At 62.5% G+C, this 461373-nt stretch carries 429 protein-coding genes, 6 tRNA genes, 1 other RNA gene, 4 pseudogenes and 3 riboswitches (1 of these 443 only partly in view); of the genes and pseudogenes, 204 read left to right on the top strand and 236 right to left on the bottom strand.

Translation table 11 applies throughout. The annotated features are described in order from the left end of the window. The first annotated feature begins 153 nt into the window (after positions 1-153). Both NKH67_RS02855 and NKH67_RS02860 read left to right on the top strand, forming a co-directional pair. The gene (locus NKH67_RS02855) at positions 154-306 is read left to right on the top strand and encodes a GIY-YIG nuclease family protein (RefSeq protein ID WP_502893712.1); all 153 of its coding nucleotides are present in this window, start codon (positions 154-156) and stop codon (positions 304-306) included. Positions 307-368: 62 nt separating this feature from the next. Beyond that, a pseudogene (locus tag NKH67_RS02860) lies at positions 369-1336 on the top strand (IS1595 family transposase). 261 nt (positions 1337-1597) lie between these two features. Here NKH67_RS02860 and NKH67_RS02865 read toward each other — a convergent pair. Further along, complete coding sequence (locus tag NKH67_RS02865; RefSeq protein ID WP_352503926.1) at positions 1598-2857, bottom strand: hypothetical protein; 1260 nt, start codon at positions 2855-2857, stop codon at positions 1598-1600. A gap of 27 nt (positions 2858-2884) precedes the next feature. Here NKH67_RS02865 and NKH67_RS02870 point away from each other — a divergent pair, with 27 nt between their 5' ends. From NKH67_RS02870 to NKH67_RS02880, 3 genes are all read left to right on the top strand, one after another. After that, positions 2885-3064: a hypothetical protein gene (locus NKH67_RS02870; RefSeq protein WP_352503925.1), complete on the top strand. Its 180-nt coding sequence runs from the start codon at positions 2885-2887 to the stop codon at positions 3062-3064. Between the two features lie 124 nt (positions 3065-3188). Beyond that, positions 3189-3968: a KilA-N domain-containing protein gene (locus NKH67_RS02875; protein WP_352766731.1), complete on the top strand. Its 780-nt coding sequence runs from the start codon at positions 3189-3191 to the stop codon at positions 3966-3968. Positions 3969-4283: 315 nt separating this feature from the next. Beyond that, positions 4284-4535 carry a GIY-YIG nuclease family protein gene (locus tag NKH67_RS02880; RefSeq protein ID WP_352503869.1) on the top strand — a complete coding sequence of 84 codons (252 nt, stop codon included), beginning with the start codon at positions 4284-4286 and terminating at the stop codon, positions 4533-4535. Between the two features lie 350 nt (positions 4536-4885). Here NKH67_RS02880 and NKH67_RS02885 read toward each other — a convergent pair whose 3' ends face one another. Continuing rightward, positions 4886-5392: a hypothetical protein gene (locus NKH67_RS02885; protein ID WP_352471786.1), complete on the bottom strand. Its 507-nt coding sequence runs from the start codon at positions 5390-5392 to the stop codon at positions 4886-4888. Between the two features lie 173 nt (positions 5393-5565). Here NKH67_RS02885 and NKH67_RS02890 point away from each other — a divergent pair, with 173 nt between their 5' ends. Further along, positions 5566-6447, top strand: a complete 882-nt coding sequence (locus NKH67_RS02890; RefSeq protein ID WP_352471788.1) for a DMT family transporter — start codon at positions 5566-5568, stop codon at positions 6445-6447. Between the two features lie 14 nt (positions 6448-6461). Here the strand turns inward: NKH67_RS02890 and dnaE are convergent, their stop codons facing one another. Next, positions 6462-9989: a DNA polymerase III subunit alpha gene (gene dnaE, locus NKH67_RS02895; protein WP_352503868.1), complete on the bottom strand. Its 3528-nt coding sequence runs from the start codon at positions 9987-9989 to the stop codon at positions 6462-6464. A gap of 574 nt (positions 9990-10563) precedes the next feature. After that, entirely contained in the window at positions 10564-12576 is a 2013-nt protein-coding gene (locus NKH67_RS02900) for an acetyl-CoA carboxylase biotin carboxylase subunit (protein ID WP_352503867.1), read from the bottom strand. 213 nt (positions 12577-12789) lie between these two features. Here NKH67_RS02900 and NKH67_RS02905 point away from each other — a divergent pair, with 213 nt between their 5' ends. The 6 genes from NKH67_RS02905 (at position 12790) to NKH67_RS02930 (ending at position 17573) form a co-directional block, all read left to right on the top strand. Continuing rightward, positions 12790-13917 carry an S-(hydroxymethyl)glutathione dehydrogenase/class III alcohol dehydrogenase gene (locus NKH67_RS02905; protein WP_352970794.1) on the top strand — a complete coding sequence of 376 codons (1128 nt, stop codon included), beginning with the start codon at positions 12790-12792 and terminating at the stop codon, positions 13915-13917. A 71-nt stretch (positions 13918-13988) separates the two neighbouring features. Then, positions 13989-14558 (top strand): S-(hydroxymethyl)glutathione synthase, encoded by a 570-nt coding sequence (gfa, locus tag NKH67_RS02910; RefSeq protein WP_352697755.1) that lies wholly within the window; start codon positions 13989-13991, stop codon positions 14556-14558. A 66-nt stretch (positions 14559-14624) separates the two neighbouring features. Further along, positions 14625-15092 carry a YaiI/YqxD family protein gene (locus NKH67_RS02915; RefSeq protein ID WP_352500831.1) on the top strand — a complete coding sequence of 156 codons (468 nt, stop codon included), beginning with the start codon at positions 14625-14627 and terminating at the stop codon, positions 15090-15092. 5 nt (positions 15093-15097) lie between these two features. Continuing rightward, positions 15098-15775 (top strand): DUF1345 domain-containing protein, encoded by a 678-nt coding sequence (locus NKH67_RS02920; protein WP_352500832.1) that lies wholly within the window; start codon positions 15098-15100, stop codon positions 15773-15775. A gap of 105 nt (positions 15776-15880) precedes the next feature. Continuing rightward, the gene (locus NKH67_RS02925) at positions 15881-16762 is read left to right on the top strand and encodes a cytochrome b/b6 domain-containing protein (RefSeq protein ID WP_352500833.1); all 882 of its coding nucleotides are present in this window, start codon (positions 15881-15883) and stop codon (positions 16760-16762) included. Between the two features lies 1 nt (position 16763). Next, positions 16764-17573: a molybdopterin-binding protein gene (locus NKH67_RS02930; RefSeq protein WP_352500834.1), complete on the top strand. Its 810-nt coding sequence runs from the start codon at positions 16764-16766 to the stop codon at positions 17571-17573. A gap of 23 nt (positions 17574-17596) precedes the next feature. Here the strand turns inward: NKH67_RS02930 and NKH67_RS02935 are convergent, their stop codons facing one another. Beyond that, positions 17597-18199: a DUF3011 domain-containing protein gene (locus tag NKH67_RS02935; RefSeq protein ID WP_352500835.1), complete on the bottom strand. Its 603-nt coding sequence runs from the start codon at positions 18197-18199 to the stop codon at positions 17597-17599. A 98-nt stretch (positions 18200-18297) separates the two neighbouring features. Here NKH67_RS02935 and NKH67_RS02940 point away from each other — a divergent pair, with 98 nt between their 5' ends. Continuing rightward, positions 18298-19113, top strand: a complete 816-nt coding sequence (locus NKH67_RS02940; protein WP_353030270.1) for a transporter substrate-binding domain-containing protein — start codon at positions 18298-18300, stop codon at positions 19111-19113. A gap of 12 nt (positions 19114-19125) precedes the next feature. Here the strand turns inward: NKH67_RS02940 and NKH67_RS02945 are convergent, their stop codons facing one another. Beyond that, a complete protein-coding gene (locus NKH67_RS02945; protein WP_352451341.1) occupies positions 19126-20124 on the bottom strand; it encodes a hypothetical protein in 999 nt (332 codons plus the stop codon). Between the two features lie 203 nt (positions 20125-20327). Beyond that, positions 20328-20414: riboswitch (glycine riboswitch) on the top strand. 148 nt (positions 20415-20562) lie between these two features. Between NKH67_RS02945 and gcvT the strand changes: the two genes are divergently transcribed. From gcvT to gcvP, 3 genes are read left to right on the top strand one after another with little or no spacing between them, the layout of a single operon-like run. Beyond that, positions 20563-21681 carry a glycine cleavage system aminomethyltransferase GcvT gene (gcvT, locus tag NKH67_RS02950; RefSeq protein ID WP_352500837.1) on the top strand — a complete coding sequence of 373 codons (1119 nt, stop codon included), beginning with the start codon at positions 20563-20565 and terminating at the stop codon, positions 21679-21681. A 5-nt stretch (positions 21682-21686) separates the two neighbouring features. Beyond that, positions 21687-22055 (top strand): glycine cleavage system protein GcvH, encoded by a 369-nt coding sequence (gene gcvH / locus NKH67_RS02955; RefSeq protein ID WP_352492743.1) that lies wholly within the window; start codon positions 21687-21689, stop codon positions 22053-22055. Between the two features lie 16 nt (positions 22056-22071). After that, entirely contained in the window at positions 22072-24882 is a 2811-nt protein-coding gene (gcvP, locus tag NKH67_RS02960; protein ID WP_352500838.1) for an aminomethyl-transferring glycine dehydrogenase, read from the top strand. A 72-nt stretch (positions 24883-24954) separates the two neighbouring features. On the opposite strand, the gene NKH67_RS02965 is transcribed toward gcvP, so the two are convergent. Further along, positions 24955-26124, bottom strand: coding sequence for a GGDEF domain-containing protein (locus NKH67_RS02965; protein WP_352500839.1), 1170 nt, complete (start codon positions 26122-26124; stop codon positions 24955-24957). 272 nt (positions 26125-26396) lie between these two features. Between NKH67_RS02965 and parE the strand changes: the two genes are divergently transcribed. Together parE and NKH67_RS02975 are read left to right on the top strand one after the other, a co-directional pair. Then, positions 26397-28448 (top strand): DNA topoisomerase IV subunit B, encoded by a 2052-nt coding sequence (gene parE / locus NKH67_RS02970; protein WP_352500840.1) that lies wholly within the window; start codon positions 26397-26399, stop codon positions 28446-28448. 42 nt (positions 28449-28490) lie between these two features. Then, positions 28491-30557: an FUSC family protein gene (locus NKH67_RS02975; RefSeq protein WP_352500841.1), complete on the top strand. Its 2067-nt coding sequence runs from the start codon at positions 28491-28493 to the stop codon at positions 30555-30557. Here the strand turns inward: NKH67_RS02975 and NKH67_RS02980 are convergent. Next, positions 30554-31675 carry a DUF2336 domain-containing protein gene (locus NKH67_RS02980; RefSeq protein WP_352451348.1) on the bottom strand — a complete coding sequence of 374 codons (1122 nt, stop codon included), beginning with the start codon at positions 31673-31675 and terminating at the stop codon, positions 30554-30556. The genes NKH67_RS02975 and NKH67_RS02980 overlap by 4 nt on opposite strands. 110 nt (positions 31676-31785) lie before the next feature. On the opposite strand from NKH67_RS02980, the gene NKH67_RS02985 reads away from it, so the two are divergent. Together NKH67_RS02985 and NKH67_RS02990 are read left to right on the top strand one after the other, a co-directional pair. Beyond that, the gene (locus NKH67_RS02985) at positions 31786-32277 is read left to right on the top strand and encodes a MaoC family dehydratase (protein ID WP_502893713.1); all 492 of its coding nucleotides are present in this window, start codon (positions 31786-31788) and stop codon (positions 32275-32277) included. Positions 32278-32280: 3 nt separating this feature from the next. Further along, a complete protein-coding gene (locus NKH67_RS02990) occupies positions 32281-33162 on the top strand; it encodes an HpcH/HpaI aldolase/citrate lyase family protein (RefSeq protein ID WP_352500843.1) in 882 nt (293 codons plus the stop codon). Between the two features lie 20 nt (positions 33163-33182). Here NKH67_RS02990 and NKH67_RS02995 read toward each other — a convergent pair whose 3' ends face one another. After that, entirely contained in the window at positions 33183-33767 is a 585-nt protein-coding gene (locus NKH67_RS02995) for a nitroreductase family protein (protein WP_352500844.1), read from the bottom strand. 156 nt (positions 33768-33923) lie between these two features. Between NKH67_RS02995 and NKH67_RS03000 the strand changes: the two genes are divergently transcribed. Further along, the gene (locus NKH67_RS03000; RefSeq protein WP_352500845.1) at positions 33924-34889 is read left to right on the top strand and encodes an RgsD C-terminal domain-containing protein; all 966 of its coding nucleotides are present in this window, start codon (positions 33924-33926) and stop codon (positions 34887-34889) included. A gap of 158 nt (positions 34890-35047) precedes the next feature. Here the strand turns inward: NKH67_RS03000 and thrS are convergent, their stop codons facing one another. From thrS to yidD, 3 genes are all read right to left on the bottom strand, one after another. Continuing rightward, positions 35048-37021 (bottom strand): threonine--tRNA ligase, encoded by a 1974-nt coding sequence (thrS, locus tag NKH67_RS03005; protein WP_352500846.1) that lies wholly within the window; start codon positions 37019-37021, stop codon positions 35048-35050. Positions 37022-37188: 167 nt separating this feature from the next. Then, positions 37189-38004 carry a class D beta-lactamase gene (blaOXA, locus tag NKH67_RS03010; RefSeq protein ID WP_352473908.1) on the bottom strand — a complete coding sequence of 272 codons (816 nt, stop codon included), beginning with the start codon at positions 38002-38004 and terminating at the stop codon, positions 37189-37191. A gap of 146 nt (positions 38005-38150) precedes the next feature. Next, positions 38151-38525 (bottom strand): membrane protein insertion efficiency factor YidD, encoded by a 375-nt coding sequence (yidD, locus tag NKH67_RS03015; RefSeq protein WP_352451412.1) that lies wholly within the window; start codon positions 38523-38525, stop codon positions 38151-38153. A 338-nt stretch (positions 38526-38863) separates the two neighbouring features. Between yidD and NKH67_RS03020 the strand changes: the two genes are divergently transcribed. Beyond that, positions 38864-39778: a LysR substrate-binding domain-containing protein gene (locus NKH67_RS03020; protein WP_352500847.1), complete on the top strand. Its 915-nt coding sequence runs from the start codon at positions 38864-38866 to the stop codon at positions 39776-39778. Here the strand turns inward: NKH67_RS03020 and NKH67_RS03025 are convergent. Beyond that, positions 39775-40221, bottom strand: coding sequence for an iron-sulfur cluster assembly scaffold protein (locus NKH67_RS03025; protein WP_023678879.1), 447 nt, complete (start codon positions 40219-40221; stop codon positions 39775-39777). The genes NKH67_RS03020 and NKH67_RS03025 overlap by 4 nt on opposite strands. A gap of 240 nt (positions 40222-40461) precedes the next feature. Between NKH67_RS03025 and folE the strand changes: the two genes are divergently transcribed. From folE to NKH67_RS03040, 3 genes are all read left to right on the top strand, one after another. Further along, positions 40462-41097, top strand: coding sequence for a GTP cyclohydrolase I FolE (gene folE, locus NKH67_RS03030; protein ID WP_352466975.1), 636 nt, complete (start codon positions 40462-40464; stop codon positions 41095-41097). 35 nt (positions 41098-41132) lie between these two features. Then, positions 41133-41603: a phosphoribosyl-AMP cyclohydrolase gene (hisI, locus tag NKH67_RS03035; protein ID WP_352500848.1), complete on the top strand. Its 471-nt coding sequence runs from the start codon at positions 41133-41135 to the stop codon at positions 41601-41603. A gap of 84 nt (positions 41604-41687) precedes the next feature. After that, positions 41688-42659 carry a patatin family protein gene (locus NKH67_RS03040; RefSeq protein ID WP_023678882.1) on the top strand — a complete coding sequence of 324 codons (972 nt, stop codon included), beginning with the start codon at positions 41688-41690 and terminating at the stop codon, positions 42657-42659. Between the two features lie 19 nt (positions 42660-42678). On the opposite strand, the gene recJ is transcribed toward NKH67_RS03040, so the two are convergent. The 5 genes from recJ to NKH67_RS03065 all read right to left on the bottom strand — a co-directional run bounded on the left by recJ (position 42679) and on the right by NKH67_RS03065 (position 48708). Beyond that, a complete protein-coding gene (gene recJ, locus NKH67_RS03045) occupies positions 42679-44463 on the bottom strand; it encodes a single-stranded-DNA-specific exonuclease RecJ (RefSeq protein ID WP_352451358.1) in 1785 nt (594 codons plus the stop codon). Positions 44464-44523: 60 nt separating this feature from the next. Beyond that, positions 44524-45507 (bottom strand): class II fructose-bisphosphatase, encoded by a 984-nt coding sequence (gene glpX / locus NKH67_RS03050; RefSeq protein ID WP_352500849.1) that lies wholly within the window; start codon positions 45505-45507, stop codon positions 44524-44526. Between the two features lie 202 nt (positions 45508-45709). Beyond that, complete coding sequence (locus tag NKH67_RS03055; protein WP_352500850.1) at positions 45710-47023, bottom strand: homoserine dehydrogenase; 1314 nt, start codon at positions 47021-47023, stop codon at positions 45710-45712. 40 nt (positions 47024-47063) lie between these two features. Further along, positions 47064-48281, bottom strand: a complete 1218-nt coding sequence (locus NKH67_RS03060; RefSeq protein WP_023678886.1) for an LL-diaminopimelate aminotransferase — start codon at positions 48279-48281, stop codon at positions 47064-47066. Between the two features lie 40 nt (positions 48282-48321). Continuing rightward, a complete protein-coding gene (locus NKH67_RS03065) occupies positions 48322-48708 on the bottom strand; it encodes a hypothetical protein (RefSeq protein ID WP_352500851.1) in 387 nt (128 codons plus the stop codon). A 97-nt stretch (positions 48709-48805) separates the two neighbouring features. Between NKH67_RS03065 and phaC the strand changes: the two genes are divergently transcribed. The 3 genes from phaC to NKH67_RS03080 all read left to right on the top strand — a co-directional run bounded on the left by phaC (position 48806) and on the right by NKH67_RS03080 (position 52345). Beyond that, positions 48806-50650, top strand: a complete 1845-nt coding sequence (gene phaC / locus NKH67_RS03070; protein WP_352500852.1) for a class I poly(R)-hydroxyalkanoic acid synthase — start codon at positions 48806-48808, stop codon at positions 50648-50650. Positions 50651-50920: 270 nt separating this feature from the next. Further along, a complete protein-coding gene (locus NKH67_RS03075; RefSeq protein WP_353030275.1) occupies positions 50921-52096 on the top strand; it encodes a YcbK family protein in 1176 nt (391 codons plus the stop codon). Between the two features lie 174 nt (positions 52097-52270). Then, positions 52271-52345 (top strand) — tRNA-Glu (locus NKH67_RS03080). 124 nt (positions 52346-52469) lie between these two features. Here the strand turns inward: NKH67_RS03080 and NKH67_RS03085 are convergent. Continuing rightward, positions 52470-52766 carry a DUF982 domain-containing protein gene (locus tag NKH67_RS03085; protein WP_023678889.1) on the bottom strand — a complete coding sequence of 99 codons (297 nt, stop codon included), beginning with the start codon at positions 52764-52766 and terminating at the stop codon, positions 52470-52472. A 297-nt stretch (positions 52767-53063) separates the two neighbouring features. Here NKH67_RS03085 and map point away from each other — a divergent pair, with 297 nt between their 5' ends. Both map and radC read left to right on the top strand, forming a co-directional pair. After that, positions 53064-53891 (top strand): type I methionyl aminopeptidase, encoded by an 828-nt coding sequence (gene map, locus NKH67_RS03090; protein WP_352451363.1) that lies wholly within the window; start codon positions 53064-53066, stop codon positions 53889-53891. Positions 53892-53943: 52 nt separating this feature from the next. Beyond that, complete coding sequence (radC, locus tag NKH67_RS03095; RefSeq protein ID WP_352451364.1) at positions 53944-54690, top strand: RadC family protein; 747 nt, start codon at positions 53944-53946, stop codon at positions 54688-54690. An 88-nt stretch (positions 54691-54778) separates the two neighbouring features. On the opposite strand, the gene NKH67_RS03100 is transcribed toward radC, so the two are convergent. The 3 genes from NKH67_RS03100 to NKH67_RS03110 all read right to left on the bottom strand — a co-directional run bounded on the left by NKH67_RS03100 (position 54779) and on the right by NKH67_RS03110 (position 60002). After that, positions 54779-57358, bottom strand: coding sequence for a bifunctional diguanylate cyclase/phosphodiesterase (locus NKH67_RS03100; protein ID WP_352501097.1), 2580 nt, complete (start codon positions 57356-57358; stop codon positions 54779-54781). Between the two features lie 446 nt (positions 57359-57804). Continuing rightward, a complete protein-coding gene (locus tag NKH67_RS03105) occupies positions 57805-58848 on the bottom strand; it encodes a class I SAM-dependent methyltransferase (RefSeq protein WP_352500853.1) in 1044 nt (347 codons plus the stop codon). A gap of 59 nt (positions 58849-58907) precedes the next feature. After that, positions 58908-60002, bottom strand: coding sequence for a glycosyltransferase family 4 protein (locus NKH67_RS03110; RefSeq protein ID WP_352500854.1), 1095 nt, complete (start codon positions 60000-60002; stop codon positions 58908-58910). Positions 60003-60496: 494 nt separating this feature from the next. Here NKH67_RS03110 and NKH67_RS03115 point away from each other — a divergent pair, with 494 nt between their 5' ends. The 10 genes from NKH67_RS03115 to NKH67_RS03160 all read left to right on the top strand — a co-directional run bounded on the left by NKH67_RS03115 (position 60497) and on the right by NKH67_RS03160 (position 68267). Next, positions 60497-60853 carry an SPW repeat protein gene (locus NKH67_RS03115; protein WP_352451366.1) on the top strand — a complete coding sequence of 119 codons (357 nt, stop codon included), beginning with the start codon at positions 60497-60499 and terminating at the stop codon, positions 60851-60853. A gap of 131 nt (positions 60854-60984) precedes the next feature. Continuing rightward, positions 60985-61434, top strand: a complete 450-nt coding sequence (locus tag NKH67_RS03120) for a DUF2231 domain-containing protein (RefSeq protein WP_352470450.1) — start codon at positions 60985-60987, stop codon at positions 61432-61434. Then, positions 61434-62780, top strand: coding sequence for a PQQ-dependent sugar dehydrogenase (locus tag NKH67_RS03125; RefSeq protein WP_352500855.1), 1347 nt, complete (start codon positions 61434-61436; stop codon positions 62778-62780). The genes NKH67_RS03120 and NKH67_RS03125 overlap by 1 nt, the downstream gene beginning before the upstream one ends. Before the next feature lie 93 nt (positions 62781-62873). Then, the gene (locus NKH67_RS03130; RefSeq protein WP_352500856.1) at positions 62874-63035 is read left to right on the top strand and encodes a hypothetical protein; all 162 of its coding nucleotides are present in this window, start codon (positions 62874-62876) and stop codon (positions 63033-63035) included. 85 nt (positions 63036-63120) lie between these two features. After that, positions 63121-63936 (top strand): cytochrome c oxidase subunit II, encoded by an 816-nt coding sequence (gene coxB, locus NKH67_RS03135; RefSeq protein WP_352500857.1) that lies wholly within the window; start codon positions 63121-63123, stop codon positions 63934-63936. Between the two features lie 91 nt (positions 63937-64027). Beyond that, complete coding sequence (gene ctaD / locus NKH67_RS03140) at positions 64028-65797, top strand: cytochrome c oxidase subunit I (RefSeq protein WP_352470447.1); 1770 nt, start codon at positions 64028-64030, stop codon at positions 65795-65797. Next, positions 65794-66498, top strand: coding sequence for a cytochrome c oxidase subunit 3 (locus NKH67_RS03145; RefSeq protein ID WP_352500858.1), 705 nt, complete (start codon positions 65794-65796; stop codon positions 66496-66498). Before ctaD ends, NKH67_RS03145 begins: the two co-directional genes overlap by 4 nt. A 13-nt stretch (positions 66499-66511) precedes the next feature. Beyond that, a complete protein-coding gene (locus NKH67_RS03150; protein WP_023678903.1) occupies positions 66512-67234 on the top strand; it encodes a heme-copper oxidase subunit III family protein in 723 nt (240 codons plus the stop codon). A gap of 10 nt (positions 67235-67244) precedes the next feature. Then, positions 67245-67649 carry a cytochrome C oxidase subunit IV family protein gene (locus tag NKH67_RS03155; protein ID WP_352470444.1) on the top strand — a complete coding sequence of 135 codons (405 nt, stop codon included), beginning with the start codon at positions 67245-67247 and terminating at the stop codon, positions 67647-67649. A gap of 144 nt (positions 67650-67793) precedes the next feature. Next, positions 67794-68267, top strand: coding sequence for an aminoacyl-tRNA deacylase (locus tag NKH67_RS03160; protein WP_352470443.1), 474 nt, complete (start codon positions 67794-67796; stop codon positions 68265-68267). A gap of 65 nt (positions 68268-68332) precedes the next feature. Here NKH67_RS03160 and NKH67_RS03165 read toward each other — a convergent pair whose 3' ends face one another. From NKH67_RS03165 to tig, 5 genes are all read right to left on the bottom strand, one after another. Next, positions 68333-69145, bottom strand: a complete 813-nt coding sequence (locus tag NKH67_RS03165; RefSeq protein ID WP_023678906.1) for a DUF2189 domain-containing protein — start codon at positions 69143-69145, stop codon at positions 68333-68335. 315 nt (positions 69146-69460) lie between these two features. Beyond that, entirely contained in the window at positions 69461-70393 is a 933-nt protein-coding gene (locus NKH67_RS03170; RefSeq protein ID WP_352500859.1) for a heme o synthase, read from the bottom strand. A gap of 147 nt (positions 70394-70540) precedes the next feature. After that, the gene (locus tag NKH67_RS03175) at positions 70541-70894 is read right to left on the bottom strand and encodes a c-type cytochrome (protein WP_502893720.1); all 354 of its coding nucleotides are present in this window, start codon (positions 70892-70894) and stop codon (positions 70541-70543) included. Between the two features lie 212 nt (positions 70895-71106). Next, a complete protein-coding gene (locus tag NKH67_RS03180) occupies positions 71107-71628 on the bottom strand; it encodes a hypothetical protein (RefSeq protein WP_352470439.1) in 522 nt (173 codons plus the stop codon). 160 nt (positions 71629-71788) lie between these two features. After that, positions 71789-73264, bottom strand: a complete 1476-nt coding sequence (gene tig, locus NKH67_RS03185; protein ID WP_352501098.1) for a trigger factor — start codon at positions 73262-73264, stop codon at positions 71789-71791. A 343-nt stretch (positions 73265-73607) separates the two neighbouring features. Between tig and NKH67_RS03190 the strand changes: the two genes are divergently transcribed. Beyond that, positions 73608-73692 (top strand) — tRNA-Leu (locus NKH67_RS03190). Between the two features lie 91 nt (positions 73693-73783). Here NKH67_RS03190 and NKH67_RS03195 read toward each other — a convergent pair. Both NKH67_RS03195 and NKH67_RS03200 read right to left on the bottom strand, forming a co-directional pair. After that, positions 73784-74368 carry a GDYXXLXY domain-containing protein gene (locus NKH67_RS03195; RefSeq protein WP_352500860.1) on the bottom strand — a complete coding sequence of 195 codons (585 nt, stop codon included), beginning with the start codon at positions 74366-74368 and terminating at the stop codon, positions 73784-73786. Then, positions 74365-75483 (bottom strand): DUF2157 domain-containing protein, encoded by a 1119-nt coding sequence (locus tag NKH67_RS03200; protein WP_352500861.1) that lies wholly within the window; start codon positions 75481-75483, stop codon positions 74365-74367. The genes NKH67_RS03195 and NKH67_RS03200 overlap by 4 nt, the downstream gene beginning before the upstream one ends. A 222-nt stretch (positions 75484-75705) precedes the next feature. On the opposite strand from NKH67_RS03200, the gene NKH67_RS03205 reads away from it, so the two are divergent. The 3 genes from NKH67_RS03205 (at position 75706) to trmFO (ending at position 77808) form a co-directional block, all read left to right on the top strand. Next, a complete protein-coding gene (locus tag NKH67_RS03205) occupies positions 75706-75846 on the top strand; it encodes a DUF1127 domain-containing protein (RefSeq protein ID WP_091596947.1) in 141 nt (46 codons plus the stop codon). A 48-nt stretch (positions 75847-75894) separates the two neighbouring features. Beyond that, the gene (locus NKH67_RS03210) at positions 75895-76035 is read left to right on the top strand and encodes a DUF1127 domain-containing protein (RefSeq protein ID WP_023678914.1); all 141 of its coding nucleotides are present in this window, start codon (positions 75895-75897) and stop codon (positions 76033-76035) included. A gap of 363 nt (positions 76036-76398) precedes the next feature. Further along, positions 76399-77808, top strand: a complete 1410-nt coding sequence (gene trmFO / locus NKH67_RS03215; RefSeq protein ID WP_352500862.1) for a methylenetetrahydrofolate--tRNA-(uracil(54)-C(5))-methyltransferase (FADH(2)-oxidizing) TrmFO — start codon at positions 76399-76401, stop codon at positions 77806-77808. Between the two features lie 26 nt (positions 77809-77834). On the opposite strand, the gene NKH67_RS03220 is transcribed toward trmFO, so the two are convergent. The 4 genes from NKH67_RS03220 to yajC are packed head-to-tail and all read right to left on the bottom strand — an operon-like array spanning position 77835 to position 82039. Next, positions 77835-78662 (bottom strand): phytoene/squalene synthase family protein, encoded by an 828-nt coding sequence (locus NKH67_RS03220; protein WP_502893721.1) that lies wholly within the window; start codon positions 78660-78662, stop codon positions 77835-77837. Between the two features lie 25 nt (positions 78663-78687). After that, positions 78688-79077 carry an Mth938-like domain-containing protein gene (locus tag NKH67_RS03225; protein WP_352500864.1) on the bottom strand — a complete coding sequence of 130 codons (390 nt, stop codon included), beginning with the start codon at positions 79075-79077 and terminating at the stop codon, positions 78688-78690. A gap of 15 nt (positions 79078-79092) precedes the next feature. Continuing rightward, on the bottom strand, positions 79093-81645 hold the full coding sequence (gene secDF, locus NKH67_RS03230) for a protein translocase subunit SecDF (RefSeq protein ID WP_352500865.1): 2553 nt from the start codon (positions 81643-81645) through the stop codon (positions 79093-79095). 52 nt (positions 81646-81697) lie between these two features. Further along, positions 81698-82039: a preprotein translocase subunit YajC gene (gene yajC / locus NKH67_RS03235; protein WP_352451381.1), complete on the bottom strand. Its 342-nt coding sequence runs from the start codon at positions 82037-82039 to the stop codon at positions 81698-81700. Between the two features lie 293 nt (positions 82040-82332). Between yajC and NKH67_RS03240 the strand changes: the two genes are divergently transcribed. Next, positions 82333-83208 (top strand): ATP-binding protein, encoded by an 876-nt coding sequence (locus NKH67_RS03240; RefSeq protein ID WP_352500866.1) that lies wholly within the window; start codon positions 82333-82335, stop codon positions 83206-83208. A gap of 97 nt (positions 83209-83305) precedes the next feature. On the opposite strand, the gene NKH67_RS03245 is transcribed toward NKH67_RS03240, so the two are convergent. The 13 genes from NKH67_RS03245 to NKH67_RS03305 form a co-directional block, all read right to left on the bottom strand. After that, entirely contained in the window at positions 83306-84838 is a 1533-nt protein-coding gene (locus NKH67_RS03245) for a peptidoglycan DD-metalloendopeptidase family protein (RefSeq protein ID WP_352500867.1), read from the bottom strand. A gap of 189 nt (positions 84839-85027) precedes the next feature. After that, complete coding sequence (locus tag NKH67_RS03250) at positions 85028-85693, bottom strand: protein-L-isoaspartate(D-aspartate) O-methyltransferase (RefSeq protein ID WP_352500868.1); 666 nt, start codon at positions 85691-85693, stop codon at positions 85028-85030. Continuing rightward, on the bottom strand, positions 85690-86448 hold the full coding sequence (gene surE / locus NKH67_RS03255; RefSeq protein WP_352500869.1) for a 5'/3'-nucleotidase SurE: 759 nt from the start codon (positions 86446-86448) through the stop codon (positions 85690-85692). Before surE ends, NKH67_RS03250 begins: the two co-directional genes overlap by 4 nt. After that, positions 86448-87752, bottom strand: a complete 1305-nt coding sequence (serS, locus tag NKH67_RS03260; protein ID WP_352500870.1) for a serine--tRNA ligase — start codon at positions 87750-87752, stop codon at positions 86448-86450. Before serS ends, surE begins: the two co-directional genes overlap by 1 nt. Before the next feature lie 466 nt (positions 87753-88218). Further along, positions 88219-89082, bottom strand: a complete 864-nt coding sequence (tatC, locus tag NKH67_RS03265) for a twin-arginine translocase subunit TatC (protein ID WP_023678927.1) — start codon at positions 89080-89082, stop codon at positions 88219-88221. Continuing rightward, the gene (gene tatB / locus NKH67_RS03270; RefSeq protein ID WP_353030281.1) at positions 89079-89765 is read right to left on the bottom strand and encodes a Sec-independent protein translocase protein TatB; all 687 of its coding nucleotides are present in this window, start codon (positions 89763-89765) and stop codon (positions 89079-89081) included. The genes tatC and tatB overlap by 4 nt, the downstream gene beginning before the upstream one ends. Positions 89766-89793: 28 nt before the next feature. After that, complete coding sequence (locus NKH67_RS03275; RefSeq protein WP_352490594.1) at positions 89794-90015, bottom strand: twin-arginine translocase TatA/TatE family subunit; 222 nt, start codon at positions 90013-90015, stop codon at positions 89794-89796. Between the two features lie 178 nt (positions 90016-90193). Continuing rightward, positions 90194-90973, bottom strand: coding sequence for an SMC-Scp complex subunit ScpB (gene scpB / locus NKH67_RS03280; RefSeq protein ID WP_352500872.1), 780 nt, complete (start codon positions 90971-90973; stop codon positions 90194-90196). Beyond that, positions 90970-91770, bottom strand: a complete 801-nt coding sequence (locus NKH67_RS03285; protein ID WP_023678931.1) for a segregation and condensation protein A — start codon at positions 91768-91770, stop codon at positions 90970-90972. Before NKH67_RS03285 ends, scpB begins: the two co-directional genes overlap by 4 nt. Positions 91771-91828: 58 nt before the next feature. Further along, on the bottom strand, positions 91829-92848 hold the full coding sequence (gene nagZ / locus NKH67_RS03290) for a beta-N-acetylhexosaminidase (RefSeq protein ID WP_352500873.1): 1020 nt from the start codon (positions 92846-92848) through the stop codon (positions 91829-91831). A 116-nt stretch (positions 92849-92964) separates the two neighbouring features. Beyond that, positions 92965-96753, bottom strand: coding sequence for an SPOR domain-containing protein (locus NKH67_RS03295; protein WP_353030283.1), 3789 nt, complete (start codon positions 96751-96753; stop codon positions 92965-92967). A 103-nt stretch (positions 96754-96856) separates the two neighbouring features. Then, positions 96857-98614, bottom strand: a complete 1758-nt coding sequence (gene argS, locus NKH67_RS03300; RefSeq protein ID WP_352500875.1) for an arginine--tRNA ligase — start codon at positions 98612-98614, stop codon at positions 96857-96859. A 61-nt stretch (positions 98615-98675) separates the two neighbouring features. Continuing rightward, on the bottom strand, positions 98676-99890 hold the full coding sequence (locus tag NKH67_RS03305; RefSeq protein WP_352470416.1) for a deoxyguanosinetriphosphate triphosphohydrolase: 1215 nt from the start codon (positions 99888-99890) through the stop codon (positions 98676-98678). Between the two features lie 73 nt (positions 99891-99963). On the opposite strand from NKH67_RS03305, the gene erpA reads away from it, so the two are divergent. The 5 genes from erpA to NKH67_RS03330 all read left to right on the top strand — a co-directional run bounded on the left by erpA (position 99964) and on the right by NKH67_RS03330 (position 102440). Then, complete coding sequence (gene erpA / locus NKH67_RS03310) at positions 99964-100311, top strand: iron-sulfur cluster insertion protein ErpA (RefSeq protein WP_254818314.1); 348 nt, start codon at positions 99964-99966, stop codon at positions 100309-100311. Positions 100312-100348: 37 nt separating this feature from the next. Next, complete coding sequence (locus NKH67_RS03315; protein WP_353030286.1) at positions 100349-100828, top strand: hypothetical protein; 480 nt, start codon at positions 100349-100351, stop codon at positions 100826-100828. 2 nt (positions 100829-100830) lie between these two features. Further along, the gene (locus NKH67_RS03320) at positions 100831-101220 is read left to right on the top strand and encodes a VOC family protein (protein ID WP_352454660.1); all 390 of its coding nucleotides are present in this window, start codon (positions 100831-100833) and stop codon (positions 101218-101220) included. A gap of 30 nt (positions 101221-101250) precedes the next feature. After that, complete coding sequence (gene xth / locus NKH67_RS03325; protein WP_352500877.1) at positions 101251-102045, top strand: exodeoxyribonuclease III; 795 nt, start codon at positions 101251-101253, stop codon at positions 102043-102045. 77 nt (positions 102046-102122) lie between these two features. Continuing rightward, positions 102123-102440 carry a hypothetical protein gene (locus tag NKH67_RS03330; RefSeq protein WP_023678938.1) on the top strand — a complete coding sequence of 106 codons (318 nt, stop codon included), beginning with the start codon at positions 102123-102125 and terminating at the stop codon, positions 102438-102440. Positions 102441-102464: 24 nt separating this feature from the next. Here NKH67_RS03330 and NKH67_RS03335 read toward each other — a convergent pair whose 3' ends face one another. The 8 genes from NKH67_RS03335 to NKH67_RS03370 form a co-directional block, all read right to left on the bottom strand. Further along, complete coding sequence (locus tag NKH67_RS03335; protein WP_023678939.1) at positions 102465-103301, bottom strand: tetratricopeptide repeat protein; 837 nt, start codon at positions 103299-103301, stop codon at positions 102465-102467. Continuing rightward, positions 103288-105012, bottom strand: coding sequence for a dihydroxy-acid dehydratase (gene ilvD, locus NKH67_RS03340; RefSeq protein WP_352500878.1), 1725 nt, complete (start codon positions 105010-105012; stop codon positions 103288-103290). The genes NKH67_RS03335 and ilvD overlap by 14 nt, the downstream gene beginning before the upstream one ends. A gap of 280 nt (positions 105013-105292) precedes the next feature. Next, positions 105293-106513, bottom strand: a complete 1221-nt coding sequence (locus NKH67_RS03345) for an OmpP1/FadL family transporter (protein WP_352500879.1) — start codon at positions 106511-106513, stop codon at positions 105293-105295. 459 nt (positions 106514-106972) lie between these two features. Continuing rightward, positions 106973-109756 carry a valine--tRNA ligase gene (locus NKH67_RS03350; protein WP_352500880.1) on the bottom strand — a complete coding sequence of 928 codons (2784 nt, stop codon included), beginning with the start codon at positions 109754-109756 and terminating at the stop codon, positions 106973-106975. A gap of 392 nt (positions 109757-110148) precedes the next feature. Further along, the gene (locus NKH67_RS03355) at positions 110149-111009 is read right to left on the bottom strand and encodes a DUF2497 domain-containing protein (protein ID WP_352500881.1); all 861 of its coding nucleotides are present in this window, start codon (positions 111007-111009) and stop codon (positions 110149-110151) included. 199 nt (positions 111010-111208) lie between these two features. Next, positions 111209-112600, bottom strand: coding sequence for a TolC family outer membrane protein (locus NKH67_RS03360; protein ID WP_023676398.1), 1392 nt, complete (start codon positions 112598-112600; stop codon positions 111209-111211). A 187-nt stretch (positions 112601-112787) separates the two neighbouring features. After that, positions 112788-113456, bottom strand: a complete 669-nt coding sequence (locus NKH67_RS03365) for a protein-L-isoaspartate O-methyltransferase family protein (RefSeq protein WP_352500882.1) — start codon at positions 113454-113456, stop codon at positions 112788-112790. An 89-nt stretch (positions 113457-113545) separates the two neighbouring features. Further along, positions 113546-113619: transfer RNA gene (locus NKH67_RS03370), tRNA-Cys, on the bottom strand. Positions 113620-113836: 217 nt separating this feature from the next. On the opposite strand from NKH67_RS03370, the gene NKH67_RS03375 reads away from it, so the two are divergent. After that, the gene (locus NKH67_RS03375) at positions 113837-114037 is read left to right on the top strand and encodes a hypothetical protein (RefSeq protein WP_352451402.1); all 201 of its coding nucleotides are present in this window, start codon (positions 113837-113839) and stop codon (positions 114035-114037) included. A gap of 64 nt (positions 114038-114101) precedes the next feature. Here NKH67_RS03375 and NKH67_RS03380 read toward each other — a convergent pair whose 3' ends face one another. Then, a complete protein-coding gene (locus tag NKH67_RS03380; RefSeq protein ID WP_023676401.1) occupies positions 114102-114362 on the bottom strand; it encodes a hypothetical protein in 261 nt (86 codons plus the stop codon). A 220-nt stretch (positions 114363-114582) separates the two neighbouring features. Between NKH67_RS03380 and NKH67_RS03385 the strand changes: the two genes are divergently transcribed. Next, a tRNA-Asn gene (locus NKH67_RS03385) sits at positions 114583-114657 on the top strand. Positions 114658-114912: 255 nt separating this feature from the next. Here the strand turns inward: NKH67_RS03385 and NKH67_RS03390 are convergent. Beyond that, entirely contained in the window at positions 114913-115818 is a 906-nt protein-coding gene (locus NKH67_RS03390) for a LysR family transcriptional regulator (protein WP_352470378.1), read from the bottom strand. Between the two features lie 186 nt (positions 115819-116004). Between NKH67_RS03390 and NKH67_RS03395 the strand changes: the two genes are divergently transcribed. The 6 genes from NKH67_RS03395 (at position 116005) to NKH67_RS03420 (ending at position 122168) form a co-directional block, all read left to right on the top strand. Further along, positions 116005-116232 carry a hypothetical protein gene (locus NKH67_RS03395; RefSeq protein ID WP_352470377.1) on the top strand — a complete coding sequence of 76 codons (228 nt, stop codon included), beginning with the start codon at positions 116005-116007 and terminating at the stop codon, positions 116230-116232. A 50-nt stretch (positions 116233-116282) separates the two neighbouring features. Next, positions 116283-117329, top strand: a complete 1047-nt coding sequence (locus NKH67_RS03400; protein ID WP_352500883.1) for an alpha/beta hydrolase — start codon at positions 116283-116285, stop codon at positions 117327-117329. A gap of 66 nt (positions 117330-117395) precedes the next feature. After that, on the top strand, positions 117396-117806 hold the full coding sequence (locus NKH67_RS03405) for a cyclophilin-like fold protein (RefSeq protein ID WP_352500884.1): 411 nt from the start codon (positions 117396-117398) through the stop codon (positions 117804-117806). 671 nt (positions 117807-118477) lie between these two features. Then, positions 118478-118963: a (2Fe-2S)-binding protein gene (locus tag NKH67_RS03410; RefSeq protein WP_023676406.1), complete on the top strand. Its 486-nt coding sequence runs from the start codon at positions 118478-118480 to the stop codon at positions 118961-118963. Further along, positions 118960-119949 carry an FAD binding domain-containing protein gene (locus NKH67_RS03415; protein WP_023676407.1) on the top strand — a complete coding sequence of 330 codons (990 nt, stop codon included), beginning with the start codon at positions 118960-118962 and terminating at the stop codon, positions 119947-119949. The genes NKH67_RS03410 and NKH67_RS03415 overlap by 4 nt, the downstream gene beginning before the upstream one ends. After that, on the top strand, positions 119946-122168 hold the full coding sequence (locus NKH67_RS03420) for a xanthine dehydrogenase family protein molybdopterin-binding subunit (RefSeq protein WP_023676408.1): 2223 nt from the start codon (positions 119946-119948) through the stop codon (positions 122166-122168). The genes NKH67_RS03415 and NKH67_RS03420 overlap by 4 nt, the downstream gene beginning before the upstream one ends. On the opposite strand, the gene NKH67_RS03425 is transcribed toward NKH67_RS03420, so the two are convergent. Further along, positions 122146-123345 carry an amidohydrolase gene (locus NKH67_RS03425; protein WP_352500885.1) on the bottom strand — a complete coding sequence of 400 codons (1200 nt, stop codon included), beginning with the start codon at positions 123343-123345 and terminating at the stop codon, positions 122146-122148. The genes NKH67_RS03420 and NKH67_RS03425 overlap by 23 nt on opposite strands. Before the next feature lie 84 nt (positions 123346-123429). On the opposite strand from NKH67_RS03425, the gene NKH67_RS03430 reads away from it, so the two are divergent. Continuing rightward, positions 123430-124260, top strand: coding sequence for an AraC family transcriptional regulator (locus NKH67_RS03430; RefSeq protein ID WP_352500886.1), 831 nt, complete (start codon positions 123430-123432; stop codon positions 124258-124260). 70 nt (positions 124261-124330) lie between these two features. Beyond that, a complete protein-coding gene (locus NKH67_RS03435) occupies positions 124331-124762 on the top strand; it encodes a cupin domain-containing protein (RefSeq protein ID WP_352454539.1) in 432 nt (143 codons plus the stop codon). A 54-nt stretch (positions 124763-124816) separates the two neighbouring features. On the opposite strand, the gene NKH67_RS03440 is transcribed toward NKH67_RS03435, so the two are convergent. From NKH67_RS03440 to NKH67_RS03455, 4 genes are all read right to left on the bottom strand, one after another. Then, positions 124817-125263, bottom strand: a complete 447-nt coding sequence (locus tag NKH67_RS03440) for a nuclear transport factor 2 family protein (RefSeq protein WP_352454540.1) — start codon at positions 125261-125263, stop codon at positions 124817-124819. A 130-nt stretch (positions 125264-125393) separates the two neighbouring features. Then, complete coding sequence (locus NKH67_RS03445; protein ID WP_352500887.1) at positions 125394-125948, bottom strand: nuclear transport factor 2 family protein; 555 nt, start codon at positions 125946-125948, stop codon at positions 125394-125396. After that, positions 125945-126928 (bottom strand): alpha/beta hydrolase, encoded by a 984-nt coding sequence (locus tag NKH67_RS03450; RefSeq protein ID WP_352500888.1) that lies wholly within the window; start codon positions 126926-126928, stop codon positions 125945-125947. Before NKH67_RS03450 ends, NKH67_RS03445 begins: the two co-directional genes overlap by 4 nt. A gap of 59 nt (positions 126929-126987) precedes the next feature. Then, on the bottom strand, positions 126988-127491 hold the full coding sequence (locus NKH67_RS03455; protein WP_352500889.1) for a nuclear transport factor 2 family protein: 504 nt from the start codon (positions 127489-127491) through the stop codon (positions 126988-126990). Between the two features lie 125 nt (positions 127492-127616). Between NKH67_RS03455 and NKH67_RS03460 the strand changes: the two genes are divergently transcribed. Continuing rightward, positions 127617-128525, top strand: coding sequence for a LysR family transcriptional regulator (locus NKH67_RS03460; RefSeq protein ID WP_352500890.1), 909 nt, complete (start codon positions 127617-127619; stop codon positions 128523-128525). 27 nt (positions 128526-128552) lie between these two features. Here NKH67_RS03460 and NKH67_RS03465 read toward each other — a convergent pair whose 3' ends face one another. Beyond that, positions 128553-129008 carry a carboxymuconolactone decarboxylase family protein gene (locus NKH67_RS03465; RefSeq protein WP_352500891.1) on the bottom strand — a complete coding sequence of 152 codons (456 nt, stop codon included), beginning with the start codon at positions 129006-129008 and terminating at the stop codon, positions 128553-128555. Between the two features lie 241 nt (positions 129009-129249). On the opposite strand from NKH67_RS03465, the gene NKH67_RS03470 reads away from it, so the two are divergent. Next, on the top strand, positions 129250-130014 hold the full coding sequence (locus tag NKH67_RS03470; RefSeq protein WP_352470360.1) for a copper homeostasis protein CutC: 765 nt from the start codon (positions 129250-129252) through the stop codon (positions 130012-130014). Between the two features lie 19 nt (positions 130015-130033). After that, positions 130034-130531, top strand: coding sequence for a GNAT family N-acetyltransferase (locus NKH67_RS03475; RefSeq protein WP_352470358.1), 498 nt, complete (start codon positions 130034-130036; stop codon positions 130529-130531). Positions 130532-130550: 19 nt separating this feature from the next. Here the strand turns inward: NKH67_RS03475 and NKH67_RS03480 are convergent, their stop codons facing one another. Further along, entirely contained in the window at positions 130551-131573 is a 1023-nt protein-coding gene (locus NKH67_RS03480; RefSeq protein WP_352470357.1) for an acyltransferase family protein, read from the bottom strand. Between the two features lie 369 nt (positions 131574-131942). Here NKH67_RS03480 and NKH67_RS03485 point away from each other — a divergent pair, with 369 nt between their 5' ends. The 3 genes from NKH67_RS03485 to NKH67_RS03495 are packed head-to-tail and all read left to right on the top strand — an operon-like array spanning position 131943 to position 134374. Continuing rightward, the gene (locus tag NKH67_RS03485) at positions 131943-132653 is read left to right on the top strand and encodes a fumarylacetoacetate hydrolase family protein (protein WP_352470356.1); all 711 of its coding nucleotides are present in this window, start codon (positions 131943-131945) and stop codon (positions 132651-132653) included. Then, on the top strand, positions 132650-133300 hold the full coding sequence (gene maiA, locus NKH67_RS03490) for a maleylacetoacetate isomerase (RefSeq protein WP_352500892.1): 651 nt from the start codon (positions 132650-132652) through the stop codon (positions 133298-133300). The genes NKH67_RS03485 and maiA overlap by 4 nt, the downstream gene beginning before the upstream one ends. 33 nt (positions 133301-133333) lie before the next feature. Next, on the top strand, positions 133334-134374 hold the full coding sequence (locus NKH67_RS03495) for a zinc-dependent alcohol dehydrogenase family protein (RefSeq protein ID WP_352500893.1): 1041 nt from the start codon (positions 133334-133336) through the stop codon (positions 134372-134374). A gap of 19 nt (positions 134375-134393) precedes the next feature. On the opposite strand, the gene NKH67_RS03500 is transcribed toward NKH67_RS03495, so the two are convergent. Then, the gene (locus NKH67_RS03500; RefSeq protein WP_352501099.1) at positions 134394-135287 is read right to left on the bottom strand and encodes a LysR family transcriptional regulator; all 894 of its coding nucleotides are present in this window, start codon (positions 135285-135287) and stop codon (positions 134394-134396) included. 139 nt (positions 135288-135426) lie between these two features. Between NKH67_RS03500 and NKH67_RS03505 the strand changes: the two genes are divergently transcribed. After that, entirely contained in the window at positions 135427-136878 is a 1452-nt protein-coding gene (locus tag NKH67_RS03505; protein WP_502893714.1) for an MFS transporter, read from the top strand. 43 nt (positions 136879-136921) lie between these two features. Here the strand turns inward: NKH67_RS03505 and NKH67_RS03510 are convergent, their stop codons facing one another. Beyond that, the gene (locus NKH67_RS03510) at positions 136922-137815 is read right to left on the bottom strand and encodes a DMT family transporter (protein ID WP_353030292.1); all 894 of its coding nucleotides are present in this window, start codon (positions 137813-137815) and stop codon (positions 136922-136924) included. 104 nt (positions 137816-137919) lie between these two features. On the opposite strand from NKH67_RS03510, the gene NKH67_RS03515 reads away from it, so the two are divergent. Then, complete coding sequence (locus NKH67_RS03515) at positions 137920-139323, top strand: aminotransferase-like domain-containing protein (protein ID WP_352500895.1); 1404 nt, start codon at positions 137920-137922, stop codon at positions 139321-139323. Positions 139324-139353: 30 nt separating this feature from the next. Here the strand turns inward: NKH67_RS03515 and NKH67_RS03520 are convergent, their stop codons facing one another. The 3 genes from NKH67_RS03520 to NKH67_RS03530 form a co-directional block, all read right to left on the bottom strand. Further along, positions 139354-139851 carry a MaoC family dehydratase gene (locus NKH67_RS03520; protein WP_023676428.1) on the bottom strand — a complete coding sequence of 166 codons (498 nt, stop codon included), beginning with the start codon at positions 139849-139851 and terminating at the stop codon, positions 139354-139356. 138 nt (positions 139852-139989) lie between these two features. Further along, entirely contained in the window at positions 139990-140418 is a 429-nt protein-coding gene (locus NKH67_RS03525; RefSeq protein ID WP_352500896.1) for a phasin family protein, read from the bottom strand. A gap of 83 nt (positions 140419-140501) precedes the next feature. Continuing rightward, a complete protein-coding gene (locus NKH67_RS03530) occupies positions 140502-141806 on the bottom strand; it encodes a DUF445 domain-containing protein (protein ID WP_352500897.1) in 1305 nt (434 codons plus the stop codon). A gap of 191 nt (positions 141807-141997) precedes the next feature. Here NKH67_RS03530 and rirA point away from each other — a divergent pair, with 191 nt between their 5' ends. Continuing rightward, positions 141998-142459 (top strand): iron-responsive transcriptional regulator RirA, encoded by a 462-nt coding sequence (gene rirA / locus NKH67_RS03535; RefSeq protein ID WP_023676431.1) that lies wholly within the window; start codon positions 141998-142000, stop codon positions 142457-142459. Positions 142460-142704: 245 nt separating this feature from the next. On the opposite strand, the gene NKH67_RS03540 is transcribed toward rirA, so the two are convergent. Genes NKH67_RS03540 through hemP form a run of 6 tightly spaced genes read right to left on the bottom strand, consistent with a single transcriptional unit; the run spans position 142705 to position 147450 of the window. Next, positions 142705-143493 carry a heme ABC transporter ATP-binding protein gene (locus NKH67_RS03540; RefSeq protein WP_352470349.1) on the bottom strand — a complete coding sequence of 263 codons (789 nt, stop codon included), beginning with the start codon at positions 143491-143493 and terminating at the stop codon, positions 142705-142707. A gap of 10 nt (positions 143494-143503) precedes the next feature. Next, complete coding sequence (locus NKH67_RS03545) at positions 143504-144136, bottom strand: iron chelate uptake ABC transporter family permease subunit (protein ID WP_352500898.1); 633 nt, start codon at positions 144134-144136, stop codon at positions 143504-143506. 10 nt (positions 144137-144146) lie between these two features. Further along, positions 144147-145250: a FecCD family ABC transporter permease gene (locus tag NKH67_RS03550; RefSeq protein WP_352500899.1), complete on the bottom strand. Its 1104-nt coding sequence runs from the start codon at positions 145248-145250 to the stop codon at positions 144147-144149. A 5-nt stretch (positions 145251-145255) separates the two neighbouring features. Further along, on the bottom strand, positions 145256-146164 hold the full coding sequence (locus NKH67_RS03555) for a heme/hemin ABC transporter substrate-binding protein (RefSeq protein ID WP_502893715.1): 909 nt from the start codon (positions 146162-146164) through the stop codon (positions 145256-145258). Between the two features lie 11 nt (positions 146165-146175). Next, the gene (locus NKH67_RS03560; RefSeq protein WP_352500900.1) at positions 146176-147234 is read right to left on the bottom strand and encodes a hemin-degrading factor; all 1059 of its coding nucleotides are present in this window, start codon (positions 147232-147234) and stop codon (positions 146176-146178) included. Between the two features lie 9 nt (positions 147235-147243). Next, positions 147244-147450, bottom strand: coding sequence for a hemin uptake protein HemP (gene hemP / locus NKH67_RS03565; protein WP_352451949.1), 207 nt, complete (start codon positions 147448-147450; stop codon positions 147244-147246). Between the two features lie 201 nt (positions 147451-147651). On the opposite strand from hemP, the gene NKH67_RS03570 reads away from it, so the two are divergent. Genes NKH67_RS03570 through NKH67_RS03580 form a run of 3 tightly spaced genes read left to right on the top strand, consistent with a single transcriptional unit; the run spans position 147652 to position 151627 of the window. Continuing rightward, positions 147652-149865 carry a TonB-dependent hemoglobin/transferrin/lactoferrin family receptor gene (locus NKH67_RS03570; protein ID WP_502893716.1) on the top strand — a complete coding sequence of 738 codons (2214 nt, stop codon included), beginning with the start codon at positions 147652-147654 and terminating at the stop codon, positions 149863-149865. 5 nt (positions 149866-149870) lie between these two features. Next, positions 149871-150302, top strand: a complete 432-nt coding sequence (locus NKH67_RS03575) for a hypothetical protein (protein ID WP_352500902.1) — start codon at positions 149871-149873, stop codon at positions 150300-150302. Positions 150303-150337: 35 nt separating this feature from the next. Further along, positions 150338-151627: an energy transducer TonB family protein gene (locus tag NKH67_RS03580; protein WP_352500903.1), complete on the top strand. Its 1290-nt coding sequence runs from the start codon at positions 150338-150340 to the stop codon at positions 151625-151627. Positions 151628-151693: 66 nt separating this feature from the next. On the opposite strand, the gene putA is transcribed toward NKH67_RS03580, so the two are convergent. Further along, positions 151694-155305 carry a bifunctional proline dehydrogenase/L-glutamate gamma-semialdehyde dehydrogenase PutA gene (putA, locus tag NKH67_RS03585; RefSeq protein ID WP_352500904.1) on the bottom strand — a complete coding sequence of 1204 codons (3612 nt, stop codon included), beginning with the start codon at positions 155303-155305 and terminating at the stop codon, positions 151694-151696. Positions 155306-155467: 162 nt separating this feature from the next. Here putA and NKH67_RS03590 point away from each other — a divergent pair, with 162 nt between their 5' ends. Then, the gene (locus NKH67_RS03590; protein ID WP_023676441.1) at positions 155468-155920 is read left to right on the top strand and encodes an Lrp/AsnC family transcriptional regulator; all 453 of its coding nucleotides are present in this window, start codon (positions 155468-155470) and stop codon (positions 155918-155920) included. 24 nt (positions 155921-155944) lie between these two features. Here NKH67_RS03590 and NKH67_RS03595 read toward each other — a convergent pair whose 3' ends face one another. After that, positions 155945-157144 (bottom strand): cytochrome-c peroxidase, encoded by a 1200-nt coding sequence (locus NKH67_RS03595; RefSeq protein WP_352500905.1) that lies wholly within the window; start codon positions 157142-157144, stop codon positions 155945-155947. A 7-nt stretch (positions 157145-157151) separates the two neighbouring features. Continuing rightward, positions 157152-157598, bottom strand: a complete 447-nt coding sequence (locus tag NKH67_RS03600; protein WP_352470464.1) for a FixH family protein — start codon at positions 157596-157598, stop codon at positions 157152-157154. Between the two features lie 157 nt (positions 157599-157755). On the opposite strand from NKH67_RS03600, the gene NKH67_RS03605 reads away from it, so the two are divergent. After that, positions 157756-158685 (top strand): sugar kinase, encoded by a 930-nt coding sequence (locus NKH67_RS03605; protein WP_352500906.1) that lies wholly within the window; start codon positions 157756-157758, stop codon positions 158683-158685. Here NKH67_RS03605 and NKH67_RS03610 read toward each other — a convergent pair. The 3 genes from NKH67_RS03610 to NKH67_RS03620 all read right to left on the bottom strand — a co-directional run bounded on the left by NKH67_RS03610 (position 158678) and on the right by NKH67_RS03620 (position 161534). Continuing rightward, on the bottom strand, positions 158678-159679 hold the full coding sequence (locus NKH67_RS03610; RefSeq protein WP_352500907.1) for an NADP-dependent oxidoreductase: 1002 nt from the start codon (positions 159677-159679) through the stop codon (positions 158678-158680). The genes NKH67_RS03605 and NKH67_RS03610 overlap by 8 nt on opposite strands. Positions 159680-159684: 5 nt before the next feature. Then, positions 159685-160632, bottom strand: a complete 948-nt coding sequence (locus NKH67_RS03615) for an alpha/beta fold hydrolase (RefSeq protein ID WP_352500908.1) — start codon at positions 160630-160632, stop codon at positions 159685-159687. Positions 160633-160718: 86 nt separating this feature from the next. Continuing rightward, the gene (locus tag NKH67_RS03620) at positions 160719-161534 is read right to left on the bottom strand and encodes an oxidoreductase (protein WP_352500909.1); all 816 of its coding nucleotides are present in this window, start codon (positions 161532-161534) and stop codon (positions 160719-160721) included. 106 nt (positions 161535-161640) lie between these two features. Between NKH67_RS03620 and NKH67_RS03625 the strand changes: the two genes are divergently transcribed. Continuing rightward, positions 161641-162225 (top strand): TetR/AcrR family transcriptional regulator, encoded by a 585-nt coding sequence (locus NKH67_RS03625; RefSeq protein WP_352500910.1) that lies wholly within the window; start codon positions 161641-161643, stop codon positions 162223-162225. A 12-nt stretch (positions 162226-162237) separates the two neighbouring features. Here NKH67_RS03625 and NKH67_RS03630 read toward each other — a convergent pair whose 3' ends face one another. Beyond that, on the bottom strand, positions 162238-163287 hold the full coding sequence (locus tag NKH67_RS03630; RefSeq protein WP_352500911.1) for a LacI family DNA-binding transcriptional regulator: 1050 nt from the start codon (positions 163285-163287) through the stop codon (positions 162238-162240). 146 nt (positions 163288-163433) lie between these two features. Between NKH67_RS03630 and NKH67_RS03635 the strand changes: the two genes are divergently transcribed. From NKH67_RS03635 to NKH67_RS03655, 5 genes are all read left to right on the top strand, one after another. Next, the gene (locus NKH67_RS03635) at positions 163434-164474 is read left to right on the top strand and encodes an ABC transporter substrate-binding protein (protein ID WP_023676450.1); all 1041 of its coding nucleotides are present in this window, start codon (positions 163434-163436) and stop codon (positions 164472-164474) included. Positions 164475-164600: 126 nt separating this feature from the next. Continuing rightward, entirely contained in the window at positions 164601-165638 is a 1038-nt protein-coding gene (locus tag NKH67_RS03640) for an ABC transporter ATP-binding protein (protein ID WP_352501102.1), read from the top strand. After that, positions 165635-166522 (top strand): ABC transporter permease, encoded by an 888-nt coding sequence (locus NKH67_RS03645; protein WP_352500912.1) that lies wholly within the window; start codon positions 165635-165637, stop codon positions 166520-166522. Before NKH67_RS03640 ends, NKH67_RS03645 begins: the two co-directional genes overlap by 4 nt. After that, the gene (locus NKH67_RS03650; protein WP_352500913.1) at positions 166515-167306 is read left to right on the top strand and encodes an ABC transporter permease; all 792 of its coding nucleotides are present in this window, start codon (positions 166515-166517) and stop codon (positions 167304-167306) included. Before NKH67_RS03645 ends, NKH67_RS03650 begins: the two co-directional genes overlap by 8 nt. A 14-nt stretch (positions 167307-167320) precedes the next feature. After that, the gene (locus tag NKH67_RS03655; protein WP_352500914.1) at positions 167321-168241 is read left to right on the top strand and encodes a phosphorylase family protein; all 921 of its coding nucleotides are present in this window, start codon (positions 167321-167323) and stop codon (positions 168239-168241) included. 354 nt (positions 168242-168595) lie between these two features. Here the strand turns inward: NKH67_RS03655 and NKH67_RS03660 are convergent, their stop codons facing one another. From NKH67_RS03660 to NKH67_RS03675, 4 genes are all read right to left on the bottom strand, one after another. Beyond that, positions 168596-170353 carry an adenylate/guanylate cyclase domain-containing protein gene (locus NKH67_RS03660; RefSeq protein WP_352470330.1) on the bottom strand — a complete coding sequence of 586 codons (1758 nt, stop codon included), beginning with the start codon at positions 170351-170353 and terminating at the stop codon, positions 168596-168598. A gap of 341 nt (positions 170354-170694) precedes the next feature. After that, positions 170695-171720 carry an aldose epimerase family protein gene (locus tag NKH67_RS03665; protein ID WP_352500915.1) on the bottom strand — a complete coding sequence of 342 codons (1026 nt, stop codon included), beginning with the start codon at positions 171718-171720 and terminating at the stop codon, positions 170695-170697. 82 nt (positions 171721-171802) lie between these two features. Continuing rightward, positions 171803-173260, bottom strand: coding sequence for an NAD-dependent succinate-semialdehyde dehydrogenase (locus NKH67_RS03670; RefSeq protein ID WP_352470328.1), 1458 nt, complete (start codon positions 173258-173260; stop codon positions 171803-171805). 211 nt (positions 173261-173471) lie between these two features. Beyond that, the gene (locus tag NKH67_RS03675; protein WP_352470327.1) at positions 173472-174422 is read right to left on the bottom strand and encodes an AEC family transporter; all 951 of its coding nucleotides are present in this window, start codon (positions 174420-174422) and stop codon (positions 173472-173474) included. Positions 174423-174571: 149 nt separating this feature from the next. Between NKH67_RS03675 and NKH67_RS03680 the strand changes: the two genes are divergently transcribed. Together NKH67_RS03680 and NKH67_RS03685 are read left to right on the top strand one after the other, a co-directional pair. Continuing rightward, positions 174572-177583: a caspase family protein gene (locus NKH67_RS03680; protein ID WP_353030299.1), complete on the top strand. Its 3012-nt coding sequence runs from the start codon at positions 174572-174574 to the stop codon at positions 177581-177583. A 106-nt stretch (positions 177584-177689) separates the two neighbouring features. Then, a complete protein-coding gene (locus NKH67_RS03685; RefSeq protein ID WP_352470325.1) occupies positions 177690-178238 on the top strand; it encodes a histidine phosphatase family protein in 549 nt (182 codons plus the stop codon). A gap of 225 nt (positions 178239-178463) precedes the next feature. On the opposite strand, the gene NKH67_RS03690 is transcribed toward NKH67_RS03685, so the two are convergent. Both NKH67_RS03690 and NKH67_RS03695 read right to left on the bottom strand, forming a co-directional pair. Further along, positions 178464-179630: an epoxide hydrolase family protein gene (locus NKH67_RS03690; protein ID WP_352500917.1), complete on the bottom strand. Its 1167-nt coding sequence runs from the start codon at positions 179628-179630 to the stop codon at positions 178464-178466. Positions 179631-179788: 158 nt separating this feature from the next. After that, entirely contained in the window at positions 179789-180070 is a 282-nt protein-coding gene (locus tag NKH67_RS03695; protein ID WP_353030301.1) for a hypothetical protein, read from the bottom strand. A gap of 258 nt (positions 180071-180328) precedes the next feature. Between NKH67_RS03695 and NKH67_RS03700 the strand changes: the two genes are divergently transcribed. The 5 genes from NKH67_RS03700 (at position 180329) to NKH67_RS03720 (ending at position 185310) form a co-directional block, all read left to right on the top strand. Continuing rightward, the gene (locus NKH67_RS03700) at positions 180329-180613 is read left to right on the top strand and encodes an acyl carrier protein (protein ID WP_023719977.1); all 285 of its coding nucleotides are present in this window, start codon (positions 180329-180331) and stop codon (positions 180611-180613) included. Positions 180614-180651: 38 nt separating this feature from the next. After that, on the top strand, positions 180652-181839 hold the full coding sequence (locus tag NKH67_RS03705; RefSeq protein ID WP_352500919.1) for a beta-ketoacyl-ACP synthase: 1188 nt from the start codon (positions 180652-180654) through the stop codon (positions 181837-181839). Positions 181840-181914: 75 nt separating this feature from the next. Then, the gene (locus NKH67_RS03710) at positions 181915-183204 is read left to right on the top strand and encodes a beta-ketoacyl-ACP synthase (RefSeq protein WP_352500920.1); all 1290 of its coding nucleotides are present in this window, start codon (positions 181915-181917) and stop codon (positions 183202-183204) included. Between the two features lie 83 nt (positions 183205-183287). After that, positions 183288-184316, top strand: a complete 1029-nt coding sequence (locus tag NKH67_RS03715) for a zinc-binding dehydrogenase (RefSeq protein ID WP_352500921.1) — start codon at positions 183288-183290, stop codon at positions 184314-184316. A gap of 1 nt (position 184317) precedes the next feature. Then, positions 184318-185310: a lipid A biosynthesis lauroyl acyltransferase gene (locus NKH67_RS03720; RefSeq protein WP_352500922.1), complete on the top strand. Its 993-nt coding sequence runs from the start codon at positions 184318-184320 to the stop codon at positions 185308-185310. A gap of 135 nt (positions 185311-185445) precedes the next feature. Here NKH67_RS03720 and NKH67_RS03725 read toward each other — a convergent pair whose 3' ends face one another. Next, a complete protein-coding gene (locus NKH67_RS03725; protein ID WP_352470461.1) occupies positions 185446-185874 on the bottom strand; it encodes a L,D-transpeptidase in 429 nt (142 codons plus the stop codon). A 221-nt stretch (positions 185875-186095) separates the two neighbouring features. Between NKH67_RS03725 and NKH67_RS03730 the strand changes: the two genes are divergently transcribed. The 12 genes from NKH67_RS03730 to NKH67_RS03785 all read left to right on the top strand — a co-directional run bounded on the left by NKH67_RS03730 (position 186096) and on the right by NKH67_RS03785 (position 197097). After that, positions 186096-187385 carry an acetylornithine deacetylase/succinyl-diaminopimelate desuccinylase family protein gene (locus tag NKH67_RS03730; RefSeq protein WP_352500923.1) on the top strand — a complete coding sequence of 430 codons (1290 nt, stop codon included), beginning with the start codon at positions 186096-186098 and terminating at the stop codon, positions 187383-187385. A gap of 130 nt (positions 187386-187515) precedes the next feature. After that, the gene (locus tag NKH67_RS03735) at positions 187516-188994 is read left to right on the top strand and encodes an ABC transporter substrate-binding protein (protein WP_352500924.1); all 1479 of its coding nucleotides are present in this window, start codon (positions 187516-187518) and stop codon (positions 188992-188994) included. A 259-nt stretch (positions 188995-189253) separates the two neighbouring features. Further along, complete coding sequence (locus NKH67_RS03740) at positions 189254-190201, top strand: ABC transporter permease (RefSeq protein ID WP_352500925.1); 948 nt, start codon at positions 189254-189256, stop codon at positions 190199-190201. After that, the gene (locus NKH67_RS03745; protein ID WP_352500926.1) at positions 190198-191067 is read left to right on the top strand and encodes an ABC transporter permease; all 870 of its coding nucleotides are present in this window, start codon (positions 190198-190200) and stop codon (positions 191065-191067) included. Before NKH67_RS03740 ends, NKH67_RS03745 begins: the two co-directional genes overlap by 4 nt. After that, positions 191064-192686, top strand: a complete 1623-nt coding sequence (locus NKH67_RS03750) for an ABC transporter ATP-binding protein (RefSeq protein ID WP_352500927.1) — start codon at positions 191064-191066, stop codon at positions 192684-192686. Before NKH67_RS03745 ends, NKH67_RS03750 begins: the two co-directional genes overlap by 4 nt. 448 nt (positions 192687-193134) lie before the next feature. Continuing rightward, positions 193135-193599 (top strand): Imm26 family immunity protein, encoded by a 465-nt coding sequence (locus tag NKH67_RS03755; RefSeq protein ID WP_352500928.1) that lies wholly within the window; start codon positions 193135-193137, stop codon positions 193597-193599. A 291-nt stretch (positions 193600-193890) separates the two neighbouring features. Next, positions 193891-194514 carry a DNA polymerase Y subunit UmuC family protein gene (locus tag NKH67_RS03760; RefSeq protein WP_352500929.1) on the top strand — a complete coding sequence of 208 codons (624 nt, stop codon included), beginning with the start codon at positions 193891-193893 and terminating at the stop codon, positions 194512-194514. 139 nt (positions 194515-194653) lie between these two features. Continuing rightward, entirely contained in the window at positions 194654-194845 is a 192-nt protein-coding gene (locus NKH67_RS03765) for a hypothetical protein (protein ID WP_023676475.1), read from the top strand. Between the two features lie 140 nt (positions 194846-194985). Continuing rightward, positions 194986-195186: a DUF4926 domain-containing protein gene (locus NKH67_RS03770; protein WP_023676476.1), complete on the top strand. Its 201-nt coding sequence runs from the start codon at positions 194986-194988 to the stop codon at positions 195184-195186. A gap of 330 nt (positions 195187-195516) precedes the next feature. Next, positions 195517-195756 carry a hypothetical protein gene (locus NKH67_RS03775; RefSeq protein WP_352500930.1) on the top strand — a complete coding sequence of 80 codons (240 nt, stop codon included), beginning with the start codon at positions 195517-195519 and terminating at the stop codon, positions 195754-195756. A 263-nt stretch (positions 195757-196019) separates the two neighbouring features. After that, complete coding sequence (locus NKH67_RS03780) at positions 196020-196487, top strand: hypothetical protein (RefSeq protein ID WP_352500931.1); 468 nt, start codon at positions 196020-196022, stop codon at positions 196485-196487. A 193-nt stretch (positions 196488-196680) separates the two neighbouring features. Further along, on the top strand, positions 196681-197097 hold the full coding sequence (locus NKH67_RS03785; protein ID WP_352500932.1) for a hypothetical protein: 417 nt from the start codon (positions 196681-196683) through the stop codon (positions 197095-197097). Between the two features lie 21 nt (positions 197098-197118). On the opposite strand, the gene NKH67_RS03790 is transcribed toward NKH67_RS03785, so the two are convergent. Further along, entirely contained in the window at positions 197119-197550 is a 432-nt protein-coding gene (locus tag NKH67_RS03790) for a TerB family tellurite resistance protein (RefSeq protein WP_352470314.1), read from the bottom strand. Positions 197551-197703: 153 nt separating this feature from the next. Here NKH67_RS03790 and NKH67_RS03795 point away from each other — a divergent pair, with 153 nt between their 5' ends. The 3 genes from NKH67_RS03795 to NKH67_RS03805 all read left to right on the top strand — a co-directional run bounded on the left by NKH67_RS03795 (position 197704) and on the right by NKH67_RS03805 (position 199306). Further along, positions 197704-197874 carry a hypothetical protein gene (locus NKH67_RS03795; protein ID WP_352451984.1) on the top strand — a complete coding sequence of 57 codons (171 nt, stop codon included), beginning with the start codon at positions 197704-197706 and terminating at the stop codon, positions 197872-197874. A gap of 111 nt (positions 197875-197985) precedes the next feature. Further along, positions 197986-198813 carry a helix-turn-helix domain-containing protein gene (locus tag NKH67_RS03800; RefSeq protein WP_352470313.1) on the top strand — a complete coding sequence of 276 codons (828 nt, stop codon included), beginning with the start codon at positions 197986-197988 and terminating at the stop codon, positions 198811-198813. 73 nt (positions 198814-198886) lie between these two features. Beyond that, positions 198887-199306 (top strand): VOC family protein, encoded by a 420-nt coding sequence (locus NKH67_RS03805; protein WP_352451986.1) that lies wholly within the window; start codon positions 198887-198889, stop codon positions 199304-199306. Positions 199307-199358: 52 nt separating this feature from the next. On the opposite strand, the gene NKH67_RS03810 is transcribed toward NKH67_RS03805, so the two are convergent. Together NKH67_RS03810 and NKH67_RS03815 are read right to left on the bottom strand one after the other, a co-directional pair. Then, complete coding sequence (locus NKH67_RS03810; protein WP_352500934.1) at positions 199359-200828, bottom strand: cobyric acid synthase; 1470 nt, start codon at positions 200826-200828, stop codon at positions 199359-199361. Position 200829: 1 nt separating this feature from the next. After that, positions 200830-201444, bottom strand: a complete 615-nt coding sequence (locus NKH67_RS03815) for a dimethylsulfonioproprionate lyase family protein (RefSeq protein ID WP_352500935.1) — start codon at positions 201442-201444, stop codon at positions 200830-200832. 151 nt (positions 201445-201595) lie between these two features. Between NKH67_RS03815 and NKH67_RS03820 the strand changes: the two genes are divergently transcribed. From NKH67_RS03820 to mmsB, 3 genes are all read left to right on the top strand, one after another. Beyond that, the gene (locus NKH67_RS03820; RefSeq protein WP_352500936.1) at positions 201596-202762 is read left to right on the top strand and encodes an isobutyryl-CoA dehydrogenase; all 1167 of its coding nucleotides are present in this window, start codon (positions 201596-201598) and stop codon (positions 202760-202762) included. Positions 202763-202827: 65 nt separating this feature from the next. Beyond that, entirely contained in the window at positions 202828-203196 is a 369-nt protein-coding gene (locus tag NKH67_RS03825) for a four helix bundle protein (RefSeq protein WP_023719958.1), read from the top strand. A 50-nt stretch (positions 203197-203246) separates the two neighbouring features. Further along, complete coding sequence (gene mmsB / locus NKH67_RS03830; protein WP_352500937.1) at positions 203247-204131, top strand: 3-hydroxyisobutyrate dehydrogenase; 885 nt, start codon at positions 203247-203249, stop codon at positions 204129-204131. A 330-nt stretch (positions 204132-204461) separates the two neighbouring features. Here mmsB and NKH67_RS03835 read toward each other — a convergent pair whose 3' ends face one another. The 4 genes from NKH67_RS03835 to NKH67_RS03850 all read right to left on the bottom strand — a co-directional run bounded on the left by NKH67_RS03835 (position 204462) and on the right by NKH67_RS03850 (position 209407). Further along, positions 204462-205841: an aspartate aminotransferase family protein gene (locus NKH67_RS03835; RefSeq protein ID WP_352500938.1), complete on the bottom strand. Its 1380-nt coding sequence runs from the start codon at positions 205839-205841 to the stop codon at positions 204462-204464. Positions 205842-205895: 54 nt separating this feature from the next. Continuing rightward, on the bottom strand, positions 205896-206021 hold the full coding sequence (locus NKH67_RS03840) for a capsid protein (protein ID WP_084641091.1): 126 nt from the start codon (positions 206019-206021) through the stop codon (positions 205896-205898). Positions 206022-206081: 60 nt separating this feature from the next. Beyond that, entirely contained in the window at positions 206082-208151 is a 2070-nt protein-coding gene (locus tag NKH67_RS03845) for a prolyl oligopeptidase family serine peptidase (RefSeq protein ID WP_352500939.1), read from the bottom strand. 95 nt (positions 208152-208246) lie between these two features. Further along, a complete protein-coding gene (locus NKH67_RS03850) occupies positions 208247-209407 on the bottom strand; it encodes an MFS transporter (protein ID WP_352500940.1) in 1161 nt (386 codons plus the stop codon). A gap of 215 nt (positions 209408-209622) precedes the next feature. On the opposite strand from NKH67_RS03850, the gene NKH67_RS03855 reads away from it, so the two are divergent. From NKH67_RS03855 to NKH67_RS03875, 5 genes are all read left to right on the top strand, one after another. After that, complete coding sequence (locus NKH67_RS03855; RefSeq protein ID WP_352452086.1) at positions 209623-211200, top strand: trimethylamine methyltransferase family protein; 1578 nt, start codon at positions 209623-209625, stop codon at positions 211198-211200. 130 nt (positions 211201-211330) lie between these two features. Further along, entirely contained in the window at positions 211331-211816 is a 486-nt protein-coding gene (locus NKH67_RS03860; RefSeq protein WP_352500941.1) for an endonuclease domain-containing protein, read from the top strand. Beyond that, a complete protein-coding gene (locus NKH67_RS03865; RefSeq protein ID WP_352500942.1) occupies positions 211813-214401 on the top strand; it encodes a GcvT family protein in 2589 nt (862 codons plus the stop codon). Before NKH67_RS03860 ends, NKH67_RS03865 begins: the two co-directional genes overlap by 4 nt. A gap of 88 nt (positions 214402-214489) precedes the next feature. Further along, the gene (locus NKH67_RS03870) at positions 214490-216067 is read left to right on the top strand and encodes an ArnT family glycosyltransferase (protein WP_352500943.1); all 1578 of its coding nucleotides are present in this window, start codon (positions 214490-214492) and stop codon (positions 216065-216067) included. A gap of 25 nt (positions 216068-216092) precedes the next feature. Then, the gene (locus tag NKH67_RS03875; RefSeq protein ID WP_353030370.1) at positions 216093-217406 is read left to right on the top strand and encodes a M24 family metallopeptidase; all 1314 of its coding nucleotides are present in this window, start codon (positions 216093-216095) and stop codon (positions 217404-217406) included. Between the two features lie 109 nt (positions 217407-217515). On the opposite strand, the gene NKH67_RS03880 is transcribed toward NKH67_RS03875, so the two are convergent. Together NKH67_RS03880 and NKH67_RS03885 are read right to left on the bottom strand one after the other, a co-directional pair. Then, entirely contained in the window at positions 217516-218316 is an 801-nt protein-coding gene (locus NKH67_RS03880) for a phosphate/phosphite/phosphonate ABC transporter substrate-binding protein (RefSeq protein ID WP_352500944.1), read from the bottom strand. Positions 218317-218399: 83 nt separating this feature from the next. Continuing rightward, on the bottom strand, positions 218400-219410 hold the full coding sequence (locus tag NKH67_RS03885; RefSeq protein WP_352500945.1) for a fatty acid desaturase: 1011 nt from the start codon (positions 219408-219410) through the stop codon (positions 218400-218402). A gap of 228 nt (positions 219411-219638) precedes the next feature. On the opposite strand from NKH67_RS03885, the gene NKH67_RS03890 reads away from it, so the two are divergent. Beyond that, positions 219639-220481, top strand: a complete 843-nt coding sequence (locus tag NKH67_RS03890; RefSeq protein ID WP_352452091.1) for a helix-turn-helix domain-containing protein — start codon at positions 219639-219641, stop codon at positions 220479-220481. Positions 220482-220569: 88 nt separating this feature from the next. Continuing rightward, complete coding sequence (gene bmt / locus NKH67_RS03895) at positions 220570-221586, top strand: betaine--homocysteine S-methyltransferase (protein WP_352454606.1); 1017 nt, start codon at positions 220570-220572, stop codon at positions 221584-221586. 149 nt (positions 221587-221735) lie between these two features. Here bmt and NKH67_RS03900 read toward each other — a convergent pair whose 3' ends face one another. The 6 genes from NKH67_RS03900 to NKH67_RS03925 form a co-directional block, all read right to left on the bottom strand. Continuing rightward, complete coding sequence (locus tag NKH67_RS03900; protein WP_352500946.1) at positions 221736-223853, bottom strand: vWA domain-containing protein; 2118 nt, start codon at positions 223851-223853, stop codon at positions 221736-221738. 2 nt (positions 223854-223855) lie between these two features. Next, a complete protein-coding gene (locus NKH67_RS03905) occupies positions 223856-224416 on the bottom strand; it encodes an RNA polymerase sigma factor (RefSeq protein ID WP_352452095.1) in 561 nt (186 codons plus the stop codon). Between the two features lie 68 nt (positions 224417-224484). After that, complete coding sequence (locus NKH67_RS03910) at positions 224485-225240, bottom strand: dienelactone hydrolase family protein (RefSeq protein ID WP_352501104.1); 756 nt, start codon at positions 225238-225240, stop codon at positions 224485-224487. Positions 225241-225344: 104 nt separating this feature from the next. Further along, positions 225345-226016: a hypothetical protein gene (locus NKH67_RS03915; RefSeq protein ID WP_352501105.1), complete on the bottom strand. Its 672-nt coding sequence runs from the start codon at positions 226014-226016 to the stop codon at positions 225345-225347. A gap of 20 nt (positions 226017-226036) precedes the next feature. Next, positions 226037-226819 carry a hypothetical protein gene (locus NKH67_RS03920; RefSeq protein WP_352500947.1) on the bottom strand — a complete coding sequence of 261 codons (783 nt, stop codon included), beginning with the start codon at positions 226817-226819 and terminating at the stop codon, positions 226037-226039. A 136-nt stretch (positions 226820-226955) separates the two neighbouring features. Further along, on the bottom strand, positions 226956-228530 hold the full coding sequence (locus tag NKH67_RS03925; RefSeq protein ID WP_352500948.1) for a trimethylamine methyltransferase family protein: 1575 nt from the start codon (positions 228528-228530) through the stop codon (positions 226956-226958). A gap of 308 nt (positions 228531-228838) precedes the next feature. On the opposite strand from NKH67_RS03925, the gene NKH67_RS03930 reads away from it, so the two are divergent. Further along, positions 228839-229537, top strand: coding sequence for a cobalamin B12-binding domain-containing protein (locus tag NKH67_RS03930; RefSeq protein WP_023676506.1), 699 nt, complete (start codon positions 228839-228841; stop codon positions 229535-229537). An 81-nt stretch (positions 229538-229618) separates the two neighbouring features. On the opposite strand, the gene NKH67_RS03935 is transcribed toward NKH67_RS03930, so the two are convergent. After that, complete coding sequence (locus NKH67_RS03935) at positions 229619-229759, bottom strand: entericidin A/B family lipoprotein (protein ID WP_023676507.1); 141 nt, start codon at positions 229757-229759, stop codon at positions 229619-229621. Between the two features lie 64 nt (positions 229760-229823). Here NKH67_RS03935 and NKH67_RS03940 point away from each other — a divergent pair, with 64 nt between their 5' ends. Next, complete coding sequence (locus NKH67_RS03940) at positions 229824-230453, top strand: DUF1638 domain-containing protein (RefSeq protein WP_352500949.1); 630 nt, start codon at positions 229824-229826, stop codon at positions 230451-230453. 58 nt (positions 230454-230511) lie between these two features. On the opposite strand, the gene NKH67_RS03945 is transcribed toward NKH67_RS03940, so the two are convergent. Both NKH67_RS03945 and NKH67_RS03950 read right to left on the bottom strand, forming a co-directional pair. Continuing rightward, positions 230512-231027 (bottom strand): hypothetical protein, encoded by a 516-nt coding sequence (locus NKH67_RS03945; protein WP_352500950.1) that lies wholly within the window; start codon positions 231025-231027, stop codon positions 230512-230514. A 44-nt stretch (positions 231028-231071) separates the two neighbouring features. Next, positions 231072-231983 carry an NAD-dependent epimerase/dehydratase family protein gene (locus NKH67_RS03950; protein ID WP_352500951.1) on the bottom strand — a complete coding sequence of 304 codons (912 nt, stop codon included), beginning with the start codon at positions 231981-231983 and terminating at the stop codon, positions 231072-231074. 122 nt (positions 231984-232105) lie between these two features. On the opposite strand from NKH67_RS03950, the gene NKH67_RS03955 reads away from it, so the two are divergent. From NKH67_RS03955 to NKH67_RS04000, 10 genes are all read left to right on the top strand, one after another. Continuing rightward, positions 232106-232681 carry a DUF4893 domain-containing protein gene (locus NKH67_RS03955; RefSeq protein ID WP_352500952.1) on the top strand — a complete coding sequence of 192 codons (576 nt, stop codon included), beginning with the start codon at positions 232106-232108 and terminating at the stop codon, positions 232679-232681. A 77-nt stretch (positions 232682-232758) separates the two neighbouring features. Next, positions 232759-233541: a formyl transferase gene (locus NKH67_RS03960; protein ID WP_352500953.1), complete on the top strand. Its 783-nt coding sequence runs from the start codon at positions 232759-232761 to the stop codon at positions 233539-233541. A gap of 42 nt (positions 233542-233583) precedes the next feature. Continuing rightward, on the top strand, positions 233584-234495 hold the full coding sequence (locus NKH67_RS03965) for a fatty acid desaturase (RefSeq protein WP_352500954.1): 912 nt from the start codon (positions 233584-233586) through the stop codon (positions 234493-234495). Positions 234496-234730: 235 nt separating this feature from the next. Beyond that, complete coding sequence (locus NKH67_RS03970; RefSeq protein WP_352452105.1) at positions 234731-235033, top strand: virulence factor; 303 nt, start codon at positions 234731-234733, stop codon at positions 235031-235033. Then, on the top strand, positions 235026-235649 hold the full coding sequence (locus NKH67_RS03975) for a methylenetetrahydrofolate reductase C-terminal domain-containing protein (RefSeq protein WP_352454616.1): 624 nt from the start codon (positions 235026-235028) through the stop codon (positions 235647-235649). The genes NKH67_RS03970 and NKH67_RS03975 overlap by 8 nt, the downstream gene beginning before the upstream one ends. Then, positions 235646-236737 (top strand): methylenetetrahydrofolate reductase, encoded by a 1092-nt coding sequence (locus NKH67_RS03980; RefSeq protein ID WP_352500955.1) that lies wholly within the window; start codon positions 235646-235648, stop codon positions 236735-236737. Before NKH67_RS03975 ends, NKH67_RS03980 begins: the two co-directional genes overlap by 4 nt. A gap of 80 nt (positions 236738-236817) precedes the next feature. Beyond that, on the top strand, positions 236818-237792 hold the full coding sequence (locus NKH67_RS03985) for a methyltetrahydrofolate cobalamin methyltransferase (RefSeq protein WP_352500956.1): 975 nt from the start codon (positions 236818-236820) through the stop codon (positions 237790-237792). 113 nt (positions 237793-237905) lie between these two features. Next, positions 237906-239975, top strand: coding sequence for an ASKHA domain-containing protein (locus NKH67_RS03990; protein WP_023676517.1), 2070 nt, complete (start codon positions 237906-237908; stop codon positions 239973-239975). Between the two features lie 186 nt (positions 239976-240161). Beyond that, entirely contained in the window at positions 240162-240344 is a 183-nt protein-coding gene (locus NKH67_RS03995) for a hypothetical protein (protein ID WP_352500957.1), read from the top strand. 268 nt (positions 240345-240612) lie between these two features. Beyond that, positions 240613-241596: an alpha/beta hydrolase gene (locus NKH67_RS04000; protein ID WP_352500958.1), complete on the top strand. Its 984-nt coding sequence runs from the start codon at positions 240613-240615 to the stop codon at positions 241594-241596. Between the two features lie 6 nt (positions 241597-241602). On the opposite strand, the gene NKH67_RS04005 is transcribed toward NKH67_RS04000, so the two are convergent. Beyond that, complete coding sequence (locus NKH67_RS04005; protein WP_023676521.1) at positions 241603-242502, bottom strand: LysR substrate-binding domain-containing protein; 900 nt, start codon at positions 242500-242502, stop codon at positions 241603-241605. Between the two features lie 229 nt (positions 242503-242731). Here NKH67_RS04005 and NKH67_RS04010 point away from each other — a divergent pair, with 229 nt between their 5' ends. Continuing rightward, positions 242732-242917 (top strand): hypothetical protein, encoded by a 186-nt coding sequence (locus NKH67_RS04010; RefSeq protein WP_352452109.1) that lies wholly within the window; start codon positions 242732-242734, stop codon positions 242915-242917. A 140-nt stretch (positions 242918-243057) separates the two neighbouring features. Here the strand turns inward: NKH67_RS04010 and NKH67_RS04015 are convergent, their stop codons facing one another. After that, on the bottom strand, positions 243058-243516 hold the full coding sequence (locus NKH67_RS04015) for a hypothetical protein (RefSeq protein ID WP_352501115.1): 459 nt from the start codon (positions 243514-243516) through the stop codon (positions 243058-243060). A gap of 222 nt (positions 243517-243738) precedes the next feature. On the opposite strand from NKH67_RS04015, the gene NKH67_RS04020 reads away from it, so the two are divergent. Together NKH67_RS04020 and NKH67_RS04025 are read left to right on the top strand one after the other, a co-directional pair. Continuing rightward, complete coding sequence (locus NKH67_RS04020) at positions 243739-244677, top strand: GlxA family transcriptional regulator (protein WP_352501106.1); 939 nt, start codon at positions 243739-243741, stop codon at positions 244675-244677. A gap of 58 nt (positions 244678-244735) precedes the next feature. After that, on the top strand, positions 244736-244909 hold the full coding sequence (locus tag NKH67_RS04025) for a type II toxin -antitoxin system TacA 1-like antitoxin (protein ID WP_352500959.1): 174 nt from the start codon (positions 244736-244738) through the stop codon (positions 244907-244909). A 10-nt stretch (positions 244910-244919) separates the two neighbouring features. On the opposite strand, the gene NKH67_RS04030 is transcribed toward NKH67_RS04025, so the two are convergent. From NKH67_RS04030 to NKH67_RS04065, 8 genes are all read right to left on the bottom strand, one after another. Continuing rightward, positions 244920-245702 carry an ABC transporter ATP-binding protein gene (locus tag NKH67_RS04030; protein ID WP_352500960.1) on the bottom strand — a complete coding sequence of 261 codons (783 nt, stop codon included), beginning with the start codon at positions 245700-245702 and terminating at the stop codon, positions 244920-244922. Then, entirely contained in the window at positions 245699-246475 is a 777-nt protein-coding gene (locus NKH67_RS04035) for an ABC transporter permease (protein ID WP_023676527.1), read from the bottom strand. Before NKH67_RS04035 ends, NKH67_RS04030 begins: the two co-directional genes overlap by 4 nt. A gap of 71 nt (positions 246476-246546) precedes the next feature. Then, complete coding sequence (locus NKH67_RS04040) at positions 246547-247497, bottom strand: ABC transporter substrate-binding protein (RefSeq protein ID WP_352452114.1); 951 nt, start codon at positions 247495-247497, stop codon at positions 246547-246549. A 114-nt stretch (positions 247498-247611) separates the two neighbouring features. Then, positions 247612-248460 carry a DUF1194 domain-containing protein gene (locus NKH67_RS04045; RefSeq protein WP_352454623.1) on the bottom strand — a complete coding sequence of 283 codons (849 nt, stop codon included), beginning with the start codon at positions 248458-248460 and terminating at the stop codon, positions 247612-247614. A gap of 100 nt (positions 248461-248560) precedes the next feature. After that, the gene (locus NKH67_RS04050) at positions 248561-249514 is read right to left on the bottom strand and encodes a site-2 protease family protein (protein ID WP_352500961.1); all 954 of its coding nucleotides are present in this window, start codon (positions 249512-249514) and stop codon (positions 248561-248563) included. A 7-nt stretch (positions 249515-249521) separates the two neighbouring features. After that, positions 249522-252083, bottom strand: coding sequence for a GcvT family protein (locus tag NKH67_RS04055; protein WP_352500962.1), 2562 nt, complete (start codon positions 252081-252083; stop codon positions 249522-249524). A gap of 268 nt (positions 252084-252351) precedes the next feature. Then, on the bottom strand, positions 252352-252615 hold the full coding sequence (locus NKH67_RS04060; protein ID WP_352452117.1) for a hypothetical protein: 264 nt from the start codon (positions 252613-252615) through the stop codon (positions 252352-252354). Between the two features lie 156 nt (positions 252616-252771). Further along, positions 252772-255261 (bottom strand): mechanosensitive ion channel family protein, encoded by a 2490-nt coding sequence (locus NKH67_RS04065; RefSeq protein ID WP_352500963.1) that lies wholly within the window; start codon positions 255259-255261, stop codon positions 252772-252774. A 272-nt stretch (positions 255262-255533) separates the two neighbouring features. Between NKH67_RS04065 and NKH67_RS04070 the strand changes: the two genes are divergently transcribed. The 4 genes from NKH67_RS04070 (at position 255534) to NKH67_RS04085 (ending at position 260733) form a co-directional block, all read left to right on the top strand. After that, entirely contained in the window at positions 255534-256793 is a 1260-nt protein-coding gene (locus NKH67_RS04070) for a sarcosine oxidase subunit beta (protein WP_352500964.1), read from the top strand. Positions 256794-256863: 70 nt separating this feature from the next. Continuing rightward, on the top strand, positions 256864-257160 hold the full coding sequence (locus NKH67_RS04075; RefSeq protein WP_023676536.1) for a sarcosine oxidase subunit delta: 297 nt from the start codon (positions 256864-256866) through the stop codon (positions 257158-257160). Beyond that, a complete protein-coding gene (locus tag NKH67_RS04080) occupies positions 257157-260153 on the top strand; it encodes a sarcosine oxidase subunit alpha (protein WP_352500965.1) in 2997 nt (998 codons plus the stop codon). Before NKH67_RS04075 ends, NKH67_RS04080 begins: the two co-directional genes overlap by 4 nt. Further along, the gene (locus NKH67_RS04085; protein WP_352500966.1) at positions 260146-260733 is read left to right on the top strand and encodes a sarcosine oxidase subunit gamma; all 588 of its coding nucleotides are present in this window, start codon (positions 260146-260148) and stop codon (positions 260731-260733) included. The genes NKH67_RS04080 and NKH67_RS04085 overlap by 8 nt, the downstream gene beginning before the upstream one ends. Positions 260734-260752: 19 nt before the next feature. Here the strand turns inward: NKH67_RS04085 and NKH67_RS04090 are convergent, their stop codons facing one another. Continuing rightward, the gene (locus NKH67_RS04090; protein WP_352500967.1) at positions 260753-261451 is read right to left on the bottom strand and encodes a nitroreductase; all 699 of its coding nucleotides are present in this window, start codon (positions 261449-261451) and stop codon (positions 260753-260755) included. Between the two features lie 270 nt (positions 261452-261721). On the opposite strand from NKH67_RS04090, the gene NKH67_RS04095 reads away from it, so the two are divergent. The 5 genes from NKH67_RS04095 (at position 261722) to NKH67_RS04115 (ending at position 269394) form a co-directional block, all read left to right on the top strand. Further along, entirely contained in the window at positions 261722-262315 is a 594-nt protein-coding gene (locus NKH67_RS04095) for a helix-turn-helix domain-containing protein (protein ID WP_352500968.1), read from the top strand. Positions 262316-262392: 77 nt separating this feature from the next. Next, the gene (locus tag NKH67_RS04100) at positions 262393-264846 is read left to right on the top strand and encodes a GcvT family protein (RefSeq protein WP_352500969.1); all 2454 of its coding nucleotides are present in this window, start codon (positions 262393-262395) and stop codon (positions 264844-264846) included. Then, complete coding sequence (locus tag NKH67_RS04105) at positions 264843-265742, top strand: homocysteine S-methyltransferase family protein (protein WP_352500970.1); 900 nt, start codon at positions 264843-264845, stop codon at positions 265740-265742. The genes NKH67_RS04100 and NKH67_RS04105 overlap by 4 nt, the downstream gene beginning before the upstream one ends. After that, positions 265742-266923, top strand: coding sequence for a pyridoxal phosphate-dependent aminotransferase (locus tag NKH67_RS04110; protein WP_352500971.1), 1182 nt, complete (start codon positions 265742-265744; stop codon positions 266921-266923). The genes NKH67_RS04105 and NKH67_RS04110 overlap by 1 nt, the downstream gene beginning before the upstream one ends. Then, entirely contained in the window at positions 266920-269394 is a 2475-nt protein-coding gene (locus NKH67_RS04115) for a GcvT family protein (RefSeq protein ID WP_353030314.1), read from the top strand. The genes NKH67_RS04110 and NKH67_RS04115 overlap by 4 nt, the downstream gene beginning before the upstream one ends. Before the next feature lie 211 nt (positions 269395-269605). Here the strand turns inward: NKH67_RS04115 and NKH67_RS04120 are convergent, their stop codons facing one another. The 6 genes from NKH67_RS04120 to NKH67_RS04145 all read right to left on the bottom strand — a co-directional run bounded on the left by NKH67_RS04120 (position 269606) and on the right by NKH67_RS04145 (position 275731). Then, entirely contained in the window at positions 269606-270187 is a 582-nt protein-coding gene (locus NKH67_RS04120; protein WP_352500973.1) for an NAD(P)H-dependent oxidoreductase, read from the bottom strand. Continuing rightward, a complete protein-coding gene (locus NKH67_RS04125) occupies positions 270184-271581 on the bottom strand; it encodes an FAD-binding oxidoreductase (protein WP_352501107.1) in 1398 nt (465 codons plus the stop codon). The genes NKH67_RS04120 and NKH67_RS04125 overlap by 4 nt, the downstream gene beginning before the upstream one ends. Then, on the bottom strand, positions 271581-272882 hold the full coding sequence (locus NKH67_RS04130; protein ID WP_353030373.1) for a cytosine deaminase: 1302 nt from the start codon (positions 272880-272882) through the stop codon (positions 271581-271583). The genes NKH67_RS04125 and NKH67_RS04130 overlap by 1 nt, the downstream gene beginning before the upstream one ends. A gap of 160 nt (positions 272883-273042) precedes the next feature. Then, positions 273043-273894 (bottom strand): ABC transporter permease, encoded by an 852-nt coding sequence (locus tag NKH67_RS04135; RefSeq protein ID WP_352470266.1) that lies wholly within the window; start codon positions 273892-273894, stop codon positions 273043-273045. After that, positions 273881-274723, bottom strand: coding sequence for an ABC transporter ATP-binding protein (locus NKH67_RS04140; protein WP_352470265.1), 843 nt, complete (start codon positions 274721-274723; stop codon positions 273881-273883). The genes NKH67_RS04135 and NKH67_RS04140 overlap by 14 nt, the downstream gene beginning before the upstream one ends. Before the next feature lie 3 nt (positions 274724-274726). After that, positions 274727-275731 carry an ABC transporter substrate-binding protein gene (locus NKH67_RS04145; protein WP_352470264.1) on the bottom strand — a complete coding sequence of 335 codons (1005 nt, stop codon included), beginning with the start codon at positions 275729-275731 and terminating at the stop codon, positions 274727-274729. 276 nt (positions 275732-276007) lie between these two features. Between NKH67_RS04145 and NKH67_RS04150 the strand changes: the two genes are divergently transcribed. Then, complete coding sequence (locus NKH67_RS04150; protein WP_352470263.1) at positions 276008-276391, top strand: RidA family protein; 384 nt, start codon at positions 276008-276010, stop codon at positions 276389-276391. 57 nt (positions 276392-276448) lie between these two features. Continuing rightward, entirely contained in the window at positions 276449-277252 is an 804-nt protein-coding gene (locus tag NKH67_RS04155; RefSeq protein ID WP_352470262.1) for a creatininase family protein, read from the top strand. 64 nt (positions 277253-277316) lie between these two features. Here the strand turns inward: NKH67_RS04155 and NKH67_RS04160 are convergent, their stop codons facing one another. The 3 genes from NKH67_RS04160 to cobD form a co-directional block, all read right to left on the bottom strand. After that, the gene (locus tag NKH67_RS04160; protein ID WP_352500974.1) at positions 277317-278513 is read right to left on the bottom strand and encodes a serine hydrolase domain-containing protein; all 1197 of its coding nucleotides are present in this window, start codon (positions 278511-278513) and stop codon (positions 277317-277319) included. Positions 278514-278584: 71 nt separating this feature from the next. Next, positions 278585-279088 carry a tyrosine phosphatase family protein gene (locus NKH67_RS04165; protein WP_352470259.1) on the bottom strand — a complete coding sequence of 168 codons (504 nt, stop codon included), beginning with the start codon at positions 279086-279088 and terminating at the stop codon, positions 278585-278587. Further along, positions 279085-280140 (bottom strand): threonine-phosphate decarboxylase CobD, encoded by a 1056-nt coding sequence (gene cobD / locus NKH67_RS04170; RefSeq protein WP_352470258.1) that lies wholly within the window; start codon positions 280138-280140, stop codon positions 279085-279087. The genes NKH67_RS04165 and cobD overlap by 4 nt, the downstream gene beginning before the upstream one ends. Here cobD and cbiB point away from each other — a divergent pair. Beyond that, entirely contained in the window at positions 280139-281110 is a 972-nt protein-coding gene (cbiB, locus tag NKH67_RS04175) for an adenosylcobinamide-phosphate synthase CbiB (protein WP_352470257.1), read from the top strand. The two genes, cobD and cbiB, sit on opposite strands and share 2 nt — an antisense overlap. Positions 281111-281137: 27 nt before the next feature. On the opposite strand, the gene NKH67_RS04180 is transcribed toward cbiB, so the two are convergent. The 5 genes from NKH67_RS04180 to NKH67_RS04200 form a co-directional block, all read right to left on the bottom strand. Further along, positions 281138-281452, bottom strand: coding sequence for a hypothetical protein (locus NKH67_RS04180; protein WP_352470255.1), 315 nt, complete (start codon positions 281450-281452; stop codon positions 281138-281140). Positions 281453-281951: 499 nt separating this feature from the next. Next, the gene (gene cobO / locus NKH67_RS04185) at positions 281952-282569 is read right to left on the bottom strand and encodes a cob(I)yrinic acid a,c-diamide adenosyltransferase (protein WP_352470254.1); all 618 of its coding nucleotides are present in this window, start codon (positions 282567-282569) and stop codon (positions 281952-281954) included. Between the two features lies 1 nt (position 282570). After that, on the bottom strand, positions 282571-283092 hold the full coding sequence (cobU, locus tag NKH67_RS04190; RefSeq protein WP_353030318.1) for a bifunctional adenosylcobinamide kinase/adenosylcobinamide-phosphate guanylyltransferase: 522 nt from the start codon (positions 283090-283092) through the stop codon (positions 282571-282573). Beyond that, positions 283085-283867 carry a CbtA family protein gene (locus tag NKH67_RS04195; protein ID WP_352470252.1) on the bottom strand — a complete coding sequence of 261 codons (783 nt, stop codon included), beginning with the start codon at positions 283865-283867 and terminating at the stop codon, positions 283085-283087. The genes cobU and NKH67_RS04195 overlap by 8 nt, the downstream gene beginning before the upstream one ends. Before the next feature lie 15 nt (positions 283868-283882). Continuing rightward, positions 283883-284062, bottom strand: coding sequence for a CbtB domain-containing protein (locus NKH67_RS04200; RefSeq protein ID WP_023676561.1), 180 nt, complete (start codon positions 284060-284062; stop codon positions 283883-283885). A 36-nt stretch (positions 284063-284098) separates the two neighbouring features. Then, positions 284099-284296: riboswitch (cobalamin riboswitch) on the bottom strand. Between the two features lie 123 nt (positions 284297-284419). Here NKH67_RS04200 and NKH67_RS04205 point away from each other — a divergent pair. From NKH67_RS04205 to NKH67_RS04215, 3 genes are all read left to right on the top strand, one after another. After that, complete coding sequence (locus tag NKH67_RS04205; RefSeq protein WP_352470251.1) at positions 284420-284812, top strand: SRPBCC family protein; 393 nt, start codon at positions 284420-284422, stop codon at positions 284810-284812. A gap of 218 nt (positions 284813-285030) precedes the next feature. Next, on the top strand, positions 285031-286029 hold the full coding sequence (locus NKH67_RS04210) for a heparan-alpha-glucosaminide N-acetyltransferase (protein WP_352470250.1): 999 nt from the start codon (positions 285031-285033) through the stop codon (positions 286027-286029). A gap of 16 nt (positions 286030-286045) precedes the next feature. Next, on the top strand, positions 286046-286552 hold the full coding sequence (locus NKH67_RS04215) for a methyltransferase family protein (RefSeq protein WP_352470249.1): 507 nt from the start codon (positions 286046-286048) through the stop codon (positions 286550-286552). Positions 286553-286570: 18 nt separating this feature from the next. Here NKH67_RS04215 and NKH67_RS04220 read toward each other — a convergent pair whose 3' ends face one another. From NKH67_RS04220 to NKH67_RS04235, 4 genes are all read right to left on the bottom strand, one after another. Further along, a complete protein-coding gene (locus NKH67_RS04220; protein ID WP_023676566.1) occupies positions 286571-286957 on the bottom strand; it encodes a MerR family transcriptional regulator in 387 nt (128 codons plus the stop codon). Positions 286958-287096: 139 nt separating this feature from the next. After that, a complete protein-coding gene (mgtE, locus tag NKH67_RS04225) occupies positions 287097-288494 on the bottom strand; it encodes a magnesium transporter (protein WP_502893722.1) in 1398 nt (465 codons plus the stop codon). 351 nt (positions 288495-288845) lie between these two features. Continuing rightward, a complete protein-coding gene (locus tag NKH67_RS04230; protein ID WP_352470247.1) occupies positions 288846-289328 on the bottom strand; it encodes an SRPBCC family protein in 483 nt (160 codons plus the stop codon). Beyond that, positions 289325-289642, bottom strand: coding sequence for an ArsR/SmtB family transcription factor (locus NKH67_RS04235; RefSeq protein WP_352470246.1), 318 nt, complete (start codon positions 289640-289642; stop codon positions 289325-289327). Before NKH67_RS04235 ends, NKH67_RS04230 begins: the two co-directional genes overlap by 4 nt. A 442-nt stretch (positions 289643-290084) precedes the next feature. On the opposite strand from NKH67_RS04235, the gene NKH67_RS04240 reads away from it, so the two are divergent. Further along, positions 290085-290900 carry a phosphatase PAP2 family protein gene (locus NKH67_RS04240; RefSeq protein WP_353030322.1) on the top strand — a complete coding sequence of 272 codons (816 nt, stop codon included), beginning with the start codon at positions 290085-290087 and terminating at the stop codon, positions 290898-290900. A gap of 345 nt (positions 290901-291245) precedes the next feature. Here NKH67_RS04240 and NKH67_RS04245 read toward each other — a convergent pair whose 3' ends face one another. Continuing rightward, positions 291246-292313, bottom strand: coding sequence for a cyclic nucleotide-gated potassium channel (locus NKH67_RS04245; RefSeq protein ID WP_352470245.1), 1068 nt, complete (start codon positions 292311-292313; stop codon positions 291246-291248). Between the two features lie 959 nt (positions 292314-293272). Here NKH67_RS04245 and NKH67_RS04250 point away from each other — a divergent pair. The 11 genes from NKH67_RS04250 (at position 293273) to NKH67_RS04300 (ending at position 307841) form a co-directional block, all read left to right on the top strand. Next, complete coding sequence (locus NKH67_RS04250; RefSeq protein ID WP_352500976.1) at positions 293273-299425, top strand: RHS repeat-associated core domain-containing protein; 6153 nt, start codon at positions 293273-293275, stop codon at positions 299423-299425. Continuing rightward, the gene (locus NKH67_RS04255) at positions 299426-300088 is read left to right on the top strand and encodes a hypothetical protein (RefSeq protein ID WP_352500977.1); all 663 of its coding nucleotides are present in this window, start codon (positions 299426-299428) and stop codon (positions 300086-300088) included. It abuts the gene before it with no gap. 210 nt (positions 300089-300298) lie between these two features. Next, positions 300299-301348, top strand: coding sequence for a PilN domain-containing protein (locus NKH67_RS04260; protein ID WP_352500978.1), 1050 nt, complete (start codon positions 300299-300301; stop codon positions 301346-301348). 2 nt (positions 301349-301350) lie between these two features. After that, positions 301351-301956: a type II secretion system protein GspM gene (gene gspM / locus NKH67_RS04265; RefSeq protein WP_352500979.1), complete on the top strand. Its 606-nt coding sequence runs from the start codon at positions 301351-301353 to the stop codon at positions 301954-301956. Next, entirely contained in the window at positions 301953-302498 is a 546-nt protein-coding gene (locus NKH67_RS04270) for a hypothetical protein (RefSeq protein WP_352500980.1), read from the top strand. Before gspM ends, NKH67_RS04270 begins: the two co-directional genes overlap by 4 nt. Next, positions 302495-303412: a hypothetical protein gene (locus NKH67_RS04275; protein WP_352500981.1), complete on the top strand. Its 918-nt coding sequence runs from the start codon at positions 302495-302497 to the stop codon at positions 303410-303412. Before NKH67_RS04270 ends, NKH67_RS04275 begins: the two co-directional genes overlap by 4 nt. Further along, the gene (locus NKH67_RS04280) at positions 303409-305052 is read left to right on the top strand and encodes a GspE/PulE family protein (protein ID WP_352500982.1); all 1644 of its coding nucleotides are present in this window, start codon (positions 303409-303411) and stop codon (positions 305050-305052) included. Before NKH67_RS04275 ends, NKH67_RS04280 begins: the two co-directional genes overlap by 4 nt. Beyond that, positions 305052-306269: a type II secretion system F family protein gene (locus NKH67_RS04285; protein ID WP_352500983.1), complete on the top strand. Its 1218-nt coding sequence runs from the start codon at positions 305052-305054 to the stop codon at positions 306267-306269. Before NKH67_RS04280 ends, NKH67_RS04285 begins: the two co-directional genes overlap by 1 nt. Then, complete coding sequence (locus NKH67_RS04290; protein WP_352500984.1) at positions 306266-306739, top strand: GspH/FimT family pseudopilin; 474 nt, start codon at positions 306266-306268, stop codon at positions 306737-306739. Before NKH67_RS04285 ends, NKH67_RS04290 begins: the two co-directional genes overlap by 4 nt. Then, positions 306736-307119, top strand: coding sequence for a prepilin-type N-terminal cleavage/methylation domain-containing protein (locus NKH67_RS04295; RefSeq protein WP_352500985.1), 384 nt, complete (start codon positions 306736-306738; stop codon positions 307117-307119). The genes NKH67_RS04290 and NKH67_RS04295 overlap by 4 nt, the downstream gene beginning before the upstream one ends. After that, positions 307116-307841 carry a type II secretion system protein GspJ gene (locus tag NKH67_RS04300; protein WP_352500986.1) on the top strand — a complete coding sequence of 242 codons (726 nt, stop codon included), beginning with the start codon at positions 307116-307118 and terminating at the stop codon, positions 307839-307841. Before NKH67_RS04295 ends, NKH67_RS04300 begins: the two co-directional genes overlap by 4 nt. A 24-nt stretch (positions 307842-307865) precedes the next feature. Here NKH67_RS04300 and gspG read toward each other — a convergent pair whose 3' ends face one another. The 6 genes from gspG to NKH67_RS04330 all read right to left on the bottom strand — a co-directional run bounded on the left by gspG (position 307866) and on the right by NKH67_RS04330 (position 319132). Next, complete coding sequence (gspG, locus tag NKH67_RS04305; protein WP_352500987.1) at positions 307866-308324, bottom strand: type II secretion system major pseudopilin GspG; 459 nt, start codon at positions 308322-308324, stop codon at positions 307866-307868. Then, complete coding sequence (locus NKH67_RS04310) at positions 308321-308818, bottom strand: prepilin peptidase (protein WP_352500988.1); 498 nt, start codon at positions 308816-308818, stop codon at positions 308321-308323. The genes gspG and NKH67_RS04310 overlap by 4 nt, the downstream gene beginning before the upstream one ends. Continuing rightward, positions 308818-310944, bottom strand: coding sequence for a type II secretion system secretin GspD (gene gspD, locus NKH67_RS04315; protein WP_352500989.1), 2127 nt, complete (start codon positions 310942-310944; stop codon positions 308818-308820). Before gspD ends, NKH67_RS04310 begins: the two co-directional genes overlap by 1 nt. Positions 310945-311705: 761 nt before the next feature. Beyond that, positions 311706-312074, bottom strand: a complete 369-nt coding sequence (locus NKH67_RS04320) for a hypothetical protein (protein ID WP_352500990.1) — start codon at positions 312072-312074, stop codon at positions 311706-311708. Beyond that, positions 312067-318153: an RHS repeat-associated core domain-containing protein gene (locus NKH67_RS04325; RefSeq protein WP_352500991.1), complete on the bottom strand. Its 6087-nt coding sequence runs from the start codon at positions 318151-318153 to the stop codon at positions 312067-312069. The genes NKH67_RS04320 and NKH67_RS04325 overlap by 8 nt, the downstream gene beginning before the upstream one ends. Positions 318154-318481: 328 nt before the next feature. Next, a complete protein-coding gene (locus tag NKH67_RS04330; RefSeq protein WP_352500992.1) occupies positions 318482-319132 on the bottom strand; it encodes a hypothetical protein in 651 nt (216 codons plus the stop codon). Positions 319133-319339: 207 nt separating this feature from the next. Between NKH67_RS04330 and NKH67_RS04335 the strand changes: the two genes are divergently transcribed. Next, positions 319340-319624: a helix-turn-helix transcriptional regulator gene (locus tag NKH67_RS04335; RefSeq protein ID WP_352500993.1), complete on the top strand. Its 285-nt coding sequence runs from the start codon at positions 319340-319342 to the stop codon at positions 319622-319624. A gap of 105 nt (positions 319625-319729) precedes the next feature. Here the strand turns inward: NKH67_RS04335 and NKH67_RS04340 are convergent, their stop codons facing one another. Further along, entirely contained in the window at positions 319730-321847 is a 2118-nt protein-coding gene (locus NKH67_RS04340; RefSeq protein WP_352500994.1) for a DUF3363 domain-containing protein, read from the bottom strand. Between the two features lie 370 nt (positions 321848-322217). Here NKH67_RS04340 and NKH67_RS04345 point away from each other — a divergent pair, with 370 nt between their 5' ends. The 3 genes and pseudogenes from NKH67_RS04345 to NKH67_RS04355 all read left to right on the top strand — a co-directional run bounded on the left by NKH67_RS04345 (position 322218) and on the right by NKH67_RS04355 (position 324465). Next, positions 322218-323018 (top strand): hypothetical protein, encoded by an 801-nt coding sequence (locus tag NKH67_RS04345; RefSeq protein WP_352500995.1) that lies wholly within the window; start codon positions 322218-322220, stop codon positions 323016-323018. 410 nt (positions 323019-323428) lie between these two features. After that, positions 323429-323539 (top strand): annotated as a pseudogene (locus NKH67_RS04350) (hypothetical protein); the annotation flags it as partial. A gap of 392 nt (positions 323540-323931) precedes the next feature. Then, positions 323932-324465: a Ros/MucR family transcriptional regulator gene (locus NKH67_RS04355; protein ID WP_352501109.1), complete on the top strand. Its 534-nt coding sequence runs from the start codon at positions 323932-323934 to the stop codon at positions 324463-324465. 71 nt (positions 324466-324536) lie between these two features. On the opposite strand, the gene NKH67_RS04360 is transcribed toward NKH67_RS04355, so the two are convergent. From NKH67_RS04360 to NKH67_RS04395, 8 genes are all read right to left on the bottom strand, one after another. Next, positions 324537-324848 (bottom strand): DUF736 domain-containing protein, encoded by a 312-nt coding sequence (locus NKH67_RS04360; RefSeq protein ID WP_352500996.1) that lies wholly within the window; start codon positions 324846-324848, stop codon positions 324537-324539. A 649-nt stretch (positions 324849-325497) separates the two neighbouring features. After that, positions 325498-326100 carry a hypothetical protein gene (locus NKH67_RS04365; RefSeq protein WP_352500997.1) on the bottom strand — a complete coding sequence of 201 codons (603 nt, stop codon included), beginning with the start codon at positions 326098-326100 and terminating at the stop codon, positions 325498-325500. A 354-nt stretch (positions 326101-326454) separates the two neighbouring features. Further along, entirely contained in the window at positions 326455-327000 is a 546-nt protein-coding gene (gene hxsA, locus NKH67_RS04370) for a His-Xaa-Ser repeat protein HxsA (RefSeq protein WP_352500998.1), read from the bottom strand. Next, positions 326997-328097 (bottom strand): His-Xaa-Ser system radical SAM maturase HxsC, encoded by a 1101-nt coding sequence (gene hxsC / locus NKH67_RS04375; RefSeq protein ID WP_352500999.1) that lies wholly within the window; start codon positions 328095-328097, stop codon positions 326997-326999. Before hxsC ends, hxsA begins: the two co-directional genes overlap by 4 nt. Continuing rightward, the gene (hxsB, locus tag NKH67_RS04380) at positions 328094-329503 is read right to left on the bottom strand and encodes a His-Xaa-Ser system radical SAM maturase HxsB (RefSeq protein ID WP_352501000.1); all 1410 of its coding nucleotides are present in this window, start codon (positions 329501-329503) and stop codon (positions 328094-328096) included. The genes hxsC and hxsB overlap by 4 nt, the downstream gene beginning before the upstream one ends. After that, the gene (locus tag NKH67_RS04385) at positions 329500-329706 is read right to left on the bottom strand and encodes a hypothetical protein (RefSeq protein WP_352501001.1); all 207 of its coding nucleotides are present in this window, start codon (positions 329704-329706) and stop codon (positions 329500-329502) included. The genes hxsB and NKH67_RS04385 overlap by 4 nt, the downstream gene beginning before the upstream one ends. A 981-nt stretch (positions 329707-330687) precedes the next feature. Beyond that, a complete protein-coding gene (locus tag NKH67_RS04390; protein ID WP_352501002.1) occupies positions 330688-332070 on the bottom strand; it encodes a DUF6538 domain-containing protein in 1383 nt (460 codons plus the stop codon). A 137-nt stretch (positions 332071-332207) separates the two neighbouring features. Beyond that, positions 332208-332292: transfer RNA gene (locus tag NKH67_RS04395), tRNA-Leu, on the bottom strand. A 175-nt stretch (positions 332293-332467) separates the two neighbouring features. Between NKH67_RS04395 and lipB the strand changes: the two genes are divergently transcribed. Then, a complete protein-coding gene (gene lipB / locus NKH67_RS04400) occupies positions 332468-333211 on the top strand; it encodes a lipoyl(octanoyl) transferase LipB (protein ID WP_353030332.1) in 744 nt (247 codons plus the stop codon). A 386-nt stretch (positions 333212-333597) separates the two neighbouring features. On the opposite strand, the gene NKH67_RS04405 is transcribed toward lipB, so the two are convergent. The 24 genes from NKH67_RS04405 to NKH67_RS04520 form a co-directional block, all read right to left on the bottom strand. Further along, positions 333598-334281: an ABC transporter ATP-binding protein gene (locus tag NKH67_RS04405; protein WP_254818120.1), complete on the bottom strand. Its 684-nt coding sequence runs from the start codon at positions 334279-334281 to the stop codon at positions 333598-333600. Then, positions 334278-335564, bottom strand: coding sequence for a lipoprotein-releasing ABC transporter permease subunit (locus tag NKH67_RS04410; protein ID WP_352470243.1), 1287 nt, complete (start codon positions 335562-335564; stop codon positions 334278-334280). The genes NKH67_RS04405 and NKH67_RS04410 overlap by 4 nt, the downstream gene beginning before the upstream one ends. Then, positions 335561-336889 carry a proline--tRNA ligase gene (gene proS / locus NKH67_RS04415; RefSeq protein WP_352470242.1) on the bottom strand — a complete coding sequence of 443 codons (1329 nt, stop codon included), beginning with the start codon at positions 336887-336889 and terminating at the stop codon, positions 335561-335563. Before proS ends, NKH67_RS04410 begins: the two co-directional genes overlap by 4 nt. Positions 336890-337449: 560 nt before the next feature. Further along, positions 337450-337734 carry a DUF1467 family protein gene (locus NKH67_RS04420; protein ID WP_352470241.1) on the bottom strand — a complete coding sequence of 95 codons (285 nt, stop codon included), beginning with the start codon at positions 337732-337734 and terminating at the stop codon, positions 337450-337452. Next, positions 337731-338135: a methylmalonyl-CoA epimerase gene (gene mce, locus NKH67_RS04425; RefSeq protein WP_352450005.1), complete on the bottom strand. Its 405-nt coding sequence runs from the start codon at positions 338133-338135 to the stop codon at positions 337731-337733. The genes NKH67_RS04420 and mce overlap by 4 nt, the downstream gene beginning before the upstream one ends. 142 nt (positions 338136-338277) lie before the next feature. Continuing rightward, positions 338278-339948, bottom strand: coding sequence for a ribonuclease J (locus tag NKH67_RS04430; RefSeq protein WP_352450006.1), 1671 nt, complete (start codon positions 339946-339948; stop codon positions 338278-338280). Between the two features lie 102 nt (positions 339949-340050). Then, positions 340051-340872 carry a biotin--[acetyl-CoA-carboxylase] ligase gene (locus NKH67_RS04435; RefSeq protein WP_352470240.1) on the bottom strand — a complete coding sequence of 274 codons (822 nt, stop codon included), beginning with the start codon at positions 340870-340872 and terminating at the stop codon, positions 340051-340053. Between the two features lie 4 nt (positions 340873-340876). Beyond that, on the bottom strand, positions 340877-342313 hold the full coding sequence (nuoN, locus tag NKH67_RS04440; protein WP_352470239.1) for an NADH-quinone oxidoreductase subunit NuoN: 1437 nt from the start codon (positions 342311-342313) through the stop codon (positions 340877-340879). Between the two features lie 17 nt (positions 342314-342330). Continuing rightward, positions 342331-343836: an NADH-quinone oxidoreductase subunit M gene (locus tag NKH67_RS04445; RefSeq protein WP_352470238.1), complete on the bottom strand. Its 1506-nt coding sequence runs from the start codon at positions 343834-343836 to the stop codon at positions 342331-342333. Further along, the gene (gene nuoL, locus NKH67_RS04450) at positions 343836-345809 is read right to left on the bottom strand and encodes an NADH-quinone oxidoreductase subunit L (RefSeq protein ID WP_352470237.1); all 1974 of its coding nucleotides are present in this window, start codon (positions 345807-345809) and stop codon (positions 343836-343838) included. Before nuoL ends, NKH67_RS04445 begins: the two co-directional genes overlap by 1 nt. Positions 345810-345819: 10 nt before the next feature. Continuing rightward, positions 345820-346128 carry an NADH-quinone oxidoreductase subunit NuoK gene (gene nuoK, locus NKH67_RS04455; protein ID WP_023676620.1) on the bottom strand — a complete coding sequence of 103 codons (309 nt, stop codon included), beginning with the start codon at positions 346126-346128 and terminating at the stop codon, positions 345820-345822. Position 346129: 1 nt separating this feature from the next. Then, a complete protein-coding gene (locus NKH67_RS04460) occupies positions 346130-346750 on the bottom strand; it encodes an NADH-quinone oxidoreductase subunit J (RefSeq protein WP_023676621.1) in 621 nt (206 codons plus the stop codon). A 118-nt stretch (positions 346751-346868) separates the two neighbouring features. After that, positions 346869-347360, bottom strand: a complete 492-nt coding sequence (gene nuoI / locus NKH67_RS04465; protein ID WP_023676622.1) for an NADH-quinone oxidoreductase subunit NuoI — start codon at positions 347358-347360, stop codon at positions 346869-346871. Further along, on the bottom strand, positions 347357-347614 hold the full coding sequence (locus NKH67_RS04470; protein ID WP_352470236.1) for a hypothetical protein: 258 nt from the start codon (positions 347612-347614) through the stop codon (positions 347357-347359). The genes nuoI and NKH67_RS04470 overlap by 4 nt, the downstream gene beginning before the upstream one ends. After that, positions 347614-348657, bottom strand: a complete 1044-nt coding sequence (gene nuoH, locus NKH67_RS04475) for an NADH-quinone oxidoreductase subunit NuoH (protein ID WP_292663045.1) — start codon at positions 348655-348657, stop codon at positions 347614-347616. Before nuoH ends, NKH67_RS04470 begins: the two co-directional genes overlap by 1 nt. A 2-nt stretch (positions 348658-348659) precedes the next feature. Continuing rightward, positions 348660-350741 carry an NADH-quinone oxidoreductase subunit NuoG gene (gene nuoG, locus NKH67_RS04480; protein WP_352470235.1) on the bottom strand — a complete coding sequence of 694 codons (2082 nt, stop codon included), beginning with the start codon at positions 350739-350741 and terminating at the stop codon, positions 348660-348662. Between the two features lie 74 nt (positions 350742-350815). Further along, the gene (locus NKH67_RS04485; protein ID WP_352470234.1) at positions 350816-351511 is read right to left on the bottom strand and encodes a helix-hairpin-helix domain-containing protein; all 696 of its coding nucleotides are present in this window, start codon (positions 351509-351511) and stop codon (positions 350816-350818) included. A gap of 80 nt (positions 351512-351591) precedes the next feature. Continuing rightward, positions 351592-352896 carry an NADH-quinone oxidoreductase subunit NuoF gene (gene nuoF / locus NKH67_RS04490; protein WP_023676626.1) on the bottom strand — a complete coding sequence of 435 codons (1305 nt, stop codon included), beginning with the start codon at positions 352894-352896 and terminating at the stop codon, positions 351592-351594. Between the two features lie 10 nt (positions 352897-352906). Further along, on the bottom strand, positions 352907-353959 hold the full coding sequence (gene nuoE / locus NKH67_RS04495) for an NADH-quinone oxidoreductase subunit NuoE (protein ID WP_352470233.1): 1053 nt from the start codon (positions 353957-353959) through the stop codon (positions 352907-352909). A 434-nt stretch (positions 353960-354393) separates the two neighbouring features. After that, positions 354394-355584 carry an NADH-quinone oxidoreductase subunit D gene (locus NKH67_RS04500; RefSeq protein WP_352470232.1) on the bottom strand — a complete coding sequence of 397 codons (1191 nt, stop codon included), beginning with the start codon at positions 355582-355584 and terminating at the stop codon, positions 354394-354396. 50 nt (positions 355585-355634) lie between these two features. After that, positions 355635-356192 carry a DUF2059 domain-containing protein gene (locus tag NKH67_RS04505; protein WP_352470231.1) on the bottom strand — a complete coding sequence of 186 codons (558 nt, stop codon included), beginning with the start codon at positions 356190-356192 and terminating at the stop codon, positions 355635-355637. Beyond that, positions 356189-356791 (bottom strand): NADH-quinone oxidoreductase subunit C, encoded by a 603-nt coding sequence (locus NKH67_RS04510; protein ID WP_352470230.1) that lies wholly within the window; start codon positions 356789-356791, stop codon positions 356189-356191. Before NKH67_RS04510 ends, NKH67_RS04505 begins: the two co-directional genes overlap by 4 nt. Before the next feature lie 5 nt (positions 356792-356796). Continuing rightward, positions 356797-357378, bottom strand: a complete 582-nt coding sequence (locus NKH67_RS04515) for a NuoB/complex I 20 kDa subunit family protein (RefSeq protein WP_023670824.1) — start codon at positions 357376-357378, stop codon at positions 356797-356799. Continuing rightward, on the bottom strand, positions 357369-357734 hold the full coding sequence (locus NKH67_RS04520; protein ID WP_023676631.1) for an NADH-quinone oxidoreductase subunit A: 366 nt from the start codon (positions 357732-357734) through the stop codon (positions 357369-357371). The genes NKH67_RS04515 and NKH67_RS04520 overlap by 10 nt, the downstream gene beginning before the upstream one ends. 335 nt (positions 357735-358069) lie before the next feature. Between NKH67_RS04520 and NKH67_RS04525 the strand changes: the two genes are divergently transcribed. From NKH67_RS04525 to NKH67_RS04560, 8 genes are all read left to right on the top strand, one after another. Beyond that, entirely contained in the window at positions 358070-359269 is a 1200-nt protein-coding gene (locus NKH67_RS04525) for a winged helix-turn-helix domain-containing protein (protein ID WP_353030336.1), read from the top strand. A 29-nt stretch (positions 359270-359298) separates the two neighbouring features. Continuing rightward, a riboswitch (cobalamin riboswitch) is annotated at positions 359299-359502 on the top strand. 38 nt (positions 359503-359540) lie between these two features. Further along, entirely contained in the window at positions 359541-359975 is a 435-nt protein-coding gene (locus NKH67_RS04530) for a DUF1636 family protein (RefSeq protein ID WP_352470228.1), read from the top strand. Beyond that, positions 359972-361012, top strand: coding sequence for a cobalamin biosynthesis protein CobW (gene cobW, locus NKH67_RS04535; RefSeq protein WP_352470227.1), 1041 nt, complete (start codon positions 359972-359974; stop codon positions 361010-361012). Before NKH67_RS04530 ends, cobW begins: the two co-directional genes overlap by 4 nt. 18 nt (positions 361013-361030) lie before the next feature. After that, complete coding sequence (gene cobN / locus NKH67_RS04540; RefSeq protein WP_352470226.1) at positions 361031-364567, top strand: cobaltochelatase subunit CobN; 3537 nt, start codon at positions 361031-361033, stop codon at positions 364565-364567. Beyond that, the gene (gene cobG, locus NKH67_RS04545) at positions 364564-366054 is read left to right on the top strand and encodes a precorrin-3B synthase (RefSeq protein WP_352470225.1); all 1491 of its coding nucleotides are present in this window, start codon (positions 364564-364566) and stop codon (positions 366052-366054) included. Before cobN ends, cobG begins: the two co-directional genes overlap by 4 nt. After that, positions 366051-366698, top strand: a complete 648-nt coding sequence (locus tag NKH67_RS04550; RefSeq protein WP_502893717.1) for a precorrin-8X methylmutase — start codon at positions 366051-366053, stop codon at positions 366696-366698. Before cobG ends, NKH67_RS04550 begins: the two co-directional genes overlap by 4 nt. Then, positions 366695-367453: a precorrin-2 C(20)-methyltransferase gene (locus NKH67_RS04555; protein ID WP_352470223.1), complete on the top strand. Its 759-nt coding sequence runs from the start codon at positions 366695-366697 to the stop codon at positions 367451-367453. Before NKH67_RS04550 ends, NKH67_RS04555 begins: the two co-directional genes overlap by 4 nt. Then, positions 367450-368214: a precorrin-3B C(17)-methyltransferase gene (locus NKH67_RS04560; RefSeq protein ID WP_352470222.1), complete on the top strand. Its 765-nt coding sequence runs from the start codon at positions 367450-367452 to the stop codon at positions 368212-368214. Before NKH67_RS04555 ends, NKH67_RS04560 begins: the two co-directional genes overlap by 4 nt. Here NKH67_RS04560 and NKH67_RS04565 read toward each other — a convergent pair. Then, on the bottom strand, positions 368178-368960 hold the full coding sequence (locus NKH67_RS04565; protein WP_352470221.1) for a cobalt-precorrin-6A reductase: 783 nt from the start codon (positions 368958-368960) through the stop codon (positions 368178-368180). The genes NKH67_RS04560 and NKH67_RS04565 overlap by 37 nt on opposite strands. Position 368961: 1 nt before the next feature. On the opposite strand from NKH67_RS04565, the gene cbiE reads away from it, so the two are divergent. From cbiE to cobT, 7 genes are read left to right on the top strand one after another with little or no spacing between them, the layout of a single operon-like run. After that, entirely contained in the window at positions 368962-370203 is a 1242-nt protein-coding gene (gene cbiE, locus NKH67_RS04570) for a precorrin-6y C5,15-methyltransferase (decarboxylating) subunit CbiE (protein ID WP_352470220.1), read from the top strand. Then, the gene (locus tag NKH67_RS04575) at positions 370200-370580 is read left to right on the top strand and encodes a cobalamin biosynthesis protein (protein ID WP_352470219.1); all 381 of its coding nucleotides are present in this window, start codon (positions 370200-370202) and stop codon (positions 370578-370580) included. Before cbiE ends, NKH67_RS04575 begins: the two co-directional genes overlap by 4 nt. Then, entirely contained in the window at positions 370577-371341 is a 765-nt protein-coding gene (gene cobM, locus NKH67_RS04580; protein WP_352470218.1) for a precorrin-4 C(11)-methyltransferase, read from the top strand. Before NKH67_RS04575 ends, cobM begins: the two co-directional genes overlap by 4 nt. Next, positions 371338-372144: a uroporphyrinogen-III C-methyltransferase gene (cobA, locus tag NKH67_RS04585; RefSeq protein ID WP_352470217.1), complete on the top strand. Its 807-nt coding sequence runs from the start codon at positions 371338-371340 to the stop codon at positions 372142-372144. Before cobM ends, cobA begins: the two co-directional genes overlap by 4 nt. Next, positions 372141-373454 carry a cobyrinic acid a,c-diamide synthase CobB gene (locus tag NKH67_RS04590; protein WP_352470216.1) on the top strand — a complete coding sequence of 438 codons (1314 nt, stop codon included), beginning with the start codon at positions 372141-372143 and terminating at the stop codon, positions 373452-373454. Before cobA ends, NKH67_RS04590 begins: the two co-directional genes overlap by 4 nt. Next, positions 373451-374212 (top strand): adenosylcobinamide-GDP ribazoletransferase, encoded by a 762-nt coding sequence (gene cobS / locus NKH67_RS04595; RefSeq protein WP_352470215.1) that lies wholly within the window; start codon positions 373451-373453, stop codon positions 374210-374212. Before NKH67_RS04590 ends, cobS begins: the two co-directional genes overlap by 4 nt. 24 nt (positions 374213-374236) lie before the next feature. Continuing rightward, positions 374237-375247 (top strand): nicotinate-nucleotide--dimethylbenzimidazole phosphoribosyltransferase, encoded by a 1011-nt coding sequence (cobT, locus tag NKH67_RS04600; protein ID WP_352470214.1) that lies wholly within the window; start codon positions 374237-374239, stop codon positions 375245-375247. A 164-nt stretch (positions 375248-375411) separates the two neighbouring features. Here the strand turns inward: cobT and NKH67_RS04605 are convergent, their stop codons facing one another. The 4 genes from NKH67_RS04605 to NKH67_RS04620 all read right to left on the bottom strand — a co-directional run bounded on the left by NKH67_RS04605 (position 375412) and on the right by NKH67_RS04620 (position 378199). Then, positions 375412-375885 carry a hypothetical protein gene (locus NKH67_RS04605; protein ID WP_352501003.1) on the bottom strand — a complete coding sequence of 158 codons (474 nt, stop codon included), beginning with the start codon at positions 375883-375885 and terminating at the stop codon, positions 375412-375414. Between the two features lie 118 nt (positions 375886-376003). Next, a complete protein-coding gene (locus NKH67_RS04610) occupies positions 376004-376939 on the bottom strand; it encodes a trypsin-like peptidase domain-containing protein (RefSeq protein WP_352470213.1) in 936 nt (311 codons plus the stop codon). A gap of 173 nt (positions 376940-377112) precedes the next feature. Beyond that, positions 377113-377188, bottom strand: a tRNA-Lys gene (locus NKH67_RS04615). A gap of 105 nt (positions 377189-377293) precedes the next feature. Then, a complete protein-coding gene (locus tag NKH67_RS04620; protein ID WP_352470212.1) occupies positions 377294-378199 on the bottom strand; it encodes a PhzF family phenazine biosynthesis protein in 906 nt (301 codons plus the stop codon). Between the two features lie 111 nt (positions 378200-378310). Here NKH67_RS04620 and NKH67_RS04625 point away from each other — a divergent pair, with 111 nt between their 5' ends. The 4 genes from NKH67_RS04625 to NKH67_RS04640 all read left to right on the top strand — a co-directional run bounded on the left by NKH67_RS04625 (position 378311) and on the right by NKH67_RS04640 (position 381893). Then, the gene (locus tag NKH67_RS04625; RefSeq protein WP_352470210.1) at positions 378311-379603 is read left to right on the top strand and encodes an efflux RND transporter periplasmic adaptor subunit; all 1293 of its coding nucleotides are present in this window, start codon (positions 378311-378313) and stop codon (positions 379601-379603) included. A gap of 2 nt (positions 379604-379605) precedes the next feature. Next, on the top strand, positions 379606-380316 hold the full coding sequence (locus NKH67_RS04630) for an ABC transporter ATP-binding protein (protein ID WP_352470209.1): 711 nt from the start codon (positions 379606-379608) through the stop codon (positions 380314-380316). A 2-nt stretch (positions 380317-380318) separates the two neighbouring features. After that, positions 380319-381536: an ABC transporter permease gene (locus NKH67_RS04635; RefSeq protein WP_352470208.1), complete on the top strand. Its 1218-nt coding sequence runs from the start codon at positions 380319-380321 to the stop codon at positions 381534-381536. Positions 381537-381650: 114 nt separating this feature from the next. Next, positions 381651-381893 carry a hypothetical protein gene (locus tag NKH67_RS04640; protein WP_023720771.1) on the top strand — a complete coding sequence of 81 codons (243 nt, stop codon included), beginning with the start codon at positions 381651-381653 and terminating at the stop codon, positions 381891-381893. On the opposite strand, the gene NKH67_RS04645 is transcribed toward NKH67_RS04640, so the two are convergent. Both NKH67_RS04645 and NKH67_RS04650 read right to left on the bottom strand, forming a co-directional pair. Further along, positions 381890-382618, bottom strand: a complete 729-nt coding sequence (locus tag NKH67_RS04645; RefSeq protein ID WP_352470207.1) for a hypothetical protein — start codon at positions 382616-382618, stop codon at positions 381890-381892. The genes NKH67_RS04640 and NKH67_RS04645 overlap by 4 nt on opposite strands. Before the next feature lie 7 nt (positions 382619-382625). Further along, the gene (locus NKH67_RS04650) at positions 382626-383738 is read right to left on the bottom strand and encodes an endonuclease/exonuclease/phosphatase family protein (protein ID WP_352501004.1); all 1113 of its coding nucleotides are present in this window, start codon (positions 383736-383738) and stop codon (positions 382626-382628) included. On the opposite strand from NKH67_RS04650, the gene NKH67_RS04655 reads away from it, so the two are divergent. The 3 genes from NKH67_RS04655 (at position 383737) to NKH67_RS04665 (ending at position 384966) form a co-directional block, all read left to right on the top strand. Continuing rightward, entirely contained in the window at positions 383737-383874 is a 138-nt protein-coding gene (locus NKH67_RS04655) for a hypothetical protein (protein WP_352470206.1), read from the top strand. The genes NKH67_RS04650 and NKH67_RS04655 overlap by 2 nt on opposite strands. Positions 383875-383923: 49 nt before the next feature. Continuing rightward, a complete protein-coding gene (locus tag NKH67_RS04660) occupies positions 383924-384508 on the top strand; it encodes a BA14K family protein (RefSeq protein ID WP_352470205.1) in 585 nt (194 codons plus the stop codon). 173 nt (positions 384509-384681) lie between these two features. Next, positions 384682-384966 (top strand): PilZ domain-containing protein, encoded by a 285-nt coding sequence (locus NKH67_RS04665; RefSeq protein ID WP_352470452.1) that lies wholly within the window; start codon positions 384682-384684, stop codon positions 384964-384966. A 10-nt stretch (positions 384967-384976) separates the two neighbouring features. Here the strand turns inward: NKH67_RS04665 and NKH67_RS04670 are convergent, their stop codons facing one another. The 5 genes from NKH67_RS04670 to NKH67_RS04690 all read right to left on the bottom strand — a co-directional run bounded on the left by NKH67_RS04670 (position 384977) and on the right by NKH67_RS04690 (position 389540). After that, on the bottom strand, positions 384977-385600 hold the full coding sequence (locus NKH67_RS04670) for a hypothetical protein (RefSeq protein ID WP_352470204.1): 624 nt from the start codon (positions 385598-385600) through the stop codon (positions 384977-384979). Beyond that, on the bottom strand, positions 385593-386114 hold the full coding sequence (locus tag NKH67_RS04675; RefSeq protein WP_352470203.1) for a hypothetical protein: 522 nt from the start codon (positions 386112-386114) through the stop codon (positions 385593-385595). Before NKH67_RS04675 ends, NKH67_RS04670 begins: the two co-directional genes overlap by 8 nt. A 494-nt stretch (positions 386115-386608) precedes the next feature. After that, positions 386609-387586 (bottom strand): DUF3592 domain-containing protein, encoded by a 978-nt coding sequence (locus tag NKH67_RS04680; protein WP_352470202.1) that lies wholly within the window; start codon positions 387584-387586, stop codon positions 386609-386611. Between the two features lie 257 nt (positions 387587-387843). Then, a complete protein-coding gene (gene ilvC, locus NKH67_RS04685) occupies positions 387844-388863 on the bottom strand; it encodes a ketol-acid reductoisomerase (RefSeq protein WP_352450043.1) in 1020 nt (339 codons plus the stop codon). Positions 388864-388886: 23 nt separating this feature from the next. Next, complete coding sequence (locus NKH67_RS04690; protein ID WP_352470201.1) at positions 388887-389540, bottom strand: TetR/AcrR family transcriptional regulator; 654 nt, start codon at positions 389538-389540, stop codon at positions 388887-388889. 155 nt (positions 389541-389695) lie between these two features. Between NKH67_RS04690 and NKH67_RS04695 the strand changes: the two genes are divergently transcribed. Next, positions 389696-390124, top strand: a complete 429-nt coding sequence (locus NKH67_RS04695; RefSeq protein WP_352470200.1) for an anthrone oxygenase family protein — start codon at positions 389696-389698, stop codon at positions 390122-390124. A gap of 38 nt (positions 390125-390162) precedes the next feature. Here NKH67_RS04695 and NKH67_RS04700 read toward each other — a convergent pair whose 3' ends face one another. Further along, positions 390163-390615 (bottom strand): MarR family winged helix-turn-helix transcriptional regulator, encoded by a 453-nt coding sequence (locus NKH67_RS04700; protein WP_352470199.1) that lies wholly within the window; start codon positions 390613-390615, stop codon positions 390163-390165. 100 nt (positions 390616-390715) lie between these two features. On the opposite strand from NKH67_RS04700, the gene NKH67_RS04705 reads away from it, so the two are divergent. Both NKH67_RS04705 and NKH67_RS04710 read left to right on the top strand, forming a co-directional pair. Continuing rightward, on the top strand, positions 390716-391021 hold the full coding sequence (locus NKH67_RS04705; protein ID WP_352470198.1) for a Rieske (2Fe-2S) protein: 306 nt from the start codon (positions 390716-390718) through the stop codon (positions 391019-391021). A gap of 1 nt (position 391022) precedes the next feature. Next, positions 391023-391748, top strand: a complete 726-nt coding sequence (locus tag NKH67_RS04710) for a glutathione S-transferase family protein (protein ID WP_352470197.1) — start codon at positions 391023-391025, stop codon at positions 391746-391748. Here NKH67_RS04710 and NKH67_RS04715 read toward each other — a convergent pair. Both NKH67_RS04715 and NKH67_RS04720 read right to left on the bottom strand, forming a co-directional pair. Next, on the bottom strand, positions 391696-392934 hold the full coding sequence (locus NKH67_RS04715) for an FAD-dependent oxidoreductase (protein WP_352470196.1): 1239 nt from the start codon (positions 392932-392934) through the stop codon (positions 391696-391698). The two genes, NKH67_RS04710 and NKH67_RS04715, sit on opposite strands and share 53 nt — an antisense overlap. Before the next feature lie 74 nt (positions 392935-393008). Then, positions 393009-393419, bottom strand: coding sequence for a winged helix-turn-helix transcriptional regulator (locus NKH67_RS04720; RefSeq protein ID WP_352466906.1), 411 nt, complete (start codon positions 393417-393419; stop codon positions 393009-393011). Between the two features lie 136 nt (positions 393420-393555). Here NKH67_RS04720 and NKH67_RS04725 point away from each other — a divergent pair, with 136 nt between their 5' ends. Continuing rightward, positions 393556-394446: an SDR family oxidoreductase gene (locus NKH67_RS04725; protein ID WP_352470195.1), complete on the top strand. Its 891-nt coding sequence runs from the start codon at positions 393556-393558 to the stop codon at positions 394444-394446. A 43-nt stretch (positions 394447-394489) separates the two neighbouring features. Here the strand turns inward: NKH67_RS04725 and NKH67_RS04730 are convergent, their stop codons facing one another. The 3 genes from NKH67_RS04730 to NKH67_RS04740 form a co-directional block, all read right to left on the bottom strand. After that, positions 394490-396409, bottom strand: coding sequence for a potassium transporter Kup (locus NKH67_RS04730; protein ID WP_352450049.1), 1920 nt, complete (start codon positions 396407-396409; stop codon positions 394490-394492). Positions 396410-396567: 158 nt separating this feature from the next. Next, complete coding sequence (locus NKH67_RS04735) at positions 396568-398481, bottom strand: potassium transporter Kup (protein ID WP_352501006.1); 1914 nt, start codon at positions 398479-398481, stop codon at positions 396568-396570. Between the two features lie 96 nt (positions 398482-398577). Further along, positions 398578-399318: a pyridoxine 5'-phosphate synthase gene (locus NKH67_RS04740; protein WP_352471639.1), complete on the bottom strand. Its 741-nt coding sequence runs from the start codon at positions 399316-399318 to the stop codon at positions 398578-398580. 115 nt (positions 399319-399433) lie between these two features. On the opposite strand from NKH67_RS04740, the gene NKH67_RS04745 reads away from it, so the two are divergent. Continuing rightward, complete coding sequence (locus NKH67_RS04745; RefSeq protein ID WP_352450052.1) at positions 399434-399838, top strand: SpoIIAA family protein; 405 nt, start codon at positions 399434-399436, stop codon at positions 399836-399838. Positions 399839-399857: 19 nt separating this feature from the next. Here NKH67_RS04745 and NKH67_RS04750 read toward each other — a convergent pair whose 3' ends face one another. The 13 genes and pseudogenes from NKH67_RS04750 to NKH67_RS04810 form a co-directional block, all read right to left on the bottom strand. Then, positions 399858-400985, bottom strand: coding sequence for an ATP-dependent DNA helicase (locus NKH67_RS04750; RefSeq protein ID WP_352471638.1), 1128 nt, complete (start codon positions 400983-400985; stop codon positions 399858-399860). A gap of 148 nt (positions 400986-401133) precedes the next feature. Beyond that, positions 401134-401466, bottom strand: a complete 333-nt coding sequence (locus tag NKH67_RS04755; RefSeq protein WP_352471650.1) for a nitrile hydratase accessory protein — start codon at positions 401464-401466, stop codon at positions 401134-401136. Positions 401467-401485: 19 nt separating this feature from the next. Beyond that, on the bottom strand, positions 401486-402145 hold the full coding sequence (gene nthB, locus NKH67_RS04760; RefSeq protein ID WP_352501007.1) for a nitrile hydratase subunit beta: 660 nt from the start codon (positions 402143-402145) through the stop codon (positions 401486-401488). Beyond that, positions 402142-402747, bottom strand: a complete 606-nt coding sequence (gene nthA / locus NKH67_RS04765) for a nitrile hydratase subunit alpha (RefSeq protein WP_352501008.1) — start codon at positions 402745-402747, stop codon at positions 402142-402144. The genes nthB and nthA overlap by 4 nt, the downstream gene beginning before the upstream one ends. 56 nt (positions 402748-402803) lie before the next feature. Further along, positions 402804-405962: an efflux RND transporter permease subunit gene (locus NKH67_RS04770; protein WP_352501009.1), complete on the bottom strand. Its 3159-nt coding sequence runs from the start codon at positions 405960-405962 to the stop codon at positions 402804-402806. Beyond that, the gene (locus NKH67_RS04775; RefSeq protein ID WP_352501010.1) at positions 405959-407206 is read right to left on the bottom strand and encodes an efflux RND transporter periplasmic adaptor subunit; all 1248 of its coding nucleotides are present in this window, start codon (positions 407204-407206) and stop codon (positions 405959-405961) included. Before NKH67_RS04775 ends, NKH67_RS04770 begins: the two co-directional genes overlap by 4 nt. A 168-nt stretch (positions 407207-407374) precedes the next feature. After that, on the bottom strand, positions 407375-407971 hold the full coding sequence (locus tag NKH67_RS04780) for a LysE family translocator (protein WP_352501011.1): 597 nt from the start codon (positions 407969-407971) through the stop codon (positions 407375-407377). Positions 407972-408031: 60 nt separating this feature from the next. Continuing rightward, positions 408032-408604 carry an acetolactate synthase small subunit gene (gene ilvN, locus NKH67_RS04785; RefSeq protein ID WP_023676680.1) on the bottom strand — a complete coding sequence of 191 codons (573 nt, stop codon included), beginning with the start codon at positions 408602-408604 and terminating at the stop codon, positions 408032-408034. Positions 408605-408670: 66 nt separating this feature from the next. Beyond that, positions 408671-410422, bottom strand: a complete 1752-nt coding sequence (locus tag NKH67_RS04790) for an acetolactate synthase 3 large subunit (protein ID WP_352471629.1) — start codon at positions 410420-410422, stop codon at positions 408671-408673. A 352-nt stretch (positions 410423-410774) separates the two neighbouring features. After that, a complete protein-coding gene (locus NKH67_RS04795; protein WP_352501012.1) occupies positions 410775-411935 on the bottom strand; it encodes a PcfJ domain-containing protein in 1161 nt (386 codons plus the stop codon). Positions 411936-412154: 219 nt separating this feature from the next. Then, positions 412155-412720 (bottom strand): annotated as a pseudogene (locus NKH67_RS04800) (GNAT family N-acetyltransferase). 22 nt (positions 412721-412742) lie between these two features. After that, the gene (locus tag NKH67_RS04805) at positions 412743-413054 is read right to left on the bottom strand and encodes a hypothetical protein (RefSeq protein WP_352471626.1); all 312 of its coding nucleotides are present in this window, start codon (positions 413052-413054) and stop codon (positions 412743-412745) included. 1 nt (position 413055) lies between these two features. Next, entirely contained in the window at positions 413056-413622 is a 567-nt protein-coding gene (locus tag NKH67_RS04810; protein WP_352501013.1) for a helix-turn-helix domain-containing protein, read from the bottom strand. A 151-nt stretch (positions 413623-413773) separates the two neighbouring features. Between NKH67_RS04810 and NKH67_RS04815 the strand changes: the two genes are divergently transcribed. Beyond that, entirely contained in the window at positions 413774-415600 is a 1827-nt protein-coding gene (locus NKH67_RS04815) for an ATP-binding protein (RefSeq protein WP_352501014.1), read from the top strand. A 36-nt stretch (positions 415601-415636) separates the two neighbouring features. On the opposite strand, the gene NKH67_RS04820 is transcribed toward NKH67_RS04815, so the two are convergent. The 3 genes from NKH67_RS04820 to miaA all read right to left on the bottom strand — a co-directional run bounded on the left by NKH67_RS04820 (position 415637) and on the right by miaA (position 418022). After that, positions 415637-416023, bottom strand: a complete 387-nt coding sequence (locus tag NKH67_RS04820; protein ID WP_352501015.1) for an ester cyclase — start codon at positions 416021-416023, stop codon at positions 415637-415639. A gap of 131 nt (positions 416024-416154) precedes the next feature. Further along, on the bottom strand, positions 416155-416949 hold the full coding sequence (locus NKH67_RS04825) for a GGDEF domain-containing protein (protein ID WP_352501016.1): 795 nt from the start codon (positions 416947-416949) through the stop codon (positions 416155-416157). Positions 416950-417053: 104 nt separating this feature from the next. Continuing rightward, complete coding sequence (gene miaA, locus NKH67_RS04830; protein WP_352501110.1) at positions 417054-418022, bottom strand: tRNA (adenosine(37)-N6)-dimethylallyltransferase MiaA; 969 nt, start codon at positions 418020-418022, stop codon at positions 417054-417056. Between miaA and serB the strand changes: the two genes are divergently transcribed. Beyond that, on the top strand, positions 418012-418899 hold the full coding sequence (serB, locus tag NKH67_RS04835) for a phosphoserine phosphatase SerB (protein ID WP_352501017.1): 888 nt from the start codon (positions 418012-418014) through the stop codon (positions 418897-418899). The genes miaA and serB overlap by 11 nt on opposite strands. Then, positions 418896-419468: a GNAT family N-acetyltransferase gene (locus tag NKH67_RS04840; RefSeq protein ID WP_352501018.1), complete on the top strand. Its 573-nt coding sequence runs from the start codon at positions 418896-418898 to the stop codon at positions 419466-419468. The genes serB and NKH67_RS04840 overlap by 4 nt, the downstream gene beginning before the upstream one ends. A gap of 47 nt (positions 419469-419515) precedes the next feature. Here NKH67_RS04840 and NKH67_RS04845 read toward each other — a convergent pair whose 3' ends face one another. From NKH67_RS04845 to NKH67_RS04865, 5 genes are all read right to left on the bottom strand, one after another. Then, on the bottom strand, positions 419516-421033 hold the full coding sequence (locus NKH67_RS04845) for a DegQ family serine endoprotease (RefSeq protein ID WP_352501019.1): 1518 nt from the start codon (positions 421031-421033) through the stop codon (positions 419516-419518). A 145-nt stretch (positions 421034-421178) separates the two neighbouring features. After that, the gene (hflC, locus tag NKH67_RS04850; protein WP_352501020.1) at positions 421179-422141 is read right to left on the bottom strand and encodes a protease modulator HflC; all 963 of its coding nucleotides are present in this window, start codon (positions 422139-422141) and stop codon (positions 421179-421181) included. Beyond that, the gene (hflK, locus tag NKH67_RS04855) at positions 422141-423235 is read right to left on the bottom strand and encodes an FtsH protease activity modulator HflK (RefSeq protein WP_352501021.1); all 1095 of its coding nucleotides are present in this window, start codon (positions 423233-423235) and stop codon (positions 422141-422143) included. The genes hflC and hflK overlap by 1 nt, the downstream gene beginning before the upstream one ends. 161 nt (positions 423236-423396) lie before the next feature. Further along, positions 423397-423915: a dihydrofolate reductase gene (locus NKH67_RS04860; RefSeq protein ID WP_352471618.1), complete on the bottom strand. Its 519-nt coding sequence runs from the start codon at positions 423913-423915 to the stop codon at positions 423397-423399. Further along, the gene (locus NKH67_RS04865) at positions 423915-424925 is read right to left on the bottom strand and encodes a DUF4424 domain-containing protein (RefSeq protein ID WP_352471617.1); all 1011 of its coding nucleotides are present in this window, start codon (positions 424923-424925) and stop codon (positions 423915-423917) included. Before NKH67_RS04865 ends, NKH67_RS04860 begins: the two co-directional genes overlap by 1 nt. Positions 424926-425066: 141 nt before the next feature. Between NKH67_RS04865 and cobF the strand changes: the two genes are divergently transcribed. Continuing rightward, positions 425067-425840, top strand: coding sequence for a precorrin-6A synthase (deacetylating) (gene cobF / locus NKH67_RS04870; protein ID WP_352501022.1), 774 nt, complete (start codon positions 425067-425069; stop codon positions 425838-425840). Positions 425841-425872: 32 nt separating this feature from the next. Here cobF and NKH67_RS04875 read toward each other — a convergent pair whose 3' ends face one another. The 6 genes from NKH67_RS04875 to NKH67_RS04900 all read right to left on the bottom strand — a co-directional run bounded on the left by NKH67_RS04875 (position 425873) and on the right by NKH67_RS04900 (position 430422). Continuing rightward, positions 425873-426214, bottom strand: a complete 342-nt coding sequence (locus tag NKH67_RS04875) for a winged helix-turn-helix domain-containing protein (protein ID WP_023676697.1) — start codon at positions 426212-426214, stop codon at positions 425873-425875. An 81-nt stretch (positions 426215-426295) separates the two neighbouring features. After that, positions 426296-427408, bottom strand: coding sequence for a molybdenum ABC transporter ATP-binding protein (modC, locus tag NKH67_RS04880; RefSeq protein WP_353030349.1), 1113 nt, complete (start codon positions 427406-427408; stop codon positions 426296-426298). Beyond that, positions 427405-428109, bottom strand: coding sequence for a molybdate ABC transporter permease subunit (gene modB / locus NKH67_RS04885; RefSeq protein ID WP_352501024.1), 705 nt, complete (start codon positions 428107-428109; stop codon positions 427405-427407). Before modB ends, modC begins: the two co-directional genes overlap by 4 nt. Before the next feature lie 15 nt (positions 428110-428124). After that, the gene (gene modA / locus NKH67_RS04890) at positions 428125-428916 is read right to left on the bottom strand and encodes a molybdate ABC transporter substrate-binding protein (RefSeq protein WP_352501025.1); all 792 of its coding nucleotides are present in this window, start codon (positions 428914-428916) and stop codon (positions 428125-428127) included. A gap of 286 nt (positions 428917-429202) precedes the next feature. After that, positions 429203-429997 carry a thymidylate synthase gene (locus tag NKH67_RS04895; protein WP_023676701.1) on the bottom strand — a complete coding sequence of 265 codons (795 nt, stop codon included), beginning with the start codon at positions 429995-429997 and terminating at the stop codon, positions 429203-429205. 113 nt (positions 429998-430110) lie between these two features. Continuing rightward, entirely contained in the window at positions 430111-430422 is a 312-nt protein-coding gene (locus NKH67_RS04900; protein WP_023676702.1) for a DUF2853 family protein, read from the bottom strand. A gap of 161 nt (positions 430423-430583) precedes the next feature. On the opposite strand from NKH67_RS04900, the gene ssrA reads away from it, so the two are divergent. Beyond that, positions 430584-430939, top strand: a transfer-messenger RNA (tmRNA) gene (gene ssrA, locus NKH67_RS04905). 98 nt (positions 430940-431037) lie between these two features. On the opposite strand, the gene NKH67_RS04910 is transcribed toward ssrA, so the two are convergent. After that, positions 431038-432828 carry an acetolactate synthase 3 large subunit gene (locus NKH67_RS04910; protein ID WP_352501026.1) on the bottom strand — a complete coding sequence of 597 codons (1791 nt, stop codon included), beginning with the start codon at positions 432826-432828 and terminating at the stop codon, positions 431038-431040. A gap of 405 nt (positions 432829-433233) precedes the next feature. Between NKH67_RS04910 and NKH67_RS04915 the strand changes: the two genes are divergently transcribed. After that, entirely contained in the window at positions 433234-433974 is a 741-nt protein-coding gene (locus NKH67_RS04915; protein ID WP_352501027.1) for an SDR family oxidoreductase, read from the top strand. Here NKH67_RS04915 and NKH67_RS04920 read toward each other — a convergent pair. Both NKH67_RS04920 and NKH67_RS04925 read right to left on the bottom strand, forming a co-directional pair. Then, complete coding sequence (locus NKH67_RS04920) at positions 433928-434863, bottom strand: LysR family transcriptional regulator (RefSeq protein WP_352501028.1); 936 nt, start codon at positions 434861-434863, stop codon at positions 433928-433930. The two genes, NKH67_RS04915 and NKH67_RS04920, sit on opposite strands and share 47 nt — an antisense overlap. Before the next feature lie 101 nt (positions 434864-434964). Next, positions 434965-436170 (bottom strand): multidrug effflux MFS transporter, encoded by a 1206-nt coding sequence (locus tag NKH67_RS04925; RefSeq protein WP_023676705.1) that lies wholly within the window; start codon positions 436168-436170, stop codon positions 434965-434967. 168 nt (positions 436171-436338) lie between these two features. On the opposite strand from NKH67_RS04925, the gene NKH67_RS04930 reads away from it, so the two are divergent. From NKH67_RS04930 to NKH67_RS04945, 4 genes are all read left to right on the top strand, one after another. Next, entirely contained in the window at positions 436339-437028 is a 690-nt protein-coding gene (locus NKH67_RS04930; protein ID WP_352501029.1) for a TetR/AcrR family transcriptional regulator, read from the top strand. Between the two features lie 134 nt (positions 437029-437162). Beyond that, the gene (locus NKH67_RS04935) at positions 437163-437699 is read left to right on the top strand and encodes an SspB family protein (protein ID WP_023676707.1); all 537 of its coding nucleotides are present in this window, start codon (positions 437163-437165) and stop codon (positions 437697-437699) included. A gap of 18 nt (positions 437700-437717) precedes the next feature. Further along, entirely contained in the window at positions 437718-437921 is a 204-nt protein-coding gene (locus NKH67_RS04940) for a DUF4169 family protein (protein WP_352501030.1), read from the top strand. Positions 437922-437941: 20 nt separating this feature from the next. Beyond that, a complete protein-coding gene (locus tag NKH67_RS04945) occupies positions 437942-438163 on the top strand; it encodes a ribbon-helix-helix domain-containing protein (protein ID WP_352450079.1) in 222 nt (73 codons plus the stop codon). On the opposite strand, the gene NKH67_RS34130 is transcribed toward NKH67_RS04945, so the two are convergent. After that, the gene (locus NKH67_RS34130) at positions 438127-438525 is read right to left on the bottom strand and encodes a hypothetical protein (protein WP_502893718.1); all 399 of its coding nucleotides are present in this window, start codon (positions 438523-438525) and stop codon (positions 438127-438129) included. The genes NKH67_RS04945 and NKH67_RS34130 overlap by 37 nt on opposite strands. A gap of 11 nt (positions 438526-438536) precedes the next feature. Here NKH67_RS34130 and NKH67_RS04955 point away from each other — a divergent pair. Next, a pseudogene (locus tag NKH67_RS04955) lies at positions 438537-438842 on the top strand (MarR family winged helix-turn-helix transcriptional regulator); the annotation flags it as partial. Positions 438843-438853: 11 nt separating this feature from the next. On the opposite strand, the gene NKH67_RS04960 reads toward NKH67_RS04955, so the two are convergent. Then, positions 438854-442975 (bottom strand): AsmA family protein, encoded by a 4122-nt coding sequence (locus NKH67_RS04960; RefSeq protein WP_352501031.1) that lies wholly within the window; start codon positions 442973-442975, stop codon positions 438854-438856. Positions 442976-443069: 94 nt separating this feature from the next. Beyond that, the gene (locus NKH67_RS04965) at positions 443070-444485 is read right to left on the bottom strand and encodes an FAD-binding oxidoreductase (RefSeq protein ID WP_352501032.1); all 1416 of its coding nucleotides are present in this window, start codon (positions 444483-444485) and stop codon (positions 443070-443072) included. A gap of 119 nt (positions 444486-444604) precedes the next feature. Between NKH67_RS04965 and NKH67_RS04970 the strand changes: the two genes are divergently transcribed. Both NKH67_RS04970 and NKH67_RS04975 read left to right on the top strand, forming a co-directional pair. Further along, the gene (locus NKH67_RS04970; protein WP_352471602.1) at positions 444605-445090 is read left to right on the top strand and encodes a thioesterase family protein; all 486 of its coding nucleotides are present in this window, start codon (positions 444605-444607) and stop codon (positions 445088-445090) included. Between the two features lie 147 nt (positions 445091-445237). Continuing rightward, positions 445238-445435 carry a hypothetical protein gene (locus NKH67_RS04975; RefSeq protein ID WP_023676715.1) on the top strand — a complete coding sequence of 66 codons (198 nt, stop codon included), beginning with the start codon at positions 445238-445240 and terminating at the stop codon, positions 445433-445435. 72 nt (positions 445436-445507) lie between these two features. On the opposite strand, the gene NKH67_RS04980 is transcribed toward NKH67_RS04975, so the two are convergent. After that, positions 445508-445987 carry an Lrp/AsnC family transcriptional regulator gene (locus NKH67_RS04980; protein ID WP_352501111.1) on the bottom strand — a complete coding sequence of 160 codons (480 nt, stop codon included), beginning with the start codon at positions 445985-445987 and terminating at the stop codon, positions 445508-445510. A gap of 90 nt (positions 445988-446077) precedes the next feature. Between NKH67_RS04980 and NKH67_RS04985 the strand changes: the two genes are divergently transcribed. Next, positions 446078-446986 (top strand): EamA family transporter, encoded by a 909-nt coding sequence (locus NKH67_RS04985; RefSeq protein ID WP_352501033.1) that lies wholly within the window; start codon positions 446078-446080, stop codon positions 446984-446986. On the opposite strand, the gene NKH67_RS04990 is transcribed toward NKH67_RS04985, so the two are convergent. Beyond that, positions 446987-447886 carry a dienelactone hydrolase family protein gene (locus tag NKH67_RS04990; protein ID WP_352501034.1) on the bottom strand — a complete coding sequence of 300 codons (900 nt, stop codon included), beginning with the start codon at positions 447884-447886 and terminating at the stop codon, positions 446987-446989. It abuts the gene before it with no gap. Positions 447887-448133: 247 nt separating this feature from the next. Here NKH67_RS04990 and NKH67_RS04995 point away from each other — a divergent pair, with 247 nt between their 5' ends. Next, positions 448134-448304, top strand: a complete 171-nt coding sequence (locus NKH67_RS04995) for a hypothetical protein (protein ID WP_352471599.1) — start codon at positions 448134-448136, stop codon at positions 448302-448304. Between the two features lie 9 nt (positions 448305-448313). Continuing rightward, positions 448314-448745: a hypothetical protein gene (locus tag NKH67_RS05000; protein ID WP_023676720.1), complete on the top strand. Its 432-nt coding sequence runs from the start codon at positions 448314-448316 to the stop codon at positions 448743-448745. 10 nt (positions 448746-448755) lie between these two features. On the opposite strand, the gene NKH67_RS05005 is transcribed toward NKH67_RS05000, so the two are convergent. Next, positions 448756-451068 (bottom strand): glucose/quinate/shikimate family membrane-bound PQQ-dependent dehydrogenase, encoded by a 2313-nt coding sequence (locus NKH67_RS05005; RefSeq protein WP_352501035.1) that lies wholly within the window; start codon positions 451066-451068, stop codon positions 448756-448758. A gap of 252 nt (positions 451069-451320) precedes the next feature. Between NKH67_RS05005 and NKH67_RS05010 the strand changes: the two genes are divergently transcribed. Next, entirely contained in the window at positions 451321-454044 is a 2724-nt protein-coding gene (locus NKH67_RS05010) for an ATP-dependent helicase (RefSeq protein WP_352501036.1), read from the top strand. A gap of 12 nt (positions 454045-454056) precedes the next feature. On the opposite strand, the gene NKH67_RS05015 is transcribed toward NKH67_RS05010, so the two are convergent. From NKH67_RS05015 to NKH67_RS05035, 5 genes are all read right to left on the bottom strand, one after another. Further along, the gene (locus NKH67_RS05015) at positions 454057-455106 is read right to left on the bottom strand and encodes an ABC transporter permease (RefSeq protein WP_352450091.1); all 1050 of its coding nucleotides are present in this window, start codon (positions 455104-455106) and stop codon (positions 454057-454059) included. Next, the gene (locus NKH67_RS05020) at positions 455103-455900 is read right to left on the bottom strand and encodes an ATP-binding cassette domain-containing protein (RefSeq protein WP_352450092.1); all 798 of its coding nucleotides are present in this window, start codon (positions 455898-455900) and stop codon (positions 455103-455105) included. Before NKH67_RS05020 ends, NKH67_RS05015 begins: the two co-directional genes overlap by 4 nt. An 86-nt stretch (positions 455901-455986) precedes the next feature. Further along, complete coding sequence (locus NKH67_RS05025) at positions 455987-457000, bottom strand: substrate-binding domain-containing protein (protein ID WP_023676725.1); 1014 nt, start codon at positions 456998-457000, stop codon at positions 455987-455989. Between the two features lie 165 nt (positions 457001-457165). After that, positions 457166-458074 carry a sugar phosphate isomerase/epimerase family protein gene (locus NKH67_RS05030; protein WP_352501037.1) on the bottom strand — a complete coding sequence of 303 codons (909 nt, stop codon included), beginning with the start codon at positions 458072-458074 and terminating at the stop codon, positions 457166-457168. Next, the gene (locus NKH67_RS05035; RefSeq protein WP_352501038.1) at positions 458071-459105 is read right to left on the bottom strand and encodes a Gfo/Idh/MocA family protein; all 1035 of its coding nucleotides are present in this window, start codon (positions 459103-459105) and stop codon (positions 458071-458073) included. Before NKH67_RS05035 ends, NKH67_RS05030 begins: the two co-directional genes overlap by 4 nt. A 196-nt stretch (positions 459106-459301) precedes the next feature. Here NKH67_RS05035 and NKH67_RS05040 point away from each other — a divergent pair, with 196 nt between their 5' ends. After that, on the top strand, positions 459302-460327 hold the full coding sequence (locus NKH67_RS05040) for a LacI family DNA-binding transcriptional regulator (RefSeq protein WP_352501039.1): 1026 nt from the start codon (positions 459302-459304) through the stop codon (positions 460325-460327). A gap of 10 nt (positions 460328-460337) precedes the next feature. Here the strand turns inward: NKH67_RS05040 and NKH67_RS05045 are convergent, their stop codons facing one another. Together NKH67_RS05045 and NKH67_RS05050 are read right to left on the bottom strand one after the other, a co-directional pair. Next, positions 460338-461255 (bottom strand): ribokinase, encoded by a 918-nt coding sequence (locus NKH67_RS05045; protein ID WP_352501040.1) that lies wholly within the window; start codon positions 461253-461255, stop codon positions 460338-460340. After that, positions 461252-461373, bottom strand: partial view of a MurR/RpiR family transcriptional regulator gene (locus NKH67_RS05050; RefSeq protein ID WP_023676730.1) — the final stretch only. 754 nt of this gene lie beyond the right edge of the window; only the last 122 of its 876 coding nucleotides appear in the window; its start codon lies beyond the right edge, outside the window; its stop codon occupies positions 461252-461254. The genes NKH67_RS05045 and NKH67_RS05050 overlap by 4 nt, the downstream gene beginning before the upstream one ends.

Genomic DNA, 461373 nt, shown 5'->3' on the forward strand with positions numbered 1-461373 from the left:
GACGGCTCCCTTGTTTGAGATCTCAACGAACTCATTCTGGCACATCCGATGCCGTCGGGCGCCGTCCACCCCATCATGCCGTGACCTAAGCCGAAGAATACAGCGGCTCAGAACGGCGCTTGTATCCGCAACTGTGCCAGCTACCCTTCAGCCATGACCGGCTATACCTACATGACCGCGAGCCAGAAGCACGGCACGATCTACATCGGCGTCACCAACGATCTCGGCCGCCGCATGCCGGAGCACAAATCCGGCCAAGGTTCGCGCTTCACCGGCCGCTACGGCGTGCAGCGCCTGGTCTGGTAGGCGATTATATATTTGACAAACCCAAACGGGATGAGCGATAACGAATCCAAGGAGTTATCGCCATGTCCGTTCTGTCCCGCCCCTACTTCCATAATGAAGCCGCCGCATTTGAGCATGTAGAGGGCATGCTGTGGCCGCAGGGTCCGGTCTGCCATCACTGCGGATCAATGGGTAAGCACTACAAGCTGGCTGGCGTTCGCTCCAAGCCTTCGAAGAAGAACCCGCACGGCGTTGAACGTCACGGCCTCTACAAGTGCGCCGCCTGCCGTGGCCAGTTCACGGTTCGCATGGGCACGATCTTCGAGGAAAGCCATTTGCCCCTGCACAAGTGGTTGCAGGCCATCCACCTCATGTGCTCGTCAAAGAAGAGCATTTCCTCGCACCAGCTGCACCGCGTTCTGGAATGCACCTACAAGACGGCTCGGTTCCTGTCGCACCGCATTCGCGAGGCCATGCGCTCGGATGACTTCACGCCCATGGGCGGCAACGGCAAGTCCGTTGAGGTGGACGAAACCTACATTGGCCGCCTTGCTGGCGTTCCGAAGCAGAGGACCGGCGCGGCTCACAAGAACACCGTGCTTACGCTTGTGGAGCGTGGCGGCATAGCCCGTTCCTTCCATATCGACAGCACGTCGATTGCCAAGGTGGTCCCGATTGTTCGCGCCAACATCGCAAAGGAAACGGCACGATGACCGACGAAGCCCATGGCTACAAGCGCGTCGGCGGCGAGTTCGCTTCCCATAGCCGCGTCGAGCATGGCGTCAACGAACACGGCCGCATCGAAACCAACGGCGCTGGCGAGCGCATCAACATCAACACCGATACCGTCGAAGGTTTCTATTCGATCTTCAAGCGCGGCATGAAAGGCGTTTACCAGCATTGCGCCGAACACCATCTGCACCGCTATTTGGCAGAGTTCGATTTCCGCTATTCCAACCGTTCGGCCATGGGCATCGAGGACAACGTTCGCTCACTCATTGCCTTGAAGGGCGCTAAGGGCAAGCGCCTTACCTACCGACAAGCTTTTTGATGCCAAGAAGGATCATTACCGGAAACCGGTGCAGTTAAAGCTGCCGCTCTGGAAGGGAGAACCCTTCAAAAACGGAGACGCCGTTAAAACGAGAAAACCCGCCCTTTGGGGGCGGGTCTCTTCAACCACCGATAGTCATTGGCGTGTTCTCCGTTAAGCCCTTCGGAGGGGGAACTACGTTCCCCTCTAAATAGTCGCACAAATTATGACATACAAGAAAACCCTTTGCAAATAGGTTAACAAAATGAAACCAAATTCCTGCTAAGCGTGCTCGTATAGAATAATTTCCCCGGCCGCCCGAACGATCAGGTTGGACCAAGGGCGAAGTTTCTCATAATTGGACCTAGTTGGGAGAATAACCGTAGCGTTCTTGTCTTCCCGACCGTGTGCAAGGGCATTCCGGATTTTGCGAGCCGAGTTGCAGATATTCCGCACTCCATTGTTCATAAAATCGTCCTTGCTCTGAAGCCCTGCGATCAACGGACCGATCTCAAAGCCCCCGTCAAACGTCTCGTTCTTCGAGAACATTTCAACGTTGACCTCCAGGAATTTCCAAAGGATCTGAGGGTCCACAGCTTTAGCCATGACGGATTCAAAGCGCTGGTATTCATTTATGGTTGAAGACCTGACAGCTGCCAGTACGCGGTCAGCCGTACCGCTAATATCATCAAGGGCGTGGGGCATCATAAGCGCTTTTCGAACTGCTATTTTGGGAGCGCTTTCCACGAAGAAAAAAGCGGAATGCTCGATAATTCGGTAAGCGTAGAGAAATTTCCTGGCCGGCTCTGGATTCTCCGTAGCGCCCCAGAACTGGAGTAGCTCGGAATCCAACGGGTGGGCAGAGATTACGGTGGGAAACTTTTCATAACGATACCGGGTTCCAACTTCGCTAGGCGCCTTCGGTAATTGCGGCGGATGGATGATTACCCGAGGGGTGAGGGCGTCATAGTAAGACATATAAAAGTTCAAACAGTTGAGAAACTCGATTATTCTGTCTTCAGAATAGTCGATGTCTTCAATGTAAAAGCAGGCTGGGACCCCAAATCTTTTATCGGGCTCCTCGTCAATGCCCAGAGCGAAGGCATAGTTGATGAAAGAGAGCGTGTTTCGATAGCCATTTTCAGTTGGGCCAACGGGTTTAATGAATGCGGATAACGCGATGAGTTCATCGCTCGCTTTTGCAAAGTGACATTTGTGCGTCTTGTTATTGTAGTGGAATTCAAAGGAACGGCCAAAAACCTCCTTATTATTGTTGCTCAAGGCATAGGCGGTCCAAAGGACTTCTAGCCTCTTGCTATCAACATGAAAGATAGCTGAAAGCCTCTCGGGGAATATGATCTTATTTAGTATCGCAATTGTATCGTCTTGATCATCATCCAAGGCTATTATCATCGCTGGGTCGCCCCATGGATTGGAAACCGCTAAGATTTCCTCGCCCGTGAGCGATGTTTTCTTCACTTCCGATTTTGGGTTACTATCCAAAAATGGCTTGAGCTTTTGTATCGCTTCAGCGTCTTCCATGCTGCCCTCCGAAGGAAAGGCAAAACAATGGCAACTAAAAAGCAAAGTCAATTGCAGAAATTCAAAGAGGCCGCGCGCGAACTGGAAACCGACCAGTCAGAGGAAGCCTTTGACCGCGTGTTGAAAAAGGTAGTGAAGTCGGCCCAACCGAAGGACGACAAGGAACTGCCGAGGCCTAAGAAGGGGTTGGCCGACCGCTCCAAATAGGCCGTGCGGGCACCCTTTATCCCCACAACCACAGAGATGGAACATTAGCAGAACGCGATCGCTTGTCGCCGTACAATCGGGGTCATCTCGATTCGAGCCGTTAGCGGCGGAAAGGCTAATGCCAATGAACAAGGACAGTGCATTCCAGATCACGGTACGTGGGCGCTTAATTCGCGAAGATGCGGACGGTTTCGTTTGCGTGACGGATATCCATTCCGCCGCTGGATATTCAAAAAATCAGCGACCTGCAGATTTCCAGCGCCTTCCCCAGTGGATGGCGATCGCGACAGAACTGCATGAGAAATTAGTGGGAAAATCCCACCAATTCAAAACGTCTCTGATTTGGCGCTCAAAGACAGGGCCGAACGGCGGCACATACGCCCATCCGATACTTGCACTGGCTTTTGCCGAGTATCTCAGCCCCAAGCTGGCCGTCGAGGTCAGAGAAACTTTCCTTCGTGCCAAGCAGGGCGATGCGACCCTTGCCGACGAGATTCTTCAGAAGTCCGGCTCTGCCGCCAACGAGTGGGCCGCAAAGCGCGCTTTGGCAAGAAGCGCTCGGAATGACTACACCGCCATGTTGGCTGGTCACGGCGTTACAGTACCTACCGACTTCGCGGCTTGCACAAACGCAACTTACACAACCTTGTTCGGCAAAACGGCAAAGCAGATGAAGGCTGCAAAGGGCGTGCCTGAAAAATCCAGTCTTCGGGACGCGATGACCACGAAAGAGTTGATTTTTACTATGGCGTCAGAAGCTCTGTCGTCGGAGCGGATTGAAGAAGAGAATAGCCTTGGGCCCGGCGAGTGCCGCACGGCAACCGCTAAGTCTGCTCGCTTCATTAGGGATGCCATTGAAGGCGACCGGCGTGACCGCCGAAGCTCACAGCCTACGATGTTCTAAGAGGCCATTCCCCTACGGCTGGGTAGCGCCCCAGCGTGGAATTAGGGGTATTTGCTTCCTGCAAGCTGTCTGGCACGGCCTTCGGCAGTTGCCGATTTGCGCGTGAGCGGGTTACACCTGATCACCGTTTGCCCGGTAGCATCAGAATACATCATGCAGGATTTATTTGGTGTGTCTGGGATACAGGCATTAATGTTGATTTTTATCCACTTGCCCCCTCCGCTGAACGCGGCATAGCTGGGGTAGTTCTTGCAAGTTCCCTTGCTCGAATAAGGAACATTCGCCTGACTAGTGCATGCGGTTGCGCTAGCGGCAATGGCTACAACGATTGCTATGCGGATCATGTTTCCCCCAAACACCTCGCGGATAGGTAGCATCGCGAGACCTTTAGGGGAAGTCGGGTTTGTCAAATATATAATCGCCGTCTGGTACGAGGAACATTTCGACATTCGTGACGCCATTCAGCGCGAGAACTCGCTGAAGCGCTGGCCGCGGCAGTGGAAGATCGAGCTGATCGAGAAGACCAATCCAGAGTGGTTCGAGCTTTTTCGCGGAACGGGGTGGTAGTTCGGTACTGGTCCGCAGGCGCACTGCCGCGTGGTAACGGCATGGATCCCAGGGTCTCCGCGACGGCGCTTCGCTCCTGCTTCGCCCTACGATGACGAAGTTGGGGAAGTTTCGGCCGATCCCGAATGTTTATGATGGTCCAACGAAACGAACGATGAAATCTTGGCTGCCGATCGGCTTCCAACCCGTCAAGATCGCTGTGCCGGGACTGACTGCTGCCCACCCCGAGCCGTCTTTGCGTCGGTACTAAGCGTCATATTTTCACAACCAGACCATGATCCCGAACCGAAGGTCCGCGTACGCGAAAAGTGGAAACCGGTTTTCAAAAAGATCATGATCAAACAAGAAGATCACGTGCGCTGCAGATCGATCCGGGTGGTCACCACACTCTTCCCGGTTTTCGGATCGGTATCGACGACGATCAGCCGCATGCCATTCTCGCCGTTCTTCTCGACCGTCATTTGCGCCTTGCGATCGCCATTGACCTCCTTGGCCCAACGGATGCCGAGATTGATTGCGTTGCCGGAGCGGCTGCCGCTCAATTGCGCCGGCCCGGTGCGCGATCCGACATAGGTGCCGGTGTATTTCGTCCCGCTCGATTTGAGATCGGCGCTGATGGCGCGCGTTACCACGATAAGACCGCGGCAGCTGCCGTCGAGCGACAGCGAGCTCGACGTTGCGTCGGAATTGAAATGACAGGAGACATTCACCGTCGGCGCATCGGTGGTCACCTTGACGATGCCTTTGCCGGCGAAATTCCCCTGGAATGAGCGAAGAAAATCCGGATCGTCGGCATGCGCTGCCCCGGCCCCGGCCGTCAGGCAGCCGGCAAGTACAAATCGTGCAAGTGATTTCATCGGACCGCTCCTCGTTGGTATCCAAAACACAGCACGCAAACACTGAGGGACCAACGCTCCCCTCAGCGGCGGGTTCCGGCTTCAACATCACTGTTTGCAACGCTGCGCGGCTGGCCCAGTCGAATGCGTCGGCTAGCGGTTGCGATGAGCGCTCCGGCTTGCGACATAGCCGCATGGCACCCGCACCCTCGATCCCCAAGGCCGCGTTCTGGATGGCGCTGTCGATCGCCTCGTTCCTGGCGATGTCGGTGGCCGGCCGTGCCACGACGGCCGAACTAAACGTCTTCCAGGTGCTCGAGCTGCGCTCGGTGATCGGCTTTTTCATCCTGTTGCCGCTGGTCATGATGTCAGGCGGTTTTGCGGCGATGCGCACCGGACGCCCGCTGGCTCATATCGCCCGCAACGTCGTCCACTATACCGGCCAGGCTGCCTGGCTCTACGCCCTGACGCTGATCCCGCTTGCGGTACTGATCTCGATCGAATTCACGACGCCGATCTGGACCGCTTTGCTGGCCGTCGCTTTCCTCGGCGAAAGGCTGTCCCGGCCACGGCTGGCGGCGATCGTGCTCGGGCTGATCGGCGTTGTGATCATCGTGCGTCCGGGCGTCGGCGCGGTCAATCCGGGACATGTCATCGTGCTGGGAGCCGCGGTCTGCTTCGGCGTCTCGGTGGTCCTCGTCAAGTCGCTGACGCGGACGGACAGCGTCGTGCGCATCATCTTCTGGATGTTGATCATCCAGTCGCTGCTTGGCCTCGTCCCGGCGCTTTACGAATGGCGCAACCCGCCGCTTGAGCTCTGGCCGTGGATCCTGCTCATCGCCTTCACCGGCATGTCGTCGCATTTCTGCATGGCCCGCGCACTTGTCTATGCCGATGCGACGGTCATCTCGCCAATGGACTTTTTGCGCGTGCCGCTGTCGGCGGTGATCGGATGGCTGCTCTATCACGAGCAGATCGACGCCTTCACCGCCGGTGGCGCCCTGCTGATCCTCATGGGAAATCTGCTCAACCTGCAGCGGAGAGCACCGCAACCGGCGGAGATCGCCGCTTCATAAGCGTGCGCTAACTCTTAGACCAGTTCCACCTCGACCACGCCCGGCACCGCCCGCATCGCCGACGCGATCTGCGGCGATACGCGGTAGCGGTTGGGCAACTCGATCTCGACCTCGCCCTCGCCGCCTTCCTTGATGACGATGATGCTCACCTGACTGTCGCCGCGCTGGCCAAGCTGCGATTGGATTGTCGATGCCGGTGCGTCATTTCTGACGAAGATGCGCAACGCTTTCTGGATACGGCTTGCCTCTTCCTCCAACGACTGCACGGTCTGGATGCGCAGATTGACGCCTTCAGGCCTGTCCTCGGCCGAAACGGTGATCACCACCGAGCGGCCGGGTTCGAGCAGGTCGCGGTATTGCGCCAGCCCCTCGGAAAACAGCACCGCTTCATACTGGCCGGAGGTGTCGGAGAACTGCACGACGCCCATCTTGTTGCCGGTGCGCGTCTTGCGCTCCTGCTTGGTGGTCACCGTGCCGGCGAGCCGGCCGGCGGCAGCACCGCGTTTGACGGCGGCCGAAAACTCGCCCCAGGTCTGCACCCGCATTTTCTGCAGCGCCGCCTTGTATTCGTCGAGCGGATGCGCCGAGAGATAGAACCCGACCACCTGGAATTCACGGTGCAGGCGGTCGGCGGCGAGCCAGGGATCGGTCGCCGGCAAGTTGAGCGCCTGCGACTGTGCGCCGAGCGAGGCGCCAAAGATGTCATGCTGGCCGGTGACGGCATTCTGCTGCGCCAGCGACGCCAGCCCCATCATCCGCTCGACGCCGGCCATCATCGCCGCGCGGTCATGACCGAAGCAGTCGAGCGCGCCGGCCATGATCAGGCTTTCGAAGACGCGCTTGCCGACGATCTTCGGATCGACCCTTTCACAGAAATCGGCAAGGCTCTTGAAGGGTTTTTCGCCGCGCGTGGCGACGATGTGCTCGACCGCCGCGTCGCCGACGCCCTTGAGCGCGGCCAGCGAATAGAAGATGCGGTTCTCGCCGACCTCGAAATCCCGGAACGACGTCATGACCGACGGCGCCACCACCTCGATGCCGAGGCGCAGCGCATCCTGGCGGAAATCGGCGAGCTTGTCCGTATTGCCCATGTCGAGCGTCATCGACGCCGCCAGGAATTCGACAGGGTAATGCGCCTTCAGATAGGCGGTCTGGTAGGAGACGACGGCATAGGCGGCGGCATGCGATTTGTTGAAACCGTAGTCGGCAAACTTTGCCAGCAGGTCGAAGATGAAGTCGGCTTGCGGCTTGCCGACGCCGCGCTCGACCGCGCCCGAAACAAAGCGCTCGCGCTGCTTGTCCATCTCGGCGCGGATCTTCTTGCCCATGGCGCGGCGCAGCAGATCGGCTTCGCCCAGCGAATAGCCGGAGAGCTCCTGCGCGATCTGCATCACCTGTTCCTGGTAGACGATGACGCCTTGCGTCTCCTTGACGAGATGGTCGATCTTCGGGTGGATCGACGCCATCTCCTCCTCGCCGTGCTTTCTGGCGTTGTAGGTCGGTATGTTCTCCATCGGCCCCGGCCGGTAGAGCGCGACCAGCGCGATAATGTCCTCGATACAGTCGGGCCGCATGCCGATCAGCGCCTTGCGCATGCCGGCACTTTCCACCTGGAACACGCCGACCACTTCGCCGCGCGACAGCATGGCGTAGGTTTCGGGGTCGTCGAGCGGAATGTGGGCAAGATCGATCTCGATGCCGCGGCGGCGGATCAGCTTGACGGCCCTGTCCAGCACCGTCAGCGTCTTCAGGCCAAGGAAGTCGAATTTCACCAGCCCGGCCTGCTCGACATATTTCATGTTGAACTGCGTGACCGGCATGTCCGAGCGCGGATCGCGGTACATCGGCACCAGCTCCGACAGCGGCCGGTCGCCGATGACGATGCCGGCGGCGTGCGTCGAGGCGTGCCGATAAAGACCTTCCAGTTTCTGCGCCGTATCGAGCAGCGTCTGCACGATCGGCTCACGCTCCGCCTCTTCGGCAAAGCGCGGCTCGTTGGCGATGGCGTCGGCGAGCTTGACCGGATTGGCCGGGTTCGACGGCACCATCTTGCTCAGCTTGTCGACCTGCCCGTAAGGCATCTGCAGCACGCGGCCGACGTCGCGCAGCACCGCGCGCGCCTGCAACGTGCCGAAGGTGATGATCTGGCCAACCTGGTCGCGGCCGTATTTCTGCTGGACGTAGCGGATGACTTCCTCGCGCCGGTCCTGGCAGAAGTCGATGTCGAAGTCGGGCATAGACACGCGGTCGGGATTGAGGAAGCGCTCGAACAGCAGCGAAAAACGCAGTGGATCGATGTCGGTGATGGTCGTGGCATAGGCGACCAGCGAGCCGGCGCCCGAACCGCGGCCCGGGCCGACCGGAATCCCTTGTGCCTTGGCCCATTTGATGAAGTCGGCAACGATCAGGAAATAGCCCGGATATTTCATCTTCTCGATGACGCCGAGCTCGAAATCCAGCCTTTCGCGATATTGCTCGACCGTGTAGCCCGGCGTCGGGCCGTGCGCCGCCAGCCGCGCCTCCAGCCCTTCATGCGCCTGCCTGGCAAGCTCCTGCGCCTCCGCCTTGACCGCAGCATCGGCGTCGGCGACATCGCGGCCGGCAAAGCGCGGCAGAATCGGATTGCGGGTCTTCGGGTAATACGAGCAGCGCAGCGCGATCTCGACGGTGTTGTCGATTGCTTCCGGCAGGTCAGCGAACAGCCTCGCCATATCGGCCTGGCTTCTCAGGAAGTGGTCGGGCGAAAGGCGGCGGCGATTGTCGGCCGCCACCACGGAACCTTCGGCGATGGCGATCAGGGCGTCATGCGCCTCATAGTCTTCACGAGAGAAGAAAAACGCCTCGTTGGTGGCAACCAGCGGCAGATCGTGGCGGTAGGCGAGGTCGACCGACGACTGCTCGATGGCGCGGTCGTAACCGGAGACCCGCTCAAGCTCGACATAGAGCCGGTCGCCGAACAGGCCCTTGAGCGCCGACAGCCGGGTCTCGGCGAGTTCGCGGCGATCCTGTTTCAAGGCAGTGCCGATCGGACCGCGCGGCCCGCCCGTAAGGCAGATCAATCCGTCGGTGTGGCCCTGCAGCATCTCGCTCGTCAGATGCACCGCTTCGCCGGGCGGTGTCTCGAGGTAGACGCGGCTGACCAGCCTGACCAGATTGCCGTAGCCGGCCTCGGTTGCGGCGATCAGGACGACCGGCCGCATCTCCGGTCCTTGCCGCCTGCGGTCGCGCTGGCTGTCGCTCGCCTCGCCGGAAAAGGCGAGGTCGATCTGGCAGCCGATGATCGGCTGGATGCCATCCTTTACCGCCTTCTGGGCGAATTCCAGCGCGCCGAACAGATTGTTGGTGTCGGTGACGGCGATTGCCGGGCATTCGTCCTGCACCGCATGGCCGACGATCTTGCCGAGCTGCAAGGCACCTTCGAGCAGCGAATAGGCCGAATGCACGCGCAGATGAATGAATCGACGCGCCGCCGCCTCCGCCCGCGACGCCTTTGCATAGGCCTCGCGCAGCAAGGGATCGCGTGGAAGTCTTTCATCCGCCATGGTTTTTTCGCGCCGCCTGAAGGGACTCAGTCGATGAAGTTGTATTGTCGAGCGCCGGGTAGCACGAGTCCAGCGCTAGTGATTAGAGCTTTGGAGGTTTAGAGCAACCGCCGAAGCTGCCAATTTCCCCCTTTGTGGGGGAGATGTCCGGCAGGACAGAGAGGGGCGCTGTCCCGCCAACCTCAGGCTACAAACAAAACCCGCCTCGGCGGGCGGGTCGTTGGAGCCAATTAGCACCATAGCCAAATTAATAGCATAGCTGCCGGCACAAAGCAAGAACAAAATACGGCGCGACGGGGAAAAATTCGAGTTGTCCGTCTCCCGAGGGCGTATCCAGAGGATTGCAGGTCGCGTTCCTTCGCGCCCCCCTCTGTCCTGCCGGACATCTCCCCCATGAGGGGGGAGATTGGCCATCATCTCGGCTTTCGCCAATTTCCAACGTTGCAGGAGCGAGCTGGGCCCCGAAGCTGCCAATCTCCCCACTTTAGGGACACTTGAGGGGGAGATGTCCGGCAGGACAGAGGGGCGCGCTGTCCCGCCAACTTCAGACAGAGCGTCGAGGGCGGGTCCAACCTCACGCGAATTCCATGATCACAGCATCGACGGCAAGGCTGTCGCCGGGCTTGGCGTTGAGCTTCGAGACGATGAGGTCGCGCTCGGCGCGCAACACGTTTTCCATCTTCATCGCCTCGACCACGGCCAGCGTCTCGCCGGCCTTGACCTCCTGCCCCTCGGCAACGGCAATCGACACGACGAGGCCGGGCATCGGGCATAGCAGCATCTTCGAGGTATCCGGCGCCACTTTTTCCGGCATCAGCCTTTCGAGTTCGGCGGTGCGCGGCAGCATGGCGCGGGCTGTCACCGAGATGCCTTTCCAGGCGATGCGGAACCCATTCAGCACCGGCCTGACCTGCGCCGCGACCTTGCGGCCGCCGACCGCGCCGCGCCAGATGAGATCGCCCGGCCGCCAGTCGGAGGTCACCGTCAGCGGTTTGCCGCCGTCGATTGTGAGGTCGAGCTCCATCGGAATGGAAATCATGCCTTCGACGATGGCAACCGAAAGATAATCCCGGCCGATCTTCACCACCCAATCGCGTTTCAAGGCGCCCGAATGCGGCGCCAGCCGCCCGCCCAGCCGGTCGAGCCGGTCGCGGCGCAGCAGTTCGACCGCGGTGGCGATCGCGGCCAGCACCGCGTTTTCTTCGCTGTTCGGCACAATGGGCGCGAAGCCGTCGGGATATTCCTCGGCGATGAACGCCGTCGATAGCCGCCCTTCCCGCCAGCGCGGATGCTGCATCAGCGCCGCCAGGAACGGTATGTTGTGCTCGATGCCGTCGACGACGAAACTGTCCAGCGCTTCCGACATCGCGTCTATCGCCGCCAGCCGTGTCGGCGCCCAGGTGCACAGCTTGGCGACCATCGGGTCGTAGAACATCGAGATTTCCGAGCCTTCGGTAACGCCAGTATCGTTGCGGATAACGACCTCGCCGAATTTTCCCTCTTCCGGCGGCCGGTATTTCGTCAGCCTGCCGATCGACGGCAGAAAGTTGCGATACGGGTCTTCGGCATAGAGGCGGCTTTCCACCGCCCAGCCGTTCAGCTTGACGTCGCTCTGCTTGATGGCGAGCTTTTCGCCGGCTGCCACGCGGATCATCTGCTCGACCAGGTCGATGCCGGTGACGAGTTCCGTCACCGGATGCTCGACCTGCAGCCGCGTGTTCATTTCCAGGAAATAGAAGTTTTTGTCGCTGTCGACGATGAACTCGACCGTGCCGGCGCTCTGGTAGTCGACGGCCTTGGCCAGCGCCAGCGACTGCTCGCCCATGGCTTTGCGGGTCTTGGCGTCGAGGAACGGCGACGGCGCCTCCTCCACGACCTTCTGGTTGCGGCGCTGGATCGAGCATTCGCGCTCGCCGAGATAGAGCGTGTTGCCATGCGCGTCGGCGAGCACCTGGATTTCGATATGGCGCGGATCGACGATGAATTTTTCGATGAAGACGCGGTCATCGCCGAACGAGCTTTTCGCCTCCGACCGCGCCCGGTCGAAGCCGTCGCGCACCTCTGCCTTGCTCCAGGCGATGCGCATGCCCTTGCCGCCGCCGCCGGCTGAAGCCTTGATCATCACGGGATAGCCGATTTCGCCGGCTATTCTTTCGGCACGGGCGGCGTTTTCGACGACGCCGAGCCAGCCGGGCACCGTCGACACCTTGGCCGCGTTGGCGAACTTTTTCGATTCGATCTTGTCGCCCATCGCCTTGATGGCCTTGGGCTTCGGGCCAATGAAGACGATGCCTTCCTGCTCCAGCCCTTCGCAGAAGGATGCCCGCTCGGACAGGAAACCGTAGCCGGGATGCACGGCCTCTGCTCCTGTCGCCTTGCAGGCGGCGATGATCTTTTCCGCGACCAGATAACTTTGCGCAGCCGGCGAAGGCCCGATATGCACCGCCTCGTCGGCCATTTCGACATGCACGGCGTCGCGGTCGGCGTCGGAATGGACTGCGACGGTGGCGATGCCCATCTTGCGCGCCGTCTTGATCACGCGGCAGGCGATCTCGCCACGGTTGGCGACCAGGATCTTTGTGAACATGCAGGCCTCGTCCCTCGGCTGCCCTTCTTTTACGGGCTTCCCGTTTTATGGGCTTCAGGGGGCCGGTCAAGGCAAAGTCGGAGCCTATCCCGCATGCAAATCGGCGGGCGCTGACGAAAATCCGGGGTCACAACGTCGCTTCGTGCATAGCGCAGAGCTGAATGGTAAGTTAAATCTAACCTGGATTGCAGAGTGCCTTGGGAGGATTGCCTGATGAAAACGCGCGCCGCTGTCGCCGTTGCCGCCGGAAAGCCGCTGCAGATCATGGAGGTCGACCTCGAAGGTCCCCGCGATGGCGAGGTGCTGGTCGAGATCAAGGCAACCGGCATCTGCCACACTGACGAGTTCACGCTGTCGGGCGCCGACCCGGAAGGCCTGTTTCCGGCGATCCTCGGCCATGAGGGCGCCGGCATCGTCGTCGACGTCGGCAAGGGCGTCTCCTCGGTCAGGAAGGGCGACCATGTCATCCCGCTCTATACGCCGGAATGCCGGCAGTGCCCGTCCTGCCTGTCGCGCAAGACCAATCTGTGCACCGCCATCCGCGCCACGCAGGGACAGGGTTTGATGCCGGACGGCACCTCGCGCTTCTCGATCGGCAAGGACAGGCTGTTCCACTACATGGGCTGCTCGACCTTTTCCAACTTCACCGTGCTGCCCGAGATCGCCGTGGCCAAGGTCAATGCCGACGCCCCGTTCGACAAGATCTGCTACATCGGCTGCGGCGTCACCACCGGCATCGGTGCTGTGATCAACACGGCCAAGGTCGAGCAAGGCGCGACGGCGGTCGTCTTCGGCCTCGGCGGCATCGGCCTCAACGTCATCCAAGGCCTGCGCCTTGCCGGCGCCGACATGATCATCGGCGTCGACCTGAACAACGACAAGAAGGAATGGGGCGAGAAATTCGGCATGACGCATTTCGTCAATCCGAAGGAGATCGACGGCGATGTCGTGGCTCATCTCATCAACATGACCAAGCGCGGCGCCGACCAGATCGGCGGCGCCGACTACACGTTCGACTGCACCGGCAACACCAAAGTCATGCGGCAGGCGCTGGAAGCCTCGCACCGCGGCTGGGGCAAGTCGGTCATCATCGGCGTTGCCGGCGCCGGCCAGGAGATCTCGACGCGGCCGTTCCAGCTCGTCACCGGCCGCACCTGGATGGGCACCGCCTTTGGCGGCGCGCGCGGCCGCACCGACGTGCCGAAGATCGTCGACTGGTACATGGCCGGCAAGATCGAGATCGATCCGATGATCACCCACACGCTGAAGCTCGAGGACATCAACAAGGGCTTTGACCTGATGCATGAAGGCAAGTCGATCAGGAGCGTGGTGGTTTACTGACGAGGAGAAAGCCGTCGGCTAACCAGCCAACGGCCGAAAAATGCAGATGTTCAACCAGGGAGGAGACAAAAATGCCGGAAAAACTGCATCCTAAAATCGACAATGGACTGCCACGGGAAAAGGCCGACTTTGCCGGCGGCACGCTGGTCTGCGCCTGCACCAGCAACCCGGTCAAGGTCAAGGTCAAGGGCCAGATCGCCCACAACCATGCCTGCGGCTGCACCAAATGCTGGAAGCCGGAAGGCGCGCTGTTCTCGGTCGTGGCGGTCGCCGGTACAAACGACGTGACGGTGACCGAAAACGGCGACAAGCTGAAGATCGTCGATCCGGGCGCGCTGATCCTGCGCCATGCCTGCACCGGCTGCGGCGTCCACATGCACGGCCCGGTCGAGCGCGACCACGCTTTCAAGGGGCTGTCCTTCATCCATCCCGAACGCTTCCAGGAAGACGGCTGGGCGCCGCCGGGCTTCACCGCCTTTGTCTCGTCGATCATCGAGTCCGGTGTCGATCCAAGCCGCATGGACGGCATAAGGTCACAGCTGAAGTCGATCGGGCTCGAACCTTATGATTGCCTCAATCCAGGACTGATGGACTATATCGCCACCTGGACGGCCAAGCGGTCCGGCGCGTTGCCGGCCTAGTAGCCGCTCGACTATCATCGATCGAGCCGGGCGACGCCGCCCGGCTCTTTCACATTTGGAACAACGATGCCCGCACCTGCTATTCTCGTCGATGCCGACGCTTGCCCAGTGAAGGCCGAGGTCGAAAAAGTCGCCGAGCGGCACGGCATCGTCGTCACCTTCGTCTCCAATGGCGGCTTGCGTCCGTCGCGCGATCCGATGATCCGCAATGTCGTCGTCTCCAAGAGCGCCGATGCCGCCGACGACTGGATAGTCGAAAATGCCCGGTCCAACGATATCGTGGTGACCGCCGATATCCCGCTTGCCGCGCGCGCGGTGGCGCTTGGCGCCCACGTACTTGGTCCGACCGGACGCCCGTTTACGCCCGAAACGATCGGCATGGCGGTGGCAATGCGCGATCTCAAGCAGCATCTGCGCGAGACCGGCGAAAGCAAGGGCTACAATTCGAGCTTCGCGCCGCAGGACCGCTCGCGGTTCCTCGGCGAGCTTGACCGCATCCTACGGCGGGCGCTGAAATCCGCGTCTGCGGACTGAAGGCCATGGCGACTGGTACCCCGACCAAGATGCCCATGCGACGCCACACGCCGTTCGCGGTGTCGGCCTGCATCGGCGTGGCAGCCTTTGGCGCCGCGCTGGTCTGGCGTGCGCCGCTTGCCTATTCGATCGGCGCCAATGTGTTCTTTGCCGCCTATCTCGTTCTTGTCATCGCCCACATGCCGCGGCTTACCGGCAGCTATCTGCGAAAGAATGCAGGCGACACGGACCTGCCGGTACTGGCCATCTTCGCGGTCACGCTGATTGTCGTCGCTATTGCCATCATTTCGTTGTTTCAATTGATCAACAGAGAGAAGAGCGCGGACACCGTCGAGCTTACGGTGGCGCTGCTGTCTATCCCGCTTGGCTGGTTGACCATCCATGCCATGGCCGCACTTCACTACGCGCATATCTACTGGTTGGATGGCGATGTGATGGATGGCGACACAAAAAAGAAAATTCCGGTCGGCGGCCTCGACTTCCCGGGCGGCAAGCGGCCGGAAGGCTCGGATTTCCTCTATTTCGCCACGGTGATCGGCATGACGGCGCAAACCGCCGACACCAACATCACGACCTCGCAAATGCGCCGGGTCGTGCTTGTGCATTCGATCCTGTCGTTCTTCTTCAACACGGTCATCGTGGCAGCCGCGGTCAACCTCGCCGTCAGCCTCGGCAGTCCGTAATAAATCCGTGATCGGGTGAAACATCGCTTAGGCTGGCGACGTATTGGGAGGAGAAGAGATCTGACGAGGCCATGCGGAACCGCTTGGCAGGGAGGCACGGAAAACATGGAATCAGTTGCCAGAGGCGAAGCCAGCACCGAGGCAGATAGCGCTGCTTCGACGGATGCGACGCTGATCTATCGCCAGTCGCGCTGGACGCGGCTGACGCATTGGCTGTGGGCGATCGCGCTGTTCTTCATGCTGCTTTCCGGCCTGCAGATCTTCAACGCCCGCCCGCAGCTCTATATCGGCAAGGAGTCGGGTTTTGGCTACAACAACACCGTCTTCGCCATTGGCGCCGAGAATACGGCGACTGGCCCGCGCGGCTATACCGAAATCTTCGGCAAGCGCTTCGATACCACTGGCGTGCTCGGCTGGTCGGGTCCGGCCGGCCAGGAGACCTCCCGTGCCTTCCCGTCCTGGGCGACGATCCCTTCCTACTACGATCTCGGCACAGCGCGCGTCGTTCATTTCTTCTTCGCCTGGGTGCTGACCACCACGCTGGTGGTCTGGCTGGTCGCCAGCCTAATCAACGGCCATTTGCGCCGCGATCTTGCCCCGCGCCTCGATGATTTCAGGCGCCTGCCGCGAGACATTGTCGAGCACGCCAAGCTCAGGTTCCATCACACGCGCGACTACAACACGCTGCAGAAGATGGCCTATGGCGGCGTGCTGTTCGTGCTGCTGCCGCTGATGATCATCACCGGCCTTGCCATGTCGCCGAGCATGGATTCGGTGCTGCCGCTCCTGAATGATCTGCTCGGTGGCCGGCAGACGGCGCGCACCATTCATTTCACGGTGATGCTGCTGCTCGTCGCCTTCTTCATTATCCACATCCTGATGATCCTGGCCGCCGGCCCGATCAACGAGCTGCGCTCGATCATCACCGGGTGGTACCGAACCGACCCGCCGGCGTCTGGCGACAAAGCGCCAGAGAGGAGTGCCTGACATGGCGAAATTCGAGATCAGCCCCAAGCTACAGATAAGCCGAAGAAAGTTCCTGGCCTCGGCCAGCCTCGGCCTTTCCGGCATCATGCTGTCGGGCTGCGACGCCTTCGACAGCCAGCTGGGCGTCGGCGACAGCCTGCGCAGCTTCCTCGAAAGCGCCAATGGCCTGACCTGGCGGGCGCAGCGACTGCTTGCCGGCGCTGATGCGCTGGCGCCGGAGTTCACCGAGGCCGACATTCGCCAGCCGCAGCGGCCGAACGGCGTCACCGCACCGGACGACGATTTCTACAAGGGCCTGCTCGCCAGCGATTTCGCCGACTGGCGGCTCGAGGTTTCAGGCCTCGTCGAAAAACCGCTGTCGCTGAGCCGCGAGCAGCTGATGAACATGCCGAGCCGCACCCAGATCACCCGCCACGACTGCGTCGAAGGCTGGAGCTGCATTGCCAAATGGACCGGCACGCCGCTGTCGCTGGTGCTCGACCAGGCTGTGGTCAAGCCGCAGGCGCGCTACGTCATGTTCCACTGCCTCGATACGATCGACCGCAGCCTGGCCGGCGACATCAAATATTACGGCTCGATCGACCTGGTCGATGCCCGCCATCCGCAGACGATCCTTGCCTATGGCCTCAACGGCAAGCCATTGCCGGTCGAGAACGGCGCGCCGCTGCGCGTCCGCGTCGAGCGCCAGCTCGGCTACAAGATGCCGAAATACCTCTACAAGATCGAGCTGGTCGACGGCTTCGCCAATATCGGCGGCGGCAGAGGCGGCTATTGGGAGGACAATGGCTACGACTGGTACGGCGGCATCTGACCGAAACCTGACCCAAGCTTCATCTAACTGTCGTCGTCGCTGTCGTCGCCGTCGCTGCGCAGGGCCGGATTCAGGTCAGGATTGTCGTCAGGGGTGACAAGCTTGCCCAGCCCGTGCGGTCCCTGGTAGTTGCCGTGGGTATCGAAGTTGGGGTTGCCCTGATTGTCGAATTGCGGCGTCGGATCGATCGATTGGTCGTAACGGCGCGGGCGCGGCTTCGGATAGTAATTATCGGAATGATGGCGATGCGAATTGCCGTTGTCGAGAATGGCGCCTACCACGCCGCCGACGATAATGGCTGCGGCGACGTCGCCAGCAGAGGGATTGCGGTTGGGGCCGGCGACGGCGAATTCGGCCGAGCAACCATTGTCGACCCAGATGCCGCCGCCGTCATAGCCCCAGCTTCTACCGTATACGCAACGCGCCTTCGACAGCCTGGAGGTCAACTGCACGCCGCGGCGCGTATCGATCCCGCAATAGGAATAGCGGTAGTCGGCGCTGGAGCAGACCACGCGTTTTGCCCCCGCAGCCTGCGCTGCCGCCGGCAGCAGCGAAAGCTTCGCCGGATTGCCCAGGAGGCAAACCAGGAACATCATCGAACCGGTAACCGCCATCCGTGCCGACATCGCAACTCTCCATCAGGGTCCGCTATCGACAGAATGGCACCTCTGTGTAAATCTGACAACCGGACGGGCTCAGCGAGGTTATATTAATGAGCGCTAAGATGATCGCCACAACTATACTTGCCCTTTCTGCCTGGTTGGCTTTGTCGCTGCTGCCAGCCCGGGCGGACGACAGTCTCAAGCGCATCATCGACCAGAAGACACTGACGATCGGCGTGGCGCTCAACCCGCCATGGATCCTCAAGAAGGCCGACGGGAAGTTCGCCGGCTATGACGTCGACCTGACCAGTGCGCTGGCGTCTGATCTCGGCGTCGACCTGAAGCTGGTCGAGGTGCCCTGGAACGACCTCAAGACAAGACTGCTCAAGGGTGATTTCGACATGATCGCGGCGGGCTACGCAAGCACGCCGGAACGCGCACGCGAGGTGGTGTTCTCCAACCAGACCGGCACCGCCGATATCCGCATGGTTGCGACGATCGCCAGTCTTGGGAAAAGGCCGGGCAAGGCAGTGGCGGCGCCGGGATACAAGATCGCCGTGCTGTCCAATTCCACCGATGAAGCCGCCGCGAAGGAAGCTTTTCCCAAGGCGACTATCCTGTCTTTCGACAATACCTCAGATGTTTTCGCCGCGATCATCGGCGGCGACGCACAGGCGATGGTCGCGACGTCGCCGACGCCGCAGATGGCCGCCAGGCTCTATGACGCGAAGTTGACGATGGTGGGCGGCCCGCTGTTGCGGACGCCGGAAGCGTTTGCGATGCGCCCGGACGATGTCCGCCTCATCCAATACGTCAACAACTGGATCGGCGCGCGCACCGCCGACGGCACCATAGGCGGCGTGCGCCGCTACTGGTTCGGCAGCTTCAAATGGATGTCGCGCTTCGAGACAGCTAAGTCCGAGCCCGCCAAGCAATAGGGTCGCGACCTGTTATGCAACCTTGTCGATCAGCGGCTTGAGCGCCGGATGGATTTCCGGCGAGGCGTGCTTGATCAGCGTCAGCAGCGCGCGCTCGTTCTCATGCAGCGGCCGGTCGCCGATGTGTTCAGCGAGCCATTTGGCCTCGCCGGCATCGACCGTCTCGGCGCGGCGGGCCAGAGCCTCGGCTGCCTTGTTCTTGGACTCCCACTCGGCTTCGATATCGCCGGGTGAGCGATAGGCTTCCATGATGCCGGACAGGCCGCCCGATACCATGCGGCTGAAGAACCCGCCGATCTCCGGATCGGCCTGCTCGAAGAACGAATCCCGGCGCAGCGCCACGTCGCGCACCGGCGGTTCGTAGCCGGCCGAACACATGACGAAATTGGCGATCGCCTTGACGAACAGATCGTTCCAGGACGGATCGTTGTCGCCCGCCGCTGTCCGCTCGTTGATCTCGAACAGCACCTCGGCCTCGGCGCGGCTGATGGCGATGTTGCCATCGCCGCCGTAGGCGTAAAGGATGCGGCGCAACAGCTCGACCTCAGCCTTGGCAATCGACCCAGGGATAAGCCTGCCGCCGGTCATCAGCGGCCCCTTGCCGTCCACGACCGCATGAGCGACCTGCTCCAGCGCATAGCTGGAAAGCGTGCTCGGCGATGATTTGGCAACTTCCAGCACATGCACCAGCAGCTCGAGTTCGGTCTGGCTGTCGACCATGCCGTCGCGCGAAATCGTCCGGATCAGCCAGTCGGCATTGTCTTGCGAAACATAGCCCGCCGGCTTTTCCTGGTGGACGATGAAATCGGTGACGGCCTCGACGAAAAACTCAAGCCATTCTGCGCATTTGTCCCTCGCCGTTGCATCCAGCGCAAACAGCGCCTCGGCCTCGCCGCGCGTTACCACGCCGTCGCCGAACACTTCGCCGCGCAGCATGACCACGTCTTCCGCCGTGATCCGATTTTTCGAGGTCAGCCCGGCCACCGGCGCGCTCATGATCAATTCGCCCATTTTGTTCCCCGCCCGCCGCCGGTAATTGCCGGCCCTTATGCGGTATATCGGCAAGGTCTTGAGAAACCGGCAAGCGGCGTGGTTAGCGAAGGCTTGCCTGTAAAGAAGGCCCGCAGAAGACTTGGCGTAAAAATGTCGCCGGCAGGTGACAAGGTGTCGTCCACGGGCTATGGATGACGAGTCGAGGGCTCCTGACCGAGTCCTACCTGTTTGTGGGAGAGAGCAGCGAGAGCTGCCGCCGAAGGGGAAATCGCCCGAAATCTCTCAGGCAAAAGAACCGTAGACGGGAAAGACACTCTGGAAAGTCGGGGCTTGCCCCCGCGCCGAAGGTGTAAGCGCTGCCGACAGAGTTACGGGGCGCGAGTCTCTCAGGCTTCAGACAGAGGGGCACGGACTGGTCGCCATTCGCGGCCGCTTGCGTGCGACTCTGGAGATGACATGACGGGCGACGATACCAAACACCTTCCCCTCGAAGATCTGCACATGGCAGCTGGTGCGCGCTTTGGCGCCTTCGCCGGCTGGTCGATGCCGCTGACCTATCCGGCCGGCGTGATGAAGGAGCACCTGCACAGCCGTGAGCATGCCGGCCTGTTCGACATCTCGCACATGAAGCTGTTCGAAATCAGCGGCCCGGGCGCAGCAGCGCTTCTGAACCGCGCCTGCCCGTTCGATGCCGGCGCGCTTGAGGTTTCCCAGTCCAAATACACGTTCTTCCTAAATGAGGCGGCCGGCATTCTGGACGATCTGATCGTCACCAGGCTCGGCGCCGAGCGCTTCATGATGGTCGCCAATGCCGGCAACGCCGCCGCCGACGAAAAGCATCTGCGCGCACTGGCCAAAAATTTCGATGCAGAGGGCGATTTCGATGTAAAGGTGGATGCGCTCGACCGCGTCTTCCTGGCCATACAGGGTCCCGAGGCGTGGGCTGCCCTTTCCCGCGCCGGCATCGAGACCGGTTCGCTGGTGTTCATGCACGGCATCGAGCCGCGCGAAAAATGGTTCATGAGCCGGTCCGGCTATACAGGCGAAGACGGCTTCGAGATCGGCCTGCCGGAAGCGGATGCAAGAAACCTCGTCGCCAGGCTGCTCGAGGACGAGCGGGTGATGTGGGTCGGCCTTGCCGCCCGCGACAGCCTGCGGCTCGAAGCCGGGCTGTGCCTGCACGGGCTGGACATCACGCCGGAGATTGATCCGGCCAGTGCCGGGCTGATGTGGGCCATCCCCAAGGAGGTTCGCGCCTCTGGCGCCTTCATCGGCGCCGATGCGCTGCGCGCCATCCTGGAGCGCGGCCCGGCGCAAAAACGCGTCGGCCTGAAGCCGGAAGGGCGCCAGCCGGTGCGCGCCGGTGCTGCCCTTTTCGATGCTGACGGCAACCCTGCCGGCCATGTCACCTCAGGCGGCTTCGGCCCCTCGGCCGGTCATCCGGTCGCGATGGGCTACGTCCAGACGCCGCTTGCCAAATCCGGCGCAAAACTGTTCGCCGACGTTCGCGGGACGAAAATCCCGGTCGACATCCACCCCTTGCCCTTCACGCCCCATCGCTACCGCAAAGGATGATTTCAATGGCAAAGACCTATTTCACCGAAGATCACGAATGGCTGCGCGTCGAGGGCGGCATCGCCACGGTCGGCATCACCGATTACGCGCAGCAGCAGCTCGGCGATCTCGTCTTCGTCGAACTGCCGGAGCCGGGGAAGAAGCTGGCCAAGGGCGACACCGCGGTGGTGGTCGAATCGGTCAAGGCCGCATCGGATGTCTACGCGCCCGTCGACGGCGAGATCACCGAGGCCAACACGTCGCTGTCATCGGATCCTTCACTCGTCAATTCGGCGGCAACCGGCGACGGCTGGTTGTGGAAGATGAAGCTGGCCAATGAGAGCCAACTCGACGGACTCCTCGATGAAGCCGCTTACAAAGCCCATATTGGTTGATAGCAGGACCAGGAAGATGACCGCAGCACCCTACCCCTTCTCGGCTCGCCATATCGGCCCGGGCCTCCATGACGTCAGAGCCATGCTGGCGACGATCGGCGTTCCTTCGGTCGAGACCCTGATTAGCCAGGCAGTGCCGAAGTCGATCCGGCTCGACCGGCCGCTGGCCCTGCCCGCGCCCGCAACCGAAGCGGAAGCGCTGGCCGAGCTCGCGGCGACGATGGCAAAGAACACGGTGCTGAAGAGCTTCATCGGTGCCGGGTATCATGGCGTCCACGTGCCGCCGGTGATCCAGCGCAACCTGTTCGAGAACCCGGCCTGGTATACGGCTTACACGCCTTACCAAGCCGAGATCAGTCAGGGCCGGCTGGAAATGCTGTTCAACTTCCAGACGCTGGTGACGGAACTGACCGGCCTGCCGGTGGCATCGGCCTCGCTGCTCGACGAGGCGACGGCGGTGGCCGAAGCTGTCGGCATCGCGCTGCGCCACCATCGCGACAAGCGCACCAAGGTGGCACTGGCCGGCACGCCGCACCCGCAGACGCTGGACGTCGTGCGCACCCGTGCCGAGCCGCTTGGCATCGAGGTCGACGGCGAGGTGATCGACGACAACACCGCCGCCCTGCTGGTCTCCTGGCCCGATACGTTCGGCGTCTACGGCAATCACAAGGCAGCAATCGACAAGGCCCGCGCGGCCGGCGCGCTGGTCGTCTTCATCGCCGACCCGCTTGGCCTGACGCTGACCGATGCGCCGGCCAGGCTTGGCGCCGACATCGCCGTCGGCCCGATGCAGCGTTTTGGTGTGCCGATGGGCTTTGGCGGGCCGCACGCCGCCTATTGCGCCGTCTCCGACAGGCTGACACGGCTGATGCCCGGCCGGCTCGTTGGCCAGTCGACGGATAGCAAGGGCCGTCCCGGTTATCGCCTCGCTTTGCAGACACGCGAGCAGCATATCCGCCGCGACAAGGCGACGTCCAACATCTGCACCGCGCAGGCGCTGCTCGCCAACATGGCGACGGCCTATGCGATCTGGCATGGCCCTGCCGGGCTGCAGGCGATTGCCGGCCGCGTGCACACGCTGGCCAACCGCCTGGCTGCCGGCCTCAAGGCAGCGGGCGTTTCGGTACTCGGCGAAAGCGGCTTCGACACTGTGACCGTGGAAGTGAAAGGCAAAGCCGGCGCCATCGCCGCCGCCGCCGAGAAGACCGGTCGGCTGCTGCGCGTCATCGACGCCGACCATGTCGGCATCAGCTTCGACGAGACCTCCACCGAAGCCGATCTGGAGGCGATCGCAGCACTTTTCGGCGCCAAGGCCGGCGTTGCCGCCGGCAGTTCCATGCCAGGAAAACCGCGCGGCAACGAGTTTCTCACCCAGCCCGTCTTCCGCGAAAACCACTCGGAAACCGACATGATGCGCTTCCTGCGCCGGCTGTCCGACAAGGACCTGGCGCTTGACCGCGCCATGATCCCGCTCGGCTCCTGCACCATGAAGCTCAACGCCGCCGCCGAAATGATGCCGGTGAGCTGGCCTGATGTCGCCAACCTGCATCCCTTCGCCCCGGCTGACCATTCGACCGGCTATCGCGCCATGATCGACGAGCTGGAAGGCTGGCTGGCGGAGATCACCGGCTTCGACGCGGTGACCCTGCAGCCCAATGCCGGCAGCCAGGGCGAATATGCCGGGCTGCTCGCCATTCGCGGCTACCACCGCTCACGCGGCGAAGGCCATCGCACCGTCTGCCTGATCCCGTCCTCGGCGCATGGCACCAATCCGGCAAGTGCTGCCATGGCCGGCATGAGCGTCGTCGTCGTGCGCTGCACCGAGGACGGGAATATCGATACGGCCGACCTGCAGGCCAAGGCGGCCGAGCATGCGCACAACCTTGCGGCGCTGATGTTCACCTATCCTTCGACGCATGGCGTCTTCGAGGAAGGCGCGCGCGATCTCTGTGCCCTCGTCCACAGCCATGGCGGCCAGGTCTATTTCGACGGCGCCAACCTCAACGCGCTGGTCGGCCTCGCCCGTCCCGGCGATATCGGCGCCGATGTCTGCCACATGAACCTGCACAAGACCTTCTGCATCCCGCATGGCGGCGGCGGCCCCGGCGTCGGCCCGATCGGCGTCAAGGCGCATTTGAAGCCATATCTGCCCGGCCACGTCACCGAAGGCTCGGCCCATGCCGTGGCGGCGGCACCGTTCGGCAGTGCCTCCATCCTGCCGATCACCTGGATGTATATCCGCATGATGGGCGCTTCCGGCCTGAAGCAGGCGACCGAGACGGCGATCATCTCCGCCAACTATGTGGCGACGCGGCTTGGCGAGCATTTCCCACTGCTTTACAAAGGGCGCAACGGACGCGTCGCGCATGAATGCATCCTCGACACCCGCGTGCTCAAGGACAGCGCCGGCATCAGCGTCGACGATATCGCCAAGCGGCTGATCGACTATGGCTTCCACGCGCCGACCATGTCGTTCCCGGTGGCCGGCACGCTGATGGTCGAGCCGACCGAGTCCGAGCCCAAGCGCGAGCTGGATCGTTTCTGCGAGGCGATGATCGCCATAGCCGGCGAGGCAGCCAAGGTGGCGAAGGGCGAATGGCCGTTGGGCGACAATCCTCTGGTCAACGCGCCGCACACCGCCGCCGAGGCATTGGCCGGCCAGTGGACCCATCCCTATTCGCGTCTGGAGGCAGCCTATCCAGCCGGCGATGCCGACACCGCAGCAAAGTACTGGCCGCCGGTGTCACGCATCGACAATGTCGCCGGCGACCGCAACCTTGTCTGCTCCTGCCCGCCGCTGTCGGAATATCTGGGTGCGGCGGAATAGATCATGATCCCGAAAAGTGGAATCCGGTTTTCGGACAAGATCATGGGTCTAACAAGAAGATAGAAACCTCAATCAGGCAGAACGCAAGGCCGGCCCGTCGGCCTTGCTCGCCCGGTCCCGGACGACGACGCGATTTCGCCCGGCGCGCTTTGCCGCATAGAGTGCTGCGTCGGCTTCGGCCAGCACATCGTCGAGACCGGTGCCGTTTGTTCCGCCAAAGCCGATGCCGCCGCTGACTGTGCTTCGCAACGGACCGAGTTGGGTGGCCACGACTTCCGTGCCGAAGGCGACGCTGATCTTGCTCGCAATGTCATAGGCCTTCTCTTCCGTCATCCGCGACATGACGAGCACGAATTCCTCGCCGCCCAACCGGAAGGCGTCGACGCCGGTCCGGGCGTATTTCCTGATGACGGCGGCAAAGCGGCACAGAACCTGGTCGCCGACCGGGTGACCGAATACGTCGTTCGTCCTCTTGAAATGGTCAAGGTCGAACATGGCAACGGACATGAACGGACCGAAGACCCGCTCGCCGTAGAGTGCCGTCAACGCCCGCCGATTCATCAGCCCGGTCAATGGATCGGTCATCGTCTCGGCCTTCAGTTCGATCTGCGCCTGCAAATGGTGCAGGGAGAGCGTCAATGCGCCGAGCCCGGTCATGCAGGCGACGGCCACGACGGAATTCACCCGCTCGGCCCAATTGTCCGGTGCTACACCGAGCACCCATTGGCCCGTGACCAGCAGGACCGCGCCGCAAAGTCCGAACGACAGGGCACAGACGCCGCTCAGGAACGAGACGACCAGCAATATCCGGCGATCGTGACCACCCTCAATCCAGAACATCGCCCCGATGAGCGAGAGCAGCGCCGTTACCGTCGCGTAGGTGACAATAAAGCCGACACCATCAAACCCGAGATACGTCGCGCCCGCGCAAACGGCCATCGCAACCAAGGTCGGCAAGATGGCTCGCCTGTAGTCGCCTATGCCGAGGTATTGCATGGCCGACAGGCAGATGATCAGGAAGCCGAGGCTGAGCAGCGCAAGCACGATCTGGCAAAGCCAGGCGCTTGGATCCCTGGTGTAATGCCAGAACAACACCACATGTGCGACGAGCACGAGAATGCCACACGCCACCGTCAGCACAAAGCGTGCCTGTGGCGCGCTGAACCAGATGGCAAACATGGTGATGCTAAGGCACGTGCCCGACAGCGCCGCCGCGAGCAGGAGCGAACTGTAATCCAACATGCTTAAGCGACTGCCTCTTGAGGGTTCCGCTGCATTCTAGGTCAGCGACAGTCCGCAAATACCGCCTTTTAGCCAATCTTCCGGCGTAACCTTCGGACAGGGTTTACAAAACGTCGATGCTCCACCTTCGACCCCATTTCCGCCGCTTGGCTGTCGAATGGTTTTGCAGTAAGAGGCCCTATCCTCGAACGTAACAGGAACCACCGTCGCCTGCCCGCCAAAAGCGTGGCAGTATCGGGTGGTGATTCGCAGCATCGGAATCCAGGACCGGCATGGACGACAATAACGATCTTTTCGCCAAATTGGACAAGCAGCCGCAACCGGCTCGCGCCGCCGCGCGCCCGGCCGACCCGCTGGTGCAGGCGGCGAAGCGGCCGGCGCCCCGCGACGCCAGCGAGAGCTATAGTGCCGCCGACATCGAAGTGCTGGAGGGGCTGGAACCGGTGCGCCGCCGCCCGGGCATGTACATTGGCGGCACCGACGACAAGGCGATGCACCATCTGTTCGCCGAGGTCATCGACAATTCGATGGACGAGGCGGTCGCCGGCCATGCGACCTTCATCGATGTCGAGCTTTCCGCCGACGGATACCTGTCCGTCACCGACAACGGCCGCGGCATTCCGGTCGATCCGCACCCGAAATTCAAGAAGCCGGCGCTCGAACTCATCATGACGACGCTGCATTCAGGCGGCAAGTTCGACAGCAAGGTTTACGAGACGTCCGGCGGCCTGCACGGTGTCGGCGTTTCCGTGGTCAACGCGCTGTCCGACCATCTCGAGGTCGAGGTGGCGCTGGGAAGGAAACTTTATCGGCAAAAGTTCTCGCGCGGCATTCCTGTGACCGGCCTGGAGCAGCTCGGGGAGGTGCACAACCGCCGCGGCACGAAGATCCGCTTCCATCCAGACGAGCAGATTTTCGGCAAGGGCGCTGCTTTCGAGCCGACGCGGCTCTACCGCATGGCGCGGTCAAAGGCTTATCTGTTCGGCGGTGTCGAAATCCGCTGGACCTGCGACCCGTCGCTGATCAGGGAAAAGGACACGACGCCGGCCAAGGCAGAATTCCATTTTCCGGGCGGCCTCAAGGATTATCTGAAAGCCTCGCTCGGCGACGAATTCCAGGTGACCCGTGAAATGTTTGCCGGTAAGAGCGAGAAGCAGGGTGGCCACGGTTCGCTCGAATGGGCGGTGACCTGGTTCGGCGGCGACGGTTTTGTCAATTCCTATTGCAACACCATTCCGACCGCCGAAGGCGGCACGCATGAGGCCGGCTTCCGCAACGTCCTGACGCGCGGCTTGCGCGCTTATGCCGACCTGGTCGGCAACAAGCGCGCCTCGATCGTCACTTCCGAGGATGTGATGATCTCGGCGGCGGGCATGCTGTCGGTGTTCATCCGCGAACCGGAATTCGTCGGCCAGACCAAGGACAGGCTGGCGACGATCGAGGCGATCCGCATCGTCGAAAGCGCCATCCGCGACCCGTTCGACCACTGGCTGGCCGACAATCCGCAGGAGGCTTCGAAACTGCTCGAATGGGTGATCGCGCGCGCCGACGAGCGGGTGCGCCGCCGCCAGGAAAAGGAAGTGTCGCGCAAGAGTGCGGTGCGCAAGCTGCGCCTGCCCGGCAAGCTCGCCGACTGCACGCAGAATGCCGCCGCCGGTGCCGAGTTGTTCATCGTCGAGGGCGATTCGGCCGGCGGTTCGGCAAAGCAGGCGCGCGACCGCGCCAGCCAGGCGGTGCTGCCGCTGCGCGGCAAGATCCTCAACGTCGCCAGCGCCGGCAACGACAAGCTTGCCGCCAACCAGCAGATATCCGACCTCATCCAGGCGCTTGGTTGCGGCACGCGCTCGAGATATCGCGACGAGGACCTGCGTTACGACCGGGTCATCATCATGACCGATGCCGACGTCGACGGCGCCCATATCGCCTCGTTGCTGATCACCTTTTTCTACCAGGAGATGCCGAGCCTGGTCCGCGGCGGCCATCTCTATCTGGCGGTGCCGCCGCTTTATTCGATCCGGCAAGGCGGCAAGGTCGCCTATGCCCGCAACGATGCGCACAAGGACGAACTCCTGCGCACCGAATTCACCGGGCGCGGCAAGGTCGAAATCGGCCGCTTCAAGGGGCTGGGCGAAATGATGGCTGCCCAGCTCAAGGAAACCACCATGGACCCGAAAAAGCGCACGCTGCTCAGGGTCGACGTTATCGATGCCGAGGCGGCGACCAAGGATGCGGTCGACGCATTGATGGGGACCAAGCCCGAGGCCCGTTTCCGCTTCATCCAGGAACGCGCGGAATTCGCCGAGACGGAAGTGCTGGATATCTGAGCTCCCGCCGCTAGCTTGGCCTTCTGAGCTGGAGACGAGCACTTGACCTGGGCGCGGCTGAAGGACGATATCGGCACGCGGATCGCTGGCCTGACGCGGCCGACGCGTTCGGACTGGATCTTTGCCCTGCGCACCGTTTCGGCCGGCCTCATCGCGATATTGGCCGCCTATGCGCTGAAGCTCGACCACCCGCAATGGGCGATGATGACGGTGTTCATCGTCGCACAGCCGGTCGCCGGCATGGTGCTGGCGAAGGGGTTTTATCGTCTCCTCGGCACGCTTGCCGGCGCGCTGGCGGCGATCGGCATTACCACTGTTTTCGATGCTAACCCCTGGTTGCTGGTTGCAGTTCTTGCCGTCTGGATCGGCATCTGCTCGCTGGTCTCGTCGCTGCTACGCAATCCGGAAGCCTATGGCGCGGCGCTTGCCGGCTACACCGCGATGATCATCGGCCTGCCGGCTTTCGGCCAGCCGCACCTCGTCATCGATCTCGCCGTGGCGCGCTGCGCGGAAATCGTGCTTGGTATCGTCTGCGCTGCGCTGACCAGCCGGCTGATCCTGCCGAAACTGGCCGCCGACGCCATCATCTCAAGACTGAAACGCAGCATTCTCGACCTGGCAGCCTATGCGGACGGCGCTTTTTCCGGCGGCGATGCGGAAAAGCTTGCCGGGCTGCACCGCAAGCTGATCGGCGACGTCCAGACGCTCGGCGAGATGCGCACCTACGCAAGGCTGGAGGGGCCGAGCCTCGCCACCCGCGCCTATCCGGTCCGGCGTACCATCGGCCAGCTTCTGTCGGCCCTGTCGGCGGCGCGTGCGCTGCATGCCCATGCCGCTCCGAAGAATGTAGCCCTCATCCCAGTTCGCGCCGAGTTGCAGGCCGTTGTCCGCGAACTGGTAGCCAAGCCGGGCGCGCTGGACGATACGGCGCCCTGGGTGGCGCGGCTCGACGCAATCGCCGGCAAGGCGCGACAGATGCCTGACGTCGCGGCCGGGCAAGACATTGACTGGGCTGGCACTGTCACCCGTCTAACCATTGCCGCCGACTTCGCCGGGGCAATGCAGCAAGTGCTGCGCGGCCTGGATGCACTCCGCTCTCCCCCGTCTCGTGCCAGTCGCGAACGGCGGCAGCCAGCGCTGGTGGTGCACCGCGATTACCGTGCGGCATCGCGCAATGCGGTGCGCGCAGCAATCGCCACGCTCCTGGTCGCCGGCTTCTGGCTGGCGACGAAATGGTCGGACGCGACCGGCACGGTCATTCTGGTCGCCGTTGTCTCCAGCTTGTTCGCCGCGCGCGCCGATCCGATCCGGTCGGCATGGAACTTCTTCGAGGGCACGTTGCTCGCCCTGCCGTTCGCGTTTGTGGTCGGGCAGATAGCACTTCCAGCGCTGCCGGGCTTTGGCTGGTTCATGGTCTTTGTCGTGCCGATCCTGGTACCAGCGGCACTGGCCATGGCCAATCCGCGCTATGTCGGCGTGGCAACGGCCTTTGCGATCAATTTCCTCGCCTTCCTCAGCCCACATCAGGTCATGACCTACGATCCGGAGCCGTTCCTCGCCAATTCGGCAGCGGTCCTTGTCGGCATTCTTCTGGCGATCGGCGTCTTCGCCGTCGTGCTGCCCGCCGACCCCTGGGTCACCGTCAACCGCATCCTGCAAGCCATGCGCGAAGATCTTGCCCGCCTTTGTCTGCATGAGCGCATGCCGCGGCGACTGGCTTTCGAGAGCCTTGCCTATGATCGGGTCAATCAGTTGATGCCGCTGCTGCAGAACGCCGGCGAGAAAGGCAACGCCGTTCTCGACGGCGGCATTGCTGCCGTTACTGTCGGCCTCGAAATCCTGCGGCTGCGCAACGCGCAACAGAGTTCCGCGATCCCACCTGAAACAGCACTTTCCATCGCCAATTTCCTGCGCGGTCTGGCACGCGAACTGCTGTTCAGGCGTCCCGGCGAGCCGCAGACGGCGACCGTCGCAGTCGCCAGGCAGTATGCAGCAGGCATCGCGGAGCGCAGCGTCGCGGCCGAAATGCTGCAGATCGCCGCCTCGCTGCGCATCATTGCCGCCGCGATCGAGGATTTTCCGGATTTTTTCGCGAAGGACCGGGTTTAGGCAGCAGCGATCGCCAGCGCGTGCCCGCGTGCGTTCTCGCGCAGCGCGTCGAGATGGATCGATTTGACCAGTCCGGCGAGATCGCCTTCGGCGGACTGTCCGCCCAATTCCTTCAGCATCAGCCAGCTGACTTCCTGGACGCCGGCGAGGCGTTTGCCATTGGCGACCTCGCGCCAGACCTTCAGCGCGCGCAGAATGATGGCGTGGGTGGCGGCGGCAAGCCCGGCGCTGCGGAACAGTGCCTGCAACGCTATGTCATGCCCGCCGGCCAGCAGTGCTCTCACCCGTTGTTCGGACTGTTGGCTGAGCGCGACCAGCGCCGAACCAAAGAAGTCGACCTTGCCGTGCGCAATGGTGCGGACGACGAAGCTTGCGGTCAGGTCGCCGCGCAGGCGCAGATGTTCGACAAGTGCGGTATGTTCCTCTGTCCGCGTGCCTTCGATCAGCGTCACCGAAGCCTTGATGCAAGCATCGCGCGTGACGCGCTCGGCCCTGGCGGCGCCCATCAGCGCCAGCACCAGCGGCGACCCCTTGAGCATCTCCCCGAGCTTGACCAGCAGCGTATGCCGGCAATCGGCGGGCAGCCGGGTGTCGGCGATCAGCGCCTCGCGCACCAGAGGCAGATGGCCGTGCCGCTCGGCCATGCGGCGAAAGCTGACGGATGCGATGTCGGCGCCGCTGTTGGCGAGCAGCGTGGCGCAGGCTTCCGGCTCGCCGATCTCGGCGATCGCCGCCGCAACCGACATCGAGACGCGTGGCCGGTCGGCGATCACCTTCTGCGTCGCCTTCTGGCCGCCGGCAACCCGATCGATCAGGTCGGCATCGGTGAGCAGCGGCGAGCGCGCCAGCACCAAGGCTGCGACTTCCGGCTGGTCCGAGGCCAGCGCGCTGACGATCTGCGGCGGCGCATGATGGCTCATGGAAAGCGCGTCGGCGATCGCCGCCCGCACCTTCGACGATACGTCATCGAGCAGCAACGTCAGCGCCGCCTCGGCAGCGCAGCGGTCCTCGAAAGGCAGCTCCGAGTCGACATAGGCGCGAGCCAGCGCGCTTGCCGCCGCAGCACGCTCCGACACCTTCGCCGTATGGATCCATTTCAGGAAATGCGAAACGACCATGTCGCCTGCTTACGCCCCTTGCCAGAACGCTTCTGACCCTGGCGGAGACCGTAGGCACAAATGGTTTACGAACGGTTCACCATGTTCGTTAACTGGCTTGCGAGCCCGGTATGCAACGCCTATCAACCCTTAAGCAGCGGAGGAGATCGACAATGGCCGGACTTTACCTTGAGGAGTTCGTTCTCGGCCATGTGTTCAAGCACACGCTGCGCAAGACCGTGACCGAAAGCGACAATATGCTGTTTTCGGTGATGACGCTGAACCCGCAGCCGCTGCACATCGACTTCGACTTCGCGGCGAAGAGCGAATGGGGCAAGCCGCTGGTCAATTCGCTGTTCACGCTTGGCCTGATGATCGGCATCTCGGTCAATGACATCACCGTCGGCACCACCATCGCCAATCTCGGCATGAAGGAGACAGTGTTTCCGCACCCCGTCTTCCATGGCGACACCATTCGCGTCGAGACCACGGTGGTTTCGGTGCGTGAATCCAGGTCGAAGCCGGACCGCGGCATCGTCGAGCTCGAGCATCGCGCCTATAACCAGAACGATGTGCTGGTTGCCAAATGCACGAGGCAAGCCATGATGATGAAAAAGGCATAGCCGATGCGTTCTCTGCTCTTCGTTCCCGGCGATTCGGAAAAGAAGCTGGAGAAGGGCTTTGGCGTAGGCGCCGACGTGGTCATCGTCGACCTCGAGGATTCGATTGCTGCGCAGAACAAAGGTCTGGCGCGCGACACAGCGGCGCGTTTTATCGCCGAGCACAGGCACCGGACCAGCTCCGCGATCTATGTGCGCGTCAACGATCTTTCGACCGGACTGACCGACGACGATCTGGCCGCGCTCGTGCCAGCAAAACCAGACGGCATCATGCTGCCTAAGTCGAACAGCGGACTGGATGTCCAGCATCTCTCGGCCAAGCTCAGGGTGCACGAAGCCGAAAGCGGCCTACCGGATGGCGCGATAAGGATCCTGCCGATCATCACAGAAACGGCCGCAGGCGTCTTGGCCGCAGCGACCTACGCCCGTGCAAGCGCGCGGCTTGTCGGCGTCACCTGGGGGGCGGAAGATTTGTCGGCGGCGATTGGCGCGCGCGCGACGCGCGACGCGAATGGCCGCTACACGGATGTGTTCCGCCTCGCCCGCACCATGACCATGCTTGCCGCAAGTGCCGCGGAAGTCGCGGCAATCGACACCGTCTTTCCGGATTTTCGCGACATGGCCGGCTTCGAGGCCGAATGCGCCGAGGCCGAGCGCGACGGTTTCACCGGCAAGATGGCGATCCATCCGGCGCAGGTGCCGGTCATCAACGCCGCCTTCACGCCTTCGGCGCAAGCGGTGAAAAGCGCCCTGGCGATCGTCGAGGCGTTCGAGGCGGCAGGAAATCCAGGCGTCGTCGGCATCGACGGCAAGATGTACGATCGGCCGCATCTCAAGCTCGCAGAGCGGCTCCTAGCGCGAGCCAAGGCATCGGAGCTTGATCCTTAGGGGTCTGTTCCGCGCCGGAATTATCCCACCCACGGCCCTGAATAGTCGGCATAGAGCTTTGCCGGATCGGGCCGCGGTCGTTCCGGCGCTGGCCCCTGGTAGGAGCCGATATGGACGAAGCCGACGACCCGCTCATGCGGCGCCAGGCCGAGGATCGCCCTGCCCTCGGGCACGTCGGAATACCAGTTGCTGATCATGTTGGTGCCGTAGCCCAGCGCATTGGCGGCAAGCATCAGGTTCATCGCCGCCATGCCGCCGGACAGGAACATCTCCCATTGCGGGATCTTTGGGTTTTCCCTGGGGATAGAAATCACGCCGATGACCAGCGGCGCGCGCGAAAAGCGCGCCAGTTCCTGGTTGCGGCGGCCTTCCGGCAGCGGCCCTTCGCGCTGTTCGGCAAGTGCTGCCAGCTTCTTGCCGATATCGACGCGAGCCTCGCCGCGATAGAGGATGAAACGCCAAGGCTCCAGCCGGCCGTGGTCCGGCACCCGCGAGGCGGCGGCGATCATCGTCGCGATCTCCGCATCGCCCGGTGCCGGTTCTTTCAAATCCGGGATCGGCGCGGAATTTCGGGTCAGCAGAAAATCGATGATCGGCGACGCCATGGGCGCAAGTCTCCTGGAATTTGAGCTGAAGCGCACCATCGGGACATCGGGCGGCTTGGGCATTGGCGCGGCGCGCCGGACAAAGAGCCCTGTAGCAGAAGCCGACCGGACTCTTAAGCCTTGAAATTGCCACCGCCTTGGGCTTCAACGCAAGGCATGTTTGAGGGGACATTGCGTCTTTTCCTGATATGGCTCGCTGCCGCACTGTTGACGGTGCCGGTTTCGCTTGCCGTCGCCCAGGATGTAGACGGCCTCGGCGAGCTGAAGCTTCCCGGAATTTCGGGCTATGCGCCTCCGAAAAGCGAGACATCGCTGGCATTGGGCAGCAGCGGGGCGATCACGCTGTCGGCGCAATTGACCGACAAGGGCGCCGACATCACGCGCGGCATAGTCTGGCGCGTCTTCAAACCCGAATCGGCCAGCGACGGCAAGCTGACGATGGTCGCCTCCTCTCATGGCGGCACCGCCATATTCCAGCTCGAGCCGGGTTCGTATCTGGTCCACGCCTCCTACGGGCGGGCCGGCGCCACCAAGCGCATCACCGTCGGCAAGGAAGCCAAGCGCGAGAGCCTCGTGCTCGATGCCGGTGGCCTCAAGCTCGATGCAGTGCTGTCCGGCGGGGTACGCATACCGCCGAAGAAGCTGCGCTTCTCGATCTATGAGAGCCACGCCGCGGCCGATGGCGATCGCGCCCTGATCATACCCGATGTCGAGCCGAACAGCGTCGTGCGGCTCAATGCCGGCACCTACCACGTCGTGTCGACCTATGGCGCGGTGAACGCGGTCATCCGCTCCGACATCCGCGTCGAGGCCGGCAAGCTGACCGAAGCGACCGTCGAGCACCGTGCCGCCGAGATGACCATGAAGCTGGTGCGCGAACCAGGCGGCGAGGCGATCGCCGACACCTCCTGGTCCCTGCTCAACGAATCCGGCGATCCGATCAAGGAAACCGTCGGCGCCTTTGCCTCGATGGTGCTGGCCGAGGGCGACTACACCATCATCGCCAAGAACCGCGACCGCATCTACCAGAAGGATTTTACGGTGGTGGCTGGGCACAACCAGGACATCGAGGTTCTGGCCACCGAGGCTTCGGCCATCGATTCCGAGGAAGGCGCCGACTGAGACGCGCCCCTCTAAGCTGCCTTGTGCATGGGTCGCGCCAGCGCGTCGCCGACGCGCACGTCGATCGATTTGCCAGATAGGCGTGCGGCGTGACAGGCATACAAAATATAAAAATGGCGGTCGATCGCTCCACCGCCATTCATTGCTCGTCGACTGGTTCAGGCCGCGCGGCGCTTGCGGTCGGGTGTCACCGCCTCGTCGGCAAGCAGCCTCACGGCGGCTGCGAGGCCGAGTGATTCCTGGTCACGCGACCCGAGACGACGGATATTGACCGTTTCTTCCTCGGCCTCGCGCTTGCCGCAGACGAGGATGACCGGCACCTTGGCCAGCGAATGCTCGCGGACCTTGTAGTTGATCTTCTCGTTGCGCAGATCGGCTTCGGCGATCAGCCCCGCCGCCTTCAGCTGCGCAACGACCTTCTGGGCGTAATCGTCGACATCGGAAGTGATCGTCGCCACCACCACCTGCAGCGGCGCGAACCAGAGCGGGAAATGGCCGGAATAATTCTCGATCAGGATGCCGAGAAACCGCTCCATCGAGCCGCAGATGGCGCGATGCACCATCACCGGCTGCTTCTTTTCCGAATCCGAGCCGATGTAGAAGGCGCCGAACCGTTCAGGCAGGTTGAAATCAACCTGCGTGGTGCCGCATTGCCAGTCGCGGCCGATGGCGTCCTTCAGCACATATTCGAACTTCGGCCCGTAGAACGTGCCCTCGCCCGGATTGACGCCCGTCTTGATCCGGTTGCCCGACCGCGCCGCGATCTTGTCGAGCACGTCCTGCAGCACGCCCTCGGCATGATCCCACATCGCGTCGGTACCGACCCGTTTTTCGGGGCGGGTCGCCAGCTTGACGGTGATTTCGTCGAAGCCGAAATCGGCATAGGTCGAGAGGATCAGATCGTTGATCTTGATGCACTCGTCGGCGAGCTGTTCCTCGGTGCAGAAGATGTGCGCATCGTCCTGGGTAAAGCCGCGCACGCGCATCAGCCCGTGCAGCGCGCCGGACGGCTCATAGCGATGCACATTGCCGAATTCCGCAAGTTTTACCGGCAGATCGCGGTAGGATTTCAGCCCGTGCTTGAAGATTTGGACGTGACCGGGGCAGTTCATCGGCTTCAGCGCAAACACCCGGTCGTCGTCGGTGTCGTCGCCAGCAACGGTCACCTTGAACATGTTGTCCCGGTACCAGCCCCAGTGGCCTGACGTCTCCCACAGGCTCTTGTCGAGCACCTGCGGCGCGTTGACTTCCTGATAGCCCTGCTCGTCGAGGCGGCGACGCATGTAATTGACCAGGTTCTGGAACATCCTCCAGCCCTTGGCGTGCCAGAAGACGACCCCGGGGCCCTCCTCCTGGAAGTGGAACAGGTCCATCTCACGGCCGAGCTTCCTGTGGTCGCGCTTCTCGGCCTCCTCCAGCATCGTCTGATAGGCTTCGAGCTGCGCCTGATCGGCCCAGGCTGTGCCGTAGATGCGGGTCAGCATCGGATTGTTGCTGTCGCCGCGCCAATAGGCGCCGGCGACCTTCATCAGCTTGAAGGCGCTGCCGATCTGGCCGGTCGCGGCCATATGCGGGCCGCGGCAGAGGTCGAACCAGTCGCCCTGTGCATAGATCTTGAGATCCTGGTCCTCGGGGATGGCGTCGATCAACTCGAGCTTGTAGCGCTCGCCCTTGTCGGCAAAGATCCTTTTCGCCTTTTCGCGCGACCAGACCTCCTTGGTGAACGGCTTGTTGCGTGCAATGATCTCGCGCATCTTCTTCTCGATCACCGGGAAATCGTCGGGCGTGAACGGCTCGTTGCGGGCAAAATCGTAGTAGAACCCGTTTTCGATCACCGGCCCGATGGTCACCTGCGTTCCCGGCCAAAGTTCCTGCACGGCTTCGGCCAGCACATGGGCTGCATCGTGGCGGATGAGCTCCAGCGCACGCGGGTCCTCGCGGGTGATGATCTCGACTTTGCCCGATCTGCCGATCGGGTCGGAAAGATCGCGCAGCGTGCCGTCGATCGAATAGGCAACGGCCTTCTTGGCCAGCGACTTCGAGATCGATTCCGCCAGGCCGGCGCCGGTCATCGCCGCGTCGTAATCGCGAACGGAACCATCGGGAAATGTCAGGGAAACGGAATTCAGCATAAGATTCTCCTATCCAGTCCCGCAAACGAGCGCGGGTGGTAAAATGCATGTCGCCCAAGACTGCTTAGCGGTTTTGGCGCTACGACATGCATCAGTAAGAGCCGGATGCGTCCGGCGGCGAGCGGTCTTTTATGGGCAGTTTTCGGCGCCGTAAAGCCGGATGTAGGTCACCTGAGGAGATTCGGCAGATCTTTCAGGAACATCGCCCGCGTCTTGAGTCCCTTTGGCGTGTCGGAACGTTTCGTATCGACTACCAGGCGGGCAAAGACGATCTTGCGAGCATCGGTCTGCGCCCAGCCGACAAACCAGCCAAGCGAGCGCTTGTCGGCGCTGTCGCCGAGCCTGGTCGTTCCGGTCTTGCCCTGCACCGTCCAGCCGCCTGCCCGGAAGGTCGGGACAATCGCGCTGGTCATCGCATGGGCCTTGTCCGAAACCGGCAGTTTTCGCGCCAGCAGCTTGCGCAGGAAATCGACCTGCTCGACCGGCGATATCTTGAGCGAAGAATTCACCCAGGAATGGGTGAGGCCGTCATTCTTGCCGGCAGTGCCGGAGACTTCGGTGTTGCCATAGTCCAATCTGGACACATAGCCGGCAAACTGTTTGCTGCCGAGCCGGCGCGTAATCTCGCGTGAGAACCAAAGGACCGAATCCCTTTCCCAGATCGTCGGGTCGACGGTCTTGCGGTCCCGTTTCGGGGCATTGAACTCTGCCTTGTACTCCCAGCTTGGCGTATGCTCGTCGCTCAGGATTCCAGCATCATAGCCGATCAGCGCCAGCGGAACCTTGAATGTCGAGGCGGGGCTGAAGCGCTGATCACAGGTCCCTTGGCGATACAGCGTCTCGCCGCTTGCGGCGTCGACGATCAGCGTGCATTCGACGTCCCCGAGCGGCGCCGATTGCGCACGGATCGGAAAACCCATCAGCCACGCCAGGACGTAGAGAACCACGGCGAAAATGAAGGGACGACGATCTATCCGGCGCATTTGGTAATCTCTCCTGAAGGGTGTCAGGAGCGGCTTAGCGAGGTGTCTTGTCTCGATTTTGTCTCAAATGCGCTATGTCAGCGCAAGCTGCGGTTAACCCTACCAGATCGTAAAAAGCGACCCCTCTGTGCACCGCACAGTTGCGGTCAACTGTCCAGGTCGCCACGTTTTTTCCCGATCCGCCAATACCGCCATGGCGTGAACCAGAGGTAGCGATCAGCCAGTGCCTCAGGCACCCGGTCGATGCCGTGCGTGCCGAACGGTCCGCAGCGCAGCACCCGGAAAAACCCCATCCAGCCGCCGGCCCACAGCCCGTGGCGGGCGATCGCTTCGTACGCGTATTCGGAACAGGTCGGCAGATGCCGGCAGGAATTGCCGACGAAGCCGGACAGCGTCAGCTGGTAAAGTCGGACAAGCGACGTGCCGAAGACGCGGCCCGGCGTCTTGCGCCACGGGCCGGACCAGTTGCGTCCTTGTCGAATCGGCCTGGCGCCGTGCGCATGCCGATGTTGGCCGACCACCGCAGTCTCCACATCGCGTTTCCCTACGCGATAGATGTGCGCATCGGGCCAGGAACGCAATGCCGTTCCGGCAATCCCGTCATGGCCTGGTAGGGCGAACCGGATAGCGGTCGGGCGTCGGCCTTCGGCATACGGCGACGCTGGTCGGCGGCCTCTCCTCGCACCAATCCCTATGCGGTTTCTCGTCGTACCATTGAAACGTCGCGATCCGCATCATATCGCCCAGAATGTTGAGAAACTGGATCATGGCGGCACTCCTTGAGCACCGATTAGAGCGCCGCTGGCCTTGCTCTTCAAACGAGTATAACGTCCACGTCAGATAACTCTGAGTTATGCGAATGAAGCGCGGACACCTCCCCCTGACGGCTCTCAGAAGCTTCGAAGCAGCCGGTCGTCACCTGAGCTTCAGCCGTGCGGCCGAGGAGCTTTATGTTTCGCAGGCGGCGATCAGCCGACAGATCCGCGAGCTCGAAACCTTCCTGCGCCAACCTTTGTTCTTCCGCCATCATCGCCGCGTCGAGTTGACCGACACCGGCCAGCGGCTGCTCGACCAGTTGGTCAGAAGTTTCGAGGGCATCGACAGGCTGCTTTCGGAATTGACGGCGGCCCCGACGCAGTCCGTGGTGCGTGTCAGCGTCGAGCCATCGCTTGCATCCGTATGGCTGGTGCCGCGGCTCAACCGCTTTCGCGAGTTGCGACCCGACATCGACGTTTCCCTTGAGGTCGACCCGAGATTGATAGAGTTTCGCAGCGATCAGCCCGAACTTGCCCTGCGTTTCAGTGCGCACGCCACCTCATGGCCACGCAGCGAAGCCGAACAGCTTGCCGCGGTCGTCGATTCCCCAGTTCTGTCGCCGGCACTTCTTGCATCCGGCCCAGCTCTGGAAAAGCCGATCGACCTTGGTCGCTATACGTTGCTGCACGAAGAAAACCGTCAGGCTTGGGCACGCTGGTTCGAAGCGGCGGGCGTGACGGCTGATGCCGTGCCTGCGCGCGGTCCGATGCTGGCCGATGCTTCGCTTTCGAAGCAGGCAGCCTTGCTTGGACATGGTGTCGCGTTGGGCGATCTTTTGCAGATCGGCGAAGAACTTGCGTCCGGCGCGCTTATCAAGCCTTTCGACATCGACGTCGCGTCGGGCGCCTATTGGCTAGTAGCCAGAAGGCTGAATGACCTTTCCGAACCAGCCAGGGCTTTTGCCGACTGGGTCCGGGCGGAATTCGCCGAAAGCCGGCGTTTTCTCGCCAAGGTTTAAGCCGCCTCTTCCGCCCGCTTCTTCTCGATCTGGCCGATGGCGTCGACCACTGCGTCGAAGGTCAGCATGGTCGAGGCGTGGCGCGCCTTGTAGTCGCGCACCGGTTCCAGGTATTTCAGGTCGGCGAAGCGGCCTTCGGGCGGCGGGCCGTTTTCCTTCAGCATCTTCAGCATCGTCTCGCGCACGCTGCGCAATTCTTCGGCGCTGGCGCCGACGACATGCTGCGCCATGATCGACGACGACGCCTGGCCAAGCGCACAGGCCTTCACGTCATGCGCGAAATCGCTGACGACGCCATCATCCATCTTCAGATCGACGGTCACCGTCGATCCGCACAGCTTGGAATGTGCTCGTGCGGTTGCGTCGGGCCGGTCGAGCCGGCCGATCCGTGCGATGTTTCCGGCAAAACCCAGAATTTTCGCATTGTAGACATCGTCGATCATATTTTTCCAATCCGTCGCCGCCCAGCGAACAGTCATTGCCGCTCTGGCGTCTTCCTTTCGCTCGGCACGAACATATATAATGGCGGTAGTCGGGTATCGACAAGGCGACCACAAACCTCGTCATACCCAATTCTGTTCACGCCACTTACGGGCTGGAAACCGGGCGAGTTTCTGACACCCGAAAGGTCGTGGTCCGTTCAACTCGTTCCTCCTGAGAGAGGAACTACGGGAGACGCCTTTATGGACGCCGTTATCAAGAAACTCATGCCGCGGTCTGCCTATATGGAAAAGCCGGTCACCGACCGGCCGAGCGAGGCCGAAGTCGAAGCCGCTGTGCGCACCTTGTTGCGCTGGACCGGCGACAACCCTGACCGCGAGGGCCTGATCGACACGCCGAAGCGCGTCACCAAGGCGTTCAGCGAAATGTTCAACGGTTATGATATGTGCCCAGCCGAGGAACTTGGCCGCACCTTTGAGGAAGTTGCCGGCTATGACGACCTCGTTCTCGTCAAGGACATATCCTTCCACTCGCATTGCGAGCATCACATGGTGCCGATCATCGGCAAGGCGCATGTCGGCTATCTGCCTGACGGCAAGGTTGTCGGCCTGTCCAAGATAGCCCGTGTCGTCGACATCTTCGCCCATCGCTTGCAGACCCAGGAAGCGATGACCGCGCAGATTGCCGGCGTCATCCAGGACGTGCTCAATCCGCGCGGTGTGGCCGTTATGCTTGAGGCCGAGCATATGTGCATGGCCATGCGCGGCATCCGCAAGCAGGGCTCCACCACGCTGACCTCAACCTTCACCGGCGTCTTCAAGGACACACCCGAAGAGCAGGTCCGCTTCGTCACCATGGTGCGCGGCGGCAGGATCTGATCGGCCTGCCGGCTTCGCTAGATAAGGACCGGCGAATGTCGGCATTGGAATTCCCGAAAGCTCCAACAGACAAGAAGGCACTCGAGGAAGGCGCGGTCCTTTCACCGCGCTTCGATGCTGCCGGCCTCGTCACTGTCGTGGTCACCGATGCCGAAGACGGCGTGCTGCTGATGGTCGCGCATATGAATGCCGAGGCGCTGGCGCTGACGCTCGAGACCGGCATCGCGCACTACTGGTCGCGTTCGCGCAACGCGCTGTGGAAGAAGGGCGAAACCTCGGGCAATGTCCAGCAGGTCGTCGAGATGCTCACGGATTGTGACCAGGACGCGATATGGTTGCGCGTCAAAATGCTGGGTCACCAAGCAACTTGTCACACCGGCCGACGTTCATGCTTTTATCGGACGGTGGGGCTGAGCGATGGCAAAGGGACGCTTGCCAGCGACGGCAGCAACCCGCTGTTCGATGCGGAAAAAACCTATCGAAAGCCCAATACACCATCAATATGAACCATTCGCAGCACTTCAGCCACGTATATTCATGATTTCGATACGGCCCGCCTATAGGATGACCGTGGGACAAGGGAGATTGTGATGCTCGACTGGGCGTCATTGCGCAACAGACCTGACGTTCGGGAGGCCAATGGCCTCTCCTCGGCCGCGGGCGCATCCGAAACCAAATCTCCGGGCAAAACTGGGATTTCGCTGGCATTGGGTGGCGGCTGTGCGCGCGGCTGGGCGCATATCGGCGTGCTGCGCGCGCTTGATGAAGCCGGCATCGAAGTGTCGATGATCGCCGGCACCTCGATCGGCGCGCTGGTCGGCGGCTGCTATGTTGCCGGCAAGCTCGACGAGTTGGAAGAATTCGCGCGCAGCCTGACCAGGCGGCGCATTTTTGGCCTTCTCGACCTCAATCTACGCGGCAGCGGCCTGTTCGGTGGCATGAAGCTCGATGCGCGGCTGCGCGAGCACATAGCCGGCATCCGCTTCGAGGACCTGCCAAAACCATTCGTCTGCGTCGCTTCGGAAATCCGCACCGGTCATGAGATCTGGCTGTCGAGCGGCTCGTTGAGCACCGCAATGCGCGCCTCCTACGCGCTGCCCGGCGTGTTCGAGCCGGTCGCCTGCAATGGGCGTGTGCTGGTTGACGGCGCACTGGTCAATCCGGTGCCGGTCTCGGTCTGCCGTGCCTACGAGCAGCCGCTCGTAGTTGCGGTGAACCTTCACTACGATCTGTTCGGCCGCGCCGCGGTGATCAAGCACAATGCCGGCGAGCTGGTCATCGAGAAAGACGCGCCGAGGGCCGGCCACGCCGATCCAGAACGCCAGTCGCGCGAGACGCGGCTCGGCATTACTGGCGTCATGGTCGAGGCCTTTAACATCATCCAGGACCGCATTTCGCGCGCCAGGCTGGCCGGCGACCCGCCGGACATATCGCTGCAGCCGAAGCTCAGCCATATCGGCCTGACCGAATTCCACCGCGCCGACGAAGCGATCCGTATCGGCTACCAGGCAACGATGGCGCAGATCGGCGACCTGACCCGGCTGCAGACCGTCCTCGCTTAGGCAGGGCGGCAGCGAGCTCTCAGGCAAGCGCCGCGTCGACGATGCGGAACTGCACCGTGCGGTTGCCGTTCCAGTGGTTGCCCGACAGCGAGCCGGCGACATGCACCGGCTTACCCCTGTTCTTGAACAGGAATTCGCCAAGAGCCGTGTCGACCGCGCGAAAGGCGATCGCCTGGATGCGGCCGCCGCTTTCCGACTGCAGGTCGGCGCGGATGTGGTTGCTGCCGACCGCCCGCGCATCGACAAGCCGGTGGCGCGGAAGCGCGAACACCGGCGCAACATGCCCGGCGCCGAACGGCCCTGCCCTCTCAAGCGCATCGAGCAGCGCAAGCGTCGCGCCCTCGGCGGCAAGCGCGCCGTCGATCGCCAGGCTCTCCTCGCCTTGCAGGCGGAACACATCCACCGCCGCGCGCTCTTCGAAGAAAGCCCTGAGTTCGCCGAGCTTCGCCCGCTCGACAGTGATGCCGGCCGCCATTCCGTGGCCGCCGCCCTTGACGATAAGCCCGGCATCGGCAGCCTCGCGCACCAGCCGGCCGAGGTCGAAGCCCGACACCGAACGGCCTGACCCCGTACCGACACCATTGGCGTTGAAGGCGATGGCAAAGGCCGGCCGTCTTGCATGGTCCTTGAGCCGCGAGGCAAGCAGGCCGACAATGCCAGGATGCCAGTTGCTGCTGGCTGTCACCACGATGGCCGGACCATTGCCGCCGGCAAGCTCGGCATCGGCCTCTGAGCGCGCGGCGGCCAGCATCTCCTGCTCCATCGACTGCCGTTCCTGGTTGAGCCGATCCAGCGTCTCGGCAATGGTGCGGGCCTCGACGGGGTCGTCGGTTGCAAGCAGGCGGCTGCCAAGTGCTGCGTCGCCGATGCGCCCGCCGGCGTTGATGCGCGGACCGATCAGAAAGGCCAGATGGAACGTGCTGATCGGCTCGCCTATACGCGAGACCCGCGCCAACGCCGCCAGCCCTTCGTTTCTCTGCTGTCGCGCCACCTGCAGCCCCTTGACCACGAAGGCGCGGTTGACGCCGGTGAGCGGCACCACGTCGCAGACTGTGCCCAGCGCCACTAGGTCGAGCAGGCCAAGCAGGTCCGGCGGTGCGGCATCCGGCAAGCGGCCGCGCAGGATCTTCGCGGTCTGCACCAGGCAAAGGAAGACGACGCCGGCGGCACAAAGATGACCTTGGCCGGAAAGGTCGTCCTCGCGATTTGGGTTGACGACCGCAGCCGCCGCCGGCAGCGGCCCGCCGACCTGATGGTGATCGAGCACCACGACGTCGGCGCCGGCGGCCTTTGCGGCGTCGATGGAAGCAGCACTGTTGGTGCCGCAATCGACGGTGACGATCAGCGTCGCGCCGCGCGAGACGAGTTCGCGCATCGCTTCCGGATTGGGGCCGTAACCCTCGAAGATGCGGTCCGGTATGTAGATCTCCGACGCCACCGAGAAATATGCGAGAAAGCGCTTGAGCAGCGCCGACGAGGCGGCGCCGTCGACATCGTAGTCGCCAAAGATCGCCACTTTTTCCCTGGCCATCACCGCCTGGGCGATGCGAGCGGCGGCCCTGTCCATGTCGGTCAGCGATGCCGGGTCGGGCAGCAGATTGCGGATGGTCGGATCCAGAAACCGCTCGGTCTGCTCGGCGGTGACACCACGCCCGGCCAGCACACGTGCCACGATGTCAGGCACGCCATACCCTTGCGCGATGGCGAGCGCGGCCATGTCCTGACGCTCGGTCAGCCGGTGTTCCCAGGAAACGCCGGTGGCCGACTGCCTGACATCGAGGAAAAAGCGTCTTTCCCCCGTCACGTGACGCGCCGTCTGCAATTTGTCATTGCGCACAATATGCAATGGCTAACTGAGTCGAAATCAAAACTTTTCCAGATCCTGATGCCTGGCTTTGATTTCGCGCACGGTCCGCGATGACGAGCGCAGCACGATCGTGTGCGTGGTGATGAAATTGCGGCCGAACTTGACGCCGGCCAGCATATTGCCGTCGGTGACGCCGGTCGCGGCAAACAGCACGTCGCCGCGTGCCATGTCTTGCGTGTGGTAGATCCGTTTTGGGTCGGAGATCCCCATCTTCGCGGCGCGCGCCAGCTTTTCCGGCGTATCGAAGATCAACCTGCCCTGCATCTGGCCACCGGTGCAGCGCAAGGCGGCAGCTGCGAGCACGCCTTCGGGCGCGCCTCCGGTGCCGAGATAGATGTCGATGCCGGTCTCGTCCGGGTCGGTGGTATGGATGACCCCGGCGACATCACCGTCGCCGATCAGACGGATCGCGGCTCCGGTCGCCCGCACGGCTTCGATCAACGCGCCATGGCGTGGCCGGTCGAGAATACAGGCGGTAATCTCCGCCACCGGCACGCCCTTGGCCCTGGCGAGGCTGGCGATGTTTTCGGCCGGCGAGGCATCGATGTCGATGATGCCGTCGGCATAACCCGGACCGATCGCGATCTTGTCCATATAGACGTCCGGCGCGAACAAAAGGCTGCCTTTTTCGGCAATGGCGATAACGGCCAGTGCGTTGGGCAGGTTCTTGGCGCAGATCGTCGTGCCTTCGAGCGGATCAAGCGCGATGTCGACAGCCGGGCCTTGGCCGGTACCGACCTCTTCGCCGATATAAAGCATCGGCGCCTCGTCGCGCTCGCCTTCGCCGATCACCACCGTGCCGTTGATGGCAAGACGGTTGAGCTCCTGCCGCATGGCATCGACCGCGACCTGGTCGGCGGCTTTCTCGTCGCCGCGTCCGCGCAATCTGGCGGCCGCGACCGCGGCGCGTTCGGCGACGCGCACCAATTCCATGGTCAGTATCCGGTCGAGGCCGGCGACAATGTTCTGGGCCACATTCATCGATGGACAATCCTCGTTGGCACTTTGTTTTTATTATGCATGTCGTTGTCCCAAAACCGCTGCACACTTTTGGGCGACATGCATTAGCCTCCCGCCAGAGACGCGCTTCTTGTGTCAAAGCCCCGTGACAACAGCAAGACCTGCGCTGGACCTTTTTGAAAGCGCAGCAATATCAATCGATTGAAGGTAAAATGTGAGACTGCTATCCGGCCCGCTCGATGCGGATGACTTGCGGCTTGTCGGTCAGAAGGCTGTCCCTGGTGATGCCGTCGACGGCCTTGCGCACCGCCGCCTCGGTCGTCTCGTGGGTCACCAGGATGACCGTCTTCTGTGCCTCGGTTTCCGGCCCGGCGGCATGCTGGACAATCGATTCCAGCGAAATGTCGTTGTCGGCCATGCGCTTGGCTATTGCCGCGAAGACGCCGAGGCGGTCGTGCACGGTCAGCCGGATGAAATAGCCGCCGGCATGGCTGCGCATCTGCGCTTTCTTGTAAGGCTTCAATTCCTTCGCCGGCCGGCCGAAGACCGGACCATGCTGGAAGCCAGGCCGGCTCTTGGCGATGTCGGCAATGTCGCCGATCACCGCCGACGCGGTGGCGTTGCCGCCGGCGCCAGGCCCGGAAAGCAGCAATTCGCCGAGGATGTCGGTTTCTATCGCCACCGCGTTGGTGACGCCGTGCACCTGCGCGATGACCGAGGCCGTCGGCACCATGGTCGGGTGCACGCGCTGCTCGATGCCACTTTCGGTGCGTTGGGCGACGCCAAGCAGCTTGATCCGGTAGCCGAGATCGCCGGCCGCGCGGATGTCGGCCTGGCTGATGTTGGAGATGCCTTCCATGTAGATATCGTTGGCGGCGATCCTCGTGCCGAAGGCAAGGCTGGTCAGGATCGACAGCTTGTGCGCGGTGTCGTGGCCCTCGATGTCGAAGGTCGGGTCGGCTTCGGCATAGCCCAGCCGTTGCGCATCCTTCAGGCAGGCATCAAAGGACAGGCCCTCGGCTTCCATGCGCGTCAAAATATAATTGCAGGTACCGTTGAGGATTCCGAAAACGCGGGTCACCGAATTGCCGGCCATCGCCTCGCGCATCGTCTTGATGACCGGAATGCCGCCGGCCACCGCCGCCTCGTAATTGAGCAGCACGCCTTTCCTCTCGGCGATCTCGGCCAATGCCACCCCGTGCTTGGCAAGCAGTGCCTTGTTGGCGGTGACGACGTGGCGGCCGGCCTCGAGCGCCGCTTTGACGGACGAGCGTGATGGGCCTTCGTCGCCGCCGATCAGCTCGACGAAGACATCGATCTCGGCGGTCTGCGCCATCTTGACGGCATCGTCGAACCACTGTGCTGTGCCAAGATCAACGCCGCGGTCGCGTTTGGGATCGCGGGCCGAAACCGCCGACACGACGATGTCGCGTCCGCACTGTCGCGTCAGTTCAGCCGCCTTGTCGCGCAGCACGCGGGCCACCGACGCACCGACGGTGCCGAGCCCGGCAATTCCAACACGCAACGCTTCAGCCATGTCCGGCGACGCCCCATTCAGTCGGTCGATGTGTAGAAAATCAGCGATGCGCGGCGAGCGGTACGACGTTATTCGGCTGCTTGGCGCTGGATGCGAGGAAGCGCTTGATGTTGCGCGCCGCTTGCCGGATCCGGTGCTCGTTTTCGACCAGCGCGATGCGCACGTGATCGTCGCCATGCTCGCCGAAGCCGACGCCCGGCGCCACCGCGACGTCGGCGTGCTCGATCAGGAGCTTGGAGAATTCAAGCGAGCCCAGGTGCTTGAACGGCTCCGGGATCGGCGCCCAGGCGAACATCGATGCCGCCGGTGCGGGAATGGTCCAGCCGGCGCGGCTGAAGGCGTCGACCATGACATCGCGGCGTTTGCGGTAGACGTCGCGCACTTCCGCGATGTCGGCGCCATCGCCGTTGAGTGCATGCGCCGCCGCCACCTGGATCGGCGTGAAGGCGCCGTAGTCGAGATAGGATTTCACTCGCGTCAGCGCCGAGATCAGCCGTTCATTGCCGACCGCAAAACCCATGCGCCAACCCGGCATCGAAAAGGTCTTCGACATCGAGGTGAACTCGACGGCGACGTCTATGGCGCCCGGCACCTGCAGCACCGAAGGCGGCGGATTGCCGTCGAAATAGATCTCCGAATAGGCAAGATCCGACAGGATGATGATGTCGTTCTTCCTCGCGAAGGCCACCACCTCCTTGTAGAAATCGAGCGAAGCGACCAGTGCCGTCGGATTGGACGGATAATTGAGGATCAGTGCCAGCGGCTTCGGGATCGAATGGCGAATGCCGCGCTCCAGGGCCGGGATGAAGCCGTCGTCCGGCTCGACCTGCAGCGAGCGGATGACGCCGCCCGACATGATGAAGCCGAACGCATGGATTGGATAGGTCGGATTAGGGCAAAGGATCACGTCGCCGGGGGCGGTGATCGCCTGCGCCATATTGGCGAAGCCCTCCTTCGAGCCGAGCGTCGCCACCACCTGGCTGTCCGGGTCGAGCTTCACGCCGAAGCGGCGGGCATAGTAGTTGGCCTGGGCACGACGCAGGCCCGGAATGCCGCGCGACGACGAATAGCGGTGCGTGCGCGGATCGCGTACCACCTCGCAGAGTTTGTCGACGATGGCCTTGGGCGTCGGCAGGTCCGGATTGCCCATGCCAAGGTCGATGATGTCGGCGCCGCGCGAACGCGCGCTGGCCTTCAGCCGGTTGACCTGTTCGAAGACATAGGGCGGAAGCCGGCGGACCTTGTGAAATTCTTCCATGGCAGTTCCAGACAGTGAGGTTGCGGTCGCGCGTATAAGCCTATTTGCAACTAGGGTCGAGAGCGGGGTCGCATTTGCCTTCGATCTGCTTCAGCGCCTCGGCGCCGTGTTTTTTTGCCAGCTGGTCCAGCGCTGCCTGGTCCGCAACCTTGACGCCGCCGCCCTTGGCGGCCTGGCTCTGCTCCTCGGCCTTCAGTTGGGCGAGCTTGGCGTTCTTTTCCTCGTCGGTGAATTGCTCGGCCGCCACCTGCGGCCGGATGTTCAGGTTCGGATAGGAACCGGTGTCCTTCGCGCCGACAAGGCCGGTGGCGGGCGCCGCACCTTCCATGTTGCTGCTCGTGCAACCGGCCATCGCCAACAGGACGAGCGCCATGCGGCAAAAACGACCAGTGCCGGAAAAAACGTCCTTGCCAATATTAATCGTCATATTGTTTTCCTGGCGGCCGGGTTAGAGCACATTGGACCCTGTTCGGTATCCCATGGTAATATGTCAACAAAACGCTTCGGGAGGAACCCCGCGAACCATGTCCAAAACACCCGATTCGGGCAAAGCGGAAGATGACCAACCTTCGACCGTCGAGCAATATCTGGTGAAGGACCCGGAACGCTTCGCTCTGAACATGGCTCGCATGATCGAGCAGGCCGGCAAGGCCGCCTCGGCATGGGCCGAGCCGCGGGAAAAAGGCGAGGTGCGCGATCACGTCGCTGAGCCGGTCGTCGACATGGTGAAGACGTTCTCCAAGCTCACCGAGTACTGGCTCTCCGACCCGCAGCGCGCGCTGGAGGCGCAAACGCGGCTGTTTTCCGGCTACATGACCGTCTGGGCCAACGCCGTCCAGCGCATCGGCGCCGGCGCCGAGGACGCCGAGGACGCCGAGGACACGGTCAAGCCCGAGCGCGGTGACAAGCGTTTCCAGGACCCGGAATGGGGCCGCAACGCCTTCTTCGATTTCCTCAAACAGGCGTATCTGGTCACCTCGCGCTGGGCGGCCGAACTGGTCGAGCACGCCGACGGCCTGGACGAGCACACCCGCCACAAGGCCGGCTTTTATGTCAAGCAGGTGTCCAATGCCATCTCGCCGTCGAATTTCATCCTGACCAATCCGGAATTGTTTCGCGAGACTGTCGCCTCCAACGGCGAAAACCTGGTGCGCGGCATGAAGATGCTGGCCGAGGACATTGCCGCCGGCAAGGGCGACCTGAAGCTGCGGCAGGCCGATTATTCGCTTTTCGAGATCGGTAAGAATCTCGCCACCACTCCCGGCAAGGTGGTCGGCCGCAGCGACGTCGCCGAAATCCTGCAATACGAACCGACTACCGACACCGTGCTCAAGCGGCCGCTGCTGATCTGCCCGCCATGGATCAACAAATACTACATCCTCGACCTCAACCCGCAAAAATCCTTCATTCGCTGGGCAGTCGAGCAAGGCCACACCGTCTTTGTCATCTCCTGGATCAACCCGGACGAGCGGCACGGCGCCAAGAGCTGGGAGGCCTATATCAGGGAGGGCCTGCAATACGGCCTCGACACGATCGAGAAGGCCACCGGCGAAAGGCAAGTCAACGCCATCGGCTATTGCGTCGGTGGCACGCTTCTGGCGGCGGCCCTGGCGCTGATGGCGCAGGAAGGCGACAACCGCATCAAATCCGCCACCTTCTTCACCACCCAGGTCGATTTTACCTATGCCGGCGATCTAAAAGTGTTCGTCGACGAGGAGCAGGTCGCGGCCGTCGAAAAGGCGATGAACGAGAAAGGCTATCTCGACGGCACGAAGATGGCGACCGCCTTCAACATGCTGCGCTCGGGCGACCTGATCTGGCCCTATGTCGTCAACAACTACATGCGCGGCAAGGATCCCCTGCCTTTCGACCTGCTGTACTGGAATGCCGATTCGACCCGCATGGGCGCTGCCAACCATTCCTTCTATTTGCGCAATTGCTATCTCGAGAACAGGCTTTCGCAAGGCATGATGGAACTGGCGGGCCGCACGGTTTCGCTGAAGGACGTTACCATTCCGGTCTACAACCTCGCCTCTAAGGAGGACCATATCGCGCCGGCGCTTTCGGTCTTCCTCGGCTCGAAATATTTCGGCGGCGAGGTCGATTACGTCATGGCCGGCTCCGGCCACATCGCCGGGGTCGTCAATCCGCCGGCGGCGCAGAAATATCACTACTGGACCGGCGGCAAGCCGGCCGGCGACTTCGACCAGTGGCTCGCCGGGGCCACCGACCATCCCGGTTCCTGGTGGCCGCACTGGCAGCGCTGGATCGAAGCCAAGGACAATACCCGCGTACCGGCTCGCAAACCGGGCGAGCATATGCAAGTTCTAGGCGAAGCCCCCGGCACCTATGTCAAGGTGCGCGTGTAACCATCTGTAATGTGTGGTGAGTTGACGCGCCGCCAAAAGCGGGCGAAATGGTGCCGTCAACCCTGAGCAGCCTTGATTCATCCTCTAGCCGCCAAATTACTTTGAGGCTTGCAGATTTGACACAGGTCTCGTTTCCGGTTCGGGGAACAAGGGTCATTTCGACGAGACGTTTCGACGCCGCGCCAATGACGAACCGGTCGGATATCGAGGGGGAATTTTGTTTTGAGATCAGCAGGATCGCGCCTCGCGAAGGGAGAAAGCCGCGCGATTGTGGCGGCGCTTTTCTCGGTGCTCCTGGCGTCCTGCACCTCGGCCGGCGACCCGACCATGTCGGTCGGCATGCCAGGCTACAATACCTCGGCTACCGAAATCAGCACGGCCGCCGGTGCGCCCCAGGCCAGCACGGCCGCATCATCGTCGCAGATGACAAGCGCACAAATGACGATGAATGCCGACGGCGACGCCAACCTTCCCGAGCAGGTCGCCTATGTGCCGGTGGCCAAGCCAGGGGCCAAGCTCGACGCTGGATTCCCGATCGCCGTCCCCACGGCAGCCGAGACGATCGCGGGACACACGCCGCAACCGCTGCAACCAAACGCCCAGACAGCCGAACAGGCCGTGGCGCAGAACAGTGCTGATGCATCGAAGCCCGACGCCAAGGCCGCCGCACCGGCGATGACCAACCCGGTTTATGTGACCGCCGGCGAGATGCCGCAGCCACAGGCCTACGCACCGAAGAAAAACTTCCTGGCCTCACTGTTCAGCGCCACGCCTGCTTCGGCGGCACCTTCTTCGCCGGCCAACAGCAGAGCGGGCGGGCAGCCAACGGTCATGCAGGCCAAGGCGACGCCTGCGGCAAAACCCACCGTCACCCTGGCTTCGGCCGATCCGGCTGAAAAGCCGGTGCAGCTGGTGTCGACAGGCGACACCAGCCACTTCACCGCCGATGCGCTGCCCGGCGTGCGACAGACGGCGCTGTTCGAGATCAAGCGCAAATCCGGCCTCGACGATGAGAGTGATGTCGATCTCAACGAAGACGAAGGTTCGGGTGGCGCCTATCAGGTCGCCTCCGCCGCCGGCCTTGCCCGGCTGGCGCCCAACGGCCTCCTGAAACAGAACGAAAGCGTCGATGTCGCCTGCTTGAAGCCATCGCTGGTTCGCGTGCTGAAGACGATCGAAGGCCACTACGGCCGCAAGATGACGGTCACCTCCGGCTATCGCGATCCGGCCCGCAACCGCCGCGCCAACGGCGCAAAGAATTCGCTGCACATGTACTGCGCCGCCGCCGACATCCAGGTTCCCGGCGTCTCGAAATGGGAACTGGCGAGCTATATCCGCACCATGCCGGGCCGCGGCGGCGTCGGCACCTACTGCCACACCGAATCCGTCCATGTCGATGTCGGCCCCGAGCGCGACTGGAACTGGCGCTGCCGCAGGCGCGGCTAGGGCGAGGATCTTCCGTCACCGCGAAGGCCCTTCGGCGGCGTTGCATCATGCCGCAAAAACCAGCTTGGCTGTCGGAAAGACGCGGTTTGGAGCCAAAGGAAAAAAGTTGTCGCAGCCGGCGGCAGACGGGTTGCCGGTTTGTCGCGACGCAACTATAAGCGCTCACATCTGAGCGCGCCCATCGTCTAGCGGTCAGGACACCGCCCTTTCACGGCGGTAACAGGGGTTCGATTCCCCTTGGGCGTACCAGCATTTCAACTTGGCATATGTCTATCGCCAGCGTGATGCTGCGCCAGCTCTGCTGGGCCCGCCACTCTGACAGGGATGTCGGCAAGAAGAGACGAAGACGACTGAGGACTATGTCGAAGGCTGTCTAAGCCCGCAGTCCCCTCGCCTCGCCGCCGCGCTTGCGCGGAACCATCATGTCCCTGGCAAGCAGGCCGCTCACCCGGCAAAAGGCCATGAAGGCCCGCCATGCGTCTTCGGTCTCGACGATGTCCACCGTGGCGCCAAAACAGGCATTGAACGCGGCCTGGTAGGTTGGTCCCTTCCGGCGAACCGGCCATGTTTGCAGGAAATCGAGCGCCTGCTCGACACTGTAGATTTCCTCGACCGGCTGGCCGGGCACAGGCGCGATCCGCACCGGCACCTCGAATTGCAGTCTGTCCATTCGATCTCTCCCGAACTGACACCCCCGCAGCAACGCCGTTCGTCGCAAAAAATTGCCGTGGCGGCTTAATGCTTGGGCCGCTTCTCGCCTAGAAATGTGTCGTCACTACGGTGGTCAATGAACCCAGCGAAGTATGGGCCGCTAGAGGCAAGGAGAATGCCCCCAGGCGTGAATATCGCCGGTCTTCGGCCCGTCGCTGGCAGTTCGTCCTTGAACCTTGCGCTTTCCAGTGCCAAATCTGGGAAGGTTTCTCTCGCCGAGGCTCATCCAGCCCCGCATCCCTGCAAGACGGATAAAATGGTCACCTATCTCGACGCCGCCACGGCACCGCTCAGAAACACCGGCCAGATCCGTCTTTACGACGAGGAAGGTTTTGTCGGCATGCGCAAGGCTTGCGATCTCACCGCGCGCTGCCTTGACGAACTGGTACCGATTGTGGCGCCCGGCGTCACCACCGAAGCGATTGATCGCTTCGTCTTCGAGTTCGGGATGGACCATGGCGCGCTTCCGGCGACGCTCAACTACCGTGGCTACACGAAATCATCCTGCACCTCGATCAACCACGTCGTCTGTCACGGCATACCCGACAACAAGCCGTTGAAGGATGGCGACATCGTCAATATCGACGTCACCTATATCCTCGACGGCTGGCATGGCGACTCCTCGCGCATGTATCCGGTGGGCACGATCAAGCGTGCCGCGGAGCGGCTGCTCGAAGTCACGTATGAGTGCCTGATGCGCGGCATCGCGGCAATCAAGCCGGGCGCCCGAACCGGCGCCATCGGCGCCGCCATCCAGACCTATGCCGAAGCCGAGCGTTGCTCGGTGGTGCGTGATTTCTGCGGCCACGGGGTTGGCCGGCTGTTTCATGACGCGCCGAATATCCTGCATTACGGCAGCGCCAGCGAAGGCGTCGAGATGCGGCCGGGCATGATCTTCACCGTCGAGCCGATGATCAATCTCGGCCGGCCGCATGTGAAAGTGCTGTCGGACGGCTGGACCGCGGTGACGCGCGACCGTTCGCTGTCGGCGCAGTACGAGCACACGATCGGCGTCACCGAGACCGGCTGCGAGATCTTCACGCTGTCGCCAAAAAACCTCGACCGCCCCGGCCTGCGGGCCTAGTGTCTGGCAGATCGGGCGTTACCTTGCCCGGCAAATGCTGGGTGGGGCAGCCATGAACGGCAACGACGACGAGCGGGCCTTCTTTCCCGAAAGGCCAGTGCGATCGCCCGCGAAGGCGGTGGCCGCCGACAAGCCGCATTATCTCGGCCATCGCGACCGCCTGCGCGAGCGCTTCGCCGCCGGTGCCAACACCCTCCCCGACTACGAACTGCTCGAGCTTCTTTTGTTCCGGCTGATCCCGCGCGCCGACACCAAGCCGGTCGCCAAGGCATTGCTGGCACGCTTCGGTACATTGGCCGAGGTCCTCGGTGCGTCCGTCGAGCGCCTGCAGGAGGTGAAGGGCATCGGCCCGGCGGTGGCGCTCGACCTCAAGGTGGTTGCGGCAACGGCGCAGCGCATGGCGCGCGGCGAGATCGCCGGCCGCGAGCCGTTGTCGACGTGGACGCAGGTTCTCGAATACTGCCGGTCGGTGATGGCCTTCGAGGAGCGCGAGCAGTTCCGCATCCTGTTCCTCGACAAGAAAAACGCGCTGATCGCCGACGAAGTCCAGCAGGTCGGCACCGTCGACCACACACCGGTCTATCCGCGCGAGGTGGTCAGGCGCGCCTTGGAGCTCTCCGCCACGGCGATCATTCTGGCGCATAACCATCCGTCGGGAGACCCGACGCCGTCGCGCGCCGACATCGAGATGACCAAGCTGATCATCGAGACGGCCAAACCGCTTGGTATTGCCGTTCACGACCACATCATCATCGGCAGGAAAGGCCACTCCAGCATGAAGGGGCTGCTGCTGATCTGAGGTTTGGCGTTGTTTTCAGCTTTGTCCGCTGTACGCCTATGTACCGCAACGTGAAGGCGGTCGGCTCGATAAATTCTGGCGCCGAGGCTCAGCTGGCCGTGCGCAGGCGTCGCGATCGGACAAAGGTCTTAAGTCCCTCGGAATCGAACGCGTGGCCGAAGGCATAACCCTGCAATATGTCGCAGCCCAGGCCCTTAAGTAGCCGTGCATGCTGCATCGTCTCGACGCCTTCCGCCACGACCTCGATACCCAGCGACTTGCCGATTTCAATGATCGACGAGACAACCTGCCTTCTCTGCGGCGATTTGACGATTGGGGTGACCAGCTGCCGATCTATCTTCAGCCGGCGCGGCTGCAACTTCAGCAAACTGACCATCGAAGCGTAACCGGTACCAAAATCGTCTATTTCGATGTCAATCCCCAGTTCTTTTATCTGCTCGATGTTCCACGTGACAAGGTCGTCGTTCTCGTCCAGGAAAATCGACTCAACAAGCTCAAACGAAACTGTTCCCTTCTTGATATTTTGCTCTCGCAGGCTCTTGATGAGCTCCTCATCCTGAAGGCGCCTGGCCGAGACATTGACCGACACCCGCGGAATGTGAAGTTTTGCAGCGGACCACGCTTCGAAATCCGAAAGCGATTGCTTCAATATGGCTTGGTCGATGATCGAGACAACGTTCAGTTCTTCTGCAATTCTCAGGAAGACGTCGGGCGCCAAAATACCCTTTATTGGATGTTTCCACCTCGCCAGCGCCTCAACCCCAACGATTTCGAGCGTCTTTGCGTCAAATTGGGGCTGGTAGAACGGGATGAACTCGTTGCGCTCGAGGCCGCCGAGAATTTCGTCGGCAATCCGCTTGGTATCGACGATTTCGCTTTGCATCGCGTCGGTGAAGAATTCGTATCGATTGCGCCCCCGCCCCTTTGCTCGGTAAAGCGCGATATCGGCGTTCACCAGCAGGTGTTTGGCTTCGACATCTTTTCCGTTGTCGACAGCGATTCCCACGCTGACACCAAAACGGCATCGATGACCCTGATAGTAGACCGGTTCGCGCATCTGGCTGATGACGCGGTCGGCGAGCAGCGCCAGCTGCTTGGTATCGTCGCGCACCACGCACAGAACGATGAATTCGTCTCCCCCGATACGGGCGACGAATCCCTCGTCGCCGACCTTCGATCTGAGGACTGTCGACGCGTGAACCAACATCGCGTCACCGGCGGCGTGGCCCAGTGTATCGTTGATGTGCTTGAACCGATCCAGATCTATGTGAAGCAGTGCCGCGTGCCCACCTGAGCGCCTGGCGTTTGCCGCGTAATGTTCCAGTACCTGGTCGAGGTAACGCCGGTTGGGCAAGCCGGTCAGCGAATCATGAAGCGCGATGTGCTCTATGCGCGCTTTGGCCGACTCGAGTTCCGCATTTTTCGACTCGGACAGCTGTTTTGCACGAACCAGATCCTTGTTCAGCAGGACGTCGGCAGTCACGTCCCATTCCGCGCCGATCATTTTTGGGGTGTCGTTTGCGACCCGGTAAACGATCGCCTTGGACCGGACATGACGAATCTCGCCATCCTGACGCACAATCCGGTACTCCGACAAATATGGTCGTCCGCTGGCCACCGCCCTGTCGAAGTCCGCGTTGGCGCCAGCCAAATCATCTGGGTGGATTGCTCCCGCCCAGTCTGGATAGCCCCGGTGCTCGCCGGTTGGTTTGCCATATATTTCGTTGACGCGATCATCCCACGTAAGCTCGTTGGTCGCGAGATCGTGTTCCCAAACCCCAATAGCCGAAGCTTCCAGGGCGAGTTCCAAGCGTCGTGACAATCGACGCAATTCCGCATAATTGCGCTGTCTTTCGCCAATCAGGCGGCCTGTGACCAGGAAAGGGAACACAACCAAGGCTCCGGCCGTCGCCATGATAGCGCGCAACAACCATGCGTTGCTTGGCGTCGAAGGCCAGCCATTTTTGGGAATGGCCGCGATTTGCCACGAACCGGATGGGAGCACAACGTCGGCTGTCACCGGATCGCTTTTGCTGATCCGCTCACTACCGTAGAATTGGTCTCCATTTTGGCCGAGAGCGTCCCTGCCGATCAGCGCTATGTCAATCCCGAGATCGTCGTCAAGCAGCCCGCTCGCCCGATAAAGACGCTGCACGTCGACAACGGCGGAAATGATGCCCCAGAACCTTTCGGTATTGCCCGCGCTCCGCACGAAAACCGGAAAGCGGCCGATGAAGCCTTGTCCTCCCTGCTTCAGCTCGACGGGGCCGGCAAGCACCAGCTTGCGTTCGTCTCGCGCCCTTAGCGCAGCCGCACGCTGTCGCTCGTTCTTGCGGTAGTCCAGGCCCATCGCCTGCTCGTTACCCTCCATCGGGTACATCAGGGAAACGACCAGATCGGGCGCGCCGGCAATATTGTTCAATTGCGAGTCGGCGCCAAACAGATTGCTCGCGAGTGAGGCGAAGCGTTGCTGTCCCATATAGGGCTCGGTCACGACCGCGGAGACCAATCCACGCACGAGTTGAAGGTTTCCGTTGATATTGCCTTCGAGCTTGGCGCGGATGAGGTTGACCTTGGTCAGCACGTCCGCACGGACGGCCTGGTCCGAGACGACTTTGTTCTGGTGCTCCGCGAACGCAGCGCTGATAAGTATGACGACAAGCGCGATCGCCGCCGGAATATTTGCCGACGAAAAGACGACCTCCCTGATGCCGCCGAACCTAGCGCGGAAAAAAGCCAATAGGCGATTCCTCAAGTGCCATTTCAGGTTTTCGGGTCGACCCGATGAGGAACATTAGCTTTCAATGTTTAATTTGACCTTCACGCTCCTTAGAGCTGTTGCACTTCGACCGTTGCTGACGTTGCAGGCCCGAGCGGTTGGAGCCAGCTGCCGACTTCCACTGCCATGGTCCCACTGATTGAGATACGCTGGCGCCGGCGATCCAGCGTCTGTCGACCATTCGCGAGGAGATCTGCTCATCTCAAGGCGCTCGTCTGTGGAAGCGGACCGAGAGAGAGGCCGGCTAGACCTGGCTTGCTCGGAAGATCGAGGAGCGCGAGCGCGATTGCACAAGTCGACGCTCCGACCCGGGTACTCTGGAGCGTTGACCTGGACTAGTGCCCCTCAATCGCCTTGGGAGACACAAGGTATGGTATCTTGCCGACGCTGCGCTTCGTCGCGCCAACGGAATAAGCCATCGGTATCTTGGGAGAGTTCTCCGGCAAGCCGTACATATCCTTGCCGGCCCGCACGGCAAATGAAAAGTGCTGCCACGAAACCGTGTCATGCTCATTGAGAAAATCGAGCGTCAGACCAGCTGAAATCAGCGCATTCACCACGTCACTGATCGGGTGGATCCATTCATAATAGCGAGGATGCTTCAAGATGCGATCATCGCCGGTGTAGGTCAGTTCCTCGTTCCAGGCGAGCGGCCGAGCTATCGGCGTTCGCCAGTCGTGCTTCAATTCCAGGGCCGCGGCCTTTCGATCGCACTGAAACAGCAATGGATGGCCCTCGGCCATGTAGAGGCGGCCGCCGGGTCGCAGAAGATCGGCAACCACCCGCGCCCAACGGAACACGTCGTCCAGCCAGTTTACCGAACCCCAGGTAACGTAAGCGATATCAAAGGTCCGGCCGAGCGCTTCCACCGCCTCGAACAGTGGCGCTTCCACGAAGCGCACGTCGGTGCCTGCCTTCGCAGCAAAATCCCGCGCTGCCACGATCGCCGTCGGTGAAAAGTCGAGCCCGGTCACGCTGCCTGCGCCGAGATTCTTCAGGCTGATCGTGTCAAGACCGATGTGACACTGCAGGTGGACGATATCCTTGCCGGCGATATCGCCGAGCTCGCGCGTTTCCAGCTCATAGAGATTGGATCCACCGGCCAGCACATTCTCGATGTGGTAGCTGCCCGTCGTGTCGGTCGAGTGCAGTTCGGCCCGATCATCCCAATTAAGGCGGTTCGCGCCCAGAAACCGTTCCAAATTCCCCCACCCCTGACCGACGCATGGTAAACAAGTCGTTAAAGCACCTTTGCAGCGAAAGTAGCTCGCGTCAATCCGGACCGGGCGGCAGTGCGCCGCCGCTCGCGAAAGCATTAGCCCCGGGAGGGCTTGCTGCTGATCAAAGGCTTCTGGCGCGATCGCCGCGCCCGGCGACAAGACCCCGCAGGCGCTCCCGGACTCCGCCGTCGTGGTCTGTATGTGGATCAGTCGGTTCCTCAGCCCGGCACAGCCACCATCGCGATATTTCTGGAGAGCTCGTTTGTGGGGGCAACTGCGTCTGCCGTGCCGCTCGTGAGTGCTCGGTAGAGTGCCAGATAATCGCTGCACATGCGCTCGACCGTGAACCGCTTCTCGAACGTCTGCCGCACTCGTGCGCGATCGAGGCTGTCTATGCGCCGGAGCGCGCCCACGGCTTCCTCCACCGTATCCACGATCCATCCGGACACACCGTCATCGATGATCTCCGGGACGGCGCCACGCCGGAACGCAACCACCGGCGTACCGCAGGCCATTGCTTCGATCGTTACGAGACCGAAGGGTTCCGGCCAGTCGATCGGAAACAAAAGCGCTTTCGCATTGCCCAGAAAATCCGCCTTTTGCCGCTCATCGATCTCGCCAATGAACTCCACGTTCGAATGCCGCAGCACTTGCGGCTCGACCCTTTCCTTCCAGAACGACTGGTCCACCTTGTCGATTTTGGCGGCGATCTTCAGGGGAAACCCGGCCCGCGCCGCTATTTGTATGGCCGCTTCCGGCCCCTTTTCCGGCGAGATGCGACCGAGAAACGCAAGATAGCCGGAGGTGTTCGGGTGGAACGGCAGAAGATCGCGGGGTAGGCCATGATGCACGGTTCCAACCCAATTGACGGGCGGCATGGGCCGGCGCTGGTCGAAGGAAATCGAGACCAGGGGAACGTCGTCGAACATCGCATAAAGCCGCGCCAGATCGGGCAGGTCGAGCCTGCCGTGAAGCGTGGTAACCGTTCGTCTGGCAAAATCCCGAATTATGGGGAAGTGCAGAACATCGACGTGGAAATGCAAAACGTCGAATTCACCGGCTCGCCGGCGCACCCGTTCAAGCATCATAACATGGTGCGGACCACCGTCCTGGACCCTGGGGTTCAGGCGCAGCGCGACGTCGCAACACGGCACCAGCTCGGCTGAGGTACGAGAATCGGCGCTGGCGAACAGCGTCACCTCGTGGCCCTGTCGGGCAAGTTCTTCGGTCAGATACGAAACAATTCGCTCGGTTCCACCGTAGGTTCGGGGCGGCACGGATTCGGTTAGCGGTGCGATCTGGGCTATTTTCATTTAGAAAATCTTTTCGGCGGCGATCGCCGTCTTTCAAACAGGCTTCGGCGGCAACCAAGACAAGCGAGAGCTTCCCGTTGCGAAGTATTCTATGCAGAGCGTATTTATAGTTGTGCCGTCCGTGCTCCTCCCGTGCAATCAGGTTTCCCTTATTCAACTCCTCTGCATCCAAGAACTGCGATCCATGAGAAATGTTTCACCGGCTCGATAAAAAGACAGAATGAGCTACGCGCCGCCGCCCCGCCGCCCCCTGACAGGCAGCTTTGGATCGCTCGATCACCACCAAGTGATCCAGGCGTGCCGGTGCCGAATGGAACATAAAGCCCGGAATTCAGTTAGATAGCCGGATTTGGCTGGAGTACCGCCAGATGCGGAATTCCAGCCGGGCAGGGCACTACCGTGACACGGAGTGAGCGGCTTCGGGCGCATCTCGCCGAACTCAGGCACCACCTTGCCGAACTCGGGAGCCATAAACGCTCCCTATGGAGGATGCCATGAACCAGTGGACAAACGCCAGGCTCTGTGACGTAGCCAACCTGATCCTTGGGGCAATTCTGTTCTTCTCCCCCTGGATCTTCACCTTTGCGGCAGGCCCGCAGACGCAGAACGCCCTCGGCAGCGGAATCTTGATTGTCGTGCTTTCGGTTGCCGCCCTCGCAGCATTTGCCGTGTGGGAAGAGTGGGTGAACCTGGTCGTCGGACTGTGGGTTCTCGCATCGCCCTGGGTGCTTGGATTCCAGGCGACCACGGCGATGACCGTGCATGTCGTGATCGGCATTCTGGTCGCCGTGCTGGCGGCGATCGAGCTCTGGATGATGTATCAGAACCCGCCGACCCAGTCCGCCGCCTAACAGGCGCAGCCAGCCAGCGCCCTTTTTTGGGCCTGACGGATCTATCGGTCGTCTGCCGGTCTCTCGGCAACAGCCGCCGGAGGCCGGGTAGGCGGCGTTTGTTTGGACGAGAATAGGAAGGATGGCGCATTATGGTCGGTGACAATCCGCGTTCGACGGCCAGGATTGCGGGACATCCTATTCATCCGATGCTCGTGCCATTTCCGATCGCCTGCTTCGTCGGCACCCTGCTGACGGATCTAGCCTATTGGCGAACAGCGGAGATGATGTGGGCTGACTTCTCCGCTTGGCTGGTTACCGTCGGCGTGATCATGGGCTGCCTAGCAGCGATCGCGGGGCTGATCGATTTCCTGGCCAATCCGCTGATAAGGGCACAGCCCCCCGCCTGGCCGCACGTGCTCGGCAATCTTCTGGCGCTGGCGTTATCCATCATCAACATGCTCGTGCACACCCGCGATGCATGGACCTCCATCGTTCCTACAGGCTTGATCCTCTCGGCGGTTGTCGTGCTCGTCCTCATCTTCACTGGTTGGCTGGGCTGGTCCATGGTGTACCGGCATCACGTCGGAGTGGCGGATTGATGCGCATAGCAAGCTCCATCGGTCAGACCAGGCGCATCGCGGTGTCCGTCCTCGTTTGCACTGCGGCGATCACTCTTGCAGCGTGCAGCGGCAACGACCCGGACCCCAGCAGTCAGATAGGGCCGAATCCAAAACTGCCGGACCCGATCCAATATTTCTTCCCGCCCATGCATCTCGCTTCCGTGGTCGGATGGAATAGCGACGAGAAGCCGACAGTCGCGCAGGGGCTGCAGATCCAGGCTTTTGCCCACGGCTTGCAGCATCCGCGGTCGCTTTATGTGCTGCCCAATGGCGACGTGCTGGTAGTCGAGTCCAAGGCGCCGGGTGGCGAACCGATCAAACGGCCCAAGGATTTGGTGATGGGCTGGATCGAATCCTGGGTCACCTCGGGCGGCGACAGCGGCCCAAGCAACCGCATTACGCTGCTGCGCGACGCCGATGGCGATGGCAAGCCGGAGCTGACCAGCGTATTCCTCGACCACCTGAACTCCCCCTTTGGCGTGGCGCTGGTGGGAAGCGATCTCTACGTCGCCAATACCGACTCCATCGTCCGCTATCCCTACAACACCGGTGACACAAAGATCACCGCGCCCGGGACGCCGCTAACCGCCCTGCCCGGCGGCCCGATCGACCACCATTGGACGAAGAGCCTGGTGGCAAGCCCCGACGGCTCGCTGCTCTATGTCGGCATCGGCTCGAACAGCAACGTCGCCGAAAACGGCATCGAGGCGGAGAAGAACCGCGCCGCCATCTGGCAGGTAGACAGGGCCACCGGCCGGTCGCGCATTTTCGCCAGCGGTTTGCGCAATCCAAACGGCCTGAGCTGGGAGCCGCAGACCGGGGCGCTCTGGGCAGTGATCAATGAACGCGACGAGCTCGGCCCCAATCTCGTGCCGGATTATCTGACCTCGGTAAAGGATGGCGGCTTCTACGGATGGCCATACAGCTATTACGGCCAGCATCTCGATCCCCGCGTCATGCCCCAACGTCCGGACCTGGTCGCAAAAGCGATCGTTCCGGATTATGCACTGAGTTCCCACGTCGCCCCTCTGGGGCTGGCCTTCTATGCGGCAACCAGCCTTCCCGAGGCATATCGCGGCGGCGCCTTCGTTGGCGAGCATGGCAGCTGGAACCGCACGCGCTTCAATGGCTACAAGGTAGTTTTCGTACCATTCAGCGGCGGCCGTCCGAGCGGCGTCGCTACCGACGTGGTGACTGACTTCCTGGACAAGGACAACAAGGCGCGCGGCCGGCCTGTCGGCCTGGCTGTCGACAAAACCGGGGCCCTGCTCATCGCCGACGACGTCGGCAACACAGTTTGGCGGGTGACATCTGCCGGCCAATAAAGTGGCTCCACTCCCTTCGTCGAGCTGTCGGTCGAGCAGGAGGAGGGATCCCCGACGATCGCCGTTCCGGTGGTTCTGCTAGGCGCATTCGGCGTGCCCGCCATTGCCGGCTACTCCACGCTGACGATGTTTGCCGCGTGGCCGCATCGGGCGGGTGAGCTGGAAATAGATGAGGGCCTGCCGCTGATCACCGCCGAACCAAGGACCGCCAGCGCCGCGAAATGGTATTTTTGCCCTTCCCACAGCCGGCTCTAGAATTTTCATCGCAAATCAAGTTATGATGCACTTGGTATTTCCCGGGACGGCTTGCGCCGCTTGGAATACCGGGAGGAACCGGGACATGGCCGTTGCGCTTGTACTCGTTCTGATAGTCGTGGGCTCGGTGTTGTTCCACTTCCTGAGCCCATGGTGGTGGACGCCGATTGCCTCGAACTGGGACTATATCGACAACACCATCATCATAACTTTCTGGATCACCGGTGTCGTCTTCGCCGCCGTGGTTCTTTTCATGGCCTATTGCGTCTTCCGCTTCCGTCATCGGGAAGGCAATCAGGCGGCATACGAACCTGAGAACAGGCGGCTCGAATCCTGGCTGACGGTCGTCACCGCGGTTGGCGTCACCGCTTTGCTCGTTCCAGGCCTGTTCGTCTGGAGCCGGTTCGTTACCGTTCCAAGCGACGCAACCGAGGTCGAAGTCGTCGGCCAGCAGTGGCAATGGAGTTTCCGCCTCCCCGGCAAGGACGGCAAGCTCGGCACATCCGACACTCGCGACGTCAACGCTGAAAATCCACTCGGCGTCATCGCCACCGATGCCAACGGTCAGGACGATGTCGTAGTGGAAGCGGCCGACCTGCACCTCCCGGTAGGCAAACCGGTCAAGATGCTGCTCCGCTCGATCGATGTGCTGCACGATTTCTACGTGCCGGAATTCCGCGCCAAGATGGACATGATCCCGGGCTCGGTCACCTATTTCTGGTTCACTCCGACCAAGACCGGAACCTTCCAGGTCCTGTGTGCCGAACTCTGCGGCCAGGGACATCCGATGATGCATGGCGTGGTCATGGTCGATACTCAGGAAGACTATCTGGCGTGGCTTGGCCAGCAGCAGACTTTTGCGCAGCTGTCCGCGCCCCAGCAGATGGGCTCGGCAGAGTAGGAAACCGGAACGACGGCGCGCCGTCGGGATTGAAGTTAATGCGGCAAGTCCGAACTGTCGGGCTGGCCGAGAAGGGCACGGAGGTGTTCCTATGGTCGATATCACACCTGCAGATGCGGTACCGCCGGCCGAAGTCGCGGAAATGGAACTCTACCATCCGCACAGCTGGTGGACGAAATACGTTTTCTCGCAGGACGCCAAGGTCATCGCCATCCAGTATTCGGCGACGGCGACAGCGATCGGCATGGTCGCGCTGGTGCTATCCTGGCTGATGCGGCTGCAACTCGGCTTCCCCGGCACATTCGACTTCATCACCCCGGAAGCCTACTACCAGTTCATCACCATGCACGGCATGATCATGGTGATCTACCTGCTCACGGCACTCTTCCTGGGCGGCTTCGGCAACTATCTGATCCCGTTGATGGTTGGTGCTCGCGACATGGTCTTTCCCTATGTCAACATGCTGAGCTACTGGATCTATCTGCTCGCCGTGCTGGTCCTGGTGTCGAGCTTCTTTGCGCCCGGCGGACCGACGGGTGCCGGCTGGACGCTATATCCGCCGCAGGCGATCATGACCGGTACGCCAGGCGGCCAGGACTGGGGCATCATCCTGATGCTTGTCTCGCTGATCCTGTTCATCGTCGGCTTTACCATGGGCGGCTTGAACTATGTCGTGACGGTGCTGCAGGGGCGCACGCGCGGCATGACGCTGATGCGCCTTCCGCTTACTGTCTGGGGTATTTTCACCGCCACCGTCATGGCGCTGCTCGCCTTCCCGGCGCTGTTCGTTGCTTGCGTGATGATGCTGCTCGACCGGGCGCTCGGCACCAGCTTCTTCATGCCGGCGATCGTCGAGATGGGCGAACAGTTGCAGCACGGCGGCGGCAGCCCGATCCTGTTCCAGCATCTGTTCTGGTTCTTCGGCCATCCGGAAGTCTACATCGTGGCGCTTCCGGCCTTCGGCATCGTATCCGACCTGATCAGCACCCATGCGCGCAAGAACATCTTCGGCTACCGCATGATGGTCTGGGCCATCGTCGGCATCGGCGCGCTGAGCTTCGTGGTCTGGGCGCACCACATGTATGTCAGTGGCATGCATCCCTATTTCGGCTTTTTCTTCGCCACAACGACATTGATCATCGCCGTCCCAACAGCCATCAAGGTCTACAATTGGGTGCTGACGCTGTGGCGCGGCGACATCCACCTCACCATCCCGATGCTTTTTGCCTTGGCCTTCATCGTCACCTTCGTCAATGGCGGGTTGACTGGGCTATTTCTTGGCAATGTCGTCGTCGACGTTCCGCTGTCGGACACGATGTTCGTCGTCGCCCATTTCCATATGGTCATGGGGGTTGCCCCGATCATCGTAATCTTCGGCGCGATCTATCACTGGTATCCGAAGGTCACCGGCCGGATGCTGAACGAGACACTGGGCCGGTTCCATTTCTGGGTCACCTTCCTCGGCGCCTATCTGATCTTCTTTCCCATGCACTATCTCGGCTTGATGGGCGTGCCGCGGCGGTACAACGAATTGACCGACATGACGATCATGACGGAATCGGCCCACCACCTGAACTCGTTTATCAGCATCATGGCTTTTATAGTCGGTTTTGCTCAGATTGTGTTTCTGTTCAATCTCATCTGGAGCATCCGCCATGGCCGTGAGGCTGGCGGCAATCCGTGGCGGGCAACGACGCTCGAGTGGCAGACGCCCGAAACACCGCCCGCCCACGGCAATTTCGGCAAGGATCTGCCGATCGTCTATCGCTGGGCCTATGACTACAGCGTACCGGGAGCCAAGGAGGACTTCATACCGCAAAACGTTCCGGGCTCCTTCGCGCCCTCCAGGGAGCCGGCATGAGCGTAATCCTGGTCTTCCTGCTCGTGATCGCCGGTATTGCCGGGTGGTGGCTTTCCCATCAGCGGCTAATGACGAAGCCGTGGCTCGAGCAAGGTATGACCGGGGATTTTGTCGCTCTGGACCGATCGGCGCTGCCGACCGCAAAGATCGGTCTCGGCGTCTTCCTTGCCGTCGTCGGCTGCCTGTTCGCGCTGTTCACCAGTGCTTACTTCATGCGCATGGCGCTGTCGGATTGGCGGCCGCTGCCCATCCCGCCCCTGCTCTGGCTTAACACCGGCGTACTGGTCTTGAGCAGCATCGCGATACAGTGCGCTTCACTCGCGGCGCGCAAGGGTCAAGTGGACATGGTCAGGCTCGGCCTCGCCACCGCTGGACTCACGGCGCTCGTCTTCCTGATTGGACAGCTTGTGGCATGGCGGGAACTGAGTGCGGATGGCTATTTTCTGGCATCCAATCCGGCCAACAGCTTCTTCTACCTGCTAACGGGAATGCATGGCCTGCATATACTGGGAGGACTGGTCGGGCTGGGCAGAACGAGCGTCGGCGCCTGGAACGGAGCGCAGCCGCAGCGGCTTCGGCTCAGTGTCGAGCTGTGCGCCATGTATTGGCATTTCCTGCTTTTCGTCTGGCTCGCCATCTTTGCGCTTGTGGCCGGCTGGGCTTCGACTTTAATCGACATTTGCCGAGGGTTGCTGACCTAGGAGGAACGGGCGGATGGCAGAGACGACACTGGCCCACATCGGCCGAACAGAGCCGCGGCCCGCAGGCTGGCAAGGCATCGCCGCCGACTGGTCCTCGGATCAGCGGGCGTTCAAAAACGTGTCCTGGGGCAAGGCCATGATGTGGATCTTCCTGCTCAGCGACACGTTCATCTTCGGCTGCTTCCTGCTCTCCTACATGACCGCGCGTATCTCAACACGTGTGCCGTGGCCCAATCCGAGCGAGGTCTTCGCCCTGCGCATCGGTGGCTCCGACATTCCACTGATCCTTATCGCCATCATGACCTTCGTGCTGATCTCGAGCAGCGGAACGATGGCCATGGCGGTCAATTTCGGCTACCGCCGCGACCGCCGCAAGACGGCAGTGCTGATGCTCTTGACCGCAGCACTCGGCGCGACCTTCGTCGGCATGCAGGCCTTCGAATGGACCAAGCTGATCACCGAGGGCGTGCGGCCTTGGGGCAATCCCTGGGGCGCTGCCCAGTTCGGCGCATCCTTTTTCATGATCACCGGCTTCCACGGCACGCACGTGACGATCGGGGTGATCTTCCTGATCATCGTGGCGCGAAAGGTCTGGCGCGGGGATTACGATGTCGGACGGCCCGGCTTCTTCACCAGCCGAAGGGGCCGCTACGAGAACGTCGAAATCATGGGGCTTTACTGGCATTTCGTCGACCTGGTCTGGGTGTTCATTTTCGCATTTTTCTATCTTTGGTGAGAGGCAGGACATGGCTGAAGCAACCGCAAACGGCCTGGGACAACACGCACTGGACAGCGCCCGTACCCATGATGCGACGACGACCGGCGTTACCCCGGCGGAGGTTCATCAGGAGCACCCGATCAAGCTCTATCTGGTGGTCTGGGCGTGGTTGTTCATCCTCAGCACCTGCTCCTATCTGGTCGACTATTTCGGTCTCCACGGCTATCTCAGATGGTCGCTGATCCTGATCTTCATGATCCTCAAGGCAGGACTGATCGTCGCCATCTTCATGCACATGGCCTGGGAACGGCTGGCACTGGCATATGCAATTATTCTGCCGCCGGTGCTGGTTCTGGTGTTCGTGACGATGATGGTCTTCGAAGCGGACTACACGCTTCTCACCCGAATGGCGTTTTTCGGGGCCGGGCCCTGACATGCAATCCGGATCCGGGCCGTCCGGTCCTGGAGCCTTCGCCTTGAAACAATCCACGGCTGGTCCATTTCTGTTGGTATCGGAAACGACAGGCGATGCCGGCGTTTCCACATGCGTCGCGAACACCAGCAAGGGGCGCCCAAGATGACCATCGCAACCAGACTGAAGGACTTCATCGATAGGAAAGGAATTTCCTACGACACCGTCGAGCATCACCGCACGGCGACAAGCAGACAATCCGCCATTGCGGCACATGTGCCTGGCAGCATAATGGCCAAATCGGTGGTCGTTCACCACGATCGTGGCTACGCGCTCGCCGTGGTTCCAAGCACGCACAGGATAGAACTCGCGACATTGCAGGATGTCATGGAGAAGCCTCTTGGACTTGCCTCCGAAGACGAGGTGGTCTCGTTGTTCGGCGATTGCGATGTCGGCGCTGTGCCACCGATCGGCGCTGCCTATGATGTGCCAGTGGTCCTCGATGAAAGCCTCGGCGACGCTCCCGAAATCTATTTCGAGGGCGGTGATCATAGGACGCTGGTGCATGTGAGCGGCAGGGATTTTCGCGACCTGACAAAGGACGCGCGCCAGGCCCGTTTCAGCCACCCGGCCTATTGAAAGCTCTGCCCCACCTGCCCGCACCGGCACTTTCACCGGTGCGCGCAGGGCTGGTTTTTTTCAGCTCACGGTCTGGTGGCCGGCGGCGATTCCACAACTTTCCGATAGACATGCCAGGTCGCATGACCAAGGATCGGCAGCACGACTGCCAACCCGGCGAACACTGGCAGCGAGCCGACGATCAGGGCGACGGCGACGATAAGGCCCCACACGGCCATCACGATCGGGTTGGCCAGGACAACGCGCACCGAGGTGTGGATGGCTTCGTAGGCGCCGACATCGCGGTCGAGCAACAACGGGAATGCGACGACCGTGGTGCACAACACAACCGCGGCGAACACGAAGCCGATGGCGTGACCCAGGATGATGAGCGTCCAGCCGCGTCCCGTGGCGAATATTTCACTGATGAAGCTGGACAGCGATTGCGGCGGCGCCGGGCCGAACAGGGTCTGGTAGAATATCTGGGCCGTCAAAAGCCAGGCGATAAAGATCGCAAGCAGCATGACGCCGACCGCTGCAATAGCCGGCAGTGCAGGAGAACTCCTGACCTCAAAGGCGTGCCTCCACGAGGCGTCGAGCCCGGCTTCCCGTCGCCGGCTGATCTCATAGAGGCCGATCGCCGCGAACGGACCAATCAGTGCAAAGCCGGACACAAGCGGAAACAGCAATGGCAGCGTGTTGTTACCTGACGTCCAGACAGCAAGCACGACACCCGCAATCGGATAGATCAGGCAGAGAAAAACGATGTGCGACGGCTTGACCATGAAATCATCGACGCCACGCCTGAGCGCATCAAAAAGATCGGAGACACCGATTTTTCGAATTCTGGTGTGTTCCAGCGTCTCGCTGGCGCCTGCTATTACGTGAAAGCTTGCCATGACCATTCCTCCAGACCAGGTCCGGTAAGGTCGCGTTTTACGGTGCTGCCGTTCCGCATGATTGGCCCACGCAAACCGCGACCTGCACCATGATCAATATACTCTCATGCGGGGGACTTGTCGCGCTTTGTAGGAAGGCCCGGGAGTAAGAGGTCCCGGGTAGCCTGACTAGCTACGGACGCCGTTCTTCGATATGCTCTTCTAGTCGAAGGTGAAGGTCATGGACGGAAGGACAGTTCTCATACTCGGCCTTGGCGTCGTTATTCTGCTGTTGCTGGGATTTTGTGCTCTGCCAATGTGATGTTTTGAGCCGGGTCAATAGTCGGCTGAAGCGATCACTCGCATTACAATGGTGTCGGCAAGCAACGCTGCAAATATTGCGAAAAGATAGACAATCGAATACGCAAACAGCGCCTTTGCCGGCTTCATCTCCTTGTCGGCGACGAGAACCTTCCAGGCCTGCCAAATGAAACCTGCACCCAACGCGGCTGAAGCAGTGCCGTAATATCCGCTCGCGAAGCCGAGGCCCCAAGGGAGCACGCCGATTGGCGCCAAGAGCAGCGAATAGGCGAAGATTTGTTTTCTGGTCGAGTGCTGGCCGGCCACATTCGGCATCATCGGGACCCCAGCCGCGGCATAGTCACCGACCTTGAAAAGGGCCAGCGCCCAGAAATGAGGCGGCGTCCAGAGGAAAATGATCAGAAACAGGATGAGACTTTCAATGCCGATTGCGCCGGTTGCAGCAACCCACCCGATCACCGGAGGAAGGGCGCCTGCCGCGCCGCCTATGACGATATTCTGTGGCGTCGAGCGCTTCAGCCACATCGTGTAGATAACGACATAGAAAAAGATGGTGAACGCCAACAACGATGCGGCGAGCCACCCCACCAGCACGCCGAGCGTCATGACCGACAGTGCGGAAAGCACCAGACCGAAGCTGAGAGCTTCGCCAGGCGTGACGCGACCGGACGGAATTGGTCGCTTGGACGTGCGAGACATCAAGGCGTCTATGTCTGCGTCGTACCACATATTGAGCGCGCCGGCGGCTCCCGCTCCAACCGCGATTGCGCCGATGGCAATTAAGGCGATAACTGGATTCATCACGCCGGGCGCCATCATCAGGCCGACGAAGGCAGTAAACACGGCGAGCGCCATGACGCGTGGTTTCAAAAGCGCAAAGAAATCACCCGCCGTCGCCTCCGAGAGGCGGATGCCGGTATCCTTGAGACGGCTTTCTTCAGTCGACATTCAGACGACCACCGATGGGAATGGCAGCCTAGCCGGCCAATGTCTTTTTTGCAACGAGTCGCCCTCCCCACCGACACTGCCGGCAGATTGCGGCCGAGGCTATGCCTCGACCTGTTTGCTATACCAAGATCCGGCGGAAGAGCCGGGCTATTTGGAGAATTGCTTCAGATAAGCAATGACATTGGCGACGTCCTCGTCCTTCTTGAGGCCGGGGAATGCCATCTTGGTTCCTTTGACCATCGCCTTGGGATCGTGAAGGTAGGTCGTCAGCGTGGCCTCATCCCATTTGACGCCGGACTTGCCGGCCTCGGTCATGGCCTTGGAATAGCTGAACCCTGGATGCGTGCCGGCCGTTCGGCCGATGACGCCGTTCAAGGACGGGCCGACCTTGTTCTGATCCTTGTCCGCGATATGGCAGACCTTGCATTTGGCGAAGACCTTCTCACCCGCCGCGGCATCCTGTGCCCGCGAGGGGCCGGCAATTACGGTGGCGACGGACATGATGACAAAAAACACAAAGGCACGCATGGCATTTCCTCCCTGATCGCCAATTTGCCCTGGCTGACCTGCACAGGCCGACATTTAGTCCGCTGGCATGCGCTCTTGAATGGCAGAACGGATATCCACTGCCTGGGGTTGCGGCACCTACATACCACGGAACCCGGCCGGCAGATAGAGTTCGGCCGTGCCAAGGTTTAATGCGGACAATCTGCTCAAGGCAATTTGGTGTTGCAGCTGGCGGCGATCCGGCCGATCGCCTCTTCAACTCCGGTGAGGTCAAACTCGGCTTTGCCGCGCCCCGACAGCAGCCCGAACCGCCAGGACAGCAGCAGCCGGTCCGCGGCAATCAGTCGCCTGATGCCGTCGGCACCGTCGCGGACCAGCATCCTGCTGCGCGGGCCGACCGACCAGCTTTCGTTGAGCTTGCCGGATTGGCCGACAGTCACCGACATGGCGATGGTTCGGCTGGCGGAAACGGTGTCGCTCAGCTGCAGCCATTCGCTCCAACGCGGTTCGCCGGCGGTCCGGCACGCGATCGTCAAAACCGGGCTGTAGCTCAATGCGCCGCCGCCGGTGATGAGCTTGTTGGTCGCATAAAGCGAGGCGGTGACAAGGCCATCGCTGCTCTTGTCGAACCGCCAGTTGTCGAGAACCGTATCAGCCTGGGCAATGCCGCAGACCGACGCAAGCAGGAACGCCGCCGCCACGCTTCCAATACCGAAGAACTGTCTCAACGATGCCTCCAACAACCGCTGCGGTCAGCAACCCAGCGCAGATAATCATCAAAGCTTCATATCGCTACCTCGACCGCCAGATGCGTGAAATCCGTTGCGTCTGCGCCACAACGAAAAAGGCCGCCTCGAGAAGGCGGCCTTTCGGAATTCAGCAGAGACGTTATTCAGCGTCCTTGGCGGCCTTCTTCTTCGGCGCGGCCTTTTTCTTCGGCTCTTCAGCGTCGTCGTCGGCCTTCTTGGTGTCCGCTTTTTTCGCAGCCGCCTTCTTCGCCGGCTTGGCCTTGGTTGTCTCCGTATCCTCCTCGTCGGCCAGCAGCTCTTCCTTGCTGACCTTGACGTCGGTGACCGAAATCTGGCCGAGCAGATGGTCGACCACCTTCTCTTCGAACATCGGCGCGCGCAACGTGTTCAGCGCTTCGGGATTGTTGCGATAGAATTCGAAGGCCTCCTGCTGCTGGTTGGCCGGATAGCGACGCACCTGCTCGAACAGGCCGCGCTGCAATTCCTCGTCCGTCACCGTGACGCCGGCCTTCTCGCCGATTTCGGCGAGAACCAGGCCGAGACGCACGCGGCGCTCGGCAAGCCGCATGTATTCTGCACGCGCTTCTTCTTCCGTCGTCTCTTCGTCGGCAAAGGTCCGCCCGGCAGCTTCGAGATCGCGATTGACCTGGTTCCAGATGTTGTTGAACTCGGCGTCGACGAGTTTGGACGGCGCCTCGAACGAGTAGGCAGCGTCGAGCTGGTCGAGCAACTGCCGCTTGACCTTCTGGCGCGTTATCGAGCCGAACTGGTTCTCGATCTGACCGCGCACCACCTCGCGCAGGCGCTCCAGCGATTCAAGGCCGAGATTTTTGGCCATCTCGTCGTTGATCTCAAGCGCGCCGGGCTTCGACACTTCCTTGACCGTCACGTCAAAAGTGGCTTCCTTGCCGGCCAGATGCGCCGCCTGGTAGTTTTCCGGGAAGGTAACCGTGACCTGCTTCTCGTCGCCGGCCTTGCTGCCGACCAGCTGGTCCTCGAAGCCGGGGATGAATTCCTTCGAGCCGAGCACCAGCGGCTGATCGGTGCCGGCGCCGCCGCCGAAGGCTTCGCCGTCGATCTTGCCGACATAATCGATGGTCACGCGGTCGCCCTCGGCGGCCTTGCCGGTCTTCGGCTCGTAAGTGCGGGCGGATTCAGCGACACGCTTGACCTGCTCGTCGATCTCTTCATCCGGCACGTCGAACACCTGGCGCGTCACCTTGATGTCGGAGAAATCCTTGATCTCGATCGGCGGAATGACCTCATAGTTCAGGCGGAACTCGAAATCGGCACCGCCTGCCAGGATCTTCTCGGCTTCCTTCTCGTCCTCGGTCATGATCACTTCGGGCTGCATGGCGGCCTTTTCGCCGCGCCCGGTGATGATCGAACGGGTCGAGTCATTGAGGATCTCGTTGACCACTTCGGCCATGAACGACTTGCCGTAGACTTTGCGCAGATGCTGCACCGGCACCTTGCCGGGGCGGAAGCCGTTGATGCGGACCTTGTTCCTGGCATCGGAGAGCCGCGCCATCAGCTTGGCTTCCATGTCACCGGCCGGCACGGTGATCTTGATCTCGCGCTTGAGACCGGAGTTGAGCGTTTCGGTGACCTGCATCATAAAACCTTTGTTTCCACCAATGAGGCCGTCAAACGGCCCCTGCCGTTTACAGCCTGCCGGTATGATCTTGCCGGGAATGGCTTTTGGTGCGGGACTTGGCGATCTGTCCGCTCAACGCGGCACAAATCCTCCAGAAATACGCTCCAAAACGTGAATAAGTCTTTGTTTTTCCTACTTCTTATCACATTCTGCAGAAGCGGATCGTCGCGTCCCGTCACATTCGACACGCCTTTTGTCACAGGCGACGCTGATTTTCAACCATCTTTGCATTCCGGCCAAGGATACCGATATCAGCCCTGACATTGACAGAATGATGGCTACATGGGATTGGCCGGGCAATGCGGATGTGGCGGAATTGGTAGACGCCCTGGATTTAGGTTCCAGTGCCGAAAGGCGTGGGGGTTCGAGTCCCTTCATCCGCACCACCCTTCGCTCTTCGAGCTTCGGGTGGCAGGCCACTCGAAGCTCCTCCGAAGCCTTGGCGAAGGAGGATCATTGCCAAGGCCGTGGCGCGATCTAGTAAAGCGGCTCCTCGAATAGTGTCTTGTCGCCATCCATCAGCGCTTTGATCTGCGCCGTGCCGTTGGCCGCAATCGCCACGCGGATGCCGAACGGCCGCACACGCATGTCGTTCTGGATCGCCATCCCCTCGCCTTCCGGCAGATAGAAGCGCTCGATGCCGTACTCCGGCGCGATCGTCGTTGCTCCCTGGCTGATATTCCAGCCCTCGGAGACGTGTCCGACGATATCGGCTTCATCGGATGCTGCCGGCGCCGGCGCTTGCCCGAACCAGGCCGCGGTCGGCCCCCAATAGCCATCGGCGCCCTGCTTCAGCCTGACCACGATCGACGTTTCCTCGCTGGAAAGCTTGCCGGCCGGAATGTTGCCGATCAGTTTCACCGGTATGCGTGAAATGTCGTAGCCGAGCAGAATGTAGTCACCGCGCAAGAGATCGCGCGGATCGATCGGCTCGACCTTGAGCAGGACTTGCTTGCCATCGCGCAGGATCGCCGCGCGTCCGGCGATGATCCAGCTCAGAAAGCCGATCTGGACGAGCGCCAGGACCAGCGCCGAGATGATCAGTCTTTTGCCGGTCATCATGCCGCCGCTCCTGTCATGTTCGAGGCGTTCATGCGCCTTTCTATGCGGATGATAATGAAAGCAAGAACGGCGAGCAGCACCGCCGCCGCAAGGAAGAAGCCTGCCGTGTCGAGCATTGATTGCAGCATCACCACATAGATGATGGCGAGTTCGAAGGCGAAGCCCGCATAGGCAACCCAGCGCAGTCCCCGGCTCTCGCGGCCGCCCAGCACGATCGCCGCGATGATGCCGGCCAGCGCAACAGCCGAGGCAATGGCGAAGCCGCTATTGTAGCTGCTTTCATCCGCCAGTTCGAATTGGATCATCGCCAGTCCGGTGAGAAAGCCGATCAGCGCGTGCAAGGTCAACCTGCCGCCGAGTTGCAAAACCCTCTCGACCGGCCCGGCAGCAAAGATCGCAGCGGTAAAAAGCAGCACCGACGCGGCAACGAGCGGGATGGCGACTTGCAGCGTGTCGTATTCCATGGCCAACAGCACGAGGTAGAAAAGGACCGACAGGATGATCAGGTGGCGCGCCGCCTGGCTGCGCGTCCAGAACGAAACGGCGAACAGTATTAGCGCCATGACCACGAAGAGATGCGGAAATTCCGTGCGCCGGAAGTAGTCGAACCCTCTCAGGAATAGCCAGGCATCGGCGATGCCGACGGCAGCGACGGTCAGTGGGTTTGAGCGCAGCGCCACCGCCGCTAGCGTCGTGCCGGCGCCCCAGGTGATCAAGGCCGAGGCCTCGTCGCCCGACAAATGATACATCTGGCCGATCAGCGCGATCGAACCGCCGAATGCCGCAGCCGCGACGATCCACAGTGCTTCGCCGATCGCCGCATGGTCGCGCATCTTCAACATCGCGCCGCCGACATAGCCGGCAAGGATAACGGCAAAAAGTGCCGCGACCCGCACCAGCCGCGGGATGACTTCCCAGTTGGCGGCGATGAAGATCAGGATAGCCGCGCCGAACAGCAGCGCCGCCATCATCGCCAGGATCGAGCCGAAACTCAGCGATTTGCGTTCGTTTGCCTCGACGTCGCGCGTTAGAGCCTCGGCTGTCGGCGCGTCGATCAGGCCGGCCTGCTGCCATCGCGCGATATCCGACCTGACCCGTGACGAATAGCTCGCCATGCCCCTCCCCCTTTCCTTGGTTCTTTTAGCTCGTCCGGCCAAGCGTTTGACCTAACGGCATTTTCCGATCTGGGCGGAAAACTGGACGCGCGTTAATGCTGCATTGCACAATTTGCATTGCTGCCATGCACCAATAGCGCTTTTAAATCGATATGACCCCACCTATTTTCACGGTGCACACAAAGACGGAATGATCCGAAAGAAAGACGAAACGAGACTACCATGAACCTGATCCGCAACTATCGCAACTGGCGCCGCTATAGGGACACCGTGTCCGAGCTGAGCCGCCTGAGCACCCGTGAACTGACCGATCTCGGCATCAGCCGCAGCGACATTCACTACGTCGCCCGCAAGGCGGTCTAATCCTTCGGGCCGCAAATGGCCCGAACCAGTTTTGAAAAGAGAACGACAATGAACCTGATCCGCAACTATCGTAACTGGCGCGTGTACCGCGAGACGGTTACCGAGCTGGGTCGCCTGTCGAACCGCCAGCTCAACGATCTCGGCATCGTCCGCGACGAGATCAAGATGGTCGCTCGCAGGGCGATCTAACAACAAGAATTTCGCCAGGGTCGACCTCCTCCCCGACCCTGACGGATACGGTCAGCCTTCACCTCCTCCCGAGGGTTGACCACAAAAACGGCGCCCGCCGGACCTCCTCCCCCGGCGGGCGCTGTTTCTAAAAAGGGTTTCGCGCCCTTTCAAATGGCGAAAGGAATTTCGTCAAAGCCGACCTCCTCCCCGGCGATGACGAATACGGTCGATCTTCACCTCCTCCCGAGGATCGACCAACAAAACGACACCCGCCGGACCTCCTCCCCCGGCGGGTGTTGTTGTTTTGGGGCGGCTTCCCCCGTCAGCCATTCTCCCGAGTGGCAATTGCAATCCCCGCGCCAAGCGACTATTTCGGCGCTCATGGACAAGAACCCCATTCACGTTATCGGCGGCGGTCTCGCCGGCTCCGAAGCCGCCTGGCAGGCGGCCGAAGCCGGCGTTCCAGTTGTCCTGCATGAAATGCGTCCCGTCCGCGGTACCGACGCGCACAAGACCGACGGGCTGGCCGAGCTCGTCTGTTCCAACTCCTTCCGCTCCGACGATGCGCAAACCAATGCCGTCGGCCTGCTGCACGCCGAAATGCGGCTGGCCGGTTCGCTGATCATGAGCGCCGGCGACGCGCATCAGGTGCCGGCCGGCGGAGCGCTGGCCGTCGACCGCGACGGATTTTCCGAAGCGGTCACCAGAAAGCTCGAAGCGCACCCGCTCATCACCATTCGTCGCGAGGAAGTGCCCGGCCTGCCGTCGGCGGACTGGGACCAGGCGATCGTTGCCACCGGCCCGCTGACGGCGCCTTCGCTCGCCCAATCGATTGCGGAAGCAACCGGCGCCGACGCGCTCGCCTTTTTCGATGCCATCGCGCCGATCGTCCATTTCGACACGATCGACATGGATATCTGCTGGTTCCAGTCGCGCTACGACAAGGTCGGTCCCGGCGGCACCGGCAAGGATTACATCAACTGCCCGATGGACAAGGAGCAGTACCTTGCCTTCGTGCAGGCGCTGGTCGACGGCCAGAAGACCGAATTCAAGCAATGGGAAGGCACGCCCTATTTCGACGGCTGCCTGCCGATTGAGGTGATGGCCGAGCGCGGCGTCGAGACATTGCGCTACGGGCCGATGAAGCCGATGGGGCTGACCAATGCGCATAATCCGTCTGTAAAGGCGTATGCCGTCGTCCAGCTCCGGCAGGACAACGCGCTGGGTACGCTCTACAACATGGTCGGCTTCCAGACCAAGCTGAAGCACGCCGAGCAGGTGCGCATATTCCGCACCATCCCCGGGCTGGAACACGCCGAATTTGCCCGCCTAGGCGGCCTGCACCGCAACACCTACATCAATTCGCCGACGCTGCTCGACGCGTCGCTGCAGTTGAAGTCGCGGCCCGGCCTGCGCTTTGCCGGCCAGATCACTGGCTGCGAGGGCTACGTCGAGAGCGCCGCCATCGGCCTGCTCGCCGGGCGCTTTGCAGCCGCCGAAAGGCTTGGCCATGCGCCGTCGCTGCCGCCCTTGACCACCGCCTTCGGCGCCTTGCTCAACCACATCACCGGCGGCCATATCGTTTCAGACGATGAGCCGGGAAAGCGCTCCTTCCAGCCGATGAACGTCAATTTCGGCCTGTTCCCGCCGGTGGACGCGCCGAAGATCGAAGGCAAGCGTCTGCGTGGCAAGGACAAGACGGTCGCCAAGCGGCACGCGGTAACGTCGCGCGCGCTCGCCGCCTGCCGCGAATGGCTGGGGCTGCCTTCCCAGGCGGAAGCTGCGGAATAACGGTCGGGTTGGCTACGCGGCAGCCTTCATGCGACCGGCCAGCCCCGCGTCGCGCGCCGGAACAAGAGCCAATGCCGGCGCAGGACAGAGAGCCGCGCCACCTCCTTGACAGGCGAGCGGCGGGCGCGCTCCATTTTGTCGAGATAGGCGCCCGAAAGAGCCAGCGGCAGAAACGCCGGGCGCAGCGAAACCGGTAGAGCGGACGCCCCCTGCTCGAAGGCGGAAAGATGTTCCCGTGCCAGCGCGATTATCGCGGCAGCGGCGCGTTCCGCGCCCGGCCCGCCGTCACCTGTAACGAATTCTTCCGGCGAGGATCCCGCCGCCGCCAAAATATCGGCCGGCACAAAGCACTGTCCCCGCTCGCGATGTAGCGGCAGCAGAAGCAGGAGACCGGTCATCGCCTGCGCACAACCTGCCCTGCCGGCAAGTTCGGCAAAGCGTGGTGCTTGGACCGGATCGAGCACGATCGCCGCAAGCTGGATAAGTGCTGCGGCAGTCTCGCCGCAATAGCCTTCGAGGTCGGTGCGCGACGGCATCGGGTCGTCATAGAGATCGAAGATGCGCGCTTCGAGCATGTTTTCGAAAGCGGCCTTGGGCAGATGGTGGGCGGAAATAGTCGCCTTCAGCGCGTCCGCCACGGGATGGCCGACCTCGGCCCCATCCTCTTCGACTGCGATGACGTCGCGCCACCATTGCAGCCGCACCTCGCCCGGCAGCGCCTCGTGGATGCGGTCGCGTATGCCGGCAATTTCGGCGTTGAAGGCATAGAGCGAAAACAGCGCGTCCCGCTTGTCTTCGGGCGCGTAGAGCGCGGTCAGGTAGCGGTCATGATCAGCGGCGCGCACCGTCTCCATGACGAGTTTGGTGTTTTCGGCCACGTCAGTCGACGGCGATGAGTGCTGCGGCCACCGCGCGGTCTTCAGCCAGCAGCACATTGTAGGTCCGCACAGCCGCCCCGGTCGACATCGGATCGGCGGAAATGCCGGCATCCTTCAGCGCGGCACGCAGCGCGGCCGGCAACGGCCTCAGATCCTTGCCGCTGCCGACCAGCAGGATCTCGACCTTGTCTGCCTCGTTGAACAGCTTGGCGAAATCCGCTGCCGTCAGCGCCAGCGGATCGGCCGGCTCCCAGCCATAGATGCCCGAAGGCAGGCACAGCAGCGAGCCGCGATGCGACATGTCGGCAAAGCGGAAACCGCCATTGCCGTAAGCCTCGATCGGTGCGCGGCCGGGGAAATGCGCCTCGCGGATGACGATACCCTTGGCCACTTTTGAGGCAAGCCGTCAGGTAGCTATGGCTTTGCCGCCGCCCACCGGCTTTTCCTCGTCCGACGCTGTGGCCTGCGGCCGCAGCTTGAACAGGATAAGCAGTGGCGCGGCGATAAAGATCGACGAATAGGTGCCGAACACGACGCCGAACAGCATGGCCATGGTGAACGAGCGGATCACCTCGCCGCCGAACAGCACCAGGGCCAGCAGCGCCAGGATCGTCGTCACCGAGGTCAGCGTCGTCCTCGACAGCGTCTCGTTGATGGCATTGTTCAGCAGTTGCGGCAGCGGCATTCGCTTGTATTTTCGCAGATCCTCGCGAACACGGTCATAGACGACAATCGTGTCGTTGAGCGAATAACCGATGATGGTAAGGATCGCCGCCAGCGACGACTGGTTGAATTCGAGGCCGGTGAGGACGAAGAAGCCGATCGTCATGACCACGTCGTGAACGGTCGCAACGATGGCGCCGACCGCGAACTGCCATTCGAAGCGGAACCAGACATAGATCAGGATGCCGAGCAGCGCGACCAGCATGGCAATGGTGCCTTGCTTGGCAAGCTCGCCCGAGACCGTCGGCCCGACCACTTCGACGCGGCGGAAATCATACTGGTCCTGCAGCTCGCCGCGCACCTTGTCGATGACGGTCTGCTCGGCATTCTCGCCGCCCTCCTGGGTACCGACGCGGATCAGAACGTCGTTCGGCTCGCCGAACTGCTGAACCTGCACCTCGCCGATATTGAGTTCCGTCAGCCTGCCGCGGATGTCGGCCAGATCGGCATTGCCGGCCTTGGACTGCACCTCGATCAGTGAGCCGCCCTTGAAATCGATACCGTAATTGATGTCGATGGTCATGAAGCCGATGACCGACAGCACCGAAAGCACGCTCGACAGTGTGAACGTCCAGCGGCGGATGCCCATGAACGGAATTTTCGTTCCCGGGGGAATGAAGGTCACCGGCGCGCGTGGCAACTCCTTCGGACGGGCGCGGCGAAGCCAGATCGACACCAGCAGGCGGGTGAAGGTGAAGGCGGTGAAGACCGTGGTCAGGATGCCGATGGCATAGGTGACGGCAAAACCCTTCACCGGCCCGGTGCCGAGGTAGAACAGCACCACGGTGGCAATTAGCGAAGTGACGTTGGAATCGACGATGGTCGCCAGCGCCTTGCTGAAGCCGGTATCGATCGCCTGGATCACCGAGCGGCCGGCACGTCGCTCCTCGCGAATACGCTCATAGATCAGCACGTTCGAATCGACCGCCATGCCGATGGTCAGCACGATACCGGCGATACCCGGCAACGTCAGCGTCGCGCCAAGCAGCGACAGCAGCCCGACGATCATCGCGACATGCACCGCCAGCGCGATGTTGGCGAGGAAGCCGAGGAAACCGTAGGCGACGAACATGAACGCCACCACCAGGATCGAGCCGATGATGCCGGCGACCTTGCCGGCATGGATGGAGTCCTGGCCGAGGCCAGGGCCAACCGTGCGCTCCTCGATCACGGTCAGCGTCGCCGGCAAGGCGCCGGCGCGCAGCAGCACGGCGAGATCGTTGGCGCTCTCGGCAGTGAAATTCCCCGATATCTGGCCGGAACCGCCAGGGATCGGTTCGTTGATCCGCGGCGCCGAAATCACCTGATTGTCGAGGATGATGGCAAACAGCTTGCCGACATTCTGCGCTGTCGCCTGGCCGAACCGCTGCGCCCCCTTGGAATCGAAGCGGAACGAAACCACCGGCTCATTGGTCTGCGAGTTGAACGTCGCCTGGGCATCGACGAGGTTTTCACCCGAAACGATGACGCGGTTCTCGATCAGATACGGAACCGGCGGATCGTCCTGCGAATACAGCACCGAGGACCCCGGCGGCGGACGGCCGTTCAGCGCATCCTGCACCGGCATCGATTGGTCGACCATCTGGAAGGTCAGCTTGGCGGTCTGGCCGAGAATTTCCTTCAGCCGTTGCGGGTCCTGCAAACCAGGCACCTGCACAAGGATGCGGTCGTCGCCTTGCCGCTGCACGATCGGCTCGGTCGTTCCCAGTTCGTTGACACGACGGCTGACGACCTCGATCGACTGGGTCAGCGCCGTCGACGTACGGTATTTGATGCCGGCATCGGTGACGATGAATTTAAGCAGGCCGGCCTCGGACTCATCCAGGGTCATCTCCTGGATGGAGCCGCCGCTGAACAGGCCGGCCGCCACCGGATTGGTCAACGGCTTCAGTGCGTTCTTGGCGGCGTCGATCTGTGCGGGATCGGTGATGCGGACTTGCACCGTGCGCCCCGACCCGGCAAGGCCGGTATAGCCGATCTTGGCATCGCGCAGCAGCGTCCTGATTTCGTCGCGCGTCGTCTCCAGCCGATCCTTGATCAGATCGTTCGGATCCATCCTGAGCAGGATGTGCGAGCCGCCCTGCAGGTCGAGGCCGAGCGTCATCTGCCGCTTCGGCACCCAACTGGGCAGTTGGGCCAACGTGCTTGCCGAGAAAAGATTGGGCGCAGCGAGGACCACCGTGGCGGCTACGGCCAGCCAGATCAGGATCATCTTGAAGCGCGAGAAATAGAGCATTGGTTATCGTCCGTTCAGGCGTACAAGCGGCTGCGTTCCGCCTTCAATTCGGTTATTTCTTGGCGTTCTGGTTTGCCACCGGCTCGCCCTTGACGCGCACGTCGGCGATCGTCGAGCGCAGCGCCGTCACCTTGGTGCCGCCGCCAAGGTCGATCTCCAGCTCGTTATCGTCGATCACCTTGGTCACCTTGCCGACCAAGCCGCCGCCGGTGACAACGGTATCGCCGCGACGAACCGCCGCCAGCATCTCGCCGCGCTTCTTTAGCTGCGTGCGCTGCGGCCGGATGATCAGAAAATACATGATCACGAAAATCAGAGCAAACGGCACGATCTGGATAAACATTGCGGACGAGTCCCCGCCGATGCCTTGGGCGTATGCCGGTGTCACGAACATCGAGGTACTCCTGAATTTTAAAAACAGCCGCCTTAACCGTTCTGGGAATTTGACGGCCCCGCCAAATTTGGCCGGAATATAGTCGGTAACGTTGCCAATGCAACTGCGCCGCCGGGCAAATCGGCTGCTTTTCCGGCCTGGTGAGCCGTGTTAGAGGATGATCGCCAAAAGCGACGCTCGGTTTCCGCAAAAGATCATGCCCGAACAAATGCTTGGGACGAGTTTCGAAACCGCTGAAATCAGGTAGGTTGGCCTGCCGCACCATCCTGAACGCGAGACAAAAAAGACAAGAGATGACCTACAGCACCATCGATACCCTGAGCCAGAAGCTCGACCGCCTGATCGAGGCGGTCGCCCGCCTCGCCCCGCCGCCGGTGCCGCAAACCGACCTGGGCGAGGCCGATTGCTTCGTCTGGCAGGCCGATCCCGGCTATCTGGAGCCGGTGCTCAAGGTCAACCGCGTCGACATCGGCCTGATCCGCGGGGTCGACCGCGTCCGCGACATATTGGTCGACAACACCGAGCGCTTCGCGTCAGGCTATGCCGCCAACAACGTGCTGTTGTGGGGCGCGCGCGGCATGGGCAAATCGTCGCTGGTCAAGGCGGTGCACGCCGCGGTCAACGCTTCGGCCAAGCTCGATCTGCCGCTCAAGCTTATCGAGATCCATCGCGAAGACATCGACACGCTGCCGAAGCTGATGGGCCTGCTGAAGGCAGCACCCTTCCGCTTCATCCTGTTCTGCGACGACCTGTCATTCGACCATGACGACACGTCCTATAAATCGCTGAAGGCAGCGCTTGAGGGCGGCGTCGAGGGCCGCCCGGCCAACGTCATCTTCTACGCCACCTCGAACCGGCGGCATCTGTTGCCGCGCGACATGATCGACAATGAGCGCTCGACGGCGATCAATCCGTCCGAAGCGGTCGAGGAAAAGGTTTCGCTGTCGGACCGTTTCGGCCTGTGGCTTGGCTTCCACAAATGTTCGCAGGACGAATATCTCGATATGATCGACGGCTATGTCCGCCATCACGATCTCGCCATCGATCCCGAGATGCTGCGCGCCGAGGCGCTGGAATGGGCGACGACGCGCGGCAGCCGTTCGGGCCGCGTCGCCTGGCAGTTCACCCAGGATCTGGCAGGCCGGCTCGGCAAGCCGCTCAAGGATTAGCCGCTCAACGACTAACAACAGAAGAAGCCCGCACCTTGCGGAGCGGACTTCCTCGGCGGGCTGAAGGTCAGGTGGCCCGCAAATCGCTTTTCGTCGTCTATTCGAGATAGGTCGAAGGATCGACCGGCGCCGAGTTCTTGCGCACTTCGAAATGCAGTTTCGGCGAGTCGGTGGTGCCGCTCATGCCGGACAGGGCGATTTCCTGGCCGCGCTTGACCTTCTGGCCGCGCTGCACCTCGATCGAGCTGGTGTGGCCGTAGACGGTGACCAGACCGTTTTCGTGCCGCACCAGCACCGTGTTGCCGAATTCCTTGAGGCCGTCACCGGCATAGATGACGACGCCGTTTTCAGCTGCCTTGACCGGCGTCCCCTCGGGCACGGCAATGTCGACGCCGTCCTTGCCGCCGCCGAAGCTTGAGATCACGCGGCCGCGCACCGGCCAGCGCATCTTGCCGATGCCCGTTGCGTCCGGCGCCACCGCATCGTCGTCCTCGGCCTGCTGGATGACTTTCGCGTCCTTCTTTGGCGGCGTGTAGGAGGCGAGCGTCTGCGTCGGCGTGGCCTTGGCAGGCGGCTGGGTGGTGGCCGTCGTCACCGGATCGACCTTTGCCGGCTTCGCACCGGCGACAACAGCGGTTCCGCCTGCCGGCACTTTCAGGGTCTGGCCGATCTTGAGCAGTCCATCCTGCATGCCGTTCGCCTGCTTCAACGCGACGACGCCGACGCCGGTCTTTCGGGCGATGGCCGACAGCGTATCGCCTTGCTGAACCGTGTAGGTGCCGCCGGCACCGGCTGGCTTGGCCGTCGCCGAAGCCACTTTGGGCGCGGCCTTTCCATCCTTCGGCTGGCTCGCGGCAGCCGAGGCGTCCACCTGCGCGGCAGACTTGCCTTCCCTGAGCTTCGGTTGCTGCGGCAGCACGGCCACCTTCTCCGGCGCGTCGGCCGGCTGGTCGTGCCTGGTGCCGTTCGCGGGCTTAGCGTCGGCGACTTTCGGCGTGGCGCCGTTGCTCGAATACGCATAGGCCGGGATGACGAGCTTCTGGCCGGTCTTCAGCCCCTTGGTCGCGCTCAGCCCGTTGACTTTCATGATGGCATCGGCCGGCACGCCGTAGCGCCGAGACAGGCCAGAAATGGTCTCGCCGTCCTTGACGACGATCTCGGTTGCATGCGGTGCGCCGGCGGCCGTCGCCATGCGCGGCGCGTCGGGCTCGGCGTTCTTGAACGGCCTTGCCGCCGGAGCGACGGTGCCGGTTGCCGTCCTGTCGACACGAGAAGCGGCAGGCGCCATCGCCGGCGCGGCAGCGGTACGCACCGGGCGGGCGGCGGGTGCCAGGGCGGGAGCCGGCGGTGGCAACTGCTGCGCCGTAACCGGTTCAAGGCTTGAGCGGCTGACCGACTGGGTGTGGCTGCCGTCGATCGGCGCGGCCGCAACATCGCCCGGATAGGGCTGGGCAGCATCCTGCTTGTCGATGATGGCGCGCTGGTTGTTGGTCGAGGCGGTGAACACGTCATCGACGCTGTTGAACCGCGCCACCTGGGAACTACACCCCGTCGCAGCGCCTGCGATCATGAGGACGGCGCAGCCACGCGCCAGATTGCGTCCGTTTGCCTTCAAAACACTGAATTGCATCGCACTAACCCGCACAGACCCGGTACAACTGAGTGTGATTAAAGCGCGTTAATGTTACCGGTCGGTTAAACCTGTAGAATCAGACGCAAATTTTCTTAAAATATTCGAGGAAGGCTCTCAACTTCGTCGTCCTAGGATGACGAAACGACAGGCTTCGGCTGATCCCCAAGCGGCGCGATGTACCCGGAATCAGATCACCGCGGCGACACCGTGCAGGATCGGCTGCAGGCGCACCAGGCCGATATCCTCGCGTTCGAAGCGGCTGCCGACCTTGGTCAGCTTGGCCAGCACCTGCTCGCCTTCGTCGGGTCCGATCGGCGCGATGACGATGCCGCCGCTCGACAATTGGTCGAGCAGGAAGCGCGGTAGGCTGTCGAAGGCCGCCCAGGCGACGATGCGGTCGAACGGCGCTTCGTTGGCCAGCCCGTTGGAACCGTCCGCCTGGCGCACGATGACATTGCCGATGGCGAGCGCCTCGAGCCGCTGCCGGGCTTGTTCGGCCAGCGTCTTGTAACGGTCGATGGTGACGATCCGCGCGGCAAGCCGCGACATCACCGCCGCCGTGTAGCCGGACCCGGTGCCGATCTCGAGCACCCGGTTGCCCGGCTCGATGGCAAGTGCCGCGATCACCGCCGCCTGCAGGTCGGCGCCTTCGATGGCCTCGCCGCATTCGATCGGCAGCATACGGTCCGACCAGGCTATCGAGTGGAAATGCGGAGACAGAAAGCCGCGCCGCGGCGTCGCCTCGAAGGCGGCGATAAGCGCCTTCGGCACCGTCCCCCTGCCGCGCAGGCGAAGCAGGAAGGCAGCGAAACCTTCGCGCTCGTCGACCGTTGCAGCGTGGTTCAAGTTCATGCGAGCGCCTTGGCCAGTTGATCGCGGATTTCATGCGCGGTGAGATCGAGCTGCAGCGGCGTCACCGACACCAGCCGATTGCGCAAGGCATTGAGGTCAGTGCCTTGCTTGCCCTCGACTGGCTCGCGGCCGAAGCGCAGCCAGTAGTAAGGCAGGCCGCGCCCGTCGCGCCGCTCGTCGACCCACAGGCTGTGGACCAGCTTGCCCTGCGAAGTGACTACAGTTCCGGCGATTTCTTCCGGCGCACAGTTCGGAAAATTGACGTTGAGCAGCACGTCATCCGGCAACGGCACGGCGACGAGCTTTGCGAGCAGGGCCGGCGCCAGCGCTTCGGTGGTCTCGTAAGGAACGACGCGGTCCTCGCCGACATAGGAATAGGCCTGGCTGATGGCGATCGATCGCACGCCGAGCAGCGCGCCTTCCATGGCGCCGGCGACCGTGCCCGAATAGGTGACGTCGTCGGCGATGTTGGCGCCGGAATTGACGCCTGACAGGATCAGGTCAGGGGCTTCGGGCAGGATCTTCTTCACGCCCATGATGACACAGTCGGTCGGCGTTCCGCGCACCGCAAAGTGCTTTTCGCCGATTTTCCTGAGCCGCAGCGGCTCCGAGATCGACAGCGAATGCGCATAGCCGGACTGATCCTGTTCCGGTGCCACCACCCAGACGTCGTCCGACAGCGTACGCGCGATGCGTTCGAGTGATGCAAGGCCCTCGGCATGGATGCCGTCGTCGTTGGTCAGAAGGATGCGCATTATTTCGATTCGATCTTTTCCAGACCGCCCATGTAAGGCCGAAGCGCTTCAGGAATGGTTACGCTGCCGTCCTCGTTCTGATAATTTTCGATGACGGCAATGAGCGCACGGCCGACGGCGGTGCCCGAACCGTTCAGCGTGTGGACGAAGCGGTTGCCCTTGCCGTCCTTGTCCTTGTAGCGGGCGTCCATGCGCCGCGCCTGGAAATCGCCGCATACCGAACACGACGATATCTCGCGATAGGCATTCTGGCCGGGCAGCCAGACCTCGATGTCGTAGGTCTTGCGCGCGCCAAAGCCCATGTCGCCAGTGCACAGCGTCATGGTGCGGAACGGCAGGCCGAGCCGCTTCAGCACCTCCTCGGCGCATTCGGTCATGCGCTCGTGCTCGGCAACCGAAGTCTCCTGGTCGGTGATCGACACCAGCTCGACCTTGTAGAACTGGTGCTGGCGCAGCATGCCGCGCGTGTCGCGCCCGGCCGAGCCCGCCTCGGAGCGGAAGCACGGCGTCAGCGCCGTATAGCGCAGCGGCAGTTGTTCGTGCGGCGTGATCTCGTCGCGAACGAGATTGGTGAGCGGCACTTCGGCGGTTGGGATCAGGCCAAGCCTGCCGTCCCCGTGCCGAACGAAGAACAAATCCTCCTCGAATTTCGGCAGTTGCCCGGTCCCGAAAAGCACCTCGTCGCGCACCATCAACGGCGGCTGGATCTCTACATAGCCGTGCTCGGTGGTGTGCAGATCCAGCATGAACTGGCCGAGCGCGCGTTCCATCCGCGCCAGGCCGCTATTGAGCACGGTGAAGCGCGAGCCAGAAAGCCGTGCTGCCCGCGCGAAATCCATCATGCCGAGCGCTTCGCCGATCTCGAAATGCTCCTTCACCCAGTTCGGCCGCGTCGGCACCTCGCCGACGACGCGTTTGACGACGTTGTCGTGCTCGTCCTTGCCGACCGGCACATCGTCGAACGGCACGTTTGGCAGCACTGCCAACGCATCGTTCAGCGCCTTGTCGAGCTCGCGCTCGCGCGCCTCGCCATTCTGGATGAAGGCCTTGATCTCGCCGACCTCGGCCTTCAGCCTTTCGGCAAGAGCTGCATCGCCCGAGCGCATGGCATTGCCGATCTCCTTCGATGCGGCGTTGCGGCGTTCCTGCCTGGTCTGCAGCTCGGTCAGATGCTCGCGCCGCGCCTCATCCGCGGCGATCAGGTCGTCGACCGTGGACTGCGCATCCCCGGCCGACCACGAGCGCTTCTGGAGCGCTTCGACAAGGGCCCTCGGGTTGTCGCGAATCCATTTGATGTCAAGCATGGTCTGTTCGTCCTCGGCACGGCTGTTTCGGGGCAAGGAAATGCCCAAAACAAAGACCAGAGGGCGTAAACCGCATCCCTGATCGATGCAAGATGTCAAGCCGAGTTCCTTCGCGCCCCCCTCTGTCCTGCCGGACATCTCCCCCTCAAGGGGGGAGATCGGCAGCTTCGCCGACGGCTTGCTTTTTCAGCGCCGGAGATCTGCGAAAGCCGCGATGACGGCCGATCTCCCCCCTTGAGGGGGAGATGTCCGGCAGGACAGAGGGGGGCGCTGTCCCGCCGACATTGATGTCGGCAGCACTCGCAACATTTGGTCGAAAGGAATCTGAACCAAAAAAACCCGCCTCAGTGGGCGGGTCGTCGGCGCCGAATCAGCACCATACTTAAATGAGTAGCATAGCTGCCGGCACAAAGCAAGAACAAAGTTGCTATGGCCGGCAAAAAAATGCTGCCCGCTTCAACCGAACCTATGTCGAAGACGCGTCCGCCGGCTTTTCGGCCACCTCTTCGGTGGCGTCCTGCTTTTCGCGGGCCACACGGTCGCGCTCCTTGCTGCGTTCGATCAGCCGGGCCGACCAGATCGAGACCTCGTAGAGCAGGATCGTCGGAATGGCGAGGCCGATCTGGCTCATCGGGTCGGGCGGCGTCAGCACCGCCGCCACCACAAAGGCGATGACGATCGCCCATTTGCGCTTCTCGGCCAAGGCCGTTGACGACAGCATGCCGACCCGCGTCATCAGGCTTGTCACCACCGGCAGCTGGAACACCAGGCCGAAGGAGAAGATCAGCGTCATGATCAGGCTGAGATATTCGGACACTTTCGGCAGCAGCGAAATCTGCACCTGGTCGTTGGTGCCGGTCTGCTGCATGGCGAGGAAGAACCACATCACCATCGGCGTGAAGAAGAAATAGACCAGCGATGCGCCCATCAGGAACAGGATCGGCGAGGCGATCAGGAACGGCAGGAAGGCGTTGCGCTCGTTTTTATAGAGGCCGGGCGCGATGAATTTGTAGATCTGCGTGGCGATCAGCGGAAAGGCGATGACCATGCCGCCGAACATGGCGAGCTTGACCTGGGTAAAGAAGAACTCCTGTGGCGCCGTATAGATCAGCTCGACCTTGTGCGGGTCGAGCCCGGCCCATTGGGTCGCCCATCTGAACGGAATGACCAGAAGGTTGAACAGCCGCTTGGCGAAAAAGAAGCAGACCAGGAAGGCAACAAAAAAACCGCCAATCGACCAGATCAGTCGCCGGCGCAACTCGATCAGGTGCTCCATCAGCGGAGCCGACGATTTTTCTATCTCGTCCTTTTCCTTGTCCGAAACGCTCACTTGGCGGCTCCCGCCGTTTTCCTGGCGGCCGGCTTCTTCGTTGCTGACGCCGGCTTCTTCGCTGCTGACGACTGCGCTTTTTGCTCAGCTTTTGCGGCAGCCTTTGGCGCAGCAGCCTTTGCCGGCTTGGCCGGGGCGGCGGCCGCGGCTTTCGCGGGCGCTGGCTTCTTCTTTGCCGCAGGTGCTTTTTTCGGCACGGCCGCTGCAGCCGTTTGCGCCTGCACTGCCGGCGCTACGACGGACTCGTCCGTCATCGCCGGAAAGATCGGCGTGGCCGGCGTCGGCTCCGGCGGGCTGACGCCCGGCATCGTCGTTGCGCCGTTCTTAAGCGGCTCGGCCGCCTGCTCCGTCGAAGCGGCGGCATCGACGGCCGGCTTGGGTTTCATCACTGCGTCGACGCCGGAACGGACGTCGGCGGCGGCCTGCTCGAATGGATTGAGCTGCTTCCTGATCTCGGCGGCCGGATTGAGGCTTCTCAGCGAATCGACCGACTTCTTGACGTCGTCGAGCTCGGCTTCCTTCAACGCATCGTTGAACTGCCGCTGGAAATCGGACGCCATGGCACGCAGCTTCGCCGTCGTGCGGCCGAAGGTGCGCAGCATGTTGGGCAAATCCTTGGGCCCGACGACCACGATCATGACGATCGCGATCACCAGCATCTCGGTCCAGCCGACTTCGAACATGGCTATACGTTCCGACTAAAGTTTGGGCTCAGCTTTTGCTGGCCTTTTCCTTCGGTACCGAAACGGTTTCGTCGGCACGGTGTTCAACGGTACGCTTGTCCTCGGCAGTCTCGTCGTCCGCCATGCCCTTCTTGAAGCTCTTGATGCCCTTGGCCATGTCGCCCATCAACTCGGGGATCTTGCCGCGGCCGAACACCAGCAGCACGATCACCAGAACGATCATCCAGTGCCAAATCGAAAATGAACCCATAGCAAATCTCTCTCGAACGGTTTCCCAGACGCTGATCTATGCGCTTTCGGGTTCGGATTCAAACAGAACTGCGACAGAGTTCATGAATGAGTCGCCGAAGTCACGCACTTTCGGCACGGCGGCCCGCTACCAATCGGCGCAGTTCCATCCTGCCTGTGGCTTTAAGATGGCGCTCGGCTCAATCTTCCGTGACGCGCGGCGTCAAAAGGCCGAGTTCTTCGAGGTCGATGTCGGTCAGCGGATCCTCGTCGTCGGTGAGCGCATCGGCGTCGGCCGGCGGCAGCGGCACCGAGAAATTCGACGGCATGCGGCCGGACAGCAGCCCGGCACCCTTCAATTCCTCCATGCCGGGGAGATCGCGTATCTCCTCCAGTGCGAAATGGTCGAGGAAAATGTCGGTCGTGCCATAAGTGACGGGACGGCCGGGCGTGCGGCGCCGGCCGCGCATCCTCACCCATTCGGTCTCCATCAGCGTGTCGAGCGTCCCCTTTGACGTCTCGACACCGCGGATGTCCTCGATCTCGGCGCGCGTTACCGGCTGGTGGTAGGCGATGATCGCCAGCACTTCGAGGGCGGCGCGGGACAGCTTGCGCTGCTGCACCGTGTCACGGCTCATCAGGAAGGCGAGGTCGCCGGCGGTGCGAAACGCCCAGGCATCGCCGACGCGCACCAGATTGACGCCGCGCCGCGCATAGATCTGCTGCAGTTCGGCCATTGCCGCGGCAATGTTGATGCCGTCGGGCAGTCGCGAAGTGAGCTGTTTTTCGCTGACCGGCTCGGCGCTGGCGAATACGATCGCCTCGGCCATCCGTACGGCCTCCGCCATATGCAGCCGCTCGCCAGGATTCCGCGACAAATTCTGCCCCTGATTTTGTGCCGGGTTTTCGGCGACCGCGCCTTGCTCGGCGTCGTCGTCGACCTTGAACGGAATGACCGAAGCGTTGGCGCGTTCGTTCATGGTGTTACCTCGACTATCTTGATGGCCTGGGCGCGGCCGCGCAGATAAAGCGGCGCGAACACCTGGTCCTGCCGCATTTCCATCTTGCCTTCGCGCACCAGTTCCAGCGTCGCCGCAAACGAGCTGGCAACCGCGGTGCGCCGCTCTTCCGGGCCGGCCAGATATTCGACCAGGAAACTGTCGAGCGCCGTCCAGTCGCGCAGCGACCCGATCAGCCTGGTCAGCACGTCGCGCGCATCCTTGAGCGACCACACGCCGCGCCTGGCGATCGTCACATTGGTTATTGCCTGCTTCTGGCGCTGCTGGGCATAGGCGGTCAACAGGTCGTAGAGCGAGGCCGAATAGGCATTGCGCTTCTCGACGATGACCATCTCCGGCATGCCGCGTGCAAACACGTCGCGTCCGAGCCGGTTGCGGTTGACCAGCCGTGCCGCCGCGTCGCGCATCGCCTCCAGCCGCTTCAGCCGGAACTGCAGCACCGCCGCCAGTTCCTCGCCGCTTTCGCCTTCGTCGCCGGGCTGCTTGGGGATCAGGAGCTTCGACTTGAGAAACGCCAGCCACGCCGCCATCACCAGATAGTCGGCGGCAAGCTCCAGTCTCAGCGCCCTCACCTTCTCGACGAAGGCCAGATACTGTTCGGCCAGCGCCAGGATCGAGATGCGCGACAGGTCGACCTTCTGATTGCGGGCAAGATGCAGCAGAAGATCGAGAGGACCTTCGAAGCCGGCCACATCGACGACCAACGCCGGATCGCCGGTCAGCCGGGAATCGTCGTTCTCGGCCCACAAGCGGTCCATCGGTGCGGCCTTGCCGGCCTTCAGGTCCAATGTCTCCGCCACTTCGCTTCCTTTGATGCTAGGCCACGGCGTCGAAATAACTGGCAAATTCGGCCCGAATCTCGGTCTCGTCCGCCACGTCGCGGTTCCTGATATAGGTCAGCGCCCGCTCCGCGCGCTCAAACGACTTGCCTTCCAGCCCGGTCGTGCGCGATGCAATGCCGGCCATCTCCTCGAACACGCCGTTGCAGTGAAGGACCAGATCGCAGCCCGCCGCAAGGATCGCGGCCGCCTTTGACGGGAAATCCCCAGAAAGTGCCTTCATCGAGGTGTCGTCGCTCATCAACAGGCCGTCGAAGCCGATTTCGTCGCGGATGATCTCTTCGATGATCTTGCCGGATGTGGTGGCCGGGTTCTTCGGGTCGATCGCGCTATAGACGACATGCGCCGTCATCGCCATCGGCAAATGGTTGAGCTCCCTGAACGGGGCAAAATCGTGCCGCTGCAAGTCGCCGATCGAGGCGTCGACGGTCGGCAGTTCGAAATGCGTATCGGCGAAGGCCCTTCCATGACCGGGAATATGCTTCATCACCGGCAGCACGCCGCCCGCCATCAGGCCTTCCGCCGCGGCGCGACCCAATTCGATGACGGCGCGCGGCTCCTTGCCATAGGCGCGCGCGCCGATGACGTCGCTGGCGCCCTCGATCGGCACATCGAGCACCGGCAGGCAATCCGCCGTGATGCCGTAGCGCAGCAGGTCGAAGGCATGCAGCCGCGCCATCAGCCAGGCGGCACGGGTGCCGGCGTCATGGTCGTCGCGCCACAAGGCGCCGAGTGCGCCGGCAGCCGGATAGTTCGGCGCCAGCGGCGGCCGCAGGCGCTGCACCCGGCCGCCCTCCTGGTCGATGAATACCGGCGCGTCCGCACGCTCGACGCAGTCGCGCATGGCGGCGACCAGATCGCGGATCTGCTCGGTCTCGCCGATATTGCGCGCAAACAGGATGAAGCCCCACGGGCATTCGTTGCGATAGAAACGGATCTCGTCGCGGGTCAGTGATTTCCCGGCGCAGCCGAGGATCATGGATTTTGATTCGGTCATGCGGAACAGTTTAGAGCTTCGCGCCGACAAAGGGAATCGCCCGTAATTGCCTTCAGAGGTTTCCGTTCACGCAAAAAAGCCGGCGCGGACGCCGGCTTTTCGAGGGGCCTTGATGCCTAGTGGGACACGAAGCAATTGCCGCCGGCAGCCTTGTAGCTGGTGCACAGTTTGATCGCCTCGTTGCGAGACTGCGCCGGAACGCGGACGCGGTAGAAGGTGCCCTTGCCGGCGATCTCGGCCTTGACGATGTTGGCGGTGCGGCCGGAAAGCACGCTGCCGTAGCGGCGCTGCAGATCCTGGTAAGTCGCCTGGGCGCTTTCGACTGTCGGCTGCGAAGCGATCTGTATCGACCACGAACCAGCCCCGGCCGCGGCCGGATCGATGGAAGCGACCTGATCGGGCTTGACCTCGCCAACCACATCGACCGGCTGGTCGGACGGGCGCTGCGGCGCCACCGGAACCGTGGCCGGGGTGCTGGCGGACTGCTTGCTGGCTGACGCCTGGGCCTTGGCTTCAGCCTTTGTGTCGGGCTTGGGCGCCGGCTGCAGCTTGGAGGTTTCGGCCTGATCGCCGCTCGCCTGGTCGCCACTCGGCTGGTCATCAATCTTCGGATCGCTTGTTATTTGGTCGATCAGGGGCACGGTGCCGGTCTGCGCGGCGGCGTCGGCCTGGGCCGACGGAGCCACGTGCTGCGGCGCCGGATCGGCCGGCTCGGCAGCAGCCATCTGCGGGGCGGCAGGCGCCGGATCCTCGCGCGCCACCAGCGAACCGTCAGGTTTCACGACCATGGTCCGTACCTTGCGCGGCGCAACGGCGACGATCTCGGGGGTTGCACCCTTCTCGGCCTCCTGCAGAACCTGCGCGATGCGATCCTCGGACTTGGGCGCCGGTGCGGCGGCGGTTTCGGCAGCGCCAGCCGCACTGGCGCCAAGCGTGCTGGAGTCAGACGCGCTGGTGCCGGGCGCATTGGTGCCAGCCCCGTCGGTGTCGGACGCCGCGGTGCCGGGCGCGTCGATATCGTCCGCGGCATCGGGGTCATTGGGCGAAAGATCGACGACGCGGCTCTCCAGTTCGTTGGCCTTCAGGTCCACAGGCTCTTCGGTGTTGGTGACCAGCTTCTGCTGAACCGGCTCGGCGGGCTTGGTGCCCTTGACCACAGCGTCATAAACCTTGTTGTCCTGGTTCGGCACGACGGTGCCGCCTGGATCTTCCGGCTTGATCTTGATCGGCCTGTTGTCGGCCTTGACGATAACCGGCGCATCGCCGCCGCTCTTGCCGCCGAGGGTCAACGCAAAGGCGCCAAGGCCTCCGGCGATCGCCACGGCGCCGACCACCGCTCCTATCAGCAGCCCGCGCCTGCGCGGCTGCCTTTCGGCCCCGCGTTCGGCAAGGCCCGGAACCGACATCTCCTCGTCCAGTTCGGGATCATAGTCGAGCTCATCGAAGGTGAAATCGTCGGCCTGCGAAACCGGCTGGCCACCGGGCAATGGGCCCAGATCGAAACCGTCCGCTGCATCGGCATAGGAAGCAGCCGCCGCGCTGACGGGGGCTTCCGCAGGCTTGGCGCCATAGGCGCGCGTCTCGCTACGATCTTGCTTGTAGCCAGACGCGAAGCCGGCATCGTATTCATCGTCATAGCCAGCACTGCGCACCGGGGCAGGCGCTATATCCGTTGCATTCATTTCGGTGAGAAGGCTGGCAAAATCGGCATCGAGATCGTCGTAGGCGGGCGCCACCGGCTCGTCATCGTCGAAGTTGAGCTCCGGAATGTCGAGATCGTCCGCCAGCGCCACGACGCGCTCGGGCACGTCGACCGTCTCGACATCGGGCATCTCGTCATAGGCGGAAGGCTGTTGACGCGAAGTTGGTGCAGCTTCCGTGTAGGCGGGCCGATCTTCATAGGACGGCCTCTCTTCACGGGATGCCTGGCTTTCATAGGACGGCCTCTCTTCGACCGGTGCGGCCCGATAGGACGGCGTTGCAGCCGGCTGCGGCGGTGGTGCCGAACGCGCCGAAGCCATCGGCTGGCTTGCAAAAGCGGGCTGAGGCTGTGCGACCGGTGTCACGCGGCTCCACGAGCGGGCCGGCTCGGGCGGCGTGGCGCGTGTCGTCAGCCAGTTCAGCGCATCGAGCGGGTCTTCTTCGGCAGCAGCTGCCGCACTCTTGTCGGCCGAGTCATGATCCAGGCCGATATTCCTGGCGAAGTCGGCATCGAGCGCATCGCTGTCGAGATCATCCGCGGGTCCGGCAGCGGCTTCAACACCGAAATCCTCGCCTTCAAGCTCATCGAGGAGGACACTGCCAAGATCGGCGTCATCGGCGGCACTGGACTGCTGCGGCTCAGCGGGCTCGTGCTCGTCGAGTTCCCAATCCAGCTCGTCGACAGCATGCACCGGCTCGTTGGCGACGTCTTTGACCGCCGCCATTGGCTGTTCAGCGGCCACTGCTGGCTTCTGAATTACCGGCGCGATAGGCTGCTGAACAGCCATCACGGGCTTCTGGGCAGTCTGCGGGCTTGGCTGAGGTTCGTTGACCACTTGTGCCGGCCGTGTGCTCATCGCACCGAGCAGCGCGTTCAGTTCGTCTTCCAGGCTGCGTTCCTCAGCCACTGGGGCCGTCGGGACGACAGCGGCCGGCGCCGCTGGTTCGGCCGCAACCTGCGCCACGGGCTCTTCGGCTTCCTCGGCAGGCGCACCGTCGAAGCTCAGATCGAAATCGTCGTCGAACGCCGCTTCAGCGGCCGTGCCGGAAAGCCGGGCGGCCTCTGGCTCTTCGATCGACTGCTCTTCGATAAACTCTGGTTCTTCGATTTCGGCAGGCCCGTCCGAGCGAACGTCGAAGTCCATGTCGACATCGGCCATGGCATCATCGAAATGGCCGGCAAGATCCTCATCGGCCGAAACCGCCTCAACCGGCGATGCCGGGGCGGCGACGTTTTCCGCCGGCTCATGCTCGTCGAACATCAGCTCGTCTTCGAGCGAACTTGCCACGGCATCGTCGAACTCGTCATCGAACGCAGGCGCGGCCCCTTTCGCGGCGGTTTCAACGGCGACGGGCTGCTCCATCGGCTCATGCTTGTCGAACATCAGCTCGTCTTCGAGCGAGCTTGCAACGGCATCGTCGAACTCGTTGTCGAACGCAGGCGCGGCCGCTTGCGCGGCGGTTTCAACGGCGACGGTCTGCTCCATCGGCTCATGCTCTTCGAGCATCATCTCGTCTTCGAGCGAACTTGCCACGGCATTGTCGAACTCATCGTCGAAGGCGGGCTCGTCGACCGGCTCGATCGCCTCGGCTGCGGCCCTGGGTTCATCCTCACCGGTCACCGCGATCTTGGCCGTCACATCGTCGTCGTGCCGAAAATCCTGGTCGAGCGAGGCGGCAAGTTTGTCGTCACTCGAAAGGTCGTCCTCGAACGGCGACACGTCTTCGAGCGAGCCGGCGACGGCGTTATCGAACTCGTCGCCGAGCTCCGGCTCGACGGCGGGAGCAAACGCCCTTTCGGGGGCGGAGGCAATTTCGTCGGCGGCAACAGGAGTTGCTGCAACAGGAGCAGCATCATCCGCCGCACTGTCGTCGAACGCGAAATCCTGTTCGAACGAGGCAGCAAGCGCGTCCTCCATTTCGTCGGCGGCGGCCGGTTCGGGTGTCGGCTCGCGAAGCTTGGCAGGGGAAGCATTGTCATTGGCGTCGGCGCCGAATTCGCCCATCAACTCCTTCTCGAGATCGATCTCGAAATCGCCCTCGTCCACCGACGGTTCGGCGGCAGCGGTTTTCGGCTGTGCCGGCGTTTGCGGTTTGACCGGCTGGCGCGGGTCGAACCCCATGATCCTGGTCAGTTCCGCGAACGGATCATCGTTGGCGATGTCGTTGTGGTCGGCTGCTCTCAGCTGGGTTCTGTCTGCCATTATTGTTCCCGAACTCGCACTCATTCGGACGCCATGGACGTCGCGTAGGGTTGGCCCTTACCAGCGCAATGTGGGCAAAAGGTGACAGGTTTTTTACTCAAACCTAACGCATTTCGGTGGGCGCATTGGCTCCGATCAGCGTCAGGCCGGACGTCAAAACGTCCGAAACAGCCTGCACCAGCCCTAGTCTGGCATGCGTCAATTGTCGGTCGTTAACCTTAACAAAACGTAAGTCGGGATTATCGGTGCCCCGGTTCCAGTGTCCGTGGAAGCTGGAAGCGAGTTCGTAAAGGTAAAATGCCAGCCGGTGGGGCTCGAGCGCGAGCGCCGCGGCTTCGATCAGCCGAGGATATTCGGCGAGCTTCCTGATCAGGCCGATCTCGCCCTCGTCGGTCAGCAAAGCCACTTCGGCGGCCAGCTGGTTGCGGTCGAACATGGCCTCGCCCAATTGCTCGCTCGCCTGCCGGAACACCGAATGGCAGCGCGCCGAGGCATACTGCACGTAGAACACCGGATTGTCCTTCGACTGCTCGGTCACCTTGGCGAAATCGAAGTCGAGCGGCGCGTCGTTCTTGCGGTAGAGCATCATGAAGCGGATCGGGTCGCGGCCAACCTCCTCGACCACTTCGCGCAAGGTCACGAACTCGCCGGACCGCTTCGACATGCGCACCGGCTCGCCGGCGCGAAACAGCCTGACCAGCTGGCAAAGCAGCACGGTAAGCTTGACCTCGTCGCCGGCAATCGCCCGGGCAAGCGCTTCCAGCCGTTTTACATAGCCGCCATGATCGGCACCAAGCACATAGATCAGATCGACGAAGCCGCGATCGACCTTGTCCTTGAGGTAGGCGACATCGGCGGCGAAATAGGTGAAGGTGCCGTCCGACTTGACCAGCGCCCGGTCCATGTCGTCGCCGACCGCGGTCGAACGGAACAGCGTCTGCTCGCGGTCCTCCCAGTCGTCCGGCTTCTCGCCCTTGGGCGGCGGCAGCTTGCCCTTGTAGATGTGGCCCTTCAGCGTCAGGTCGCTGATCGCAGAGCGAATCTTCTTGGCATTGTTGGCATGCAATGTGCGCTCTGAGAAAAAGACGTCGTGATGCACGTTGAGCAGCGCCAGATCCTCGCGGATCATCGTCATCATCGCATCGATCGTCCTGTCCTTGACGATGGCAAGCGCCTCTTCGTCCGGCATCTGCAGCAGGGAGCGGCCGAATTCGCTGGCCAGCGCCTGACCAACGGGGATCAGATAGTCGCCTGGATAAAGCCCGGCCGGAATGTCGCCGATCTCATCGCCGAGGGCTTCGCGGTAGCGCAGCATGACTGAGCGTCCGAGCACGTCGATCTGCGAACCGGCATCGTTGATGACGTATTCCTTGGTCACGTCGTAACCGGCGAAGGCCATCAGATTGGCCAGCGCGTCGCCGACCACAGCACCCCGGCAATGGCCGACATGCATCGGGCCGGTCGGGTTGGCCGAGACATATTCGACATTGGTTTTCTTGCCGCCGCCGATAGTCGAGCGGCCGTAATTGCGGCCTTCGCCGAGCAGCGCCGTCAGATGCGCCTGCCAGAAGCCGTCCTTGAGCCTGAGATTGACGAAGCCCGGGCCTGCGATCTCGGCGGCCGCGATATCCTCGTCGGCGCGCAGCGCCTCGGCCAGCCTTTCGGCCAGCGCACGCGGGCTCTGGCCGGTCGGCTTGGCCAACACCATGGCAGCGTTGGTCGCGAGGTCGCCATGGCTGGCATCGCGCGGCGGCTCGACGGCGATGCGCGACAGGTCCGGCGACGCGCCATCCTTGTCTTTCAAATCAAGCGCTTCGACGGCCTTTATGATTCGCGCGTTGAAATCGGCGAAGATGTTCATTGCTATGGCTCTGACGGTTTTGCATGGATCCGGCGCGTTGGCCGGCAAAATCGCGCCCGCCCTAGCTCAAATCCGGCGTATGGTCAAACAAACGCCTGTGTTCCTTGAGCGCATAAGTGTCCGTCATGCCGGCCAGGAAATCGGCAACACTGCGCGCCTTGACGCGGTCCTCTGCCCGGTCGAGCCCTTCGCGCCAGCCATCCGGCATGGCGCGCGGATCGGCGAAATAGACGTCGAACAGGTCCCTGACGATCTGGTCGGCATCGGCGCGCACCCGCATGACCTCCGCATGCCGATAGAGGTGTTTGTAGAGAAAGGCCTTCAGCTCCTTTTCCGATGCGGCCGTGTCGGCGGAGAAGCTCACCATCGTCTCGCCGGCCGCCCTTACCGCTTCGGCGCTGCCGGGCTGGATGCGCGCCAGATTGGCCGTCGTCGAGACGATCACGTCCTCGACCATGATGGTGATCTGCCGGCGCATCAGCTCGTGGCCGGTGCGTACGTCATCGAGCGCCGGATAGCGCTGACGCACGCCCTTGAGAATCGACCCCGGCAGCGAGACGCCCTCCAGCATATCGAGCGTCAACAGCCCTGCCCTCAAGCCGTCATCGATGTCGTGGGTGTTGTAGGCGATGTCGTCGGCAATCGCCGCGCACTGCGCCTCGATACCAGCGAAGCGGTCGAGCTCGAGGTCGTGCAGTTCGGAATAGTCGCGGATAGCCTGCGGCACCGGCCCCTTCAGCCCTTTGCCCTTGGCATCGGTCAGCGGGCCATTGTGCTTGACCAGCCCCTCCAGCGTTTCCCAGGTGAGGTTCAGCCCATCGAACTCGGCATAGCGCCGCTCCAGCCGCGTCACCACACGCAGCGACTGTGCATTGTGGTCGAAGCCGCCCCAGACGGCCATCTTGTCGTTCAGCGCGTCCTCGCCGGTATGGCCAAAGGGCGTGTGGCCGAAGTCGTGCACCAGGGCCACCGCCTCGGCCAGGTCCTCGTCGCCGCGCAGCGCCCGCGCCAGAGCGCGTGCGATTTGCGCGACCTCGATCGAATGCGTCAGCCTCGTGCGGTAATGGTCGCCTTCGTGTGCGACGAACACTTGCGTCTTGTGCTTCAGCCGGCGGAACGCCGTCGAATGGATGATGCGGTCGCGGTCGCGCTGGAAGGGCGTGCGCGTCGGGCTTTCCACCTCGTCGAACAGCCGCCCGCGCGACTTCGCCGGGTCGCTGGCATAGGCCGCGCGCGGCCGATAGCCGAATCCGATGTCGCCCAACTCATTGGTCATAGCGTATGCCGCAGTTGACTTGCCCCGTCGCGCTTCATACCTATCATACGAAACCGAAAGCAAGGTGACGCCCATGGGCGCTGATGCCAAGACCGCCATGAAAGTCGAGATGACCGACGCCGCCGCCAGGCGGATCGCCAAGATTGTGGCGAGCGAAGCCGGCAAGACGGCCCTGCGCGTTTCGGTCGAGGGCGGCGGCTGTTCCGGCTTCTCCTACAAGTTCGACCTGGTCGACAGGCGCAATGACGACGACGTCGCCATCGAGAAGGACGGCGCCACCGTGCTGATCGACGACCTGTCGCTGGTCTATATGGGCGGCTCGGTGATCGATTTCGTCGACGATCTGATGGGCCAGTCGTTCCAGATCAGAAACCCCAATGCAGTCGCCTCCTGCGGCTGCGGCACCAGCTTCAGTATTTGAAAATATGAAGCCGCTCCTCGAGGGCCTTGAGGATCCGATGACGGTCCTTGTCGCCCGCGAGATAGAAGCAATTTCCGATGTCGATATCGTTGGTTGGGCCAACCGTCACAAGGCAGCTCGGGTCTACGCAGACGACGCTGACTATGTGCAGCTCGTGCGGTGCAATCCGCGGAATGCCGTTAATCTTGCGAACGCTCATGGCCATTTGAGGTCGCTGATCGCGCGGTGTTTTCCCGATTTCAACGACAAGTCCGATGAAGCCAAGGAAATAGCACGTAAGCTGTTCCTTCGACGCATTCGGACTTACCTTGACGGCGACCTGGCACCCTTTCAGGTCTGCCGTATGGTGTCGCCGATTGAGGACAAATACGATTGTCCACACTGGCTTGGAGACCTTTACAACGGCTGTGATTGGATGGACGAGAATGCAACGCGCGAGCAGGCATCGCACCTGCGATGGATGATAGAGCAAATACTCGCGGAAAATGCCGAACCCCAACCTTTCGGGAGTGAATGAGCATGCGCCGTGTCGGCGCGGTCCGTCAGGTCGCGCTTTCCGCCGGGCGCGACCTCGATGCGACGCTGGCGTTCTGGCGCGAGGTGCTCGGCATGAACCTGCATGCGCGTTTCGATCCGCCGGGCATCGCCTTTATCATGGCCGGTGACGTGCGCCTGCTTTTCACCGACGGCCTGCCTGCCGGCACCGTCTATCTCGACATATCGGGCCTCGACGAGTTCCACGCTTCGGCAAGGGCCGCCGGTGTTCCCTTCACCGCGCCGCCGGCGCTCGTCCATCGCGACACCGAAGGCCTGTTCGGCCAGGCGGGGGAAAGCGAATGGATGGCCTTCCTAAAGGACCCGGCAGGCAATACGATCGGCCTTGTCGAACGTCATCCACCGGATCGCTAGTCTCCGGACCACCAGCCTATCGAGGCCGTCATGAAAATCGTCACCTGGAACATCAACGGCGTTCGCGCCCGCATCGGCAATTTGACCCATTGGCTGACGGAAAGCGCGCCCGACATCGCCTGCCTGCAGGAGATCAAGACGGTCGACGAGCAGTTTCCCCGCGCCGAGATCGAGGCGCTCGGCTACAATGTCGAGACTTACGGCCAAAAAGGCTTCAACGGCGTCGCCATCCTGTCGAAGCTGCGTTTCGACGAGGTCAATCGCGGTTTGCCGGGCGACGATGCCGACGAGCAGGCGCGTTTCATCGAGGGCGTGTTCTCGACCGACAAGGGCGCCTTGCGCGTTGCCTCGATCTATCTGCCGAACGGCAACCCGATCGACGACGAGAAGAAGTTCTCCTACAAGCTTTCCTGGATGGCGCGACTTGAGCGCTGGGCCGAGGAGCGGCTTGCTCTGGAAGAGCCGCTGGTCCTGGCCGGCGACTACAATGTCATTCCCGAGCCGATCGACGCGAAGTATCCGGAAAACTGGCTAAGCGATGCACTGTTCCAGCCCGCGACGCGGCAAGCGTTCCGGCGGCTGAAGAATCTCGGCTTCACCGAAGCCGTGCGTGCCGTCACCGACGCCTCGGACATTTTTACGTTCTGGGACTATCAGGCCGGCGCCTGGCAGAAGAACAACGGCATCCGCATTGACCACCTGCTTCTGTCGCCCGAAGCCGCCAACTGGTTTTCCTCGGCTTCGATCGAAAAACAGGTGCGCGCCTGGGAAAAACCCTCCGACCACGTGCCGGTGGCGATCGATCTGGCGCTGCAGCCGGCCTGACCGGAGCTGCTGTCCGGCGGCACATTGATAAGTTGACCTCTTATCGCCACAAATCGCGCGCTTAATGAGAAATCATCATGGTGGCTGGGGTTCCCATGACTACTCGATTTGCACTCTGCCCGATCGGCTGCGCGCTTGCGATGGCGGTGGCGACGCCGGCTTTTGCCGATGCAGAGTGCCTGGCTAACGGCAAATCATTCCAGATCGGCCGGGTCGCCTGCCTGACGCTTGCCGGCCAAAGCTACCTCGCCCGTTGCGAGATGGTGCTCAACAACACATCCTGGACAAAGCAGCGGGATGGCTGCCCGGAGAACACGCTGGCCCCACATCTGCAGGGCACGCCGATCTCAACACCGGCGCCCAGCGGCATGCCGGCGGAACCGACCGACAATTGATCTAAAAACGGAAATTCTGCCGACCTATTGGTCGCCGCCACCCTTGGTGAGGATGTCGTCGGCCAGCGAGATCGCGGTGCGGCGGTCGGCTTCGCCGGCGGCTGCAAACGCTTCTTCCTGCATGCCGCGGATCCATGGCTGGTCGGCGGGTGAGGCCCGTTCGAGCGCCGCGGTCATCATCGCCAGCCCCCGCACGATCTTGCCGCTTTGGAAAAGCAGGTTGCCGAGCGTCGCCTGCGCGCCCGCATGGCCCTTTTCGGCCGCCAGCTGGAACCAGCGTCCGGCCTGCTTGACGCTGGCCTTGACGCCGCCCTCACCCTTGAGGAACATCTGGCCCATCTCGAACTGGGCGTTCGGGTTGCGGTAGTTGGCGGCGGCGCGCATGTAATATTCCTGGGCCGCCACCTCGTTCTCCTCGACGGGGCTGCCGGGAATGCCCTTCCTCAGATAGTCGCCAAGCGCCACCAGCGCGTCCGAAACATAGCTTTCCTCGGGCGAACCGGGCTCGACATCCTGGTCGACGATCTCGCTGAAGAACTTGAACGCCGCGTAGTCGTCTCGCGCCACGCCATCGCCTTCGGCATACATGCGCGCAAGCTTCCAGGTGGCGCCGATCTGGCCGTTCTCTGCGGCATATTTATAGGCTTCCGCGGCCTGCTCCTTATGGCCGTTCTTGTAGGCGGAAAAGCCGAACTGGAACACCGCCCACGGGCTCGACTGCGGCTTCACGCCGGTCTTGTCGTCGAACACCTTGTCGTCGAAGGCCATGGCCTGGCCGACGGCGCCCAAGGTCGCGCCAAACGTGGCGAGCGCAACCAGTGCCGAAAGGACAGACGACCTCAACAACTCAGATGTCCGCATAGCAGTGTGTTTCTTTGGCACCGCCGGGATGGGTGACCGCGCCGTCGCGGGCAGGTCCGACCGTCTGTGCGTATTTCCAGATCGCGCCCGACTGATAGTCGGTCGTGCGCGCCTTCCATGATTTTGCCCTCGCCGCCAGTTCGGCCTTGGACAATGCAACCTCGATCGTGCCGTTCACCGCATCGATCGAGATCAAGTCGCCATCCCTAAGCAGCCCGATCGGGCCGCCCACTGCCGCTTCCGGCCCGACATGGCCGATGCAGAAACCGCGCGTTGCGCCCGAAAAACGCCCGTCGGTGATGAGCGCTACCTTGCCGCCCATGCCCTGGCCGTAGAGAGCCGCCGTCGTCGACAGCATTTCGCGCATGCCCGGGCCGCCGCGCGGACCCTCGTAACGGATGACGAGAACCTCGCCTTCGCTATAGTTACGGTGCGTAACAGCCTCGAAACATTCCTCTTCCGAATCGAAGCAGCGTGCCGGACCCGAGAATTTGAGTTCCGCCATGCCTGCGACCTTCACGATCGCGCCTTCGGGGGCAAGGTTACCCTTCAAGCCCACGACCCCGCCGGTCTGGGTAATCGGCCTGTTGGCGGGACGGACCACATCCTGGCTGTCATTCCAGGCAACATGTTCCATATTTTCGGCCAAAGTGCGGCCGGTCACCGTCAGGCAATCGCCGTGAAGATAGCCATGGTCGAGCAGCGTCTTCATCAAGAGCGGAATGCCGCCGGCCTCGAACATGTCCTTGGCGACGTATTTGCCGCCCGGCTTGAGGTCGGCGATATAGGGTGTTTTCTCGAATATCTTGGCCACGTCGAAAAGATCGAACTTTATCCCGGCCTCGTGCGCGATCGCCGGCAGATGCAGCGCCGCGTTGGTCGAGCCGCCGGTGGCCGAGACCACGGTCGCGGCATTTTCCAACGCTTCTATAGTAACGATGTCGCGCGGGCGGATGTTCCTTGCGATCAGCTCCATGATCTTTTCGCCGGAAGCGAAATTGAAGCGGTCTCGCATCTCGTAGGGTGCCGGCGCGCCGCAGGAATAGGGCAGCGCCAGGCCGATCGCCTCAGCGACGGTGGCCATGGTATTGGCGGTGAACTGGGCGCCGCAGGAGCCGGCCGACGGACAGGCGGCTTGCTCGATCTCGAGCAGCTCGGCGTCGCCGATCGTGCCGACCGAATGCTGGCCGACCGCCTCGAACACGTCCTGCACGGTGATCTGCCGGCCACGGTAGCTGCCGGGCAGTATCGAGCCGCCATAGATGAAGATCGACGGTACGTTGAGGCGCACCATGGCCATCATCATGCCGGGCAGCGACTTGTCGCAACCGGCCAATCCAACCAGCGCATCGTAGCAATGGCCGCGCATGGTGAGCTCGACCGAGTCGGCGATGACCTCGCGCGACACCAGCGACGACTTCATGCCCTGATGACCCATGGCGATGCCGTCGGTGACGGTGATGGTGCAGAATTCGCGTGGCGTGCCGTTGGCGGCCGCCACGCCCTTCTTGACCACTTGCGCCTGGCGCATCAGCGAGATGTTGCAGGGCGCGGCCTCGTTCCAGCAGCTGGCGACACCGACCAGAGGCTGCGCGATCTCGGCCGCCGACAGCCCCATTGCATAAAGGTAGGAGCGATGCGGCGCCCGCTCGGGACCAACGGTCACGTGGCGGCTCGGCAGCTTGGCCTTGGAGATCGCTCTGGCGTCCATACTCGTCCTTGCCGCGGGCGGTGCGGCCTGCCTCTTCGCCTAGCCTTTTGGCGCATGTCCCGAGACAGGTTCGAGGTGCGCCGGGTTTATGGCGGGAAATAGGCAATGTTCTCGGGCGGCCGGGCGACGCGAGGGTTGTTCAGAAACTGTTGCCAAAACGTCACAATTATCGGAGCGAACATCATGGGGGGCAATTTGTTGCATTGGCCGAATGCCGGATGACGCACCGAACAAAACGGCCGGGCAGCGCCCGGCCGTTTTGTCGTTTAAAATTCAATAGTTAGAACTTGATCTTGACGGAAGCCGAACCAGCGAGAAGCAGGTCGTTGCCGTAGGTGTAGGTAACGGCATTTGCCACGTCGCCGACACCGCTGAAAGTCGATGACCCGCTCGTCAGCACACCGATCGAGCCGCCGAGCCTGACCTCGACCTGGTCGTTCGGCGAATAGGAGACGCCGCTGGCGACGGCCCAGGTATCCGACTGATAGCCGGAGGTCGTCGAGGTGCCGCGATCCCAGGTCAGCGAAACCACGCCCGACAATTGATCGGTGAACTTGTGCCCGATACCGCCCGTGACCGTCCAGCCGTCGCGATAAAGCAGGTCGAATGAAACGGGCGAGGGCAAACCGGTTACCGGACTGCGCACGCCATTGATGGCAATGACGCCAAGCTTGCTCCACTCCTGCCAGCGGATGGAACCAAAGGCCAGCCAGCCAGGAGCTATGCCGCTCTGCAGCTTGAATTCCAGAGCCTGAGGTATCTCAGCCGACGCCGAGACTGGGTACACGCCGGTAGAGCCGGGAATCAGATCCGCTGGAAAGGCGCCCCTGAAGCCGGTCGTGTCGACGGTTCCCGACAGCCCGTCATATTTGTAGCTCGAAGAGTACATCAGGCTGGCGCGCAGGGCGATCTCGGGGATCTCATAGGCTGCGCCCGCACGCCAACCCCATGCCTCGTCGGATAGCTTGAAGACACCGAGGCCGGTATTGCCGAAGGCGAGCAGTGTCTGACGGGAAAGAAACGCGTCTACCTGCTGGTAGGAGACACCGCCGATGAATCGTACGGAGCCCTTGCCGACGTTCACCTTATAGGAGCAGGTGAGACCGAAATCGTCTGTGTCGACGGCGTATTTGACCGCTGTCGGCGAATAGGCGTTGTTCATGCCGAAATTCGCGTCCGCACCATACGGTCTCGTATAGGTGGCAAGACAGTCTACGGGCTCAAAGATGTTGGCCTTGATGCCGACATGCGGCACCGCATAATCGCCACCAACGTCCACCGCCGATGTCGACAAACCCGAGCCATCGAGACGCTGCACATTCTTGAGTTTGCGCTGTGGCGAAACATAGGTGACGCCTGCGTCGAACGAATATGGCGCCGCGTCGAACAGCTGGTCGATGTTGACGCCGCCCCGGTCAAAGCCCCCGGCCTGCACCGTCCCAGCCAAAGCCAGCGAAAAAGCCCCCGCGCCCAGCAGCACTTTCAGACGCGAATAACACATGAATCTCCTCCCCGAAATATCCTTGCATCAGCTAGAACCAATTCAGGTTAACGGCGCAACAACGAATTCGCCGTGCGTACATGTACAGCTTGGCTGAACGCATTTCCGACAAGGTGTCGGCCTTCTTACCGAGGCGGGAAAATGGCCGCCACAATACAGATCGACGAGAAAACTCGGGAAAAACCCCTAAATCACTACAAAACAGGGCATTTTGCGTGCCCAATTAGCCATTGTTACATTACGGCAACAATGGGGCAAAAACATTCAGTTTGCCTCAAGATTTACGCTGCGGAATGCCCGTTTTCGTGGCAGGCGGCCTGTCTGGAAGGCAGATTCGTGACCGGCGAATCTATTGCGGCCAGCAGGCCCAATTTGTTTGATCAGCCGGCCCAATCTGTTCGATCAACTTGTTTGATCAGCCGGCCCAATCTGTTCGATCAACCGGCCCAATCTATTCGATCAACCGGCATCGCGCACCCGCGCCAATGCCACCGAAAGCTTCTCTTGCGCCTCGCGATATTCGGCGAGTTTTTCACGCTCGGCCTCCACCACCTCTTCCGGCGCGTTGGCGACGAATTTCTCGTTGGACAGCTTCTTGTAGAGCCGCGCTATTTCCTCGGTCACCTTCGCAAGCTCCTTGTGCAGGCGCGCTGCCTCGGCGGCAAGGTCGATCAGGCTGCCGAGCGGCAGGCAGATCGTCGCCTCGTTGACGACGATCTGGGCGGATCCCCTGGGTGGCGCCTCGGCGAGCGAGATGTCGCCGACCCGCGCCAGACGCTTGATAGCCGAGCCCTGACGCTCGAGCCTTTCGTGTGTCGCGTCGTTGGCGCCGATCACCACGAGCGGTGCGATAGCCGCCGGCGGCACGTTCATCTCCGAACGCACCGAGCGGATGCCGGAGACAAGGTCGATCAGCCAGTTGATATCGGCGGCGGCCGCCTCGTCCTCGAAGTCGGGCGACGGCCATGCCGCATGACAAAGCAGCGATTGCCGTTGCCTGCCCTCGCCGGCGGTTTCGGCCCACAGTTCCTCGGTCATGAACGGCATCATCGGATGCAGCAGCTTGTAGATCTCGTCGAGCACGAAGGCGACGCAGGCCCTGCTCTCGGCCTTGGCGGCCTCGTCGGTGCCCATGAACACCGGCTTCAGCAGTTCCAGGTACCAGTCGCAGAACTGGTTCCAGACGAAGCGGTAGGCGGCACCCGCCGCCTCGTTGAAGCGGTATGAGGTGATGCCGTCCGTTATGTCGCGCGCGGCTCGCGTCAGCTCCGTCAGGATCCAGCGGTTGACCGCCAGCTTGGCGTCCTGCAGCCAGAAATCGTCGTCGCGCGCCACTTCGTTCATCTCGGCGAAGCGCGTCGCGTTCCACAGCTTGGTGCCGAAATTGCGATAACCGGCAATGCGGGCCGGATCGAGCTTAACATCGCGGCCTTGCGCTGCCATCACAGTCAAGGTGAAGCGCAGCGCATCGGCGCCGTATTCGTCGATGAGCTCGAGCGGATCGATGACGTTGCCTTTCGACTTCGACATCTTCTGCCCGTTCTTGTCACGAACCAGCGCGTGGACATAGACCGTATGGAACGGCTCCTGGTCCATAAAATGCAGGCCCATCATCATCATGCGGGCGACCCAGAAGAAGATGATGTCGAAACCGGTCACCAGCACGTCGGTCGGGTAATAGGTCTTCAGCTCCGGCGTCTGGTCCGGCCAGCCAAGCGTCGAGAACGGCCACAGCGCCGACGAGAACCATGTATCGAGCACGTCCTCGTCGCGGGTCAGGATCTCGCCAGGCTGGAAATTCTCAAGCTTGTCCTCGACCCAGGCCTTCCACGGCCCTTCCAGCGCCAGATAGTATTCGACGGCGGCACCGAGCGCCTCTTCCTCGGTCTTTTCGACAAAGACATGCCCGTCCGGCCCGTACCAGGCCGGGATCTGGTGGCCCCACCAGAGCTGGCGCGAAATGCACCAGGGCTGGATGTTCTCCATCCAGTCGAAATAGGTCTTTTCCCAGTTTTTGGGCACGAAATTGGTACGGCCCTCGCGCACCGAGGCGATCGCCGGCTTGGCCAGTTCCGCCGCATTGACATACCACTGGTCGGTCAGAAACGGCTCGATCGGCACGCCGCCGCGGTCGCCGTGCGGCACCGTGTGGCGATGCGGCTCGACCTTCTCGAGAAAGCCGCCCGCCTGCATCAGCTCGACGATCTTCTTGCGCGCATCGAAACGGTCGAGGCCGTCGAGGCTGTCCCAGACGGCCTGGCGCTCCGGCGTCACTTCCAGTCCGGCGAGAAAGTCCTCATTGTCCTTGAGGCTCACCGCCGCATTGACGGTGAGGATGTTGACCGCCGGCAGCCGGTGGCGCTTGCCGACCTCGAAATCATTGAAGTCATGCGCCGGCGTGATCTTGACCGCACCACTGCCTTTTTCGGGATCGGAATACTCGTCCGCCACCACCGGGATCCTGCGGCCGACGATCGGCAGGATGAGGTTCTTGCCGACGAGATGCCGGAAACGTTCGTCGTCGGGGTGGACGGCGACAGCCGTATCACCCAGCATCGTCTCCGGGCGGGTCGTCGCAACGGTGATGAAGGTCTTCGGATTTTCCGGATCGAAGGTCATGCCTTCGACCGGATAGCGGAAGTGCCAGAGGTTGCCGTTGACTTCCTGCTGCTCGACCTCGAGATCCGAGATGGCGGTCAACAGCTTCGGGTCCCAATTCACAAGGCGCTTGTCCTTGTAGATCAGCCCTTCCTTGTAGAGCGTCACGAACACTTCGAGCACGGCCTTGGACAGGCCCTCGTCCATGGTGAAGCGCTCCCGGCTCCAGTCGGCCGAGGCCCCGAGCCGCTTCAGCTGGTTGAGGATGGCGCCGCCGGATTCTGCCTTCCATTCCCACACCTTGTCGATGAACTCATCGCGCGTCAGGTCGCGGCGGTGAATCTGCTTTTCTATAAGCTGGCGCTCGACCACCATCTGCGTGGCGATGCCGGCATGGTCCATCCCCGGCTGCCACAGCACGTTCTTGCCGCGCATGCGCTCGAAGCGCACCAGAATGTCCTGCAGCGTGTTGTTGAGCGCATGACCCATATGCAGCGAGCCGGTGACGTTCGGCGGCGGGATGACGATGGTGAAGGCTTCAGCCCCCTCCTCGGCCCCGGCACCGGCCCGAAACGCGTCGGCCTCTTCCCAGATCCTGGCAATCTTCGGCTCGACGGCTTTGGCGTCGTAGGTCTTTTCGAGCATGGGAAAACGGTCCGCGCTGTCCGGAATTTGTGGTCCGGTGTAAATCGGAAGGTTGTTGCCAAGTCAACCGCAAGGGCGGCATGGCCAATAGATAGCGCCGGGATGGTTCGGTGCAACTCGCGGGACTGAATGTTGCAAGGCAATCGCTTCAGGTTTGCGCTGACTGTGCGAATGCCGCTGCCGGGCATTTCTCCCCGTATAGTGACGGGGAGAAAAACGCCTGCACTGAAGCTTTCGCCAGTCACGAACGTTGCGGAAAAGGCGCCTAAATTGCGGTCAACCCCTTCTCCCCGTCACTATACGGGGAGAAGGTGCCGGCAGGCGGATGAGGGGCAGCGCCGACTTCGACAATTCGCCGGTCCAGCGCCGCCCATTGGCGGCTCTCCGAATTGCTACTGCGCGCCGCGCGCGACGCGCTCGATTTCCTCGCGCACCAGCCGCTCGACCAGCGTCGGCAGGTTGTTGTCCAGCCAGTCCTGCAGCATCGGCCGCAGCATCTCCTCGGCCATCTCGTCGAAGGTCTTCTTGCTGCGGCTGGCAAACGCGTCTGAAAGCTCACCGAAGGCGGCGGCAACCTGCCGGCCCGTATGCTCCGAAAGGATTGCCGGACGTGCGGGCGGCGCCTCGCTGGCCGCCAGACGCGCCAATCCGATTTTCGAAGATTCCGGGCCGATTTTCGAAGGTTCCGGGCCGCTTTCCGAAGGCTTCGGCCCAATTTCCGAAGGCTCCGGCACAGGTCCAGCAGTCGCCTCGTTCTCGAAAACCTCGGCTTTCGGCTCGGCGTCGGGCGTCCGGAGTGGCTCGGCGCGCTCCGGCTTGGCCATCGCGTCGCCGACCGCGGCGATCTCGCGCCGCCAATCGGCGATGATGGTGTCGGTCGTCTCGGCAGCCTTGGCTGCCGCAGGCTGATCCGGCTTTGCGGGAGCGGTGTTCACCTCAGCCAGCGTCACCGCTGCCTTTACCGGGCCGGCGCGCAGCGGCGTTTCCTGGGGCTCAATGACCGGCGCGGCCGTTGGCTGCACCTCGGCGCGCGTGGCCGGCTTGGCGATCTCCAGCCCGCCGCGCAGTTCGGAGCGGAACGCATCCCCCTCCGCTGCCCGTCCGGTTGCCGGCGCCGGTTGCAGATCCTGGCGCAGCTCGTCCGCGTCGCCCGGCTGCTTGCGGCCGGTATCGCTGTCCTCGATGATCCTTCTGATGGAAGCCAGTATTTCTTCCATGGAAGGTTCGCGCTGTACGCTGCTTGCCGTCGCCATCGTCACATCCGCCGCCCTTGTGACTCGTTCTCAGATTTACTGTCCGGCAATGCCGGATTCGAATCATGGCAACAGCGTAACCGACGGAACGGCTTGCGAGAATCCCCAATCTGGCGACATCTCGGATTTCAACAGATTAGGGTCGAGAGTTGAAAGCCCGCGCGTCGTTCGAGCGCGGGCTGAAAACACGGCCTGGCGATCAGCGGCCGTCCGGCGTGCGCAGGCCGATCCACTTGTCCTTGACGGCGTTGTAATGCTCTTCGGGCCTGTACTTCGTCACGTTGAGCGCAAGGCGGTCTGCCGACAAATGGCCAACCGCCGAGAGGATGGCATAGCTCGCCACCACCACGTCGCGTTCGGCGCTGACAAGATTGATCTTGGCGGTGATGAGGGTCGCCTGCGCGTTGAGCACGTCGAGCGTGGTGCGCTGGCCGACATTGCGCTCTTCGATGACGCCGTTCAGGGCAAGCTGCGCGGCGGCGACCACCTGCCGGTTGGCCGTGACGCTTTGCTGCGCGGCGGTGTATTGCGACCATGCCGAGGTAACGGCCTGGCGCACCTGGTCGCGACTCACGTCGACTTCGATCCGCGCCTGGCTGAGCGATTCCTTGTTCTGGCGCACGGTCGCCGAGGTCCGTCCGCCGGAATAGATCGGCACGGTCAGTGTCGCGCCGATGTTCGCCGACGTCCTTGTGCCATCCTGCGATGCCCCAAGAACGCCCGGAACCGTGTTGCGATAGTCGCCGGAAACGCCGGCGCTAGCCGAAAGCTGCGGCAGCAGCGCGCCTTCGGCCGATTTAACCGAAAACGCCGCCGCGTCGACCAGGTGCTCGGTGGCGAGGATGGCCGGATGTTCGGCCGATGCGATCGCGATCGCTGCATCGAGGCTCGACGGCAACAGCTTCGACAGCGGCGAAGCCGGCCTGAGACGGCCGGGCTCATCGCCGACGATCTGGCGATAGGTCGCGGCACTTGCCAGCGCCGTGGCGCGGGCGGCGCTCAACTGCGCCACCGCGGAGGCACGCTGCGCGTCGGCTTGCGCGACGTCGGTGCGGGTACCTTCGCCGACCTCGAAGCGCGAACGCGCCGCACGCGCCTGCTCGGTCAGGAATTGCAGGTTCTGTTCGGTCAGCACCGCGATCTGGCGGTCGCGGATGACGTCCATATAGGCACTTGCCGCGTTGAAAAGGGTGTTTTCTTCGGTGTTGCGCAGGCTCTCGACCGAGGCGCTGACCCGCGCTTCGGCGGCCGCGACGTTGTTCCTGGTCTGAAAGCCGTCGAACAGGGTTTGATTGATCTGGACGCCAAAGTTGCCGGTAGTTATGCGCGCGGTTCGACTAGTACCATTGATATGGGTGCTGGTGTAGTCGATGTCCGCGGAACCGGTGATGGTCGGGCGCCAGCCGGACTTTGCGATTGCAACGCCCTCGTCGGTGACGCGAACGCCGGCGCGTGTCGAATTAAGCGAGGAATTGTTCTGATAGGCTTTTGAAAGGGCCCCGAGAATGGTTTCGGCCGAGGCGGCCATTGGAGAAAGCGCGGTCGCCGAAACGAGGACAGCGGTAAAAAGCAACTTGCGTACAGACGGCACGTTATATTCCCTCATTCGTTTTGCACGGGAACTGCGCCACGCTGGCTTCTCCTTCTGATCAGCCGGCGCCGCGTTTTTTATCGTTCCCCCGCTGAAAGCCCCCAAGAAACACCCGGTTATGCAGATCAGCAACGATTGTTCAAACGCAAGCGATCATGACAGCGCCTTCGCTGCAAGGCAAAATCACTCAGAATTCGAAGGCGGGAATGCGTTCGAATCCCGGTAGTGGCTTAATTGCCGCATTAAATGCGCGTCTTCCCGTTACAACCCCTCCAGTCTTAAAAAAAAGCCGGGCTACGCCCGAATTGCCCTGCCCCTCCACGGCGACGAGTCGGCCGCCTTCGGCAAGCTGGTCGAACAGCGCCGCCGGCACCTCGCCGACGCTGCCGCCGATCAGGATGACGTCGTAAGGCGCCTTATCTGCGTGGCCTTGCGGCAGCGGCCCCTGGACCACGGTGACATTGCCGCAACCGAGTGCCGCAAGCGTCGAAGTGGCGGTCTCGGCCAGCGCCGCATCGCTTTCCAGCGCGACCACGGACCTTGCCAGCCGCGACAGGATCGCCGCCGCATAGCCGGTGCCGCAGCCGACATCGAGTGCCGAATCGCTTGGGCCGATATCGGCCAGCTGCATCAGCTTGGCCAATGGCGACGGTTCCATCAGATAGCGCGGGCCATCGGCCGTATCGGCAATGCGGATGTCCTCGTCGATATAGGCAAGATCGCGCTGGCCGGGGGCAACAAAGGCCTCGCGCGGCACCACAAGCATCGCCTCGAGCAACGGCGCGCTGGTCACGTCGGTGGTGCGGATCTGGCCGTCGACCATCTTCACCCGGCGTTCGGCAAAATCAGCGCTCATGTTCCAACCATCCGCTTGCCGCGCAAAGGCCGCGGCTGTTTCGACCGGAACTGAAGCCCCCTGGCGCTGACGCGCGGGAGCTCGGGCATTGGAGGCCTCGCCCGGAATCGAACCGGGGTGCAAGGATTTGCAGTCCTCTGCGTAACCACTCCGCCACGAGGCCTCATTGCTCCCGGCGTTCCACCCGGCTCCAATAGGTTGCGGCGAAAATGCCGTCAAGCGGCCACCATGCATTCCCAACGGTTCCTCGACATTCCATGCCCTGCCTTATCAACGCAATGCCCATCTTAGCAATAACATATTAGCTTATCGTTAAGCATGATTCTGGGCGACGGGAACCCGAAACCGGCGGCCACGTTGGGCGAAGAGGAGGCTCCGCCATGCGTCGAGCAGCTACGAAGGACGGCACGTCGCGCGGATTGTCGCAGTCTGCAGAGCTTGTGCGCTATGCCATCGATCGCCTCAGCATAGAAGGCGCAAACACCCTGCCGCCGCGCGACCGGGCGCGGCTGGCATCGGCTACCGCCGTTCTCAAGGAGCTTTGCGAACGTCTGGAGAGCTGCTTCGACCAACCTCGGTAAACGTATGGGCGGACGACGCCGCTCGCCGACATATGGCAGGCTGGCGGCCGTCAGCGGGGCAATCTCAGTCAGGCCGGCGCCGTCGCTCCCACCAGACGACGAAGCGGCGCCGATGACGACGCACCAAGGCAAATTCGTAGGAGAGCACCAGCAGTCCGATCGGTACCATCCAGAAACCCAGGATCGGCAGGAAGCCGAGAATGCCGCCGATGATCAGCACGACGCCGATCGCAATCCTGAGGCCGCGCGAGCGCGGCATGGTGAACTGGCGGCCGAAGACCGAGATTTTCCGGGCTGGTGGCTGTTCGTCGCTCATTGCCGTCATGTGAAATGTCGATCCGTTTGCATCAGTAGCACCATCAGCCGGAGAAAGCCGCAACGGCCTTTTCTGTTCCTTGACAAGCGAGAGACAGCTCATATGAGGGCGCTCGCCGGCCATTGCCAGCAAGCCTCGCGCCAAAAAGCATCGAAAAAATGCGAAATGCTTCTTTGCAAAGCCGAAACGGGTTTGCTATAGGCTGCCCCACTCACATGAGAGCCTCTGTTCCCCGGTAGCTCAGTGGTAGAGCAACCGGCTGTTAACCGGTTGGTCGCTGGTTCGAATCCGGCCCGGGGAGCCAACATCTACGCTGCGGTGCGATGCGGCCGGACCTATTCAATTTCCCTGTAGGATCATGCGCTTCGCTCCAGCCGGCGCGATGGGGAAGAAAGTTGTGGCCAACCTTCGCGCAAGCATCGACGCGATGTTCTGGTTATAACTAACGTTTCGAGTTGGATACCGGACCTCGACCTATGCCTTTCCTGCTGCGCCTATCGAGATTCAGGAATGAGCCGCTATCGACCACGCCCCTGAGTACAATATGACGAAGGGAACATCACGATCCCGACGGATCCCGATGCCGCAACGCGTCGACAATGATCTTGAACGCAGGAAGGTTTTGGCGGCGGCTCGGATAATAGAGAAAATAGCCATCGAAGAAGGGTGACCAGTCGTCGAGGACCTTCACCAGCAATCCTGAGACGACGTGCCGCTCCACGATGTTCTCGGGAACATAGGCGATGCCATAGCCACTCACTGCAGCGTCGATCATGGCGTAGGAGTTGTTGAAGGTAAGTTGACCGTCCACACGGACACGCAGCGCCTGTCCATCCTTCTCGAACTCCCATGCGTACAGACCACCGGCGGTTTCGTGACGCATGTTGATGCAGACGTGCCGGACCAGATCCTGCGGATGCACAGGCACGCTGTGCGCCGCGAAGTATCGCGGCGAAGCCACGGCGACTAAGCGCCAGTCCGGGCCGATGCGGACCGCGATCATGTCTTTCTCGACGCTTTCTCCAAGCCGGACACCGGCATCAAAGCCTTCCTCGACAATGTTGCGGAAGGTGCTGTCCAGGATCAGTTCGACGCCGATGTCGGGATAGCCGCTGAGGACCGGCTTAAGCTTCGGCCAGACCACGCTTTCGAGCGCGTGGTCGGACAGGGTCAACCTGATCGAGCCTGACGGCTTTTCGCGGAGCGCCATCAGCGCTGTGATCTCGTCTTCGATTTCACCAATGCGCGGGGTGATCGTCTGTAGCAGCCTTTCGCCCGCAACGGTCGTCGCGACATTACGCGTCGTGCGGGTCAGAAGGCGTATGCCCATGCGTGTTTCGAGCTGCTTGATCGTGTGACTGAGCGTCGATTGCGCGACGCCGAGCTTTGCCGCCGCCTTGGTGAAGCTGCGCTCTTCTGCGACAGCCTGAAACCACGTCAATTGGTTGAGATCGGTTCTGGCCATGAAGTTTCTCTCTCCGTCGCTTGCAGCGGATTATTCGATATAGTCGATAGGTTCATGCCGATTTATAGGGGTAATCGCTTTATGGCAAAACCATTAGGTTTGCACTGCAACAATGCATTACCGCGATGTCGGTGATTTGGATGACATGGATGTCGCAAAATGCGGCCGAGGCCGCGGGCAAGCCTGATGGTCGCGGCGATCCAGGCTTCGATCCTTCTGGGCGCGGTAGTCGGAGGGGTGCTGCTGTATGGTCTGACGATCTCCGCGATCTTCATCGGCAGCTTGGTTCTGGCCGGCTTCGCAATCGCGCTGATCGGCAACGGTCGGCGTCTGCTCAAACTCGAAGAGGACTGGCCAAAGTGGCGAGTGGTTCAATTCCAACCCAAACTTACAGGAGATCGGAAATGCCTTTGAATACCCCTGATACGAAAATACCAGCGCGTGAAATCCACCGGCGGGAGCTTTTGAAGCTGACCGGCTCCGGCATCGCCGCCTTCAGTGGGGCGTCACTCTTCAACTTTCCCTTCGCAAAGGCTCAAGACATGTCAAACGGTGCAAACAATTTCTATACAAGCGGTCAGGTGACGCTGGAGAAAGTGACCTTCAAAAGCCAATACCAGATGAATATTGCGGGAAATCTGCTCGTTCCCAAGAACCTCGACCGCAATGCACGTCATCCGGCCATCGTCGTCGGCCATCCAATGGGCGCGGTGAAAGAGCAAAGCGCGACCCTATATGCCACCAAGATGGCCGAGCAGGGCTTCATCGCCATGGCGATCGACCTGCCATTCTGGGGCGAGAGCGAGGGCGAAGCCCGACAGATCGTTTCACCGGATGTCTACGCCGAGGCGTTCAGCACGGCGGTGGACTTCCTCGGGACACACGCGTTCGTGGACCGCAACCGCATTGGCGCGATTGGTGTCTGCGGCAGCGGCAGCTTCGTCATCAGCGCCGCCAAGATCGACCCGCGCATGCGCGCCATCGCCACGGTCAGCATGTATGACATGGGCGCGGCGAACCGAAACGCACTCAATCACTCGCTAAGCGTCGAGCAACGGAAGCAGATCATCGCAGCGGCCGCCGAACAGCGCTACTCCGAATTCGAAGGCGGCCAAGTCCAGTATACGGGCGGCACTGATCTCGAACTGACCGCGTCGACGCATCCCATCCAGCGCGAGTTCTACGATTTCTATCGGACACCCCGCGGAGAGTTTACCCCGGCGGGTGTCTCCGACCAGATAACGACTAAGCCGACGCTGACCAGCAACGTCAAATTCATGAACTTCTACCCGTTCAATGACATCGAGACGATCTCGCCGCGCCCAATGCTGTTCATCAGCGGCGATCAGGCGCATTCGAGGGAATTCAGCGAGGAAGCCTACAGACTGGCAGCCGAGCCCAAGGAACTGGTTTGGGTCCAGGGCGCCGGTCACGTCGATCTCTACGACCGTGTGGACCTGATTCCGTTCGACAGGCTTACCAGCTTCTTCAATCAGCACCTCTCCGCGTGACTGACGAGATGGAGCCTGTGTTTGCTGGGGCGGGCTCCATCTGCCTAGAAAACGGAGGAATGACCCGTGCTGAAATCACTGCTGAGCGCTGGCGTTATTGCATTTGGAATGGTTGGACCCAGGATGGCTCAAGAACGTATTCGCATTTCATCAGACTGGGGCGAGGTCACGGCCGATCTTGCCGATAACGAAGCCGCAAAATCTCTTGCTCAGATGTTGCCGCTTTCCATTGAGATGAGCGACCACCTTCGCCAGGAGAAGACCGGTAATCTACCGGCTCTATTGCCGGAACAGAGACGGCAGCGCGACTTCTCGGTCGGCACGCTCGGGCTGTGGAGTTCCGATCATTTCGTGATCTACTATCGGAATGGTCGCGTCCCGTCGCCCGGCATCGTTGTGCTCGGGAAGGTCGCCGGCGATGTTTCGATATTTGATCGTCCCGGTTCCGTCACGGTGAGAATTGAACGTGCTGGCTGAGGCGTGTGCAGCGCGGTGGCATCACGGGAAACAGCGGCACGAGCCGGGTGCGGATTTCGACAGCGCCTGCCCCTGCGGTCACAGACGCCACGACCGGCATGGAGCACCTCCTTGCCACCGCGGCGACCCGCTCCCTGATTTCCCTCGTGATCGTACTGATCCCCAGGCCGCGTTCAACACTGCCGCGCGATACCGTCCCTAGCCGACCTTCACGAGCAATCCTCCTCGGCCCGCCGGCAACGAGTAGCGCCTCAGTGCGATCACCGTCACGTTTCGTTTCCTGTGCGCTTGCGGCGAATCCTGGCGTCGTCCGATCGCGAACTCGTAGTTCTCAGCTTCATCTTTCATTTGCCGGACGACATTGCCAGTCGCAAGGCCGCCCTGCCCTGGAAAGCCGCCTGCCCTAGATTGGACAGCGGCGCGGCAATGTTCCCAATGCAGGCCGCCCAAGCCAACCTGAATGACGGGAATTACGGAATTACGGTGACACTTTTTGCGGCGGCATTCAGGGCGTTTCCGCCGCAAATCTCAAATGCGCGTTTTTTAGCCTTCCCTGACCGGCAGCGCCTTTTCACCGGAATCGACCGCCCTATTTTCGCCTCGACAGGTGGGTGGCTGCTTGCTGGACGAGTCCTTGCGGCGAGTACGGCATGTGCTTCGAGGTACCCCACATGAACTTCCACGATCGGCACCTATTGAGGTTGCGGGTGAACGGAGAGGATCACAGCCTTTCCGATCTCGATCCCCGCGTCACGCTGCTCGACCTGCTGCGCGAGCGGCTGCATCTGACCGGAACGAAAAAGGGATGCAATTTCGGCGAGTGCGGCGCCTGCACCGTGCATCTCGACGAACGGCGTGTGAATGCCTGCATGATACTTGCCGTGTCCTGCGAGGGACGCGAGGTCACGACGATCGAAGGCCTGGCAAACGGCGATGCGCTTCATCCCGTGCAGCAGGCGTTCATCGATCATGATGGTTTCCAGTGCGGATTCTGCACGCCCGGCCAGGTGATGTCGGCGGCGGCGCTGATCGAGGAGGGACACACCGGCTCCGATGCGGAGATCCGCGAATGGATGAGCGGCAATCTGTGTCGCTGCTCGGCCTATCCGCAAATCGTCGAGGCGGTGCGCTCAGCAGCCGGGAGGGCGAGCCAATGACCCCATTCGTCTATGCGCGCGCCGATAGCCTGGGCGAAACGATCGCAGCCGGTGCCGCGCCGGACAGCGCCTTTCTCGCCGGCGGCACCGAATTGCTCAACTGGCTGCGCCTTGGCATTGCCGAGCCGACCCGGATCATCGACATCTCCCGCCTCGACGGGCTGGATCAGGTCGAGGCACTGCCCGGCGGCGGCTTGACGATCGGCGCGCTGACGCATCTCAACGATGTCGCGCAGCATGCGCTGGTCATGCGCGACTATCCGGTGTTGAGCCAGGCGATCCTCAACGCCGCATCGCCGCAGCTGAGAAACCTAGCAACGATAGGCGGCAATCTTCTGCAGAAGACGCGCTGCGCCTATTTCCGTGCCGAAGAGCAGTTGCCATGCAACAAGCGTCAGCTCGGCTCCGGCTGCTCGGCATTGCATGGCATCAACGACAATCACGCGATATTCGGCTGGACCGAGGATTGCGTCGCCACCCAGCCATCCGACCCGGCGGTGGCGCTGGCAGCACTTGATGCGGTCATCGTCACCGCGCACCGCAGCGGCGGCCGGCGCATTCCGGCAGCGGAATTCCACCTGCTTCCCGACACGCGGCCCGAGGCAGACAATGTGTTGCAGCAAGGCGAACTGATCACGGCAATCGAGCTGCCGGCGCCGGCGCCGCGATCGGCTTACCTCAAGGTGCGCGAGCGCGAATCCTACGAATACGCCATCGTCTCTGCCGCCGCTGTGCTGGAGATGGACGGCCAAACCATCCGTCGGGCGGCCCTGGCGCTGGGGTCCGTCGCGCTGCGGCCGTGGCGGCTGAGCGCCGCCGAGGAGCAGCTCGCCGGTGCCGAAATCGGCGATCGCGAGGCGTTGAGCACCGCTATCGAGCAATCCTTCGCCGAAGCGCGTCCCTTGTCGCAGAACGCCTACAAGATCGAACTGGCCAAGACCGCCGCTTTGCGGGCGATCGAAAGAGCAGCGAGGATGCCGTCATGATGATCAGCCAGCCTGTTGCCCGCCCTGACGGCGGCGTCAAGGTGACCGGCCGCGCCCGCTATGCGGCCGACTATTTTGCCCCCGATCTGCTCCATGCGGTGCTGGTGACCGCGCCCGTTCCCGCCGGCCGCGTGACGTCGATCATGGTCGACGACGCGCTCGCCGAGGAAGGCGTCGTGCGTGTGCTCACGCATGAGGACATGCCCAAATTCGGCCGGTTCGCATCGCCGAGGGCCGAGCCGGATACGCAGATGCAGCAGGCCGAAGGCCCGCCGGCAGCGCAGAGCTTCATGCCCATGCAGGGCGACGAGATACGTCACGAGGGTCAGCCGCTTGCCATTGTGCTGGGCGAGACGCTGGAGGCAGCGGAGGCCGGTGCCCGCCGCGTCGCATTGCGCTACGAGTTCGCCGAGCCGGAATTGCCGGCACCGCCGGAGTGGACCGCCATCGACAAGGCTGCGGTCGTGCCGAGGGAGAGCGGCTTCCTGTTCCTGGAGCCGACGTTTACCAAGGGCGAGGTCGACCGCGGGCTTGCTGACGCTGCCGCCATGGTCGAAGCCGTCTACCTGCAGCCGTCGCGCCATCACAACGCCATGGAGCCCTCGGCGACGCTCGCCGAATGGAATGACGGAGAGCTGACGCTGCACGACGCCACGCAACACGTCTACGGTGTCCGCCAGGTGGTTGCCGCCCGCATGAATGTCCCGGCCGAGAAGGTCCGCGTGATTTCCCGCCATACCGGCGGCGGCTTCGGCGGCAAGGGCTGGATCTGGCCGCATCAGGTGCTGGCCGCCGCCGCCGCGCGCATCATGCAGCGCCCGGTCAGGCTGGCGCTCAGCCGCGCCAATGCCTATTCCTGCCTCGGGTATCAGCCGCGCATGGCACAGAAGATCGTGCTGGCGGCGGACAGGTCGGGCAAGCTGACGGCCGTGCAGCAGGACGTGGTCAACCTGACCACCGTGACCGACGATTTCGTCGAGTTCGCCACCGAAGCCTCGAAGGGTCTCTACGCCACGCCGGCCATGCGTCTCAGCCAGCGCGTGGAGCGCGCAAACGTCGCCATGCCGACGCCGCTGCGCGCGCCGGTCGAGGGTCCGGGCACCTGGGCGCTTGAAAGCGCGATGGACGAGCTCGCCCACCGCCTCGGCATCGATCCGCTCGACCTGCGTCTGATCAACCATGCGGACACGGATCCGGCCACCGGCCAGCCCTGGTCATCGAAGAAGCTGCGCGAGGCCTATGAGGAAGGCGCCCGCCTGTTCGGCTGGCGCGAGCGCCCGCGCAAGCCGCAACGCGACGGCGATTGGCTGATCGGCTACGGCATGGCAACCTGCAGCATGGGCTGTTTCCGCAACCCGACGCCTGCAGCCGAGGTCAGGCTGCACAGGGACGGCACGGTGCTCATCCGCACCGGCACCCAGGACATAGGGACCGGAACACTCACCATCTTTCCGCAGATCGCGGCCGACGTGCTGGGCCTGCCGATGGAGAAGATCGAGTTGGAAATGGGCGATACGCAGCTGCCGGAGGCGGGGCCGACCTATGGCTCGTCATCGACCATGGGGGTGGGCGCGGCGGTGCTTGCCGCCGCCGAAGATGCGCGTTCGCAGCTTGCCCGTCTTGCCAATCTGCTGCCGGACGAGGTGGAGATGCAGGACGGCAAGATTCGCCGCAAAGGCGCTGCCGGCGGTCAGACGATCGCCGACGTTATGAGCCATACCGACATCGGCGAGATCACCGGCTCCGGCTCGTTCGATCCGGCGCAGCATGGCAAAGGCCTCGCCATGCGCACTTTCGGCGCGATTTTCATGGAGGTCGGCGTCGATCCGGGGCTCGGCCTGCTCAGGCTTCGTCGCGCCGTCGGCAGCTACAGCGCCGGCCGCATCGTCAATCCCCGCACCGCACGCAGCCAGATGACGGGCGGCATCATCTGGGGCTGGGGCATGGCGGCAATGGAGCAGAGCAGGCACGAACCGGTGCTTGGCCGGTTCCTGTCGAAGAACCTTTCCGGGGTCGCCATTCCGGTCAACGCCGACATTCCCGGCGACATCATAATCCACTTCGTCGATGAGGTGGACGAGCATGCCAGCCCGATCGGCGGCAAAGGCATCGGCGAACTCGGCGCCACCGGCGTTGCCGCTGCTGTTGCCAACGCCGTCTTCGACGCCACAGGCAAGCGGATCCGGGAGTTGCCGATCACGCCGGAAAAACTGCTGTAGAAGGATCGGCCCGCGGAAGCGTCTGCTCGACGAGGTTGACGTAATAGCGCATTACCGTCGGCACGATCTCGTCGTTGAAGACGTAGCGGTCGCCGTGCAGGCTTTCGCCCGGGCCGACCTCGCCGGCGCCGATCCACGCATAACAGCCGCCGGCGTCGCGGATCATGAAAGCGAAATCCTCGCAGCCGAGACTGGGGCTGAACGCGGTCAAGACATTCTCCCGGCCGACGACGGAGGCGGCGGCCTCGACGGCGCGGGCCGTCGCATCCGCCGTATTGATCAGCGGCGGATAGCCCTTCCTGTAGTCGAGCCTGGCCTTGAGCGAATGCGCGGCGGCAATACCTTGTGCGATCTCGCCGATCAGCCTCTCGCAATGGTCGGAAAGGCCGTGCTCGAAGAAGCGGCAGGTGCCTTGCAGCCAGACCTTGCCCGGCACGATGTTGCCAACATTGCCGCCATGGATCTGCGTGATGCTGACGACAAGCGCGCTCTGCGGGTCGACCGAGCGGCTGACCATGCGCTGGACGGCTTGCACGAAGGCGCCCGCGGCCAGGATCGGGTCATCCCCGAGCTGCGGCATGGCGGCATGAGCGCCAAGACCCTCAAAGGTCAGTTCGAAATTATCGACGGCCGCCATTTGCGGCCCGACGCGGGCGGCGATCGTCCCCAGCCTGATGCCCGGCCAGTTGTGAACCGCATAGACCGCTTCGACCGGAAAGCGCTTGAACAGGCCGTCCCCGATCATGCGCATGCTGCCGCCCTCGTTCTCCTCGGCCGGCTGAAAGATGAAAGTGACGGTGCCGTCGAAGGTGCGCGACTCGCTAAGCAATTTGGCGGCGCCGAGCAGAATCGCGGTGTGGCCGTCATGGCCGCAGGCGTGCATCACGCCCTCTTGCCTCGAAGCATAGGACAGGCCGGTTTTCTCCAGCACCGGAAGCGCGTCGAGCTCGGCGCGAAGGCCGATAGCGCGTGCGCCGCCGCCGCTGCGCAGGACACCGACGACGCCGGTGCCGCCGATCCCTTCATGCACCTCGTCGACGCCGAAGGAGCGCAGTTTCTCTGCAACGAAACGCGCCGTTTCGTGTTCATTGAATGCGAGCTCCGGATTGGCATGAATATGGTGCCGCCAGCCTATGACCTCTGGTGTCAGCGCGGCGATCCGGTCATTGTGCAGCATGATGGCTCCTTTCCGCCGACAAAAAGCGGCTTGGTTTGCCAGCCATAGAAGGCCCCGCGAGAGGCGTCTTGAACCGGATTGACCATGGCAAGGACAAACGAAGCGGCAGAGACCGGGAAATACTGGCGCCATCCGTGCTTCCCCGACCTGGGCCTGTTCGAGGCGCGCTTCACCCAGCACCGCTACGACCTGCACACGCACCCGACCTATGTGATCGCCCTGATCACCTCGGGCTGCGAGCGCATTCGCATCGGCCGTCAAAGCGTTCTCGCTCCGGCGGGCACCATTGCCGTCGTCAATCCCGAGGAGTGGCATGACGGCGAACGCGGGGCGTATGAAGGCTGGGCCTACCGGACGTTTTATCCTTCGGTGCCGCTGATGAGCGCGCTTGCCGACGAACTCGGCCGCGACGGCGCTCCGGTGTTTTCGCGCGCGACTATCGAAGACAGTGGTCTCGCCGCAGCATTGATGTCAGCACACCAAGGCTCGACGTCCCCAGACTCAATGACGGCCGAGACGTCCCTGCTCGTGGCGCTGCGACGGCTGATCGTTCGGCATGGCGACTCGAGCGGACAGGCCGAAGAGATCGAAAGCTCCGGATCGCAGCGAAGATTTTCCCTCTACCGCGATCTTGTCGAAAGCGAGCTTGGCTCGCAGCTCGACCTCAAGCGGCTTGCCGGCGCGGCTGGCGTGACCCGGTTCCAGGTCATCCGCGACTTCAACAAGGTAATTGGCCTGACGCCGGCGGCCTATATCCGTGACCGGCGATTGCGCCGGGCGAGTGCGCTGATCGAACGGGGATTTGGCCTCGCCGACGCCGCCATCGCGGCGGGTTTCGCCGACCAGAGCCATCTGTCCCGTACCTTCCGGGCCATGCATGGCATGACGCCAGGCATGTTCAGAAGAGCGGGATAAGGCGCTCCTGAACAGACAAGCTTGCGCGCCAATGCTTGCTGCGCAATGCTGACGCAGCTCGGGGGGAATCATGCGAAAAATCTTGGCTTCGACGCTGCTGCTCGCGGCAGTTCTATCCGCAACGGCTGCCCAGGCGCTGGACGCCAGCGGCACGCCGGTTGTCGTGACCCCGCTTGCCTCTCGCACCGAGACTGCATCCGGCCAGCCGATCACGCTGCCGCAGAAGAACGTCCAGGTCCTGGTCTCGGCCTATCAGATCGCGCCGGGCGCGACCTTGCCGGTCCACAAGCATCCGTTTCCGCGCTATGCCTATGTCGAGGCCGGCACGCTTCAGGTCACCAACGTCGAGACCGGCAAGAGCAACACCTATCAAACAGGTGATTTCATCATCGAGATGATCGGGCAATGGCATCAGGCGACCAATGTCGGCGCCGATCCGGTCAAGCTGCTGGTCATAGACCAGGTCGAAGAGGGCACCAAGAACACGGTGTTGCGCCAGTAGCTGCCACGTCTGAAAACGGCGTCCGGGCGGATCCAGCACGGCGCGTAACAGCCGTCAGAACGCGAATCCCTCCGGCAAATTGTGATTCCAATAGCCTTCCTCGACAAGTTCACTTATGCGCCAGCCCTCGGACGTGCGTACGACGCGGTCTCGATACCAAAGCCCCTGGAAGAAGACCTGCCTTTTGCCTTCGCCGAGGTCGACCACCATCGGGCATGAACAATGCACGCGCGCGCTGGCCTCATCCCCTCGGAGATCCAGAAGGATTGTCGAAATGGCGTGCTGCGAGATCAATATCTTCGAAAGGGCGCCTTTCATGTAAGCAACATGCTCGTCCACACCGCTCCTGATTCCACCTGTTACAGTGTCGTCAAGCACGGCATCGGGTGTGAATATTTTGCGATAGGCTTCCCAGTCGCGATCGTCCACCGCATAGCAATAGCGAACAAGCAGCTGTTCGATCTCAAGCCTATCGGAAACCTCCTGCAATGAAAGGGTCATGTCCTGTCTCCGCGGTTGGCGGCACTAATGCCGCATGCGCCAAGCCTGCCCCGACATTTCGATCAATATTCACGTTGCCGATGCCCCGAGCAACCTCGCCGCGCGATTGGGCATGCGCAAACCCGAACACTCATTTGGCCTCCGCCTTTACCCGGCTGGCAGCGGCGGCCAGCACGGCGCGATCCCCCTCTTCGTACAAGCGGCGGATGGAGATTGCCTTGACGCGCCAGCCTTCCGGCGTCCGCACCAGCCGGTGGAGATAGCTGCCGCCGACCGTCCAGAACCGCCCGTCGATCCAGTGGGCTGCGCGGACATGGCTGCGTGCGACCGCGTCATTGCCCGCGCCCTCGACAGTGATGTTGGTGATGAGGTGCTGGGTGGCGTCGAAGCCCGGCAGCAGCCCTTGCCATTGGGCGATCAGCGCGTCGCGGCCGCTGGTCGTGACCTCGCCGCCGAAGAGGCTGGTATAGTCGGTCGTGACACGGGCCGCGAAATAGGATCTGACCCGGTCCCATTCACGCAGATCGGCATAGAGGCCAATCCCGGCAATCGCTTCCGCGATAGCGATCCTGTCGTCGACCGTCAGCGCATCTCCCGATGCGCTCGAGGCGGGCGTCGAGACCGCGGAAATCATCGCAGCGGAAACCACCGAGACCAGGACATGCCGGCGGGTGACGAGGCTCATTGTCCCGCCTCCCCCGCACCGCCCAGCGTTGCGCGGAAATGCGCGGCGACGGCATCGCTCGCCGCCTTCACCGGCGCGGCACGGTCGTAGAAATCGAACTGGGTGACGTTGTCGAGCCACAGCTCCCGCCTGGAGCTGGTCAGCCGCGCGTAAAACTTGTGCGCACCCTGCGGAATGGCAGCCGCCTCGCTGTGCACCATCAGAAAAGGCTGGTTCAGGCGCGGAGCCGCCCGGATCGCATCGAACCCCAACCAGCCGCGCCAGAACGCCGGATCGGCCTCGTTGCGCCAGGCCGGGAGCATGCCGCGATCGGGCTCGGTGTAGTAAGGCACCTTGAACATGACCGCGCGCTCGTCGGTCAGGCTCGCGGCCGGCAAGAACGTTTGCTTGCCGGTGCGGCGATACTCGGTCTCGGCCGCATCGCCGGCGGCTTCAAGCCTGGCGACGCCGTCGTTGCCGCCATAGGTCTGCTCGACCACTTCGGCATCCTGCAACCAGGGCGCAACGAGGGCGACCGACTTGATCGCGGCGTTTCCTGCCGCGGCGGTGACCATATAGCCGGAGCTGGCGCAAATGCCGAGCCCGCCGATGCGGTCCTGATCGGTCTCGGGCCGGGTCGCGAGATAGGCGACCGCCGCTTCGATGTCGGCGATCTTGGCGTTAGGATCCTCGTACTGGCGGCGCATGCCGCCGCTTTCGCCCCAGCCGCGAAAATCGAAGGTCAAGGCGACGAAGCCGCGATCGGCCATCTCGCGGGCGTAGCGGGCCGGCATCTGTTCCTTCACCGTCATCCAGGCGCCGGTCACGACCAGCGCCGGCCGAGGTTTTGCCGCGTCCAGATCCTCTGGCAAATAGAGCTCGCCGACAAGCTGCTCACCATGCGAGGAGAATGTGACGCGCTCGACGCGCGGTGCGGCGACGGCATTGGAGGCGGCGAGCGCGGCGGTGGTTGCTACGGCAAGTGTCAGGGTTTTAAGCATCGCAAGTCTCCTTTGGCTTGGAGTGAGAAGCGCTGCGCGTTGCGAGAAAGACCGCCGTCTCAGCGCTGGCCAGCCAGTCGGCCGGGCAGCGGCTTCAGCGGGTAATGCGCCCAGTAGAAGGCGTCCGACTGGTACATGTCGGTCAAAAAATTCTGTGCCTCGGCGATCTTGCCGTCCTGGATGCGAAACATCAGCGCGTAGAGCTGGTCGATCTCGGGACCTGAGCCGACATTCGACCAGCCGCGATGGACGTCGACGACGAGGTCGCCCTGCGCCTGGAAGAAGATCGGCCCGGCCTTGAATTTGCCATCGGCCAGGCCGCGGAAGAAGGCGACCACCTCGTCCGGCCCGCGCTTGTCGCCGGCGAGCGGATGATGGCCGGGAATGCGCCACACGATGTCGGGCGCAAGGAAGGACCGGACGGCCTCGGGATTGCCGGTCGCGTAAGCTGCGTAATAGTCCTTGACGAGCTGGATGTTGCGGTCTTCCAGCGGACCGCCGTGCGCCGGGGCGGCAGACGCCGCCAGAAGAGCGCCGGCGGCGAGCGAAGCGAGCCTGTTCATCGGTCCTTTCTCCCTGCCTGTTCGAGCCACGCAACAGCGAGCCCGTTCGTCGAGCCCAACATGAGGCTTTTTGTTCGCCGGAAAAACCAGTAGAGTTCGACAGGGCTATTTGGAAAATCCTTACAATGCGCCTCGACCAGTTCAGCGGCATCGTCGCCTTCGTGAAAGTCGCCGAGGCCAGGAGCTTCACCCGCGCCGCCGCCGAGCTCGGCGTCGCTCCGGCCTCGTTGAGCGAGGCGGTCAAGGGGCTCGAGCAGCGTCTGGGGGTGCGGCTGCTCAACCGCACGACCCGCAGCGTTGGCTTGACCGAGGCTGGCGCCCACTACCTCGACCATGTGCGTCCGGCAGCCGAAGATATCTGGGCGGCTGGTGCGGCTCTGCGCGACAGCCGCGATCGTCCCGCCGGCACGCTGCGCCTCAGCCTGCCGTGGATCGCCGCTCCGCTGCTGATCGAGCCGCTGATGCGGCCGTTCATGGATGCTTATCCCGAAGTGCGGCTTAGTCTGATTTTCGACGACAGCTTCGTCGATATCGCCGCCGATGGCTTCGACGCCGGCCTGCGCATCGGCGAGCTTCTCGAGAAAGACATGATCGGCGCGCGTCTGGGCGGGCCACTGCAGATGGTCGTGGTGGGTAGCCCCGATTATCTGGCGCGCAACGGCACACCGAAGCGGCCGGCCGACCTCGCCGCCCATCGCTGCATCGCATTCGCCCTCACCCGCACCCGCGCGATTTCGCCCTGGGAGTTCACCGTGGATGGACGCGAAGTCGCATTCACGCCGGACGCATGTCTGGTCGTGAACACACTTCCGCTGTGCATTACCGCCGCCGCGCAAGGGCTGGGCCTCGCCTTCGCCGTCGAGGGCCTCGCCGCGCCGCTTCTCGCCTCAGGCGCGCTGGTCAAGGTGCTGGAGCCTTTCTGTCCCGCTTACGAGCCGCTCCACCTCTATTATCCGAGCCGCCGCCTGGTACCGCCGAAGCTGCGGGCCTTCATCGACTTCGTCCGCGCGAATTCGTACAAGCTGCGGATCTGAAGTGGCTTTTCGAGAACCCGGCCCCGTTCAGCCCCAGGCGCCGACAATCTGCCTGGTGGTTGCGTTGAGCCGGTTGAATGCGTTGATCAGGGCAATCTGGACGACCAGGGCGGCAAGCGCCTTTTCGTCATAGTGCCGGGCGACCTCGTCCCAGACTGCATCCGGCACCGGATCCGGCCGATCGGCCAACCGGGTTGCCGCCTCGGTCAGTGCCAGCGCGGCGCGTTCGGCGTCGGTGAAGTAGGGTGTCTCCCGCCATGCGGACACGGCAAAGATGCGCTCGTCCTTCTCGCCGGCCTTCTTCAATTCGCGCGCATGCATATCGACGCAGAGGCTGCATCCGTTGATCTGGCTGGCGCGTAAATGGACGAGCTTGCGCGTCACATAGGACAGGTCGGCCGTCTCCGTCGACTTGTCCAGCGCGAGCAGTGCCTGCAAGGCGCCGGGAATGAGCATCACCGGGTTTTTCAACCGTGCTTGCATGGTGGTCTCCTTAGGCGTGTTTCTGCCGGCCGCACATTTAGCTTTCGGTCGGCTGTGCTGTTAATCAATCAATAACTCGCTAGCTATGAATCGACATATAGCTGAACGGTTATGGATATGTCAAGCGGCAAAATTGGAGCACCGCCGGCCGCCCTGTCGCGTGTTGAGCCAACAGTTCCGGCTTTCATCGCACCATGCCCGATGCTACCGCTGGGCAGCTGAAATCATCGACGGATCGCCTATGATCGAGACCGAACGCCCTCGCCTGCCGCTGATCGAGATCTGCGTCGAAGGCATAGACGGCCTGCTGGCCGCGCAAGCCGCAGGCGCCGACCGTGTCGAGCTCTGTGCCAGCCTGATCGAGGGCGGCATCACACCGAGCTTCGGCACGGTGCGCACGGCGCTCGAGCTGGCGACGATCCCCTTCCACGTCATCGTGCGGCCGCGCGGCGGCGATTTTCTCTATGGCGAAGCCGAATATCGTTCGATGCTCGCCGATGTCGGCGCGCTTGCCGAGCTCGGCGTCGCCGGTGTCGTCGTCGGTTGCCTCACTGCCGACGGCACCATCGACGAACAGCGCATGAGCGAATTGGTTAAGGCGGCGGGAAACTTGAACGTCACCTGCCACCGCGCCTTCGACATGACCCGCGATCCGACAGAGGCGCTGGAAGCGCTGATCCGCTGCAAGGTCGGCCGCGTGCTGACCAGCGGCCAGCGCGACACGGCGCTCGAGGGCGCTGACCTGCTCGCCGATCTTGTCAGGCAGGCCGGCGACCGCATCATCATCCTCGGCTGCGGCGGGCTTGATCCCGAGAACATCGGCAAGGTGCGGAGGAAAACCGGGTTGAGCGAAATGCACTTCGCCGCGCTCAAGGACGTGCCGAGTGCCATGCGTTACCGCAACCCGAAAGTCGGCATGGGCGGCACCGACCTCGACCGCGAATACCGCAACACCGTGACCGACGAGGCGCTGGTGGCGGCGACCATCGCAGCCGCCCGGCTGTGATCCTGGAAGATCGAACAACATGATCGAAGTGCGTTTGCCGATCGAACGGGTTTCGCCGCGTGATGAGTCCGCAATCCTCGCGCTCAACAACGAGCATGCCGCCGAATTGTCGTGGCTCGAACCCGAGCGCCTGTCCTTCCTGCTCGCCGAAGCGTTTTACACGCGCCGCATCGGTACGCTCGAAGCCTTCATCATGACCTTCGACCAGGACGCCAGCTACGACAGCCCGAACTTCCTGTGGTTTCGCCAGCGTTACCCGCGGTTCGTCTATGTCGATCGCGTCGTGGTCGCCGCCGCAGCGCGCGGGCGCGGCCATGCCCGCCGGCTGTACGAGGATCTGTTCGAGCAGGCGTCACGCGCGGGCCAGGCGATCGTCACCTGCGAAGTCAATGCCGAGCCACCCAATCCGGCTTCGGACGCCTTCCATGCCGCACTCGGCTTTGCGGAAGTGGGCGACGCGGTAATCCACGGCGGCAGGAAAGCCGTGCGGTATTATGCAAGACGGATCGCCGGCTGAACGGCGGGCGCCGTACGCCCTACCAATTGCGGTTCAGCCAGGAGCGGGCCGGCTTTTCGATGATGTAGTAGCTGCACAGCGCGCAAGCGAACGCCGCCGCAAGCATCAACCACGGCGAACTGCCTTTTATGTCGACGAATTGATAAAAGGGCTGCTGCCAAAGATAGAGCGAATACGACCACAGCCCCAGCATCGTCATCGGCAGGGACGATAGAAACCCGGTCAGATACCGGCTGCCGAAGTCGAGCGAATTGACGGCGAGTGCCAGCAGCGGCACCGCGACCAGATAGTGGATCGGGGTTGGCACGGCAGCCATGAAAAGGAGCACAGCCAGTACTGAGGCCGCCAGGGCGACATGCGGCCCCTTGAACAGCGCCGGCAGCCTGTCGTCGGCCTTGAGCAGGCATATCACCGCCGACAGCAGGATCGAGGCGATGTGCACGTCGGTGCGCCAATAGGTGCCCTCGTAGCCTATTGCGAGCACCCAGTAGGAGATGGCGCCGTTTGCCATGGCCAGCACCGACAATGCACCGAGCAACATGATGACCCGGGACCGCCCCGAGACGACGACGCTGATCAGCGCCAGGATGATATAGGCGTGCTCTTCGACGCAGAGCGACCAGATATGGTCGAGCGCGCCGGCGCGGGTGACGAGAATTCCGGCATAGTTGTAGGTGAACGTCAGCGCCGTCAGCGCCGCCTTCCACTTGAAGGCGATGAATGTGCCGGACAGGGCAACCATCGCGGCGACGACAAAAATCAGCAGTGCCGGGTAGATGCGGGAGAACCGGCGCTTGAAGAATTTCTTCAGCGGATAGTATTCGACAAACAGGATCTCGGCCATCAGCCGGCCGCTGAGCACGAAGAAGAATTCGACGCCCAGGACGCCGAGATTGATGCCGGGAACGGGGAAGAAATGGCCGATCAGCACCAGCGCGATCGACAGGCCGCGCCAGCCGTCGAGATAGGCAAGCCTGGTTCTTGCCGAGCTATCGGCGACAGGCCTGGACACGACAAGACGCGTCGCGGAGATGTCCGTCATGCCGGTCCCTTCATTGAACCTGCGAAAGGCGGGCTGGAGGCCGCATTCCTCCAGCTATATTGCAGCGCACCAGAGCTTTGTGCAAGTGCGAGATAACGACACGCCCGAAGTACGGGGGCGGACCGAAAGGGGGCTGTCACGTCCGTTCCCCGAAACGGTCGACAGTCTCAGGCGTTGGCGGCAGGCGCTGCGCGCCATGGCCAGCCTAACGGCAAATGGTACATCTCCATCTTGGCCGGCAGAGCAAAATGTACCGGTGATTTCCGCGGCACCGTGCGGCAGGCCTGCTCTTCCGCCATCCAATGCCTTGCCCGTTTGCCCAAATCGGCCGAATGTGCCGGCGACATATCCACTGAACTGAGACAGTGCATGACAGACTTCGTCCTTCCCCTGCCCGCAACCCCGTCGGTGGCCGTGGCCGGCTCGCCGGAGCGTTTTGCCGTGCGCCGGATCTTCTGCGTCGGCCGCAACTACGCCGCTCATGCCCGCGAGCTCGGCAATGACGAGCGCGACCCGCCCTTCTTCTTCACCAAGCCAGGCGACGCAGTGGTCGATGCGGCGGTCGGTTCGGGCACGATTATCCCCTACCCGCCGCTGACCCAAAACCTGCATCACGAAATCGAGCTGGTCGTCGCGATCGGCGGAGCCGGCTTCCGCATCCGGCGCGAGCGCGCGCTGGACCATGTCTGGGGCTACGGCGTCGGCGTCGACCTGACTCGCCGCGACCTTCAGGACGAGGCAAAAAAGGCGGCAAGGCCGTGGGACTGGTCGAAAGCCTTCGACCGTTCAGCGCCCTGCGGCCCGCTGGTTCCGGCGCAAAAATCCGGTCATCCCGACAAGGGCCGCATCTGGCTCGCGGTCGACGGCGAGATCAGGCAGGACGGCGACCTCGCCGAACTGATCTGGCCGGTTCCCGACATCGTCTCGATTTGCAGCGAGGCGCTAGAGCTTAAGCCCGGCGACCTGATCTTCACCGGAACACCGGCTGGCGTCGGCGCCGTCGGGCCGGGCGAAAAGATCACCGGTGGCGTCGACGGCATCGGCGAAATCGAACTGACCATCGGCCAACCGATCCGATGAGCGACATCGTCCTCCATAACTACTACCGCTCCTCGACCTCTTACCGGGTGCGGATCGCGCTGGAGATGAAGGGCCTGTCCTACGACTACGTGCCGCATCATTTGCGCCACGGCGAGCATCTCGAACCCGCCTACCTCGCGGTCAATCCGCAAGGGCTGGTGCCGGCACTGGTCCTGGACGACGGCAGGCTACTGACGCAATCGCTGGCGATCATCGAATATCTCGACGAGACCACGCCTGAGCCACCGCTGCTGCCCACGGATGCGCCTGGCCGCGCCCGCGTCAGGATGCTGGCGCAGATGATCGCCTGCGACATCCATCCGGTGAACAATCTGCGCGTGCTGACCTCGCTGCGCACACTGTTCGGCGCCGGCGACCAGGATGTCGTCAACTGGTTCCGGCACTGGGTCAACGAAGGCTTCCAGCCGCTTGAAAAGATTCTGGCTTCCTCGCCCGAGACCAAGACATTCTGCCATGGCGACACGCCGGGGCTGGCCGACATCTGCCTGGTCGCACAGGTCACCAGCAATGCCCGCTTCGGCGTCGACATGACGCCCTACCCGACAATCTCGCGCATCAATGCCGCCTGCACGGCGCTGCCGGCGTTCCAGAAGGCCGCGCCTGAGAACCAGATCGATGCCGAATAGACCGCAAATCGCAGAAGTCATGAGGAACAGCCGATGAAAGCCGTCGTCTTCGAAAAATTCGGCGAGGCGCCGACGATCCAGACCGTGCCGGATCCGACGCCGGCCCCGGAAGGCGTCGTCATCAAGGTTGAGGCCACCGGCCTCTGCCGCAGCGACTGGCATGGCTGGATGGGGCACGACGACGGTATCCGCCTGCCGCATGTGCCTGGCCACGAGCTTGCCGGCGTCGTGGCCGCGGTGGGCAACCAGGTGACCCGCTGGAAGGGCGGCGAGCGCGTCACTGTGCCGTTTGCCGTCGGCTGCGGCCGCTGCTTCGAATGCACCTCGGGCAACCACCAGGTCTGCGAACATCAGTTCCAGCCCGGCTTCAGCGCCTGGGGTTCGTTCGCCGAATATGTCGCCATCGACCATGCCGACACCAATCTCGTACGCTTGCCCGACGAGATGGAATTCGCCACCGCCGCCAGCCTCGGCTGCCGCTTCGTCACCTCGTTCCGCGCCATCGTCGATCAGGGCCGGGTGACGCCCGGCGAATGGGTGGCCGTGCATGGCTGCGGCGGCGTCGGCCTGTCGGCGATCATGATCGCCAGCGCCATGGGCGCCAATGTCGTCGCCATCGACCTCACGGACGAGAAGCTGGACTTTGCCAAAAAGATCGGCGCGGTGGCGACGATCAACGCGGCAAAGACGCCGAACGTGGTCAAGGCGGTCAAGCAGATCACCAATGGCGGCGCGCATATGTCGATGGACGCGCTCGGCCACCCCACAACCTCTTTCAACTCGATCGCGAACCTGCGCCGTCGCGGCCGCCACGTGCAGGTCGGCCTGATGCTCGGCGACCATGCCAGGCCGCAGATACCGATGGACAAGGTGATCGCATTCGAGCTCGAAATCCGCGGCAGCCACGGCATGCAGGCGTTCCGCTACCAGGCGATGATGGAGATGATCCGTACCGGCAAGCTGAAACCCGAACTGCTGGTCGGCAAGAAGATCAGCCTCGAAGAGGCGCCGGCCGCATTGATGGCGATGGGCGGCTTCGAAGGCATAGGCATCGGCGTGGTGACCAGATTCTAGATCACGCCCTGAGCCTGGATCAGCGAAACGACGCGCAGACCTCCCGCACGCAGGCTCGCAGCCAGCGTTGTGCTGGATCGGCATCGAGTCGCGGATGCCACAGCATCGAAATGGTGACCTCCTCGATATCGACCGGCAACGGGAAGCTGTACATGCCCGTGCGCGCGCCCAGCGTGTGCCGTTCGGGGACGCTGGCGATCAGATCGGAGGCGCGCGCCATGGCGAGCGTGGCCGAGAAGCTGGAAACCATGCACACGATCGTCCGCTGGAGACCGAGCAGTTTCAAGGCCTCGTCGATCGGGCCCTTTTCGCGGCCACGCCGCGAAACGCTGATGTGGCGGCCGGCCGCATAGCGTTCCGGCGTCATTGGGCCCTCGCCCAGGCTGTGACCCGTTCGCACCGCACCGATGAAGCGGTCGCGAAACAGCGCCTGAATGCGCATTTCAGGGTTCGTTTCACTGGCAACCCCGATTTCGAGGTCAACCGCCGCGTCACGCAACGACATGTCGTTCTTGTCGGATTTCGGCGCAAAACGCAGCCGCACGCCAGGTGCATCCGCTTCGACACGGGTCAGAAGACGCGGTGCGAACTCCTCGACGAAACTTTCGTTGGCGCGCAGCGTGAAGACCTTGTCGAGAGCAGAGAGGTCGAGGAGCTTGGCCGGGCGCAGCAGCGCTTCCGCATCCTGAACGACGCGGCCTACCTGTTGCTGCAATTCGAGCGCGCGCGGCGTCGCAACCAGGCCACGGCCGGCCCGGACCAACAATGGGTCGCCTGTCGCCTGGCGCAACCGCGCCAACGTCCGGCTCATCGCCGAGGGACTGAGGCGCAGCCGCCCGGCCGCGCGCGCCACACTGCCCTCGCTCAGCAGCACATCGAGGGCGACAAGCAGATTGAGATCGGGTGACGACATGGAAGGACCGTAGCACAGCTCGGCCGCGATGTGGCGTTTCATGCACGAATAAGATGCAAATACTGCGCCTTCCGCCACATCATGCGAGGGAATAGCGTCCGACAGCTCCGATTGGGGGCTGCCGGCAAAGGAGTTCACCTTGGCATCGACCGCTGAAAAGATCTGGGACGAAGTTGCCCCGGTGAGCGGCGCACGCTCGACCCGATGGGCATTGGCAAGCCTGTCGCTTTCAACGCTGCTGTCGTCGCTCGCCACCAGCATCGCCAGCGTCGGGCTGCCATCGCTGATGCAGGCATTCGGCGCATCGTTCCAGCTCGTGCAATGGGTCGTCCTGGCCTATCTGCTCGCCATTACTACCTTGATCGTCAGCGTCGGGCGGCTCGCCGACGTATTCGGCCGCCGACCGCTGTTGCTCGGCGGCATTGCCCTGTTCACGTTTGCATCGGTGCTTTGCGGGCTCGCGCCGACGCTCTGGCTGCTGATTGCCGCTCGGGCGGCACAGGGGCTCGGCGCGGCCATTATGATGGCTCTGACGCTGGCCTTTGTCGCCGACACGGTTCCCCGGGATAAAACCGGCAGCGCCATGGGCCTGCTCGGCGCCATGTCGGCGATCGGCACCACGCTTGGCCCCTCGCTTGGCGGACTGTTGATCGCCGGCCTCGGCTGGCGCGCGATCTTCCTCATCAATCTGCCATTGGGGATGCTGGCCTTTGCGCTTGCCTGGCGCTTCCTGCCGGCCGGAAAAAAGACGCCAGGTCGGCGCGGTTTCGACGGGATCGGCACGGCTTTGCTCGCGCTGACGCTAGCCGCCTATGCGCTCGCCATGACCCTTGGGCGTGGCAGTTTTGGTTCTCTCAATGTCGGCTTGCTGATTGCCGCCACCGTGGCTGGCCTGCTGTTTGTCATTGCGCAGACAAGGGTCCAGAACCCTTTGATCCAGCCTGCGAGGTTCCGCGACCAGGCGTTGAACGCAAGCCTCGCCATGAACCTGATCGTCGCCACGGTGATGATGGCGACGCTGGTGGTCGCACCATTCTATCTGTCGCGCGCGCTTGGGCTAGACGCGGCCATGGTCGGGCTGGTTCTGTCGACCGGCCCTCTGATTACCGCATTGGCGGCGCTGCCGGCCGGACGCCTGGTCGATCGTTTCGGGGCGAACCGGATGATGATCGTCGGCCTGTTCGATCTCGCTATTGGCACCTTTGCTCTGTCGCGGGCGGAATTCGGTATTGCCGGCTATGTCTTGCCAATCATCATCGTCTGCACCGGCTACAGCCTGTTTCAGACCTCCAACAATTCGGCCGTGATGACGGGCGTCGCATCCGACCAGCGTGGCGTCGTCTCCGGCCTGCTCAATCTGTCGCGCAATCTCGGCCTGATCACCGGTGCGTCGGTGATGGGCGCGGTGTTCGCCTTCGCATCGGCTGGGGAAGGCACTGGCTTGGCAGTGTTGGCACCTGCGGCAGCGGCACGAGGGATGCAGGTCACTTTCCAGGTGGCGACGGGCCTGGTGCTGATGGCGCTGATCCTTGCGGTATTTTCAGCCCGCGCCACGGCCGGGCGAACTGATATCGTTGCCAAGCATCCTTGAGGGTTTCCACCCGGTTCGCATGCAACTCCGGCAACTGGCGCACCTATCTCGCATATCTGTTGGCACCGACGACGCAAAGTACGACGGCGGCGGCGACGGCGATCATGGCGGGACTGACCTGCTCATGCAGCAGCGCTGCCGCCAGCCCGAGGCCGAAGAAGGGCTGCAGCAGTTGCAACTGCCCGACGGCGGCGATGCCGCCTTGCGCCAGGCCGCGATACCAGAACACGAAACCGATCAGCATGCTGAACAGCGAAACATAGGCCAAGCCGATCCAGGCGCCCCTGCCGGCACTTTCGAGCGACGGCGGCAAAGTGATGAACGTCAGCGCCAGCATGAGGGGCAGCGACAGCACCAGCGCCCACGAAATCACCTGCCAACCGCCGAGTTTGCGCGACAGCGCCGCTCCTTCGGCATAGCCCAATCCACACACGATCATGGCGGCCAGCATCAAGATGTCGCCGAGCGGCGAGACCGACAGGCCTTGGGTGACTGCGAAACCGGCAACAAGGGCGCTGCCGAGGCACGAGAACAGCCAGAACGCCGGCTTCGGGCGATCACCGCCTCGAACCACACCGAAGATCGCGGTCGCCAACGGCAACAGGCCGACGAAAATGATGGAGTGAGCCGACGTGATGTGCTTGAGCGCCAGCGCCGTCAGCAGGGGAAAGCCGACCACGACGCCAAGCGCCACGATCGCCAGCGGGAACAGATCTCGCCGCTCCGGACGCTTCTGACGAAAAATGAGCAGCAGCGCCAGGCCGAGGATGCCCGCCGAAGCCGCACGGGCGACCGTTACGAACACCGGATCGAAATCCATCACCGCCACGCGCGTCGCCGGAAGCGAACCGCTGAAGATCAGCACGCCTATGAACCCGTTAACCCAGCCACTCGCCGCCCAACTACTCGCCGCCCAACGACTCGCCGCCTTGTTCATTGATGCCCCGCTGATTTCGCCCTCTATCGGGCCGGGCGTATGGCTCCGCCAGAGACAATCAGGTACAGTTTGACAAAACCGTTATGGTAGGGCGAGCAGTACGGATGGATGAGCAGACGACAACAGATGAGCGCAGCCGAACGCTTGTCGAAAGCGTCATGGCGACGATCAGGCACAGGATCGCCGCGCGCAGCCTCACACCGGGAACGCGGCTGCCTTCGATCCGGGCGTTCGCCAAGGCCATGCAGGTTTCCAAATCCACCGTGGTCGAAGCCTATGAGCGTCTGGCGGCGGAAGGCATGATCCGCTCGCGGCCAGGCTCGGGTTTCTATGCCGCCGGACCGCTGGCTCCGCTGTCACTGGCCGAGATCGGCCCCAGGCTTGACCGTGCTGTCGACCCGCTCTGGGTCTCGCGCCAATCGCTGGAAGCCGGCGACGGCGTCCTGAAACCGGGTTGCGGCTGGTTGCCGGCGTCATGGATGCCCGAGGCCGGATTGCGTCGCGCGCTGCGGACGATGGCCCGCGCCGACGACGCAGCGCTGACCGATTACGGCACGCCGCTCGGCTTGCCGGCGCTACGCCATCTGCTGGCGCGGCGCATGGCCGAGCACGGTATCGAAGCCTCCCCGGACCAGATCATGCTGGCGGAATCGGGCACTCAGGCGATCGACCTGCTGTGCCGGTTCCTGCTCGAACCGGGTGACACGGTGTTGGTCGACGATCCCTGCTACTTCAACTTCCATGCCCTGTTGCGCGCCCATCGGGCCAAGGTGATCAGCGTCCCCTACACGCGCTCGGGTCCGGACATCGAGCTGTTCGCGCAGGCACTGAACGAGCATCGGCCGCGCCTCTACATCACCAATTCGGCGCTCCACAATCCGACCGGCGCCATATTGTCCCCGGTCGTTGCCCATCGGGTGCTGAAGCTCGCCGACCAGTCAGGGCTGACCATCATCGAGGACGATATCTTCGCCGATTTCGAACACACGCCCGCGCCCCGGCTGGCTGCCTTCGACGGCCTCAGCCGGGTCATCCACATCGGAAGCTTTTCCAAGACGCTGTCGGCATCGGTGCGCTGCGGCTTCATCGCCGCTCCTCGCGACTGGATGGAAGGATTGACCGATCTCAAGATCGCCACGTCGTTCGGCAGCGGTCGGCTTGCATCCGAACTGGTACTGACGCTGCTGAAGGATGGCCTCTATCGCAAGCACGTGGACCTGCTGCGCGCGCGGCTTTCGCGCGCAATGGAGGAAACCAGCACCCGCCTGAGGGCGATCGGCATCGTGCCATGGATAGATCAGCCGGCCGGCATGTTTCTGTGGTGCAGGCTGCCGGAGGGGATAGATGCCGCGGATGTCGCCCGCCATGCCCTGTCGGCCAACGTCGTGCTCGCGCCCGGCAATGCGTTCAGCCTGTCCCGGTCGGCCAGCCGTTACATGCGCTTCAACGTCGCCCAATCGGGAGACGACCGGGTTTTCAGGGCGCTTGAACAGGCGATGTCGCGTTGATTGCGCTGCCGCAAAACTGAGGCTGAACTCTCAGGCCCCTGCCCGCTTGCGGCGTGCATAAAGCATGACGAGCGTCTCGGCGGTCAGCGCCGGCCTCTGCTCGCCTTCGATCTCGACCGTATTGGCGGCCTTCATCAGATATTGCCCCGGACCTTTGTCTTCCATCGACAACAGCGTGGTGCGCAGCCTGATTCGCGAGCCGACCCTGACCGGCGCCACGAAGCGCACTTTGTCGAAACCGTAGTTGAACGCGGCCTGCGTGTTTTCGGGTACGATCCCCATCTCGAGCGCCAGCGCGCCGATGATGGACAGAGTCAGATAGCCATGCGCGATCGTGGTGCGGAACGGGCTTTGCCGCTTCGCCCGCTCGGGATCGACATGGATCCATTGATGATCGCCCGTGCATTCGGCAAACTGGTCGATGCGGTGCTGATCGACCAGCGTCCAGTCCGAAACGCCCAACTCCTGCCCGGCCATCGCCCTGAGTTGCTCGAAGGTCGGCGGCGTCCTCGGCCGTATCTGCGTCATTCCTGCTTTCCCGATCGCTTGCCTGTTCCGGACCACGACGGGCCGCCCCTGTCAATTCGCCAGTGCGATTCCAGCCCATAATCTTCGGCCGCGAACCGCCGGTCTTCGCCGCCGGCAAGCGTGCTGCCGGGGAACAGCTTACCTCTTGTCGTGGCCGGCGCGGATCTCCTCCATCGCCTCCTTGATGCGGCTGCGCAGGATTTCGATCGATTCGGTGCCGGACGCCCTCGCCAGTTCGGTCATCTCGCCGGCATTCTTCAGCGCGGTCTCGAAGGATTTCCTGGCGAACGCCGCCTGCTTCTGCATCATTTCCTGCGGATTGCCGGGCGCTCTGTAGCTTTGTGCCATGTCGGTGATTTCGCGCAGTGTGTCCTGCAGCATCTCGCGTTGCCTTGACAACAGCGCCGACGCTCCGGCGGCACTCGCCCGTGCCGACTTCTCCAGCGCTTCCAAGTTCCTGGCGTGGTGGGCGAGGATCGCCTCGACATCGACATTCGGCAGCTTCAGGTCGCGGCCGAACTTGCCGAATATGTCGATGAAGGACTCGGACTCCGGTCGTTTTGCCATGCTGGTTCTCTCCCCCTGTTCCCGCCAACGCCGCCACTGCACGGAAGATAGTGCAGCGAAGCTCAGCGGTCCATTCGGACGAGTCAGCCGACAAGAAACAGCCGTTCGGCAGTGTAGAGCACGAGGCCGGCAAGGCCACCGATGATCATGCCGTTGAAGCGGATATATTGCAGGTCCTTGCCGATGTTCATTTCGATAAGCCTTGTCAGTTGCGCGAGGTCCCAGCGCTTGACCTGGTCGGCGATGAACTTCGACACGCCGCTCTTCTGGCTTTCGACGAAGGAGGCCAGCGCCACGATGAAGCCCTGGTTCATGTCGGCCCTGATCTGCGCGTCGTCGGCAAGATGGCGGCCGACCTCGACGAACATGGTGGCGAGATGGTCGCGGATCATCGAATTGGGCGCCTTGGCGTCCTGTTCGATGAACAGCCGCAGGCTGTCCCACATATCGCCGGCCAGCGCACTGAGCTCCGGCCGGGCAAGGAAATCGCGCTTCAGCTTTTCGGCGCGCCTGGCATATTGTTTGGATGTCCTCAACCGCTCGACGAAGGTTTCGACGAAAAGGTCGAATTCGGCTCGCATCGGGTGGTGCGGATCGGCGCGCACCTCATCGAGCAGCGAGCCGGCCGACGCAACGATCTTCTTCAACAGATAGGCGTCGGCGCGAAACAGGTTGAACAGCGACGGCAGTTCCTCGCGGATCTTCTCGCGCATCGTCGCCAGCGCCTGCTCGTCGCTCAGGAAGCGGCCGACCACCTTGGTGAACTCGTCGAATAATTTCTGGTGGCGACGATCATCAGTCAGCGCCGACAGCAGCTCGGCGGCGAGCGGCGCCAGCGGCACCTTTTCGATCTGCTCCAGCATACGGCTGGTGACGAAGCCGCGCAGTCCGGATTGCTCGACCGCCGCCAGCGTCTGCGGCACCAGCCGGCCGACGAAGCGCGATAAATCGGCGGCGCGGTTCGGGTCGGCCAGCCAGTCCGCGACCAGCGCGGAAAAGTCGACCTCGGCGAGCTTTTCGCGCACCGGTTCCGGCGCCAGGAAATTCACCTCGATGAAGCGGCCGAGATTGTCGGCGATGCGATTCTGGTTTTCCGGGATGATGGCCGTATGCGGGATCGGCAGGCCAAGCGGCCGCCGAAACAGCGCCACCACCGCATACCAGTCGGCCAGCCCGCCGATCGTCGCCGCCTCGGCGAAAGCGGCGACGAAGCCCAGCCATGCATGCCGGCTCTCGAGCGATTTCGCCACCGCGAAGATCAGCACGCAAAACGCGAGTGCTGCGGCGGCGACGAACTTGGTGCGCCTGAGCGCCGAAAGCTTGGCGTCGGCATCGGCGTCGAACCGGACGGACGCGACGGATGCAAATGCCGGGGCTGGTCGTGACATGATGGGCCGCTCCTGATCGTGTATGCGAACTTATCTAGTGCCGCCTGCCCTAGAAAGCGCGCCGCTGGTTCCGGTGCGCGCAATCGTGCACGCAAACTTGACGCCGGAATTCATCTATTATGCAGCGCCAGTCTGGAATTGTTCCAAACTATAGGCCATATTGACGCCAACCACTGTTATGTGAGGACACAATGCGGCTTACCCGTCAGACCAACTACGCCATGCGCATTCTGATGTATTGCGCCGCCAACACAGAGCGGTTGAGCCGCATCCCCGAGATCGCCGCCGCCTATTCGGTATCGGAACTTTTCCTGTTCAAGATCCTGCAGCCGCTGGTCGAAAACGGCCTGATCGAAACGGTGCGCGGCAGGAATGGCGGCGTCAGGCTCGGCCGCGCGGCCGAATCAATCAGCCTGTTCGATGTCGTGCGGGTAACGGAGGAAAGCTTTGCCATGGCCGAGTGCTTCGAGAACGACGCCGCCGAATGTCCGCTGGTTGACAGCTGCGCGCTGAATTCGGCATTGCGCGAAGCGCTCAACGCCTTCTTCGCCGTGCTGTCGCGCTACACGATCGCCGATCTGGTGGCGGCGCGCCCGAATGTGCGGCACCTGCTCGGCATCGACATGCTGGTGCAAAGGGCGCCGGCCGCCTGATTTTTGGTCGCATCTCAATTGGTGAGGTCTGTTGAGATTCAGGTCAGGCCGAGCCGGAGTCGAAGACGGGCGCGAAGCGACCAAAATGGTGGGTTCCGAGAACCGGAACCGAGCGTACGTTTGGGTACGTGAGTACCGGCCTGCGCCGGCCATAGCCTTAACTGCCGCACCTCTCATGAATGCTTCGGCCGGCGAAGGCCGGAAGCGCAGGAAACCGCCATTTGCAGGCCGGCATCACCTGAACATCAACAGACCGACTGCGGCAATACGAACGGCATGTTTGCCGCCGGCAACACGCCGACCTTCAGCCGGCAATCGAAGACCTTTTCGATCAGCTCGTCGCTGAGCACCTGTTGCGGCGAACCTGTAGCGGCGAGCCTGCCGCGATGCATGACGAAAATCCGGTCGGCATACATCGCCGTCAAATTGAGGTCGTGCAGGATGGCGACCACGCCGCCGCCGCGTCTGGCGAAATCGCGGGCGATGTCCATGATGATCAGCTGGTGTTTGATGTCGAGGCTGGACACCGGCTCGTCGAGGAACAAATAGCGCGGCTTGCCGTCGAGCACCGGCGCCCAGACCTGGCAGAGTACGCGAGCAAGCTGCACGCGCTGCTGTTCGCCGCCGGACAGCTCCTGGTAGAAGCGGCCGGCGAAACCGTCGAGGTCGACGCGAGCCAGCGCCCGTTCGGGCAGGCGCTGGTCCTCGCCGGACAGCGCGCCGGAGCGCCCGCCGACCAGGCCCAGCCTGACGATCTCACGCACTGTGAACGGGAAGGACAGCGTCGTCGCCTGCGGCAGCACGGCGCGCAGCGTCGCCGCTTCGAGAGGCTTCATCGCGGATAGATTGCGGCCGTTGACGGTGACCTCTCCCGAATAGCCAAGATCGCCGGACAGTGCTCTGAGGAAGGTCGTCTTGCCCGAACCGTTGGGGCCGACGATGGCCGCGATTTCGCCGGGCCGCGCCTCGAAATCGACATTGGCGACAATGCGCTTGCCGCCAATCGCCACCGAGACATCGCGCGCTTCGATCATAGGCAAACCCTCACAAGTCGATGACGCCGCGCTTGCGCAGCAGGATCCACAGGAAGAACGGCGCACCGGCGACCGCGGTGACGATCCCAATCGGCAATTCGGCCGGGGCAACGATGGTGCGGGCGACGGCGTCGGCCAACAGCAGCAGCGCGGCACCAAGCAGTGCCGATGCCGGCAGCAAATAGCGGTTGTCGGGGCCGATCAGCAGGCGCAGCAAATGCGGCACGACGATGCCGACGAAGCCGATGCCGCCGCTGACGGCGACCGACGCGCCGACCGCTGCCGAGACGCCGACAATCGCGGAGTATTTCAGCCGCTGCACCGGAATGCCGAGATGGCCGGCCGTGGCCTCGCCGAGCGCCAGCGCGTTGAGGCCGCGCGCCAGGAACGGCATTGCCGCCAGCGCCAGCACGGCGCGCAGCGTCGCCGCTTCGAGAGGCTTCATCGCGGATAGATTGCGGCCGTTGACGGTGACCTCTCCCGAATAGCCAAGATCGCCGGACAGTGCTCTGAGGAAGGTCGTCTTGCCCGAACCGTTGGGGCCGACGATGGCCGCGATTTCGCCGGGCCGCGCCTCGAAATCGACATTGGCGACAATGCGCTTGCCGCCAATCGCCACCGAGACATCGCGCGCTTCGATCATAGGCAAACCCTCACAAGTCGATGACGCCGCGCTTGCGCAGCAGGATCCACAGGAAGAACGGCGCACCGGCGACCGCGGTGACGATCCCAATCGGCAATTCGGCCGGGGCAACGATGGTGCGGGCGACGGCGTCGGCCAACAGCAGCAGCGCGGCACCAAGCAGTGCCGATGCCGGCAGCAAATAGCGGTTGTCGGGGCCGATCAGCAGGCGCAGCAAATGCGGCACGACGATGCCGACGAAGCCGATGCCGCCGCTGACGGCGACCGACGCGCCGACCGCTGCCGAGACGCCGACAATCGCGGAGTATTTCAGCCGCTGCACCGGAATGCCGAGATGGCCGGCCGTGGCCTCGCCGAGCGCCAGCGCGTTGAGGCCGCGCGCCAGGAACGGCATTGCCGCCAGCGCCAGCACGATGACCGGCCCGACCGAGCCGATCTTCTGCCAGGTTGCGCCGCCCAGCGAGCCGAGCTGCCAGAAGGTCAGGTCGCGCAATTGCCGGTCATCGGCCATGAAGATCAGGATGCCGGTCAGCGCCATGGCAAGCGCGGCCAGCGCGATGCCGGCGAGCAGCATGGTGGCGACGGAGGTCTGGCCTTGCCGTGTCGCGACCCGATAGAGCAGCAATGTCGTAGCCAGCCCGCCGCAGAACGCAGCCAGCGGCAAAGCCATCGTGCCGAGCGCCGAAGTCAGCGGCGCCAGCATGGTCGAGCCAAGCACGATGACGGCGACCGCACCGAGGCTCGATCCGGCCGAAACGCCGATCAGGCCGGGGTCGGCCAGCGGATTGCGGAACAACCCCTGCATGACGGCACCGGAGACTGCAAGCGATGCGCCGATCAGCACGCCCAGAACAACGCGCGGCAGACGGATGTCATGGATGATCAGGCGGTCGCGGGCGCTCGATGCCGCGTCGCCCGGCAACGCGCCGAACAGCCAGTCGTGCATGACGCCGATGGCCGAGGCATCGGATGCGCCGGAGGTCAGCGACAACATCGCGGCGATAGTCAACCCGACGCAGAGCAGCACGATGACAAGGCGGGCGCGCCGCGAACGATCACCCTCGGCTGCCGTCGCCATGATGCCCGCCGCACCGGCGATCGAATGATCCGCCATCGCGCTCAATCCGTGACCTGGCCGCCATAGAGCGAGACGGCGAGGTCGTGGATGGCGTCGGCCGTGCGCGGGCCGAAGCCGAGCAGATAGCCGCCGTCCATGCGGATCAGCTTGCGGGCGGCACCCGCCGGCGTCGAAGCCACGGCAGGGTTCGAAAACAATTCGTCATCCGCGGTGGCCGGCCCGGCGTTGTTCATCATCAGGATCACGTCGGGCCTGGCGGTGATGACTGCCTCGTCCGACAATTGCTTGTAGCCGGCAAAGCCGTCGATGGCGTTGATGCCGCCCGAAAGCTTGATGATGCCGTCGGCGGCGGTGTCGCTGCCGGCAGCAAGCAGCTTGCCGCCCTGCATCGACAGCACGAACAGGACGCGCCTGCGCTCCTTGATCGAGGCGGTCTGCTTTTCAGCTGCCTTCAGCTTGGCGTCTATCTCGGCGGCCAAGGCATCGGCCTTGGCGCCGACGCCGAGCGCCTTGCCGACGATGTGGATCTTTTCGAGAATGCCTTGATTGTCATAGCGCTCGGGCACCTCGATGAACGGGATGCTTGATTTCTTCAGCACGTCGACGGCTTCCTTCGGTCCGCTGCCGTGCAACGCCAGTATGCCCGACGGATTGACCGACAGCACACCCTCCGGCGACAGCTGGCGCATGTAGCCGACATCCGGCAGTTCCACCGCCGCTTGCGGATATCGGCTGGTCGAATCGCGTGCGACAAGGCGATCCTGTTCACCGAGCGCGTAGACGATCTCGGTGATCGAGCCGCCGATGGCCACGATCCTCGAGCGATCGGCGAAAGTCGCGATGCCCTCGGCGGCTTGAGCCGTCATCAGCGTGGCGAACCCCAGGAAAACGGCGGCCGCAGGACCAGGCGCCGACCTGGAGACCGATGCCAGCCTGGAGACAAGAACCATCGTCGTTTTCCTCAGGCTGCGGTCGGGCTTGGGATACGCGGCAGGTTTTCGGCCAGAAAGCGCCAGTCTTCGCGCTCGCTTTCGCCTTCATGCCGCTTACCGAAGAACTGGATGATCATCTTGCCGTCGGCGCCATAGACTTCGAGCGACGTGACATGGCCGTCCCTGGTCGGCTTGCGCACGGCCCAGACCTCATCGATGTGGTCGGTCCGCAGGTGCAGATGGAAGGTCTCGTCGAGCACGTTGAGCCATGGTCCCATCGGCTTGATCGAGGCGACGGGGCCGGAATGGATCTGGATGCAGCCGCGATTGCCGACAAAGCACATGATCGGCATGGCGCCGGCAGCGGCGTGGTTGAACATGGCGTTCACTGCATCCTTGTCGACCAGCCAGGCGTAGTCCTGGCCGACCATGCGCACCGCCTGTCGGCGGCTGATCTTCAGTGTCTTCAGCATGCCGAAGAACTGGTGCACGTCGGTCAGCCGGCTCCAGCGGTCGCGCAGATCGTCGATGCTCGCCGAATTGTCCGCAGTCTCGGTCTCGTCAGCCGTGCCCGCTGAAATCGCCACCGTCGGCTCCTGGTTCGCCGATTCCAGCCCGGCCACCAGTTTCTGATAGGCGTAGAGGTTGGAGGCTGGCCTGAGATGCACCTTGTGTACCGCCTCGCCTGCGGTGTCGAAGAACTGCAGGCTGCGGCGGATGTCGGCGCCATCGCGCTTTTCCACGGCAAAGCCGTGCGCCCAAACTTTTGGGAAAATACGCAGGTCGATATTTTCGCCGAGCACCATGGCATTGTGATTACCGGTGACAACCTTGTCGTAGACGCCGATCTTCTCGTGCACCGCGCTTTCGTTGCGGGTCAGCGCCATCACCTCACCGACAGCTTCGAGGCCAGTCAAAAGGTCGTTGACACGCGGCTCGACGCGCACGACGCCGTCGCCGCAATGCGCGGCGACCAGTTCGGCCTCCGAAATACCGAGCTGGGCGGCGAGGTCGCGCTCGCGCATTTTCGGATTGTCTGCCCGTGCCCGCCGGATCTCGTGCGGGGCGGGTTTTACGCGCTGGTCCATTTCTGCCACCTACTTGTTGAGGATGAGCTTGCCCTGCCGGGTGATCTTCAGCCGGTACAGCGCACCATGATGCTCGATGCCGATCTCGTGCTCGCCCTGGAACAGCGTGTTGCTGGACAGCGTTCTCACGGCCGATTGGACCCGGTCGAAACGGACGGAATTTTCGTCGGAACGGCGGACGCGATAGCGAAAGTCGCTGGGATTGTGCGTGTTCATTGGTTCGATCCCTTTCCTGTGCCGGGCATCTGGCGCGGCGCCTGCGTGAAATGCCGATTCAATTCTTGACTCGAATGATCATGTTATCTAGCAGTGCAATACCGGAGTAAATGAGTCAACATTTAAGACGCCGGACACGATGAAAAATGCCAGCGAGCCCCAAGCCAGCCAGCATCGAACATGGATTCTTGGAGTTGCAGCATGGGGTTGGCGAATTGGGGACGGCTGGCGGGCAGCGGCCTGACACATTGTTCTATGACAAGCAAAATGGCCGCGTTGCTGGCCGGCGCGGCGGCGATCCCGCTGCTCGCCACACCGGCCGGCGCCCAGCAGGCCGCCCAAGCGGCAGCCGACCAGCAGCAGACTGACCCGTCTCAACAGCCCGAAAAGGTAAAGCCGGCCCCGGCGGGTACCACACTGCTCGACAAGATCCTGATCCTCAGCCGTACCGGCGAGACGGCGATCGAGTCGCTTGCTTCAGCCAGCCATGTCGACGAGGAACAGCTCGAGCGCCGCATGGCGACGACGCCCAACGAAATGCTGTTCGGTGTGCCGGGTGTGGCCGTCCAGGCCGACGCAAGGCGTGTCAGTTCCAGCATCAACATCCGCGGCCTGCAGGACTTCGGCCGCGTCTCCGTCATCGTCGACGGCGCCCGCCAGAATTTCCAGCGCTCGGATCATGGCACGCAATCGACCTTCTACATCGATCCCGAATTGATCAAATCCGTCGATGTGATCCGCGGTCCGGTCGCCAACACCTATGGCTCCGGGGCGATCGGCGGCGTCGTATTTTTCGACACCAAGGATGCGCAGGATTTCCTCAAGCCCGACGAGACCTGGGCGGCATCCGCGACCGGGCGCTACGAAACCAACGGCGAAGGCTGGACCACCAGCGCCACCGGCGCCTATCGGATCAACGAGAACTGGGACGTGCTCGGCAATATCGTCTACCGCGACTATGACGACTACGAGCATGGCGGCGGCGACACTGTGGCGGGCACCGGCTTCGACGTCTTGAGCGGCCTCCTCAAGACGACCATCCGCCCCAGCGAAAACAGCGAGCTGAAGCTGGGCTGGATCGGCTCGAACGACGGATGGACCGAGACCAGCGGCAGCGCGCCGGTGAACGACGCCGACCTGAAGGCGAATACGTTCACGGCCCGCTACAACATCACCGACGAAGACAAGAGCTGGCTCGACCTCCACATCAACGCATCCTACAACAAGACCAAGCTCGATCTGACGACCCTTGTGGCGCAAAACCGGTTTGATCCGGTCACCGGTCTGCCCGTGGTTTTGCCGGCGGGTTCGAAATCGACGTTCGACATCGGCACCTCCGGCATCGACATTTGGAACACGTCGAGATTCGAGACCGTCGGCATTGCGCATGAGCTGACCTATGGCGGCGACTGGGTTGGCGACGATGTCGAGACAGGCGGCACGGCGGGCGGCGACAGCTTCTATACGCCCTCGGGCAACAGGAACGTCTCCGGCGCTTACGTTCAGGACAAGCTCACCTGGGACTGGCTCGAGATCATCGCCGGGCTGCGCTACGACAGCTACAAGCTTGACAGCGATGTCGGCGAAACCTCTGGCGACCGGCTGTCGCCACGCATCACAGTGGGCATTTCGCCCTTCGAGAGCGCCAGCCTTTCCGGGCTGCAATTCTACGGCACCTACGCTGAAGGCTATCGTTCTCCGTCGCTGTCGGAGACCCTGATCAGCGGCAACCATCCAGCCGGCGTCAGCTTCCCGTTCCTCCCCAATCCCAATCTCAAGCCCGAAACCGGCAAGACCGTGGAGTTTGGCGTCAATTACAGCACCAACGGCGTCATCGAGGCTGATGACGCGCTGCGGCTGAAGGCGGCCTATTTCAACAACAACGTCGACGACCACATTGATGGCGTAACGCTATCACCGTTCGACCCGACCAGCGGCTGCCCGTTCGGCCCGGGCATCCCGATCTGCTTCCAGTATCAGAACTTCGCCAAGGCCAAGATCCACGGTTTCGAGATGGAGGGCGTCTATGATGCCGCCTGGGGCTTTGCCGGGCTTTCGGCGTCGTTCACCGACGGCCATACGATTTCCTATGAAGGCGAACGGGCGGACCTTGTCACCATCCCTTCCTCCCAGGTCACCGGGCAACTCGGCTTTCGCTTCCTCGAGGACAGGCTGACCGTCGGCGGCGAGGTGCAATACAACGGCAAGCCGCAGGGCAACCCGGTGGCCAGGGACTACACGCTGGTCAATGCCTTCGCCAGCTACCAGGCGACCGACAATTTCAAGGTCGATTTCCGCGCCGACAATCTGTTCGACGTCAAATACGCCAACCCGCTGAACGCATCGACGACGAGCGTCGTCTACGAGCCCGGCGTCACCCTGAAGCTGGCGGCGACCATGAGGTTTGGAGGCTGACGACAATGAAAGGCATGACGGCATCCCTTCGTCTGTTCGCCGCGGTGCTGGCAATATTGCTTGCGGCGGCTCCGGCATGGACACAGCAGCAAGCACCGGCGCTGATCCTCGAGCTCAATGGCGCGCAGCCTTCCGACAAGGGCTGCCGCCTGACTTTCGTGGTCACCAACAATCTCGGCGCCGACCTTTCCAAGGCGGCGTTCGAGATCGCGCTGTTCAACGAGGCCGGCGTCGTCGACCGGCTGACCGTGCTCGACTTCAAGGAGCTGCCGGCAGGCAAGACCAAGGTGACGCGTTTCGATCTTGCCGGCACGGATTGCGGCAAGGTCAGCCGCGTGTTGATCAACAGCGCCACGGAATGCGCCGGCGCCGAGCCGAATGCCTGCATGCGCGGGCTGAAGACGCAGACCAGGACCGGCATCGCCTTCGGGGTCTGAATTTGGGACCGGAACCCGCATTCGCACGAAACACCGTGGCGTGGCCACTAGCCGGTTTCCTGCCGCCGGAGCCGGACGATCCGGATTTCGCCATCCCGCGCGAGGCGCTGCGTGTTTCGCTGCGCGACAGGCCGGAAGACAGTTACATCGTCGATGCCGACGGCGACTTGCCTACGGTGCCTGAGGAGCCATCGCGGCAGACGCGACAGATGCAGCGCCGCCGCAACTTGACGGTGGCGATCGCCTGCTCTTGCGCATTCCACGTGGCGGTGGCGCTGGCCTTCCTCGCGCTGCCGGACGACCGGCCAAGGATCGAAGGTGCCGACCAGCAAGGCGAAATGCTGCTCGGCGCCGACCCGCAGCAGGCAGCCGGCGATGCCGCAGACGACCCGGACGTCGCCAACGTGACGATGGTGACCATGCTGGACGCCAAGCCGGTCGAAACGGTCGAGGCGCAGGTGGCCGCGGCAGAGGAGACGCTCCAGCCGGCCACCGATGCGGCGGAGACATCGGACAAAGAAGTGGTTGAGCCGGTCAACGGGGCCGCCACGGAAACTGCTGCGCCTGCCGATCGCACCGAACCAGCACCCGCGCAGCCGGCGCGCCAGGACCCATCGCCCGACGTTCTTGTGACCGACAGGCTGGTGCCTGCCGACGACAATGCCGTGCCGCCGCCAGTCGGTGCGGCCGAAACGGCCGAGCCTGCCGAGACAAGCGCACCGGCACCAGCCGATCCGAAGCCAGCCGAAACAGTTCAGACGACCGAGACAGTCGGCGCGGCGGAAGAACCGAAGCCGGACAGGCCGGAGCCCAAGCAGCCGAAGAAGGCAACCGCAAAGAACAAGCCGGCCAGGAAGGCCGAACCAAACGAGCCTGAAAAGCCGGCCCTGCGCAGGAAGGCGAGCAAGGCACTTGCGAAAGCCGATTCCAAGAAGAAAAAGACCGGCTCCGGCGGCCGCGACGAAACGGATGTCGCGCGCGGCATGGCCGACGGCAAGAAGGACGGCAAGATCCTGACCGCCAGCAGGGGCGGCAAATCAGGCATCGGCAATGCAGCCGTCACGAACTATCCCGGCAAGATCAGGTCAAAACTGGTGCGGGCCTTCAATTCGACACGTACGCGCGCCACCGGCACAGCTACGGTTGCCTTTACCGTCGGCTCGAACGGCAGCGTCCGGTCGGCCAGGCTGACGGGCAGTTCGGGTGTTGCCGCGCTGGACAAGGCCGCACTCGACGCAGTCCGCCGGGCTTCTCCCTTTCCCCCTATTCCAGACGGAGCCGGTCGCTCGGCCTGGCAGTTCGAGGTGCCGCTCGGTATCAGGTAGCGATCGTCCCCATGCCGGCACCAGTTGGCGCCGCCTGCCCGCGACACGCGAGCCCTGGCGAAACCCTCAGGCCGCGGCCAGCAGGCTGGCATTGCCGCCCGCCGCCGTGGTGTCGACGCAGACGGCGCGCTCGTGGGCGTAGGCGGCCGGATAATAGACTTCGCTGATCAGCGGCACGATCGGGCCGGCGCGCTCGGCGATGACCTTGCGCACGATGCGCGCGGCCTCGGGCGTGCCGGAAAAGGCGACGACATCGACCCGCAGCGAGCGCGCTTCGACCGGGTCCGGCCGCCCATCGATCGCCGCGAGCGGCAGGCCCTTGCCGGTCAATGATGAAAGTGCCGCCGGCGCGCCGGGTGCGACGGCGAGCACGGCATTGCCGGCGGCCAGCGCCTGGATCGTCTGCGCAAGCAGCGTATCCGCGTCGGGACCCAGACACAGCACGCGCCCGCGCGGCGACAGCGACAGCGTGTTGGCCTCGCCGGTCGGCCCGGGCAGGTCGACCTGGCCGAAATCGATGCCGGCGGCAGTGCCGATAGCCGCGGCGCCCTTGCCGCGCAGATGTTTCCTCAGGATGGCGACGCGATCCGGCCGCGTCGACCAGCCGCCAAACGCCGGGTCCGGCAGATTGTCGGCGAGCTCGGTCGCGGTCACCTTGCGGCCTTCGGCAAGATGGGTGCCGGCCTCCGGTCCCTTGCGGAAGCGTCGAAGATAATGTGGGCCGCCGGCCTTCGGCCCGGTGCCGGAAAGGCCCTCGCCGCCGAACGGCTGCGCGCCGACGACGGCGCCGATCTGGTTGCGGTTGACGTAGATGTTGCCGGCATGGATGCCATCGACGAAATGCTGGGCGCGGCCTTCGATGCGGGTGTGCAGGCCAAAGGTCAGGCCATAGCCTTTGCGGTTGATCGCAGCGATCACCGCATCGATCTCGTCGGCATCGAAGGTGGCGACATGCAGCACGGGGCCGAACACCTCGCGCTCCAACTCCTCGATGCCCTTGACCCGAAAGACGTGCGGGGCGACGAAGCGGCCGTCCTTCGGCGCTTCGAGCTTGGCGATCAGCCGGCCCTGCAGGCCCATTTTGGTGCAATAGTCACGGATCGACGCTTGCGCCTCGTCATCGATGACCGGGCCGACATCGGTCGAGATCCGCCACGGGTCGCCGAGGCTGAGCGCTTCCATCGCGCCTTTCAGCATCTCAAGCATCTTCTTCTCGACATCCTTCTGGACGTAGAGAATGCGCAATGCCGAGCAGCGCTGGCCGGCGCTCTGGAAGGCGGAGGCGAGGATGTCGCGCACCGCCTGTTCGGGCAGCGCAGTGGAATCGACAATCATGGCGTTCAGGCCGCCGGTCTCGGCGATCAGCATGGCGTCGGGCGCGGCGGTGTCGGCGAGCTGCTTTTCGATCAGCTTGGCGACCTCGGTCGAGCCGGTGAAGCAGACGCCGGCAATGCGCGGGTCAGCGGTCAGCGGGCCGCCGACCGAGGGGCCGTCGCCGGGCAGAAGCTGGATGACATCCTCCGGCACGCCGGCCTCGCGCAGCAACTGGACAGCGCGGAAGGCGATCAGCGGCGTCTGTTCGGCCGGCTTGGCGATCACCGAATTACCGGTGACGAGTGCCGCCGCGATCTGCCCGGTGAAGATGGCGAGCGGAAAATTCCACGGCGAGATGCAGGCGATGGCGCCGCGCGCCTCGGTGCCCGCCTCGGCATTGGCGGCCTCAGCCGCATAGTAGCGCAGGAAATCGACCGCCTCGCGCACTTCGGCGACGCCGTCGGCGAGCGATTTGCCGGCCTCGCGGGCGGAGAGTGCAAAGAACTCGACGGCGTTTGCTTCGTAGAGATCGGCCGCCCGGTTGAGGATGGCAGCGCGCTCGGCGACCGGCCGTCTTGCCCATGCCGGTTGTGCCTCGACGGCGATGCGCACGGCGGTCTCGACCTGCTTGGCGCCGGCCTCGCTGACCGTGCCGACCACTTCCGAAGGTTTTGCCGGATTGACGACCGGACGCTGCTTGCCGTAGCCGGCGGCGCGGCTGACCGGCTTGGCGTGCCAGCGCTCCGGCCCGGCGAACTCGGCCCTGGCCTTGTCGATCGCAGCCAGCGTCAGCGTGTCGGTGATATCGAAACCCTTGGAGTTGCGCCGGCCGGGACCGAAGATCGCCGACGGCGGCACGATCGCCGGATTGGCGGCGGGACCTTGCTTCTCAACGGTTTCGAGCGGATCACGGGCGATGTCCTCGGGCTCGACTTCCTCGTCGGTGAGCTGGTGGACAAAGGAGGAATTGGCGCCGTTTTCGAGCAGCCGGCGGACCAGATAGGCGAGCAGGTCGGAATGCGCGCCGACCGGCGCATAGATGCGGCAGCGCGTGCCTTCGGTCCGCCGCACCGTCTCATGCAGCGCCTCGCCCATGCCGTGCAGCCGCTGGAACTCGAACGTATCGCGGTCCGTCGTCATCGACAGGATGGCGGCGACGGTGTGGGCGTTGTGGGTGGCAAATTGCGGATAGACGCGATCGGTCATCGCCAACAGCTTCTTGGCGCAGGCCAGGTAGGAGACGTCGGTGTTGGCCTTGCGGGTAAAAACCGGATAGCCGTCGAGCCCGAGCGTCTGCGCCCGCTTGATCTCGGTGTCCCAATAGGCACCCTTGACCAGCCGCACCATGATGCTGCGGTCGTATTTCCTCGCCAGCTCGTAGAGCCAGTCGATGACGAAGGCCGCGCGCGGGCCATAGGCCTGCACGACGACGCCAAAACCGTTCCAGCCGGCAAGCTCCGGTTCGGCCAGCACCCGCTCGATGACGTCGAGCGACAAATCGAGGCGGTCGGCTTCCTCGGCGTCGATGTTGAGGCCCATGCGCGAATGGCGCGCCGCCAGCGCCAGCGACAACAGCCGCTCGGCCATGACGGGCAGCATCTTTTCCTTCTGCGTCACTTCATAACGCGGATGCAGCGCAGACAGTTTTACCGAGATGCCGTGGTTCTGGCGGATGTCGGGGCCGTTGGCGCCGGCATCGAGCGAAGAGATGGCATCGGCATATGCCTTGAGGTAGCGCAGCGCGTCGGCCTCGGTGCGGGCCGCCTCGCCCAGCATGTCGAAAGAATAGAGATAGCCCTTCTGCGTCATCGGTCGGCCGCGCCTGACCGCCTCGGCAATGGTGCGGCCGAGCACGAACTGCTCGCCCATTTCGCGCATGGCGGCGGCGACGGCCTTGCGGATGACCGGCTCGCCAAGCCGGCGCACCATGGCGCGCAGCGTGCCTTCGATGCCGCCCTCGCCCTCGTCGAGCACGCGGCCGGTCAGCATCAGCGCCCAGGTCGACGCATTGATGAAGATCGAGCTCGAGCCGCCCGCATGCGCCGACCAGTCGTGCGGCGCGATCTTGTCGGCGATAAGGTCGTCCATCGTCTCGGTGTCTGGCACCCGCAGCAGCGCCTCGGCCAGGCACATCAGCGCCACGCCCTCCTTGGTCGACAGGCCATAGGCGGACAGGAACACCTCCATCAGCCGCGGATCGGACGAGCCGCGCACCGCCCGCACCAGATCGGCGGCACGCGCCGAAATCGCCTTGCGGTCTTGCGCGGACAGCCCGGCCGCCTCGGCCAGCCGCTTCACCGCCTGGTCTTCGTCGGGCAAATAATTGGCACGGATCTGCTGGCGGATGGTATCGAGCGCTGGCATGGCGGTCCTGTAGAGCGAGCATAAGGGAGCGGGCCGGCGGTCACCGGACCGAACGGCGCAAGCTAACATATGTAGGGATTGCAGTCGGTCCAAAGAAGTCGACAGAACAGATCGATCGATCTATCATTAGGACTGATCACCTCCAATTCGACCAGGAATTCAGTGACGGAAGACCAATTGGACCGCATCGACAGGAACATCCTGTCGGCTCTGGGCAGCAATGGCCGGCTTTCCATGTCGGAACTGGCGGCGAAAGTCGGCCTGTCGAAGACGCCGGTGCAGGCACGAGTCAAACGGCTGGAGAAGGACGGCTTCATCAGGGGCTACCAGGCGATCATCGACCGTGAGCGCATGGGCGAAGGCCATGTCGCCTTCGTCCAGGTGAAACTGTCCGACACCCGCTCGGCCGCGCTCGACGCCTTCAACCGCGCCGTGCAGGCGGTGCCGGAGATCGAGCAGTGCCACATGATGGCATCGAGCTTCGACTATCTGCTGAAGGTCCGCACCACCGACATCGCCGCCTACCGCCGCGTACTCGGCGAGCGTATCTCCGCCCTGCCGCACGTTGCCCAGACCTCGACGTTTGTCGCGATGGAGACGGTGAAGGATCGGTAGGAGAGCGCTGTTGTTGTCCCGCCCTCACTCCGCCAGTGTCTTCAAAAACGCCACCAGCGCCGCGCGTTCGCGGTCCGAAAGCTGCAGCGGGTGGATCTCGGATGTGCCCTCGACGCTTGCCGGTGCCTTCGAATAATGCGCCACCACCTCGTCGAGGGAGGAAAACTGCCCGGCGTGCATGTAGGGCGGCCGGGTGGCGGCACCCCGCAGCGACGGCGTCTTGTAGGCGCGGACGAGTTCCGGCCCGGTCTTGACCATGAAGCGCAACTCGCGGCAGGCGCTGGCATCGCCGTCGCGAAAGGCGCCGAAACAGTTGAACGGATCGGCCTCGACCTGCGCCACCGCGTCGACGCGGCCGCGATCCGGCGGCAGGCCCGCGACCGGCGGCACGCCGGTGTTGTGGAAGCTGCCGTCGGTAAAACGCGGGCCATTGTGGCAGGTCACGCAATTGGCCTTGCCGATGAACAGCTTCAGGCCGAGGATTTCCTCCGGCGAAAAGGCGGCGTCGCCTTTCGGCTCGGCGCCCGCAGCCAGGTCGATGGCGAAGCGGTCGAAGCGTGTCTGCGGCGGCGCGATCGAGCGCTCGAAGGCAGCGATCGCCTTGCCGATGTTGGCAAAGACGCGGTTGACCTCCTCGGCTTGACTGGCGGGCATGGCGTTCCAGGCCGCCTTCTCGGCATCGGTGCCGAGCGGGCCGGCATTGGCCGGCACGCCCGAAAGGTCCGGCAGCGGCCCGAAGATGCGCTCGTAGCGCTCGCCGAAACGGGCCTTGATGTAATGCGCGAAGGCGGCGCGGTTGCCGGCCTGCTCCAGCGGATTTTCGAGCGGTGTCAGCGCTTGCGCCCATAGGCTGTCGCGCCGCCCGTCCCAGAAGAACCAGGGATCATGCGCGACGCCGGCCAACGGCATGGTACGACGGTTGGTGCGGCCGACGCCGACCGCTTGCGGCAGGTCGTCCTGGAACTGCCGGTCGATCTTGTGGCAGGTCGAGCACGATACCGTGCCGTCGCCGCTCATCCCGGTGTCGAAAAACAGCGTCGAGCCGAGTGCCGCGGCGGCCGGCACATCGGCGAAGCGATTGGTGGTATCGGGCTTCAGCGGCGGCAGCTTGGATAGTGCCAGCGAGGCGATGGTCTGCTTTTCGGCATCGGAAAACTCCGGTCTGCCGCAGCCGGCAAGTACGGCCACCACCAGCAACGCGAGAAGACTGGGAAACCGGCTCATCAGTGGCTCACAGCACCACATTGAAGACGACAGTGTCCGAACCGGCCGCAGCGGAAATGGCAAAATGCAATTGCCACCACCCGCTCATCGTGAATTTCACGCCGTCGATGCGATAGCGCCCCGCGCCGAGGTAATCGGTCGCCTGCGGGCTGGTCGGCAGACCGTGCTTGTGCTGCGGCATGCCGCCGGAAATCGTTATCGCAGCACCTTCCACCGGCGCACCCTCGACGGTTTTGAGCGTGAGCAGCCAGGATTCCAGTTCGCCCTGCCGGATGACGCCTTTCTCGGGCTCGAAAGTCGCCACGAACAGCTTGTTCGCCGTCGTCTTGGAACGGCCGACGTCCGAACTTGGTTGGGGTGCATGCGGCGCCGTCAGATAGACGATTGCCAGCACTCCGGCGAGCAAGGCAGCCAGGCCGAGGCCTCCAAGAAGATAACGCCATAACGATGCCAAACCCATTCCTGTTCTGCGGATAACGTTTCGCTGGGCAGATCGCGTCCCACGCCCCTGTGGGAAATCGAGCCCAGTGCAAGAATCCGCCGTCGCCAAGCATGGCGCTGCCGGCTGCAAAAAGCTACAGCACCGCAATTGCAGGATGGAGGAGTGCTTCATGGCAGGAAACGGCATCGCCTCGATCGGCGAGTGCATGCTCGAGCTTTCGGGCCAGGCCGGGCCGAACTGGCGCATGGGCTTTGCCGGCGACACGTTCAACACGTTATGGGCGCTGCATGCCTTGAGCGGCGAGCGGCCGGCGACCTATGTGTCGGCCTTCGGCGACGACCCGTTCTCGCGCGACCAGATCAAGTTCCTGGCCGAGAGCGGCATCGGCATCGGCGCCAGCCCGGTGATAGCGGGCGCCCGCCCCGGCCTCTATGCGATCACGCTGACCGGCGCCGAACGTTCTTTCACCTATTGGCGGGCCGATGCGGCCGCAAGGCAGTTGGCTTCGGACCCAGCCGCTTTGCAGAAAAGCCTTGAAAACCAGGCGCTTGTCTATTTTTCCGGTATAACTTTGGCAATTCTCGACGAGGCTCCACGCAAGGTACTGCTGACGGCCGTGGCCACGGCGCGCGCGGCCGGCTCGCTGATTGCCTTCGATCCCAATTACCGGCCGCGGCTGTGGCGCCGGCGCGAGGACGCGCAGGCCGCGATCCTCGAGGCACTCGCCGTCGCCGACATCGCGCTCCCGACCTTTCCCGACGAGCAGATGCTGTTTGGTGATACGACACCGCAGAAAACAGCCGAACGGCTGCGAAAGCTGGCCGGCGAAGTCGTCGTCAAGAACGGTGAGGAACCGGCGCTGATCGCGCAAAACGGAACCTTGCAATCGGTTCCGGCGGTGCACGTCGCCACCCCGGTCGACACCACCGGCGCCGGCGACTCCTTCAACGGCGCCTACCTCGCCGCCCGCCTTGCCGGCCATGCCCCGGCAGAAGCCGTGCTGCGCGCTCATCGCGTCGCCGCCGCCGTCGTGCAGGTGCGCGGCGCCCTGGCGCCGTTCGAGACGCTCAAGGCTGCGTTCGAGGCAACTGCTATCTGACCTTGATGACGACCTTGCCCTTGGCGCGTCCTGTTTCGACATAGGCCAAGGCGTCATTGGTCGCTTCGAATGGAAAGACCCGATCCACAACCGGGCGGATCGCGCCGGCTTCGATGAGAGCGGTGATTTTGCTCAGCTGATCGCCCTGCGCCCACATGAAAAGGAACGAAAACTGCACACCACGGCGCTTGGCTTTGGCCCGAATTCGGCGACTCAGGAAGCGCAGCACCAGCCTCAGCATCAAGTTCAGTCCCTTTTCCCTGGCAAATTCGGCATCCAGTGGACCGGAGATGGAGATGAGCTTGCCACCCGGTTTCAGCACGCTCAGGGATTCGTCCAGTGTCTTGGCGTCCTGGCTGTTCAAGACGACATCGTAGCCCGACAGAACTTTCTCGAAGTCGTCTTTCCTGTAGTCGACGACGACATCGGCGCCGAGACTTTTGACCAGATCGGCACTCGCCGCGCTCGCGGTTGTCGCAACGGTCGCGCCGAGGTGCTTGGCCAACTGAATAGCAAATGTCCCGACGCCGCCGGAACCAGCCTGAATGAAGACCTTCTGCCCCTTGTTCAGGTTTGCCCGTTCGATGAGCGTCTGCCAGGCGGTGAGACCGACCAGGGGAATCGACGCCGCCTCTTCCATACTGAGATTCTCGGGCTTCAAGGCTACGTCGGCCTCATTCACGGCAATGAATTCGGCGAATGTCCCAATCCGGCCGTCGCGCGGCCGCGCATAGACCTCGTCGCCGGCCTTGAACTTGCTGACTTGCGATCCTACGCGGATAACCTTCCCAGCCACGTCGTGGCCCAGGATGAAGGGCCGGCGGTAGGGCAGGATGAGCTTGAATTCTCCGGTTTTGACCTTGGAATCGAGCAGGTTCACCCCTGCGGCATGGACCTCGACCAAGACATCGCTGTCCTGGAGCTCCGGCTCCGGCATTTCGGCCAGCCGCAGGGCGCCCTTTTTATTATACTTATCGACAACGAATGCCTTCATGGCAGTTACTTTCCAAGAATGTCTGTTGCTGTTCGGGACGAAACAAGCCGAACGTTTTCAGCTGCATGGCCGCCCTGCGGCAGGGCCTCAGCCTCGAGGAAGGACAGCGCCTTCGGGACAAAAGCGGCGTGGTTCTGAAATACCCCGCCATGCCCGGCATCCGGATAGATGACCAGATGCGCCCCCGGGATACGCCCGGCGAGATCGTAGGTATTGCTGCTCGGCACCATCCTGTCCTGGTCGCCATTCGCAACCAAAGTGGGAATGCGGATGGTGCTCAGGTCTTGTGGCGCCTGGAGTCCGTAGGCCTTGATCGCCTTGAGTTGCGCGCCGAACGCGCTCAGCGATATCGCCTTGTCCCGGTTATTCCGGCGCTCTTTCAGCCGTTGCAGAAATGCGTTTGCGGCGCGGCGCCCATTCGGCGTTCTTGTGAAGAAGAGATAGTACTTCGGATCCCGAAAAGTCAGCGCGCCCTTGATCATGTCCACGATCGTCAGCGGCGTCACCTTGTCGATGCCTTGCCCACCGGCCGGCCCCGTGCCAGCCAGGATGAGTTTGCGCACAAGCTTGGGCTCGGTCAGCACAATCTCTTGCGCCACGAAGCCGCCGAGTGAAAAGCCGAAGAGATCGACTTCTTCGAACCCCAGCGCCCGGACAAAGGCGATTGCATCCCGCGCCATGCCGGAAATGGTCGACGGAGTTTTGCCACCCGAAGCACCGATGCCGCGATTGTCAAAGGCAATCACCCGCCGGGTCGCAGCGAGGCCATCGACGATGCGCGGATCAAAATTGTCCAGCTGAGCAGCCAGATGGTTGAGCAGGATCACCGGCACGCCCGCCCTGGGCCCGAGTTCCCTGTAAGCAAAGGCTGTGCCGCCGACGTCGATCGAGAGCGTTGGCACGTCCTGGAACAATGCCGGTGAACGCGGCAACCGATTGGATCTATGTGTCATGCTTGGCGCCTCCGTTTCGTAGGGCCTGGCCAAATGTGTCGTAGTTGCTAGTCGCATGTGCGTGAAATCCTCTGGCTCGCCGTTGTTCAGACCGGCAGTCGGAACTGCTTGCGCAGGCTCTTGTCGAAAATCCCCGCGGGGGCAAAGCGGCGCAGCAGGCTGACCTGGCGCGCTGCCTTGCCAGCGGTATAGCGCCGTCGCGGACGGGCATCGGTCGCTGCCTTCACAACCACATCCGCCACCACTTCCGGCCGATCGGCCTTGGGCATCACATCGCCCAGCAGCGCCTTCAACCCGGCTCGAGCCCGATCGTATTCCTTCAACAGCGAATCCGGCTCGATGCCGTTCTGGTCGAAGACGGTGCGGACGAATGCCGGCTCGATGACGGAAACGCGGACGTTGAAGGCGCGCACCTCGTGGTCGAGCGATTCCGAATAGCCTTCGAGCGCGTGCTTGACCGCCGAGTAATGAGCTGAGTATGGCGCGGGTACCAGTCCCAGAATCGAGCCGATATTGATGATGCGCCCTTCGCCGCGCCGCCGCATCGACGGCAACACCGCATTGGTCATCCGCATGACGCCGAACAGATTGACGTCGAACAGGGCTTGTACCTGTGCGACCGAGGATTCCTCGGCGCCTCCTAGCAGACCGACACCGGCATTGTTGACCAGGAGGTCGATCCGGCCGGTCTGCGCGAGCACGTTGGCAACGAGCGCATTGACGGCCGCATCATCGGTCACGTCGCATGCCAGCATGGTCACTCCGCCCGGACCATTACTGGTCTTGCGGCGACTTGTCCCGAAGACAGTGAAACCCGCCCGCGCCAAGGCCTCGGCGCTGGCGCGGCCGATGCCCGAGGAGGCCCCGGTCACGATTGCGGTCTTTTCAGAATTCCCATTCATTTTGATGTTCCAGGTTCGAGAGGTCTAGCTTATTTCCACGAATTGACTTATGATCGTAATATCAGATTATGAGCATAATGCAATAGCAGGACAGGAAAGAAAGACCATGCGCTACGAAAAGGGCCGAAAAGACGCGTCACGCAGCCGGATCATGGAGGTCGCCGCCGAACGTTTTCGATCTGACGGCATCGCGGCGTCCGGGCTGGCAACCATCATGAGCGACGCCGGGCTGACGAACGGCGCCTTCTATCCGCACTTCCAGTCGAAGGCGGAGCTCGTCCGTGAAAGCGTGGCGGCGGCCTTGGACGCGCAGTCGCATGAAGTGCAGGAAGCATTGGCCGCCGGCGGTCCGGAAATGGCCATAGAGACGTATCTATCGGCCGAGCACCGGGACAATCCTGGAAAGGGTTGCGCTTCGGCCGCGTTGTTGCCGGAAATCGCGCGGCAGCCGCCTGAAACGCGAGCCCTCTATGCCGAGCGCGCTCAATCCCTGGTGCGCCAGATAGCTGAAGCTCTGCCGCAGACGAACGATCCCGAGGGCGCTGCGTTGGGCATGTTTGCAACGCTCATCGGCGCGCTTCAACTCGCGCGCGCCGTGGAAGGAACGGAATTATCGGATCGTATCCTAGCGGCGGGAGCAGCTGCCGCAAAGGCGCTGATCCGGCCGGTTCAAGACGAGGCGGCCTCCTGAGGGCAGCCCGGATTATTCGGCCGGCTCGAATCTGCCTTGCACCAAGACTGTCTCCACCGGCCCGAGCGGATTGATGATCCGGCTCTCCAGGACTTCGATAAGTTTGCGTCCAACACCCGCCATATCCACGGAATGAACTCCGATCTTTGCCGGCAGGAAGCGTGCCAGCCGCGTGCTGTCACGGGTGACGATGTGGACGTCGCGGCCTGGTGTGAGACCCCACTTGCCGAGAGCGTGCAACGCTCCCAGAAGGCCCAGTTCGTTGGCGCACGCCAAGCCCGTTGGCGGATCTGATGACGCCAGCAAGCGATCGAACCAGCCTGCGCTCGATTCCATGGTGAACATGCCATGACCGATCAACGACTGGTCGATCGGAATACCAGCCTCGGCCATTGCCCTTCCATACCCGGAAAGACGCGTGGCACTCGCCTGGTCCTCCGGAACGAGAAGTTGCAGCGCAATGCGTCGACAGCCCTTATCCATGAGCCGCCGGGTCGCCTCGTAGGCAATCTGTTCATTGTCGACATCGACATAAGGATACGCGATATCCAGGTCGGTTCTTCCAAACGCAACGAACGGCATGCGTTTATCCAGCAGCAGCTCGACGCGCGGATCAGCCGACACCAGGCGCGTGATGACCAGGCCGTCTGCGCTGTGCGCCTGAAGCTGCCGCTGCACACTCTCAACGGGATCGTCGTCGGGAGTGGTGGAATAGATGGACAGACTATAACCGGCTTGCCGCGCCGCCAGCGTCATGCCTTCGATTAAAGGAAGCTTCAACAGATCGGACAGATGGTCTCGTGTTTCCATCGGGAGTACTGCCGTCAGCGTCTGCGTTCGACCGGTTTTGAGCGCGCGACCATGATGATTTGGTAAATAGCCGACCCGCTTAGCCGCCTCCTTGACGCGGGCTATGGTCGAGGGCTGCACTTCCGGTCCATCTTTCAGAGCGCGGGAAACCGTGGTCACCGAGAGGGAAAGTTCCGCGGCGATCTGCTTTAGATTGGCCATTGTTCGCCCGACTTCATTTGCGAAAGCGCCGGCTGATTTGCTGACCGCCATAACGTTACCGAATTCGACATCCCGGTCAATCGAAACTCCCGTAGGAAGCAGCTTGACTCCAGTGCATTGAGATGCAATCGTAACGTTACGATTACAAAATAATGGCTCTTTTGAGCGATGTTTGATAAAGTTGGGGAGGAGAACCTATGTCCTGGCTACGCATTTCCTTAACAGCATTCGCAATCTCGGCTGCCCTGCCCGTTCATGCGCAGACGGTCACCATCACGACCGCAGGTGGCGATTATGGTAACGCCATGAAGGAGGCCATGTGGGGCCCGGCTGCAAAAGAGCTTGGCTATGACGTCCGCGAGGAGACCCTAAGCGACGGCCTGGCCGCCTTGAAGATGCAGGTCACCTCGGGTGCGGTCACGACCGACGTCATTCACCTGGGCTCACCGGAAGGTGCCCAGGCGGCCGCACAATCGCTGCTGGAGCCACTCGACTACAAGATCATCGATCCGAAATCCGTGCCGGAGGGTGCAAAGTCCGACTACTGCTATCCGTTTGACTCCTATGGCACCGTCATGTCGTGGAACACCAAGACCTATGGCGAGAACCCGCCGAAGACGTGGGCGGAATTCTGGGATGTTGCCAAATTTTCTGGCCGTCGCGCGTTGCGCGCCAATGCGCAAGACTCGATCGAGATCGCGCTGCTCTCCGATGGCGTGGCACCGGCGGACGTCTATTCCGTGCTCAGCACCCCGGAAGGGCTAGAGCGCGCCATCAAGCGGCTTGAAGCGATCAAACCAGATGTCGCCGTGTGGTGGACCTCGGGCGCCCAGTCCGCGCAGTTGCTGAAAGACGGTGAGGCGGATTTGGTCATTACCTGGAACGGACGCGCCCAAACCGTGAAAGCAGATGGCGGCGCGGCTGACTACACGTTCAAGGGTTCGGTCATCGGCACGGACTGTCTTGGGGTGCCGAAGGGAGCGCCGAACAAGGAAGCCGCGATGAAGCTCATCGCAGCGATGACGCAGCCCGCGCGGGTTGCCAAGCTGACCGATTTCATTGCCTACGGCCCAGTCAATCCTGCGGCATATGAGGGTGGCCTTATTCCCGAGGACCGTCTGAAGACCCTTGCGACCGCGCCTGAAAATGCTGGCACTTCGGTGTTTTCCAATTCAGAATGGTGGGTCAAGAATGGCGAGGCTGCCCAAAGAGCCTTCGATGAAATGATGGCTCGCTGACTCTCAGCTCTGACGCATGTCGCGCAAAAATGTGCAGCGCGACAACGACATGCATGAAAACAAGAAACCTAAAGCGCGTCGCGTGAAGCCAGTCGAACGCGACGCGCTTTAAGGCTGGAGCACATGATGAAGTCGCTCGCGATCACCGTCGAAAGCGTGCACAAGGCTTATGGGTCCTACGTCGCACTGGATGATGTTTCGCTCGACATTCAGGCTGGCGAATTCCTCACGCTGCTAGGGCCATCGGGATCGGGCAAGACCACGTTACTCATGGCTCTGGCTGGTTTTGTCCGGCCGGATTCCGGTAAACTTTTCTTGGGCGATCGAGACATCACCCGCCTGCCGCCCAACAAACGAGACATCGGCATAGTATTCCAGAATTACGCCTTGTTTCCCCACATGAATGTCCTGGCGAACGTCGCGTATCCGCTGGTGCTGCGCAAGGTACCGAGAGCGGAGGCGCGTCAGCGGGCGCTTGATACCTTGGCCCGCGTGAAGCTGGATGGTCTGGCGGAGCGCAATATTGCCGCACTATCCGGCGGCCAACGTCAACGGGTGGCATTGGCGCGGGCTATCGTCTTCGAACCGCGCGTGATGTTGATGGACGAGCCGCTGTCGGCGCTCGACAAGAACCTGCGCGAGACCATGCAGTATGAGATCCGGCGTCTGCATGATCATCTACGGATCACCACGATCTATGTAACCCACGACCAGCGCGAAGCGCTGATTATGTCTGACAGGATTGCGGTGATGAATTCTGGCCGCATCCAGCAGATAGATACGCCGCAGCGGATTTATGATCGTCCATCGACCCGCTTCGTCGCGGAGTTCATGGGCGAGGCCAACATTGTGGCCCCGGGCTCAGCGCGCAGAATCGACGGCGCCGAAGCATCACGCGAAACCCTGATGATCCGCGCCGAAAGCTTCCATCTTGATGCGAAGCTCGTCGGGGGAGACGGAGTGGCTCTCGAAGGAATACTGCGCGCCAAAGCGTTCCGCGGCGAGAACTGGCTTTTGACGCTGGCGCTTGACGGCGGGCAAGAGGTTCTTGTCTGCATTCCGGCAGCGCTGGCCGGCGGCTGCGCCGAGCTTGCCGCCGGTCAGCGGATGACCGCATATGCACCGGCAGCGAAGGTTCACGCGATACCGGGAGCGATGGCGTGATCGTCCTCCGGGACCCGGCGCTCGCGGCGGATGCGCGGCGCGAGCGGCGGTTTTTTCTTTCACTTTCGCTCCCGGCGCTGTTCATCGTTGGACTGGCGGCGATACTGCCCATCCTTTGGATCATCCGGCAATCCTTCCTGACCACCGCAGGTGAGTACACCGTCGGCAACTACCAGAAGGTCCTTTCGAGCGGACTGACGTGGTCGGCGCTCGTCACGACCCTCGAACTGTCCTTGGGTACGCTGGCGGGCTGCATTCTCCTCGGCACTCCTCTGGCGCTGGCGCTCGCCAGCGTCAGACCAAGGTTGGCCAACGTGCTCATGGCGTTCGTCATGCTGCCGCTGTGGACCTCTATTCTGGTGCGTACCTATGGTTGGCTCGTGCTCTTGCGGCGCGACGGCCTGATCAACGCGGCTTTGACCGGTTCAGGCCTGACGGCGGAGCCATTGCCGCTGGTCTACAACTTCACGGGAACGCTCATCGGCATGGTGCACTACATGCTGCCACTTTTTCTGCTGCCTGTTTATGCTGCGATGCGCGATATCGACCCAAATCTCATTCGCGCGGCTGCGAGCATGGGAGCCACTCTCAGGCAGGTCATCCGCACAGTCATTATGCCGCTTTCGGCGGGCGGCATCTTCTCGGGTTCGATCATCGTCCTCATCTACGCCATAGGTTTTTTCATCACGCCGGCGGTGCTTGGCGGCGGCAAGGTAAATCCGCTCTCTACCCGGATCGAGCGTACACTATCGACCTTTCAGGACTGGGGGTCGGCAAGCGTCCTGGGCATTCTGCTCCTCGTTCTTATGGCGCTGATCGGTGTGATGTTGCTGGCGGCACGCCGTCTGGTGGCCCAGAACACCGTGGAAGCCTCCCATGCTTGAAGCCTATCCGCAAAACAGGCTCGCCCGCATTTTGCTCTGGAGCTTTGCCGCTCTTGTCATGGCATTTCTGATGCTGCCGACGCTCGTGGTGGTGCCGCTTTCCTTTTCGGCGTCGAATCTCCTCGAGTTTCCGCCGCACGCCTACTCGTTGCGCTGGTACGAGAACTTCTTCGGCTCGGCAACGTGGATGGCCGCGCTGAGAACGAGTTTGGTCCTTGGGACGTTGACGGCGTTGATCGCGGTGCCTTTCGCGCTGCTCGCCTGCATTTCAATGAATCGGCTGGGCGGAAAAACCGCTGCGGCCATCCAGAGCGTCCTGCTGACCCCCTCGATCACCCCCGGTATCCTGCTTGCGATCGGTCTCTTCTTTGTGTTGGCCGCACAACATCTGATCGGAACGCTATTCGGTGTGCTGGTCGGGCATGTGGTGCTGGCCGTTCCGGTCGCCTGCATTGTGTTGCTACCCGCTCTCGCCCGCTTTGACTGGAACCAGGTTCAGGCGGCGCGCAGCCTCGGTGCAAACTGGGCCAGGTCCATTGGCGGAATCATCGTTCCGCAACTTCGGATCAGCTTGCTGTCAGCGACATTGATGGCGTTCCTGACTTCGCTCGACGAGTCTGTGATTTCGATCTTCATCGCAAGCGGTCGCAACAGCACGATGCCGAAGCTTATGTTCCTGTCGCTGCGCGATCAGATCGATCCGACCATTGCGGCGATCTCGACATTGTGGACCGTCATCGTCGTGGCCGTGGTCCTGATTGTGACCCTTCGCCAAAAATCCTGACCGAGACTGGAAACATGCCCACCAATCACCACGCGGCCGACGATCTGACGGATCATTCGACGGACATCCCTCAGGTAGGGTTGGCCATCATCACCGGATCGGCAAACTGGGGGCTTGCCTTCCCGGAAGATATCGAATTCGATGGTGTGCGCACCTTGCGGCGCGACATGAGTTTTGAAACACCTTTCGGTCGCACCGACAACTGGAAGCTGCTCGAGTTCGATGCGTCGATCACAGCCGAAGGGAGAGCAAAACGCGCGCTGTGCATGTATTCGCACGGCAATCCCCGCGACCGTATCGACCATTCCTGCCATCGCCGCGCGTTCTGGGTATTGATGCGGGCGGGTGTACGGCAAGTTCTCGCCTGCTCGACCGTAGGCGCCGTCAACAAGGCGATCCAGCCGGGCGACATGGTGGTGACTGCCGATATCATCGAACTGACGCAGACCCCGTTTTCACTGCTTCCTGACCGCCAGAGCTTTGACTGTTCGGGCAAGCAAATCGTGTGTCCAAGATGTGCGGCGGTTCTGGTCGAAACGGCCCGCCGTCATTGGCCAGCCGAATGCCGCGTTTATGGCATCGAACAGCAGTTGGTGGCTGCCCATTGTTATGGGCCGCGGCTGACAACGCCTGCCGAAGCCTTAGCGTATCGGGGCATGGGGGCGGATGTACTCAACCATTCCATCGCCCCTGAGGCGACCTTGTCGCGCGAGATCGGCGCGTGTTTCGTGCCTTGCGCGTTCGTGACGGCGGGCTTCAACGACTACATGGATCGCAATCGCCAGAAATTGCTGCAGGAGGACGTGCTGCCCAGTCTCTCCATGACAGCCTCGCGGGTCGCGCTGGAGACCGCCGCGCGACTTCCCGCTGATCCGGAATGCTCCTGTCACGGCTTGAAGTCGCCTCAGCCGAAAGAACGCTCCAGCCGGTTCTGAGACGACCTTGGTGCGCCGGATAGCTGAAGCTCTGCCACCGACCAACAATCCCGAGGGCGCTGCATTGGGCGTGTTTGCGACGTTCGAAACGTTGAGGGCGGCGTTTGAGGATTAGGGTCAAAACTCAATCAGACTGGCTGCCGCTAATGGCCCAGATGGGCGGAACTTGCCGTTTGAATTAGTCGGCGGGAATGAGCACAGAGCGCCATGAGCGGAAGCTTAGCAGGGGTCACGCCAGCGCCCAGTTAGCGCTACGAAGCAGACCTTCAGCCTGTGCCGGAAGCGAGGCCCGGCTTACCAAGTGGCATATCCAGGAAGCGCGTCCCCCTCCTCAGCTAGGCACCGTTTTCGGCTCTACGCTATGCCTGCGCGACGAGCCCCTTCCTTAATCGCAGCGAGGGCCAGAGGATTGGTGACGGGATAGGTTCGGATGAAGTTCTCGACGGTGAACCTTGGAAACTCGACGGCAATCCGCCTGGCGATCGACTGCGCCTGCGCCGACTCTTCGAGCAGCGCGTGGCACAGGGCACGGAACATCAGAGTGACGGGAATATCCGGCGGACTTTGGCACAGCGACGACAGACTGTCGGCATAGCGACCGGCGACGAACCGCGCCCGGGCGAGCTGCGCGTAGTACCAACTCGGAGCCTGCGGATTGAGGCGAAGCGCCCGTTCGGCGAGAGCACAGCCTTCTTCCGGATTTCCACACACGAGAGCTCGGCTTGAGGCGAGCATCGACAGCACATCGGCGTCATTGGGTGCCAGGGCCAGCGCCCGGTCGTATTCCTCTGCGGCCCCGCTGATATCGCCGTCAATGGCGCGGAGAGCGCCCATGTAAAGGCGCGTCATCGGATCGGTAGGGTCGAGCGCCAGAGCCTTTTCCACGCATTCTCGCCAGCGCTCGACCGAAGCGGCTGAATCTGGCGTGAAGGCATTGAAGGCATCGACCGCATGTGCCAATCCCAACGTCATCCAGGCCCGCGCGAAGCCGGGGTCGAGTTCCACGGCGCGGGACAGCATGCGTATGGCTTCTGCCCTCGCATCGGTCGTGAATCTGTCGTGCAGTTCCACCCCGAGTAGATAGCAGTCGTAAGCACCCAGGCTCGAGGGAGGCTTCCGCCGAGCCACCTCACGCCCGAGATTGGCGAGCTTGCCGAAAGTGCCTGCCAGGGCGTTGATAACGTTCTGTGTGATGCTGTCCTGCATGAGAAAAAAATCATCGGTCGACTCGTCGAACCGCGCCGACCAAAGGTTGGCTCCGGTCCGGGTGTCGACCAGCTGCACCGCGACGCGGACACGCTGTCCGATCGCCTGGAGGGTGCCTTCCAGCAGGTAATCGGCGTTCAGTTCCCGTCCAACCGAGCGTGTGTCGCTCGCCCGTCCCCGATAGGACTGCATGGTCTGGCGCGAAATGACCGCAAGGTCGGGATAGCGCGCTAGGTCGCCGATCATGTCGGCCGACAGGCCGTCTGCCAGCCGCGTCCAGCCGTCGTCGGCGCTTAGGTTTTCGAACGGCAAAACCGCAATTACCGGCGGCTTACTGTCGTCGCCGGAAGAAAGGCGTGGTTTGGCACCGAGGATCTTGCCCGCAGTAGCGGGGTCGATCAAGACACGGTACACGCGAACCGGTTCGGCGATACTTTTCATTTTCTGCACGCCGAGTGAGGCAAAGCCGATCGGCACCTTTCCCCTCACATGGTCGCAGGCGGTGGCGGAAATCGCGATTCCTCCAGGTTCCGCCAGCCCTTGCAGCCGATCGGCGATGTTCACCGCGTCACCGTGGATGTCGTCACCCTCAACGATAACATCGCCCAGATTGATGCCGATGCGGAAATCAAGCCGCCGTTCTGGCTGCGTGAAAACGTTCACCTCCGCCTTCTGTTGCTGGATTTCGACCGCGCAGCGTAGGGCGTCGACCACACTGTGGAACTCGACCAACATCCCATCTCCCATGGTTTTCACCAGTCGACCATGGTGCGCAGCGATCCTTGGCTTGAATACTTCGTTCAGGTCGGTTCGGAAAAGCGCACGCGTACCCTCGTCGTCGATCTGGCTCAAGCGGCCATAGCCGACGACATCGGCAATCAGGACGGCTGCGAGATGACGTTCCATCCCCCAATCCTTCGCGGATTGTTACCCGCTTTCCAAGCTTACAGCAGGTCGCAGGTTGATGCCATTGCCGCCGCCCCTGAAAGACAGCTTTTCAGGTCTGTGTACTTTGCTGCATGAGAGCCCGAATGTCGGATAAGGGTCAACTTGCGTCGTCAGGGCTCTCGGCGTCAAAGGTCCAAGAGAGTTCGAAGTCGGTCGTTCAGAGTGATTGCGTTTTGACTCCAGTGCGCCGCGCGTCATTGGACGCGCAAAGGACGCTATAACACTTTGAATTTTGCATGACCCTTTCCGAACCGGAGGTCAGCGCAGCAAAACCATGCCGGTTTCCGGGGGGTCCCGCCCTAAGGCAGCCTGAACCGGTATTCGGTCACGTGATGGTAGATATGCCCGGGCCACAGCGTGGCTTGCGGGAAATACGGCCGGTTCGGCGCATCCGGCCAGATTTGCGGCTCCAGGCAAAAGCCCGAAAACGCCTTGTACTGGCGTCCGCCCAGTCCAGGCGAGGACGGCGCCAGATACTGGCCGGTATAGAGCTGGACGCCCGGCTCGGTCGTCCAGAGCTCCATCTCGACGCCGGAATTCGCGCCTTGCGCCCACGACGCCTGCTTCAGCGGCCCGCGCGTTGAGGCGAGGCAGAAATTCTGGTCATAGGGGAGCTGTTCGCCCTCGGTCTCCATGCGCAGCGGCCGCGCCTGGCGAAAGTCGAAAGGCGTGCCGTCGACCGGCTTTACCGTGCCTGTCGGAATGAGATCCGCGTCGACCGGCAGATAGGCGCCGGCATTCAGCATCAGCCGGTGATCGAGAATGTCGCCGGCGCCGCCGTCATCCAGGTTGAAATAGGAATGCTGGGTGAGGTTGCAGAGCGTCGGCTCCTCGCAGGTGGCGGTCAGTTCGACGCTGAGCGTGCCGGGGATCTTCAGCCGGTAGGTGCAGGTCACGTCGAGCGCGCCGGGAAAGCCCATCATGCCGTCGGGGTCGTGTAGGGTCAGCGTTACAAAATCCCTGCCATGCAGCGAAACCGCCCAGGCACGGCGCGAAAAACCTTGCGAACCGCCATGCAGCGTGTGCTTTTCGAGGAAATTGCGCTCGGTCTGGTAGCGTTTGCCGGCAAGCGTGAAGCGGCCGTCGCGGATACGGTTGGCATAGCGCCCGACGACAGTGCCGAAGAAGGCGGTATCCGTCTCATAGTGCTCGAAACGATCATAGCCGAGCACCAATGGCGCCTCGTGCCCGGCCAGGTGCAGATCCTGGATGATCGCACCCAGGCCGATGATGTTGGCGGTGAGGCCGCCGCCACGAATGGTGAAACGGCGGACTTCCTCGCCCGCCTGCGTCGTTCCGAAAACCTCGCCGTCTTTCATCGCCATGCTCGCAAGTTCGTTGCTCGACGCCAGCCTGGCCTTTTCCGAAGCGGCTCAGGGTCTTTTTCGGTATTACCGCATGAGGCTTCTAGAGACCAAGTCCGCCGATGCAGACATATTTGGTGTCGAGATAATCCTCGATGCCCTGATGGCCGCCTTCCTTGCCGAGGCCCGATTCCTTGACGCCGCCGAACGGCGCTTCAGGGGTGGTGATGAGCCCTTCATTGACGCCGACCATGCCGTATTTGAGCCCTTCCATGACCCGGAAGGCGCGGCCGAGATCGCCGGTGTAGAAGTAGCAGGCCAGCCCGAACTCGGTGTCGTTGGCGAGTGCCACGGCCTCTTCCTCGGTTTCGAACTTGAATACCGGCGCCACCGGGCCGAAGATTTCTTCCTTCATGAAGCGCATCTTCGGCGTCGCATTGGCGATCACCGTCGGCTGGAAGAACGAGCCGCCGAGCGCGTGGCGCTTGCCGCCGGCGACGACCTTGCCGCCTTTGGCGGTAGCGTCGGCAATCAGCTCCTCGACCTTCTCCACCGCCTTTTCGTCGATCAGCGGTCCCTGCTGGACACCTTCCTCGAGGCCGGAACCGACCTTCAGCCCGTTGCTCGCAGCAGCCAGCTTTTCGACAAACTGGTCGTAGATGCCGGCCTGCACCAGGAAGCGGTTGGTGCAGACGCAGGTCTGGCCGGAATTGCGGTACTTGGCGGTGATGGCGCCGGCGACGGCCCGCTCGAGATCGGCGTCATCGAAGACGATGAACGGCGCATTGCCACCGAGCTCCATCGACACTTTCTTGACCGTCACCGACGACTTCTGGATCAGGATCTTGCCGACCTCGGTCGAGCCGGTGAAGGTGATCTTCTTGACCAGCGGGTTGGCACAGATCTCGTCGCCGATCTCGCCGGCAGCGCCGGTCAGGATATTGATCACGCCTTTGGGGAAGCCGACTTCCTCGGCAAGCGCGCCCCAGGCAAGGCCGGAGTAAGGCGTCTGCGACGCCGGCTTGACCACGGCGGTACAGCCGGCGGCAAGCGCCGGACCGAGCTTGCGGGCCAGCATCGAGGACGGGAAATTCCATGGCGTGATGGCGGCGATGACGCCGACCGGCTCCTTGGTCACCAGGATACGGCGGTCCGCCCAAGGCGACGGCACGACGTCGCCATAGGTGCGGCGGCCTTCTTCGGCGAACCACAATATGTAGGACGCGGCCGAGCCGATCTCGCCCTTCGATTCGAACAGCGACTTGCCCTGCTCGATGGTTAGTAGTTCGGCCAGCACGTCCTGATTGTCCATCATCGCGTCGTGCAGCTTGCGCAACAGCTTCGAGCGTTCGAGCGCGGTGGTCTTGCGCCACGTCTTGAAGGCAGCGTCGGCGGCCTCGATGGCGCGGCGGGTCTCGGCCTTGCCCGACTTCGGCACGGTGCCGATCTTGAGGCCGGTGGCAGGATTGTTGACGTCGACCGTCTGGCCTGAATCGGCCTGCACCCATTCGCCATTGATGAGATTGGCCTGCCGCATGAAATGGCTGGTTTTCTGAAGCATGATCTCGCCTCCGTTCGGCACCTGGCGGGCCGGTCGCTGATTTCGTGAATGGACGTGCGCGATAGCATCGCTAGAGCCACTGCTCTTAGCCCAGGGCAAGCCCCGCAAGCAATCACAAGATGGCATATAGGGTTTGGGCCAGCCAAAGCGAGAGGCGATGCAGCCGGGTTCTCATCCAAAAACCCGGGTTCTTATCCAAAAACCCGAGTTCTTATCCAAAAACATGGACGACCACGGTCAGCCAAAACGCAGTGGTCACGACCGCACAGGCGGTGGCGATGGTCATCTGGTTCGACGCCAGCGCCTGGCCGGTGTTGAACTGCACCGCGATGAGATAGGAATTGATGCCGGACGGCAACGCCGCAACCATGACCGCCACCTTGGCCGTCAATGGCGGCAGGCCGATCAGCCAGACCAGGCCGAGAACCAGCGCCGGCATCAGGAACAGTTTCAGCGCCGACAGCGCCAGCGCCGGCCTTACATTGCCGGAAATGCCGAAACGGCGCAGGCTGAGCCCCATGGCGAACAGCGCAACCGGGGCGGCCGTGCCGGCCAGCGCGTCGCTCAGCCGCGTCGCAAGCACCGGCAGCGGCGCACCGGTGAAGCGCCACGCCAGCCCGGCCAGTATGCCGATGATCAGCGGATTGATGAATACCCGCCTGAGAAAGCTCCTGACGACGCGGAGCGGATGCACAGGCTCGCTGCCGCCGCGGCCGAACATCTCGAACAGGATGATCGAGGCCATCATCATCACCGGCAGATGAATGGAGACGAGCAGTGACAGCACTTCGAACCCGGCCGGCCCGAACACGCCGATGATGAAGGGCGCGCCGAGCAGGACAACGTTGGAGTAGGACGACGACACGCCGCCGACGACGCCGGCGCGGGCGTCCCGCCCGAAGATGCGCGTAATGACCAGATGGCCGGCAGCCCAGGTAAGCGCCACTGCCGCGAAATAGGCGCCCCACAGCGACCACGGCGCCACGCCGTGGAAATCAGCCTTTACCATGGTCTGGAACAGCAAAAGCGGCATTGCCACGTTGATAGCGAATTCGGATACGCCCTCGCCGCTCGCCGGCTTCAAATAGCCGGTCAACCCGGCAAGATAGCCGAGCCCGACAAGACTGAAGACGAAGAGGACGGTTTCGGTAAGCGGAGACATTTTTCCCGTGATAGGCGAGGCTCGGCGGCGGCGCAATCGCCCTTCCCTCGCGAAGGTACCGGCCAACAATCCGGCCGCTCGGATCTTGCCCGAATTTGCTCATGGTTGGATGCCAGCGCTATACAGGGTTGTCGGGGGACACGCGGCGAATGGGCCTTGTCGGAAATCAGCACTTCTTCAAGCAGGCGTGGCTGACGGCTTTCGTCGGCGCCATGCTTTGCCTCGTGGTGACCTCGGCTCATGCCGCGGAGCCGGCGAGCCTCAAGGGCGTGGCGCTGATTGTCGGCCAGTCGAAATACCAGCACATAGCGGCGCTCCCCAACCCCGCCAACGACGCCCGCGACATCGCCAAGATGCTGACCGATCTCGGCTTCGACGCGCGCAGCGTCACCGACCGCGACACGGCAAAGCTGAAGCGCGACCTCGAGCGTTTCGCCGAGGATGCCGAGGACGCCGACGTCGCCTTGATCTACTATTCCGGCCACGGCATCGAGGCCGGCGGCGAAAACTATCTGGTGCCGGTCGACGCTGACGTTTCTTCATTGAAGGACGCCGATCAGGCCCTGGTGCCGATTTCCGCCGTCATGGACGAACTGAAGACGACCGTGCCGGTAACGATCATGCTGCTCGATGCCTGCCGCACCAACCCGTTTCCGGCGGATGCGGTGCTGCGCCGGGCGCCGACGGCCTCGGCCTCGCCGATTGGCGCCGGCGGCCTGGAGCCGGTGCGCGGCGCCAGGGCACTGGCAAACGCGACCGCGACGGAAAATCTGGGAACGGTGATCGGCTTTGCCGCCGAGCCGGGGCGGCCGGCACTCGATGGCATCGTCGGCGAAAACAGCCCCTACGCAGCGGCACTTCTGCGCCACCTAGCGGCAATGAAGGGCACCGAGTTCGGCTCGGTCATGCGCATGGTGACCGAGGAGGTCTATCTCGACACCAAGGCAAGGCAGCGGCCATGGGTCAATGAAAGCCTGCGCCGGCTGCTCTATTTCGGCGTTGCACCGCAGGAGCCGACCGGCGACGACGGCCTGATCACCGGCGAGCGGCGGCAATTGCTGCTGACGATCGCCGAGTTGCCGAACCCCAAGCGGGCACAGGTCGAACTGGCCTCGCTGCAGGACGGCGTCCCGCTCGACGCGCTGTATGGCGTGCTGAAGGCGCTCGGCACCGAAAACATGCCGGAGGACCCCACCGATCTGCAAAAGCTGCTCGATGCGCAGGCCGAGCGCCTGAAGAAGATGATCTCCGAGCGCAACGCGCTGCGCACCGACGACCCCGAGATCAGCCGCCTCGTCGCCTCGGCCGACAAGGCGATCGGCCAGGGCGCCATCGTCACCGCGCGCAACTTCCTCGACCAGGCGGTGGGCCGGGTCGAGCAGGCCAGCGGCGTGGTCGATCGGGCGGAGGATCTGGTCAGGCAGAAGCGTCTTGCCGACGCGGCGATCTATGCCAGGCGCGCCGACGCTTCGGCGCTGGTCTTCGACTATCTGTCGGCCGCCAACGATTACGGCAAGGCCTTCTCGCTGGTCGAGAAATGGGACGACAGGCTGCGCTGGAACTACAAGAACCAGGAGGCGGAAGCGCTTAACGCGCATGGCAACGCCACCGGCGACAGGCAAGCGCTGCAGCACGCCATCGACGCCTACCGCGTCATCCTGAACTTCATCCCCAACGGCGAGCAGAACCGCGACTGGGCGATCACCCGCAACAACATGGCTGTGGTGCTGCAGACGATCGGCGAGCGCGAGCGCCAAATCGACCGGCTGGAAGAGGCAGCGAACATCTTTCGCGATTCGATTGCCGTGTTCGAGCGCGAGAAGGACGACATCAACTGGGCGGCCGCCCAGAATAACCTGGCCAATGTGCTGTTGAAGATCGGCGAACGCGAGAGCGACCCGAAACGCCTGAACGAAGCAGTGGTGGCGATGCGCGCCACGCTGGAGAAGCGGCCGCGCGACAAAGTCCCGCTGGACTGGGCCGCCTCGCAAAGCAACCTTGGCCTTGCGCTTTACGCGCTTTCGGAGCGCGAACCGGACGGCGCGCGCCTGACCGAGGCCGAGGCCGCCTACCGGCTGGCGCTTGAAGAATACACGCGCGAAAAGGCGCCCGTTCAGTGGGCGATGGTCCAGAACAATCTCGGCAATACGCTGGTGTCTCTCGGCACGCAACGCAACGACAAGGCGAAAATCGACGAGGCAGCCGCGGCATTCCGCGCCGCGCTCGAAATCCGCACACGCGACACCTTCCCGCTCTCCTGGGCGAGCAGCCGTCTCAATCTGGGTAACGCGCTGAGCAGTGCTGCCCGTTTCGATCTCGGCACCGGCCTGCTCGAAGAGGCGGCTGCTGCCTATGGCGACGCGCTGACCATATTCACACGCCAACGTTTTCCGACGGATTGGGCTTCGGCGGAGAACAATCTCGGCTCGATCTACCAGACGCTCGGCCAGCGCACGCGCGATCCTGCCAGGCTTGAGCAATCGGCTGCTGCATACCGGGCGGCACGGCGCGTCTATACCAAAAAGGAGTTTCCGCTCGACTGGGCAATGACCCACTACAATCTCGGCAACACGCTGCAACTGCTCGGCGGCGTGACCGACAAGCCGGTGCATTACGAGGCGGCGATCGAGGCCTATCGCGATGCACTGCGCGAATACAAGCGCGAGACGACGCCGCGGCAATGGGCACTGGCGCAGGCCGGCCTCGGCTCGGCGCTGCAATGGCTGAGCATGAGCGAGGCCGACCCCGGCAAACTGGCCGCATCGATCGCCGCGCGCCGGGCGGCGCTGGAGGTGCTGACCTTCGAGACCTCGCCCGTCGACTGGGCAAACGCGCAGAACGGCATCGGCATGAGCCTGACCAATCTCGGCAATCTCGAACGCACCGGCAAATATCTGGATGAAGCCGAAGCCGCCTTCGAGGCGACACTCAAGGTCTTCACCCGCGAAAGCCAGCCGATGCAATGGGCCTTCGAGCAGAACAATCTCGGCGACGTCCACTGGAACCGCGGCAGCTATGGCGGTGGCAATGCCGAATACCAAAAGGCGATCGAATTCTTCGAAAACGCCAAGCAGGGCTTTACCGAAGCCGGCTACACACTCCCGATCCCGCTGACCGACCGCAAGATCGATCTGGTGAAGAAGCAGATAGCGAAGAAATAGGCGTTTCGGCCGCAGGTTGCACTCGGCTTGTCTTTCAGCCGGCTTTGCCGTCCCTATATGCCGGTCACCGGGGACCTGCCTGCCGGTCACCCGAAAAGGATGTCTGATGCTTCGATTTGTGCTGGCGCTGCTGTTGCTTGCCGTTTCCGCCACAGCCCATGCGACGGAAGCCGGCTGGGCGCTGCTGCGCGACGGCGGGCATGTGGTCCTGCTTCGCCATGCCATGGTCACAGGCACCACCGATGCGGCCAATTTCGATCTCGGCAAATGCGCCACCCAGGTCAATCTCTCTGAGCGCGGCAAGCAACAGGCACGCAAGATCGGCGCGCTGTTTGGCGCCCGCGCCGCACCGGTCGAGCGCGTGCTGTCCAGCCGCTATTGCCGCTGCCTCGAGACCGCCCGCATTGCTTTCGAAAGCGAACCGGAGCCGTTCGCACCGCTTGACCTGCTGAAGACCGACGAAAAGGAGAAGGCCGCCCAGATCGCTGCGATCCTGGCCGAGATCCGCGGCTATTCCGGGTCCGACAATCTGGTCATGGTCACGCATCTCGAAAACATCAAGGAATTGACCGGCATCTCGCCGCGCGAAGGCGAGGCCGTGGTCGTCGAGCCGCAAGGCGACGGCCTGCGAGTACTCGGCCGCGTCACTTTCTGACTGCGCCGGCGCCGGTTGAAGCGTTCGCTAGTAGTGAAATCTAGCGTTTGGTATCTTAAGCGGAATACCGGTTCCGACCCGCGATGAGGTCTTGATCGAGTCGAAGGTCGACATTGACCCATTGACCCTTAGTCAGGACCAACGGGCGCTTTCAACGAAAGCGAATGCGATGCTACCGTCTCATCAGGACTTCCGAGCCGTGACAACGGGCGAGGTTTTCGTCCTCTACTTGGCCGGCCGGAGCCTCAGCGGCCGAAAAAACGCCCGGATGTCCTCGACCAGGAGTTCGGGTTGCTCAATCGCCGCGAAATGTCCTCCTTTCGGCATGTCGGTCCAGCGCTCGACACGGAAGACTCGCTCGACCCAGGAGCGAGGTGGCATAGGAAGCTCTCGGGGGAAGACTGCAACGCCGAGGGGCGGTGTTATTCGCTCTCTTGGCCCGAAGATCAGGGGGCAGAGCCGGTTCTCTTTGTAAATCCGGAGCGAGGCCTCGATCGTGTTACCGAACCAGTAGAGCGAGATGTCGGTAAGCAGCGTGTCTAGAGGGATGGCGCGTTCGAGTTCGCCTTCGCAGTCGCTCCAACTGCGGAACTTCTCGGCAATCCATGCGGCTAGCCCGATTGGGGAATCTGTCAGTGCAAAGGCTAGCGTCTGGGGCTTGGTCCCCTGCAGAAAAGCGTAGGCTCCCTCCGTTGCAGCGAAATTCGCCGCACTGTCGAGGAATGCCTTCTCCTCCGGCGTGACAGGTGGGTCGCCGCGACCGAGGGTCGGGCGGAAACTGCCTGGAATGTAATTCAGGTGCAATCCGATAAGGTCCTCCGGGTAAAGCTGAGCGAGCCAGGTCGAGACGCCGGCGCCGATGTCGCCACCTTGTGCGGCGAAGCGATCATATCCCAGTTCGCGCATCAGCCCCCGCCACAGCTTCGCGACATGCTTTGAGCTAACGCCGGCCTGATGCGGCGGGGACGAGAAGCCGAAACCCGGAAGCGACGGTGCGACGACATCGAAGGCGTCATCGGCATCCCCGCCGTATTTGGCAGGATCCGTGAGCAGCGGAATGACATGCTCGAACTCGGCGAAGGAGCCGGGCCAGCCATGAGTGAGGATCAACGGCAAGGGCGCTGACCCCTTTCCTTTCTGGTGAACGAAATGGATGTCGCACCCGTCTATCGTGACCCTAAACTGAGGCAACAGGTTCAGACGTTTTTCGTGATCGCGCCACCTGAAATCGTATTCCCAGTAACGTGAAAGCTTCCTGAGGAAATCAACGTCAGTACCGTCCTCCCATCCGTATGCGAAGATCGACGACGGCCATCTTGTCGCTTGGATACGACGCTGTAGGTACTCGATCTGTTCATCCGGGATGTTGATGTGGAAGGAATGAATGGCCACGGGTGTTGCTCCGATCAGCGGCGAAGAATTGTCCCATCAAGGCACAGAACGAAGGAAAACTCACTGAGCGACCGCTTTGTCCGCTACTTGCTCGTTCCCATCTACGAGACGAAGGTAACATTCCACCCTTGGTGGCAATTCGTTTAAGTTACCCGGCGTCAGATTTTCACCGCTACCTGCCAAGCGTCGACATGGAGCTTCCATCCCTCGATCATGTCCGCGAACGCGTCCTCCGTCAGTTCGGACAGATACGATGCTCCTGCCGGGCTCAAGGCCGTGAACGCATAGGTAATCGACGCCTCCGTGCCTCCGTTAGTGGTCGGTCGGCAGGCCACCTCGACAAATCCGACACGCCAATCCGGCGTAACGCGAGCATAGCGGATGCGGTGCCCACCCAGGCTCATGTCGCGATGCTCAGCCAAGGCCTTGAACAGCTTCACCAATCGTTTTTCCAGGCGCACCCGGTCTGCACGCCCCCTATGGTCATAGATCCTCGTGGTACATTGGTACACGCAATGACCAGAGATGGGACGGTTTGGTCATATCGCCGGGAGGGGTTGCCAGCGACCCCTATTGCTCTGCCAGAACATCAATCCCAGCTGCGGTCGGCGCATCAGGCCTTTTCCTGCCCGGAAAAACCAATTAGACAGCCCAAAACACATGCGGACAGATTCCGCCCGCAATCGAAGGAAAAGCCCTTGTCCACCACGTTCGACAAAGTCGCCAAGATCATCGCCGATACCAGCGAGATCGATATCGAGACGATCACGCCCGAAAGCCACACCATCGACGATCTCGGCATCGACAGCCTCGACTTCCTCGACATCGTCTTTGCCATCGACAAGGAATTCGGCATCAAGGTGCCGCTGGAAAAGTGGACGCAGGAGGTCAACGACGGCAAGGCTTCGACCGACGACTATTTCGTCATGAAGAACCTGTGCGCCAAGATCGACGCGCTCGTCGCCGCCAAGAACGCCACGTGAACACAGCGCCTGACGCGTCCGACCCACAACAGCCTCCCATGAACCCCCACGACGTCGTCATATCAGGCATCGGCCTTGTCTCGTCGCTGGGCGAGGGTCCGGATGCGCATTGGCAAAAGCTTGTCCAGCCGCGCCTTGAGCCGGTTCTGGAGGCTTCGCGCTTCTCGCCCTATACGGTCCATCCGCTGCCGGAGATCGACTGGAACCTGCAGATCGCCAAGCGCGGCGACCAGCGGCAGATGGAGACCTGGCAGAGGCTCGGCACCTATGCAGCCGGCCTTGCTCTCGACGATGCCGGCATCAAGGGCAATGACGAACTCTGCGCGACCATGGACATGGTGGTGGCCGCCGGCGGCGGCGAGCGCGACGAGGCGGTCGATGCGGCCATTCTCGCGGCATCGGAAAGCCGCAATGACCGCGACGTGCTGCTCAACGAGAAGCTGACCACCGAATTGCGTCCGACGCTGTTTCTGGCACAGCTTTCCAACCTGCTCGCCGGCAACATCTCGATCGTCCACAAGGTGACGGGGTCGTCGCGCACCTTCATGGGCGAGGAAGGTGCGGGCGTTGCCGCCGTCGAGACGGCGGCCGCGCGCATCCGCTCCGGCCAGTCGACGCATATTCTGGTCGGCGGCGCTTTCCAGACCGAACATTCCGACATGCTGCTCGGCTATGAACTGGCCGGCTACCTGCATCGCGGTCCGTGGCGGCCGGTCTGGCAAAGGCAAGGTGCCGAGGGCGGCGGCGTGGTGACCGGATCCGGCGGCGCGTTTCTCGTCCTGGAGCAGCGCGAGCATGCGGAAAGCCGTGGCCGGAAGATCTATGCGGAACTCGGCCCGGTCCTGTCCGGTCGCGCCAGGCGCCGGCGGGACGAACTCGACGGCGAGATCGCCGTGCTGTTGAAGCAAGCCGCATTGCCGAATGGCGAGCTGCTCGCGATCTCCGGCGCTTCGGGCGCCCATGCCGCGACCGCCGCCGAGAAATCGGCGCTCGACGCCAATCCGGCGATCGCCGCACGCGGCTTTTCGACGCTGACCGGCCACATGAAGGAAGCGCAATTCCCCTTTGCCGTGGCGCTGGCGGCGCTGGCTGTCGACCGCAAGGCCGCCTACCCTGTCTTCGACGCCACAGTCGAAAAGCCGTTTGCCGGCGTCCCGAAGACCGTCCTTGCAACGGCGATCGGCTATCACCAATTCGAGGGCATGGCGCTGATCAAAGCCGCCTAGAGCATCGGACCGAAAAGTGTGGCGCGGTTTTCGGGCGATCCGACGCTCCAAGAGAAACAGGTTTTTGGACAACAAATGGCCAATCTGAACGACCACATGGGCAGGCCCATCGTCGCCGTCACCGGCATCGGCGTGGTGACGTCGCTCGGTGTCGGCAAAGCCGACAATTGGGCGGCACTTACCTCAGGCAAGTCCGGCATCCATCCGATCACCCGCTTCCCGGTCGATCATCTCAACACCCGCATCTCCGGCATGGTCGATTTCCTGCCGTCGAGTTCCAAGGGCGCCAGTCTCCTCACCTATGAGCTTGCCGAAACCGCCGCCCAGGAAGCGATGTCGGAGGCCGGCCTCGATGCCGGCGATTTCGGCGGACCGCTGTTCCTCGCTTCGCCGCCGGTCGAGCTCGACTGGAGCGAGCGCTTTTCGCTCTACAATTTCGACACGCCCAATAATTCAGACAGGCACGACACCGGTGCCGAGAGGCTGCTGCGGGTAGCGCGCGGCCTCAGGGAACTCGACATCTTCGAGACCACCCAGTTCGGCTCGATTGCCGACCGGCTTGCCGACCGTTTCGGCACACGCGGCCTGCCGATTACGCTGTCGACCGCGTGCGCTTCGGGCGCCACGGCGATCCAGCTCGGCGTCGAGGCGATCCGCCGCGGCGAATGCGACAGGGCGCTGTCGATCGGCGCCGACGGCTCGGCGACCGCCGAGGCGCTGATCCGCTTCTCGCTTCTGTCGGCGCTCTCCACCCATAACGACATCCCCGAAAAGGCCTCAAAACCCTTCTCCAAGGATCGCGACGGCTTCGTGCTGGCCGAAGGCTCGGGCGCCCTTGTGCTGGAATCGCTGGAGGCAGCACTTGCCCGCGGCGCCACCGTTCTCGGCATATTGCGCGGCTGCGGCGAAAAGGCCGACGACTTCCATCGCACCCGCTCCAAGCCGGACGGTTCGCCGGCGATCGCGGCGGTGCGCGCCGCTCTTGCCGATGCCGGCCTGAGCGAGGACGGGATCGATTATGTCAACGCCCATGGCACCTCGACGCCCGAAAACGACAAGATGGAGCATTTGTCGCTGTCGACGGTGTTCGGCGAGCGGATCTCGTCAATGCCGGTCTCGTCGAACAAGTCGATGATCGGCCATACCCTATCGGCTGCCGGTGCTGTCGAGGCCGCATTTTCGCTGATGACGATGCGCGAAAGCATCATTCCGCCGACCATCAACTACGACAATCCCGACCCGGCAATCGTGCTCGACGTGGTGCCGAACACCAAGCGCAACGCCGAGGTCGGCACCGTCCTGTCGAACTCCTTCGGCTTTGGCGGCCAGAACACCTGCCTTGTCATGGCGCGGGAACCGGTCTAAGCGACCGTTCCGCTCTAGCACTGTTGTCGTGCGCATGGTCCTTTCCGAAACGGTTCTCGGTCATGCGCAACCTGGGATCTGGCATGCGCGCATTGCAACTTATCGAGGATCGCCGGCTTGAAACGGTGGACCTGCCGCCACCGCCGCCGCCGTCGCTCGGCGAGGTGACGCTGCGCATCAAGGCCGTGGCGCTGAACCATATCGACGTCTGGGGCTGGCGCGGCATGGCCTTCGCCAAGCGCAAGCTGCCGCTGGTCGTCGGCGCCGAGGCCTCCGGCGAGGTCGAGGCGGTCGGCCCCGGCGTTTCCAGCCTCCTGCCCGGACAGTTGGTGTCGATCTATGGCGCCCGCACCTGCGGTCTTTGCCGCGCCTGCCGCGAAGGCCGTGACAATCTCTGCGAGCATGTCTCGGGCGTTCACGGCTTCCATCTCGACGGCTTTGCGCAGGAAAAGATCAACCTGCCGGCGCGCCTTCTGGTCCCCGCCCCGCCAGGCGTGGGCGAAATCGGCGCGGCGGTGGCGCCTGTCACCTTCGGCACGGTCGAGCACATGCTGTTCGACAATGCCCGGCTGCAACCCGGCGAGACGATACTGGTCCATGCCGGCGGCTCCGGCATCGGCTCCGCCGCTATTCAACTGGCCAAGAAGATGGGCTGCATGGTCATCACCACCGTCGGCTCGAACGACAAGATCGACAAGGCCAAGGCGCTCGGCGCCGACCACGTAATCAATTATCGCGACGACCGCTTCGAAGGCATCGTGCGCAAGCTGACCAAGAAGAAGGGCGTCGACGTGGTGTTCGAGCATGTCGGGACCGACACCTTTGCCGCCTCGATGCTGTGCCTGAAGCGCGGCGGCCGGCTGGTCACCTGCGGCTCGACCTCCGGCGTGTCGACACAGATCAATTTGATGCAGTTGTTCCAGCAGCAGCTGAAGCTGCTCGGCTCGTTCGGCTGCCGCATGGAAAATATGGCCGACGCCATGCAGAAGATGGCCGCGGGCCTGGTCGCGCCGGTGATCGACACCGAGGTCGGCTTCGACGGCATCGATGCGGCGCTGAAGCGCATGGAAGGCCGCGACGTCTTCGGCAAGATCATCCTGCGCGTCGGCTGAAATGATCGGCAACGCCTTCAGGAAGATCCGCAGGGACGTGGGATTCCGCTATGGCAGGCGGCTTCGCCAGTTCAACTACTGGCTGGTCGCGCGCGTCGCGATGATCATCATCTCCGCGCTGCGCCTGCTGCCGCCCGACAGGGCGCTCAATTTCGCCGACCGCGCTGCCCGCCGCATCGGCCCCTGGGTGGCGCGCCATCAGGTTGCGGTCGACAATCTGCGCAAGGCCTATCCGGAAAAAAGCGATGCCGAGATCGAGGCGATCGCTTCCGATATGTGGGGCAACATGGCCCGCCTGGCCGCCGAATACATCTTTCTCGATGCTTTGTTCGACTACGATCCCGCTGCGACGAAGCCGGGCCGTGTCGAGGTCAAGGGCGTGGAGCATTTCGTGCGCATCGCGGGCGAGGACAAGCCGCATATCGTCTTCACCGGGCATCTCGGCAATTTCGAGCTGCTGCCGGTGGCTGCGGCGACATTCGGCATGAACATCACGGCGCTGTTTCGCCCGCCCAACAACCCTTACCTCGCCGAGTACATCCTCTCGACCCGCCGCTCGAGCATGGGATCGCTGCTGCCGTCTTCGACCGGTGCCTCGTTCGCACTTGCGGCCATCCTGGAGAAAGGCGGCAATATCGGCGTGCTGGTCGACCAAAAATTCACCGGCGGGCTCGAGACGACATTCTTCGGCCGCCCCTGCGAGAGCAACCGGGTCCTCGGCACCCTGGCGCGGCACTACGATTGCGATGTCTACCCGGCGCGCTGCGTACGCCTGCCGAACAACCGTTTCCGGCTCGAGATCGAGGACAAGCTCACCTTGCCGCGCACCGCCGGCGGCAGTGTCGACGTCCGCGCCACCACCCAGCTTCTCAACGACGTGGTCGAGCGCTGGGTGCGCGAAGACCCCGGCCAGTGGATGTGGTTCCACAAGCGCTGGGAGATCAGCGGCCGCAAAAAGCGTCGGCCAGCGACAATGCGCGACAAACCCGCCTGAGCGCACCATCTTTTTTGGGTGCAAGCCTTATTTTGTTCTTGCTTTGTGCCGGCAGCTATGCTACTGATTTCGGTATGGTGCTATTTGGCCCCAACGAACCCGCCGCTCCGGCGGGTTTTTTATTGCGAGCAGGCCCTAATTCGTCACGAGAATCCGCGTATTGCCGAAGCCGGCTTCGCGCACCATCGAATAGAACGCGGCGGCGTTGCTGGGGTGGAGGCGCACACAGCCATGCGATGCCGGGCGCCCCAATTGCCGGATCGCGCCGGTGCCGTGGATGGCATAGCCGCCGCGGAAGAACACCGAATAGGGCATCGGCGACATGTCGTATTTGCGCGAATACCACATCCGGGCCGTCCGCTGTGGCCGGTAACTGCCGCGCGGCGTGATGTAGCCCTTGCGGGCGGTGGAAACGCTCCACCGATAATACGAAAGCCCGTATCTTACCGTCATCGTCTGTGAGGAAATATCGATGTTCGCGACCAGGCTGGCCGCACGGCTCTCGAACGACGAACCGAACAGCATCGCTACTAATGCCGCTGCCATGAGAACAGTGTTTTTCATGCAATCAAACCCCTTTGATGCCCCTTGCCTGCCTGCCGTCACGCTGTTCTCCAGCGTTTTGATGGCAAGCCAGCGAGCTAACACCTACTCCCTGACGATTTCACCAATCCAAAGCAGCGAATTTGAACGATTTCCCGCAATAGTTGCCGTAACGACACGCAATCGCCTCGCAATTCGCCATCGGGCTTGCAAAACCGCCTCATCCGCTGCTCAATTCGCCGATGAACGAACCGAACGAACGGCTCCTCAAGGCAATCGATGACCGAGCCGATGATCTGGTTGCGCTGACCGCGGATCTGATCCGCTTTCCGACCATCAATCCGCCCGGCGAAGCCTATCGGCCATGTGCCGAATATATCGGCGCGCGGTTGAAGAAGCGTGGTTTTGAGATCGACTTCATCCGTGCCGAAGGCACGCCCGGCGACACTGACCGTTACCCGCGCGTCAACGTCGTCGCCCGCTTCGATGGCCGGGCGCCGGGTGCTTGCGTGCACTTCAATTCGCATATCGACGTGGTCGAGCCCGGCGACGGCTGGAGCCTCGATCCGTTCGCCGGCATCGTCAGGGATGGCAAGGTCTACGGCCGCGGCGCTTGCGATATGAAAGGCGGGCTTGCCGCCTCGATCATCGCCGCTGAAGCCTTCATGGAGGTCTTTCCCGATTTTCCCGGCGCCATCGAGATTTCGTGTACGGTCGACGAGGAGTCCGGCGGCTTTGGCGGCGTCGCCCATCTGGCCAAGCTCGGCTATTTCTCCAGGCCGAAGGTCGATCACGTCATCATTCCCGAGCCGCTCAACAAGGATCGCATCTGCCTTGGCCATCGCGGCGTCTGGTGGGCGGAGATCGAGACCAAGGGCGAGATCGCGCACGGCTCGATGCCGTTCCTCGGCGACAATGCTGTGCGCCATATGGGTGCCGTGCTGCGGGCCTTTGAGGATGAATTGTTTCCGGCGCTCGACCGCAAGATGACGCGCATGCCGGTCGTGCCCGAAGGCGCAAGACGCTCGACCATGAACATCAACTCGATCCATGGCGGCCAGACGGAGGATTTCCGGCCCGGCCTGCCCTCGCCCAACGTGCCCGATTCCTGCCGGCTGACCATCGACCGCCGCTTCCTGCTCGAAGAGGATCTCGCTACGGTCAAGGGCGAGGTGATCGGTATCCTCGAGCGGCTGAAGCGCGAGCGCAAAAAGTTCGACTACGAAATCCGCGATCTGATGGAGGTGCTGCCGCTGATGACCGAGCGCGATGCGCCGGTGGTTAAGGCGGTCGCGCAAGGCATCATGGAGATATTCGACCGCGAGCCGGATTACGTGATTTCGCCCGGCACCTACGACCAGAAGCACATCGCCCGCATCGGCCACATCTATGACTGCATCGCCTATGGCCCGGGCATTCTCGACCTCGCCCACCGGCCCGACGAATGGGTCGGCATTGCCGACATGCTGGACTCGGCAAAGGTGATGGCGATCGGCCTCGACGTGCTGCTGAGGGGCGCCGGCCCGCGATGATCCGGCCATGGGCGGAAAAACATTCCTCCCGGCGTCCGCGGACGGTACGAAACGCAATTTACTCGGCGGCGAATTCACGCTTCTATCCGCCCGGGTTTGAGCACGTGTTTTAGATATGGGGAGTTGCACGATGAAATTGTGGAAAACCATCCTGGCCGCCGCGACGCTGGCGTTGGCCGCCGGGACCTCGGCGATGGCCGCACGTACCGACCTGGTCATCGGCATTCCGCTCGAACCCCCGCATCTCGACCCGACCGCGGGTGCCGCGGCGGCAATCGACGAGGTGCTCTATGCCAATGTCTTCGAGGGCCTGACCCGCATCGGCCCGAACGGCGAAGTGCTGCCCGATCTCGCCGAAAGCTGGAGCATTTCCGACGACGGCAAGGTCTACACTTTCAAGCTGCATACAGGCGTGAAATTCCATGACGGCAGCGACTTCAACGCCGACGACGTGAAATTCTCGCTCGATCGCGCCCGCGCCGACAATTCCGTCAATGCGCAAAAGGCCCTGTTCGCCGCCATCGACAAGGTCGAGGTCGTCGATCCCATGACGGTGAAGGTGGCGCTGAAGAACCCGCAAGGCTCGTTCCTCTACAATATGGGCTGGGGCGACGCGGTGATCGTGGCGCCTGAGACAGCCGACACCAACAAGGAAAAGCCTGTTGGCACCGGCCCGTTCAAGTTCCAGGGCTGGGCCAAGGGCTCATCGATCACGCTGGTCAAGTCGGACAATTACTGGGGCGCCCCGGTATTTCTCGACAAGGCCGAGTTCCGCATCATTCCGGATGCCGCCGCCGCCGTTCCGGCGCTGCTTTCCGGCGACGTCCAGGCCTTTCCGTTCTTCGACCCCGACAGCGTCGCCCAGGTCAAGGACGATCCGCGCTTCAAGGTGGTGATCGGCTCGACCGAGGGTGAAACCATCCTGTCGATCAACAACAAGAAGCCGCCCTTCGACAAGCTGCAGGTCAGGCAGGCGATTTCCTTTGCGCTCGATCGCAAGGCGATCATCGACGGCGCCTCGGCCGGCCTCGGCGTGCCGATCGGCTCGCACATGTCGCCCGCCAGCAAGGCCTATGTCGACTTGACCGGCCTCTATCCGCACAATGTGGAGAAGGCCAAGGAATTGCTGAAGGAAGCCGGCCTGGAGAATGGCTTCAAGGCGACGCTGAAGCTGCCGCCGCCCTCCTATGCGCGGCTTGGTGGCGAGATCATCGCCTCCGAGCTTCGCGAAATCGGCATCGATCTCGAGATTATCCCGGTCGAATGGGCGCAATGGCTGGACCAGGTCTTCACCAAGAAGGACTACGACCTGACCATCGTTTCCCATACCGAGCCTAACGACATCGATATCTATTCGCGTAAGGACTATTACTTCAACTATGACAATCCGGCCTTCGACAAGATCATCGACGAGCTGAACCTTACCTCCGACGAGGCCAAGCGCATGACGCTGCTCGGCGAGGCGCAGAAGGTCCTGGCAGACGACGCCGTGGTCGGCTTCCTCTACGAATTGCCGAAGGTCGGCGTCTGGGACGCCAAACTGCAGGGCCTGTGGGAAAATGCCCCGATCCAGGCCAACGACCTGACCAAGGTGAAGTGGACGGATTGAGCGGGTCGCTGACAGAAGGGCGAAAGTTGCACTCCGTCCCACCCCCCTCTGCCCTGCCGGGCATCTCCCGCTCAAGGGGGGAGATTGAGCCCTCACCGCCGCTTTCGCTAACCACTAGCGTTGCAAGGACAGTGCCGGCGTTGAAACTGCCAATCTCCCCCCTTGAGGGGGAGATGTCCGGCAGGACAGAGGGGGGTGGGCGGGAACGCAAGCTTCGCCCGGTTTTTGCGTCCGGCAACACAGCGGTTCCTCAACGTCCATGACCGCCTACCTCCTCAAGCGCCTCATCATCGCCATCGTCACGCTGGTTCTGGCCTCAATGGTCGTTTTTGCCGTGCTGGAGATCATTCCCGGCGACCCGGCGCGGCTGATGCTTGGCCTGAACGCCAGTGCCGACCAGATCGAATTGCTGCGCAACCAGATGGGTCTCAACGCTCCCGTCGTGCTGCGCTACTTGCATTGGGCCGGCGGCTTGCTGAGCCTCGATTTCGGCCGTTCCTACACCTATTCGGTGCCGGTCATCGATCTGGTCCGCGAGCGCCTCGTCGTCTCGCTGCCGCTGGCACTGATGGCGCTGGCGGTGTCCACAGTCATTGCCATTCCGGTCGGGCTGTTTTCCGCCAGCAGACGCGGCCGCGCCGGCGACACGATTGCGATGGGCGCCGCCCAGCTTGGCGTCGCCGTGCCCAACTTCTGGTTCGCGCTGATGCTCATCTATCTGTTCGCCGTCTGGCTGCGGCTGGTGCCGGGCGGCGGGTTTCCCGGCTGGGGAGCCGGCGTCTGGCCGGCACTGAAATCGCTGCTCCTGCCGGCGGTCGCTCTCGCTCTGCCGCAGGCGGCAATCCTCGCCCGGGTCACCCGCTCGGCGCTGATCGAAGTGCTGAACGAGGACTACATCCGCACCGCCCGCGCCAAGGGCCTGCCCTATCGTCTTGTCTTGTGGCGGCATGCGCTGCGCAACGCCATGATCCCGGTGGTCACCATTTTAGGCCTGCAATTCGCCTTCCTGCTTGCCGGCACCATCATCATCGAGAACGTCTTCTACTTGCCCGGCCTCGGGCGGCTGGTGTTCCAGGCAATCAACCAGCGTGACCTGATTGTGGTCGAGAGCGTCGTCATGTTGCTGGTCGCCGCGGTCATCATCGTCAATTTCGTTGTCGATCTCTCCTATGCGGCGGTCGATCCGCGCCTGAGAGGCCGGCAATGACGCTGCACATCGACATCCCCGACGAGAACCTTGTCGGCATCCTGGCCAAGGCGTTTCGAAACCGTTCGTTCCTCGCCGGCTTCGTCGTCACCGCACTGGTGGCGGCGGTCGCGATCCTCTCCTTCTTATGGACGCCTTACGACGTCACCAGACTGGTCATTTCCGACAAGACCCAGGCGCCGTCGCTGGCGCACTGGTTCGGCACCGACCATTTCGGTCGCGACATCCTGTCGATGATCATGATTGGCGCCCGCAACTCGATTGCCGTGGCGCTGGTGGCGGTCGGCATCGGCATGGGCGTCGGCGTGCCGCTCGGCGCCTTTGCCGCGGCGCGTGGCGGCATCGCCGACGACGTGCTGATGCGGCTGAACGACCTGGTCTTCGCCTTTCCGGCGCTGCTTTCGGCAATCATGATCACCGCCATCTTCGGGCCCGGCGCGTTCAACGCCATCATTGCCATCGGCATCTTCAACATCCCGGTGTTCGCGCGCGTCGCCCGCGCCGGCGCCCTGGCGATCTGGCCGCGCGAATTCATCCTCGCCGCCCGCGCCGCCGGCAAGAGCACGACGCTGATCAGCATCGAACATGTGCTGCCCAACATCGCCACGCTGCTGCTGGTGCAAGGCACCATCCAGTTCGCGCTGGGCATACTGGCCGAAGCCGGGCTTTCCTATGTCGGGCTGGGTACGCAGCCGCCGATGCCGAGCTGGGGCCGCATGCTGTTCGACGCCCAGACCCGCATGGTGGTGGCGCCGTGGATGGCGATCTTTCCGGGCATGGCGATCGTCATCACCGTGCTTGGCCTGAACCTGCTTGGCGACGGCATTGCCGACATTCTCGATCCGAAGTCGCGGCGGCAGCGATGAGCCTGCTCGAAATCGAGAAGCTGTCGCTGACCATCGGCGGCACGCCCATCCTCAGGGACATCGAGCTGTCCGTCGCGCCCGGCGAAGTCATGGGGCTGGTCGGCGAATCCGGCTCCGGCAAGTCGATGACGGCCCTCACCGTGATGCAGCTCTTGCCCTGGGCGGCACGCGCCACGGGACGCGTTACCTTCGACGGCATCGATATTCTGGCGGCGAGCGAGGACCAGATGTGCGCGCTGCGCGGCGACGACATCGGCATGGTGTTCCAGGAGCCGATGACGGCGCTCAACCCGGTCAAGACCATTGGCGAGCAGGTCGCCGAAGGTATTCGCTGGCACACCAGGGCGAGCCGCGCGGACGCCGAGCAACGGGCGCGAAAAATGCTCGACCGGGTCGGCTTGCCGGCGGCGCAGTTCCCGCTGTCGCGCTATCCGCATGAGCTGTCCGGCGGCCAGCGCCAGCGCGTCGTCATCGCCATCGCCTGTGCGCTGAAACCCAAGCTGCTGATTGCCGACGAGCCGACGACCGCGCTCGACGTGGTGCTGCAGGCGCAGATCCTCGACCTTTTGCGCGACCTCGTAGCGGAAAACCGCATGGGTCTTCTGCTCATCTCGCACGACCTCGCAGTGGTGACCGAGATGGCGGACCGCATCACCATCCTGCGCCATGGCGAGGTGATGGAGGCCGGCGATACCGCGCGCACGCTGTCCGAACAGCTTCATCCCTACACGCGACAGCTGGCGCAGGCCTCGATGCATGTGCCGGCGCGGGCCCGCACACACGACAGCGGATCGGCCAAACCGCTGCTTCAGGTAGAGAGCGTAACGCGGGATTATCCGGGACGGCGCATATCCCTGTTTAAACGCGCGGCTGCCATCCGCGCCATCGACGATGTCTCCTTCTCGATGGCGCCCGGCCGGTCGGTGGCGCTCGTCGGCCGTTCCGGCTGCGGCAAGTCGACGCTTGCCCGCATGGTTCTGGCACTCGACAAGCCGACATCGGGAACCATCCGCTTCCGCGGCGATATCCTCACCGACAAGAGCGAGGCGGAGCTGAAGCCGGCACGGCGCGACATGCAGGTCGTGTTCCAGGACCCGTACGGCTCGTTCGACCCACGCCAGAAGGTCGAGAGATTGGTGGCCGAGCCGCTGCATGTGCTGGAGAAGAAGCCGGCGCCCGCCGCGCGGCGCGAGATGGTGGCGTATGCGCTGCACGAGGTCGGCCTCTCACCAGGCGACATGGACAAGTATCCGCATGAGTTTTCGGGCGGCCAGCGCCAGCGCCTTTCGATCGCCCGCGCCATCATCACGCGGCCGAAACTGGTCGTCGCCGACGAGCCGGTCTCGGCGCTCGATGTCTCGATCCGCGCGCAGATCCTCGATCTGTTCGCCGACCTCAACCAGAAGCTCGGCATCGCCTATCTGTTCATCACCCATGATCTGACCGTCGCCCGCGCCATCACCGACGAGGTGATGGTCATGCATGACGGCAAGATCGTCGAGCGCGGCAGGACGAGCGAAGTGCTCGACCACCCGCAGTCCGAGGCGGCCAAAGCGCTGGTCACTGCTGCTCCAGACCTGCACCGGACGATTGCAAAACGGCTGCGCGAACAGGGCTGAGCGGCAAGGGGCACGGGCCTTCCGTTCTCCCACTGTGGGGTCCGAAGGACGGGGCGAGACCGGTGGCTCGCCCCACGAGGAGGCTCCGGTGGTTGGCGACGTGGTGGAGACGACTGTTTGTGGCCAGCCTATGAAAGTAGAAAAAATATGGGGCCATTGGGCCGATCGCCGATCGCGCAACCCGGACCTGATCGTCCCTTTGCGCGCGAAGGAGATTTAGCGAACTTAGGTTTGGAAATTACGGTATTAATGTATGTTTTCTGCCTCGCCCGTTCGGCTTTGTCCTGCCGCGTATTCTCCGCATCGTCGCACTTAAGCTAAGCAAAACGACTGGCAGCAACGGATAGCCCCCAAACACACGAGAGCTTGGCGCTCCAACAAAGCCGTAACTAATCACCACTCGCGCCTTCCGCATCACGCCGGCATCTGTAGTAAAGGGAACCTTAAAGTGAGACAACTACCCTACAAGGAAGGCACCCTATTTGCCATTCCGTTGAGATCAGGTGGCTACGGGCTTGGCTTGGTAGCTCATATGGCCCCAATGGGAAAGATTATTCTAGCATATCTATTTGGACCAATGCGTCTGGAATTGCCAAAGGCGGATGAATTAAATGACCTTAGTCCAGATAATGCAGTCAGGTGCCTACGGTGTGGCGATCTCGGTTTAATAAATGGAACTTGGCCAATTATTGGCCAAATGAAGAGCTGGGCAGAAGACAAATGGCCTATGCCAACCTTCGTTCACAAAGAAAGCCTTTCCAACCGAATTCTTATTCGAAAATACTCAGAGTCTGACCCATCGAAGCTAGAGAGCCAAACTAGCGTAGCTTCGGCGGGCGATTTGGAGCAGGACGGTTTACACGGATATCAAGCCGTCGAATTGATTCTGATCGAGCAGCTGAAACCCCATTGATCAAGGAATGACGGTAACGATGTGAATTACGAATTACGGTGACTCCCACTAGCCGGCCTCTCGTCAATGCCGCGCGGACTTTTTTGGCGGCGTCAGCGGCTAATTTGCATCGGGTGGACTATTCATCCGGGGAGGAGCCCCACGACTGGTGAAGGAGGGATGTCACTGGGTTGTTTGGTGGATAACAATAAAGACTATAACTCGCTTATGAATGTAATCGGCCCGAATAAGCTGGGTAGTGCGAGTTTACAGGTAAATGATTTCCCAATTGGTTCGTGAGGAGTTGCCATCATGCATTTTAAAATAGCATTGAAACTTGCCGGATTTGTTGCAATTTTTGTTTTCGGAGGATCGGCCTGTACTGTGCGATCAACTCATGAGATACTTAACTGTTCAAATGGAATCTTTGCCGACAATTGGCCGTTCACTTGGAGAGCAGTTGAGGAGAAATGTATATCACGCGTAACCTCGCAAATTGCGAAGGAGTTCATGGACTGGAATACGAAGTATGAAGAATTTAATGAGGATACTGGTGCACTTTACCTTTTTATATGGACGAGATTGATTGATAAGAATCTTGCGGCTCCATTGCAATTGGACGAGAGAACGAAAGATTTTGATCAAGTAACTCGATCGCTTACGGACTCTTATGTTGGCATTTACGACGATATTGAAAAATTGCAGGAAGAATTGAAAATGTCTTTGGCCCAAAAAGGAGGCGGGGATGCGAATTCGCTCTATGCGATAAGGCTTTTAGGTTTAGTTCCAATTGAGCACGCGCGGCCCACCATTTTGTTCCTGAAGAGTCTGGTTGATCTTGACACCAACACCATTAAGGTCACGGGACAATACGGGGAAGAGATTGTAGAAATGCAAGAGTTGTTGGATTATCGGGCCAGTGCACAAGGTCGTTAGTTGCCATTCACAGATCCTAATTATGATGCGGGTCATTACTTAGTGGCCGCTATTGTGCGGCAGGAACTGGAGAGAATTTCGCAATTTCGGTGCACTTTTATCGCGTTCGCCCGGCTATCATTGCACGTAGATTGACCACATGGCCCGCCTTGCCCGCATAGCGGCGTCCGGCTTCTACAACATCGGCCAGCTCACCTCCACCAACCCTGGGGCAACGCAAGGCAACAAGTATGACGGCTTTGGCAAGCTCGCCCGCCGGGACGTCACGCTGGGCACGCTGACCCACACCACGACCAGCGTGCGCGATGCCTCCGGCCAGACGGGTTGTTGATAAATACGGAGCTCGATATACGGTGGACGTAACTGTTACAGGTCCGGCCGGCACCGTTGAGGTTCGCACCGGGTGGATTTTTAGCCCCCGGTTCAAACGTCCCGTCGCTGATGCCACTATTCGTGAAGTAGAGTCCCGCCATGAAACCAAAGATCAACGACGTTGTGAGATTGATTTGTGATATGCTGGGAGAATCCCTTCAGGCCGGAGCTTTAGGAGTCGTTGTTGAAGAGCATTCTTATCCCGAGGAGGCATACGAGATTGAATTCAGTAGCGAAAATGGGAAGACCATCGCTCAATTAGCCTTACTTCCAAACCAGTTCGTACTGATTGCTGTGTAAGGAATTACAGCGCACTCTTTTCCATATCTCCTCTCCGAATTACGACATGATCCGGAATTACGCACTACGGTCGCATTACGAATTACGGTGACACCCATTAGCCGGCGGCTCGTCAAGAGCACGAAGCCGTAGGGCACGGTTTTTGATGACTGAGTTCAAGATCATACCTTTCACTGGCGCCGGGAAATAGAGTTTGGAATGTCCCCGAATCAGATTAGACGGCGTCTTGGGACAAATTTTCGAACATTCAAACGATCTATCAGGGATACGTTTCCTTGCGACTATTTCGAAAATATTGGGGTATTTTGTTACTATAGTAAATCAGGAAAATTGAACGCGGTCGAATTCACGAGTCCTGCCGCTCCTTCTCTGAATGGGGTTCGATTTCTAGGAACAGGATTTGAAACCGCAAAACGTGCACTTATTTCATTGGGCCAAGAAATCGAAGAAGAAATTGATGGGGCAATCGCTTTTGGCCTTGGGGTCAGTATTTATGCCCCGTTGGCAAAAGAAGATTCCATGGCGCCTGTCGAGACAGTGCTAATCTTTCAGAAAGGATACTACCAATAGCAGCAAGGCATACAAATTTTCCGATCCGTTGGAGGAATTGTGGAATTACGGTGACACTCATTAGCCGGCCGCGCGTCAAGAGTGCAGAGCATTTTTTTTGGCAGCGCGAACTGCCAATCCAATTCAGTGCCCAGCATTTGAACCGCACCCGTTCTCGGTTGACAGCTGCGTTCGCACCGCGCCAGATCAGGATCAAGCATCGACCGGCTCCTGGCAGGCGGCATCGCCGCCCCGGAAGAGGAGGATTCTTTCGGTAGTTGGAAATGCCCCGGAAGATCGGAGGTGCAGAGATTATGGATATGGACGGAACCCTTGAGAAGATATTCTCAGTAACAGCCATATGGACATCGGCCGCGACCATCCCTGTTTCGCTGATTTGGGGTGAATCCGCCTGGATGGCGGTTTTTATTGGCGCGATAGTTGCTGCCTCCTTTGCCTTTCCAAGAAGGTTAGCGGAGCTTCTCAATCGTTTCGAACACCCCATCGGTTATCTGGAGAGGAATTTCAAAAATGACTGGACCGGATGGAAGTATACAAAATCAAGCATAAAAATGATATATAATTTGAGTATTATCCAAAAGTATCACTATATATTACTTTTAATTACTGCCATTCATTTTATGATTTCGGGCGCCTTAAGTGAAAGCGGATTGGCTGTCGCGTATCTCGCAATTATGGCTGCATTCTCTTTGATTTCAGTTTCTTTTACACTGCATAAGAGAAACAGGTAGCGCTATGATAGTACTTTGAGCATCCGCTTGAGTGCCAATGAAGGATCTTCCCGGTTCCAAGATTGTTTCCCAAAAAGAAGCTAAAGTCGGTGATGTTGTTTAGTCGAGTGCAAAATTCGATGACGCCACCGGGGCGCCCTCTCTCCGGTCGCTTGATCCCGATTGATATTGATATCAGAAATAGGTGGCTGAAATGAAAATTAGTAAGCAGTGCCTACTTTCGGCCGCTGTGCTGAGTGCTGCGACTGCCGTATTGGTCTTGCTTATATTCTATCAGCAAATCACTGGCCCTTCGCCCAGATGGGAGGACGCGCTATCGCGTGAAAAGTTGACCGCACAATTTGGTGACATAAAAACTATTAGAAGAAGTCGGATTTGGGCCTATCTCGGTAAGCCCGATGAACCAAATATGGTCAAGCAATACGATCTTTGGTCTGACGACGATTTATTTGGAAAATATTTCGACGTAGTATACGACACCGAAGAATATAAGGAAAAACCGGATCATCAAGATCCGATTGCGATATATATGTTTTACCAATGCACAGTTATTTTATTTTACCACAAGTTTATACTGAATTCATCTCAGATTGACCTTGAATTGCTGTAACTCAACAATCCTGCCGATGCCTCAGCCTTGCGGCTTGACCAAATCGGCCGGGCTGATGTCGAGCAGGTCGAGCGTGCGGCGCAACAGCTGCATCTCGCTCCCGGCAAGTTGCGAATCGGCCTTGGCGATCTCGGCCATGTGGCGGGCGAGCAGCTTGCGCCGTTCGACGTCGAGGTCGCGGAATTGGGCGACGGCCTGCGAGCTGTTGGTCTCGTAGCCGAAATCGTTGAGATATTCGATGACGCTGTCGACGCTGGTTTCGGGTATGCCGAAGGCGTCGCGGCAGATACGCCTGAAGGCGGTCATTTCGCTTTCGCTGACCGAACCGTCGGCCAGGATCATACGGAACAGCATCAGCAATTCCGCCGACAGCACCGGATCGTCCGCGACCTTGCGCACGCCGGGGTCGCCGTCGAAGATCGAGCGTATCTGGTCCAGCAATCCCATCGCCATCAGCCCCTTCCGATTCGTCGGGAAGGTAGCGCGGAATCGGCTTGGCGCAAACGGGGTGCGATGGTGGAAAAGCCGCCTGCGTGCACTCATTGGTGTGTGACCGCGCGACTGATAGTATGCCGTTGTACGAATCATGTTGAGGAGGGACCGAACATGAATCTCAGTGCGCCTACCCAGCTTATTTTCATTATATCCCTTGTTATCGCCATTATCGGCGTTCTCGCCGCGCTTGGCGTCCTTGCGTTCATCCCTTTGGCTGCTGTGTGGATTGTCGTCATCGCTTACATCGTGCTGGCCGCCGGCTGCCTGATGCGCGGCGCCTAAACACGTCCAGACAATTCAGAATCTCAGGCAACTCGGAGCGCCCGGCCAAAGCCCGGGCGCTTTTGATTCCGACGAATGGTCTGTTAAAGTCGCGTGGCGGAAGGAAAGCGCATGCCCGACAGCGAAGACGGCAGCCGCCACGAAAGCCCAGGCCTCGATCGGTTCGAGATGGTGCGGCGCGCGCCGAGCCATCGGCTTCAGGGCGCCGTCACCGACATATGCGGCTTTCGCGAAACCATGCCAGGCCATTTCCGCGCCGTCGAATATGCCTCGCTGACCGTGCCGCTGGTCATCAGCTTTGCCGAACCCTTTGCCATCGGGCTCGGCCATGACCCGGGCGACAATGACCGCTTCGCCAGTTTTGCCGCCGGCCTTTATGCCGGGCCGGTAGTGATCGAATCCTTCGGCGGCGCCTGCTGTGTGCAGATCAATTTCAGCCCGCTCGGCGCTCGTCGCTTCTTCGGCCGCCCGATGATCGAACTGACCGACCGCATGGTCGGCCTGGATGACGTGCTCGGCGTAGAAGGCATCGCGCTGCGCGAAAGGCTCGGCAATGCACCGGATTGGAGCTCACGCTTTGCCATCGCCGAAGCCTTCGTTGGCGATCGGTTGGCAACCGCGGACCGCACCCAGGCCGAAATGGTCTGGGCCTATGAGACGATCGTCTCGACGCGTGGGCGGACCCGCATCTCGACTCTGGCCGAAAAGCTTGGCTGGAGCCGCAAGCATCTTACCGGAAAATTTTCGGACGCTATCGGCACCGGCCCAAAAACGCTCTCGCGCATCGTCCGCTTCAATCATGCGCTTGGCCTGTCGAGACAGGCGAACAGCGCTTGGGCCGACATCGCCGCCGACTGCGGCTATGCCGACCAGGCGCATCTGGTACGCGAGTTTCGCGACCTGGCAGGCGTCGCGCCGACGGCGCTTGCCGCGAGGTAACATTTCTTCAAGACGCGCAACCGGCCGTCGCGCAGACTGGGTTGATCGACCAACCCGCTGAAGGAGATCAGCCATGCCGAACACCCCCGAACCACCGCGGCTTTATCCGGCGCTGCGCTACAGGAATGCCGGCAAGATGATCGATTGGCTGTGCGAGGCCTTCGGCTTCAGCGTTCGCGCCCGCTATGGCGAAGGCGACGTGGTGCACCACGCCGAACTCGCTTTCGGCTCTTCGATCGTCATGCTCGGCACGGCGCGCGACGACGCCTATGGCAAGATGGTCGGCGCGCCGGGTTCGGGTGGCGGCAAGTCGATCTACGTTGCGGTCGCTGACGCAGACGCGGCATACGCGCGGGCAAAGACCGCCGGCGCCGAGATTCTGGAAGAACTCACCGACCGCGACTATGGCAGCCGCGAATTCATCTGCCGCGATCCGGAAGGCAACGTCTGGTCGTTCGGCACCTACTGGCCGAAGGCTGACGAGAAAGCATGATCCCGAAAAGTGGAGACCGGTTTTCGGACAAGATCATGCTCAGGCAAAGTATCTAACGCGCCAGCCCAAAAATCGTGTCGCAGTCGAGGTGGGTTTCCAGTTCGGCTGCGATCTCGTCCAGTGCCCGTTCGACCTCGGCGCGGTAGTCGATGCCGCCGCCCTTGACGCCGAGGCTTTCGAGGAATTTCGCCCGGAAGGCGTCGGCGGAAAACAGCCCGTGCATATAGGTGCCCAGCACCTTGCCGTCGGCCGAGATAGCGCCGTCATCGATGCCGTTGATAACGGCGGACGGCCGCAGCGTGTCCGGACCGGTGGTGCGGCCGAGATGGATCTCGTAGCCCTCGAGCGGCAGATCGAATTGCACCGAGCGCGCGCTGACATTGCGCACCGTCTTTTCCGGCTCCATCACCGTTTCGACGTCGAGCAGGCCAAGCCCTTGCGTTTCTGTAACGCTGCCCTCGATGCCGTCGGGATCGCGCACGATATGACCAAGCATCTGGAAGCCGCCGCAAATGCCGACGATATGACCACCGCGTTTCCTATGCGCGGCAAGGTCGCGGTCCCAGCCGTTCTCGCGAAATTTCAGGAGATCGCCGATCGTCGACTTCGAGCCGGGAATGACCACCAGACCCGCATCTTCGGGCAAGCGCTCACCAGGCGGCACGAACACCACCTCGACCTGCGGTTCGGCCTTGAGCGGGTCGAGATCGTCGAAATTGGCGATGCGCGAGAGCACCGGCGCGGCGATCTTCAGCGCGCGCTTCTCGCCGGACGCCAGTCGCTCGAGCACGACGGAATCTTCCGATGGCAGCCGCGCCGCCGCCTTCAGCCACGGCACGACGCCAAAACAGCGCCAGCCGGTGAATTTTTCGATCGCCTTGATGCCGTCTTCGAACAGCGAGACGTCGCCACGGAACTTGTTGATGAGGTAGCCGACGATCATGCGCCGGTCCTCCTCCGGCAGGATCAGATGGGTGCCGGCGACCGAGGCGATGACGCCGCCGCGATCGATATCGCCGACCAGGATCACCGGCACGCCGGCGCGCGTCGCAAAGCCCATATTGGCAATGTCGCGGCTCCTGAGATTGATCTCGGCCGGCGAGCCGGCGCCCTCGACAATGACCAGATCGGCGCCCTCGCCGACCTTTGCCCAGGAGTCCAGTACCGCATCCATCACCCGGCCCTTCAGCGCCTGGTAGTCGCGCGCCCGCGCCTCGCCGAACACCTTGCCCTGCACGACGACTTGAGCGCCGACATCGGTCTGCGGCTTGAGCAGCACCGGGTTCATGTGGACGGTCGGCGCCACGCCGCAGGCGATCGCCTGCAGCCATTGGGCGCGGCCGATCTCGCCGCCGCCTGAATCGCCTGGAATATCGGCGACGGCCGCGTTGTTGGACATGTTCTGCGGCTTGAACGGCCGCACCTTCAAGCCGCGCTTCTTCGCCGCGCGGCACAGACCGGCGACGAGCACCGTCTTGCCGACATCCGAACCCGTGCCCTGCAGCATGATCGCCTTGGCCATATCAGTCCCTGCCCTGCGCAACGGTTGCGGCGATCGTCGACTTGGCCGCCAGTGGCCCGCCACGCCAGAGATAGAGCGCCAGCAGCGGCTCCCTGCCGGTGCGCATGGCGTGGTTGATGTCAGAGGCATGGTGGATCACCTCGCCCGCCGCTCGAAGGCGAAAACCGCCGTCGCCCATGCGCCATTCGGTGCCGCCGGTCAGCGGGATGTAGATCTCCTCCGCGACATGGTGGTGATCGGGGTAGACAATGTCGGGCCCAAGGATCAGCAGGCCGCCCGCGACCTCGTCATTGACGAAATGGCCGCGTGTGCCGAACACCTCCAGCCAGCCGTAATTGTCGATGAAAACCGTGCCGAAATCCGCCTCGCCATAGGTCTGGCCCCAGTGCAGATCGCCGCGACGCTCCGCAACCAGCCGCGCCAGCGACTTGGCCGCAGCGGGAGCGAGTTCGACGACACGGTCAAGCTGGACGAGACACGGCAGTGCATGCGGTTCGAGCGGCCGGCCCGGCATGTCCCAGCCGATCCGCGCCACGGCGTCGCGCACCAGCGCGTCATCGAACGTCTGGAGATAGGCATGGAAGCATCCAAGCAGTTCGTCGAAAGTTGTCGTCACACTTTGCTCCAAAGCGCATTCGCGCACAGCGGCTGCCCAGATGGTTGGATAGAGACGGTCGGGTTGCGCGGCGGCATCATTGGTCTAGATTGGACTGCGCGCAAAGCCAAAAACGACAGGCCAGCAGGCCGGAAACATCAGGGAGCACGCCATGGACGCCGCTGTCGATGCGGGCACCAGCCAGTTCGAACTCAACGAAGACCAGCGCGCCATCCAGGAGATGGCGCAAGCCTTCGCCGCCGACCGTGTGGCGCCGAACGCACTCGACTGGGATCGCAACAAGTATTTCCCCGCCGATGTGATCCGCGAGACAGGTCCGCTCGGCCTTGGCGGCATCTATGTCCGCGACGACGTCGGCGGCTCGGGGCTCGGCCGGCTCGACGCCGTGCTGATCTTCGAGGCACTTTCGCGGGCCGATCCGGCGTTTTCCGCCTTCATCTCGATCCACAACATGGCGGCATCGATGATCGACCGCTTCGGCAGCGACGAGCAGCGCCGGCGCTTCCTGCCGAAGCTGACCTCGATGGAATGGCTGGCAAGCTACTGCCTGACCGAGCCCGGCTCGGGCTCCGATGCGGCGGCGCTGAAGACGCGTGCGGTCAAAAGCGGCGGCGACTATGTGCTGAACGGCGCCAAGCAGTTTATCTCCGGTGCCGGCGACAGCGACCTCTATGTCGTCATGGCGCGCACCGGCGCCGACGGGCCGAAAGGCATTTCCACCTTCGTCGTGCCGAACGATGCGCCCGGCCTTTCCTTCGGCGCCAACGAGCGCAAGATGGGCTGGCACATGCAGTCGACCCGCCAGGTCGTCTTCGAGGATTGCAAGGTGCCGGTCGAAAACCTGTTGTCGGTCGAAGGCGCCGGCTTCGGCATCGCCATGGCCGGGCTCGACGGCGGCCGGTTGAACATCGCCGCCTGTTCGCTCGGCGGCGCGCAATCGGCGCTCGACAAGGCGCTCGCCTACACCGCCGAGCGCAAGGCTTTCGGCTCGAAGATCAACCAGTTCCAGGCGCTGCAGTTCAAGCTTGCCGACATGGAGACCGAATTGCAGGCAGCACGCATCTTCCTCTACACCGCCGCCTCGAAGCTCGACCGCAACGCGCCGGATGCCTCAAAATGGTCGGCGATGGCGAAGCGCTTCGTCACCGACACCGGCTTCAATGTCGCCAACGACGCCCTGCAGCTGCACGGCGGCTATGGTTATCTGCACGATTACGGCATCGAGAAGCTGGTGCGCGACCTGCGTGTCCACCAGATTCTCGAAGGCACCAACGAGATCATGCGCGTCATCATCGCTCGCGCCCTGATCGGACGGTAAGGCAGTAGGCAGTAGGCAGTAGGCAGTAGGCAGTAGGCAGTAGGCAGTAGGCAGTAGGCAGAAAGATGACCGGCAAGATCAATTCGTACAAGGATCTTATCGTATGGCAGCAGGCGATGGATCTGGCCGTCACCACCTACTCCCTGACCAAGGCATGGCCAAAAGAGGAATTGTATGGGTTGACCAGCCAAATCCGCCGCTCAGCAACCTCTATTCCTGCAAACATCGCGGAAGGTTACGGCCGAGACAACAGAGGCTCCTATCAGCAATTTCTCAGGATTGCCCAGGGATCGCTGAAGGAGTTCGAGACACACCTCCAGATCGCTGAACGCATTGGCCTTGCTACGCATGATCAAGCTTATCACGTGCTTTTAGCGACCGAGGGCATCGGGAAAATGCTTCGCCAACTTATTAGCAAACTTGCGCCCGAATAGGTCGCTTACTGCCTACTGCCTACTGCCTACCCAAACCACGGAGCGCCATTATGACCACCATCGCCTTCATCGGCCTCGGCAATATGGGCAATCCGATGGCCGCCAACCTGGTCAAGGCCGGGTATGCCGTGCACGGCTTCGACCTGGTGCCGGAGAACCTCGTCATCGCTAGGGAACACGGCGTCGTCATTATGGCCAACGCCGTTGCAGCGGTGAAGGACGCCGATGCGGTCATCACCATGCTGCCAGCCGGCAAGCATGTTCTGTCGGTTTACGCAGACATAGTGTCCAAGGCAAAAAAAGGCGCGCTGTTCATCGATTCCTCGACCATCGATGTCGAGTCGGCTCGAAAGGCCCATGCCATCGCCGCCAAGCACGGGTTGCTGTCGATCGACGCGCCGGTCTCCGGCGGCACGGGCGGAGCGGCGGCCGGCACGCTGACCTTCATGGCCGGCGGTTCGAAGGATGCCTTCGCCAAGGCCGAACCAATCCTCAAGCCGATGGCCGGCCGCATCGTTCATTGCGGCGACGACGGCGCCGGACAGGCGGCGAAGATCTGCAACAACATGATTTTGGGCATTTCGATGATCGGCGTTGCCGAGGCCTTCGTGCTGGCGGAAAAGCTCGGCCTGTCGCACCAGGCGCTGTTCGACGTCGCCTCGACCTCGTCCGGCCAGTGCTGGTCGCTGACCACCTATTGCCCGGTGCCCGGCCCGGTGCCGACATCGCCCGCCAACAATGGCTATAAGCCTGGCTTCGCGGCGGCACTGATGCTGAAGGACCTGAAACTGTCGCAGGAGGCCGCACAGAGCGTCGGTGCAGCAACGCCGCTCGGCGCCGAGGCAGCCCAGCTCTATGCGCTGTTCAACGCACAAGGGAATGCCGGCGCGGATTTTTCCGGCATCATTGATTTCCTCCGTGGTAACCCGGCGTAAGCTCCAAGTTCACAGGTTTTCGATCTGCCCAAAGCGGAAAGTCGGCAAATTTAGGTTTGCTTAAGCTCTTGCTAACCCTGCAGTAACGATATGCGTTTAAAACGGATTGCGAGGCGGACATCCGCCCGGCGCTCCGGATCAGGTCTCGCGTACCGGAGCCCGTAAGTTTCGCCGTTAGTTTCGCAAGTGTATTGTTGGCGAAGCGCCATGCGTATCTGGCAAAGCCGCGTTCCGATGGAGCGCGGTTTTTGCGTTTCGCATCCTCGCCTGGCGAGCGCCCATTCAAACGCCGGGCGCCCGCCCGACATGGAGCGCCCGGCGATCGCCTCCCTAATGCTTGCGCAAATCTGGTTGCGCCAGGTCGAGCGCCGTGGCGATGCGGTCGCAGGCCATGTCGATCGTCTCGCGCGTCCAGATCAGCGGCGGCGACAGGATCATCGTGTCGCCGGTAGCGCGCAGCATCATGCCCTGGGCAATCGCGTGGTCGCGAACCATCACCGCCGCGCTGCCGGCCGGCAGGAAGCGCTCCTTGGTCACCTTGTCCTTGACGATCTCGATCGCCCCCATCAGCCCGAACGAGCGCACCTCGCCGACCAGATCGTGGCCGCCGAGGCGTTCCTGCAGCGCCCTGGCGAAGTAAGGCCCGGTGTCGTTCCTCACGCGCTCGACCAGGCCTTCCCGCTCGATGATCTCGAGGTTCTTTAGCGCCACCGCGCAGGCCACAGGATGCCCGGCATAGGTGTAGCCGTGATAGAATTCGCCGCCCTTTTCGACCAGCGTCGCCGCGATGCGGTCGCCGACCAGCAGCGCCGACAGCGGCTGATAGCCAGAGGTCAGCGCCTTGGCCGTGGTGATGGTGTCGGGCTCGACATCGAAGGCTTGTGCGGCGAACCACTCGCCTGTGCGGCCATATCCGGTGATGACCTCGTCCAGCATCAGCAGGACATCGTATTTGCGGCAGATGCGCTGCACCTCCGGCCAATAGCTCATCGGCGGGATCTTCACCCCGCCTGCCCCCATCACCGGCTCGCCGATGAAGGCGGCCACCTTGTCGGCGCCGGCTTCGAGGATCGCGTCCTCGACCGCTTTTGCCGCGCGCAGGCCGAAATCATGGTCGCTTTCGCCGGGCAGTGCGAGCTCATAGGCATAGGGCATCATCACATGGACGATGTTGGGCACGGCGCCGCCGAGCTGCTTGTGCATCAAATCCATGCCGCCGAGCGAGGCGCCGGCGATGGTCGAGCCGTGGTAGCCCATCTTGCGTGAGATGATGCGGTTCTTCTCGGGCCTGCCTTCCAGCACCCAATAGTGACGGACCAGGCGCAGCGCCGTGTCGTTGGCCTCCGAACCGGACGAGCCGTAGAACACCTGGTTGATGTGCCTTGGCGCGATCTCCGCCAGCTTTTTCGACAGCAGAACCGGCGTCGGCGTCGAGCATTTGAAGAAAGAGTTGTAGTAGGGCAATTCCTTCATCTGGGCGTAGGCGGCGTCGGCCAGCTCGTCGCGGCCATAGCCGACATTGACGCACCACAGCCCAGCCATGCCGTCGAGGATTTCCGTCCCTTCGGCATCATAGATGAACGGCCCGTTGGCGTGGGTGATGATGCGCGAGCCGGTCTCGCGCATCTCTTTGTGGTCGGTGAACGGATGAAGGTGATGCGCGGCATCGATCTGCTGAAGCTGCTTCAGCGAATAATTCTGGTAGGTCATGTCTGGTCTTTCCTCTTGAACCAATCCGGCAGCTTTCGCGCCGGGGCGGATTCGTCAGAGGACAGCGGGCGGCGAATAGCCGATGCGAGCGCAGAGCCGCAACAGCTCGGCGCGTAGCGTGCGCGACGACGGCGTCACCGCCACCCCAAATGCGCAACCCGATTTCGCCAGCCGAGCCATGCATGCACCTTAGGCTGCCTCGAGCCCTCAGTTCAAGCCGTGCCGGTCAAGCGACGCCGGTCAATTGGTGCCAGTCAGGGCCCGCTGCAGGAAGACGTACTTCATCGCCGCCTGTGCGGCCTGCGGCCGCCGATCGCCGCGTCCGCCATGGCCGCCCTCGGTCTCCTCAAAGAACAGCGTCTTGCCGTGGCCGGCCGCCTGCAGCCGTGCCGCCATCTTGCGGGCATGCCCGGGATGGACGCGATCGTCGGCGGTCGAGGTCGTCAGCAACACCGGCGGATAGGCTGCATCCGTGTCTACATGCTGGTAGGGCGAATAGGCGGCGAGCCAGGCTGCCTCTTCCGGCTTCGCCGGATCGCCATACTCGGCCATCCACGACGCGCCGGGCGGCAGTTCGGTGTAGCGCAGCATATCGAGCAGCGGCACGTCGATGATCACTGCACCGAACAATTCCGGGTGCTGGGTCAGCGAGACGCCGGTCAGCAAGCCACCATTCGATCCGCCCTGGATGCCCAGCGTGGCGGGCGTAGCGATGCCGCGTTTGACCAGATCTTGCGCGACCGCGGCGAAATCGTCGAAGGCATTCTGGCGATTGGCCTTGAGCGCCGCCTGATGCCAGTTCGGGCCGAACTCGCCGCCGCCGCGGATGTTGGCCTGCACATAGGCATTGCCCTTCTCCAGCCACAGCCTGCCGCGCACGCCGGCATAGCCGGGCAGCAGCGGCACTTCGAAGCCGCCATAGCCGTAAAGCAATGTCGGCACGGGTCCATGCAAGTCGCGCCTCCTGACGACGAAGTACGGGATCATCGTGCCATCCTTCGAGCGCGCCTCGAACTGTTCGGAGACCAGGGACGACGCATCGAAACGCGCCGGCTGCGACTTCACCGTTGCCAGCCCCGCGGCGTTGTCGTCCGACCAGATGATCGAGCTCGGCGTCAGGAAATCGGTGAAGGAGAAGGAGACGCTGGAACCGAAATGCTCGGCATGGCTGATGCCGACATTGCCGTTTTCGGGCAACGCCACGGGCTTGAACTCCCAGCCGCTGTCGCTGCGCTCGCCGGCGATGACCTTGCCGCGCACATTGTCCATCAAATTGATGAACAGCCGGTCCTGCGTGCGGGCAATGCCGGCGATCGAGACGCGGTGCGCCGGCTCGAGCACGGTATCGAGGGGTCCGAATAGCCCGGTTTCGATCCAGCGCTCGAAATCGAGTGAATAGAGCCCGTCGGGCTTACACAGCGTGCCGTCCGGCGCAGTCCACGGGGTACGCACGCCGAAGACGAGCTGGCCCTTGAACAGCGCTGTATCGGTGACGTCGTCCGGCAACGGGATGCGCCTGTTCTCGCCGGAAGGCAGCCGCAGGAAACTGTGCGAGGCGAAGAAGTCGATGGTCCGGGCGAGGAAGACATGACGCTTGTCGCTGTCGAATTCGACGGACCCGCCGGCGGCAAGATCCTGCTTCAGCGCCTCGAAGATCGGCATCGCCGCTTCCAGTGGCGTGCCGCGCCGCCAAAGCTTGACCACGCGCGGATAACCGGACTGGGTCTTGTCGTCCTCCTCGAAGGCGGCGGAAACGGTAACCGTGTCCTCGTCCAGCCAGCTAAAGCTCGATTTCGAGGCAGGAGCGCGAAAGCCGCCATCGACGAACGATCTGCTTTCGATATCGAATTCGCGCATCTCGCTGGCATCGCCGCCATCCGGCGACAGGTTGAGCAGGCAGCGGCTGAAGTCGGGGTAGAGCCGGCTGGCGCCGCTGAACACCCATTTCACCCCCTCTTTCGCCGCCAGACTGTCGAAGTCGATGATCGTCTGCCATTCCGGCTTGTCGGTCTTGTAGGAGGCGACGGTGGTGCGCCGCCAAAGGCCGAGTACGTTCGTCCGGTCCTGCCAGAAATTATAGACATAGCCGTTGATAGCGGCCCCGACGGCGATGTTATCCTCGGCTGTCATCAGGTCGAGCGCGGTCTCGAACGACATCTGATAGGACGGATCACCCTGCAGCTCCCCGACCGTAACTGCATTTTGGTGATGCACCCAGTCGAGCGCCTGCTTGCCCCTCCTGTCCTCAAGCCAGAGAAACGGGTCTTCGGCCGCCGAACCCGGCTGGCCCTTGGTATTCGATTTGGTCATGAGGTCTCCGGTTGACTCGGGTGGCGACATAGCCAAGATCGACATGGGGCCGCTTACATTCAAGTCATTCGTCAGAAACGGCGGCTTTCTGGCATTCACACCATCCGTCTTCGAATGACCGTTACAACTGCCAGCGCCAGGCAAATGGCACCGAGCGTCATTGGCAGGCCGCCGGCGCCAACAACATCCATGGCGCTGCCCGCCAGCGGCGGCACGGCGATGCCGCCGACGCCCCACATCAGCGAGAAGGCGGCGTTGCCGGCGACCAGTGCGGAGCCGGTGAACCGCTCGCCGAGTTCAATGATCGACATCGTGTAAATGCCGTAGGAAACCGCGCCCCAGATGAAGACGCACGGCCAGATCAGCGGCGTCTCGATGAGAACCGGCAACAGAACGCATCCGAGCACCGTCATCGAAACACAGATGAACCGCACCAGCCGCGCCGTCAGCCGTTCCGCCAGCAGGCCGAGCGGCACCTGCATAGCGATGTTGCCGGCGATCATCACCGACAGCAGCGCCGACATGCGCGCTTCGGCGATGCCGTAATGCGTTCCATAGACCGGCAGCAAGGCGAGCACCGCCTGTTCGAAACCGGCGGCCACGATCACCGCCGATAACAGCAGCCACGCCTGCGGCACGAACCCCAGCACCGAAACGCGGTGCCCGCTCTCGTCGACCTTGGGCAGCCGTGCCAGCACCGAGGCGAGGCAGGCGCCGCAAAACAGGAATGCGGCGATGCCGACGAGAAACGGCGGCCATCCCTCGGTGCCGACCGCAAGCAGGCACAGCGGCCCCGCCGCAAAGCCCGCCGAAATGATGGTCGAATAGATGCCCATGACGCGGCCGCGGCGTGCCGGCGGCGCCAGTGCGATCACCCAGACTTCGCTCAGCACGTAGAGCGGGTTGGTGACGGCGCCGATCAAAAAGCGCAGCGGAAACCACAGATAGACATTTTGCGTCCAGCCGATCAGCGCCAGCACCAGCGCGGAAAGTGCCGCGCAAGTAAGCGCGGTGCGCCCTGCCCCGAAACGCCGTGCCAGCGCCGGAACCAGCGGCGACGAGACGATGAAGCCGATCGGCGTCATTGCCGCCGACAGGCCGATCATGGCCGGCGAGACGCCCTGGCGCTGCAGGATGAAGCTCAACAGCGGATAGCTCAGCCCTTGCGCGATGGCGAACACCGAGACGGTGGCGATCACGCCGGTGATCGCCGCCCATTGCACTGTCTCGCCGCTGTCCTGTTCCGCCCGGTCCATGATGCAGGACTAGCGTTTCGCTTTCATCGCGGTAAGCACCGGCAACGAAAACCGCTTGCGCCAGCCGGAAGAGAGAAGAGATAAGAGCCTGACGATCCCTCCGGCTGCCCTTCAGGCATGTCGCTTCCCTCGTCCTAGTGGTCGCCGCCTCCGCAATGGCTGGCCGGCCGGCAGTCCATTATGCCGCCGCATTGCCGCAGCGTACGAGGACTATCATGACCGCCGCCCTTCAGCCCGCCGAACCTGCATTGGCAAACGACCGCGCCCGTCGCGGCGGCCGCGCGGGAAAGCGTGCCGGCGGATCGGCGGCGTTCGAGCAGCCGCCGTTTCGGCAGTTGAAGAACCCGCTGGCGCCGACCCGGCTGGTTTCCGACGACGAGCTGGAATCTATCCACCTCGCCTCTCTGCGCGTGCTGCGGGAAATCGGCGTCGACGTGCTGCATGACGAAGCCCGGCGCATCATGAAGGCGCATGGCGCCGATGTCCGCGAAGGCAGCGAGCGGGTGCGCTTCGACAGTGACATGATCCTGGAACTGGTTGCGCACTGCCCGCCGGAATTCACCATCCACGCCCGCAACCCGGCGCACAATGTGCGCTTCGGCGGCGATAATCTGATCATCTCGATGATGGCGTCGGCGCCCAATTGCTCCGACGTCGACCGCGGCCGCCGGCCGGGCAACCAGCAGGACTACCGCAACTTCCTCAAGCTTGCGCAGATGCACAACATATTGAACTGCACGGGCGGCTATCCGGTCGAGCCGATCGACATCCATCCGTCCGTCCGCCACCTTGAATGCATCCGTGACCTCGCCACGCTGACCGACAAGATGTTCCACATCTATTCGCTCGGCAAGGAGCGCAACGTCGACGGCATCGAGATCACCAGGATCGCACGTGGCATCAGCCATGAGCAGTTGCTTGCAGAGCCGTCGGTATTCACCATCATCAACACCAATTCGCCGCTCAAGCTCGACGTGCCGATGATGGAAGGCATCATCCAGATGTCGAGCAAGGGCCAGGTGGTCATCGTGACGCCGTTCACCCTGTCCGGCGCCATGGCGCCGGTGACGATTGCCGGCGCGCTGGTGCAACAGAATGCCGAGGCGCTGTCCGGCATCGCCTTCGCGCAGATGGTGCGCAAGGGCGCGCCTGTCGGCTACGGCGGCTTCACCTCGAATGTCGACATGAAGTCCGGCGCGCCGGCCTTCGGCACGCCGGAATATATGAAGGCGCAGCTGGTCGGCGGGCAGCTCGCCCGCCGCTACAGCATCCCCTACCGCACCTCCAACACCTGCGCCGCCAACACGGTCGACGCGCAGGCCGCCTATGAAAGCGTGTTCTCACTGTGGGGCGCCATCCAGGGCGGCGGCAATCTGATGATGCATGCCGCCGGCTGGCTCGAAGGCGGCCTGCGTTGCTCCTATGAGAAGACCATCCTCGATATAGACCTGTTGCAGATGGTCGCCGAGTTCCTGACGCCGCTCGATCTTTCCGAAGAAGCACTCGGTTTCGAAGCCATACAGTCCGTCGGCCCCGGCGGCCATTTCTTCGGCACCCAGCACACGCAGGACCGCTACAAGACCGCGTTTTACGCGCCAATCATTTCCGACTGGCGCAATTTCGAGAGTTGGGTTGAGGCCGGATCGCCGACGGCGCTCGAAAAAGCCAATCGCGTGTGGAAGGAACGGCTGGCGTCCTATGAAGAGCCTAATATGGACCCGGCAATCCGCGAGGAGCTCAACGCTTTCGTCGACAAGCGCCGGGCCGAAGGCGGCGCGCCGACCGATTTCTGATCATCTGATGAGTAGTCGACCCCCACTCCGTCGAGCTTCGCTAGACACCACTCCCCCGATCGACGAGGTAGAGGAAGGGCGCGACCTTATTCCAGCCAGCCCCCTTCCTCTCCCTCCGGAGGGGGGAGAGGTGGCGCTGCGAAGCAGCGACGGAGTGGGGGAAGCCGTTCATGAAATGCGCAGTCGCCGCAAAATAGGTACAACCCAGCGAGCACGAAAACTCAGGCAAGCAGGCAACCAGGCGGAAGCACCGCTCTGGCTTGAACTAAAGGCGCGCAAGCTTGGCGGCTATCGCCTTACGCGTCAGTTCTCCATCGGCGCCTTTTTTGCAGACTTCGTCTGCCTCGAAAAATGGCTTGTTGTTGAAATCGACGGACAACAGGACGCCGGCAGTTCATATGACCGCCGCCGCGATGATTTCATGCGCGCCCAAGGCTACTCGATCCTGCGTCTTTGGAACCATGACATCCTGAAACATCGTACTTCCGTCTGTGAAACCATTCTTGCCGCGCTTGATGGCAGGCTGGCCGGAAACATCGCTGTATCCGATCTCCGCTTTGTTTTCGCGCCCCGCTCACTCGATTCAATCTCTTCAAAAACGGATCTATCTTCATGAAATCTCATGCAAAAGCGGTTGTCATCGGCGGCGGGGTCGTTGGCTGCTCGGTGCTCTATCATCTGGCCAAGGCTGGCTGGACCGACATCATGCTGATCGAGCGTTCGGAACTCACTTCCGGCTCGTCCTGGCATGCGGCGGGCGGCTTCCATACGCTGAACGGCGATCCCAACGTCGCCAAGCTGCAGGCCTATACAGTGCAGCTCTACAAAGAGATCGAGGAGATTTCCGGCCAATCCTGCTCGCTGCACCTGACCGGCGGCGTGATGATGGCCGACACGCCCGAGCGCATGGACTTCTTGCGGCTCGCCCATGCCAAGGGCCGCTATCTCGGTATGGACACCGAACTGATCACGCCGTCCGAAGCCAAGGCGATGTTCCCGCTGATGGACGAGACGAATTTCGTCGGCGCCATGTGGGATCCAGTCGAGGGCCATCTCGACCCTTCCGGCACCACCCATGCCTATGCCAAGGCCGCCAGGAAGCTAGGCGCCGAGATCGTACTGCGCAACCGCGTCGTCGAACTGACGCAGGAGGTCGACGGCACCTGGAATGTCGTCACTGAGCAAGGCACAGTCAAAGCCGAGCATGTGGTCAACTGCGGCGGCCTGTGGGCGCGCGAGATCGGTCGCATGGTCGGCGTCGAGCTGCCGGTGCTGGCCATGGAGCACATGTATCTTCTGACCGAGCCGATGCCGGAGGTCGAGGAATTCAACAAATCGACCGGCCGCGAGATGATTGGCGTGCTCGATTTCAAGGGCGAGATCTATACCCGCCAGGAACGCAACGGCATCCTGCTCGGCACCTATGAAAAGGCCTGCAAGCCGTGGTCGCCGGTCAACACGCCGTGGGATTTCGGCCACGAGCTGCTGCAGCCCGACATCGACCGCATCGCGCCGTCGCTCGAGATCGGCTTCAAGCATTTCCCCGGCATCGAAAAGGCCGGCATCAAGCAGATCATCAACGGCCCCTTCACCTTCGCGCTGGACGGCAACCCGCTGGTCGGCCCGGTGCAGGGCCTGACCAATTTCTGGTGCGCCTGCGCCGTCATGGCCGGCTTCAGCCAGGGCGGCGGCGTCGGCCTGGCGCTGTCGAACTGGATGGTTCATGGCGACCCCGGCTTCGACGTCTGGGGCATGGACGTTGCGCGCTTCGGCGAATGGGCAACGCTGCGGTATACCAACGCAAAGGTCCGCGAAAATTATTCGCGCCGTTTCTCCATCCGCTTTCCCAACGAGGAATTACCGGCGGCAAGACCAGCGCAGACGACCCCGCTTTACGACACCATGCTCGCCAACAACGCCGTCATGGGCGACAGCTGGGGTCTCGAAACCCCGCTCTGGTTCGCGCCGAGAGGCTCGGAGCCGAAGGACGTCGTGTCCTTCCACCGCTCCAATGATTTCCGCCCGATCGGCGAGGAGGTGCGCGCCACCCGCGAGAGGGTCGGCATCACCGAGATCGCCAACTTCGCCAAATACGAAGTCTCCGGGCCAGGGGCCGAGGACTTCCTCAACCGTCTGATGACCAATCGCATGCCGAAGACCGGCCGCATCGTGCTGACGCCCATGCTGAACGAGTTCGGCCGGCTGATCGGCGACTTCACCATCGCCAAGGCGGGCCCAAGGGGTGGGGAAGAACGCTTCATGATCTGGGGTTCTTCGGCAGCGCAAAAATACCACATGCGCTGGTTCGAGAAGCATCTGCCAAAGGATGGAAGCATCCGCATCCACCGCTTCGACCAGACGCTGGTCGGGTTGTCGATCGCCGGGCCGAAATCCCGCGACCTGCTGCAGAAACTGGTCGATGTCGACATCTCGACCAAGGCCTTCCGCTTCATGGATTTCCGCGAGATGGCGGTCGGCGGCGCGCCTTGCATGGTCAATCGCATCACCTACACCGGCGACCTCGGCTACGAGATCTGGATGGCGCCTGCCTACCAGCGCCTGGTCTACAAGGCAATCAAGGAGGCTGGCGAAGAGTTTGGGCTTGTCGATTTCGGCATGCGGGCTTTGCTCTCTATGCGCCTTGAGAAGAACTTCCCGACCTGGTTCCGCGAGTTACGTCCGATCTACGGACCGTTCGAAGGCTCGATGGACCGCTTCATCAAGCTAGAGAAGAACGACTTCATCGGCCGGGAAGCAGCGGCCAAGGAACAGGCAGAAGGGCCGAAACTGCGCCGTGTCTCCTTCATCGTCGATGCCGCAGATGCAGACGTCATGGGCGACGAGCCGATCTGGGCCAAGGTCGGCGGCAAGGATTACGGCACCGTGGAAAAGCCGCATGGCTATGGCGCGCCGCGCTTCGACGCGGGCGGCAAGGAAGTGCGCGGCTCGAACGCCGCCGAAGGAGGCGCGTCTGCCGTGCGCGGCATTGTCGACGGCGACTGGCGGGTGGTCGGCTGGGTCACCTCCGGCGGCTATGCGCATTATGTCGAGAAGTCGATGGCGCAAGGCTATGTACCGGCAGCGCTTGCCGAGAACGAGAGCGCCGGGCTGTTCGAGATCGAAATCCTCGGGCAACGGCGGCCGGCACGCATCAATGTCGAGCCGCCCTTCGACCCGAGCGGCGAAAAGATGAGGACGTAGGCGCAGCCAGCCGGTCGCATTGTGCGGAGCATACTCTTCATGCTAGCGCAGCCGGCAACACTCTGCTGGCAAGGGCGATGAGATTTCATTGAAGTACAATCTGAGATGGGCCGAGTGGCTGGCCGAGGGACGGATCGGCCCCTTCCCGGCGGCGATCGTCATGGTCGCGGCTTACTTTGCCTTGCAGACCATCATACTGTCCCTGTTGAGCTCTTGGGCGGGAACCGGCGTCGGCATCGATGATGCGGAGCAGCTGATCTATGTTCCGTATCTCTGGGCTGGATATGGCGGCTCGCAACCACCCCTGTACACCTGGATCAACTGGCTGGCCGCGCATGTTTTCGGCACCAGTATCTTCACGCTGAAGCTCGTCAAATACTCCGTGCTGTTCCTTGCCGCCTGCAGCGTGTTCGCCGCCATGCGGCGGTTCGGCTACACCAAAGCGACAGCGGCGGCGGCCATGTTCGGCCTGTTTACGATCCCGCAGATCGTCTGGGAATCGCAGCGCGCCTTGTCGCATTCCGTCGCCGTCGTCGGCTTCTGCTCGCTGCTCCTGCTGGCCATGGCCTATCTTCTCGAGCGGCGAAGCATGATCGCCTATGCGGCGTTTGGCCTGGCCACCGCGGCGGCAATTCTTGCCAAATATAATGATGTCTTCCTCGTGGTGGCCCTTGTTGCGGCCGTGCTGTCGCTGCGCGAATGGCGCAGCGCGATCCTCGATCCGAAGTTCGCCATCAGCATAGCGGTCGCGATTTTGGTGCTGGCGCCAACCACCTATTGGAGCCTCATGCATCCCGCCGATTTATTGTCGAGAGGCGAAAAGTTCGGAATAGACGCGCAACAAGGGCGCGTGGCGGCGGCCTTTGTCGGCGCCGGCAAGTTTATCATGGGCACCTTCAATTTCGCGGTCTTGCCCGTGCTCGTTTCCGCCCTGGCTTTCTGGCTGGCGAAGTTCCGTTTCTCGGAGCGGCATCCGGAAGGTCCGGCCCGGGAAATTCTGTTGTGGCGTACCTTGGCGCTCGGCTTGGCCATGCTGGCAATACTTGTACTTGCCACCGGCGTGACGGTGGTCAAGGACCGCTGGCTGCTGCCCGTCCTGTTCATGTTGCCGCTGGCCATCGTCGCCACTATGGAACGGCTGGCGCCGCGCGGCAGGAATGCGCAGCTCCTGGTGATCGCGGCTGGAGCGATCATCGCCGTGCTGCTCGCGCCCGCCACCTGGTACGTCCAGGTAAACGGGACCAGTGGCCTCTCGCGGATGATCCGCGTGGATTACCCCGCCCTCTATCGCCAACTGACTGCGGACGGACCGGTCAAAACCGCAATATCTGATGGTGCATGGGTCGGAAACCTGCGGCTGGTCGACGAAAAACTGGTCGCACTTGACCAGGAAGTGCCTAATTTCGAAACGCTGATGAAGGAGCCGGCCGTACTCGTCTGGCTTGACCGCGACGATCCGCGGCCGGTCATTTTGGAGCAGCTCAAAGCGGCCGGCTATGAGCCGGACGGCCAACCACGGCAAATGATGGTTCCGCTGTTGCGCGGCACCGGCAAGTCCGCCCGGGCCGGCGCCTATGTAAGATTGAAGAGAATGGCGGTGGGAGAAGCCACGGCGCCTAAGGAAGGCGTTAGCGGAGGACCCGAGGGTGGACAGGAACCCGACTGACCGGCCCCGTCATCACCGCAAGATCATGCCGTTCGAGCCCGACGGCTCGAATGATGTGCTGCACAAAAAATCGCGGCTGAAGGCCGCTGAACTCAACCAGCATGCGCTGGGCTATGGAGCGCTGGCGGAAGCCGAATGGCAGACGGCGGGCATTGCTGCTCCTGACCTGCCCGCCATGCGCCGATACCGGCTCGAGCGCATCCGCGCCGAGCTGAAGCGCCGCGACTATGCGGGAGCCCTGCTCTACGATCCGGTCAACATCCGCTATGCCACCGACGCAACCAACATGCAGCTCTGGGTCGCACACAATCGGACCAGGCATTGTTTCGTTGCCACCGATGGCCCGGTGGTGCTGTTCGACTATTTCTCCTGCGAGCACCTTTCCGATCATTCCGGCGTCGTCGACGAGGTGCGGCCGGCGGTGTCGTGGGCTTATCTGTACAGCGGCGAGCTGACCGGTCAAAAAGTCCGCCGCTGGGCAGCCGGCATCGCCGACCTGGTATTGAAACATGGCGGCGGCAATCGCCGCATCGCCGTCGACCACATCAATCCCGAGGGCATCGAAGAGCTCGCCCGCCTCGGCATCTCGACCGGCAATGGCGAGGCGGTGATGGAAAATGCGCGGCTGATCAAATCGCCCGACGAAATCCTTGCCATGCGCCGGGCGATCGCCGCTTGCGAGGCGGCGATGGGCGAGATGGAGCAGGCGCTGAGGCCCGGCATCTCCGAGAACGAATTGTGGGCCGAACTCCATCGCGGCAACATCGCGCGCGGCGGCGAATGGATCGAAACCCGGCTCCTGTCGTCGGGTCCGCGCACCAATCCATGGTTCCAGGAGTGTTCGTCGCGGACGATCGAGGCCGGCGAGTTTGTCGCTTTCGACACCGACCTGATCGGTCCTTACGGCTTCTGCGCCGACCTTTCGCGCACCTGGCTCTGCGGTGACGCGCCGCCGTCGCAGGAGCAGCGCGACCTGTTCCGCATCGCCGCCGACCAGATCGCCCACAACACGGAGCTGATGCGGCCGGGCATATCGTTCCGCGACCTCGTCGAGCGCTCGTCAGTGCCACCGGGAGACTGCTTCCCGGCCCGTTACGGGGTGCTCTATCACGGCGTCGGCCTTGCCGACGAATACCCGACTTTGCCGCATGCTAGCGACTGGACCGACGACACACCGGACGGAGTGCTCGAACCTGGCATGGTGCTGTGCGTCGAGAGCTATATCGGTCGGCTTGGCGGCTACGAAGGGGTCAAGATCGAAGAACAGATCCTGATCACTGAAACCGGCAACGAGAAGCTTTCGACCTACCCGCTCGACAATCGGCTGCTTGGCGGCTGAGCGACGCTAATGCATGTCGCGCAAAAGTGTGCAGCGGCTTTGCGATAACGACATGCATAAAACAAGAATCTAAAGCGCGTCGCATGAGGCCGACCGAACGCGACGCGCTTTACGTGAGCGCCGCGATCGCCTCGCGCATCGCAGCGACGATCGTTTCCGGCGTCGTCCTGGCGGTGATGAACGGCAAGCCTTTGCGCCGCCTTGTCCAGCCGACGACCGTCACCTTCTGCGCCGCCGGCTCGAAACTCTGCGCCAGCGCCCAGCTCTCGCAATCGATCGCCGCGACGTCCGCCCTGCCCTCGGCAACGGCAACGATCGAAGCACGGTGCCCACAGCTTTCGCTCAGCGCGGAAAAGATATCCAAACTCTCGCCCAATGCTTGCAGGTCGCGGGCTGGCGCGATGATGCCCGACATGGAATCGAGGCTGTTGAAGGTGAAGCGCTTGCTGCGAAGCTGATCGAGCGGAATGACGGCACCGCCGTCGGCCGGCGCCCTTGCCGGCGGTGCCTCGCCCGCCCTCATGACGATGGCGCTCGAATAGAGTTCGCCCTGTCCACCCTCGAAGGCGTCGTAACGCGGCTGGCCGACGAGCTGGACACGCTGCGACAGGCCGAGTTCCATCGGTCCCCAGCAGGTTTGCGCAAAGAGCAGCGCCGGATGCAGCCAGAGCTGGTGAAAATCCAGTTCGTCCGGCGGCAATGTCGCCGGATCGGGCGCGATGGGTTTTCCCTGATCATCGCGAATACCGCCAGGCACGGGGGGCAAATCGCCGGTGCGGCGGATGATCGTCTCCGGCGCATCGATGCCTTTTTGTCTGAAAGCATCGCGCAGCCGCGCCCATTGCGCGTCGACATCGTCCCGCGCTTCCGGCCAGTCGTACATCGGCAAAGCCGCAATGAATTCGCTCATGCCGGGATTTGACCGTTATGCGGGGAAATTGACAAGGTCAGGAAAGCGTCGTCCGCGCGGCACCGCCTGCAACAACGCAAGAATCATTCTTTCGGCGGCTCGGCGGGTACCGGCGCACTGCCAAGCCCATTGAGGCTGCGTGCCCTGACACGCGGCTTGAACGCGCGTCCCGGTTCCGGCATGCGCCGCAGCACGGGATGGACGACCGGCTCCTTCGCCTTGAAGGCATAGGCCTTGAGCAGCGCGAAATAGTTCGGATAGGCGTAGCCATTGTTCATCCGCAGCCATTCATCGCGGCGGTCGCGAAACACCTTCGGCAGCCTGTACCAGGCCACCGTCGGGCTCTTGTGATGGACGAAATGCAGATTGTTGTTGAGGAACAGGAAGGACAGCGGCGAGCGCTCGACGATGATCGTGCGGCCTTCCGGATGTTCAGACCATTGGTGCTCGGCGTAGGTGCGGATCGAAATCAGCGACTGCCCAAGCCACACCGGCACCAGTATGTAGAGCCATAACGGCATGCCGAAGCCGAACTGCACGACAGGCAGCACCACGACGAGGCCGATCGCATGCAGCAGCCATGCCTTGCGGATGGAATTGTCGCCCGCAGCAACCTGCCTGGCGTCGTCGATGAAAAAGCCGATGCAGGAAAGCCACGGGCCTAGCACCAAACGCCCGATCATCGTGTTGTTGACCTTCAGCAGGAATTTCATCGCCGACGGCAGCTCCTCGTGCTGCCAGAGCGCCTTGTAATAGCTTTCGGGATCATCGAGCGGATCGGTCAGGCGCTCGTCTGCATGGTGGCGCAGATGAATGGTCTTGAATCGGCGAAACGGCCAGACAAGGCCAATCGGCAGGAAAACAAGGGCTTCATTGAGCCGCGCATTCCGGGTTGGGTGGCCGTGCAGGACCTCGTGCATCAGCGAGGATTGTAGCGCCGCAATCAGGGTCAGAAAGGCGAGTGCCAGCAGCGGGTAAGAGGGCCAGAGCAGGAAGCCGGTAGCGAGCCAGCCGCCGTAGCAGAGAAGTGCGAGAAATGCTGTCGGCCATTCGATGGCCGCTGCGCCGTGTCGCCTGTTGCCCATGCTCGTCATGCTATCGACCACCGCCTTCCAGTCGCCGGAACCCTTTTGATTCCTGACAGCATTGTGTCAGGAGCGTTGCATCGCTGCAACGCGATAAAGCGCACAAACTGTTGCGATTGCGCATTTTCAGCTGCAGATGTTATCTATTGTAAACAAGCTCATAGATTCATTTGCGCTCGAAACGCCATGTAGACCGCTTCGGCGCAAAATTTTGCTCACGTCAGGGAGAGTAGAGATTTGGACAAGCGCGACCTGTCGACGATCTTTCGCGAGCGCCTGAAAATGCTCTTGACAAGGTCCGATTTGAACCAGTCGGCCTTCGCCGCCGCGGTTGGCATCGACCGTTCGGCGCTGTCGCAGCTGCTCTCCGGCGCGTCGATCCGCCTTCCCCGCGCCGAAACGCTGCTCAACATCGCCGCCGAATTCAAAGTCTCGCTCGACTGGCTGCTCGGCCTCAGCCACGACGAGGGTGTTACCGGCGAAATCCGCGAGAGCCTTGAGATCGAGGAGGCGCCGGACGGCTTCGACCGCACGCTGCTGGCTCGCTGGCATGCCGAGGCGGCGGGAACGAAAATCCGCTACGTGCCGGCCGGCATTCCCGACCTTCTGCGCACCGAGGCGCTTGTCGACTACGAAGCCGTCATCGCCAACAAGAGCCGCGAGGCACAGGCCGGCGAAACGCAGTACCGCATCGACTACAACCGACGGCCCGAAACCGACATGGAAGTCTGTATGCCGCGCCACACGCTGGAGATCTTCGCCCGTGGGCTGGGCGTGTGGGACCGCTTTCCGGAGGCCGACCGCCACCAGCAGCTCCTGCACATGGCGACGCTGCTCGACGACCTCTATCCCACCTTCCGCCTGTTTCTCTATGACGGGCGGATGCGCTATTCGATCCCTTACACCATCTTCGGGCCCTATCGCGCCGCCATTTACGTCGGCGACATGTATCTGGTGCTGAACGCCACGCAGCCGATCCGCATCCTGACCAGCCATTTCGACAATCTGATCCGTGCCGCGGACGTCAACGCGCATGAAGCTGCCAGCTTCACACGAAAGCTGGCGGAGATGCGATTTTGACCGGTTGCTCTGCGCGCCGACATTGACGGCACATAAAGAATTCTTTATATCCTTATCTCAGTTATTCTTCCGGGAAGGCGTATTTCACATGACCAATCCGATCGACGCTCTGCTTGCCGAAAAGGGCGTCCTGCTCGCCGATGGCGCCACCGGCACCAATCTGTTCGCCATGGGCCTTGAGGCCGGAGAGGCTCCCGAGCTCTTGAACGAGACCGCGCCCGACACCATCACCAGCCTGCACCAGAACTTTGTCGATGCCGGCGCCGACATTATCCTGACCAACTCTTTTGGCGGCACCCGCCATCGGCTCAAGCTGCACCACGCGCAGGACCGGGTCTATGCGCTGAACAAGCGCGCGGCCGAGATCGCAAGCGCCGTCGCCGGCAACGCCGGCCGCAAGGTGATCGTGGCCGGCTCCGTCGGCCCGACCGGCGAGCTGCTGGTGCCGCTCGGCGCCATGACCTATGACGAGGCGGTCGAAGCCTTTGCCGAGCAGATTGAGGGGCTGAAGGCCGGCGGCGCCGAAGTCGCCTGGATCGAAACCATGTCGGCGCCTGACGAAATCCGCGCCGCCGCCGAAGCCGCCATCCGCGTCGGCCTGCCCTATACCTATACCGGCTCCTTCGACACCGCCGGCCGCACCATGATGGGACTGCTGCCGAAGGACATCCACGGCGTCGTCGATGGCCTGTCGCAGACACCGCTCGGTGTCGGCGCCAATTGCGGTGTCGGCGCCTCCGACATTCTCGCGTCGCTGCTCGACATGACCGAGGCGAAGCCGGAAGCAACGGTGATCGTCAAGGGCAATTGCGGCATTCCCGAATTTCGCGGTGCCGAGATCTACTATTCCGGCACACCCGAGCTGATGGCCGACTATGTGCGCCTCGCCGTCGATGCAGGCGCCAAAATCGTCGGCGGCTGCTGCGGCACCTCGTTCCAGCACCTCGCCGCAATGCGCAAGGCGCTCGATGCGCACACCAAGTCGGATCGCCCGACCGTCGAGCAGATCGTCGAACGCATCGGCCCGATGCGCAACAAGCAGGCTACGGTCAATGTCGCCGAGACCAGCGAAGCCCGCCGCGAGCGGCGCCGCGGACGCGCCTGACGCTTTCGTCTGCGACATGGTCCGCGCGAAGCGGTGCGGCCGCGAAAAAAGGCCGGCAAGGTTTCCCTCGCCGGCCTGCCTCACCCGCCCGTAGGCCGGCTCCCCCTATCAGAACGATCCCATCTGAAAGAAACCGGCCGTCATTGCCACTACCGGTTACCGCCGAGCGCCGAGGCAAGGCGCACAAGCGAGAGGAACTCGGACCGGTATCCAAACGGATCGGCTCCTCTGGCGGCGGTGGCAATCTGCATGATCTTGTCGTAGCCGAACTTCGCGGTAGCATCCTCGTCGCGCAGCTTCTGGCCGAAGGCAGCAACGGCAACAGAGAAACGCTGGTCGGTGCTGGCCTGGTCGAACGACGCCACCTCGTTGGCTGACGTTACCGGCGTGGTGATCAGCTTCGAGGTGTCCTCGTTCGGCAGCTTGTAGCGGATCTTGACGAAAGCATATTCGTCGGCATTGGCGACACCGCCATTGTTCACCGAGGCCTGGCCGTAGCGCAACTGGTCGATCTGTTCGCCGCCGCTGCCCTTAGGCGTGATCTCGTAGATCGCGGTGACTGAATGACCTGAGCCGATCTCGCCGGCATCGACCCGGTCATTGTTGAAATCCTCTCGATTCAAGGCGCGGGTTTCGTAGCCAATCAGCCGGTACTCCGAGACCTTGTTCGGGTTGAACTCGACCTGGATCTTCACGTCCTTGGCGATGGTGAACAGTGTCGAGGAGGCATCCTCGACCAGCACCTTCTCGGCCTCCGCCAATGTATCGATGTAGGCAGCAGTGCCATTGCCGTTCTGGGCGATGGTCTGCATCATCTGGTCGTTCAGATTGTCGCGGCCGAAGCCGAACACCGACAGGAATACGCCTGTCTTGCGCTCCTTTTCGATCAGCCGCTTCAGGTCGTCGTCGTCGGTCTGGCCGACATTGAAGTCGCCATCGGTGGCGAGCATCACCCGATTGATGCCGTCCTTGACGAAGGATTTCTGCGCCAGCCTGTAGGCTTCCTTGATGCCGGCCTCGCCTGCCGTCGAGCCGCCGGATGTCAGATTGTCGATGGCAGCGAGGATCTTGTCCTTTTCCGAAGCCTTGGTGGGCTCCAGCACGGTACCGGCATCGCCCGCATAGGTGACGATCGAGACGGTGTCGTCAGGTCTCAGCTTGTTGACCAGCAGTCGGAAGGCCGACTGCAGGAGCGGAAGCTTGTCCTGCTCGTTCATCGACCCCGACACATCGATCAGGAAGACCAGATTGGCCCTGGGCTGCTCGGCCGGCTTCACGTCGAAACCCTTGATGGCGACATGCATCAGCCTGGTGTGTTCGTTCCACGGCGTCGGCATGACGCTGACGGTCGAGTTGAACGGCGTCGAGGCGGAGTCCGGGCCTTTCCAGTCATAGGGGAAGTAGTTGACCATCTCCTCGACGCGAACCGTGTCGGCCTGCGGGATAAAACCTTCCTTCAGCGAGCGCCGGACGAAGGAATAGGAAGCGGTGTCGACATCGATCGAGAAGGTCGAGACCGGGTCTTCAAGTGCGGCATGCACCGGGTTGGTCTTGAAATTCTCGACGCGGTCGCGGTTTTCCTCTTGCGGCAGCATCTGGTCGGCCGGCGCAGCGGCGGGCTGCTGTGCCATCAGCTTGGGCTCGGCAACCGTGCCAGGCATGCGGCCGACCCGCGCGCCGCCATCGGCTGAAGGGGCCGCGGAGCTTGCGTCGCCGTTCAACGCAAGCTCGCTGCTCGGCTGCGGTTCGGGTGCATTGCGGCTGAGCACATCCTGCTGCGTCAGCCCGCCGACTGCGGTCGATTCCGCCTTCGGCGGCGATGTCGGCGCCACAAGCGCCTCGCCGGTGTCGCGGCTTTCACTGTCGGCGTCCGCCTTCTTCTGCTTGTCCGCTTCGGCAACGACCGGCGGTTTGACGGTCGTCGGCTTGTCAGCCAGCGTTTCGGTGATCTTATCCCTGCCGAATTCGGGCCCGCCGAATTTGGATTCCCCAAGCATGTACATGGTAGCGTATCCGGCGATCGGCAGGGCAACGAGCCCGGCAATGGCCGGCGTGGCGAAGAGTTTCTTTTGCATGATTTCGCTCCAGAGCCTTTGTGCTCGCTCTGTGAGACGAACCCCGCCTGCCGATCCTTGGGCGGCAGGCAAAGTTTTTTCTTCCATGTCATAGGCGCGCAGCGCGGCCTGGAGGGCACGCGCCTTTGCGTCCGCGTCCGGCGCCGGTGCTGCGATGTCGCGCAGTCTGTTCAGTTCGTTGTCGTCGACCATGGTCACACTTCCCCGGCTGAACGCATCAGCGTCTTCAACCGTTTCTTCGCTTCATGGATGTGCCAGGAAACCGTCGTCTCCGAGATCGCCATCGCCTCGGCGGCGGCTGCGTGGCTCAGCCCTTCGCCATAGACCAGCAGCACCGCGTCGCGCTGCTTGTCCGGCAGCTTGCGTACCGCTGCCCAGAGCGCCTCGGCCGGGTCTTCCGGCTCGGCCGAGATTTCCCCCGAAATCAGCGCATAGGCGCCATAGGCCTCGGTCTTGACCGTCTCGCGGGCGGTCTTGCGCATCATGTCGCGCGCCGCATTCAGCGTCATGGTGTAGAGCCACGTCGTGAAGGCACCGCTGCCGTGATAGTCGCGGATCGCCCGCCCGAGCCGGACGCAGACTTCCTGGGCGATATCCTCGGCGTCGGCCTTTTTCCCGCACCAGCGATAGGCGGCGCGATAGACGAAACCATAGTGCCTTTCGAGCAACTTGCCGAAAGCACCCCGGTCTCCGCCCTTCGCCCGTCCGATCAGTTCGGCGTCGGAGGCTTCGCTTTCGTCCAGCATCATCGCCATCATTTGCCTGTTGGACGAAGGCTAATGGCGGTTCCTTGGGGCGATGGAAAGAATTTTTTGGCGGGCGGTCACGTCGTAATGGTTGGCGTGCCTTGGCCGAGCGTCTCCGCAAACAGCATCGTCAGCCGCTTCCAGTGGCGTTCGGCGCCGGCTGCATCGAAGGCACTGTGGTCCGGCATGCACCAGCCATGCGCCATGCCGGCATAGTTCTCTATGACATGATCGACCTCGGCGGCGCGCAGTGTTTCGGCCAGCCGCGCCGATTGCTCCGGCGGAAAGCTGCGGTCCACACCGGCAGTGCCGATATAGACCCTTGCCTTGACCGAGGCGGCCTTCCGATGCGGACTGTCGGCGGCGTCACCAGCCAGATTGCCGCCGTGAAAACTGGCGGCGGCGGCGATGCGGTCGGGATAGCTGGCCGCGGCGTTCAGCGCCCGCGCTCCGCCCATGCAGTAGCCGACAATGCCGACCGGCCCGGTCAGGCCTTGGGCAGCGAGCGCATCGAGGAAAGCGCCGCTGTCGCGGATCGTCATCTCCTGGGTCGTGCCGCCGAGCAGACCTGTGATGGCGGCCTTGCTCCTCTCGTCGCCGAACGCAGTCTTGGGATCGAACGGACCGTAGGGCGCATTGCGGTAAAAAAGGTCCGGCACAAGCACCGCATAGCCCTCGCTCGTAAGCCGCTCCGCCATCTGATCAAGCGCCGTTCGCGGACCGAAAACGTCCATGTAGAGGATGATCGCTGCCTTGGCTGGGGCCGCCGAACGGAACAGCCGGGCCTTGGCAATGCCGTCGCTTGTCTTGATCTGCATCGCTTGCGTGGCCATCATCCGCTCCGTTGATCTGACGTGCGATAGATACCCGCGGTGGCCGTCGCCGCAAGCTGTAGTGAGGCGATCTGCTTCAAGATTTCGTGCGGCATTCGGCGACGCTACAGACGCGCGAATGCTGCCATGTGAAAGGCCTGAACCTCGGACGGATAGCGATAATCGGTGTCGTAAGGACAGGCGTTGCGATCAAGGCAGCCGCCGGTCCGGCAGGGCGCGCCGTTTTGCCCGCGCACATGCGCCAGACAGGTTTCATGTGCAAAACCGTCCACAGAATAAGCCTCTACCGGACAGGATTTCAGGCAAGGTTTTTCGGCACATGTGTCGCAAAGGTGAATCACGTCGCGGGGTTCTTGGAGCGCAATTTCGTCTTCGAACAGCAGCGCGCCGCGATAGGCATGCCAGAGCCCATATTGCGGATGCATGAGAATGCCGAGCGGCGACGGCTTCAGCCCCTCCGCACGCATCGCCCATTGCTGGAATGGCAGATAAGGCCTGTCGGAGGGCGAAACCGCGCGCACCCCGAATGTCTCTGCCACCGCGCCGATCACTTCGCGCGACCATGTGTCGAGCGGATTGGTGATGATCCGTGATTGGCTTTCCTTCCAGCGCAGGAAATGCGGCCATGGCGCGGCGCCCGCCTGCCCCACCAGCAGCACGGATTTGGCGGCAACGCCGGAGAGACCGGAGGGTGTTTCTTCACCACCTGCAAAATTGAAGCCGCCGCGAAGCATGAGGCCGGAGGCGGAAAGCGCTGCCGCGATGGTTTCGACCATGCTGCGCTCAAGGAACTCTGTCACCCTTCGATCCTTGAAAACGGAATTACTCCCCTTTTCTCAAGCGTCTCACGCAAATTATCGGCGTAGCGATGAGCAAACGCCTCTACTTCACCTTTGGGCCGGGCAAAATAGCGGTCATAAAGTGTTGAGTAGTCCTCACCTTGGGCGAACGGCGCTTCCACTTTTCCAAGCCAATCAACCCAGTGGCCGATCTCATGCAGAAGCGTGCGATAGAGCTGCGTGGCTCGCACGGAATCGAGTGAGGTGGAAACGAGATGCTTCTTTCCAACCCGGCTGATTTTGTGACCGTCCAAACGAAGTCTGTCCAACTCTGCCGCATCCTCAGGGTCCAGCGATGTGGACCATTCGATGGTGTCGCCAACGTTACAGGCTTCCAAAAATAAGGCCGGACCACTTTTTTCGATGGAGTATCCGCGGAAACCAAGATCGGCATAATAAAACATCCGCCCCCACGCCGGTCTGAGTACGCGCGCTTTTCGCGTCGGTTGGCGCAAGACAAATGTTTCCAGCCCGGCCCAGTCAGCGAGAGGAACATGAGAGAGAAGGAAGACAACATCTTCGACCGAGCATGCGTGAACACACCCACCGCTCGTCTTTTCGACAATGAGCGTTACGTCCCTGCCATTCACCGTCCTGCGCAGCGTCTGGCCAGGATTGAGCTGCGCCGCACACCATCCGGCGGATGTCCACGGTCGGGGAACGATCATGCGGTTGTTTTGCCCATGGCCCTGCTTCGGCGTGCCAATGTTCCGGTTTCGCCTGGTTGGATTGAAAGGCATTGGCACCGTTCCCTCGCCGCTCGTCCTCACCCGAACGCGCAAATCACCCCTTCTTGTCCGGGTCGGAGAAGGCACTCCGCCAGACTTCCTTGTGGATGATGTTGGCGACTTTAGCCCCGCCTGATTCGGGCTCCTTTCAGGTGAAGGCGTCGGCCATCGACGCCTTCTTCCTGCCGATGAAGTCCTTCAGCCCGTCGTCGATGCCCGGATCGAGGTAAGGCGCCTCGTAGCTTTCGAGCCAGCGGCGGGCGAGCTCGTTGGCGCGCTGCGGCGCGGTTTTTTCGCCTTCGGCCAGCCATTGCTCGTAGGAATTGTTATCGGCGATGTTGGAGCGGTAGAACGCGGTCTGGAAATTGGCCTGGGTGTGATCGCAGCCGAGATAGTGGCTGCCTGGGCCGACCTGGCGGATGGCGTCCATCGCCTGGCCGTTTTCCGACAGGTCGACACCCTCAGAGAACTTCTGCGTCATGCCGAGCTGGTCGATATCCATCATGAACTTTTCGTAGCAGGAGGCGAGACCGCCCTCGAGCCAGCCGGCCGAATGCAGCACGAAGTTGGTGCCGGCGAGGATCGTCGAGTTCAGCGTGTTGGCGCTCTCGTAGGCGGCCTGCGCATCGGGGATTTTTGAAGCACAGAGCGAACCGCCGGTGCGAAACGGCAGGCCGAGCCGACGGGCAAGCTGTGCGGCGCCATACGAGACCAGCGACGGCTCCGGCGTGCCGAAGGTCGGCGCGCCCGACTGCATCGAGATCGACGAGGCGAAGGTGCCGAACAGCACCGGCGCACCCGGCCGGATCAGCTGGGTGAACGACGCTCCCGCCAGAACCTCGGCTAAAACCTGGGTCAGCGTGCCGGCGACCGTCACCGGGCTCATCGCACCGGCAAGGATGAACGGCGTGACGATACAGGCCTGATTGTGGCGCGAATAGACCTTCAGCGCTCCCAGCATGGTCTCGTCGAAGACCATCGGCGAGTTGGCGTTGATCAGGCTGGTCAGCACCGTGTTGTTCTCGACGAAATCGTCACCGAACACGATCTTGGCCATCGCCACCGTATCTTCCGCGCGCTCGGGCGCGGTCACCGAGCCCATGAACGGCTTGTCCGAATATTTGATATGGCTGTAGACCATGTCGAGATGCCGTTTGTTGACCGGCACGTCGACCGGCTCGCAAACCGTGCCGCCCGAATGGTGGATCGACGGCGCCATATAGGCGAGTTTCACGAAATTCCGGAAATCCTCGATCGTCGCATAGCGCCTGACGCCGTCGAGATCGCGCACGAAGGGCGGTCCATAGACCGGCGCGAACACTGTCGCGTTGCCGCCGATCTGCACCGAGCGCTCGCCGTTGCGGGCGTGCTGGGTATAGACGGACGGAGCGGTCTTCAACAGCGAGCGGCAGAGGCCCTTGGGGAAATGCACCCGCTCGCCCTTGACGTCGGCGCCCGCCTCTTTCCAAAGCTGCAGCGCCTCGGCGTCGTCGCGGAAGATGATGCCGATCTCCTCCAGCACCGTGTCGGTGTTCTTTTCGATCAGCGCCAGCCCTTCCTCGTCCAGCACTTCATAGACGTTGATCTTGCGCTTGATATAGGTGAGCTGTGTGCCGGGGCCGCCGCCCGAACGCGCGGCCCGTCGGGCTGCGGCGCCACCGCTGGCAGCGCGCCCGCGCCGTGCGTTTGACGCTTCCTGATCGACCGGCGCGTTCTCACTCATAATCGTTCTTCCCTGGCTTTCGTTCTGGCCTGATTTACTCCGGCCGGGCTGTTGTACCGGCCTGAAATCCGTTTGCGGCCGCATATTGCGGTCTCTGGCCGGATCGTAGCCATGCACCCTATTCGAAACGGCCCGCCAGCGCCAACGCCTGTCGCAAAATCGACAAGAATTCCAAGAGATTTACGGTCGCTTTCGTTTTGCGGGAAGTCGCAAATCAGCTATGGACAACCGGCCCGTGCGGGTTAGGTATTGACGCGATATTTTTAAGCTGCCGCGATAGTTGTAGCCGGCAAGGAGCCTGAGAAAAAATGGCCGACGACGAGATCATCCTTTCGGAACTCTCCGACGACGAGTTGGTGCAGCAGATGCACGACGATCTTTATGACGGGTTGAAGGAAGAAATCGAGGAAGGCACCAATATCCTTCTCGAGCGCGGCTGGGCGCCTTACAAGGTGTTGACCGAGGCTCTGGTCGAGGGCATGCGTATCGTCGGCGAGGATTTCCGCGACGGCATCCTGTTCGTTCCCGAAGTGCTGCTGTCGGCCAACGCGATGAAGGCCGGCATGTTCATCCTGCGTCCGCTGCTTGTCGCCACAGGCGCGCCGAAGCAGGGCAAGATGGTGATCGGCACCGTCAAGGGCGACATCCACGACATCGGCAAGAACCTGGTCGGCATGATGATGGAAGGCGCCGGCTTCGATGTCATCGACCTCGGCATCAACAATGCGGTCGAAAAATATCTCGATGCCATCGAAAAGCACCAGCCCGACATCATCGGCATGTCGGCCCTGCTGACGACGACCATGCCTTACATGAAGGTCGTCATCGATACGATGAAGGAAAAAGGCATTCGCGACGACTATGTCGTACTGGTCGGCGGCGCACCGCTCAACGAGGAATTCGGCAAAGCCGTCGGCGCCGACGCCTATTGCCGCGACGCCGCGGTGGCAGTCGAGACCGCCAAGGACTTCATGAAGCGCAAGCACAACGTCCGCGCTTCGGCCTGAGCCAATAAGTCCGGCACGAACAAGAAAAGCCGCGCCTTGCAGTGCGGCTTTTTTATTCCCAAATGTTGAGAGCCGTGCGGATCAGGGTTTCTTGACGGTATCGTCAACTGCCTTCGCAGTGGATTTGATATCCTTACCGACGCCGCGCACCGTGTTGGCGCAGGCCGAAACAGCCAAGGCGCAGGCGAGAATAGCGATTGGCGCGACGCGGAACAATTTCATGATTGGTGTCTCCCTCAGCATATAAATTCGCTGGACAGCAACGAAGATCGATTAGACTGGTTCCATGACTACCGCGCGAAAACAACAATCCGATCAAGGCGACAGGCTGCTCGTCATCGCCTGCGGGATGATCGCGCGCGAAGTTTTGGCGGTCAAGGAGCAGCTCGGGCTCGACCATCTCGACCTGACCTGCCTGCCGGCGGAGTTCCATTTCTATCCGGACCGCATCGCGCCGGCCATGGACAGGGCTATCGAGAAGGCCAAGACCGACGGCTACAGACACATCTTCGTCGGCTATGCCGATTGCGGCACGGGTGGCCTGCTCGATCGGATCTGCGAGAAGCATGGCGTCGAGCGCATGGCCGGGCCGCATTGCTTTGCTTTCTACCAGGGCATGGATGCCTATGCGAAGGTCGCCGATGACGACATGATGTCGTTCTACATGACCGACTTCCTCTGCCGGCAATTCGATGCCTTCTTCATGAAGCCGCTCGGCCTCGACAAGCACCCGGAGCTGATCAAGGACTATTTCGGCAACTACGAGAAGCTGATCTATATCGCTCAGACCAACGACCCGGAACTCGACAAGGTCGCCGAAAAGGCGGCGAAAATGCTCGGCCTCGCCTATGAGCGCCGCTCGACCGGCTATGGTGACCTGACGAAGGAACTGGCCAGCGCCTCAGCACATTCGTAAAAGAAATAGCGTCCTCTAAGCGTTTGCCGGAGGCTGCCGTTCATTTTCGCCCACCGATTCACCGATCCGATATGACATCGATAATGCGCCCGGTTTCAAGGCGGATCGGCCCCCGCGCGGTTGGATCTTTAAGCAATATTTCGGCAAGCATTGCATCGACATTGTCGAAATTACTTTGCAGAATTGACGGATCACTTAGCTCCCAATACTCCCCTTCATCGACGACATTGAGACTGGAGAACAAGCGAGTAATTTCGCGAAGAAACCTGATGATCTCGATATGAGCGCCTGCACCTGAAAACTGAGTTTTACAATGTTGTTGAACGAAGAGGTGATTGTCGAACTCAAGCCGCAGCGGTTCCGAATTGGGATGCGGTTGAAGCTCTATTCCAAACACAGGGCCAATATAGTCCACGTTTCGTTCATCAATGACTCGATTGAGCGTCTTCTCGCGCTCATCGATCTCGCGCACCGGCCAGTCTCGCGCAATGGCGAACGCCTTGGCTTCGTGCAGCAAAGCAGCATATTGCTCGTGACCCCGTAACTGTCCTTCAAAGTAGATTGTTACTCCCAACTACCTCTCCCAGTGACGCGCATTCCTGACGAATACCCGCGCTCTTATTCCGCCACAAGCCGGGCGAGCACATCGGCAAAGCTCGTCTTGCAGATGAAACCCAGCCGCTTCCTCGCCCGCGACGCATCATAGACCCGGTCGATCGACGAAAACATCGTCCAGCCTTTCTTCGCGTAGAGCGCCGGATAATCCGGAAAATAGCGCGCCACGACCGACGGCGCGTCGGCGATCAAGGCCGCGCAATCTTCGGGCTGGAAAGGCGTCGGTGCCGAGATGATGAAAGTGTCGAAGCCCAATTGCGGCGCTTTCTCCAGGGCAGCGATGTGGGCGTCGGCTGCGTCCTCCACCGTCAGCCGGCGGAACAACAGCTCATTGGCCTTGGTGTTGGCATCCGACTGTTCGATCACGTGCGCCATGTCGTCCGCCTCGGGAAAAAACCGGGCGGTGCGCAACACGATCACCGGCAGGCCGAACTGCAAATGATAGAGCCGGCAGAGCTGTTCGGCTGAAAGCTTGGTGACGCCGTAGATGTTGCGCGGTTCAGGCGACATGTCTTCCGTCAGCCATGCCGCCTTGCGCGTCCCGCCGGTGAAGCCGGCGCGAATGGTTTGGGAAATCATCAGCGACGTCGTCGACGTGAACACGAAACGCTGAACGCCGAATGCTGCCGCCGCGTCGAGCAGGTTGAGCGTGCCGCGCACATTCGTCTCGACGAAATCCTCGTTGCGATAACGTTCGATGTCAGGCTTGTGCAGCGCGCCGCTATGGATGATGGCCTCGACGCGGTTCCCCTCGACCGCCCTCATGACCAGGTCGCGATCGGCGACTGAGCCGACGATCGGCGTTTCCGAAGACGGAACGGGATCGAGGCCGGTGACGTCATGGCCAAGAGCCCGCAGGCGCGGCGCCAAGGCGCTGCCCAGCCAACCGGACGATCCCGTCAGCAAGATCCGCATTCTTTCCACCTCGTTTCTGCTGTCGATGCTCAGGCACGGATGACAGAACGCGGCGAAACATTAAGGTATGCGCCAGACAAGAAAACAGCCTGCTCCAGCCATCAAAAAAGGAAACGCCACCGATGATCGCTCGCCTCATGTTTGCCGCAGCAACTGTCCTCTGCTTGACCATGCCCGCGTTCGCCGATGGCGAGGTGCAGACGCTGATGACGGCTGCCGACAAGGCGCGGCTCAACAAATATGGCGAGACGCGCAAGGCAGCGCTTGACGAGGCGAAGGCCGGCGATCCCGCCGAGGTCAAGCAGCTCGACGCTTTGCTGGCAAAGCCGCTGGTTCCCTTCTCTGACAGGGACCTGACCGGCAAATGGCAATGCCGCACCATCAAGGCCGGCGGATTGAGCCCGCTCGTCATCTATGGCTGGTTCAAATGCGAGGTGAGCGACGACGGTTCTGGCTGGAGACTGGAAAAGATCACCGGCTCGCAACGCACCAAGGGCCGCTTCTTCGACGATGGCGAGAAACGCGCGATCTATCTCGGTTCCTTCCACGTCAACGACGATCCGGCAAAGCCCTACGGCAGCGGCCCGGAAAGCGATCAGGTCGGCTATGCCTTCCGCAACAGCGCCAGTGAATGGCGCATCGAGTTCCCGGCGCCCTATTACGAATCGAAGCTCGATATCCTCGAATTCAAGCGCTGAGCCCCGATCACCAGGGGTTAACCCGGTCAGCCTAGCATTCGCGCGCAAAGAACAGGTTCTTTGCGGGGGCGCAGAGCATGGCACTGTCGAAAACAAACCAACGGCCGATCGTCGTCGTCACCGAAGGCGGCCCGCATATCTGGGCGATCGTCAACGCCGTCGCGGATCAACTCGGCCCGGTCAGCGTCATCCTCGAAGCTCCTGAATCCAAAAAGCAATTGCTTCTCGCGCGGGCGCGGCGGCAAGGCTGGACCTCGGCCATCGGTCAACTCGGCACGATGGTGCTGACGCGCCTCGGTAAGCGCTTCTTCGCCGGCCACGCAGCACGGCTTGCCGCCGGGCAGAAGCTGCAAACCGAACCGAAGCCTGGGCAAAAGATCATTTATGTCTCGTCGGCCAACGCGCCGGAGTGCCTGCAGGCGATTGCGGAAATCCAGCCGGGTGTGGTGCTGCTCGCCGGCTGCCGCTTGCTGTCGCGGCAGACGCTGGCGAAAATCCCTTGCCCGGTCCTCAACTACCATGCCGGCATCGCCCCGAAATATCGTGGCATGAACGGCGGCTACTGGGCGCTGGCCTCAGGCGATGCGGAGAACTTCGGCACCACCGTGCATCTGGTCGACGCCGGCGTCGACACTGGCGGCGTGCTGCGGCAGACGCGTGGCAAACCGCAGCCGGGCGACACAGTTTCGAGCTACGCGTTGCGGCAGGCGGCCTTCTCGCGCGACATCTGCGTCGAAGCGGTCAGGGATGCGCTGGCCGGCAAGGTCGGCACGGTGGATCCCGGCCTACCTTCGACACAATGGTATCATCCGACGATATGGTTTTATCTCTGGACGGGGATAAGGAACGGCGTCTGGTGACGCGCCGATTTACCGGACAGCCACCGCCACTAACATTGCATCATGAGCGACATCGACCACCGCGCCATCATTGCCGGCCTTTCGGTCGAGGACCGTCGCGACCTCACCGCCAGGGTTGACCGGCCAGGCATTGTCCGGCTGGCGGTCCATGCCGGGCTGGTTATCCTGCTAGGCGCGCTGATCGCCGCTCGCATCCCGTTCTGGCCCGCGCTCGTCTTGCCGCAGGGAATCCTGATCGTCTTCTTCTTCACGCCGTTGCACGAGACCATCCATGAAATTGCGTTCAGAACGGCGCGGCTCAATCGCACCATCGCCGCCGTGGCCGGCTTCCTTATCCTGCTGCCGCCGGCATGGTTCCGCTATTTCCATTTCGCCCATCACCGCCATACGCACGACCCGGACAACGACCCCGAACTGATGGCCCCGAAGCCGGAGACCATCAGCCAATATCTGCGCTATCTGTCAGGCGGCCCCTATTGGATCGCCATGGGCCGTGTGATCGCAACCAATGCGGCGGGCCGCAACCGCGACGGCTTTGTGCCGGAAAAGGGCCGCGGCAAGGTGATTGCCGAAGCACGGCAGTTCCTGATCGGCTATGCGGCATTGCTGGCCGCATCGCTCGGCGCGCAGTCGGCGCTGCTGTTGTGGGTCTGGATCGTGCCGGTGCTGGTCGGACAGCCGTTTTTGCGTGCCTACCTGCTGGCCGAGCACGCGTTGTGCCCGCATGTCGCCAACATGCTCGAGAACACCCGCACCACCTTCACCACAAGGCTGGTGCGCTTCGTGGCTTGGAATATGCCGTACCATTCCGAGCACCATTCCTATCCGGCCGTTCCCTTCCACCGCCTGCCGCGCTTCCATGACATCGTCGCGGAGCATTTACGCACGACCGAACGAGGTTACGTGCGCTTCCACAGGAAGCTGGTCGGCAGCTACGATGGCCGCGCCGGCTGACCAGTGCTGGAAGAAACTCCGCTTTCAACCGCGGCCGTCGATTGCGTCGCTTTTGAAGGCCCCCGCGTCGTCCCATAACAAGCAGCCCAACAGCGCTTCCGGCAATGCTCGAAACCACTGCATTGGCCAAAAGATCGGAATCGATCTTTGGAGAGCACGATGCAGCGGAGTTAAATGGTAGAGCATCGTTTGTGCGTCCGATTGGACGCACGGCGCTCTGCAGGAGCAGGAAATTATGGCCGATCTGATCGTCGTCTACTGGCGCGACATCCCCGCCCAGGTCATCGTCAAGAAGGGCCGGCAGAACGCCAAGCGCGAACTGCCGCTGCGCTTCACCGAGGCGATCGACATGTGCGCCATGCGCACCGGCGCTGGCGGCACCGACGACTATCTTGCCGAATGGCGCAAGGCAGAACCCCTCCCGGTCAGTGACGATCTTGAAGCCGAGGCCGAGAAGGCTCTTCAGGAACTTGATGCGAAATACGACCGTGAGCGGCTGGTCGCTCTGGTCAAGGCGGGGGGCAAAGAGAATGTCTGATCCCCAATCAATGCCGGCGACGACGGCTCAAGCCGGCGTGACCCAGGCGACCATCGTCAAGAAGGCGGCGCCGAAATCCGACTACAAGCCGGCCGACGTGTCGCCGCAGCGGCGTGTGCAGCGCTCTTTCGCGGTGCGGCTTTGGTCTGTGCGGCATTCGCGGCTGCTCGAATGGTTCTACGGCAAATTCGCCGACATGTTCCTGCTCCTCCATCCGCTGTGGAAGGGCATCGGCTACAGCCGTGTCGAAGGGCCTGTGAAATTCGTCGAAAAGCGCGTCAAGGGATTCATGTTCGACTGCCGCATGTGCGGCCAGTGCATCCTTTCCTCGACCGGCATGTCGTGCCCAATGAACTGCCCCAAGCAATTGCGCAATGGCCCTTGCGGCGGTGTCCGCGCCAACGGCAATTGCGAGGTCGAGCCTGACATGCCTTGCGTCTGGGTCAAAGCCTGGGAAGGCTCGCGGAACATGGTGCATGGCGACAAGATTTTGGAAGTGCAGAAGCCGGTGGATCAGTCCTTGCGCGAAACTTCCGCCTGGCTGCGGGTCACCGCGCAGGCCGCGGCCGCCCGCAATGCGGCCCGGAATACTACGAAGACCGGAGCATCGGCATGATCGGCCGTCAGCCAGACGAGAATCCGGCCGGCATCCATTTGCCGCTCGATCCCCTGCCCGGCCACACCTCGCGTGGCCGGCTGGAACGCGTCCTCAGGCGCGGCGAGTTCGCAGTGACGACCGAGCTCAATCCGCCCGACAGCGCCGATCCGGAAGACGTCTACAACCGCGCCAGGATTTTCGACGGCTGGGTCGACGCCATCAATGCCGTCGACGCTTCCGGCGCCAACTGCCACATGTCGTCGGTCGGCATCTGCGCGCTGCTGACCCGCATGGGCTATGCCCCGATCATGCAGATCGCCTGCCGCGACCGGAACCGCATCGCCATCCAGGGCGACGTGCTTGGGGGTGCTGCGATGGGCGTCGCCAACATGCTGTGCCTGACCGGCGACGGCGTGCAGGCCGGCGACCAGCCCGGCGCCAAGCCGGTGTTCGATCTCGACTGCATGTCGCTGCTCGAAACCTGCCGCGTTATGCGCGATAACGGCAAATTCCTGTCCGGCCGCAAACTCACGACCCCGCCGCAGCTTTTCCTTGGCGCGGCGATCAACCCGTTTGCGCCGCCGATCGATTTCCGGCCCTATCGGCTGGGCAAGAAGATCGCCGCCGGGGCACAGTTCGTGCAGAGCCAGTACTGCTTCGACGTACCGATGTTCCGCGCCTACATGCAGAAGGTCCGCGATCTCGGCTATACCGAGAAATGTTTCATCCTTTGCGGCGTCGGGCCGCTGGCCTCGGCCAAGACGGCCAAATGGATCCGCTCCAACGTACCTGGCATTCACATTCCCGATCAGATCGTCAAGCGCCTGGAAGGCGCTCAGGATCAGAAGAAGGAAGGCAAGCAGCTCTGCATCGACATCATCAATGAGGTGAAGGAAATTCCCGGTGTGTCCGGCGTCCATGTGATGGCCTATCGCCAGGAAGAATACGTCGCTGAGATCGTCGACGAATCTGGCGTGCTGAAGGGTCGCCGGCCGTGGAAACGCGAAATCCGCCGCGACGACCAGCTCGTTGCCGACCGGCTCGACCACATACTGCATGACGACCTCACCGAAACCCAGGTCGACATGGTCAAGACCGCGCATTGACAGCGCGAATCGTCAGCATTCGCTTGATCAGAAACAGATAACGATATAAAGAACTCTTTATATCACGATGGAGAGATTTCATGACCCGCACCATCGTCGCCTCGGCGACACGAGAAATCATCATCGGCTTCGATCAGCCCTTCTGCGTGATCGGCGAGCGCATCAATCCGACCGGCCGCAAAAAGCTGGCCGCCGAAATGATCGCCGGCAATTTTGAGACCGTCATCAAGGATGCGCTGGAGCAGGCCGCCTGTGGGGCCACCATGCTCGACGTCAATGCCGGCGTCACTGCAGTCGATCCCAACGCCACCGAGCCGGCGCTGCTGGTGCAGACGCTGGAGATCGTGCAAGGCCTGGTCGACCTGCCGTTGTCGATCGACTCCTCCGTGACTGCGGCAATCGAAGCGGCGCTGAAGGTCGCCAAGGGCCGGCCGCTGGTCAATTCCGTCACCGGCGAGGAGGAAAAGCTCGAAGCCATCCTGCCGTTGATCAAGAAATACAACGTTCCTGTCGTGGCCATTTCCAACGACGAGACCGGTATTTCGATGGACCCCGATGTGCGCTTCGCCGTCGCCAAGAAGATCGTTCAGCGCTGTGCCGACTTCGGCATTCCGGCGCATGATGTGGTCGTCGACCCGCTGGTCATGCCGATCGGCGCGCTGGGCGATGCCGGCCGCCAGGTATTTGCCCTGCTACGCCGGCTGCGCGAGGAGCTCAAGGTCAACACCACCTGCGGCCTCTCCAACATCTCGTTCGGCCTGCCGCACCGTCATGGCATCAACGCCGCCTTCATCCCGATGGTGATCGGCGCCGGCATGACCTCGGCGATCATGAACCCGGTGCGGCCGCAGGAAATGGAAGCGGTGCGTGGCGCCAACGTGCTGAACGGCACCGACGAGAACTGCACCAATTGGATCAGGACCTACAAGGACTACAAGTCTGCTGAAGGCGGCCAGGCCGTTGCCGCCCGGACGCAGGTCAACGCGCCGGGCGATGGCAATGGCAATGGCGGACGCAGGCGCGGCGGCCGCGAAGCGCGTATGGCCCGGGGTTGAGCCAGGTCTTGGCCGACACGATATGGGGCCTAGGACTGGGGAGGAACCGAGACATAGCGGCATCGCTGCCGTAGCCAAGACCCGAGCTGCGTAGAAAGTAAAGTCTGGAACGTATGAACTCTCCCGTCAACATCACCGATCCGCTCGTGCTGTTCATGCCGTCGGGCAAGCGCGGCCGGTTTCCGGTCGGCACGCCGGTTCTGGACGCCGCGCGCCAGCTCGGTGTCTATGTCGAGAGCGTGTGCGGCGGGCGTGCCACTTGCGGGCGTTGCCAGATCGAGGTGCAGGAAGGCAATTTCGCCAAGCACAAGATCGTTTCCTCCAACGATCACCTCTCGCCCAAGGGCGCTAAGGAAGAGCGCTACGAACGCGTACGCGGCCTGCCCGAGCGCCGCCGGCTGTCCTGCTCGGCGCAGATTCTCGGCGATCTCGTCGTCGACGTGCCGCAGGACACCGTCATCAACGCGCAGACCATCCGCAAGGACGCCGACACCAGGGTCATCGCCCGCGATGCGGCAATCCGCATGTGCTATGTCGAGATCGAAGAACCCGACATGCACAAGCCGCTCGGCGACCTCGACCGTCTGAAGATCGCGCTGATGAAGGACTGGGGCCTCAAGAGCCTCGATTTCGATTTCCATCTGTTGCCGCAGGTGCAAGGCATTTTGCGCAAAGGCAACTGGACCGCGACCGCCGCCATCCACAAGGACACCGACAGCGAGACCGCACGGGTCATCGCTTTGTGGCCCGGCCTCAAGAACGAGGCGTACGGACTTGCCTGCGATATCGGCTCGACCACGATCGCCATGCATCTGGTGTCGTTGCTGTCGGGCCGCGTCGCCGCCTCGTCGGGCACATCCAATCCGCAGATCCGCTTCGGCGAGGATCTGATGAGCCGTGTCTCGTACGTGATGATGAACCCGGACGGCCGCGAAGGCATGACGGTCGCCGTGCGCGAGGCCATTTCGGGGCTTGTGGACAAGGTCTGCACCGAAGGCAACGTCCAACGCAACGACATCCTGGATTCCGTGTTCGTCGGCAATCCGATCATGCATCATCTGTTCCTCGGCATCGATCCGACCGAGCTCGGCGGCGCCCCCTTCGCGCTAGCCGTCTCCGGCGCCGTGCACATCAAGGCATCGGATATCGGTTTGAAGCTCAACCAGGGCGCCAGGCTCTATATGCTTCCTTGCATTGCCGGCCATGTCGGCGCGGACGCTGCCGCAGTGACGCTGTCGGAAGGGCCGCACCGCCAGGACGAGATGATGCTGATCGTCGATGTCGGCACCAATGCCGAGATCGTGCTCGGCAATCGCCAGCGGGTCGTGGCGGCCTCATCGCCAACTGGCCCGGCCTTCGAAGGTGCGGAAATCTCCGGTGGCCAGCGCGCCGCACCGGGTGCCATCGAGCGCGTCCGCATCGATCCTGAAACGCTGGAACCGAAATACCGCGTCATCGGCTCGGAACTCTGGTCCGACGAGCCGGGCTTCCTCGACAGTGTGCAGGCGACCGGCGTCACCGGTATTTGCGGCTCCGGCATCATCGAGGTGGTCGCCGAGATGTATCTCGCCGGCATCATCTCCGAGGACGGCGTCGTCGATGGATCGCTGAGCGGCCACTCGCCCCGCGTCGTCGCCAATGGCCGCACCTTCTCCTATGTGCTGAAGGAAGGCGAGCCCAAGATCACCATCACCCAGACTGATGTGCGCGCTATCCAGCTTGCCAAGGCCGCCCTTTATGCCGGCACCAAGCTTTTGATGGAAAAACAGCACACCGATCATGTCGACCGCATCCACTTCGCCGGCGCATTCGGCTCGTTCATCGACCCGAAATACGCAATGGTGCTGGGCCTGATTCCGGATTGCGACCTCGACAAGGTCTCGGCCGTTGGCAATGCGGCCGGCGCCGGCGCCCGCATGGCGCTGTTGAACCGTGGCTATCGCCGCGAGATCGAGGAAACCGTTAGCAAGATCGAGAAGATCGAGACGGCGCTGGAGCCGAAATTCCAGGAACATTTCGTTTATGCCATGGCGCTCCCGAACAAGATCGACCCGTTTCCCAAGCTGTCGGCGGCGGTGAAACTGCCGCCGCGCAAGACGGTGAGCGAAGACGGCATTGCCGGCGACGCTGCCCCGCGGCGGCGTTCGCGCGAAGGCCATGCCGCGCGGCGCGGGCGGGGATGACTCGCCTCCGCCAGGCTGTCAGAACTTCCATTTTCATTTGTATGCAAATGTTTCCAGATCGCGCCGATCTGGAAACGAAATCGCGTTTTCGTGAAATCCGCCAGATACATAGGCGGAGCATTTAACCGGCATCGAACGGCCGGCGGAAACAGTTTTCGGCCACCGCAACGCTCCAAGGAGATCAAGATGTCGATGTTCGAAAGCTTCGGCCGCTATGGTGCGGCCTTCAAGAAAACACGCGAAGCGCGCAAGTCGCTGCGCATCCTCAACAGCTTGCCGCCTGAGATCCAAAAGGACATTGGCTGGCCGGTGTCGCCGCGTTCGAGCGAAAGGCAGCTTGCGGTCGGATGGGGCACGCAGCGCGGATGAAATTCATCGACAAATGCAAGCTGCTCGGTATTCGCCGGAGCCGCAATGCGGCTCCGGCTGCACCCAGCAATTGGCTGCGCGCCGCGTTGCTGCCGCGGCGTTGAGCTGCACCGGTAGGCCAGAGACTTCATGGCCGGACGCTTTGTCGACAGCTGGGATCAAACGACCGTATTGAGATTGCATCAATCTTGACTTTTTTGGTGGCGACACAATCTTCGAAATAGTCGGGGGTTCTCTTAGTCGGCTCAGCCGAAGTCCGTGTATCTGCATGCCCAGTCTCAAAAGCCACGTCGTGTCGTTCGTCCTCAGGTACAGCCGCAAGAAGGCGTTTTCCAGCCCCGAGAACCTGCAGCGCTGGATCGCCTATGCGCGCAAGACGGAAAACCATCAGCCGCCTGCGTCGCTGTGGTCACGCCTGGAGATCACAACCCGCACGATCAACGGCTTTCCCGTCTACGAGATCGCTCCCCAGGCTGGTGAGCGGAGGCGGATTCTCTACCTGCACGGCGGCGCTTACGTCTTTGAAATCACACCCTATCATTGGCGGCTGATCGCCGACATGGCCGACCGCCTCGGGTTCGGTATCACCGTGCCGATCTATCCCATTGCTCCCGAACACGATTTTCACGCCATGTTCGGCATGGTCGGCGCCGTCTACCGCCAGATGTTCGGCGAAACCAGGGCGAATGATATCATCTTCATGGGCGATTCCGCCGGCGGAAACATGGCCGTCGTGCTGACCATGATGGCTGCGCAAGACGGCCTGCCCTTGCCATCACGCCACGTGCTGATTTCGCCCGGTCTCGACGTGTCGCTCGCCAACCCAGAAATGTATGAGGCCGAACGCAACGATCCGTGGCTGGGCATTGCCGGCGGCCGCGAGGCGATCCGGCTTTACAGCGCCGGCATAGATCCCACCGACTGGCGCATCAGCCCGGTTTACGGCGACCTGTCGGTGCTGCCCAAAACGCTGCTGCTGACCGGTTCACGCGATCTGCTCACCCCCGACAATCTGATTTTCGCGGAAAAGGCACGCGCGGCCGGCGTCGAAATTGAGGTCGTCCACGAGCAAGGCATGTTCCATGTCTGGCCGTTGATCGACATGCCGGAGGCGCGTCGCGCGCGGGACAGCATAGTGGCCTTCTTGACCAACGAAACTGACAGTTATCATGCCAAGGCAGGAGAGTTGTCGCTGCAAAGGGCAGACCGCGACGGAACGCCTCGCGATCTGGTTGCGCCGCTCAGGTCGTAGTTTGGCTCAGAACTTCCCAGTTTCCCTGAACATCTCAAACGTCGCGCGGATATGGTCGGCGACTGCCTTCACTGGAGCGCTGGCGTCCGGCGTCACCACCATGGCCAGATTGTAGGTGCCGATGTCAGGCATGCCGTCCTTCGGGCACAGCTCGACCATATCGCTGCCGAGGAAGGATTTCGGCAGCGGCGCCACCGCAAGATCCGCCATGATCGCGGCGCGTTGGCCGGCCGTGTGTGCGCTCATATATGCGATACGGTAGTTGCGGCCCTCGCGCCCAAGCGCCTCCAATGCCCCTGCCCGCCAGGCACAGCCCTCTTCCCACAATGAGACCGGCAGCGGCTCACGCAGATGCGCGCAACCGCCCTTGGCACCGGCCCAGACGATCGGCTCTGTGAGCAGCACTTCGGCGCCGATCGCGCTGGTCTTGTAGGAGTTGGTGAGCAGCGTGATGTCGAGCGCCCGGTCGTCCATGCGCCGGCGCAGATTGACGCTCTGGTCGATGGTGACGTCGACCGCGATCGATGGATGCGATTGTGCGAACCGCTTCAGCACATGCGGCAGCACACGTTCGCCGTAATCGTCCGGCGAGCCGAGCCGCACCACCCCGACAATGTCTGGAATGATGAACTTCGACACCACCTCGCGATTGATCGACAGCAGCCGGCGCGCATAGCCGAGCAGCATCTCGCCATCGGTGGTCAGCGTCACCGAACGGGCGTCGCGCGCGAACACCGAGCGGCCGAGAATGTCCTCCAGCTTCTTGATCTGCATCGAGACGGCCGACGGCGTGCGGAAGACCGCATTGGCCGCAGTGGTGAAGCTGCCGGTCTCGGCGATTGCGACGAAAGTGCGCAGAACATCGAGATCGAGCAGCGGCAGCGGATGATTGAGTGGGGCGTTCATGGCAACCGGCCTTCAATTTTTCTGATGCAAACCATCATTCCATTTCGTTTGATTGAACATCAGTTTGGGAGGATAGTCAACTCGGTTGGAGGCAGGACTCATCGAAGTGGTCCCGAAACAACCATGACACGGACCTGCAATCGACACGAAATGAAGCTGAAACAAAGCCGGTGTACCGCCTGACGCTGCAAGCGCCGGGACGACCCGGCCCAACGCGAAGGAGAATGAGATGTCTATCCTGTCATCCATCGGTCGGATCGCGACCGAATTCAGCGAGGCCCGTGCCCGCTACCAGACGGAACGCGCCATCCGCGCGCTGCCGATTGAACTGCAGAAGGATATCGGCTGGCCCGAAGCTGCCGATGCCAAGGCCGGCACTCGCCATGGTGTGGGATCCTGGGCTGGAGCAAAGTAAACCGTGTGTATCAACAGCTGAAGGCCTGCCGCGCAGATCAGCCCGGCAGGCCTTTTTGTTTGTACTCCAATGATTTTCCCGAGCCATGTCGCCGTCGCATGCCGCATATGAGCAAGTCGCATAGCAGCCCGCACTGGCAATCAACACATTGTAAATAATCGAAAATCCTGGGCAGAATGCCCAAATTTGTCGCATTCCGTGTCGCTTTTCATATCAAGTGCTTCGCTTTTGCGATTTAGTTTCCCCTCACGTAAGCCTATATCATCATCAACAAACGAGCTGCCCCACTCCATCAAGCGAAGGCGACCCGTCTGAGCAACCGAATGGAGATGATCATGAAGCTTTTTGCCCGCCTCTTTGCCCGTCGCGAAATGAACCTGACGACCGCGCTCGAGCGCCAGCGCCTGGCCAACACCATGCCTGGCCAGACCGGTGCCATGGCTGCCGCGCGCCTCGGCTTCGTCGCCTGAGACGCGGCAATCCCGGCGGAAGCAGCCTTGCGCTGCTTCGAAGTCGATCCAGCGCCGCTTCGGTTTTGCCGAGGCGGCGTTTTTCGTGTGCGCAGACTGCGTAGGCTCGTTTGGTCGATCCGGCGGCATGTCGCGTCCTTCGCCGCATAGCGATCGCCCATTTGCGACCCGTGTCGCAAATAAAGTCGCTCCGTTGCCATCTAGCCAATTGACAGGAAACGTCTTTCCTGATGTCGCTGTGCTAATCGCGACATCCTGTTCGCGCCATTGCAGCGTGAGGATCTACCCGTGAACGTCGTAAAGCACCCGATCCGGCGATCGTTCGTATTCTTCCTGGTCCCCGATTTCACCATGATCGCCTTCGCGACGGCGCTCGATCCGTTGCGTTCGGCCAACCGCATGCTCGGCTATGAAGCCTATCGCTGGCGGCTCGCCAGCATCGACGGCAAGCCGGTGCGCGCCTCGAACGGCGTCGAATGCGCCGTCAACACCTCGCTGGAGGAAGAGCGCAAGAAAATGTCCGGACCGGACCGGCCGAACATGGCCATCGTCTGCAGCGGCATCAATGTCGAGCGCTACCAGAACAAATCGGCCTTTGCCTGGTTGCGCGAGGAGTACAATCGCGGCGTTGCCGTCGGCGGCCTGTGCACCGGCGCGCATATCCTGGCCGCCGCAGGCCTGCTGTCCAACAAGCGCTGCGCCATCCATTGGGAGAACCTGCCGGGCTTTTCCGAGGCGTTCCCCAAGGCCAATGTCTTCGCCGACCTCTTCGAGATCGACCAGAACATCTACACCTGCGCCGGCGGCACCGCCGCGCTCGACATGATGCTGAAGCTGATCGGCGACGATTTCGACGAAAGCCTCGTCAACCGCGTCTGCGAGCAGGTGCTGACTGATCGCGTGCGCAGCCCGACCGACCGCCAGCGCCTGCCGCTGCGCGCCCGCCTTGGCGTGCAGAATTCCAAGGTTCTGGCCATTATCGAGCTGATGGAAGCCAATCTCTCCGAGCCGCTCTCGCTGATCGAGGTCGCTGATCATGTCGACCTGTCGCGCCGGCAGATTGAGCGCCTGTTCCGCACCGAGATGGGGCGCTCCCCTGCCCGTTACTATCTGGAGATCCGCCTCGACCGCGCCCGGCACCTGCTGATCCAGTCGTCGTTGCCGGTAGTCGAAGTGGCGGTCGCCTGCGGCTTTGTTTCCGCCTCGCATTTCTCCAAATGCTATCGCGAGTTGTACGCCCGCTCGCCGCAACAGGAACGCGTCGATCGCAAGCAATTGCTGGCGGCTTGATCTGGCAAATCAGCAGAGGACCGGCGAAGTGTGATATTCCCGCATCGAGAGATGTCGCATGACCACGAGTTCGAGCCTATCCCAAAAACCGGCCGACCCGCACAGCTTCCGCCTCGATGCAGAAAAATGGGCCGCGTTCATGGCGGCACTGGACGCCCCTACGCGCGACCTTCCACGCCTAAAGCGCCTGTTGAGCGAACCGAGCATCTTTTCCGGTCGCGGTCGAGTGTAGGTTGCGGCGACTATACCTGCGCCGTGCGCATAGCCTCGACGCGGATGTCTTCCGTCAGCCGCGCTTTCAGCGCCGAGAATTCCGGGCTGGTCTTCAGCGTGTAGTGGCGCGGATGCGGCAGGTCGACGGCAACGTCCGATTTGATGCGGCCCGGCCGTGCCGTCATCACGACCACGCGCGACGCCATGAAGATCGCCTCCTCGATGTCGTGGGTGACGAACAGCACCGTTTTTTGCCGGCGCTCCCAGATGCCGAGAAGCAGTTCCTGCATCAGCCCGCGGGTCTGGTTGTCAAGCGCGCCGAACGGCTCGTCGAGCAGCAGGATCTCCGGATCGTTGGCCAGTGCCCGGGCAATCGCGGTGCGCTGCTGCATGCCGCCGGAAAGCTGCTTCGGCCAATGGTTTTCAAAACCTCTCAGCCCGACGAGATCGACGTAAGAAGCGACGATCTCGCTGCGCTCGTGCTCGGCCATTCCACGTTCGCGCAGGCCGAAGGCGATGTTCTCGGCGACCGTCAGCCACGGAAACAGCGTATAGGACTGGAAAACCATGCCGCGGTCTGGACCGGGCCGGTCCACCACCCTGCCGTCGAGCAGAACACGTCCCCCACTCGGCGCTTCGAGGCCGGCGACGATCCTGAGCAGCGTCGACTTTCCACAGCCGGATGGCCCCAGGATCGTGATGAAGTCGTTGGCGGCGACCGCCAGATCGATCGGCATCAGCGCCTTGACCGGCTGTCCACCGCCGACACCGGCGAAGGTGCGCGAGACGCCTTCGATGAGCAGCTTGCTCACGCCAGGCTCCATGGAAACAGCCAACGGTTGAGCGCCTTGAAGGCGAAATCGGACAACAGCCCGATCAGGCCGATGACGATGATGCCGAAGATGATCTGCCCTGTCGCCAGCCGCGACTGGCTGTTGATGATCATGTAGCCGATGCCCGACGACGAGCCGATCAGCTCGGCGACGATGACATAGGTCCAGGCCCAGCCGAGCACCAGCCGCAGGGTCTCGGCAATCTCCGGCGCATTGGCCGGCATGATCACGCGCCGCACGATGCCATTGTCGGACGAGCCAAGCGTGTAGGCCGCCTCGACCAGGTCGCGCCGTGTGCCGCCGACCTTGACCGCGATGATCAGGATGATCTGGAACACCGAGCCGACGAAGATCACCAGCAGTTTTTCGAGCTCGCCAACGCCCGCCCACAGGATGAGCAGCGGGATGAAGGCCGATGCCGGCAGATAGCGGGCGAAGGAGACGAACGGCTCCAGGAACGCCTCCACGGGCTTCCAGGCACCCATCACGATGCCGAGCGGCACGGCAACGATGGCCGCCATCAGGAACCCGCCGAAGACGCGCCAGATGGTGATAAGGATGTCGAGCCAGAAGCGGTCCTCGACCAGCAGCCGCCAACCGTCTCTCACCATCGACAGCGGATCGGCAAGGAAAATGCGATTGACGTGGCCGCCAAGCGTGATCCACGCCCAGAACGCCACGAACAGCACGAAGAACGAAATGCCGAGCACGGTTCGAATGCCCGGCGAGACCGGATGCAAGGGGCGCGGCATCTTCGACCGTCCTCTGATCTGAATGAAAAAGCGGCGGCGCACGCGCCGCCGCCGGGCGACAATCCTGCCGGTTAGTCGGCTACGGCGCTGGTGTCGGCCAATGTCGAGACGTCAGGCGCTTCCTTGATCAAACCCATCTGCAGCAGAAGCTCGCCGGCGGTCTTGGAAAAGTCCTGGAATTCCTTGGTGAAGAACTGCTTGTTTTCAGCCTTGTCGGCCCATTTCAGGTATTTGGCCGACTCTTCGAATTCCTTGGCCGACTGCTTCACGTCGGCACCCATCGTCTCATAGGATTTCGCCGGATCGCTCTTGATCAGGTCGAGTGCCTCGAAATAGCTGTCGGCAAGCGCCTTGCCCGCATCCGGATTGGCCTTGAGGAACTCCGGCGTGCAGCCGACCGTATCGAGCACCATCGGATAGTCGAGAGTGGTGACAAGGATATGGCCCTGGTCGGACTTTTCGCGCACCGCCGAGATGAACGGCTCATAGGTGACCGCCGCATCGTTCTGGCCGGCGAGAAACGCCTGCGCCGCCGCATCCGGCTCCAGGTTGACGACCGTCACGTCCTTGGTCGACATGCCGTTCTTGTTGAGCACCCAGGCCAGCATGAAATAGGGCGAGGTGCCCGGCGCCGAAGACGCGACCGACTTACCTTTGAGATCGGCGACGGTCTTGATGTCGTTGCGGGCGACGATGCCGTCGGCGCCGTAGGATTTGTCGAGCTGGAATATTTGCTTGGTCGTCACGCCATTGGCGTTCCAGACCAGCCAGGTCTCGACCGTGGTGGCGGCGCATTGCAGGTCGCCGCTGGCGATGGCGAGCGGCCGGCTGGCTTGCGGCACCTTCTTCAAGGTGACGTCGAGGCCGTGCTTTTCGAAGATGCCGGCCTGCTTGGCGAGCGTCAGCGGCGCAAAGCCGGTCCACCCACTGATGCCGATGCTGACCGATGTGGCGGCCATCGCCGGCGCGGACAATCCGACGGCAAGCGTCAAGCTTGCGGCAAGAATTCCAATCCTGTTCATGTCGGTTCCCCTTTAATGTGTTCGGATGCGGAATTGTGTCACAGACGCCCGCAGGCTTGTCAATGAAGCAGATGCTGCACTGCGGTATGTCACCATCGACAGCAAACTCCGCCATCAGCGGCTGTCGTACATCCAGCTGCGGTCGCGCCACATTTTTTCGCCGACTAGGCAGTCGGTGACGGGGATGTCCTGTGCCAGCACCAATGGCGGATGCGCCGCCTCTTCCGCCGCTCGCTGCGGCGAGGCCGGACCGGCAAGCTCCAGCACCAGCTTGCGACGGATGGCCTCCGGAAACTGCGTCCAGTCATTGACCGGGATCATGAAGGAGCCCGGCCCGCCGATGACGCAGTCGCTGTAGTAGCGGTCGAGATTGTTGACATCGTAAGCGCTGCTGAACCCGCCCCTGGTCATCAGCGGCAGGCCGTTGACGGTGATGCCTTGCTTGATCACGGCGTCGCGGGTGATATCGACAGGTGCGCCCTGGTTGTTGGGGCCGTCACCCGAAATGTCGATCACCCGCTTGACGCCCTGGAAGCCGCTTTCAGCAAAGAGATCGCTGGCGAATTCCAGCGCGCCGGAGATCGAGGTGCGCCTGGCACTGGCCGGCGGATGAGCGGAAAGCTGCGCTGCCAGCCGCTCGGCGTCGGCACGATTGGCGATCACCGTCCACGGCACCACGACCTGCTGCCAGGTCGCGCCAGCCCATTCGACATAGGTGACGGCAATCTTGCCATGAGCGCCTTCGCCGATTGCCTGCAGAACATCGTCATGCGTCAGCGCCGCCGCGTAGCCATGACGCTGGATTTCGAGCTCGTCCGGCGACATGGACAGCGAAACGTCGACTGCCAGCACCAGTTCGACGTCGACCGGCTCGGCGGCGCGGGAGTTTGCAGTCAGCCATAGCACCGACGCCAGCGCGGCGGCACCCGAGACGAGATGTCTTGCACGGGCAAAACCAGACATGCCGCACGGTAAGCGAAAATCGCCGATCGACAAAGAGAAAAGCCCGGTGAAGAGCCGGGCTCATCCGGTCACATTCTTGCGAACCGCCGGAAAGCGAATTTCATTTGTAGATGCGGTGCCCGCCCCGTCCCCGCCACTCCACGGCCTTCTCGACATCCGTCTCGGAGAATGGGTCCGGCTTCGGTTTTCTAGCACCGACTCCGCGCGCTGCCCTCCAGTTCGGCTTGAATGACGGCGGAAGCCACAACAGAATACCTGCAACCGCGGCAGGCAAGATGATCGCAAAACGCAGAATTGAAAGTACGATGCCGCAGATGCCGACGATCTGCGCGGCCCGGCGGACGCCGAAGCGTCTCAGGAACAAATGTCTTGCAATCACGCCGCCATCCAGATCGTAGGCGGGCAGGATGTTGAGAATGATAAGTGACACGTTCAACAATGCGCCAATCCAAAGCGTCCATTCCAGAGGACCGGCCGACCTTGACGGCAGCCACCCGAATGGCCTTTCGGGCACAACTGGGATGAGTTCTCCAAAAACCAGATAATAGGCCGCATCGAAAAACGCGGCGAGCGCGATGTTCGCCAGGGGACCCGCTATCGCAATCCGCGCCCAGGCAGGCGATGGCGCTGCGGCGCGTTTGAAACGCGTGAGCCCGCCGAAGAGATATAATTCTATCCTGTCGGTGGCGACGCCTTGTCGGCGTCCGATCCAGGCGTGTGCCAGTTCGTGCAGAAATATCGACGCAAACAGAAGCGCTGCAAAGATAGAGGTATGGATCAGTGCATCCTTGGGTCGGCTCGCCCACTCGTTCAGGAAGGGCAGCACAATGGGAATTGCGAAGGTCCAGCTGACGCGAACCGGGATATTCCGGTTCAGCTGAAACACAAGCGCATCGTTTTTTCTGTCCCAGCCGATCCGCCGCAAAGGCACCCCCCAATCGCAGCGCGACGGTAAGCGAGAATCATCGCTCCACAAAGCGAAAAGCCCGACGATGAATCGGGCTTCTGCATTCAGGTCCTGCTCGGCTTGCCTGTGTGGAGAATCGGCAGGCAAGCAACGTTTAGCTGCGCGGATTGACGTTCTCCGGGTCGTAGAGCGGCCTGTAACCGACGGCGGCCACTTCGACCGGGTACTTCTCGCCGAAATATTCGACGCTCAGCTTGCGGCCCTCCTGGCAATACGCCCAGGGCAGGTAGGCGAGCGCGATGTTCTTGCCGAGGGTCGGACCATAGGCCACCGAGGTCGTGAAGGAGCGTCGGCCGAGCTCGTCGACGAGCGTCTCACCGGTTTGCGGGTCCATCACCGGCATCGTGCCGACCGGATAGCGGAGAACGCCATCGGAATCGGTATTGTCCGTCATGATAAGCGTGCAAAGCATGGCCGGCTGATGCACCCGGGCGCGATATTCCAGATGCTTTGCCTTGCCGCAGAAATCGGCCTCCTTGACTTTCGGACGGGCAAGGTCGGCTTCCAGCAGATTGTATTCGGTCAACAGGTCCGCATTCTGCAGGCGCAGGCTCTTCTCCATGCGGCGGCTGTTTGCATAGGTCTCGACGCCAAAGGCCATCACGCCGGTCGACCGCAGCGCGTCCCAGACAGCCAGACCGTCCTCGTAGCGCATATGTAGTTCCCAGCCTTGCTCGCCGACATAGGAGATGCGGAAGGCGGTCACGTCCTTGCCGGCGATCCTGACGGGCTTGATCGCGGCAAAGGGAAAATTCTCCGGCGTCAGCCCGTCGGGGTTTTCCACGCACTTGCTCAATGTCGCCCGCGCGTTCGGACCCCAGATGCCGACGGTCACATATCTCTCGGTCACATCGGTGACGCTAACGTCGAAGCCTTTGTCCTCTGCCGTCCGGCGCATGTACTGGAAGTCGCGCGGCCCGGCATCGGCGCCGTCGATGACGCGGCAGCGGTCGGCCATGCGGATGACGGTCAGGTCGGCGCGCACCATGCCTTCCTCGTCGAGGAAATGGGTATAGATGCCCTTGCCGATATTGCCGTCACCGCCGATCTTTGCCGCGCACAGCCATTCCATCAGCGCGACATGGTCCGGGCCTTCCACGTCGTACATGGCGAAATGCGACAGATTGACAATGCCGCAATCCTCGCTCATCGCGAGATGCTCGGCGTTCGAGACGCGCCAGAAGTGGCGGTTATCCCATTCGTTTTGGCGCACCGGCACCCGGTTGCCGTATTTCTCGAGCAGATGCTCGTTGGCGGCGTAGCCATGGGCGCGCTCCCAGCCGCCGAGTTCCATGAAATAGCCGCCGAGTTCCTTCTCGCGCTCCCAGAAGGGCGAGCGGCGGACATTGCGAGCCTTGGAGAAGGGCTCGCGCGGATGGACCGCCGGGTTGTAGACCTTCATCGCGGTTTCGGTGCAGCGATCCCAGATGAACTGTTCTTTCGTCTGGTGCGGATAGAAACGCGAATAGTCGATGGCGTGGTGGTCGATCGCCGTGCGGCCGTCCGTCATCCAGTCGGCGATGAGCTTGCCCATGCCGGGGCCGTCCTTGACCCAGATCGCAACGGCATACCATAGGCCCCTGACCTTCTGGCTTTCGCCCATCGAGGGGCCGCCGTCCGCCGTCACCTGCAATAGGCCGTTGAAGGAATGGCTCTCATTGTAGCCCAGCTCGCCCAGGATCGGCGTCAGTTCCATGGCGCGCTCGAGCGGCGCCAGGATTTGTTCCATGTCGAGATCGCGTTGCGACGGCGAAAGCCGCGCCTCGTTTTTCTCGAGAATATCGCGCGGATGGCAAAGGCGCGGATTGGTCTCTTCGTAATAACCCCATTCGATCTGCCCGCCTTCCGCGGTCTTGGGGTCGCCGGTATCGCGCATGTAAGCCGAGTTGCCCTGGTCGCGCAGCAGCGGCCAGCCGATCTCCTTGCCGGTGCCGGCGAACTCGGTGTACGGCCCGAAGAAGGTAAGCGGATGGTCAATCGGCATGACTGGCAGGTCCTCGCCCGCCATTTCCGCGATCAGCCGTCCCCAGATGCCGGTGCAGACCACGACATAGTCGGCCTCGATGGTGCCGCGGTCGGTCACCACGCCCTTGATGCGGCCGTTCTCGATGACGAGCGACCTGGCCGACGTATTGGCAAACGCCCTGAGTTTGCCGGAAGCTTCCGCCTGGTCGACAAGCTTGCCGGCGACGGTCTGCGAGCGCGGGATGACGAGGCCGGCGTCGGGGTCCCACAGGCCGCCCTGTACCATCTGTTCTTCGATCAGCGGGAATTTTTCCTTGATCTCGGCGGGATCGATCAGGCGGGCGCGTGTGCCGAAGGCCTTCGCCGAAGCGATCTTGCGCTTGATCTCCGCCATGCGGGCGTCGTCGCCGACGCGGGCGACCTCGAGGCCGCCGATGCGCGCGTAGTGACCCATCTTTTCGTAGAAATCGATGGAATAGAGCGTCGTCCAGCACGACAGGAAATCATGGCTGGTCGTGTAGCAGAAGTCGGAGGCATGCGCCGTCGAGCCGATATCCGTCGGGATGCCCGATTTGTCGATGCCGACAATATCGTCCCATCCGCGCTCGATCAGGTGATGGGCGACCGATGCGCCGACGATGCCGCCCAGCCCGACGATGACGACCTTCGCCTTTTCCGGAAACCCTGCCATTGCCCGCGACTCCAAGATGCTATTGCGAGCAGACTATAGGGCGGCGCGGCGCCGCGCTTGCAGCCTGTTTGCGACATCGCCAAAAAAGCCCGCGCCACCAGCCCGTCGAATGCAGTTAGACCTACGCCTTCGCCCTGCTCGGTACGAAGACGCTGCTAGAGCCCGTCCTGCGCAGCTTCGAAGAAAAATGCATACCTTCATCGCCGATTACCGGAAGCAAATAAAAGGCCGGGCGTTTGCCCGGCCTTCAAAAATCATGGCGTCGACTTTACTTGATGCGCGCGACGCCGCCCGAGATCTCGATCGTCTCCGAACCGGTCAGCGCCTCGAGGTCGCCATTCGGCAAGGTAACAAAACAGCCGCTCGGGCAAAATTCCACGGTTTCGCCAGCGGCCAGCGCCAGCTCGGTCTTGCCGCCGCCTTCCGTCACGATCAGCGTGCGGGTCTCGGCGTCCTTGTTGACCGCGCTGGCGGCATGGGCCGAACCGCCCACGGCCAGAAAAGCGACGGCGGCGACGAGAGACTTCCACATTTTGCAGTATCGGTGTTGCCACCGCCTCTGTTGCATTTCGCAAGGCATTCTCGCCGTTTGCAGGTGAGCTTATATGTAATGCAAGCTGAACGGCAACTGAATGCCGCATTCATGCCGCAATTGGTTTCCGAAGGCTTGAAGGCAAGCTCCAAACAGCTAGTCAGGATCGGGCTTCCGTACCTTGCGTCCCGACTTGGCGAGACGTTTCGCCTCGACCGCCGCTAGGGCTTTTGCTTGTTCCCGCTCGGCGAATTCGACTTCGATCTTGTCGTCGTCGATCGGCCACGCCTCGTGCTTTTTGGTCTCGACGACGGCGCGCGGTGTCGACGGAATTTCGATATGCTGGTCGGCGAACACATCGAAGATGGCAAAGCGGATGTCGTTCTGGACGATATTGCCACTAAGAACGTCTGCCAGGAATACGCGGATCTCGAATTCGAGCGCGGCCGGGCCGAAATTGGAAAACAGCACAAAGGGTTCCGGGTTCTTCAGCACCAGCGGATGGCTGCGTGCGATCTCCAACAGGACGCCATGCACGTGCTTGACGTCGCTGCCATAGGCAACGCCGACCTTGATGTCGACGCGGCCGAGCTTGTTGCGGTGCGTCCAGTTGCCGACCGCATTGTTGATCAGGTTTGAATTGGGCAGGATCACCGATTGCCGTTGGAACGTCTCGATCTCGGTGGCGCGCACGCTGATCTTCTTGACCGTGCCGCTGATGTCGCCGGCGACGATCCAGTCGCCGACCTTGAACGGCCGCTCGGCCAACAGGATCAGGCCCGACACGAAATTCGAGACGACATTCTGCAAGCCGAAACCGATGCCGAGGGACAAGGCGCCGGCGACCAGCGCGAGATTGGAGAGGTCGATACCGGCGGCCGAGATGCCGACCAGTGCCGCGACCGCGACACCGGCATAACCGACCGCCAGCCGGATCGAATTGCGCACGCCGGTGTCAACCCGGCCGCGCGCCATCACCGAGCCGTCGAGCCAGCCCTGGAACCAGCGCGTCAGGAAATAGCCAATGATGAAGACGACGACGCCGGTGAGAATGCCGGTGACCGAGATCGTCACCGAGCCGATGGTTAGGCCGGTCGCCAGCTTGTAGGCCCAGGCCTGGATGTCGCCGGGCTGGAAGCCCCACATCAACAGGATCAGCGGCAGGAACACCAGCACAATCATGATGTTGATGGCGGCGCTGACGACAAGCCCGAGCTGGTCGAGGGCGGTCTCTTCGTAGCTTGAATTGGCCGCTAGCCAGCGCCCGATCGAAGTTTTGGCGAAACCGCCTTCCTCGCCGATCGCTCGCGCCGACAGGAAGCCGATATAGGCGGTGACCAGGATGGTGCCGGTGACCACGACCTGCAGCGAGACGAAAATTGCAAGGCCGATATAGCCAAGCAGTGCCGATGCGATGGTGAATAGGCCTAGCGCGACGGCGGTGTAGCGCAGCCACGCCGGCCACGGGCGCCAGCTTCCGTCGGGGGCCTTGAACGGCTTCAGCAGGCCCATAAGGATCAGGATGATGCCGACGACAATGGTGGCGATGAAGCTTCTGGCGATGGTCAGCGACAGTGGCGAGCCCATCTTGTCGTTGACGACAGACAGGAAGTTGTTGCTGCCGATGACGACAGCCATGGCGGTCGTCAGCCGCACCAGCCAGCGCGCCGGGCCGGTTTCGACCGGGATCAAACGCCAGTTCGGCAGTCGGGGCTCGAGCGCTGCGTTGGTCAGGCGGTTGACGCAGAACACCACCGCGATAACGGCAACCAGCGAATTCAGGAAGATGCCGATGTCACCGCGTAAAACATTGTAATAATCGAAGAAGAAGATCGTCGAGACAAGGAAGGCGCCGACCGCCAGCGTCGGCAGCAACGTCGACCAGAACGCCACCGACAGGCGGCTGAGATAGGAGGGGTCCTCGACGGAGGGATCCGCTTCGAAGACGCGGCCGAACAGGCGTCGACCGCCGATAAAAAGCACTGCAGCGAATGCGAGCGCCATCAAAGTCGCGGCAAGAATGGCCTGGAACTTGAACTTGAAGGCGAAGCTCAGCCAGGACGACACCGCCTTATAGAAGCCGGAAAACTCAGCGTTGGCGTCGGAAAAGACTTCGGGGCTAAGCGCATCGGACAGCACGTAGCGTTTGGTAAGCACATTGCGGAACAGCTCGCTGCGCATGTTGCCGATCTTCTCGATCAGCCCACTGATGCGGATCGACAGGTTCTGCGCGCTGGCAATAACGGCGTTGATCTCGGCTTTTTCGGAAGCCAAGGCCTGGCGTTCACCGGTTACGATGTCTGGCTCGGCCGGCTGGCCCGCGGCCGGCGGAGGTCCCAGCATCTCAATCCGATCGTTGATATCGCCGAGACGCGAGCGGAACGCCAGCGCGCTGGTGAGCGCCGCCCGCGACAGATCCTCCAATTGCAGACGGATTTCCACGAGGGTGGCATCGTCTTGGCCGTCCTGCTGTATCTTCTTCTCGAGACCGTCGGTTTTGGCCGTCAGACTCTGGATGACCTTCTGCTGGTCGGCGATCAACCCGGCGGCGCCCTGCCCGAGTGCCTGCGCCATAGCAACGAGCGACGGCGGCGCCGAGACAACAAGCGCAAGAATCAAGACCAGGCGGAATAAACGAAAGAACATGATTTTTCTGGCGACTCGCGGGCGGCATCGGCAGTTTTGAAGCACGTCCTTGATAAAGAGGCTCATATCACGGGGCAAGTCATCCCAGGCGTCTCGTTTTTCGAAGTCCCGCCAATCGAAGTCGGACAATCCAATCGAAGTCGGCCAAATCCAATCGAAGTCGGCCAAATCCAATCGAAGTCGGGGAGTCGAAAAGCGATGGCGCAATCTTGGCTTTGCGTTTGCAGCCTGCTCTATACTCTCCGTAAAGCCTGAAATGGATGACAATAAGAATGGCGGAATATTCGGCCTTTTCGCTTCTCAAGAACGCGCTGACCGGAAACAAGGACTGGAGGCCGGCCTGGCGCAAGCCCGACCCGAAAGCGTCCTACGACGTGATCGTCATCGGCGGCGGCGGCCATGGCCTGTCGACCGCCTACTATCTCGCCAAGGAGCACGGCATCACAAATGTCGCGGTGCTCGAGAAGGGCTGGCTCGGCTCCGGCAATGTCGGCCGCAACACCACGGCGGTCCGTTCCAACTATCTCCTGCCGGCCAACACGCGTTTCTACGAACATTCGATGAAGCTGTGGGAGAACCTGGCCCATGACCTCAACTACAACGTCATGTTCTCGCAGCGCGGCTGCCTGAACCTCGCCCACACACCTGCCCAGCTCGACGACTATGCCCGGCGCGGCAACGCCATGCGCCATCTCGGCGTCGACGCCGAACTGATGACCACGGCCGAAATCGCGCGCCTGGTGCCGGCACTGGACGTCTCGGCCACGGCGCGTTTCCCGATCGTCGGTGGCCTGATGCAGCGGCGCGCCGGCACCGCCCGCCACGACGCCGTCGCCTGGGGCTATGCGCGCGGCGCAGATCGCCGCGGCGTCGACATCATCGAAAATTGCGAGGTCACCGGCTTCCTGCGCGACGGCGATCGCATCATCGGCGTGACGACAACGCGCGGCGAAATCCGCGCAAAAAAGGTAGCGGTCGCGGTTGCCGGCAGCACCGGTCGGGTCATGCGGCTTGCCGGCATCGAGACGATGCCGATCGAGAGCCACGTGCTGCAGGCCTTCGTCACGGAATCGCTAAAACCGTTCATCGATACGGTCCTGACCTTCGGCATGGGCCATTTCTATATGTCGCAATCGGACAAGGGCGGCCTTGTCTATGGCGGCGATCTCGACGGCTACAACAGCTACGCCCAACGCGGCAGCCTGCCGATCGTCGATGAGGTGATGAGCGAGATGCTGGCGCTGTTCCCTGGGCTGGCCCGTGTCCGCATGCTGCGCTCATGGGGCGGCGTCTGCGACATGTCGATGGACGGCTCGCCAATCATCACCACCGGTCCGCTGCCGGGCATGTATCTCAACTGCGGCTGGTGCTATGGCGGCTTCAAGGCGACGCCGGCTTCCGGCTGGTGCTTTGCCTGGACCATTGCCAAGGACGAGCCGCACGGTCTCAACGCGGCCTTCACGCTCGACCGCTTTTACCGTGGCCTGGTGATCGACGACAAGGGCCAGGGCGCCACGCCCCGGCTGCATTAGGCCATGATCCCGAAAAGTGGAAACCGGTTTTCGGACAAGATCATGGTCAAACGAGAAGTTTAAGAGATCCATGCTCATCACCTGCCCCTATTGCGGCCCGCGCGACGTGATCGAATTCACCTATCAGGGCGACGGCAATCGCCAGCGCCCACAGCCCGCCTCGCAGAACCTCGACGCCTGGAACGCCTATGTCTACGACCGGCTTAATCCAGCCGGCGACCACAATGAGATCTGGCAGCATTCCGGCGGCTGCCGCGCCCATCTCAGGGTTGTGCGCAATACGCTGACGCACGAGATCTCCAGCACCGCGTTCGCGCGCGGCGACCACAACTCGGTTGCGCGGCACCGGGCCGAGGACAAGCCATGAGCCCGCGCCGTACAGAGGCCGGGGGGCGCATCGACCGGCTGCGGACCATCCGTTTCACCTTCGACGGCGCGCCTTATACCGGCCACGCCGGCGACACGCTGGCTTCGGCGCTGCTGGCCAACGGCGTCACCCTGTTTGGGCGTTCGTTCAAATATCACCGCCCGCGCGGCGTGCTGACCGCCGGCGTCGAGGAACCGAACGCGCTGGTCACAGTGTTGAGGGGCGAGGTTCGCGAGCCGAACATCCCCGCCACAATGGTCGAAATTTATGACGGGCTGGCCGCAGTCAGCCAGAACCGCTTCCCTTCGCTTGCCTGGGACGTCAGTGCCGTGAACCAGCTCGGCGGCAAGCTTTTGTCGGCCGGCTTCTACTACAAAACCTTCATGGGACCGGTGATCGGTCCGCTGAAGGGCACTCGCTTCTGGATGTTCTGTGAGCATTTCATCCGCCGTGCCGCCGGCCTGGGCAAGGCAGGCACGGCTCCCGATACGGCGCGCTACGAACGCATGAACGCGTTTTGCGATGTGCTGGTGGTCGGCTCCGGCCCGGCGGGGCTGATGGCCGCCAGGGCGGCTGCCGATCAGGGTGCACGCGTCATCCTGGCCGAGCTCGAGCCGCATTTCGGCGGCTCGGCCAATTGGTCGCGCGAGACGATCGATGGCATGCCGGCCGCCGACTGGGCAGCGCGCGCCGCCGGTCAGCTTGAAGGCCGTGACAATATCCGCCTTTTGCCGCGCACTACTGTCTGGGGTTATTATGACGGCAACACGCTTGCCGCGCTCGAACGTGTCACCGACCACAAGGAAAAGGCCGGCAAGGGCGAGCCGCGCCATCGCTATTGGACGATCCGCGCCAAGTCGGTGGTGCTGGCCACCGGCTCCCTGGAGCGTCCGCTGGTCTTTCCGGGCAACGATCGGCCAGGCGTGATGCTGGCGCATGCTGCCGAGCGTTTTGCCAATGAATATGGCGTGCTGCCGGGCGACAGGGTCGCGCTGTTCACCAACAATGACAGCGCCTATCGCTCCGCGCTTGCGCTGAAGAAGGCCGGCGCCGTCGTCGTCGCCATCGTCGACGTGCGCCCAGAACTTTCGAGCGAAATGCGCAAGCTGGCCGGCGAAGCGGAGGCCGAGATCCTTTCTGGCCACGCGGTAATCGCCACCGAGGGCGGCAAGGCGCTTTCCGGCTTCAAGGTGCAGCGCTTCGACATGGTCAACGGCGCGCTTTCCGGCGAAGCGCGCAGCATCCACGCCGATTGCCTGCTGATGTCGGGCGGATGGTCGCCGACCATTCATCTGGCCAGCCAGGCCGGCGCGAGAGCGGAATGGAACGAAGCATTGCAAGCGTTCCTGCCGCCCAAGCCGACGACGCGGCAATGGATCGGCGCCGGCGCCTTCACCGGCAGTTTCTCCACCACCGAGGCGATCGCCGAAGGCCGCGCCGCCGGCCTTTCCGCAGCGGGCGCAACCGCCACGCCGGCGGCCTTGCCTGCCGTCGAGGCAGCACCTGGCGATCCCGATCCGGCGCCGGTGCTCGAGATCAAGGCCAAGGGAAAGAGTTTCGTCGACTTCCAGCATGACGTGACGGCGGATGACGTGCGGCTGGCGCATCGCGAAGGCTTCGTCTCGGTCGAGCATCTGAAGCGCTACACCACGCTCGGCATGGCAACCGACCAGGGCAAGAGCTCCAACATACCCGGCCTCGCCATCATCGCCGAGGCGCTCGGCAAGCCGATCCCAGAGGTCGGCACGACGCGCTTTCGCCCGCCCTTTTCGGCGGTGTCGATCGGCTCGCTAGCCGCCGAACGCTTCGGCGATCTGAAGCCCGAGCGGCTGACGCCGATGCATGACTGGCACGTCGCCAACGGCGCCACCATGTATTCGGCCGGCCTGTGGTATCGGCCGATGATCTACGGCCATCCCGGCGAGACGATCGAGCAGGCCTATGTGCGCGAAGCGAGAGCCACGCGCGAGAGCGCCGGCATCGTCGATGTCTCGACACTGGGCAAGATCGCGGTGCAAGGCCCCGACGCGGCGGAATTCCTCGACCGCGTCTACACCAACGTGTTTTCGACGCTGGCCGTCGGCAAGGCGCGTTATGGGCTGATGCTGCGCGAGGACGGTCTCGCCTTTGACGACGGCACCACATGGCGGCTCGGCGCGCAGGATTTCCTGATGACCACCACCACCGCCAATGCCGGCAAGGTGATGCAGCATCTGGAGTATTTCCTCGACGTGATCTGGCCGGAGCTGAAGGTCCACGTCGCCTCGGTCACCGACCAATGGGCCGGTGCCGCCATCGGTGGGCCGAAGGCAAGGCAGATACTGGCTGCTTGCGTTAGCGGCACCGCCGTCGACAATACCGCCCTGCCCTTCATGGGCATCGTCCACGGCGAAATCGCCGGCGTGCCGGTGATGATCTGCCGGCTGTCCTTCTCCGGCGAAATGGCCTTCGAGGTCTATTCCGGCGCCGGCTACGGCACCCATGTTTGGGAGGCGCTGATCGAAGCCGGCAAGCCGTTCGGGCTGGTGACCTACGGGCTGGAGGCGCTGGGCACCATGCGCATCGAGAAAGGCCACGTCACCGGTGCCGAGATCGACGGCCGTACCACGGCACGCGACCTGCATCTCGACTGGATGCTGTCGAAGAAGAAGTCGTTCATCGGCTCGGCGATGATGGATCGCGAGGGGCTGATCGCACCCGACCGCCTGGAACTCGTCGGTATTGTTTCGCTCGACAACCAGCCGCTCAATGGCGGCGCACACATCGTCGAGGAGCTTGACGAAGCCAATCCACACGGCTCGCTTGGCCACATCACCGCCTGCTGCTATTCGCCGGCGCTCGGCAAATATATCGCGCTTGCCCTGGTCAAGGGCGGCAAGGCGCGGCGCGGCTCGCGTGCCTACGTTTCCGATCCGTTGCGCAACAGGTTCGGGCCGGTCGAGATCGTCTCCAACCATTTCTTCGATCCGGACGGGAGCCGCATGCATGGTTGAACGCCAATCACCGCTTGAGCCGGTGCTGCATCCGGGCTCGCATGGCAATTTCGAGCACGGTGTCGAAATCATCCTCTCCGAAACCAGGCCGGGGTCGATCCTGCAGCTCGCCGCCTGGCCCGGCGAGGAGAAGACGTTGATGGCCGGCATCCATGCGGTCACCGGCCTGGCTTTGCCCGACGGCGCCGGTGGCGGTGTGACGAACGGCGCCAGGTCGGTGTTCGGCTTTGCGCCGGGAAAGTTCACTGTGGTCGATGAAGCCGAGGGATTGGCGCCGGCCTTTGCCGAAGTCGTCACTTCGGCCATCGGTACGGTGACCGACCTTTCGCACGGCCGCACCGCGATCCGTATCGCCGGGCCGAAGGCCGAGTGGGTGCTGGCGAAATTCTTCGCCATCGACTTCGCGCTGCCGGCCTTCCCGATCGGCGCCGGCCGCTCGACCATGCATCACGACATCTTCGCGCAAATCCAGCGCACCGGCGCCGATCAGTTCGACATCTATGTGTTCCGCTCGTTTGCCCGCTCGTTCTGGAAAGCGCTCTGCCATGCGAGCGAGGAAGTCGGCTACGAAGTGCAGTAGAGCCGGACGGCGCTTCACGTCACTCCGCGAACGTCACCCACTCTTCCAGCGGCGCGCGGTCGGTGCGGAAGGCATTTTCGGGCTTGGACGTATCCTCATGGCCGAGCGCCATGCCGCAGACGACGATCTCCTCGTCGGGAATGTTGAGCACCGGCCTGATCTGCCGGTGATAGGGCGCGAAGGCGGCTTGCGGACAGGTGTGCAGGCCCCTGCCCCGCGCGGCGACCATGATGTTTTGCAGGAACATGCCGTAGTCGATCCACGACCCCTTGTTCAGCCGCCGGTCGACGGTGAAGATCATGCCGACCGGGGCGTCGAAGAAGACGAAGTTGCGGTCGTGCTGCGCACGCATCCTGTCGACCTCGCGCCGGCCGATGCCGAGCACGCCGTAGAGGCCGAAGCCGTTGGCCCGCCGTCGCGTCAGATAGGGTTCGAAGAACTGGTCGGGATAGTAGCGGTACTCGTCCCACTCGGCCTTTTCGGCGCGGATGCCCGAGCTGAGGATGGCGTCGGTGATGCGCTGCTTGACCTCGCCCTTGGTCACATAGACCTTCCAGGGTTGCATATTGGTGCCTGAGGGCGCGCGCGCGGAAACGGCGAGAATATCGCGGATGGTCTCGTCGTCGACCATATCGGGCAAGAAGGCGCGTACCGACCGCCGCGAGGTGATCGCGTCATCGACGATCGCCGCCGCAATCCGGGAGTTGTTTTCCAGCATGGGCCGTCCTTTTGCGTATGATCCCGAACCCGATTTTCCGGAAGGATCATGCGCCGACTAGAAGTGATGGAGCATCCTTGCGCGTCTTTTTGAACGCCCGATAGCCTACCCGCCTCGACCGGACGCCCCACTCGCCGCTCGTGCGCCGAGCCTTTGCCCGAACCGTCAAAATGGCGCAAGTAAATCTTGTGATTTCGTGAAAATCCTCTTGATTTTTTCATGAACCCGCCATCAAATGAAATTTGCTGGGAATTTTTCACCAAGACAGGGATGGCTTTGCCCTCAACCGCCGCCAGATCGGAACAGGACAGCGGCGAACGGCTGCTGGCCGGCGACATTCGCGCGTTGCGCAAGGCGCGCGGCCTGACGCTTGCCGAAATCGCACTGAAGCTCGGCCGTTCCGTCGGCTGGGTCAGCCAGGTCGAGCGCGGTCTGTCGGTCCCGTCGCTCGGCGATCTCAGGGCCTTCGCCGAATTGTTCGGCGTGCCGGTCAGCCTGTTCTTCAGCCATGACGTACCTGTCGAGACCGAGCGCGGCGTGGTCGTGCGCGCCGGCAACCGGCGCACGCTTGGCACAAGCGATTCCGGCCTGGTGGAGGAGCTTCTGTCGCCCGATCTCGGCGGTAGCTTCGAGATGCTGCGTTCGGTCTTCGCCCCGGGTGCCGAGCTGCAGACCGAGTCGCGCCGGCCGACCGAGGAAGCCGGCTACGTCGCTTCCGGCAGTTTCGACATCGAAATTGCCGGCGTCTGGCACCGGCTTGGCGAAGGCGATTCCTTCCGCTTCGACGGCAAGCCGTTCCGCTGGCGCAATCCTGGAGCGGAACCGGCTGTGGTGATCTGGGTGGTTTCGCCGCCTGTCTATTGAACGAATGCATGTCGCCCAAAAGTGCGTGGCGGTTTTGGGACAACGACATGCATCAAAACAAATAGTCGGAGAAGAACATGGCCGGTTTGCCGACCACGGCACACGTGGTGATCATCGGAGGCGGTGCCGTCGGCGCCTCCTCGCTCTATCATCTCGCCAACGCGGGCTGGACCGACTGCGTGCTTCTGGAGAAGAACGAGCTGACTTCCGGCTCGACCTGGCATGCCGCCGGCAACGTGCCGACTTTCTCCTCGTCATGGTCGCTGATGAACATGCAGCGATATTCGACCGAACTCTATCGCCGGCTGGCCGACGAGGTCGGCTATCCCATGAACTACCACGTCACCGGCTCGCTCAGGCTGGCCCATAGCGCGGAGCGCATGCAGGAATTTCAGCGCGCCAAGGGCATGGGCCGCTACCAGGGCATGGATATCGACGTGGTCGGGCTCGACGAGATCAAGCGCCGTTACCCCTTCATCGAGACGCATGAGCTGAAAGGCGCGCTCTACGATCCGAATGATGGCGATATCGATCCCGCGCAGCTGACCCAGGCACTGGCCAAGGGCGCGCGCGACATGGGCGCGAAGATCATCCGCTTCTGTCCGGTAACCGGCGTGAGCCGAGACAATCACGAGTGGGTGGTCGAGACGGCGCAAGGCGAGATCCGCTGCGAGATCGTCGTCAACGCCGCCGGCTACCGCGCCGCCGAAGTCGGCAGGATGTTCGGCCGCGAGGTGCCAATGATGGTGATGAGCCATCAATATATCCTGTTCGAGGAAATCCCCGAACTGGCGGCGTGGTCGAAGGAACAGGGCAAGAAGCTGCCGCTGCTGCGCGACGTCGATACGTCCTATTATCTGCGCCAGGAAAAGAACGGCATGAATCTCGGCCCCTATGAGCGCAATTGCCGCGCCCACTGGGTCGGCCACAACGACCCGATGCCCGACGACTTTTCGTTCCAGCTGTTTCCCGACGATCTCGACCGGCTGGAACATTACCTGGCCGATGCTGTCGCCCGCGTGCCGATCCTCGGCACCGCCGGCCTTTCCAAGGTCATCAACGGGCCGATCCCCTATGCGCCGGACGGCAACCCGCTGATCGGCCCGATGCCCGGCGTGCCCAACGCCTTCGAGGCCTGCGTCTTTACCTTCGGCATCGCCCAGGGCGGCGGCGCCGGCAAGGTGCTGGCCGAATGGGTGACCGAGGGCCAGACCGAATGGGACATGTGGTCGTGCGATCCGCGCCGTTTCACCGCCTTTGCCTCGGCCCCGGATTATTGCGTGGCCAAGGGCATGGAGATCTACGGCAACGAATATGCCATCCAGTTCCCGCGCCATGCCTGGCCGGCCGGGCGCGACCGCAAGCTGTCGCCGCTCCACGACCGCATCAAGGCACTCGGCGCCCGGTTCGACGCCTATAATGGCTGGGAACGCGCCACCTGGTATGCGAAGCCAGGCGACGACATCTCCGAAGAATCCACGCTGACTTTCCGCCGCGACGGGCCGTGGCAGCATCGTGTGCGCGAGGAATGCCTCGCCGTCCGCGATGCCGCCGGCATTCTGGACCTGCCGGGGTTTTCCCGTTTCAATCTCGACGGTCCGGGTGCCGCCGAATGGCTGAGCCTCCAGGTGACAGGCCTGGTGCCGAAACCCGGCCGCATCGGCCTCGTCTATTTTGCCGACGACAAGGGCCGCATCGTCACCGAAATGTCGGTGGTCCGCCACGACGAGAACCTGATGACACTGATCACCGCCGCTGTGGCTCAGTGGCATGATTTCGAATGGCTGAAATCGCGCATCCCGAAGGACGCCACATTCAAGCTGGTCGACCGGACAGAGGAATACTCCACCCAGATCCTCGCCGGCCCCAACTCGCGAAAAATCCTCGCCGAACTCTGCGCAGCCGACCTCACCCTGCCCTGGCTGACGCATCAGGAAACCAGTATCGCCGGACGTTGGGCAAAGCTGGTGCGCGTGTCCTTCGCCGGCGAGCTCGGCTGGGAAATCCACAGCAAGGTCGACGATACCGCAGCCATCTTCGACGCCGTCTGGGCGGCCGGCCAGAAGCACGGCTTGAGACCGTTCGGCATGTACGCGCTGGATTCGCTACGGCTCGAAAAAGGCTACCGTACCTGGAAGGGCGACCTGTCGACCGACTACTCGATCCTGCAGGGCGGGCTGGAGCGATTCGTCAGATGGGATAAGCCCGACTTCCGCGGCAAGGCGGCGCTGCAGAACGAGAAGCAGCAGGGCATCAAGAAGCGCTTCGTCACGCTGGTCGTCGAAAACCCCGGCGATTGCGACGCGCCCACCATGTCGACGCTTTGGCATGACGGCGGGATCGTCGGCGAGACGACGTCCGGCGGCTGGGGTCATCGCATCGACAAGTCGATCGCGCTCGGCGTGCTGCGCGCCGACCTCACCGAGCCGGGAACCGCGGTCGAGATCGAGATCTTCGGCGAACGTTTTCGGGCGGTCGTGCAGAGGGATGAGCCGTTATGGGATCCAAAGAACGAGAGGCTCAGAGCATGAAGACTGTTATCCTTACCGATGGCGGCATGGGCCAGGAGCTGGTCCGCCGCAGCAGTTCCGAGCCGACGCCGCTGTGGTCGGCCAGGGTGCTGATCGACGAACCGGATCTGGTGCGCGACCTGCATGCGGAATTCATCCGCGCCGGCGCCCGCGTCATCACCATCAACACCTATTCGGCCACGCCGGAGCGGCTGGCACGCGAAGGCGCGGAAGAGCTGTTCAAGCCGCTGCAGAAGCGCGGCATCGAACTGGCAAGGCAAGCCCGCGACCAGGCCGGCGACGCGGCGATTGCCGGCTGCCTGTCGCCGCTGTTCGGCAGCTATGCGCCGGCGCTGACGATATCCTTCCAGGATACGCTCGACATCTATCGCCGTATCGTTGCCGAGCAGGCGGACGGCGTCGATCTGTTTCTGTGCGAAACCATGGCGTCGGCCGAAGAGGCGCGCGCCGCCGTCACCGCGGCGTCGGAAAGCGGCAAGCCCGTATGGGTGTCGTGGACGCTTGCCGACCACGGCACGCCGCGCCTGCGCAGCGGCGAAGCCATTGCGGCGGCGTCGGGCGCTCTTGCCGGCCTGCCCGTCGCGGCCCGGCTGATCAATTGCTGCCGGCCCGAAGCGATCGCTGCAGCGCTGCCCGAACTGATCGCTCTCGGCGGTCCGGTCGGCGCTTATGCCAACGGCTTCACCTCGATTGAGGCGCTCAAGCATGGCGGTACGGTGGAAGTGCTGCACGCCCGCCACGACCTCGATCCGGATGCCTATGCCGGCCAGGCGGTCGATTGGGTCGAGGCCGGCGCCGGCATCGTCGGCGGCTGCTGCGAAGTCGGACCGGCCCACATCGCCGCGCTGCGCGACCGGCTCGAACAGGCCGGTTATGAAATTTCGGGAGCAGCATAATGCCCAGGCCATCATCGCGCATTTCCGGCATCGTGCCTTCGGGCAAGGATGGCTGGGAGGTTCATTCCGCTGCCTGGGCGCGCAAGCAGGCCGGCGAGGACATCATCATGCTGTCGGTCGGCGACCATGATTTCGACACGCCGAGCGAGACGATCGAAGCCTGCGTGACGGCGGTTCGCGCCAGCAATCACCACTACACCCCGCTTGCCGGCGTTCCGCGCCTGCGCAAGGCGATGGCGGCGGCCTCGACGCGGTGCACCGGGGTTGCGACAAATCCCGACCAGGTCATCGCCACCCCGGGCGGGCAGGCCGCGCTTTACGCGGCCATACAAGCGGTTCTCGACCAGGGCGACCATGCCATCGTCGTCGCGCCCTATTACGCCACCTATCCCAACACCTTCAGTGCGGCGGGCGCCGAGTTCAGCGTCGTCGAGACCCCCGCCGAGGATGGCTTTCAGCCGCGCGCCGCCGACATTCGCGCCGCCCTTCGGCCGAACACCCGCGCCATCCTGATCAACACGCCGAACAATCCCACGGGCGCCGTCTATTCGCGCGAGCGCCTGGAAGAGCTGGCGCAGATCTGCCGCGAACATGACCTCTGGCTGCTGTCGGACGAGGTCTACTGGACGCTGGGCGGCGGCGAGCACGTCTCACCACGCTCGCTGCCCGGCATGGCGGAACGCACGCTGGTCATCAATTCGATGTCCAAGAGCCACGGCATGACCGGCTGGCGCATGGGCTGGCTGACCGGGCCGGAACCGATGGTCTCGCTGCTGACCGACCTCAATCTGGTGATGACCTACGGCCTGCCGGCCTTCATCAGCCTCGCCTGCGCCGAGGCGCTCGAAAATGGCTACGGCGTCAAGGAAATCGCCGAGCGCTACGCCGCGAGGCGCACCGTCGTCCTCGATGCCATGCGCGGTATGAACAACATCACCGTGCGCGGCTCCGAAGGCGGCATGTACGTCATGCTCGACATATCGGCGATCGAGCCGGACGACGAAAAATTCGCCTGGGCCTTCCTCGACCAGGAAAATGTCGGCGTCATGCCCGGCTCAAGCTTCGGCGAGGCCGCCGCCGGCCACATCCGCTTCAGCCTCTGCCAGCCTGAGCCGGTGCTGATGGAGGCTGCCACGCGCCTGCGCCGCTTCGCCTCCAGCTATGGTCGCGAGGCCGCATGAACGCCCCGCCCACCAAAACCATTCCGACCAAGGCCATTCCTCCCAAAGCGCGGGCGGTCATCATCGGTGGCGGCGTCTCCGGCTGCTCGGTCGCCTATCATCTGGCCAAGCTCGGCTGGACCGATATCGTGCTGCTCGAGCGCAAGCAGCTGACGTCGGGCACGACATGGCACGCCGCCGGCCTGATCGGCCAGCTGCGCGGCTCGCAGAACATGACGCGGCTGGCGAAATACTCGGCCGACCTCTACGTCAAGCTGGAGGCCGAGACCGATGTCGGCACCGGCATGCGCCAGGTCGGCTCGATCACCGTGGCGCTGACCGAGGAGCGCAAGCACGAGATCTATCGGCAGGCATCTCTCGCCCGCGCCTTCGATGTCGAAGTGTGCGAGATTTCGCCCAACGAAATCAAGCAGATGTACCCGCATCTCAATGTTTCCGATGTGGTCGGCGCCGTGCATCTGCCGCTCGACGGTCAGTGCGACCCGGCCAATATCGCCATGGCGTTGGCCAAGGGCGCGCGCCAGCGCGGTGCGACGATCGTCGAGAACGTCAAGGTGACCAAGGTGCATACCAGGGCCGGCCGCGTCACCGGCGTTTCCTGGGCGCAGGGCGACGAACAAGGCCTGATCGAGGCCGATATCGTCGTCAACTGCGCCGGCATGTGGGCACGCGAACTTGGCGCCCGGAACGGCGTCACCATCCCGTTGCACGCCTGCGAACATTTCTATCTCGTCACGGAACCGATCCCCGGGCTTTCCCGCTTGCCGGTGCTGCGCGTGCCGGACGAGTGCGCCTACTACAAGGAAGATGCCGGCAAGATGATGCTCGGCGCTTTCGAGCCGGTGGCCAAGCCCTGGGGCATGAACGGCATAAGCGAGGATTTCTGCTTCGACCAGTTGCCGCAGGACATGGACCATTTCGAGCCGATCCTGGAAATGGGCGTCAACCGCATGCCGATGCTGGCCACCGCCGGCATCCACACCTTCTTCAACGGCCCCGAGAGTTTTACCCCCGACGACCGCTATTATCTCGGCGAGGCGCCGGAGCTTTCCGGCTACTGGATGGCGACCGGCTACAATTCGATCGGCATCGTCTCCTCCGGCGGCGCCGGCATGGCGCTGGCGCAATGGATCAATGACGGCGAGGCGCCCTTCGACCTCTGGGAGGTCGACATCCGCCGCGCCCAGCCGTTCCAGAAGAACCGCCGCTATCTCAAGGAGCGCGTCTCCGAAACGCTCGGCCTGCTCTATGCCGATCATTTTCCGTACCGGCAGATGGCAACCTCGCGAAACGTCCGCCGCTCGCCGCTGCACGAACATCTGAAGGCGCGCGGCGCGGTGTTCGGCGAGGTCGCCGGCTGGGAGCGCGCCAACTGGTTTGCGCGGGAGGGCCAGGAGCGCGAATACCGCTATTCCTGGAAACGGCAGAACTGGTTCGACAACCAGCGCGAGGAGCATCTGGCGGTCCGAAACGGCGTCGGCCTGTTCGACATGACCTCGTTCGGCAAGATCCGCGTCGAGGGCCGCGACGCCTGCGCCTTCCTGCAAAGGCTCTGCGCCAACGACATGGACGTGACGCCGGGCAAGATCGTCTACACCCAGATGCTCAACCAGCGCGGCGGCATCGAGAGCGACCTCACCGTCTCGCGATTGTCCGAAACAGCCTTCTTGCTCGTCGTGCCCGGCGCCACGCTGCAGCGCGACCTGGCCTGGCTGCGAAAACACCTTGCCGACGAGTTCGTCGTCATCACCGATGTGACCGCTGCCGAAGCCGTGCTTTGCCTGATGGGCCCGGATTCGAGGAAGCTGATCCAAAAGGTCAGCCCCAACGATTTCTCCAACGGGAACAATCCGTTCGGCACGTTTCAGGAGATCGAAATCGGCATGGGCCTGGCCCGCGCCCACCGCGTCACCTATGTCGGCGAGCTCGGCTGGGAGCTTTATGTCTCGACCGACCAGGCCGCCCACGTCTTCGAGGCGATACAAGAAGCCGGCGCCGACGTCGGCCTGAAGCTATGCGGCCTGCACACACTGGATTCCTGCCGCATCGAAAAGGCGTTCAGGCATTTCGGCCACGACATCACCGACGAGGACAATGTGCTGGAGGCCGGGCTGGGTTTCGCGGTGAAGACGGCCAAGGGCAACTTCATCGGCCGCGATGCGGTGCTGAAGAAGAAAGAAACCGGCCTGTCACGCCGGCTGGTGCAGTTCCGCCTGAACGACACCGAGCCGCTGCTCTTCCACAATGAGGCGATCCTGCGCGACGGCAAGATCGTCGGTCCGATCACCTCGGGCAATTACGGTCATCATCTCGGCGGCGCAATCGGGCTTGGCTACGTGCCTTGCAAGGGCGAGAGCGAGGCGGATGTCCTGTCGTCGTCCTACGAGATCGAGATCGCCGGCGAGCGCTTTGCCGCCGAGGCCTCGCTCAAGCCGATGTACGATCCGAAGGCGGAACGGGTGCGGATGTAAGTCTTTTCCTTCTCCCCTTGTGGGAGAAGGTGGCCGAGCGAAGCTCGGTCGGATGAGGGGTGTTGGAAGGATCGCTACCTCAAGGGAATTAGCGTTTACTCCCGTCCCAATCTTCCCACGCCGCGTTTCTTCCAGCACCCCTCATCCGGCTCGGCGCTACGCGCCGATCCACCTTCTCCCACAAGGGGAGAAGGAAAAGTCCCCTCCCGCGTCAGAACGCGTCCATCCTGGCCGCGACCTTCGCGATGAACCTCGTCCGCGTCTCGTCCGTCGACAGGTTCATCGAGTAATGCGCAAGGTAGGAAACCGACCCGCCGGGCTTGATCGTCGCACGCAGCACCCGCTTGACCAGCTTGCGCGGCGGGTCACCCATCAGCATGGCTCGGAACCGGCTGCCGCCATAGGTCGTGACCGCGACCACCTTGCGGATGTTGTGCAGTGACGGCTGCACCTTGCCGTCGACCAGCTTGAACGACACGCCGGGCAGGAAGACGCGATCGAAAAAGCCTTTCAGAATGGCCGGATAGCCGAAGTTCCACACCGGAAACGACAGCACCAGCGCCTCGGCCCGCAACAGGCGCTCGACATAGGGCGCCGCCGGATCGCCGGCACTGCGCGCGTCGTGATAGGACAGCCGCTCGGCCCGCGTCAGCCTGGGATCGAAACCCTCGGCATAGAGATCGCAATCGTCGACCACATGGCCGGCCGCTTTCAGCCGCTCGACGATCGTCCGGCGCAGATCGGCGTTGAAGCTGGTCTCCACCGGATGAGCGTAGAGGACGAGGATTTTCAACCCGCCTTCTCCAGCCCCTTGAACAGGAACGACTTGCCCGAGCGATAATCATAGTCCGGGTTTTCCCAGGCGATCATCTTGCCCGGATTGAGCAGCCCTTGCGGGTCGGTTTCGCGCTTGAAGGCGAGTTGCACCTCGTCGGTGCGCTTCATGCCGCCTTCTTCCAGCGTGTAGCGGTGCGGGTTGAAGATCCAGCAGCCATTGTCCTCGTGGATGCGGATGATCTCGTCGAGCCGCTCCGCCGTGGTGAAGCGCACCAGCGGCAGCCCTGCAATGCCGATTGCGCCGTCGAAGCGGATGAATTCGAGATGCGCCGGCACCTCGTCGCCGAAGCGGTCGACCATCGCCTTGACGTGGCCGAGGTGGTCCGGCGACGGATAGCGGGTCTGCAGATAGGTGATCGTCGGATCGACCCGGATGGCACGCAGCGTCGTGTGGTTCCAGGTCAGCTCATAGGCCGGCGGCAGCCCTTTGAGATCGGCCTCCTTGTCGGCACGAAAGACGATCTCGCCCTTGCTGCGCGCCGTGAAGGCAAGGAAAGCATCCATCGCATGCGGCGCGATCATCAGGACGACGATGCTTTGGCCGCGCCGGAAAAACCGCTGGTGGCGCTTGAAGTAATCGTAGGGGATGGGTGCTGCGATCGGTGTGATCAGTTTCGCCAGTATGCCGTCCTGGATGGCGAGGTCGTTGCCGAAGCCGGCCGCATCCATGAAATCGTCGAAGCCGACGATGACGTCGATCCAGTCATAGCTGGCGGTCAGCGGCATCTCGACTTCGGTGATGATGCCGTTGGTGCCGTAGGCGTGCATCACCTTCAGCACGTCCTCGCCGGTGAGCTCCATGACCCGCGGCCGTGCCTCCATCGTCACGGTCCTCAGCCGGATGACGTTGCCGAGGTCGCGCAGTCCGCCCCAGCGGATCGAGCCGATACCGCCGGAGCCGCCGGCGACGAAGCCGCCGATCGATGCGGTGTTGTAGGTCGACGGCGACATGCGGAGCTCCTGGCCGGAATGCGCCCGCGTCGCTTTGTCGATGTCGGCGAGCACGGCGCCGGGGCCGGTGACGACACGGCCCGGCGCGATCGCCTTGACCGCGTTCATCTCGGCGAGATTGAGCACGACTCCGCCCGACAGCGGCATCGCCTGCCCGTAATTGCCGGTGCCGCTGCCGCGCGGCGTCACCGGCACGCCATGCCGGTGGCAGGCTGCGAGAATGCGGACGACCTCGTCTTCGGTTTTCGGCGTCACGATCAGGTCACCGGTGACGTGATCGAGCTGCTGCTTCAGCACCGGGCTGTACCAGTAGAAGTCGCGGCTCTTCTGCTGGACGATCGCCGGATGATCGTCGACCTTGAGGCCGTCCAGGTCGCGCTTGAGCGCCGCAATGTCCATCATTCCACCATCAAATCATCGAGTTCGGCATAATCGGGCAGCTGCCGCTCGATCGCATGCCCGTCGCGCACGACAATGCGATCCGATTCGGGCCGCGACAGCAATTCCGTCCAGCTTCGCCCCTTGAAGACGACGAAATCGGCCGGCGCTCCGGTGGCAAGCGTGCCGAAACCATCGAGCCGCATCACCTTGGCCGGCGTCGCGGTGACAGCTTGCGGCCAGTCGGCAACGGGATGGTCTAAATGCAGGATGCGCGTCGCCATGCGGTAGACCTCCAGCATGTCGAGATCGCCATAGGCGTAGAACGGGTCGCGCGTATTGTCGGAGGCGACGGCGACGGCAATGCCGCGCGCCTTCATCTCGTGCAGCAGCGTCACCCCGCGCCAGCGCGGCGTGGTGTTGTCGCCGCGCCGGTCCTGCAGATAGAGATTGCACATCGGCAGCGACACCACCGCCAGGCCGGCCTTGGCGACCTTGTCCAGCGTGTCGAGCACGTCGAGGTCGGGCTGGCGCGCCAGTGAGCAGCAATGACCGACAAGGATGTTCCCGTCAAAACCGTTCCAGAGGGCGGCTTCGGCAATCTTCTTCAGCGAGATCGCCGAGACGTCGTCGGTCTCGTCGGCATGGAAATCGAGGTCGAGGCCATGCTTGATCGCCTGCTCAAACACCTGGTCGAGCAGTTCTTCGAGATCCGGCACCATGTAGGTGACGACGCCGAGTACGCCCTTGGCGGCGGCCACCCGCTTGGCCAGTCGCTCGAACCACTTCCTGTCGCGCACGCCCTCGATGCCAAGCAGGCAGGCCGCCTGCAGCTCGATGCGGCCGCGCCACTTCTCCCGCATCGTCTCGAACACCGGCCAGGAGATCTCTTCCTGCGGCGCAACGCTGTCGAGATGCGTGCGCAGCGCCCTGGTGCCGTGCGCATAGGCCGAGCGCAGCGAAAAATCCATGCGACGGGCAACGTCGTCGGCGCTCCAGCGCGCCGCCCGGTCGGCGCCGGTCGCATTCAACGCGCCCATGAAGGTGCCGTCCGGGTTGGGTTTTCGAGGCCAGATATGGCCCTTGTCGATATGGGTGTGGCAGTCGACGAAGCACGGCAGCACGATGCGGCCGCCGAGGTCGGGGGCATCCGCCGGTGCATTGGATCGGCTATGTCCGACAATATTGGAGATTCTGCCGTCTGCGACGGCGATATCGGCAAGCGCAAATCCGTCGGCGTCGAAGCCTCCAGCAAGGCCCGGCGTCAGCGACGCATGAAGCCGGACATTGCTTAGTACGAATTGACCGGATTGAGGGATCATCGTTGAGGTCATCGCTGCCCCTCATCCGGCTGCCGCCACCTTCTCCCCGTATAGTGACGGGGAGAAGGGATTGGCCGCAACGCTGGCGCCCCCCTCTCCCCGTTCTCCACGGGGAGAGGGTAAGGGTGAGGGGCAGCGCCTGCCTGCGAGAATAACTCCATCACCGCTCCTGCCTCAGCGCGCTCTCGTGCCAGCGCCGCAAAATGAGATGCGATATCAGCGACAGTACCAGGAAGATCAGGATACCGGTGAGCGAGATCAGGATCAGCGCCGCGAACAGCCTTGGTGCGTTGAGCCGGTAGCCGGCCTCGATGATGCGCGAGGCGAGGCCGGACGACTGGCCGGTGGCGCCGGCGACGAACTCGGCCACCACCGCGCCGATCAGCGACAGGCCGCCGGCGATCTTCAGTCCGCCGAGGAAATAAGGCATCGCCGCAGGCAGCCGCAGATAGCGCAATTGCTGCCAGCGGGTGGCGCCATTGAGCTTGAACATGTCGCGCAGATTGCGGTCGACGGAATTGAGGCCGAGCGTGGTGTTGGAGAGGATCGGGAAGAAGGCGACGATCCAGGCGCAAAGCAAAAGCTTCGTCGTCTGGTTGTCGACATAGATGTTGATCAGCGGAAAGATCGCGACGATCGGCGTCACCTGGAGCACGATGGCGAACGGAAAGAACGACATCTCCACCCATTTCGACTGCGCGAACAGCACCGCCAGCCCGACACCGCCGACCACGGCAAGAGCCAAGCTGAGGAAAGTGATCCGAAGCGTCACCAGCAGCGAGGAGAACAGCAGCCCGGCATCGTCATGCAGCGTCTGCAGCACCACGCCGGGACGCGGCAGGATGTATTTCGGGATGTCGTTCCAGACACAGATGCGGTCCCACAGCCAGATCGCCAGGATCATGATGGCCAGCGGCAGCAGCCATCTGCCGATGCGCTCGAAGCGCTCCTGGCGGACGCGGCGCGCCTCCTCCGGGTCGAGCGCCGGGATCTGTTCTTCAATGGCCGTCATGATGCGGTCCGGCAGTTGAGTTGATGGCGCCGATCAGCACGTCGGATGCCTGGCGGCAGAGCGCGGCATAGTCGGGCGAGGTGCGAAACGCCTCATCGCGCGGATAGGATGCATCGATGGCAAGCTCGGCAAACACCCGGCCCGGCCGCGCCGCCATGACGACGATGCGGTTGGAGAGGAATACGCTTTCGAAGACGCTGTGGGTGACGAAAACGACGGTAAAACGCTCATCCTGCCAAAGCTCGAGAAGGTCGTTGTTGAGCTTGAAGCGGGTGATCTCGTCGAGTGCGGCGAACGGCTCGTCCATCAACAGAATGCGCGGCTTGGTTACCATGGCGCGGGCGATCGAGACGCGCATCTTCATGCCGCCCGACAGTTCGCGCGGCACGGCCTTCTCGAAGCCGGTCAGGTGAACCCGCGCCAGCATCTCCATCACCGCCGGCGCCGCCTTGGCACGCGACACGCCCTTCAGCCGCAGCGGCAGCCAGACATTGTCGAAGACGTCGGCCCAGGGCAGCAGCGTCGGCTCCTGGAAGACGAAGCCGATATTTGAACGGTCGCCGATATTCGAACGCTCGAGGGCGCCGCTGCCGCGCCAGTCGAGCACGCCAGAGGTCGGCGTCGACAGGCCGGCAATCAGCCGCAGCGCCGTCGACTTGCCGCAGCCCGACGGCCCGAGCAGGCTGAGGAAGTCGCCTTCCCGGATCGTCAGCTCGACATTGCTAAGCGCGGTGACGCCGTTGGAAAACACCTTGCCGACGTCACGCAACGCCAACAGCGTCGGCCCCGATACGCTTCCTGGCTGTTGCGCCACTTTCTCCAGCTTCACGGCCTACTTCTTCAGGTCGAGCCCGACGCTCTTGTTGACGAAGGCCAGCGTGTAGGCCTTCTTGATGTCGATGCCCGCCGGCGTGACCTTGGCCTTGATCATCTTGTCGTAGAAACTCTGGATGCGCGCATCGGTCATGGCGCCGATGCCGAGCTTTTCGCTGTCGCCGGAATCGACCACGCCGAACTTCTTCAGCTGCTCGATCGAGAAGGCGATCTGCTCATCCGTCATGTCCGGATTTTCCTTTTTGATCATCTCGTTGGCGGCCTTGTTGTCACCGTAGAGATAATTGTACCAGCCTTTGGCCGAGCCATCGACGAAGCACTGGACCACCTCGGGACGCTTGTCGATCGTCTCCTGCATGGTCTCGACCGTCGTTGCATATGTGTCCCAGCCATAGTCGGCCAGCAGAAACTGGTTCGGCGTGAAACCGCCCTGCTTCTGGACGGCGAATGGCTCCGAGGTGACGTAACCCTGCTGGATCGACTTCTTGTTGGCGATGAACGGCGCCGGGTTGAAGGTGTAGGGCACGCGCTTGGCGGCATCGAAGCCGAGGTCGGTGACCATCCACTGGAAGAAGGTCTGCGCACCTTCGTCGCCGAGGATGTACTGGTCGGCGTTCTTCAGGTCTTCCCATTTATCCAGCCCCTGCCCGGGATGGGACATGATGACCTGCGGGTCCTTCTGGAAGTCGGCCGCCACGACGCGCATCGGTATGCCTTGCTGCACGGCATCGAAGGCCGACAGCAGGTTGCCGCCCATGTAAAAATCGATCTTGCCGGCCAGCAGCAGCGGCCGGCCGCTGACCTGTGGGCCGCCCTGCATGATCGTCACGTCGATGCCGCAGGCGGCATAGGTGCCGTCCACCACGGCCTGGTAGTAACCGCCATGCTCCGGCTCGGCCAGCCAGTTGGTGCCGAAGGTGACTTTTTCGTTCGCTGCCGCGGCAAGCGTGCCTGCGCCAAGCAGCACGATCACGCCCGCCGAAATCTTGAGTTTTCCGTACATCCACACCACCCTTTGTTCGCTCCGGCGCGTCACGCGTCGGGCTCGACACCATTGTTTCAAGAAGCAAGACACATGCCACCGGCGCGTTGCGCCGGGACCGCCCGCTTGTGCAATGCCCGCCTGAGCAATGGCGGCGCGAAGGCCGGACGGGTCATGCTGTACGAAAGGCATCGTGCCTATTTTTTGATCGCCTGTCCACAATCGCCCTCGTGACATGCACCGCCATCTTGATGCCCGCATCGATCCCGCTTTAGGCTGCCGTGAACGGAGATTGCCATGTTCAAATTTCTCACGCCGAAGTCGATCAAGCCGCCCTTCGCCCGCTACAGCCATGGTGTCGAACTGCCGCCCGGCAAGCGGCTGGTGCTGTGTTCGGGCCAAGTCGCAATCACCCCGGACGACCAGATCCCCGAGGAGGCCGGCGCACAGGCCGAGCTTTGTTTCCAGAACATAGCGGCGATTCTCGGCGAGGCCGGGCTCGGCCTGTCCGACATCGTCCGCATCAACACCTACGTCACCGACCGCGCCTTCCTGCGGCCCTATATGGAGGTTCGCGACCGGCTGTTTGCCAGCCCGGCGCCGGCCTCGACGCTGATGATCGTGTCCGGTTTTGCCCGGCCGGAATTCAAGGTCGAGATCGAGGTCATTGCGGCGGGATGATCGACAGCCGATCGTTCCCGCGTTAGGTCTGGGCTTGTCGGTTCAAGAGGGCATGACATGACCGCTGCAAAAAAACGCGTATGGTGGGGTGACTACCGGACCACCGAATACGCGACCGTCGATCCTGAGGCGACCATTGCCGTTCTGCCGCTGGCGGCGATTGAGCAGCACGGCCCGCATCTGCCGGTCTCGACCGACACCTCGATCATGAACGGCATGCTGGAAACGGTGATCGCGCGCCTGCCCGGCGATCTCGACATCCGCATCCTGCCGGTCCAGGCGGTAGGCAAGTCGAACGAGCATTTGCATGCGCCCGGCACCCTCACTTTGCCGGCGACGACCTTGGTCGAGGCGTGGACCGAACTTGGCCTGTCGGTCGCGCGCGCCGGCGTCCGAAAACTGATTGTCGTGAACTCGCATGGCGGCAATGAGGAGATCATGGGCATCATCACCCGCGAATTGCGCGTGCGGGCAACGATGCTGGCGGTAAAGACCAGTTGGCAGCGTTTTGGCCGGCCGGCCGGCATGTACACCGAGCTCGAGGACCGCCACGGCATTCATGGCGGCGACGTCGAGACCTCGCTGATGCTGCATTTCCGGCCCGATCTCGTCGACATGGCCAAGGCCGACAATTTCGTGTCCAAGGTCGCCCGCGCCGAAAAGGAATTTGCGCTGCTGCGCCACACCGGAACGCACGCCTTCGCCTGGATCGCCAGCGATCTCAACCCGAATGGCGTGGTTGGCGACGCCAGCGTTGCAACCGCCGAAAAAGGCCAGCTCACCGCCGAGCATCAGGCCGACGGCTTCATTGGCCTGCTGAGGGACGTGCGCAATGCAAAGCTGGCGGATTGGTTGGCTTAGGTGTTTGATCCCACCAGCTCAGGCCTCGCTCACGAGGGGCGATTCCATTCGCGCGCGAGGATCCTCACTTCACCTCTTGAAGCGGCGACACCGTGTAGATTTCGTCCAGTATCTTTACCATCAAGGTGTTGGCGGTCGCCTGGCCGTCGAGCGCGAGAGTCAGGTTGGTCCATATGACCAGGGTCACGTCATTGGCCGGATCGTAGCCCATGAAGGACTGGTAACCGGGCATCTCGCCTTCGTGATAGTAGATTTCGTTACGCCCGAAGGTCAGCGTTAGGATGCCATAGCCGTATTTTTGCATGGCGGGTTCGCCCGGCTCCGGCGCCTCAGGGCTTGCAAGCCACTGCCGCTGAAAGTCGGCATTGAAGAGCTTGCCCCCGACTAGCGCGCGCATCCAGGTCGCGAGGTCATCCGCGGTGGAGATGACTCCGCCAGCCGCAAAGTAGGCGGATGGGTTCTGCCATGTGTCGTCGTTGGGCTTGAGCGTTCCCGCCCTGGCCGCAGCCTGGAGGTCGTCCGGATAGGGCGCATCAGCCAGGGCGTACGAAGTACTGCCGTAGAGATAGCCGTTTGAGTATGGCTCGGGGATGGCGTTCGACGTGCTCGGCGGCAACGCCGTGTTCTTCATGCCGAGCGGTCCGAACAGGCGGTCCCGGAAGATGGTCGAGAGCGGCTTGCCGTCGATCTTCTCGGCAACAAGGCCGAGCAGATAGTAGTTGGTGTTGTTGTACTCGAATTCGGCACCCGGCGCGAAGTCCGGCGGCCGTTTGAACGCCATGCCGAGTACTTCATCAGCGGTCCATACCCTGTAAGGATACTTGTCCAGGCTTTCGGCAAGTTCCGGCGCATTGGTGAAGTTAGGGAGGCCGCTCCGCATTGTTATGAGCTGCCGAATGGTTATCTCGTCGCCGTTGGGAACGCGCTGGACGTATTTCGAGATCAGATCGGCGAAGCTCAGTTTCCCTTCCTGCACCAGTTGCACGATGACAGCGGCGGTCATCGTCTTGGTGTTCGAGGCCGCACGGAAGTGGGTATCGGCGCGCGGCGGGTTCGTGGCACCCAGTTCAGTCGTACCGTAGCCGAAGATGAGGTTGCCCCGCGGAGTCTTGAGCAAAATCATGGCACCGGGCAGCATAAGTTCCTTGGCCAAACCCTCGACAGTGGCTTGGAGCGCTGCCAGGTCGATCGACTTGAGAGCCGGCATGGACGCGGCCATGGCGCTGCCTGTCGCGCAGACCACGCCAACAACGATGGCCAAAATTCTCCCGATCATCATTCGCCCCTTGGCCGTGTGTTAGAACTCCTGCGCATTTTCCTGGATTTTTAGGCTCAGATTTTCAATTCGAACGGCGTGCCTTCGAAAGCATCCGCGCCGCGCCCGATCGCCTGGATCGCTTCGATCATCCGGCCCCTGCGATCGAGCAGTGTGTCGGCGATCGCGATCAGCCGCGGATTGGGCGTCGCCGTGGGCGACAGCCTGCGCAGAGTCTCGGCCAACTCGACCTCGTCGCGCTTCGGCGCCAAGGCTGCCGCGATGATATAGGCCGAGGCGGTCGAGCGGCTGATGCCGGCATAGCAATGCACCACCAGCGGCCGCGACCGATCCCATTGGCGGGCGAAATCGAGCAGGTTCAGGACATGCTCCTCGCCCGGCATCGTCATGCCCTCCTGCGCCACCGCAATGTCGTGCATGACCAGATGCAGATGGTTTTCCCTGGTGATCGAGGCCGGGCGCACCACTTCCGTTCCGGCGGCAAGCAGCGATAGCAGCCGCTCGGCCCCGGTCCTTGCCACCGTTTCCTCGATTTTTGCCAGGGAACAAACATGGATCATCGCGAAGTCTCCTTGGACCCATCGTCGCGCCGCGAGGCCCAGCCGGCAAGTGCCGATTCGAGCCGCCGCCATTCTTCGTCGGCTCCCGGCAGGCCGGCGCGCAGCACATCCGGCCGGCCGGCGAAATGCCGAAGCAGGATGCCGCGCTGGCCGAGCACCGAAAACAGGCCGGCGGCGCCCGCCAGCCTGATATAGCGGAACAGCGTGGTGCCACCGGCGACAGGCACGCCGAAGCGGCCGAACAGCGTATCGAGCCGTGCGGCATCCTCGGCCAGACGGCGCCGCATCCCGGCCTGCCAGCCGGTATCGGCAAGCGCCCTTATGCCATATTCGAGCGCCGGCCCGGCAACCGCCCATGGCCCGAATTGCGCCTCCAGCCGCTCGACCGTCAGCGCATCGGCCAGTGCAAAGCCAAGCCGCAGGCCGGCCAGGCCGAAGAACTTGCCGAACGAACGCAGCACGACGATGCCGCCCTGGTCGACGTCGCCGGCCAGGCTTTCGCTGCGCGGGCCGACATCCATGAAGGCCTCGTCGACCACCAGCAGCCCACCTCTGGCGCGCAATGTCCCGGCAAGTCGAAGCAATCTTTCGCGCTCGACGACGCGCCCGTCCGGGTTGTTGGGATTGACGACGACGGCAAGGTCGGCCGCCGCCAGGGCTTCGAAATCATCGACTTCAGCCGCCGCATGGCCGGCGATCGCCGCTGCCCGCCGATGCTCGGCATAAGTCGGCCCGAGCACCAGCGCCGTGCCCGGGCTGACCAGGGAAGCGACGCGCGGCAACAGGATCTGCGTGCCGGGCGCCGCTGCGACATTCGCCGCCGACGGGGCGCCATAGGCGCTTGCCGCGCGTTCAGCCAAGTCGCGGCTGCGCGCTGTTTCCGGCAATCGCGACAGGGCGGTGGCGGGCAAATCGAAAAGCGGGTAGGAGTGCGGATTGATCCCGGTCGAGAGGTCCACGAAAGGCAGCGGCGCGCGAGGGAAAAGCGCCCTCGCCCGGCCAAGGCTTCCGCCGTGGTCCACTGCCGCCGTCACTCCATCAAGAGACTTCATGCCGATCCTGATCACTTTCCTGTCGCTGGCCATCGAACTTGTACTCGGCTACCCGGCCCGGCTCTTCGATGCCATTGGCCATCCCGTCACCTGGTTCGGCAGGCTGATATCCTTTCTCGACCGCAGGCTCAACCGCGCCACTGATTCCGACGCCCACCGTCGCGGCTGGGGCGTCTTCGCGCTGCTGGTGATCGTGCTGGTGCCGGCCGCCCTCGCCCTCTGGCTCGAAACCTTGCTTTGGAGCATTCCCCTCGGCTGGTTGGTCACCGCAATCCTGGCGACGTCGCTGCTGTCGCAGAAGAGCCTGGCCGAGCATGTCGAAGCGGTCGCCGATGCCCTCGACAGCGGCGGACTGGACATGGGCCGAATTGCCGTCTCGCGGATCGTCGGTCGCGACCCGGAAAAGCTCGACAGGGCCGCTGTCTGCCGCGCCGCGATCGAAAGCCTGGCCGAGAATTTCTCCGACGGCGTCGTCGCTCCGGCCTTCTGGCTCGGTATCGGCGGGCTCGCCGGCGGCGTCGCCTACAAGGCCGCCAACACCGCCGATTCGATGATCGGCCATCGCACCCCGCGCCACGAAGCCTTCGGCTGGGCGGCGGCGCGCTTCGACGATTGGATCAATCTGCCGGCGTCGCGGCTGACGGCGCTGCTGATCGTACTCGCCGCTTTTCTGGTCAAGGGCGCCGACGCCAAGGGCGCCTGGCACGCCGTGCGGCGCGATGCGAAAAAACACCGCTCGCCCAACGCCGGCTGGCCGGAAGCAGCGATGGCCGGCGGGCTCGGCCTGGCGCTCGCCGGCCCCCGTTCCTATGACGGCGTGATGGTCGAAGACGCATTGATGGGCGACGGCGGCCGGCGCGATGATGTCGAGAGCACCGACATCCGACGGGCGCTGAAACTCTACCGCGTCGCCGACTTACTGCTGATCGCGCTGTTCGGCGTGGTCGCGGTGATCGTCATCGCCGCGTGAACGTCCGAATGGGTCGGCAAACCCGACCTACCAGGTAACACGGACTTCCTTTGCGCTCGGATCGGCTTCCACGCCAAACCTTTTGATCGCGTACCCACCGGCAGCTACGGGAGAAGATTTCAATAAGGGTTCGACTACGACAAAAAGTCGTTCAGCGTTTGGCCCATACATGTAGAGGATGCATTCGCCTTCACCAAACAAGTCACCGTCAAACTCGCCGACCGATGCATCCTCGATAGCTTTCTCTAGCCGATCCTCGAGCGCATAAATGGATTCGCGTTCGTCAGCGGCACCAAACTGACCATCATTGAGAATAAGATAGACGATTACCGCCTGGTCCACGAACAATCTCCAGCCTCGCAAGCGACCAGAACACTATCCCCTGACATCCGGCGGCACTGAAACTCTACCGGATCGCCGACTTTCTGCTGATCGCACTGTTTGGGGTAATCTCGACGGTCGTAATTCTGTTGTGATCTTCGCCCGATCTCAGGCGAAACAAAAAACCCACCATGCGGCGGGTCGTTGGAGCCAATTAGCACCATACCGAAATTAGGAGCATAGCTGCCGGCACAAAGCAAGAACAAAATAGGGCTGCGCCTCAAATGATCGCGTCAGGTCGGCGCCGCCCCTCACCCTTACCATTCCCGGGGCGACCCGCTTCGTGCGGCTTTCCCTTCTCCCCTTGTGGGAGAAGGTGGCCGCGAAGCGGCCGGATGAGGGGTGTTCCAGCTTGGCACCAACAGCGCCCCGGCCAGCACCTCTCAACCGTCTTGGCGCTGCGCGCCAATCCACCTTCTCCCACAAGGGGAAAAGGAAGAAGAGGCGCCAGCAACACCCCTCAGAACTCGATCCCCTGCTGCGCCTTCACGCCGGCGGAGAAGTGGTGCTTGGTCACGCCCATCTCGGTGACCAGATCGGCCGCCTCGACCAATACCGGTTTGGCGTTGCGGCCGGTGACGACGACATGCAGGCCTTCGCGACGCGCCTTCAGCGCCGCGACCACCTTTTCGAGATCGAGGTAGTCGTAGCGCAGCGCGATGTTCAGCTCGTCGAGCACCACGAGGCTGATCGACGGCTCGGCCATCAGCTCCAGCGCTTTCGCCCAGGCAGCCTCGGCCGCCGCGATGTCGCGCTTCAGGTCCTGTGTCTCCCAGGTAAAGCCTTCGCCCATGGCGTGCCAGACGACACGGTCGCCGAAGGCGGTAAAGGCGTCTTTCTCGCCGGTGTGCCATTTGCCCTTGATGAACTGAACGACGCCGACGCGCTTGCCATAGCCGAGCATCCTGAGTGCCAGCCCAAAGGCGGCCGTGGTCTTGCCCTTGCCCGGTCCGGTGTTGACGATCAGCAGCCCCTTCTCGATCGTCTTGGCCGCGACCTCGGCGTCCTGCACCGCCTTGCGCTTGGCCATCTTGGCGCGGTGGCGTTCCTCGTCCTTGGCATCGATAGTATCAGCCATGTCATTTCACCTTGAGCGGCAGCCCCGCCACCATCAAAAGCACGGTGCCGGCAACGGCCGCGACGTCCTGGTTCAGCCGGCCGGCGGCATCGCGAAACCGTCTTGCCAGCGCATTGTCCGGCACGATGCCCTGGCCGACCTCGTTGGACACCACGAACCACGGCCCACGCGGCCGCGACAGCACATCGGCCAGCCTCCGGCATTCGGCCTCGACATCATGGTCGGCCAGCATATGGTTGGTCAGCCACAGCGTCAGGCAATCGATCAGCACCGGCTGGCCGTCAGGCAGCGCTCCGATCGCGCCGGCAAGGTCGAGCGGCGCATCGATGGTCGTCCAGCCGGCGCCGCGGCGCGAGCGGTGCAGCGCGATGCGCTGGCGCATCTCCTCGTCATAGGCTTGCGCCGTGGCGATATAGCTCCAAGGCGGCGGGCCGACCGTCACCAGGCTCTCGGCATGCGCGCTCTTGGCGGAGCCCCCACCGCCGATGACCAGGGTCAGTGCCCCGGCAGCGCGGTCAGGCAAAGCTGTCGCGCAGGCTGGTCGCCGTGCCCGTGAAGCGTCCGCGCACCACGCCGACGACCGCGCCGAGCACCAGCCAGAACACCAGATTGGTCAGCGTCACCGCCACCACGAACTGGTGGTGCAGGCCTTCCGGGATCGCGGTCTCGAAGCTATCGGGCTGCGGCGCGCCGACAATATGCGGCGCCATGATCAACGCTACGGCAAGGATCGCCAGCGGCAACGATCTGCGGAAGGCGATAAGGCCGAGCCCGGCGGCGGTCGCCACCACTGTTGCCCACCACCAGATCTGGCGTTGGACAAGGTCGGCCGCCGGCATCGCCGGCAATTCCGGCGGCAGGCCGAGGCCCGGCGCCAGCGTGAACACGGCAAAGCCGGCAAGCCCCCAGAACACGCCCTGGCGCCAGTTGCCGATGCCGCCGGCGAATTCCGAAACCGCAACCAGGACCAGCGCGAAGCCGATGCCGGTGACGATATTGGCAACGACGCTGAAGGCGAAGCGTTCGAAACCGTCGGCCGGCGCCCAGCCTTCGCCTTCCGCCGGAGCCATTGCTTCAGCCGGTGCCGGCGCGGCGCTGCTCATAGCCGTCGTGCCCGCGGCGTTTTCGGCCGGTGCCGCAGGTGCCGCGGCATGGTCATGGCCGCCGCCGGCCTGTTCGTAGATTTCCGCCTTCAGGATGAGCGGCACCGTGGCATAGGCTTGCATGCAGGCGAGAGCCACGCCGGCCACAAGCCCTGCGATCGCCGCGATGAACACGACGTTGCGAAACAGTGTCATGATGTCAGCCCCTTGTCAGTGGCAGGGAAAGCCCATCGAATGGCGATAGTCGTGCGCGGCATTGTGGACCGCATCGATATGCGAGAAGCCGACAAAGCCCATGACGAAAATGCCGAGGAATGCAGCAAGCGCCAGCTGCATGAGACGCGACTGCGAGGAGGCGGAAGCGCCGAGCGAAACGGAAGCGGTATTCATGTCTTGTCCTTTCGCCCTCCACCCGAGGGCATAGAAGTCAGTTTCCTGTCGCCGGCAGGTCTCCTGGCTCGCGGATCAGCGCCCTTCCCCACCTTCCCGAAGGCGAACCTTCAGTGGCATATGGAGAGGACTACCGCACACAGTTGCGGGGGCAGCCACGGCATTGGGCAAACAATTTCGCCCGCACCGCATTCCCTCTTGGTTCCAAACGGAACCGACGACATCAGCGACTATAGGCAGAATCGCCGCGCCCGGCAAACCAAATTCCGCCGGATCGTGTGGCGAATGCGCCGCCTCGCCAAGTTCGCAGACCGGCGCCGCGATTGACAATTTTCGCAGCCGGGTGTCGGCTGGCGGATGGGGAGGAAGCCGGCATGCAACCCAGCCCGAACAAGCGATCCCTACAACGGCCTGACGCGGCCCGAGCCGACGCTGCCGTCAAACAGCCTATTGGGACATCGCAGCCTATCAGCGCGATCTCGAGGCGATCTGGTATCGCAACTGGCTGCTCGTCTGCCGCGACGCGAAGCGCTCGCCGATCCGGCCGCCGATATCGACAACATCGTCGCGTTCGGTACCCAGGTGCTGGAGGAGGATGCTGATATCTGCGAGGTCAACCAGATGGGCCTGCGCTCGATGCGCCATAAGACCGGCGTGCTGATGCCCGAGGAATACGACTTGCACCGCTTCCACAACTGGGTGCGCGAGCGCCATGCGGCGCTCGCACATCAAAGCGATTTGGGCAGATAACGCCAGGTGACGAAGCCGCAGGCCACCGCCAGCAGCCCGAGCGTCGCGAAAACCGCGCCCAGGGCGAAGAACGCCAGCACGCCGGCCAAAGGCTTTCCGGCTCTGGCCTAAAGCAGCCCTGATGCCGACCGGCGCCAACGCGACGCAAGGCCCTGCTTCTTTTGACGGTGGCAACCGTGATAGTCGTCTTGCCGGGGCTGAACCAAGACAGCGAAACCATGAGCATCGACACGCCGACCGCAGCCGTTCAGGATCAACCGAAGTCGAAGCGCATCGCCGTTATCGACATTGCACGCGGCATCGCTTTGCTTGCCATGGCGAGCTATCATTTCACCTGGGACCTCGAATTCTTCGGCTACACCGATCCCGGCCTCACCGCCTTCGGCTGGTGGAAAATCTACGCGCGCTGCATCGCCTCGAGCTTCCTGTTCCTGGTCGGCATCAGCCTCTATCTCGCCCATGGCAAAAAAATCCGCTGGACCGGCTTCTGGAAGCGCTTCGCCATGGTTGCCGGGGCAGCGCTCGCAATATCGCTGGTCACCCGCATCGCCACGCCCGACGGCTTCATCTTCTTCGGCATATTGCATGAGATCGCGCTCGCCAGCCTGCTCGGCCTGGCGTTCCTGCGCCTGCCGGCGCTGCTGACGCTTGCCGTGGCGGCCCTCGCTATTGCCGCGCCTTTCTACCTGCGATCCGAGCTTTTCGATCATCCGGCTTTGTGGTGGGTCGGCCTGTCGGCGACCAACCCGCGCTCCAACGACTACGTTCCGCTGCTGCCCTGGTTCGGCGCCGTACTTGCCGGCATCGCGGTTACCAAGCTCGCTGCCACCTCCGGCGCGCTGACGCGGCTGTCGGCATTGGCGCCCGGCCGCTGGGCAAATCCGCTGGTCTTCATCGGCCGGCACAGCCTTGCTTTCTATCTGATCCATCAGCCGGTGCTGATCGGCTCGGTCTGGCTGTTTTCGCAATTCATGCCGGCGCAGGCCGAAACCAGGGAGGTGCGTTTTCTGAAATCCTGCCAGATATCCTGCGAGCAGGCACGCGACACCGAGTTCTGCTCCAGCTATTGTGCCTGCATGCTGGACACTCTCCAGGGCGAAGCCTCGCTTGACCGGCTCTACAGCGACGACCAGTCCCCGGAGTGGAAGGCGCATATTGGCGAGCTCGCCGGCACCTGCACCGCCCAAACCGAGGCGGCGGAACCGGGAACGCGCTAATCGAGGGAGGACAATAATGAGCGACAGTCACCCGAAACCCATGCAGCAAAATCCTGGGCAGCCGAAGCTGGGGCACATCCCATGGCCGCCGCTGATCTATATCGCTGCCATCATCGTCAGCGTCGCGCTAGGGCTGTTCTATCCGCTGCCGTGGATCGGCGATCTTCTCGGCGACATCCTGTTCGCCGCCGGCCTTGTGGGGTTGGTGGCGGTTGCCGCGCTCTGGTTCACGGCAATCCGCACCATGATCCGCGCCAAGACGACGCTCAACCCGAACGGCGTGCCTGACCATCTGGTGACCACCGGACCCTTCGCCGTCAGCCGCAACCCGATCTACCTCGCCAACACGCTGCTGCTGGTCAGCCTCGCCTTTGTCACTGGGATCGCCTGGTTCCTGCCGCTGGCAGTCATCGCGGCGTTCCTGACGCAGAAGCTGACGATCGAGAGCGAGGAGAAGGTGCTGACGGCCAAATTCGGCAAGAAATACCGGGACTACGCCAAAAGGGTGCGGCGCTGGATTTGAGCCGAGGCTGACACCGGCTTAGGTGGTGACGCCGAGCTCCACCAGCCGCTCGACGCAGGATTCCTCGGCCTGGTCGAGCTCTGCCAGGGTCTCTTCGAGGTCGCGGCGTTTCTGGCGAAGATCCTCGCGCTTTTCCTCGATGCGCTTGATCATCAGTTTGAGCTGGCCTACCTCGCCGGGCGGCTCCCTGTACATCTGGATGATCTCGCGGATCTCGTTGATCGAGAAGCCGAGTCTTTTTCCCCGCATGATCTGGCGGATGAGATGCCGGTCCGACGGACGGAACAGCCGCGTGCGGCCGCGTCTTACCGGCTGCACCAGCCCTTCGTCCTCATAGAAGCGCAACGTCCGCGTCGACACGTCGAATTCGCGGGTCAGCTCCGTGATCGAATAATATTCCCGCATCGTCACTCCAATGCCCCGGCCACGCCGCGAGTTCCAACTGGCCGGCGCCGCCGGCGCCCAGGCGCGTACCAGAATCGGCGGACAAGGCACCTTTCAAAGCCTCGCATGGCATTTACGTAAAAGTCAATTGAGGTGACGTTCAGCGCACGCCGAACCACCATGTGGCGAGCCCGAGAAAGGCAAAGAAACCGACGACATCGGTGACCGTGGTGACGAAAACCGCCGAAGCCACAGCCGGATCGATCTTGAAGCGGTCGAGCAGCAGCGGGATAAGGATGCCCGCCAGAGCCGCCACGAACATATTGATGATCATCGCAGCCGCAATGATGCCGCCGAGATTGCGATCGTGGAACCAGGCAGCAGCGACGAGGCCGATCAGGATGGCAAAGATGATGCCGTTGATGAAGCCCACCCCGATTTCGCGGCGGATGATGCGGCCGGCATTGTAGATGTCGAGGTCCCTGGTCGCCAGCGCCCGCACCGTGACCGTCATGGTCTGCGAGCCGGCATTGCCGCCCATGCCGGCGACGATCGGCATCAGCACCGCCAGCGCCACGATATGCTCGATGGTGCGGTCGAACAGGCCGATCACCGAGGCCGCCAGGAAAGCCGTCAAAAGATTGACCAGCAGCCAGGGCACGCGCGAGCGCGAGGTCGAAAAGATGCTGTCCGAGAGTTCTTCGTCGCCGACGCCGCCCATGCGCAGCAGATCTTCCTCGGCCTCCTGCTGGATGACGTCGACGACGTCGTCGATGGTCAGCACGCCGACCAGCCGCTCGTTCTCGTCGACGACGGCGGCGGACAGAAGATCGTATTGTTCGAATTCGCGTGCCGCCTCCTCCTGGTCCATGGTGGCCGGGATGGCATGCCTGGTCTCATGCATGACCTCTTCGACCTTGACCGAGCGCTTGGTACGCAGGATCTGGTCGAGGTCGATGGCGCCGAGCAGCTTGAAGCTCGGATCGATGACGAATATCTGGCTGAAACGGTCGGGAAGATTGTTGTCCTCGCGCATGTAGTCGATGGTCTGGCCGATCGTCCAGAACGGCGGCACCGCGACGAACTCGGTCTGCATGCGGCGGCCGGCGGTCTCTTCGGGATAGTCAAGCGAACGCCGCAGCCTGATCCGCTCGGTGAACGGCAGCTGCGACAGGATCTCGTCCTGGTCCTCCTGGTCGAGGTCTTCGAGAATGTAGACCGCGTCATCGGAATCGAGATCCTGCACCGCCTGGGCGATCTGCGCATTGGGCAGACTGTCGACGATGTCGCGGCGGATCGCCTCGTCAACCTCGGTCAGCGCGGAAAAATCGAAATCCTTGCCCAGCAATTCGACCAGCGTGCGTCGCTGTTCCGGGTGCAGGGCCTCGAGCAGGTGGCCGAGTTCCGACTGGTGCAGATCGTCGACTTCGCGCTTCAGCGTCAGCGTATCGCGATCGGCGATCGCGGCACCGATCTGGGCGAGGAACGATGACAGGATGACGCCGTCCTCGTCATAGATGTCGGCGCGGCGCTCCTCAGCCGCCCTGGCGCCGGTCATCTGTTCGTCCTGGCCTTCCACCAGCGCCTCCCGCCATCGGATTTCCGGATAAGGTGCCTGTCAGGTCTAGACCATGATCCTGACAATCGGAATCGATTTTGCGAAAGGACCATGCACAACGACAAATTGCTACAGCGCCGTTCGCGCGTCCAAACGACGCGGCGCATACCGGATGGTAGGAGGAGAGGACGTTCTACAAACCTGCGGCGCTGCAAACCTTCGCGGCGGCAGGTAAAGGGCAGCGTATCTCCCCGCCCCGGTCAACCAGATGGGCAGATCGACACTGATTCAAAAACGGCGAGGCCGACGGTGCGACGGCCTCGCTGGATATTGGACTTAACGGCTTCCCGATCAGGTGGCGTGGCGCTTGGCCTCAGCCGCATAGCGCTCCAGGAGACCGCTCCAGCCACCCTCCGATTCGAAGGCCTCGCGCATCGCCTCTGCGGTTTCGCCCATGTTCTCCAGAAGCCTGTGCTCGAGTTCCACGCGCGTCGCGTTCTCGCCGAGCGCGACAAAGCGGATCTCGACTTCGGTCAGCAATGCCGGATCGTAGCGCCAGCCGGCTCCAATGCGCCAGGCGAGCGTCAGCCTGGACGGCGGATCCCAGGCGAGAACCTCGCCCCAATCGCATTGTGACCCATCCTCGCCGATCTCGTACCAGCGGCCGCCGGCTTTCGGTTCGATCACCGCGGTCGTCAGGGCGGATTTGCCGATCGAGTGCGAAGCCGGCCACCAGCGCCCGAATCCTGTGGTGAACACATCGAATGCCTTGTCGAGCGGCACCTCCACGGTCACCGACTTCCTGACCGGCGCGGGCTTGATCATGGTCGTCATTTCCTCTTCTCCTTGCTGTTGTCGACTTCCCGTTTGAAGGCGTCGAGCGCATCGCCCCACATGCGGTCGAGCCAGGCGCGCATCTCGCCAAGCCCATGCGGGTCGAGATGATAGATGTTGCTGGCACCTTTCGGCTCTGCGCGGACCAGCCGGGCTTGCTTCAAAACCTTGAGGTGCTGCGATACCGCCGGCTGCGAGACCGGAAGCACTCGCGTCAGATCGATGACCGAGCGTGGCCGATCGGCGATGAGCTCGAACACCTTGCGGCGCGTCGGATCGGCCAAGGCCACCATTCCTGCATAATCATAAATCATGACTTATGATAAGCTAAAACTTATGATAAGTCAACCGAGGGCGTGGCGGGCCCGTGTTCAAGCAACCGGCCGGCTCGGCCCCGAGGCTCCGGGGCAATTCCTTCACGCGGGGGCATGGACAGCGATGCGGATGCAAGACTGCTCAGGGAATCGATCCACCGCATGCGGGCCGGCCGGCAAATGTCGACCACCGGCGAAAAGTAAACCTGGCAGCAAGGTTTTTACCTTACCGGTGTATGTGTCTCTCCGGCGAAACGTTAAGAACAGGTAAATTGGTTTGGCCCTAACCACGGAAGCCTCTCGCTACAGGCCCTCCGCCATATGGCAATTGCGCCTCTCCTTGTTCATGGCGACATACGTTTTAGGCGCATCTGCATTATATCCAGAAATATTCTATACGTCCGCCTTAATCTATTCTCACAAGTTTCTTGTTGGCATTCCGGTGTTGTTTATCGGCGGCGTCTGCTGTGCCGCGCTAATCCATGGCCGGCGGCAACCGGTTCGCTACGCACTGGATTTGGTTCAAGGGCGCTGGCGCGGTTGTCTGCTGGTGCTGCTGTTCTTCTTTGCCAGCTTGACCGCGTTCTCTACCTACAAGATCGCCATCCCGTCCGTCGTCCCATACTATGCCGACAACTGGTTGGCCGACGCTGATGAATGGCTGCACGGGATGCCGCCATGGGAGATCGTCCATAAGCTCGACAGCAACAATTGGTCGTTCGTCGTCTTCAACAGCTATGAAGTCATTTGGTTTTACCAGTGGTTCGGCGCCATCCTTTTCGTGTCGCTCTGGTCGGACGAGATTGCCCGCATCCGCTATCTCTGCGCAGCAGCGCTGACGTTGTCCGTCCTCGGAACGGTCTTGGCCGTGGCGCTGGCATCGGTCGGACCGGTTTACTACCACCACTTTGTCGGCGTGGATCGCTTCCACGGATTGAATGTGGCCTTGGACAGGCTGGACCATAGTTACATGGTGCGGGAACCCGCGGCATATCTCCTGATGGCTTACCAAAGCGGCCGGCCAAGTCTTGGCGGCGGCATCTCGGCCATGCCAAGCATGCATGTCGCCTTTGCCGCATTGAACGCCTATTTGCTGTCATCGATCAATCGCTGGCTTGGCGTTCTGGGTTGGACCTTTGCAGCCCTGATCCTGTACGGATCGGTGTTCACCGGCTGGCACTATGCCGTGGACGGCTACGCATCGATCGTTGTTGTATCGGTGATCTGGTGGGCGACCGGACGCCTGGTGCGCGAATAGTTATGTGCGCTTGTCGATAGATGGCCATGCCTACCGATGGCCACTTCGCATAAGCCAAACTCGCGACCGCAATCAGGCAAAAAGCACGTGCCCCGACATGGACGCTCCCTGCCGTGCTCGAATTTCAACGGGCAAGAGATTCCGCTTTCGAATTTAATGGTGCGGTCGAGATGCAGCGCCGCAACGCCTCCCGCGTTGATTTTTAAAGCATTTTTCTACGATTCCGTGGCGATTTGTATTGAGGATGGGTCGGCAGCGGCAAAGCATGTAGTTCCAGCCAGCCACCATCGGCAGGCAGCTGGCAGCCTTGCCATCACATCCTCCTCTGACGAACACCTAGTACGGTCAACCCTTAGCTGCCGCGCCGCGCCGCTCGAGCGCGGTCTTGCGGATGGTTTCTGCGATCTCCGGGCTGCTGCTGCACAGCATCTGGAAATCCGCCGAGTGTAGCGACAGGAGTGAGACCACCGTTGTGGCGCTGACGGTCGCCGAGCGCGGTTCGCCGGTGATCAGCGCCATCTCGCCGAAGAAGGCGCCAGGGCCCAGATCCACCGGGTTCGGCGTCGCGACGCTGACGCGCCCCTCCACGACGAAGAACATCTGGTCACCGGTCTCGCCATTGCGGCAGATCACAGCGCCCGCCGGCACGATGCGAGGTCGTAATGCGCGCACGATCTCGACTAGTGTGGCCGGGCCGAGCTTCTGAAACAACGGCACGGCGGCGACCAATTGCCAATTGCGGACGAAATCCTCGCGACGGACTTCTTGATAAAAGCCGGTGGCAAGAATGCCAGCCCAGAGCGCGAAGATGCCGATGCCACTCATCATGACCGCCCCGGCAAGGACGCGGCCGGCGAAGCTTTCCGGAATAGCGTCGCCATAGCCGGTGGTGGACAGCGTGACCACCGCCCACCACATTGCCTGGGGGATGCTGCCGAACTGTTGCGGTTGGACGTCGCGCTCGATGACATAGGCTGCGAGCGCAAAACCGAAAAGAACGATGCCGAAGACCGTGGCGACGCCGATCAGGTTGCGCGCTTCGTTGGTCAGGATTCTGCCCAGCAGCGGGAAGAAAGTTGAATCGCGCAGCGGTTTCAGCAGCCAGACAGCACAGTAGAGGCTCCGGTCGGGCGTGCCGACGAGCAGAAATGCGGCGAGTGGAACCAAAACCGCGAGCACATCAATGGCGATTGCCGGCGTCCTGTCCCGAACGTCTCCCGCCCGGCGCTTGAGCAGTTTCTCGGCCAATTCCAGGAGATAGACGCCCCAAATGACCGCGAGCACGGCAGCCAAAGCCAGTCTGCTTCGTCCGGACAGGTCCGGTGTCGTGAGCGTAGCCACCGCCACAAGCCCAGTCGCGGCCAGCACCGCGTTGAGCGGCGCGTAAATTCTTAAGAAAGGCAGCACCGACATTCTATGCCCACGAGCGGATACTACCCGCCAGAATAGGATGCCTTCAAGGCAAGCGCAAAGGTGCTTATTTTCGCTGCGATCGTCGCTGGACCATAGGCCATGAACCATCCGATCAGCGTCGAGATCGAGCTGCCCCTCGAGCCACACCCAGCGCCGGCTCGTTCTCGGTTGGACCTTTGCAGCCATGATCCTGTACGGATTGGTGTTCACTGGCTGGCACTATGCCGTGTACGGCTACGCACCGATCGTTGTTGTGTCGGTGATCTGGTGGGCGACCGGACGCCTGGTGCGCGAATAGTTTGCACGCCAACCGCATAGATGGCTCCGCGCGCCGATTGCTTCCACTGGGCCACATTCGTGATCGCAACCAGGCAAAAAGCCTCGCGCCCTGACAAGGACGCTCCCCGCCGTGCCCGAATTCAACGGGTTGGAGGTTCCGCTTTCGAATGTAATGGTGCGGTCGAGAAGCATCGCCGCACCGGTTCTCGTGTTGATTTAAAAACGTTTTTCTGACATTTCCGTTCCGGATTGTATCACAGTTTGTATCTCAATCTGTATCGCTCAATGCGGAGCCGATATTTAAGCTCGTAATGGCTCAATCTCGAAGCTTGGAGCATCGCCCGTCCGCTAACCGGCGCTAACGGAGAGGATGCCTGGGGCGCCGGTCTAGACGAAACGAGCCCCGCGCCCCTGGTCCTCCGCAGTTTCTTTCGGAACTTGCGCGTGAGCGTCAGCGACCTTCGTAAGGGCAATGTCTGCGCTGCCATGGCTGATCAATCAAAACAGCGGCTGATGGCGCCCGCAGATCGGCTTAGGGCGTCCTGGTTGTTCAGAGACAATCTCTCATACGCTCACCTCTCTTAAAAATTTCCCTGTGGATATTCCAACCATGACGACGCGGTGTCGTATTCGTTTGATGACGATTGAGTAGAACTAAGCAACTTGGGCTCGGGGGAATCATGAACAAGTTGCTTGTTGGCGCGGCATTGCTTGCCGCCGGTGTCTTCGGCGCAGATACATCTTTCGTTTCTTATATTAGCAGCTCCGCAGGGATGGCGGCTTTTGCGCAGGAGGCGCAAGGGACGTCGCCGGATGCTGGCCCGAGTAGCGGCTTCGGCAATGGCGGGGCGGCATTTGGCTCGGGCAGCGACGCTTCCACGACCGGCTCTTCGTCGGACCAAACACCTGCAGCAGGTACGGGAAACGGTGCTGCGGCGGGCGAGAGCCCGGACGCGGCAGCCAAGGTCGACGGCAAGCCGGCCGACAGCGAGACCACCGATGCCAAGACCGGCACGGCGGCGAAGACGACCGACACAGAAGCCGCACCCGAGGAGCCTGCCGCGGCGACGCTGGCGACGACCACGACCACCGAGAGCGATCCCGAGGCGATCGGCACGCCGAAGGTGGATTTGCCGAAGAACTCGGGCAACGGCAATCTGGGCTATGCCATCGGCATCGATGTCCCGGATTTCCATGGCATCGAGCCGTCGATCGCACTCAACTACAATTCCTCGCGGAAGACCAAGATCGGCGGCCTCTACCAGGGCTGGCTGGGCTATGCCTGGGGTCTCGACGGTTTTGACGTCATCGAGCGGGCAAGCCCAGGCTACGGCATGCCGGCCTTCGATGCTGGCGACATCTATCTGCTCGACGGCCAGGCGATGGTCGACTGCGTGGCCGGCATGGTGTCGCCGTCGTGTTCGACCGGCGGCACGCATGCGACGGAGAATGAATCCTATCGCCGCATTGCGCTGAACGGCACCACCAATGAATGGAAAGTGACAGATCGCGACGGCACCGTCTCCACCTTCCGCTCGGTCGCTGCGGTGGCGAATCTAAGCCTTTCCCCAACCATCCCAGGCAAGGATGGCGCTACAGTTGCCAATCCAGCCTATGACCTGGCCTACAATTACCGCTGGCTGCTGACCTCGGTCACTGCCACCAATGGCAACAGCGTCGCCTACAGCTACACCTGTCCGGTGAGCCCGGTCTGCTACCCCGACACGATCAGCTACAACGGCACGGTGGTAAAATTCTATCTGGAGACACGGCCCGACCTGATCCTGATGGGCAATGGCCGTGACATCTCCGAGACCAGCCAGCGCATCAAGGCGATCGGCGTCAGTGTCTCTGGAGCGCTGCGCAGCGCCTATAAGCTGACCTATGACCAGGCGCCGTTCTCCAACGCCTCGCGTCTGACTGCCGTCACCCGCTTCGGCACCGACGCAGTGATCGCCGCCGACGGCACCATCAGCGGAGACACCGCAAAGCTGCTCGGCCAGATGACCTACCAGAACACCGATGGCGTCTATACGACGGTGGATGCCTCCCTCCTCACAGGCTTGCTGCTCATTGAGGGAGCACCAAACGAGGTCGGCGATTTGGACTTTGACGGTCGTGACGAAATCTTTGGCGACAGAGCCTCGCAAAATGAATCTCCAACCGGTCAAAAAACTGCCAGTAGAACAAAGTACAGATACAAATTCGATTCGAATGGCGCACTCATCGATACAGTCTCAGCGAGCCTTAACTCCGCCTATGACGCCAGGTATTCTTCCAAGCCCGGTCGGTTCTTTCCAGACAAAAGCACGATGGACTTTGCGGACGCGGTGGCGACAACTTCGAATGACGGCCAGACGGGGACACGAGGCGCGTTTGTCATCACAAACGCCCAGCTGGCGCTGACCAACGCCAATTGTAAGCCACCGCTCCTTGGTGGTGGCGTCGTGGTGCCGGCCAGCTATGAAGCCTTGTGTGACGCGCTCTCGACCGGCTCATTTGTTGTCGCCGACGCTGACGCTGACGGTATCGATACCGTGAACCCCTCAAGCCTCTGGGGCGATATCGGGATTGGCGATTTCCTCGGCAATGGGCACCAGCAGCCGCTATTAGCGCAGACGCTCTTGGGCGGCGGAGATGTAAAGAAGGGCGTGCTGTCGAACGGTACTTGGGAGCCGGTCCAGCCCTCGTTTTCCTTCGGCTGCTCGGGGCAGGCTTTTGGCGGCTCAGGCAGCTGCGCGCTGGCCGATGTCAATGGCGACGGCGCGACAGACATTTTCCGCTACAGGGGCAGTGACGACAGCGCCAAGCTCTGGCTGTCCACGGGGGTCGGCTTCAAGGAATACAAGGGTTCGTCAATATCGGGGACGTCCGCCATTCTTCGCGACTTCGACAATGATGGCCGCATGGACGTCATCACCATCGGCGGCACAGTAACGGCGCGGCGGGCCGACACGATCCGGGTCTTCTCACTGCGTCCGTCTTCGACAGCGACAACCCCGGTGGAATTCACACTTCCGGCCAAGATGAATGCCGGCGTTGCCATAGGCGACTTCAACGGCGACGGGCTGCCGGACTTTACCGACTACACCGACCACATGTTCATCTCGGCCCCCGGCGCCGGCAATCCGAACCTTTTGCGGTCGGTGGTGACGGAGCTCGGCGGAACCGTCGCGGTGGAGTATGCGCCGTCGTCGACCTGGGCGAACACCTATCTGCCGCAGGTGGTGCATGCGGTGACAAAGCTTTCGGTCGGCGACGGCCGCGGCCAGACGGCGGTGAGCACCTACGCCTATGCTGGCGGCAAATACGATCCGGCGGCGCGCAAGTTTTTGGGCTTTGCCTCGATCATCGAGACAAAACCGCTGGCCAATGGCGAGACGGCGGCCTCCAAGGTCGAGACCACCTACCGGCAGGACCTGGCAAGCTACGGCCTGCCGTCGCTGACGCTCTGGAAGGATGGCGCAGGCACCGTCCACAAGCAGGTGGCCGAAACCTATGCGGTCAACACCGCGACCAAGCCATACACCGTGCAGAACACGGCGACCGACACGACGCTGACCGAGAATCTTGCGCGCACCTTGAAGGTCGAGCGGGCGTTCGATGCCTATAACAACATCACCAGCATCAAGGACTATGGCCGCACCGACGTCAGCGGCGACGAGACCTGGACGGTGGCGAGCTTTGCGCCGAACACGAGTGCCTACATCGTTTCGCTGGCGAGCAGTCAGGCGGTGCGCGCCGGGCTGGACACCAGCTTCCCCTATATCGGCTATGACGAGACCTATTATGACGGCAACGCCGGCGCCAACGCCACGCCGCCGGTCAAGGGCAATGTCACCCGCAAGCGCAGCTTCTCCGATTACTATGGCTCGCCGCAAAAGGAGGTGAACCAGACTTTTGCCTATGACACCTACGGCAACAAGGTCTCGGCCGCCAATGGCCTCGGCCACAAGACCGAATGGGATTATGATGCGACCTATCACCTCTATCCCATAACGCAGCGCAGCCCTCGCTATTTTGCCACCGGCGGCCAGAGCGCCGACACCCGCTTCGTCTCGAGCGCCACCTACAATCCAGTCTGCGGCCAGCCGGCGACGAAGACCGACTTCAACGGCCTGATCAAGACCTTCACCTACGATCCGTTCTGCCGGCCCTACCAGGTCTCGCAAAGCGTCACCGGCGCCTATGCCAAGACGCGCTTCGAGAACGAGGGCAATCCGGCGACACAGGCGTTGGCCAAGCTGACGCCGCTGCCCAATGGGGCGGGCGAGGATTTTGTCCGCTCCTATTATGACGGGCTCGGCCGGGTCTATCGGGTGGAGACGCCCGGCGAGACGGCGGCCGGCGCCAAGCGCATTGCCGATACCGAGTATGATCTGCGCAGCAATGTCTTGCGCACCGCCTTCCCAAGGTTCGTCGGCGAGACCGCGCAGTGGACGACGAACTCCTATGACTGGGCCGATCGGCTGGTAAAGACGGTTTTTGCCGATGCCAGCCAGACGATTTTTGCCCATAGCCTCGACAGCGGCACCGGCACCAATCCGCGGCTTTACGCGGTGACCCAGACCGATCAGATCAATGCGACGACCACACGCCAGTCGAAGAGCGTGTCCTCGACGCGCGGCGATGTCGCGCAAATCGTGCGCGATCTCGGCGGGCTCGCTCTGACCGAGGGCCGCAGCTACGATGTCCTTGGCCGGCTGATCGGGGTCAGCGATCCCGGCGGCTCGAACTGGTCCTACAGCTATGACATGGTCGGCAATCGGCTTTCCGCGACGGATCCCGATCTCGGCGCATGGTCGTACATCTATGACGCCGCCAACCGGCTGACCAGCCAGACCGATGCGCGTGCCACCGCCACCAGCCTGGCCTATGACCAGATGGACCGGCTGACCCTGAAGACGGCAACGGCGTCCGGCGGCAGCGCGGTGACGCTGACGCAAAACACCTACGACCAGGCGGCGGCCGGCTATTACAACATCGGCCAGCTCACCACCTCCACCAACCCTGCGGCGACTCAAGTCGCCAAATATGACGGCTTTGGCAAACTCGCGCGCCAGGACGTCACCATCGGCACGCTGACCCACACCACGACCAGCGTGCGCGATGCCTCCGGCCAGACGCTGCGCACCCAGTACCTGCCAGTGCAGCTCGACTTCGGCACGCTGGCCGCCCCGCTGCAATATACGGCCGGCAACAAGCTGCTCTCGGCTTCAGGCTTCATCACCTCGACGATCTACGAGGCAGACGGCCAGACGAAAGAGATCACCTATGCGAATGGGGTAAAGACGTCCTTCATTTATTCGCCGACCCGGCGCTGGGTCACCCGTGTCACCACGGCCAGGGGCGCCACGGTCCTGCTCGACGACCAGTATGCCCGCGATCTCATCGGCCGCATCACCGGCACGACCGGGCTCACCGCTTCCGACAGCTGGACCTATGGCTACGACAAGGCCGACCGGCTGACTTCGAGCGACAATCCCGGCAACAACACGCTCGACGAGACGTTCGTCTATGCCGCCAACGACAATCTGACCTCGCGCACCCGCGTTGCCGGCACTTATATCTATCCCGCGGCGAGTGCTGCTCGTCCGCACGCTCCAACCGCAGTCGGCGCCAAGACGCTCGCCTATGACGCCAATGGCAACATGACCGCCGACGGCACCAGGACGCTCGCCTGGGACGAGGCCAACCGCCTGAAGACCGTCACCCAGGCCGCCAACACCGTGTCGCTGTTCTACGGACCCGACGGCGCGCGCGCCAAAAAAAGCTCGTCCTTCGCCACCACGCTCTATCCCGACGCCTCCGTCGAGATCGATCCGGCGACACCGGGAGCCGAAATCTACACCCGCTATCCCCATCCCGACGTCAAGGTGACCGGCGCGACAAAGGCCTTCCTGCACCGCGATCACCTGGCCTCCGTGCGCATGGTCACCGATGCCTCAGGCGCCATCGTCGAGCAGACCAACTATGCCAGCTACGGCGAACGCCTCAACACCGGCTTCCAGACGCAGAAGAGCTATATCGGCGAGCGCTTCGATCCCGAGACCGGACTGCTCTACCTCAATGCCAGGTACATGGATCCGCTGCTCGGCAGGTTCATCTCGCCAGATGACTGGGATCCAACCAAGGAAGGCGTCGGCACAAATCGATACGCTTATGCCCAGAACGATCCCGTCAATAAGGCCGATAACAATGGGCATTCGCTGCGTGCAGATCCCACCCCAACGCTAGGGGCCGATTCCAGTAGAGCAGCGAGCAAAAGCGCTACAGACAGCTCTCAGACGGCGAAAGAGACGGTCAATGGCTTGCCTAGCCCGCTGAGCAATAAAAAAAATTGTACCGCCGGCTGCATTCGAACGGCCGAAGATACTACTTTTCGCGCGCCAAGTCCGCTCGACCTATTCACGCTTGGGGCGCCGCATATAGTACCGGGCACTCCGGAGAGAGCGAAATACGAAAAGAACTTTAAGGACGCAACGGATTGGCTCAAAGGCTTGATATCACATAACAGTGATGAAGCTGACGAAGACGAAGACGAATATAAAGACCCGGATTACCAAAATATTCCTTGGGGAATAACTACGTCGCCGTCAGGGAAATTGGACCACCCAAAGGACGGCGATCTTCCAAGCATTCCTGACAACGCGACACTTGATGAGCTGGAGCAGATAAGCAGAATTACACAAAATAGTTTAAATAAACGCGAGGCAGAGCAAAAAATGAATAGCGGCATCGATCTCGATAGCGATATAAAGCATCAAGATATTATAAACAAGGAATATAATTACTTGAAGGACGTTAACGGAAGTATAAGAAGGTACCGATAGATGGCTGATGATCCTGAGCAGATAGTCCAGAAGATCCTGCATGGAGATCGTTCTGAGGAGCTTGCGAGTAAATTGCTCGGCCATTTAAATAGAGGATTTCGCCCAGATGTCGTTCGAGATCTGATAAGGTCACGCAATGGCTACGCAAACAGCGTTGGTGTCTTTGTACTTGAGGAGATGCGGACGAAGCCGGCGTCGCTTCGGGATGTTGCATTGGAGCTTAACGACAGTCCTATCCCACGACGCAGAAGTGTTTTTTTAAGTTTTGCGATGTCTATGTCTTCAGCAGATTCTGAGGTAATTGCGAAAATCCGAGATCGCCTGGACGATTTGAATTTGCATGTGAGATGCGTTGCTATAGAATGGATTATCTTGGCGCCAACACGAGATACGTTATCTCTGTGTAGAATTTGCATCGAAGGATTCGACGGCTCCATTCAGGAAGCAATCGATAAACTAGCGTCTGCCGATCAGAATAACCGAATTCTTCGGGCTTTGCGAATTGGGCTTCTTATAAAGGTCCGTCACCCCCACAAAGAGGTCTTCTCTGAGATTTTGCGCGAAGATAGTTTTACGATTGAGTATTTTGCGTACAAGAAGAATCACCGTCGGCCCGTGACGTTTGATCCGACTCGTGACCTATCGAAAAACCAGCCCAACTAATGAAATTGTGCCGGGGCATTGTCGGCTTGCGCGTACAAAGGGCGGTGCCTATGCCATTTGGTGGGCGATCGGCTTGTGGCACCCAAACGACAACAAAGCTGTGGCTAATCGGCCCTCCGCGCTCTCACGGATATCTGCATCACCCAAGCAACTGTAATCTTGGTCTGAAAACCTCGGCCGAGAATCAGCTGGGGCGGCGAGCGGCTGATCTTGGCAACACTCAACGAGCAATTCCTGGATTTCTTAGACTGGTGGCTCGATGAGCTGCGAGGGACCTGGACGCGGGTTAGTTTTAATCCAAAGCGATCTTACAGCTGCGACTGGATAATCAGCATAGCGGACGATGGTATTCGCGTGCGCGAATCAAATGCGTCGGAATTTCAATCCATCCCTTTGGCGCTGAATGCGTCGGCGGACGAGATTCTTGCACTTCTGCACACCGGCCCCCGGCGCAACCGTCCGACTTTCGATATCCTAATCGAGCCGGGGCTATTTCTGACACGACAACTGGCAGGCCGACGACTACCGCTTCGGCAAGCGAGAAGCATGGCCGAGCTCGACCTGCTGGCCTCAACGCCAATCGACCCGATGCAGGTACACGTCGCCTTCGCCGCGCATGCGGAACAGGGTTGTCGCTACCATCTCGTCAAAACCAAGACGCTGTTGGCAGTCCTTGAAGCAGTCCGCCGAGCCGGGGGGGCAGTCAGGTGCCTATTGCTGTCCGAAACTGGAAACATGCTGCAGGCCGATCCACTCAGCTTGGCCGCCATCTGGCCGCCGACCAAGCGCGAGCGCCGCGCAAAGATCGCCTGGACAGCTGCGTGTTCGATCTTGGTCGGCGCAGCGCTTTTCACCTTCGGCCATGCGCAATGGCGCTACTGGCAGGCCGACACGGAACTCGACGCACAAATCGCCGATGCCCAGGTGCCGGCCAAGGCTGCGCGATCGTCTCTGCAGAAACGCCAGGCAAACATCGAGCAGGTCGAAAGGATCCGCAACGAGAAAAAGACATCCGCCTCGCTGGTTCGGGTCTGGACCGAACTGACGCATCTGCTTCCCGACACGGCCTGGTTGACTGACCTTTCGTCAAAGGGCGGCGAGCTGACCATCACCGGATTTTCAACGTCGGCGGCCGAATTGATCGAACCGCTGGACGCATCGCCACTGTTTGCGGCGCCCGAATTCGCGGCGCCCGTCGTGAAAGTTCCGGGCCAGGACGGCGAGCGCTTCACCATCACCGCGAAGATCGGAACGCTCTGACAATGCTCTCCACCATCCTCAACGCACGCCCGATGGTGCGTCGCCTGATCGCCCTAACCATCGCGGCAGCAGGGACCTGCATCGCCGGCTGGATGGTGTTCATGGCATTTGACAGCATCGCCTCGGCAAGGGCTGGGATCGAAGAAAAGCGCGAGATGCTGGGCCAGTTGCAGGCCGTGGCAGCACTCGCAAAACGCCTTGACAGTGCAGCGGCATCAGAGCCGGCCGCAGCGACAAATTCTGAATTTCTAACCGGGGAAAGCGAGGCGGTTATTCGCGGTGGGCTTCAGACCAAGCTGAATGCGACAGCGGCAGCGAATGGGGTGACGGTGCTGTCGGCGGGCAACGCACCGGCACTCAGCGAAGCTGGCATCGACTTTATCGGGCTGCGGGCAGATTTTTCCGGATCCTTGGAAGGCGTCCACGGTACCATCCTCGCCATCGAAACCTCGCTTCCGGTGCTGTTCATTCGCGAGGCCACCTTGCGAGCGACTGACGTCGGACCGGCCGCTGACCGAACGGCGGATCCGGAGCTTTTTGCCGAGATTCTGTTCTACGGGCCGCTGCAGACAAAGGTGGTGTCCCCGCCAGCCGGGGCGAACCCATGACCGGCAAATTCGCGGGGCTAGCCTTGGCTGCGGCGATTGCGGGCCTCGTTGCCGTCAATTTGGTGCTTTACGATACGCCGGTCGATATTGCACCGATCGCTTCGGCAAAGGGGCGAGACGGAGGAATGATGTCCGCCCCCGGAGGATCGCTTCAGATTCCGGACGCAGGTGATTTCAGCGAAACCTTCGAACGGCCGCTGTTCAGCCCAACCCGCCGAAAATTCGTGCCCGAGCCGGTACAGCCGCCGGCAGTCGAAGTCGCCTCCGTAGCGGTCGAGCAGCCACCGCCGCAGAATCTTGCGCCAATAGTGGCGCCATCGCTTCTGGGGATCAGCATTCACGGCGGAGCGGCGAAGGCACTGCTGCGGATCGCGGGGGCCGATGCGGCTGTCTGGTATGGCAACGGCGAGATCGTCGATGGCTGGACGCTTTCCGCTATCGACAAAAACCAGGCCGTACTGGAGCGGGACGGCAAGGTCACCCGTATCTCGCTTTATCCTTCAGTCCAGGATGGCCAGCCTGTCGGGAGCGTTGGCCAATGAGTGGCGATCGTTTTGACGACGAAAGCACGAGCGCCGGCTTTTCGCTCGTTGCTGTGCTGGTCTTCATGCTGATCGTCTCCGCCATCGTCGTTCCCTTTGCCGTGACAGCAAAGACACGGTTGATGATCGCCAACAATGGGGTCGAGCAGGAACGGCTGTCGCTGCTTGCCGAAGGCCTGGCCAATGTGGTTTCGAGCGAATTGGCCAATGGCTCAGGGACGGAAAAACTGCCGCTGGATTCCACGCCGGCAGATTGCCGATCGGGAGAATTCACCTTCGATGTCCGGATACAGGACCATAGCGGGCTGATCGATCTCAATGCCGCGGATGCTTATCTGCTGTCGCTGGGTTTTGCCTCGCTCGGTTTCGATCGGCAGACGTCCGAAGAACTGGCCGAAGCCGCTATCCAATTCCGGGGCAGCATCAATGCTTTCGCCGCGCAGGCCGCCGAGCCTGCAACCGCCGTTGGGCCGGCTCAAAACAAGCAGGCGCCGTTCGAATCCGTCTCCGAATTGCAGGAGTTTTCCGCCCTTGCTTCGACGCCGCTGCATGATCTCCATGATGTCTTCACGGTTTTTTCGAAGCGCGGCACGCTCAGCCTCGACCGTGCTTCTAGCCGCCTCCGAACAGTCCTTGCCGGTGCATCAGCGAATAGCGCTTCGATCACGCAAGGTGCTACCGAGGCTTCAGCCTATTCGGTCGAAGTCATAGCAAGGCGAGATGGATCGGGAATTACAGGCCAGGTCGGATTTGTCGTCGAGAAATTCCCGGCCAGCGCGGCAGGCTTCCGGCGTCTTTCAAGAAATCCCGTCGCAGAAGCCACCGACCTTGCAGGGACGGCGACATCCTCTGGAAACTGCGACGCGCTTTTCGGAACTGAGGCAGCACAGATCCTGAGGGGATTTGCCTCATGAACGCGGCTGCCCGAACCTCCAGCGTCGAGGCGTTTCTCGCCTTTCTCGAAAGCGAGAAAGTGCTCACCGCGCACGCAGCCCAACGCGCTTTGGGTGCGGCGAAGACATCGGGGCATCCGTTCGACACGGTGATGACCGAACTCGGCCTGATCGGCGAACAGGAGCTTGCCGATAGCCTCAGCCGATTCATGAACTTGCCGTCGCCTGTCGACATTCCGGAGGAGTTCAATCCTGAGCTATTCTCAAGCGTTCCGCTCATCTACCTGCGCGAAAACGCCATTCTTCCGCTGGAGATCGATGAGAAGCACCTGCTTGTTGCCGTCGCCGATCCGTTCTCGTCGGCGATGATCGATGCACTGGCCTTTCACTATGAGCGAACGCCGGCGCTTAGAATACTTCCAAGGCGGACAGTTATTGAATGCATCGACCGGATCGAGCGGTCCGCCAAGGGAGCTGTGTCGTCTGATGTAGACAGTGCGGCCTCATCGGATTTCGGCCCTGACGATCTCGAACGGTTGAAGGATTTTGCCCGCGAGGCGCCGATCGTCCGCTTTGTCGCCGACACCATCCACAAGGCGGTCGACGCGAGAGCCACCGACATCCACATCGAACCGCTGGAGGACCACGTCCGCATCCGCTTCAGGCATGACGGCATGCTGTCCACCGTCGATACGGCATCGACGGCGATGCTCTCCGGCATTTCGACGCGCATAAAAATCCTGTCGCGGCTCAATATCGCCGAACGGCGGCTGCCGCAGGATGGACGGATGCGCATTGCGGTGCGTGGCCGGGATATCGACCTTCGCGTCTCGGTCATTCCGTCCATTCACGGTGAAGCCATCGTGCTCAGGATTCTCGACCGCGCCGGCGTCGAGCTGCGGCTGGCAAAACTCGGCTTCGACGATGCCGCACAGGCCAAGATCAGAAGCATGTCGCAATCCGCCAACGGCATCGTGCTGATCACCGGGCCGACCGGCAGCGGCAAGACCACGACACTCTATTCGATCCTTGCCGAGCGCTCCCGGCCCGACGTGAAGATTTTCACCGTCGAGGACCCAGTCGAATACCGAATGGCCGGCATCACGCAGTTGCAGGTCAACCCGGCGATCGATCTCGACTTTGCCGCCGCCCTTCGTTCGATCCTGCGGCAGGATCCCGACATCATCCTGCTTGGGGAAATTCGCGACCGCGAGACGGCGCAAGTCGCGGTCCAGGCGGCTTTGACCGGCCACTTGGTATTTTCAACACTGCACACCAACAGTGCGGCCGGAGCGCTGACGCGCCTTCGCGACATGGGCATCGACGGCTATCTGCTCGGGGCGACGGTCCGAGGCGTCATCGCGCAACGGTTGCTGCGCCGCGTCTGTCCGGCTTGCCATGGGACGGATCAAACAGGTTGCACCTGCCGCACCTGCAACGGCTCAGGCTACAGCGGGCGCACCGTGACCTACGAAATGCTGCAGGTGTCGCCGCGTATCGCCGAGCTTATCGACCAGGGCGCCGGCGAAATGGAAATCGGCAGAGTTGCAGCGGAAGACGATCTCGTTCCGATGGCGGTCCATGCAAAGGCGCTGGCGCAATCGCAAGTGACCACTATGGAAGAAGTCCGGCGCGTCATCGACCTCAACGGAGGCGGTTGATGCCGGCCTTTGCCTATCGTGCCTATCTTGTCGATGGAACTCGGGAGAGCGGCGTTCTCGACGCGTCGACCAAGCAGGATGCTGCGCGCAAATTGGCGCAGCAGGGACGTCGGTCCTATCATCTCGCTCCCGTAGGCAGAGCAAAGCAATTCATTCGGCTGCCGGGACGCGGCGCGCTGACATTTACACGACGGGTCGATCTCGGCCGTCTCTTCTCCGAGCTTTCGGTGCTCTTGAACGCGGGTTTCACCGTCGATCGCGCCTTGAGCGCGGTGATTTCGGGCGAAGGCAACCATACCCGACGCCAGCAATTGCAGTCCGTGCTCGACCTCACGACCGGCGGCCGCCCGATTGCGGAAGCCTTTGGCAGCCTGCCGGGGATCACATCCGACGTCGCGGCGTTGCTCGCCAGCGGCGAACGCAGCGGCAAGATGGCATTCATCTGCCAAAGGCTGGCCGATACATTCGAAGCAAAGGCAAAGCGTCGTGCAGCGATCGTCGAAGCGCTGACTTACCCCGCCTTTCTGCTGGTGGTCATGAGCGGGGCGCTTGTCGTTCTGGCGACGGTGCTTGTGCCCGCGCTGGAGCCGATCTTCGAAGGCTCGTCGGCGGCAAAGCCGTTCACCATGAAGCTGCTTTCCGGGCTCGGAACCGTTTTCTCCGACTATCCCTTCGTGTTCCCGCTCGCGGCAACCGTTGCTTTGCTCTTCTATCTCTTTCTTGCGCGGTCGGCGGGGGCGAAGGCGTTGTTGTCGCGCTGGCTGCTGAGAATTCCGTTGATCGGTTCGCTGGTTAAGGACACGGTGATAGCGCGCTATCTTGAGACTTTGTCCCTCCTTCTCGGCAACGGGGTGGCAATGACCGAAGCGCTTGGCCTGTCGGCGAACGTCTCCCGGCAAAGTTCACTATGGGCAAGTTTTACTGCGATCGAAGACGACGTGGCCAATGGCGCCCGCCTTCATAGTGCGATCATCAAGGCCGGCATTTTCGACAATGCGACGATGTCGCTTATCTCGCTCGGCGAAGATGCGAACGCGCTTCCCGTCGTGCTGGATCGCGCCGGAAAGATGCTCCAGGCCGCGCTGACACGGCGGATCGACACAGTGCTGAAACTGCTGACTCCAGCCTTGACGATTTCGCTCGGCTTTCTCGTCGGCAGCCTTGTCATTTCAGTGATGACGACGATCCTCAGCATCAACGATCTGGCCCTGAAATGACGGCCGCGCCTCCTATCTGTCAACGAGAGAACACGAGGGCCGGGTTCACTCTGGTCGAGATGTTAGTCGTCCTGGCAATCATGGCTGTCGTCGCGGCCATTGCAGCTCCGGGCATCGCCAGAAATTATCGAACCAGGAACCTGGAGACCTTGACGAGCGAGATCACCACGCGACTGCGCCTGTCACGCACGTCTGCAATCGTCACGGCCAGGCCGAAACAGATAGTCATCGATCCGCGTGCCGGCGCGATCCGCTTCGATGATCGAGACACGCTCGTCCTGCCCGAAGACGTCGAGATGACTGTAACAACGGGCCTGGAAACTGTGGCTGCGGATCGGCAGGCGACTTTGACATTCCTGCCGGACGGCAGCGCTTCGGGGGTGGACATCGATCTGCAACGAAAAGGCCAGACGGTACGCATCGAGGTGAACTGGCTGACCGGGCTGGCGACTTGGCAGAAACTGCCATGATCTCGCAGGCAGCCCCAGATTCCGATGAAGACGGGTTTTCGATCCTGGAGATGATCGTCGCGATGACGATCCTAGCGCTTGTTCTTGGTATCGCGAGCCAGTCGATCGTGATGGCGAGCCGCAGCATCTCGGTTGCGAAGGCGCAGGTCGAAGCCGCTCGCGCAGTACATGCGATGCTGGCCGATTACCAAACCAATGCCGGGTCGAACTCAATTCCCTCCGATCCCGCGCAGCCCGGCTGGAGCCTGAAAACCCGCACGATTGAGATATCGAACGCGAAACTAACAGCGATTATCATTGAGAGAACCGGCGCCGCTGGTGCCGGGCGTGGCGAGCCGTTTCTGACGTTTGTTCCCGTCCAGGATACGGACTCTCAATGAGCCGCTCATCGGATAGTTGCGGACAGTGGCTCCCAGGGTTTCCCGTCCTCAAGCCCAGCTTCGAATGGTGCCGCCTGGGTGGAACTCGCGCGTCATCGGCGTCGGTCGAGGGTTTTGCGCTGATCGACGTGCTGGTTGGGCTTGCCCTGGTCGGCGTGATTTCCTCGCTGATGATTGTCTTTCTCGGACAAGCCCGCACGATGATGCGCATCGAGAAGGCAACCGAGATGCAGATGGAGGTCGATGCTGCCTCGCGGTTTCTCGAAAGGGCAATCAGCCGTGCGGAACCGCTGCCGTTGTCAAAATCGTCGCCGGAGAGTGTGATCTATCTTAGCGGTGAGTCGGCCCGGATTGACTTCAGCGGCATTCAGGCGATCGGCTTCAGATCCTCGGCACTGCGGGAGATTACCGTTTTCCTTGGAAGCGACGACCAAGTTGAAGACATCCTGACCATCGACCAAAAACCACGGCGCGGTAGCGACAGCAGCAGATCAACAGAAAACCAATCAGTTCGACTGATTGCTGGTGTGACCGCCATAAAATTCGAGTATCTCGACGGCTCGCCAGGAGCATCTCTGTGGTCGGACAGCTGGAGCGCCCAGCGGCGCCTGCCGGCCGCTGTGCGGTTCACAATCTCGGTCGATCGGGACGGCGCGACCTACTCATCCGCAGGTTTTGCGCGCCTCGAGTTGGCAGATACCCAAGCGCAGCCCACGAACTGACGCGATCCCATCCGGAACGCTTGATCAGTTGGTAATGTCCTGATCTTCGCCGCTGCCGTCGGGCTTGCTGTCGCGGCCGAAGGTGCGGATCAAGACACCGCTCGCATCGGCCTTCACCTCATAGGAATAAGGTTTCCCCCAGGGATCGTTCAGCCCCGTAGTCCCTTTGAGGTAGGGCCCGTTCCAGCGCTCTTCGCCGGCAGGCGCCGTGACCAGCGCGGAGAGGCCTTCCTCCGCAGTCGGATATTTTGCGTTATCAACATAGTAGAGTTCGAGGGCGCTTTCGATGTTGCGAATTTGCGCCTTGGCCGCATTGGTCCTGGCCGAGCCGAGATAGCGCAGAACCTGCGGGGCGGCGAGCGTGGCGATCAGCGCGATGATGGCAAGCACGACCAGAAGCTCGACCAGCGTAAAGCCGCTTTCATGATTTTCGCTTTCACGGCGGTGTTTTCTGCTTGGTCGAATGAAACGGAGAGAAGTCATTGGAGTGATCCCATGTTCCAACCTGCAAATTGTTCCAGCACCCAGGTGCAGCCAAGACCTGCCGCGATGAACGGACCGAAGGGAACGCGTGCCCGTGCCGCCGCCGGACCCACCGCGACCACCTGACCACCGATGAATAACAGCGCGCTTGCGCTTGCTATGAACAGCAAGACCGGCAGCAGCAGCGGGTTGATCCAGCATGCGGCGGCGCCAAGCATTTTGACGTCACCGAGCCCGAGACCGATGCGGCCGGTCATTGCGAAATGACCGCGACGGACGAGCCAGACAGCGGACAAGGTTCCAGCAGCGAACAGGATTTGGCTAGGGACCTGATCTAGTTGTGTCGCAGCTTGGAAGCCAAGGCCCGTGCCAGCCAACGCCAGATTGAGTTCATCGGGAATTATCAGCCTTCGAAAATCCGCGACTGAAATGGTGACAAGGATTGCCGCCAGCGCGATCGTCGCAGTCAGCACGAGAGACAAGTGGGCGCCCATCAGTATTTCAGTCGTTTGAGATTCTGTTGCAGAGGGGTTCCGCCGCGGCGCTGCTGGATCGGCGTCCGCAGGCTGATCTTGCCGCGGAATTCATCGGTGACCTGCCGCGCCTCGCTGATGTCGCGGATAACGCGCGGACGAATGAAAATGATCAGCTCGGTCCGCCCGACGCTGTCGCTCTTGTGCTTGAAGGCGTTGCCGATGATCGGGATGTCGCCGAGGATCGGCACCTGGCCGCGATCGACATTGTTGCGTTCCTGGATAAGGCCGCCGAGCGCCAGGCTCTCGCCGTCATTGACCAGCACGCGCGTCTGGATCTTCCGCTGCTGAATGGTTGGCGAATCGATGCCGGAGCTGGTCGTCTTGGTGACGTTGCTGACTTCTTGGCTGATATCGAGCATGACACGGCCGGCATTATTGATGCGCGGCGTGACCGTGAGTATGACACCAGTGTCCTTCATCTCGACCGAATTGACGATCGGTGCGTCGGCGGTTGATGTTCCCACGGCCTGCTGTGTGATGATCGGCACCTGATCGCCAACCTGCAGGATTGCCTTCTGGTTGTTGAGCGCCATGATGGTCGGCGCCGATATCACATTGACGTCGGTGACGCTGGCGAGTGCGTTCAGCGTAACCTGGATGTTGTCGGTCGCGTAGGTCCAGCCAAAACCGGGGAAGGTTGCGCCGGTGAAACCGCTGGCCACGTCGGACAGCGAAATCTTCATACCATTGTTTTCGAAGAACCAGCGAAGCCCGAATTTCAGTTCGTCGTTCAGCGTCACCTCGGCGATCACCGCCTCCAGCATGACTTGCGTCGGCAGGATGTCGAGCTTGGACAGGATCTGCTGGATGCGATCATAGTCTCGTGCCGTGGTCTGTATCAGCAGCGCATTGTTCTCGACATCGGCAACGACCTTGGCATGGGTGGGCGACTGTTCGTCCGGCGCCAAAGCCAGCGAAGGAGATGGGCCGGTCAATGGCACGGGCGTCACCCCGTCCGACTGCAACGCGATCGGCGTCATGTCGGGCGAGACGTTCGCGCCGGCCATCTCGCCCTCGGTTTTGACCGAAGTGCCGAGCACGGAGCTCAGCACGGCAGCCAGTTCCTTGGCCGGGCGGTTCTGGATTTCATAGACGAACAGCTGGTCTTCATTGGTCTCGGCCAGCTTGTCGAGCTTGCCAATCCACACCGCGGCGCGGCTGAGATAGGCGGGACGCGAGGTGATCACCAGCACCGAATTCAGCCTATCGTTGGGAATGAACTGGATGATCTTGGCGCCAGGGCCGTTCTTGGTGCCGAAGATCGAATCGAGCTCTGAGGCAACTGCTTCAGGCTTTGAGGTTTTCAGGGGATGAAGGGCGACCGACATGCCGCGCATCCAGTCGACGTCGAACACCGACACCGCTTCGCGAATGGCATCGAGGTCGCTGTTGTTGCCGGCGACAGTGATCAGATTGCGGGTGGAATCGACTCTGAGCACGGAACCCTGGCGGGTGATCGGCTCGAGAATCGTCTTCATTTCGTCAGCTGCGATGTACTGCAACTGCAGCACCTGCACCTTGATGCCAGGGCCGGAGGGTGAGACCGAAGGTACGCTGACCGAGGGCGGACTGGACATGATATCGGACAGCGGAACGATCTGGTACGTGCCGGCGCGTTTGGTGATCCCGGCATTGTTTATGGCAAGTGCGGATTCCAGGATATCGACCAGTGCATCCTGCGATACAGGTTGCGACGTCTGCAGCGTCACCGTCCCCTGCACGCGCGGATCGACGATGTAGTTGAGATGCAGCGCGTCGCCAAGCACGGCTTTCGCCGCTTGTGCGACAGGTGCGTTGACCAGATTGAGCTCGAATTGACCAGAACCATCCGCCGTTACTTGGGCGATTGGCGCGCCAGAGGACACGAAATTACCGGAGCCCTGATACTGCGCGCCGGAGAAGCGCTGGGCTTCACCTGCCGCAGTTAAGGGATGGGAAACGTTATATCCCGCCCGCAGCGGCGAGTTCTTTGCATGCAGGCTATCAACGGTTTCGGTGAAAAAATCCTTGCCTGACGGGGAGGTGCAGCCGGCGCACGCGAGCAGGGTGCACAACACCACGCGATTACTCAGCCTGATCGACATCCGCCCGATTCCCCTAAGGTTTTAGCCTAGGGCTTCTTGGGGATGGGCGCTGGAATTGCTGGCGTTATTTCGCGTCTGTCCACAGGTGGATAGAAGAGGGCAGTAAGCTGGCGTCAGGCGGAGACCGCGTGCGATTTTGGAGAGCAAAGGACGTTTGCTCCATGAGGAAGCGGTGCTGAAAGCGATGGCTGCGCGAACATGGCAAAAAGTGCACTGTCACCGCATTTCCCCTGTCACCGCATTTCCCGCGCCTGCTGCCACATCCTGAAGAGGGCCGGCCGTTCGATTTGATGCGCTGCTTCGCCTGAAGGAAGACGGCGGTCCGGCGAGCCACGTACGGTGAATGGGGTGCAACCAGCTGAACTGAATTGGACGCCGGATCGCCGTCGCCAGCGGCAATGTGAAGCGGATCGCCCGCGCCGGGAGCCAGGCGGAGATTGGCGTCGAGAACCCGACAGCCATGGAAACTGAAAGACCCTTTGGACACGGCGCGGAACCAACGTTCTTCTGGGGCGGCTGAGCCGCCAGGGCGAGGAAAAGCCGCAAGGCCTGACCAATGCTTGATCCCTACGGGTATCTGGCGCGATCGTTCGTCCCAGCCAAGCGTGAAGAAACGGGTGCGGTTCAAACCTGCCGCTAAGGGAAGGAAAGAAGAATGCAAATTGGCGGCTGACGCCGCCAAAAAGTTCCGCACGCCCTTGACGGGAGGCCGGCTAATGGGTGTCACCGTAATTCCAACAGCCGCGTTAATTATATATAATCTAATCGCCACCAGATATTTTTAGTAACTCTTTCACTTTTTCCAAAGTTATAGGCCCATTCAAAACCGTACTTGCAAGAGTAAATATGACGTCATTTATCCAATCTTCGTTCTTTTCCTCATATTGAATGTCTTCTCGCAATTCGATTGCGTCGGCCCATGCTTCAAGTTCTTCAGAGCTCAGCTTTCCATCTATGTATCGCTCTAAAATATCAGACACATCATCGCGGGTAAGGATATACGGAAGTCCATCGTAATCCCACTCAAATTCTCTTAACATATCGGTGAACAGCGATGGAGCGCCCCCGTCTAAATGGACGAGTCTGTTTACAATGTCGATCCGCCTACCGTCTTCAGACTTTCTACTCACCGGTTGGAACCTCTGGTTTTTTTGATTGCGCTGCATCGGAGCCGGACGCGGCCTTTTTCGCTTCTGACATTTTTTCAAGCTTGTCTTTGTCTGAGATAAGGTTTCCGTCAGGGTCGAACACTTTTTTGCTAAACTTAGCCGATTTGCCGTCAGGCGTCACGACCTTCTCGTAAGTCGCGTACGAACCGGGGACCTTCCCGGGAGATACAGTATTGAAAGTCGCGTTGCCCGTACTTGGGTCTATTACTACGGACATATTATTTTTCGAATTCGATACCGCCTTGCCGACAAATTCTTTTAGACTTTTTCGCTGTGCAACTGTCAAACTAGGCGCCCTTTCAAGCAATCTCTCCATAGTTTTAGCCCTCCAGGTTACGCCTGCAGTCGCAAGCAATTTTCCACCTCCCGCCGCAACATCATCGAAGGCAAAGGGCGTTGTTATTGCAGCATTGTTAGCAACATCTGCATAAGGGTCAAAAGAAGCGGCTAGGTCAAAGACGGGACCCGCAACCATGTTCGCTCCAGAGACGAGTGAATTAAGCGCTTCATCAACATAGGCATTGCCGGTGTCGACCGGCCCAATTCCACCCGGACCCCAGTAGCCCGGATTGCCTTCGGCATGCCCATTCGGATCGCTCTTATTCACCGGATCATTCTGGGCATAGGCATAGCGGTTGGTGCCGACGCCCGGCAGCGTTGGATCCCAATCGTCGGGCGAGATGAACCTCCCCAGCACCGGATCCATGTATCTGGCATTGAGATACAGCAGCCCTGTCTCGGGATCGAAGCGCTCGCCGATATAGGATTTTTGCGTCTGGAAGCCGGTGTTGAGACGCTCGCCATAGGTTGCGTAGTTGGTCTGCTCGGCGATGGCGCCCGAGGCATCGGTGACCATGCGCACCGAAGCCAGGTGATCGCGATGCAGGAAGGCTTTTGTCGCGCCGGTCACCTTGACGTCGGGATGGGGGTAGCGGGTGTAGATTTCTGCTCCAGGTGTCGCCGGATCGATCTCGACGGAGGCGTCGGGATAGAGCGTGGTGGCGAAGGATGAGGTCTTCTTGGCGCGTGCACCGTCCGGGCCGTAGGAGAGAGAAACGGTGCTGGCGGCCTGGGTGACTGTCTTCAGCCGGTTGGCCTCGTCCCAGGTCAGCGTCCTGGTACCGTCGGCGGTCATGTTGCCGTTGGCGTCATAGGCGAGCGTCTTGGCGCCGACCGCGGTCGGAGCATGCGGGCGTGGTGCTGTCGCCGCGGGATAGACGTACGTCCCCGCAACGCGCGTACGCGAGGTCAGATTGTCGTTGGCGGCATAGACGAAGGTCTCGTCGAGCGTGTTGTTGCCAAAATTGTCGCTCGAGGTCAGCCGGTCGGCCTTGTCGTAGCCATAGGTCCAGCTGTCGGCAGCGGTCAGCCCGGTCGTGCCGGTGATGCGGCCGATGAGATCGCGGGCATACTGGTCGTCGAGCAGGACTGTGGCGCCCTTGGCCGTGGTGACGCGGGTCAGCCAGCGGCGGGTCGGAGAGTAGGTGAAGGAGGTTTTTACGCCATTGGCGTAGGTGATCTCCTTCGTCTGGCCATCGGCCTCGTAGAGTGTCGAGGTGATGAAGCCTGAGGCCGAGAGCAGCTTGTTGGCGGCCGTGTATTGCAGCGGTGCGGCAAGCGTGCCGAAGTCGAGCTGCACCGGCAGATACTGGGTGCGCAGCGTCTGGCCCGAGGCATCGCGCACGCTGGTCGTGGTGTGGGTCAGCGTGCCGATGGTGACGTCCTGGCGGGCGGGTTTGCCAAAGCCGTCATACTTGTTGCTTTGAGTGGCGGCGGGGTTGGTGGAGGTGGTGAGCTGGCCGATGTTGTAGAAGCCGGCCGTCGCCTGGTCGTAGGTGTTTTGCGTCAGCGTCACCGCGCTTCCGCCCGACGCCGTTGCCGTCTTCAGGGTCAGCCGGTCCATCTGGTCATAGGCAAGGCTGGTGACCGTGCCGCGCGCATCGGTCTGGCTGGCCAGCCGGTTGGCGCCGTCATAGACGTAGGACCAGGTGCCGAGGTCGGGATCCGAGGCAGAAAGCCGGTTGCCGACCATGTCATAGCCATAGCTCCAGCTCGAACCGCCGGGATCGCTGACCCCGGTCAGATGGCCAAGCACATCGTAGCTGCGGCCCTCCGTCAGATTAAGCCCGCCGAGATCGCGCACGATTTGCACGACATCGCCGCGCGTCGAGGCCACGCTCTTCGACTGGCGTGTCGTGGTCGCATTGATCTGGTCGGTCTGGGTTACAGCGTAAAGCCGCGGATTGGTGCCGGTGCCGGTGTCGAGGCTGTGGGCGAAAAGCGTCTGGCTGGCGTCGGCATAGACGGCCTTTACCAGCCGGTCGTTCCAGTCGTAGGAGTTGGTCGTCCACTGCGCGGTGTCGCCGATAAAGCGCGGGAAGGCGGTGCGCAGGACATTGCCGCGCAGATCAAAATCGGTGTCGGCAATGCGCTTTGCTCCCGCCGCCGTCTCGCCAGGCGTTTCCACCCGGTAGACCCGGCCGAGCCCGTCATAATAGGAGCGGACAAAATCCTCGCCCGCCCCATTGGGCAGCGGCGTCAGCTTGGTCAGCGCCTGCGTCGCCGGATTGCCTTCATTCTCGAAGCGCGTCTTGGCATAGGTGCCGGTGACGCTTTGCGAGACCTGGTAGGGCCGGCAGAACGGATCGTAGGTGAAGGTCTTGATCAGGCCGTTGATGTCGGTCTTCGTCGCCGGCAGCCCGCAGACTGGATTGTAGGTGGCGCTCGAGACGAAGCGGGCGTCGGCGCTCTGGCCGCCGGTGGCAAAATAGCGCGGCGCGCGTTCTGTCACCGGATAGAGGTGATAGGCCGCGTCATAGTCCCACTCGCTCTTGTGGCCGAGGCCGTTGGTGGCCGAGAGCTTGTTGCCAAAGCTGTCATAGGCAAAATACTGGTTCACCTCCTTTTGCGGCGCCGAGTAGTAATCGGAGAAGCCGCGCTTGCGGGTGACGTCGCCTTTGGCCGGCGGTGTCGAATTGGCGCCGCCGTCATAATAGGTCTCGTCGTAGCCGATATAGGGGAAGCTGGTGTCCAGCCCGGCGCGCACCGTCTGGCTGCTCGGCAGCGAGACGATGTAGGCGCTCGTGTTCGGCGCAAAGCTCGCCACCGTCCACGTCTCGTCGCCGCTGACGTCGGTGCGGCCATGGTCCTTGATGCTGGTGACGTTGTTGTAGGCGTCGAACGCCCGCTCGACCCTGAGGGTACGTGCAATGTTCTCGGTCAGCGTCGTGTCGGTCGCCGTATTCTGCACCGTGTAGGGCTTTGTCGCATTATTGACCGCATAGGTCTCGGCGACCTGCTTGTGGACGGTGCCTGCGCTATCCTTCCACAGCGTCAGCGACGGCAGGCCGTAGCTTGCCAGGTCCTGCCGGTAGGTGGTCTCGACCTTCGAGGCCGCCGTCTCGCCATTGGCCAGCGGTTTGGTCTCGACGATCGAGGCAAAGCCCAAAAATTTGCGCGCCGCCGGATCGTATTTGCCGCCGGCATAGGTGTACGTGCTCACCGCCGTCTGGCCGCGGCCGTCGCCGACCGACAGTTTTGTCACCGCATGCACCACCTGCGGCAGGTAGGTGTTCGCCCAGGTCGAGGACGGCGCATACTCCACCGCAACCGTTCCGCCGAGTTCCGTCACGACACTGCGCAGCAGGTTCGGATTGCCAGCACCTGGCGCCGAGATGAACATGTGCTTGTTGTAATCGGTAAAGTCCGGCAGGCCGTCGCCGTTGAAGTCGCCGATCAATGTGCCGGCGCTCATCTCGGAAGGAAGATAAAACCGTACTGGATTGAAGTCCTTCGATGAGGGCTGCAGGGAGAAGACCTTGATCGCGGCTGTGCCGTAGGGCCCAAGATCGCTGCCGTCCACTGTGATGAGGTCCATCCGGCCGTCACTATCAAAATCCCGCAATATCGCTATTCCGGCCGCGTTGTGGTCGCCGTATCCCTTGAAGTCGATCCCGGTCGACAGAAATACTCGGATATTGCTGTCACCGCTGTAACGGACAATGTCAGTCGCGCCGTCGCCGTTCACATCGGCCAGGACGCAGGTGCCGCCCGAGCCGGCAGCGGTCGAGCACCCGGTCGAAAACGACGGATCGGCCAGCTCCCATGCACCGTTTGACAGGACACCCTTCTTTGCGTCTCCGCCCAGTAGCCCTACGGCGAACAACGGCTGCTGGTGCCCGTTGCCGAGGAAATCGCCAACACCAATGACCTTGTTCAAATCACCGTTCGCATTGACATTGAGATTGTCGACGCCATCACCGTCAGGATCGGCGACAAATGTCGGCGCGTCAGGACGCGTGGCCAAATTGGTCCCGTACGGCAACGCACTGCAGACGGTTTGATAGCCGGTCGGCGCTGTCGGATTGCAGTCGGATTTGATCATGCCCAGTTGAGCATCGGTTAGAAGAAGCGCGCCTTGGGAGTAATATCCTGGCTGAAGGGGGAACACGCTGCCACCGGGGCCATTCGTATAGTACACGAAGTCCATCGTGTTCTTGGTTGAGAGAAATCGGCCGGGATCCGAGAAAAAGATCGGTTTGGGTGGGGGCTGTTGGTTTGGGTCGTTTGGGTCCGGTGGTGGCGGGGACTCTGAGGGCGACTTGACACGCAGAAATACGGTCTTGTTGTCTGCTGGAGTTCCGCCTGCACCAAACTTGATGATGCGCTTGTAGACATTGGTCGTTGTTGTCTGCCCGGACATCGTCGTTTCGGTATAGTCCCCGAAGACCTCGTCGCGGCCGTCGAAGTCAAGGTCGCCGACTTCGTGTGGATTGGTATAGCTCGGCGGAAAAAGGCTGAACTCCGTATGCTCGTAGAGCCGCGCATTGACGGTGCTGTAGACCCCATCGGTGTTCTGGTAGGTCATCTGGCCGAGTGGCTTTGCGGTGCCGCCGGTAATGGTGCCATCGGCGGCGATGGTGGCATCGGTGCCGTAGCGGGTGACGACGGTCAGACGTGAGGCGTTGGAGAACGGCGCCTGATCGTAAGTCAGCTTGTAGGCGCTGCGCAGTGCTGTGCCGACCTTGAGCGAGATCGCCTTGATGCGCTGGCCGGTCTCCGAGATGTCGCGGCCATTGCCCATCAGGATGAGGTCAGGCCGTGTCTCCAGATAGAATTTTACGACGCTGCCGTTGTAGCTGATCGTGTCGGGGTAGCAGACCGGGCTTGCCGGACAGGTGTAGCTGTAGGCAACATTGTTGCCGTTGGTGTCGGTGACGGAGGTCAGCAGCCAGCGATAGCTTTGGGCGAGATCATAGGACGGCGTGCCGACAGGTGGGTTCAGGTTGGCCACGGCCGCCACCGAGCGGAACGTCGAGACTGTGCCGTCGCGATCCGTCACCTTCCATTCATTGGTGGTGCTGTTCAGCGCAATGCGGCGATAGGATTCATTCTCCGTCGCATGCGTGCCGCCGGTCGCGCACGATGGCGACACCATGCCGGCCACGCAGGCGACCAGCTGTTGGCCGTCGAGCAGATAGATGTCGCCAGCATCGAAGGCCGGCATGCCATAGCCGGGGCTTGCCCGCTCGATGACGTCAAAGCCATCAAGCCCCCAGCCATAGCCCAGCCAACCCTGGTAGAGACCGCCGATCTTGGTCTTGCGCGAAGAATTGTAGTTAAGTGCGATCGAGGGCTCGATGCCGTGGAAATCCGAAACATCGATGCCGATGGCGTAGCCGAGATTGCCATTGCCGGAATTCTTCGGCAGATCCACCTTCGGCGTGCCAATCGCCTCGGGATCGCTTTCGGTGGTCGTGGTCGTCGCCAAGGTCGCCGCGGCAGGGTCCTCTGGCGCGGCTTCTGCGTCGGTCGGCTGATCTGCCGTTCCTACCTCGGCTGCCGCGTCTGGGCTATCGGTCGCCGTTGCACTGCCAGAAGCGGGTTCATCCGTCGCACTGGCTGCGGGCGTGGCGCCCGCATCATCGGTGCCGGAGCCTAGTCCCGAGCCAAGTGCCGCCCCGCCATTGCCAAGGCCGTCCCCCGAGGGTGCGCCAACATCTGGCGAAGTCCCTTGCGCGTCCTGCGCAAAAGCCGCCATCCCTGCAGAGCTTCTAATATAAGAAACGAAAGATGTATCTGCGCCGAAGACGCCGGCGGCAAGCAATGCCGCTCCAACAAGCAACTTGTTCATGATTCCCCCGAGCCCAAGTTGCTTACTTCTACTCAACCGAAACCAAACGAATACGACACCGCATCGTCACAAACCGAATATCCACAGGAAATTTTGTGAAGCCTGGTCCAATGGCCAACATTCGGGACGCATCATTACGCGAAGAGGATCCCTGAGTGGAGGCCCCACTCAGCAATGCCATTTCCGCTGCCGCCCGCCAGTTGCGGAGCTTGGGACACCGCCCGTACTGAAAGAACTATTCATGCAACTTCTCTTGCACCATGCGCACTAGATCACTGAGTGCCGATCGGATTTGTGGCCAGGGGAACTCGGAGGATTCCTCCCAGGCTTCGCCCTCGCGCAATACCGCATCGAGCTTGCCCGCGACTCCGGCGAGAGTCGTGCTAGGAGTCGTTGAGAGTGCTTCCATCAGATCCTGCGCCCGCTTGCCAGCCTCGCGCTCGGCCCTGAGTGCTGCGGTGTACCCGGTCTCCTCGGCAGCCGCATCCCAGCGCGCCTCATGCGCCGCGAAATCAGCTTCGGCTTTTTCGCGCAGAGCCGCCATAGCCGACCCTTTGCCAAGCACTTCATTGAGCGCCTCGATCGAGTGGACTGTCACGTCTTTACTCTTGGACAGGCGGACGGTCACACCAGGAAAGCCGACGCTCTCGACAAGCCTTGTCTCCAGACGCTGCTGCTTGCGGCAAAGCTGCTCGGTCAACTTGCAGGCTGCCTGCCATTCCCGCCAAAGCGCCAGCGCTGGGTCGCCGGGCGCATATCCCCTTCCGGCGTCGCCTGCGGACGCACTACCTTCGAGCGTCCACGTGGTGGTAGCCGCTATGGTTCCCGCAAGCACTTGTCGGCGAGTGACGAAAGGCAGAGTCATGGTATTGTCGGAATCAGCCATGATCCGAGATCCTCAGAAGCTTGGGTTGTGGTCCGGTTGGGTGGGATGTGCGGACATCCTGTCCGGCCACTCGTCATGCGCCAAAGCAGTGTTGGGGAACTAAAGTGCACCAACGCCGGCTGCGGCCAATTCCGTCCCGCGACGCTGGTTGATACGCACGCTGCGAGATCAGGAATTGATATAAAAAATATCAATTAGGCGCGCCGAATGTCAATAGAAAACCAATCAAAACTTCGGCAAACGGTTAGTACGCGCCAAATCAAGGCGGCACGCGCGTTGCTTGGGTGGTCGCAGGCGGATCTGGCACGCTACTCTTCGGTGTCTGAACCAACCATAGCTCGTCTGGAGGCCGAAGACGGTCCGCTCGGGGGGCGCCCTGGAACCGCGGCGAAAATTCTCAAGGCGTTGACCGATGCGGGAACAGAATTCATGCTCGAGAACGGTAGCGGACCTGGTGTGAGACTTGTCAAAAGCCGCCAAAGGCCGGAGTGACCCGCGTTCGCACCTATCGATCCACATGCGGTCAGACCCAGTTCATCGCGCGAGGCCTGAACTCGCGCTCTCACCTTATTTTGCATCGTTGACCTTGACCGACCTTCACATCCCGATCTCCAGGCCGCGTTTTCTGCCGAAGCTCCAGTCGATGCCGCCGCTGTTTTGCACGAGCCCGGTGATGTGCTGGCCGATGCGCTTCTCCAGCATTGGCTGCCACGGAACGAGCTGAAACCCGAGACCATCGTCCAGCATGGCGAAGCGCCCGCTGGCAAGGCGGGCTGAACCGAGCAGCGTGCCGCCGACATGGTTGCCGGGCTGGACTGGCGCGAAGATGAGGCCGCGCGCAGCGGCCATTTCCTTGCCGACACGCGCGACCTCCTGGCGCTCCAGCGTGGCTACGAGGTCGCGCGCGAAGGTGATCGTACCGCTCGTCGCATCGCGTTCGGCATGCCCCATCCTGACGAGCTGGGCAGCCCGTCTGTCGAGAGCGTCGTCCACGTCGAAACCAAAGCCTGACCGGACCAGCGGCACAGGGCTTTTGGCCGTCAGCTCCCGGTCGAGCCAGTTGGCGCCGTCGCTGCCGATCTGCGCGTCAAGGTCAAGCGTCGAGAGCACGCGGACGGAGAAGTCCTTTCCGCGGTTCTGGCCATCGTAGGCGATGCCGCGCTCGGACAGGTCATTTGGAACGCGCCAGTGGTCCTCGTCGATGCGTTCGACATGGCCGGCCCGGCGCAGCGCTTCGAGACGGCGGACATGGAAACGGACGAAGGCGTCTGGGTCCTTGCGCTGCTCCAAAAATGTCTCGCGGATCGCCTCAAGGTGTCTGCTCGGGCGATAGATGCCGTCCTCGCCGGATATGCTGCTGATGTTGCGGTCGGCCGCACGCGGCTCCTCCTTCGGCAGGATGGGATCGAGCGCCACGATATGGCCGCGCTGGATGTCGTCGAGCTTTGCCGCATCCGCGGTCTCGACATAGTGAGTACGCCCGTCCACGCCATCGATGACGAGCGACAACCGATCGCTCATCTCGTCGCCGGCGAGCCCCTTGGCGAGCACACGGCCGACGACCGGCTCGGTGATGGTCCGCCGGTGCATTGCGTATTGCGCCGAGCCCCGCTCATTGGCGAGGCCGTGCTCTTCCAGCGCTCGGTGCATGGTCTTGATGATGTCGTTGCGCTCGCCGAGCCCCCGCAGCGTGCTTTCGGCCCTGTCGGAGATCACCCATCGGCCGGGCTCAATCTCGTTCGCCAGGCCGAAGTGCTCCAGTCTCTTCGCCCGATCGATCAGCAGATAGCGGTTGCTGGAAATGGTGTAGCTGTCGCTGGCATTGGGACGGAGGTCGACAACGTCGTGCTCCTGCTGTTCGGCGATCAGCATGCGGTCGAGCCGGGTCAGCCGTTCGGCTCCGACCTCGTTGGCCAGCTTGCGGGCGACCTCCAGCTCGCTTTGCAGCCCAAGCTCCCGTTCCACCAGCTCGGTTGCCCGATGGCGGATGCCATGGGCGATGTAGTCGCCGGCGATGTTCAGGATCTTGCCTTCATCGGTGATGCCGCGCACCAGGATGTGGGTGTGCGGATGGCCGGTGTTGTGGTGGTCGACAGCAATCCAGTCGAGTCGCGTGTTGAGGTCGGTCTCCATCTGTCGCATGAGATCGCGGGTGAAGGACCGCAGGTCTTCCATCTCGGCGGCATCCTCCGGCGCGACGATGAAGCGGAACTGATGTCGGTCACCGCGTCCGCGCTCGACGAAGGCCTTGCCGTCGGCCTCGTCGTCGACGGCCGAGTATACCCTGCCCTTCTCGCCGTCCCTGGTCACGCCGTCGCGCTGGAGATAGCGCAGATGCGCATCGACGGCCTTGCTGGTCGTCACGAACTTTTGGCCGCGCCCAGTCCCCTTGCCTCGCCCCGGCAGCTTGACGACGCGCGCCTTCACCACGACGCGGCGGGAGCGAAAGCGGACGCCATTGCCGTCCTGCTTCCACCCGCCACCGTCCCTTGGCAACCCGGCCACCACCTTGCCGCCGCGGCCGCGGGCATTGAAGCGGCCACTCCCCTTTCCGCCGCTGCTGCTTGCGCCGAGGCGATAGGGATTGCCGCCTTGCTTGCGGATCGCAATCTCGACCTGGCGCACAAAGGGCAGCGTCCGTGAATTGACCGGCGCGCCGCCATGCCGCATCCGGCCGGTGCGAACCTGGAATCTGTCACTGACACGATCTGCCATGACGACAGCATCGGGAGTCGCATTTGGTGCTTCAAGATGGCCGGAACGCAGAGCGGGCTATGGCGCGCAAAGACTTGCCGCGGCGAAGAATGGCGGATCGCACATCGCTGCGGCACGGCATCTTTGCTTTTTAGATCAATAGCATAGCCATAGCCTGTCAGCCCGCACCTCACGTCATTCTAGCTGATGTCAGCAAGGTCAGGAAAAAACAATGTGCAGACAAGCACTTACGAGCAAAGCGAGGGCGAGCGCCAGCTCGGTTTATCTTGCCATCCCTCTTCGCCCTCGGTAAGCGTTCGGTCCCTGCACCTATTCGGCTAGTGCAATTGAGCGTCATGTGGGGTTTCCTTCGTCATGTGGAGGATCTCCGATGGCGGCTCGCCGCTCCTGGGCCAAGGCCTATAGTCCTTACCGGTCGTCACACGTCGCGAGCTGGTACCACGGCAACCAGGATGCGCTGGAATACTGTCGCCGGCGCGATCTCTCGATCACCACATTCGAGCTGTGGATGCGCCATCTGGTGGGTGCGGATGATCTGTGCAAACGTGCGGAAAAGCTGCAGAATTTGCGCCGGAAGAAGGCAGCACGTTCGCGCAATAAGGCGCCGCCGAAGCGGCCCAAAAGGCCTCCACGATATCGCTACAGCAGGCGCACCGACAGCAGCCCGATCGCTCTGCAGGCGTTCTGGGGCATGCATGTCGAGGCGATGAACTGGAGCGGCATGGGCATGCGAATATGCCGCGGCACGCGGCCTCTCGCCGCATGCGTTGCGGATCTGGCGCAATCGCCTGGAAGAATACGGCGACGAAATGGACTGGCGATCCCTGCTTCATCCGAGTGCCCGAGCCCAATTAAGCAGCGCTGCCAATTGCGCGCGACGCAAATGCCGCTTCACGCCGGACGCGGTGGATGGGCGATCGAACCGCCGCCGCTTCAGCGACTAGCAGAAGCGGGCGATCATGCAGGAGGCGGAGAAGCCCGGCATCGCAGTGGCGCAGGTTTGCCGTCATGGCGTCGCCACCAGCATGGTGTCCGCAGGCCGGTCGAGTTCAGCCTGACCGCTCGCACGGCGCCGCAACTGGCAACCGTTGCGCTCATCCATGGGGCGGAAAATGAACCGCCGGCACCGGCTATCCTGCGCAAAATCCCTTGCGGCCACCGGGCGGCATGATGCCATCCTAATTGGACGACGGGCGGCGCATCTTTGCATCCGTCGGCAGTGATGCCGATGCAGCCAAGCGGCATCTCGTGGCAAGGAGAACGCATCATGATCGTCGTCCAGGCGGGCGTGTAGGTGCATCTGGGGCTCGGTCACACCGGCCTGCGCAAAAGGGGCTCGACGGGCTCGCCACGCTGATCCAGGAGCAGCTGAAGACGGATCACTTCTCGGCTTCCGAGCGCATGGACCCCGACGAGTTCCAGCTTGCCGCGGAGGACATTCGAAAGCGATATCGAGCGAGTGAGTGAATATCGCCGGCGGCGAACGCGAAAAGGCGCAACCAAGCGGGCCGGTGCCTGATCACTGCCGCGCGTTGACCCGGTCATCGACGTCGACAGCCCGTCCCCGGTCATTGCGGTGGCACCCTGCACAGCATCTGCGAGAGCGTTAGCGAGATGCTCGACTATGTTCCGGCCCGTTTTAGGTGCTGCGCCCCGGCGCCCGAACGAGGCCAGCGACCTTGGCCGACATAATAATACAAGCCACCTGAACGCTCCGATGCATTCCAGATGAACTGCGCTCGAAGGTCCAATTCACACCGGCGCGACGAGGGTGACCGCGCCGCCGAGTGTCGCGGCGGCAATTGCTGCGGGCACGTTCGTCGCTCAATCGTGCAGCGCAGGAGCAATACGTTCTGGCGCTGGTGTGTCTAGGTCTGGGCGCCTCCCCGCGCCGAAGGCAAGCGGAAAGTGTCGCTTCTCCGACGCAATCAGCGACTTCCGCGGCCGGGCAGAACGATGGAAGCCAAGCATGCCCGCTTGATATTTGCAACGAATGAGGTTTGTTGGCGGAATAACGAATTATTGCCTGATTGGCGAATAGCTCGTCCGTTTCATTGCGCCTTGTTACTCAAGAGGAAAACTCGATGACCGTTTCTGCAGACCAAAACGACCAGGCTGATCTCGTATCAATTACCGCCGACATCGTCTCCGCCTACGTTTCGAACAATCCGCTGCCGGTCGCCGAGTTGTCGAAGCTGATCGGAGATACCCATGCCGCTCTGCAAGGGATCGGAACACCTGTGGCTCCAGCCGCAGTCAAGCTGGAGCCGGCGGTGTCGATCAAGAAATCAGTGTCACCTGATTTCATCATCTGCCTGGAAGACGGGAAGAAGTTCAAGTCCCTCAAGAGGCACATCGGAGTCCATTACAATCTGACGCCCGACGCGTACCGCCAGAAATGGAGCCTGCCGTCCGACTATCCGATGGTGGCGCCGAACTATGCGGCCAGCCGCTCGGCTCTTGCGAAATCAATCGGGCTCGGACGCAAGGCGGCAGCGCCCATCCCAGCCGCGGCAGAAAAACCAAAACGGGCTGCTCGTGCGGCAGCAGCGACAACGGCAATCGCAGCCATCAAGTCGCCGCTGAAGAAGGCGCGCAAGGCACCGGCCAAAGCCTAGGCTGCGCCTGGCGGACGTGACCTGAACATGGCGAAGCCCCGCCTTGCGGCGGGGCCTCGTGTTAAGTCGGATCACTCTGCGGTGCGGCGGGACCAGATGAGCGAGAAATCGCCCTCGGTGTCGGTCTCGACCAGGCTTGCATAGATCGGAGCGGGTAAGCTCGGATCGTCGAGCTTGACGGAGTGGTACTCGCGGCCCTCACGCGAGGTCTTCTTCCATGCCGCGCCGAACTCGGTGGCACCGGCGAAGATACGGAAGTCCGGACCTTTTTGGTTGTCACCTTCCGCCGGGGTCAAGGTCACCGCCTTGACGTTGAGGTTGAGGGTCTTGACCGAGCCGGAGAAGCCGTTCGCGGTGCGAGAGAAAGTGCCGATCGTCGCCATTGTGATGGTTCCTTCTGTTTTCTCGGGCCGCGCCTATCGCGGCCTCGATGGTGGTCCTAAGGCCGGGGACGATCGGGCCGCACCCCAAAGTGGCTGAAACGAAGTGAAAGACGGCGGCGCGAGGCTTTCTTGGGCCGCGAGGAATGGACGCAAACCGGGGTCCCCGCCACCGCCTGCGTGGTGGGGTGGTACGGCCAGGGGAAGAAAACGCAGCGCCGTCATTGCGGGAAGACGATCGAGACTGAGCGAAGCGAAGGCGGTCCTTGGTCAGACCCAATCCATTCGAGGACGCTACGGGGTTAGGATGAACAGACAGGAGTGAGCGCGGGACGGCGATACTCACGCTTGCTCATCCGGTCATGAGCGCTTTGCGGGCAATACAGGTAAACTACACCTCAACCATGACCGCCGCCAAGATGGCACAACGCGCCACTTGCTGACGCTGGGCGCCGATGTACCGAACGTCTTGATTTGGCCAAAGGCGGGGCAGCTTGCGGCATCTCCCTAGCGGATAGCAGACATTTAGCCGGCAGCTACCGGACCAATTCTGAGTTCTTGGAGGCGGAGAGCAGCCGATTCAGCCTAATTTTCGTCTAAGGAGACCTCGTATTTGATCCCGCATAAGCGTTCGGGCGCCGAGACGCATGAGCTAAATGGGCTCTCTATTCATTAGCTCGGCACCCAGCTTGGCATCGACGATTTGCCAGGCATCAAATGCCGTCATTCCTGACGCCATAAGAGCGCGGAGCTCATCCCGCATCCGAAGATGATGCTCGGGATATTTGCGAAGTGCATCGGGCAGCTTTACTCCGCCCCGAAATCCGTGCGTTGCTACGCCGTCGTTGGCGTCTATCCATTCGATCGAGGCGTCGGGGATGAACTGGAACCGTGAAGGTAACCGGTTTATCTGTGGGGTTAGACAAAGCCATTGCCCGCGGGCCTCGACAACCGAATGCAAGACAACAATCGGACCGTAGATCCACCAGCCCCAAACATGACGGCTCAGCCGATCCGGGTCATTTGCCGCCTGCGTGGAGCAATTTACATGGCAGTCCTTGGGAACCATGCCGGCCGCCAGGAGATGCTCTTCAGGCGGCCGCGTGACAGTAACTCGCGGCAGGGCGAGAACCTCAGCAAGGGTGTTCGCCTCCCATTCGGTCGGCGGGAAAGCTAATCGCTCGGCCTCCCGCAAGGCTATTCGCCCCAGCTCCTCTTTTCGGAGCGCGCTCTCAGCCGTCGCTTCGTGTTTCATGATCCTCTATCATCCGCTGATTATCAGCTCTCTGGCCGACCGGGAGTTGCTACCGTCCGAGGTGGTGTAGGTCAATTCGATTGGCTGCGAGCTGCCGCCTGTCCGTCATCCAGCGAACGTTCGACTAAAGCCGAGGCAGCCGTCGCGCTGGTTCTGTTTTGAACATCGTGCTGACGGCGAAGCGTATCCCTAGGGAGCGCGTCAGACGATGATCAGGCCTTCCGACGACTGGGCGATATGCCGAGCGCGAGATCGATTGCTCGGAGGCAGGCGCACGCGAGCGCTATCTGCGCCTCCAGGCTCGCGCGGGCCTAACCGACCATTGTAGGTCAAGGGGGCCGGGCGCCATTGCGGTCACTCCGCGGTAATCCGCAACGCGTTCAACGTCTCGGGTGTAATAGTACCTGTGATTTTCAGGTTGTAGTCGGACTGCATTTTTACGAGACCAGCTCTCATCTCCGGGCCCATCTTGCCGTCCAACTCGCCATTGTAGTAGCCGAACGAGAGCATGGCAAACTGGACCTGAAGAACGATTTCCTTGAATTTGTTAGCGTTACCGGGGAGCACTATCAAAGGGGCCGGAGCCGCCGGCGCAGTTGTAGGCGCCTGGTAGGTCGGTGCTTGATAGATCGGTGCCGGCGTCTGATAGACGGGCGCTGGAGGCGGGTAGTAGGTGCCGCCCGCTGATGATCGGTGGCTACTATGGGAGCTATGACTACTGTGGCTGCTATGTGACCTGTGTCCCGCCAGCGTGAACTTGTGGTCGAGCTTGAAAATATCAAACAGCGACTTCGACTTGCCCCCGTCCCCTGCATGAAGCGCAATCGGCATTGCAACGCTCTCAAGGGGCATGAACCCAGCAGCGAGCAAAGAGGGAACCGTGAAAAGCCGCTTTTTCATGCGACACCAAACCTTCCATATCCGTGCGCCTTTGGATGCCATTCGAAGAAACCGCCGCACTCGTTCCGGAGACTGCAATCTGCGCAATCTGAGACGTAGGCTCTTTTCCAGTCCGAGATCGTCGAAGGCGCAAAGGTACGATAGTTGGCCGGAACTGTGCAGAGCGGAAAATTGTAGAGCTTGGTATCGATCCCCCGGCTTATAGCAAAATCCAGTGTCTTGCCGACCACGTCGAAGCCCATGGAACTGTCGTAGAATAACGAGTGCCAATTCTGTCGACCGTACCCGATGTTTTCCAGCTGCATGATTGCCCATTTGTTGACGAACGGCAGTGTGCTCGTCACAAATTTCGCCAGGTCAAATAGCTTGGGAGCATTGGGTTTCATAAGCACTGTGCGCAGTTCAATTTTTGCGCCAGCCTCGCAAAGGAGCGACAGGTTTTTTCTAACCTGCTCGAAGGCACCTGGTTTCGCCACAATGTGGTCGTGGACATCACGATCGCTCGAGTAAACAGGAATGCCCCAAAGGACACGATCCAGATCCAGACGACGAAGCATGACGAGGTCATTGCGATCAAAATGCTGAGCATTGGTTAGCACGTGAAAATCGACGTCGCGGCGGGCGGACATCGTTCTCTCCAGGAAGTCGAATAGCTCCGATTTGAAGAGCGTGGGCTCCCCTCCCGAAATGCCGATCGTCGTGTTTTCTGGCGATAGGAGCACGGCTTTTTCGAAGAATGGAAACATGTCTGTGTGCCGCTCTTTTGGAGGCTGCGAGCACATCACGCAGAGCTGATCGCAACGTTCCGTGATCAAAAGCGTGTTGTGTCGGGAATTCGCTCGGATCAGGCGGTGCGCCGTCCCTCGCCGCGGCACGACAAACATCACATCACCATTCACCTCGCTCGGATCGACGCCAAATACACGGAGCTTGCCCATCGCTCCGGTGAAGTCGGCGCTTTCCGCGCTGGCGCTCTCCAACGCTGCGTCCAGCAAACCCGTGTGACAGCATTCCTCCGAAATTCCTTCGAATGATCTGAGGCGAACGACGTAGGGATCGACGACATTGGTTTCGATTTTGAGACGAAGCGGAATCATTCATGCACTGGGACCATGTGATCCCCCCATGATGGCACACGGGCCCACCTGGCCAGCGATTGCATCGCCGCATCATCGCGGCGGTTGATTACCTCGACGACTTTATCAAAAAGGGAAATGTGCCTCTTGCAGAACCAGGTCTCACTGCGAGCCAGATCGACGCGTCCGTCTCGCGACAGGTCATCGACAACATCTGTTCCGCAGAAAGGTTGATAGACGCAGTGGATGCAGTCGGCGTCGAAATTGTTGATCGACGCATGGTTTAGGAGCTGCACTTTCGTCGAATCGACACCGTCGGCTATCGTGCCAATCGACAGATCGACGTGACCTATGCGCGAGAGCATCCGAGCTTCGTCCGTCGGGTACAACTGCCCATCGTGATCGACGACGATGTAGTCCGAGGCGAAGAAATTTGGATTGCGCAGGTCGACATGATCATCGGCTCCCGATCTGAGAAGCCGACGCAAACACTGGCTGAAATAATATTCTTCGACATATCGGCCGGTGCGGTGATTGCGGTCGATAAGGTAGTCGATGAATTCGGAATGAAGCGCATTCCATTTGGCTATTAAATTTGGATCGCTCTTTCGACGCCGCGCGAAACCTTGGTGGTTTATCGGCCGGAGATAGATCGAACTTATGCCGTGGAGCTCGAAATTGTCGACGAGGTCTGTGAAATCTGGCGGTCGGTCTACGTCTATCGTCGGCAAAGCTGAAATCCTGCCAGGGCCGAGGCGACGCACGGCCTCTGCGAGGTTGCCAAAGAACGTGTCGGTGACCAGAGGATCATGCGTGCGCTGACGCGTGTGGGTCTCGTGATTTCCGTCCAGCGAGGTGCTGACGAATGTGTCCGGTTGGTCAAGAAAGGTCCATTCTCGGTCGCCCAGGCGTTGCAAATTTGTGCAGACAACAAACAGGCTGTTCGGAAACTTTGAGCGGGTGAAGGCGCGGACCTGCTCAAGCAGATCGATCCGAAGCAAGGGTTCTCCACCCTGAAATTCGATTTTGATCTCCGGACCCTTCATCGCGTCGATGAAGCCAAGCACGGCCTTCAATGTTTCATCGCTCCAGTCGAAGCCCAGTGCGGACTCCGGGGCCCGCGAAACTTGGCAATAGCCGCAGGTCAAATTGCAGCGAAGTGTGGGAACCAAGATAAGGTAGGAGAGGTCTTGCTGCTTCGCCTGCCTGCGTGCCCACCGATAGGCAAATGACATCCAGTCGGGATCGCCTTCGCGTTCGAACACATGACCGTTTTCGCGGAGAAAATGGCGATCGACAATCGACAGATCGTCGCCTGTGTACCTCTCCAGAAACTGATGACTTCCCACGAAGAATCCACCGGCATCATCGGTGAACAGCAATTCACCGTTTGGACGCTCTCGAAACTTAAGCGGCCAGACTTTCATTTCGCAGTGACCGCACTGATCAGCGCCTGTCGAAGCGGAAGGGTCTCGACATAAACCTTTTCTCGATAAACCGCGTGCAGAATGCTCTTGCGCACGTCGTCCAGATTTTCGGATGGAAGAGAAGCTATCTCCGCACCTTCAGCCGAGGCTGAAAAGCGAAGCGATGGATACTGCATCTGAACGCGCAGCAATGCGCCTTCCACGAAGCTTCGAAACATCCGCGGAATTTCGATTGTAACCCGTTCTAGATTTCGCTCTGGCACCCCGACGGAAGCCCTCCCACCGGCCTCCACTATACTTCAAGGTTTTCGAGTTCTAACACTAAATCTATCCGAGCCGGGAAGTTCTCCGTTCGATTATTCCGGCAGCCCTCCCTCTGCCGACGACCACAGCGAGGCGCGCGTTGAGAACCCAGCATGACGGCCGCATCAGCGGCCAGAGAAAAAAGGGGCGCACAAAGCGCAGTCGATGAAATTCCCTTGGTCTAAGGAGGATTCATTTCGTCGACGTAGCCAGTTCGTGACCTCGAGACCGGTTAACCGGGTGCCGAAGGAGCGTCAGCATAGCGGCGCCACAGGCGAGACGCGGGACCGCCACCCCCGGCGAGAGGTGCCTTACCGCGACTGATCTGGAGTCGCGTCCCACAGATGGACAGATGGTGTAGCTCGGCGGTAGCGACGCCGCTCGCGAGCACGCCCTCGGAAGGGCTGGAGCGAGCGGCCTTGCGCGTTGATTGCCATTTGGCCGGCTGACACTCACCGGACTTTCGCGCGCTCGTGGAGAGGGTTCCGGATTCCGATCTCCGGCGGATGAAGGCGCCGATCGGTTTCAGAGTTGCTGCCGCACGCTCGTTTTCCGATTTCTAGGTCGAGGGCCGCCGCCGCACAATGCCAGAGGCAAACCGCTTTTCTCACCTGCGCCTGCTGCCATTATCTCGACTGTGTCATCACCGAACAGAAAACGGAGATGGGAACCGCGGATGAACTGTGCTCTGCCACGGGTGAGCACGGTTCCTGAGTCTGTGACCTTAGAGCGAATTGACCACGCTTTGGATACACTGGCGCTTGCTATTCACAAGGCTGGCAAAAAAGGACAAGCGTATCTCCCAATTTACGAGCGTCTTGAAAGCGAAAGGAAGAAACTGATTGCAGAGACGGGCGCAATGCTGCGCGTCCAGGAACGGCTCAAACGATCTCGGGATCGAAAGGCAAAGCAATTTTTTTGAGCTCGTCGCGTCGCCATTGCAGTGATCCGCCCGAACCATACTCTATCCGCTCGATCGTATGGCCCATCAAGATTTTGCGAAGCTCACTATCGAGGCCTGCCTCTTTCATACGATCCTCGAAACTGTGCCGGAGCGAGTAAATCTTGTGCTTCGGTGTTGGGAAAAGTTTGTGTGTTTTGAAAAACTTATTCAGGTTTGCTGAAAGTGCCTCTTCACGATTGCGGTAGCGCGGAAATCCCTGCGGATTTCTCTTAAAGACTTCCAAGGCGACACCTACCAACGGCACATCTCGCACGGACCATTCGGTCTTGATTTCGCGCGGATCATCGGCGTCCTCTCGTGGGGTGATGCGAATGTAGGGGACCGGCGTGTCAAGGAAGATCACGGTCTCGTCGAGATTGCATATCTCGCTTGGCCGTGCGCCTGTCTCGATCAGCGCCAGAACGCATCGGCGCGCTTGAGCATCCAGGGATCCTAGAGCGCCAGGCCTCATGATCTGATCGGATATCCATTTGGGATCGAATGACGGCCGTTTACGACGGCGCTTGCCACGCTCCGAAAAGCGGAGGTCATCAAATGGGGTGCCTTTTTGTTCTTCGCCCAGATGAGCGAAATAGCGCCTGTAGAGATCCCGCATGTTGCCGAGATCTCGATTGCCGGCCGACGCGGAATGTGTTGCGGGTCCGACATCAGGCGGTGGCGCAACGCGCTTGAGCCAAAGTCGGTAGAAGGCCAGTCCATCCTCGCGCGTGATTTCACCGATGGGCTTGTCGCCGACCAGGGCGATAAAGTTGCTGACGGCCCTTTGCTTTACTTTCCTCCACATTCGGCGCTGAGACTGGCTCTTGCCTACAACTTCATGTGCCATGATCTCATCGGCATAGACATCAAAAGCGTCTGAGATTTTGACCGGCGGCACTGGCACACCGCCGAGGAGAGCGTCGGCCACGGCGGGGGCCCCTTGAACGCGCTCCAGCGCCTCGACACGCTTCAAGATCGCATCAACATTCTGAAAGCCTGCCACTTGCCCGTTTGAAAGGTAGGAAACGCCCATGGCTTCAGCTCGGCGAACGGCGTCACGATACTGATCAAGTGCTGATCTTGTCTCGCCGCCGCAAAGAAGCACGGCCCACAGGGTCTTGTCCGCGTCTTCAAGCCTGTCGCGCATTGCACGTGCGAGGCGGCGCTCGTCCGTTCCCAAAGACTTGCGAATGAAGCTGCCGCGATCGTCGATGCCGGCCAGCTTGGCAGGCACTCGCCGATGATAATAGAAAATCCCGTCGCGTTGGATGAGGTAGCGATCCGGGTCCCTGGCGGGCTCTGCGACGGCCTCTTTTCGCATGGGCCAATCTCGCGATGTATCTCATTTTGTATCGCAGAGTGTATCGCATTACAGCAGGAATTCCAAGCATCCCCGAGCAAGGGGGATCTGTCGGAATGATATTTCAATGAGTTAGGAAAGCCAATTCACGAATTTAATGGTGCGGTCGAGAAGACTCGAACTTCCACGGGTTGCCCCACAGCGACCTCAACGCTGCGCGTCTACCAATTCCGCCACGACCGCACGTGGTAGGAGCCGGAACCAACCGGCCCGCGGCGTGTAGCAAATCGTTTCCGGTGAAACAAGTGCGCCGCCAGCAATAATCGGCCGGACATCGGCATAACTGTTCAAGGGCCGAACGTGCCGGAACTGGACGTTTGTACCGATTGCCGCCATATGAGTGGCGAGACGAGATATCATGACAGAACGCAGCCAGATCGCCACGTCGTTCCTGCCCTTGCCCGGCTCGGCGCCGGTCGAATGGCGCATCGAGCCCGGGCTCACCGCCTATCCCGATGCGCTCGTCGTGATGGAGGCGCGCGCCGAGGCAATCCGCAGCGGCGGCGCCGGCGAGATGGTCTGGCTGGTCGAGCACCCGCCGCTCTACACCGCCGGCACCAGCGCCCGCATCGAGGACCTGATCGAGCCGGACCGTTTCCCGGTCTTTGCCGCCGGGCGTGGCGGCGAATACACCTATCATGGGCCGGGCCAGCGCGTCGCCTACGTCATGCTCGACCTGAAGCGGCGGCGCGAGGATGTCCGCGCCTTCGTCGCCGCACTCGAACAATGGATCATCGGCTCGCTGGCCGCCTTCAACGTACGCGGCGAACGCCGCGAGGACCGCGTCGGCGTCTGGGTGGTTCGGCCGGACCGCCCCGCTTTGCCCGACGACTCGGCGGCCGAGGACAAGATCGCCGCCATCGGCATCAGGCTGCGGCGCTGGGTGAGCTTTCACGGCATCGCCATCAATGTCGAGCCGGACCTTAGCCATTTCAGCGGCATCGTGCCGTGCGGCGTCCAGGATCACGGCGTCACCAGCCTTGTCGACCTCGGCCTTCCCGTGACCATGGCCGACCTCGACCTGGCGCTGAAATCCGCTTTCGAGGACGTGTTCGGGCCCGCCGCGGTGTCGCCTGTCGAAGTGTCCCGCAAGGCCGGCTGAAACACTCGCCCAATGCCTGCGCCAATATGCGAAGGCGGCCCTCGCTCATCAGCATCGAGCCGCCCTTGAGTTCAATCCTCACATCGCGCCGATCCAGATTGCCATGGAAATGAGGAACGTGCTCATGCACACCAGCGAGACGACATCCTGAACAAGATCGGTCATAACTCTCTCCTGTTGTTAGTATGTTCGTATTTTGTTCTAATTTTGTTCGAATGTCAACGATCGCAATCCGGGCGTCACCGGAATTGCGCCCGGTCATTTCGACAGGGTTAAGAAAGGGTTGAGAGGGAGATGCCGAGCGTTTCGCGGCCGACAGGCGCGCGAAAGCGGCGGGACGGCGCACGGCAGCTCGCAGGCCGTCATCGCCTCAATTGCAGCGCACCCTAAAGCGGCACGACCTTGCCGTCGGCCAGCGTCACGCGGCGGTCCATGCGCGAGGCGAGCTCGTGATTGTGGGTGGCGATGAGCGCCGCCAGGCCCGATTGCCGGACCAGTGCTGCCAGCGCCTCGAACACATAGGAAGCGGTCACCGGGTCGAGATTGCCGGTCGGCTCGTCGGCCAAAAGCACCAGCGGCGCATTGGCGACGGCACGCGCAATAGCGACCCGCTGCTGCTCGCCGCCGGAGAGCTCGGAGGGGCGATGCTGTGCCCGCTTGCCGATCTGCATATAGTCGAGCAATTGCGCCGCCCGCTCGGCCGCCTCCTTGCGCGGCAGCCCTTTTATCAGCTGCGGCATCATGATGTTTTCCAGCGCAGAAAACTCAGGCAACAAATGATGGAACTGGTAGACGAAGCCGACATCGTTGCGGCGGATCGCCGTGCGTTCGTCGTCGGAAAGCCGGCCGCAGGCGCGCCCCGCCAGGATCACGTCGCCGGCGTCCGGTCGCTCCAGCAGCCCGGCGGTGTGGAGCAGCGTCGACTTGCCGGTGCCCGACGGCGCCACAAGCGCCACCATCTCGCCACGCTTCAGCGAAAAATCGGCGCCGTTCAGGATGGTCAGCTTGCGCGGCCCCTGCACATAGTGCCGCTCGACGCTCTTCAGCTCGATAATGGCCTCGGCCATCATTCGTACCTCAGCGCTTCGACCGGATCGAGCCTGGCTGCGCGCCACGCCGGAAACAGCGTCGCCAGGAACGACAGCGCCAATGCCATGAGAACGACCGAGATCGTCTCGCTGGCATCCATGCGGGCAGGCAACTGGCTGAGGAAATAAAGCTCGGGATTGAACAGCCTCTCGTCGGCCAGCCAGGAGAAGAACTGGCGGATGCGCTCGACGTTGAGGCAGATTACGATGCCGAGCAGCACGCCGGCGATGGTGCCGACAACGCCGATCGCAGCCCCGGTCATCAGGAAGATGCGCAGGATCGCGCCGCGCGTGGCGCCCATGGTGCGCAGGATGGCGATGTCGTGGCCCTTGTCCTTCACCAGCATGATCAGGCCCGAAATGATGTTGAGCGCCGCCACCAGCACGATCAGCGTCAGGATCATGAACATGACGTTGCGCTCGACCTGCAGCGCGTCGAAGAACGTCTTGTTACGCTCCCGCCAATCGACAAGGCTGATCGGCCGCTGCGCCGCCTCTTCGACCTTCGGCTTCAGCGCGTCGATATTGTCGGGATTGTCGGCGTAGATCTCGATCGTCTGCGCCCTTCCGTCCATGTTGAAGTAAAGCTGCGCTTCGGAAAACGGCATGTAGACGATGGAACTGTCATATTCCGACATGCCGACCTCGAAGATCGCGGTTATCGGATAGCCTTTCATGCGCGGCGTCGTGCCGAGCGGCGTGATGTCGCCCTCGGGCGAGATCAGCGTGATGGTATCGCCGAGCACAAGGCCGAGATTTTCGGCCATGCGGCTGCCGATGGCGACGCCTTCGCCGGTGTCGAAGCCGACGATCGAGCCCTCCTTGATGTTGTTGGCGACGATGGTGATCTTGCCGAGATCCTCGCCGCGTATGCCGCGCACCAGCGCGCCGGTGCCGCCGCCGACATTGCCTTGCGCCAGCACCTGCCCGTCGATCAGCGGGATGGCGTATTTGACGCCGGGCACGCCGTTGATGCGGCCAGCGACCTGGGCATAGTCCTCCAGCGGCATGTCGAGCGGCTGCACGATCAGGTGCCCGTTGACGCCTAGGATGCGCGTCAGCAGTTCGGCGCGAAAGCCGTTCATGACTGCCATGACGACGATCAGCGTGGCGACGCCCAGCATGATGCCGAGGAAGGAGATCGAGGCGATCACCGAGATCACCGTCTCCTTGCGACGCGAGCGCAGATAGCGCCACGCCACCAAGCGTTCGAAGCCGGAAAAAGGCCCGGCGCCCGATGGTCTTGCTGCCGCCGCTTCGTTCATGCGGCGGCACCGAAACGCTTTTTCACGTCGCCGATCGGCAGCGTCTCGCGCTCGCCGGTCCTGCGGTTCTTGATCTCGACCTCGCCGGCGGCGACACCACGCGGCCCGACGATCACCTGCCACGGGAGCCCGATCAGGTCGGCGGTGGCGAACTTGCCGCCCGGCCGCTGGTCGGTGTCGTCGTAGAGCACCTCCTTGCCGGCGGCGGCAAAGGCGGCATTCAGCTCGCCGCAGACGCGGTCGCATTCGGCATCGCCAGCCTTCATGTTGATCAGGCCGACATCGAACGGTGCCACCGCCTCCGGCCAGATGATGCCGTTATCGTCATGGCTGGCCTCGATGATCGCCGCGACCAGCCTGGACGGGCCGATGCCGTAGGAACCGCCAGAAACGAAATGATCCTTGCCGTCCGGCCCGGTCACCTTGGCGCCCATCGGCTTGGAATATTTGTCGCCGAAATGGAAGATATGCCCAACCTCGATGCCGCGCGCCGAGACCCGGTCGCGCGCGGGCACCTTCTCCCACGCCGCCTCGTCATGCATCTCGTCGGTGGCGGCATAGGGCGTCGTCCACGTCTTGACGATGCCGCCGATCTCGGCGTCGTTCGAAAAATCAGTGTCTGCCCCCGGCACCTCAAGCGAGAGATAGTCGCGATGGCAGAACACCTGGCTCTCGCCGGTGTCGGCCAGGATGATGAACTCATGGCTGAGGTCGCCGCCGATCGGCCCGGTGTCGGCGCGCATCGGAATGGCCTGCAGCCCCATGCGCGTAAACGTCCTGAGATAGGACACGAACATGCGGTTATAGGCGGCCTTGGCGCCTTCATAATCGAGGTCGAAGGAATAGGCGTCCTTCATCAGGAACTCGCGCGAACGCATGACGCCGAAGCGTGGGCGCACCTCGTCGCGAAACTTCCACTGGATGTGATAGAGATTGAGCGGCAGGTCCTTGTAGGACTTGACATAGGAGCGGAAGATCTCGGTGACCATCTCCTCGTTGGTCGGCCCGTAGAGCATATCGCGGTCTTGCCGGTCCTTGATGCGCAGCATCTCCTTGCCGTAGTCTTCATAGCGGCCGCTTTCGCGCCACAGCTCGGCCGATTGGATGGTCGGCATCAGGATTTCGAGTGCACCGGCGCGATTCTGCTCCTCGCGAATAATCCGGCAGACCTTGTCCAGCACCCGCTTGCCGAGCGGCAGCCAGGAAAAGCTGCCCTGCCCCTGCTGGCGGATCATGCCGGCGCGCAGCATCAGCCGATGCGAGACGATCTCGGCCTCGCGCGGATTTTCTTTGAGGATGGGCAGGAAATAGCGCGACAAACGCATGAACTGGTCCGTGAGAGAGGATGGCGGCGCCGGAATCGGCGCAGCGCAGGCTTGCTTGCCCCGGCTTCATAGCCATTTCATGGCGGAATGGAAACCCGGCCCAGGCGCTGCACAGGCGCCGCAATTGCCGCACACGGCTTGCTGGGCGTTTCGCAAGCAACGCCTGCCGTACTATTGTGCACTGCAGCACGAGATTGCCTGTTTCTGGGCAAAATTCTTCGTGACATTTTCACCCGCCTTAGGCTAGTGTGCCCCCATAACCGAGAGGGTAGAGAAAAATCTGCCCTCCTACGCGGTCAAAGTCTTGGGAGGATGCGATCTAGGCGCGGTAACTCGCTGCCGCCGGACACCGGAAACAGATCGGACGCGTTTAAATTGCAAGGCCTCGCGCCTTGCATTTTTTTTGTGCAATCATCTGGTTAGCACGACAGATTACCAACCTACATGACGTTGCGTCAGCCCAGACCCGCCCCGGCCTTTACTTTGGGTTGACCTTGCTGGCTCAGCTTGATTTCAGAGCCTCGGCTAGGCTGGGATAGTCGGACACGGTAGGTAGCCGGCTAATGCGCTGGGCTCTGGTTGAAATCCGGCACGATGTGCGGGATGTCGTCGATGCCGAGGCCAAGCCCTCTCGTGATGCCGTAGAAGATACCCATGAGGACCAGCGTGGCTATCGTCGTGCGCAGCGCGGCGCGCAGCATGTGCGGTCCGCGCGGTGCACTCGGAACCGTGCCAAGCGTCACGTCCCGATCCTCGTCCTGCGTCCGCATGCTGAACGGCAGGACGGCGAACAACACCACCCACCACGTGGCGAAGAACAGGGCGATAAACGAAACCCAACTCATGCTTGCTCCAGTTCGACCAGCGTGCCGAAGAAATCCTTGGGGTGCAGAAACAATACCGGCTTGCCATGTGCGCCGATCTTCGGATTGCCGTCGCCGAGCACGCGCGCGCCGCTGGCCTTGAGACGGTCGCGCGCCGCAACAATGTCGTCCACCTCATAGCAGACATGGTGCATGCCGCCGGACGGATTCTTCGCGAGGAATGCGGCGATCGGCGAGGCTTCGCCGAGCGGCTCGAGCAACTCGATCCTGGTGTTGCCGACATCGACGAACACCACCGTAACGCCATGCTCCGGCAGCGCCTGCGGCGCGGTCACGCGCGCGCCAAGCGTATCGCGATAGACCGCCGCAGCCGCGGCCAGATCCGGCACCGCAAGCGCGACATGGTTGAGGCGTCCGAGCATAGGGTACTCCCGGGTTAAGGGAGTAGGGGACTAAGGCAGTAGGGAGTAGGGAAAAAAGGATCTAGAAGTGCAGACTGTTTTGCGCTCCTACTTCCTACTTCCCTACTCCCTTAACTGCCCTACTCCCCTATTCCCTTGTTCGTCACCGCGTGACGAACACTGTCACCAGCGGCTTCTTGCCCCAGGCTTCGTTGGCCGCGCCGCGCACCGCGCGCCGCACCGCCTCCTGGACCAGGTCGAGGTCTTTTCGGCGCTGGCGGGGGATGGAGTCCACGGCGCCGATTGCCGCATCGATCATCAGGTCTTCCAGGCTCTCACCGCTGCCGTCGGCCTCGGCGACGCCGATGGCGACCAGATCGGGATCGCCGGCAAGCTCGTATTTGTCGTCGAGCACGACATTGACGGCGACATGGCCGGCAAAGGACAGCTTGCGGCGGTCGCGAATGCCCATCGCCTGGTCGGTGCCGATCAGCCTTCCATCCTTGTAGATGCGGCCGAACGGCACCTGGTCGATGATGGCGGCGGCACCCGGATACAGCCTGAGCATGTCGCCGTCGCGCACCTGCGCGACCTGGCCGATGCCGGACGTCGACATCAGCGAGCCCTGCGCCACCAGATGCGCCGCTTCGCCATGCACGGGAACGCCGATCTGCGGCCGCACCCATTCATACATCTTGCGCAATTCGCTGCGGCGTGGATGGCCGGAGACATGCACCAGCGCATCGCCGTCCTCGATGATCTTGATGCCGAGATCGATCAGGCGGTTCTTGATTTCGAGGATCGCCTTCTCGTTGCCGGGAATGGTGCGCGAGGAAAACACCACCGTGTCGCCAGCCGTCAGCGCCACCGACTTCATCTCGTCGCGCGACAGCTTGGCAAGTGCGGCAAGCGGCTCGCCCTGGCTGCCGGTGCAGATGATGACGAGGTTTTCGCGCGGGATGAAGCCGTAATCCTCCTCGGCGATGAATTCCGGCAACCCGTCCATATAGCCGAGTTCATCAGCCACATCGATGACTCGCTTCATCGAGCGGCCAATCACCAGGCACTGGCGGCCGGCATCCCGCGCCGCCTTGGCGATGGAGACGATACGCCCGACATTGGAGGAGAAGCTGGTGACGGCGACCCGGCCCTTGGCGTTCTGGATGACGCTCTTGAGGCCCTCGCCCACCGCCACTTCGGACGGCGATTCCCCTTCCCGCATCGCATTGGTGGAATCGCAGACCAGCGCCAGCACGCCCTTGTCGCCATAGGCTCGGAAGCGCGCCTCGTCGGTCATCGGCCCGACCGTCGGCGCCGGATCGATCTTCCAGTCGCCGGTGTGGATGACGACGCCGGCCGGCGTCGTGATCGCCAGCGACATCGGTTCGGGAATGGAGTGCGCAACAGGGATGGCCTCGATCTCGAACGGGCCGACGGTGAATTTCTCGCCGGCCCGGTAGATCGTCACCGGGATCTTCGGCGCCCCTTGCTCGCCCTGCCGCTTGGCTTCCAGCAGGCCGGCGCTGAACGGCGTCATCCACACCGGCGCCTTGAGCTTCGGCCAGATATCGTGCAACGCCCCGTAATGGTCCTCATGCGCATGGGTGATGACGATGCCGCGCAGATTGGCGACATTCTCCTCGATGAAGCGTGTGTCGGGCAGAACCAGGTCGACGCCGGGCAGGGTTGCGTCGGGAAAGGTGACGCCGACGTCGACCACGATCCATTCGCGCGCATTGGCCGGTCCATAGCCGTAGAGGGCAAAGTTCATGCCGATCTCGCCGACACCGCCGAGCGGCACGAAGACAAGTTCGGCGTTTTCCGCTGTCGCCATGGTCTTTCCTTCCTTGCCGGTCAAAATTGCGGGCCGGTCAAAATTGTCGGCCGGTCAAATTCAAGCTGGTCAAATACCTGGCCAGTCAAACGTATTGGCCGGTCAAACGCCGGCCGAGGCAACCGCGCCGAAATGCACGTCGCCGGCGGCGATCGTCAGAACCGAACCTTCATCGTCGCGGATCACGAAACGGCAGTCCTCGTCAATGGTCTCGAAGGTGCCGCGCACCACATTACCGTCAATTCTGACAGCAACCTGCCCGCCAAGCCCCGCCGCACGCGCCAGCCACCGCCGCCTGACGGCGGCAAGCCCACGCCCTTCGTTCCACAGCCGCGCATTCTCGCTCCAGGCATCCGACAGCGCCAGAAACAGCGTCTCGGCATCGCAAGCAGACCCCAGCGCGCTGAGCGACGTCGCTGGATAAGGCAAATCCTTGGGATAAGCCACCACGTTGACGCCGATACCGACAGCCACCGCCGAACGGTCGCCATCCAGCATCGCCGATTCCAGCAGGATGCCGGCGAGCTTGGCGCCCGAGGCAAGCACATCGTTCGGCCATTTCAGTTCGAAACGGTTCTTGCCTTGGCTCGCACCATCGAGGCCGATCCCGATCCTGCCCTTCGGCACGACAGCGTCGAGCGCGTCGGCCAGCGCCAGTCCGGCAACGAAGCCGAGCGTCGCGGCAAGCCGAAGCTCGGTGTTGGTGATCACCAGCAGCGTCGCTGCCAGATTGCCCTCGGGCGTCGCCCAGGCGCGGCCACGGCGGCCACGCCCGGCTTCCTGCTTTTTTGAGACGACCCAGAGTTTGCCCGGATCGCCGGCCCGCGCGTGCTCCAGCGCCAGCGCATTGGTGGAGCCGACCGTGTCGTGCGCCTCGAGCCGGAACCCGTCCGAAGCCGCGGTTGGAGCCAGCCTGAACGTCATTCCGTCAGAAGAAGGTCTTGGCCGCGGCAGCGGCGTAGGTTCCGATCGGGCCGCCGATCAGCACGTAGAACAGCACGAAGGCGCCGCAGACGCCGAGCACGACGCGCAGTTCGGTCGCCATCGGCACGAAGCCGCCGACCGGTTCGTCGAACCACATGATCTTGATGATGCGCAGATAATAATAGGCGCCCACCACAGAGGCCAGCACGCCGATGATCGCCAGCGCGTAGAGGTTGGCATTGATGGCGGCGAGGAACACGTACCATTTCCCCCAGAAGCCGGCGAGTGGCGGGATACCGGCCAGCGAGAACATCAGGATGGTGAGGATCGTCGCCATGATCGGATTGGTTGCCGACAGGCCGGCGAGATCGCTGATCTGCTCGACATTGCCCTCCTTGCGCCGCATGGCGAGGATGAAGGCGAAGGTGCCGAGCGTCATCACCAGATAGATCAGCATGTAGATGGCGACGCCGCGCACGCCGTCCTGGCTGTTCGCGGCAAGGCCGACCAGCGCATAACCCATATGACCGATGGAGGAATAGGCCATCAGCCGTTTGATGTTGGTCTGGCCGATGGCCGCAAAGGCACCAAGCGCCATCGAGGCGATCGAGATGAAGACGATGATCTGCTGCCAGTCGGCGGCGATCGGCTTGAAGGCGCCCATGGTGACGCGCACCATCAGCGCCATCGCCGCCATCTTCGGTGCCGCCGCCAGAAAAGCCGTCACCGGCGTCGGCGCGCCCTCATAGACGTCGGGCGTCCACATATGGAACGGCACCGCCGAGATCTTGAAGGCAAGGCCGGCCAGCACAAAAACCAGGCCGAAGACGAGGCCGAGCTGGCGCTCGCCGCCGCTCAGCGCCGCGGCGATCTCCTGGAAGCCGGTGTTGCCGGTGTAGCCGTAGACCAGCGAGATGCCGTAAAGCAGCATGCCCGACGACAGCGCGCCAAGGACGAAGTACTTCAGCCCGGCCTCGGTCGAGCGCAGATTGTCCCGGTTGATCGCCGCCAGCACGTAGATCGCCAGCGATTGCAGCTCGAGGCCGAGATAGAGCCCGATCATGCCGTTGGCCGAGATCATCAGCATCATGCCGAGCGTGCAGAGCAGGATCAGCACCGGATATTCGAACTTGTCGAAACGCTCCGCCTGGGCAAAGCGGACCGACATGACCAGCGTCACCGCCGAGCCGACCAGCGCCAGCACCTTCATGAAGCGGGCGAACGGATCCTGGATGAAGGCTTCGCCATAGGCGTTGCCCTGTCCCGGCGAAAAGACCAGCCAGGCGCCGGCGATCACCAGCACGGCGACGGCAAGGCCGCTCACCGTGACGGTGGTGTTGGCGCGCGAATAGGCGCCGAGCATCAACAGCGCCAAGGCGCCGATGGCGAGGATCAGCTCTGGCGTCGAGAGCGACAGGCTTGAGAGAAGGTCCGGCGTCATGGTTCGCAAACCCCCAGTCAGTTCGCCGCCGCGGTCTGCGCGGCGCCGATGGATGCGGTGACATTGGTAACGAGCGCCTTGACCGATTCGGCGGTCGCGTCGAAGATCGGCGCCGGATAGACGCCGAAGAAGATGACCAGTGCGACCAGCGGATAGATGATCACCTTCTCGCGCGTCGACAGGTCGAGCAGGCCTTTCAGGCTTTCCTTGGTCAGCGCGCCGAAGATCACCTTGCGGTAGAGCCAGAGCGCATAGGCCGCCGAAAGGACGACGCCGGTGGCGGCGAAGAACGCCACCCAGGTGTTGACCCGGAACACGCCGAGCATGGTCAGGAACTCGCCGACGAAGCCGCTGGTGCCGGGCAGGCCGACATTGGCCATGGTGAAGATCATGAACACGGTCGCATATTTCGGCATGTTGTTGACCAACCCGCCATAGGCGTCGATGTCACGCGTGTGCATGCGGTCGTAGACGACGCCGACGCAGAGGAACAGCGCGCCGGAGACCAGGCCGTGCGACAGCATCTGGAAGATCGAACCCTGGACGCCTTCCTGGTTCATCGCGAAGATTCCCATGGTGACGAAGCCCATGTGAGCGACCGACGAATAGGCGATCAGCTTCTTCATGTCCTCCTGCATCAGCGCCACCAGCGAGGTGTAGATGATGGCGACGACGGAAAGCGTGAAGATCAGCGGCGCGAACATTTCGGATGCGATCGGAAACATCGGCAGCGAAAAACGCAGGAAGCCGTACCCGCCCATCTTGAGCAGGATGGCGGCCAGGATCACCGAGCCGGCCGTCGGCGCCTCGACATGCGCGTCCGGCAGCCAGGTATGCACCGGCCACATCGGCATCTTCACCGCGAAGGACGCGAAGAAGGCAAGCCATAGCCAGGTCTGCATATTGGCCGGGAAGTTATGCGTCAGAAGCGTCGGGATATCGGTGGTGCCGGACTGGAAGAACATCGCCATGATGGCGAGCAGCATCAGCACCGAGCCGGCCAGCGTATAGAGGAAGAACTTGAACGAGGCATAGACGCGCCGCTTGCCGCCCCACACGCCGATGATGATGAACATCGGGATCAGGCCGGCTTCGAAGAAGACATAGAACAAGACGATGTCGAGCGCGCAGAACACGCCGATCATCAGCGTCTCGAGCAGCAGGAAGGCAATCATATAGGCCTTGACGCGCTTCTCGATCGATTCCCACGAGGCGAGGATGCAGAGCGGCATCAGGAAGGTGGTCAGGATGACGAACAGCATGGAGATGCCGTCTACGCCCATATGGTAGGAGATGCCGGAATCCAGCCAGGCAAACTTCTCGACGAACTGGAAGCCGGGCTGCGAATTGTCGAAGCCGGTCCAGATGAACAGCGAAATCACAAACGTGAACGCGGTCGTGAACAGTGCTATGGCGCGGATGTTGCGGCGCGCGTTCTCGCTGTCGTCACGCACGAAAAGGATGAGCAGCACACCAACCAGCGGCAGGAAGGTGACCAGCGATAGGATCGGCCAGGCGGTCATCAGAGCATCATCCAGGTGACGAGTGCGGCAACGCCGATCAGCATGGCGAAGGCATAGTGGTAGAGATAGCCGGTCTGCAGCTTGACGACCCGGTTAGTGACGTCGACGACGCGCGCCGAAATGCCGTCCGGCCCGAGCCCATCGATGACGGTGCCGTCGCCGGTCTTCCACAGGAAGCTGCCGAGGCGCTTTGCCGGCCGCACGAACAGGAAGTCGTAGAGCTCGTCGAAATACCATTTGTTGAGCAGGAAGGCGTAGAGCAGGCGATGGTTGGCGGCGACGCTCCGAGGCATTTCCGGCGCGCGAATATAGAACTGCCAGGCAATCGCAAAGCCGATCAGCATGGCGATGAACGGTGACAGCTCGACCCACAACGGCACTTCGTGGATTTCGTGCAGGATGTGGTTGTCCGGCAGCGTGAACAGCGACGCCTTCCAGAATTCGGCGTAGCCCTCGCCGATGAAGGCGCCGTGGAAGATCACGCCGGCGAACAGCGCGCCCGCCGCCAGGATGAACAGCGGCACCAGCATGACCGGTGGCGATTCATGGACATGGTGCATGACCTCGTGGCTGGCCCGCGGCTCGCCATGGAAGGTCATGAAGATCAGCCGCCAGGAGTAGAAGGAGGTGAAGCAGGCAGCAATGACCAGCAATATGAAGGCAAACGCGGCTACCGCATTGTGGCCGGCGAAGGCCGCTTCGATGATGGCGTCCTTGGAAAAGAAGCCGGCCGTGCCGATGATCGTTACCGGAATGCCGACACCGGTCAGCGCCAGCGTGCCGATCACCATCATCCAGTAAGTCGTCGGGATCAGCGTCCTCAGGCCGCCCATTTTGCGCATGTCCTGCTCGTCGGAGACGGCGTGGATGACCGAGCCCGAGCCGAGGAACAGCAGCGCCTTGAAGAAGGCGTGGGTGAATAGATGGAAAATCGCTGCGCCATAGGCGCCGACGCCGAGCGCCACGAACATGTAGCCGAGCTGCGAACAGGTCGAATAGGCGATGACGCGCTTGATGTCGTTCTGGACGAGACCGACGGTCGCCGCGAAGAAGGCGGTGAAGGCGCCGATGAAGGTAACCACCGTCAGTGCCGAATGCGACAGCTCGAACAGCGGCGACAACCGCGCCAGCATGAACACGCCTGCCGTCACCATGGTCGCGGCATGGATCAGGGCCGAGACCGGCGTCGGGCCCTCCATGGCATCCGGCAGCCAGGTGTGCAGCGGCACCTGCGCCGACTTGCCCATGGCGCCCATGAACAGGAGCAGGCAGACGACCGTCATCGCAGCCTGCCTGTCGAGTGCGTAGCCGAGGAAGGTCAGCACGGCCGCACCTTGCGGCGCGCCTTCCGCCGGAATGAACGTCGCCGCATTGGCGAAGATGGTGCCGAGATTGACCGAGCCGAACAGCACGAACACGCCGAATATGCCGAGCGCAAAGCCGAAATCGCCGACGCGGTTGACGACGAAGGCCTTGATTGCAGCCGCATTGGCCGAAGGCTTCTTGTACCAGAAGCCGATCAGCAGATAGGAGGCAAGGCCGACGCCTTCCCAGCCGAAGAACATCTGCACGAGGTTGTCGGCCGTCACCAGCATCAGCATGGCGAAGGTAAACAGCGACAGATAGGCGAAGAAGCGCGGCCGGTCCGGATCGTGATGCATGTAGCCGATCGAGTAGATGTGGACCAGCGACGACACCGTATTGACGACGACCAGCATGACCACCGTCAGCGTGTCGATCCTGAGCGCCCAGGACGCCTCCAGCCCGCCCGACTGGATCCAGCGCAGCACCGGCACGGTGAACACCTCGCCGCCGCCGAAGCCAACCGAGAAGAAGGCGACCCACGACAGCACGGCCGCGATCACCAGGAAGCCGGAGGTGATGTATTCTGAAGCCTTGGCGCCGAGCGAGGTGCCGAACAGGCCGACGATCAAGAAGCCGAGCAGCGGAAGGAAGACGATGGCCTGATACATGGTGGTTCCGTCAACCCTTCATCATGTTCACGTCTTCGACCGCGATCGAGCCGCGGTTGCGGAAGAAGACGACTAGAATGGCAAGGCCGATCGCCGCTTCGGCCGCCGCGACCGTCAGCACGAACAGTGCGAACACCTGGCCGACCAGATCGCCGAGCGCCGCCGAGAAGGCGACGAAATTGATGTTGACGGCAAGCAGGATCAGCTCGATCGACATCAGGATGACGATGACGTTCCTGCGGTTCAGGAAGATGCCGAACACGCCGAGCGTGAACAGGATCGCCGATACGGTCAGGTAGTGCGCGATGCCGACGACCATCTCAGACTCCTTCGCCCGTCTTGACCTTGCGGATTTCCACTCCGGTTGCCGCCGTGCGGCCGACCTGGGCGGCGATCGACTGCCGCTTGACGCCCGGCTTGTGGCGCAGCGTCAGCACGATGGCGCCGATCATGGCGACCAGCAGCACCAGCCCCGCCACCTGGAAGTAATAGAGGTAATCCGTATAGAGGATGTCGCCGAGCGCTGCCGTGTTCGAGCGCGCGGCCAGGTCCGGAATGGGCTTGGCGACCGTCGCCGCCAGTTTCGGCGCGAATGTATAGCCGCCGAGCACCACGATCAGCTCCGCCGCCAGGATCAGCCCGACCAGCGCGCCGATCGGTGCATATTGCAGGGCGCCTTCCTTCATTTCGGCGAAGTCGACGTCGAGCATCATGACGACGAACAGGAACAGCACCAGCACCGCGCCGACATAGACGACGAGCAGGATCATCGCCAGGAACTCGGCGCCGGTCAGCATGAACAGGCCGGCGGCGTTGAAGAAGGTCAGGATCAGGAACAGCACCGAATGCACGGGATTGCGCGCCGATATGACCATGAACGCCGATGCCACCGCGACAAAGGCGAAGAGGTAGAAAAAGGCCGCCTCTAGTCCACTCAGCATGGGTTCCCCCGGGTTTCCTGTCAGAACAGGACGTTCGTCCTGTTTTTTGCCACCGCCTCCGGTCGGCAAGTTGCGTGTTCCTTAAACGAGGCCCCTCGCCCCGTCCATGCGTCAAATATCAGCGGTAAGGCGCATCCAGCGAGATGTTGCGCGCCAGTTCACGCTCCCAGCGGTCGCCATTGGCCAGGAGCCTGTCCTTGTCGTAATAAAGCTCCTCGCGCGTTTCGGTCGCGAATTCGAAATTCGGGCCCTCGACAATGGCGTCGACCGGGCAGGCTTCCTGGCAGAAGCCGCAATAAATGCATTTCACCATATCGATGTCGTAGCGCACGGTGCGCCGTGTGCCGTCGTTGCGGCGTGGGCCGGCTTCGATGGTGATGGCCTGTGCCGGGCAGATCGCCTCGCACAATTTGCAGGCGATGCAGCGTTCCTCGCCGTTCGGATAACGGCGCAGCGCATGTTCGCCACGGAAGCGCGGGCTGACCGGCCCCTTTTCATGCGGATAGTTGATCGTCTCCTTCGGCGCGAAGAACTGGCGCATCGACAGGAAGAAAGCGCTGACGAAATCCTGCAAAAGCAGCGATTTCGCGGCTTGAGACAGAGCACTCATTCGGCACCTCCAAAGATCTGCATTGCAGCAATTGCGCCGATAAATCCGAAAATGACAGGCATCTGGAAACGGTACATAAGTCTCGTAAACGACGCCAATTTCTGCTTGTCCCAGCCAAACACCGGAACTCGGTAGTTTGCTGCCAACCTTCGTTCCTGTTGCCGCAAGACGTAGGGCAGCACAACAATGTTGCCAAAGATCGCAACGAGCACGCCGACAACTGCACCCAGAAAACCAGCGGTCAGATTGCCCATCACGCAAACCCCGTGATCTTCAGGAAGGCGGCGGTGGCGACCACCATGAACAGCGAGATCGGCAGGAAGACCTTCCAGCCGAGCCGCATCAGCTGGTCGTAGCGGTAGCGCGGCACGAACGCCTTCACCATGGAGAACATGAAGAACACCAGGCAGACCTTGAGCACGAACCAGATCAGCCCCGGCACCCAGGTGAACGGCGCGAAGTTGAAGGGCGGCAGCCAGCCGCCAAGGAACAGGATGGTGGCCAGCGCGCACATCAGGACGACGGCGACATATTCGCCGAGGAAAAACAACAGGAACGGCGTCGAGGAATATTCAACCATATGGCCGGCGACAAGTTCCGATTCGGCTTCCACAAGGTCGAAGGGCGGCCGGTTGGTCTCGGCCAACGCCGAGATGAAGAAGACGATGAACATCGGGAACAGCGACAGCCAATGCCAGTCGAGGAAGGTGTTGGGCAGGCCGAGCCGCGTGCCCAGCCCGTCCTGCTGCGACAAGACGATGTCGGACAGGTTGAGCGAGCCGACGCAAAGCAGCACGGTGACGATGACGAAACCGATGGAGACTTCGTAGGACACCATCTGCGCCGCCGAGCGCAGCGCGCCGAGGAACGGGTATTTCGAATTGGATGCCCAGCCGCCCATGATGACGCCATAGACCTCGAGCGAGGAGATGGCGAAGACATAGAGGATGCCGACATTGACGTTGGCGATCGCCCAGCCTTCATTGACCGGGATAACCGCCCAGGCAGAGATCGCCAGCACCGCCGACACCAAGGGCGCCAGCAGGAAAACGCCCTTGTTGGCGCCGGACGGGATGACCGGCTCCTTGAAGACGAATTTCAGCAGATCGGCGAAGGCCTGCAGCGTGCCCCATGGGCCAACGACGTTCGGGCCTCGGCGCAATTGCACCGCCGCCCAGATCTTGCGGTCGGCGTAGAGCACATAGGCGACGAAGATCAACAGAACGACGATCAGCACGACCGACTTCAAAAGAATCAGCAGCGCCGGCAGCACGTAGAAGGAGAAGAAGGTGTCCATATCTACTCCGCCGCCTGCCTGAAGCCGTTCTTCGCCAAAGCCGAGCACTCCGCCATCACTGCGGAAGCCCGCGCGATCGGGTTGGTCAGGTAGAAATCCTTGACCGGCGAGGTGAAGGTGCCCTTGTTCAGCCGCCCGCCGAGCTTGGCAACCCTGGCGATGTCGGCCGGGTCGCCGGCCACGACATGGTCGATGCGGGCAAGATGCGGGTATTCCGCATAGAGCTTTGCGCGTAGCTGCGGCAGCGAATCGAACGGTAGCTTGTTGCCGAGCACATCCGACAGTGCCCGAAGGATCGCCCAGTCCTCGCGTGCCTCGCCGGGCGCGAAGCCGGCACGGTTGGTCTGCTGCACGCGCCCCTCGGTGTTGACGAAGGTGCCCGACTTCTCGGTATAGGCGGCACCCGGCAGGATAACGCTGGCGCGATGCGCGCCCTTGTCGCCATGCGTGCCGATATAGACGACGAAAGCGCCGCCGGTCTTGGCCATGTCGATTTCGTCGGCACCGAGCAGGAACAACACATCGGTCTCGCCCAGCATGCCGGCGACGTTCCTGCCGCCCTCGCCCGGCACAAACCCGACATCGAGGCCGCCGACGCGTGCCGCGGCGGTGTGCAGCACGGCAAAGCCGTTCCAGTCGGCCCTGGCGGCGTTGACGGCGACGGCGAGCTTCGCCGTCTGGCCGAGCACGGCCGCCCCGTCCGGACGCGCCAGCGCACCCTGTCCGACGATGATCAGCGGATGCGTCGCCTTCTTCAGCAGCTGGAAAAACTTGCCGTTACCGTCGGCCAGATCCTTCAGCGATTCCGGCCCGGCGCCGAGCTGCTCGTAATCATAGCGCGTATCGCCGACATCGCCGATGACGCCGACCGGCAGATTGCCGGCCCGCCAGCGCTTGCGGATGCGGGCGTTGAGCAAGGATGCCTCGAAGCGCGGATTGGCGCCGATGATCAGCACCGCATCGGCCTGTTCGATGCCTTCGATGGTCGGGTTGAACACATAGCTCGCCCGGCCGAGCGAGGGATCGAGTGCGGCGCCGTCCTGGCGGCAGTCGGTGTTCTTCGAGCCGAGCGAAGCCATCAGAAGCTTCAGCGCGTAGATCTCCTCGACGGCTGCGAGATCGCCGGCAATGGCACCGATCTTTTCGGGTGCCGCATTCGACACCGCTTCCTTGATCGCGGCAAAAGCCTCGGCCCAGCTTGCCGGGGCCAGTCTGCCGTCCTTGCGCACATAGGGGCGGTCGAGGCGCTGCGTGCGCAAACCGTCCCAGATGAAGCGGGTCTTGTCGGAAATCCACTCCTCGTTCACCGCCTCGTTGGTACGCGGCAGGATGCGCATCACTTCGCGTCCTCGGCTGTCGACGCGGATCGCCGAGCCGACGGCGTCCATCACGTCGATGGATTCGGTCTTGGTCAGTTCCCACGGCCGTGCCTGGAAGGCGTAGGGTTTGGAGGTCAGCGCACCGACCGGGCAAAGGTCGATGACATTGCCCTGCAGTTCCGAAGTCATCGCGCTTTCGAGATAGGTGGTGATCTCGGCATCCTCGCCGCGGCCGATCAGGCCGAGCTCGGATATGCCCGCAATCTCGGTGGTGAAGCGGACGCAGCGCGTGCAATGGATGCAGCGGTTCATGATCGTCTTGACGAGCGGCCCGATATACTTGTCTTCGACCGCCCGCTTGTTTTCATGGTAGCGCGAGGAATCGACTCCGAACGCCATCGCCTGGTCCTGCAGGTCGCACTCGCCGCCCTGGTCGCAGATCGGGCAGTCCAGCGGATGGTTGATCAGCAGGAATTCCATCACGCCTTCGCGCGCCTTCTTGACCATCGGCGTGTTGGTGAAGATTTCCGGCGGCTCGCCGTTCGGGCCTGGGCGCAGGTCGCGCACGCCCATGGCGCAGGACGCCTGCGGCTTGGGCGGGCCGCCTTTCACCTCAATCAGGCACATGCGGCAATTGCCGGCGATCGACAGCCGCTCGTGGAAGCAGAAGCGCGGCACTTCCGCGCCGGCGTCCTCGGCCGCCTGCAGCAGCGTGTAATGGTCGGGTACAGTGATCTCTTTCCCGTCGACCTTGAGCTTTGCCATTTCGCCTCAAACCCCTGCGGACGTTCCGCAATCTTTCCTTCGGGGCGCAGCCGAGACCGCGCACGATATTGAATTCACTTTTTGGCCCCGGCCAACGCGGCCGCCTGACCGATCCAGCCGTCACGGCCGATGCGGCCCTTCAACGACAGGTAATCTTCGACCCAGGCGATCTCTTGCGGCGTCCACGCGGCGATCTGGGCGTATGTCCAGATGCCAAGGCCGTTCAGCACCTTTTCCAGTTTCGGCCCGATGCCCGATATCGCCTTGAGGTCGGCGGGCTCGGCGGGCCGATCCATCGGCTTGGGCTGCTTGAAATCCTCCGGCATCAGTCCGGCCGACGCATCCGCTGCAACGGTGCTGGCATTCGCCAAGCTCCGCGCAGCGGTGCTCGTCGCAATGTCGGTCACATCGTTGGCGAAGGACTGCGCCTCGGCAATCAGGGTTTTGGTCGCCGCGCGCGCCTTGGTGGAGGAGCTTTTGCCGGTCGCGGAAAAGCGTTCCGTTCGCGCCTCGAAATCCTCGGCGACCGGCTGCCAAAGCCGCTGCGAGGTCTCGGCCACGCCTGAAAGCACGCCCATCCAGATGCCAAAGGCGTGGTTGGCAAGACCGATGCCGAGTGCCGCCATCGCCGCCGCGCCCGCGACAGGATGCGCCAGGAAATTGACGGCATTGGCCATCTCCTTCGGCATCATCCTGGTCAGATCCTGGTTCATCTTCAACAACGGGTCCATATCGGGCGTAAAATCGTCGGGTGTCGAAAACAGCGACATAGGTGATCTCCTGGTCGTTTCCGTCTGCCCCGCGCTCGTTTCCTCGTTTCGGGCATTCGCCCGCAATTTTTTGAATTCTTCTATTCCGCCGCCGCCAGCACCGGTTCGGCGCGGTGTGCGTTGCGCGAAAACTCGTCGATGCGCCGCTCCACCTCGCCGCGGAAATGCCGCATCAGGCCCTGGATCGGCCACGCCGCCGCATCGCCCAGCGCGCAGATCGTATGGCCCTCGACCTGCTTCGTCACGTCGAGCAGCATGTCGATCTCACGCTTCTGCGCCTCGCCGCGCACCAGCCGTTCCATCACCCGCCACATCCAGCCGGTGCCCTCACGGCAGGGCGTGCACTGGCCGCAGCTCTCGTGCTTGTAGAAATAGGACAGCCGCGCGATCGCTTTCACGATATCGGTCGATTTGTCCATGACGATGACAGCCGCCGTGCCGAGGCCCGATTTCAGGTCGCGCAGCGCATCGAAATCCATCGGCGCGTCGATGATCTGCTCGGCCGGCACCAGCGGCACCGAGGCGCCGCCCGGAATGACCGCCAGCAGGTTGTCCCAGCCGCCGCGAATGCCGCCGCAATGCGTCTCGATCAGTTCGCGGAACGGGATCGACATCGCCTCTTCGACGGTGCACGGATTGTTGACGTGGCCGGAGATGCAGAACAGCTTGGTGCCGACATTGTTGGGCCGGCCGAAGGACGAGAACCAGGCGGCACCGCGGCGCAGGATGGTCGGCGCGACAGCGATGGACTCGACATTGTTGACCGTCGTCGGGCAGCCATAGAGGCCGACATTGGCCGGAAATGGCGGCTTCAGCCGCGGCTGGCCCTTCTTGCCCTCGAGGCTTTCGAGCAGCGCCGTTTCCTCGCCGCAGATATAGGCGCCGGCGCCATGGTGCATGTAGATGTCGAAATCGTAGCCGGAGGTATTGTTCTTGCCGATCAGCTTGGCCGCATAGGCCTCGTCTATGGCGCGTTGCAGCGCCTCGCGCTCGCGGATGAACTCGCCGCGCACATAGATGTAGGCGGCGACCGCGCCCATGGCGAAGCCGGCAAGCAGGCAGCCTTCGACCAGCGTGTGCGGGTCATGGCGCAGTATGTCGCGGTCCTTGCAGGTGCCGGGCTCGGATTCGTCGGCATTGACGACGAGATAGCTCGGCCGGCCGTCGCTTTGCTTGGGCATGAACGACCATTTGAGCCCGGTCGGGAAACCGGCGCCGCCGCGGCCGCGCAGGCCCGATGCCTTCATCTCGTTGACGATCCACTCGCGCCCCTTGGCAACGATGCCGGGCGTGTTGTCCCAGGCGCCGCGCGCCATGGCACCGGCCAGCGACTTGTCGAAGCGGCCGTAGATGTTGTTGAAGATGCGGTCTCTGTCCTGAAGCATTGCTCGTTCCTCAGACCGGCTTCTTGCCGGTCGGCCGGCTCCTGTTTCCGGGCGACGGCTTGGCCGCAGCCTTCGCCGGTTTGACCTTGGCCTCCGGCGCTTTGAAAGCAGACGCCGGCTCGGCCTTGTTCTTGGGGCCCTTGCGCTGTTTCGAGACGTCCTCGACCTGCGGTTCGGCCTTGTTGGCATTGGCGGCCGAATGCAGAGGCGCTGCGACGCTCGCCGCCCTTTCCGCCGCGGGCGCGACTTTCGTCGCCGACGGCGATTTCAGCGCCGGGTTGGTCTCGACCGCGTCGGTCTTCGGCTTGCTGGCATTCGAGGGCGCAACCGGCGCCGGCGCGGCAGGAGCAGCTGGCGGAACTGATGCTGCGGCGGCAGCCGCCGGCTCTGCATCCTTGGCCGCCTTGGTCGCCGCCCTGGTTTCCCGGTCGCGGGTCGCCTTGAGGATCGCCTTTTCGCTCTTGAGGGTCGTCAGGCCACTGGCCGGCTCAGAGGTGATGCGGCCGTTTTGCGGTCCTGGCGTCACCGAAGCACCTTTGCCGGCGTCATAGAGGTCGATGATCTCGGCAAGCCGCTCCGGCGTCAAATCCTCATAGGTGTCCTTGAATATCATCACCATCGGTGCGTTGACGCAGGCGCCGAGGCACTCGACCTCCTCCCACGACAGCGTGCCCTTGTCGTTGGTGTGGAACTGGTCGTGATGGATCTTCGAGCGGCACACATCCATCAGCGCTTCCGAGCCGCGCAGCATGCAGGGCGTGGTGCCGCAGACCTGGATATGCGCGCGGGTACCGACCGGATTGAGCTGGTACTGCGTATAGAAGGTGGCGACTTCCAGCCCACGGATATAGGGCATGTCGAGCATGTCGGAGATCGTCTCGATCGCCGCCTTGGTCACCCAGCCTTCCTGCTCCTGCGCCAGCATGAGCAAGGGGATAATCGCGGATTGCTCGCGCCCCTTCGGATATTTCTTGATCCACTGCTTCGCCGCCGCCGCATTCGCCCGGTTGAAGGCGAAGGAGGCTGGCTGGAGGCTGGCTTCTGCGAGACGGCGGACTGACATTACGATTTCGCTTCTATGTTTCTACTGGTTAGAGTTGTAGGCGCGATAGCAATCCTCGGATCGCCCCAAAACGCATACGAACTCTTCATTTCCACGCTTCAGGCGGATGTATCCGTCATAGCGGCTATACACCCAAGCTATTGGCTTGCAACGATATTCTTCGGGGATCAATGACGCTACGAGGTTGTCATGAACCGCGCAGTTGGACGATGTCGACGGCCGGCCATGGACAAGAATGCCCTCATCCATTGCTGGGGTCTGGGTGCTCAAGCCACGGACTGTAAGCAGATCGCCTTCTGCAATAAGCTTGAACCCCTCTTTGAGAAGATCGGTCGACGAGAGACCCTCACCGGACCCAGCAAGCGACACTTCAGCGGAAGCCGCAAGGCATGCCGCGGCCAGAAACGCCTTTGACGGTCGAGCCATTCCCATCATCACCGATCGACCTCACCAAACACGATGTCGAGTGAACCCAACACGGCGGTGACGTCGGCCAACATGTGGCCGCGACACAAAAAGTCCATGGCCTGGAGATGCGCGAAGCCGGGCGCGCGCAGCTTGCAGCGATAGGGCTTGTTGGTGCCGTCGGAGACGAGATAGACGCCGAACTCGCCCTTCGGCGCCTCGACCGCCGCATAGACCTCGCCGGCCGGCACGCGGTAGCCTTCGGTGTAGAGCTTGAAATGATGGATCAGCGCTTCCATCGAGCGCTTCATCGCCGCGCGCTTCGGCGGCACCACCTTGCCGTCGAGGTTAGACACCGGCCCGCTGCCTTCCTTGCCGAGCAACAGGTCGACGCACTGGCGCATGATTTTCGCCGACTGCCGCATCTCTTCCATGCGTACCAGATAACGGTCGAAACAGTCGCCGTTCTTGCCGATCGGAATGTCGAAATCCAGCTCGGCATAGCATTCGTAGGGCTGCGATTTGCGCAGGTCCCACGGCGCGCCCGAGCCGCGCACCATGACGCCGGAAAAACCCCAGGCCCATGCGTCGGCCAGAGACACCGTCGCGATGTCGACATTGCGCTGCTTGAAGATACGGTTGCCGGTCAAAAGCGCGTCGAGATCGTCGACCGATTTCAGGAATGGGTCGATCCACTTGCCGATGTCCTCGATCAGCTTCTGCGGCAGATCCTGATGGACGCCCCCGGGGCGGAAATAGGCAGCATGCATGCGCGAGCCCGAGGCGCGCTCATAGAACACCATCAGCTTTTCGCGCTCGACGAAGCCCCACAGCGGCGGCGTCAGCGCGCCGACATCCATCGCCTGCGTCGTCACGTTGAGGATATGCGACATGATGCGGCCGATTTCCGAATAGAGAACTCGGATCAACTGGCCCCGCTTCGGCACCTCGATACCGAGCAGCCGCTCCGCGGCAAGCGCAAAGGCATGCTCCTGGTTCATCGGCGCGCAATAATCGAGCCGGTCGAGATAGGGCACGGCCTGCAGATAAGTCTTGGCCTCGATCAGCTTTTCCGTGCCGCGATGCAACAGACCGATATGCGGATCGACGCGATCGACGACTTCGCCGTCGAGCTCCAGCACAAGGCGCAAAACGCCATGCGCCGCAGGGTGTTGAGGGCCAAAATTAATGTTGAAATTGCGGACGGAGGTTTCAGCCATTTTTTCTATATACTCATTGCCCCAGTACCGGAGCTTCGATCCTCAACAAATCAGATTTTGATGTCCTTACCCTGTGCCTTCAGGGCAGCTTGTGTCTGCCGGAGTGCCTCAGGGACGATGGTTTTTTGGAAGTACTCGGCCAGATACGGCAGTTTGGCCATATAGGCCGGCGTCTTTGCCAAAATACGCGACCCCATCGGCGACGCGTAAAAGTCATCCATCGCCTCCACTTCATCGGGATCGAAGGCTTCCAGCAGCATCAACGCCGTCAGATGCTCTAGAGTCTCCGAGTTATCCAGCAATGCTCGCTTGATGAAGTCATCAGCAAACTCACCCGCATCGCTGTCTGAAATCGAGGGATTGGCTCCTTTCAATTCAGCTATCGTTTGCTGCCGCAAGGCGGGCGCCATCGCTTTGAAATTTGCGTTCATGTTGAAATTTCGAACATAGCGCAAGGCAGCGCTGACCGCTTTGGGATCATATTTTTGCAGCTTAGACTCAAAATTGCCGTCAGGAATGCTATCCGCTCGACCCGTCAAGTCACCGGCCAACAGCGCGAAAAACGATACGATCACGATCGGAAGCCAATGCCGTGATATTTTTATCATTGTTTCGCCTTTTCGTCGCCTGGAAGCACGTAATCCGTACCTTCCCACGGAGACAGAAAATCGAAATTGCGGAATTCCTGCTTGAGCTCCACCGGCTCGTAGATGACGCGCTTGGCTTCGTCGTCGTAACGCACCTCGACGAAGCCGGTCAGCGGAAAGTCCTTGCGCAGCGGATGGCCTTCAAAGCCGTAGTCGGTCAGGATCCGCCGCAGATCGGGATGGCCCGAAAACAGCACGCCGTAGAGATCGTAGGTCTCGCGCTCGAACCAGTCGGCGCCGGGATATATCCCGGTGATCGACGGCACGAGCGTCTCTTCGTCGGCCTGGACCTTGAGCCGGATGCGGATATTCTGCTTCGGCGACAGCAGGTGATAGACGACGTCGAAGCGCTTTGCCCGTGACGGATAATCGGCGCCGCAAACGTCGATGATCGAAATGAACTGGCATTTCGGGTCGTCGCGCAGGAAGGTCACCACCTCGATCAGGTCGCGCGGCTCGACCGAGATAGTGAGTTCGCCATAGGCGAGCACCGCCGCGCCGATCCGGCCGATCAGCTTCTCGCCGAGATAGGTCGAGAGGTCATTCAACGCCTGGGTCATGCCGCTCACCGCTCGATCGTGCCGGTGCGGCGGATCTTCTTCTGCAGCAGAAGGATGCCGTAGAGCAGCGCTTCGGCGCTCGGCGGACAGCCGGGCACGTAGATGTCGACCGGCACGATGCGGTCGCAGCCGCGCACCACCGAATAGGAATAATGATAATAGCCGCCGCCATTGGCGCAAGAGCCCATCGAGATGACGTAGCGCGGCTCCGGCATCTGATCGTAGACCTTGCGCAGCGCCGGCGCCATCTTGTTGGTCAGCGTGCCGGCGACGATCATGATGTCGGACTGGCGCGGGGACGCGCGCGGCGCGACACCGAACCTCTCCGAGTCATAGCGCGGCATCGACGTATGGATCATCTCGACGGCGCAGCAGGCGAGGCCAAACGTCATGAACATCAGCGAGCCGCTGCGCGCCCAGGTGATCAGCGCCTCGGTCGAGGTGACGAGAAAGCCCTTGTCGGCGAGCTCGTTGTTGATCTCCAGGAAGAATGGATCGTCGGACCCGACCGGCCTGCCGGTGTTGGGGTCGATGAGGCCCTTGGGCTTCGGCGCGACGAGCGTACCGGAACTGTCGTTCAATCCCATTCCAGCGCTCCTTTTTTCCATTCATAGGCAAAGCCGATGGTCAGCACCGCCAAAAACACCATCATCGACCAGAAACCGAGCATGCCGATCTGACTGAACGACACCGCCCAAGGAAACAGGAAGGCCACCTCCAGATCGAAGATGATGAACAGGATCGACACCAGGTAGAAGCGGATATCGAACTTCATGCGGGCGTCGTCGAACGAGTTGAAGCCGCACTCGTAGGCGGAAAGCTTTTCCGGATCGGGGTTGCGGTAGGCCACCAGGAACGGTGCGGCGAGCAGCGCCAGCCCGACGATCAGCGCCACGCCGATGAACAGGACGATGGGCAGGTACGAACCTAAAAGTGCGTTCATGCTGCAGTTTCCGTTGGCGGCCAATCCACTCTGATTACAGCACCGGACCCACTTGCGGAAGCGTGACAGTTTAACCACTGAACCGTTTTAAGGGGGCTCTATGCTGCAACGCGGCGAGGGTTAGCGCAGCGCTTTCGGCGAAGCAAGTCAAACCTTGTTCAAATCGCGGTGCTGGACGGCATATCCGGGGAAACTGGTCCGATCCGCTCCTGTTTGATTTCCTTCACTTTTTACTCCACTTTTCTCTCCTGACATGGATGCCGCCAAAACCCTGTTAGCATGGCACGGAATCGCAGGTCATTTTCTCTGTCTAAAATCGTCCGGATGCTGCCTTCATGAAGGAAAAAATCTCGCTCGCCATGGCCCGCCGCATTGCGCTCGCGGCACAGGGATTCAATGACCCGCGCCCCACCGGCACGCCTGACCGCCGGCATCTGGCCCGCGTGCTTGCCCGTACCGGCCTGCTGCAGATCGATTCCGTCAGCGCCGTGGTGCGCGCCCACTATATGCCGCTCTATTCCCGGCTTGGCCCCTACAAGCTGGCGCTGCTCGACGACGCCGCCGTAACGCGCAAGCGCATGGTCTTCGAATATTGGGCGCACGAAGCCTCCTTCTTGCCGGTCGAGACCTATCCGCTGATGCGCTGGCGCATGCAGCGGGCCGAGTGCGGCGACGAAATGTACAGCGGACTGGCCAAATGGGGCCGCGAGCACGCCGCCTATATCGAAGACATCTATCGCGAGGTCGCCGAACGAGGCCCGATCGCGGCGTCGGCTTTCGAAGGGCAGAAGGGTTCGGGCGGCTGGTGGGGCTGGAGCCATGCCAAGCACGCCTTCGAATGGCTGTTCTGGGCCGGCCGCATCACCACGGCGCATCGCCGCGGCTTCGAACGGTTCTACGATCTGCCGGAGCGCGTGCTGCCGCCAACAATACTGAGTCTGCCAACGCCCTCCCCCGAAGACGCTCACCGCGAATTGCTGCGCATCTCGGCCCGCGCCCACGGCATCGCCACGGCAGGCGACCTGCGCGACTATTTCCGCCTCTCGCCCGCCGACATCAAGGGCCGCATCGAGGAGCTGGTCGAGGCCGGCGAGCTGTTGCCGGTGAGCGTCGACGGCTGGAACAAAACAGCCTATCTCCACAAGGACGCCCGTTTGCCGCGCAGGATCGAGGCGCGCGCCTTGCTCGCGCCGTTCGATCCTGTCGTCTTCGAACGATCGCGCACCGAGCGGTTGTTCGACTTCCACTACCGCATCGAGATCTACACGCCGGCCGAAAAGCGCCGGTATGGCTATTATGTGCTGCCATTCCTGCTCGGCGACAGCATCGTCGGGCGCGTTGACCTCAGGGCCGACCGTCCGGCCGGCGTATTGCGCGTCCATGCCGCCTATGCGGAGCCCGGCGCCCTGCCACAAACCGCTGCCGAACTCTTCAAGGAATTGAAGCAGATGCAGGGCTGGCTCGGCCTGGAACGCATCGAGGTGACCGCTGCCGGCGATTTGGGCCGGCCGCTCGCGGATATCGCCGCGCCATAGACGTGCGTTGACACAACTGCCTCCACAAGCCTAAATCCGTTCCAGACGGTCCCCTGCCCGCAACGGCAGGGGCCAAGAGGGAATGCGGTGCGAAATCTCGATTTCAAATCCGCGGCTGTCCCCGCAACTGTAAGCGACGAGCCAAGGCCGAAAACCACTGGGATATTCCCGGGAAGGCGGCACCCAGGCGATGACCCGCGAGCCAGGAGACCTGCCGTCTAGGACCTAAGAATCCGATCGCCTGGCGGGTTTTCCGGGCAAGGAGCCTGATTTGGAACGCGACAGCAGTTTTCCGGCTGAGACAGCGGATTTATTGTCCGGCCATGGTGATTCTCCGGCCGGCGTTACCGTCATCGTTTGCTCGTCCTGCCGTGACGAGACCGGTTCGGACGCTCATCCGCGCGCCGGCGAACTGCTCGCAGAGGACACGCGCCGCGCTGCTTCCGGCGAAAACATCAAAATCCGCACCGTCGAATGCCTCGGCAATTGCAAGCGCCGGCTCAGCGCGGCCATGCTGCGCGACGGCTGCTGGAGTTACGTCTTCGGTGATCTGACCACGACCAGCGGCGCCGATCTCGTCACCGGGGCAAAGCTGTTCGCCACCTCGACGGATGGGCTCATTCCATGGCGCGGCCGTCCCGATTGCCTGAAGCGCGGCCTGGTTGCCCGCATCCCTCCCCTTGACCTTTTGAAGGACCTGACATGACCGCTGCCTCCCTTTCGCGCGTTCCCTGCACCGTGGTCACCGGCTTTCTCGGCGCCGGCAAGACGACGTTGATCCGCCATTTGCTCGAAAACGCCAAAGGCAAGCGCCTGGCCATCATCGTCAACGAGTTCGGCGACATCGGCATCGACGGCGAGATCCTGAAGGGCTGCGGCATCGACACCTGCCCCGAGGAAAACATCGTCGAGCTGGCCAATGGTTGCATCTGCTGCACCGTCGCCGATGATTTCGTCCCGGCGCTGGACCAGATCCTGTCGCTGACGCCGAGGGTCGACCACATCCTGATCGAGACATCCGGCCTCGCTTTGCCCAAGCCGCTGGTCCAGGCCTTCCAGTGGCCGTCGGTGAAAAGCCGCGTGACGGTGGACGGCGTCATTGCCGTGGTCGACGGACCGGCGCTGGCTGATGGCCGCGTAGCCAACGACATGGACGCCCTGCAGGCGCAGCGGGCGCAGGACGAGACGCACGACCATGACGATCCGGTCGAGGAAGTGTTCGAAGACCAGCTCGCCTGCGCCGACCTGATCATCCTGTCGAAGAGCGACCTGATGGACGCAGCCGGCTCGGCCCGTGCCAATGCCGTCATCGGCAAGCACGTTGCCCGGGCGGTGAAGATCGTACCGACTTCGCAAGGCAAGGTCGACCCGTCGGTGCTGCTCGGCCTCGGCCTCGCCGTCGAGGACGACATCGAGAACCGCAAGACCCACCACGACGACGAGCTCGACCACGAACATGACGATTTTGACTCGTTCGTCATCGACATCGCGTCCGTGTCCAACCCGGACGAGCTCGCACAACGGGTCGCCACGGCGGCGGAGGAAGAAAACGTGTTGCGCGTCAAGGGTTTCGTCGAAGTCGGCGGCAAGCCGATGCGGCTCCTGCTGCAGGCCGTCGGTCCGCGCGTCAACCACTATTACGACCGCGCCTGGACCGCTGAAGACGACCGCCGCTCGCGCCTCGTCGTCATCGGCCTGAAAGGGCTGAACCGCCCGGCCATCGAGCGTATCCTCGCCGGCTGACCCCAGGTACGAGCCGCGATGCACATCCTCACCACCACATCCGCCTCGCTCGACGATCTCGCCGAGCCTGTCGATCTCAGGCAAACGCCTGCGGATGTCGTGGCGCTGTCCTTCACCGACAGCGACCTGGCCGGGCTGGCGGCGGCGTGGAAGGCAGATGCGCACCGCCTGCCGTCGATGCGGCTCGCCGCCTTGCGCGACCTGCGCCATCCGATGTCCGTCGACCTGTGGATCGACAGTGTCGCCCGCCACGCCAAGGTCATTCTGGTCCGCATCCTCGGCGGCTACGAGTGGTGGCGCTATGGCTGCGACCAGCTCGCCGTTATCGCGCGAAATCGCGGTATCAAGCTGGCGCTGCTGCCCGGCGAGAGCCACGACGAGGATTTGCGGCTGATCGAAGGCTCGACGCTGCCGCGCGAGGAGTTGGACGGCCTGCTTGGCTATTTCCGCGAGGGCGGACCGGCGAATATGACGGCGCTGGTGCAGAGGCTGGCAAGTCTCGCTGGATCGGGTGCGGCGGTAGCCGAACCTGTTAGCGTGCCAAAGGCGGGATTTTACGAGCCGGGACTGGGGGTCGTAGAACGCGGCGTCCCCCTCCCCCTCGAGGGGAGGGTCCGGCCGCAGGCCGGGGGTGGGGTCCTCTCCGAAGCGCGCCTACACAAAACGTCGCGCATTGCCGTGACGACCCCACCCGGCCCTGCGGGCCACTCTCCCCTCGAGAGGGAGGGGGACGTCGTGCCAATTCTCTTCTACCGTTCGATGCTGCTCGCCGCCGATGTTGCGCCCATCGACGCGCTTTTCGAAGCCCTGCGCCACCGCGGGATGGCTCCCGTGCCTATGTTCGTCTCCAGCCTCAAGGACCCGGCGTCGCTCGCCTTTGTCGAAACCGCGCTCGCAACCCTGAAGCCTGCCGCCATCATCACCGCCACGGCTTTCGCCTCGGGTGCCGAGCCCGGCGTTGAAACCCTGTTCGACCGCGCCGGCGTGCCGGTGTTCCAGGTCATCGTCGCGACCACCCGCCGCGACATCTGGCAAACCAATCAGCGCGGCCTGGCGCCCGCCGACCTTGCCATGCATGTCGTCCTGCCCGAGCTCGACGGCCGCATCCTGGCCGGCGCCATTTCATTCAAGGGCGAAAGCGAAACCGACCCGGCGCTGGCCTTCCGCGCCTTCGCCAACCGGCCTGAGCCCGACCGCGTGGCGCAAGTGGCGAACCGTGTCGAGGCCTTCGTGCGCCTGCAGCGGACGCCGCGTGCGGAGCGCAAGCTCGCCATCCTGATCCCCGACTATCCGAGCGCCCCCGGTCGCACCGGCTACGCGGTTGGTCTCGACGTGCCGTCCAGCGTGCTGGCAATGCTGCACGACCTCAGCGAACAGGGCTACGCCGTTGAAAGGATTCCGCAAACGCCGCGCGAATTGCTGGAGGTGCTGGAGCGTGGAGGTGAAGGGTTGGGGTTTGAGGACTATCTCGGGTACTCGGCGGAATTGCCTGCTGAAGCGATAGCTGCCGTGACGGCCGCATGGGGGAATGCGGCAGATGACACAAGTTTGTGCGAGGCACCCCCCTCTGTCCTGCCGGAGACGTCCGGCAGGACAGAGGGGGGTGTTCAAGCGACTGCCGCCGCAAAATTCGCCTTCCGCGCAGCCACCTTCGGCAACGTCACCGTGGCACTCGCCCCTTACCGCGGGCGCTCAGCCGACCGCCGCGCCGACTATCACGACCCGACGCTGCCGCCGCGCCATGCGCTGGTCGCCTTTGGGCTCTGGCTGCGCAAGTCGCTCGGCATCCATGCAATTGTCCATGTCGGCGCCCATGGCACGCTGGAGTGGCTGCCCGGCAAGACCGTGGCGCTCAGCGAAAACTGCTTTCCCGAGATAGTCACCGGTCCCCTGCCCGTCATCTATCCCTTCATCGTCTCCAACCCGGGAGAGGCAGCGCAGGCCAAGCGGCGCATTGCCGCCGTCACGCTCGGCCATCTGCCGCCGCCGCTGACCGGCGCCGGGCTGGACGAAAACCAGCACCGGCTTGAACGACTGGTTGACGAATATGCCCAGGCCGACGGGCTCGACCGCCGCCGCCGCGACCGCCTGGCGAAGCTGATCGTCGAGACGGCGGAAAAGACCGGCCTCGCCTCGGAAGCCGGGGTTGCCCAAACCGACGTCCCCGACGAAGCGCTGCGCCGCATCGACGCCTGGCTCTGCGATCTCAAGGATTTCGCCATCAAGGACGGCCTGCACATTTACGGCCGCTCGCCGGAAGGCGAGGCTGATCCGTTGCGGCGGCAAAGCGCGGCAGCTGAAAAAACCGCGCTGCTTGCCGCCCTCGACGGCCGCCACGTCGCTGCCGGTCCGGCCGGTGCGCCGGCGCGTGGCCGGAGCGATGTGCTGCCCACCGGCCGCAATTTGTTTACCGCCGACCCGCGCACCATGCCGACGCCGACCGCCTATGATCTGGGCAAGGTGGCAGCGGAAGAAGTGGTCCGCAGCTACATGCAATCGCATGGCGACTGGCCGCGCTCGCTGGTCATCGACCTGTGGGGCTCGGCCTCGCTGCGCACCGGCGGTGAGGAGATCGCGCAAGGCCTGGCGCTGATGGGCTGCCGGCCGCAATGGGATTCCGCCACCGGCCGCATCACCGGCATAGATGTGCTGCCGCCGGCAACACTCGGCCGTCCGCGCATCGATGTCATCTGGCGCATATCGGGCCTGTTCCGCGACATGTTCCCGACCCAGATCGCGCTGATCGACGCCGCGGCCAACGCGGTGGCGACCCGCGACGAGGATGATTCGGAAAACCCGCTCGCCGCTAGGACCCGCATCGACGGCAAGATCAGCCCGCGCATTTTCGGCACCTCGCCGGGCACTTACGGCGCGGGCGTCGAGGACTTGTTGTCGAGCGGCGACTGGGCCGCGCGCGAAGAGATCGGCCGCACCTATCTCGCCGCCACCTCGCACGCCTATGGCGGCTCCGAGGGCAAAGGCATTTCGGCGCCCGGCGCGTTCGAGGATCGCCTCGCCGAGGCCGACCTTCTGGTTCATACCGGCGACGACCCCGGCCGCGACATCCTCGAAGGCTCGGCCGACGTCGCCTTCATCGGCGGCTTTTCGGCAGCGCTTGCCGCGCTCGGCAAGAACGCCGACGTGATCGTGCTCGACACCACGGACCCGCAAAAGCCGAAGCCGCGCTCGATCAGTGAGGCCGTATCCCGGGTAGTTCGCGCCCGCGCGGTCAACCCGCGCTTCATCGCCGGCCAGCTGCGGCACGGGCCGCGCGGCGCCTCGGAATTCGCCGAGACGGTCGACCGGCTGGTCGGCTTTGCCGAGACTACCCATGCCATATCGGGCACGCTGATCGAGGCGGTGCACGACGCCTATCTTGGCGACCCCGTGGTGCGCGCCTTCATCCTGCGCGAGAACCCGGCGGCGGCGAAGGTGATCGCCGAGCGTTTGCTGTCGGCACGGCGGCGCGGGCTCTGGCATCCGCTGCGCAATTCGATCGATGGCGATCTCGCCGCACTGATTGCCGAAGCGCAAGCGCTGGGAGTGGCGGCATGAACGCTTTCTCGCTCCGTGGCGCCTGCCCCGCTTTGTCGGCGCCGATGCAAACCGGTGACGGGCTGCTGGTGCGGCTCAATCCGGTCGCTGGAGGACTGTTGCCGAAGTCGTTGATCGGAGCCTGCGAATCCGCCTTGCGCCATGGCAACGGCATCATGGAAGTGACCGCCCGCGGCAGCCTGCAGATCCGCGGCCTGACGCCGGCAAGCGCGCGGCTGCTGGCGATGGAGGTCGATGCGCTCGGCATCGCTGTGCGCACCGGCGTGCCGGTCGAGACCGGCCCGCTGGCCGGGCTCGACCAGGAGGAGATAGCCGACCCGCGCCCGATGGCGGAGCTGATTCGGGCGGCAATTGAGGACGCCGGTGTTACGCAACGCCTTGGCCCGAAGGTTTCGGTGATTGTTGACGGCGGCGGGCAGCTGACAATGGATGCGGTTACGGCCGATGTCAGGCTGGTCGCGGTGCGGGCCGCCGACGGAATTAAGTGGTGGGTATCGCTCGCCGGAGACGTGCAGGGTGCTACGCCGCTGGCGATATCCGAGGAAGATGCGGCTTGTGACATCGCCGTCGCCATTCTCAGGATGGTTGCCGAAAAGGGCCGCGAAGCTCATGCACGGGATTTGACGGAACGGCAGCGTAGATCACTCGCAAGCTGGCATTCCGTCGCGCCCCCCTCTGTCCTGCCGGACATCTCCCCCTCTAGGGGGGAGATCGGCAGTTCCGCCGACGGCCGTCCTTCTGCTGCCTCGGTATTCGGCGCGACTTCGGCGATTAGCGAAGGCGGAGACCAAGGTGCAATCTCCCCCCTAGAGGGGGAGATGTCCGGCAGGACAGAGGGGGGCGCCGTAGAGCGACATCGCCCGCCCATTGGTATCTTCAACCTGAGTAACGGCCACGCTCTCGGCATCGGCCTGCCCTACGGCAGCATGCCCGCAGATAAACTCATCGGCCTCGCGCAGAGTGCCCTCACTCTTGGCACAGTCGAAATCCGCCTGGCCCCGAGGCGGGGCCTGCTTCTCCTCGGTCAGCCGGCAGCCGCCAACCAGCCCCTTCAAAACACCGCCGCAGCCCTCGGCTTTGTCACCGACGCAGCCGATCCGCGCACCAGGATCGCCGCCTGCCCCGGCGCACCCGCCTGCGCCTCCGGCCGGATCGCGACACGCGACATCGCCGAGATCATCGCTACAGAAAACCGCGACATCCTTGATTCCTCGCTGACGCTGCACATCTCCGGCTGCGCCAAGGGCTGTGCCCATCCCGGTCCGGCGGCGCTGACCCTGGTCGGTGGCGAAAACGGAGCCGGACTTGTCGTGGACGGGACGGCAAAGGCATTGCCCGCCGGATACAGGCCGGGCTACGACGCCGCGCACGGCATCGGCCGCGTTGCAGCGGCGATCCGCAGCGTACGACATTCCGGCGAGACTGCTGCCGCCTGCCTGGCAAGGCTCGGCGCGGCCGGCATCACCGAAATCTACCGACAGGAATGAGCATGCCCGCCCAGAACGCCTACGACTACATCCATGATGGCACGGCGATCTACGAGCGCTCCTTCGCCATTATCCGCGCCGAGGCCGACCTTTCGCGCTTTTCCGAAGCCGAAGCCGAAATCGCTATCCGCATGATCCACGCCTGCGGCCAGGTCGATGCTTGCAGGCACTTCGTTTTCTCGAGCGATTTCGTCGCCGCCGCGCGCACGGCGCTGGCGGCCGGCGCGCCGATCTTCTGCGATGCGCAGATGGTCTCGCATGGCGTCACGCGCGCCCGGCTGCCGGCCGGCAATGAGGTGATCTGCACGCTGCGCGATCCGCGGACCGCCGACATCGCGAAAAAGATCGGCAACACCCGCTCGGCCGCCGCGATCGACCTGTGGGGCGAGCGCATGGCCGGTTCGGTCGTCGCCATCGGCAATGCGCCGACAGCCCTTTTCTATCTGCTGGAAAAGCTGCGCGACGGCGCGCCGAAGCCGGCGGCGATCATCGGCATGCCGGTCGGGTTTGTCGGTGCCGCCGAATCGAAGGATGCGCTGGCCGAAAATTCCTATGGCGTGCCTTACGCCATCGTGCGCGGCCGGCTGGGCGGCAGCGCCATGACCGCCGCCGCACTCAATGCATTGGCGAGGCCGGGCCTATGAATGCGATTGCAAAAGGCAGACTTGTCGGCGTCGGCACCGGACCCGGCGACCCGGAACTCTTGACGCTGAAGGCAGTGCGCGCGCTGGCCGCGGCCGATGTCGTCGCGCATTTCGCCAAGCGCGGCAACAACAGCAACGCGCGCGCCATTGTCGGCGCGCATTTTCGCCCTGATCTGATCGAACTGCCGCTGCTCTATCCGGTGACGACCGAAATCGACAAGGACCACAGCGATTACCGGTCGCAGATAACGGATTTCTACGAGCAGTCGGCCGAAAAGGTCGCCGCGCACCTCAGCGCCGGCAGGATGGTCGCGGTGCTCTCGGAGGGCGATCCGCTTTTCTACGGCTCCTACATGCATCTTCATGTCCGGCTGGCGCACCGCTTTCCGAGCGAAGTCATTCCCGGCGTCACCGCCATGTCCGGCTGCTGGTCGGCGACCGGCCTGCCGATCGTCCAGGGCGACGACGTGCTGACGGTGCTGCCGGGCACCATGAGCGAATTCGAGCTGACGCGTCGCCTCGCCGATACCGACGCTGCGGTGATCATGAAGGTCGGCCGCAACCTGCCCAAGATCAGGCGCGCGCTGGAGGCCACCGACAAGCTGGCGCGGGCCATCTATGTCGAGCGCGGCACCATGCCGGGCGGCGCCTCGATGCGGCTGGCCGATAAAAAGGACGACCAGGCGCCTTATTTCGCCATCGTGCTGGTGGCCGGCTGGTCGGGCCGGCCAAGCGCATTGAAAGCCGAAGCATGAGCGGCCGCCTCACTGTCATCGGCCTCGGGCCCGGCAACGCCGACCAGGTGACGCCGGAGGCAAGCCGCGCCGTTGCCGAGGCAAAATTCTTCTACGGCTATAAACCCTATCTCGACCGGCTCGATCTGCGCCCCGACCAGATTCGCGTCGCTTCCGACAATCGCGAGGAACTCGCGCGCTCCAGGGACGCGCTGCTGAAGGCTGTGGAAGGCTACGATGTCGCCGTCGTGTCGGGCGGCGATCCCGGCGTCTTCGCCATGGCCGCGGCCGTCTGCGAGGCGATAGAGGCGGGCCCACCCGAATGGCGCGCGGTCGACATCGCCATCGTGCCCGGTATCACCGCCATGCTCGCCGTCGCCGCCCGCATCGGCGCGCCGCTCGGCCATGATTTCTGCGCCATCTCCCTGTCCGACAATCTGAAGCCGTGGGACCTGATCGAGCTACGCCTGCTGGCGGCAGCCGGCGCCGGCTTCGTAATCGCGCTCTACAACCCGATCAGCAAGGCGCGCCCATGGCAGCTAGGCCGCGCCTTCGAATGCCTTGCTGCGATCCTGCCCGGCACCACGCCGGTGATCTTCGGCCGTGCCGCCGGCCGTCCCGACGAGCGCATCGAGGTTTTTCTGCTGGCCGACGCCGATGCCGCGAAGGCCGACATGTCGACCTGCATCATCATCGGCTCGCCGGAAACCAGAATCATCAAGCGGGGTGACAAGGCCGCGCTGGTCTACACGCCGCGTTCGGCAGCGGGCCCAAGAACATGACCGACCAGAAAATGATCGACCATCGCGGCAAGAGATTCAACGGTCTCAGCCGACGTGACGTCCGGCAGCGCCGGCCTGCGGATCATCACCACCTCGATTCCCAGCGCTCGCGCCGCCGCGATCTTGCCGTAGGTCGCCTCGCCGCCGCTGTTTTTGGAAACAACGACTTCGATGTGGTGTTGCAGAAGCAGTGCATGTTCGTCGACTTCCCGAAACGGCCCGCGCGCCAAGAGATAGGTCGCGCGGGGCACAGCGAGCCTGGGCTCGACCGGGTCGACACTGCGGATGAGATAATGATGCTGGGGAGCGGCCTTGAAGGCAGCGACCTCCTGTCGCCCGAGCGCCAGGAACACGCGGCGCGGCACCGGTCCCAAAGCCGTCACCGCGCTGGCAACGGTGTCGACCAACATCCAGCGATCACCTTCGACCGCCTCCCATCCGGGACGCCTGAGCGCAACGATAGGCACGCCGGTCATGCGCGCTGCTTCCGCCGCATTGGCGGAGATTCGCGCCGCATAGGGATGCGTGGCGTCGATCAGCAGGTCGATCTTGTTCTGGCGGAGATACGCCGCCAGCCCGCCGGCACCGCCGAAGCCGCCGACCCGCACCGGCACCCCCTGCGCGGCCGGGTTTTCAGTGCGGCCGGCCAGCGACAGCATGACCGAAATATCCGCGCGCGCGGCCAGCTTTCCGGCCATTTGCCGGGCTTCGGTGGTTCCGCCGAGGATCAGTATGCGGTGGGTCATTATGCCTGCTGAAGCTCCGCGCGGCGCCAAGCTCACCTCAAAGTGGCTCACGATCATCGGCATCGGCGAGGACGGTGTAGCGGGTCTCGGCGACGAGGCCAAGCAGTTGATCGCGGAGGCCGAATTCGTCTTCGGCGGCAAGCGCCACCTTGCCCTCGTCGCGTCGCTCGCCAAAGGTGAAGCGCGCGCCTGGCCGACACCTTTCGATGCCGAGATGCGCGACGTGCTGGCGCTCTCCGGCAGACGCGTCTGCGTGCTGGCCTCCGGCGATCCCCTCTACCACGGTGTCGGCGTCACCCTCGCCCGCAAGGTCGCGGCAGAGGGTATGCGGGTGATCCCCGCGCCCTCGGCCTTTTCGCTGGCCGCCTCACGCCTGGGCTGGGCGCTGCAGGACGTCGAGACCATTTCGCTGCATGGCCGCTCGCTCGACCTGATCCGGCCGTTGCTGCATCCTTGCACCCGCATTCTCGCGCTGACCTCGGACAGCGATGCACCGGGAGCGATTGCCCGTCTGCTGACAGAGCTCGGCTTCGGCGCCTCGCAGCTGACCGTTCTGGAGGCGCTGGGTGGGCCGAACGAAAGCCTGCGCTCGGCGAGCGCCGGCACTTTCGACCTCGAAAAGATCAACCCGCTCAACGTGCTCGCGATCGAAGTTGAATCGACTTCGCAAGCGCGCATCGTGCCGCTGACAGCGGGACTTGCCGATCATTTGTTCGAGCATGACGGCCAGATCACCAAGCGCGAAGTGCGCGCCGTCACGCTGTCCGCTCTCGCGCCAAGACGCGGCGAACTGCTGTGGGACATCGGCGCCGGATCGGGCTCCATCGGCATCGAATGGATGCTGGCGCATCCCTCCATGCGCGCCATCGCCGTTGAGGCCGATCCGGCCCGCGCCGCGCGCATCCGACGCAACGCCGCGGCTTGCGGCGTTCCCAGTCTCACCGTCGTCGAAGGTTCGGCACCGCAAGCTCTTGCCGGGCTGGAGACGCCCGCGGCGATCTTCATCGGCGGCGGCGGCAGCGATGCCGGCGTGCTGGAAGGAGCCATCGATGCCTTGCCTGCCGGCGGCCGCCTCGTCGCCAATGCGGTGACCCTGGAGATGGAGGCGCTGCTGCTTTCCCGTCACGCCGCGCACGGCGGCCAGCTCGCCCGCATCGCTGTATCCCGTGCTTCGCCGGTTGGTTCGATGCAGGCCTGGCGGCCGGCTATGCCGGTCACTCAATGGAGTTGGGTCAAGCCATGATGGTCGCGGGCATCGGCAGCCGCAAAGGCGTCAGCGCAACGGACGTGCTTGCCGCGGTAGAAACCGCGCTGGAGGCGCACGGGCTTGCCCTGCCCGCGCTTTCGGCCCTCGCGACCGCGTCTCTCAAGCAGGATGAGGCGGCAATCTTCGCCGCCGGACGCGAACTCCGCCTTCCGGTGATCGTCGTCGAGCAGGATGAACTCAAAGCCGCATCTACGACCAGCCGTTCCGACCTATCGCAGGAGCATGCCGGCACGCCGTCGGTTTCCGAAGCGTCGGCGCTTGCCGCCGCCGGCAAAGGCGCAAAACTGCTCGGGCCGCGCACCGTGCTCGGTGCCGTCACTTGCGCCATCGCCATCAGCGGAGATGCGGCATGACCGTTCACTTCATCGGTGCCGGCCCCGGTGCTGCCGACCTCATCACCTTGCGCGGCAGCCGACTGCTCGGCAGTTGTCCCGTCTGCCTCTATGCCGGATCGATCGTCGCGCCGGAGCTGTTACAGCACTGCGCGCCCGGAACGAGGTTGATCGACACCGCGCCGATGTCGCTCGATGAGATCGAGGCCGAATATCTGGCCGCCCACGCGGCCGGCAATGATGTTGCCCGCCTGCATTCCGGCGATCTTTCGGTGTGGAGCGCCGTTGCCGAGCAGATCCGCCGGCTGGAAAAGCACGGCATTCCTTATACGCTGACGCCGGGCGTGCCGTCCTTCGCCGCTGCGGCGGCAGCGCTGCGCCGCGAGCTGACCATTCCAGAAGTCGCGCAAAGCCTGGTGCTGACCCGCATCTCCGGCCGCGCCTCGAAAATGCCGCCCGGCGAAACGCTGGCCGGCTTCGGCCGCACCGGCGCCACGCTGGCCATCCACCTTGCCATCCACGCTATCGACCGCGTCGTCGCCGAGCTGACGCCGCATTACGGCGCCGACTGCCCGGTCGCGGTCGTCTTCCGAGCCTCCTGGCCGGACGAGCGCGTGCTGACCGGCACGCTGGCCACCATCGAGGCGCAATTGGCCGCCGATCCGATGGAACGCACGGCAATCATCTTCGTCGGCCGCTCGCTGGCGGCCGAAGGCTTTGGCGAAAGTTCACTGTATGACGCGCATTACCAGCGGCGCTTTCGCGGACGGGACGGATTGTGAGCGGCAGCAATAGAAACACTACGGTCGAGCAGGCGCTCACCCGGCTGAACTTCAAGCCGCGCCAGCTGGAGCCCGGTCACGTCTGGCTGGCCGGTGCCGGCCCTGGCGATCCCGGCTGCCTGACGCTGGAAGTGCTGGCCGCCCTCGGACAGTGCGACGCGCTGGTTTATGACGCGCTGGTCTCGCCAGAAGTCGTCGCCGTCGCCGAGGGCGCGGAACTGTTCTATGCCGGCAAACGCGGCGGCAAGCCGTCGATGAAGCAGGACGACATCACCGCTCTGCTGGTCCGACTGGCGCGCTCGGGCCGGCGCGTCGTCAGGCTCAAGGGCGGCGACCCCTATATTTTCGGGCGTGGCGGCGAGGAGGCGCTGGCGCTGGCCGGGGAAACTATCCCGTTCCGCATCCTGCCTGGCCTGACGTCCGGCCTCAGCGCGCTGGCCGCGACCGGCATTCCCGGCACCATGCGCGGCATCAACAAGGCGCTGATCCTGGCGACCGGCCATGCCGCCGGCACCGATGATGATCTCGACTGGGCGGCAATCGCCCGCACCGGCCAGCCGGTGGTCATCTATATGGGCATGGCCAACCTGCCGCTGATCGCCGCCTCGCTGCTCGAGGGTGGGCTGGCGCCTTCGACGCCCGCCGCGGTGGTCGTCGCTGCGACGACCCCGCAGGAACGCATCGTCGTCGCAATGCTCGCCACAATTGCGGAAGAGGCAGCGGCCGCCGGTCTGACCTCGCCGGCGCTGATCGTCGTCGGCGGGATCGTCGGGATGCGCGCGGCACTGGCGGGTGAGCAATGACCCGCGCCATCATCATCGGCGCGCCGCGCTCGGGCTCGGGCAAGACCAGCGTCACCATCGGCATTTTGCGCGCCCTCGCCCGGCGCGGCCTGAAAGTGCGCGGCGCCAAATCCGGCCCGGACTATATCGATCCCGGCTTCCACACCGCCGCCACCGGCTTGTCCGGCATCAATCTCGACAGCTGGGCAATGCCGCCCGCCCTGCTCAACGCGCTGGCCGGCGAAGCGAGCGAGGACGCCGACTTCATCTTTCTCGAAAGCGCCATGGGCCTGTTCGACGGAATTCCGGCTGCTCCGGGCCGCACCGGCTCGGCCGCCGACCTTGCCCGACTCTACGGCCTGCCGGTGCTGCTGGTGCTCGACGTCTCCGGTCAATCGACCACAGCGGCGGCCGTCGCCAAGGGCTTTGCTACTTATGACCCCGATGTGCGCATGGCCGGGGTCGTGCTCAACCGGCTGGGCAGCGAGCGCCACCGCCGGCTATGCGGCGATGCCATCGAGGCACTCGGCCTGCCTGTCGTCGGCGCTATCCTGCGCGATCCCTCGCTCAACCTGCCCGAGCGCCATCTCGGTCTCGTCCAGGCCGGCGAATATGAGAATCTGATGGCGCATCTCGACCGGCTGGCCGACATGGTCGAGCGGTCGCTCGACCTCGACGCCATTATGGCGCTGGCGGCGCCATTCACGCCCGCGCCGGGCAATTTCGACGACGCGCTGCCGCCGCCCGGCCAGCGCATCGCATTGGCCGAGGACGCCGCCTTCACCTTCCTCTATCCGCACGTTGCCGCGCATTGGCGCAAGGCCGGCGCCGAGATCGTTCCGTTCTCGCCGCTCACCGATGAGGCGCCAGGCGACGATTGCGATGTCTGCTGGCTGCCCGGCGGCTATCCCGAGCTTCATGCCGGCCGCCTCGCGGCCGCGGCGAATTTCAGGGCCGGCACGGCGCGGTTCGCCGCCACGCGGCCGGTGCATGGCGAGTGCGGCGGCTTCATGGTGTTGGGCGAAGCGCTCGAGGACGCGTCGGGCGAGACGCATCGGATGCTTGGCCTCCTCGGCCATTCGACCAGCTTCGCCAAGCGCAAGATGAATCTCGGCTACCGCGAGGCGCGGCTGCGGTCCGGCTGTCCGCTCGGCAGCCAAGGCACGCTGATCCGCGGCCATGAATTCCACTACGCGCAGATGATTGCGACCGGCAATGACGAGCCGCTGGCCGACCTCGCCGACGGTCAAGGAAATTCGCTCGGCGCCTCGGGCTACCGGCGCGGCAATGTCAGCGGCACGTTCTTCCATGCCATTGCGAGGGGCGCATGAACGTCTCGCAACGGCAGCTGCCCGACGACATCGCTCTCTGCCTCGTCTTCTTCACCCGGCTGCCGCTGCCGAGCGCCGACTTTCGCGGCCGCAGCCTTGCCGCCGCGATCTGGGCGGCGCCCGTGGCCGGTCTCGCCGTCGCTCTGGCCGGTGCGCTGGTCTACGCCGGCGGCACGAGGCTCGGCCTCGCCGCTGGCCCTGCTGCAGCGTTGACCCTTGCCGCGATCTTGCTCGCTACCGGCTGCCTGCATGAGGACGGGCTTTCGGATGTCGCCGACGGCTTTGGCGGCGGCAAGACACGCGACAGGAAACTCGAGATCATGCGTGACAGCCGCATCGGTGCCTACGGCGCCTGCGCGCTCGGCATCTCGCTGCTGATCCGCTGGAGCGTGCTCTCTGGATTCGCCGGCCCGGCTCATGTCTTCTGGGCTCTCATTGCCGCGCATGCGGCCTCGCGCGGCCTGATCGGCGCCCTCATGCACCTGCTGCCGCGGGCCCGCAGCGACGGCCTCTCGGCCGAAGCAGGCACCGTATCCGCTGAAACCGCTGGTATCGGTGCCGTACTCGGTGCGGTCGCGCTGCTGGCGCTTGGGTTCGGCGCTGCCGTTTTCGCGATCATCCTGCTCGGTCTGTTATTCGCCGCCTTCCGAGCGCTTTGCCTCAACCAGATCGGCGGCCAGACCGGCGACACCGTCGGCGCCCTGCAGCAGCTGGGCGAGATCGCAATCCTGCTCGTCGCTTCCGTTTCCCTTTCCTGACTCTGTTTCGGAGATTTCGCCCCCATGCCTTTCAAATCGTTCGATGAACTGCGCGCCGCCTGTCTCGACCTGCCCAATGGCAGCGATGCCGCCGCCAATACCGTCGCCCGCCGCCAGGATACACTGACCAAGCCGCAAGGCAGCCTCGGCCGGCTGGAGACGATCGCCGCCTGGCTGGCGCGCTGGCAGGGCCGCGACATGCCAAAGCTCGACCGCGTCAAGGTCTTCGTCTTCGCCGGCAACCACGGCGTCACCGCGCAGGGCGTATCGGCCTTCCCTTCGGAAGTCACCGTGCAGATGGTGGCGAATTTCGCCGGCGGCGGCGCCGCCATCAACCAGCTTGCCCGCATCGCCGGCGCGGAGCTGGACGTCATCCCGCTCGACCTCGACCGTCCGACCGGCGACTTCACGCAAGAGCCGGCGATGGACGACGAAGCCTTCCTCGCCGCCGTCTCGGCCGGCTACGACGCGATCAGCAGGGATCTCGACCTCGTCTGCTTCGGCGAAATGGGCATCGGCAACACCACGCCGGCGGCAGCTATCTCGACCGCGCTGTTCGGCGGTAGCGCGGAGCGATGGACAGGGCGTGGCACCGGCGTCGACGACGCCGGCCTCGTGCGCAAGATCGTCGCCATCGAGGCCGGCCTGAAGCGCCACGCCCCGGCGCTGGCCGATCCGCTGAAGATAGCGGCAGCCCTCGGCGGACGCGAGCTTGCGGCGATCCTTGGTGCGACGCTGGCGGCGCGCCATCTCGGCGTCCCGGTGCTGCTCGACGGCTTCGTCTGCACCGCCGCCGCCGCACCCTTGGCGAGATTGCATCCTGCCGGCCTCGCTCACACCATGGCCGCTCACGTCTCAGCCGAATCCGGCCACCGCCGCCTGCTCGAAGCGCTCGGTCTGCCGCCGCTGCTCGACCTCGGCATGCGGCTCGGCGAAGGCTCCGGCGCCTGCCTCGCCGTCAACATCGTCCGCTCGGCGTTGGAGTGCCATGCCCGCATGGCAAGTTTCGCCGAGGCCGGGGTGTCGGAGAAGTAGCCACCAGATTTTGCCGCACCAGTGGGCTGAGCCGATGAGGGCTCTCGCGAAAGTGGTATCTTCCGCTCCCAGCTATTCTCTAATAGATATGGAGGATGAAAAAGCTTCACCCTGGCGCGATCCAGGGCGGAAGTGCATGCTTTGTCCTCGCTTTAAGCTCACTCCTACAAGGAGCCGCTAGTTGCATGCACCAGTACCGAGCTGCTTTTTGCCAAATCCAGTACCAAATTGCCCATTCCTATCATTATGACGAACGCCAACGCCGTTGATAGTAGAAGCATCACGATCCGCAAGGACGTTGATTCAAAATGGATGCTGATATCAGATGTCCAAATCAACAATATTCTGGAAATGCTAATTGCCATTGCAAGAGTGGAAGCAAAAGACACTATAACACATAAAAAAAGCACGAATCTAAAATCGATACTGGCATCTTGAATTTTAGACAGAAAGTAAATAAGGGCAAGCGCTGTAAAAGACATTCTCACTATCATCGCCAAAAAGTCTGAAAACATCTTTGCCCGATCAAATGCGTCCTTCAATTCCTGATTCAAAGCATCCTGCCTCTGTTCTTTTGGCAGGGCCAGATATCCACGAGCGCTTGGGCCAACCCAAACCCGCTTTAGGAGCGCTAGCATCGATTCTCCCCCTTTTTAGAGCTAGAAGATACCGCCACCCATCGAACACGCAAACGCCGCCCACACACTTGGGGCGGCGCGCTGAGATCTCACGCTGTAGGCGGCGGCTTTGGCCAAACTAAGCCAATTCGTAGCGAGCATGGTGCTTCATCACAAGCGCTTCTACGGAGCCGATTTTCCAGACCCTTCCCACAGAGAGTTCATACTCGTCCTGGGAAACACCATCCCGACCAGCGTAAACGCCAACCATGAGAGGTTCGTCTTCCCTCTGCTCGACCACAATTCCATCGTCGGAGTAAAGCTTATCTCCCGTCCGTCCCAAATACACGACTGGCGATCCTGACATACCAGCCTTGGTCATAGCGTCGACATAAAAGGCATTGTCGTAGTTTCGCCCGGAAAGCGTTACGCCAGTTTGTGGCTCGGATGCGATTGAAGCTCGTTTCCAGATGGGGAAAATCCCGTTCGAGCTAATGCCCAGCGGGTAGCCGATCACAAAAACCTCGGATCCAATTCGGGGATAAAAATGAGCGATGTCTTGCACCCTAACCATTCCCTCCTCCGGCAATCCTTCCAGCCGACGTTTTATCGTGACCTTTCCCCCGTCTATGCATCTGAGCTTTGACACTCCGTCCCGCAGTTCGGGAACATGCTGATTGAGCGGTATGACGGCATAGTCATTTTGCACCCCCGGTTCTTTTTCGTCGAACCAGATGGGCGATCCGTCCTTGGCATGCAAATCCAACTCGATCGGCCTAAAGTACATTGCGCCAAGGCGCTCCTCGCCCGCTTCCGTTGGCGTGAAAGCCGCCACGTGAAACGAGATTCGGTTGGGTAGTCCGCCCATTTTTGAAATGCAGGCGCCTGTGATTGGGTGGATACCGCTGACCACGTGCCAATTGGTGACCAAGCTGTACAGAGGCCCCACGTGCAGCACGAACCCTGTGGCAGAACTCAGGAACTGATCGTTGTAGAAAAGTCCAATGCGTGTGGTTGCATAGCTAAGCGGGTGTCCAGGCCAGAACGTGGTAGTAACAGGCGACTCGTCTGACAAACGTTTCCTCCCACGCAAAGCACGAGAAGAGCGCGGTGATCCGCCCAGGTCAAGCCGCAGCCAACCCTTACTAGGCCACTACTAAGTCGAAAGGTGTCCCGAAAATCGAAGCGAAAGAGGGAGCGCCAAGCGCCCATTTTCGTTTAATTACAGGGACTTATCAGCGGAAAAAATGGTGGGTGCGCACAGGATTGAACTGTGGACCCGCTGATTAAGAGTCAGCTGCTCTACCAACTGAGCTACGCACCCACTCGGCCGGAAAAACCGGCGTTGGCGGGCATATAGCCGCCGACATCCGCCATGTCCAGCCCCGTGGGATTCATTTCCCGACAAATCGCCGAAGTGCTGCGCCCGTCAAACAAAAAGCCTGCCTTCAGCCACCTTCACCGCATGGCCGCCGATGCGGGCGGCCGCCAGTTTGCCGCCTTCGACATTCAGTTCGAGGCGAATGCGCGAAGGCCGGCCCATCTCCAGCCCCTGCTCGATCCATAGTTGTGAAACACCGTCGGTCGGGCCGTCGAAATGCATGATCGCGCCAGCGAACGCGGCCGCCGCTGAGCCGGTCGCCGGGTCTTCGTAGGACGGATTGCCGGGCACCATCATGCGGACATGGAAGGCGCTGTCGTGATGCACCGTCTCGCGGCAATAGACATAGGGGCTGGCGAAGGCCCATTCGCTCTTGCGTGGTGCGAGCTCCGACCACGCCTGGTTGTCCAGCCTGATCCGGGCGGCCGCCTCCAGATTGGCGACGGGGATGGTCACGTAGGGCACGCCCGCCGACCAGAACGAAACGCGGTGGTTCTCGAAGCCGATCTCGTGCGGCCCAAGGCCAAGGGCGGCGCCGATCGCCTCGGGATCGGCCGACAATGCCAGCTGCGCCGGCAGTTTCGCCAGGTCGAACTCGGCAAAGGTCGAACCGTCGTGCTTGCTGACAGCGCAGCGCACCGGGCCAATATTCTCCTCGAGCACGAAGATGCCGGCGGCCTCTCCCGCAATTTCGGCGAGCGCTATCGCCGAGCCGACGGTTGGGTGGCCGGCGAACGGCATTTCATAGTCGGGCGTGAAGATACGGACGCGGGCCCGGTGCTTCGGGTTGTCCGGCGGCAGCACGAAGACGGTTTCGGACAGGTTGAACTCGCGCGCCACCGCCTGCATCGCCGCAACGTCCAGCCCGTCACAGTCGAGCACGACGGCCAGCGGATTGCCGGCCAGCCGGTTGGTGGTGAATACGTCGTAAAGCAAGTAATTCCGCGGCTGCATCTCAGTAAGTCCTCTGCCTCATTCCCAACATGAGCGAAATTTAATTTGAATTTTGAACCATAAGGCCTGATTTGTGCACCGATGGGATATCACTGAACATAGGGGTCCGGCGTGGACCAGATTGTCAATCTGCCAAAGACGGAATCCGCTTCCGCCATCGAGACGGCGCTCGGGCTCGACCACCAGGGCCTGAAGACAAAACGCCGTCGCGGTTGGCGTTACGCAGTGTTCGCACTGCTTGCCGTCGCCGCGAGTGTCGTCGGCTACCAGTGGTATGCGGGCTCGCCCGCCAAGATCGAGTATACCACGACACTGGCTACCATGGCCGACCTTACCGTCGCGGTTTCGGCTACCGGCACGCTGCAGCCTCTCACCCAGGTCGATATTTCCAGCGAACTCTCCGGCGTCGTCCGCTCGGTTTCGATCAACGAGAACCAGCTGGTGAAGAAGGGCGATGTGCTGGCCGCGCTCGACACCGCCAAGCTGGAGGTGCAGATCGAGCGCGCCCAGGCCTCGGCCAAGGCGGCGGCGGCGAGCGTCGAGGACGCCACCGTGACCCTGGCCGAAAACGAAAAGGCGCTGGTGCGCGCGGCACAACTGACCAAGCGCGGCATGGCGACGGACCAGTCGCTCGAAGCGGCAACCGCCACGCGCGACCGCTCGAAGGCGGCGCTCGATATTGCCAAAGCCAACCTCGCCATGGCCAGTGCCGATCTCAAGGCGCAGCAGACGGATCTTGCCAAGAGCACCATCTTCGCTCCGATCGACGGCATCATACTGACGCGCTCGGTCGATCCCGGCCAGACGGTCGCCTCGTCGCTGCAGGCGCCGGTGCTGTTCGTCATCGCCGCCGATCTGAAGAACATGGAGTTGAAGGCGGCGGTCGACGAGGCCGATATCGGCGCCGTCAGGCCCGGCCAACATGCGCGCTTCACCGTCGACGCCTTCCCGGAACGGCCGTTCGACGCCGAAATCCGCGACATTTCCTATGCCTCGGTCACCACCGACGGTGTCGTTACCTATGATGCAAGGCTCGACGTCGACAATAGCGAGCTTCTGTTGCGGCCCGGCATGACAGCCACCGTCTCGGTCGTCACCAAGCAGGCCAAGAACGTGCTCACCGTGCCATCGATCGCCTTCCGCTACCGGCCGGCGCAGACGGCGGAGCGCGGCTGGAGCCTCACCGACCTGTTCACCGGCCGCATGGGACGCCCCGGCGGCAACCGCCAGCACCAGGCGGCGGCGAAGCCCACCGACGGCTCGCGCACGCTCTACGTGCTGGAGAATGGGCGGCCGCATCCGGTCAACGTCAGGGTCGGCTCGACAGACGGAGAACTGACCGAGATCGTCTCCGGCCTGGAGGAAGGCGCGCAAGTCATTACCGCCTCGCAGCAGCGGAGCTGATCGTGGCATCGGGCGCGACCACCCTCATAGGCTTCGACAAGGTCTGGAAAAGCTATGGCCAGGGCGAAGCCCGGGTGCATGCGCTGGCCGGCGTCGACCTCGCCATCAGGCGCGGCGAATTCGTCGCCATTATGGGCCCGTCCGGTTCGGGCAAATCGACGGCCATGAACATCATTGGCTGCCTCGACACGCCGACCGCTGGGACCTACAGCTTCGAAGGCATCGACGCCGGCCGTCTCGATCGCAATCGCCGCGCCGTACTGCGCAACCTCTATGTCGGCTTCGTCTTCCAAGGCTACAACCTCTTGCCGCGCACCACGGCGGCGGAGAATGTCGAACTGCCGCTGATCTACCGCGGCGTTGGTGCCCGCGAGCGTCGCGGCCTTGCCATGCAGGCGCTTGCCGAGGTCGGCCTTGTCGGCCGCGAGCATCATACGCCAGCCGAGCTGTCCGGCGGCCAGCAGCAGCGCGTGGCGATCGCCCGCGCCATCGTCACCAGGCCGACGCTGCTCGTCGCCGACGAACCGACCGGCAATCTCGACACCGCACGCACGCACGAGATCATGGAACTCCTGATGCAGCTGAACAGCGAGCTCGGGCTGACTATCGCCATGGTCACGCACGAAGCCGATGTTGCCGGCTATGCGCAGCGCACGATCCGTTTCCTCGATGGCCATGTCGCCTTGGACACAGCCAATCTCGAGATGGCCTAGCCATGATCTGGGAAACCGTTCGCCTCTCGCTCCGCTCCATCCGCCGCAACGTGCTGCGCTCGTTCCTGACGCTGCTCGGCATCGTCATCGGCGTCGCCGCCGTCATCGCCATGCTGACCATCGGCTCGGGCACCACCGAGAAGGTCAAATCCGACATTTCCAAGCTCGGCAGCAATCTGCTCGTCATCCGTTCCGGCCGTCCGGCCGGGCCTGGCGGACCTGGAGGGCTCGATCAGGTCGTCCGACCTCTTGCCTACAAGGATCTCACCGCGCTTGCCGCGCATCTGGACGGCTCGCGCGCCATCTCGCCGGCGTCGCAAAAGCAGGTGCGCGTCATTTTCGGCACCGAAAGCCTGACCTCGGGCGTCACCGGAACCGACAGCGCCTATCTCGATGCCCGCGACTGGAAGCTGGTTTTGGGCCGCCCGTTCAGCGATTCGGAAACCCGCTCGGGCACCGGCGTCTGCCTCATCGGTGAGACGGTGCGCCAGCAGTTCTTCGGCGCCGGCGACCCTGAAGGCGAGATCATCCGCGTCAACCGCACTTCCTGCAAGATCATCGGCTTGCTCGAACCGAAGGGCTATACCGGTTTCGGCCAGGACCAGGACAATGTCGTGCTGATGCCGCTCGCCGCCTATCAGCGTCGCATTGCCGGCAATCGCGACATCGATTCGATCTATGTCGCCGCCGACGACCGTACGCCAACCACGGTGCTGCAGCAGCGCGTCGAGGACATCTTGCGCGACACACGCCGCATCACGCCCGACCGCGACGATGATTTCTCGATCCGCGACATGACCCAGATCGCCGATGCCATGGCCAGCGCGACCACCACCATGACTGGCATGCTCGGTGCCGTCGCCGGCGTCAGCCTGCTCGTCGGCGGCATCGGCATTATGAACATCATGCTGGTGTCGGTAACCGAGCGCACGCGCGAGATCGGCATCAGGCTCGCCATCGGCGCCCACGAAAAGCACATCCTCATCCAGTTCCTGGTCGAGGCAACCGTGCTGTCGCTGCTTGGCGGCATCATCGGCATCCTGATCGGCCTGGCCCTTGCCGGCCTCGCCTCGCTGACGCTGACGATCCCGTTTGCGCCAAGCCCGGCGGTCATCCTGCTTGCTGTCGGCTTTTCCGCGCTGATCGGCATGGTGTTCGGCTTCTTCCCGGCGCTGCGCGGCGCGCGGCTTAACCCGATCGACGCGCTGAGGCATGAATAGGCATTGCAGCAAGTGTCGCCTCCAGACGCTGCCAATTTTTTATGCAACCTGCCCTTGTCGCAGCACATTCTGCAATGATAACAATGCTGTTGGGGACTAAGGGGGGAACAATGGATGAGCAAGAAAGCGCGACTGGCTCTGGCGATTGTGATCGTCGAAGCCGCCTTGGCAGGGCTTTGGTGGAATTTGATCCTTTATGGGATGGAGAATCCCGATCGCGTCACCGCTGACTTCCAGCAGGTAATTGGGCAGACGATGGGAACAGCGATGGGGGCGCTCCTGGGTCTCGGCGTGCTGTTGTATTTTGTTGCCGCCCGCAACGACCGCAAGGCTATTGAAGGTAGGCTACGACGTTAGAGTTGGAAACCTTGCTCGCTCGCAAAGTGCCATTCGATCAGCGGTCTCATATGCGGCATCAGCCCGTCCGGCAGATCGGCGGCATTGCGGATGATTACAGGGCCTTCGATTTCAGGCTCTGATTCGGCGGCGACGAATGCACTGATCCGCTGTGCCAGGTCGTCGGCGGAGGCCGTCTCGCGGTAGCGGCGAAAGATCACCGTGCCGGTTGCCGTCGACAGGGCGTAGTGGCGCCTGCCGCGTGTCGCACCTGATAGATCGAGCCCGGTTTCCTCCAGTACCTCGCGGATCATGTTGAAGTCGACGTCAACAATGCCGTCGCGGAAATCGGTTGGCTCGAACGAACCGGCGGCGAAGTAGACGCGCCCGGCATTGACCGTATGCGGTGCCATACGGATCGCCACCAACGCGTTGTCGCCGGCGACCAGCATGGCGTGCGCGTAGGCATGTTCGGCGCCAGGCACCTGTCGATTGCTGCGCCAAAGCATGAAGGTCGAATAACGCACCGCATGGCAACGGCCGACTAGGCGAGTGTCGCGATAGCTGAGAGCGGAAAGCAGCACCACGGTGCCGTCGAAAAGCGCCGGCTTGGCCGCGGTCTCACGCCGCCAGTTCGCCGCGATCGCGTCGGCATGATCGCGCTCGAACGGATGCGGGCCGGAATCGAGCCTGACGTCGATGGCATCGACCGGCAGGATGACGTTGCGCGGCAAATCGAAACTCACGCCTGTCTCACACCATGTCGAGGGCAATTGCTACTGGGCAATGGTCGGATGCCTTCGGCCGGTCCCACCCGGCGCGTGGGAAGCGCTCGACCTCCTGGCCCGCCGGAAATATGGTGCGCCAAGGCTGCCCGCTACGGATGATATCGGGAACGGCGGTGGCGTTCTGCCTGGCTAGCGCCCTCGACAAAAGGATGTAGTCGAGCTGGCAGAGATGCCGCTCTTCCGGTCCGCGCGTGTGATAGAAAGTCCAGCGGTCCATTTCCGGCCGCCGCTCGACCGCGTTTTCGCAAAAACCGCCGGCAGTGAGCACGTCGATGCAGGACCGGGTCTCGTCGATCACCTCGAAGCGATGGCCGTCGAAAACATCGCCAGTGATCTTCACGCGCTGCCGGTAGTCGTTCATGTCGCCGCAGATTGCCCAGCGCTTGTCGGCGGCATTATCCTTGCCGAAGCGCTCCTCGATGATCCGGCGCACCGCTTGCGCCTCGGCGATGCGCAGCGGCATTGTCGCCTCGCGGCCGTCGAGGCCGTTACGGGGCGAGCCCATCGACTTGAAATGCACGAGATACAGCGTCAACGGCGCGCCAGCGACCGTCAGATCGATTTCCAGGCAGTCGCGTCGGAAGATGCGTTCATTGGCCTGGTGACCAAGCGCTGCCAATTCCGCCGTGTGCAGGCCGAATTGCTCGAACGTGACATAGGCGTAGCTAGTCATGCTCACGAATTCGATTGGCTGGCCCTGCGCGGTCTCGTTGCGCATCATCACGGCGACGTCGATGCCGCGCGAATCATTGCCGGCGGTGGTGTATTTCTGCCGGTAGCCTTGCCCCACCATCTTGAACAGATAGCCATATTCGAAGGCCCTCAGCGCCTCGATATTGTCGACTTCCTGCATGCAGATGATGTCGGCGCGGGTGGCCGCGATCGCCAGCGCCGTCAACTGGCGCGTGTCGTCGGATTGCGCGATCGCCCGCGCCTGCTCGAGCATCTTGTATTCGGCCTCGCTCTGGATGTCGAAAAGCGCCAGTGTGCGATCTTCGTTGAGCTGATTGCGGTATCCGGAATAATCAAACCTGTTCATCAGGTTTTCGACGTTGAAGGTGGCAAGGCGCAGCGACATGGCTTTGAGCTTTGCCCGCAAGCGCGCCCGAAAACAAGGGCGCAGAAACCAGGCGGCTCTGATTGATCGCGCGCTCGCCATGGTTGACGGAACCTTTTTGTTCATCTTCCGTTCAGATGGAAAGTTCCATCAATAGGCCCTTCCCCGAGGTTTCTGGGCGTGGGGCCTGAATTTCGGAGAGTGCGATGAAACCGCTCTTTTTATCTTCCGTCAGATCCGGGCTGATGGCCCTCGGTCTGATCGCCAGCCTCTCGGCCCCGTCGCTTGCCGGGCCGATGCCCAAACCCCTGCTGCCGGTGGCGGGCAATGCCGCCGACATCGTGCAAATTCGTGAAGATTGGGCAGGCGGCAATGACAGGCAGATCTGGCGTTGGCGCAATCGCGGCTTTCGGCAATGGCACGGCGACGATGGTTGGAGATGGCGTTCCGGCAATTTCCGCGGCCGTCATTTTTCGAGACACTGGGACAATGGCGGCTGGGACGACAGCTGGCGTTGGCGCCATCACCGCCGCCATTACCGCGGCGGTTACTACGATGATAGTGCCGGCGCCGCGATTCTTGGGCTGGGCCTGGGGCTTGGCCTCGGCAGCCTATACAACAATTACAACTACTACGATGCGCCCGCACCACGGCGCTACTACCGGACACAGCGGCTTTCCAGCGCGCATGTCCAATGGTGCTACAATCGCTACCGGTCGTACCGTGCCTGGGACAACACGTTCCAGCCCTACAACGGCCCGCGCCAGCAATGCTATTCGCCCTATAGCTGAGCAGGCCGACAACAAGCATCATTCGGCGCCGTGCTTCGCGGCGCCTTTTTCTTCCGGCCAGGAACCGCAAAAATCGCCCAGTCTCACTGGTGATAACGCTATTTTTATCAGGCAGGTCTAATAATCCTCCCGATCAGAACGCCCGAGACGCGAAGATGGCTGGATTGCGTGCGATGGCCGAGGACGAACAGAGGGACAAACACCGGCAGCGCGTCTTGAAGGGCGCGACGATCCTGACCGGCGTGAGCAATTCCGAGGTCACATGCACGCTGCGCAACATGCACGCCGGCGGCGCCGAATTGAAGGTCTCGATCGACGCGCGCGTGCCCGATGAGTTCCTGCTCTATGTTCCGACCGACGGCATTGCCTACAAGGCCGTGGTCCGCTGGCGCCGCGAAGATCGTATCGGCGTGATGTTCACCGGTACCGAACCAAAGCCCAGTTGGCACTACGGCTGAGATCCCGGCGCTATCCGGGTGGCAGGACTCGCAGTGTCTGCTCGTCAAACAGCGGCTCATCCTGGCCGACGCGAACGAATAGAAGCTTTCGCAGTTCGGGTGATTGCACCTCGAAATACTGAATGCCGTCCGGGGCTTCGCCCCATTCGCCGCAAGGCGGTACGCCGACCTCGTCAGGGTTGGCGACGGTCTTCAATTCCTCACGATAGGCGGCATTGGGACTGAAAACATACCGGAGGATGCGCGCGGGCGTCGCCCCTTCGGTGTAAGGCATGAGCACGCAACGTGTGCTGATGGCTTTCTCGGTCTTCTCCGTAAAAATGCGCTGCAACGCAGAATCGGCGGCCTCGCCAGGCAGCATATCGAAGACTTCGACGACAGGATCGGCCGGCCCGCCGTCGCTGTATTTGATGGCAAGAGCATTGCCGCCAAGCTCGAAATGAATCCGGCGAAAACCGAAATCGCAACGCTGCACCCAGGCAGCCAGCCCGACATCCCTGTCCGCCAGCCGTTCCCAAGCGCATTTGTCGACAGGCGGACGCGACGGCTTGCTTTGGTCGGCACGAGCGCCGGTTGCCATGGCAATAAGGACCGGCAGGGCGAACATGCAGGCCGGCAGTCTCTTGCTATTCATCGCTACAACCCGTCAAACTAAAGGCGTCCCAGGCTGAACCGTCGGGATTGGCTTTGGCGAAATCGGGCCATTCGGTAAAAATCGCGCCGAAGTCAGGCAACAGCAACCCTGCCGGTGCCGGCGAGGCTTCGCGGGAATTCAACTGCTCGGCACCGCCTGCATTGAACGCATAGACCTGCCCATCCCACACTCTGCACAGCCCGGTGCCGTCCTCGAGACCAGCCTCACGATCGTCGTCGGTGCAGGTGTGCCGGATCGTGCCCACAGGAAAGGAGTACTTGCCATTGGTCCAGGTAATGTCCGACGGCAGACGAATGTCGGTATTGGGCACGATCAACGAAAAGACCTCGGTCGTCAGCGCGGCCAGCTCGTTGTTGGTTGGCCGGAACTGTATCGTCGCTCCCGAACGCGGCTCGCGATAGGTCGCATGGCTGAGCGAACATTCTGTTGCGTTCGCTGCTTGCAACAGGCTCAGCATGCTCAGAAAAATAGCTGCTGCTTTGCGGATGATCATTTAAGTCCCCTGGAGCAGCATCATTGTGAAGTTTGAGCATCGATGCTTTAGCATGGCCCAAGGCCGCGTCGAAAAGAAAGAATCGATGATGCGAAATCTCTTGATGCTCATTTCGATCTTAACATTTACGTGCGGCAGCGCCTTTGCCACGGAACCCTATGTGGGCACATGGTCCGGGGACAGATCGAACTGTACCGCCGTTGCGGATGCTCAACGCCAGACTGTCTACACATTGTACCGCGACGCGCTGTCGGTCCCTGCTCTCGGCTGCGAACACGCATCGTTTCTCAAGACGCCTACGGGCTGGGTGGCTCGGGCCAGCCAATGCTACGGATCCGACCCGTCGGCCGAAGAGCCGTTCTCCCGTGTCATCCACATTGTGGTCGACGGGGCGACGGTGAGATTGACATGGCCTGGCTTCGACAGCGGAGTTCTTGTCAGATGCTGAAGACAGGCGTCTTTTTCCGCTGGATATGCAGCCTAGGACAGCAGCTTCAGATGACGCCTACCAGCAGCGCGGCTCCACCCAGGAGGCCAACTGCGCAGACCCACAGGAGCCAAAGCCCGCTCACCCTGCATTCGAGAACCGCTGCAACTGGGTTGTCGGGATCGTAGTGGACCTCGACCTTGTCGCCCTGGAGGTAGCGCTGCGATCGACCGCTGACGAGGCTCGGCAGCGAAGCCGTCACGTTTGCGCCGAACGCGATGCGATCGGCGGCGTAGCGCTGGCCGGCGACGCTATAGCTGTAGACGACGCGGGATTTGAAGACTGTCCGCCAGGGCCGATAGCCGCCTCCGGACCTGTCGCGGGTCTCGAATTTCTGCAGGCCTGAAGCATCGATGCGTCCTGCCGTGATCGGCCATTTGGCCGCCTGTTCCGCAAGTGACTTCTGGGCAAAGCCCATGCGCAAGACAAACAATCCCATGAAAAGCAGCAGGGCCGCGGCGCCGAGGTTCTGCGGCCTGGGCAAAAACGGCCGGACCGCTTCGAGGACGCCGCCGACGGAGAAGACCAATACAAGCGCGCCGACCACCAGCCCGGCCGAAAGCTGGACCATGAACTTGAAGGAGCCGTCGGGCATGGTGCGTTCGATCACGGCCTTGGCTGGATCGGCCGGATTGTAGAAGACGGTTACGCCGGCCCCGTTTGGAAATTTCGCAAGGGTTTCCGCCACGGCAAAGTTTCCAAGGTTCTCCTGCACGCTGTAGTGCGAACTGCGAAATGTCTTGCCGTTCACCTTGTATTCGAAGGTGATTGCCGGGAAGTTGCGGATTTCGGTCGACCCTCTGCTGTCCGAACCGGATCCCGAACTGGTCACCTCGCGAGCCTCGACCCGCGACGAGATGATCTTTCCCGGCGTCGGAGACCAGCGGCTGACCGCCCTCACCTCCCACCACTTCAGCAAGGTGACGAGGGAGAGCATGCCGGCAACCGCGCAGGCAAACCCGACCAACAGAAATTTGAGTTCCAACTCTCACCCCCTTGGCACTTTTGTGCCATGCCCCGCACAGGCATATCACGGTGATGAGGATAGTGCGCCTGTCCAGAAGCCTGGAAACCACACAATCTTGATGCGAAAAGGCCGGCGGATCGCTCCGCCGGCCTTTCTTGATCGGCAATGAAATTGCGATCAGTTCTTGGCCTTGTCGACCAGCTTGTTCATGGAAATTCCCACGCGCCCGCAGGGCGAAGCCCGAGGACGGGTAACGAAACGAACGTGGGTGTCCTTCAGTTCTTGGCCTTATCAACCAGCTTGTTCTTCGAAATCCACGGCATCATCGCGCGCAGCTTGGCGCCGACTTCCTCGATCTGGTGGCTGTCGTTGTTGCGGCGGATGCCCTTGAAGCGCGACATGCCGGCGCGGTATTCCTGCATCCATTCCGAGGTGAACTTGCCGGTCTGGATATCCTTCAGCACGCGCTTCATCTCGGCCTTGGTCTCGGCGGTGATGATGCGCGGGCCCGAGACATATTCGCCCCATTCGGCGGTGTTCGAGATCGAGTAGTTCATGTTGGAAATGCCGCCTTCATAGATCAGGTCGACGATCAATTTGACCTCGTGCAGGCACTCGAAATAGGCCATTTCCGGCGCGTAGCCGGCTTCCACCAGTGTCTCGAAGCCGGCGCGGATCAATTCGACCAGGCCGCCGCACAGCACCACCTGCTCGCCGAACAGGTCGGTCTCGCACTCCTCGCGGAAATTGGTCTCGATAATGCCCGAGCGGCCGCCGCCAACGCCGCAGGCATAGGAGAGCGCCAGGTCGAGCGCATTGCCCGAAGCGTCCTGGTTGACCGCGACCAGGCACGGCACGCCACCGCCCTTCTGGTATTCACCGCGCACCGTATGGCCAGGCCCCTTCGGCGCGATCATCACGACGTCAACCGAAGCTTTAGGCTCGATCAGGCCAAAATGCACGTTGAGGCCGTGGGCGAAGGCGATCGCCGCGCCATCGCGGATGTTCGGCGCGATCTCGGATTTGTAGATGTCGGCCTGCAGCTCGTCCGGCGTGGCCATCATCATCAGGTCGGCCCACTTGGCGGCATCGGCTACGCTCATCACCTTGAGCCCGTCGGCCTCGACCTTCTTGGCGGTCGCCGAGCCGGCCTTGAGGCCGATGGCGATGTCCTTGACGCCGGAATCCTTGAGGTTGAGCGCATGCGCCCTGCCTTGGCTGCCATAGCCGATGATGGCGACCTTCTTGCCCTTGATCAGGTTGAGATCGGCGTCACGATCGTAATAGACACGCATTTTTCTTCCTTCCCGTTTTGAATTCAGAGGCCTTGCGGCCCGGTTTTTGCCCCGTAAAGAGCGAGAAACTGCTGCGTCGCCCGGACGGCATCGCCGCCGATCGCCGCATCAGTCAATTCCAGCCGGTCGCCAAGCAGCAGGCGGATCTGCACGTCGCGGGCGACCAGCCCGAAAAAGGTGCGGAACGCCGTCTCCGCGTCGGAAAACTCGAGGAAACCAGCTTCCTTGCCTGCCTCCAGCACCGGTTTAAGGCGCCGGGCCAGTGCGAAGCGGCCGTTCTCCAGCACGATGGCGCCGAGATCGTCCTTCCCCGAACTAGCATGGCCGACCGCCACCCTGTTCAGCGCGATCGAGGTGTCGCTCGAAATTACCTTGAGCCAGTCCGAAGCGAAGCGTTCGAGGCTCGCCGTCAGCGAAGGGAGGTCGAGCCCCTTGCGGTCGACCGGCACTACCCGCACCTTAGACGCCTGCCATTGTACCGTTGCCGTCAACAGCCCGTCGCGATCGCCGAACCATTTGTAGAGCGTCTCCTTCGAGCAGCTCGCCCGCCGCGCCACGGCGGTCATGGTCAACTGATCGCCCTCTTCGACCAGCAGGCGAAGGGCGGCGTCGAGCACGTCCTTCTGCCGCTCCGTCAGCGCCTCGCTGGTGTCGATGTCGGTCACAGCGTGCAACACAGTTTTTCCTCAGGAGGCAAACTCACCGCAGTTCAGATACGAGCTCGATGGCGTACCGTACGTTACGGTTCGGCTTTATGGCGTATTGCCCGACCCGACGCAAGCCTTTATTTCTGTAGCTTGCTCCATGCGGGGCATCACGGGAGACACTGATCATGCTCGCCGGATTGCTTGCGTTGACCGTTACCGCAGTGTTCGCGGGTGCGGCTGTCTACGTCAGCGTCGCCGAACAGCCGGCGCGGCTTCGCCTCGAGGACAAAGCATTGCTGCAGGAATGGCAGCCTTCCTACAAGCGCGGCGCCGCCATGCAGGCCTCGATTGCCGTCATCGCCTGTTTTCTTGGCCTCGTCGCGTGGCGGCTGACTGGCAATCTCGCTTATCTGGCCGGCGCCGTGCTGATCATCCTGCCTTGGCCATGGACGCTGCTGGTGATGATGCCGGCAAACAGGTTGCTGGAGGCGATGGACGCGAACTCCGTCAATCCTGAAGCTCGGACATTGATCGCCAAATGGGGCAATCTGCATCTGGTCCGCGTCGGGCTTGGCGTTCTGGCGACGTTGGCATTCCTCTTGGGCAGTGCCTGACCTCGCCAATCGGCCGCCATCTTCGTCATGAAGGCGTGTCACTCCAGGGCGGGCGGATCTCGCAGGCGCCCAAGCAGAGCTGACAGCGCGTCCAGTTCAACATTGGAGAGCCGGGAGCCGACCAACTCCGCGATCGACCGGCCGTAGACAGCCCACATGCGGCGGCGCGTCTCGCGTCCCTTGTCTGTGACGCGGACTGTTTGCCCGCGGCCGTCATCGGCAACTGGAAGCTTCTCGACCTGCCCGTCGGCTTCGAGCCGCGCCAGCAGCCGGGAGATGTTGTACTGCGCAAACAGGGTGCGCTCGGTGAGTTGGAACGGCCGCAATCCGCCCTCGCCCGCCTCGGCAAGCTCGTGCAGGACGTCGTACCAGGCAAGCGGCGGCAGGCCACTGTCCTTCAGCGCGTCCTCGGCTCTTTCCAACAACTGGCGCGAAACCCGCATCAGGCGAGCCCAGGCCTTGATGGCTGGAGGTGAAGGAATCCCGGTCATGATTGCATCGTAGGCGATAGATGCAATTGCATCAAGCTTGACGATCGATGCAAATGCATCTATATAGATGCAATTGCATCAATCCCAAGAGGCAATTCCGATGAAGCATGAAATCTGCAAGATCGCCGACATTCCGGAAACAGGCAGCCTCATCGCTCCGTTTTTCGGCCGCGAGGTCCATGTCTACCGCAGCGGCGAGCGTATCCGCGCCGCCGCCAACGTCTGCCTGCATTTCGGTGGCCCGCTCGACTGCAAGGACGGCAAGCTCGTCTGCCAGTGGCACGGCGCCTCGTTCGACATGGCGAACGGTGATCGCCTCGAAGGCCCGGCGCCGAAGGGCTCCCGCCTGATGTTCCTCTCCACCCGCGTCGAGGACGGTGCTTTGAACTATGTCTGGGGGGAGTGAGATGACCGACAAGCTCACTCTCGTCAGCCATCATCTTTGCCCCTATGTGCAGCGCGCGGCGATTTCGCTTCGCGAAAAGGGCGTGCCGTTCGAACGCATCACGGTCGATCTCGCCAACAAGCCTGCCTGGTTCAAGGCGATATCGCCGCTCGGCAAGGTGCCGCTGCTCCGCGTTGAGCATGACGGCCAGGAAACGGTGATCTTCGAATCGCTCGTCATCCTCGAATTCCTCGAGGAAACCCAGCCCAATCCGCTGCATCCCACCGACCCCTATGCCCGTGCCCGGCATCGCGCCTGGATCGAGTTCGGCTCAGCAATCCTCAATGCCATCGGCCGCTTCTATTCAGCACTCACCGAAGCCGCCTTCATCGCCGAACGCGGGGCTCTGGCAGCAATGTTCGATCGCCTGGAAGTGGAACTGGCGAACGGCGCGGCTGGACCATGGTTCGACCGCGAGCGTTTTTCACTGGTCGACGCGGTCTACGGGCCGATTTTTCGCTATTTCGACGCCTTCGACCGGATCGGCGATTTCGGCATCCTGGACGGAAAGCCGCATGTCCAGGTGTGGCGCGAGGCGTTGCGCAAACGCCCATCCGTGAAGGGCGCGGTCGCTCCCGATCATCCGCAACGCCTCCATGCATTCTTGCAGGCTAAGGGTTCGCACCTTTCGGAAATCATCCGCCAAAACGATCCGGCCACAGCGCTTCCGCAAGCCCTATCGGCTTGAATGGATTGAGCACCGTTCCTGTAACCATGGAAGCAAGAAACTGCGGCGCCGGCGGGACTTTTGCCAGCGTCGCCACCAGCCTGTCGCGGACGAACGGCATCACAATCGAGTCCGATTGATAAAACGGCGTCAGCACCAGCGACAGCGCCTGGAAGACCCGCACATGCCATCGCCGTGTCCGGACATAGGCCTCCAGTGCAGTATCGATACGGTCCGTTCCTATTAGTGCGTAGTTGAGCGCGGCTGCATCGAGCAGCGCCATGTTCGCGCCCTGGCCGAGCTGCGGGCTCGTTGAATGGGCCGCGTCGCCGATAACGGCCAATCGCCGTCCGGCTGGCGTCTTCATCGTGTGATGGCCATAGCGCGCCAGCGAGAGCTGCTCGAAACTGTCGATCTGGTCGATGAAGGCCGCGCATTCAGGCCACAGCCCGACCAATCTCGCCTTCCATGCCTCGAGACCTGCCGCCCAGACGCGCTCGGCATCCGCCGGCTTGAGGCTCCAGAAGAATGCCGCCATCTGCTGGGCATCCGGCTCGGGCCGGCCGATTGGCAGCACGCCGATCATCACGCTCGCGCTGTCGTAGCGCTGCAGCAGCGCGTGCTCGTCGAAACCCTCGCCGCGCCAGCCAAGCGATGCCCAGAACGCGCCATAGGCGAGCGATCGCGGTTCGCCCGGATTGTTCACGCACCGCCGCAGTTTGGAGCGCGAACCGCTGGCATCCACTACCAGGTCGAACGACCCTATCCGTTGTCCGTTGCCGCAGATCAATGTTGCCCGCTCGCCGGTTTCCAGCGTCTCGAGCTCGATACCTGTCTCAATGGTGAGCGCCTGGCGCCGGGCGGCGCGGAAAAGCACGCCGAACAGAGCCGCGCGGTGCACCGCCAGCCCGAAGCGGCCGCCACTCCGGGCATCGTAGCGGACGTCGAGCACTGTGCGGCCGGTCTTGGCATCTGCACCATGCAGGCGGTCTATGCGGCTGCCCAGCGCCAGAATGTCATCGAGCAGGCCGAGATCGGCAAGCACCGTCAGCCCGGTCGGCTGCAGGATCAGCCCGGACCCGACCGGTTGTGGCTGGTCGAAGCGCTCGAAGATGGTGACCCTATGTCCGGCGCGCGTGAGATAGAGCGCGGCGGCAAGTCCAGCCGGCCCGGCGCCGGCAATCGCGATGTCCAGAGAATTGCCCATCTGCCCGCCCCAACCCAGGCCGGACAATCCTTCAGCACCGCCGCTAAATCAAGCCGCCGTCTCGGCCTGGGGGCTCAGCCTTCGGCAGCATCGAAAACCTTCCGTGCCTCGCGTACAGCGCCGTGATTGAGCTCGGCCCATTGGATCAGCTGATGCAAGGGTCCAAACATCGAGCGCCCGAGATCGGTGAGGCTGTATTCGACGCTCGGCGGTTTGGTCGGGAACACCTGGCGATGCACATAGCCGTCGCGCTGCAGATCGTGCAGCGTCTGGGTGAGCATGCGCTGTGAAATATCGGGCACCAGCCGCCGCAATTCGCCGAAGCGGTACGGCTTCTCGGCCAAGGCCTCCATCAACAGTGAACTCCATTTATTGCTTATGCCCTGGATCACGTCGCGAACCGGGCAATCCGCAAGGTTTCCGCCACCGCTGCCTGCTTTGTATATCTCGAGCTTCGATCTCAGATTGACGATCTTGCCGTCCATGGCTGGTTCCCTGGGTGTGCCTACCTCCCGCAAAACTGCCTTCTTTACGAGGATGGGTCAATTCCTATTTTAGTGCTGGTCTCTTTTTGAGACTAACATATGCACCCGCCGCTCCGGCGCAACGTCAGGACATCTCATGACCGACACCCTTCTCGTCACCGGCGCCTCCGGCCAGCTTGGCCGCGGCGTCATTAATCATCTGCTTGACACGCTCAAGGTCTCCCCTCAGCGCATCATCGCCGCCACCCGCAACCCGGAAAATCTGGCCGATCTGGCAGCCCGAGGCGTCACCATCCGGGCAGTCGACTTCGACGACGCCACGTCGTTGGCCAGTGCATTTACCGGTGCGGGCAGGGTTCTGATCATTTCGACAAACGAGCTCGCCGTTCCGGGCAAGCGCCTGAAGCAACATGAGGCTGCGGTCGCCGCAGCAAAAAGCGCCGGCGTTTCGCATCTGCTCTACACGTCGATGCCCAGTCCGGAGCCAGGATCGCCGGTACTGTTTGCGCCTGATCACCACGGCACCGAGCAGGCGATCAAGGCGAGCGGTATCCCCTACACCATCTTCCGCAACGGCTGGTATCAGGAGAACCTGTTCATGGCGCTGCCGCACGCCATCGCGTCGGGGCAGTGGTACACATCCGCCGGAGACGGCCGCATTGCCCATGGCGCGCGCGACGACATGGCCGCGGCGATCGCCGCCAGCCTTGCTTCGAGCGGAACCGAAAGCACGACATACACGCTGACCGGCCCCAAGGCCCACACGATGGCCGAGATTGCAGCCCTCGTCACCGAAGTTACCGGCAAGCCGATCGAGGTCGTCCAGCTTTCGGACGAAGCGCTGACCGGGGGATTGAAGGCAGCCGGCGTCCCCGAAGGTTTCGCGCCTGTCATCGTTTCCTTCGACACCAACACACGCTCCGGCCGCATCAGCATGGTGACGGACGCGATCGAGACGCTGTCCGGCAGGAAGCCGCGGCCGCTGAAGCAATTTCTTGAAGCAAACAAGGCGGCTCTGGTGAGCTGAGCCTGACAAATGGCCGTGCCCTTCGAAGGGCACGGCCGTTTGCTCAGATAGCCACCTGCGTTCCGATCTCGACGACGCGTCCGGTCGGGATCTGGAAATATTCCGTCGCATCGGCCGCCGTGCGCGCCAGCCCGATGAACAGCTTGTCCTGCCAGACCGGCATGCCGGAATTGGGCGAGGCCTTGAGAGAGCGCCGCGACAGGAAGAAGGACGTCGTCATGATGTCGAACTTCCAGCCCTGTTTGCGGCAGATCGCCAGCGCACGCGGGATGTTGGGCTGCTCCATATAGCCGAAGGTCAGCGTCACCCGCATGAACAGCTCGTTGACCATTTCCATCTTGACGCGCTCGCTGTCGGGCACAACCGGCTGCGGTGCCGTCACCACCGAAAGGATGACGTTCTGCTCGTGCAGCACCTTGTAGTGCTTCAGGCTGTGCATCAGCGCGGTCGGCGCGCTCAGCGGATCGCTGGTCAGGAACACCGCGGTGCCCGACACCAGATGCGGCTTCTTCTTCAGCAGATTGCCGGCGAGGAAATCCAGCGGGATCTCGTTCCGGCGCGTCTTGTCGAACAAATAGCGGCTGCCGCGGATCCAGGTCCACATAGTCATCACGATAACTGCGGCGATGGCAAGCGATGCCCAGCCACCTTCAAACACCTTGACTATGTTGGCGGCAAAGAAGCCGGTATCGACGAAGGCGAACACGGCCATCAAGGCGATCGCGACGCCGAGCGGCCATTTCCAGATGCGCGTCATCACAACAAAAAGCAGCACATTCGTCACCAGCATGTTGCCGGTCACCGAAATGCCGTAGGCCGAGGCCAGGCGGCTGGATTCGCCGAAGCCGACCACCAGCAACATCACCACCAGCGCCAGCATCAGGTTGATGCGCGGCAGATAGATCTGGCCCGACTGTTTTTCCGACGTATGCTGGATAACGAAACGCGGCAGCATATTGAGCTGCACCGCCTGTCTGGTCAGCGAAAAAGCGCCGGAGATCACCGCCTGGCTGGCGATGACGGTCGCCGCCGTCGCCAGCACGACCATCGGAATAAGCGTCCAGCCCTGGTTCATCTCGAAGAATGGATGACCGACAACGCCGCCATTTGCCAGCACGAAGGCGCCTTGCCCGACATAGTTGAGCAACAGACAAGGAAACACGATTGCCAGCCAGGCGAGTACGATCGGCTTGCGGCCGAAATGGCCGAGGTCGGCATAGAGCGCCTCGGCGCCGGTGACGGCGAGGAAGACCGCACCAACCGTGACGAAGGCGACATCAGGCGAGTTGACCAGGAACGACACGATGTAATGCGGGCTGATCGCCAGCAGGATTTCCGGATCGGCGATGATGTGGTTAATGCCGGAAAGGCCGATGGCCAGGAACCACAGCGCGGTGACTGGCCCGAACACCAAACCTACGCCGCCGGTGCCGAATCGCTGTACCGCAAACAGGATCGCCAGGATGGCCAGTGTCAGTGGCACCACATAGGGCTGGAATGTCGGCGTGACGACGTTCATACCTTCGACCGCCGATAGCACCGAGATCGCCGGCGTGATGACTGCGTCGCCGAAAAAAAGCGCCGCGCCGACGATGCCGATGCCGAGGATCACCGCCGAGCGCGTCGGGAAGCTGTTGCGCGCCAGCGCCATCAGCGACAGCACCCCGCCCTCGCCTCGATTGTCGGCGCGGAGCACGAACATGATGTATTTGATGGTGACGGTGATCGTCAGCGACCAGATGATCAGCGACAACACACCGAGGATGTCGCCACGGTTGGCGACGTTGCCACCGGCCGATGCGTGCAACGCCTCGCGAAATGCATAGATCGGGCTGGTACCGATATCGCCGTAAACCACGCCGAGCGCGCCCAGCATCAGCACCTTGGTGCTGTGCTGCTCGACCTCAGAATGGCTGGATTGTTCGACAGGTTCTGCCTCGTTACCAGCATTGGTAAGGGCCATGGACGACACTCCGGTAAGCGGGCGGTGCTCTACGCTTGCTGCGCTGCAATATCAAGTGCCGTCACGTAATGGCTCCGTCCCGATATTGCGAGCCCTCCACGACTTGGCAGACTCAGTCCGATCGGCAGACCACCTGGAATGTCGCAACGGACACGTTTTTAAATAGCCACCTGCGTCCCGATCTCGACCACCCGTCCGGTCGGGATCTGGAAATATTCCGTCGCATCGGCCGCCGTGCGCGCCAGCCCGATGAACAGCTTGTCCTGCCAGACCGGCATGCCGGAATTGGGCGAGGCCTTGAGAGAGCGCCGCGACAGGAAGAAGGACGTCGTCATGATGTCGAACTTCCAGCCCTGTTTGCGGCAGATCGCCAGCGCACGCGGGATGTTGGGCTGCTCCATATAGCCGAAGGTCAGCGTCACCCGCATGAACAGCTCGTTGACCATTTCCATCTTGACGCGCTCGCTGTCGGGCACAACAGGCTGCGGCGCCGTCACCACCGAAAGGATGACGTTCTGCTCGTGCAGCACCTTGTAGTGCTTGAGGCTGTGCATCAGCGCGGTCGGCGCGCTCAGCGGGTCGCTGGTCAGGAACACCGCGGTACCCGACACCAGATGCGGCTTCTTCTTCAGCAGATTGCCGGCGAGGAAATCCAGCGGGATCTCGTTCCGGCGCGTCTTGTCGAACAAATAGCGGCTGCCGCGGATCCATGTGGACATGATCAGCCCCATGCCGCAGGCGACCGTGATCGACACCCACCCGCCTTCGAGGATCTTGACGACGTTTGCGAGGAAAAATCCAGTATCGATCGTGCCGAACAGCAGTGTGAGCGCGGCTGCCAGTGCAAGCTGCCATTTCCACCGGAACCGCATCACCACAAACAACAGGATGGTTGTCATCAGCATTTCGCCAGTCACCGAAATGCCATAGGCGGAAGCCAGCGAACTCGAACTGCCAAAGCCGACCACCAGCAGCATCACGCCGAGCGCGACCACCAGATTGACCCGCGGCATGTAGATCTGGCCGGATTGCATCTCGGAAGTATGCTGCACCTCGATACGTGGCAGCAGATTGAGCTGCACCGCCTGCCGCGTCAGCGAGAAAGCGCCGGAGATCACCGCCTGACTGGCGATCACCGTCGCTGCCGTGGCCAGCCCAACCATGGGCATTAGCGCCCAATCCGGCAGCATCTGGAAGAATGGATTGGTGGGTTTGCCGCCGTTGGCCAGAACGAACGCGCCTTGTCCGAAATAGTTGAGGAGCAGACAAGGGAACACCACGGAGAACCACGCCAGCACGATCGGCCTGCGGCCGAAATGGCCGAGATCGACATAAAGGGCTTCGGCCCCGGTGACCGCCAGGAACACCGCCCCGACCGTGACGAACGCACCGGTGGGCGTATTGGCCAGATAAGCGACGGCGTAATAGGGATTGATCGCCAGCAGGACCGACGGGTCGTCCAGCAGATGGTAGACCCCGGCGGCGCCGATCGCCAGGAACCACGCTGCCGTCACCGGTCCGAACACGGCCGCCACCCTGCCGGTGCCAAAGCGTTGCACGGCAAAAAGCATTGCCAGGATGATCAGCGTGATCGGAACAACATAAGTTTCCAGCGTCGGGGTCACCACTTCCAGGCCCTCGACCGCCGAAAGCACGGAGATGGCCGGCGTTATGATGGCGTCGCCGAAAAACAGCGCCGCGCCGCAAAGTCCGATCCCCAGAATGAACCGGGCTCCCTTTGGATAAGCGTTGCGCGCAAGCGCCATCAGCGACAGCGTGCCGCCCTCACCCTTGTTGTCGGCTCTGAGCACGAAAGCGACGTACTTTATCGTGACGATGATCGTCAGCGCCCAGACGATAAGCGACAGCACGCCAAGGACGTCGTTGCGCGCTACCGGTCCCGACGATGCGTGCAGCGCTTCCCGAAACGCGTAGATTGGGCTCGTGCCGATATCGCCGTAAACCACGCCCAACGCGCCCAGCATCAAAACTCTGGTGCTGTGCTGTTCGGCCTTGGAGTGGCTGGATTGTTCGATGGGTTCTGCCTCGCTACCGGCGTGGGCAAGAGCCATGGACGACACTCCCATAGACGTGCGGCGCTCGACGCTGCGGGATGGAAAGGACGCGCTGCCGTGCCCGGAACGCATGGCCTATCGGCTCGCCTTTCTCTACCAGCCACAAGCCTTCAGAAACCGCCTGACCGTTGCGGCCATGCCATACTCCAACGCATCGGCTGTCAACCCATGTCCGATCGACACTTCGGCCAATGCCGGGATGCGCCTGGCCAGCGCCGGCAAATTGCTCACCACAAGGTCGTGCCCGGCGTTGACCTGGAGCCCTGCCGCCAATGCGGCATCCGCCGTCTTTCCCAATTTCTCCAATTCCTTCGCCGCTTTTGCCGAATCGGAATGATAGCTGCCGTATGGACCCGTATAGAGTTCGATCCGATCGGCGCCGGTGTCGCGAGCGGCGTTCACGCCAGCGGGATCCGGATCCGAAAACAGCGACACGCGAAAGCCTCCCTTCTTCAGGCGCTTGACGACCGGTGTCAGGAACGCAGCCTCGGCGGCGAAGTTCCAGCCATGGTCGGAAGTCGCCTGCGCCGGGTCGTCGGGCACCAGCGTCACCTGCTCGGGCTGATGCTTTTCCACAAGCGCCAGGAACTCCTCGGTCGGATAGCCCTCGATGTTGAATTCCGCATTCGGGAACTCGTCGTCGATCAGCGCCCTGATCTCAGGCAGATCGGAATGCCTGGTGTGCCGCTCGTCGGGTCGCGGGTGCACCGTGAGCCCATGCGCGCCGGCGGCAAGGGCGATGCGTCCGAGCCCCGTCACGCTTGGCCACGGCAGGTCGCGCCGGTTGCGCAGCATGGCGATCGCATTGAGGTTGACGGAAAGCTTTGCAGGCATTTGCACGGCTCCAGGCTGATCTTGGCGCGCATCTATACCGCCTTTAACGGGAACAGACAGAGGGTTTCAGGTGTTCCAAGGTGTGCGAAGGAAATCGAGCGCAAGGAGTTCCCTGTTGAATTTTCTCGAGGCTGTGCCGGCGGTTCGCCGCATCGATACCGATCGCGAAGATCTTTTCGCCATCGATGTCGTCGGCCATGTCGCAGCGGCTGACGCCGAAAACCTGTTCGGATTGCTGGAGGCGGCCTATGCGCTGCATCCGAAGATCGACGTGCTGGTGCGCCTGATCGACCATGAGGGTGTCGACTGGGCCGACGTATCGGACGAGACGATCGAACAGGGCATAGCTCATGCCGTGGAGCATATCGGCCGCTGCGCGGCGATCGGTGAGCCGAACTGGATACCGGAGGCAAGAGCCTTTTTGCCTGCCTCTTTGCCTATCGAACTCCGGCATTTCGAGGCCAAGGACGAAGCCGCCGCCTGGGAATGGCTTGACGCCAGACCGATCGCCCAGCGCTGATACGACGGACCTGACAGCCCTATCGGACGATCGTCAGCCGTTCGGCTGCGCGCGTGATCGCGGTGTAGAGCCAACGCTGCCGGGTTTCCTTGAATGCCCAGCTTTCGTCGAAAAGCACGATCTCGTTCCATTGCGACCCTTGCGCCTTGTGCACGGTCAGCGCGTAACCGTAATCGAAATCGTCGAAGCGCTTCTTCTGCTGCCAGGGAATGTCGGCGTCGGGATCCTCGAATGCGGCTTTGAGCAGCTTGATCTTGGCGACGCCGCGATCCGGGTCATCTTCCTCTGGTGAGACCAGCAGATTGATGCCGGGCTTGACCGTCTCGCGCGACGAGGTCATCACCTTCCACAGCGAGCCGTTGAGCAGCCCCTTGGCCGGATCGTTGCGCAGGCAGACCAGCTTGTCGCCGGCCTGCGGATAATCGGCGTTGAACCCCTTCAGCTCGCGCAGCCGCTGGTTATAACGGCGGCGCGTACGGTTGGTGCCGACCAGCACCTGGTCCGCTTTCAGCACCAATTCCTGGGTGACGTCTTCCTTGCCGATCACTTGCGCCGCGCCATAGTCGCCACGCATGAATTCGCGGCCCTCGCGCACGTCGAGCGCAAGCCGGATGATCGGGTTGTCTCGCGCCTGGCGATGGATTTCGGTGAGCAGAATGTCCGGCTCATGGTCCGTGAAGAAGCCGCCGCCGGAGATTGGCGGCAACTGGCCGGGATCGCCGAGCACCAGGATCGGCGTGCCGAAGCTCATCAGGTCACGGCCGAGTTGCTCGTCGACCATTGAGCATTCGTCGATGACGACGAGCTTGGCGCGCGAGATCGGGCTCTGCCGGTTGAGCGAAAATGTCGGCGACATCGATGTCTTGCCGGTTACCTCGTCCGATACCGATTCTTCGCCCTTCGGCCGGTAGATCAGCGAATGGATGGTGCGGGCATTGACCGCGCCCTTGGAACGCAGCACCTGCGCCGCCTTACCCGTAAACGCGGCGAACTGCACCTGGCCGTCGACATGCTCGGCGAAATAGCGCGCCAGCGTCGTCTTACCGGTGCCCGCATAGCCGAACAGCCGGAACAGCTGCGGCTTGCCGGCTTTCAGCCAGCCGGCCACCGCCTTCAGCGCCTCGTCTTGTTGAGGAGAGAATTCCATCAGCGCGACAGACCGGATTCGCGAGGGAAAGACAAGGTGACTGCCGTCACCGGCAAATTTTCATCGCCGGCAATCACGCCGCTGCGACAGGGTCAGGCTATCAGTGACGAACAGGAACGTAAAGAGAACAAGGCCGGGCGGCCGCAGCTTACCCGGCCTGCTGTGGATCGTTCTCCAGCTGGATCGGCTTGCCATGCGGAGTTGCGTGCGCGGCGCGTTCCCAGGCAGCGGCGAGCGCATCGACGTCGCGCTTTCCGGCAACGCCCTTGGCCAAAAGCAGCTTTTCCAGCGCTGCCAGCCAGTGCTCGTAGTAATCGTGACCGTCGCGCGCGGCGCCCGGCCCCTTCACCTCTGCCGACAAAGCATCCGCCCATTCGCTCCACGAAAACAGCCCGTTGTCGTGCAGTGCTACCGTCATGGCAAAGGCCTCTGCTTGCCACGGCTCGGCAAACACAGGCGCCTCGACACCGGCGGGCAGCATGGCGGCAACTGAGCCCGTCTCACGCCGGCTCAAGGTAGCTCTCGCAGGCGTCGATCGACACGACAAGTGTCGGATCGGCGCCCTCGCCCCAGATTTCGCCGCCGGTGAAGGCCACCGTATAGACCCATTGCGGGTTTTCGCCCTGGCCGTGCGCATTGGTGTCGGGAAAGACAAAGCCGTCGCGCACAGCCTCGACGACGCCTCGCTTGCCGCGTGCATAGCGCGGCAGTCTGGTGTGGCCGGTCGGATGAAAGTTCTTGGTTCGCACGGGGTCGCCCGCCTTGAACCGCGCAGGCGCGGCGACAGGCCGGTCGCAGTGCCCGCCCTTGGCCAGCACCGCCGGAACGTCCTTAGCCTTCAGCACCCGTTTGGGTGTCGCTGCCGGGTCGACTGCGTCGCCCGTAGTCAGGTCCCGGTCGCTGACGAAACCATGGCGTTTGAGCAGCACCTCCAGCGCCTTGATCCATATCTGGTAGTAGCTGGAGGCATAATAATCCGCTGGATGCAGCGATTCCCGCGCGTGCCGGCTCTCGTCGATGGTCCAGGCGCCCATGGCGCCGGCGCACAACGTCACGCCCAGCGCCCGCCTTTCCCAATCGGCATGGAAATAGGGTTCGTCAGGTTCGGGCGCGACCGGCCCGAAACCCATCTGGCCGCCGAGATCCTGCGGCCCGTTCATGCCGGTTCCCGCACCAACGCCGTGCCGATCATGGCATCGCGCGTCACCAGATCGGCGAGCCTTGCCTCATCCCAGCCCTCCGTACCCCGGGGGCGCATCGGCACCACCAGATAGCGCAGCTCGGCGGTCGAATCCCACACCCGGATTGTCGTCCTCGCCGGCAAGGTCAGACCGAATTCCTCGAGCACGCCGCGCGGATCGATCACTGCGCGCGAACGGTAGGGCGGCGCCTTGTACCAGACCGGCGGCAGGCCGAGCACCGACCACGGATAGCAGGAGCATAGCGTGCAGACGACGAGGTTGTGCGTGTCGGCCGTGTTGAACACCGCCTGCATGTGCTCGCCTTGCCGGCCGGTGTAGCCGAGCGATTCGATTGCCGCCGTCGCATCACGCTTCAGCCATGCGGCAAACCCGGGATCAACCCAGGCCTTCGCCACCACCTTTGCGCCGTTGCGCGGCCCGATCTTAGTCTCATAGGTGTCGACGATAACATCGATCGCCGCCGGATCGATCAGGCCTTTGCGGGTGAGAATCGTCTCCAGCGCGCGGACCCGCGCCGCAAAGGGATCAAGCTCGTTGTCGTGGTCGTGATTGTGCGGCATGGCGTCAAATTACGATCGCGGACCCCCGGCCGCAAGCACCACGGCTTGGGCCAGCGCTATTCGGCTGCCGCCTTTTGCGGCACCGGTTCTTCCTCCTCGTCGAACAGTGACGGCTGGTCGACCGCTTCGACCGGGCTCGGCTCGCCCCGGCGCCGCGCCCACAGCCTGACCAGCCAGCCGGAAAAATGCTCCATGTAGACGTAGATGACGGGCGTGACGAACAGCGTCAGTGCCTGCGAGGCGACAAGACCGCCGACCACCGCCACGCCGAGAGGCTGGCGCAGTTCCGCACTGGCACCGGTGCCGAGCGCGATCGGGATGGTACCCATCAGCGCCGCAAGCGTGGTCATCATGATCGGCCGGAAGCGCATCAGGCAGGCCTTGTGGATGGATTCGACAGGCGACATCCCCTCGCGCCTGAGTTCCAGCGCCACGTCGATCATCATGATGCCGTTTTTCTTGACGATGCCGATCAGCATCAGGATGCCGATCACCGCGATCACCGACAGATCCATCCCCGCCAGCCGCAGTGCCACCAGTGCGCCGAGCACCGCCGATGGAAGCCCGGTCAGGATGGTGAGCGGATGGATGAAGCTCTCATAAAGCATGCCGAGCACGATATAGATGGTCAGGATCGCGCCGCCGATCAGCAGCCCCTGGTTGGAAAGCGAATCCTGGAACGTCTTGGCCGTGCCCGAGAAGGCGGTCGAGATCGTCGGCGGCATGCCGATCTTGTCCTTCAGCGCGTTGATGTGGCTCACGCTGTCGCCGAGGGCCACGCCTTGCGGCAGATTGTAGGAGATGGTCACTGCCGGAAGCTGGCCGAGCTGGTTGACGGTCAAAGCACCGGCGGTCCGATCGACGCGGGCGAACGCACCGAGCGGCACCAGGCTGCCGCTCGCCGTTCTCACCTTGATGGCGAGCATCCGCTCGGGCGACCACTCGATCTTCGGGTCGAGCTCCATGATCACGTCGTAGCTATCGGCCGAGCCGAAGATGGTCGACACCTGTTGGGTGCCGAAACCGCCATAGAGACTGGAGCGCAGCGTGTCGGTATCGACACCGAGGTTCGCCGCCTTGTCGCGGTCGATCACCAGCGTTGCCTGTAGCGCGTTGTTCTGCAGGTCATTGGTGACGTCGGTGAAGGCGGCATGATCGGCGGCCATCGCGTCCGTCAGCCTTTGCGCCCAGACGTTCGTCAGGCCGGTATCGAGGCCCTGAACGGCAAGCTGGTAGGCACTCGCCGAAGAACGCGCGCCGAGCCGCAGGTTCTGCACCGGCTGCATGTAGGTTTCGATGCCGGGCACATTGGCAAGCTGGCGCCGCAGGTCCGTAAGCACCTTGTCGATGTTCGGTCGGTGGTCCTTGTCTTTCAGCTGTACAAACAGCTGGCCCTGGTTGAGCGCATTGTTTCCACTGCCCGCCGACCAGCCGACATGCGCGACGTAGGGCGAATGGGTGAAGACATCCGCCACTTGCCCCTGCAGCTTCACCATCGCGTCAAACGAAATGTCCTGGCGCGCGATGGTCGTCACCGAGACCTGGCCGATATCCTCCTGCGGGAAGAAGCCCTTCGGCGAAATCTGGATCAGCCACACCGACAGCCCGGCGGTCACGAGGAAGACAAGGAAGACAAGGAAATTGTGGCGCAGGCAGAATGTCAGCAGCCTGTCATAGCCCCGCATGAAGACGTTTTGTCTATGGCCTTCACCGTGCACTGCTTCCCGCTCGGCCTTCGATAACGACAACAGCCGCGAACACAGCATCGGCGTCAGTGTCAGCGAGACGAACATCGACGCCAGGATGGCGACCGTCACCACCACTGCGAATTCGTTGAAGATGCGCCCGATCACGCCGCCCATCAAAAGCACCGGAATGAACACAGCGACCAGCGAGATCGAGATCGAGATGATGGTGAAGCCGATTTCGCGCGCGCCCTTGAGCGACGCCTCGAGGGCAGAGAGCCCGTCCTCCTCCATGTGGCGGAAAATGTTTTCGAGCATGACGATTGCATCGTCGACGACAAGACCGACCGCCAGCGTCAGCCCCATCAATGAGACGTTGTCGATGGAAAAGCCGAACAGGTACATCACGCCCAGCGTGGCGATGAGCGAAATCGGTACCGCCACCGCCGGGATGATCGTCGCCGTTACCCGGCGCAGGAACAGGAAGATCACCATCACCACCAGCGCGATGGTGAGCAGGAGCGTGAACTGCACGTCATCGACCGCCTCGCGGATCGATGTCGAGCGGTCGTTTAGCAACTGGATGCTCGCCGCTGCCGGCATCTGATCGTCGAAGGAAGGCAGCATCGCCTTGACGCGGTCGACGACGTCGACGGTATTGGCATCCGGCTGGCGCTGCACGGCCATGATGATGGCGCGGGTGCCGTCATACCAGCTTGCCGTCGTCGTGGTCTCGACCGAATCGATGACGCGGGTCACCTCGCCGAGCCGCACCGGATGGCCGTTCTTGGTGGCGATGATGATGTTGGAGAATCCCGCCGCATCGGTCAGCTGCGTGTTCGCGGTGATCGTCAGCTGCTGTTTGTTGTTCTTGAGCACGCCGAGCGGCGTGTTGCTGTTGGCCGAGGCAATGGCCGTCTGCAGCTGGTCGATCGAGATGCCGCGTGCGGCGAGCGCCGTCGGATCGATCTGGACGCGCACGGCATATTTCTGCTGCCCGTAGATCGACACCTGCGCAACGCCGTCAATCGTCGACAGCGACGGCGAAATCACATTCTCGGCAAACGCGTCGAGATCGGTCAGCGGAATTGTGTCGCTGACCAGCGACATCAGCAGGATCGGCGCGTCGGCTGGATTGACCTTGCGGTAGCTCGGCGGGCTGGTCATCTCCGGCGGCAATTGTCGTTGCGTGCGTGCGATCGCTGCCTGCACGTCGGCGGCGGCTGCATCGATGTCGCGGTTGAGTACGAACTGGATGGCGATCGAGGTCGAGCCGAGCGAGTTGGTCGTCGAAATCGAATCGATGCCAGCGATAGTGGCAAACTGCTTGATCAGAGGCGTTGCCACCGAGGTCGCCATGGTTTCCGGCGAAGCCCCGGGCAGCGAGGCCGAGACGTTGACAACCGGAAATTCGGCGCTTGGCAGCGCCGCGACCGGCAGGAATTTGTAAGCAAATAGTCCGCCCAGAACCAGCGCGAACGACATGAGCAGCGTGGCGACGGGCCTGCGGATGCAGAATTCGGAAATCATGGCTGTGTTCCGCCCGTCCGGTCAGCCTCGGCAACCTTCGGAGCCGCCCGATCGCCTGTGCCGGTCGAAGCCTTGCCTTCGCGCACCGCCGCGCCGTTCTTCAGTTTGGTCTGACCCTCGACGACGACACGCTCGCCGCTTTTCAATCCTTGGCTGATTGCGGTGTTGGTGCCTTCTGTCAGCGCGACCTGCACGGGCCGCATTTCAACGGTGTTGTCCGGCTTGATTACATAGACGAACGGGCCCTTCTGGCTGGGCTGGACGGCGACCGTCGGAACGGACGTCATTTGTGGCATGATGCCGGCATCGAGCACGACGTTGACGTATTGGCCCGGCCATAGCGAAAGATCGGCGTTGGGCACACTGGCCCGCGTTGCGATCGTGCCGGACGCCGTGTCTACGCTGGAATCGACGAAATCCAGCGTTCCCTTGCCGACCGGCTTCGGGTCGCCGTCCTTGGTCAGCGTCACCGCACCTTGCCGCGGCGCTGCCAGCGCCTTGTGCAGCAAGGCAAGATCGCTTTCGGGGAGATTGAAGTTCACCTGCAGCGGGTCGACCTGCGTGATCGTCACCAGTGGAGTCGACGTGCTGCTGCCGTTGCTGGTGGTGACGAGATCGCCGACGGCGACGCTGACTGCGCCAAGCCTGCCGGAGATCGGCGCCCTGATCGTGGCGAAGCCAAGCTGGATTTGGTCCGCATCGATCGTTGCCTTGTCGGCGTCGACGGTGGCCGCGGCGGATTTCTGTGCCGCGACGGCCTGATCGTAGGTCTGCTGTGTTCCGGCCTGCCTGGCGACGAGATTTTTGGCGCGCTGAAGATCGGCCGTGGCGCTGGCAAGCAGCGCCTGGTCTTTTGCGAGCGTCGCCTGATCGCGTGCCAGTTGCGCCTTCAACGAGCGATCGTCCAGCGAGAAAAGAAGGTCGCCGGCCTTCACCATCTGTCCGTCCTTGACCGCGATTGCGACGATCTGGCTCGAGACCCGCGCGTTGATGCTGACCACGGCAGGAGAGGACACAAAGCCGATGGCATAGCGCCGGACCGGGAAATCGGCCGTCGTAGCGGTGGCGGCAACCACCGAAGTCGTACGCGCGGCATTTGCCGCTGCAGCGGGCTTGTCCGCCGTCGCCGTCTGCTTCGCCGACAGCATCTGCTGAAGACCGCTCATTGCGCTGGGCGAAAGATAGAGCCACGCCGCGGCAACGCAGGCTGCAGCGATCACCGCTAATACGATCTTTCCGCGCATCGACAAAAGACCTCTCGATCCGACACGCCGCTATCCGGTGGCCGTAGTCTAGCTCAACTCGCAGCCTCTTGCCGCGCTTTTGCCAGATAATAGAGGATGCCGAAGGCGAAAAAGGGCCAAAACCCGTCATTACCAAGATTTAATGTGCAGTGCACAATAGAACGGCAGCTAACGCAGCATCGGCCACAGCGTCGCCGCAAGCATCACACCCATGACGATGTTGAACCATTTGAGCCGCACCGCATCCGCCAGAAAGCCGCGCAGCGCCATGCCGAAACCGGCCCAGGTCGAAATGCTCGGCAGCATGACGACGGCGAAAGCGGCTGCGATCAGCACCACCGACACAAACGGGCGTTCCGGACTGGTATAGACGGCCATGGCTGTAATCGCCATCACCCAGGCCTTGGGATTGACCCACTGGAATGCCGCAGCCTCGATGAAGCGCATCGGCTGGCCCTTCGTCTTGTCTTCGCCGCCGAGCGAGCGCGACATGGCGATCTTCCAGGCGAGATAAAGCAGGTAGAGGCCGCCAGCGATCTTCAACCCGGTATGCAGCACCGGAAAGGTCGTCAACACGGCGCCAAGCCCGAAGCCTACGGCAAGCAACAGCACGAGGAAGCCGAAGCCGATGCCGAGCATGTGTGGCACGGTTTTGACCAAGCCGAAATTCACGCCCGAGGCCAAAAGCATGAAATTGTTCGGACCCGGCGTGATCGAGGTCACGAAGGCATAAACCAGCAGAGCAAGGAATGCATCGAAGGTCATGCCGTTCCCCTAATCAATGCGATCGGTGGCAAAGCGACGAGATAGAGCCAAGCTGGATGACTACATCCCTTGCGGGCCGCGGTTCATCGCCGCCACCCCGGTACGGCAGATCTCGACCAGCCCGAGCGGTTTCATGATGGCGATGAACTGATCGAGCTTGGAGCCCTTGCCGGTGATCTCGAAGATGAAATGCTCGGTGTTGGCATCGATGACGCTGGCGCGGAATGCATCGGCGAGCCGGAGCGCCTCGACGCGGGCTTCGCCGGTGCCGGCGACCTTGACCAGCGCGAGTTCCCGCTCCAATGGCCGCTCCTGTCCGAATTCCTGCGACCGCACGGTGAGATCGACGACGCGGTGCACCGGCACGATGCGCTCGAGCTGGTGCTTGATCTGCTCCAGCACGTGCGGCGTGCCGCGCGTCACGATGGTGATGCGCGACAGGTGCTTTTCGTGCTCGGTTTCCGAGACCGTCAGGCTCTCGATGTTGTAGCCACGTCCGGAAAACAGGCCGATGACCCGCGCAAGCACGCCCGGCTCGTTGTCGACCAGGACCGAAAGCGTGTGGTTCTCTGGTTTTTCCGTCTCCTTGGCGATGAAATAGGCGGAGCCGGTCGGTTGCAACTGTGCGTTCATGACATGAATCTCGATTTCAAACTTTTGCGCTAATCTGCTGTTTTCGCACAGCTTCCTTGAACCAGACTACACCAGTTCCCTACCCTTGGCGTCGATCGCGTTGGCGACAGCTTCGTCGGTCGCCTCGTCCGGCAACAGCATCTCGTTATGCGCCTTGCCGGACGGGATCATCGGGAAGCAGTTGGCGAGCGTCGCCACGCGGCAGTCGAACAGGACGGGCTTCTTGACCGCGATCATCTCCTTGATCGCGTCATCGAGCTCGTCCGGCTTGTCGCAGCGAATGCCGTGGCCGCCATAGGCTTCGGCGAGCTTGACGAAATCCGGCATCGCCTCGGTGTAGGAGTGCGACAGCCGGTTGCCGTGCAGCAGCTGCTGCCACTGCCGCACCATGCCCATATATTGGTTGTTGAGGATGAAGATCTTGATCGGCGCCTCGTGCTGCACCGCCGCGCTCATCTCCTGCATCGTCATCTGCACCGAAGCGTCGCCGGCGATATCGATGACCAGCGCATCCGGGTGCGCGATCTGCACGCCGAGTGCCGCCGGCAGGCCGTAGCCCATCGTGCCCAGTCCGCCAGAGGTCATCCAGCGGTTCGGCTTCTCGAAATGATAGTGCTGCGCCGCCCACATCTGATGCTGGCCGACCTCGGTGGTGATGTAGGTGTCGAGGTCCTTGGTCAGCGCATAGAGCCGCTGGACGGCGTATTGCGGCATGATCACCTCGTGATTCATCTTGTAGGCGAGCGAATCGCGCGCGCGCCATTTGGCAATCTGCTCCCACCACGGGTGAAGCGCTTTCTTGTCGGCCTTGGCGGTTGCCCGCCACAGCCGCACCAGATCCTCCAGCACACGCCCGACATCGCCGATGATCGGCACGTCGGTGTGGACGTTCTTGTTGATCGACGACGGGTCGATGTCGATGTGGATCTTCTTCGAATTCGGCGAAAACGCCGTCAGCCGCCCGGTGATGCGGTCGTCGAAGCGCGCGCCGATGCAGAGCATGACGTCGCAATCGTGCATCGCCATGTTCGCTTCATACGTGCCGTGCATGCCGAGCATGCCCATCCAGTTCTTGCCCGACGCCGGATAGGCGCCGAGGCCCATCAGCGTCGAGGTGATGGGAAAGCCGGTGAGGTCGACCAGCTCGCGCAGCAGATGGCTCGCCTCCGGGCCGGAATTGATGACGCCGCCGCCCGAATAGATGATCGGCTTTCGGGCAGCCCCCATCAGCTCGACCGCCGCCTTGATCTTTTCCAGATCGCCCTGGACCTTCGGTTGGTAGCTGGTGCGCGGCGCCGTCTGCGGCGGGACATAGATACCCCTGGCGAACTGCACGTCCTTCGGGATGTCGACGACGACCGGACCGGGGCGCCCTGTCGTTGCCACATGAAAGGCCTCGTGGATCGTTGCCGCGAGCTCGTTGACGTCCTTCACCAGCCAGTTGTGCTTGGTGCAGGGCCGCGTGATGCCGACCGTGTCGCACTCCTGGAACGCATCCGAGCCGATCAGTGAAGTCGGCACCTGGCCGGTCAGGCAGACCAGCGGGATCGAGTCCATCAGCGCGTCCTGCAATGGCGTCACCGCATTGGTGGCGCCCGGCCCTGAGGTCACCAGCATGACGCCGGCCTTGCCAGTCGAGCGCGCATAGCCTTCCGCCGCGTGGCCCGCGCCCTGCTCATGGCGGACGAGGATGTGCTCGACCTCGTCCTGCTGGAAGATTTCATCGTAGATTGGCAGAACCGCGCCGCCCGGATAGCCGAAAACATGCTTGACGCCATTGTCCTTCAGCGCCTGCACCACCATTTCGGCACCCGTCATTTCGCTCCTTGGCATTTCAGTTCTTGGCATTTCGCGCCGCTCATTCTGTCCACTGCTCATCGTTCTGGTCCCGTACTGTTCGCCATCTGGCGATTGCTCGTCGTTTAGTCGTGTTTCGGGCAATAAAAAAGGCCCCCGAGGGAGCCTGTGTCTTGCGCATGGGAGGTCACCGCCCGGCGGTTACACCGCCTTGCCCACGCGCTTTCCTACGAGAATGAGTGCCTTTTTCATGGTGGCGGACAATAGAATTGGTTTGACGCCGCTGTCAACGGCGAATGTGCACTTGGCCTGACGTCGGCACATCCGCCCATTATGCACCCGCGCCGCCTTTCCGCCGCGCGGGTCTTCCGTTTCAGGCGCAGAGCACCACACCCCTCGCCTTGGCCCAGCGCTCGATGATCTTGCGCTCCTCGAGCGAGGCGAGACGATTGCCGAAACCGCGCACCTGCACCGCACGGTTTTGCGGGTCGAGTTCGATCGTCAGCAACCGCTCGATCTTGCCCAGCGCCGAGCGCCGCAGCACCCAGATCGAGGCATTGCCGGCGATGCATTTGGCCGCGTATATCGAGACGCAATGATGCATCGCCCGGCTCTCGGCGACCAGATCCTCAGCTGTCTTCAACTGACGGACGAAGAAACGCTCGCCATGCGCCTTTGCCTCCTTGGTCGACGGCTGCCAGTCCCAGTCGTCCAGGCACGAGCCGTCCCAGGCGCGACCCTGCGACTGCGTCCCGGCAGTACGCGTGGTCCGCCCGGCAGCGCGGCGGCGCATTGCCTCGATGCGTTCGATCGCGGCAATGTCTCGATGCCATTCCAGCATCTGCCGACGCAGCGAGGCAAGCGTGCGACCCTTCAGGCTGTACGCCGCATCGCGCTGGTGCACGGCGCCGATATAGTCGCAAAGATCGTCGATCTCCTCCTTCGACGCGGGTTGCCCGCAGAAGAACCGTGTCACCTCGCGCCAGAAGGCCAGATCGTTACGTGGCGTGCGCGCGATTTTCGACTTGGCAAGTCGGGCCGCCAACCCGGAATCATCCGTGTAGGACCGGGCGATCACCACCCAAAATGCCTCGTCGAACGTGAAATCGCCGGGCAAGTTCAAGAAGCAATGCACCTCCTTGCGAGACAGCCACGCACAGGCGCCCGCCTTGTAAAGCGAGTCACCACGCGCCACTGCGATATACCAAGCCTTGCGAAGCGCAATCTCGCCCACATTCAACCCCGAGCTGTCCAGCCAGATCCCCTCGAGCGCGGCTGTAACCGGGTAGCGCGCATAGAGATGGCGCGCCGCGGCCAGCCGCAGCCGCTCGGGGTCGCGCGTCTTCAGCTTTGGACGCCACAGCGCGCCGTCGCGAATCGCCATGCCGGCAAAGCCCCGACGTGCCTCGTCGAGCGCCCGCTCGAAATCCGGAGCGGGACGCGGGACGGGAAAAACCCGCCGCAGCGTTACGGCATATGCTTCAATGCGTTCGCGCTCGGCATCCTGCCTGCGCTGGATCATGGACTTTGCCATGGCCGTTCTTCCTGATTGGAACCCTGTCAGCCGCACGCAATTCCAGCGTCGGCACGGAATGTGTCGATCTGGATCGCCGGGTCATTGACAGGTCTCCTTTCAGGACGACGGATCAGAATGGGCGGCTTCTCTAAGCTCGCCGCCAATTTGACGCAAGAGCTATTCTTTCCACGCCCGCGATGGTCTGACGGGTGTTGCAAAGGTGCATCGTTGTCGCCATCAGCGTGTCCGGCCGACGCGTTTCCAGTAGATGAGGGTGCCTGTGAGCCCGCCATGCGGCTTCAGCGCATAATCCGGTATTTCGCCGGCCAGCGTGAAGCCGAGCTTTTCATAGAGCCCGGAAGCCCCCTCCTCTTTTGCCGTGTCGAGGACCAACAGCGTGCGGCCTTTCTCCACAGCAACGGCTTCCGCCGCCTCCATCAGGCGGGTTGCGATGCCCTTGCCGCGGTAATCGAGGCGGATCATCAGCTTGGCGATCTCGGCCCGGTGCGGCTGGTTGGGAGGGCAGTCGAGCAGCAAGGTGATGGTGCCGAGTTGGGAGGGCAGTCGAGCAGCAAGGTGATGGTGCCGACCAGAGCCTCGCCGTTCCAGGCCCCAAGCACCGCCCTTTCGCCTCTGGCGGCCGCCTGAAGCGACTTGTTCCAGAAGGCCGCGGCCATCTCCGGCACCAACGGATGCATGAAGCTGACCGAGCCGCCGGCAGCGACTGTCCCGATCAGCAGTTCCGTCAGCATTTTTTGCGTTCCGTCAGCATTGCTGAGTGGCCTGATTTCGATCGAACTCATGTCGTTCCCCTGTCGCCGTCCGTCAGTCGAAACGACTGGTCCGCTTCCGCTTCCTGGCCCGCCGGATTTCCGCGATGCGATCGGCGTCTTCCTCTTGCAGATGTCGCCCGCGTTCCAGCAGTTCGAGCGTGTATTCCTCATAGGTCAGGCCCAGCCGCTCGGCCTTGTGCAGCCGCATCAGCATGATCTCGCGGCTCGGCACTTTCCATGCCTGGGCATGGGCGGTCTGCCAGGCAAGAAACACATAGGGGTCGCCCTTGCCCCAGGGCGGACCGTCATAGTCGTCGAGCGGCGGACCGCCATTGTCGCAGCGTTTTGGACGGCGCGCCTTCACCTCAGCTCCTGGCCAACGCAACCAGACAGTCGGCGGCGTCCGGCCCCGGAGCGTGAAAGACGCAATCGGATGGCGCGCCGAGCGCCAGGCAGTCGCCCGGTTCGAGCCGGTGAACGATGTCCCCCTCTGTGAATTCCAGTCGCCCGGAGATCAGCCATATCTGTTGCCTGATAAAGGCATAAGACGCCGCCGGGAAACTTACCTTGGCGCCGGCCGGCAACTGGATCCGGATCAGTTCGAGGGGCATGTCCGAAACCGGCGAAAGATGCCGCCGCACATAACCCGTAGCCGGATCGCGCCAGAGCGGCTGGTCACGTTCGCGAAGCAGGCCACCGCCCTGCAATTCCGCCCTTGCGATCAATGTGGACAGCGTCATGCCGAAGGCGGCCGCAATACGCACAAGGAGTGCCGCCGTCGGGCTGGTCATGCCGCGTTCTACCGTGCTCAGCATGGCTTTCGAAACATCGGACCGCTCCGCCAGTTCTGCCAAGGACCAGCCTCGAGCCACTCTTTCGGTATGTATTCTTCTGCCGACGGTCGAGGAGATGTCGTTCGCTATATCATCCATTAATCCAATATATCGAAATTCTTCTACAGAGCAACGGCCGTTTCATCCAGTTTTCGCAAACTCCTTAATGTCCGCTAAACCATCCGGCCTCATCCCACCTTAACCCCGTTCGCCTAGGCTCATCGCTTGGGAAAAGGGGACCGGCGTATCCATGCTCGTTGAACGCGAAGCCTCCATTGGGGAACCGACTTTGCTGGAGCGCCGCAGGGCGGAGCAGAACGACAAGCGCATTCTGGGCAATATCGTACAATGCGACGGCGCGCGCGCCACCATCAGCGCCTATGCCGACGATATCGAAGGCACGGTCACCGGCCTGTGGAGCGTCGGCAAGATGATCTCGATCAATCTCGGTACATCACGAACCGTCGGCCTGGTCTATGAAATCGGCAAGTCGGATCGTGCGTGGAGCAGCGAGGGCCAGAATCCGATCGAGGTCAGCATCGAATTGATCGGCGAGGTGCGCGACGGGGCCGAACCCGGCGCGAAGCCGATCTTCGACCGTGGCATCACAACCTACCCGCATATCGGCGCCATTGCCCATCGTATCCGCAGCCGCGACCTGCAGGCCGTCTACGATCTCGCAGGTCGTCATTCGATCACCATCGGCACGCTGTCGCAGGACGAGGCGATCGACGCCAATATCGCCATCGACGATACGCTGGCGCGGCATTTCGCCATTGTCGGCACCACCGGGGTCGGCAAATCGACCGCCGTGTCGCTGCTCTTGCGCAAGTCGATCGCCGCCCGGCCCGACCTGCGCGTGCTCATCCTCGATCCACACAACGAGTTCGCCGCGTCGTTGCCCGAATATTGCGTCAGGGTCGATTCGACGACGCTCGACCTGCCCTTCTGGATGTTCAAGCTAGAGGAATTTGCCGAGGTGCTGTTTCGCGGCCGCGAGACGGTCCCGGAAGAGGTCGACGCCTTGCGCGATCTCATCCCCGCGGCCAAGAACCTCTACCGCAATCCGAACTCCGGCAACTATCTACGGCGCAGCACCGATGCGCTGACCGCAGACGCGCCGGTGCCCTATCGCATTGCCGACCTCATCAAGCTGGTCGACGAGCGCATGGGGCTGCTGGAAAGCAAGAACGATCGCCCGACCCTCAGGTCACTGAAGACACGTATCGAATCGGCGGCATCCGATCCGCGCTACCGTTTCATGTTCAACTCGCGCCTGATCGAGGACACCATCCACGAGACGATCGGCAACATCTTCCGCGTGCCGCATCACGGCCGCCCGGTGACCTGCTTCGAAATGGCCGGCATGCCGTCCGAGGTGGTCAATTCCGTTTGCTCGGTCCTGGCGCGGCTGGCCTTCGACCTGGCGTTGTGGAGCGAAGGCCGCCTGCGGCTGCTCTTCCTGTGCGAGGAAGCGCATCGCTATATGCCGGCCGATCCGCGCCTCGGTTTCGCGCCGACGCGGCACGCGCTGTCGCGCATCGCCAAGGAAGGCCGCAAATATGGCTGTTATCTCGGCGTCGTCACCCAGCGCCCGGGCGAACTCGACCCGACCATCCTGTCGCAGTGCTCGACGTTCTTTGCCATGCGGCTCGCCAACGAGCAGGACCAGGCGATCATCCGCTCGGCGATCGCCGATTCCTCGGCTTCGACGCTCGCGTTCCTGTCTTCCATGGGCCAGCGCGAGGCTATCGCCTTCGGGGAAGGCGTGGCGACGACGATGCGGATGAAGTTCGAAAAGCTCTCCGAGGATTTGATCCCCGGCACCGCCAAACGCGAGAATGCCTTGCCGTCCGAAACCGGCGACGAGGTCGACCTCGTGGCGATCGTCGAACGGCTGCGCAACGTGCCGAAATCACAACAGGCAATGCCTTTCGCGGAAGTCGTCGATCCGGGCCGGCAGGCCGGCGATTCGGACTATCGCAAGCGGTCGGCCGCACGCACCCAGCGAAACGACGATTTCGACTTGCGCTACGGCCTCAAGCCGGCGACCTTCGGCCTGCGTCCCCCAGAATGATTGAGCCGAGCGACTTTTAGGCAGCGCTCGCAGATATCAAAGCTGAGTTTCGATGGCTGTCCTGTCTATAACTGACCACACCTGGCGAATTTTCCCTCTCTGAAGCTCATAAAATACGTTCTCGGCAAACGAAATTCTCTTCCCGCTTACATCGAGCCCAAGGAACGTTCCCCTTGGCGCGCAGTCGAAGCTTAGCCGGCTCGCTACATAAGGCGGATCGGCAACCAATAGCTGAATGTTGAAATAAAGGTCCGGAATTTCGTCGAAGTCTCTCACCAACATCTCGAGATAGCCGGACAATCCGAGCTTGCGACCGTTGTGGGTCACTTCATCATGAACAAACCTCCCCAGATTTGGCCAATCCTGCTTGTTCAGGCATGCAATATAGCCTCGGTAAAGACCGGAGAGATCGGATTTAGTCACGGCAACACCTCTATTTCCGGCAAGCCCCGCAAAGGCAGCATCTCAGCTTGACGGGGTGATGTCGGTCTGCGTGCACCGGAAACGAAGAAAACGATACCAGACGGCCGGAATCACGAATTCAATGACGGAATTCAGGCACAGACGCGGTTGCGCCCTTGCCTCTTCGCCTCATAGAGCTGGCGATCGGCGCGGCGATAGAACTCCTCGGCGGTTTCCTTGCGATCCCAGACGGCAAGCCCGACGCTGGTGGTGATTTTCAGTCGGACATTGCCCGTCAGCACCGACATGTTGGCGATCGCCTTGCGGATGCGCTCGGCGAATTTGGATAGCAGCTCGGCGTCCATATTGGGCGTGACCACCGCGAACTCCTCGCCGCCCAGGCGCGCCACCACGTCGTGATAGCGTGTCATGTCCTTGAGACAGTTGGCGACCGCCCGCAACACCTCGTCGCCGACATCGTGGCCGTGGCTGTCGTTGACCTGCTTGAAATGGTCGAGGTCGAGGATCATCAGCCCTACTGGTTTCTCGATGCGGCGGAACTCTTCGAGATATTCCTTCAGCGCATCGTCGAAATAACGCCGGTTCTGCATGCCGGTGAGGCTGTCGGTGAGCGCCGCATGCTCCAGCGTCTCCGAACGCGCGCTGAGCGAAACGGTCATGGCGCGCAGCTTGCCTTCTTCCGTCGCCTGCTTTCGGATCAGCGGGTAGATGAAGAAAATGCCGAAGAACAGCGCAGTCGCCAACAGCACGCCCGTCGCAAACAGCAGCTTGTTGAGATAGACGATTTCATCGAGTTTTGAAGGCGTATTGCTAATGTCGGCGGCCAGGGTTTGCAGGAGCCCATAGGCGTAAAGCGTCACCAGGCCGGCGGCCAGGATCACAAAAATAAAGACGAAAAAGGCTGATTCCGCCTTGTGGAAACGCATCTGCTCCCCGTTGGAAAGTTCGTAGCGATCTTATGGCATGCGGGAACTTACGGACAGTTAACCTGGACAACTTCAACGCGAAATGTCCCCTCGGTGTCGACTTTTCAGGTTGCGCTCGAAGGAGGGAGTGAGAGCATCGAGTCGATCCCCCCATCAGGACGCAATCTCTGCCATTCCGGGCCCAATTGGTGCCTGAACCAGGTCGCCTGCCGTTTGGCATATTGCCGCGTCGCGATTTTCGCGCGCTCGATGGCCTCGGGAAAACTGAAGGCGCCGGCCAGCGCGGCCTGAAGCTCGCGAACACCGATTGCTTTCATCGCCGGCAGGTCGGGATCGAGGCCGAGCGCTGAAAGCTGTTTCACCTCGTCCAGTGCCCCCTCATCCAGCATGCGGTCGAAGCGGGCATCGATCCGCTCCACCAGAGCCGCTCGCTCCGGCTCGATGACGAAAAAGCGCGCGCTGCTCCCGTCGATCAACGGCCGGCCACGCGCGGCCTGCCAGTCCAGGATGGAACGGCCCGACGCGTCGAGCACCTCCAGCGCCCGCACGATGCGCTGGCCATCCGTCGGCTTCAGCATCATGCCGGCCGCAGAATCCTCGCGCAACAGGATGCGGTGCAATCTCACTGCGCCCTGTTCCTGGAGCTCGTAGCGCCAGCGATCGCGGATCGACTTCGGAATGTCGGGCATCTCCGAGATACCTTCCGTGAGCGCCCGGAAATAAAGCCCGGTTCCGCCGACGAAAATCACTGGCCGCTCCGAAAGCGTGCCGTCGTCGATCAGCTTTATGACATCACGCAACCAGGCGCCGGTTGAATAGGCGGTGGACGGATCGACGTGTCCATAAAGAAAGTGGGGAACGCAGGCGAGTTCGGCAGGACCAGGCCGCGCCGTCAGCACGTCGAGCACCGAATAGCCTTGCATGGAATCGGTGTTGACGATGACACCGCCATTGCGCTCGGCGAGGTCGAGTGCGAGCGCCGACTTGCCGCTGGCGGTCGGCCCGGCTATCAGGATCGCGTTCTTCACGCGGCCTTCGCCCGCCTGTCCGCTGGAATTTTCGATGCTGCTGATCGCCACGCTTCTATCCCATCCCGCCGGCCGCGCATTGACGTCGACGCTAGCGAATATGGCCTCGCGGTCGGTCGGCGCAAGCGCTGTTCGCTGGCTGGCCGAAGGCATCGCCTGCGAGCTCGACTTGCCGGAGACCGCCGACGCTTCCGAAATAACGGCGCGCCTGCGTGCCGCGCTGGCTTCCGAACCGATCGACGTGGCCGTCCAGCCGGCCGAGAACAGGCGCAAGAAGATCCTGATCGCCGACATGGATTCGACGATGATCGACCAGGAATGCATCGACGAGCTTGCCGACGAGATCGGCGTCAAGGATCGCGTCGCCGCCATCACGGCGCGATCGATGAACGGCGAGATCGCATTCGAGCCGGCCTTGCGCGAGCGCGTGGCGCTGCTCAAGGGTCTCGATGCCGCAATCATCGACCGCATCATCGACAATCGCCTGACGCTAGCCTCCGGCGGCCGCACGCTCGTCCAGACAATGGCGGCCAATGGCGCCTGGACGGCGCTGATCTCCGGTGGTTTCGACATCTTCACCACCCGCATCGCAGCATTGCTCGGCTTTCACGAAAATCGCGCCAACCGCCTGATCGAGCAGGATCGCCGCTTCACCGGCCTGGTCGCCGAACCGATCCTCGGCCGCGCCGCCAAGGCCGAAGCCCTTATCGAGATTTCCGCCGGCCTCGGCCTGACGCCTGCCGATGCCATTGCCGTCGGCGACGGCGCCAACGATCTCGACATGATCCGTCTTGCCGGCATCGGCGTCGCCTTGCATGCCAAGCCGGCCGTCGCAGCCGAGGCAAAGATCCGCATCGACCACGGCGACCTCACCGCCTTGCTTTATCTGCAGGGTTATCGCCGGGAGGAATTTGTCGAATGATGCCGATCCGCACCGAGCGCCTGATCCTGCGCAACTGGGAAGATCGTGACCGCGAGCTCTTCCATCGCATCAATTCCGACGAGTTGGTCATGGAATTCTTTCCGTTTCGCCGCGACCGTGCCCAGTCGGACACCAAGATGGAGGAGTTGCGCGCGGCTATCGATCGCGACGGCTTCGGCTTCGCGGCCGCTGAGATCGCAGCCACAGGCGAATGCATCGGCTTCGTCGGCATAACCCGAACTGATCATTTGCCATTCCTGCCGCCCGGCACGATCGAGATCGGCTGGCGGCTGGCACCCGAATTCTGGGGCCGCGGCTATGTCACCGAAGCAGCCGAAGCCTGGCTCACCTATGGCTTTGAAAGACTTGGCCTCGACGAAATCGTGTCCTTCGCAGTCAAGGATAACAGCCGGTCCACTGCCGTTATGGAGCGCCTGGGCATGATCGCCGACCCCGCCTCCGATTTCGACCATCCCGGTGTTCCGGACAGCCACACCGCACTCAGGCGACATGTCTTCTACAGGCTGTCACGCACAGACTGGCAGGCAAGAAAAAGAGCGACCCGCTAGCCGCCCTTTTTCGTTTCAAGATCAGAGCATTGCAGGCTCTTCCGGACTCAATCCATCCGGATTGTCACAAACCTCAGCTCGCCGGTCTTCGACGCCAGCATCAACAGCGCGTTCTTGCGCCCCTGCTCCTTCAGCGCGCCGATCCGGTCCATGACGTCCTTGGGCGTTGCGACCGATTCCTGCGCGATCTCGGTGATCACCTCGCCCGGCTGGATGCCGCGTTCGGCAGCCGCCGAATCCTTGGAGACGTCGGTCACGACGACGCCGGAGACGTCGGCGGCGATGCCGAATTTCGTGCGCGTCTCCTCATTGAGCTCGCCGATCGTCATGCCGAGCACGGCAGCCGTCGAAACCGCAGGCGCCTTGTCGGCATCGTCCTGGTCGGCGTTGCCGTTTTCACCGCCGCTGGCAAGCTTTTCGCCGTCCTCGAGCCGGCCGAGCGTCACCTTGACGGTCTGCTCGACCCCTTTGCGCACGATGATCACGTCGACCGCCTTGCCGACCGGGCTCTCCGCCACGACGCGTGGCAGGTCGCGCATTTCATGGATGTCCTTGCCGTCGAACTTGATGATGACGTCGCCGGCCTGGATGGTGCCGTTGTCGACCGGCCCGCCCTTGATAACGCCGGCGACCAACGCGCCCTTGGCGGTCGCCATGCCCAGGCTTTCGGCAATGTCGTCGGTCACCGGCTGGATGCGCACGCCGAGCCAGCCGCGCCGCGTCTCGCCGAACTGGCGAAGCTGGTCGACGACGCCCGAGGCAAGCTGCGACGGGATCGAGAAGCCGATGCCGATCGAGCCGCCCGATGGCGAGATGATTGCCGTGTTGATGCCGATGACCTCGCCGCTGCTGTTGAACAGCGGTCCGCCGGAATTGCCGCGGTTGATCGCGGCATCGGTCTGGATGAAGTCGTCATACGGGCCGGAATTGATGTCGCGATTGCGTGCCGAGACGATGCCGACCGTCACCGTGCCGCCGAGACCGAACGGATTGCCGATCGCCATCACCCAGTCGCCGACACGCATCGTGTTGGAATCGCCGAACTTCACCGCCGTCAGCTTGTGCCCTTTCGGATCGACCTTCAGCACCGCGACATCGGTCTTGGTGTCGGTGCCGACCAGCGTCGCCTTGAGCGTCACCCCATCGGAGAAATTCACCTCGATGTCGTCGGCATCGGCAATGACGTGGTTGTTGGTCACCACGATGCCCTGCACGGCGTCGACCACGAAGCCGGAGCCCAGCGACTGCACCTTTTGCCCGCCGCCGCCCTTGTCGCCGCCACGGTTCTTGAAGAAATCGTCGAAGAAGTCCTGGAAGGGCGAGCCCTCCGGCAGCTGCGGCATCGGCACTGCGCCCGGCCCCTCAGTGCCTTTAACAGTCTGCGACGTCGAGATGTTGACCACGGCGCCAAGCAGGCCGGCGGCGAGATCGGCAACCGAGGGCGGCCCGTCGGCTGCCATCGTCGGCGCCACGAACGACGGAACGGCAATGGCGCCGACCAGAAGCGCAGCGGCCCCGGCGATGAACGTCCGCCTCGCTGCACGCAGAAGGGTGGTGGATGTCATCGAAAGGCCTCCGGGTGTTCTGAAAAAAGCGCTTCGGCAAAAAACGCCGCGTCGCGTCATGTTGGCAAGAAATAAGGCACGTTTGCGGCTATGGCTACCGCCAGAGAATAAATCCTCTGTTACGCCGGCTATCCCTGCACCGGCCCTACTGGCCGGTGCTTGGCTGAGCCGCCGGTGGCGCGGGAGCGGCAGGTGCTGGCGCTGGTGCCGCCGGTGCCGCAGGCGTTTCCTTGCTGTCCGGGTCGCGGAAGAAGCGGAAGAACTCGGAATTCGGCGACAGCACCATCGTCGTTCCTGCGCTGTTCAGCGCCGTGCCATAGGCATTCATCGACCGGTAGAAATCGAAGAAGGCCGGATCGCGCTGATAGGCCCCGGCAAACGTCGCGCTGCGCTGGGCTTCACCTTCACCGCGCAGGATTTCAGACTCTTTCTGCGCTTCGGCGACGATTTCGACCACTTCGCGGTCGGCGCGAGCCCTGATCCGCTGCGCTGCCTCGTTGCCGCGCGCCCTCAGCCGCTCGGCTTCGGCGAGACGTTCGGCCTTCATGCGGTCGAAGGTCTGCTGCGAGACTTCGGCCGTGAGATCGGTGCGGCGGATGCGGACATCCTCGATCTGCAGGCCAAGCGAGGTGGCATCAGGTCTCAGCTGATCGCGCACCTCGCGCATCATCACGGCGCGCTCTTCCGAGAGTGCCGCCTCGAAGTCGCGCAGGCCGTAGACGCGGCGCAAGGCAGCGTCGAGACGCGTCCTCAGCCGGGCCTCGGCCAGTTCGATCTGGCCGGAAACCGCGGCGCGGAACACACGCGGGTCCGAGATACGATAGGCGATAAAGGCATCGACCTCATAGAATTTGCCGCCCGAAACCTGGACACGGATGTTGTCGAGGTCGAAGCGCAGGACCCTGTTTTCGATCAGCTGGACGGTGTCGGCATCGAAGAAGGAGAATGGCGCCTTGAAATAGATGCCCGGCTGGTTCTTGACGTCGACGATTTCGCCGAACCTGAGCACCAGCGCCTGCTGGCGCGCATTGACGACGAAGACCGACGAATAGAGCAGGAACAGGATGACCGCGGCGATGACCGCAATGACGGGAAGACGGTTGGCCATCACTGGTTTCCTCCGGTGGCCGGTGCCGGCGCCTTCTGCTGCAATGCCGGCAGCGGCAGGTAGGGAACCACCCCTTGCCCGTTGCCTTGCTCGACGATGACCTTGCTCGAATCCTTCAGCACCCTCTCCATCGTCTCCAGGTAGAGCCGCTTGCGCGTCACTTCCGGCGCCTTTGCATATTCGTCATAGACCGAGATGAAGCGCTGCGCCTCGCCTTCGGCCTCCTGCACGACCCGGTTCTTGTAGGCGGCCGCGTCTTCGCGGATCTGTGCGGCCGCACCGCGCGCCTGGCCGAGCTTCTGATTGGAATACTGATTGGCCTGCTCGACGAACTTGTCCTCGTCCTGTTCGGCCCGCTGCACCTCGTCGAACGCGTCTGCCACCTCGCGCGGCGGCGCGGCGTCCTCGATGGAAATTGCGTTGACGTTGAGGCCGGCCTTGTAGCCGTCCAGCGTCGTCTGGATGATCTCACGCACCGACGCCGCAATGCCTTGCCGGTCGTCGCGGAAAATGTCCTGCGCCGGGCGCCGGCCGACCGCTTCGCGCATCGCGCTTTCGGCGACCTGCTGCAGCATGCCGCCCGGGTCGGACACGTCGAACAGATAGGCCTTCGGGTCGGAAACCTGATAGGCCACCGAGAATTGCACGTTGACGATGTTCTGGTCGCCGGAAAGCATCAGGCCATCGCCGCTGGTGCTGCCGCCGCCGATGCTGACAAGCTGCTCGGCGATGTTAGCGGTCTCGACCGTTTCGATGGGCCACCAATGGAAATGCAGGCCCGGCTGCGACAGCTCCGCCTTCGGCTTGCCGAACCTGAGCTCCACCGCAACTTCATCTGGCTGGACGGTGTACACTGCCTTGAACGCCCATAGCACCACCAGCGCCGCGGCAATCAGCGCGAACACGGCAGGGCTCGCGCCACCGCCGCCCGGCAGCGCGCGCCGCAACCGGTCCTGCCCGCGCCGGATGATATCCTCGAGATCGGGAGGCGAGCCCTGCGGGCCGCTAGGTCCTTTTGGTCCCTGACCCCAAGGCCCCTGATTGTTGCCGCCGCCCCACGGGCCGCCGCCGCCGCTCTTGTCGTTCCAGGGCATGAATGTCCTTTCGCTTGGAATTCCCTCAAGCGCCGGCTCACCGGCGCAAAATCCAATATTATTCTTCTATAGGGATGCGACGGCACGCTTTCAACGCGATCGGCTGCCGCCACTGTCCGCCTTTGGGTCCATCTAGACCTGTCGCGACCCCTTTGTCGCCTTCAATGCACGTCGCGGCGCCGCTCGTAAACCGAATAGCGTGTCGCATGGCTGTCCTTTTCGCCAGCCTCCACCTCCTGCGAGCGGACGATCCGCCACAGCGCCGGATCGATCGGCGGGAAATGGGCATCGCCGTCGACCGCGGCCAGAACATGGGTCACGTGCAGCCGATCGGCCAACGGCAGCGCCTGAGCGTAGATTTCGCCGCCGCCGATGACGCAGATCTCGTCGGCGCCGGCCATGCAGCGCCCGCGCACCGTCGCCAGCGCGATCGCGTCCTCGATCGAGTGCGCGACTTCGACGCCCTCGGCGCGCCATGCCTTGTCTCGTGTCACCACGATGTTGAGCCTGCCCGGCAATGGGCGGCCGATGCCTTCATAGGTCTTGCGGCCCATGATGATGGGCTTGCCCATCGTATCGGCTTTGAACCGCTTGAGATCGGTGGACAGCCGCCACGGCAACCCACCCTCGCGCCCGATCACGCCGTTCTCGGCGATGGCGACATAAAGCGCGAGGTCCATCAGCCGCCGTTTCCGCCATCCGACGGCTCAAGCAGCAATATGTCGATGTCATGCTCGGGGTAGAAGTTCTGCGCCTTCATCTCGAACGTCGTCGGTCCGATCTTCCTGACGTTTTCGCCGCAAAACGAGACCAGGTTCTTCGCATCGCCCTTGTCGACGGTCAGCTTGAAACTGCCGATGTTTCCCGACGCCCAGTTGCCGCCCGTGGTCAGGATATAGGCGATGCGGTTCTCGAAATATTTGGGGTAGCCGTCGGGATCGTCCTTGGCTGCCTTGCGCACGGCATTCTCGAAGGCATCGTCCATGCAGTAGCGTGTCTTGTAGGCGGCATACTGACCCTGGAACTGGCCGTCATAGAAGAAGCTGACCGAGGAGGTGCCGCCGACGCTCGGCTTGTAGCGATGCGAGACATGGACCGCCTTGTTGGCCGGAAACGTCGAGCGCCACCAATAGGTCGAGCGCAATTGCCAGAACGGCGTATAGACGGTCTTCATGCCCGAACCGTCGTCAGCAGTGTCCTCGATGATGATGCCGCGGTTGACCCAGTCGTCGGCGACCGCTTGCGGCAGCTTTGCCAGCGCTGCCTTGGCCGCATCGCCGAACGGATAGAACGGCACGCCCTGCGCCTTCAGGTCAGCGCCGATGTCGATGCCGAGCGCGAACACCTTCTGCTCGAGCTGCGGCTTTGCCGGCTCCCCGTCGATCGTCACTTCGAAGCCGAGGAAATTGTCGCTCTGCGCCTCCGGAATCGCTGGTATTTCTTCGGGGTCGCCTTCGATGTCGGGCATCGGAAAGGCGACGATCGCATCGACATCCTTGTCGGTATTGTTGCGGAAGACGTAATCGACCATCACTTTTTCCGGCGAGATGTAGAGATCCTCGCTTTCCATCGCCACCGCATCGCTGCGCGAAAGAATCAGCCCACCGGTGCCGAGTTCGGCGACCGAATCATTGGCGAGCGCAGGCGTAGCCGAGAGCGCCAAGGCTGCGGTCAGGACGTAACGGAACATGGAAACTCCCCCGGCGAGAATGCCAACATGACTCTAGCTGTTCAATGTGGCGTTTCAAAGCCTTTCGGCAAATGCGCCGGCGCCTGCCGGCATGTCGTGTCGGTCTAGACACGCCGGTCCCGATCGGGCAGGAGTTCGCCCATGCGCAAGCTTCTCGTCATCGGCATCGGCGCCGGCAATCCGGAGCACATGACGGTCCAGGCCATTAACGGTCTCAATCGGGCCGACGTGCTGTTCATTCCCGACAAGGGCGCCAAGAAGAACGATCTCGCCGAATTGCGCCGCCAGATCTGCGACCGCTTCGTCATTAATCCGGACTCGCGCCGTGTCGAATTCGACGTGCCGGTGCGCGCCGAGCCGGCGCCTTCCTACCGCTCGACCGTCGACGACTGGCACGAGGCGATCGCCGCGATCTACGAAGGCCTGATCCGCGACGAACTCCCTGAAGATGGCTGCGGCGCCTTCCTGATCTGGGGCGATCCGTCGCTCTACGACAGTGCGCTGCGCATCCTTGAGCGCGTGCGCCTCAGAGGCAATGTAGCGTTCGAGCTGGAGGTCGTCCCTGGCATCACCGCCATCCAGGCACTCGCAGCCAGCCACAAAATGGCATTGAACCGGATCGGCGACGCCATTTTGATCACCACCGGCCGCCGGCTCGCCGAGGAAGGTCTGCCCGAAAACGCCGGCAGCACCATCGTCATGCTGGACGGCAAATGCGCCTTCAACACGCTGGACGACAACGACGTCACCGTCCACTGGGGCGCCTATCTCGGGACGCCCGACGAGATCGTCATCTCGGGCCGGATTGGCGACGTCGGCGACAAGATCGTGAGCACCCGTGAGCAGGCCCGCCGGAAAAAAGGCTGGATCATGGACACCTATCTGCTGCGCAAGCCGGGCGAGCCTAAGAAGTAACAGGGATCACACGCGGCAGAATTCCGCCGGCGTCACGCTGCGTCGATCTCGGCTTGCAGCGCCTCCATATGCGCCGCCGCTGCTGAAGACGCAGCCCGCTCGATCGCGCGGAAGCGGCTGACCACAGCAAGCCCGACCGACGTCAACTGGGCGCCACCGCCTTTTTTGCCGCCCGTCTGTGCCGCAACCAGCGGCTTGCCGAACACGCGGTTCATGTCTTCGACCAGATCCCAGGCGTGCTTGTAGGACATCTCCATGCCGCGTGCCGCGGCCGAAATCGAGCCGAAGGCGGCGATCTGTTCCAGAAGCTCGATCTTGCCCGGTCCGATGCGGCCATCTGGATCGAGATTTATCCGCAAACTCAGCGACGGCATTTGCTCCTCCGCGGTCACGCTATTCTACAGGTTCTGCAGCGATACCGCTATTCCAAAACGATATAGCGAATCATCGGCCGTTCACTCATCCGCCTCGGCGGGCAGGCCGGCGCCGGTATTCGCCCGGTCGAAGCTCACCGTCTTGACCACGGCGAACACCTGTCGACCAAGCCGAAGCCCCAGTGTCTGCCGCGACTGTTCTGTGATGCGGGCAAGCACGGTTGCGCCATTGCAGTCGAGGCCGATCTCGACGGTAGGCCCTTCGCCCGGCTCTATCGCCACGATCGTGCCCGGCAATATGTTGAGCGCGCTGAGGCCAACCGGCTGCTCGGTGGCGATCATCACGTCGCGGGCACGGATGCGGACGCGCACCGGCGCACCGACTGGCGTTGCCAGAAGCGGCACCCGGATCTCGCCCGCCAATGAGCCTAGCACCGTCATGCCGAAGGCTTCGTCGTGGCGCAGAACCGCGGTATCCAGCACGGCGCCGCCCTCGCCGCGCTCTTCGGCCGGCAATAGATCCAGACGCTGCATGATCGCTCCGGTCGGACCGGAAGCGGCGACCTTTCCTTGCATCAGCACCACGACGTCGCTCGCCAGCCGCGCCACTTCGGCGATCGAGTGGCTGACATAGACGATCGGGATTTTCGTCTCGTCGCGCAGCCGCTCGATATAAGGCAAGATCTCGGCCTTGCGCCGCTCATCGAGCGAAGCCAGCGGCTCGTCCATCAGCAGCAATTTCGGACTGGCAAGCAGCGCCCTGCCGATTGCCACACGCTGCTTCTCGCCACCGGAGAGTTTTGCCGGCCGCCGGTCGAGCAAATGGCCGATCCCGAGCAGTTCGACCACGCCATTGATATCGGCGTAACGCTCGGCAGCCGGCGTGAACCAGCGGCCATAGCGCAGATTGCTCGCCACGCTCATATGCGGAAACAGCCGCGCATCCTGGAACACCATGCCGATCCGCCGTTTGTGCTTCGGCACGAACAGACCGGCATCGTTATCAACCAGCACGCGGCCCTCGGCCGCGATGCGACCTTTGTCGGGGCGGATCAGCCCGGCAATCAAATTGATCAGCGTCGTCTTTCCGGAGCCGGAAGGCCCGAACAGCGCAGTCAGCCGCCCGGCGCTTTCGAAGCGGGCATTGACGATGAAATCGCCAAGCCGGTGGCTGATGTCGACCTGAACCGTCATTCGATGTCCATCCGCCGGCCGACACGCCGCGCCAGCACTTCCGAGGCAACAAGTGCCGCCATCGAGATGACGATCGAGATCAGCGTCAGCCTGAGCGCGCCGGCGTCGCCGCCGGGAACCTGCGTGAAAGTGTAGATCGCCGACGGTAGCGTCTGCGTCTCGTTCGGAATGTTGGAGACAAAGGTGATCGTCGCGCCGAATTCGCCCATCGCCTTGGCGAAGGAGAGGATCGCACCGGCGATCAGCCCGGGCAGGATCAGCGGCAGCGTGATCGTGCCGAATACCCATAGCGGATTGGCGCCGAGCGTGCCGGCGGCCGCCTCGATTTTGCGGTCGACGGCCTCGATCGACAGCCGGATGGCCCGCACCATCAGCGGAAAGCCCATCACGCCGCAGGCGAGCGCGCCGCCAGTCCAGCGGAAGGAAAAAACGATCCCGAAATGTTCGGCCAGGAAAGCGCCGGCCGGACCACGCTTGCCGAAAGTCAACAGCAGCAAATAGCCGGTCACCACCGGCGGCACGATCAGCGGCAGATGCACCAGACCATTGAGCAGCGTCTTGCCCCAGAACTGGCCGCGGGCAAGCACAAGAGCGATCAGGATGCCTGGCGGCAGGCTGGCAATCATCGCCACGGTCGCCACCTTGATCGACAGCTGGACCGCATTCCATTCGTCGGGAGCGAGATCCAGCAGCCAGTTCATGTGCGGTGCCGTACGTCAGTTGCTCGGCGCGAGGATTGTAAAACCTTGCGCCTTGAAGAGTTCGCCAGCCTTGGCGGATTGCAGGCATTTCAGGAATGCAGGGGTATCCCTGCTCTTCGAATCCGCAAGCTGGGCGACTGGATAGATGATCGGCGGATGGGTACCCGCGGGGAAAGTGCCGACCACCTTCACGCCAGGCTCCGCATGCGCATCCGTGGCGTAGACGATGCCGAGTGCTGCCTCGCCGGTCGACACCAGCTTTAGGGCGGCGCGGACATTCTCGGCCTGCGCCACCTTGCCTTCGACCGAAGACCAGGCACCGAGCGATTCGAGGGCTGCCTTGCCGTATTTGCCTGCCGGCACAGCTTTGACATCGCCCATGGCAAGTTTGCCGTCACCGACGAGCTTGGCAAGATCGAAACCCTTTTCGATCCTGGTTTCAACCTTGGAATCCCGTGGCGCAACCAGCACGATCTGGTTACCGAGCAGTTTCACTTCGGTTTCGGGCTTGGTCAGCTTCCTGTCGGCAAGATATTTCATCCAGTCGAGATCGGCCGAGATGAACAGGTCTGCTGGTGCGCCGCTTTCAATCTGCCTGGCCAGCGCCGAGCTCGCCGCGTAGGAAATGGTCGCCGCCTCGCCGACATCGGCCTCGCAGGCCTTGTTGACGGCATCGAGCCCATCCTTCAGGCTCGCCGCGGCAAACACGACCACCTTGTCATCGGCATGGGCCGCCGGCACCGCGGCCATCAGGATGGCGGCGAGACCCGCGATGGCAATCGTCGTCGAACCTTTGCGCGCCAGCATGAAACTCTCCTCGTCTCGGAACGCCCGAAGCCGTCCATCGATATATCCATGTGAACATAACAAGGAAAGGCTCTTTACCGCCTACGGCATTCTGAGCTGAGGTTTTCCCGGCCTGCGATAATCTACGTTGGATACAGCGGCACCGAGGCCGAAGGAAATATTCACATGAAAATCAGCGGCCAGGGATTGCGCGTCAAGTCGACGTCGGCCAATAAAGATGGATGCTGACAACGCCCGAGGGCGTAGCCGCAGTAGGCAATGTCGATATGCACGGTCGGCTATGGTGCTAGACTGCGATCGGTGCCTTGATCGTCGCGTCGGCGAAATAGTTCTCGAGCCGGAAATCCTCGAAGCGGAAGGCAAAGAGATCCTTCACCTCGGGATTGATCCACAGCGTCGGCAACGCCTTGGGCGTGCGCCGCAATTGTTCGCGCGCCTGCTCGAAATGGTTCGAGTAAAGATGCGCGTCGCCGAGCGTGTGGATGAAATCGCCGGGTTTCAATCCGGTCACCTGCGCCACCATAAGCGTCAGCAACGCATAGGAAGCGATGTTGAACGGCACACCGAGAAAGATATCGCCCGAACGCTGGTAGAGCTGGCAGGAAAGCTTGCCTTCCGATACATAGAACTGGAACAGGCAGTGGCAGGGCGGCAAGGCCATGGCCTCCACCTCGGCCGGGTTCCACGCCGAAACGATCAGCCGCCGCGAATTAGGATTTTTGCGTATCTCCTTCAGAAGATTCGCAATCTGGTCGATGGCGCCGCCATGGCCGTCCGGCCACGACCGCCATTGTTTGCCATAGACCGGGCCGAGATCGCCGTTCTCGTCGGCCCACTCATCCCAGATCGAGACGCCGTGATCGTTGAGATATTTGATGTTGGTGTCGCCGGCCAGGAACCACAAAAGTTCGTGGATGATCGACTTCAGGTGCAGCTTCTTGGTGGTGGTGACCGGAAAGCCGCGGGCCAGGTCGAAGCGCATCTGATAGCCGAATACCGAGCGCGTTCCGGTGCCCGTGCGGTCGCCGCGATCGGCGCCGTTTTCCAGCACATGCTTCAGAAGGTCGAGATACTGGCGCATCGGCTCCGGTCCGATTCGGGTTGTCAGCCATCATAGCCGAATGACCGTCGGCCGAACACAGCAAAGCGAGACGATTCCAGCAGAAGCCTCACCAGCACCGGCGGCGAGGTTGCTCAGAGCGAGCCGAGCATGCCCAGATCCTTGGCGACGAGGTAATAGAATGTCACCCGGCTCTTGCTGTTGTCGGCCGCCATAGCCTTGCAGGTCTTTTCGATAGCCGCATCCGCCTTGGCACCGTCGGTGACGCCGAGCTTGCCGGCGACCCAGCTGTTCCTGACGCGCTTCAGTTCCTCCGGGTCGGTGCAGGACACCAGCGAGGAATCGCGGTTCCTGAGCGCGATGCCCAGATGCTTGACGATCTTGGCGACCGCGTCGGCATCCGCCGCCGCATCATACTTCTTTACGTCTGCGAGATAATCGGCCATCGAATTTCCCCTCGTCGGCGCCACGGGATCCGGTCGATGAGGATTGTGGCGCGCTGCCGCAAGTATGCGCTAGGTCTCCTCACCGCCACAAAGCTTCGGTTGAGACCGGCTGCAAGTCAACCCTTCATGATCCACTTTGGCACGGACGAAAGTGGCATTCCGGCCTTTCATTTTCCACCGCCAGTCCCTATATTCGCTTCGTCGGCTCGACCGACTATGGCGATAAACAGGCGATGAAATAAGCCGTTCGGACCCGGGGGCGGTACCCGGCGCCTCCACCAAAAACCGCTGCTCAGGAGCGGCTTTTGCTGGGGGCGAAATAGGATCGACGAAGGTGTAAAGATCGTACTTTTGCCCGGCATTGTACCACCGTTATCGGGCTAAACTTATAGTTGCCAACGACAACTATGCGGAAGCACGTCTCGCCGCGTAAGCGGTGCGATAGCTTCAATTCAAGCCCTAGTGGTTCGCACTTCTAGGCGGGGTTCGGAGGTACCTGGCAACAGAAACCTCCATTTCTCCCCCTTTTTGATATGCGCAGCCGCAGGCTCGCCCGATATGTGCAGCTGCGGGCCTGGGCTTTTTACGCCCTGATACGCCCTGGCGCCGCTGCGTTCATACCAGTCCCTGGCTGATCGTTTCGATCGCGCTGCCAAAGGTCTCGTCGGCAGCCTCATGTGACATCTCATTGTGCGCCCTGCCCGTCCTGATCATCGGAAAACAATTGGCGAGCTTGGCAACACGGCAGTCAAGGAGCACCGGCCGGTCCACATCGATCATTTCCTGGATCGCATCATCAAGGTCGGCTGGTTTGTCGCAGCGCAGGCCGACCGCTCCGAACGCCTCGGCCAATTTGACAAAATCGGGCAAAGCCTCGGAATAGGAATGCGCGAGGCGGTTGCCGTGGAGAATTTGCTGCCACTGGCGAACCATGCCCATATATCCGTTGTTCAGGATGAAGACCTTGATCGGCGCGTCGTACTGGACTGCCGTCGACATCTCTTTCATGGTCATCTGAACCGATGCGTCGCCGGCGATATCGATGACGAGGCTGTCCGGATGTGCGATCTGCACGCCCAGCGCCGCCGGCAGGCCGTAGCCCATCGTCCCGAGGCCGCCCGAACTCATCCAGCGGTTCGGCTTTTCCAAGCCGTAGAATTGGGCCGCCCACATCTGATGCTGGCCCACTTCAGTGGTGATGTATGTGTCGCGATCCTTCGTCAGCGCGTAGAGACGCTGCACCGCATATTGCGGCATGATCACATCCTTGTTCATCTCGTAAGAGAATGAATTGCGTGCGCGCCAGCCGACGATCCTTCTCCACCAGTCCTGGAGGCGGCCTCCATCCGGTTTCTGAGGCAATGCGCGCCATAGACGAACCATGTCATCCAGAACATTGCCGACATCGCCTTGTATGCCGATATCGACGTGGACGTTCTTGTTGATCGAGGACGGATCTATATCGATATGGATCTTGCTGGAGTTCGGCGAAAAAGCGTCCACACGCGAGGTCACGCGGTCATCGAAGCGCGCGCCGACACAGATCATGACGTCGCAATCGTGCATCGCCATGTTCGCCTCATAGGAACCATGCAGACCGACCATTTTGAGCCAGTTCTTGCCGGAGGCGGGGTAAGCCCCAAGGCCCATAAGCGTCGAGGTGATCGGAAAGTCGGTCAGTTGAACCAACTCCCGCAGCAATCTCGATGCTTCCGGGCCGGAATTGACGATGCCGCCGCCGGCATAAATAACGGGACGGCTGGCATTGGCCATCAATTCTATCGCCTGGCCGATCTTGCCGATATCGCCCTGCAGCTTCGGTCGATAGTTCTTCAGCGCGACAACGTCTGATGGCGGCGTGTACACGCCGGACGCAAACAGAACGTCCTTTGGCATGTCGACGAGAACAGGCCCCGGTCGCCCCGACCGGGCGATGTGGAACGCCCTATGGATTGCTGACGCCAAGTCATTGACGTCTTTGACCAAAGAGTTGTGCTTGGTGCAGGATCGCGTGATGCCAATCGTGTCACATTCCTGAAAGGCATCGGAGCCGATCAATGTTGTCGGCACTTGTCCGGACAGACAGACGATCGGTACTGAATCCATCAGCGCGTCCTGCAGGGGCGTCACGGCATTCGTCGTGCCTGGGCCTGATGTGACCAGCATCACGCCGACCTTGCCCGTGGACCGGGCATAACCCTCAGCGGCATGGCCGGCGCCCTGTTCGTGGCGCACGAGGATATGCTTGATGTCGTCCTGCTGGAATATCTCGTCGTAGATCGGCAATATGGCCGCGCCGGGATAGCCGAAAATATGCTCCACACCATTGTCTTTGAGTGCGCGGAGAACGATCTCCGCTCCTGTCATGCGGTTGCTCGTATGCTGAATGGAATTATCGCTTGTCATGGTTCTGTCCCGTAGCGTGATGAGGATGGGTTGACGGGGCGTCGCCGAAATCGGGCGTAAGAAGAATTTCGGGCATAAAAAAAGGCCCCGTCGGGAGCCTGTTTGTCGCGCACGGGTGGCTGTCGCCGGATGGTTACACCATCCTGCCCGTGCGCTTTCCTACCACTGCAAGAACCATTGCGATCTTCATGATGATCGCTGCTACACAGAAAATCGCGCATCGTCAACGTCTCAGGCTGAGGCGTCTCAGGCTGAGGCGAAAGCCCAAGGGCCTCCCATCATCGGAACCTCCGATGGCAGTATTCGTTTCTTCCCGTTTCCCTTCTTCCACGCCTTTGCGGGACAAGGCCTCAGTTTCTCGCCGCGTGTGGTCATGCCCGGCGAGCTGCCTCATGGAGAGATAAGATGAACCAGGAAACCACACCAAAACACGAACGCATCCTGATCGTTGGCGGCAGTTCCGGTATGGGGCTGTCGCTTGCCGAACAGCAGCTTGCCGCCGGCGCCGAGGTTACGATCGTCGGCCGCTCCGAGGACCGGTTGTCGGCCGCACGGCAGCGCTTGCCTCACCCGGAAAGGCTGAGGACGATCGCAGCCGACGTCACAAGCGAGGACGAGGTCCAGCGCCTGTTCCAGGATGTCGGCACGCTCGACCACATCGTCTCGACCGCCGCCGACGTTACCGGCGTCTATGTGTTGCTTCCCGAGATGGATATCTCGGTGGCGCGGAAAGTGATGGATTCCAAAGTCGTCGGACCGCTTCTTCTTGCCAAACATGGCGCGCCTCGTCTGACGCCCGGGGGATCGATCACGCTGACCTCGGGCATCGCCGCCTATCGTCCGGCGGCGAAAGGCTCGGTGGTGGCAGCCGTTAATGGGGCACTTGGCTCACTCGCCTACGCGCTTGCCGTCGAACTGGCGCCGATCCGCGTCAACGTCGTTTCGCCCGGCTGGGTCGACACGCCGATTTGGGATGCCGTCGTCGGCAGCGGAAAGACAGCCGCGCTGGACGCCATGGCAAAGCGTCTGCTCGTCGGCCGGATCGGCCAGGCAGCCGACATTGCCCAAGCCATCACGTCCCTCATGCACAACGGCTTCATCACCGGAACCGTGCTTCATGTCGATGGTGGCCAGCGACTGGTCTAGCGATGGCCAAAATTTCGCGGACCATTGCAAGGAACAGCCGCAGCACCGGCGCTTGAATGCGGCGGTGGCGCCATACCATGGTGACCGGCGTCACCGGGCTGCTTCCGACCCAGGGCAGCACGACGATATTGGCGTCAGCCGCGGAAGCCACGAGACGCGGGACCAGCGCGCATCCAAGACCGCCTTCAACAAGGCTCCGTATCGCGCCCATGCTGGCGAACTCGCCGACGAGTTTTGGACGGTCAGGCAATGTTGCGGCAAACGTTTCGTCGAACATCCGCCTATAGACGCAACCGGGCTGGGTGACGAGGAAGGCCTCGTCGGCCAGATCGTCGGGCGTTATGGCAGAATATCCGGCCAACCGGTGATTTGCCGGCATTATGGTGACGAGCTCTTCTAATGCCACTTGCTCGCTTCGCAGCTCCGGCGGCGCCGCCGGGACGGCTCCGAAATGGAAAGATACGTCCAGCGCCCCGCTTGTCACGCCGGCACGCAACCCACTGCTATCGTCCGCCCTGAGGTTCAGTTCCACATCGGGATGGCGCCGATGGAATTCCGCCAGCACAGCTGGCAAGCGTGTCGAGCAAAGCGTCTCCAGGCCGCCGACAGTCAGGCGACCGGCAACCGTGCCGCTCGCGTCGGCGACTGCGGAACGGGCTTCGTCCGCGAGGTCGAGGAGATCGTTTGCATAGTCCAGCAGGCGTTGTCCCGCCGCCGTCAGCTTCAAGCCACGCCGTGATCTGTCGAACAGCGACGTGCCTAGATCGCTTTCCAGCGCCTGGATCTGTTCGGTCACGCTCGATTGGGCAAGATGAACCCGCTCGGAGGCGCGTGTGATGTTCAAGGTGGTGGCGACCGCCACGAAGGTTTTGAGATGTCGAAGCTGCATGTCCTGAACCCGTCATATAGGCATAGGCTGCTTTGAACCGGGACCGCAAACGTGAAAAGGCCGGGAACATCGCCCGGCCTTTTTGTCTCGATAAGCGAAGTTTACTCCGCCGGCGCTTCCGCGACGTCCCGGCTGCGGCCGAGCGTTATTTTGGCCAGTGTGAAGGAGATCGCCGCGCAGAGCGTGATGCCCGCCACCATCGGCAGCGGCGTGCCGTCGAAAAACACGCCGGCGACGCCCATGGCGACCGCGCCGATGGCGAAGTGCAGCGTGCCCATCAGCGCCGACGCGGTACCGGCGATCTCGCCATGCTCTTCCATGGCCAGCACCGACGTCGTCGGGATGACCAGGCCGAGAAAGCCGTAGCCGATGAACAGCAGCGCCGCCATCACGTCGAGCCGGTCGACACCCGATGCCATCACCGCGAACAGCACCACCATCGTCGTCGCATAGCCGGTCACCGCGACGCGCACCACGCGCTGCAGCCCGAACCGCTCCGATAGCAACCCGGTCAGCTGCGACATGCCGATGAAGGCAACCGCATTGATCGAGAAGAACACGCTGTAAACCGAAGGCGACAGGCCATAATGGTCGATCAGGATGAAGGACGAGCTCGACAGATAGACGAAGAAGCTCGCAATGCCGAAGCCGGCGATAGCCGTCAGGCCAAGGAAGTTGCGGTCGCCCATCAGGAAGCGGTAGCCGGAAAGTGCCGTCCCGAAGGACGACCCGGCGCGCTCCTCGACCGGCCGTGTCTCCTTGAGCGAGGTCGCCAGCAGGATGGTGGCGAGCACGGCCGCGCCCGTCACCGTCCAGAACACGGCGCGCCAGCCGAAATTCTCGATGATCTGGCTACCGGTCAGCGGTGCCAGGATCGGCGACACCGAAAACACAAGCATCAGCAGCGACATCAGCTTGGCGGCCTCGGTGCCGGTATGCAGATCGCGCACGATCGCGCGCGGCACGGCCATGCCGGCGCTGGCGCCGAGCCCTTGCAGGAAGCGGAAGGCGATCAGCCATTCGATCGAGGGAGCCAGCGCCGAGCCGACGCCGCCGACCATGAACAGCGCCAGGCCGCCGTAGAGTGGCAGCTTGCGGCCGACCATGTCGGAGATCGGTCCGACGACGATCTGGCCGAAGCCCATGGAAAGAAAGAAGATCAGCAGGCTCATCTGCACCGCAGCAGTGCCGGCATGCAGATCCTCTCCGATTGAAGGCAGGGCCGGAAGATACATGTCGATGGCAAACGGGCCGATCGCGGACAATAGGCCGAGCACGACCGCAATGCGGAGGAATTTGGCGTTCATGATAGCAGGCTCTTTCGAATTCTGGTTGCCGCCGAGGACCGGCGTGTAACCCTAGGACGTTCCATCCCGTGGAGTTCCGACTCTTCTGCGGAACGAAACCCCCTTCGTGCAAGTCCACAAATTTAGACAGGCTTGTCTAATTCGTCAACCACCTCTATATAGTTTTGCATGAAGGCCAACGTCTCTCCTGACATTTTCCCGCCGCGAGGCCACGAGGCCAAGCGCATGTCGATTGTCGATGCCGCCGCCTCGGTCTTCTGCCGCGAAAGCTTTGCCGGTGCCAATATCGACATGATTGCCGCCGAGGCCGGCGTCTCCCGCCAGACCATCTACAATCATCACGGCGACAAGGAGAAACTCTTCGTTGCCATCGTCCGCGACCTCACCGAACGTTGCAATGCCGCCATCTTTGCCACGATTTCCACTTTTCCCGATCAGCCGAAGGATCTCGAGGCCGACCTCATCGCCTTTGCTGTGCGGATGAACCACAACTGCATCTGCAACCGCGACGGCAAATTCCTGCGCAAGCTGATCCAGACCGAGGGCGGGCGCTATCCCGAGTTGTTCGCCGAATGGCGCGAAGAAGGACCGGGCAGGACATGGCCGGCGATCGCCGCCCGCTTCGCCCGCCTCGCTCATGCCGGCTTCCTTGATATCGACGATCCCGATGTCGCAGCGCGCCAGTTCATGGCGCTTGCCAATGCCGAGTTGCAGACGACATTCATGCTCGGCGGTACACCGACCGAGGACGAGGTGGTGCAATCGGCGACAAATGGCGTGCGCACCTTCCTGCGCGCCTTCGGCAAGCGGCAGCCTATGGCCCGGGCGAGCAAACAGGGCGCGCTCGCCAGCGCTTGACGATCAAAGCTGTTTGACGATCAAATCGTCGCCAATGGGCTTCGCTTCCGCACGCCGGCGATCTATATCCGGTTTACGCCGCGCTCAAGCTTGATTACAGCTATCAGGACGATTCAACGGAACCCGACAGCCACATGGCCGACGACCACATCCGCTACGACATTCTGGCCCAGGAGGCGTTGCGCGGCGTCATGCGCAAGGTCCTGGCCGAAGTCGCGCGCACCGGTCTCCCGGGCAACCATCATTTCTTCATCACCTTTCTCACCGGCGCGCCGGGCGTGCGCGTGTCGTCGCGGCTGCGCGAGCGCTATCCCGAACAGATGACCATCGTCATCCAGTTCCAGTATTGGGACCTGAAGGTGAGCGACACCGGCTTTGAGGTCGGGCTGTCGTTTTCCGACGTGCCGGAGAAACTGGAAATCCCGTTCTCGGCAGTACGCGGCTTTTACGACCCGTCCGTCAACTTCGAGCTCGAATTCGACGTCAAGACCGATACCCCGGCGGAACAGGAGACAAAGGCCAAGCCTGCTCCCGAACCGCTGGCCATCGTCGCCGAGAAAAAGCCCGAGACGAAGAAGAAAACCGCCGAGGCGGAAAAGAAGCCTGCCGCGGCCGACGCCGGCGCCAAGGGCGCCGACGTGGTGTCGCTTGACGCCTTCCGCAAGAAGTGACCCGACGGGCGGCGTGACATGGCCGAGATCGTCAATCTCCGTCAGGCACGCAAGCGGAAGGCGCGAGCCGAGAAGGAGCGCCTGGCCGAACAGAACCGGGCGCTGCATGGCCGTTCCAAACCCAGCCGGGATCGCGACCGCCTGATCGCCGACAAGGCCGATAAATTCGTCGCCGGCCATCGCCGCGAAAATTCGGGCGATTCGGACAAATCCGATGCTTGAAGTGTGAGTAGGATCGTCTCGTGAGCCCGGTGGAAAAGCGCTCGGTCACCATTCGCGGCCACCGCACCAGCTATTCGCTCGAAAAGCCTTTTTACGACGACCTGGTCGCCATCGCGGCCGTGCGAAAACTGACGCTCGCCGCCCTTGTCGCCGAAATCGACGAGAGCCGCCCGCGGGATGCCAATCTCTCCTCGGCGCTCCGGCTCTATGTGCTGGATTGGGCCAAGCGCGGCAAGTTGTAGCCTTCAGGCAACGCTATCCTGTTTCCTGCGCCGGATACGGAAGCCCAGCAAAGCCGAACGGTCGCGTTCTTCGGCCTGCCAAGCGGCGTATCCTGCAGTTTCAGGTCGGCGAGCGTGAACTGGCCAAAATAGGCGATGTTCGTGGCAAGCCGGATCAGCTTCAAGAGGGCAATGCCGGCAAACAACCCCGCCGTCGCAACCACCACCGCTATGCCGGCAATGAGCAGCACCCGGGCATCGGTGGTAAAATCGCGCAGATGGCTGGGGTTGGCGTGATCGGACTTCATTTGCAGACCCTGCTTTCTGGCGGCGTGCCGACTTGCGGATGGGTCGCCGGCCGTGCCACCGAGGATGGCGGGCACGAGCGATGTTGGTGACACCACGCCAGCATCAGGCCCTGCTTGCAATCAAAGGGTTTCCCGGCGGAGGGCCAGTGACCATTGGCGACCTCGCGGAGCGCCTGCGCATCCGCCATCACAGCGCAGTGGAATTGGTCAACCGTATTTGCGAAGCCGGGCTGGTCGCGAGGGACCACGACGAGGAGGACCACCGCCGCGTGCTGCTGCGGCTGACCCAGCGCGCCGACGACAGTCTCGCCGATCTGTCAGCCGCTCATCTCGACGAACTCGGGCGGATCGAGCCGATGCTGAAGCGCTTGCTTGCTGGAGGCGACACATAAGGGATGCGCCGTCACCCGCCATTCAGCGATTTCAGCAGATCGTCGATCGACGAGGGATCGAGCTTGAGCTTTGGCGGGGGCTGCACTGGCGGTGGCACGTTGTTTGCGGCCGGTGGCTCCCGTTCCGCGCGCTCCGCCGCGGCCTTGCGTTCGGCGTCGAGCCTTGCCTTCTCTTCCGAGGCGATCCGCAACGCCTCTTCCGCCCTCTGGCGTTGCTGTTCTTCGGCCTGCGCTGCTTCCTCGGCAGCCTGTTGCGCCGCCTTGGCTTTGGCTTCGGCATCCGCTGCGGCCTTTGCAGCCGCCTCGGCTTTCGCCCTGGCCTCGGCTTCGGCTTTCGCCGCTGCATCCGCCTTTGCCTTGGCTTCAGCCTGCGCCCTGGCCTCCGCTTCGGCTTGGGCCTGCGCCTCAGCTTCGGCCTTTGCCTTGGCGTCCGCTTCAGCTTTCGCTTTGGCCTCAGCCTGCGCCCTCGCCTCGGCATCCGCCTGTGCCTTGGCGTCCGCTTCTGCCTTCGCCTTGGCTTCAGCCTGCGCCCTCGCCTCGGCTTCGGCCTGGGCCTGAGCCTCGGCTTCGGCCTTTGCCTTGGCGTCGGCCTCGGCCTTCAGCCGCGCTGCTTCCTGTTGCCTGCGCAGTTCCTCCGCCGCTCTTTCACGCTCGGTTTGCAGCGCAGCGTAGTAGCGCACCTCACGCCGCAGCCTTTGTTTCTCGAGCAGTGCGGCTTGCATGGCTTCGACCCGCTGCTGCTCCTTTTCCAGCGCACGCTGGGTCAGGAACTGTGCCAGCGGCTCGCTGTCGAACTGCCGCTTGGTGGCGCCAAACGGCCCGTCGACGCTGAAATTCAAAATCGGTTCGGAGCCGACCAGCGCCTCGTCGCCGGGCCGATAGGCGATCTCGCCCTTGGCATCGACGGTGCTGGTGTTCAGATCGGCGGTGATGTCAGCGGACAGCGTCGCGCCCGGGCTTTCGAATTTGACCGGCGGCGCCCTCAGCGTGCCGCCGGCGATGGTGAAGGCAATATCGGTGTCCTGCGCCGGAAAACTGCCCGCCGCGGCGATCTGCGGCACAAAGCCGGCAGTCTTCGAGGCGTCGATATCGCGCCCTATCGCATCGGCCTTGGCGATGAATGCGCCAAAGGCATCAGGATTGAAGCCGGCAATAGTCATGCCCTTGAGCGTTGCCGTGCCGGAACCGGACAGCGCCGCAACCATCGCGTCGACCGATTTGCCGCTGGTCGAAAGCGCCGTCGAGAACTCGCCGCTTCCGCTGATGCCGGCCTCCGGCAGCACGGCTGCCAGGTCGGCGCCGGCGAGTTTCATCTGACCGGAGAAAAGCCCGGTGCCGTCATTGTTCTTGAGCTCGAACAGGCCACTCAACGCGCCGCCGAGGAACTTTGCCTTGAGGTCAGACACGCGGATGCCCTCCTGGTCGAGCTGCAGCGACAACGCAGCGTCATAGGCGGTGGCAAGCGGGCCGGCGGCAAGCGACGCCGCCGTCAGATCGAGATCGGCGGTAAATGGCAGACTGGATTTCTGGCTGAACGGTGCCGTCGGCCAGGTCCTGTCATTGACAAGGAAGGCCTGGTCGCCGAACAGCATCACCGCCATCGGATCGAGGTCCAGCTCGTCCAGCGACAGCGCGCCGGCAAGATGCGGCAGCCCCTCTTTGATGTCGATATTTACGTCACCGGAAACCGCCGCTTCGTTGACGGCGCCGCTGAGGCCGCTCAGCACCAGGAGACCATTGCCGTAATCGGCATCGGCTGCAAGCGACGTCGACATGCCGGTGCCCATGCCGGGCAGGCCGACCCCGGTCGTCATCAACCATGGCTCGATGTCGGCCGTTTCAAGGCTGACCTTGCCCTTGGCGGCCGCGCCTTGAGGCGTGTCGGCAATTGTCCCGTCGAAACCAGCTTTGAAGTCATTGCCGGCTAGGCTGAATCGTGTCGCCAGGCCGCCGCCAAGCGTGCCTTTGGCCGAGACCTCGGTGGTCGCCTCGCCGAGCATGCCGAGTGGCAGCGCCGGCAAACCGTAAAGCGCCAGCAGCGCCGTGGCGTCGGCATTCCTTGCGTTGAAGGTCAGCGTCACCGGTGCTTCGAGAGGCCGGTCGAGCGCCCCTTTGCCGGATAACGACGCCGAAAAGGCCGAGCCACCGGCCTTGCCCTGTGCGCTCATTGCCAGTCCAGTCGTACCATCGCCATTGTCTGCGGCACTCGTGACCGCATCGATACGCGCATCCTGGAACAGCTCGGGATAGGCAGCAGCACGCTCCGCCAGGCCCTTCAGCAGTGCATTGCCGGGATAATGCTGGACGGCGACGTCGATCAGCGGCTTGAGGTCGACGGCGACCACCGAGGCGTCGAGCTTGCCGGTCGGGCTCGCCGGGAAATCCTTGATCCGGCCGGTGGCGCTGATCGAGGCGCCGGCAAGTCCGCCGACCGACAGTCGGTCGATCTCAAGCAGCCCCTCGCGCAATCTAAGCGCGGTGTCGACGCTATCGGCGGTCAACCCGCCGGCGCTGACCGGCCCGGCCTTGATCTGGAAATCGAGGTCGCGGTCGGAAAAGCGGTTGGCGCCCTTGTCGCTGACGAAGATCGAGGCGAAGGCGGCGAGCCCATCGACATCGAGTTCGCCACCTTCCAGTTGCATAAGCACCGATGGCCTTGTGTCGTCGGGCTGGCTGGAATCGATGCGGCCGGAGAACTTCGCCTTGCCGAGGATGAGTTCGAGATCGCTGAAGGCCTGGTGCTTCTCGCTCAAATCCACCTTGGCCTTGAAGCCGGCGGCCGGCAAGCGGCGGATCGCCTCGTCGACGTCCTTCGACAGCCATGCGGCGAAGCCGGAGGGCTGCGCCACCGCCAGAAGCAGCGATCCGGTGAAACCGAAATGGTCCTCGACGCTGACCATGCCGGTGGCTTCCAGCTTGGCGCGGCCGGGCAGCGTGGCGGCCAGCGATTTTACCGACCAGCCGCCCTCGGCTGGCTCGGCGGACAGGTGCACGTCGCGAACGGTGGTATCGCCTGCCACCACCGCCGGCAGTTTCACCTCGACCGTGCCCGGTATGGTCGGCTTCGGCAGATCGAGCAGCGCCTGCTCCAGCGCCGCCACCCGCTCGGACAGCGTCAATCCGGCACCGGCCGCCGCCCCCACGGCCTCGTCGAACTGCACCTGCGCGCCATTGGCCTCGATCGAGAAATGCGGCTTCAGCCCAAGGTCGACCGCAGCCTTGCCGTCGGCGGTGTAGGGATTGTCGCGTGGCCCGGTCTCGAAGCGGAATTCGTCGACGCCGAGCTTCTGGTGGTCGAGCGAAAACTTGCCGTTCAGCCTGAAGCCCGGGTCCGGTTTGCCGGCGCTGACTTTCAGCGCCTCGCCGCCGGTGCCCAGCTGCCGCGCCGCAGTCTGGTCTGCGCCCGATATCTTGAACTGGCCCGAATAGACGGCGGCGCCCTCGACGAGGCCCACATTGCCGTCGGTCTCGATGACCAGCGGATAGGCGTCCGGATCGGCCTTGAGCCTGAGCCGCATTTGCCCGTCCGGTTCGGCCTTGCCGGTGGAAGCGGCGATCGTGGTCCGCAACCCGTCCAGCAACAGCGAGCCGTCCAGCCGCCAGGGGCCGGCCAGCGACTTGGCCGAGATCGTCGAGTTGATCTCGGAAATAAGATGGCTGCGCCCGCCGGCGGCGTGGCTGAGCGCTATCTGTCCTTCCGTCACCGTCAGCTTCTCGATGGAGATCTGGCCGGGATCGAAGGGCGAGGACGGCCGTATCGTCCAGTCGACCGTGCCGTCGGCGGCGATGTCAATCGTCGCCTTCGGCCGCACCAGGCGCATGTCGAAGATCAGCACCTCGCCGCGCAGGAATGGCGCGAGTTCTGCATCCATCGAAAAGGTTTCGACGGTCATCGCCGGCTGGCCGTTAGGGCCACCGGCAACGGCGACGTTGGAAAAGGTCACCGAGGGGAACGGCAACAGCCTTGCCGTCGCATCGCCTCGCACGGTCACCTTGCGGCCCAGGACGGCACTCGCCTCGCGCTCGAAATCGGCACGGTAACCTGTCCAGTCGACAAAGTACGGCACCACCAGCGCCGCACACAGCACCAGCACGAGAAGCCCACCGAAGATCACGAACAGGCGTGCGAGCATGAACTCCTAGACAGTTGATAGTAAAGTCAGTGGCACTCTACCCGCATCAGCGTGTCGATAAAGAGGCAAATCGGGGCGCGGCAGCGGCCTGATGTCAGTCCTTTCCCGGCAGTATCTTCCCCGGGTTCATGATGTTCAGCGGATCGAGCGCCTGCTTGACCGTGCGCATGATGTCGACGCCATGGCCGAGCTCATGCCGCAGGAAGCCGATCTTGCCTTGCCCTATGCCATGCTCGCCAGTGCAGGTGCCGTCCATGGCGATGGCGCGCAAATTGAGCCGCGCCACGAATTTTTCCGCCAGCGCGATCTCTTTCGGGTCGTCCACGTCCATCAGCACCAACACATGGAAATTGCCGTCGCCGGCATGGCCGACGATCGGCGCGATCAGGCCCATCTCGGCGATATCCGCCTCGGTCTCGGTGACGCATTCGGCAAAGCGCGAGATCGGCACGCAGACATCGGTCGACAGGCCCTTGGCGCCCGGCCGTAGCGTCAGCGACGACCAGTAGGCATCGTGCCGGGCTTTCCACAATTTTGTCCGCTCTTCGGCGACGCTGGTCCACAGGAACGGACCGCCGCTATTTTCCTCGGCGATCATGCCGAAGGTCTCGGCCTGTTCGGCGACGCTGGCATCGCTGCCGTGGAACTCGACGAACAGGCACGGGCTCTCCGGATAGTCGAGCTTCGAATAGGTCTTCATCGCCCGCATCTGCAGCGCGTTGACCAATTCTATGCGCGCCACCGGAATGCCCATCTGGATGGTCGCGATCACCGCGTTGCACGCCGCCTCGAGGCTGGGAAACGGGCAGACGCCGCCTGAAATCGCCTGTGGAATGCCCTGCAGCTTCAAGGTCAGCTGGGTGATGATGCCAAGCGTGCCTTCCGAACCGATCAGCAGCCGCGTCAGATCATAGCCGGCCGAGCTCTTCTTGGCGCGCTTGCCGGTCGTCACTGCCTCGCCATCGGCCATCACCGCCGTCAGCGACAGGACGTTCTCGCGCATCGTGCCGTAGCGCACCGCGTTGGTGCCCGACGCACGCGTCGCCGCCATGCCGCCGAGCGAGGCGTTGGCACCCGGGTCGATCGGAAAGAACAGGCCGGTGTCGCGCAGGTGCCGGTTGAGATCATCGCGCGTCACGCCGGGCTCGACGGTGCAGTCGAGGTCCTGCGGATTGACCGCAATGATGCGGTTCATGCGTGACGTATCGAGCGAGATGCCGCCGCCCGGCGCATTGGTGTGGCCTTCCAGCGAGGAACCGACGCCAAAGGCGATCACCGGCACGCGATGCGCCGCGCATGCGCGCACGATCTCCTGCACCTCCTCCGTCGTCTCGGCAAAGGCGACGCCGTCCGGCGCCTGCGTCGGAATATAGGTCGTGGTGTGCGCGTGCTGGGCCCGGATCGCCTGGCCGGTCTGGAATCGCTCGCCGAGCCGCTGCTTGAGGATGCCGAGTACGGCGGCAATGCCTTCTTCGTTGCGCTCGACCGGATTGAGGTCGCTTAGAGCCATCGATTCCTCCGCGAATGGACCAGCGTCCACCCTTGTTCTGCATCTACGGATGCGTAGTCTCACCAACCACGCTCTGTCCAGTCCACGCTCATCCCGGCATGACGAGAAGGAAGTTTCCGATGCCCATCCCCGCCCCTTTCGTCTCCCGCGCCATGGACATCGAGGAGGCCTGGATCGACTACAACGGCCATCTCAACATGGCCTACTACAACGTGCTTTTCGATCGTTGCTCCGACGAAGCCTTCGAGATGATGGGGATGGGGCCGGATTACGTGAAAGAACGACGGCTGACCATCTACACGGCGGAAGTCCATGTCTGCTACGTCCAGGAGTTGCATCTCGACCACAAGGTCACCGTTTCGTTCCAGCTGCTGGACCATGACGAGAAGCGGCTGAGGGCCTATCAGGAAATCCGTCATGTCGACGGTTGGCTCGCCGCCACTTCAGAAACATTGTCGCTGCACGTCGACATGGCTGGCCCGAAGGTAGCGCCCTTCCCCGCCGACGTCCTGGCCAGGGTGGAAGCGATGCGCGCCGCCCATGCCGCCCTGCCGATGCCGGAGCGCGCCGGCCGCTCGATCGGTATTCGTCGTAAGCCGGCTTGAACCGCAACCCAACCGCCGTTAACCTTACCGAGGTTTTAACGTGAACAAGCCGAATTGAGACGTTGAACGACTCAGCGCGGCGTTGGAAAACCGTCCGCATCGAATTGCGATACGGGCGGCGGAGCAGCAGCGGTTCGGGGAACGTGCATGAAAACCGACATCAAGGTCGAGGCGGACAGGCTGGCGGCTGATCCACGCATCACCGACTATGATTTCTGGCGCTCGCTGAAGAACCTCAACAACGAGATCTTCCACATCGCCAACAACAACGAGCCGATCCCTTTCGCCATGATCCGCTGGCGCGCCATCCTGAAGCAGGCGCGGATGAAACGCGGCCACGCCTGAACGGTGGGGGAAGAAACAGACCGGCCGTCCGGTTTGCATTTCTGATGATGTGCTGACGAACGATCCCAAGCGTCACAGCTGGCGCTTCACCGCCCCCAGCGGCGATCGCGGCACCACGGGCGACGACTGGATGATCGCCGTATTGGTCATCGCGAACGGAATGATCCGGTCGATCACCCGCTCGAGCTCGGCCACCGAGGCGACATGCGCCAGCGCGATGAAACAGTCTTCACCGGTGACCCGGTCGCATTGGGCGATTTCCGGTAGGTCGCGGATGATTTCGGCCACGACAGCCAGTTGCCCCGGCACCGGCCTGATCCGCAGCCATGCCGACAGCTTCATGCCGAGCGCGGCCGGATTGATGCGCACCGTATAGGCCTCGATCACACCGCTTTCCTGCAGCCGCTTGATGCGCTCGGCAACGCTCGGCGCCGACAGGCCGACCGACCGCGCCAATTCGGCGGTGCTGGTGCGCGCGTCCTTTTCCAGCAGGCGCAGAATTTTCAGGTCCGCCGGATCCAGATCGCTATTTTCATTTCGAAAGCGTTTCAGCGGAATACTCCTTGCTTTCGGAAAGGAAATGGCCGAAATGCCCGGCAATTATCCATATCAATGGCAAAAATCGCCTGCGATACTGATCCCATGCAAGATCGGACGCAAGCCCCCGCAGCAAGTCCGGCACTCGCCGGCCCCGCCTTTATCTTGGCAAACGCAGTGCCGCCGCATCTCTGGTTCGGCGTCAGCGCCGTGTTCCACTATCTCGGACCGGCCTTGGCGGTGCTGCTGTTCCCGCATGTCGGCGTGCTGGGCATGGCTTGGCTGCGCATCGCCACCGCGGCACTCGTCTTTGCCCCATTGACCCGGCCATGGGCGGTCTTCGCCCGCGCCGATCGCTCGACGCGGTTGTTGCTTGTGGCTTTCGGCGTCTGCCTTGGGGTGATGAATTGCTCGTTTTACCTGGCGCTCGACCGGCTGCCGATCTCGCTGGTGGCGGCGATCGAATTCGTCGGCACCATCGGCGTTGCGCTTGTTGGCCTCAGAAGCCCGCGCAATATCGCCGCCCTCGCAATCGCTATCGCCGGCACCCTGTTGCTGATCGACGTCAAATGGTCGAGCGATCCCGTCGGCCTGTTCTGGGCCTTCCTCAACGGCACGCTGTTCGTTGGCTACATCGTGCTCGGCCACCGCGTCGCGCGCGGCGGCGCCGGCGATGGCATCGCCGGGCTGGGTGCCGCCATGGCGGTCGCCCTTCTCGTCGTTCTGCCGATCGGTTTCGCCGATGCACTGCCGGCTTTCTCGGCGCCGCCGCTGCTGCTTGCGGCGGTCGGCGTCGGCATCTGCTCGTCGGTCATTCCCTATATTTGCGACCAGCTTGCGATGTCGCGGCTGCCGCGCTCCAGCTTCGCGCTGATGCTGTCATTGCTGCCGGTCACCGCAACGTTGATCGGCGTCATCGTGCTGCGGCAGGTGCCGAGCCTCACCGACTGCCTTGGCATCGCCCTGGTGGTGGCCGGCGTCGCCCTTCACAAACCGGCGCCGGCGCCCACCTGATCAGGCCAGCTTCTCCTTGAGGAACGCGATCGTCCTGGCCCAGGCGAGGTCAGCCGCCTTCTTGTCATAGCGGGCCGCCGACGTTTCGTTGTTGAAGGCATGGTTGGCGCCTTCATAGACATAGACCGAGTATTCGACATGGGCCGCGTCGAGTGCCTTCTTGAAGGCATCGATGCCGGCATTGGTGCGGGTGTCGAGCCCGGCATAATGCAGCATGAGCGCGGCCTTGATCTTCGGCACGTCCTCGGCCTGTGGTTGCATGCCGTAATAGGCGACGGCGGCGGCGAGGTCCGGCGCGTTGACGGCCAGCATGTTCACCGTGCCGCCGCCCCAGCAGAAGCCGACAGCGCCGACCTTGCCGTTGCCGTCCTTGTAGCCTTTGAGGTAGGCGACGGTTGCCACGGCATTGGCGGCGACCTGTGCTGGATCGAGCTGGGAAAACAGGTCACGTGCCCTGTTTTCATCGTCCGGTGTGCCGCCGAGCGGTGTCATGAAGTCCGGCGCAAGCGCCACGAACCCTTCCAGCGCAACGCGCCGCGCCACATCGCGAATATGCGGGTTGAGACCCCTGTTCTCGTGCACCACGATGACGGTGCCAAGCTTACCGGTCTGGTCCGCCGGCCTGACCAGATAGCCCTTCATCTCGCCAGCGCTGCCGGGATAGCTGATGTCCTCGCCTTTCACACGCGGATCGTCTTCCGCCACGATTGCCGCCTGGGCCGAGTTCGCCGCCAGCAGCGGCGCGATCGCGGCAGCTGCCGCACCCGATCCGGCAAGCCTGGTCAACTGCTCCATGAAGCGCCGCCGGTCGAGCGTCAGATGGGTGTATTCGTCATAGGCATCGATCATCGCCTGGGTAATGACAGGCTCGGCGGCAGTCGGTCCGGCAGGTGTTGTCATGGCTTGCTCCTCGCCCCCCGCGGCAACATAGAGCCGAAGCTTGCCTGGTCCAGTCACGGCTGAGTGAGGCTGCCATAAGTCCCTGCACGAGGGCCGTGATGCCGCGCGCCGCACTGTCGTTAAATTTTGGTCCTTTGTGGCAATGCTAAATGCACGCACCACGATGTAAAAAGAAGTTACCGGGCTATGCCTCACTCGGGCCATTTGGCGAACGACAATGGCCATTTGGCGGGAAAAGAATGCCTGATTGACGACGAAGGAATATGCCATGACCTTTCCCTCCCCGCTTCTGGCAAGTGGGTTCGCCCTCGCCGCTATGGCTTTGCTGGCGCTGCGGTTCACTGCCTTCACCGCATTCAAACGATCGTTGATCAAAATCCGCGCCAACCGGCACCCGCCCGCAAACACCAAAGCGTGAGGAAAGGTCATGGACGTTCAGGACATCATCAACACCGTCTCCCAGAAATCCGGTCTCAACCAGGCTTTGACGGAAAAGATCGCCGGCACGATTTTCTCGGTGCTCGAACACGAGGCGGAAGGCACGACTCTGTCCAGCTTCTTCGCCAAGATCCCGGGAGCCGACGCCCTGGCCAAGCAATATGATGTCATGGCTCCCGGCGCAGCTTCCGGTGGTGGCCTCCTGTCCTCGCTGGAGGGCGCGCTCGGTGGCGCTCTCGGCGAAAAGACCGGCGCGCTGATCAACGGGGTCGCCATACTCAAGGCATCAGGCCTTACGCTCGCACAGATCAGCCAGGCCGGCACGATGCTGGTCCAGCAGGCCGAGACAGCCGCCGGCCCGCAGCTGACCAGTGAGGTACTTGCATCGGTACCCGACCTGAAAGGGCATCTCGGGCTCTGAAGGAACTTCTCTATTTCGGCAGCGTATAGGCCATCACATAGTCGCCCGGCTTGGTACCGACCGAGCCGTGGCCGCCGGCAACGATGACGACCAACTGGCGCCCGTCGGCTACCGTGTAGGTCATCGGTGTCGACTGCCCGCCCGCCGGCAGCCGCGCCTGCCAGAGCTGTTTGCCGGTCGTCAGGTCATAAGCGCGCACATAGTCGTCGACCGCCGCACCGAGGAAGGCGACGCCGCCGGCAGTGATCATCGGCCCGCCAATGCCGGGCACGCCGACCTTGAATGGCAGTGGCAATGGCGTCATGTCGTAGACGGTGCCGTTGCGATGCTTGTAGACGATCTTGCCGGTCCGAAGGTCGGCGCCCGCCACATAGCCCCAGGGCGGCGCCTGGCAGGGAATGCCGAGCGGCGACAGGAACGGCTTCAATATGACTGCGTAAGGCGCACCGTCATTGCGGTTCAGGCCCTGTTCGCTGCCCTTGGTGTCGCCGGGCGGCGGCACGTCGGCGCGCGGCACCAGCTTGGAGATGAACGCCAGGTATGTCGGCATGCCGAACATCACCTGCCGGACCGGATCGACTGCCACGCCGCCCCAGTTGAAGGTGCCGAAATTGCCGGGGTAGATCAGTGAGCCCTGCAGCGACGGCGGCGTGTAGCGGCCCTCATAGCGCAACTTCCGGAGCTCGATCCGGCAGGCCAGCTGGTCGAACATGGTAATGCCCCACATGTCGGCGCCGGTCAGCGGTTTCGGACTGAAGCTGAGGTCCGAGAGCGGCTGCGTCGGCGAGGTATGGTCGCCTTCGATCGCGCCGCCCGGCGCCGGCACTTCCTTGACCGGAACGATCGGCTCGCCGCTGCGCCGGTCGAGCACATAGAGGTCGCCCTGCTTGGTCGGCCCGACCAGCGCCGGCACCACGCCACTTTCCGTGGTGATGTCGACCAGCGTCGGCTGCGCCGGCACGTCCATGTCCCAGAGATCGTGGTGCACCGTCTGCCGCACCCAGCGCAATTGTCCGCTGTTGAGATCGAGCGCGGTGATCGAAGAGGAGAATTTCTCGTCATTGGCGCTGCGTCCGGCGCCGAGTTGGTCCGGCGTCTTGTTGCCGAGCGGCACATAAAGCAGCCCGAGCTTCTCGTCGACGCTCGCCGTCGACCACATGTTGGGTGAGTTGTTGGTGTAGGTCTGGTCCGGCGGCAGCGGCATCGTCTGGTCGGGATTGCCCGAATCCCAATTCCACAACAGCGCGCCGGTGTCGGCATCGTAGGCACGGATGACCCCGGACGGCTCCTGCGTCGAATAATTGTCGTTGACCGCGCCGCCGACGATGATCTTGTTGGCGACGATCAGCGGCGCCGAGGTCGAATAATAATAGCCCGGCTTCGGATATGGCATGTTGGCGAGCAGGTTCAGCGTGCCGCCTTCGGCGAAAGTCGGGCAGACCTGGCCATTCGCCGCATCGAGCGCGATCAGCCGGGCGTCGGATGTCGGCAGGTAGATGCGTGTGGCGCAGGGCTGGCCGGCGGCGACCTTGGCATCGGCATAATAGGCCACGCCGCGGCAGGTCTGGTGCTGGCGGTCCTTGTTGAGCTTGACCTGCGGATCGAAGCGCCATTTCTCCTTACCGCTCGCGGCATCGATGGCGATGGCGAAATTATGCGGCGTGCAGATGTAGAGCGTGTCGGCGATTTTTAGCGGCGTCACCTGATAGGTCGTCTCGCCGATGTCGTCGGGCCCTTTCACGTCGCCGGTGCGATAGGTCCAGGCCGGCTGCAGATTGGCAACGTTTTCGGCGGTGATCTGGTCGAGCGGCGAATAGCGCTGGCCGTATTGCGTGCGACCGTAATAGTGCCATTCGCCAGCCGGCACGTTGCCGCCAAGATCGGCCGTCGGCGTCACCTTGTCGGTGTTGAGTTCACCCGTAATATCCTTTGGATCGGTCGTCATCGAATAACCGGCGACGGCAAGCGATGCCAGTACGGCGAGGATAAGCGGTGCGCGTCCGTCGGGACCGGTAAGCCCGCGCCGCGCCCATGGCGTCAACAGCCATAGCGCGACAAGCACGATGATGCCGCCGCGCGGGCCGAGCTCCCACCAGTCGAAGCCGATCTCCCAAACCGCCCAGGCGAGCGTGCCGAGCACGATCGCCGCGTAGAGCCACAGCGCCGTGGATCTGCGCCTGTAGAGCAGCCAGGCCGCGACAAGGAAAGCTAGACCGACGATGACGTAGTACCAGCTGCCGCCCAGCGTCACGAGCCAGATGCCGCCGCCGCCAATCGCCAGGCCGATGAGGAAAAGGATCAGGGAGGTGATGACCACAGCCAAGACGGTGCTCCTTCGACTGGTGCGCTCCGCGACGCGTCCATGGGCAACCCCGCATTGCGTTCCTGCCCCCACGCAACTTTCTCCGGCCCGCTTCCACTGTCAAGCAAGCTCGGCGTTTTACGGTGCCGGCCCATCGCAAGCCCGGCGTTTTGGTTAGCAGACCCATCCAGATTGTGAGTCCACCGACTGGACAGAGAACAAAACGGAGACACTTCTGGCCTTTCGCTGCCGAATCACTACATTCGGGGGGAGATGTCCGGCTTTTCGGAAGACATGCCCTTTTTTGACGAACCGAACGCGCGGCCCGTGGCCCCGTCGGGCATTGCCGCGCGCGCCATGGCTGCCCGCAGCAACCAGAACAACGCGCCCGATTATCTCAACGGCCTCAACCCCGAGCAGCGGCTGGCGGTGGAAACCACCGAAGGCCCGGTGCTGGTGCTGGCCGGCGCCGGCACCGGCAAAACGCGCGTCCTGACCACCCGCATCGCCCACATCCTTGCCACCGGCAAGGCTTTCCCCTCGCAGATCCTCGCCGTCACCTTCACCAACAAGGCGGCGCGCGAGATGAAGCAGCGCATCGGCCTGTTGATCGGTGAAGGCAATGTCGAGGGCATGCCGTGGCTCGGCACCTTCCACTCGATTGGAGTGAAGCTGCTGCGCAGACATGCCGAGCTGGCCGGGCTCAAATCCGACTTCACCATTCTCGACACGGATGATGTCGTGCGCCTGATCAAGCAGCTTATCCAGGCCGAAGGGCTGGACGACAAGCGCTGGCCGGCCAAGCAGTTCGCCCAGATGATCGACGGCTGGAAGAACAAGGGCCTTGGCCCCGCCGACATCCCCGAGGGCGATGCCCGTGCCTTCGCCAACGGCAAGGGCCGCGAGCTCTACAAGGCCTATCAGGAGCGGCTGAAAACGCTGAACGCTTGCGACTTCGGCGATCTCCTGTGCCATCCGATCCGCATCTTCCGCGCCAATCCGGACGTGCTGAAGGAATACCACAAGCGCTTCCGCTACATCCTCGTCGACGAATATCAGGACACCAACACCGCCCAGTACATGTGGCTGCGGCTGCTGGCACAGCGGCCGCAATCCTCCCCCCTTGAGGGGGAGGTGCCCGCGAAGCGGGCGGAGGGGGTTGCCGCAGAAGGCACCGCTAGAGCGTCGAGCACTGCCGCCGGTAGGTCAAGCACTGCCGCACGGACCCCACCCGACCGGGCTTCGCCCGGCCACCCTCCCCTCAAGGGGGAGGGAAGCCCGCGCCTGTCCACCGTAAATATCTGCTGCGTCGGCGACGACGACCAGTCGATCTATGGCTGGCGCGGCGCCGAGGTCGACAACATCCTGCGCTTCGACAAGGATTTTCCCGGCGCCACCATCATCCGGCTGGAGCGCAACTATCGCTCGACCGCGCACATCCTCGGCACCGCCTCCCACCTCATCGCCCACAATGAGGGCCGCTTCGGCAAGACGCTGTTCACCGAAAAGATCGCCGAGGACGACGAGAAGGTGCATGTCCATGCCGCCTGGGATTCCGAAGAGGAGGCCCGCGCCGTCGGCGAGACCATCGAGGCTTATCAGCGCCAGAAGCACAATCTCAACGACATGGCGATCCTCGTCCGCGCCTCCTTCCAGATGCGCGAATTCGAGGACCGCTTCGTCACGCTCGGCCTCAACTACCGCGTCATCGGCGGCCCGCGCTTCTACGAGCGCCTCGAAATCCGCGATGCGCTGGCCTTCTTCCGCGTCGTCGCGCAAGGCGCCGACGACCTCGCCTTCGAGCGCATCGTCAACGTGCCGAAGCGCGGCCTTGGCGAGGCCACCATCCGCCAGATCCACGACACCGCACGCGCCCTGCGCATCCCGATGCTGGAGGCGGCGGCAAAACTCGCCGAAAGCGACGAGTTGAAGCCGAAGCCGCGCGCCGCACTGCGCGAGGTATCGGCCAATTTCGAGCGCTGGCAGAAGGCGCTGGAAACCACGCCGCACACCGAGCTCGCCGAGACCATTCTCGAGGAGAGCGGCTACACCGACATGTGGAAGAACGACCGCTCGGTTGAAGCGCCCGGCCGGCTCGAGAACTTAAAAGAACTGATCCGCTCCATGGAGGAGTACGAATCGCTGCGCTCCTTCCTCGAACACGTCGCACTCGTCATGGACGCCGAGCAGAACGCCGAGCTCGACGCCGTTAACATCATGACGCTGCATTCGGCCAAGGGCCTCGAATTCGAGACCGTTTTTCTCCCTGGTTGGGAGGAAGGTCTTTTTCCGCACCAGCGCTCGCTCGACGAGGGTGGCCGCTCCGGGCTGGAGGAGGAGCGCCGGCTTGCCTATGTCGGCTTGACCCGCGCCAAGAAGAACCTGCACATCTGGTTCGTCTCCAACCGCCGCATCCACGGCCTCTGGCAGTCGACCATCCCGTCACGCTTCCTCGACGAGTTGCCGGAAGCCCATGTCGAGGTCGCCGAGAGCGGCAACAGCTACGGCGGTTACGGCAATTCCTACGGCGGCGGCTCGTTCGCCTCCGGTCGCGGCGGCCAAGGGGCAGGCAGGCAGAACCCCTATGGAGCATCGCGCTTCGACAACATTGGCGGCAATAACGGTGCTGAAAAATCCGGCGCTTTCTCCAGCACCTATGCGACACCGGGCTGGCAGCGCGCCCAAGCCAACCGCACCGAGGCCACCGACCGCAATTGGGGCACGCGCTCCGGCCACCAGGTCGAGCGCATCGGCTATGGCGAAACCGACTCCGGCTACGGCGCCGGCCGCACCTCGGTCAAGGGCCGCACAATCGACGGCGAGCTGGTCGCCAAATCCGTCGCCGACACGCCGTCCCCCTTCAGCGTCGGCGACCGCGTCTTCCACCAGAAATTCGGCAACGGCAACATCTCGGCCATCGAAGGCAACAAGCTGACCATCGACTTCGACAAAGCCGGCCAGAAACGCGTGCTGGACGGGTTTGTCACCGGGGTGTGAGGCCGCCGGGCGCTAGCGATACCGCGCCTGGTTCCACTTATGGCCGAGCAGCGACAGGATGATGATCAGGCCGTTGAAGAACTGGACATAGAAGCCGCTCAGGCCTGCCGCCACCACGCCGGTCTGGATGAACGAGACGGTGACCGCGCCGATCGCGCCGCCGACAACAGTGCCGATGCCGCCCCAGGTCGGGGTGCCGCCGACGAACACCGATGCCAGCACCGGCAGCAGATAGCCGTCGCCGGCGGTCGGCCACCAGGTGAAGTTGATCATCACCGAGAACGTGCCGGCGATTGCCGCGCCGATGCCGACGAAGACGAACACTTTTACGCGCACGCGCTTGACGTCGATACCCATCTGCTGGGCGCTGTCTGGATTGTCGCCGACCACCTTGACCTGGGCACCGAAGCGATGGCGGTTGTAAAGCAGCGCCGACAGCACGACGAAGCCGATGGCCCAGAAGATCTGCACCGGAATGCCGTAAAGCTGGCTGGAGAAGATCTTGTAGGCCCAGCTGTCGGCAAGGCCGGTCAGCGCCGTTGACCTGCCCTCGTTGATGATCTGGATCAGGCCGCGCAGCAGGAAATTCATGCCGAGCGTGGCGATCAGCGACGACAGCCCGCCATAGACGACCAGCGAGCCGACCAGGAAGCCGAGCAGCATGCCGGTGACGATTGCGGCGGCGATGCCGAGGAACGGGTCGTAGCCAGCCTGCACGACCAGCGCAAACACCCAGGAGGCAAAGCCCATCGTCGCCGGAAACGACAGGTCGATCTCGCCGCAAGTGACGACGAAGACCAGCGGCACCACCACGAACAGCGCCACCGGCAGCGTGGTGAGTACGGAGCTGTAGAGATACCAGGTGGTGAACACGATCGGGTTGGCGATCATGAACACCGCCATCATGACGATGAACACGGCAAGCGTGCCGAGCGCGGCGCGGTTGTCGAGGATGAACCCGCGCAGCCAATTGTCGGACGGGTGTCTCCACTCTTTCCCGGCGGCCTCATTATGCGTGCCGCCGAGGGGGCTCTGCAGATCGGGTTCCATGGTCTTGCTCATCGTGCCGCCCTCCCCGCATCGCCCGCGTCGTGCAACCCCGGCAATCCGCTGGGGTGGGCGACGTCTTCCATGAAATTGATCAGGTCTTCGGCCGATTTGACCTCGCTGCGGTCGGCGGTGAGCGCGACCTTGCCGCGGTCCAGCACCACGAAGCGATCGGCGATATCGAAGACGTGGTGGATGTTGTGGCCGATGAACAGGATCGAGCGCCCGCTCGCCCGCACCTGGCGCACGAAGTGGAAGACCTTGGCGGTCTCGGTCAGCGATAGCGCGGTCGTCGGTTCGTCGAGGACTATCAGCTCCGCCTTCTTATAGATGGCCCGCGCGATCGCCACGCCCTGTCGTTCGCCGCCCGAGAGCTGGCCGACGATCGACTGTGGCGTGAACACTTTCGAGGTGAAGCCGATCTCGCGCATCAGCCGGCTCGCCTCCGCGATCTCCTTGTTGACCTTCAGCCAGCCAAGCCAGCCGGTGAGCTCGCGGCCCATGAAGATGTTGCGCACGATCGTCTGCTGCACAGCGAGCGCCCGGTCCTGGAACACCGTCTCGATGCCGGCGTCGCGCGAGCGCGCAGGGCTCCATCCGGTCACCGGCTTGCCGCGGACGAGAATCTCGCCGCTAGTCGGTTTGACCACGCCGGACAGGATCTTGATCAGCGTCGACTTGCCGGCGCCATTATCGCCGATCAGGCCGACCACCTCGCCTCGATCGACGCTGAGATTGACCCCGCCAAGCGCATAGACCTGGCCATAGGACTTGCTGATGTCGCGCAGTTCGATAATGCGTTCGGCCATGGCGATCCTCGCTTGATTGTCGCGTGCCGGCCTTTTCGCCGGCGGTCCCGCCGGCCGGGCTCGATCCCGGCCGGCGGCTTGGGAGGTCAGCGCAGCGCCTGCTTGGCGAGCTCGGCGACGATCTCGTAATTCTGCGGCGTGACGAAGCCGGCGCCGGTATCGACATTCATCGGTGCGAGACCCAGCACAACCTGCTGGCAGAGGCTGAGGATCGGCAGATAGCCCTGCAGGAACGGCTGCTGGTCGGCCGTCAGTTGCACCCAGCCGCCCTTGAAGCCCTCGACGATCTGCGGGCTGGTGTCGAAGCCGAAGTTGAAGATATCGCCCGGCTTCCTGCCCGCCGCCTGCATGTAAGTCGGGACGTTGCCCAGCATCTGTCCGCCGGGATAGCCAACCGCCTTGACGTCGGGATTGTTGAGCAGTGCCGCGGTGATCACCGGAAGGGCCAGATTGGGGTCGGAAGCCCATTCGCCGCTCGGTGGCGAGGAGAGCTGTATGACCTCGACGCCCGCTTCCTTGAGGGCAGCGACAGTGCCGCGTTCTCGCGCGCCGCGGCTCTCGTTCTCGAACGGGCCGATCATGATTGCCTTGTCGCCGGCCTTGAGCCCGGCCAGCTTGACCGCCTCGGCGCCAAGCGCGCGGCCCTGCTGCTCCTGCTGGGCACCGACATAGCCGCCGCCGAACGCCGCCGTGACCGTCGGCACCGGCACGTTCTGGTACATCATCTTGATGCCGTCCTTGTGCGCCTGTTCGGCCAGCGGCATGATCGCGGCGTCGCCGGGGTGGCCCATCATGGCGATGCCTTGGGGCTTGACCGCGACAGCCTCGCGCAATTGCTGCACCATCTTCTCGACATCCCACTGGGAAAAGATGTAGTCGACCTTCGGCCCGAGATCGGCCGCCGCCTGCTTGGCACCATTATAGACGATCGTGCCGAAGGCATCGCCCTCGGCGCCGCCGACGAAGAAACGGATATGGACATCCTTGCACCACTGGGCATCGAGCGCCTGCGCCGGCAAGGTCGAGAGTGCGGCGGCGAGCGCCATCGCGGCCGCCGCGACGGTCGAGCGCAGAACTGTCCTTCTCATCGTAATGCTCATGCACTTATCCTCCCTTTGTTCCCTCGCTAGCCGAGGGGTTTTGACGATCGCTTCGGCATTGCGCCGCAATCTTTCGCTGGCCGGCACCTCCCGCCGGCTTGTCCTGTTTTTATGCATGTCGTTATCGCAAAACCGCTGGGCACTTTTGCGCGACATGCATTAGCCTCACACCGGGTTCGGCAGATAGCTCGCGCCTCCCCGGCATTTTTGGAGATAATCCAGTGCCCGCGCCTGGCCGGTGATCTCGAGATCGCCGCGGTAGACCGGGTCGTGCCAGCCCTCAATGTCGATGGCACCTTTGTAGCCGGCCAGCCGCAGCTCGCTGATCACCCGCGTCCAGTCGCTATCGCCGAAGCCAGGGGTGCGCATCTGCACGAACGGCAGGCGACCGAACACGCCGTGTTCGCGGATCACGTCCCAGCGCACCGTCGCGTCCTTACCGTGGACGTGGAAGATACGCGGCGCCCATTTGCGGATCTGCGGGATCGGATCGATCAGATAGACCAGCTGGTGGCAGGGCTCCCACTCCAGGCCGAGATTGTCGTCCGGCAATTCGTTGAACATCAGCTCCCAGGCGTCCGGATTGTGGGCGATGTTCCAGTCGCCGCTGGCCCAGTTGCCGTCCATGGCGCAATTCTCGAACGCGATGCGGACGCCCTCGTCGGCGGCGCGCTTGGCGAGCGGCCCCCAGACCTCGCGGAAACGCGGCAGGCTGTCGTGCAGCGGCTTGCCGCGGATGCGGCCGGTGAAGCCGCTGACCATGTTGGTGCCGAACAGATGCGCGTTGTCGATGATCGTTTCCCAGGCCTGGAGGACGCCGCGATCGACTTCGCCGCTCTCCAGCGGATTGCCGAACACGCCGATCGACGAGACGACGACATCGGCATCGCCGATCGCCTCGCGGATCTCGCCCGCCAGCCGCGGAATGTCCTTGCCGCCCAGCGTCTGCCAGAAGAACGGCTGGATGCTCTCGAAGCCGAGCGGCAGGATCTGCCTGACATAGGCAGCCGGGTCGTCGAGATTGGCCCGCACCATTGTGCCGATCCTGATGTCGAGCAGCGGGTTTGGCATCATGATCCTTCCTGTGAGGCGATAGCGACCAGGCGCCCGGTTTCGGCGCTCTCGATCGCAGCGAAAACCATGGCCAGGCTCTTGATGTTGTCGGCGCCGCGCGTCTCCGGCGCGGTGCCAGTCTCGACGGCGCGGACGAAATCCTGGATGATGCCGAGATGGCCGCCGACGCGATCTGCCGGGTCGAGCGGCGGCACGGCTATCGATTCGGTGCGGTCGAACAGGCCTTCACGGACCGGCCGCACGACTTCCGCCTTCAACCCGTCCGCGCCGTCCCAGACAATGCTGCCGCGCTCGGCGACGATCCGCCATGCACTGTCCCAGCTGGTACGGAAGCCGGCCGCGCACCAGCTGCCGGCATAGGTGAACAGCTTGCCGCCGCCGAGGTCGAAGCTTGCGGCTGCCGACGACCCTTGCCGATACCAGGAGTTGGCCGGCTCCCACTCCTGGCAATAGACGCCGGCCGGTTCGCCGGCCACCATGTAGCGGGCCGCATCGAATGTGTGGATCGCCATATCGAGCAGCAGCACATGGCGCATCTCTTCGCGAAAACCGCCGAAATGCGGCGCAACGAAGAAATCGGCGTGGATGCTGGTTGGCGCACCAATGGCGCCGGAATCGAGAAAGCGCCGGATGCGCCTGACATTGGCGACATAGCGGCGGTTCTGCACGACGGCATGGATGCGGCCGGCGCTGCGGGCCGCCTCGACAATGGCACGCGCATTGTCCGGGCTGTCGGCCAGCGGCTTTTCGGTCAAGAGATGGCAATGGTGGGCAAAGGCGGAAAGCGCGACCTCGCGGCGGGCGGCGGGAACCACGACGTCGAATACCGCGTCGGGCCTGGTCTGGTCGAGCACGGCGTCGAGCTCGGTTCCGATGACGGCGCCGGAAAGCTCGTATTCGCGCGCCCTTGCCCGCGCCCTTTCGGCGTCGAGATCAACCAGGCCGACAATGGCGAGCCCGTCGATCTGCTTGGCCGCATCGAGCCAGGCCTTGCTCATCGCGCCGCAGCCGACCAGGACGACATTGATCATCCAGCACTCCTCCCTCTCGGCCCCTCCAGACCGATCGTCACGGCGTTCACGGCAGGGCCGCAAACGTTTCTTCCGTAAACGTTTACGAGAACACACCCGATGGCGTAGAATGTCAATTGGCCGATAGCGAAAAACGTGATGCCGGCTTGGCCTGAAGAGCGGCCGGTGCTAGCCAAGCAAGGGGGAGAACTGTCCTTTGGCGTCCAGTATTCACGACCTTGCGCGTCACCTGAATATTTCCATCGGCACGGTGTCGCGCGCGCTCAACGGCCGCGCCGACGTCAATGCCGACACACGCCAGCGCGTGCTCGATGCGGCCAAGAAGCTGAACTATTCACCGAACCAGTCCGGCCGCAGCCTGCGGCGCGGCGCCACCCATTCGATCGCCTTCATGCTGCAGCCGCATCCGGGCGACCAGGAATATGGCGAGCCGTTCTTCATTCCGTTCCTGACCGGGTTGCAGGCCAAGCTCGCCGAAAGCGGCCTTGACCTGATCGTAGTGATGGGCGCGCCGGGCGACTATCAGCAGGAGCGCCTGCGCCGTGTCGTCGAGACGCGGCGGGCCGATGCGGTGGTGCTGGCCTGGACGCGGCGCGAGGACGAGCGCATCGACTATCTGACCCAGGCCGGTTTCCCGTTCGCGACGCTCGGCCGCAGCCGCTCCGGCGGCGATGCCTATCCCTCGCTCGACCTCGATTTCGAAAAAGCCGGGGCTGACGCGGTCGATCGTCTCGTCGCGCGCGGTCATCGCCGCATCGCCGCCATCCGCCCGTCGCTCGACCTCAATTTCGGCTATCTGTTCCTCGCCGGCTATCGCAAGGCGTTGCGGCGGCACGGCATCGAATTCGACCCCGAGTTGATCGCCGACGGCTTCATCAACGAGGCCGGCGGCTACGCGGTGACGCCGAAGGTCATGCGCTCCAAGGACCCGCCGACGGCCATCATCTTCAACAACGACGCGATGGCGCTTGGCGGCTGCAAGGCTCTGGCCGAGGCGGGCATCAGGCCCGGCCACGACGTTGCGGTGATCGTCATCGTCGACACCCCGCTCTGCCGCTATTTTTCGCCGGCGCTGACCGGCTTCCGCCCGGCGCTCGAGCCGATGGGCGAGCGGTTGGCCGAAATGCTGCTGGCATCGATCCCGGCTTACGCCGGCGCCGAAGGCGCACGCATCATCCGTGAAGTCTGGCCACTGGAACTGATCGCGCGCGACAGCGATTGAATCGCGGCGGTCACTGAGCAGGCTCAGATTGATCAAGACCCCCGCGCCCGCGCTTCGGCGTTGCGACCAGCGAGGCAGCGGCGGCATTGGCGGCGCCAAGTGCCGCCTCGACGGGCTCTCCACGCGCAAGCCCCGCCGCAAAGGCGCCGACGAATTCATCACCGGCACCGTGGGTGCTGACCACCTCCACCGGCATCGCCGGCAAGGCGAATGCCTGGCCGTCGCGGCCGCAATACGCAACGCCCTCGCCGCCGGCCGTGACGATTGCAGCCGGATAGAAACCGACGAGCATGCCGGCCGCCTTCGCAGCACCCTCGAGCGTGTCGACGACCGAAACGCCGGCCAGGAACTCCGCCTCGATGGCGTTGACGACGACGATGTCGGTGAGCGCGATCAGCTCGGCGGAGAGGTTTCGGGCGGGTGCCGCGTTGAGGAGGACGCGGCCGCCAAACGCCTTCACCGCTCGCGCCGCGGCAATGTTGGCGGCTTCCGGTACCTCGTTTTGCAGCAGCAGAACCGCCGTTTGCGCGATCAGCTCGGCCGCCTCAGTAATGTCCTTTTCGCCGAGAGTGAGATTGCTGCCCGAGACGATCACCGCGCCATAGTCGCCGCTGTCGTCGAAAATCGCTACGCTCATGCCCGAGCCGGCGCCCGAAGCCACTCCCACGAAGCGCTGGTCGACGCCGTTGCGATCAAGATTGTCGAGAAGCGCGCGGCCGAAATCATCGTCGCCGACAGCTCCGATCATCGCCGCACGCACGCCGGCCCGCGCTGCCGACACCGCCTGGTTGCCGCCCTTGCCGCCGCATTTCGGATGCCAGGCATGGCCGGTGACCGTTTCGCCCTTGCGTGGGCGATCGGGGGCTTCGACCATGATGTCGTAATGCAGGCTGCCGAATACGGTCACCAGCGGCGGGGAAGCCGTCATGTGCCCTTGTCTTTCCGTTTCGACGTCACCGCAGACATGGTGCGGCCGAGATTGCGCTCCGCCGCCTGGTAGTCGCGTTGCGCGACCGCGACGAACAGCGCGTCGAGAATGTTGAGCT

Source organism: Mesorhizobium sp. M0968 (genome assembly GCF_040319065.1).
GTDB lineage: Bacteria > Pseudomonadota > Alphaproteobacteria > Rhizobiales > Rhizobiaceae > Mesorhizobium.

Coding starts and splice junctions, on each gene's coding strand:
- hxsB (WP_352501000.1), bottom strand. CDS start 329,503: ATGAAAGTCTGGCCGCTTAAGTTTCGAGAGCGTCCAAACGGTGAATTG.
- NKH67_RS03155 (WP_352470444.1), top strand. CDS start 67,245: ATGGCTGAAGCAACCGCAAACGGCCTGGGACAACACGCACTGGACAGC.
- cobG (WP_352470225.1), top strand. CDS start 364,564: ATGAACGCTTTCTCGCTCCGTGGCGCCTGCCCCGCTTTGTCGGCGCCG.
- nuoN (WP_352470239.1), bottom strand. CDS start 342,313: ATGACGCCGGACCTTCTCTCAAGCCTGTCGCTCTCGACGCCAGAGCTG.
- yajC (WP_352451381.1), bottom strand. CDS start 82,039: ATGTTCGTGACACCGGCATACGCCCAAGGCATCGGCGGGGACTCGTCC.
- NKH67_RS03415 (WP_023676407.1), top strand. CDS start 118,960: ATGACCCCATTCGTCTATGCGCGCGCCGATAGCCTGGGCGAAACGATC.
- NKH67_RS03435 (WP_352454539.1), top strand. CDS start 124,331: ATGCGAAAAATCTTGGCTTCGACGCTGCTGCTCGCGGCAGTTCTATCC.
- cobN (WP_352470226.1), top strand. CDS start 361,031: ATGCACATCCTCACCACCACATCCGCCTCGCTCGACGATCTCGCCGAG.
- NKH67_RS04250 (WP_352500976.1), top strand. CDS start 293,273: ATGAACAAGTTGCTTGTTGGCGCGGCATTGCTTGCCGCCGGTGTCTTC.
- NKH67_RS03115 (WP_352451366.1), top strand. CDS start 60,497: ATGAACCAGTGGACAAACGCCAGGCTCTGTGACGTAGCCAACCTGATC.
- NKH67_RS03685 (WP_352470325.1), top strand. CDS start 177,690: ATGCTTCGATTTGTGCTGGCGCTGCTGTTGCTTGCCGTTTCCGCCACA.
- NKH67_RS04460 (WP_023676621.1), bottom strand. CDS start 346,750: ATGCTGAGTGGACTAGAGGCGGCCTTTTTCTACCTCTTCGCCTTTGTC.
- NKH67_RS03540 (WP_352470349.1), bottom strand. CDS start 143,493: ATGATCGAAGCGCGCGATGTCTCGGTGGCGATTGGCGGCAAGCGCATT.
- NKH67_RS04095 (WP_352500968.1), top strand. CDS start 261,722: ATGGCTTTGCCCTCAACCGCCGCCAGATCGGAACAGGACAGCGGCGAA.
- NKH67_RS03655 (WP_352500914.1), top strand. CDS start 167,321: ATGCCCACCAATCACCACGCGGCCGACGATCTGACGGATCATTCGACG.
- NKH67_RS04075 (WP_023676536.1), top strand. CDS start 256,864: ATGCTCATCACCTGCCCCTATTGCGGCCCGCGCGACGTGATCGAATTC.
- nuoF (WP_023676626.1), bottom strand. CDS start 352,896: ATGCTTCAGGACAGAGACCGCATCTTCAACAACATCTACGGCCGCTTC.
- gfa (WP_352697755.1), top strand. CDS start 13,989: ATGCCGGAAAAACTGCATCCTAAAATCGACAATGGACTGCCACGGGAA.
- NKH67_RS03380 (WP_023676401.1), bottom strand. CDS start 114,362: ATGACGGCAATGAGCGACGAACAGCCACCAGCCCGGAAAATCTCGGTC.
- NKH67_RS03160 (WP_352470443.1), top strand. CDS start 67,794: ATGACCATCGCAACCAGACTGAAGGACTTCATCGATAGGAAAGGAATT.
- NKH67_RS03825 (WP_023719958.1), top strand. CDS start 202,828: ATGACCGGCAAGATCAATTCGTACAAGGATCTTATCGTATGGCAGCAG.
- NKH67_RS04100 (WP_352500969.1), top strand. CDS start 262,393: ATGGCCGGTTTGCCGACCACGGCACACGTGGTGATCATCGGAGGCGGT.
- NKH67_RS04710 (WP_352470197.1), top strand. CDS start 391,023: ATGACCGACAAGCTCACTCTCGTCAGCCATCATCTTTGCCCCTATGTG.
- NKH67_RS03175 (WP_502893720.1), bottom strand. CDS start 70,894: ATGTCCGTCGCCACCGTAATTGCCGGCCCCTCGCGGGCACAGGATGCC.
- NKH67_RS04025 (WP_352500959.1), top strand. CDS start 244,736: ATGACCACGAGTTCGAGCCTATCCCAAAAACCGGCCGACCCGCACAGC.
- NKH67_RS04895 (WP_023676701.1), bottom strand. CDS start 429,997: ATGCGCCAGTATCTCGACCTTCTGAAGCATGTGCTGGAAAACGGCGCC.
- NKH67_RS03460 (WP_352500890.1), top strand. CDS start 127,617: ATGCGCCTCGACCAGTTCAGCGGCATCGTCGCCTTCGTGAAAGTCGCC.
- NKH67_RS03660 (WP_352470330.1), bottom strand. CDS start 170,353: ATGGAACGTCATCTCGCAGCCGTCCTGATTGCCGATGTCGTCGGCTAT.
- hflK (WP_352501021.1), bottom strand. CDS start 423,235: ATGCCCTGGAACGACAAGAGCGGCGGCGGCGGCCCGTGGGGCGGCGGC.
- NKH67_RS03020 (WP_352500847.1), top strand. CDS start 38,864: ATGAAGCGCGGACACCTCCCCCTGACGGCTCTCAGAAGCTTCGAAGCA.
- NKH67_RS03520 (WP_023676428.1), bottom strand. CDS start 139,851: ATGACGCAGATACGGCCGAGGACGCCGCCGACCTTCGAGCAACTCAGG.
- cobS (WP_352470215.1), top strand. CDS start 373,451: ATGAACGTCTCGCAACGGCAGCTGCCCGACGACATCGCTCTCTGCCTC.
- NKH67_RS03705 (WP_352500919.1), top strand. CDS start 180,652: ATGAACCCCCACGACGTCGTCATATCAGGCATCGGCCTTGTCTCGTCG.
- NKH67_RS03285 (WP_023678931.1), bottom strand. CDS start 91,770: ATGGACCGCTTGTGGGCCGAGAACGACGATTCCCGGCTGACCGGCGAT.
- NKH67_RS04900 (WP_023676702.1), bottom strand. CDS start 430,422: ATGGCCGATTATCTCGCAGACGTAAAGAAGTATGATGCGGCGGCGGAT.
- NKH67_RS02920 (WP_352500832.1), top strand. CDS start 15,098: ATGGCGACTGGTACCCCGACCAAGATGCCCATGCGACGCCACACGCCG.
- cobW (WP_352470227.1), top strand. CDS start 359,972: ATGACCGCTGCCTCCCTTTCGCGCGTTCCCTGCACCGTGGTCACCGGC.
- NKH67_RS04335 (WP_352500993.1), top strand. CDS start 319,340: ATGTCAATAGAAAACCAATCAAAACTTCGGCAAACGGTTAGTACGCGC.
- NKH67_RS04520 (WP_023676631.1), bottom strand. CDS start 357,734: ATGAACGCACTTTTAGGTTCGTACCTGCCCATCGTCCTGTTCATCGGC.
- NKH67_RS04420 (WP_352470241.1), bottom strand. CDS start 337,734: ATGAGTTGGGTTTCGTTTATCGCCCTGTTCTTCGCCACGTGGTGGGTG.
- NKH67_RS04795 (WP_352501012.1), bottom strand. CDS start 411,935: ATGGCAAAGTCCATGATCCAGCGCAGGCAGGATGCCGAGCGCGAACGC.
- NKH67_RS04825 (WP_352501016.1), bottom strand. CDS start 416,949: ATGCGTTTCCACAAGGCGGAATCAGCCTTTTTCGTCTTTATTTTTGTG.
- nuoK (WP_023676620.1), bottom strand. CDS start 346,128: ATGGTCGTCGGCATCGCGCACTACCTGACCGTATCGGCGATCCTGTTC.
- NKH67_RS03220 (WP_502893721.1), bottom strand. CDS start 78,662: ATGGAGACGGTGCGCGCCGCTGATCATGACCGCTACCTGACCGCGCTC.
- NKH67_RS03295 (WP_353030283.1), bottom strand. CDS start 96,753: ATGGCAGACAGAACCCAGCTGAGAGCAGCCGACCACAACGACATCGCC.
- secDF (WP_352500865.1), bottom strand. CDS start 81,645: ATGCTCTATTTCTCGCGCTTCAAGATGATCCTGATCTGGCTGGCCGTA.
- NKH67_RS02945 (WP_352451341.1), bottom strand. CDS start 20,124: ATGGGCGAATTGATCATGAGCGCGCCGGTGGCCGGGCTGACCTCGAAA.
- NKH67_RS04205 (WP_352470251.1), top strand. CDS start 284,420: ATGGGGAGGAAGCCGGCATGCAACCCAGCCCGAACAAGCGATCCCTAC.
- dnaE (WP_352503868.1), bottom strand. CDS start 9,989: ATGGCGGATGAAAGACTTCCACGCGATCCCTTGCTGCGCGAGGCCTAT.
- nuoI (WP_023676622.1), bottom strand. CDS start 347,360: ATGAGTGCTCTGTCTCAAGCCGCGAAATCGCTGCTTTTGCAGGATTTC.
- NKH67_RS04200 (WP_023676561.1), bottom strand. CDS start 284,062: ATGAATACCGCTTCCGTTTCGCTCGGCGCTTCCGCCTCCTCGCAGTCG.
- NKH67_RS03350 (WP_352500880.1), bottom strand. CDS start 109,756: ATGCTCGAAAAGACCTACGACGCCAAAGCCGTCGAGCCGAAGATTGCC.
- NKH67_RS04445 (WP_352470238.1), bottom strand. CDS start 343,836: ATGACCGCCTGGCCGATCCTATCGCTGGTCACCTTCCTGCCGCTGGTT.
- NKH67_RS04035 (WP_023676527.1), bottom strand. CDS start 246,475: ATGCCGCGCCCCTTGCATCCGGTCTCGCCGGGCATTCGAACCGTGCTC.
- NKH67_RS03980 (WP_352500955.1), top strand. CDS start 235,646: ATGATCGGCCGTCAGCCAGACGAGAATCCGGCCGGCATCCATTTGCCG.
- NKH67_RS04740 (WP_352471639.1), bottom strand. CDS start 399,318: ATGCCTGCAAAGCTTTCCGTCAACCTCAATGCGATCGCCATGCTGCGC.
- NKH67_RS03525 (WP_352500896.1), bottom strand. CDS start 140,418: ATGGCAAAACGACCGGAGTCCGAGTCCTTCATCGACATATTCGGCAAG.
- NKH67_RS03195 (WP_352500860.1), bottom strand. CDS start 74,368: ATGATGACCGGCAAAAGACTGATCATCTCGGCGCTGGTCCTGGCGCTC.
- NKH67_RS03390 (WP_352470378.1), bottom strand. CDS start 115,818: ATGGCCAGAACCGATCTCAACCAATTGACGTGGTTTCAGGCTGTCGCA.
- NKH67_RS03500 (WP_352501099.1), bottom strand. CDS start 135,287: ATGTCGTCACCCGATCTCAATCTGCTTGTCGCCCTCGATGTGCTGCTG.
- NKH67_RS04960 (WP_352501031.1), bottom strand. CDS start 442,975: ATGCTCGCACGCCTGTTCGTGATCTTCGGTGGGCTTCTCGTGCTGGTG.
- NKH67_RS03250 (WP_352500868.1), bottom strand. CDS start 85,693: ATGAACTTGAACCACGCTGCAACGGTCGACGAGCGCGAAGGTTTCGCT.
- NKH67_RS03725 (WP_352470461.1), bottom strand. CDS start 185,874: ATGAAAAACACTGTTCTCATGGCAGCGGCATTAGTAGCGATGCTGTTC.
- NKH67_RS03720 (WP_352500922.1), top strand. CDS start 184,318: ATGATCGGCAACGCCTTCAGGAAGATCCGCAGGGACGTGGGATTCCGC.
- NKH67_RS04975 (WP_023676715.1), top strand. CDS start 445,238: ATGAAAACCGACATCAAGGTCGAGGCGGACAGGCTGGCGGCTGATCCA.
- NKH67_RS03475 (WP_352470358.1), top strand. CDS start 130,034: ATGATCGAAGTGCGTTTGCCGATCGAACGGGTTTCGCCGCGTGATGAG.
- NKH67_RS03125 (WP_352500855.1), top strand. CDS start 61,434: ATGCGCATAGCAAGCTCCATCGGTCAGACCAGGCGCATCGCGGTGTCC.
- NKH67_RS04405 (WP_254818120.1), bottom strand. CDS start 334,281: ATGATGGCCGAGGCCATTATCGAGCTGAAGAGCGTCGAGCGGCACTAT.
- NKH67_RS03440 (WP_352454540.1), bottom strand. CDS start 125,263: ATGACCCTTTCATTGCAGGAGGTTTCCGATAGGCTTGAGATCGAACAG.
- NKH67_RS03665 (WP_352500915.1), bottom strand. CDS start 171,720: ATGGCGATGAAAGACGGCGAGGTTTTCGGAACGACGCAGGCGGGCGAG.
- NKH67_RS04110 (WP_352500971.1), top strand. CDS start 265,742: ATGCCCAGGCCATCATCGCGCATTTCCGGCATCGTGCCTTCGGGCAAG.
- NKH67_RS05000 (WP_023676720.1), top strand. CDS start 448,314: ATGGACGTTCAGGACATCATCAACACCGTCTCCCAGAAATCCGGTCTC.
- NKH67_RS05020 (WP_352450092.1), bottom strand. CDS start 455,900: ATGGCCGAACGCATTATCGAACTGCGCGACATCAGCAAGTCCTATGGC.
- NKH67_RS03550 (WP_352500899.1), bottom strand. CDS start 145,250: ATGGCGGATCATTCGATCGCCGGTGCGGCGGGCATCATGGCGACGGCA.
- NKH67_RS05045 (WP_352501040.1), bottom strand. CDS start 461,255: ATGACGGCTTCCCCGCCGCTGGTGACCGTATTCGGCAGCCTGCATTAC.
- NKH67_RS04720 (WP_352466906.1), bottom strand. CDS start 393,419: ATGGACGGCAAGATCGTCAATCTGAGATCGAAGCTCGAGATATACAAA.
- phaC (WP_352500852.1), top strand. CDS start 48,806: ATGTCCAAAACACCCGATTCGGGCAAAGCGGAAGATGACCAACCTTCG.
- nuoE (WP_352470233.1), bottom strand. CDS start 353,959: ATGTCAGTCCGCCGTCTCGCAGAAGCCAGCCTCCAGCCAGCCTCCTTC.
- NKH67_RS03955 (WP_352500952.1), top strand. CDS start 232,106: ATGATCGCTCGCCTCATGTTTGCCGCAGCAACTGTCCTCTGCTTGACC.
- NKH67_RS04410 (WP_352470243.1), bottom strand. CDS start 335,564: ATGAACGAAGCGGCGGCAGCAAGACCATCGGGCGCCGGGCCTTTTTCC.
- serS (WP_352500870.1), bottom strand. CDS start 87,752: ATGCTTGACATCAAATGGATTCGCGACAACCCGAGGGCCCTTGTCGAA.
- NKH67_RS03935 (WP_023676507.1), bottom strand. CDS start 229,759: ATGAAATTGTTCCGCGTCGCGCCAATCGCTATTCTCGCCTGCGCCTTG.
- NKH67_RS04655 (WP_352470206.1), top strand. CDS start 383,737: ATGGCTTTGAGCTTTGCCCGCAAGCGCGCCCGAAAACAAGGGCGCAGA.
- NKH67_RS04155 (WP_352470262.1), top strand. CDS start 276,449: ATGACCGCTGCAAAAAAACGCGTATGGTGGGGTGACTACCGGACCACC.
- NKH67_RS04660 (WP_352470205.1), top strand. CDS start 383,924: ATGAAACCGCTCTTTTTATCTTCCGTCAGATCCGGGCTGATGGCCCTC.
- NKH67_RS03575 (WP_352500902.1), top strand. CDS start 149,871: ATGAAAGGCATGACGGCATCCCTTCGTCTGTTCGCCGCGGTGCTGGCA.
- NKH67_RS02855 (WP_502893712.1), top strand. CDS start 154: ATGACCGGCTATACCTACATGACCGCGAGCCAGAAGCACGGCACGATC.
- NKH67_RS04990 (WP_352501034.1), bottom strand. CDS start 447,886: ATGACAACACCTGCCGGACCGACTGCCGCCGAGCCTGTCATTACCCAG.
- NKH67_RS03605 (WP_352500906.1), top strand. CDS start 157,756: ATGGCAGGAAACGGCATCGCCTCGATCGGCGAGTGCATGCTCGAGCTT.
- lipB (WP_353030332.1), top strand. CDS start 332,468: ATGACAGAACGCAGCCAGATCGCCACGTCGTTCCTGCCCTTGCCCGGC.
- NKH67_RS03865 (WP_352500942.1), top strand. CDS start 211,813: ATGAAATCTCATGCAAAAGCGGTTGTCATCGGCGGCGGGGTCGTTGGC.
- proS (WP_352470242.1), bottom strand. CDS start 336,889: ATGCGTTTGTCGCGCTATTTCCTGCCCATCCTCAAAGAAAATCCGCGC.
- NKH67_RS02905 (WP_352970794.1), top strand. CDS start 12,790: ATGAAAACGCGCGCCGCTGTCGCCGTTGCCGCCGGAAAGCCGCTGCAG.
- ilvC (WP_352450043.1), bottom strand. CDS start 388,863: ATGCGTGTCTATTACGATCGTGACGCCGATCTCAACCTGATCAAGGGC.
- cbiE (WP_352470220.1), top strand. CDS start 368,962: ATGCCTGCTGAAGCTCCGCGCGGCGCCAAGCTCACCTCAAAGTGGCTC.
- nuoL (WP_352470237.1), bottom strand. CDS start 345,809: ATGTATCAGGCCATCGTCTTCCTTCCGCTGCTCGGCTTCTTGATCGTC.
- NKH67_RS03795 (WP_352451984.1), top strand. CDS start 197,704: ATGAATCTCAGTGCGCCTACCCAGCTTATTTTCATTATATCCCTTGTT.
- NKH67_RS03950 (WP_352500951.1), bottom strand. CDS start 231,983: ATGCGGATCTTGCTGACGGGATCGTCCGGTTGGCTGGGCAGCGCCTTG.
- NKH67_RS03545 (WP_352500898.1), bottom strand. CDS start 144,136: ATGATCGAAGCGCGCGATGTCTCGGTGGCGATTGGCGGCAAGCGCATT.
- glpX (WP_352500849.1), bottom strand. CDS start 45,507: ATGAATGTGGCCCAGAACATTGTCGCCGGCCTCGACCGGATACTGACC.
- NKH67_RS04665 (WP_352470452.1), top strand. CDS start 384,682: ATGGCCGAGGACGAACAGAGGGACAAACACCGGCAGCGCGTCTTGAAG.
- NKH67_RS03170 (WP_352500859.1), bottom strand. CDS start 70,393: ATGTCGACTGAAGAAAGCCGTCTCAAGGATACCGGCATCCGCCTCTCG.
- NKH67_RS03740 (WP_352500925.1), top strand. CDS start 189,254: ATGACCGCCTACCTCCTCAAGCGCCTCATCATCGCCATCGTCACGCTG.
- NKH67_RS03570 (WP_502893716.1), top strand. CDS start 147,652: ATGGGGTTGGCGAATTGGGGACGGCTGGCGGGCAGCGGCCTGACACAT.
- NKH67_RS04000 (WP_352500958.1), top strand. CDS start 240,613: ATGCCCAGTCTCAAAAGCCACGTCGTGTCGTTCGTCCTCAGGTACAGC.
- NKH67_RS03000 (WP_352500845.1), top strand. CDS start 33,924: ATGTTTGAGGGGACATTGCGTCTTTTCCTGATATGGCTCGCTGCCGCA.
- NKH67_RS03485 (WP_352470356.1), top strand. CDS start 131,943: ATGACAGACTTCGTCCTTCCCCTGCCCGCAACCCCGTCGGTGGCCGTG.
- NKH67_RS04360 (WP_352500996.1), bottom strand. CDS start 324,848: ATGGCGACGATCGGCACTTTCTCTCGCACCGCGAACGGCTTCTCCGGC.
- NKH67_RS03410 (WP_023676406.1), top strand. CDS start 118,478: ATGAACTTCCACGATCGGCACCTATTGAGGTTGCGGGTGAACGGAGAG.
- NKH67_RS02885 (WP_352471786.1), bottom strand. CDS start 5,392: ATGAAATCACTTGCACGATTTGTACTTGCCGGCTGCCTGACGGCCGGG.
- NKH67_RS04365 (WP_352500997.1), bottom strand. CDS start 326,100: ATGAAACACGAAGCGACGGCTGAGAGCGCGCTCCGAAAAGAGGAGCTG.
- NKH67_RS03785 (WP_352500932.1), top strand. CDS start 196,681: ATGAAAATTAGTAAGCAGTGCCTACTTTCGGCCGCTGTGCTGAGTGCT.
- NKH67_RS03635 (WP_023676450.1), top strand. CDS start 163,434: ATGTCCTGGCTACGCATTTCCTTAACAGCATTCGCAATCTCGGCTGCC.
- NKH67_RS04130 (WP_353030373.1), bottom strand. CDS start 272,882: ATGATCCCTCAATCCGGTCAATTCGTACTAAGCAATGTCCGGCTTCAT.
- NKH67_RS04675 (WP_352470203.1), bottom strand. CDS start 386,114: ATGATCATCCGCAAAGCAGCAGCTATTTTTCTGAGCATGCTGAGCCTG.
- gcvH (WP_352492743.1), top strand. CDS start 21,687: ATGGCAAAGACCTATTTCACCGAAGATCACGAATGGCTGCGCGTCGAG.
- NKH67_RS02980 (WP_352451348.1), bottom strand. CDS start 31,675: ATGGTCGTTTCGCATTTCCTGAAATGGATCCATACGGCGAAGGTGTCG.
- NKH67_RS04775 (WP_352501010.1), bottom strand. CDS start 407,206: ATGCGCGGAAAGATCGTATTAGCGGTGATCGCTGCAGCCTGCGTTGCC.
- argS (WP_352500875.1), bottom strand. CDS start 98,614: ATGAACATCTTCGCCGATTTCAACGCGCGAATCATAAAGGCCGTCGAA.
- NKH67_RS04925 (WP_023676705.1), bottom strand. CDS start 436,170: ATGAACGCCAAATTCCTCCGCATTGCGGTCGTGCTCGGCCTATTGTCC.
- NKH67_RS03610 (WP_352500907.1), bottom strand. CDS start 159,679: ATGAAGGCATTCGTTGTCGATAAGTATAATAAAAAGGGCGCCCTGCGG.
- NKH67_RS03960 (WP_352500953.1), top strand. CDS start 232,759: ATGGCACTGTCGAAAACAAACCAACGGCCGATCGTCGTCGTCACCGAA.
- NKH67_RS03770 (WP_023676476.1), top strand. CDS start 194,986: ATGAAACCAAAGATCAACGACGTTGTGAGATTGATTTGTGATATGCTG.
- NKH67_RS02915 (WP_352500831.1), top strand. CDS start 14,625: ATGCCCGCACCTGCTATTCTCGTCGATGCCGACGCTTGCCCAGTGAAG.
- NKH67_RS03065 (WP_352500851.1), bottom strand. CDS start 48,708: ATGACGATTAATATTGGCAAGGACGTTTTTTCCGGCACTGGTCGTTTT.
- NKH67_RS04875 (WP_023676697.1), bottom strand. CDS start 426,214: ATGCCGTCGCTGAGTTTGCGGATAAATCTCGATCCAGATGGCCGCATC.
- blaOXA (WP_352473908.1), bottom strand. CDS start 38,004: ATGCGCCGGATAGATCGTCGTCCCTTCATTTTCGCCGTGGTTCTCTAC.
- NKH67_RS04930 (WP_352501029.1), top strand. CDS start 436,339: ATGAAGGCCAACGTCTCTCCTGACATTTTCCCGCCGCGAGGCCACGAG.
- NKH67_RS04235 (WP_352470246.1), bottom strand. CDS start 289,642: ATGATTTATGATTATGCAGGAATGGTGGCCTTGGCCGATCCGACGCGC.
- NKH67_RS04590 (WP_352470216.1), top strand. CDS start 372,141: ATGACCCGCGCCATCATCATCGGCGCGCCGCGCTCGGGCTCGGGCAAG.
- cobF (WP_352501022.1), top strand. CDS start 425,067: ATGCGCAAGCTTCTCGTCATCGGCATCGGCGCCGGCAATCCGGAGCAC.
- NKH67_RS03735 (WP_352500924.1), top strand. CDS start 187,516: ATGAAATTGTGGAAAACCATCCTGGCCGCCGCGACGCTGGCGTTGGCC.
- NKH67_RS04010 (WP_352452109.1), top strand. CDS start 242,732: ATGTCTATCCTGTCATCCATCGGTCGGATCGCGACCGAATTCAGCGAG.
- NKH67_RS03335 (WP_023678939.1), bottom strand. CDS start 103,301: ATGCGGACATCTGAGTTGTTGAGGTCGTCTGTCCTTTCGGCACTGGTT.
- NKH67_RS03780 (WP_352500931.1), top strand. CDS start 196,020: ATGCCCCGGAAGATCGGAGGTGCAGAGATTATGGATATGGACGGAACC.
- NKH67_RS04070 (WP_352500964.1), top strand. CDS start 255,534: ATGGCGGAATATTCGGCCTTTTCGCTTCTCAAGAACGCGCTGACCGGA.
- NKH67_RS03555 (WP_502893715.1), bottom strand. CDS start 146,164: ATGGTTCTTGTCTCCAGGCTGGCATCGGTCTCCAGGTCGGCGCCTGGT.
- NKH67_RS04735 (WP_352501006.1), bottom strand. CDS start 398,481: ATGGCTCTTGCCCACGCCGGTAGCGAGGCAGAACCCATCGAACAATCC.
- NKH67_RS04215 (WP_352470249.1), top strand. CDS start 286,046: ATGAGCGACAGTCACCCGAAACCCATGCAGCAAAATCCTGGGCAGCCG.
- NKH67_RS04770 (WP_352501009.1), bottom strand. CDS start 405,962: ATGATTTCCGAATTCTGCATCCGCAGGCCCGTCGCCACGCTGCTCATG.
- tatB (WP_353030281.1), bottom strand. CDS start 89,765: ATGTTCGAAGTCGGCTGGACCGAGATGCTGGTGATCGCGATCGTCATG.
- NKH67_RS03085 (WP_023678889.1), bottom strand. CDS start 52,766: ATGGACAGACTGCAATTCGAGGTGCCGGTGCGGATCGCGCCTGTGCCC.
- NKH67_RS04845 (WP_352501019.1), bottom strand. CDS start 421,033: ATGACATCCACCACCCTTCTGCGTGCAGCGAGGCGGACGTTCATCGCC.
- NKH67_RS03470 (WP_352470360.1), top strand. CDS start 129,250: ATGATCGAGACCGAACGCCCTCGCCTGCCGCTGATCGAGATCTGCGTC.
- putA (WP_352500904.1), bottom strand. CDS start 155,305: ATGCCAGCGCTCGATACCATCCGCCAGCAGATCCGTGCCAATTATTTG.
- NKH67_RS04640 (WP_023720771.1), top strand. CDS start 381,651: ATGAGCAAGAAAGCGCGACTGGCTCTGGCGATTGTGATCGTCGAAGCC.
- NKH67_RS03595 (WP_352500905.1), bottom strand. CDS start 157,144: ATGAGCCGGTTTCCCAGTCTTCTCGCGTTGCTGGTGGTGGCCGTACTT.
- NKH67_RS03560 (WP_352500900.1), bottom strand. CDS start 147,234: ATGGACCAGCGCGTAAAACCCGCCCCGCACGAGATCCGGCGGGCACGG.
- NKH67_RS03790 (WP_352470314.1), bottom strand. CDS start 197,550: ATGGCGATGGGATTGCTGGACCAGATACGCTCGATCTTCGACGGCGAC.
- mmsB (WP_352500937.1), top strand. CDS start 203,247: ATGACCACCATCGCCTTCATCGGCCTCGGCAATATGGGCAATCCGATG.
- NKH67_RS04605 (WP_352501003.1), bottom strand. CDS start 375,885: ATGCTAGCGCTCCTAAAGCGGGTTTGGGTTGGCCCAAGCGCTCGTGGA.
- NKH67_RS04390 (WP_352501002.1), bottom strand. CDS start 332,070: ATGCGAAAAGAGGCCGTCGCAGAGCCCGCCAGGGACCCGGATCGCTAC.
- NKH67_RS03940 (WP_352500949.1), top strand. CDS start 229,824: ATGACTACCGCGCGAAAACAACAATCCGATCAAGGCGACAGGCTGCTC.
- ilvN (WP_023676680.1), bottom strand. CDS start 408,604: ATGAACGCACAGTTGCAACCGACCGGCTCCGCCTATTTCATCGCCAAG.
- nthA (WP_352501008.1), bottom strand. CDS start 402,747: ATGCCGCACAATCACGACCACGACAACGAGCTTGATCCCTTTGCGGCG.
- NKH67_RS04080 (WP_352500965.1), top strand. CDS start 257,157: ATGAGCCCGCGCCGTACAGAGGCCGGGGGGCGCATCGACCGGCTGCGG.
- NKH67_RS04695 (WP_352470200.1), top strand. CDS start 389,696: ATGCTCGCCGGATTGCTTGCGTTGACCGTTACCGCAGTGTTCGCGGGT.
- NKH67_RS03110 (WP_352500854.1), bottom strand. CDS start 60,002: ATGAAAATAGCCCAGATCGCACCGCTAACCGAATCCGTGCCGCCCCGA.
- NKH67_RS03875 (WP_353030370.1), top strand. CDS start 216,093: ATGCCGTTCGAGCCCGACGGCTCGAATGATGTGCTGCACAAAAAATCG.
- NKH67_RS04505 (WP_352470231.1), bottom strand. CDS start 356,192: ATGATAAAAATATCACGGCATTGGCTTCCGATCGTGATCGTATCGTTT.
- bmt (WP_352454606.1), top strand. CDS start 220,570: ATGACCAATCCGATCGACGCTCTGCTTGCCGAAAAGGGCGTCCTGCTC.
- parE (WP_352500840.1), top strand. CDS start 26,397: ATGGACGACAATAACGATCTTTTCGCCAAATTGGACAAGCAGCCGCAA.
- gspG (WP_352500987.1), bottom strand. CDS start 308,324: ATGACTTCTCTCCGTTTCATTCGACCAAGCAGAAAACACCGCCGTGAA.
- NKH67_RS03445 (WP_352500887.1), bottom strand. CDS start 125,948: ATGAGCCTCGTCACCCGCCGGCATGTCCTGGTCTCGGTGGTTTCCGCT.
- NKH67_RS03800 (WP_352470313.1), top strand. CDS start 197,986: ATGCCCGACAGCGAAGACGGCAGCCGCCACGAAAGCCCAGGCCTCGAT.
- radC (WP_352451364.1), top strand. CDS start 53,944: ATGAACGGCAACGACGACGAGCGGGCCTTCTTTCCCGAAAGGCCAGTG.
- NKH67_RS04985 (WP_352501033.1), top strand. CDS start 446,078: ATGCAAGATCGGACGCAAGCCCCCGCAGCAAGTCCGGCACTCGCCGGC.
- mce (WP_352450005.1), bottom strand. CDS start 338,135: ATGCTCGGACGCCTCAACCATGTCGCGCTTGCGGTGCCGGATCTGGCC.
- NKH67_RS04135 (WP_352470266.1), bottom strand. CDS start 273,894: ATGACGGCCATTGAAGAACAGATCCCGGCGCTCGACCCGGAGGAGGCG.
- NKH67_RS03670 (WP_352470328.1), bottom strand. CDS start 173,260: ATGCTTCAGAAAACCAGCCATTTCATGCGGCAGGCCAATCTCATCAAT.
- NKH67_RS04210 (WP_352470250.1), top strand. CDS start 285,031: ATGAGCATCGACACGCCGACCGCAGCCGTTCAGGATCAACCGAAGTCG.
- NKH67_RS04510 (WP_352470230.1), bottom strand. CDS start 356,791: ATGACCCAGGCGTTGAATGACCTCTCGACCTATCTCGGCGAGAAGCTG.
- NKH67_RS04270 (WP_352500980.1), top strand. CDS start 301,953: ATGACCGGCAAATTCGCGGGGCTAGCCTTGGCTGCGGCGATTGCGGGC.
- ilvD (WP_352500878.1), bottom strand. CDS start 105,012: ATGGACGCCAGAGCGATCTCCAAGGCCAAGCTGCCGAGCCGCCACGTG.
- NKH67_RS04015 (WP_352501115.1), bottom strand. CDS start 243,516: ATGCCGCCGGATCGACCAAACGAGCCTACGCAGTCTGCGCACACGAAA.
- NKH67_RS03990 (WP_023676517.1), top strand. CDS start 237,906: ATGAACTCTCCCGTCAACATCACCGATCCGCTCGTGCTGTTCATGCCG.
- NKH67_RS04815 (WP_352501014.1), top strand. CDS start 413,774: ATGCTCGTTGAACGCGAAGCCTCCATTGGGGAACCGACTTTGCTGGAG.
- NKH67_RS03880 (WP_352500944.1), bottom strand. CDS start 218,316: ATGAGCGAATTCATTGCGGCTTTGCCGATGTACGACTGGCCGGAAGCG.
- coxB (WP_352500857.1), top strand. CDS start 63,121: ATGGCCGTTGCGCTTGTACTCGTTCTGATAGTCGTGGGCTCGGTGTTG.
- NKH67_RS03355 (WP_352500881.1), bottom strand. CDS start 111,009: ATGGCGACGGCAAGCAGCGTACAGCGCGAACCTTCCATGGAAGAAATA.
- erpA (WP_254818314.1), top strand. CDS start 99,964: ATGGGCGCTGATGCCAAGACCGCCATGAAAGTCGAGATGACCGACGCC.
- NKH67_RS04750 (WP_352471638.1), bottom strand. CDS start 400,985: ATGGAATTCTCTCCTCAACAAGACGAGGCGCTGAAGGCGGTGGCCGGC.
- nuoH (WP_292663045.1), bottom strand. CDS start 348,657: ATGGACACCTTCTTCTCCTTCTACGTGCTGCCGGCGCTGCTGATTCTT.
- NKH67_RS04245 (WP_352470245.1), bottom strand. CDS start 292,313: ATGTCGGTGCTGCCTTTCTTAAGAATTTACGCGCCGCTCAACGCGGTG.
- maiA (WP_352500892.1), top strand. CDS start 132,650: ATGAGCGACATCGTCCTCCATAACTACTACCGCTCCTCGACCTCTTAC.
- NKH67_RS03495 (WP_352500893.1), top strand. CDS start 133,334: ATGAAAGCCGTCGTCTTCGAAAAATTCGGCGAGGCGCCGACGATCCAG.
- NKH67_RS04810 (WP_352501013.1), bottom strand. CDS start 413,622: ATGGATGATATAGCGAACGACATCTCCTCGACCGTCGGCAGAAGAATA.
- gspM (WP_352500979.1), top strand. CDS start 301,351: ATGCTCTCCACCATCCTCAACGCACGCCCGATGGTGCGTCGCCTGATC.
- NKH67_RS03965 (WP_352500954.1), top strand. CDS start 233,584: ATGAGCGACATCGACCACCGCGCCATCATTGCCGGCCTTTCGGTCGAG.
- NKH67_RS03245 (WP_352500867.1), bottom strand. CDS start 84,838: ATGCAATTCAGTGTTTTGAAGGCAAACGGACGCAATCTGGCGCGTGGC.
- NKH67_RS04090 (WP_352500967.1), bottom strand. CDS start 261,451: ATGCTGGAAAACAACTCCCGGATTGCGGCGGCGATCGTCGATGACGCG.
- NKH67_RS03060 (WP_023678886.1), bottom strand. CDS start 48,281: ATGGAAGAATTTCACAAGGTCCGCCGGCTTCCGCCCTATGTCTTCGAA.
- NKH67_RS03905 (WP_352452095.1), bottom strand. CDS start 224,416: ATGGCGATGATGCTGGACGAAAGCGAAGCCTCCGACGCCGAACTGATC.
- NKH67_RS03450 (WP_352500888.1), bottom strand. CDS start 126,928: ATGCTTAAAACCCTGACACTTGCCGTAGCAACCACCGCCGCGCTCGCC.
- NKH67_RS03820 (WP_352500936.1), top strand. CDS start 201,596: ATGGACGCCGCTGTCGATGCGGGCACCAGCCAGTTCGAACTCAACGAA.
- NKH67_RS04915 (WP_352501027.1), top strand. CDS start 433,234: ATGAACCAGGAAACCACACCAAAACACGAACGCATCCTGATCGTTGGC.
- NKH67_RS04515 (WP_023670824.1), bottom strand. CDS start 357,378: ATGGGATTGAACGACAGTTCCGGTACGCTCGTCGCGCCGAAGCCCAAG.
- NKH67_RS04860 (WP_352471618.1), bottom strand. CDS start 423,915: ATGGACCTCGCGCTTTATGTCGCCATCGCCGAGAACGGCGTGATCGGG.
- NKH67_RS04290 (WP_352500984.1), top strand. CDS start 306,266: ATGACGGCCGCGCCTCCTATCTGTCAACGAGAGAACACGAGGGCCGGG.
- NKH67_RS03995 (WP_352500957.1), top strand. CDS start 240,162: ATGTCGATGTTCGAAAGCTTCGGCCGCTATGGTGCGGCCTTCAAGAAA.
- NKH67_RS04195 (WP_352470252.1), bottom strand. CDS start 283,867: ATGACACTGTTTCGCAACGTCGTGTTCATCGCGGCGATCGCAGGGCTT.
- NKH67_RS04920 (WP_352501028.1), bottom strand. CDS start 434,863: ATGCAGCTTCGACATCTCAAAACCTTCGTGGCGGTCGCCACCACCTTG.
- mgtE (WP_502893722.1), bottom strand. CDS start 288,494: ATGACCGGCGCCAGGGCGGCTGAGGAGCGCCGCGCCGACATCTATGAC.
- cobT (WP_352470214.1), top strand. CDS start 374,237: ATGCCTTTCAAATCGTTCGATGAACTGCGCGCCGCCTGTCTCGACCTG.
- NKH67_RS03910 (WP_352501104.1), bottom strand. CDS start 225,240: ATGGCCACGCAAGCGATGCAGATCAAGACAAGCGACGGCATTGCCAAG.
- NKH67_RS04755 (WP_352471650.1), bottom strand. CDS start 401,466: ATGCTGCCCGCCGGTGTCGAGGCGCCTGTGTTTGCCGAGCCGTGGCAA.
- NKH67_RS03395 (WP_352470377.1), top strand. CDS start 116,005: ATGGTCGCGGCGATCCAGGCTTCGATCCTTCTGGGCGCGGTAGTCGGA.
- hxsC (WP_352500999.1), bottom strand. CDS start 328,097: ATGATTCCGCTTCGTCTCAAAATCGAAACCAATGTCGTCGATCCCTAC.
- NKH67_RS03510 (WP_353030292.1), bottom strand. CDS start 137,815: ATGAACAAGGCGGCGAGTCGTTGGGCGGCGAGTAGTTGGGCGGCGAGT.
- NKH67_RS04330 (WP_352500992.1), bottom strand. CDS start 319,132: ATGGCTGATTCCGACAATACCATGACTCTGCCTTTCGTCACTCGCCGA.
- NKH67_RS03975 (WP_352454616.1), top strand. CDS start 235,026: ATGTCTGATCCCCAATCAATGCCGGCGACGACGGCTCAAGCCGGCGTG.
- NKH67_RS04965 (WP_352501032.1), bottom strand. CDS start 444,485: ATGGCTCTAAGCGACCTCAATCCGGTCGAGCGCAACGAAGAAGGCATT.
- NKH67_RS03915 (WP_352501105.1), bottom strand. CDS start 226,016: ATGGTCGAAACCATCGCGGCAGCGCTTTCCGCCTCCGGCCTCATGCTT.
- NKH67_RS04730 (WP_352450049.1), bottom strand. CDS start 396,409: ATGGCCCTTACCAATGCTGGTAACGAGGCAGAACCTGTCGAACAATCC.
- NKH67_RS03710 (WP_352500920.1), top strand. CDS start 181,915: ATGGCCAATCTGAACGACCACATGGGCAGGCCCATCGTCGCCGTCACC.
- NKH67_RS04285 (WP_352500983.1), top strand. CDS start 305,052: ATGCCGGCCTTTGCCTATCGTGCCTATCTTGTCGATGGAACTCGGGAG.
- NKH67_RS03040 (WP_023678882.1), top strand. CDS start 41,688: ATGCTCGACTGGGCGTCATTGCGCAACAGACCTGACGTTCGGGAGGCC.
- NKH67_RS03745 (WP_352500926.1), top strand. CDS start 190,198: ATGACGCTGCACATCGACATCCCCGACGAGAACCTTGTCGGCATCCTG.
- NKH67_RS03675 (WP_352470327.1), bottom strand. CDS start 174,422: ATGTCTCCGCTTACCGAAACCGTCCTCTTCGTCTTCAGTCTTGTCGGG.
- NKH67_RS04115 (WP_353030314.1), top strand. CDS start 266,920: ATGAACGCCCCGCCCACCAAAACCATTCCGACCAAGGCCATTCCTCCC.
- trmFO (WP_352500862.1), top strand. CDS start 76,399: ATGGACAAGAACCCCATTCACGTTATCGGCGGCGGTCTCGCCGGCTCC.
- NKH67_RS02925 (WP_352500833.1), top strand. CDS start 15,881: ATGGAATCAGTTGCCAGAGGCGAAGCCAGCACCGAGGCAGATAGCGCT.
- NKH67_RS04525 (WP_353030336.1), top strand. CDS start 358,070: ATGAAGGAAAAAATCTCGCTCGCCATGGCCCGCCGCATTGCGCTCGCG.
- NKH67_RS03305 (WP_352470416.1), bottom strand. CDS start 99,890: ATGACCAATGAGTTGGGCGACATCGGATTCGGCTATCGGCCGCGCGCG.
- nuoG (WP_352470235.1), bottom strand. CDS start 350,741: ATGGCAAAGCTCAAGGTCGACGGGAAAGAGATCACTGTACCCGACCAT.
- nthB (WP_352501007.1), bottom strand. CDS start 402,145: ATGAACGGGCCGCAGGATCTCGGCGGCCAGATGGGTTTCGGGCCGGTC.
- NKH67_RS04340 (WP_352500994.1), bottom strand. CDS start 321,847: ATGGCAGATCGTGTCAGTGACAGATTCCAGGTTCGCACCGGCCGGATG.
- NKH67_RS04065 (WP_352500963.1), bottom strand. CDS start 255,261: ATGTTCTTTCGTTTATTCCGCCTGGTCTTGATTCTTGCGCTTGTTGTC.
- NKH67_RS03855 (WP_352452086.1), top strand. CDS start 209,623: ATGACCGCCGCCCTTCAGCCCGCCGAACCTGCATTGGCAAACGACCGC.
- NKH67_RS04485 (WP_352470234.1), bottom strand. CDS start 351,511: ATGTCGCTGTTTTCGACACCCGACGATTTTACGCCCGATATGGACCCG.
- NKH67_RS04325 (WP_352500991.1), bottom strand. CDS start 318,153: ATGGCGGCTTTTGCGCAGGACGCGCAAGGGACTTCGCCAGATGTTGGC.
- modC (WP_353030349.1), bottom strand. CDS start 427,408: ATGACGGTTCAGGTCGACATCAGCCACCGGCTTGGCGATTTCATCGTC.
- rirA (WP_023676431.1), top strand. CDS start 141,998: ATGCGGCTTACCCGTCAGACCAACTACGCCATGCGCATTCTGATGTAT.
- NKH67_RS04295 (WP_352500985.1), top strand. CDS start 306,736: ATGATCTCGCAGGCAGCCCCAGATTCCGATGAAGACGGGTTTTCGATC.
- NKH67_RS05015 (WP_352450091.1), bottom strand. CDS start 455,106: ATGAGCAAGACCATGGAACCCGATCTGCAGAGCCCCCTCGGCGGCACG.
- NKH67_RS04060 (WP_352452117.1), bottom strand. CDS start 252,615: ATGTGGAAGTCTCTCGTCGCCGCCGTCGCTTTTCTGGCCGTGGGCGGT.
- NKH67_RS04565 (WP_352470221.1), bottom strand. CDS start 368,960: ATGACCCACCGCATACTGATCCTCGGCGGAACCACCGAAGCCCGGCAA.
- NKH67_RS03630 (WP_352500911.1), bottom strand. CDS start 163,287: ATGGCGGTCAGCAAATCAGCCGGCGCTTTCGCAAATGAAGTCGGGCGA.
- NKH67_RS05025 (WP_023676725.1), bottom strand. CDS start 457,000: ATGAGCATTACGATGAGAAGGACAGTTCTGCGCTCGACCGTCGCGGCG.
- NKH67_RS03625 (WP_352500910.1), top strand. CDS start 161,641: ATGCGCTACGAAAAGGGCCGAAAAGACGCGTCACGCAGCCGGATCATG.
- NKH67_RS03985 (WP_352500956.1), top strand. CDS start 236,818: ATGACCCGCACCATCGTCGCCTCGGCGACACGAGAAATCATCATCGGC.
- NKH67_RS04310 (WP_352500988.1), bottom strand. CDS start 308,818: ATGGGCGCCCACTTGTCTCTCGTGCTGACTGCGACGATCGCGCTGGCG.
- NKH67_RS04865 (WP_352471617.1), bottom strand. CDS start 424,925: ATGTTCCGTTACGTCCTGACCGCAGCCTTGGCGCTCTCGGCTACGCCT.
- NKH67_RS04940 (WP_352501030.1), top strand. CDS start 437,718: ATGGCCGAGATCGTCAATCTCCGTCAGGCACGCAAGCGGAAGGCGCGA.
- NKH67_RS04435 (WP_352470240.1), bottom strand. CDS start 340,872: ATGACGTTCAGGCTGGCTCCAACCGCGGCTTCGGACGGGTTCCGGCTC.
- NKH67_RS03765 (WP_023676475.1), top strand. CDS start 194,654: ATGGCCCGCCTTGCCCGCATAGCGGCGTCCGGCTTCTACAACATCGGC.
- NKH67_RS03320 (WP_352454660.1), top strand. CDS start 100,831: ATGCGCCGTGTCGGCGCGGTCCGTCAGGTCGCGCTTTCCGCCGGGCGC.
- ctaD (WP_352470447.1), top strand. CDS start 64,028: ATGGTCGATATCACACCTGCAGATGCGGTACCGCCGGCCGAAGTCGCG.
- NKH67_RS04560 (WP_352470222.1), top strand. CDS start 367,450: ATGAGCGGCCGCCTCACTGTCATCGGCCTCGGGCCCGGCAACGCCGAC.
- NKH67_RS04105 (WP_352500970.1), top strand. CDS start 264,843: ATGAAGACTGTTATCCTTACCGATGGCGGCATGGGCCAGGAGCTGGTC.
- NKH67_RS03810 (WP_352500934.1), bottom strand. CDS start 200,828: ATGGCCAAGGCGATCATGCTGCAGGGCACGGGTTCGGATGTCGGCAAG.
- NKH67_RS03150 (WP_023678903.1), top strand. CDS start 66,512: ATGGCAGAGACGACACTGGCCCACATCGGCCGAACAGAGCCGCGGCCC.
- NKH67_RS04500 (WP_352470232.1), bottom strand. CDS start 355,584: ATGGCTGAAACCTCCGTCCGCAATTTCAACATTAATTTTGGCCCTCAA.
- NKH67_RS03145 (WP_352500858.1), top strand. CDS start 65,794: ATGAGCGTAATCCTGGTCTTCCTGCTCGTGATCGCCGGTATTGCCGGG.
- NKH67_RS04555 (WP_352470223.1), top strand. CDS start 366,695: ATGAATGCGATTGCAAAAGGCAGACTTGTCGGCGTCGGCACCGGACCC.
- NKH67_RS04145 (WP_352470264.1), bottom strand. CDS start 275,731: ATGTACGGAAAACTCAAGATTTCGGCGGGCGTGATCGTGCTGCTTGGC.
- NKH67_RS03455 (WP_352500889.1), bottom strand. CDS start 127,491: ATGAACAGGCTCGCTTCGCTCGCCGCCGGCGCTCTTCTGGCGGCGTCT.
- NKH67_RS03430 (WP_352500886.1), top strand. CDS start 123,430: ATGGCAAGGACAAACGAAGCGGCAGAGACCGGGAAATACTGGCGCCAT.
- cobM (WP_352470218.1), top strand. CDS start 370,577: ATGACCGTTCACTTCATCGGTGCCGGCCCCGGTGCTGCCGACCTCATC.
- NKH67_RS03515 (WP_352500895.1), top strand. CDS start 137,920: ATGGATGAGCAGACGACAACAGATGAGCGCAGCCGAACGCTTGTCGAA.
- NKH67_RS05035 (WP_352501038.1), bottom strand. CDS start 459,105: ATGATCAATGTCGTCCTGGTCGGCTGCGGCGCGATGAGCAAGGCCTGG.
- NKH67_RS04055 (WP_352500962.1), bottom strand. CDS start 252,083: ATGGCAGGGTTTCCGGAAAAGGCGAAGGTCGTCATCGTCGGGCTGGGC.
- NKH67_RS03715 (WP_352500921.1), top strand. CDS start 183,288: ATGCGCGCATTGCAACTTATCGAGGATCGCCGGCTTGAAACGGTGGAC.
- tig (WP_352501098.1), bottom strand. CDS start 73,264: ATGCAGGTCACCGAAACGCTCAACTCCGGTCTCAAGCGCGAGATCAAG.
- NKH67_RS04790 (WP_352471629.1), bottom strand. CDS start 410,422: ATGACGGGTGCCGAAATGGTGGTGCAGGCGCTGAAGGACAATGGCGTC.
- NKH67_RS03970 (WP_352452105.1), top strand. CDS start 234,731: ATGGCCGATCTGATCGTCGTCTACTGGCGCGACATCCCCGCCCAGGTC.
- NKH67_RS02890 (WP_352471788.1), top strand. CDS start 5,566: ATGGCACCCGCACCCTCGATCCCCAAGGCCGCGTTCTGGATGGCGCTG.
- NKH67_RS04430 (WP_352450006.1), bottom strand. CDS start 339,948: ATGGCGACAGCGGAAAACGCCGAACTTGTCTTCGTGCCGCTCGGCGGT.
- NKH67_RS04220 (WP_023676566.1), bottom strand. CDS start 286,957: ATGCGGGAATATTATTCGATCACGGAGCTGACCCGCGAATTCGACGTG.
- NKH67_RS04935 (WP_023676707.1), top strand. CDS start 437,163: ATGGCCGACGACCACATCCGCTACGACATTCTGGCCCAGGAGGCGTTG.
- cobD (WP_352470258.1), bottom strand. CDS start 280,140: ATGAAGTCTCTTGATGGAGTGACGGCGGCAGTGGACCACGGCGGAAGC.
- NKH67_RS04165 (WP_352470259.1), bottom strand. CDS start 279,088: ATGATCCATGTTTGTTCCCTGGCAAAAATCGAGGAAACGGTGGCAAGG.
- NKH67_RS03840 (WP_084641091.1), bottom strand. CDS start 206,021: ATGGCTCGGCTGGCGAAATCGGGTTGCGCATTTGGGGTGGCGGTGACG.
- NKH67_RS04650 (WP_352501004.1), bottom strand. CDS start 383,738: ATGTCGCTGCGCCTTGCCACCTTCAACGTCGAAAACCTGATGAACAGG.
- folE (WP_352466975.1), top strand. CDS start 40,462: ATGGACGCCGTTATCAAGAAACTCATGCCGCGGTCTGCCTATATGGAA.
- NKH67_RS04040 (WP_352452114.1), bottom strand. CDS start 247,497: ATGAACAGGATTGGAATTCTTGCCGCAAGCTTGACGCTTGCCGTCGGA.
- nagZ (WP_352500873.1), bottom strand. CDS start 92,848: ATGACCGAATCAAAATCCATGATCCTCGGCTGCGCCGGGAAATCACTG.
- NKH67_RS03465 (WP_352500891.1), bottom strand. CDS start 129,008: ATGCAAGCACGGTTGAAAAACCCGGTGATGCTCATTCCCGGCGCCTTG.
- NKH67_RS04470 (WP_352470236.1), bottom strand. CDS start 347,614: ATGGGCAATCTGACCGCTGGTTTTCTGGGTGCAGTTGTCGGCGTGCTC.
- NKH67_RS03760 (WP_352500929.1), top strand. CDS start 193,891: ATGCATTTTAAAATAGCATTGAAACTTGCCGGATTTGTTGCAATTTTT.
- NKH67_RS03835 (WP_352500938.1), bottom strand. CDS start 205,841: ATGACCTACCAGAATTATTCGCTGAAGCAGCTTCAGCAGATCGATGCC.
- NKH67_RS03055 (WP_352500850.1), bottom strand. CDS start 47,023: ATGGCTGAAGCGTTGCGTGTTGGAATTGCCGGGCTCGGCACCGTCGGT.
- NKH67_RS03165 (WP_023678906.1), bottom strand. CDS start 69,145: ATGGCAAGCTTTCACGTAATAGCAGGCGCCAGCGAGACGCTGGAACAC.
- NKH67_RS02900 (WP_352503867.1), bottom strand. CDS start 12,576: ATGTTCACAAAGATCCTGGTCGCCAACCGTGGCGAGATCGCCTGCCGC.
- serB (WP_352501017.1), top strand. CDS start 418,012: ATGCTGCTGATCGCCACGCTTCTATCCCATCCCGCCGGCCGCGCATTG.
- NKH67_RS04575 (WP_352470219.1), top strand. CDS start 370,200: ATGATGGTCGCGGGCATCGGCAGCCGCAAAGGCGTCAGCGCAACGGAC.
- NKH67_RS03420 (WP_023676408.1), top strand. CDS start 119,946: ATGATGATCAGCCAGCCTGTTGCCCGCCCTGACGGCGGCGTCAAGGTG.
- NKH67_RS03925 (WP_352500948.1), bottom strand. CDS start 228,530: ATGAGTGAGAACGCGCCGGTCGATCAGGAAGCGTCAAACGCACGGCGC.
- NKH67_RS03480 (WP_352470357.1), bottom strand. CDS start 131,573: ATGACGGACATCTCCGCGACGCGTCTTGTCGTGTCCAGGCCTGTCGCC.
- NKH67_RS04020 (WP_352501106.1), top strand. CDS start 243,739: ATGATCGCCTTCGCGACGGCGCTCGATCCGTTGCGTTCGGCCAACCGC.
- NKH67_RS02985 (WP_502893713.1), top strand. CDS start 31,786: ATGCAACGCCTATCAACCCTTAAGCAGCGGAGGAGATCGACAATGGCC.
- NKH67_RS04345 (WP_352500995.1), top strand. CDS start 322,218: ATGGCGGCTCGCCGCTCCTGGGCCAAGGCCTATAGTCCTTACCGGTCG.
- gcvP (WP_352500838.1), top strand. CDS start 22,072: ATGACCGCAGCACCCTACCCCTTCTCGGCTCGCCATATCGGCCCGGGC.
- NKH67_RS04045 (WP_352454623.1), bottom strand. CDS start 248,460: ATGTCTGGTTTTGCCCGTGCAAGACATCTCGTCTCGGGTGCCGCCGCG.
- cbiB (WP_352470257.1), top strand. CDS start 280,139: ATGCCGATCCTGATCACTTTCCTGTCGCTGGCCATCGAACTTGTACTC.
- scpB (WP_352500872.1), bottom strand. CDS start 90,973: ATGAACGAACGCGCCAACGCTTCGGTCATTCCGTTCAAGGTCGACGAC.
- NKH67_RS03750 (WP_352500927.1), top strand. CDS start 191,064: ATGAGCCTGCTCGAAATCGAGAAGCTGTCGCTGACCATCGGCGGCACG.
- NKH67_RS04150 (WP_352470263.1), top strand. CDS start 276,008: ATGTTCAAATTTCTCACGCCGAAGTCGATCAAGCCGCCCTTCGCCCGC.
- NKH67_RS04725 (WP_352470195.1), top strand. CDS start 393,556: ATGACCGACACCCTTCTCGTCACCGGCGCCTCCGGCCAGCTTGGCCGC.
- NKH67_RS02990 (WP_352500843.1), top strand. CDS start 32,281: ATGCGTTCTCTGCTCTTCGTTCCCGGCGATTCGGAAAAGAAGCTGGAG.
- NKH67_RS03805 (WP_352451986.1), top strand. CDS start 198,887: ATGCCGAACACCCCCGAACCACCGCGGCTTTATCCGGCGCTGCGCTAC.
- NKH67_RS04550 (WP_502893717.1), top strand. CDS start 366,051: ATGAGCATGCCCGCCCAGAACGCCTACGACTACATCCATGATGGCACG.
- NKH67_RS03375 (WP_352451402.1), top strand. CDS start 113,837: ATGCGTCGAGCAGCTACGAAGGACGGCACGTCGCGCGGATTGTCGCAG.
- NKH67_RS02995 (WP_352500844.1), bottom strand. CDS start 33,767: ATGGCGTCGCCGATCATCGATTTTCTGCTGACCCGAAATTCCGCGCCG.
- NKH67_RS04005 (WP_023676521.1), bottom strand. CDS start 242,502: ATGAACGCCCCACTCAATCATCCGCTGCCGCTGCTCGATCTCGATGTT.
- NKH67_RS03730 (WP_352500923.1), top strand. CDS start 186,096: ATGAACGAACCGAACGAACGGCTCCTCAAGGCAATCGATGACCGAGCC.
- NKH67_RS04355 (WP_352501109.1), top strand. CDS start 323,932: ATGACCGTTTCTGCAGACCAAAACGACCAGGCTGATCTCGTATCAATT.
- NKH67_RS03530 (WP_352500897.1), bottom strand. CDS start 141,806: ATGTCACGACCAGCCCCGGCATTTGCATCCGTCGCGTCCGTCCGGTTC.
- gspD (WP_352500989.1), bottom strand. CDS start 310,944: ATGTCGATCAGGCTGAGTAATCGCGTGGTGTTGTGCACCCTGCTCGCG.
- NKH67_RS04125 (WP_352501107.1), bottom strand. CDS start 271,581: ATGGACATTGCGGCGCTCAAGCGCGACCTGGACGGCCTCAAGGTCGAC.
- NKH67_RS03210 (WP_023678914.1), top strand. CDS start 75,895: ATGAACCTGATCCGCAACTATCGTAACTGGCGCGTGTACCGCGAGACG.
- NKH67_RS03345 (WP_352500879.1), bottom strand. CDS start 106,513: ATGTGTTATTCGCGTCTGAAAGTGCTGCTGGGCGCGGGGGCTTTTTCG.
- NKH67_RS04700 (WP_352470199.1), bottom strand. CDS start 390,615: ATGACCGGGATTCCTTCACCTCCAGCCATCAAGGCCTGGGCTCGCCTG.
- NKH67_RS04230 (WP_352470247.1), bottom strand. CDS start 289,328: ATGACGACCATGATCAAGCCCGCGCCGGTCAGGAAGTCGGTGACCGTG.
- NKH67_RS02865 (WP_352503926.1), bottom strand. CDS start 2,857: ATGGAAGACGCTGAAGCGATACAAAAGCTCAAGCCATTTTTGGATAGT.
- NKH67_RS02880 (WP_352503869.1), top strand. CDS start 4,284: ATGGCTACAACGATTGCTATGCGGATCATGTTTCCCCCAAACACCTCG.
- NKH67_RS03200 (WP_352500861.1), bottom strand. CDS start 75,483: ATGGCGAGCTATTCGTCACGGGTCAGGTCGGATATCGCGCGATGGCAG.
- NKH67_RS04780 (WP_352501011.1), bottom strand. CDS start 407,971: ATGACCTTCGATGCATTCCTTGCTCTGCTGGTTTATGCCTTCGTGACC.
- NKH67_RS03650 (WP_352500913.1), top strand. CDS start 166,515: ATGCTTGAAGCCTATCCGCAAAACAGGCTCGCCCGCATTTTGCTCTGG.
- NKH67_RS02930 (WP_352500834.1), top strand. CDS start 16,764: ATGGCGAAATTCGAGATCAGCCCCAAGCTACAGATAAGCCGAAGAAAG.
- NKH67_RS04910 (WP_352501026.1), bottom strand. CDS start 432,828: ATGACAAGCGATAATTCCATTCAGCATACGAGCAACCGCATGACAGGA.
- NKH67_RS04715 (WP_352470196.1), bottom strand. CDS start 392,934: ATGGGCAATTCTCTGGACATCGCGATTGCCGGCGCCGGGCCGGCTGGA.
- NKH67_RS03930 (WP_023676506.1), top strand. CDS start 228,839: ATGGCCGACGACGAGATCATCCTTTCGGAACTCTCCGACGACGAGTTG.
- NKH67_RS03365 (WP_352500882.1), bottom strand. CDS start 113,456: ATGAGCGCTGATTTTGCCGAACGCCGGGTGAAGATGGTCGACGGCCAG.
- NKH67_RS03615 (WP_352500908.1), bottom strand. CDS start 160,632: ATGACACATAGATCCAATCGGTTGCCGCGTTCACCGGCATTGTTCCAG.
- NKH67_RS03680 (WP_353030299.1), top strand. CDS start 174,572: ATGGGCCTTGTCGGAAATCAGCACTTCTTCAAGCAGGCGTGGCTGACG.
- NKH67_RS03330 (WP_023678938.1), top strand. CDS start 102,123: ATGGTGGCTGGGGTTCCCATGACTACTCGATTTGCACTCTGCCCGATC.
- NKH67_RS03205 (WP_091596947.1), top strand. CDS start 75,706: ATGAACCTGATCCGCAACTATCGCAACTGGCGCCGCTATAGGGACACC.
- NKH67_RS04620 (WP_352470212.1), bottom strand. CDS start 378,199: ATGCAGCCGCGGAATTACTTGCTTTACGACGTATTCACCACCAACCGG.
- NKH67_RS02875 (WP_352766731.1), top strand. CDS start 3,189: ATGAACAAGGACAGTGCATTCCAGATCACGGTACGTGGGCGCTTAATT.
- NKH67_RS03120 (WP_352470450.1), top strand. CDS start 60,985: ATGGTCGGTGACAATCCGCGTTCGACGGCCAGGATTGCGGGACATCCT.
- NKH67_RS04275 (WP_352500981.1), top strand. CDS start 302,495: ATGAGTGGCGATCGTTTTGACGACGAAAGCACGAGCGCCGGCTTTTCG.
- NKH67_RS03850 (WP_352500940.1), bottom strand. CDS start 209,407: ATGGACCGGGCGGAACAGGACAGCGGCGAGACAGTGCAATGGGCGGCG.
- hemP (WP_352451949.1), bottom strand. CDS start 147,450: ATGAACACGCACAATCCCAGCGACTTTCGCTATCGCGTCCGCCGTTCC.
- NKH67_RS04280 (WP_352500982.1), top strand. CDS start 303,409: ATGAACGCGGCTGCCCGAACCTCCAGCGTCGAGGCGTTTCTCGCCTTT.
- NKH67_RS03640 (WP_352501102.1), top strand. CDS start 164,601: ATGAAGTCGCTCGCGATCACCGTCGAAAGCGTGCACAAGGCTTATGGG.
- hflC (WP_352501020.1), bottom strand. CDS start 422,141: ATGGCCAACCGTCTTCCCGTCATTGCGGTCATCGCCGCGGTCATCCTG.
- NKH67_RS02870 (WP_352503925.1), top strand. CDS start 2,885: ATGGCAACTAAAAAGCAAAGTCAATTGCAGAAATTCAAAGAGGCCGCG.
- NKH67_RS03025 (WP_023678879.1), bottom strand. CDS start 40,221: ATGATCGACGATGTCTACAATGCGAAAATTCTGGGTTTTGCCGGAAAC.
- NKH67_RS03845 (WP_352500939.1), bottom strand. CDS start 208,151: ATGACCAAATCGAATACCAAGGGCCAGCCGGGTTCGGCGGCCGAAGAC.
- NKH67_RS04970 (WP_352471602.1), top strand. CDS start 444,605: ATGCCCATCCCCGCCCCTTTCGTCTCCCGCGCCATGGACATCGAGGAG.
- NKH67_RS03240 (WP_352500866.1), top strand. CDS start 82,333: ATGACCTACAGCACCATCGATACCCTGAGCCAGAAGCTCGACCGCCTG.
- NKH67_RS03315 (WP_353030286.1), top strand. CDS start 100,349: ATGACGGTCCTTGTCGCCCGCGAGATAGAAGCAATTTCCGATGTCGAT.
- surE (WP_352500869.1), bottom strand. CDS start 86,448: ATGCGCATCCTTCTGACCAACGACGACGGCATCCATGCCGAGGGCCTT.
- cobO (WP_352470254.1), bottom strand. CDS start 282,569: ATGGCTGATACTATCGATGCCAAGGACGAGGAACGCCACCGCGCCAAG.
- NKH67_RS04635 (WP_352470208.1), top strand. CDS start 380,319: ATGATCTGGGAAACCGTTCGCCTCTCGCTCCGCTCCATCCGCCGCAAC.
- NKH67_RS03620 (WP_352500909.1), bottom strand. CDS start 161,534: ATGAATGGGAATTCTGAAAAGACCGCAATCGTGACCGGGGCCTCCTCG.
- gcvT (WP_352500837.1), top strand. CDS start 20,563: ATGACGGGCGACGATACCAAACACCTTCCCCTCGAAGATCTGCACATG.
- NKH67_RS02940 (WP_353030270.1), top strand. CDS start 18,298: ATGATCGCCACAACTATACTTGCCCTTTCTGCCTGGTTGGCTTTGTCG.
- NKH67_RS02965 (WP_352500839.1), bottom strand. CDS start 26,124: ATGTTGGATTACAGTTCGCTCCTGCTCGCGGCGGCGCTGTCGGGCACG.
- NKH67_RS04300 (WP_352500986.1), top strand. CDS start 307,116: ATGAGCCGCTCATCGGATAGTTGCGGACAGTGGCTCCCAGGGTTTCCC.
- NKH67_RS03900 (WP_352500946.1), bottom strand. CDS start 223,853: ATGGTCGACGACAACGAACTGAACAGACTGCGCGACATCGCAGCACCG.
- NKH67_RS03425 (WP_352500885.1), bottom strand. CDS start 123,345: ATGCTGCACAATGACCGGATCGCCGCGCTGACACCAGAGGTCATAGGC.
- modA (WP_352501025.1), bottom strand. CDS start 428,916: ATGCTGGCGCGCAAAGGTTCGACGACGATTGCCATCGCGGGTCTCGCC.
- NKH67_RS02935 (WP_352500835.1), bottom strand. CDS start 18,199: ATGTCGGCACGGATGGCGGTTACCGGTTCGATGATGTTCCTGGTTTGC.
- NKH67_RS05010 (WP_352501036.1), top strand. CDS start 451,321: ATGTCCGGCTTTTCGGAAGACATGCCCTTTTTTGACGAACCGAACGCG.
- NKH67_RS03885 (WP_352500945.1), bottom strand. CDS start 219,410: ATGACGAGCATGGGCAACAGGCGACACGGCGCAGCGGCCATCGAATGG.
- NKH67_RS04255 (WP_352500977.1), top strand. CDS start 299,426: ATGGCTGATGATCCTGAGCAGATAGTCCAGAAGATCCTGCATGGAGAT.
- NKH67_RS04670 (WP_352470204.1), bottom strand. CDS start 385,600: ATGAATAGCAAGAGACTGCCGGCCTGCATGTTCGCCCTGCCGGTCCTT.
- hisI (WP_352500848.1), top strand. CDS start 41,133: ATGTCGGCATTGGAATTCCCGAAAGCTCCAACAGACAAGAAGGCACTC.
- modB (WP_352501024.1), bottom strand. CDS start 428,109: ATGAACTGGCTGCTGGATCTCGCTCCCGACGAATGGAATGCGGTCCAG.
- NKH67_RS03275 (WP_352490594.1), bottom strand. CDS start 90,015: ATGGGTTCATTTTCGATTTGGCACTGGATGATCGTTCTGGTGATCGTG.
- NKH67_RS05030 (WP_352501037.1), bottom strand. CDS start 458,074: ATGATGCCAAACCCGCTGCTCGACATCAGGATCGGCACAATGGTGCGG.
- hxsA (WP_352500998.1), bottom strand. CDS start 327,000: ATGAAAAAGCGGCTTTTCACGGTTCCCTCTTTGCTCGCTGCTGGGTTC.
- NKH67_RS04705 (WP_352470198.1), top strand. CDS start 390,716: ATGAAGCATGAAATCTGCAAGATCGCCGACATTCCGGAAACAGGCAGC.
- NKH67_RS04085 (WP_352500966.1), top strand. CDS start 260,146: ATGGTTGAACGCCAATCACCGCTTGAGCCGGTGCTGCATCCGGGCTCG.
- NKH67_RS03920 (WP_352500947.1), bottom strand. CDS start 226,819: ATGCCTTTCAATCCAACCAGGCGAAACCGGAACATTGGCACGCCGAAG.
- map (WP_352451363.1), top strand. CDS start 53,064: ATGGTCACCTATCTCGACGCCGCCACGGCACCGCTCAGAAACACCGGC.
- NKH67_RS04840 (WP_352501018.1), top strand. CDS start 418,896: ATGATGCCGATCCGCACCGAGCGCCTGATCCTGCGCAACTGGGAAGAT.
- thrS (WP_352500846.1), bottom strand. CDS start 37,021: ATGCTGAATTCCGTTTCCCTGACATTTCCCGATGGTTCCGTTCGCGAT.
- xth (WP_352500877.1), top strand. CDS start 101,251: ATGAAAATCGTCACCTGGAACATCAACGGCGTTCGCGCCCGCATCGGC.